This window comes from Candidatus Saccharibacteria bacterium oral taxon 488 (assembly GCA_013099195.1).
Taxonomy (GTDB): Bacteria; Patescibacteriota; Saccharimonadia; order Saccharimonadales; family Saccharimonadaceae; genus Nanosynbacter.
Genome location: CP039999.1, coordinates 173,015 through 634,387, shown reverse-complemented (window position 1 = coordinate 634,387; position 461,373 = coordinate 173,015). Strand labels below are relative to the sequence as shown.

General features: G+C 51.1%; 471 protein-coding genes, 18 tRNA genes and 4 pseudogenes (2 of these 493 only partly in view). 306 read left to right on the top strand and 187 right to left on the bottom strand.

Annotated elements, in window-relative coordinates:
* On the top strand, positions 1 to 2,079 hold the 3' portion of the coding sequence (gene uvrA, locus FBF28_03345; GenBank protein ID QJU08577.1) for an excinuclease ABC subunit UvrA. The gene continues 756 nt to the left of window position 1, outside the view; 2,079 of the gene's 2,835 nt are visible here — the last part of the coding sequence; the start codon falls outside the window, past its left edge; the stop codon is at positions 2,077 to 2,079.
* A 42-nt stretch (positions 2,080 to 2,121) separates the two neighbouring features.
* On the opposite strand, the gene FBF28_03340 is transcribed toward uvrA, so the two are convergent.
* Together FBF28_03340 and FBF28_03335 are read right to left on the bottom strand one after the other, a co-directional pair.
* Positions 2,122 to 2,775 (bottom strand): DedA family protein, encoded by a 654-nt coding sequence (locus tag FBF28_03340; protein QJU08815.1) that lies wholly within the window; start codon positions 2,773 to 2,775, stop codon positions 2,122 to 2,124.
* 44 nt (positions 2,776 to 2,819) lie between these two features.
* Entirely contained in the window at positions 2,820 to 4,583 is a 1,764-nt protein-coding gene (locus FBF28_03335; GenBank protein QJU08576.1) for an ABC transporter ATP-binding protein, read from the bottom strand.
* 208 nt (positions 4,584 to 4,791) lie between these two features.
* Between FBF28_03335 and FBF28_03330 the strand changes: the two genes are divergently transcribed.
* The 4 genes from FBF28_03330 (at position 4,792) to FBF28_03315 (ending at position 7,376) form a co-directional block, all read left to right on the top strand.
* Positions 4,792 to 5,379 carry a peptide deformylase gene (locus FBF28_03330; GenBank protein QJU08575.1) on the top strand — a complete coding sequence of 196 codons (588 nt, stop codon included), beginning with the start codon at positions 4,792 to 4,794 and terminating at the stop codon, positions 5,377 to 5,379.
* 132 nt (positions 5,380 to 5,511) lie between these two features.
* Positions 5,512 to 6,222 (top strand): NUDIX hydrolase, encoded by a 711-nt coding sequence (locus FBF28_03325; protein QJU08574.1) that lies wholly within the window; start codon positions 5,512 to 5,514, stop codon positions 6,220 to 6,222.
* Positions 6,209 to 6,625, top strand: a complete 417-nt coding sequence (locus tag FBF28_03320) for a hypothetical protein (GenBank protein ID QJU08573.1) — start codon at positions 6,209 to 6,211, stop codon at positions 6,623 to 6,625. The genes FBF28_03325 and FBF28_03320 overlap by 14 nt, the downstream gene beginning before the upstream one ends.
* A gap of 94 nt (positions 6,626 to 6,719) precedes the next feature.
* Positions 6,720 to 7,376 (top strand): hypothetical protein, encoded by a 657-nt coding sequence (locus FBF28_03315; protein QJU08572.1) that lies wholly within the window; start codon positions 6,720 to 6,722, stop codon positions 7,374 to 7,376.
* Here FBF28_03315 and FBF28_03310 read toward each other — a convergent pair.
* A complete protein-coding gene (locus FBF28_03310) occupies positions 7,357 to 7,809 on the bottom strand; it encodes a hypothetical protein (protein ID QJU08571.1) in 453 nt (150 codons plus the stop codon). The two genes, FBF28_03315 and FBF28_03310, sit on opposite strands and share 20 nt — an antisense overlap.
* A gap of 80 nt (positions 7,810 to 7,889) precedes the next feature.
* On the opposite strand from FBF28_03310, the gene FBF28_03305 reads away from it, so the two are divergent.
* On the top strand, positions 7,890 to 8,468 hold the full coding sequence (locus FBF28_03305) for a uracil-DNA glycosylase family protein (GenBank protein ID QJU08570.1): 579 nt from the start codon (positions 7,890 to 7,892) through the stop codon (positions 8,466 to 8,468).
* A gap of 42 nt (positions 8,469 to 8,510) precedes the next feature.
* Here the strand turns inward: FBF28_03305 and FBF28_03300 are convergent, their stop codons facing one another.
* Positions 8,511 to 10,475 (bottom strand): 1,4-alpha-glucan-branching enzyme, encoded by a 1,965-nt coding sequence (locus FBF28_03300; protein ID QJU08569.1) that lies wholly within the window; start codon positions 10,473 to 10,475, stop codon positions 8,511 to 8,513.
* A 39-nt stretch (positions 10,476 to 10,514) separates the two neighbouring features.
* Between FBF28_03300 and tgt the strand changes: the two genes are divergently transcribed.
* On the top strand, positions 10,515 to 11,717 hold the full coding sequence (gene tgt / locus FBF28_03295) for a tRNA guanosine(34) transglycosylase Tgt (protein ID QJU08568.1): 1,203 nt from the start codon (positions 10,515 to 10,517) through the stop codon (positions 11,715 to 11,717).
* 10 nt (positions 11,718 to 11,727) lie between these two features.
* On the opposite strand, the gene glmS is transcribed toward tgt, so the two are convergent.
* Complete coding sequence (gene glmS / locus FBF28_03290) at positions 11,728 to 13,554, bottom strand: glutamine--fructose-6-phosphate transaminase (isomerizing) (GenBank protein QJU08567.1); 1,827 nt, start codon at positions 13,552 to 13,554, stop codon at positions 11,728 to 11,730.
* Positions 13,555 to 13,687: 133 nt separating this feature from the next.
* Complete coding sequence (locus FBF28_03285) at positions 13,688 to 14,206, bottom strand: hypothetical protein (protein QJU08566.1); 519 nt, start codon at positions 14,204 to 14,206, stop codon at positions 13,688 to 13,690.
* A gap of 127 nt (positions 14,207 to 14,333) precedes the next feature.
* Here FBF28_03285 and tuf point away from each other — a divergent pair, with 127 nt between their 5' ends.
* The 6 genes from tuf (at position 14,334) to FBF28_03255 (ending at position 19,127) form a co-directional block, all read left to right on the top strand.
* A complete protein-coding gene (gene tuf, locus FBF28_03280; GenBank protein ID QJU08565.1) occupies positions 14,334 to 15,518 on the top strand; it encodes an elongation factor Tu in 1,185 nt (394 codons plus the stop codon).
* 134 nt (positions 15,519 to 15,652) lie between these two features.
* A complete protein-coding gene (locus FBF28_03275) occupies positions 15,653 to 16,579 on the top strand; it encodes an L-lactate dehydrogenase (protein ID QJU08564.1) in 927 nt (308 codons plus the stop codon).
* 42 nt (positions 16,580 to 16,621) lie between these two features.
* The gene (locus FBF28_03270; GenBank protein QJU08563.1) at positions 16,622 to 17,236 is read left to right on the top strand and encodes a hypothetical protein; all 615 of its coding nucleotides are present in this window, start codon (positions 16,622 to 16,624) and stop codon (positions 17,234 to 17,236) included.
* A 118-nt stretch (positions 17,237 to 17,354) separates the two neighbouring features.
* Positions 17,355 to 17,672, top strand: a complete 318-nt coding sequence (gene rpsJ, locus FBF28_03265) for a 30S ribosomal protein S10 (protein QJU08562.1) — start codon at positions 17,355 to 17,357, stop codon at positions 17,670 to 17,672.
* A gap of 112 nt (positions 17,673 to 17,784) precedes the next feature.
* Positions 17,785 to 18,702 carry a hypothetical protein gene (locus FBF28_03260; protein QJU08561.1) on the top strand — a complete coding sequence of 306 codons (918 nt, stop codon included), beginning with the start codon at positions 17,785 to 17,787 and terminating at the stop codon, positions 18,700 to 18,702.
* Positions 18,703 to 18,794: 92 nt separating this feature from the next.
* Positions 18,795 to 19,127 carry a hypothetical protein gene (locus FBF28_03255; protein ID QJU08560.1) on the top strand — a complete coding sequence of 111 codons (333 nt, stop codon included), beginning with the start codon at positions 18,795 to 18,797 and terminating at the stop codon, positions 19,125 to 19,127.
* On the opposite strand, the gene FBF28_03250 is transcribed toward FBF28_03255, so the two are convergent.
* Positions 19,124 to 19,657: an RNA methyltransferase gene (locus FBF28_03250; protein QJU08559.1), complete on the bottom strand. Its 534-nt coding sequence runs from the start codon at positions 19,655 to 19,657 to the stop codon at positions 19,124 to 19,126. The two genes, FBF28_03255 and FBF28_03250, sit on opposite strands and share 4 nt — an antisense overlap.
* A 52-nt stretch (positions 19,658 to 19,709) precedes the next feature.
* Between FBF28_03250 and FBF28_03245 the strand changes: the two genes are divergently transcribed.
* Positions 19,710 to 21,332 (top strand): type II/IV secretion system protein, encoded by a 1,623-nt coding sequence (locus FBF28_03245; GenBank protein ID QJU08558.1) that lies wholly within the window; start codon positions 19,710 to 19,712, stop codon positions 21,330 to 21,332.
* Between the two features lie 74 nt (positions 21,333 to 21,406).
* Here FBF28_03245 and FBF28_03240 read toward each other — a convergent pair whose 3' ends face one another.
* Positions 21,407 to 22,540, bottom strand: a complete 1,134-nt coding sequence (locus FBF28_03240; protein ID QJU08557.1) for an NADP-dependent malic enzyme — start codon at positions 22,538 to 22,540, stop codon at positions 21,407 to 21,409.
* A 176-nt stretch (positions 22,541 to 22,716) separates the two neighbouring features.
* Here FBF28_03240 and FBF28_03235 point away from each other — a divergent pair, with 176 nt between their 5' ends.
* The 3 genes from FBF28_03235 to FBF28_03225 all read left to right on the top strand — a co-directional run bounded on the left by FBF28_03235 (position 22,717) and on the right by FBF28_03225 (position 24,909).
* A complete protein-coding gene (locus FBF28_03235) occupies positions 22,717 to 23,238 on the top strand; it encodes a 50S ribosomal protein L19 (GenBank protein ID QJU08556.1) in 522 nt (173 codons plus the stop codon).
* Between the two features lie 62 nt (positions 23,239 to 23,300).
* Positions 23,301 to 23,798 carry a hypothetical protein gene (locus FBF28_03230; GenBank protein ID QJU08555.1) on the top strand — a complete coding sequence of 166 codons (498 nt, stop codon included), beginning with the start codon at positions 23,301 to 23,303 and terminating at the stop codon, positions 23,796 to 23,798.
* On the top strand, positions 23,782 to 24,909 hold the full coding sequence (locus FBF28_03225; protein ID QJU08554.1) for a ribonuclease HII: 1,128 nt from the start codon (positions 23,782 to 23,784) through the stop codon (positions 24,907 to 24,909). The genes FBF28_03230 and FBF28_03225 overlap by 17 nt, the downstream gene beginning before the upstream one ends.
* Before the next feature lie 23 nt (positions 24,910 to 24,932).
* Here the strand turns inward: FBF28_03225 and FBF28_03220 are convergent, their stop codons facing one another.
* Entirely contained in the window at positions 24,933 to 25,448 is a 516-nt protein-coding gene (locus tag FBF28_03220; GenBank protein QJU08553.1) for a hypothetical protein, read from the bottom strand.
* Between the two features lie 130 nt (positions 25,449 to 25,578).
* Positions 25,579 to 28,095, bottom strand: a complete 2,517-nt coding sequence (locus FBF28_03215) for a M1 family metallopeptidase (protein ID QJU08552.1) — start codon at positions 28,093 to 28,095, stop codon at positions 25,579 to 25,581.
* A gap of 21 nt (positions 28,096 to 28,116) precedes the next feature.
* Here FBF28_03215 and FBF28_03210 point away from each other — a divergent pair, with 21 nt between their 5' ends.
* The 8 genes from FBF28_03210 (at position 28,117) to FBF28_03175 (ending at position 34,573) form a co-directional block, all read left to right on the top strand.
* Positions 28,117 to 28,806 (top strand): HNH endonuclease, encoded by a 690-nt coding sequence (locus FBF28_03210; GenBank protein ID QJU08551.1) that lies wholly within the window; start codon positions 28,117 to 28,119, stop codon positions 28,804 to 28,806.
* A gap of 63 nt (positions 28,807 to 28,869) precedes the next feature.
* A complete protein-coding gene (locus tag FBF28_03205; protein QJU08550.1) occupies positions 28,870 to 29,325 on the top strand; it encodes an RpiB/LacA/LacB family sugar-phosphate isomerase in 456 nt (151 codons plus the stop codon).
* Positions 29,322 to 29,972, top strand: a complete 651-nt coding sequence (locus FBF28_03200) for a hypothetical protein (GenBank protein ID QJU08549.1) — start codon at positions 29,322 to 29,324, stop codon at positions 29,970 to 29,972. The genes FBF28_03205 and FBF28_03200 overlap by 4 nt, the downstream gene beginning before the upstream one ends.
* A gap of 6 nt (positions 29,973 to 29,978) precedes the next feature.
* Positions 29,979 to 30,839 (top strand): transketolase, encoded by an 861-nt coding sequence (locus FBF28_03195; GenBank protein ID QJU08548.1) that lies wholly within the window; start codon positions 29,979 to 29,981, stop codon positions 30,837 to 30,839.
* Positions 30,836 to 31,798, top strand: a complete 963-nt coding sequence (locus FBF28_03190; GenBank protein QJU08547.1) for a transketolase family protein — start codon at positions 30,836 to 30,838, stop codon at positions 31,796 to 31,798. Before FBF28_03195 ends, FBF28_03190 begins: the two co-directional genes overlap by 4 nt.
* Before the next feature lie 260 nt (positions 31,799 to 32,058).
* Positions 32,059 to 32,970, top strand: a complete 912-nt coding sequence (locus tag FBF28_03185; GenBank protein QJU08546.1) for a class II fructose-bisphosphate aldolase — start codon at positions 32,059 to 32,061, stop codon at positions 32,968 to 32,970.
* Positions 32,970 to 33,932 (top strand): sugar kinase, encoded by a 963-nt coding sequence (locus tag FBF28_03180; protein QJU08545.1) that lies wholly within the window; start codon positions 32,970 to 32,972, stop codon positions 33,930 to 33,932. The genes FBF28_03185 and FBF28_03180 overlap by 1 nt, the downstream gene beginning before the upstream one ends.
* Positions 33,932 to 34,573 carry a hypothetical protein gene (locus FBF28_03175; GenBank protein ID QJU08544.1) on the top strand — a complete coding sequence of 214 codons (642 nt, stop codon included), beginning with the start codon at positions 33,932 to 33,934 and terminating at the stop codon, positions 34,571 to 34,573. The genes FBF28_03180 and FBF28_03175 overlap by 1 nt, the downstream gene beginning before the upstream one ends.
* Positions 34,574 to 34,590: 17 nt before the next feature.
* On the opposite strand, the gene FBF28_03170 is transcribed toward FBF28_03175, so the two are convergent.
* Positions 34,591 to 35,277, bottom strand: a complete 687-nt coding sequence (locus FBF28_03170) for a TIGR00730 family Rossman fold protein (protein QJU08543.1) — start codon at positions 35,275 to 35,277, stop codon at positions 34,591 to 34,593.
* 89 nt (positions 35,278 to 35,366) lie between these two features.
* Here FBF28_03170 and uvrB point away from each other — a divergent pair, with 89 nt between their 5' ends.
* From uvrB to FBF28_03115, 11 genes are read left to right on the top strand one after another with little or no spacing between them, the layout of a single operon-like run.
* The gene (uvrB, locus tag FBF28_03165) at positions 35,367 to 37,337 is read left to right on the top strand and encodes an excinuclease ABC subunit UvrB (GenBank protein QJU08542.1); all 1,971 of its coding nucleotides are present in this window, start codon (positions 35,367 to 35,369) and stop codon (positions 37,335 to 37,337) included.
* 31 nt (positions 37,338 to 37,368) lie between these two features.
* Positions 37,369 to 38,214 (top strand): hypothetical protein, encoded by an 846-nt coding sequence (locus FBF28_03160; protein ID QJU08541.1) that lies wholly within the window; start codon positions 37,369 to 37,371, stop codon positions 38,212 to 38,214.
* Positions 38,207 to 40,060: a hypothetical protein gene (locus tag FBF28_03155; GenBank protein QJU08540.1), complete on the top strand. Its 1,854-nt coding sequence runs from the start codon at positions 38,207 to 38,209 to the stop codon at positions 40,058 to 40,060. Before FBF28_03160 ends, FBF28_03155 begins: the two co-directional genes overlap by 8 nt.
* A gap of 32 nt (positions 40,061 to 40,092) precedes the next feature.
* Positions 40,093 to 40,380, top strand: coding sequence for an Asp-tRNA(Asn)/Glu-tRNA(Gln) amidotransferase subunit GatC (gene gatC, locus FBF28_03150; protein QJU08539.1), 288 nt, complete (start codon positions 40,093 to 40,095; stop codon positions 40,378 to 40,380).
* On the top strand, positions 40,380 to 41,750 hold the full coding sequence (gene gatA, locus FBF28_03145; protein QJU08538.1) for an Asp-tRNA(Asn)/Glu-tRNA(Gln) amidotransferase subunit GatA: 1,371 nt from the start codon (positions 40,380 to 40,382) through the stop codon (positions 41,748 to 41,750). Before gatC ends, gatA begins: the two co-directional genes overlap by 1 nt.
* Positions 41,750 to 42,169, top strand: a complete 420-nt coding sequence (locus FBF28_03140; protein QJU08537.1) for a hypothetical protein — start codon at positions 41,750 to 41,752, stop codon at positions 42,167 to 42,169. Before gatA ends, FBF28_03140 begins: the two co-directional genes overlap by 1 nt.
* Complete coding sequence (gene gatB, locus FBF28_03135; protein ID QJU08536.1) at positions 42,166 to 43,671, top strand: Asp-tRNA(Asn)/Glu-tRNA(Gln) amidotransferase subunit GatB; 1,506 nt, start codon at positions 42,166 to 42,168, stop codon at positions 43,669 to 43,671. The genes FBF28_03140 and gatB overlap by 4 nt, the downstream gene beginning before the upstream one ends.
* Positions 43,668 to 44,240: an NUDIX hydrolase gene (locus FBF28_03130; GenBank protein QJU08535.1), complete on the top strand. Its 573-nt coding sequence runs from the start codon at positions 43,668 to 43,670 to the stop codon at positions 44,238 to 44,240. The genes gatB and FBF28_03130 overlap by 4 nt, the downstream gene beginning before the upstream one ends.
* Entirely contained in the window at positions 44,237 to 45,145 is a 909-nt protein-coding gene (locus FBF28_03125) for a UTP--glucose-1-phosphate uridylyltransferase (protein QJU08534.1), read from the top strand. Before FBF28_03130 ends, FBF28_03125 begins: the two co-directional genes overlap by 4 nt.
* A complete protein-coding gene (locus tag FBF28_03120; GenBank protein QJU08533.1) occupies positions 45,135 to 45,476 on the top strand; it encodes a hypothetical protein in 342 nt (113 codons plus the stop codon). Before FBF28_03125 ends, FBF28_03120 begins: the two co-directional genes overlap by 11 nt.
* A gap of 51 nt (positions 45,477 to 45,527) precedes the next feature.
* Positions 45,528 to 49,298: a DNA polymerase III subunit alpha gene (locus FBF28_03115; protein QJU08532.1), complete on the top strand. Its 3,771-nt coding sequence runs from the start codon at positions 45,528 to 45,530 to the stop codon at positions 49,296 to 49,298.
* A gap of 14 nt (positions 49,299 to 49,312) precedes the next feature.
* On the opposite strand, the gene FBF28_03110 is transcribed toward FBF28_03115, so the two are convergent.
* Positions 49,313 to 50,731: a threonine/serine exporter family protein gene (locus FBF28_03110; GenBank protein QJU08531.1), complete on the bottom strand. Its 1,419-nt coding sequence runs from the start codon at positions 50,729 to 50,731 to the stop codon at positions 49,313 to 49,315.
* Positions 50,732 to 50,809: 78 nt separating this feature from the next.
* On the opposite strand from FBF28_03110, the gene FBF28_03105 reads away from it, so the two are divergent.
* The 11 genes from FBF28_03105 (at position 50,810) to FBF28_03055 (ending at position 57,824) form a co-directional block, all read left to right on the top strand.
* On the top strand, positions 50,810 to 51,547 hold the full coding sequence (locus tag FBF28_03105; GenBank protein ID QJU08530.1) for a phosphohydrolase: 738 nt from the start codon (positions 50,810 to 50,812) through the stop codon (positions 51,545 to 51,547).
* 18 nt (positions 51,548 to 51,565) lie between these two features.
* On the top strand, positions 51,566 to 52,369 hold the full coding sequence (locus tag FBF28_03100) for a hypothetical protein (GenBank protein QJU08529.1): 804 nt from the start codon (positions 51,566 to 51,568) through the stop codon (positions 52,367 to 52,369).
* 21 nt (positions 52,370 to 52,390) lie between these two features.
* Complete coding sequence (locus FBF28_03095) at positions 52,391 to 53,974, top strand: excinuclease ABC subunit UvrC (protein QJU08528.1); 1,584 nt, start codon at positions 52,391 to 52,393, stop codon at positions 53,972 to 53,974.
* A 2-nt stretch (positions 53,975 to 53,976) separates the two neighbouring features.
* Entirely contained in the window at positions 53,977 to 54,345 is a 369-nt protein-coding gene (locus FBF28_03090; GenBank protein ID QJU08527.1) for a prepilin-type N-terminal cleavage/methylation domain-containing protein, read from the top strand.
* A gap of 25 nt (positions 54,346 to 54,370) precedes the next feature.
* Positions 54,371 to 54,742 (top strand): phage holin family protein, encoded by a 372-nt coding sequence (locus FBF28_03085; GenBank protein QJU08526.1) that lies wholly within the window; start codon positions 54,371 to 54,373, stop codon positions 54,740 to 54,742.
* A gap of 9 nt (positions 54,743 to 54,751) precedes the next feature.
* Complete coding sequence (gene secG, locus FBF28_03080) at positions 54,752 to 54,988, top strand: preprotein translocase subunit SecG (protein QJU08525.1); 237 nt, start codon at positions 54,752 to 54,754, stop codon at positions 54,986 to 54,988.
* A 9-nt stretch (positions 54,989 to 54,997) separates the two neighbouring features.
* On the top strand, positions 54,998 to 56,791 hold the full coding sequence (locus tag FBF28_03075) for a peptide ABC transporter substrate-binding protein (protein QJU08524.1): 1,794 nt from the start codon (positions 54,998 to 55,000) through the stop codon (positions 56,789 to 56,791).
* 24 nt (positions 56,792 to 56,815) lie between these two features.
* A tRNA-Leu gene (locus tag FBF28_03070) sits at positions 56,816 to 56,903 on the top strand.
* 13 nt (positions 56,904 to 56,916) lie between these two features.
* Positions 56,917 to 56,990 (top strand) — tRNA-Cys (locus FBF28_03065).
* Positions 56,991 to 57,104: 114 nt separating this feature from the next.
* A complete protein-coding gene (locus FBF28_03060) occupies positions 57,105 to 57,479 on the top strand; it encodes a hypothetical protein (protein ID QJU08523.1) in 375 nt (124 codons plus the stop codon).
* 259 nt (positions 57,480 to 57,738) lie between these two features.
* Positions 57,739 to 57,824: transfer RNA gene (locus FBF28_03055), tRNA-Leu, on the top strand.
* Between the two features lie 571 nt (positions 57,825 to 58,395).
* Here FBF28_03055 and FBF28_03050 read toward each other — a convergent pair.
* The 9 genes and pseudogenes from FBF28_03050 to FBF28_03010 all read right to left on the bottom strand — a co-directional run bounded on the left by FBF28_03050 (position 58,396) and on the right by FBF28_03010 (position 64,350).
* Positions 58,396 to 58,548 (bottom strand): annotated as a pseudogene (locus FBF28_03050) (hypothetical protein).
* Positions 58,549 to 58,926: 378 nt separating this feature from the next.
* Positions 58,927 to 59,517, bottom strand: a pseudogene (locus FBF28_03045) (recombinase family protein).
* 326 nt (positions 59,518 to 59,843) lie between these two features.
* On the bottom strand, positions 59,844 to 60,629 hold the full coding sequence (locus FBF28_03040) for a 4Fe-4S cluster-binding domain-containing protein (GenBank protein QJU08522.1): 786 nt from the start codon (positions 60,627 to 60,629) through the stop codon (positions 59,844 to 59,846).
* 1 nt (position 60,630) lies between these two features.
* Positions 60,631 to 61,074 carry a 6-carboxytetrahydropterin synthase gene (locus FBF28_03035; protein QJU08521.1) on the bottom strand — a complete coding sequence of 148 codons (444 nt, stop codon included), beginning with the start codon at positions 61,072 to 61,074 and terminating at the stop codon, positions 60,631 to 60,633.
* Positions 61,075 to 61,077: 3 nt separating this feature from the next.
* A complete protein-coding gene (locus FBF28_03030) occupies positions 61,078 to 61,671 on the bottom strand; it encodes a GTP cyclohydrolase I (protein QJU08520.1) in 594 nt (197 codons plus the stop codon).
* Positions 61,635 to 62,183, bottom strand: a complete 549-nt coding sequence (locus FBF28_03025; protein ID QJU08519.1) for a non-canonical purine NTP pyrophosphatase — start codon at positions 62,181 to 62,183, stop codon at positions 61,635 to 61,637. The genes FBF28_03030 and FBF28_03025 overlap by 37 nt, the downstream gene beginning before the upstream one ends.
* Positions 62,184 to 62,195: 12 nt before the next feature.
* Complete coding sequence (locus tag FBF28_03020) at positions 62,196 to 62,906, bottom strand: hypothetical protein (GenBank protein QJU08518.1); 711 nt, start codon at positions 62,904 to 62,906, stop codon at positions 62,196 to 62,198.
* Positions 62,903 to 63,583, bottom strand: coding sequence for a dTMP kinase (gene tmk / locus FBF28_03015; GenBank protein QJU08517.1), 681 nt, complete (start codon positions 63,581 to 63,583; stop codon positions 62,903 to 62,905). Before tmk (FBF28_03015) ends, FBF28_03020 begins: the two co-directional genes overlap by 4 nt.
* Complete coding sequence (locus tag FBF28_03010) at positions 63,580 to 64,350, bottom strand: hypothetical protein (GenBank protein QJU08516.1); 771 nt, start codon at positions 64,348 to 64,350, stop codon at positions 63,580 to 63,582. Before FBF28_03010 ends, tmk (FBF28_03015) begins: the two co-directional genes overlap by 4 nt.
* Positions 64,351 to 64,424: 74 nt before the next feature.
* Here FBF28_03010 and FBF28_03005 point away from each other — a divergent pair, with 74 nt between their 5' ends.
* On the top strand, positions 64,425 to 64,985 hold the full coding sequence (locus tag FBF28_03005; GenBank protein ID QJU08515.1) for a hypothetical protein: 561 nt from the start codon (positions 64,425 to 64,427) through the stop codon (positions 64,983 to 64,985).
* A 265-nt stretch (positions 64,986 to 65,250) separates the two neighbouring features.
* Here the strand turns inward: FBF28_03005 and FBF28_03000 are convergent, their stop codons facing one another.
* The 3 genes from FBF28_03000 to FBF28_02990 are packed head-to-tail and all read right to left on the bottom strand — an operon-like array spanning position 65,251 to position 66,934.
* Positions 65,251 to 66,000, bottom strand: coding sequence for an ABC transporter permease (locus FBF28_03000; protein QJU08514.1), 750 nt, complete (start codon positions 65,998 to 66,000; stop codon positions 65,251 to 65,253).
* Positions 65,997 to 66,722 carry an ABC transporter ATP-binding protein gene (locus FBF28_02995; protein ID QJU08513.1) on the bottom strand — a complete coding sequence of 242 codons (726 nt, stop codon included), beginning with the start codon at positions 66,720 to 66,722 and terminating at the stop codon, positions 65,997 to 65,999. The genes FBF28_03000 and FBF28_02995 overlap by 4 nt, the downstream gene beginning before the upstream one ends.
* A complete protein-coding gene (locus tag FBF28_02990; GenBank protein ID QJU08512.1) occupies positions 66,719 to 66,934 on the bottom strand; it encodes an AbrB/MazE/SpoVT family DNA-binding domain-containing protein in 216 nt (71 codons plus the stop codon). The genes FBF28_02995 and FBF28_02990 overlap by 4 nt, the downstream gene beginning before the upstream one ends.
* Before the next feature lie 158 nt (positions 66,935 to 67,092).
* Between FBF28_02990 and FBF28_02985 the strand changes: the two genes are divergently transcribed.
* From FBF28_02985 to FBF28_02950, 8 genes are all read left to right on the top strand, one after another.
* Complete coding sequence (locus tag FBF28_02985; GenBank protein QJU08511.1) at positions 67,093 to 67,662, top strand: LemA family protein; 570 nt, start codon at positions 67,093 to 67,095, stop codon at positions 67,660 to 67,662.
* A 71-nt stretch (positions 67,663 to 67,733) separates the two neighbouring features.
* A complete protein-coding gene (locus FBF28_02980) occupies positions 67,734 to 68,609 on the top strand; it encodes a protease (protein QJU08510.1) in 876 nt (291 codons plus the stop codon).
* A 2-nt stretch (positions 68,610 to 68,611) separates the two neighbouring features.
* Positions 68,612 to 69,727 (top strand): hypothetical protein, encoded by a 1,116-nt coding sequence (locus FBF28_02975; protein QJU08509.1) that lies wholly within the window; start codon positions 68,612 to 68,614, stop codon positions 69,725 to 69,727.
* On the top strand, positions 69,708 to 71,741 hold the full coding sequence (ligA, locus tag FBF28_02970; GenBank protein QJU08508.1) for an NAD-dependent DNA ligase LigA: 2,034 nt from the start codon (positions 69,708 to 69,710) through the stop codon (positions 71,739 to 71,741). Before FBF28_02975 ends, ligA begins: the two co-directional genes overlap by 20 nt.
* Positions 71,742 to 72,182: 441 nt before the next feature.
* On the top strand, positions 72,183 to 72,413 hold the full coding sequence (locus tag FBF28_02965) for a DUF1653 domain-containing protein (protein QJU08814.1): 231 nt from the start codon (positions 72,183 to 72,185) through the stop codon (positions 72,411 to 72,413).
* Positions 72,413 to 72,967 carry a non-canonical purine NTP pyrophosphatase gene (locus FBF28_02960; GenBank protein QJU08813.1) on the top strand — a complete coding sequence of 185 codons (555 nt, stop codon included), beginning with the start codon at positions 72,413 to 72,415 and terminating at the stop codon, positions 72,965 to 72,967. The genes FBF28_02965 and FBF28_02960 overlap by 1 nt, the downstream gene beginning before the upstream one ends.
* Positions 72,968 to 72,987: 20 nt before the next feature.
* On the top strand, positions 72,988 to 73,338 hold the full coding sequence (locus tag FBF28_02955; protein QJU08507.1) for a hypothetical protein: 351 nt from the start codon (positions 72,988 to 72,990) through the stop codon (positions 73,336 to 73,338).
* A gap of 44 nt (positions 73,339 to 73,382) precedes the next feature.
* Positions 73,383 to 73,976 carry a hypothetical protein gene (locus tag FBF28_02950; protein QJU08506.1) on the top strand — a complete coding sequence of 198 codons (594 nt, stop codon included), beginning with the start codon at positions 73,383 to 73,385 and terminating at the stop codon, positions 73,974 to 73,976.
* Between the two features lie 12 nt (positions 73,977 to 73,988).
* On the opposite strand, the gene FBF28_02945 is transcribed toward FBF28_02950, so the two are convergent.
* Complete coding sequence (locus tag FBF28_02945) at positions 73,989 to 74,831, bottom strand: phosphate acetyltransferase (protein ID QJU08505.1); 843 nt, start codon at positions 74,829 to 74,831, stop codon at positions 73,989 to 73,991.
* Positions 74,832 to 74,851: 20 nt separating this feature from the next.
* Between FBF28_02945 and FBF28_02940 the strand changes: the two genes are divergently transcribed.
* The 4 genes from FBF28_02940 to FBF28_02925 all read left to right on the top strand — a co-directional run bounded on the left by FBF28_02940 (position 74,852) and on the right by FBF28_02925 (position 80,726).
* Complete coding sequence (locus FBF28_02940) at positions 74,852 to 75,289, top strand: GNAT family N-acetyltransferase (GenBank protein ID QJU08504.1); 438 nt, start codon at positions 74,852 to 74,854, stop codon at positions 75,287 to 75,289.
* 180 nt (positions 75,290 to 75,469) lie between these two features.
* Entirely contained in the window at positions 75,470 to 76,783 is a 1,314-nt protein-coding gene (locus FBF28_02935; protein ID QJU08503.1) for a hypothetical protein, read from the top strand.
* A gap of 30 nt (positions 76,784 to 76,813) precedes the next feature.
* Positions 76,814 to 78,118, top strand: a complete 1,305-nt coding sequence (locus FBF28_02930; GenBank protein ID QJU08502.1) for a hypothetical protein — start codon at positions 76,814 to 76,816, stop codon at positions 78,116 to 78,118.
* Positions 78,119 to 78,131: 13 nt separating this feature from the next.
* Entirely contained in the window at positions 78,132 to 80,726 is a 2,595-nt protein-coding gene (locus tag FBF28_02925) for a leucine--tRNA ligase (GenBank protein ID QJU08501.1), read from the top strand.
* A gap of 14 nt (positions 80,727 to 80,740) precedes the next feature.
* On the opposite strand, the gene FBF28_02920 is transcribed toward FBF28_02925, so the two are convergent.
* Positions 80,741 to 81,205 (bottom strand): hypothetical protein, encoded by a 465-nt coding sequence (locus tag FBF28_02920; GenBank protein ID QJU08500.1) that lies wholly within the window; start codon positions 81,203 to 81,205, stop codon positions 80,741 to 80,743.
* 348 nt (positions 81,206 to 81,553) lie between these two features.
* On the opposite strand from FBF28_02920, the gene nusB reads away from it, so the two are divergent.
* The 21 genes from nusB to FBF28_02815 all read left to right on the top strand — a co-directional run bounded on the left by nusB (position 81,554) and on the right by FBF28_02815 (position 102,293).
* Positions 81,554 to 82,009 (top strand): transcription antitermination factor NusB, encoded by a 456-nt coding sequence (gene nusB, locus FBF28_02915; protein ID QJU08499.1) that lies wholly within the window; start codon positions 81,554 to 81,556, stop codon positions 82,007 to 82,009.
* Positions 81,984 to 82,487, top strand: coding sequence for an NUDIX domain-containing protein (locus tag FBF28_02910; GenBank protein ID QJU08498.1), 504 nt, complete (start codon positions 81,984 to 81,986; stop codon positions 82,485 to 82,487). The genes nusB and FBF28_02910 overlap by 26 nt, the downstream gene beginning before the upstream one ends.
* Positions 82,488 to 83,204, top strand: a complete 717-nt coding sequence (gene rnc / locus FBF28_02905; GenBank protein ID QJU08497.1) for a ribonuclease III — start codon at positions 82,488 to 82,490, stop codon at positions 83,202 to 83,204.
* Between the two features lie 46 nt (positions 83,205 to 83,250).
* Positions 83,251 to 84,675: a pyruvate kinase gene (gene pyk / locus FBF28_02900; GenBank protein ID QJU08496.1), complete on the top strand. Its 1,425-nt coding sequence runs from the start codon at positions 83,251 to 83,253 to the stop codon at positions 84,673 to 84,675.
* A gap of 12 nt (positions 84,676 to 84,687) precedes the next feature.
* A complete protein-coding gene (locus FBF28_02895) occupies positions 84,688 to 85,923 on the top strand; it encodes a phosphoglycerate kinase (protein ID QJU08495.1) in 1,236 nt (411 codons plus the stop codon).
* A 16-nt stretch (positions 85,924 to 85,939) separates the two neighbouring features.
* Complete coding sequence (locus FBF28_02890) at positions 85,940 to 86,704, top strand: triose-phosphate isomerase (GenBank protein ID QJU08494.1); 765 nt, start codon at positions 85,940 to 85,942, stop codon at positions 86,702 to 86,704.
* Positions 86,705 to 86,713: 9 nt separating this feature from the next.
* Complete coding sequence (locus tag FBF28_02885) at positions 86,714 to 88,846, top strand: hypothetical protein (GenBank protein ID QJU08493.1); 2,133 nt, start codon at positions 86,714 to 86,716, stop codon at positions 88,844 to 88,846.
* A 5-nt stretch (positions 88,847 to 88,851) separates the two neighbouring features.
* Complete coding sequence (locus tag FBF28_02880; GenBank protein QJU08812.1) at positions 88,852 to 90,942, top strand: ATP-dependent DNA helicase PcrA; 2,091 nt, start codon at positions 88,852 to 88,854, stop codon at positions 90,940 to 90,942.
* Between the two features lie 42 nt (positions 90,943 to 90,984).
* Positions 90,985 to 92,184, top strand: coding sequence for a DUF348 domain-containing protein (locus FBF28_02875; GenBank protein QJU08492.1), 1,200 nt, complete (start codon positions 90,985 to 90,987; stop codon positions 92,182 to 92,184).
* 54 nt (positions 92,185 to 92,238) lie between these two features.
* Positions 92,239 to 93,300, top strand: coding sequence for a hypothetical protein (locus FBF28_02870; protein ID QJU08491.1), 1,062 nt, complete (start codon positions 92,239 to 92,241; stop codon positions 93,298 to 93,300).
* On the top strand, positions 93,301 to 94,089 hold the full coding sequence (gene rsmA / locus FBF28_02865) for a ribosomal RNA small subunit methyltransferase A (GenBank protein ID QJU08490.1): 789 nt from the start codon (positions 93,301 to 93,303) through the stop codon (positions 94,087 to 94,089).
* On the top strand, positions 94,053 to 94,817 hold the full coding sequence (locus tag FBF28_02860) for a polyphenol oxidase family protein (GenBank protein QJU08489.1): 765 nt from the start codon (positions 94,053 to 94,055) through the stop codon (positions 94,815 to 94,817). Before rsmA ends, FBF28_02860 begins: the two co-directional genes overlap by 37 nt.
* Positions 94,818 to 94,844: 27 nt before the next feature.
* On the top strand, positions 94,845 to 95,573 hold the full coding sequence (locus FBF28_02855) for a methyltransferase domain-containing protein (GenBank protein ID QJU08488.1): 729 nt from the start codon (positions 94,845 to 94,847) through the stop codon (positions 95,571 to 95,573).
* Positions 95,574 to 95,787: 214 nt separating this feature from the next.
* Positions 95,788 to 96,027 (top strand): hypothetical protein, encoded by a 240-nt coding sequence (locus FBF28_02850; protein ID QJU08487.1) that lies wholly within the window; start codon positions 95,788 to 95,790, stop codon positions 96,025 to 96,027.
* Positions 96,028 to 96,123: 96 nt separating this feature from the next.
* Positions 96,124 to 97,635, top strand: coding sequence for a methionine--tRNA ligase (locus FBF28_02845; GenBank protein ID QJU08486.1), 1,512 nt, complete (start codon positions 96,124 to 96,126; stop codon positions 97,633 to 97,635).
* Positions 97,635 to 98,456, top strand: coding sequence for a TatD family deoxyribonuclease (locus tag FBF28_02840; protein QJU08485.1), 822 nt, complete (start codon positions 97,635 to 97,637; stop codon positions 98,454 to 98,456). The genes FBF28_02845 and FBF28_02840 overlap by 1 nt, the downstream gene beginning before the upstream one ends.
* A 13-nt stretch (positions 98,457 to 98,469) precedes the next feature.
* Positions 98,470 to 98,832, top strand: coding sequence for a hypothetical protein (locus FBF28_02835; GenBank protein QJU08484.1), 363 nt, complete (start codon positions 98,470 to 98,472; stop codon positions 98,830 to 98,832).
* Positions 98,833 to 98,845: 13 nt separating this feature from the next.
* Positions 98,846 to 99,349 carry a hypothetical protein gene (locus FBF28_02830; GenBank protein QJU08483.1) on the top strand — a complete coding sequence of 168 codons (504 nt, stop codon included), beginning with the start codon at positions 98,846 to 98,848 and terminating at the stop codon, positions 99,347 to 99,349.
* A 45-nt stretch (positions 99,350 to 99,394) separates the two neighbouring features.
* Complete coding sequence (locus FBF28_02825) at positions 99,395 to 100,537, top strand: cysteine desulfurase (protein ID QJU08811.1); 1,143 nt, start codon at positions 99,395 to 99,397, stop codon at positions 100,535 to 100,537.
* Positions 100,534 to 101,130, top strand: coding sequence for a YdcF family protein (locus tag FBF28_02820; protein ID QJU08482.1), 597 nt, complete (start codon positions 100,534 to 100,536; stop codon positions 101,128 to 101,130). The genes FBF28_02825 and FBF28_02820 overlap by 4 nt, the downstream gene beginning before the upstream one ends.
* The gene (locus FBF28_02815) at positions 101,130 to 102,293 is read left to right on the top strand and encodes a tRNA-specific 2-thiouridylase (protein QJU08810.1); all 1,164 of its coding nucleotides are present in this window, start codon (positions 101,130 to 101,132) and stop codon (positions 102,291 to 102,293) included. Before FBF28_02820 ends, FBF28_02815 begins: the two co-directional genes overlap by 1 nt.
* An 11-nt stretch (positions 102,294 to 102,304) precedes the next feature.
* Here the strand turns inward: FBF28_02815 and FBF28_02810 are convergent, their stop codons facing one another.
* Positions 102,305 to 103,231: a PHP domain-containing protein gene (locus FBF28_02810; GenBank protein QJU08481.1), complete on the bottom strand. Its 927-nt coding sequence runs from the start codon at positions 103,229 to 103,231 to the stop codon at positions 102,305 to 102,307.
* Between the two features lie 147 nt (positions 103,232 to 103,378).
* Positions 103,379 to 104,092 (bottom strand): hypothetical protein, encoded by a 714-nt coding sequence (locus FBF28_02805; GenBank protein QJU08480.1) that lies wholly within the window; start codon positions 104,090 to 104,092, stop codon positions 103,379 to 103,381.
* A 164-nt stretch (positions 104,093 to 104,256) separates the two neighbouring features.
* Here FBF28_02805 and FBF28_02800 point away from each other — a divergent pair, with 164 nt between their 5' ends.
* Entirely contained in the window at positions 104,257 to 104,772 is a 516-nt protein-coding gene (locus FBF28_02800) for an ImmA/IrrE family metallo-endopeptidase (GenBank protein QJU08479.1), read from the top strand.
* 681 nt (positions 104,773 to 105,453) lie between these two features.
* Here FBF28_02800 and FBF28_02795 read toward each other — a convergent pair.
* Together FBF28_02795 and FBF28_02790 are read right to left on the bottom strand one after the other, a co-directional pair.
* The gene (locus FBF28_02795; protein ID QJU08478.1) at positions 105,454 to 106,476 is read right to left on the bottom strand and encodes an IS1595 family transposase; all 1,023 of its coding nucleotides are present in this window, start codon (positions 106,474 to 106,476) and stop codon (positions 105,454 to 105,456) included.
* A gap of 82 nt (positions 106,477 to 106,558) precedes the next feature.
* Positions 106,559 to 106,634 (bottom strand) — tRNA-Asp (locus FBF28_02790).
* Positions 106,635 to 106,879: 245 nt separating this feature from the next.
* On the opposite strand from FBF28_02790, the gene rpsP reads away from it, so the two are divergent.
* The 3 genes from rpsP to FBF28_02775 all read left to right on the top strand — a co-directional run bounded on the left by rpsP (position 106,880) and on the right by FBF28_02775 (position 110,847).
* Positions 106,880 to 107,242 (top strand): 30S ribosomal protein S16, encoded by a 363-nt coding sequence (gene rpsP / locus FBF28_02785; GenBank protein QJU08477.1) that lies wholly within the window; start codon positions 106,880 to 106,882, stop codon positions 107,240 to 107,242.
* A gap of 128 nt (positions 107,243 to 107,370) precedes the next feature.
* Positions 107,371 to 108,900 (top strand): BspA family leucine-rich repeat surface protein, encoded by a 1,530-nt coding sequence (locus FBF28_02780; protein ID QJU08476.1) that lies wholly within the window; start codon positions 107,371 to 107,373, stop codon positions 108,898 to 108,900.
* 42 nt (positions 108,901 to 108,942) lie between these two features.
* Positions 108,943 to 110,847, top strand: a complete 1,905-nt coding sequence (locus FBF28_02775) for an alanine--tRNA ligase (protein ID QJU08475.1) — start codon at positions 108,943 to 108,945, stop codon at positions 110,845 to 110,847.
* Between the two features lie 42 nt (positions 110,848 to 110,889).
* Here FBF28_02775 and FBF28_02770 read toward each other — a convergent pair whose 3' ends face one another.
* Entirely contained in the window at positions 110,890 to 111,732 is an 843-nt protein-coding gene (locus FBF28_02770; protein QJU08474.1) for a hypothetical protein, read from the bottom strand.
* A gap of 78 nt (positions 111,733 to 111,810) precedes the next feature.
* Here FBF28_02770 and FBF28_02765 point away from each other — a divergent pair, with 78 nt between their 5' ends.
* From FBF28_02765 to trmD, 6 genes are all read left to right on the top strand, one after another.
* Positions 111,811 to 113,073, top strand: coding sequence for a hypothetical protein (locus tag FBF28_02765; GenBank protein ID QJU08473.1), 1,263 nt, complete (start codon positions 111,811 to 111,813; stop codon positions 113,071 to 113,073).
* Complete coding sequence (locus FBF28_02760) at positions 113,074 to 114,687, top strand: hypothetical protein (protein QJU08472.1); 1,614 nt, start codon at positions 113,074 to 113,076, stop codon at positions 114,685 to 114,687.
* Positions 114,677 to 115,081, top strand: coding sequence for a Holliday junction resolvase RuvX (ruvX, locus tag FBF28_02755; protein QJU08471.1), 405 nt, complete (start codon positions 114,677 to 114,679; stop codon positions 115,079 to 115,081). The genes FBF28_02760 and ruvX overlap by 11 nt, the downstream gene beginning before the upstream one ends.
* On the top strand, positions 115,078 to 116,166 hold the full coding sequence (gene mltG, locus FBF28_02750; GenBank protein QJU08470.1) for an endolytic transglycosylase MltG: 1,089 nt from the start codon (positions 115,078 to 115,080) through the stop codon (positions 116,164 to 116,166). Before ruvX ends, mltG begins: the two co-directional genes overlap by 4 nt.
* A gap of 61 nt (positions 116,167 to 116,227) precedes the next feature.
* A complete protein-coding gene (locus FBF28_02745; protein ID QJU08469.1) occupies positions 116,228 to 116,620 on the top strand; it encodes a KH domain-containing protein in 393 nt (130 codons plus the stop codon).
* A gap of 136 nt (positions 116,621 to 116,756) precedes the next feature.
* Positions 116,757 to 117,428 (top strand): tRNA (guanosine(37)-N1)-methyltransferase TrmD, encoded by a 672-nt coding sequence (gene trmD, locus FBF28_02740; protein QJU08468.1) that lies wholly within the window; start codon positions 116,757 to 116,759, stop codon positions 117,426 to 117,428.
* On the opposite strand, the gene FBF28_02735 is transcribed toward trmD, so the two are convergent.
* Entirely contained in the window at positions 117,425 to 118,552 is a 1,128-nt protein-coding gene (locus FBF28_02735) for a hypothetical protein (protein ID QJU08467.1), read from the bottom strand. The two genes, trmD and FBF28_02735, sit on opposite strands and share 4 nt — an antisense overlap.
* A 247-nt stretch (positions 118,553 to 118,799) precedes the next feature.
* Between FBF28_02735 and FBF28_02730 the strand changes: the two genes are divergently transcribed.
* The gene (locus FBF28_02730; GenBank protein QJU08466.1) at positions 118,800 to 119,300 is read left to right on the top strand and encodes a hypothetical protein; all 501 of its coding nucleotides are present in this window, start codon (positions 118,800 to 118,802) and stop codon (positions 119,298 to 119,300) included.
* 21 nt (positions 119,301 to 119,321) lie between these two features.
* Here the strand turns inward: FBF28_02730 and FBF28_02725 are convergent.
* Positions 119,322 to 119,396 (bottom strand) — tRNA-Gln (locus tag FBF28_02725).
* 89 nt (positions 119,397 to 119,485) lie between these two features.
* On the opposite strand from FBF28_02725, the gene FBF28_02720 reads away from it, so the two are divergent.
* From FBF28_02720 to FBF28_02710, 3 genes are read left to right on the top strand one after another with little or no spacing between them, the layout of a single operon-like run.
* Complete coding sequence (locus FBF28_02720) at positions 119,486 to 119,977, top strand: phosphatase PAP2 family protein (GenBank protein ID QJU08465.1); 492 nt, start codon at positions 119,486 to 119,488, stop codon at positions 119,975 to 119,977.
* 41 nt (positions 119,978 to 120,018) lie between these two features.
* Positions 120,019 to 120,513 carry a hypothetical protein gene (locus tag FBF28_02715; protein ID QJU08464.1) on the top strand — a complete coding sequence of 165 codons (495 nt, stop codon included), beginning with the start codon at positions 120,019 to 120,021 and terminating at the stop codon, positions 120,511 to 120,513.
* 18 nt (positions 120,514 to 120,531) lie between these two features.
* The gene (locus FBF28_02710; GenBank protein ID QJU08463.1) at positions 120,532 to 121,602 is read left to right on the top strand and encodes a DNA recombination protein RmuC; all 1,071 of its coding nucleotides are present in this window, start codon (positions 120,532 to 120,534) and stop codon (positions 121,600 to 121,602) included.
* A 60-nt stretch (positions 121,603 to 121,662) separates the two neighbouring features.
* Here FBF28_02710 and FBF28_02705 read toward each other — a convergent pair whose 3' ends face one another.
* Positions 121,663 to 122,658 carry a hypothetical protein gene (locus FBF28_02705; GenBank protein ID QJU08462.1) on the bottom strand — a complete coding sequence of 332 codons (996 nt, stop codon included), beginning with the start codon at positions 122,656 to 122,658 and terminating at the stop codon, positions 121,663 to 121,665.
* Positions 122,659 to 122,714: 56 nt separating this feature from the next.
* Here FBF28_02705 and FBF28_02700 point away from each other — a divergent pair, with 56 nt between their 5' ends.
* The 4 genes from FBF28_02700 to FBF28_02685 are packed head-to-tail and all read left to right on the top strand — an operon-like array spanning position 122,715 to position 125,414.
* Positions 122,715 to 122,951 carry a hypothetical protein gene (locus FBF28_02700; protein QJU08461.1) on the top strand — a complete coding sequence of 79 codons (237 nt, stop codon included), beginning with the start codon at positions 122,715 to 122,717 and terminating at the stop codon, positions 122,949 to 122,951.
* A 1-nt stretch (position 122,952) separates the two neighbouring features.
* Positions 122,953 to 123,996, top strand: a complete 1,044-nt coding sequence (gene pheS, locus FBF28_02695; GenBank protein QJU08460.1) for a phenylalanine--tRNA ligase subunit alpha — start codon at positions 122,953 to 122,955, stop codon at positions 123,994 to 123,996.
* 31 nt (positions 123,997 to 124,027) lie between these two features.
* Entirely contained in the window at positions 124,028 to 124,954 is a 927-nt protein-coding gene (locus FBF28_02690; GenBank protein QJU08459.1) for a hypothetical protein, read from the top strand.
* Positions 124,944 to 125,414: a hypothetical protein gene (locus tag FBF28_02685; protein ID QJU08458.1), complete on the top strand. Its 471-nt coding sequence runs from the start codon at positions 124,944 to 124,946 to the stop codon at positions 125,412 to 125,414. The genes FBF28_02690 and FBF28_02685 overlap by 11 nt, the downstream gene beginning before the upstream one ends.
* A 119-nt stretch (positions 125,415 to 125,533) precedes the next feature.
* Here FBF28_02685 and FBF28_02680 read toward each other — a convergent pair whose 3' ends face one another.
* Entirely contained in the window at positions 125,534 to 125,980 is a 447-nt protein-coding gene (locus FBF28_02680; GenBank protein QJU08457.1) for a CYTH domain-containing protein, read from the bottom strand.
* Between the two features lie 889 nt (positions 125,981 to 126,869).
* Positions 126,870 to 127,085 carry a hypothetical protein gene (locus FBF28_02675; GenBank protein ID QJU08456.1) on the bottom strand — a complete coding sequence of 72 codons (216 nt, stop codon included), beginning with the start codon at positions 127,083 to 127,085 and terminating at the stop codon, positions 126,870 to 126,872.
* Between the two features lie 308 nt (positions 127,086 to 127,393).
* Between FBF28_02675 and FBF28_02670 the strand changes: the two genes are divergently transcribed.
* From FBF28_02670 to FBF28_02640, 7 genes are all read left to right on the top strand, one after another.
* Positions 127,394 to 127,849 carry an HIT family protein gene (locus FBF28_02670; GenBank protein QJU08455.1) on the top strand — a complete coding sequence of 152 codons (456 nt, stop codon included), beginning with the start codon at positions 127,394 to 127,396 and terminating at the stop codon, positions 127,847 to 127,849.
* Positions 127,850 to 127,871: 22 nt separating this feature from the next.
* Positions 127,872 to 128,378 carry a DUF2493 domain-containing protein gene (locus FBF28_02665; GenBank protein QJU08454.1) on the top strand — a complete coding sequence of 169 codons (507 nt, stop codon included), beginning with the start codon at positions 127,872 to 127,874 and terminating at the stop codon, positions 128,376 to 128,378.
* An 18-nt stretch (positions 128,379 to 128,396) separates the two neighbouring features.
* On the top strand, positions 128,397 to 130,895 hold the full coding sequence (gene pheT, locus FBF28_02660; GenBank protein QJU08453.1) for a phenylalanine--tRNA ligase subunit beta: 2,499 nt from the start codon (positions 128,397 to 128,399) through the stop codon (positions 130,893 to 130,895).
* On the top strand, positions 130,895 to 132,694 hold the full coding sequence (locus FBF28_02655; protein ID QJU08452.1) for an ABC transporter ATP-binding protein: 1,800 nt from the start codon (positions 130,895 to 130,897) through the stop codon (positions 132,692 to 132,694). Before pheT ends, FBF28_02655 begins: the two co-directional genes overlap by 1 nt.
* A gap of 114 nt (positions 132,695 to 132,808) precedes the next feature.
* The gene (locus FBF28_02650) at positions 132,809 to 133,399 is read left to right on the top strand and encodes a hypothetical protein (protein QJU08809.1); all 591 of its coding nucleotides are present in this window, start codon (positions 132,809 to 132,811) and stop codon (positions 133,397 to 133,399) included.
* Entirely contained in the window at positions 133,392 to 134,324 is a 933-nt protein-coding gene (locus tag FBF28_02645) for a thioredoxin reductase (protein QJU08451.1), read from the top strand. Before FBF28_02650 ends, FBF28_02645 begins: the two co-directional genes overlap by 8 nt.
* A 3-nt stretch (positions 134,325 to 134,327) precedes the next feature.
* The gene (locus tag FBF28_02640; protein ID QJU08450.1) at positions 134,328 to 134,861 is read left to right on the top strand and encodes an inorganic diphosphatase; all 534 of its coding nucleotides are present in this window, start codon (positions 134,328 to 134,330) and stop codon (positions 134,859 to 134,861) included.
* A gap of 333 nt (positions 134,862 to 135,194) precedes the next feature.
* Here the strand turns inward: FBF28_02640 and FBF28_02635 are convergent, their stop codons facing one another.
* A complete protein-coding gene (locus tag FBF28_02635; GenBank protein QJU08449.1) occupies positions 135,195 to 136,718 on the bottom strand; it encodes a bifunctional (p)ppGpp synthetase/guanosine-3',5'-bis(diphosphate) 3'-pyrophosphohydrolase in 1,524 nt (507 codons plus the stop codon).
* Between the two features lie 66 nt (positions 136,719 to 136,784).
* Between FBF28_02635 and gap the strand changes: the two genes are divergently transcribed.
* Complete coding sequence (gene gap / locus FBF28_02630) at positions 136,785 to 137,813, top strand: type I glyceraldehyde-3-phosphate dehydrogenase (protein QJU08448.1); 1,029 nt, start codon at positions 136,785 to 136,787, stop codon at positions 137,811 to 137,813.
* A gap of 75 nt (positions 137,814 to 137,888) precedes the next feature.
* On the opposite strand, the gene FBF28_02625 is transcribed toward gap, so the two are convergent.
* Positions 137,889 to 138,221: a hypothetical protein gene (locus FBF28_02625; GenBank protein QJU08447.1), complete on the bottom strand. Its 333-nt coding sequence runs from the start codon at positions 138,219 to 138,221 to the stop codon at positions 137,889 to 137,891.
* A 371-nt stretch (positions 138,222 to 138,592) separates the two neighbouring features.
* Here FBF28_02625 and nusA point away from each other — a divergent pair, with 371 nt between their 5' ends.
* The 5 genes from nusA to FBF28_02600 are packed head-to-tail and all read left to right on the top strand — an operon-like array spanning position 138,593 to position 145,464.
* A complete protein-coding gene (nusA, locus tag FBF28_02620; GenBank protein QJU08446.1) occupies positions 138,593 to 139,714 on the top strand; it encodes a transcription termination/antitermination protein NusA in 1,122 nt (373 codons plus the stop codon).
* Between the two features lie 40 nt (positions 139,715 to 139,754).
* The gene (locus tag FBF28_02615; protein ID QJU08445.1) at positions 139,755 to 142,223 is read left to right on the top strand and encodes an ATP-dependent Clp protease ATP-binding subunit; all 2,469 of its coding nucleotides are present in this window, start codon (positions 139,755 to 139,757) and stop codon (positions 142,221 to 142,223) included.
* Positions 142,207 to 143,184, top strand: a complete 978-nt coding sequence (locus FBF28_02610) for a hypothetical protein (GenBank protein QJU08444.1) — start codon at positions 142,207 to 142,209, stop codon at positions 143,182 to 143,184. Before FBF28_02615 ends, FBF28_02610 begins: the two co-directional genes overlap by 17 nt.
* Positions 143,184 to 144,533 carry a DNA repair protein RadA gene (radA, locus tag FBF28_02605; protein ID QJU08443.1) on the top strand — a complete coding sequence of 450 codons (1,350 nt, stop codon included), beginning with the start codon at positions 143,184 to 143,186 and terminating at the stop codon, positions 144,531 to 144,533. The genes FBF28_02610 and radA overlap by 1 nt, the downstream gene beginning before the upstream one ends.
* A 25-nt stretch (positions 144,534 to 144,558) precedes the next feature.
* Positions 144,559 to 145,464, top strand: coding sequence for a hypothetical protein (locus tag FBF28_02600; GenBank protein ID QJU08442.1), 906 nt, complete (start codon positions 144,559 to 144,561; stop codon positions 145,462 to 145,464).
* Between the two features lie 76 nt (positions 145,465 to 145,540).
* On the opposite strand, the gene FBF28_02595 is transcribed toward FBF28_02600, so the two are convergent.
* On the bottom strand, positions 145,541 to 148,249 hold the full coding sequence (locus FBF28_02595) for a penicillin-binding protein (GenBank protein ID QJU08441.1): 2,709 nt from the start codon (positions 148,247 to 148,249) through the stop codon (positions 145,541 to 145,543).
* 73 nt (positions 148,250 to 148,322) lie between these two features.
* Here FBF28_02595 and FBF28_02590 point away from each other — a divergent pair, with 73 nt between their 5' ends.
* The 6 genes from FBF28_02590 to FBF28_02565 are packed head-to-tail and all read left to right on the top strand — an operon-like array spanning position 148,323 to position 154,273.
* A complete protein-coding gene (locus FBF28_02590; protein ID QJU08440.1) occupies positions 148,323 to 149,552 on the top strand; it encodes a tyrosine--tRNA ligase in 1,230 nt (409 codons plus the stop codon).
* Positions 149,552 to 150,307, top strand: a complete 756-nt coding sequence (locus FBF28_02585; protein QJU08439.1) for an HAD-IIB family hydrolase — start codon at positions 149,552 to 149,554, stop codon at positions 150,305 to 150,307. The genes FBF28_02590 and FBF28_02585 overlap by 1 nt, the downstream gene beginning before the upstream one ends.
* Entirely contained in the window at positions 150,308 to 152,350 is a 2,043-nt protein-coding gene (gene recG, locus FBF28_02580) for an ATP-dependent DNA helicase RecG (GenBank protein QJU08438.1), read from the top strand.
* Between the two features lie 10 nt (positions 152,351 to 152,360).
* A complete protein-coding gene (locus tag FBF28_02575; protein QJU08437.1) occupies positions 152,361 to 153,179 on the top strand; it encodes a hypothetical protein in 819 nt (272 codons plus the stop codon).
* Entirely contained in the window at positions 153,157 to 153,720 is a 564-nt protein-coding gene (gene rsmD / locus FBF28_02570) for a 16S rRNA (guanine(966)-N(2))-methyltransferase RsmD (GenBank protein QJU08436.1), read from the top strand. Before FBF28_02575 ends, rsmD begins: the two co-directional genes overlap by 23 nt.
* A complete protein-coding gene (locus FBF28_02565; protein ID QJU08435.1) occupies positions 153,713 to 154,273 on the top strand; it encodes a hypothetical protein in 561 nt (186 codons plus the stop codon). The genes rsmD and FBF28_02565 overlap by 8 nt, the downstream gene beginning before the upstream one ends.
* A 181-nt stretch (positions 154,274 to 154,454) precedes the next feature.
* Here the strand turns inward: FBF28_02565 and FBF28_02560 are convergent, their stop codons facing one another.
* A complete protein-coding gene (locus tag FBF28_02560) occupies positions 154,455 to 156,047 on the bottom strand; it encodes an alpha-amylase (GenBank protein ID QJU08434.1) in 1,593 nt (530 codons plus the stop codon).
* Positions 156,048 to 156,143: 96 nt separating this feature from the next.
* On the opposite strand from FBF28_02560, the gene FBF28_02555 reads away from it, so the two are divergent.
* The 3 genes from FBF28_02555 (at position 156,144) to FBF28_02545 (ending at position 157,959) form a co-directional block, all read left to right on the top strand.
* A complete protein-coding gene (locus tag FBF28_02555) occupies positions 156,144 to 156,461 on the top strand; it encodes a TrpR YerC/YecD (protein QJU08433.1) in 318 nt (105 codons plus the stop codon).
* 85 nt (positions 156,462 to 156,546) lie between these two features.
* Positions 156,547 to 157,212, top strand: a complete 666-nt coding sequence (locus FBF28_02550; GenBank protein QJU08432.1) for a hypothetical protein — start codon at positions 156,547 to 156,549, stop codon at positions 157,210 to 157,212.
* A 27-nt stretch (positions 157,213 to 157,239) separates the two neighbouring features.
* Complete coding sequence (locus tag FBF28_02545) at positions 157,240 to 157,959, top strand: hypothetical protein (GenBank protein ID QJU08431.1); 720 nt, start codon at positions 157,240 to 157,242, stop codon at positions 157,957 to 157,959.
* A gap of 43 nt (positions 157,960 to 158,002) precedes the next feature.
* Here the strand turns inward: FBF28_02545 and FBF28_02540 are convergent, their stop codons facing one another.
* From FBF28_02540 to FBF28_02525, 4 genes are all read right to left on the bottom strand, one after another.
* The gene (locus FBF28_02540; GenBank protein ID QJU08430.1) at positions 158,003 to 158,959 is read right to left on the bottom strand and encodes a DUF4238 domain-containing protein; all 957 of its coding nucleotides are present in this window, start codon (positions 158,957 to 158,959) and stop codon (positions 158,003 to 158,005) included.
* Positions 158,960 to 159,059: 100 nt separating this feature from the next.
* A tRNA-Gly gene (locus tag FBF28_02535) sits at positions 159,060 to 159,135 on the bottom strand.
* A 49-nt stretch (positions 159,136 to 159,184) separates the two neighbouring features.
* Positions 159,185 to 159,260 (bottom strand) — tRNA-Phe (locus FBF28_02530).
* 49 nt (positions 159,261 to 159,309) lie between these two features.
* Positions 159,310 to 160,209: a glycosyl hydrolase family protein gene (locus tag FBF28_02525; GenBank protein ID QJU08808.1), complete on the bottom strand. Its 900-nt coding sequence runs from the start codon at positions 160,207 to 160,209 to the stop codon at positions 159,310 to 159,312.
* 389 nt (positions 160,210 to 160,598) lie between these two features.
* Between FBF28_02525 and FBF28_02520 the strand changes: the two genes are divergently transcribed.
* Positions 160,599 to 160,673, top strand: a tRNA-Gly gene (locus FBF28_02520).
* Positions 160,674 to 160,842: 169 nt separating this feature from the next.
* Here FBF28_02520 and FBF28_02515 read toward each other — a convergent pair.
* The 6 genes from FBF28_02515 to FBF28_02490 form a co-directional block, all read right to left on the bottom strand.
* On the bottom strand, positions 160,843 to 161,334 hold the full coding sequence (locus tag FBF28_02515; protein ID QJU08429.1) for a DUF4396 domain-containing protein: 492 nt from the start codon (positions 161,332 to 161,334) through the stop codon (positions 160,843 to 160,845).
* The gene (locus FBF28_02510; GenBank protein ID QJU08428.1) at positions 161,331 to 161,618 is read right to left on the bottom strand and encodes a metal-sensitive transcriptional regulator; all 288 of its coding nucleotides are present in this window, start codon (positions 161,616 to 161,618) and stop codon (positions 161,331 to 161,333) included. Before FBF28_02510 ends, FBF28_02515 begins: the two co-directional genes overlap by 4 nt.
* 285 nt (positions 161,619 to 161,903) lie before the next feature.
* Positions 161,904 to 162,167, bottom strand: coding sequence for a DUF4342 domain-containing protein (locus FBF28_02505; GenBank protein ID QJU08427.1), 264 nt, complete (start codon positions 162,165 to 162,167; stop codon positions 161,904 to 161,906).
* Between the two features lie 226 nt (positions 162,168 to 162,393).
* On the bottom strand, positions 162,394 to 163,239 hold the full coding sequence (locus FBF28_02500; protein ID QJU08426.1) for an alpha/beta hydrolase: 846 nt from the start codon (positions 163,237 to 163,239) through the stop codon (positions 162,394 to 162,396).
* A 24-nt stretch (positions 163,240 to 163,263) separates the two neighbouring features.
* Positions 163,264 to 164,007 (bottom strand): slipin family protein, encoded by a 744-nt coding sequence (locus FBF28_02495; protein QJU08425.1) that lies wholly within the window; start codon positions 164,005 to 164,007, stop codon positions 163,264 to 163,266.
* Positions 164,008 to 164,031: 24 nt separating this feature from the next.
* The gene (locus tag FBF28_02490; GenBank protein QJU08424.1) at positions 164,032 to 165,066 is read right to left on the bottom strand and encodes a D-alanine--D-alanine ligase; all 1,035 of its coding nucleotides are present in this window, start codon (positions 165,064 to 165,066) and stop codon (positions 164,032 to 164,034) included.
* 61 nt (positions 165,067 to 165,127) lie between these two features.
* Between FBF28_02490 and FBF28_02485 the strand changes: the two genes are divergently transcribed.
* Entirely contained in the window at positions 165,128 to 165,970 is an 843-nt protein-coding gene (locus tag FBF28_02485; GenBank protein ID QJU08423.1) for a hypothetical protein, read from the top strand.
* Entirely contained in the window at positions 165,970 to 167,145 is a 1,176-nt protein-coding gene (locus FBF28_02480; protein QJU08422.1) for a replication-associated recombination protein A, read from the top strand. Before FBF28_02485 ends, FBF28_02480 begins: the two co-directional genes overlap by 1 nt.
* Position 167,146: 1 nt before the next feature.
* Here the strand turns inward: FBF28_02480 and treF are convergent, their stop codons facing one another.
* The 6 genes from treF to FBF28_02450 form a co-directional block, all read right to left on the bottom strand.
* Positions 167,147 to 168,745, bottom strand: a complete 1,599-nt coding sequence (gene treF, locus FBF28_02475) for an alpha,alpha-trehalase TreF (protein QJU08421.1) — start codon at positions 168,743 to 168,745, stop codon at positions 167,147 to 167,149.
* A gap of 94 nt (positions 168,746 to 168,839) precedes the next feature.
* Complete coding sequence (gene typA, locus FBF28_02470) at positions 168,840 to 170,663, bottom strand: translational GTPase TypA (protein ID QJU08420.1); 1,824 nt, start codon at positions 170,661 to 170,663, stop codon at positions 168,840 to 168,842.
* Between the two features lie 115 nt (positions 170,664 to 170,778).
* Positions 170,779 to 171,363, bottom strand: a complete 585-nt coding sequence (locus tag FBF28_02465) for an oligoribonuclease (protein ID QJU08419.1) — start codon at positions 171,361 to 171,363, stop codon at positions 170,779 to 170,781.
* Positions 171,364 to 172,212: 849 nt separating this feature from the next.
* Positions 172,213 to 172,749 carry a hypothetical protein gene (locus tag FBF28_02460; protein QJU08418.1) on the bottom strand — a complete coding sequence of 179 codons (537 nt, stop codon included), beginning with the start codon at positions 172,747 to 172,749 and terminating at the stop codon, positions 172,213 to 172,215.
* Positions 172,750 to 172,767: 18 nt separating this feature from the next.
* Positions 172,768 to 172,844: transfer RNA gene (locus FBF28_02455), tRNA-Val, on the bottom strand.
* A gap of 14 nt (positions 172,845 to 172,858) precedes the next feature.
* Positions 172,859 to 172,943 (bottom strand) — tRNA-Leu (locus FBF28_02450).
* A gap of 139 nt (positions 172,944 to 173,082) precedes the next feature.
* Between FBF28_02450 and FBF28_02445 the strand changes: the two genes are divergently transcribed.
* From FBF28_02445 to FBF28_02395, 11 genes are all read left to right on the top strand, one after another.
* Entirely contained in the window at positions 173,083 to 174,687 is a 1,605-nt protein-coding gene (locus FBF28_02445) for an FAD-binding oxidoreductase (protein ID QJU08417.1), read from the top strand.
* A 60-nt stretch (positions 174,688 to 174,747) separates the two neighbouring features.
* Positions 174,748 to 174,834 (top strand) — tRNA-Leu (locus FBF28_02440).
* A gap of 83 nt (positions 174,835 to 174,917) precedes the next feature.
* Entirely contained in the window at positions 174,918 to 175,658 is a 741-nt protein-coding gene (locus FBF28_02435) for a helix-turn-helix transcriptional regulator (protein QJU08416.1), read from the top strand.
* A gap of 67 nt (positions 175,659 to 175,725) precedes the next feature.
* Positions 175,726 to 176,100: a glyoxalase gene (locus tag FBF28_02430; GenBank protein QJU08415.1), complete on the top strand. Its 375-nt coding sequence runs from the start codon at positions 175,726 to 175,728 to the stop codon at positions 176,098 to 176,100.
* A 2-nt stretch (positions 176,101 to 176,102) separates the two neighbouring features.
* The gene (locus FBF28_02425; protein ID QJU08414.1) at positions 176,103 to 176,381 is read left to right on the top strand and encodes a DUF1905 domain-containing protein; all 279 of its coding nucleotides are present in this window, start codon (positions 176,103 to 176,105) and stop codon (positions 176,379 to 176,381) included.
* 83 nt (positions 176,382 to 176,464) lie between these two features.
* Positions 176,465 to 176,992 (top strand): RNA methyltransferase, encoded by a 528-nt coding sequence (locus FBF28_02420; GenBank protein ID QJU08413.1) that lies wholly within the window; start codon positions 176,465 to 176,467, stop codon positions 176,990 to 176,992.
* Positions 176,993 to 177,055: 63 nt separating this feature from the next.
* On the top strand, positions 177,056 to 178,393 hold the full coding sequence (locus FBF28_02415; protein ID QJU08412.1) for a histidine--tRNA ligase: 1,338 nt from the start codon (positions 177,056 to 177,058) through the stop codon (positions 178,391 to 178,393).
* Between the two features lie 26 nt (positions 178,394 to 178,419).
* Positions 178,420 to 179,706 carry a trigger factor gene (gene tig, locus FBF28_02410; GenBank protein ID QJU08411.1) on the top strand — a complete coding sequence of 429 codons (1,287 nt, stop codon included), beginning with the start codon at positions 178,420 to 178,422 and terminating at the stop codon, positions 179,704 to 179,706.
* A gap of 349 nt (positions 179,707 to 180,055) precedes the next feature.
* Positions 180,056 to 181,183, top strand: coding sequence for a hypothetical protein (locus FBF28_02405; GenBank protein QJU08410.1), 1,128 nt, complete (start codon positions 180,056 to 180,058; stop codon positions 181,181 to 181,183).
* Positions 181,184 to 181,234: 51 nt separating this feature from the next.
* On the top strand, positions 181,235 to 181,834 hold the full coding sequence (locus tag FBF28_02400; GenBank protein ID QJU08409.1) for an ATP-dependent Clp protease proteolytic subunit: 600 nt from the start codon (positions 181,235 to 181,237) through the stop codon (positions 181,832 to 181,834).
* Positions 181,835 to 181,961: 127 nt separating this feature from the next.
* The gene (locus FBF28_02395; GenBank protein ID QJU08408.1) at positions 181,962 to 182,900 is read left to right on the top strand and encodes a thymidylate synthase; all 939 of its coding nucleotides are present in this window, start codon (positions 181,962 to 181,964) and stop codon (positions 182,898 to 182,900) included.
* Positions 182,901 to 182,960: 60 nt separating this feature from the next.
* Here FBF28_02395 and FBF28_02390 read toward each other — a convergent pair whose 3' ends face one another.
* Positions 182,961 to 183,458: a dihydrofolate reductase gene (locus FBF28_02390; GenBank protein QJU08407.1), complete on the bottom strand. Its 498-nt coding sequence runs from the start codon at positions 183,456 to 183,458 to the stop codon at positions 182,961 to 182,963.
* Positions 183,459 to 183,571: 113 nt separating this feature from the next.
* Between FBF28_02390 and dcd the strand changes: the two genes are divergently transcribed.
* From dcd to fusA, 10 genes are all read left to right on the top strand, one after another.
* Positions 183,572 to 184,291, top strand: a complete 720-nt coding sequence (gene dcd, locus FBF28_02385) for a dCTP deaminase (GenBank protein ID QJU08406.1) — start codon at positions 183,572 to 183,574, stop codon at positions 184,289 to 184,291.
* Entirely contained in the window at positions 184,288 to 184,935 is a 648-nt protein-coding gene (gene tmk, locus FBF28_02380; protein ID QJU08405.1) for a dTMP kinase, read from the top strand. Before dcd ends, tmk (FBF28_02380) begins: the two co-directional genes overlap by 4 nt.
* 25 nt (positions 184,936 to 184,960) lie before the next feature.
* Positions 184,961 to 185,623: a hypothetical protein gene (locus FBF28_02375; GenBank protein QJU08404.1), complete on the top strand. Its 663-nt coding sequence runs from the start codon at positions 184,961 to 184,963 to the stop codon at positions 185,621 to 185,623.
* 171 nt (positions 185,624 to 185,794) lie between these two features.
* Positions 185,795 to 189,166, top strand: coding sequence for a DNA-directed RNA polymerase subunit beta (locus tag FBF28_02370; protein QJU08403.1), 3,372 nt, complete (start codon positions 185,795 to 185,797; stop codon positions 189,164 to 189,166).
* Position 189,167: 1 nt separating this feature from the next.
* Positions 189,168 to 193,016, top strand: coding sequence for a DNA-directed RNA polymerase subunit beta' (rpoC, locus tag FBF28_02365; GenBank protein QJU08402.1), 3,849 nt, complete (start codon positions 189,168 to 189,170; stop codon positions 193,014 to 193,016).
* Between the two features lie 298 nt (positions 193,017 to 193,314).
* Positions 193,315 to 193,728 (top strand): 30S ribosomal protein S12, encoded by a 414-nt coding sequence (locus tag FBF28_02360; protein ID QJU08401.1) that lies wholly within the window; start codon positions 193,315 to 193,317, stop codon positions 193,726 to 193,728.
* A 2-nt stretch (positions 193,729 to 193,730) separates the two neighbouring features.
* A complete protein-coding gene (gene rpsG / locus FBF28_02355; GenBank protein QJU08400.1) occupies positions 193,731 to 194,210 on the top strand; it encodes a 30S ribosomal protein S7 in 480 nt (159 codons plus the stop codon).
* An 80-nt stretch (positions 194,211 to 194,290) separates the two neighbouring features.
* Entirely contained in the window at positions 194,291 to 194,785 is a 495-nt protein-coding gene (locus FBF28_02350) for a YajQ family cyclic di-GMP-binding protein (GenBank protein ID QJU08399.1), read from the top strand.
* Between the two features lie 53 nt (positions 194,786 to 194,838).
* Complete coding sequence (locus tag FBF28_02345; protein QJU08398.1) at positions 194,839 to 195,750, top strand: hypothetical protein; 912 nt, start codon at positions 194,839 to 194,841, stop codon at positions 195,748 to 195,750.
* A gap of 122 nt (positions 195,751 to 195,872) precedes the next feature.
* Positions 195,873 to 197,960 carry an elongation factor G gene (fusA, locus tag FBF28_02340; protein QJU08397.1) on the top strand — a complete coding sequence of 696 codons (2,088 nt, stop codon included), beginning with the start codon at positions 195,873 to 195,875 and terminating at the stop codon, positions 197,958 to 197,960.
* A gap of 76 nt (positions 197,961 to 198,036) precedes the next feature.
* Here the strand turns inward: fusA and FBF28_02335 are convergent, their stop codons facing one another.
* Positions 198,037 to 198,291, bottom strand: coding sequence for a hypothetical protein (locus FBF28_02335; protein ID QJU08396.1), 255 nt, complete (start codon positions 198,289 to 198,291; stop codon positions 198,037 to 198,039).
* Positions 198,292 to 198,560: 269 nt separating this feature from the next.
* On the opposite strand from FBF28_02335, the gene FBF28_02330 reads away from it, so the two are divergent.
* From FBF28_02330 to rplO, 21 genes are all read left to right on the top strand, one after another.
* The gene (locus FBF28_02330; protein ID QJU08395.1) at positions 198,561 to 199,175 is read left to right on the top strand and encodes a 50S ribosomal protein L3; all 615 of its coding nucleotides are present in this window, start codon (positions 198,561 to 198,563) and stop codon (positions 199,173 to 199,175) included.
* Positions 199,175 to 199,774 (top strand): 50S ribosomal protein L4, encoded by a 600-nt coding sequence (gene rplD / locus FBF28_02325; GenBank protein QJU08394.1) that lies wholly within the window; start codon positions 199,175 to 199,177, stop codon positions 199,772 to 199,774. The genes FBF28_02330 and rplD overlap by 1 nt, the downstream gene beginning before the upstream one ends.
* Position 199,775: 1 nt before the next feature.
* On the top strand, positions 199,776 to 200,096 hold the full coding sequence (locus tag FBF28_02320; GenBank protein QJU08393.1) for a 50S ribosomal protein L23: 321 nt from the start codon (positions 199,776 to 199,778) through the stop codon (positions 200,094 to 200,096).
* The gene (gene rplB / locus FBF28_02315; GenBank protein QJU08392.1) at positions 200,096 to 200,935 is read left to right on the top strand and encodes a 50S ribosomal protein L2; all 840 of its coding nucleotides are present in this window, start codon (positions 200,096 to 200,098) and stop codon (positions 200,933 to 200,935) included. Before FBF28_02320 ends, rplB begins: the two co-directional genes overlap by 1 nt.
* A 6-nt stretch (positions 200,936 to 200,941) precedes the next feature.
* Entirely contained in the window at positions 200,942 to 201,208 is a 267-nt protein-coding gene (gene rpsS / locus FBF28_02310) for a 30S ribosomal protein S19 (protein ID QJU08391.1), read from the top strand.
* Positions 201,209 to 201,210: 2 nt separating this feature from the next.
* Positions 201,211 to 201,675: a 50S ribosomal protein L22 gene (locus FBF28_02305; protein ID QJU08390.1), complete on the top strand. Its 465-nt coding sequence runs from the start codon at positions 201,211 to 201,213 to the stop codon at positions 201,673 to 201,675.
* Entirely contained in the window at positions 201,676 to 202,311 is a 636-nt protein-coding gene (rpsC, locus tag FBF28_02300) for a 30S ribosomal protein S3 (GenBank protein ID QJU08389.1), read from the top strand.
* On the top strand, positions 202,312 to 202,725 hold the full coding sequence (gene rplP / locus FBF28_02295) for a 50S ribosomal protein L16 (protein QJU08388.1): 414 nt from the start codon (positions 202,312 to 202,314) through the stop codon (positions 202,723 to 202,725).
* The gene (gene rpmC, locus FBF28_02290) at positions 202,725 to 202,931 is read left to right on the top strand and encodes a 50S ribosomal protein L29 (protein ID QJU08387.1); all 207 of its coding nucleotides are present in this window, start codon (positions 202,725 to 202,727) and stop codon (positions 202,929 to 202,931) included. The genes rplP and rpmC overlap by 1 nt, the downstream gene beginning before the upstream one ends.
* Complete coding sequence (gene rpsQ / locus FBF28_02285; protein QJU08386.1) at positions 202,931 to 203,242, top strand: 30S ribosomal protein S17; 312 nt, start codon at positions 202,931 to 202,933, stop codon at positions 203,240 to 203,242. Before rpmC ends, rpsQ begins: the two co-directional genes overlap by 1 nt.
* Complete coding sequence (rplN, locus tag FBF28_02280; GenBank protein QJU08385.1) at positions 203,239 to 203,607, top strand: 50S ribosomal protein L14; 369 nt, start codon at positions 203,239 to 203,241, stop codon at positions 203,605 to 203,607. The genes rpsQ and rplN overlap by 4 nt, the downstream gene beginning before the upstream one ends.
* On the top strand, positions 203,607 to 203,927 hold the full coding sequence (gene rplX / locus FBF28_02275; protein ID QJU08384.1) for a 50S ribosomal protein L24: 321 nt from the start codon (positions 203,607 to 203,609) through the stop codon (positions 203,925 to 203,927). The genes rplN and rplX overlap by 1 nt, the downstream gene beginning before the upstream one ends.
* Positions 203,927 to 204,511 carry a 50S ribosomal protein L5 gene (rplE, locus tag FBF28_02270; protein ID QJU08383.1) on the top strand — a complete coding sequence of 195 codons (585 nt, stop codon included), beginning with the start codon at positions 203,927 to 203,929 and terminating at the stop codon, positions 204,509 to 204,511. The genes rplX and rplE overlap by 1 nt, the downstream gene beginning before the upstream one ends.
* Positions 204,511 to 204,780: a 30S ribosomal protein S14 gene (rpsN, locus tag FBF28_02265; protein ID QJU08382.1), complete on the top strand. Its 270-nt coding sequence runs from the start codon at positions 204,511 to 204,513 to the stop codon at positions 204,778 to 204,780. Before rplE ends, rpsN begins: the two co-directional genes overlap by 1 nt.
* A 20-nt stretch (positions 204,781 to 204,800) precedes the next feature.
* Entirely contained in the window at positions 204,801 to 205,202 is a 402-nt protein-coding gene (gene rpsH / locus FBF28_02260; GenBank protein ID QJU08381.1) for a 30S ribosomal protein S8, read from the top strand.
* A gap of 125 nt (positions 205,203 to 205,327) precedes the next feature.
* Positions 205,328 to 205,858, top strand: coding sequence for a hypothetical protein (locus tag FBF28_02255; GenBank protein QJU08380.1), 531 nt, complete (start codon positions 205,328 to 205,330; stop codon positions 205,856 to 205,858).
* A 91-nt stretch (positions 205,859 to 205,949) separates the two neighbouring features.
* Positions 205,950 to 206,483, top strand: coding sequence for a 50S ribosomal protein L6 (locus FBF28_02250; protein ID QJU08807.1), 534 nt, complete (start codon positions 205,950 to 205,952; stop codon positions 206,481 to 206,483).
* A gap of 2 nt (positions 206,484 to 206,485) precedes the next feature.
* Positions 206,486 to 206,836: a 50S ribosomal protein L18 gene (locus FBF28_02245; protein ID QJU08379.1), complete on the top strand. Its 351-nt coding sequence runs from the start codon at positions 206,486 to 206,488 to the stop codon at positions 206,834 to 206,836.
* Position 206,837: 1 nt separating this feature from the next.
* On the top strand, positions 206,838 to 207,056 hold the full coding sequence (locus FBF28_02240; protein ID QJU08378.1) for a hypothetical protein: 219 nt from the start codon (positions 206,838 to 206,840) through the stop codon (positions 207,054 to 207,056).
* A gap of 1 nt (position 207,057) precedes the next feature.
* Positions 207,058 to 207,648 (top strand): 30S ribosomal protein S5, encoded by a 591-nt coding sequence (locus FBF28_02235; GenBank protein QJU08377.1) that lies wholly within the window; start codon positions 207,058 to 207,060, stop codon positions 207,646 to 207,648.
* Entirely contained in the window at positions 207,648 to 208,121 is a 474-nt protein-coding gene (gene rplO, locus FBF28_02230; protein ID QJU08376.1) for a 50S ribosomal protein L15, read from the top strand. Before FBF28_02235 ends, rplO begins: the two co-directional genes overlap by 1 nt.
* Before the next feature lie 70 nt (positions 208,122 to 208,191).
* Here rplO and FBF28_02225 read toward each other — a convergent pair whose 3' ends face one another.
* The gene (locus FBF28_02225) at positions 208,192 to 208,896 is read right to left on the bottom strand and encodes a hypothetical protein (protein QJU08375.1); all 705 of its coding nucleotides are present in this window, start codon (positions 208,894 to 208,896) and stop codon (positions 208,192 to 208,194) included.
* Positions 208,897 to 209,034: 138 nt separating this feature from the next.
* On the opposite strand from FBF28_02225, the gene secY reads away from it, so the two are divergent.
* The 25 genes from secY to rpmG all read left to right on the top strand — a co-directional run bounded on the left by secY (position 209,035) and on the right by rpmG (position 224,278).
* Complete coding sequence (gene secY / locus FBF28_02220) at positions 209,035 to 210,498, top strand: preprotein translocase subunit SecY (GenBank protein QJU08374.1); 1,464 nt, start codon at positions 209,035 to 209,037, stop codon at positions 210,496 to 210,498.
* A gap of 38 nt (positions 210,499 to 210,536) precedes the next feature.
* Entirely contained in the window at positions 210,537 to 210,803 is a 267-nt protein-coding gene (gene infA, locus FBF28_02215) for a translation initiation factor IF-1 (GenBank protein QJU08373.1), read from the top strand.
* Between the two features lie 51 nt (positions 210,804 to 210,854).
* Positions 210,855 to 210,983 carry a 50S ribosomal protein L36 gene (locus FBF28_02210; GenBank protein QJU08372.1) on the top strand — a complete coding sequence of 43 codons (129 nt, stop codon included), beginning with the start codon at positions 210,855 to 210,857 and terminating at the stop codon, positions 210,981 to 210,983.
* A 2-nt stretch (positions 210,984 to 210,985) separates the two neighbouring features.
* The gene (rpsM, locus tag FBF28_02205) at positions 210,986 to 211,372 is read left to right on the top strand and encodes a 30S ribosomal protein S13 (GenBank protein ID QJU08371.1); all 387 of its coding nucleotides are present in this window, start codon (positions 210,986 to 210,988) and stop codon (positions 211,370 to 211,372) included.
* 15 nt (positions 211,373 to 211,387) lie between these two features.
* Entirely contained in the window at positions 211,388 to 211,777 is a 390-nt protein-coding gene (rpsK, locus tag FBF28_02200) for a 30S ribosomal protein S11 (GenBank protein QJU08370.1), read from the top strand.
* 2 nt (positions 211,778 to 211,779) lie between these two features.
* Positions 211,780 to 212,400 carry a 30S ribosomal protein S4 gene (gene rpsD, locus FBF28_02195; protein QJU08369.1) on the top strand — a complete coding sequence of 207 codons (621 nt, stop codon included), beginning with the start codon at positions 211,780 to 211,782 and terminating at the stop codon, positions 212,398 to 212,400.
* A 21-nt stretch (positions 212,401 to 212,421) separates the two neighbouring features.
* On the top strand, positions 212,422 to 213,339 hold the full coding sequence (locus tag FBF28_02190) for a DNA-directed RNA polymerase subunit alpha (GenBank protein QJU08368.1): 918 nt from the start codon (positions 212,422 to 212,424) through the stop codon (positions 213,337 to 213,339).
* Between the two features lie 2 nt (positions 213,340 to 213,341).
* The gene (locus FBF28_02185) at positions 213,342 to 213,731 is read left to right on the top strand and encodes a 50S ribosomal protein L17 (protein ID QJU08367.1); all 390 of its coding nucleotides are present in this window, start codon (positions 213,342 to 213,344) and stop codon (positions 213,729 to 213,731) included.
* A 1-nt stretch (position 213,732) separates the two neighbouring features.
* The gene (rplM, locus tag FBF28_02180) at positions 213,733 to 214,164 is read left to right on the top strand and encodes a 50S ribosomal protein L13 (protein ID QJU08366.1); all 432 of its coding nucleotides are present in this window, start codon (positions 213,733 to 213,735) and stop codon (positions 214,162 to 214,164) included.
* 1 nt (position 214,165) lies between these two features.
* Positions 214,166 to 214,564, top strand: coding sequence for a 30S ribosomal protein S9 (gene rpsI / locus FBF28_02175; GenBank protein ID QJU08365.1), 399 nt, complete (start codon positions 214,166 to 214,168; stop codon positions 214,562 to 214,564).
* Positions 214,565 to 214,639: 75 nt separating this feature from the next.
* Entirely contained in the window at positions 214,640 to 215,494 is an 855-nt protein-coding gene (locus FBF28_02170; GenBank protein ID QJU08364.1) for an alpha/beta hydrolase, read from the top strand.
* A gap of 115 nt (positions 215,495 to 215,609) precedes the next feature.
* Positions 215,610 to 216,266, top strand: coding sequence for a hypothetical protein (locus FBF28_02165; protein QJU08363.1), 657 nt, complete (start codon positions 215,610 to 215,612; stop codon positions 216,264 to 216,266).
* Positions 216,267 to 216,290: 24 nt separating this feature from the next.
* The gene (gene trpS, locus FBF28_02160) at positions 216,291 to 217,352 is read left to right on the top strand and encodes a tryptophan--tRNA ligase (protein ID QJU08362.1); all 1,062 of its coding nucleotides are present in this window, start codon (positions 216,291 to 216,293) and stop codon (positions 217,350 to 217,352) included.
* Positions 217,353 to 217,445: 93 nt separating this feature from the next.
* Entirely contained in the window at positions 217,446 to 218,627 is a 1,182-nt protein-coding gene (locus FBF28_02155) for an RluA family pseudouridine synthase (GenBank protein ID QJU08361.1), read from the top strand.
* Positions 218,620 to 219,450 carry a hypothetical protein gene (locus FBF28_02150; protein ID QJU08360.1) on the top strand — a complete coding sequence of 277 codons (831 nt, stop codon included), beginning with the start codon at positions 218,620 to 218,622 and terminating at the stop codon, positions 219,448 to 219,450. The genes FBF28_02155 and FBF28_02150 overlap by 8 nt, the downstream gene beginning before the upstream one ends.
* Positions 219,451 to 219,453: 3 nt before the next feature.
* The gene (locus FBF28_02145) at positions 219,454 to 220,158 is read left to right on the top strand and encodes a tetratricopeptide repeat protein (protein QJU08359.1); all 705 of its coding nucleotides are present in this window, start codon (positions 219,454 to 219,456) and stop codon (positions 220,156 to 220,158) included.
* 42 nt (positions 220,159 to 220,200) lie between these two features.
* Positions 220,201 to 220,277 (top strand) — tRNA-Thr (locus FBF28_02140).
* Positions 220,278 to 220,340: 63 nt separating this feature from the next.
* A tRNA-Tyr gene (locus FBF28_02135) sits at positions 220,341 to 220,425 on the top strand.
* A 90-nt stretch (positions 220,426 to 220,515) separates the two neighbouring features.
* Entirely contained in the window at positions 220,516 to 220,899 is a 384-nt protein-coding gene (locus tag FBF28_02130; GenBank protein QJU08358.1) for a hypothetical protein, read from the top strand.
* A 51-nt stretch (positions 220,900 to 220,950) separates the two neighbouring features.
* The gene (locus tag FBF28_02125; GenBank protein ID QJU08357.1) at positions 220,951 to 221,250 is read left to right on the top strand and encodes a hypothetical protein; all 300 of its coding nucleotides are present in this window, start codon (positions 220,951 to 220,953) and stop codon (positions 221,248 to 221,250) included.
* A 36-nt stretch (positions 221,251 to 221,286) separates the two neighbouring features.
* Entirely contained in the window at positions 221,287 to 221,871 is a 585-nt protein-coding gene (locus tag FBF28_02120; protein QJU08356.1) for a hypothetical protein, read from the top strand.
* A gap of 85 nt (positions 221,872 to 221,956) precedes the next feature.
* Positions 221,957 to 222,032: transfer RNA gene (locus FBF28_02115), tRNA-Thr, on the top strand.
* 28 nt (positions 222,033 to 222,060) lie between these two features.
* Positions 222,061 to 222,579, top strand: a complete 519-nt coding sequence (locus tag FBF28_02110; GenBank protein QJU08355.1) for an NUDIX domain-containing protein — start codon at positions 222,061 to 222,063, stop codon at positions 222,577 to 222,579.
* A gap of 14 nt (positions 222,580 to 222,593) precedes the next feature.
* Entirely contained in the window at positions 222,594 to 223,958 is a 1,365-nt protein-coding gene (locus tag FBF28_02105; protein QJU08354.1) for a hypothetical protein, read from the top strand.
* A 101-nt stretch (positions 223,959 to 224,059) separates the two neighbouring features.
* Entirely contained in the window at positions 224,060 to 224,278 is a 219-nt protein-coding gene (rpmG, locus tag FBF28_02100) for a 50S ribosomal protein L33 (protein QJU08353.1), read from the top strand.
* Between the two features lie 96 nt (positions 224,279 to 224,374).
* On the opposite strand, the gene FBF28_02095 is transcribed toward rpmG, so the two are convergent.
* The 4 genes from FBF28_02095 to FBF28_02080 form a co-directional block, all read right to left on the bottom strand.
* Positions 224,375 to 226,099: a hypothetical protein gene (locus FBF28_02095; protein QJU08352.1), complete on the bottom strand. Its 1,725-nt coding sequence runs from the start codon at positions 226,097 to 226,099 to the stop codon at positions 224,375 to 224,377.
* Complete coding sequence (locus FBF28_02090) at positions 226,099 to 227,316, bottom strand: alpha-amylase (GenBank protein ID QJU08351.1); 1,218 nt, start codon at positions 227,314 to 227,316, stop codon at positions 226,099 to 226,101. The genes FBF28_02095 and FBF28_02090 overlap by 1 nt, the downstream gene beginning before the upstream one ends.
* Positions 227,307 to 228,518 (bottom strand): glycosyltransferase family 4 protein, encoded by a 1,212-nt coding sequence (locus tag FBF28_02085; protein ID QJU08350.1) that lies wholly within the window; start codon positions 228,516 to 228,518, stop codon positions 227,307 to 227,309. Before FBF28_02085 ends, FBF28_02090 begins: the two co-directional genes overlap by 10 nt.
* Positions 228,519 to 228,681: 163 nt before the next feature.
* A tRNA-Trp gene (locus FBF28_02080) sits at positions 228,682 to 228,756 on the bottom strand.
* A 145-nt stretch (positions 228,757 to 228,901) separates the two neighbouring features.
* Here FBF28_02080 and FBF28_02075 point away from each other — a divergent pair.
* From FBF28_02075 to nusG, 6 genes are all read left to right on the top strand, one after another.
* The gene (locus FBF28_02075) at positions 228,902 to 230,437 is read left to right on the top strand and encodes a DUF11 domain-containing protein (GenBank protein ID QJU08349.1); all 1,536 of its coding nucleotides are present in this window, start codon (positions 228,902 to 228,904) and stop codon (positions 230,435 to 230,437) included.
* Positions 230,438 to 230,533: 96 nt separating this feature from the next.
* Positions 230,534 to 231,127 carry an ATP-binding protein gene (locus FBF28_02070; GenBank protein QJU08348.1) on the top strand — a complete coding sequence of 198 codons (594 nt, stop codon included), beginning with the start codon at positions 230,534 to 230,536 and terminating at the stop codon, positions 231,125 to 231,127.
* Positions 231,128 to 231,136: 9 nt separating this feature from the next.
* Positions 231,137 to 231,835 (top strand): M48 family metallopeptidase, encoded by a 699-nt coding sequence (locus tag FBF28_02065; protein ID QJU08347.1) that lies wholly within the window; start codon positions 231,137 to 231,139, stop codon positions 231,833 to 231,835.
* 21 nt (positions 231,836 to 231,856) lie between these two features.
* Positions 231,857 to 232,987: a hypothetical protein gene (locus FBF28_02060; GenBank protein QJU08346.1), complete on the top strand. Its 1,131-nt coding sequence runs from the start codon at positions 231,857 to 231,859 to the stop codon at positions 232,985 to 232,987.
* 84 nt (positions 232,988 to 233,071) lie between these two features.
* On the top strand, positions 233,072 to 233,458 hold the full coding sequence (secE, locus tag FBF28_02055; protein QJU08345.1) for a preprotein translocase subunit SecE: 387 nt from the start codon (positions 233,072 to 233,074) through the stop codon (positions 233,456 to 233,458).
* Between the two features lie 9 nt (positions 233,459 to 233,467).
* Complete coding sequence (nusG, locus tag FBF28_02050; protein ID QJU08344.1) at positions 233,468 to 234,016, top strand: transcription termination/antitermination protein NusG; 549 nt, start codon at positions 233,468 to 233,470, stop codon at positions 234,014 to 234,016.
* Positions 234,017 to 234,055: 39 nt separating this feature from the next.
* On the opposite strand, the gene FBF28_02045 is transcribed toward nusG, so the two are convergent.
* On the bottom strand, positions 234,056 to 234,625 hold the full coding sequence (locus FBF28_02045) for a hypothetical protein (GenBank protein QJU08343.1): 570 nt from the start codon (positions 234,623 to 234,625) through the stop codon (positions 234,056 to 234,058).
* A gap of 66 nt (positions 234,626 to 234,691) precedes the next feature.
* Here FBF28_02045 and rplK point away from each other — a divergent pair, with 66 nt between their 5' ends.
* Both rplK and FBF28_02035 read left to right on the top strand, forming a co-directional pair.
* Positions 234,692 to 235,117: a 50S ribosomal protein L11 gene (rplK, locus tag FBF28_02040; protein ID QJU08342.1), complete on the top strand. Its 426-nt coding sequence runs from the start codon at positions 234,692 to 234,694 to the stop codon at positions 235,115 to 235,117.
* A gap of 22 nt (positions 235,118 to 235,139) precedes the next feature.
* Positions 235,140 to 235,745: an L-threonylcarbamoyladenylate synthase gene (locus FBF28_02035; protein ID QJU08341.1), complete on the top strand. Its 606-nt coding sequence runs from the start codon at positions 235,140 to 235,142 to the stop codon at positions 235,743 to 235,745.
* A gap of 51 nt (positions 235,746 to 235,796) precedes the next feature.
* On the opposite strand, the gene FBF28_02030 is transcribed toward FBF28_02035, so the two are convergent.
* Entirely contained in the window at positions 235,797 to 237,086 is a 1,290-nt protein-coding gene (locus FBF28_02030; protein QJU08340.1) for a phosphopyruvate hydratase, read from the bottom strand.
* A gap of 149 nt (positions 237,087 to 237,235) precedes the next feature.
* Between FBF28_02030 and FBF28_02025 the strand changes: the two genes are divergently transcribed.
* The 15 genes from FBF28_02025 (at position 237,236) to FBF28_01955 (ending at position 252,899) form a co-directional block, all read left to right on the top strand.
* Positions 237,236 to 238,951, top strand: a complete 1,716-nt coding sequence (locus FBF28_02025) for a hypothetical protein (protein QJU08339.1) — start codon at positions 237,236 to 237,238, stop codon at positions 238,949 to 238,951.
* Between the two features lie 108 nt (positions 238,952 to 239,059).
* Positions 239,060 to 240,079, top strand: a complete 1,020-nt coding sequence (locus tag FBF28_02020) for a 50S ribosomal protein L1 (protein ID QJU08338.1) — start codon at positions 239,060 to 239,062, stop codon at positions 240,077 to 240,079.
* Positions 240,080 to 240,415: 336 nt separating this feature from the next.
* Entirely contained in the window at positions 240,416 to 240,940 is a 525-nt protein-coding gene (locus FBF28_02015; GenBank protein QJU08337.1) for a 50S ribosomal protein L10, read from the top strand.
* Positions 240,941 to 241,094: 154 nt separating this feature from the next.
* Complete coding sequence (locus FBF28_02010; protein QJU08806.1) at positions 241,095 to 241,472, top strand: 50S ribosomal protein L7/L12; 378 nt, start codon at positions 241,095 to 241,097, stop codon at positions 241,470 to 241,472.
* Positions 241,473 to 241,708: 236 nt separating this feature from the next.
* A complete protein-coding gene (locus tag FBF28_02005) occupies positions 241,709 to 242,224 on the top strand; it encodes a hypothetical protein (protein QJU08336.1) in 516 nt (171 codons plus the stop codon).
* Between the two features lie 61 nt (positions 242,225 to 242,285).
* On the top strand, positions 242,286 to 243,158 hold the full coding sequence (locus FBF28_02000) for a DUF2797 domain-containing protein (protein ID QJU08335.1): 873 nt from the start codon (positions 242,286 to 242,288) through the stop codon (positions 243,156 to 243,158).
* Positions 243,159 to 243,250: 92 nt separating this feature from the next.
* Positions 243,251 to 244,783 (top strand): DNA polymerase III subunit gamma/tau, encoded by a 1,533-nt coding sequence (gene dnaX / locus FBF28_01995; protein ID QJU08334.1) that lies wholly within the window; start codon positions 243,251 to 243,253, stop codon positions 244,781 to 244,783.
* A gap of 23 nt (positions 244,784 to 244,806) precedes the next feature.
* A complete protein-coding gene (gene dnaB, locus FBF28_01990; protein ID QJU08805.1) occupies positions 244,807 to 246,138 on the top strand; it encodes a replicative DNA helicase in 1,332 nt (443 codons plus the stop codon).
* A gap of 22 nt (positions 246,139 to 246,160) precedes the next feature.
* Positions 246,161 to 247,621: a glycosyltransferase family 39 protein gene (locus FBF28_01985; GenBank protein QJU08333.1), complete on the top strand. Its 1,461-nt coding sequence runs from the start codon at positions 246,161 to 246,163 to the stop codon at positions 247,619 to 247,621.
* A 40-nt stretch (positions 247,622 to 247,661) separates the two neighbouring features.
* Entirely contained in the window at positions 247,662 to 247,952 is a 291-nt protein-coding gene (locus tag FBF28_01980) for a YbaB/EbfC family nucleoid-associated protein (GenBank protein QJU08332.1), read from the top strand.
* Complete coding sequence (gene recR, locus FBF28_01975) at positions 247,952 to 248,569, top strand: recombination protein RecR (protein ID QJU08331.1); 618 nt, start codon at positions 247,952 to 247,954, stop codon at positions 248,567 to 248,569. The genes FBF28_01980 and recR overlap by 1 nt, the downstream gene beginning before the upstream one ends.
* Before the next feature lie 37 nt (positions 248,570 to 248,606).
* On the top strand, positions 248,607 to 249,488 hold the full coding sequence (locus FBF28_01970; GenBank protein ID QJU08330.1) for an ABC transporter ATP-binding protein: 882 nt from the start codon (positions 248,607 to 248,609) through the stop codon (positions 249,486 to 249,488).
* Positions 249,481 to 251,424, top strand: a complete 1,944-nt coding sequence (locus tag FBF28_01965; protein ID QJU08329.1) for an ABC transporter permease — start codon at positions 249,481 to 249,483, stop codon at positions 251,422 to 251,424. Before FBF28_01970 ends, FBF28_01965 begins: the two co-directional genes overlap by 8 nt.
* A 42-nt stretch (positions 251,425 to 251,466) precedes the next feature.
* Entirely contained in the window at positions 251,467 to 252,453 is a 987-nt protein-coding gene (locus FBF28_01960) for a hypothetical protein (protein ID QJU08328.1), read from the top strand.
* A gap of 62 nt (positions 252,454 to 252,515) precedes the next feature.
* Positions 252,516 to 252,899, top strand: coding sequence for a hypothetical protein (locus FBF28_01955; GenBank protein QJU08327.1), 384 nt, complete (start codon positions 252,516 to 252,518; stop codon positions 252,897 to 252,899).
* 621 nt (positions 252,900 to 253,520) lie between these two features.
* On the opposite strand, the gene FBF28_01950 is transcribed toward FBF28_01955, so the two are convergent.
* Positions 253,521 to 255,950 carry an HAD family hydrolase gene (locus FBF28_01950; protein QJU08326.1) on the bottom strand — a complete coding sequence of 810 codons (2,430 nt, stop codon included), beginning with the start codon at positions 255,948 to 255,950 and terminating at the stop codon, positions 253,521 to 253,523.
* Entirely contained in the window at positions 255,950 to 256,426 is a 477-nt protein-coding gene (locus tag FBF28_01945; protein QJU08325.1) for a hypothetical protein, read from the bottom strand. Before FBF28_01945 ends, FBF28_01950 begins: the two co-directional genes overlap by 1 nt.
* Before the next feature lie 55 nt (positions 256,427 to 256,481).
* Here FBF28_01945 and FBF28_01940 point away from each other — a divergent pair, with 55 nt between their 5' ends.
* From FBF28_01940 to FBF28_01930, 3 genes are all read left to right on the top strand, one after another.
* Entirely contained in the window at positions 256,482 to 259,898 is a 3,417-nt protein-coding gene (locus tag FBF28_01940; protein ID QJU08324.1) for an ATP-dependent helicase, read from the top strand.
* A 1,091-nt stretch (positions 259,899 to 260,989) separates the two neighbouring features.
* On the top strand, positions 260,990 to 261,910 hold the full coding sequence (locus tag FBF28_01935; protein QJU08323.1) for a hypothetical protein: 921 nt from the start codon (positions 260,990 to 260,992) through the stop codon (positions 261,908 to 261,910).
* 2 nt (positions 261,911 to 261,912) lie between these two features.
* Positions 261,913 to 263,004 (top strand): tRNA-dihydrouridine synthase family protein, encoded by a 1,092-nt coding sequence (locus FBF28_01930; protein QJU08322.1) that lies wholly within the window; start codon positions 261,913 to 261,915, stop codon positions 263,002 to 263,004.
* A gap of 75 nt (positions 263,005 to 263,079) precedes the next feature.
* On the opposite strand, the gene atpC is transcribed toward FBF28_01930, so the two are convergent.
* From atpC to FBF28_01880, 10 genes are all read right to left on the bottom strand, one after another.
* The gene (gene atpC, locus FBF28_01925) at positions 263,080 to 263,505 is read right to left on the bottom strand and encodes an ATP synthase F1 subunit epsilon (GenBank protein ID QJU08321.1); all 426 of its coding nucleotides are present in this window, start codon (positions 263,503 to 263,505) and stop codon (positions 263,080 to 263,082) included.
* 4 nt (positions 263,506 to 263,509) lie between these two features.
* The gene (gene atpD / locus FBF28_01920) at positions 263,510 to 264,928 is read right to left on the bottom strand and encodes a F0F1 ATP synthase subunit beta (GenBank protein ID QJU08320.1); all 1,419 of its coding nucleotides are present in this window, start codon (positions 264,926 to 264,928) and stop codon (positions 263,510 to 263,512) included.
* Positions 264,921 to 265,430 (bottom strand): hypothetical protein, encoded by a 510-nt coding sequence (locus FBF28_01915; GenBank protein QJU08319.1) that lies wholly within the window; start codon positions 265,428 to 265,430, stop codon positions 264,921 to 264,923. Before FBF28_01915 ends, atpD begins: the two co-directional genes overlap by 8 nt.
* A complete protein-coding gene (gene atpG, locus FBF28_01910) occupies positions 265,427 to 266,308 on the bottom strand; it encodes an ATP synthase F1 subunit gamma (GenBank protein QJU08318.1) in 882 nt (293 codons plus the stop codon). Before atpG ends, FBF28_01915 begins: the two co-directional genes overlap by 4 nt.
* Before the next feature lie 3 nt (positions 266,309 to 266,311).
* On the bottom strand, positions 266,312 to 267,838 hold the full coding sequence (locus tag FBF28_01905) for a F0F1 ATP synthase subunit alpha (protein ID QJU08317.1): 1,527 nt from the start codon (positions 267,836 to 267,838) through the stop codon (positions 266,312 to 266,314).
* An 8-nt stretch (positions 267,839 to 267,846) separates the two neighbouring features.
* Complete coding sequence (locus FBF28_01900; GenBank protein QJU08316.1) at positions 267,847 to 268,383, bottom strand: F0F1 ATP synthase subunit delta; 537 nt, start codon at positions 268,381 to 268,383, stop codon at positions 267,847 to 267,849.
* A gap of 2 nt (positions 268,384 to 268,385) precedes the next feature.
* Positions 268,386 to 268,934, bottom strand: coding sequence for a F0F1 ATP synthase subunit B (atpF, locus tag FBF28_01895; GenBank protein ID QJU08315.1), 549 nt, complete (start codon positions 268,932 to 268,934; stop codon positions 268,386 to 268,388).
* A 15-nt stretch (positions 268,935 to 268,949) separates the two neighbouring features.
* Positions 268,950 to 269,162, bottom strand: a complete 213-nt coding sequence (locus FBF28_01890; GenBank protein QJU08314.1) for an ATP synthase F0 subunit C — start codon at positions 269,160 to 269,162, stop codon at positions 268,950 to 268,952.
* Positions 269,163 to 269,194: 32 nt separating this feature from the next.
* Positions 269,195 to 269,962 carry a F0F1 ATP synthase subunit A gene (locus tag FBF28_01885; protein ID QJU08804.1) on the bottom strand — a complete coding sequence of 256 codons (768 nt, stop codon included), beginning with the start codon at positions 269,960 to 269,962 and terminating at the stop codon, positions 269,195 to 269,197.
* 62 nt (positions 269,963 to 270,024) lie between these two features.
* A complete protein-coding gene (locus FBF28_01880; GenBank protein ID QJU08313.1) occupies positions 270,025 to 270,297 on the bottom strand; it encodes an AtpZ/AtpI family protein in 273 nt (90 codons plus the stop codon).
* Positions 270,298 to 270,336: 39 nt separating this feature from the next.
* On the opposite strand from FBF28_01880, the gene FBF28_01875 reads away from it, so the two are divergent.
* On the top strand, positions 270,337 to 270,573 hold the full coding sequence (locus FBF28_01875) for a hypothetical protein (GenBank protein QJU08312.1): 237 nt from the start codon (positions 270,337 to 270,339) through the stop codon (positions 270,571 to 270,573).
* 63 nt (positions 270,574 to 270,636) lie between these two features.
* On the top strand, positions 270,637 to 270,924 hold the full coding sequence (locus FBF28_01870; GenBank protein QJU08311.1) for an NrdH-redoxin: 288 nt from the start codon (positions 270,637 to 270,639) through the stop codon (positions 270,922 to 270,924).
* 73 nt (positions 270,925 to 270,997) lie between these two features.
* Here the strand turns inward: FBF28_01870 and FBF28_01865 are convergent, their stop codons facing one another.
* Positions 270,998 to 272,821, bottom strand: a complete 1,824-nt coding sequence (locus tag FBF28_01865; GenBank protein QJU08310.1) for an ABC-F family ATP-binding cassette domain-containing protein — start codon at positions 272,819 to 272,821, stop codon at positions 270,998 to 271,000.
* A gap of 35 nt (positions 272,822 to 272,856) precedes the next feature.
* On the opposite strand from FBF28_01865, the gene FBF28_01860 reads away from it, so the two are divergent.
* The 3 genes from FBF28_01860 to smpB all read left to right on the top strand — a co-directional run bounded on the left by FBF28_01860 (position 272,857) and on the right by smpB (position 274,955).
* Positions 272,857 to 273,429 (top strand): hypothetical protein, encoded by a 573-nt coding sequence (locus FBF28_01860; protein ID QJU08309.1) that lies wholly within the window; start codon positions 272,857 to 272,859, stop codon positions 273,427 to 273,429.
* A gap of 57 nt (positions 273,430 to 273,486) precedes the next feature.
* Positions 273,487 to 274,374, top strand: coding sequence for a hypothetical protein (locus FBF28_01855; GenBank protein ID QJU08308.1), 888 nt, complete (start codon positions 273,487 to 273,489; stop codon positions 274,372 to 274,374).
* A gap of 101 nt (positions 274,375 to 274,475) precedes the next feature.
* Entirely contained in the window at positions 274,476 to 274,955 is a 480-nt protein-coding gene (gene smpB / locus FBF28_01850) for an SsrA-binding protein SmpB (protein QJU08307.1), read from the top strand.
* Here the strand turns inward: smpB and FBF28_01845 are convergent.
* Positions 274,903 to 276,225: a glycosyltransferase family 4 protein gene (locus FBF28_01845; protein ID QJU08306.1), complete on the bottom strand. Its 1,323-nt coding sequence runs from the start codon at positions 276,223 to 276,225 to the stop codon at positions 274,903 to 274,905. The two genes, smpB and FBF28_01845, sit on opposite strands and share 53 nt — an antisense overlap.
* The gene (locus FBF28_01840; GenBank protein ID QJU08305.1) at positions 276,216 to 277,256 is read right to left on the bottom strand and encodes a glycosyltransferase family 4 protein; all 1,041 of its coding nucleotides are present in this window, start codon (positions 277,254 to 277,256) and stop codon (positions 276,216 to 276,218) included. Before FBF28_01840 ends, FBF28_01845 begins: the two co-directional genes overlap by 10 nt.
* Positions 277,257 to 277,298: 42 nt before the next feature.
* Between FBF28_01840 and xth the strand changes: the two genes are divergently transcribed.
* From xth to FBF28_01810, 6 genes are all read left to right on the top strand, one after another.
* Positions 277,299 to 278,099 carry an exodeoxyribonuclease III gene (gene xth, locus FBF28_01835; protein ID QJU08304.1) on the top strand — a complete coding sequence of 267 codons (801 nt, stop codon included), beginning with the start codon at positions 277,299 to 277,301 and terminating at the stop codon, positions 278,097 to 278,099.
* On the top strand, positions 278,096 to 278,980 hold the full coding sequence (locus tag FBF28_01830; protein QJU08303.1) for a D-alanyl-D-alanine carboxypeptidase family protein: 885 nt from the start codon (positions 278,096 to 278,098) through the stop codon (positions 278,978 to 278,980). Before xth ends, FBF28_01830 begins: the two co-directional genes overlap by 4 nt.
* On the top strand, positions 278,981 to 279,799 hold the full coding sequence (locus FBF28_01825) for a D-alanyl-D-alanine carboxypeptidase family protein (GenBank protein QJU08302.1): 819 nt from the start codon (positions 278,981 to 278,983) through the stop codon (positions 279,797 to 279,799). It begins immediately after the preceding gene.
* Between the two features lie 47 nt (positions 279,800 to 279,846).
* Positions 279,847 to 280,581, top strand: a complete 735-nt coding sequence (locus FBF28_01820) for an HAD-IB family hydrolase (protein ID QJU08301.1) — start codon at positions 279,847 to 279,849, stop codon at positions 280,579 to 280,581.
* Positions 280,547 to 281,338 carry a hypothetical protein gene (locus tag FBF28_01815; protein ID QJU08300.1) on the top strand — a complete coding sequence of 264 codons (792 nt, stop codon included), beginning with the start codon at positions 280,547 to 280,549 and terminating at the stop codon, positions 281,336 to 281,338. Before FBF28_01820 ends, FBF28_01815 begins: the two co-directional genes overlap by 35 nt.
* Before the next feature lie 62 nt (positions 281,339 to 281,400).
* Positions 281,401 to 282,060: a hypothetical protein gene (locus FBF28_01810; protein QJU08299.1), complete on the top strand. Its 660-nt coding sequence runs from the start codon at positions 281,401 to 281,403 to the stop codon at positions 282,058 to 282,060.
* Between the two features lie 82 nt (positions 282,061 to 282,142).
* Here the strand turns inward: FBF28_01810 and FBF28_01805 are convergent.
* Positions 282,143 to 282,229, bottom strand: a tRNA-Leu gene (locus FBF28_01805).
* 110 nt (positions 282,230 to 282,339) lie between these two features.
* Here FBF28_01805 and FBF28_01800 point away from each other — a divergent pair.
* Complete coding sequence (locus tag FBF28_01800; protein ID QJU08298.1) at positions 282,340 to 283,776, top strand: sortase; 1,437 nt, start codon at positions 282,340 to 282,342, stop codon at positions 283,774 to 283,776.
* A 25-nt stretch (positions 283,777 to 283,801) separates the two neighbouring features.
* On the opposite strand, the gene FBF28_01795 is transcribed toward FBF28_01800, so the two are convergent.
* Entirely contained in the window at positions 283,802 to 285,289 is a 1,488-nt protein-coding gene (locus FBF28_01795; GenBank protein ID QJU08297.1) for a PEGA domain-containing protein, read from the bottom strand.
* Between the two features lie 88 nt (positions 285,290 to 285,377).
* Here FBF28_01795 and FBF28_01790 point away from each other — a divergent pair, with 88 nt between their 5' ends.
* From FBF28_01790 to FBF28_01765, 6 genes are all read left to right on the top strand, one after another.
* Positions 285,378 to 286,322, top strand: a complete 945-nt coding sequence (locus tag FBF28_01790; GenBank protein QJU08296.1) for a DUF4367 domain-containing protein — start codon at positions 285,378 to 285,380, stop codon at positions 286,320 to 286,322.
* Between the two features lie 66 nt (positions 286,323 to 286,388).
* Positions 286,389 to 287,828 (top strand): glutamate--tRNA ligase, encoded by a 1,440-nt coding sequence (locus FBF28_01785; GenBank protein ID QJU08295.1) that lies wholly within the window; start codon positions 286,389 to 286,391, stop codon positions 287,826 to 287,828.
* Positions 287,829 to 287,912: 84 nt separating this feature from the next.
* Positions 287,913 to 289,052, top strand: a complete 1,140-nt coding sequence (locus FBF28_01780; GenBank protein QJU08294.1) for a DUF3048 domain-containing protein — start codon at positions 287,913 to 287,915, stop codon at positions 289,050 to 289,052.
* A complete protein-coding gene (locus FBF28_01775) occupies positions 289,004 to 290,560 on the top strand; it encodes a HAMP domain-containing histidine kinase (GenBank protein ID QJU08293.1) in 1,557 nt (518 codons plus the stop codon). Before FBF28_01780 ends, FBF28_01775 begins: the two co-directional genes overlap by 49 nt.
* Before the next feature lie 12 nt (positions 290,561 to 290,572).
* Positions 290,573 to 290,947 carry a response regulator gene (locus FBF28_01770; GenBank protein QJU08292.1) on the top strand — a complete coding sequence of 125 codons (375 nt, stop codon included), beginning with the start codon at positions 290,573 to 290,575 and terminating at the stop codon, positions 290,945 to 290,947.
* Between the two features lie 44 nt (positions 290,948 to 290,991).
* Positions 290,992 to 291,066 (top strand) — tRNA-Glu (locus tag FBF28_01765).
* A gap of 1,334 nt (positions 291,067 to 292,400) precedes the next feature.
* Here FBF28_01765 and FBF28_01760 read toward each other — a convergent pair.
* The 3 genes and pseudogenes from FBF28_01760 to FBF28_01750 all read right to left on the bottom strand — a co-directional run bounded on the left by FBF28_01760 (position 292,401) and on the right by FBF28_01750 (position 293,162).
* Positions 292,401 to 292,739, bottom strand: a pseudogene (locus tag FBF28_01760) (recombinase family protein).
* The gene (locus FBF28_01755; GenBank protein ID QJU08291.1) at positions 292,681 to 292,908 is read right to left on the bottom strand and encodes a hypothetical protein; all 228 of its coding nucleotides are present in this window, start codon (positions 292,906 to 292,908) and stop codon (positions 292,681 to 292,683) included. Before FBF28_01755 ends, FBF28_01760 begins: the two are co-directional and overlap by 59 nt.
* A gap of 35 nt (positions 292,909 to 292,943) precedes the next feature.
* Complete coding sequence (locus tag FBF28_01750) at positions 292,944 to 293,162, bottom strand: hypothetical protein (GenBank protein QJU08290.1); 219 nt, start codon at positions 293,160 to 293,162, stop codon at positions 292,944 to 292,946.
* Positions 293,163 to 293,453: 291 nt separating this feature from the next.
* On the opposite strand from FBF28_01750, the gene FBF28_01745 reads away from it, so the two are divergent.
* The 5 genes from FBF28_01745 (at position 293,454) to FBF28_01725 (ending at position 299,191) form a co-directional block, all read left to right on the top strand.
* On the top strand, positions 293,454 to 294,272 hold the full coding sequence (locus FBF28_01745) for a hypothetical protein (GenBank protein ID QJU08289.1): 819 nt from the start codon (positions 293,454 to 293,456) through the stop codon (positions 294,270 to 294,272).
* Positions 294,273 to 294,819: 547 nt separating this feature from the next.
* Positions 294,820 to 295,572: an ABC transporter ATP-binding protein gene (locus tag FBF28_01740; GenBank protein QJU08288.1), complete on the top strand. Its 753-nt coding sequence runs from the start codon at positions 294,820 to 294,822 to the stop codon at positions 295,570 to 295,572.
* On the top strand, positions 295,556 to 297,511 hold the full coding sequence (locus FBF28_01735; GenBank protein QJU08287.1) for an ABC transporter permease: 1,956 nt from the start codon (positions 295,556 to 295,558) through the stop codon (positions 297,509 to 297,511). Before FBF28_01740 ends, FBF28_01735 begins: the two co-directional genes overlap by 17 nt.
* Before the next feature lie 576 nt (positions 297,512 to 298,087).
* Positions 298,088 to 298,618 (top strand): hypothetical protein, encoded by a 531-nt coding sequence (locus FBF28_01730; GenBank protein QJU08286.1) that lies wholly within the window; start codon positions 298,088 to 298,090, stop codon positions 298,616 to 298,618.
* 201 nt (positions 298,619 to 298,819) lie between these two features.
* The gene (locus FBF28_01725; GenBank protein QJU08285.1) at positions 298,820 to 299,191 is read left to right on the top strand and encodes a helix-turn-helix transcriptional regulator; all 372 of its coding nucleotides are present in this window, start codon (positions 298,820 to 298,822) and stop codon (positions 299,189 to 299,191) included.
* Here FBF28_01725 and FBF28_01720 read toward each other — a convergent pair.
* Complete coding sequence (locus FBF28_01720; protein ID QJU08284.1) at positions 299,186 to 299,491, bottom strand: hypothetical protein; 306 nt, start codon at positions 299,489 to 299,491, stop codon at positions 299,186 to 299,188. The genes FBF28_01725 and FBF28_01720 overlap by 6 nt on opposite strands.
* Positions 299,492 to 299,711: 220 nt before the next feature.
* On the opposite strand from FBF28_01720, the gene FBF28_01715 reads away from it, so the two are divergent.
* Genes FBF28_01715 through FBF28_01670 form a run of 10 tightly spaced genes read left to right on the top strand, consistent with a single transcriptional unit; the run spans position 299,712 to position 309,598 of the window.
* Positions 299,712 to 300,056, top strand: a complete 345-nt coding sequence (locus FBF28_01715) for a hypothetical protein (protein QJU08283.1) — start codon at positions 299,712 to 299,714, stop codon at positions 300,054 to 300,056.
* A gap of 7 nt (positions 300,057 to 300,063) precedes the next feature.
* Positions 300,064 to 301,581 carry a hypothetical protein gene (locus FBF28_01710; GenBank protein QJU08282.1) on the top strand — a complete coding sequence of 506 codons (1,518 nt, stop codon included), beginning with the start codon at positions 300,064 to 300,066 and terminating at the stop codon, positions 301,579 to 301,581.
* The gene (locus tag FBF28_01705; GenBank protein ID QJU08281.1) at positions 301,578 to 302,123 is read left to right on the top strand and encodes a hypothetical protein; all 546 of its coding nucleotides are present in this window, start codon (positions 301,578 to 301,580) and stop codon (positions 302,121 to 302,123) included. Before FBF28_01710 ends, FBF28_01705 begins: the two co-directional genes overlap by 4 nt.
* Positions 302,053 to 302,700: a hypothetical protein gene (locus tag FBF28_01700; GenBank protein QJU08280.1), complete on the top strand. Its 648-nt coding sequence runs from the start codon at positions 302,053 to 302,055 to the stop codon at positions 302,698 to 302,700. Before FBF28_01705 ends, FBF28_01700 begins: the two co-directional genes overlap by 71 nt.
* Positions 302,669 to 304,459, top strand: coding sequence for a DUF87 domain-containing protein (locus FBF28_01695; protein ID QJU08279.1), 1,791 nt, complete (start codon positions 302,669 to 302,671; stop codon positions 304,457 to 304,459). Before FBF28_01700 ends, FBF28_01695 begins: the two co-directional genes overlap by 32 nt.
* Complete coding sequence (locus FBF28_01690) at positions 304,456 to 305,070, top strand: CHAP domain-containing protein (protein ID QJU08278.1); 615 nt, start codon at positions 304,456 to 304,458, stop codon at positions 305,068 to 305,070. Before FBF28_01695 ends, FBF28_01690 begins: the two co-directional genes overlap by 4 nt.
* On the top strand, positions 305,019 to 307,625 hold the full coding sequence (locus FBF28_01685; protein ID QJU08277.1) for a hypothetical protein: 2,607 nt from the start codon (positions 305,019 to 305,021) through the stop codon (positions 307,623 to 307,625). The genes FBF28_01690 and FBF28_01685 overlap by 52 nt, the downstream gene beginning before the upstream one ends.
* A 51-nt stretch (positions 307,626 to 307,676) precedes the next feature.
* Positions 307,677 to 308,717 (top strand): hypothetical protein, encoded by a 1,041-nt coding sequence (locus FBF28_01680; GenBank protein QJU08276.1) that lies wholly within the window; start codon positions 307,677 to 307,679, stop codon positions 308,715 to 308,717.
* Positions 308,641 to 309,039: a DUF4325 domain-containing protein gene (locus tag FBF28_01675; protein QJU08275.1), complete on the top strand. Its 399-nt coding sequence runs from the start codon at positions 308,641 to 308,643 to the stop codon at positions 309,037 to 309,039. Before FBF28_01680 ends, FBF28_01675 begins: the two co-directional genes overlap by 77 nt.
* The gene (locus FBF28_01670; protein QJU08274.1) at positions 309,020 to 309,598 is read left to right on the top strand and encodes a hypothetical protein; all 579 of its coding nucleotides are present in this window, start codon (positions 309,020 to 309,022) and stop codon (positions 309,596 to 309,598) included. Before FBF28_01675 ends, FBF28_01670 begins: the two co-directional genes overlap by 20 nt.
* A 16-nt stretch (positions 309,599 to 309,614) precedes the next feature.
* On the opposite strand, the gene FBF28_01665 is transcribed toward FBF28_01670, so the two are convergent.
* Together FBF28_01665 and FBF28_01660 are read right to left on the bottom strand one after the other, a co-directional pair.
* A complete protein-coding gene (locus FBF28_01665; GenBank protein QJU08273.1) occupies positions 309,615 to 309,845 on the bottom strand; it encodes a hypothetical protein in 231 nt (76 codons plus the stop codon).
* A 2-nt stretch (positions 309,846 to 309,847) separates the two neighbouring features.
* Complete coding sequence (locus FBF28_01660) at positions 309,848 to 310,345, bottom strand: hypothetical protein (protein QJU08272.1); 498 nt, start codon at positions 310,343 to 310,345, stop codon at positions 309,848 to 309,850.
* A 300-nt stretch (positions 310,346 to 310,645) separates the two neighbouring features.
* Here FBF28_01660 and FBF28_01655 point away from each other — a divergent pair, with 300 nt between their 5' ends.
* From FBF28_01655 to FBF28_01610, 10 genes are all read left to right on the top strand, one after another.
* Complete coding sequence (locus FBF28_01655) at positions 310,646 to 311,665, top strand: hypothetical protein (protein QJU08271.1); 1,020 nt, start codon at positions 310,646 to 310,648, stop codon at positions 311,663 to 311,665.
* A 170-nt stretch (positions 311,666 to 311,835) separates the two neighbouring features.
* Positions 311,836 to 312,339: a GNAT family N-acetyltransferase gene (locus FBF28_01650; protein QJU08270.1), complete on the top strand. Its 504-nt coding sequence runs from the start codon at positions 311,836 to 311,838 to the stop codon at positions 312,337 to 312,339.
* Between the two features lie 54 nt (positions 312,340 to 312,393).
* Positions 312,394 to 313,116: an ABC transporter ATP-binding protein gene (locus FBF28_01645; GenBank protein ID QJU08269.1), complete on the top strand. Its 723-nt coding sequence runs from the start codon at positions 312,394 to 312,396 to the stop codon at positions 313,114 to 313,116.
* A complete protein-coding gene (locus FBF28_01640; protein ID QJU08268.1) occupies positions 313,113 to 314,372 on the top strand; it encodes an ABC transporter permease in 1,260 nt (419 codons plus the stop codon). Before FBF28_01645 ends, FBF28_01640 begins: the two co-directional genes overlap by 4 nt.
* 57 nt (positions 314,373 to 314,429) lie before the next feature.
* Complete coding sequence (locus FBF28_01635; protein ID QJU08267.1) at positions 314,430 to 316,487, top strand: PAS domain-containing protein; 2,058 nt, start codon at positions 314,430 to 314,432, stop codon at positions 316,485 to 316,487.
* 45 nt (positions 316,488 to 316,532) lie between these two features.
* A complete protein-coding gene (locus tag FBF28_01630; protein ID QJU08266.1) occupies positions 316,533 to 317,951 on the top strand; it encodes a response regulator in 1,419 nt (472 codons plus the stop codon).
* Position 317,952: 1 nt separating this feature from the next.
* Positions 317,953 to 318,672 carry an rRNA pseudouridine synthase gene (locus tag FBF28_01625; protein QJU08265.1) on the top strand — a complete coding sequence of 240 codons (720 nt, stop codon included), beginning with the start codon at positions 317,953 to 317,955 and terminating at the stop codon, positions 318,670 to 318,672.
* A 652-nt stretch (positions 318,673 to 319,324) separates the two neighbouring features.
* Positions 319,325 to 319,771 carry a hypothetical protein gene (locus FBF28_01620; GenBank protein QJU08264.1) on the top strand — a complete coding sequence of 149 codons (447 nt, stop codon included), beginning with the start codon at positions 319,325 to 319,327 and terminating at the stop codon, positions 319,769 to 319,771.
* 57 nt (positions 319,772 to 319,828) lie between these two features.
* Positions 319,829 to 321,256, top strand: coding sequence for a ribosome biogenesis GTPase Der (gene der / locus FBF28_01615; protein ID QJU08263.1), 1,428 nt, complete (start codon positions 319,829 to 319,831; stop codon positions 321,254 to 321,256).
* Positions 321,257 to 321,401: 145 nt separating this feature from the next.
* Complete coding sequence (locus tag FBF28_01610) at positions 321,402 to 321,623, top strand: hypothetical protein (GenBank protein ID QJU08262.1); 222 nt, start codon at positions 321,402 to 321,404, stop codon at positions 321,621 to 321,623.
* A gap of 141 nt (positions 321,624 to 321,764) precedes the next feature.
* On the opposite strand, the gene FBF28_01605 is transcribed toward FBF28_01610, so the two are convergent.
* The gene (locus FBF28_01605; GenBank protein ID QJU08261.1) at positions 321,765 to 322,226 is read right to left on the bottom strand and encodes an NUDIX hydrolase; all 462 of its coding nucleotides are present in this window, start codon (positions 322,224 to 322,226) and stop codon (positions 321,765 to 321,767) included.
* Positions 322,227 to 322,385: 159 nt separating this feature from the next.
* Here FBF28_01605 and FBF28_01600 point away from each other — a divergent pair, with 159 nt between their 5' ends.
* A complete protein-coding gene (locus FBF28_01600; GenBank protein ID QJU08260.1) occupies positions 322,386 to 323,816 on the top strand; it encodes a cysteine--tRNA ligase in 1,431 nt (476 codons plus the stop codon).
* Positions 323,817 to 323,837: 21 nt separating this feature from the next.
* Here FBF28_01600 and FBF28_01595 read toward each other — a convergent pair whose 3' ends face one another.
* The 4 genes from FBF28_01595 to FBF28_01580 form a co-directional block, all read right to left on the bottom strand.
* Complete coding sequence (locus tag FBF28_01595; GenBank protein QJU08259.1) at positions 323,838 to 324,983, bottom strand: AI-2E family transporter; 1,146 nt, start codon at positions 324,981 to 324,983, stop codon at positions 323,838 to 323,840.
* Between the two features lie 2 nt (positions 324,984 to 324,985).
* Positions 324,986 to 326,266 carry an ABC transporter permease gene (locus FBF28_01590; protein QJU08258.1) on the bottom strand — a complete coding sequence of 427 codons (1,281 nt, stop codon included), beginning with the start codon at positions 326,264 to 326,266 and terminating at the stop codon, positions 324,986 to 324,988.
* Positions 326,211 to 326,918 (bottom strand): ATP-binding cassette domain-containing protein, encoded by a 708-nt coding sequence (locus tag FBF28_01585; GenBank protein QJU08803.1) that lies wholly within the window; start codon positions 326,916 to 326,918, stop codon positions 326,211 to 326,213. Before FBF28_01585 ends, FBF28_01590 begins: the two co-directional genes overlap by 56 nt.
* Before the next feature lie 124 nt (positions 326,919 to 327,042).
* A complete protein-coding gene (locus FBF28_01580; protein QJU08257.1) occupies positions 327,043 to 327,360 on the bottom strand; it encodes a hypothetical protein in 318 nt (105 codons plus the stop codon).
* A gap of 94 nt (positions 327,361 to 327,454) precedes the next feature.
* Between FBF28_01580 and FBF28_01575 the strand changes: the two genes are divergently transcribed.
* From FBF28_01575 to FBF28_01540, 8 genes are all read left to right on the top strand, one after another.
* On the top strand, positions 327,455 to 328,129 hold the full coding sequence (locus FBF28_01575) for a response regulator transcription factor (GenBank protein ID QJU08256.1): 675 nt from the start codon (positions 327,455 to 327,457) through the stop codon (positions 328,127 to 328,129).
* Positions 328,126 to 329,085: a HAMP domain-containing histidine kinase gene (locus FBF28_01570; GenBank protein QJU08255.1), complete on the top strand. Its 960-nt coding sequence runs from the start codon at positions 328,126 to 328,128 to the stop codon at positions 329,083 to 329,085. Before FBF28_01575 ends, FBF28_01570 begins: the two co-directional genes overlap by 4 nt.
* A 112-nt stretch (positions 329,086 to 329,197) precedes the next feature.
* On the top strand, positions 329,198 to 329,659 hold the full coding sequence (locus FBF28_01565) for a hypothetical protein (GenBank protein QJU08254.1): 462 nt from the start codon (positions 329,198 to 329,200) through the stop codon (positions 329,657 to 329,659).
* 86 nt (positions 329,660 to 329,745) lie between these two features.
* Positions 329,746 to 330,402 (top strand): response regulator transcription factor, encoded by a 657-nt coding sequence (locus FBF28_01560; GenBank protein QJU08253.1) that lies wholly within the window; start codon positions 329,746 to 329,748, stop codon positions 330,400 to 330,402.
* The gene (locus FBF28_01555) at positions 330,389 to 331,774 is read left to right on the top strand and encodes a HAMP domain-containing histidine kinase (GenBank protein ID QJU08252.1); all 1,386 of its coding nucleotides are present in this window, start codon (positions 330,389 to 330,391) and stop codon (positions 331,772 to 331,774) included. The genes FBF28_01560 and FBF28_01555 overlap by 14 nt, the downstream gene beginning before the upstream one ends.
* Before the next feature lie 9 nt (positions 331,775 to 331,783).
* Positions 331,784 to 332,359 carry a GrpB family protein gene (locus FBF28_01550; GenBank protein QJU08251.1) on the top strand — a complete coding sequence of 192 codons (576 nt, stop codon included), beginning with the start codon at positions 331,784 to 331,786 and terminating at the stop codon, positions 332,357 to 332,359.
* A gap of 109 nt (positions 332,360 to 332,468) precedes the next feature.
* The gene (locus FBF28_01545) at positions 332,469 to 332,810 is read left to right on the top strand and encodes a hypothetical protein (GenBank protein ID QJU08250.1); all 342 of its coding nucleotides are present in this window, start codon (positions 332,469 to 332,471) and stop codon (positions 332,808 to 332,810) included.
* Positions 332,803 to 333,108 (top strand): hypothetical protein, encoded by a 306-nt coding sequence (locus FBF28_01540; GenBank protein ID QJU08249.1) that lies wholly within the window; start codon positions 332,803 to 332,805, stop codon positions 333,106 to 333,108. Before FBF28_01545 ends, FBF28_01540 begins: the two co-directional genes overlap by 8 nt.
* A gap of 31 nt (positions 333,109 to 333,139) precedes the next feature.
* On the opposite strand, the gene FBF28_01535 is transcribed toward FBF28_01540, so the two are convergent.
* The 4 genes from FBF28_01535 to FBF28_01520 form a co-directional block, all read right to left on the bottom strand.
* Positions 333,140 to 333,724, bottom strand: a complete 585-nt coding sequence (locus tag FBF28_01535) for a hypothetical protein (protein ID QJU08248.1) — start codon at positions 333,722 to 333,724, stop codon at positions 333,140 to 333,142.
* A 385-nt stretch (positions 333,725 to 334,109) separates the two neighbouring features.
* Positions 334,110 to 334,403, bottom strand: coding sequence for a hypothetical protein (locus FBF28_01530; protein QJU08247.1), 294 nt, complete (start codon positions 334,401 to 334,403; stop codon positions 334,110 to 334,112).
* A gap of 68 nt (positions 334,404 to 334,471) precedes the next feature.
* Positions 334,472 to 334,741, bottom strand: coding sequence for a hypothetical protein (locus FBF28_01525; protein QJU08246.1), 270 nt, complete (start codon positions 334,739 to 334,741; stop codon positions 334,472 to 334,474).
* A 58-nt stretch (positions 334,742 to 334,799) separates the two neighbouring features.
* Positions 334,800 to 335,021, bottom strand: coding sequence for a hypothetical protein (locus FBF28_01520; protein ID QJU08245.1), 222 nt, complete (start codon positions 335,019 to 335,021; stop codon positions 334,800 to 334,802).
* A 459-nt stretch (positions 335,022 to 335,480) separates the two neighbouring features.
* Between FBF28_01520 and FBF28_01515 the strand changes: the two genes are divergently transcribed.
* The 8 genes from FBF28_01515 to FBF28_01480 all read left to right on the top strand — a co-directional run bounded on the left by FBF28_01515 (position 335,481) and on the right by FBF28_01480 (position 347,359).
* Positions 335,481 to 335,906, top strand: a complete 426-nt coding sequence (locus tag FBF28_01515; GenBank protein QJU08244.1) for a DNA-binding protein — start codon at positions 335,481 to 335,483, stop codon at positions 335,904 to 335,906.
* A gap of 175 nt (positions 335,907 to 336,081) precedes the next feature.
* On the top strand, positions 336,082 to 336,384 hold the full coding sequence (locus FBF28_01510) for a hypothetical protein (GenBank protein QJU08243.1): 303 nt from the start codon (positions 336,082 to 336,084) through the stop codon (positions 336,382 to 336,384).
* An 882-nt stretch (positions 336,385 to 337,266) separates the two neighbouring features.
* Positions 337,267 to 338,649 carry an ABC transporter permease gene (locus FBF28_01505; GenBank protein QJU08242.1) on the top strand — a complete coding sequence of 461 codons (1,383 nt, stop codon included), beginning with the start codon at positions 337,267 to 337,269 and terminating at the stop codon, positions 338,647 to 338,649.
* 6 nt (positions 338,650 to 338,655) lie between these two features.
* Complete coding sequence (locus FBF28_01500) at positions 338,656 to 339,897, top strand: FtsX-like permease family protein (GenBank protein ID QJU08241.1); 1,242 nt, start codon at positions 338,656 to 338,658, stop codon at positions 339,895 to 339,897.
* 7 nt (positions 339,898 to 339,904) lie between these two features.
* Positions 339,905 to 340,534: an ABC transporter ATP-binding protein gene (locus FBF28_01495; GenBank protein ID QJU08240.1), complete on the top strand. Its 630-nt coding sequence runs from the start codon at positions 339,905 to 339,907 to the stop codon at positions 340,532 to 340,534.
* A 262-nt stretch (positions 340,535 to 340,796) separates the two neighbouring features.
* Complete coding sequence (locus FBF28_01490) at positions 340,797 to 343,310, top strand: cation-transporting P-type ATPase (GenBank protein QJU08239.1); 2,514 nt, start codon at positions 340,797 to 340,799, stop codon at positions 343,308 to 343,310.
* A complete protein-coding gene (locus FBF28_01485) occupies positions 343,297 to 343,707 on the top strand; it encodes an NUDIX hydrolase (GenBank protein QJU08238.1) in 411 nt (136 codons plus the stop codon). The genes FBF28_01490 and FBF28_01485 overlap by 14 nt, the downstream gene beginning before the upstream one ends.
* Positions 343,708 to 343,747: 40 nt before the next feature.
* Positions 343,748 to 347,359 carry a hypothetical protein gene (locus FBF28_01480; protein ID QJU08237.1) on the top strand — a complete coding sequence of 1,204 codons (3,612 nt, stop codon included), beginning with the start codon at positions 343,748 to 343,750 and terminating at the stop codon, positions 347,357 to 347,359.
* Positions 347,360 to 347,500: 141 nt separating this feature from the next.
* Here FBF28_01480 and FBF28_01475 read toward each other — a convergent pair.
* A tRNA-Gln gene (locus FBF28_01475) sits at positions 347,501 to 347,575 on the bottom strand.
* Positions 347,576 to 347,654: 79 nt separating this feature from the next.
* Between FBF28_01475 and FBF28_01470 the strand changes: the two genes are divergently transcribed.
* From FBF28_01470 to FBF28_01450, 5 genes are all read left to right on the top strand, one after another.
* Positions 347,655 to 348,128 (top strand): hypothetical protein, encoded by a 474-nt coding sequence (locus FBF28_01470; GenBank protein QJU08236.1) that lies wholly within the window; start codon positions 347,655 to 347,657, stop codon positions 348,126 to 348,128.
* 19 nt (positions 348,129 to 348,147) lie between these two features.
* Positions 348,148 to 349,692 carry a class I SAM-dependent RNA methyltransferase gene (locus FBF28_01465; GenBank protein QJU08235.1) on the top strand — a complete coding sequence of 515 codons (1,545 nt, stop codon included), beginning with the start codon at positions 348,148 to 348,150 and terminating at the stop codon, positions 349,690 to 349,692.
* A gap of 164 nt (positions 349,693 to 349,856) precedes the next feature.
* Positions 349,857 to 350,096 (top strand): hypothetical protein, encoded by a 240-nt coding sequence (locus FBF28_01460; protein QJU08234.1) that lies wholly within the window; start codon positions 349,857 to 349,859, stop codon positions 350,094 to 350,096.
* Between the two features lie 69 nt (positions 350,097 to 350,165).
* Positions 350,166 to 351,077 (top strand): hypothetical protein, encoded by a 912-nt coding sequence (locus FBF28_01455; protein ID QJU08233.1) that lies wholly within the window; start codon positions 350,166 to 350,168, stop codon positions 351,075 to 351,077.
* Between the two features lie 324 nt (positions 351,078 to 351,401).
* Positions 351,402 to 351,584, top strand: coding sequence for a hypothetical protein (locus tag FBF28_01450; protein QJU08232.1), 183 nt, complete (start codon positions 351,402 to 351,404; stop codon positions 351,582 to 351,584).
* A gap of 126 nt (positions 351,585 to 351,710) precedes the next feature.
* Here FBF28_01450 and FBF28_01445 read toward each other — a convergent pair whose 3' ends face one another.
* A complete protein-coding gene (locus FBF28_01445) occupies positions 351,711 to 352,730 on the bottom strand; it encodes a hypothetical protein (protein ID QJU08231.1) in 1,020 nt (339 codons plus the stop codon).
* 23 nt (positions 352,731 to 352,753) lie between these two features.
* Here FBF28_01445 and FBF28_01440 point away from each other — a divergent pair, with 23 nt between their 5' ends.
* Positions 352,754 to 353,359, top strand: a complete 606-nt coding sequence (locus FBF28_01440; protein ID QJU08230.1) for an aminoacyl-tRNA hydrolase — start codon at positions 352,754 to 352,756, stop codon at positions 353,357 to 353,359.
* 107 nt (positions 353,360 to 353,466) lie between these two features.
* Here FBF28_01440 and FBF28_01435 read toward each other — a convergent pair whose 3' ends face one another.
* Positions 353,467 to 354,588 (bottom strand): DUF475 domain-containing protein, encoded by a 1,122-nt coding sequence (locus FBF28_01435; protein QJU08229.1) that lies wholly within the window; start codon positions 354,586 to 354,588, stop codon positions 353,467 to 353,469.
* 49 nt (positions 354,589 to 354,637) lie between these two features.
* Between FBF28_01435 and FBF28_01430 the strand changes: the two genes are divergently transcribed.
* Positions 354,638 to 355,681 carry a permease gene (locus FBF28_01430; GenBank protein QJU08228.1) on the top strand — a complete coding sequence of 348 codons (1,044 nt, stop codon included), beginning with the start codon at positions 354,638 to 354,640 and terminating at the stop codon, positions 355,679 to 355,681.
* On the top strand, positions 355,671 to 356,444 hold the full coding sequence (locus tag FBF28_01425) for a TIGR03943 family protein (protein ID QJU08227.1): 774 nt from the start codon (positions 355,671 to 355,673) through the stop codon (positions 356,442 to 356,444). Before FBF28_01430 ends, FBF28_01425 begins: the two co-directional genes overlap by 11 nt.
* A 51-nt stretch (positions 356,445 to 356,495) precedes the next feature.
* Here the strand turns inward: FBF28_01425 and FBF28_01420 are convergent, their stop codons facing one another.
* A complete protein-coding gene (locus tag FBF28_01420) occupies positions 356,496 to 357,266 on the bottom strand; it encodes a methyltransferase domain-containing protein (protein ID QJU08226.1) in 771 nt (256 codons plus the stop codon).
* Positions 357,267 to 357,333: 67 nt separating this feature from the next.
* On the opposite strand from FBF28_01420, the gene FBF28_01415 reads away from it, so the two are divergent.
* Entirely contained in the window at positions 357,334 to 357,783 is a 450-nt protein-coding gene (locus tag FBF28_01415; protein ID QJU08225.1) for a transcriptional repressor, read from the top strand.
* Between the two features lie 65 nt (positions 357,784 to 357,848).
* On the opposite strand, the gene FBF28_01410 is transcribed toward FBF28_01415, so the two are convergent.
* Positions 357,849 to 358,832 (bottom strand): hypothetical protein, encoded by a 984-nt coding sequence (locus FBF28_01410; protein QJU08224.1) that lies wholly within the window; start codon positions 358,830 to 358,832, stop codon positions 357,849 to 357,851.
* 489 nt (positions 358,833 to 359,321) lie between these two features.
* Between FBF28_01410 and dprA the strand changes: the two genes are divergently transcribed.
* The 7 genes from dprA to FBF28_01375 all read left to right on the top strand — a co-directional run bounded on the left by dprA (position 359,322) and on the right by FBF28_01375 (position 368,992).
* Positions 359,322 to 360,221, top strand: coding sequence for a DNA-protecting protein DprA (dprA, locus tag FBF28_01405; GenBank protein ID QJU08223.1), 900 nt, complete (start codon positions 359,322 to 359,324; stop codon positions 360,219 to 360,221).
* 47 nt (positions 360,222 to 360,268) lie between these two features.
* Positions 360,269 to 360,916: a hypothetical protein gene (locus FBF28_01400; GenBank protein ID QJU08222.1), complete on the top strand. Its 648-nt coding sequence runs from the start codon at positions 360,269 to 360,271 to the stop codon at positions 360,914 to 360,916.
* A 114-nt stretch (positions 360,917 to 361,030) separates the two neighbouring features.
* Positions 361,031 to 361,432, top strand: a complete 402-nt coding sequence (locus tag FBF28_01395) for a hypothetical protein (protein QJU08221.1) — start codon at positions 361,031 to 361,033, stop codon at positions 361,430 to 361,432.
* Positions 361,433 to 361,536: 104 nt separating this feature from the next.
* Complete coding sequence (gene topA, locus FBF28_01390; GenBank protein ID QJU08220.1) at positions 361,537 to 364,050, top strand: type I DNA topoisomerase; 2,514 nt, start codon at positions 361,537 to 361,539, stop codon at positions 364,048 to 364,050.
* Between the two features lie 241 nt (positions 364,051 to 364,291).
* On the top strand, positions 364,292 to 365,347 hold the full coding sequence (locus FBF28_01385; GenBank protein ID QJU08219.1) for a hypothetical protein: 1,056 nt from the start codon (positions 364,292 to 364,294) through the stop codon (positions 365,345 to 365,347).
* Positions 365,348 to 365,386: 39 nt separating this feature from the next.
* Positions 365,387 to 368,062, top strand: a complete 2,676-nt coding sequence (locus FBF28_01380) for a hypothetical protein (GenBank protein QJU08218.1) — start codon at positions 365,387 to 365,389, stop codon at positions 368,060 to 368,062.
* Positions 368,063 to 368,359: 297 nt separating this feature from the next.
* On the top strand, positions 368,360 to 368,992 hold the full coding sequence (locus FBF28_01375) for a DUF308 domain-containing protein (protein ID QJU08217.1): 633 nt from the start codon (positions 368,360 to 368,362) through the stop codon (positions 368,990 to 368,992).
* Positions 368,993 to 369,071: 79 nt separating this feature from the next.
* On the opposite strand, the pseudogene FBF28_01370 reads toward FBF28_01375, so the two are convergent.
* Positions 369,072 to 369,197, bottom strand: a pseudogene (locus FBF28_01370) (excalibur calcium-binding domain-containing protein).
* Positions 369,198 to 369,643: 446 nt separating this feature from the next.
* Here FBF28_01370 and FBF28_01365 point away from each other — a divergent pair.
* Entirely contained in the window at positions 369,644 to 370,045 is a 402-nt protein-coding gene (locus FBF28_01365) for a DUF2726 domain-containing protein (GenBank protein QJU08216.1), read from the top strand.
* A 1,006-nt stretch (positions 370,046 to 371,051) separates the two neighbouring features.
* On the opposite strand, the gene FBF28_01360 is transcribed toward FBF28_01365, so the two are convergent.
* From FBF28_01360 to FBF28_01240, 25 genes are all read right to left on the bottom strand, one after another.
* Complete coding sequence (locus FBF28_01360; GenBank protein ID QJU08215.1) at positions 371,052 to 371,969, bottom strand: hypothetical protein; 918 nt, start codon at positions 371,967 to 371,969, stop codon at positions 371,052 to 371,054.
* On the bottom strand, positions 371,966 to 373,129 hold the full coding sequence (locus FBF28_01355) for a hypothetical protein (protein QJU08214.1): 1,164 nt from the start codon (positions 373,127 to 373,129) through the stop codon (positions 371,966 to 371,968). Before FBF28_01355 ends, FBF28_01360 begins: the two co-directional genes overlap by 4 nt.
* Positions 373,062 to 374,345: an FtsW/RodA/SpoVE family cell cycle protein gene (locus FBF28_01350; protein ID QJU08213.1), complete on the bottom strand. Its 1,284-nt coding sequence runs from the start codon at positions 374,343 to 374,345 to the stop codon at positions 373,062 to 373,064. The genes FBF28_01355 and FBF28_01350 overlap by 68 nt, the downstream gene beginning before the upstream one ends.
* A complete protein-coding gene (gene mraY / locus FBF28_01345; protein QJU08212.1) occupies positions 374,338 to 375,375 on the bottom strand; it encodes a phospho-N-acetylmuramoyl-pentapeptide-transferase in 1,038 nt (345 codons plus the stop codon). The genes FBF28_01350 and mraY overlap by 8 nt, the downstream gene beginning before the upstream one ends.
* A gap of 2 nt (positions 375,376 to 375,377) precedes the next feature.
* A complete protein-coding gene (locus FBF28_01340; protein QJU08211.1) occupies positions 375,378 to 377,126 on the bottom strand; it encodes a penicillin-binding protein 2 in 1,749 nt (582 codons plus the stop codon).
* Between the two features lie 35 nt (positions 377,127 to 377,161).
* Positions 377,162 to 377,512, bottom strand: coding sequence for a hypothetical protein (locus FBF28_01335; protein ID QJU08210.1), 351 nt, complete (start codon positions 377,510 to 377,512; stop codon positions 377,162 to 377,164).
* A gap of 254 nt (positions 377,513 to 377,766) precedes the next feature.
* Positions 377,767 to 378,642 (bottom strand): 16S rRNA (cytosine(1402)-N(4))-methyltransferase RsmH, encoded by an 876-nt coding sequence (gene rsmH, locus FBF28_01330; GenBank protein QJU08802.1) that lies wholly within the window; start codon positions 378,640 to 378,642, stop codon positions 377,767 to 377,769.
* 457 nt (positions 378,643 to 379,099) lie between these two features.
* On the bottom strand, positions 379,100 to 379,507 hold the full coding sequence (locus FBF28_01325; GenBank protein QJU08209.1) for a cell division/cell wall cluster transcriptional repressor MraZ: 408 nt from the start codon (positions 379,505 to 379,507) through the stop codon (positions 379,100 to 379,102).
* A 235-nt stretch (positions 379,508 to 379,742) separates the two neighbouring features.
* Positions 379,743 to 381,002, bottom strand: coding sequence for a glycoside hydrolase family 1 protein (locus FBF28_01320; protein QJU08208.1), 1,260 nt, complete (start codon positions 381,000 to 381,002; stop codon positions 379,743 to 379,745).
* 45 nt (positions 381,003 to 381,047) lie between these two features.
* Positions 381,048 to 382,568, bottom strand: a complete 1,521-nt coding sequence (locus FBF28_01315; GenBank protein QJU08207.1) for an AAA family ATPase — start codon at positions 382,566 to 382,568, stop codon at positions 381,048 to 381,050.
* A gap of 2 nt (positions 382,569 to 382,570) precedes the next feature.
* Positions 382,571 to 383,548 carry a DUF4868 domain-containing protein gene (locus FBF28_01310; protein QJU08206.1) on the bottom strand — a complete coding sequence of 326 codons (978 nt, stop codon included), beginning with the start codon at positions 383,546 to 383,548 and terminating at the stop codon, positions 382,571 to 382,573.
* Between the two features lie 45 nt (positions 383,549 to 383,593).
* Positions 383,594 to 384,013, bottom strand: a complete 420-nt coding sequence (locus FBF28_01305; GenBank protein ID QJU08205.1) for a ribonuclease HI — start codon at positions 384,011 to 384,013, stop codon at positions 383,594 to 383,596.
* A gap of 27 nt (positions 384,014 to 384,040) precedes the next feature.
* The gene (locus FBF28_01300) at positions 384,041 to 385,705 is read right to left on the bottom strand and encodes a hypothetical protein (protein QJU08204.1); all 1,665 of its coding nucleotides are present in this window, start codon (positions 385,703 to 385,705) and stop codon (positions 384,041 to 384,043) included.
* 47 nt (positions 385,706 to 385,752) lie between these two features.
* Complete coding sequence (locus FBF28_01295; protein ID QJU08203.1) at positions 385,753 to 386,913, bottom strand: diaminopimelate decarboxylase; 1,161 nt, start codon at positions 386,911 to 386,913, stop codon at positions 385,753 to 385,755.
* Positions 386,894 to 387,508, bottom strand: coding sequence for a hypothetical protein (locus tag FBF28_01290; GenBank protein ID QJU08202.1), 615 nt, complete (start codon positions 387,506 to 387,508; stop codon positions 386,894 to 386,896). Before FBF28_01290 ends, FBF28_01295 begins: the two co-directional genes overlap by 20 nt.
* Positions 387,505 to 388,575 carry a YvcK family protein gene (locus tag FBF28_01285; protein ID QJU08201.1) on the bottom strand — a complete coding sequence of 357 codons (1,071 nt, stop codon included), beginning with the start codon at positions 388,573 to 388,575 and terminating at the stop codon, positions 387,505 to 387,507. The genes FBF28_01290 and FBF28_01285 overlap by 4 nt, the downstream gene beginning before the upstream one ends.
* Complete coding sequence (locus FBF28_01280) at positions 388,545 to 389,210, bottom strand: SDR family oxidoreductase (GenBank protein ID QJU08200.1); 666 nt, start codon at positions 389,208 to 389,210, stop codon at positions 388,545 to 388,547. Before FBF28_01280 ends, FBF28_01285 begins: the two co-directional genes overlap by 31 nt.
* 76 nt (positions 389,211 to 389,286) lie before the next feature.
* Positions 389,287 to 389,853 (bottom strand): class IV adenylate cyclase, encoded by a 567-nt coding sequence (gene cyaB / locus FBF28_01275; GenBank protein QJU08199.1) that lies wholly within the window; start codon positions 389,851 to 389,853, stop codon positions 389,287 to 389,289.
* An 18-nt stretch (positions 389,854 to 389,871) separates the two neighbouring features.
* Positions 389,872 to 390,264, bottom strand: coding sequence for a type II toxin-antitoxin system death-on-curing family toxin (locus FBF28_01270; GenBank protein ID QJU08198.1), 393 nt, complete (start codon positions 390,262 to 390,264; stop codon positions 389,872 to 389,874).
* Positions 390,261 to 390,488 carry an AbrB/MazE/SpoVT family DNA-binding domain-containing protein gene (locus FBF28_01265; GenBank protein QJU08197.1) on the bottom strand — a complete coding sequence of 76 codons (228 nt, stop codon included), beginning with the start codon at positions 390,486 to 390,488 and terminating at the stop codon, positions 390,261 to 390,263. Before FBF28_01265 ends, FBF28_01270 begins: the two co-directional genes overlap by 4 nt.
* 62 nt (positions 390,489 to 390,550) lie before the next feature.
* Positions 390,551 to 391,036 carry an NUDIX hydrolase gene (locus FBF28_01260; protein ID QJU08196.1) on the bottom strand — a complete coding sequence of 162 codons (486 nt, stop codon included), beginning with the start codon at positions 391,034 to 391,036 and terminating at the stop codon, positions 390,551 to 390,553.
* Positions 391,037 to 391,399: 363 nt separating this feature from the next.
* Complete coding sequence (locus tag FBF28_01255; protein ID QJU08195.1) at positions 391,400 to 391,780, bottom strand: NYN domain-containing protein; 381 nt, start codon at positions 391,778 to 391,780, stop codon at positions 391,400 to 391,402.
* A 164-nt stretch (positions 391,781 to 391,944) separates the two neighbouring features.
* Positions 391,945 to 392,139: an NUDIX domain-containing protein gene (locus tag FBF28_01250; GenBank protein ID QJU08194.1), complete on the bottom strand. Its 195-nt coding sequence runs from the start codon at positions 392,137 to 392,139 to the stop codon at positions 391,945 to 391,947.
* A 39-nt stretch (positions 392,140 to 392,178) separates the two neighbouring features.
* The gene (locus FBF28_01245) at positions 392,179 to 392,796 is read right to left on the bottom strand and encodes a hypothetical protein (protein ID QJU08193.1); all 618 of its coding nucleotides are present in this window, start codon (positions 392,794 to 392,796) and stop codon (positions 392,179 to 392,181) included.
* Between the two features lie 46 nt (positions 392,797 to 392,842).
* Entirely contained in the window at positions 392,843 to 394,498 is a 1,656-nt protein-coding gene (locus FBF28_01240; protein QJU08192.1) for a glycine--tRNA ligase, read from the bottom strand.
* A 54-nt stretch (positions 394,499 to 394,552) separates the two neighbouring features.
* Here FBF28_01240 and FBF28_01235 point away from each other — a divergent pair, with 54 nt between their 5' ends.
* Positions 394,553 to 395,566, top strand: a complete 1,014-nt coding sequence (locus FBF28_01235; protein ID QJU08191.1) for a hypothetical protein — start codon at positions 394,553 to 394,555, stop codon at positions 395,564 to 395,566.
* On the opposite strand, the gene recO is transcribed toward FBF28_01235, so the two are convergent.
* The 8 genes from recO to FBF28_01195 form a co-directional block, all read right to left on the bottom strand.
* Positions 395,544 to 396,221 (bottom strand): DNA repair protein RecO, encoded by a 678-nt coding sequence (gene recO / locus FBF28_01230; GenBank protein QJU08190.1) that lies wholly within the window; start codon positions 396,219 to 396,221, stop codon positions 395,544 to 395,546. The two genes, FBF28_01235 and recO, sit on opposite strands and share 23 nt — an antisense overlap.
* Complete coding sequence (locus tag FBF28_01225; GenBank protein QJU08189.1) at positions 396,218 to 396,586, bottom strand: response regulator; 369 nt, start codon at positions 396,584 to 396,586, stop codon at positions 396,218 to 396,220. Before FBF28_01225 ends, recO begins: the two co-directional genes overlap by 4 nt.
* Positions 396,583 to 397,296, bottom strand: coding sequence for a HAMP domain-containing histidine kinase (locus FBF28_01220; GenBank protein QJU08188.1), 714 nt, complete (start codon positions 397,294 to 397,296; stop codon positions 396,583 to 396,585). Before FBF28_01220 ends, FBF28_01225 begins: the two co-directional genes overlap by 4 nt.
* A gap of 87 nt (positions 397,297 to 397,383) precedes the next feature.
* On the bottom strand, positions 397,384 to 398,052 hold the full coding sequence (locus FBF28_01215; GenBank protein ID QJU08187.1) for a hypothetical protein: 669 nt from the start codon (positions 398,050 to 398,052) through the stop codon (positions 397,384 to 397,386).
* A gap of 15 nt (positions 398,053 to 398,067) precedes the next feature.
* Positions 398,068 to 398,556: a hypothetical protein gene (locus FBF28_01210; protein ID QJU08186.1), complete on the bottom strand. Its 489-nt coding sequence runs from the start codon at positions 398,554 to 398,556 to the stop codon at positions 398,068 to 398,070.
* A gap of 32 nt (positions 398,557 to 398,588) precedes the next feature.
* Positions 398,589 to 398,798 (bottom strand): hypothetical protein, encoded by a 210-nt coding sequence (locus FBF28_01205; GenBank protein QJU08185.1) that lies wholly within the window; start codon positions 398,796 to 398,798, stop codon positions 398,589 to 398,591.
* Positions 398,785 to 399,882: an exodeoxyribonuclease VII large subunit gene (xseA, locus tag FBF28_01200; protein ID QJU08184.1), complete on the bottom strand. Its 1,098-nt coding sequence runs from the start codon at positions 399,880 to 399,882 to the stop codon at positions 398,785 to 398,787. Before xseA ends, FBF28_01205 begins: the two co-directional genes overlap by 14 nt.
* Positions 399,857 to 400,954 (bottom strand): flippase-like domain-containing protein, encoded by a 1,098-nt coding sequence (locus FBF28_01195; protein ID QJU08183.1) that lies wholly within the window; start codon positions 400,952 to 400,954, stop codon positions 399,857 to 399,859. The genes xseA and FBF28_01195 overlap by 26 nt, the downstream gene beginning before the upstream one ends.
* On the opposite strand from FBF28_01195, the gene FBF28_01190 reads away from it, so the two are divergent.
* Positions 400,887 to 402,305 carry a methyltransferase domain-containing protein gene (locus tag FBF28_01190; protein QJU08182.1) on the top strand — a complete coding sequence of 473 codons (1,419 nt, stop codon included), beginning with the start codon at positions 400,887 to 400,889 and terminating at the stop codon, positions 402,303 to 402,305. The genes FBF28_01195 and FBF28_01190 overlap by 68 nt on opposite strands.
* Here the strand turns inward: FBF28_01190 and FBF28_01185 are convergent.
* Positions 402,283 to 402,966, bottom strand: a complete 684-nt coding sequence (locus FBF28_01185; protein QJU08181.1) for a hypothetical protein — start codon at positions 402,964 to 402,966, stop codon at positions 402,283 to 402,285. The genes FBF28_01190 and FBF28_01185 overlap by 23 nt on opposite strands.
* 107 nt (positions 402,967 to 403,073) lie before the next feature.
* Between FBF28_01185 and FBF28_01180 the strand changes: the two genes are divergently transcribed.
* Complete coding sequence (locus tag FBF28_01180) at positions 403,074 to 403,346, top strand: 50S ribosomal protein L27 (protein QJU08180.1); 273 nt, start codon at positions 403,074 to 403,076, stop codon at positions 403,344 to 403,346.
* Positions 403,347 to 403,468: 122 nt separating this feature from the next.
* Here the strand turns inward: FBF28_01180 and FBF28_01175 are convergent, their stop codons facing one another.
* The 5 genes from FBF28_01175 to ftsE all read right to left on the bottom strand — a co-directional run bounded on the left by FBF28_01175 (position 403,469) and on the right by ftsE (position 408,014).
* Positions 403,469 to 403,849 carry a response regulator gene (locus FBF28_01175; GenBank protein QJU08179.1) on the bottom strand — a complete coding sequence of 127 codons (381 nt, stop codon included), beginning with the start codon at positions 403,847 to 403,849 and terminating at the stop codon, positions 403,469 to 403,471.
* A gap of 23 nt (positions 403,850 to 403,872) precedes the next feature.
* Positions 403,873 to 405,051, bottom strand: coding sequence for a S41 family peptidase (locus tag FBF28_01170; GenBank protein ID QJU08178.1), 1,179 nt, complete (start codon positions 405,049 to 405,051; stop codon positions 403,873 to 403,875).
* 59 nt (positions 405,052 to 405,110) lie between these two features.
* A complete protein-coding gene (locus FBF28_01165; protein ID QJU08177.1) occupies positions 405,111 to 406,244 on the bottom strand; it encodes a CHAP domain-containing protein in 1,134 nt (377 codons plus the stop codon).
* Positions 406,245 to 406,326: 82 nt separating this feature from the next.
* Complete coding sequence (locus FBF28_01160) at positions 406,327 to 407,328, bottom strand: FtsX-like permease family protein (GenBank protein QJU08176.1); 1,002 nt, start codon at positions 407,326 to 407,328, stop codon at positions 406,327 to 406,329.
* Entirely contained in the window at positions 407,325 to 408,014 is a 690-nt protein-coding gene (ftsE, locus tag FBF28_01155; GenBank protein QJU08175.1) for a cell division ATP-binding protein FtsE, read from the bottom strand. Before ftsE ends, FBF28_01160 begins: the two co-directional genes overlap by 4 nt.
* Before the next feature lie 62 nt (positions 408,015 to 408,076).
* On the opposite strand from ftsE, the gene FBF28_01150 reads away from it, so the two are divergent.
* Positions 408,077 to 408,907 (top strand): hypothetical protein, encoded by an 831-nt coding sequence (locus FBF28_01150; protein QJU08174.1) that lies wholly within the window; start codon positions 408,077 to 408,079, stop codon positions 408,905 to 408,907.
* On the opposite strand, the gene FBF28_01145 is transcribed toward FBF28_01150, so the two are convergent.
* Both FBF28_01145 and FBF28_01140 read right to left on the bottom strand, forming a co-directional pair.
* Entirely contained in the window at positions 408,883 to 409,962 is a 1,080-nt protein-coding gene (locus FBF28_01145; GenBank protein ID QJU08173.1) for a peptide chain release factor 2, read from the bottom strand. The genes FBF28_01150 and FBF28_01145 overlap by 25 nt on opposite strands.
* 50 nt (positions 409,963 to 410,012) lie before the next feature.
* A complete protein-coding gene (locus FBF28_01140; protein QJU08172.1) occupies positions 410,013 to 410,384 on the bottom strand; it encodes a hypothetical protein in 372 nt (123 codons plus the stop codon).
* A 108-nt stretch (positions 410,385 to 410,492) separates the two neighbouring features.
* Here FBF28_01140 and hpt point away from each other — a divergent pair, with 108 nt between their 5' ends.
* On the top strand, positions 410,493 to 411,041 hold the full coding sequence (gene hpt / locus FBF28_01135; protein ID QJU08171.1) for a hypoxanthine phosphoribosyltransferase: 549 nt from the start codon (positions 410,493 to 410,495) through the stop codon (positions 411,039 to 411,041).
* Here the strand turns inward: hpt and FBF28_01130 are convergent.
* The 19 genes from FBF28_01130 to FBF28_01040 all read right to left on the bottom strand — a co-directional run bounded on the left by FBF28_01130 (position 411,031) and on the right by FBF28_01040 (position 431,667).
* Positions 411,031 to 411,219: a hypothetical protein gene (locus FBF28_01130; GenBank protein QJU08170.1), complete on the bottom strand. Its 189-nt coding sequence runs from the start codon at positions 411,217 to 411,219 to the stop codon at positions 411,031 to 411,033. The two genes, hpt and FBF28_01130, sit on opposite strands and share 11 nt — an antisense overlap.
* Positions 411,220 to 411,372: 153 nt before the next feature.
* Positions 411,373 to 412,776 (bottom strand): UDP-N-acetylmuramoyl-L-alanine--D-glutamate ligase, encoded by a 1,404-nt coding sequence (gene murD / locus FBF28_01125; GenBank protein ID QJU08169.1) that lies wholly within the window; start codon positions 412,774 to 412,776, stop codon positions 411,373 to 411,375.
* A complete protein-coding gene (locus FBF28_01120) occupies positions 412,751 to 413,968 on the bottom strand; it encodes a hypothetical protein (protein QJU08168.1) in 1,218 nt (405 codons plus the stop codon). The genes murD and FBF28_01120 overlap by 26 nt, the downstream gene beginning before the upstream one ends.
* A 24-nt stretch (positions 413,969 to 413,992) precedes the next feature.
* Positions 413,993 to 415,273, bottom strand: coding sequence for an insulinase family protein (locus FBF28_01115; protein ID QJU08167.1), 1,281 nt, complete (start codon positions 415,271 to 415,273; stop codon positions 413,993 to 413,995).
* 33 nt (positions 415,274 to 415,306) lie between these two features.
* The gene (gene secA / locus FBF28_01110; protein QJU08801.1) at positions 415,307 to 417,931 is read right to left on the bottom strand and encodes a preprotein translocase subunit SecA; all 2,625 of its coding nucleotides are present in this window, start codon (positions 417,929 to 417,931) and stop codon (positions 415,307 to 415,309) included.
* 99 nt (positions 417,932 to 418,030) lie between these two features.
* Positions 418,031 to 418,453, bottom strand: coding sequence for a ribosome-associated translation inhibitor RaiA (gene raiA, locus FBF28_01105; GenBank protein ID QJU08166.1), 423 nt, complete (start codon positions 418,451 to 418,453; stop codon positions 418,031 to 418,033).
* Positions 418,428 to 418,670: a hypothetical protein gene (locus tag FBF28_01100; GenBank protein ID QJU08165.1), complete on the bottom strand. Its 243-nt coding sequence runs from the start codon at positions 418,668 to 418,670 to the stop codon at positions 418,428 to 418,430. The genes raiA and FBF28_01100 overlap by 26 nt, the downstream gene beginning before the upstream one ends.
* Positions 418,671 to 418,688: 18 nt before the next feature.
* Positions 418,689 to 419,984 carry a serine--tRNA ligase gene (gene serS, locus FBF28_01095; protein ID QJU08164.1) on the bottom strand — a complete coding sequence of 432 codons (1,296 nt, stop codon included), beginning with the start codon at positions 419,982 to 419,984 and terminating at the stop codon, positions 418,689 to 418,691.
* A 45-nt stretch (positions 419,985 to 420,029) separates the two neighbouring features.
* On the bottom strand, positions 420,030 to 420,464 hold the full coding sequence (locus FBF28_01090) for a hypothetical protein (GenBank protein QJU08163.1): 435 nt from the start codon (positions 420,462 to 420,464) through the stop codon (positions 420,030 to 420,032).
* Between the two features lie 30 nt (positions 420,465 to 420,494).
* Entirely contained in the window at positions 420,495 to 421,883 is a 1,389-nt protein-coding gene (locus tag FBF28_01085) for a hypothetical protein (GenBank protein QJU08162.1), read from the bottom strand.
* A gap of 141 nt (positions 421,884 to 422,024) precedes the next feature.
* Positions 422,025 to 423,383 carry an ABC transporter permease gene (locus tag FBF28_01080; GenBank protein QJU08161.1) on the bottom strand — a complete coding sequence of 453 codons (1,359 nt, stop codon included), beginning with the start codon at positions 423,381 to 423,383 and terminating at the stop codon, positions 422,025 to 422,027.
* Positions 423,380 to 424,225 (bottom strand): ABC transporter ATP-binding protein, encoded by an 846-nt coding sequence (locus tag FBF28_01075; protein QJU08160.1) that lies wholly within the window; start codon positions 424,223 to 424,225, stop codon positions 423,380 to 423,382. The genes FBF28_01080 and FBF28_01075 overlap by 4 nt, the downstream gene beginning before the upstream one ends.
* A 177-nt stretch (positions 424,226 to 424,402) precedes the next feature.
* Positions 424,403 to 425,245 carry an undecaprenyl-diphosphate phosphatase gene (locus FBF28_01070; GenBank protein ID QJU08159.1) on the bottom strand — a complete coding sequence of 281 codons (843 nt, stop codon included), beginning with the start codon at positions 425,243 to 425,245 and terminating at the stop codon, positions 424,403 to 424,405.
* A gap of 68 nt (positions 425,246 to 425,313) precedes the next feature.
* A complete protein-coding gene (locus FBF28_01065; GenBank protein ID QJU08158.1) occupies positions 425,314 to 426,606 on the bottom strand; it encodes a PspC domain-containing protein in 1,293 nt (430 codons plus the stop codon).
* The gene (locus FBF28_01060; protein QJU08157.1) at positions 426,606 to 426,950 is read right to left on the bottom strand and encodes a PadR family transcriptional regulator; all 345 of its coding nucleotides are present in this window, start codon (positions 426,948 to 426,950) and stop codon (positions 426,606 to 426,608) included. The genes FBF28_01065 and FBF28_01060 overlap by 1 nt, the downstream gene beginning before the upstream one ends.
* On the bottom strand, positions 426,940 to 427,638 hold the full coding sequence (locus FBF28_01055) for an ABC transporter ATP-binding protein (GenBank protein QJU08156.1): 699 nt from the start codon (positions 427,636 to 427,638) through the stop codon (positions 426,940 to 426,942). Before FBF28_01055 ends, FBF28_01060 begins: the two co-directional genes overlap by 11 nt.
* A gap of 10 nt (positions 427,639 to 427,648) precedes the next feature.
* Complete coding sequence (locus tag FBF28_01050; protein QJU08155.1) at positions 427,649 to 428,938, bottom strand: ABC transporter permease; 1,290 nt, start codon at positions 428,936 to 428,938, stop codon at positions 427,649 to 427,651.
* 72 nt (positions 428,939 to 429,010) lie between these two features.
* A complete protein-coding gene (locus FBF28_01045) occupies positions 429,011 to 429,925 on the bottom strand; it encodes a DUF21 domain-containing protein (GenBank protein ID QJU08154.1) in 915 nt (304 codons plus the stop codon).
* Positions 429,926 to 429,927: 2 nt separating this feature from the next.
* Positions 429,928 to 431,667 carry a DUF2207 domain-containing protein gene (locus tag FBF28_01040; GenBank protein ID QJU08153.1) on the bottom strand — a complete coding sequence of 580 codons (1,740 nt, stop codon included), beginning with the start codon at positions 431,665 to 431,667 and terminating at the stop codon, positions 429,928 to 429,930.
* Between the two features lie 108 nt (positions 431,668 to 431,775).
* Between FBF28_01040 and FBF28_01035 the strand changes: the two genes are divergently transcribed.
* Positions 431,776 to 432,336, top strand: a complete 561-nt coding sequence (locus tag FBF28_01035) for a hypothetical protein (GenBank protein ID QJU08152.1) — start codon at positions 431,776 to 431,778, stop codon at positions 432,334 to 432,336.
* 25 nt (positions 432,337 to 432,361) lie between these two features.
* On the opposite strand, the gene greA is transcribed toward FBF28_01035, so the two are convergent.
* The 7 genes from greA to FBF28_01000 all read right to left on the bottom strand — a co-directional run bounded on the left by greA (position 432,362) and on the right by FBF28_01000 (position 437,910).
* Positions 432,362 to 432,817 carry a transcription elongation factor GreA gene (gene greA / locus FBF28_01030; GenBank protein QJU08151.1) on the bottom strand — a complete coding sequence of 152 codons (456 nt, stop codon included), beginning with the start codon at positions 432,815 to 432,817 and terminating at the stop codon, positions 432,362 to 432,364.
* 174 nt (positions 432,818 to 432,991) lie between these two features.
* The gene (locus tag FBF28_01025) at positions 432,992 to 434,242 is read right to left on the bottom strand and encodes a prolyl-tRNA synthetase (protein QJU08150.1); all 1,251 of its coding nucleotides are present in this window, start codon (positions 434,240 to 434,242) and stop codon (positions 432,992 to 432,994) included.
* Position 434,243: 1 nt separating this feature from the next.
* Positions 434,244 to 435,080 (bottom strand): CPBP family intramembrane metalloprotease, encoded by an 837-nt coding sequence (locus FBF28_01020; protein QJU08149.1) that lies wholly within the window; start codon positions 435,078 to 435,080, stop codon positions 434,244 to 434,246.
* 2 nt (positions 435,081 to 435,082) lie between these two features.
* On the bottom strand, positions 435,083 to 436,249 hold the full coding sequence (locus FBF28_01015; GenBank protein QJU08148.1) for a PDZ domain-containing protein: 1,167 nt from the start codon (positions 436,247 to 436,249) through the stop codon (positions 435,083 to 435,085).
* A 2-nt stretch (positions 436,250 to 436,251) separates the two neighbouring features.
* Entirely contained in the window at positions 436,252 to 436,947 is a 696-nt protein-coding gene (gene uppS, locus FBF28_01010) for a di-trans,poly-cis-decaprenylcistransferase (protein QJU08147.1), read from the bottom strand.
* Positions 436,940 to 437,356 carry a hypothetical protein gene (locus FBF28_01005; protein ID QJU08146.1) on the bottom strand — a complete coding sequence of 139 codons (417 nt, stop codon included), beginning with the start codon at positions 437,354 to 437,356 and terminating at the stop codon, positions 436,940 to 436,942. The genes uppS and FBF28_01005 overlap by 8 nt, the downstream gene beginning before the upstream one ends.
* Complete coding sequence (locus FBF28_01000; protein QJU08145.1) at positions 437,356 to 437,910, bottom strand: ribosome recycling factor; 555 nt, start codon at positions 437,908 to 437,910, stop codon at positions 437,356 to 437,358. The genes FBF28_01005 and FBF28_01000 overlap by 1 nt, the downstream gene beginning before the upstream one ends.
* 121 nt (positions 437,911 to 438,031) lie before the next feature.
* Here FBF28_01000 and FBF28_00995 point away from each other — a divergent pair, with 121 nt between their 5' ends.
* Positions 438,032 to 438,688 (top strand): hypothetical protein, encoded by a 657-nt coding sequence (locus tag FBF28_00995; GenBank protein ID QJU08144.1) that lies wholly within the window; start codon positions 438,032 to 438,034, stop codon positions 438,686 to 438,688.
* A gap of 14 nt (positions 438,689 to 438,702) precedes the next feature.
* Positions 438,703 to 439,758 (top strand): DNA replication and repair protein RecF, encoded by a 1,056-nt coding sequence (gene recF, locus FBF28_00990; GenBank protein ID QJU08143.1) that lies wholly within the window; start codon positions 438,703 to 438,705, stop codon positions 439,756 to 439,758.
* Positions 439,759 to 439,812: 54 nt separating this feature from the next.
* On the opposite strand, the gene FBF28_00985 is transcribed toward recF, so the two are convergent.
* The 5 genes from FBF28_00985 to FBF28_00965 form a co-directional block, all read right to left on the bottom strand.
* Positions 439,813 to 440,175: a hypothetical protein gene (locus FBF28_00985; protein QJU08142.1), complete on the bottom strand. Its 363-nt coding sequence runs from the start codon at positions 440,173 to 440,175 to the stop codon at positions 439,813 to 439,815.
* Positions 440,176 to 440,259: 84 nt separating this feature from the next.
* A complete protein-coding gene (locus FBF28_00980; GenBank protein QJU08141.1) occupies positions 440,260 to 441,615 on the bottom strand; it encodes a hypothetical protein in 1,356 nt (451 codons plus the stop codon).
* 221 nt (positions 441,616 to 441,836) lie between these two features.
* Positions 441,837 to 442,433, bottom strand: coding sequence for a translation elongation factor Ts (gene tsf, locus FBF28_00975; GenBank protein QJU08140.1), 597 nt, complete (start codon positions 442,431 to 442,433; stop codon positions 441,837 to 441,839).
* Between the two features lies 1 nt (position 442,434).
* Entirely contained in the window at positions 442,435 to 443,163 is a 729-nt protein-coding gene (gene rpsB, locus FBF28_00970; GenBank protein QJU08139.1) for a 30S ribosomal protein S2, read from the bottom strand.
* Between the two features lie 108 nt (positions 443,164 to 443,271).
* Entirely contained in the window at positions 443,272 to 443,988 is a 717-nt protein-coding gene (locus tag FBF28_00965; protein QJU08138.1) for a hypothetical protein, read from the bottom strand.
* Positions 443,989 to 444,192: 204 nt separating this feature from the next.
* On the opposite strand from FBF28_00965, the gene FBF28_00960 reads away from it, so the two are divergent.
* A complete protein-coding gene (locus FBF28_00960; protein QJU08137.1) occupies positions 444,193 to 444,579 on the top strand; it encodes a type B 50S ribosomal protein L31 in 387 nt (128 codons plus the stop codon).
* 84 nt (positions 444,580 to 444,663) lie between these two features.
* On the opposite strand, the gene FBF28_00955 is transcribed toward FBF28_00960, so the two are convergent.
* Positions 444,664 to 445,434 carry a hypothetical protein gene (locus FBF28_00955; protein ID QJU08136.1) on the bottom strand — a complete coding sequence of 257 codons (771 nt, stop codon included), beginning with the start codon at positions 445,432 to 445,434 and terminating at the stop codon, positions 444,664 to 444,666.
* A gap of 156 nt (positions 445,435 to 445,590) precedes the next feature.
* Here FBF28_00955 and FBF28_00950 point away from each other — a divergent pair, with 156 nt between their 5' ends.
* Positions 445,591 to 446,658: a peptide chain release factor 1 gene (locus FBF28_00950; GenBank protein ID QJU08135.1), complete on the top strand. Its 1,068-nt coding sequence runs from the start codon at positions 445,591 to 445,593 to the stop codon at positions 446,656 to 446,658.
* A 21-nt stretch (positions 446,659 to 446,679) separates the two neighbouring features.
* Here FBF28_00950 and FBF28_00945 read toward each other — a convergent pair whose 3' ends face one another.
* The gene (locus FBF28_00945; protein ID QJU08134.1) at positions 446,680 to 447,099 is read right to left on the bottom strand and encodes a hypothetical protein; all 420 of its coding nucleotides are present in this window, start codon (positions 447,097 to 447,099) and stop codon (positions 446,680 to 446,682) included.
* 151 nt (positions 447,100 to 447,250) lie between these two features.
* On the opposite strand from FBF28_00945, the gene prmC reads away from it, so the two are divergent.
* Positions 447,251 to 448,075: a peptide chain release factor N(5)-glutamine methyltransferase gene (prmC, locus tag FBF28_00940; GenBank protein ID QJU08133.1), complete on the top strand. Its 825-nt coding sequence runs from the start codon at positions 447,251 to 447,253 to the stop codon at positions 448,073 to 448,075.
* On the opposite strand, the gene FBF28_00935 is transcribed toward prmC, so the two are convergent.
* The 3 genes from FBF28_00935 to FBF28_00925 are packed head-to-tail and all read right to left on the bottom strand — an operon-like array spanning position 448,049 to position 451,685.
* Positions 448,049 to 449,218 (bottom strand): PDZ domain-containing protein, encoded by a 1,170-nt coding sequence (locus FBF28_00935; GenBank protein QJU08132.1) that lies wholly within the window; start codon positions 449,216 to 449,218, stop codon positions 448,049 to 448,051. The two genes, prmC and FBF28_00935, sit on opposite strands and share 27 nt — an antisense overlap.
* Positions 449,218 to 449,991 (bottom strand): hypothetical protein, encoded by a 774-nt coding sequence (locus tag FBF28_00930; protein QJU08131.1) that lies wholly within the window; start codon positions 449,989 to 449,991, stop codon positions 449,218 to 449,220. The genes FBF28_00935 and FBF28_00930 overlap by 1 nt, the downstream gene beginning before the upstream one ends.
* Positions 449,992 to 450,011: 20 nt before the next feature.
* Entirely contained in the window at positions 450,012 to 451,685 is a 1,674-nt protein-coding gene (locus tag FBF28_00925) for a LytR family transcriptional regulator (protein ID QJU08130.1), read from the bottom strand.
* A 75-nt stretch (positions 451,686 to 451,760) separates the two neighbouring features.
* On the opposite strand from FBF28_00925, the gene lepB reads away from it, so the two are divergent.
* On the top strand, positions 451,761 to 452,366 hold the full coding sequence (gene lepB, locus FBF28_00920; GenBank protein QJU08129.1) for a signal peptidase I: 606 nt from the start codon (positions 451,761 to 451,763) through the stop codon (positions 452,364 to 452,366).
* Positions 452,367 to 452,369: 3 nt separating this feature from the next.
* Here the strand turns inward: lepB and FBF28_00915 are convergent, their stop codons facing one another.
* The 7 genes from FBF28_00915 to FBF28_00885 all read right to left on the bottom strand — a co-directional run.
* The gene (locus FBF28_00915; protein ID QJU08128.1) at positions 452,370 to 453,248 is read right to left on the bottom strand and encodes a ParB/RepB/Spo0J family partition protein; all 879 of its coding nucleotides are present in this window, start codon (positions 453,246 to 453,248) and stop codon (positions 452,370 to 452,372) included.
* Positions 453,245 to 454,009 (bottom strand): ParA family protein, encoded by a 765-nt coding sequence (locus tag FBF28_00910; protein ID QJU08127.1) that lies wholly within the window; start codon positions 454,007 to 454,009, stop codon positions 453,245 to 453,247. The genes FBF28_00915 and FBF28_00910 overlap by 4 nt, the downstream gene beginning before the upstream one ends.
* An 87-nt stretch (positions 454,010 to 454,096) precedes the next feature.
* Positions 454,097 to 454,402: a 50S ribosomal protein L21 gene (rplU, locus tag FBF28_00905; protein QJU08126.1), complete on the bottom strand. Its 306-nt coding sequence runs from the start codon at positions 454,400 to 454,402 to the stop codon at positions 454,097 to 454,099.
* A 59-nt stretch (positions 454,403 to 454,461) separates the two neighbouring features.
* Positions 454,462 to 455,751, bottom strand: coding sequence for a hypothetical protein (locus tag FBF28_00900; protein QJU08125.1), 1,290 nt, complete (start codon positions 455,749 to 455,751; stop codon positions 454,462 to 454,464).
* A 311-nt stretch (positions 455,752 to 456,062) separates the two neighbouring features.
* The gene (locus tag FBF28_00895) at positions 456,063 to 456,887 is read right to left on the bottom strand and encodes a hypothetical protein (protein QJU08124.1); all 825 of its coding nucleotides are present in this window, start codon (positions 456,885 to 456,887) and stop codon (positions 456,063 to 456,065) included.
* Between the two features lie 9 nt (positions 456,888 to 456,896).
* A complete protein-coding gene (locus FBF28_00890; protein QJU08123.1) occupies positions 456,897 to 458,243 on the bottom strand; it encodes a DUF3137 domain-containing protein in 1,347 nt (448 codons plus the stop codon).
* A gap of 117 nt (positions 458,244 to 458,360) precedes the next feature.
* Positions 458,361 to 461,373: the 3' portion of an isoleucine--tRNA ligase gene (locus tag FBF28_00885; GenBank protein QJU08122.1), read on the bottom strand. The gene runs 665 nt beyond the window's last position; 3,013 of the gene's 3,678 nt are visible here — the last part of the coding sequence; the start codon falls outside the window, past its right edge; it ends in the stop codon at positions 458,361 to 458,363.

The window sequence follows — 461,373 nt, the reverse complement described above, 5'->3', positions numbered from 1 at the left end:
TTCTCGCAGCGATATGCCTGTGTTGATCATCCGGATGAGGAGATCCCAGAGCTTGAGCCGCGTCTGTTTAGTTTTAATGCACCGCAAGGGGCCTGTCCGAGTTGTACTGGACTTGGCAGTCGCTTGGAGGTTGATCCTCATTTAGTACTGAACGAGAATCTGACGATTGCCGAGGGGGCAATTCGGCCATACAACCGGATCAATGTCGATAATTTTTACATGCGCAAGATTTCGGCGGTAGCTGAGGCGCATGGTTTCAGTATTCGGACACCGGTCGGGCAGCTATCTGAGGAAGCGCGACACAAGGTACTGTACGGTACGGGTGATCAGAAATATCCGGTGCAGCTTGGCAATGGACGGTATTATGATGCAGTGTATGAGGGAGTAATTCCGAATCTGGAGCGACGTTGGAAAGAAACCGATAGTGAATTTATGCGTAAGGACATCGAGCGGTTTATGCGCCAGCGGGATTGTTATGTTTGCGGCGGCGCGCGGCTGAAGCCGGTTGTCCTAGCAGTAACGGTACAGGGTCTGAATATCATGGATATTTGCGACCTTGGCGTTGATGATGCGTTTGACTTGTTCACTCACAAGTTAACACTAAATGAGCAGCAGGCGATGATCGCCCGGCTTATTTTGAAAGAGATTACAGCACGGCTCGGGTTTATGAGTAATGTCGGGCTGAATTATTTGGAGTTAGGGCGCGCCGCCAATACACTGAGCGGCGGTGAGGCGCAGCGAATTCGGCTGGCAACGCAAATTGGCAGCGGTTTGCAGGGTGTGCTGTATGTGCTGGATGAGCCGTCGATTGGTTTGCACCAGCGTGATAATGACCGGCTAATTGCTACGCTGAAGCGTCTGCGCGATTTAGGTAACACGGTGCTAGTAGTCGAACACGACGAGGATACCATTCGGCAGAGCGACTTTTTGATTGACATGGGGCCGGGTGCTGGTGTTCATGGCGGCACGGTGGTGGCGCTGGGTGCGCCAAATGAGGTGGCTAAATGCACGGATAGTATAACCGGGCAGTATCTGTCGGGTGTAGAAAAAATTGCCGTACCAAAACACCGCCGCCAGGTTGATGCGAGCCGTCAACTAATCGTCCGCGGCGCTCGTGAGAATAATTTGAAACAAATTGATGTGGCATTTCCGTTGGGCCTGATGACAGTGGTGTCGGGTGTCTCAGGCAGCGGTAAGTCGACGCTAGTTAATGATATCGTCGCCAAGGAATTAGCGGCACGGCTCAACCGGGCTAGTGACGTACCTGGCGCACACGATAAAATTGAGGGAATAAAGCAGTTGGATAAAGCTATCGTCATCGATCAGTCACCAATTGGCCGTACGCCACGCTCTAATCCAGCGACCTACACTGGTATTTTTACGCCAATTCGCGAACTGTTTGCCAGTACTCCTGAGGCTAATGTCCGCGGTTATAAAGCTGGTCGGTTCAGTTTTAATGTCAAGGGCGGTCGCTGCGAAAACTGCCAAGGCGACGGTATGATCAAGATTGAAATGCATTTCTTGCCGGATGTCTACGTCCAGTGCGACGAATGCCACGGTAAGCGTTACAATCGTGAGGCGCTGGAAATTAAGTATAAAAATAAGACGATTGCTGATGTACTCGATATGACGGTTGAGCAAGCAGCGGACTTCTTTGATAGCGTGCCTAATATCGCTCGGAAATTACAGACGTTGGTCGAGGTTGGTCTTGGTTATATTAAGCTCGGTCAGCCAGCAACCACCTTTTCGGGTGGCGAGGCGCAGCGTATCAAGCTAGCGACGGAGCTTTCAAAGCGTTCGACGGGCAAGACGATGTACATTCTGGATGAGCCGACAACTGGGCTACATTCTGCCGATGTTAAGCGATTGCTGGGAATTTTGCAGCAGCTGGTTGACGGCGGTAACAGCATGATTATTATTGAGCACAATCTGGATGTGATTAAATCGGCCGACTGGATTATCGATATGGGGCCTGAGGGTGGTCTCGGCGGCGGTACGGTAGTAGCGAGCGGTACGCCAGAAGAAGTCGCCAACGTGCCAGAATCATTTACCGGTAGGTATCTGAAAAGTTTGCTGTAGTTGGACGTATAGCTACTAACGAGCAGGCTTCATCATGAAGGCTTATTGCTTTTTGCGGCGAGTCTTACCGAGTAGGACTGATACTTGTTGGCGCAGCGCCGCGCGAGTATGCTCCTGCTTGAGGGCGTGAATGATCATTGGCAGCACTGACAAGAAGATGATAATTAGTGCAGCGACCTCAATATTAATACCAGCGTCGGTGAGCGCTTTGCCAGCAAAGAATCCGAGGTAGGTGAAAAGTGTGGCCCAAATAACGCCGCCAATGATATTAAAGACGATAAAGGTTCGGTAGTGCATCTTGCTAGCGCCAGCCACGATTGGCGCAAACGTACGCACGATCGGTACAAATCGCGCCAGCACCACGGTAAGTGAGCCATGCTTTTCGTAAAACTTTTCGGCTTGCACGAGATATTTCTTCTTAAAGAAGCGAGAGTTTTTGCGTTCAAATAATTTACGGCCAACTTTATGTCCAAATGCGTAGCCAACGCTATCGCCAAGGATAGCCATGAACGAGAGTAGTAGTGCAAAGAAATGAATATCAATTGGCAGAATATGTTGCTGTACCATATAGCCAGCCGTAAACAGCAGGCTGTCACCCGGGAAAATGAAACCAAAGAGTAGGCCTGATTCGGCAAAGACAACCAGCAAAATCGCGACAACACCAAAATGAACAATAAAATCAATAAACGCGTGCATCATATCATTATGCATTATAGCATACTACCTAGAGACTGTGCTGGTTAGGCGTCAATAAAGCCGCCAGATTGATGCTGCCACAGTTTCGCGTAGTGGCCGCCGTGCTTAAGGAGCTGGTCATGCGAGCCATCCTCGATTATCTTGCCATTATGCATCACGATGATTCGATCAAGCTTTGCAATCGTTGAAAGTCGATGAGCGATGACGATTGAGGTACGGTTTTTCATCAGCGTCTTGAGCGATTTTTGGATCAGAACTTCTGACTCAGAATCAAGCGCCGAGGTCGCCTCGTCGAGGACCAAGATCGGTGCATCTTTCACGATGGCTCGAGCGATAGCGATGCGCTGGCGCTGTCCACCCGACAACTTGACGCCGCGTTCACCGACCAGTGTGTCAAATCCATCCTGCAGCTTGATGATAAAATCATAAGCCCCCGCCTTTTTGGCTGCCTGTTCAATCTCAGCGTCGGTGGCATTAGCCTTGCCGTAGGCAATGTTCTCGCGCACCGAACGGTGAAATAGTAGCGGCTCTTGTGGCACGTAAGCGATCTGCGAACGGAGGCTGGATTGTGTAACCTCGGCAATATCCTGCCCGTCAATCGTGATTGTGCCCGAGTCAATGTCGGCAAATCTCAGCAGTAATTTCGTCAGAGTCGTCTTGCCCGAACCACTAGAACCAACCAGCCCGACTTTTTCGCCTGGTGTAATATGCAGTGAAAAGTTGCGAAATAGCATCGCCCCCTTGCCTTCGTCATGCGTAAAGGTCACGGCATCAAAATCAATGACACCGCGATCAACATGAAGCTTTTTATCACTCTTATCAACAAGTGATGTTGGTGTGTGTAATATCTCAACCATCTCATGGGCGTCGCCGATGATCCGGTTATAATTGCGCATAATGCTATTCATATTCCACAGCTCACGGGTGACGCTGCCAGTATAGGTGATGATTAAGTACACTGCTGCGACCGAAACGATATTATGCTGTGCTGCATAAATAGCGAACACGATGGCACCGATTCGGATGCTGGTGTTTATCGTTGAGTAAACACTGCTGACAGTGAGAAATCCTCGCATAGTGGCTAGGCTAGCCTTGCGCCATGCATGATTCGTTTTATCAAATCGCTGCTGCTCGACTTTTTCAGCGCCAGATGATTTAACGGCAAGCACATTTGACACCATGTCAGCGAGGTTGCCGCTTACTTTGTTGCTGGCCTCCGCCTCACGCCTACTTAATTTGGCCATTGGGCGTGATCCAAAGAAGACGGCTACACCAAAGATGATCGAGACCATGAATAGAAAGAGCGCGTATTGCCAGAGTAACATCGACAGGATAACAATTGATCCGGTGAGTGAGATGACCAGCGGCAGCACTGCCCACACTAGCTCATCCCAAAACCGCTCAACACAGCTACTGAGCTTGCTGTTTTGGCTGACGAGCGAGCCGCCAAATTTGTTGGAGTGGAAAAACATGGTCTCGCCAGATAGCTTAGCGAATACCTTGTTTGCGATGTCGCGCTGCATAATGGTTTCTAGCGTCCACATCAAATATAGTACTATCCGCCACCCAATAATCTCTGACCATAGCTGACTTATGCCATAGAAAATTACCAATGTCCACACAGAGTCAGTCTGCAGCTGAGCATGTTGAATCATATCCAGGAGCTGTGCGATAATCAGTGGCCCGACAATTGTGCCTACTGCTAAGGTTAGTGTCGCTGTGATGAGAGCAAGGTTGCGCCGCCATTTGTATGGACGTGATGCTCGCCATAGTAATTGTAATGTTGTTTTTGCGTGTTGTTGTCGCAAGGTAAAACTCCTATAATTTATATTTTAATACAAAGATAAGTCATCTACAGTCCACTATGGTGTATGGTGGACTTGGGTGACCAAGACTCACGGTAATGATGTATCTCATTGTATAACAGAGGTGTGTCGACTGTCAACTGATGGAAGAACCGTCAATGTTGCGACGGTCTTACCATTTATTACCCAATAAATATGGTATAATAAAGACATGAAACGCGAAATTGTAAATTTTTTTACTGAAGGTGGCCGTAAAATACTAACGCAAGAAGCCGTACCCGTCAAACATGAGGACATAGGGAGCGATCATGTGCAACAGACCATAGACGATATGCTCGAGACGCTGCGTTCACAGGGTCCCGGAGGCGTAGGTATCGCCGCTAATCAAATTGGGAGCGATCTCGCAATCTTTATCATTGATGTGCGGCCGCCTGAGGATGCAAAAGTCGAGCCATTTCGGCTTGTGGCAATTAACCCCAAGATCGTTGAATACAGCGGTGAACCTGTGAAGAGCTTGAATCCAGAGGGCTGCCTGAGCGGAGTGACGGGTGATTCTGAAACGACACCAATGGGTTTTACCACGCGTTACCCTGAGGTTACGTTGCGCTGGACAGATGAGCAGGGCGAGACGCATGAACAGGCCTTTGATAGTATGTATGCTTGGGTTATCCAGCACGAAACAGATCATTTGAACGGTATCTTTTTTACAGACAGAATAAAAAGTGGGCCGCGGACAGAGAAGGCCGCCCTGGCTGAGTTGGCGATCCGCAGAGCGTCAACTAACAGTACTCAGGAATGACGTAGCTATTGAGATTATCTAATCTCTGATTCTATGAGAGGAGCGTGACACGTCTACGCCTCTACACTAGGGAAGTCGACTTCCCTAGTTTTTCTAATCCGATCGCGCTACACTAAAGCCAAAGGAGGCGATATGAGTTTTGAAGCAAAGATCCATGAGGCACAGACGAAAATTTTGCGGGAATTGTTATTTTTGCCAGCGGCCAATTTCGCAACACTACAAAAAGCAAGCGGTCTGGAAAGCGATCATATTAAATTTCACATCAAACGGCTCGTTGAGCTAGGTTATGTGCAGAAAGTCGACGGCGGGTACTGCCTCTCGGTCAAGGGTAAGGAGTACGCGAATAAGCTTGATACTGATGCCGGTGTTATTGAGCGGCAGCCAAAGGTGGCAGTTATGCTCGTTATCGAGCGTGAGCATGCTGGAGAAAAACAGTATTTGTTGCAGCAGCGGCTCAAGCACCCCTACTATGGGTTTTGGGGTGCGCCTACTGGCAAAGTGCGGTGGGCCGAGTCAATCGTCAATGCGGCCTCGCGTGAATTGACGGAGGAGACGGGCTTACGGGGTGAATTTGTTCATCGCGGGGTGTACCATGAATGTGTGCGCCATGCGCAAACAGGTGAAATTATCGAAGATAAGATCTTTCACCTGATGTTTTGCAAGGTATTTTCAGGCAAATTGGCCGTACAGTTTGAGGGCGGCAGAAATGCCTGGCGTACGCTCGACGAGATGCGTGATGAGCCAAAAAAGTACAAGAGTTTTTTGCGAGAAATCACGGCGTGTATCAACGGGTGCGGCGAGTTGACTGAAATAATATATGAATATGGTAATGCGGAGTTCTAAACCACGGGCAGTACGTGCGGTATTGTGCGGGTCTTACAGGCGCGATATTGACGGGTTACAGCGAGCTTACGACGAGCTAGCCGCAACCGGCTGTCAGGTATTGTCACCGCGACGAGTGGACTTTATGGACGGTGAATTTGTTGTTGATGCTGCAGAAGTTGGCCTGTCGCCTCGAGAGATAGAAAACTGGCATTTACGGGCTATTGAGCAGTCTGATTTTATTTTACTGCATGCCCCCAAAGGCTATGTTGGCATAAGTGCTGCGATGGAGATCGGTTATGCTCTCGCATTAAAGAAACCAATCTTTTCACGAACAGCACCGGTTGATATTATGCTGCGTGAACTAGTTTACGTTGTTCCGAGCGTGTATGATGCATTATACATCTTGGGATTTCGGAGCTAATAAATAGATTTACGTCCATAACTTGCATGGGGGTGTATAATAAAGTCTATGAACAAATCAATGACAATAGTAAGGCAGGAAGTCTGCCGACTGCTTGGCGGCGATACGTCAGGCCATAGCGACGAATGTGGCACGGCTAGCAGAGCGATTCGCGAATGAGCATAAAGAAGCGGCTTCAATGGACGAAGTGCTGCTGACGGCATGGCTACACGACGTTGATGATTATAAATTAGTTGGCAAAAAGCAAGCGGATGAACTCAATAATGCCACGTCAATTATGACGAAGGCTGGTGTTGCGGCTGATTTGCAGGATGCGGTGCGTTATAATATTGCTCGGATTGGCTATAGTCGTTATCTACATGGTGTGCGGCCAGAGCGTCTAGCTGGTCAGCTGGTGTCTGACGCTGATATGTGTGATGCGATTGGGGCATGCGGTATCGAGCGGGCACTTATTTATGCGGTGAATCACGGTAGTTGTCGGATATTTGATCCAACTGTTTGGCCTGATGTGAACATTGATGCGCGTCGATATAACGCTAACGGTGGCACGCATGATGGCGATAGCTTCATTAATTATTTCTTTGAGAAGTTGTTGAAGCTAGCAAAGATTATGATGACCGACCCGGGCCGAGACGAAGCATTAATTCGTCAACAAACTATGGTTACCTTTCTTCGTGCCTATTTTCGAGAAAAGAATGTACCGGAGTGGAGCGATTTCCTGGAAGAATATCTTACTTCAATGGATGAGTAGAGGTATATTGCTCTTCCCAGGTCGTTATAGCCTGCCAAATTGTTTCGTTGATTGCACTATACAGCTCAGCTACCATGGCGATATCCGATGAAAACTCACTGTCTACTTGCTCGGCCGATGCTGCGTGTAATTCGTCAGCCAGTTTGTCGAACAGCAGCATACGTTGTTGAGTGTAGGTGACTAGCGGCTTGATATCAAGAGCGATATGCTGCCGTCGTGAACTGTCTGTTTGATAGGAGATCATATCAAGTGTTTCTAGGTAGCGTAGTCCACCGGTAATGGCCGCCTTGCTGAAGCCAGTTTGCTCGTGGAGGCTTGTGTGGCTATGGTGATACGGTGGGGCGATCAGGAGGCAATGGATGATCGTTGCTGAGGCCGGTGGGATGCCGAGCGAGATCAAGGTAGCTATGATATTTTTTGAGTTTATATCCATGTGAACAATATATCACATAATATTGATGAAGGATAGCCTGTAGCATGAACAGTATAGAATGGTTGTGATATACTAACGTAATGACTAGGCCGTTGCTGTATGATGAAATCGATCAAGATAGTATGAATGCTTCGTTTCATGCTCGTGGTTGGCCGCCAGTCTATACCGCTTCGCCCTGCTCACGTATCGTGCTGGTTGGTCAGGCGCCGGGACGAATAGCGCAGGAAACACGCACGCCATGGAATGATGCCAGTGGTCGCACATTGCGTCAGTGGCTGGGGGTTACCGATGAACAATTTTATGATCCTAGTTTGTTTGCTCTAATGCCAATGGATTTTTATTATCCAGGTAAGGCTGCGCATGGTGATTTACCGCCGCGACCGGAATTTGCCAAAAAGTGGCATCCACGGCTGCTAGCACAGATGCCGGATGTGAGGCTGACGATTTTAGTCGGTGCTCATGCTCAGCAATACTATCTCAACAAACAGGCGAAGCGCAACCTGACCGAAACAGTCGCGCATTATATGGAGTATCTGCCTCATTATTTTCCACTTGTCCATCCGTCACCGCTTAACTTCCGCTGGCGGGCGCGCAATCCATGGTTCGAAATGAACGTCATTCCGATTCTGTCTAAGATGGTCAAAGAATTAGCACAGTAGTCAAGATCATGGTAGGGTATTCATACTAACATAGCTTTGCGGTCAATCTTTTTGTAGCACGAGGCCACTTCGTGTCGGTATGTATACACGTATAATATGCTCGTTGCCATGTGGCGTCGTAAAGTAGCGGCCGTTAGGATTAACCCGGCCCTGCCCGCCAAATTGCTTGTCGTCGCTGTCCAAAATTACGCTGTATGACCCAGCCGCTGCTGGTACGCCGTAATCTGTCCACGACTGGCTGGGCGAAAAGTTCATAATAAACAGCAGATCGCCGCGTATGAAACTAACCACATGGTCGTGTTGGCGAACGGTGAGGTAGTGAATGCCCGAGTCGTCAACGGTTTTAATGAGCTTCATCAGGCTCGCGTCAAATTCGCCCAGCCATTGGTATTTGAGAAAACCATTGTCGCGTAAACTCCATTGTCTGCGAGCGTGCTTGAACGACCAATGATTACCCTGGCGCGGAAAGTCGATCCACTCGGGATATCCAAATTCATTGCCCATGAAATTAAGGTAGCCGCCACCATGTAGTCCGGCGGTCAGTAGCCGAATTAGTTTGTGCAGCGCCACGCCGCGCTCTACTGTCAGGTCGGGGTTGGCTTTGTCCATGTGCCAATACATGGCTTTGTCGATCAGTCGAAAAATCAGTGTCTTGTCGCCGACCAAGGCCTGGTCGTGACTCTCGGCGTAGGTGATGACTTTTTCCTCTGGGCGGTGCGAACTCAGCGTATGCACCAGCTCGCCCAAATCCCAATCTTCGTCGCGCTTTTCCTTCAGTGTTTTGATCCAGAGGTCGGGCGCGCCCATTGCCAATCGATAATCAAAGCCTAAACCGCCGTACTCAGCCGGTGCCGCCAAGCCCGGTAGTCCGCTCATTTCCTCAGCAATGGTCGTGGCATCGGGGCGAACAGCGTGAATGACGTCATTTGCCAGTCTGAGATAGACCAGGGTGTCCTTGTCAACGTCATCAGTAAAATAATCGTCATAGCTGGTGAAACTTTTGCCTAGACCGTGGTCGTGATATAGCATGCTGGTCACGCCGTCAAACCGAAAACCGTCAACGTGGTATTCATCCAACCACCAGCGGCAATTGCTGGCCAAAAAGTGCAGTACTTCCGGCTTGCCATAATCAAACAGCCGCGAATCCCACGCTGGATGGTCGTGAGCTTTGAAATATTGCGTCGGGTCACCCGCGAAATTGCCCAGGCCCTCGACTTCATTTTTGGCGGCATGAGCATGAACAATGTCAATGATGACGCGCAGCCCCAGTCCGTGCGCCGCGTCAACTAACCGCTTGAAATCATCCGGTATGCCAAAGCGCGATGACACGGCGAAAAAATTACTAACATGATAGCCAAAACTACCGTAGTACGGGTGTTCGGCGATGGCCATCAATTGGATGGTGTTGTATCCTGCTTGTTTGATGCGTGGCAGGACGCCCGCGGTAAATTCGTTGAAGCTAGCAACCTTTTCCTCCTCGCTGCTCATACCGACATGTGCCTCGTAAATCAGCGGCACGTTTGGCGCAGGCGGAATGTCATGCTGCCACTGATATGGCTCATCAGGCTGCCACACCACGGCTGAAAAATCCACCGAATCATCGTCCTGGACGACATAGGTGGCATATGACGGCAGCCGCCAACCGTCGCCACCTGGCCAATAGGCACGTAGTTTATATTTCTGGCCGTGGTGCAGCGCATCTCTCGGCAAATCAACACTCCATTCGCCATGCGCGCCAGGCTGCAGGGCAAATTCCTCGCGCTCCTGCCAGTCAGAAAACTCGCCCACCAAAACCAGCCGCGTAGCATTTGGCGCCCATTCACGAAATGTCCAGCCTGCCTCTGTTTGGCGCAAACCAAAATGATGAAATCCTAAGGCGAACTCCGCCGGCGATTTGCCACCCAAAACCTTCGTTAGCGTCGACGAAACATAAGTCTCACGATCCTTAATGACGCTCTCATGCGGCGCCAGCCACGGGTCAAGCTCAACCAGCGTTTTCTTGCTCATGCTTCTAGTGTAGCGGAAAAAACTGATATAATCTATCAAATGAAACCGTTTTCTTTTGAAATAACTTCGCGGCTGGATAAGACATTGGCGCGCACCGGTATTATTCACACGCCGCACGGGGATATCACAACACCGGCGTTTATCGTGGTTGGAACTAAGGCTAACGTCAAGGCGATGGTGCCAGAAATGGTGGCGGATGTCGGCGCGCAGGCGGTGCTGGCGAACGCCTATCATCTATATTTGCAGCCGGGTCATGAACTGATTGAAAAGGCTGGCTATTTGGGCAAGTTTATGCACTGGGATGGGCCGACGTTCACTGATAGCGGCGGCTTTCAGGTGCTGAGTCTGGGCTCGGGTTTTAAGAAGGTGCTGGCAATGAGTACGGATGTTGATGAGGAAATTGCCATTGCTAAAAAATCGTCGCGCCACGCTTGGGTGGACGAAAACGGCGTGATGTTCAAGTCGCACCTTGACGGCTCGTACCACAAATTTACACCAGAATTATCTATGCAAATCCAAGCCGGGATCGGTGCGGATATTACTTTCACCTTTGATGAACTGACCTCGCTGATTGATCCGTATGACTATCAAGTGGAAGCTTTGGCGCGGACACACGCTTGGGCGGAGCGGAGTTTGGCGGAAGTTAAGCGTATGCGTGAAGCCCATCCCGACAAACCGTATCAAGCGTTATTTGCCGTGCTGCAGGGTGCGAATTACGAGGATCTGCGTAAGCAAACGGCTGAGTTTCTAGGCGCAATGGATTTTGACGGCTACGGCATCGGCGGCGCACTGGAAAAGGAAACCATGGCGCAGATAATTCAGTGGGTTAATCAAATCTTGCCCGAGAACAAGCCGCGGCATTTACTCGGCATCTCCGAGCCGGATGACATCTTTGCGGCGATTGAGCAGGGAATTGATACCTTTGACTGTGTCAGTCCGACGCGCGTGGCTAGAAACGGTGCGGCCTATACGCCGTGTGGTCGGGTCAATGTTCGCGGCCAGAAATACCGCGAACTGTTTGAACCAATTATGGAAGATTGCGATTGCTATACTTGCCGCCATTACACCGCCGCCTATCTCTGTCATTTACTCCATGCCCGCGAATCTCTGGCTGGCACATTGCTATCAATCCACAACGAGCGATTTATCGTTAAATTGGTTGATGACATCCGCGCCAGCCTGGAGGACGGGACATTTTATGAGTTTCGCGAGGCGTTTTTGGCGACATATTATCGCCGCTAATGCGAGAGAATTATTCGACTGTCACGCTCTTTGCGAGGTTGCGCGGCTGATCGACGTCATGGCCACGCTTGACAGCCACGTGATAGGCTAGGAGTTGCGACACGACATTGAACAGAAGTGGCGTGAGGTGCGATAGCTTCGTTGCGACACGGATCACCGTTTCGCCCGGCACCTTTTTCGTCGTGTCGGTGATGACAATGGCGTGAGCACCGCGAGTATTCATCTCGATCAAGTTGCTCTGGGATTTTTCGTATAACCAATTGTCTTGGATATAGCAGACTTCAAAGAAATGGTCATCAATCAGGGCGATCGGACCGTGTTTCAGCTCACCGGCGGCATACGCTTCGGCATGAATGTAGCTTACCTCTTTGAGCTTTAGTGCACCCTCCATAGCGATCGGATACAGCGTATCGCGGCCGATGTAGAGTGCGTGATTGTAATCAGCATACGCCCGAGCGATGGAAGGTATCTCAGCACCTTGTTTATCGAGGACTTTTTGGATCTCGCTTGGCAGTATCGCTAATTCTTGTACAAATTCATCAATAAATTGTGGGTTGGTGCCCTTGGCATTGGCGAGCATAATACCAAAGATCGTCAGAGCAGCGACTTGTGAGGTAAAGGCCTTGGTGCTGGCGACACTAATCTCGGCGCCAACGTGCAAGTACACGCCGCCATCAACCGCTCGGGCGATTGTACTGCCGACGGCATTGACGACGCCGAGGCATTTAACGCCACGTCGCTTCAATTCATTCAGGCAGGCAAGGGTGTCGGCCGTTTCGCCACTCTGGCTAACAATCATAGCGACCGAGTGTTCAGGTACGTTGAATGCGCGGTAGCGTAGCTCACTGGCGATCTCGACGCTGATAGTCACGTCATCGGTCAGTTGCTCGATAAAGTAGCTGGCTTGCACACCGGCAAAATAGGCAGTGCCGCAGCCGACGATGATGACGTGCTTGACTTGGCGCAGTTCGTCGTTGCTCATATTGAGACCGCCCAGGCGCGCATATTTTTGGTCGGGTAGTACGCGGCCGGCCAGGGTGGACGTGAGACTGGTTGGCTGTTCGTAAATTTCTTTGGCGAGGAAATGGTCAAAGCCCTGCTTCTGAATCGCCTGCATATCCATGTCGAGCATCTCGATCTTGACGTCAAGCTTTTGCGATTCTATTGTCTGTAACTCTAGCCCATTGCGGGTGCAGCGGCCAATTTCACCATCGTGTAGATATACCACTTGATTGGTGTAGCCAACCAGCGCCGAAGCGTCACTGGCGATATATGTTTCGCCATCTCCGACGCCAATGATCAGCGGGCTGCCTTGGCGAGCCACGATAATTTCTTCGGGGTTCGTGGTGTCAAGTACCGCAATGCCATACGCACCAACTACCATCTTCAATGCGCCGGTGACTGCTGTCAGTAAGTCTGGTGAGTCACGCCGCAGATAGTCAATCAGGGCCGCCAGCACCTCGCTATCGGTATCGCTCTTAAACTCGTACTCATGGCCAGAAAGCATCGTTTTAAGGTCTTGGTAGTTCTCAATGATACCGTTATGTACCAGATAAATCTCGCCAACATGGTGTGGGTGAGCATTGCGTTTACTTGGTTCACCATGCGTTGCCCAGCGGGTGTGTCCGATGCCGACCGTATCGCTCGTCTTATGTTGTCCGACGAGCTCTTCCAGCGCTGCCACCTTGCCTTTGGTGCGCAGCAGGGTTGGTGTGGCAGAACCCGACAGGGTAACAATTCCGGCGCTGTCATAGCCGCGGTACTCGAGCCGCTTGAGCTCAGCGACGAGGATATTCTGCGCCTCGCGTTCACCGATATAGCCAACAATTCCACACATAGATTATTTCTCCTTTAGTATTAACTGATACACGCCTCTCAGTATAAGACATCATAGAGAAAATAACCAATAAAAAGTAATAATTACAACAATTTACTACTGTAAGAAAGTGTTGTATATAATACAATAACTACTACCACTCAAAATGAATACAGCACTTAGCAAGTATACTCGTCGCAATGTAGTGTCCACTAGCAGCGATTAACAAGACTGGAACCGGTAATGACAGAAGTGCATGAAAAGGAGCGATACCAAGTTGGTGGCAGCACCCAAGTACGGTGCCAATGAGCGCGAGGTAAACAATAACAAATTTCGTACCACTAACGCTGAGCCTATCGAGGATACGCTTAACGTAGAAAAACGTAACGCCATAGCAGACTGCGATGAGGATAAATAGAAAGAATAACAGGAAAATAGCAGACTGTCCGCTCGTTTTGATGAATAAAGTAGTGAGCTTGATAAGCATCCAAGCCATAGAGAGGGTCATTGTCAGAATAAGAGCAATGCCCAACGAAGGTAGCTTTGGTAAGTTGGTTTGACGGCGACGATCATATTCGGCATTTAACTCCTGACGCTCGTCATACGATAATCGTTTTGGGTATACACCGGCGCGAGCTGCTTCGGGTGTTACTTTCTTAGAAAAGATACTCATGCTCATAGTATAAACCCTATTTACAACAGTTTGCAAACCAGTTATAATCAAGAACATACGCCGTGAGGTCTGTTTAATGGACTGTACCCGCGTGAAAATATAATTAAATAAAGGAGAACTTCTACAAATGGCAGATGCATTTGACCGAAGCAAGCCGCACGTGAACGTCGGTACTATGGGCCACGTTGACCACGGCAAGACGACACTGACCGCCGCAATTACGGCAGTGCTCGCAAAGCGCCTCCCAAGCGCAGTTAACAAACCCATTGCGTACGACCAGATCGATAACGCACCAGAAGAGCGCCAGCGCGGTATTACCATCGCCAGCTCACACCAAGAATACGAGTCACCGAACCGTCATTATGCACACGTTGACATGCCAGGCCACGCTGACTACGTCAAGAACATGATCACTGGTGCTGCCCAGGTTGATGGCGCGATCCTCGTGATTGCGGCAACCGACGGCCCGATGCCACAAACCCGCGAGCACGTGCTGCTGGCGAAGCAGGTTGGCGTGCCAAAGATCGTTGTCTTCCTCAACAAGATGGACATGGCTGACGCAGATATGGTCGAGCTGATTGAGGAAGAGGTTCGTGAACTGCTTGCCAAGAACGGCTTTGACGAGAATGCTCCAATTATCAAGGGTTCGGCTCTTAAGGCATTGGAGGGCGATGAGAAGTACGAAGACGCCATCATGGAGCTGGTTGATGCTATGGATAGCTATATCCCAGAGCCACCACGCGACATGGACAAGCCATTCATTATGCCAATTGAGGACGTCTTCTCGATCAAGGGTCGCGGTACTGTGGCAACTGGTCGTATCGAGCAGGGTGTTGTTAAGCTGAACGACGAGGTTGAAATCGTTGGTATCCGCCCAACTCAGAAATCAGTAGTCACTGGTATTGAGGCGTTTAAGAAGTCTCTGGATCAGGGTCAAGCAGGTGACAATGCCGGCGTTTTGCTACGCGGTATTGAGCGCAGCGATATTGAGCGCGGTCAGGTTTTGGCTAAGCCAGGTACGATTACACCACACACCGAGTTTGAAGCTGAGGTGTACATCCTGAAGAAGGAAGAAGGCGGTCGCCACACTCCATTCTCCAAGGGTTACAAGCCACAGTTCTACTTCCGCACCACTGACGTGACGGGTGAAGTTGAGCTGCCAGCTGACAAAGAAATGGTCATGCCAGGCGACACCGTAACCTTCAAGGTTAAGTTGCTCGCCCCAATCGCTATGGAGCAAGGTTTGAACTTTGCCATCCGCGAAGGTGGCCGTACCGTTGGTGCTGGTGTGGTGACAAAGATTAACAAATAGTCTTTACACTGCAACCCAAAAATCCCCCGGTTTCCGGGGGATTTTTTAATGATATATTACTATGAGTATCTTGACAAAACAACAAGATAGCGTTACAGTAGAGAAGTTATCGCAATAAAAATTAGGAGACAAACATGAATAGACAGAAGTTGGTGATCGTCGGTGCGGGTGGCATGGTCGGTGCGACGGCGGCGTACGCCTGTGCACTGCGGAGTGTAGTTGAGGAAATTGTGTTGATCGACCGCAACCCTGACTTGGCGTGGGGGCAGGCGGCTGATATCAATGACGCAATGGGAATTGATCGGTGTGTTGTGGTGCGGCCAGGCAGTTATGACGATATCAAGACTGATGATATCGTGGTTATCACCGCTGGTGCGCCGCAGCAGCCGGGGCAGACACGATTGGAGTTACTTGGCGTGAACGCTGAGATTATGCGTGGGACTATTAGGAATATTATGAAAAATGGTGCTCATCCATATATCATTGTAGTGTCGAATCCGGTCGATGCATTAACGTATGTGGCGCTGAAGGAATCGGGCTTGCCAAAGGGTCGGGTGTTTGGTACCGGAACGACGCTCGATACGTCGCGGCTTAAGTCGTATATCGCGGATCAGCTAGATGTACATAGTCGAGAGGTTGATGCCTATATTTTAGGGGAGCATGGTGATTCATCATTTGCGACAATTGAATCAGCGCAAGTCGGTGAGGTACCACTTGCTGATTATCCGGGATTTAAGCCAGCGATGGTCGACGGTATTGAGGAGAAAATTCGTCAGCGGGCATACCGGGTGATCGAGACCAAGCGGTCGACGTATTATGCAATTGGTTTCGTTATCTCCAAGATTGTCTCGGCACTACGCTCATCGTCGCGTTCAGTATATCCAGTTTGCTCACTGGTTGAGGGCGAGTATGGACTGCACGATGTAGTGCTTGGCCTACCGTCAACGATTTGTGCAGATGGTGTAAAAATCTTGACAGGGTATCCGCTTAATGAGCGCGAGCAGGCGGCGCTACGTCATTCAGCCGAGGTGGTAACGGAGGCAATTCGTAGTTTAGAGTAATGCTTGACGGAATAAATATTATATGTTACAGTATAGATTACTATGGAAGAGTTGTCGCACAAAAAAGCGCAAAAATTAAGAGTCGAAACACTTGGTGAGTATATCAATCCGCTAGCAGGTGATATTTACGAGACCGCCTTGAATTTGTTTCCGGCTCGGACACTAGAGGAGATGCAAATTGTTATTGATGAGAACAGTGGTGACTTCAGAGGTGGTGAGGGCGAAGCATTGGATGGTGAGAAAATTCCAATGATTGTCATCGGCACGAGGGAGATGCTGTCTAGTCCGAATCTTGTAGCACGGATGTCGTCTCGACTGGGTGTGCCGCGTGAGCGACTTGAGGATGCAGAAATAGGTCGTCAAATCGTCGGGTTGATAGCGTTTTGTCACGAGTTAGGGCACGTAATCCAGCTTGACAAAAAGGTAATGCAGGTTTTTGGTGAGATAGATAATACCATCGTACCTCTACCGGTGGACTATACTAGTGAGCAATACCAAGAATATGTCCGGTCTGACCACGAAGCTAATGCCGATTATATTGCAGCCTGTATTTTGGCGGCGAGCCAGTTAGGTGAAGCTATGGGTTATCGGCCACCGATTGAAGATGTCGCACAGTGGCGCCAGTGGGTGGCAGCAAATCCGGTGGTTCTTGACTAGCCATACTTCAGGTATTGTGATATAATTGCCGGGCAGTATTAATTTACTCCGAGAACTCGGCCGTCCGCGAGGCATGGACGTGAGCAGAGGTTACGGAGTCGCACATAAAGGAGGAGCTATGGCTCAAGACACTGGTATTAAGATTCGTATTCGCCTGAAAGCGTACGACCATAAAGTCATCGACCAGTCAGCAAAACAAATTATCGATACGGCAATTCGCACCGGCGCGAGCGTAGCTGGCCCTGTGCCGCTGCCGACTCGTCGCAGCACCTACACGGTGGTAAAGAGCCCGCACGTCTACAAAATGGGCGGCGAGAGTTACGAGATGCGCACCCATAAGCGCCTTATTGACATTACCAATGCCACACCAAAAACGATTGATAGCCTACAGAATCTGAGCTTACCGGCTGGTGTTGACGCTGAGATTCGGATGTAATTTCCCTAATCGTACAGCAGAATTTACCACGATCCCGCTTGATAAGCATAAGCGGGATTGTTTTTATGTAGAAAACGTAGTACGGTAGGAGTGTACTAAATAAATACCGTCTATGACGGTGGAGGGATGTATGGGAATACTAAAGAAAACAGTAACGGTGCTCGGGCTGTCGGCGACGGTGTTTGGCTTGGTGCTGAGTGGTGCACCGGTTGCGAATGCTATCGAGAATGTCGCTGCTTTCAGTGATGCGATTGGCCTGAATAAGGACGGCTCGTTGTGGCTGTATCAGAATAACGCTATTCCAGGCTGGCCATTTAGCGGCGGTTCAACAAAGATCGGTCAGGGATTTGACGGGTACACAAACATTACATTCGCCGATATGGACGGTGATGGTCGTCCGGATATTGTTGCCTACCCAAAAAATCAAAAGGCTCAAGTGTTCCGCAATAATGGCTCCACGACGACACCATTTGCTGACAAGCCAGTCGCCAGCGATATTGACTATCAGGGTGATGCAGTGTTCGCCAAGCTGCACGGTAAAGACAGCCCGGCTTCACATGTTTATGTTGATAACAACGGTAACTTGATGGCAGGCAAAGTCTATCTACGCTACAAGAAGCTTGAAGGGACGTATGATTTCGTGTCAGATGAAGCCCGTCAAATCGGTCACGGTTGGAATAATGCTCGATCGATCGTTGCTGGTGATTTGAATGGTGATGGTTATGATGATATCGTCGCAGTACGCCAGGACGGTACGATGTGGGCATATCTCAATCGTGGACGCGACAACAAGACGACAATGTTCGAGAGCGGTCGTCAAATCGGTCATGGCTGGAACGGGTTTGATACCATTATGCTCGGTGATATGAATACTGATGGTCTGGCGGATATTGTCGGTCGGACGAAAGACGGACGGTTGCTGCAATATACAAATAGCGGCAATATGAATTGGCCGTTTAGTAGTGGTTCAGCAGAAGTTGGTCACGGTTGGAATGGATTTAAGTCGGTCCATCTGACAAACATGTGGTAATTTATTTCTCATAACCTAAACTTAGGGTAGCCTCGCTTTCATGCGGGGCTGCTTTGCTATGGTGCGCCTGGTATGATATGATAAAAAAGCTTATGGCAAAACAAAAATCGCGAACGTACGCTCGTAATCGCTCGAAGGCAAGTATCATCACCAACCGCAAAGGTCGGGAGCGGCTGTATGAAAATGACAGCATCTTTTTCGTAAAGTTGGTGGTGTGTGTCGTGCTGGCGGCATTGTGGTTGCGACTGAAGCAGCCGATTGAGCTGGGTGTGGTAGCGATCCAGGCGCTGCCGGTTGGACTGATTGTCGGCCTGCTTTTAGTGGTGTCGGTCGAGAAGTATCAATTTAATCGCAAGATTTGGTACGTGACGCTGATTTTAATGGCAATTGTGACATCATTTACGCCCGTAGGGATTATGATCTAGCCCGGGGTTATATTTAGCGAAAAACAGAGGCCGTAGAGTGCGATACCGGCCGCAACTGAGACATTAAATGACTCTTTAGCACCCCGCATGGGGATTTCGACAATGTGATCGCACCGCGCTAGAATGTCCGGCTCAATGCCATAGACCTCCTCGCCGAGGAGTAGGGCAAAGCGGGTTGGTGGCCGGAACGTATTGAGCTCTGTACTCGACGCTGACTGCTCTAGGGCAATCACAGGTAAGCGTTCCCTGCTGGCATTCTCCGCCAACCACTGGTGAATATCAACTACGTAGCTAAAGGGCAGCATTGTTTCTGCGCCTAGCGCAGTCTTGTGAATCTGGGCGGTCAACCTTTCGGTAATGTGCGGCAGCCTTGGATCGATAGACCGGGGATCGGCTAATCGTAAATCGGGGTACGGCGTATAGCCGCTAAAGATAATTTGTCTGACGCCAAAGCCTTCGGCTGTTCTCATAATTGCACCGACATTGTACGTCGAGCGAATATTGTGCATGAGGAGGGTAATTTCTGGCATGATATCATTATAGCACTCGCCCAAGGATAAGCTTTTTGCTATAATAAGGTTGATGGATGAAGATCGAATTCAACAACAACGTCGCGATCAAGATGAAGACGCGACCCGGAAACGAGCGGCGATTTTAGGCCTGCAGTATCTGGATGCTCGCGAGTTTGAGCAGACAATTCCGCTGATTCGTGATATTTTGACGATTGAAGAGATGTATAACGGACACGTTGTGCCGCTGGCGATAAACCCTGACGAGCAGTCATATCGGTTTGGCATTACGTCACAGACACCACAATCATTAGTAGCAACGATGACTAATAACTACCGCGAGCAGGGTATTATTGCTAAGTTCTTTCTAATATCGGCCTCGGGCTTTAGGTCGTTAATGCTGCGATTTGATCCGCCAAAGAAAGTGATTTATGATAATATCGAAATTGCCAAAGAGGGTGATAGTGACACACTCCAGCAGGTCAGCCAGACATTAGCGACCGTCGGCACGAACGACGTGTTTAACTATTTGATCGATCAGGCGGATCGGCTGAATGCGTCGGATATTCATATTGAGAATCAGCGCGATACTATTCGGGTGCGGATGCGCGTTGATGGCGCGCTGCACTCGGTGGCGGAGCTGGGCCGTGATCGTTATCGAGTTATCATGGCAGCGCTGGCTTCGCGAGCAAATATTTCGACGGCGTCCAATGAGCCGCAGTCGGGGCACATGCAGCAAGAAATCCATCGTGACGGTATATCACACCTCCTTAACCTCCGTGTCGAAGCAGTGCCAACCATGTATGGTCAAGACGTAGTGCTGCGCTTATTTAATTTTGACACCTCGATGTTGAACCTAGACTTGCTCAGTATCGGTGCGGCTGAGCGGGCGCAAATTGATGAGATCATTTCCCATCCGCGTGGTCTGGTGCTGTTAGTTGGGCCAACTGGCTCGGGTAAGTCAACGACTTTGTACAGCATTCTCAATGCGCTCAATACGCCGGATCGTAAAGTGATTACACTGGAAGACCCAGTAGAAAATACCATTCCCGGCATTACGCAGATCCCGATTGATACGACGGCTGGCCAGCGGTTTGATGATGGGCTGCGTAGTGTGCTGCGCCTCGACCCGGACGTGGTGATGGTTGGCGAGATCCGTGATCAGGAAACGGCCAAGACAGCAATTCAGGCGTCGATTACCGGGCATCTGGTGCTGTCAAGCTTTCATGCTAACTCGACGTCAGCGGCATTTAGTCGAATTATTGATATGATCGGGCAGAATCCAATTTTTAGTTCAGCGGTGCGCCTATTGATCGCTCAGCGGCTGGTGCGGCGCCTGCATGATGAGAGCAAGGAAGAGTATGAACCAGATGAGGCAACACGCAACTGGGTAAAGGAGGTCTTGCGGGATCTACCGTCACATGTTGATTGTCCTGATCTTGATACGTTCAAGCTGTGGCGACCCGTGGCGACCGACGAGGTGCCGTTTGGCTATAAGGGGCGTATCCCGGTAATGGAGCAATTGGTGGTGACTGAGGAAATTCAGAAGTTTCTACGTGGCGATATTGCTGATGTGCACACCGAGGCGATTGAGGCTACAGCCAAGAAACATGGCATGGTGACGCTGCTGCAGGCGGGCGTGCTAGCGGCTTTGCGCGGCGAGACGACACTTGAGGAAGTTAATCGAGTTATCTAGTGGACATCAAAAAGCCACGCTAAGGCCATCACTCCGACGGTTTCCATTATGATTGTTAGCATATGCGAATAGGGTTATGTGATAACACGAGCGACGGTTGACGGCACTCGCTCATCAAATGGCGAAGGAATGACTTCATCGGCCGTTGGGTTTTCAACTAGTGCCGCCAGTGCTTTGGCTGCTGCGAGTTTGTGCTGGTCGGTGATTTTTTTCACACTATGATCGAGCGCCCCGCGGAAGATGCCTGGGAAGGCCAAGGAATTATTAATTTGGTTTGGAAAATCGCTGCGGCCAGTAGCGATGACTGCTACGCCCGCCTCTCGGGCGACGTCTGGCATGATTTCTGGTACCGGGTTTGCCAGGGCAAAGATGATTGGATCCTCGGCCATTTTCTGCACTAATGCAGGTGTGAGCAGCCCAGCGCGCGACACACCGATGAACACGTCAGCATCGGTGATGGCGTCGTCAATGGAGCCGGATTGTGAAGCGTCGACGTATTCTAACAGTGCAGTTTTTTCCGCATTCAAATCAGTGCGAGACGCACCAACAATGCCGCGGCTATCTACTGCCATGATGTTCCTCGCGCCGTATAAGTGCAATAATTTGATGATGGCTGTACCGGCTGCACCCGCGCCAATGACTACAAATTTACAGTCTGCCAAATTTCGTCTCGTCAATTTCGCGGCATTGATCAGCCCCGCCAATACCACGACTGCGGTACCGTGCTGGTCGTCATGAAACACGGGGATGTCCAGTTCAGCTTTCAGGCGCTCTTCAATCTCAAAACATTTCGGTGCGGCGATGTCTTCTAGGTTAATCGCCCCAAAGCTCGGTGCGATTGCCTTGATCGCAGTAATAATTTCTTCTGGTTGGTGAACGTCCAGTACAACCGGCACAGCGTCGACATTAGCGAAATGCTTGAACAGCAGCGCCTTGCCTTCCATCACCGGCATGGCGGCTTTCGGTCCCAAATCGCCCAAGCCTAAAATCGCTGAGCCGTCAGAAATCACGCCGACTAGATTATTCGTCCAGGTGTACTTTGGTAAATCCGCTGGGTTTTCGGCAATCGCCTGGCTGACCGCACCCACGCCTGGGCTGTAATAGGCGCTTAATTTGTCACGGTCCAGTTTCTCCTGGTCACGCAAACTAGTGGTAATTTTACCCTTATATTTCTTGTGTAATTCAAGTGCTAGTGTATTGTAATCCATGCGGTCAATTATAGCGCAGTTTGGTGAAGTTTTCAGGAGTTGCTATCTTTGGGTAATTGTGCTAGAATTGATAACTAATTGTATCGGTGACATTAAATATCGAGTCTTTCAGTGTGGAGCTATAGGGATACAACTATATGGCCAGCTGTTAAGATCCCGAAACAGAGGAAAACAGTATGAGTTTTGAACTAATCAACAAAGTCAATCAAGCACAGAAAAAGCAAGCAGTTGTTGATGTCCGCAGTGGTGACACCGTGCGTGTGTACCAGAAAATTAAGGAAGGCAACAAAGAGCGTATCCAGATGTTTGAAGGTGTGGTTATTCGCACCGACAACAAACAGTCACACACCTCACGCATCACCGTTCGTAAAATTGCTTCAGGTGTTGGTGTGGAAAAATCATTCTTGCTGCACAGCCCGCTGATCGAGAAAGTGGAAATTGTCCGCCGCGCTAAGGTTCGCCGCAAGTTCCTCAGCTTCTTGCGTAAGCGCTCTGGTAAATCAGCTCGCTTGACTGCCAAAAACTTTGACCGCGTAGCTGTCAACAACGTGCATGACGCCAAGGCTGAAGCAGAAGCTGAACGCTTGAAAGAGGAGGCCGCACAGGCTGCCGCTGCCAAGCAAGCCGAAAAAGACGCTGCTCAGGCAGAACTTGACGCCAAGGCTGCCGAGGTCGCAACTCGCCACAAAGAAGCGTAATTAGTTTTGAGACACATAGGCCGCTCTCTCTGGGGGCGGTTTTCTCATGGTATAATGCCAATATGTCGATCTTTCACTATATCTCTGTGTTTGTTCCGGTGGCTTTGGCGTGTGCAGTGCCATATGTGTTGCGCCGCCATGGCTTCACCGACGAAAAGAAGTATCGCTGGTTGTTATACCTTGCCTGTGTGTTATTCTTCATCTCGTGGTATTTGCCGTCGCCGCTCATTGAGGGGCGAGACACCAGTTTTACGACGCATTTCGTGGGCGGCGGGTTGTTTACGGGACTAGTGTGGGTATATTTGGTGCTGGCGACACGCTGGCGGGCGCACTGGTTGGTGATGGCGTTCTCGGTGTTTGCGTTGGTGTCGGCGCTGGGCTGTATCAATGAACTGGCGGAATTATTTATGGTCAAGGTTGGTTTGGCGCACATCACGTTAGACGATACCAATTGGGATATCTTGGCGAACACATTGGGCACGGCGGCGGTGTGGCTTGGTTGGGTGGTCGTAAGATTAGCGGCAAAAAAGGGCCAGCACGCGCATGATTCTCGGCATTGATGAAGTTGGACGCGGGCCATGGGCGGGGCCGCTGGTGGTCGGTGCGGTGATTTTGGGCGGTGCCGAGATTGAGGGTTTGGATGATAGTAAAAAGTTGACTAAAAAACGCCGCGAGACGCTGGACGAGGTAATTCGTGAGCAGGCGGCTGCCTGGGCGCTAGGCTGGGTGAGTGCCAGTGAATTGGACGATGTTGGCATGAGCCAGGCATTACGGCTGGCGACGCGGCGGGCGGTGAAGCAAATTCAGTCGCAGTGTAAAGCGAATAATGTGGCGTTTGATGAAATTATCATTGACGGGACGGTTAATTTTTTGGCGGATACGGCACTGGAGCGATACGTGACGGTGATGGCCAAGGCCGATGGTTTGATCCCCGGCGTGTCGGCGGCGTCGATTATCGCCAAAGTAGCGCGTGACCAGTTTATGGCTGAGCAAGACGTGGTCTATCCGGGGTACGGCTTTGCGTCAAATGCTGGCTATGGCGTGGCCAAGCACCGCGTGGCGATTGAGCGGCTGGGTGTGACGCCGCTGCATCGGTTGAGCTTTGCGCCGCTACAAAAGTATGTGGGTAGCATGAAGTCACAGAATCTGCACCAGAAAAAGTCAAGTGCTCTACCGAATGAGTCGCCTGTCGGATATCCTCAGAAAATAATTCGGGACCCACGTAAAGTTGCCCAAATTTTTTCCGAGGATATCACTCCAGTCGATTTTGTAGACACCGAAGATGTTATGCAAATCGATGTACCAAATACCGCTCCAGAAACGGAAAAATTAGCAACAACTCGCCAAATTGGGGATAGGGGTGAACAGGCCGCCGCAGATTGGCTGACGACTGATGGTCATGAGATTATTGCCCGCAACTGGCGGACGCGGTACTGTGAAATCGATATTGTTAGCATGAAAGATGATGTGCTGTATTTCACCGAAGTCAAATATCGCAAGAATTCCAGATATGGTGATGGCTTGGCGGCGATTACCAACAAAAAACAGCGACAAATGCGCTTTGCAGCTGAGCTATTTATGATAAAACATCCGCAACACGAGGGGCGTGATATGCGGATGTTAGCTATAGCTGTCGACAGGGATTACAACGCCGAATGCCTAGTGGTGTAGGGTATAAATTTGGCGATGTGTCGTTAGTTAGGGTCTCGGTTGATTACTGCACTTTCGATGGAACAGTCTTCTATGGTGGCTTCAAATATATTGTTGCCGGCTGGCGTGTCGATAACGCGTGTTTTGAAGCCTGTGTCGCCTCGTGAGCAAAGGGCGGTTATCTCAAGAGTATGTGGAAATAGCTCACCCCTTGGCGTAGGATTACTGCTTGGTTCATTTATACCAGTAACTATGACATTGCCGCCGCCGGGGCAACCAACAGTAACTACTCCGAGCCTTGGCTCTCTAGTTATATTATATTCGTAAGTTTCAGCACTCTCAATCTGCGGTACTGCTAACGAATCGTGGCCGCAAGCCACGGAGACAGTCTTGTGTTCGGTGGTTCTCTTCCCTGAGCAGCCTACGACTCCAAATGCGGCTGTGCCAGCCATTAAAGCCCAAGCCACGGCCTTTTGCCCCAGCCTACGCGCGGTGTCAGCTATTTGGTGTAGTGTATCTCTCCGGTCTCCCTGGCTACCAATAGTGTTGTGATTTCCCATAGAATCTCCTTAAATTGAGTTAATTTATTACCTCAAACACGTGCCAACTCCACTCAGTGTGACTAAATGTTTATCCGTGATTATACCACTTGATATTACATAAGTCAATAGTAAAAGCGTATAACTCACATTACTTATTAAGCGCATCAATAACCGCGGCCTGATCCCGCTCAATCAGTGCTACTCTGCCAGCGATTTCGCGGATGCCCAGATCAATGGTGCGGGTCAGGGCTGGTTCGGCGCGCAGCGGCGTGGTAAATTCGGTGAAATCGTTTAACTCATCGCGGGTCAACAGAGCGCTGGCGGCGTAGCGGATAAAAGTATCGTAGCTTTTATCGCCGCCAAAGGTATCTTTCACCCACGACCAATTTTCTTTCAGCCAATTCCAAGCAATTTGCCGGTTTTCCCGCGTACGGATCAGATAAATAAACCAGCGGCTGGCATCTTGTGGACGTATGATAGTAGTATCCTTGATCGCTGTTAAAATTTGCTCGGTAGTTGCTGGATTCTTCGTCGAGGTCAAGCTTAGTGCGATATCAACCTGCAGGTCGGCTGACGGCGTATTCTGATATATCGTAAAAAGCTTGTCAATCATTTCTGGCGTCTCAAACTGTCTGACATTGGCGTTGATGATCAGCGGGCGAATTTCGGCCGGTAAATCATCTGGGTCGGTTTCGTCAAAGCGTCGTTTGGCCTCCGTGAGCGCTACTGAATCCTCACCATATAACATCAAACCCAGCGCTGCCGTGCGCCGCTCGCGATCATCATCAGACTCGCCGCTCCGTTCATCCCAGCCAAGTTCCATGAAGGTATCGTGGGCAAATTCAGCAGAAATCTGCTTGAGCCGAGCACGTCCTGCTTCGTTATCGTCAACAAATTTCCGTAATTCCGCCAGCGCACCGGCCGCCATACTAAAAACCTTCTCATTGGTCTCGTGCTGAAAAACGCATACCAGCGGTAGCAGCGCCGCCGAACTTTCTCGTCCAGCCCGTGTTAGCAGCGTCATGTCTTGCAGTAAGCAAATTTTATCTAATGTCGGTAATTCTGCCGCCTTTTCGATCAATCGGTCTCGCATTACTGAGTCGTAATGCGTTACGAAATGTCCGTTCAGTCCGCAGTTCAGTCGAACGTCGCTATTTATCGTAAATGTTTTCTCGCGCTCGGTCAGAATATCATCAAGCGGCTGATTGGCGAACAGCGGAATCGGCCACAGGACGTCGGACGGCTGATGATCACCGATGAAAAAGCGTTCCTGGCGCAGGGTGGCGGTAGGTTGTCTATCAGAACTATCTTGCTCGACCTGTATAATCGGCAAACCTGGCTGCGAAATCCAAGTGTTCATCAAGTCAACAATCGGCTGTTCGCTGGCGGTTTCTAGCTCCTGCCATAAATCATTACCAACAGTGTTTTGGTAAGCAAATTTTTCAAAATATGACTTCAGCCCTGCACGAAACGCCTCCTCGCCGATCAGCCGCCGTACCATCACCAGTAGACGCCCGCCCTTTGCATAGACAATTGCTGGGTCAAACAACGTGCTGATCTCATCCGGATGATTAACGTCGGCCTGCACTGGCTGTACACCGTCCAGGCTATCGCGCCGCAGTGCCGCGGTGACCTCGCTTGTCGCAAATTCCTCCCACATCCGCCACTCAGGGTGTAGCGCGTCGACCGCCACGTATTCCATCATGTTAGCGAAACTTTCGTTCAGCCACAGGTCATTCCACCACTGCATGGTCACTAAGTTGCCAAACCACTGGTGGCTGAGTTCGTGAGCGATGACGGTGGCGATAAAGCGTTTGGACGATTCCGGCGTTAATTTCGGGTCAGCCAGCAGGCAGCTTTCGCGGTAGGTGATGAGTCCCCAGTTTTCCATGGCGCCCGAAGAGAAATCTGGCAGCGCTACGTGATCGGATTTTGGCAGCGGATATGGCACGCCAAAATATTCATCGTAAAAATCAATTGAGTGAGTGGCGATATCCAGCGCAAAATCTAGGGTCTCCTCGCTCTGAGCTGGTGTGGCCCAGACATTTACCTCGACGCCAGAACTAGTGCGGGCAGTTTTCTTGTGTAGTTCGCCGACAACGAAAGCCAGTAAGTAGCTGCTCATCCGTGGTGTGGTGGCGAAGGTGGTTGTTAGCACGCCGTCGTCTTTAGAAGATTTGGCGACGGGCATGTTGCCTAGGACGGTTAGTTCCGGAGCAGTCACAAGCGTGACGTCATAGGTGGCTTTGGCAGCTGGCTCGTCAACGCACGGGAACACTTCCCGGGCATGGTGTGATTCAAACTGGGTGGCAAGCAGCTGCTTTTTCACGCCGTTGTGGGTAAAGTAGCACGGATACAGCCCGTGCATGGCGTCGGTGATAGTGCCAGAAAACTCAACACGAACGGTGCGCTGGCCGCTGGATAAATCTGGGCGCGATAGGCGCAGCTCATCAAATTCATCATGGGAAAACTCAGCTGGCTGATCGTCAATTAACGCTGAATGAATGGTCAAGTCTTTGGTGTGTAGCGAAATTAATTCATTAGTTGACTCGCCAGAAATGATTACCGTGCCAGAAAACACTTTTTCTTCAGCGTGCGTCAGATCGAGAGTTAATGTGTAATGATGTGGTATAAAGGTGTCGAGTAGGCGTGGAACTGTTTTCATACTTTCATTATAATATAGATTATGGCAACGGGGAAAATAAGGCGTCGGCAAATCATGGTACTGCTTGTCATGGCGGTGGTGGGTGCAGTAGTGTGGGCGGTGCAACTGCAGCAGCCGCGGGTCGCGCCGACTTCGCCGTCTATGCAGCAGCAATTGTTTGGTGATTCAAACGCTCAAGCGGAGTTAGCTAAACTAGAGGTTAAAGGTCGCGCACCTAAAACGGGCTACAGCCGCAAACAATTTAGTGATGGTTGGGGTAAAATGAGTGGCTGCTCGGTGCGTGAAGTAATTTTGGCGCGGGATCTAACGGAAACAAAAATTGACGATAAATGTCGCGTGCTGGCCGGGACACTACGTGACCCGTATACCGGCCGAACGATCAAGTTTCAGCGCGGGCCAGAGACCTCGTCGAAAGTACAAATCGATCACGTGGTGGCGTTGAGTGATGCGTGGCAGAAAGGTGCACAGCAACTACCACGTGAGGAACGAGAAAAATTGGCAAACGATCCGCTGAATTTGTTGGCCGCTGATGGTCCGGCCAACCAAGCCAAAGGCGATGGCGACGCCGCAACCTGGCTGCCTCCTAACAAACCGTTTCGCTGTCAGTACATTGAACGACAGGTAGCGATCAAGCGTAAATATCGTCTGTGGGTAACAAATGCAGAAAAAGAGGCGATGGGCAAGGTGTTGGCCAGCTGCGGCTCGACGTGATGAGTTGAGCTTCCGAGGACTTGATTGGTTGCAAATATTGCCCAAACCGCTTATACTAAACCCATGAAGATTTATCTTGGTTCAGATCATCGCGGCTTTGCATTGAAAGAAAAAGTATTTGCGTATTTGGCAAAGAATGGTTACGTGGTCGAAGATGTCGGTGGTCGTGAGCTCAATCCTGATGATGATTTTCCGCAGTTTGCAGCGGCAGCGGCGCTGCGGGTGATTGGTGATGATAGTGACGGTAACCCACGGGCGATTTTAATTTGCGGCGGGGGTCAAGGTATGTGCATGGCAGCGAACCGTTTCAAGGGGATCCGCGCCAGTGTTATCTGGGACGCACATGAGGCGAGGATGACCCGGCGTGATAATAATTCGAATGTACTGTGTCTACCAGCCAGGGTTCTCGAGGATAACGAAGTTGCCTGGAAGGGCATTGTTGAAACGTGGCTCAATACTGCATACGCGGATGCCCCGCGGTATAATCGGCGCAATGCGCAACTGGATGAAATCGTATGAGTAGTGTTATCGCCCCGGCAATTTTGGCAGAAAATGCCCAGCAATACAAAGAGCAGGTTGATAGAATCACTGGCTTTGCCGAGCGGGTACATATTGATTTGACTGATGGTGAATTTGCGCCAACCGTTACGATTGGTATTCCAGAGTTATGGGCGCCAGAAGGTTGGACGATTGATATTCATGCCATGGTAAACAAGCTGGATGAGTATGTGCCGAAGTTGATCACGCTGAGGCCGCACTTGATTATCATTCATGCTGAGGCCAAAGGCGACGTGCTGGGGGCACTCAAGGAAATTAAGCGTTCAGGTATCATGGCTGGATTGGCACTATTGAGACCAACGGTGCCGCAAACTGTTGAAGAACTTATTAAGGAAGCAGAGCATGTCTTGATTTTTAGCGGTGAGCTAGGCAAATTTGGCGGAACAGCCAGCCTGATGCAGCTGGAAAAAATTCGGCTCGTCAAGATGATTAATCCGAACGTTGAAATTGGCTGGGATGGTGGTGTGATGGTCGACAATGCTTATAGCCTTGTTCAGGGCGGTGTGAACATACTGAATGTTGGCGGGACAATTCAAAAAGCGACTGATCCGCCGGCAATGTTCGCTAAACTCCAGCAGGAAATTAGCAAGACGGGTGTGCTCGGGTAGTTTGCTATGAGCGAACTCACGATTGGCCGGCTAGAAGAGAGGGCGCGAGAACTACGACAGCTGGTTATTCGTCAAGTAGCAGCCGCCGGCAGCGGTCATGTGGCGGGACCGCTGGGGTTTGCTGATGTGATGGCGGTGTTGTATTTTCAGATGCTTAGATTGCGGCCAGAAGAGCCGGATTGGTCTGATCGCGATCTGTTCGTCATGAGTAACGGCCATTATGCGCCACTGCTATACGCAGCGATGGCGATGCGCGGATTTTTATCGGAATCAGAGTTAATGAGTTTGCGGCAGTTGGGCTCGCGGCTACAAGGGCATCCGGAGCGAGTGAAATTACCAGGGCTAGAGACGACCAGTGGGCCGTTAGGCTGCGGTCTCAGCCAGGCTGCTGGCATGGCGTACTATCTGCAGCACTTACAGAGCTCAGATCGCCTTGTATATTGTAGTTTAGGTGACGGTGAACTTAATGAAGGCAATATTTGGGAGGCAGCGATGTTTGCAGCTAAGTATAAATTAGGTCGCCTAATCGCCATCATTGACCGTAATACTATTCAAATTGGCGGCAGTACTGAGCAGGTCATGCCGCTGGATGATTTGGGCGAGAAATGGCGCAGTTTCGGCTGGCAGGTGCAGGAAATTGACGGGCATGACATGGCGCGAATTATCGCGGCAATTGAAGCAGCACAGGCAGTGCGCGAGCAGCCGAGCATGATCATCGCGCATACGATACCCGGGCGCGGCGTTGATTTTATGGAGGGTGATTATCGGTGGCACGGCAAGGCGCCGAATGCTGAGCAGGCCGCCGCAGCGCTGGCGCAATTAGATCTATCAGCCAAGAAACGGCCAGAAGAGGGGATGGGCGTATGAGCGTATTGCGGGACGATTGGCGCACGGGAAATACCGCGTCGATGCGGCTTGGTTTTGGTCGTGGGTTAGTTCACGCGGCATTGAACAATTCCCAAATTGTGGCCTTAAGCGCTGACCTGGCAGATAGCGTCGGCTTTGGCGAATTTGCCGAGCAAATCGGTGCACCGCGGTTTATCGAGGTTGGTGTGGCAGAGCAAAATTTGGTAACAGTAGCGTCAGGGTTAGCAGCGATGGGTAATATCCCGTTTGCGGCCAGTTATGCGGCGTTCAGCCCGGGGCGGAATTGGGAGCAAATTCGGACGACGATTTGCCTGAATGATCAGCCGGTCAAGCTGGTCGGTTCACATGCCGGGCTGAATGTTGGTGCGGATGGTGCGACGCACCAGATGTTAGAGGACATCGCGCTGATGCGGAGTTTACCAAACATGGTAGTCTTGGCACCGGGCGATGCCTACGAGGCCGAAATGATGGCAGCAGTGATGGCAGCTGATCCGCGGCCAAATTACGTGCGGTTGCCGCGAGCTGATATGCCGCTGTTTTTGGATGGCGAAGCGCTGATTGGCCAGGCGTCTGTACTGCGGCAGGGTACCGATGTGGCGTTACTCGGTACTGGCACGATGACGTATCAGCTGCTCATGGCGGCAGAACAATTGGCGTACGCCGGCGTTCAGGCAGAAGTCGTGCATTTTAACACTATCAAGCCGCTGGACGAAGCAGCGGTCATTGCTGCCGCCCAAAAGTGCGGCCGTGTGGTGACAGCAGAAGAAGGGCAAATCGCCGGCGGATTTGGCAGTGCGGTGGCGGAAGTACTCAGTGAAAAATTACCGGTGAAAATAAAGCGCATCGGCGTCCGCGACCAGTTCGGCGAAAGCGGCTCGGTAGCTGAATTATGGCAAAAGCATGGACTAGATGTCGAAGCAGTTGTCCGGCACGTAAAAGATGACCTGTCATTTATTTAGGCTTGCGCAGACGCCAGGGAATTTCTCGAGCGTCCACAGCTATACAGGAAATTGTCACAAGTGTCGCGATCTCCCATGCTGCTGCATAAGTGAAAATACCGAGTTCCCTCATGAGGATTGACCCCATGATGAGCCAAAAGATAAGGCCAGCATTTTGACGAAAGCCGTACAAAAATAAATTGTAAAACCCCTTCGCCTCTTTTCATTTTCCGTCACCACTGCTATAATAACCATAAGTAGCATAAGGGATAAAAGGGTATATGGGACTGACAATTTCTGACATTCGGCGCAATACCACGCATGCGCGCCATTTGATGCAGCGGACACGGGCGCAGCACTTTGCGGTCGGGGCGTTTAATATTGATAATCAAGAAACGCTGATCGCGGTGGCGCGAGCGGCGCAGAAGCTCCAATCGCCGGTGCTGGTGGAAGTATCGGATGCTGAAGTTAAAGCCATGGGGCTGGAGAACGTACGCGATTTGGTGGATAATTATAAGGCTGAATACGGCATTGAGATGTATTTGAACTTGGATCACGGTCCGACGGTGGAGGGCTGCAAGCGGGCGATTGACGCGGGTTATGAGTTTGTGCATATTGATATTTCCCAGGCAAATCATGATGCCTCGGATGAGGAAATCATTGCCAAAACTCGCGAAGTTGTCGAGTACGCCAAGTTCACTGGCGCGTTGGTGGAAGCCGAGCCGCATTATTTTTGGGGTTCGTCAAACGTCCATACCGAGGCGATTGACTATGAAGAAATTAAGAAAACCTTTTCCACGCCAGAGGGCGCGCGTGATTTCGTAGAGGCGACGGGAATTGACACTTTTGCGGCGGCGATTGGTAATTTGCACGGATTGTACCCGGTGCCGAAAGTGCTGGATTTGGAATTATTAGCGCGTATCCGCGAAGCGCTGCACTGCCAGATTTCGCTCCATGGCGGATCAGGCACGCCGCTGCATTATTTTAAGGCTGCGGCGAAAATTGGCGTTTCTAAAATTAACATTAATTCCGACATGCGCTACGCTTTCCGCACGACGCTGGAAAAAACCTTACGTGAAAATCCAAACGAATACGCCATCGTCAAACTAATGCCACCAGTGTACATGGCCGTTCAGGAGGTGGTTGAGACGAAAATTCAGGCCTTCGGTTCAGCCGGAAAGGCGGTGGTGTAATGGCAAGAATTATTACTGTTGGTGCTGGTGTGCAGGATGTTTTTTTAAGCCAGTCAGACGCCTTGGCTCCGGTGTGCGACAGTCCAGAACGTTGTTTTGCTAAGTTAGAACTTGGTGCCAAGGCCGACGTCAACCAGATCCATTTTTCGACAGGTGGGGGTGCGACGAATGCCGCGGTAACCTTTGCCAGGCAGGGCCACGAAGTGATGTTTTTGGGCGTTGTCGGCCGTGATCCGGCTGGCCAAGCAGTGCTGGATGATCTGGACGCCGAGAATGTTGATACGCGATATGTTCGATTTTCCCAAAAATACAATACGGGCTACTCGGTATTGTTATTGGCGCCAAATGGTGAACGGACAATTTTGACGTATCGCGGCGCATCAACGCATTATCACGCGGCTGATTTTACCGTGGCGGATATTGAGGCTGATTGGCTATATGTGTCGACGCTAGCAGGTCAGATGACGGTCTTGGATAAGGTATTTCGTGAGGCACGAGCAGCTGGTATGAAAATTTGTTTTAATCCAGGTAAGCGAGAGCTAGTGCAGCGGGAGAAGTTAATGGGACTATTGGGTGATGTAGAAGTATTGGCATTAAATAAAGAAGAAATGCAGCAGTTGGTACCGGGTGATGATCTGGAACAATTAGTGCGGCGAGCGAAAGAGCTCGTGCCGGTGGTGTTGCTGACAGACGGCGTGAATGGCTCGATGGCGTCTGATGGTGTAACGATTGTCAGAGCAGCGATGTACGAGGATGTGCCAGCAATTGATCGGACTGGCGCAGGTGATGCATTTGCCAGTGGCTTTTTGAGTCAGTGGGCTCATGGCGCCCAGCTGAAGGACGCAGTAGTATTTGCCAGCGCAAATTCAAGCTCGGTCGTCAATCATATTGGTGCTAAAACCGGTATCTTATATCAAGGTGCGCGACTACATGCCATGCCACTAAGCGAAAAGGAGTTTTAATGTCAAGAAACTTAACAAAATTATTGGGTGATTCAGTGCGGACACGGGTTGCTGTGAGCGAGCTCAGACGGATGGCCGGCGATGATAGCGATGTGAGGTTGATTACTGAAATTTTAGCTCGGGCTCATTCAATTATCCGTGCACTTGGGCTTGATCCGGCGGACACGACGGGCAGAGAAGTGTACCAGGCGCTAATGGCTGCTGCGCCGCGAATTGACCAGATAGCCTGGGCGAGAGCTAGCGACTGGGTGATGATGGACTTTGACGGGCAGGTCATCTCGTTTCATCCGGTGGATATCGTCGAAAATTACCATCATCAATTACCATACGGTCAGCATCGTATCGAATCTGGTAAGCGTGGGCTTGGCTATGAAATAACCCGTCGTTTTTCAGCCCATCCGCGCACGCACACGCCGACTGTTGAGCGCGTTGTCTGCGAGGGCGGGATTTGCTATGTTGCCTCGGCCGTCAGTGAGCCAGTCAAGTCCGCGTCGCCGTTCCAGTTACCGGTAGCCAACGCTAAACCAAAACGCCGCAAGTCAGCTGCCGTGCCCGTAAAATCTAAAAAATCTGCTAGCAAAAAACCTCATAAAAAGTCCCAGCAAAACGCAAATACCCTAAAGAAATCCCAAAAAGTCTGAATTGACACGATAGGTGATCAGCAATAGGTCTTATTTGCTTGTACCAGCTCAATGATCTCATCGACGCTGTCGGTGATGGTGTAAATATCCAGGTCTTTCTCGACAATAGCTCCCTCGGCCAGCATATGATTGCGGAAAAAGGCGTCCAAATCGCTCCAAAACGCTGTATCGAACAAGATTACCGGTGCGCGGTTGGCTTTTTCAGTCTGGATCAGAGTCAATATCTCCGCCAGTTCATCCAACGTGCCGAAGCCGCCTGGGAAATAAATATAGGCATTAGCAAACATCGTCATGACGATCTTCCGCGGGGCAAAGTGCTGAAACTCAAACACCTCGGTAGCATACTTATTAACTTCCTGTTCATGCGGCAGGCGAATATTGAATGCGATCGATTCACCGCCAGCAGCTCGCGCTCCCTCTTGGACGGCCTTATTAGCGCCTTCGTTGGCGGCGCCCATGATGCCGTGTCCACCACCAGAAACAATGGCGTAACCGAGCTTGGCTAACTGCTCAGCTGTTTCTTTTGCAGCGTCATAATAAGCACTATTTGGATCAGTACGTGCTGAACCAAAGATAGTTACTGTTTTCTGATATTTCCGAAGAATTTCGTAGCCACTCTGGATTTCATCTTCCATCTTACCGAGGCGGAACATCGCAGCCTGTAGCTGTACATCGCGCGGAATACATGTATTTTGTGGAGTCATTGAAGTGCCCTTTTTGTTTTATCGCTAATAACTGGTTAACTATATCATGAAAAGTTGTTATTTGTCAATAATGCTACAATAGTAATGATATGAGCGCCTTTAATCTCGTCTCCAACTATCAGCCGACCGGTGATCAGCCGACGGCGATTGCTCAGTTGGTGGACGGTTTGGAGCGGGGCGAGCGCGAGCAGACGTTGCTGGGCGTGACCGGTTCGGGTAAAACCTTTACCATGGCAAATATTATTGCCCGAGCCAACGTGCCGACACTGGTGTTGGCACATAATAAGACCTTGGCAGCGCAGCTGTTTTCTGAGTTTAAGGAGTTTTTTCCGGATAATGAGGTGCATTATTTCGTCAGCTATTTTGATTATTATCAGCCGGAGGCCTACATTGCGTCGAGCGATACCTACATTGAGAAGGACTCGAAAATCAATGATGAAATCGATCGACTGCGGCATGCCGCGACGTCGGCACTGTTAACGCGGCGCGATGTGATCATTGTGGCCAGTGTCAGCTGTATTTACGGCATCGGTTCGCCGGAGACGTATGCTGATATGGCCATTCAATTGACGGTCGGTGAGCGGCGGGTGCAGGATAAGTTTATTCGCTTGCTAACTGATATTCAGTATAAGCGTAACGACGTTGATTTTGCGCGCGGGACTTTCAGGGTGCGCGGCGACGTGGTAGATATTTTCCCAGCCGGGCAGGACACGGCGGTGCGAGTGGAATTTTTTGGCGATGAAGTTGAGAGACTCACGCGAATCGATCCGCTGACTGGCGAGATTTTGGATCAACCAGCTAGCCTGACGATTTTCCCGTCCAGTCACTACTCGACGCCGCGTGAACGAATTGAAAAAGCCATCATCGGCATCGAAAAAGAGTTTGACGAGCGACTGAAGTGGTTTGAGTCTCACGACAAATTGTTGGAGGCGCAGCGCCTAGCTCAGCGCACCAAATATGACCTAGAAATGCTCAAGGAAACTGGCTTTGTCAAAGGCATTGAGAATTATTCGCGCTATCTGACCGACCGTGAGCCGGGTGAGCAGCCGGCGACCTTGATTGATTATTTTCCGGACGATTGGCTGCTGCTGGTCGATGAGTCGCATATGACCTTGCCGCAAGTCCGCGGCATGTATAACGGCGACCGGGCGCGCAAGGAAGTGTTGGTGGAGCATGGGTTTCGTTTGCCGAGTGCGCTGGATAACCGCCCGCTGAGGTTTGATGAGTTTGATCAACATATTCACCAGGCGATTTATGTTTCCGCTACGCCGGGCGACTATGAAATTGCTCATTCGCCAAAGCCGGCTGAGCAGTTGATTCGGCCGACGGGGCTGCTTGATCCGCCGATTGAAGTGCGGCCAACTGAGGGGCAGGTCGATGATTTGATGGAGGAGATTCGCCAGACCATCGCTAGCGGTCACCGCGTACTGGTAACCACCTTGACCAAGCGCATGGCCGAGGACTTAAGCGCTTATCTGACGGACAATGGCGTGAAAACGGCGTATCTACACAGTGAAATTGACACGCTGGAGCGCGGCGATATTCTCAAAGATCTGCGGCTGGGGACGTACGATGTCTTGGTTGGTATCAATTTGCTGCGTGAAGGCTTGGATCTGCCGGAAGTAAGTCTGGTAGCGATTATGGATGCTGATAAAGAAGGGTTCCTCCGTAGTGAGCAGGCGCTGATTCAGACGATTGGCCGGGCGGCGCGGCACGTGGATGGGCGGGTGCTGATGTACGGCGACAATGTGACTGACAGTATGCGGCGGGCGATTGATGAGACGAATCGTCGTCGACAAATTCAGCAGCAATATAACGAAGAGCATGGCATCACGCCGCAAACCATCCAGAAGAAGATTGACGATGGCCTGCGCTCCATCATCCCGCAAAAAGAGTCGGACAAAAAGCCAAAGCTAGACTTAAAGAAGATTCCAAAGGACGAATATCCAGCGCTAATCAAGGAGTTGACTGGTCAAATGGAGCTACATAGCGCCAATCTAGAATTTGAAAAAGCCGCTCAGCTGCGTGATTTAATTGCAGAAATTCGCCAGACCATGTAGAATGAGGGTAGCATAAGCGGAGGTAATAATTATGACACAAAAGACAACAGCAGCAACACCAGAGGTGGCGCAGCCGGTGCAGGATGCAGGTGTTCCACCAGTACCACAATATGCTCCACAACCGACAGCGTACTACCCCCAGGCTGCTACCGATCCGGGTCGCGGTAAGGCAAAATGGCTGACATTTGAGTATTTACTAGCAATGGTATCGACGGTCGTATCGGCGGTATTGTTTGCGCAAGTACTGGGGTCGTTGTTTACTGCTTGGGCAAAGGTTAATGGTGCAACGACAACGACGATAACTTCGATTGGCGGTTGGCTGGCCGATATATTATCGATAAACATGGTAACGCCGGGAACGGGTATAGTGATGGCGGGTGTATTGGCAACACTGTTTGCAATCGTTGCGCTCATCACATTTGGTCGCGTCTCACGGGCTATTCCAGATCGTGACAGCTACACCAGTAGTACGGCGTATAAAGTAGTAACATATGGTGCATTTGGTGCTTTGGTAATTCCAGCAATTGTGCTGACGGCAAAGTTAGTAACAGTCCTCATCAGCTCGCTACTATTTGTCGGCGCTGGTGACGCTGGTACAGTGTATGGTGCGCTGTATCTCGGTGAGTTTGTACCATATCTCCTAGGGCTAGGGGTAATCGGTGCGACGCTGTGGATGCTTAAGGGGATTATCTCTGGCCGCAACACATCTAAGACGATGTCTCTGATCCTGTTGGGCGCAACAGGGGTGGTGCTGATTGCTGGAGCTATCACGGTAGCCGTTCAGGTGCACGATACTGGGTCCACATACACTAAAACCAATGTACAGCGCAATGTCCGTTCGACGATGTGCGATAAATACGGAGTCGGATGTGACTAATAAGACATCTGGGTGGGATAAGGACGGTGGGTTTGTGTTGCCGACCGTCCTTGTGGCGAGCATTATGCTGCTGCTGATCTTGCTAGCTGGTCTCCAGCTGGCGTCGGCAGCAGCTAATGCCTTGATGGAGCAGTATTATAATCAGCTGGCGCGTGAAGCGGCTGAGGCCGGCGTGGTGCGGATGAATGAATGTATCAGTCGTGGTCATGACAGCGCCATTGCCTCGGGCGTGCGTCCAGGTACCGATTGCCGCGGCAATGGTACGGCGATTGACGTATTTCGTAATGACAAATTACGTTCGTATTTTATTGGTGAATACACCTCAACAACTAACCCGCGGCGTGCTGATGTCAAGGGTTACCTTGAGTTGATTCGAAAATCTGATGGCCGCCCGTATAAAACCTATATTTACAATTCACGCCAGCAAGCTATCCCGGAAGTTGATTTTAAGGGAACGCGCGCCAGTAAGCGCTGGTGGTGTATCGGCGGGTCAGTCTGTCTCGATTTCGGTGTGGGCGGGTCAAATAAACCGACGCCACACCCTCATCCAACACACTCAAGTGGCCCATCCCATGAGGGTCTAACGACGATTTCCGATCGTAATGGTAATTTGAAATTCTACTCTGACGGACTTCGTATCTGGAACTCGGCACGGAATATTATGCAGGTTGATAGCTCGGCTCCCGATGGCAATCCAACATGTGACGATGGTCAAACAGCATACTATAGTGAATCACCACAGGGATTATGCGGTTCGCGTACTGGTACGCAGGCGGTGGTTGCTTTCCCGATCAATAAGGAAGAGTCTAAATATCTCGTAGTATCAAACTCGGCAAATGGTCGTGAGCGGGCAAAATTCGGCACGCTATACTACCACGTCGTTGATTTTACCAATGATCCACTCGGACGAGTGACGAAAAAGAACATGTCTATTGGCATGGCGGGCAGTTTTTCGCGCAACTATTCTGGCGAGGCGATGAATGCCGTGCCGAATAATGCGGGAAATGGTGCGGTGGTGTATACCTATCGGCCGGGTTCACCGAATCAAGTCTATGCCTTCAATATTTTCTCGACTGACAACGGAGCAACTATTCAGACGCCAAATGCAGCAGTGTATAATGTACCGTCTGGCCCGGCTCAGCCGTGTATCGTGCAACCAAATCCATCAAGCCCTTCACGAACGGGATTCGGCTCGATTAACTTTAACAACGAGGCTACCAAAATGTTAGTGTTTATGGGTGGTAGTGCCTGTCCAAATCGTAATGGTAACGCTGGAGTATTACACGTATTTGATATATCTGGGGCTGATACCAATATGACACCAATAGCTCACTGGTCAGTTGGCGTGCATAACAACAACCCACTTGACAGTAGCTTAGGATATGCTGCTGATTTCTCGCCAAATGGTGACCACGTCTACGTCTCGAAGTTATATATTGGTGAATTATTCCGCTATGATATAACAAGTCGTAATAGTAGCACTATTAAAGCGAGCGAGCGATTCATCGGCTTCACTAGCTGTGAGCATTTTAGGGACTGTGCGGTTGCCGACTCTCTACCAAACTCGTCAGTGCCGAATCAACCTAGCTGGATGGGTCCTGGCTTTGGTGGCGATGGCGGCGGACAAGTTTTACGTGGCCCGGATGGTCGAGTATATGTGGCAGATCGTGGTGCCAACAAGATTAGTTATATTGAACGACCAGACGCACCAAATGCGGCAACCGATGCAGCAACGGCGGCAGCTATCGGCTGGAACCGCGGTGGGTTATCGCTTGGTTCTGGGATCAGTAGGTATGGCCTACCACAGATGGTGACGCTCCATTCGCCGCGGCTGCTGAGTTATTAGGTTTTCCTCGAGACAGTGCTATAATAGACTGCATGACAACTATTTCTACCAGTGACATTCAGCACTTGGCGAGTTTAAGTAGTCTGGCATTAGCCGATGATGAAGTTGATGGACTGCGCCAGGATTTGGAAAACATAATTAGCTACATTGAGCAGCTGAGTAAGCTTGACACAGCTGGCGTAGAGCCGACCTATCAAGTAACGGGGCTAGCGAATGTCTGGCGCGAAGATGAGGTCCAGTCAGGTGTTTCCAGGGAAGCGCTGCTTAACTTGGCACCCGAAAAACAGAATAATCAAGTGAAAGTGCCGCAGGTGCTGTGATGAGCCAGATTAGTGATTTTGCCGGAAAAAGCGCAGTCGAAAATGTCAAGGAAGCTTTGCGGCGGGTGCGCGACATTGAAGATTATCACGCACTGCTCAGTTTGACAGAAGAGCGGGCTTTGGAGCGAGCCGCGAAGGTTGATGGGGGTGAAATTTCTGGCAGGCTGGCTGGTGTGCCATTTGTAGTGAAGGATAATTTCTTGGCCTTTGGCGCACCGACGACTGCTGCCTCAAAAATGCTCGAGAATTTTAACGCGCCGCTGCAGGCGACGGCGGTTGAAAAATTGGAGGCCGAAGGTGCAATTTGCATCGGCAAGGCGAACTTGGACGCCTTTGCTCACGGCGGTTCGACGGAAAATTCAGCCTTTGGTCCGACCAAAAACGCTGCGGATAAAACTCGAGTAGCCGGCGGCTCGTCGGGCGGCTCGGCGGTAGCAACGGCGCTTGACGTGGTGCCGTTTGCGCTGGGAACAGATACTGGCGGTTCAATTCGCCAGCCCGCCAGCTTTAACGGCGTGGTCGGTGTCAAGCCAACCTACGGCGCGGTCAGCCGCTACGGCGTGGTGGCTATGGCCTCGAGCACGGATACCATTGGTTGCTTTGCGACGAACGCTGATGACGCTAATCTGGTGATGGAAATCATGGCGGGTCGTGACGACAAGGATATGACCACGCTGCCTGACTTTTGGCAGAACCAACCAGGCTTTACTAAGAAGAAAATTGGTTTGGTTAAACAATGTATGACTGACGATGTGGACGCGGCAGTTCGCCAGAAAACGCTTGATTATGCTGAAAAACTAAAGCAATTGGGCTATGAAATTGAAGAGGTAAATCTGGACATGATGCAATATTCGCTGGCGATGTACTATATTATTGTGCCGGCAGAGTTGTCGTCAAATCTAGCGCGCTATGATGGCGTGCGCTATGGTCACCGAGCGGCTGAGATAAAAACGCTGGCGGAATTGTACGGCTGCAGCCGTAATGAAGGTTTTATGACGGAGAATAAGCGGCGGATTATGATTGGTAGCTTTGTGTTGTCGAGCGGCTTTTTTGACGCTTATTACATGCAGGCGCAAAAAGCGCGTACGCTACTCATCAACGAGTTTAAGCAGTTGTTTGCCGAGTACGACGCGCTGCTGACGCCAACGGCACCAACGCCGGCATTCAAACTTGGCGAGAACACTAGTGATCCGATCAAAATGTATTTGTCTGATATCATGACCGTGCCGGCCAGTCTGGCTGGACTACCGGCAATTTCCGTACCAGCTGGAAGCAACGATGAAGGATTACCGATCGGCGTGCAGCTAGTTGGTAATTACCGTTCGGACGGAAGCCTGCTGAAACTGGCGGCGGAAGTGGAGGTCATCTGATGGATGGATTGTTGATCGCGCTAGTGGTGGCGGCGCTGGTGATCGGTGGCCTATTGATGCTATTCATTCAGTTGACGTCGAAGCGAACAGAGAAGCTCGACCGGGAACTATACCGAAAAGTCTGGCAGGCGGTGCAGCGTGTGGCCGATACAAATAACCCCGACAGTCTGCAGATGGCGATTATCAAAGCTGACAAGCTGCTCGACCGGGCGATGCGCGAATATGGCGTTAGTGGCACGACGATGGGTGAACGACTCAAGGCGCGGCGTGGTCTGTGGACGAATGAGGACGCGGTCTGGTCGGCACATAAACTACGTAATCAAATTGCCCACGAAAGTCGAGTCACCATCACCACCCAGACATTCAAGCGGGCAATGGCCGCTTTTGAACAAGCACTAAAAGATTTGGGAGCGTTATGATGAGTGTATATGATGAATATGAAATGACCATTGGCATCGAGTGCCATGTCCAGCTGGCGACCAAAACTAAGCTGTTTAGCCCGGCTGATAATGACGCGCGTAATGCTGAGCCGAATAATAAAACGCACGAGATTGACTTTGGTCTGCCAGGAATGCTGCCGGTGCTGAATAAGCACGCTGTCGAACTGGCGGTGCGCGCCGGTAAGGCGTTGAATGCGCCGATTGCTCGCGTTAGCCGGTTTGATCGCAAGCATTATTTTTACCCTGACCTGCCAAAGGGTTATCAGACCTCGCAGATGTATCAGCCGATTATTTTGGCTGGTCATGTCGATGCACCGCTGGATGATGGTTCGCTCAAACGAGTGCGAATTCATCACGCGCACATGGAAGAAGACGCGGGCAAGTTGACGCACCACGATGGCTACTCGTTGGTTGACCTCAACCGCGCTGGCACGCCGCTGATCGAAATTGTTTCTGAGCCAGATATGCATTCTGCCGAGGAGGCCAAAGCGTACGCTTCGGAACTGCACAAATTGATGGTCTACGCTGGCGTGACGCACGGTGATTTGTATCATGGCAACATACGTTTTGATGTCAATATTTCGGTGGCTAAGAAAGGCGCGACCGAACTCGGCAAGCGCGCAGAAGTTAAAAACCTCAACTCATTCCGCAGCGTCGAGCGTGCCGCTGAATACGAGTTCAAGCGCCAAGTTGACCTGCTGGAAAGTGGTGAATCGGTGGTGCAGGAGACCCGCGGCTGGAGTGATGACAGGCAAATTACTACTTCACAGCGTTCGAAAGAAGACGCGCAGGATTATCGCTACATGCCCGATCCGGACATCCCGCCGATTGTTTTGACTGACGAGGAAATCGCCGGCATGCAGGAACATATGCCGCTGATGCCGGGCGAGTGCCGAGAGCGGTGGGCTGATCTGGGGCTGGATCATTCGGTGATTACGACGATCCTCGGCCATCAGCCGCTCGCGATATTGCTTGATGCTATCAAGACGCTGACGGTGCATAATGAGCAAGCTGTTCTCGATGAGTTGGGAGTTGACAAGATAAAATATCAGCGGCTGGTCAAGCGGATCTTTAACTGGTTTGCTTCGACGCCGGAGGGGTTGATTGATATGGATCTCATCGGGGAGGGTTATGTTGGGCCGCGTCGGTTGACAGAGTTGTCACTACTCGTCGAGGATAACGAGGTGAGTTCAACTGGCGGCAAAGAGATTTTCCTTAGTTTGTTTGATCGACAATATCTCAAACAGGGGCCGCGCGAGATTGCCGAGAGTAAGAATTTACTGCAGGTGTCTGACGAGAGGGTCATCACAGTCATCGTTGACGAAGTATTACATGACCCAGCCTCGGCGGCATCCATCGCTGACATTCGCTCGGGCAAAGACAAAGCTATCGGCTACCTCGTTGGTCAAGTCATGAAGCGCTCTAAGGGCCAGGCCAACCCAAGCCTCGCCCAGAAGCTAATCCGAGAGCGACTGCAATGAAAACATTCACGCGTATTCAACCAACCACCACGCAAACAGTCGGCGAGGCGTTCAAGCGCTCGGCCGTCATCAAGCGATATCAAACAGAGGATGGTGAACAGCATGAGTTTACGACCTTCTTTTCTGAGGAGTTAGTGTCAGTATTAGTGGTGGCAGTGACGACGGATAACAAGATCGCTATGACCTATCAGTTTCGCGCTGGCCCGGAAAAATGGCTCTATGATTTCCCCGGTGGCGAAGGCGAGCCGGGCGAGGAGGTAGAGGCAGTCGCGCGGCGTGAATTAATGGAGGAGACGGGCTGCACGCCGGGGCGCTTTGAATATGTTGGTGAATGCTATGAGGGCCCGTACATTAATATCAAGATCGCAGTGTACTTGGCGACTGACTGCGTGTACAATGGGGATGCAATCCATCTTGATGAAGCTGAAAGTAGCCAGGGCGCTGAACTACGGTTTGTTTCAGCGACAGAGTTGTTTGCCATCGCTCGGGCGGGTGATTTATGTGTAACAGGGCCATTCGCGCTTTTGTTTGATTATTTAGATAACCTACGACAGGAGGAACTATCATGAAAAAACCAACCAAGGCTATCATCGCTGCCGCCGGCTTCGGTACGCGGTTCTTGCCGCAAACTAAGGCTATGCCAAAAGAAATGATGCCGCTGATCGACAAGCCGATTATCCAATACGTCGTCGAGGAATTGGTCGAGGCCGGTATCAAAGATATCATTATCATCGGCAGCGCCAACAAACGAGCAATTGAGGATCATTTTGACAGGCCGAACGAGGAACTACTGGTCAATCTGCGGGCGGGCGGCGCCAAGAAACAGCCACTGATTGACATCGTGAATAATTTGTCGGAAATGGCAAACTTTGTTTACATTCGCCAGAAAGGCCCGTACGGCAACGCCACGCCATTGACCTGCGCCGCGCATTTGATCAATGGTGATGAGCCGGTTATTTATACCTTTGCTGATGACTTTATCGCTGCTAGCCCCAGCCGGTTCCGCCAGATGATCACTGCGGCGCAAAAATTAGACGGCGCGGTGCTATCGTGCAAGAAGATTGTTGATGACGCTGAATTTGATCGCTACGGCGTGGTTAACGGTGAGCAGGTTGCTGACGGCGTGATCAAGATGACGAACATCGTTGAAAAGCCAGGTAAGGCTAATGCTCCGTCTGATCTAGCGAGCGTCAGTAGCTATTTGCTGCCGGGCGAGTTCTTTAGCTATCTCGAGAAAGCCAAGCATGCGTTTGATGGTCACGGTGAATTTACGGTGCAGCCGATTATGCAGAGCATGATTGATGATGGCTATAATTTTTATGGCGTAGAAATTACCAATGGTACCTATTATGACACTGGCGATAAACTGGAATATCTCAAGACAGTGATTGATTTTGGCATGCGTGATCCGAAGCTTGGTGCGAGCCTTCGTGAATATTTGGTCAAGCGGCTTGAGGAAAATAGTGCCAGCTAAGTCGCCAAAAGAAAGTAGCCGTAAGGATGCTCGGGCTACCGGATCACGCCCGTCACTGGCCCATCGCGCCATTGATCGTATCAAGCGTGATAATGAAAACGGTGCTCGGCAGGCAATGATCGAAGATCTGTTTTTTGACTTTCATCGATCGCGTCGGCAGGTCTATTGGATGAACTTTTGGCGAGGTTTTTTCTTTGGCATGGGTAGCCTCGTGGGTGTGACGGTGTTGATCATGGTGTCAGCTTGGCTGCTCGGGCGGTTTGCTGATATCTTTCCGGCACTGGCGGATTTTCTCAATCAGCTGATTGATACCATGCAGCGCCGGCGCTAACATGCTATACTTGGTAGAGAAAGAGGAGGTAGCGCCCAGAGGGCGCGGTACATGATGGTGACCAAACATACGACAGCTTCAACTCAAACTGCGGCTACGTTGCAGCCGTCTGATTATGTGCACCTACACAATCACACTCACCACTCGCTCCTTGACGGGCTGACCAAGATTCCTGACATGGTGGCTCGGGTGAAAGAGCTCGGCATGGAGGCTTGTGCCATTACTGACCACGGCACCATGTCGGGCGCAATTGAGTTTTATAAAGCCGCCAAGAATGTTGGTATCAAGCCAATTATCGGCATCGAAACCTACGTAGCAGCCCGCACTCGTCATGACCGCGACCCAGCTAAGGACAAGGCACGCTATCACCTGACGCTACTGGCCATGAATCACAAGGGCTATCAAAATCTGATGCAGCTCAGCACCATCGCCAACCTCGAAGGTGTCTATTACAAGCCGCGCATTGACCACGAATTACTGGAACAATACAACGAAGGCATCATCTGTATGTCTGGCTGTATTGGTGGTGAGTTGGGCGAGAATTTGCGCAATGATGATTATGAAAAGGCCAAGGAAATTGCTGGCTGGTACAAGTCGGTGTTTGGCGATCGGTACTACATGGAGCTGCAAGACCATGGCCACCCGGAGGCGCGCAGTCACTGGCCGGAGCAAAAAAAGGTCAATGATTACATTGAGCGCATCAGCGAGGAACTGGATATTCCGTGTGTGGTGACCAGCGACGGTCATTACCTCAATCACGAAGACCAAGAGGCGCATGAGATTTTGCTATGCGTCGGTACTGGTGCGTATTTGAGTGATGAAAAGCGGATGAGCTTGAAGGATTTTGAGCTGCATTTGACGACGCCAGAAGACATCATTTCGCGGTGGCAAACAACCAATCCTCAGGCAATTGCCAATACCAAAGCCATCGCCGATCGGTGCGACGTAGAAATTAAACTTGGTGATATTCTCATCCCGAAATTCCCAACGCCAAACGGTGAATCGGAAAAAGAATATCTGGATCATCTGGTGTACAGCGGTATGGCAGTACGGTACGCTGGCATGAAGTTGGAGGACGCGAAGAAGCTCCCGAATGATCAGCTGCGAGCCAAGTTATCAGAGGCGCAGCTAGAGCGACTGGACATGGAGTTTGGCGTGCTCGACAACATGGGCTATAACGGCTATTTTTTGATCGTCCAGGATTTTATCAACTGGGGCAAATCTCAGGGGATTATCTTTGGGCCGGGGCGTGGTTCAGCGGCTGGCTCAATCATCGCCTATGCCCTGAACATCACCGACCTTGACCCGCTGCATTACGACCTGCTGTTTGAGCGATTTCTCAACCCCGACCGTATTTCCATGCCCGACATCGATATCGACATTCAAGATACCCGCCGCGGCGAGGTGATCGAATATTGCGCCAAGAAATACGGCTCAGAACGAGTCGCCAACATCTGTACCTTTGGTACCATGGCGGCGCGTGCCTCGGTGCGTGATGTGGCGCGGGTGTTGCAGGTGCCGTACGGCGAATCTGACCGGCTAGCCAAGCTCATTCCACCGCCCGTCCAGGGTCGTCACGTGCCCATCAAAAAATCGCTGGAGGAAGATCCTGACCTCAAGAAAGAATACGAGACCAACCCGACTGCCAAAACAGTTTATGACTTTGCGTCGCAGCTGGAGGGAACCATTCGTTCGCACGGTGTGCATGCCGCCGGCGTGGTGATCGCACCGGATGATTTGGTGAAATACGTGCCGCTCGAGATGGCGCAAAAGGGCGTGGTGGCGACTCAGTATCCGATGGGCCCGGTGGAAGAACTGGGGCTGCTTAAGATGGACTTTTTGGGTCTGTCTAACTTGTCCATCATCAACAATGCGCTGCGTATTATTCGTAAAGTCTACAAAACGGACATTGATTTATCAACGTTGCCGCTGGATGATGCAGCAACCTACAAATTATTCCAGCGCGGTGATACCACCGGCGTGTTCCAGTTGGAGTCGGCTGGCATGAAGCGGTACTTGCGCGAGCTCAAACCGAGTGTCTTTGAAGACATCATCGCCATGGTGGCCCTGTACCGCCCGGGGCCAATGCAGTTTATCGACTCGTTCATCAAGCGTAAACATGGCGAGGAAGAAATTACCTATCTGCACCCCGGCATGGAAAACTCATTGAAAAACACCTATGGCATTTTGGTCTATCAGGAGCAATTTATGCAGATTTCCAAAGAGTGGTGTGGCTTTACTGGCGGTCAAGCCGACACCCTACGTAAAGCAGTGGGTAAAAAGAAAATTGACTTGATGAAAAAGGTCAAGCCAGAGTTTGTCGAAGGCGCGGTCAAGGTTGGTGGCGCGACTAAGGAAATCGCTGAGCAGTTTTGGGATGCATTGGAGGAATTTGCTAACTACTGTTTCAATAAGTCACACGCAGCGTGTTATGGCTTGATCGCCTACTGGACAGCGTACCTGAAGGCGCATTACCCTGACGCGTTCATGGCGGCACTGATGACCAGTGATCAGGACGACACCGAGCGCCTGGCCATCGAGATGACTGAGTGTAAGCACATGGGCATCGAAGTACTCAACCCAGATGTTAATGAGTCATTTGTCGAGTTCGCAGTGGTGCCTGGTGAAAAGAAGATTCGTTTCGGCATGGCGGCGGTCAAGGGCGTCGGTGTCGGCGCGGTGGAAGAAATTATTCGTGCCCGCGAGGCTGATGGCCCGTTCAAGTCGGTCGAAGATTTTGCCAAGCGAGTGTCGACCAGCAAGTTTAACCGCAAGGCCTGGGAGTCGCTGATCAAAACTGGCGCCTTTGACAGCTTTGGCGATCGGTCTGACTTGTTGTTTAATCTTGACACCATTGTCGCCTTTGCTCAAAAGACTCAGAAAGAGGCTGCGTCAGGGCAGACTGACCTGTTTGGTATGCTCGGTGATGAGTCGGCTGATGTTCAGCCAACGATGCAGTTACAGCCAGCGCCGGCCAAACACACCAACAAAGAGCGGCTGATGTGGGAGCGCGAGCTGATGGGGCTATATATTTCGGCGCACCCGCTTGATGCGTATGAAGCATACCTCAGTGAGCAGGCGCAGCCGTTAACGCAGCTGGTGCCAGAATACGACGGCCGCCCGATGATAATTGGTGGTATCATCACGACGGTGCGCACCATCGTGACCAAATCAGGTAGCAAGATGGCGTTCGTCGGGATCGAAGATAAATTTGGCGAGGGCGAGGTTATTGTCTTTCCGAATTTGTATGAGCAAGTCGGTGCCAAACTTGTCCAAGACGCCGTCATTCGGGTGACCGGCAAAAACTCGGCACGTGATCGGGATAGCAATTTGGGCTCAGAGAGTAAGATGATTGCTGATGAAATTGAGATTGTCTCCGACGAAGATATCAAGAGCTATGAATCGACTGGCCGTCAAATGGAGGCTCCAAAAGTCAGCAGCAAATTCAAGCAAGAGCGGCGTGCAGCATTCCGAGCCCAAAAGACCCAGAAGCCAGGTATAGCCCGAGCAGCGACGGCGAACGGAACAAATATGAAATCGACACCGCCTGGCACGACAAACACGCCGTCACGCCCAGTAGCTACGCCCCCCTCGCCCGAGGCAGAAAAGCTATTTCTTCATATCAAAAACCCGAGCGACCACGATAAGCTAGTAGCGCTCAAGTCGCTCTGCTCCGAATATGCTGGCGTAACTGATGTGGTGTTGGTGCTGGGTGAGGCAAATAAGTCTGCCATGCGCATGCCGTTTCGTGTTGAGGCTGGCGACCAGCTCATGAGTCAGCTGCGTCAGACACTGGGCGACGAGTGTGTAGTCTTGAAATAAAATTTGCGCGTACTTTATTGAACTTTTATCTCTCGTCGCCGCAGGAGCTTATTATACCAGCGAATCATACCGCGCCGTACCGGCCGGCCGATCATATTACCAAGCGATGCGCCGATCGCAATGGCCACACCGATCATAATAGCTCGTGCAAGGACAGCTAGTGACAATAAAAATTCAGGGTCGGTCGGCGGATTCTCTATCACCCCCATCAAGCCGTTATAGAGTGACAAGCCCGGCACCAGCGGCACAATGCCGGCAGCGATAATGGCCACTGAAGGAAAGCGCCATAGTCGGGACGCAAGCACCGCCGTCAATCCGACTACTGTCGCTGCGGCGCCACTGGCGATAACGACTCCGAGTGAACCAACCAGGGTGCTTGATACCCACCAGCCCAACACGCCGACGCCGCCAGAAATTAGCATTCCGAACAAACGTGCGTGATTGCCGGCCGCAAAACCTGCAGCAATGATTAGTGCACCTAGATACTGTGCTCGTATATCTACCGCTAGCCCCAGCCGATCCGGTGTCGTTGGAAAACTAATGCCAAATCGCTGAATGATGTATAGCCCGGTCATCACGCCGACAACGATACCCATCGTCGCCATAATCACCCGTAGTAGCCGGGCATTTGCCGTCACATAATACTCATCAATCGCATCCTGAAAAGCACCGACGATCATCAGCCCTGCTACCAGCAACACGATACCGCTGATCACCAGCATTGTCGTATCAACTTGCCAGCCCAGCCAGCCATTTAGCCATTGAGCGGCGCCTGCTGCCAGGGTGATTAGGAGTGCGGTAATGATTTGCAGGTAAAATGTTGCGAGACCCCATTTATCTAGAATTCTCATCGTTGCTGTTGCTGCAAATCCCATCACAAACGCTAGTCCGCTCATCAAGATCGAGCCGTTAAATAAAATCACCACACCCATCGATACACCACCGCCCGCCAAACAGGTGACCCAGCGTGAGTACTCGCGTGGGTTAGCGAGGATTTCTTCGACACGTTGCTCTGCCTCGGCTAATGGCAAATGAGTGTCACGAATTAATAGCGCAAGGTTTTGCAATGCTTGGATCGTTTGGTAATTGACATACTTCAATGTGATCGTCCGCACCAAGGTGAGTGGTTCGCGTTCGGTACCGCGGTCTTGGGACATGGTGATGAGTGTTGAGCTGACATCAATGTGAACTCGTCGCCTGCAGTATGTGCCAGTGATCCCTAGCGCCATATGTACCACGTCCCGAGCAGCCACCCCCATTGCTAATAATTCCTCGGCAATTGCCATCGTCATCCGCAGTGCTCGCATATTTGGCGTTAAGCTCTCGTCGATTTTATCCAATTGCCAAACGGGTGCTGGCACTGGCAGTCGTGGTATGCGTCCTAATGATCGTTTGATAAATTCAGGTACTTTTCTTTTCACAGCTGTTTTCACATCACTACTATAGCGCCTCTTGGGTAAAATGAAAATAGTTTAGTGGGTTGAGGCCTGCATGGGTGATACAATAACCCTATGGACGAACGGCAGATAGCTCAACTTGAGACAATAAAAAATAAAGTGCGTGGTATATTAGGCGGCGACCCATCGGGTCATGCTGATGATCACGTTGAGCGGGTGGCCTTTCTGGCGGAGCGTTTTGCGAGCGAATGTAATGAGCCGGTAGATCTGTACGAAGTGCTGTTGACGGCTTGGTTGCATGACATTGACGATTACAAATTAGTTGGCAAAGCGCAGGCAGAGAAATTGACGAACGCGGTCAATAGTATGGTGGATGCAGGAGTGGATACTGACCTATGTCAGGCAGTATTAGAAAATATTGCGGCGATTGGTTATAGTAAACGGCTGGACGGCCAGCAGCCGCGGCGGCTGGCGGGGCAGCTAGTGTCTGACGCTGACATGTGCGATGCTATTGGCACGGTTGGGATTGAGCGAGGATTGATGTATGCCTGCCATCACGGTGGGCGGATTTTTGACCCCGCGGTTTGGCCAAATGTTGATCTAGCGGCGGAAGAATACGACATTAACGGCAACACGCATGATACCGACGGCTTTATTAATCACTTTTTTGAGAAGTTGCTGAAATTGAAAGGCTTGATGCTGACGGAGCCGGGGCGAATAGAAGCGAGGAAGCGTCAGCACGTTATGGTTGATTTCCTTCATGCCTATTTCCGCGAAAAGAATGTGCCGGAGTGGAGTCAGTTTTTGGAAGGGTATTTACTTGATATAACTAAGACAAATGATTTACAATAGGCGGACAAGGACTATAGTATGAGTGAAGTTTCAGGAAATATGTACTCGCTGCTTGCAGAACGCAGCATTCATGACAGAATGAAAGATCGCGAAGTTCCGTATAATGTTGTCGGCGGGCTGGGTCTACATGCAGTTACCAACGCTGCCAAAATTGATTGGGATAATCGTGTTGTTTGTCTGCCCAATGGTGTGGATTTACCGCGTCTACGTAAAAACGGTACGGTGCGAGACCTTGATACATTAGTGCAAAGCACAGATAAGACTGTTGTGAAGAGTTGTCGGCAGGAAATTACCGATGCTATCGGTGATAAGTTGGTAGTTTCGGCATTTGGACTTAATCCATACGAAAAAAATCGTCGTGGTATATTTGATTTCGTCGGCGATCGTTATGTTGATGATGAAGGTCGTTTATACTGGCGCCTCGGCGGTATTGAGACGGAAATTCCCCCAGCTAGTCTTGATCAGTGGCTTGTGAAGAGAGATGGCGAGACAGTATGCGCTATCCTTAATCCAATTGCTCAATTAGGAGCGTACGGATGTCGTTCAATTACCGGCTGGCGTCCAAAAGACACAGAAAAAGTCGAGGAACTAATAAATGCTATAATGCCAAACCGCAAAATTTCAGATATTCCGCAAGAGTGTCGCGACCAGTATTATACATTTAGAGAACAATCGAGAAAAGTTGCCGAAGCTAGACAAAAGTTAGGCTGGTTTGGGCTAAAGGCTGGATTGTTGTCATTCCTGGAGCATCAAGAGTGGGCGGTACGACTTGCTCAGGGCGAGCTGGATGGTGTGCTCAGTGGTTTTGTCGGCAAGACGTGATCACTTGATATAATGGTAGCTGTGAATCAACGGTTGCAGCAAAAACTCAAGACCCTACCGCGCACTCCTGGCGTCTATTTTCATAAGTCAGCCAGCGGCGAGATTATTTATGTGGGCAAGGCGGCGGTGTTACGTAACCGCGTGCGCCAGTATTTTCAAGATTCGCGCGGGCGGGACAATAAAACCATGGCGTTGGTGGCGGAAATTGCTGATACTGATTGGATTGAGACCGAGAGCGAGGTTGACGCGTTGTTTTTGGAGAGCGAGATGGTCAAACGCTACATGCCGTGCTACAACGTGCTGCTGCGTGATGATAAATCGCAGATGTATGTACGCATCGACATGAAAAGTGAGTGGCCGACCGTCAGTTTTACGCGCAATCCTGCGGATGACGGCGCGGAATATGTTGGCCCGTTTTATAATGGCTTTGCCTTGAAAAAAGCCTTGCGCTATCTGCGGCGAGTGTTTCCGTATTTAACCAGGCAGCGGCGACCAGGGCAGTCGAAATTGGATGAAGATTTGGGTCTCAGCCCGCGACTAAGCGATGGGCCAGCTGCCTACAAAGCTAATCTACACAAACTCATCAGTTACATCAAGGGTAATCGTAAAGCCATCGCCGCCGAGCTGGAGCGCGACATGAAAACGGCAGCTGGGCTGCATGATTTTGAGCGGGCGGCCGACCTTCGCAATAAACTACGCGCCATGCAGGAATTGCAGCGGCGAGTTTGTTTCGGCGACAAAGAGTTTTTGGATATTTCTAAGGACAAGGCATTGGCTGATTTGGCGAAATTATTGGGCCTAAAAGATATCCCAGCACGCATCGAGGGTTATGATATTTCACACATGAGCGGGCAGCAAGTCGTCGCTAGTATGGTGGTATTTACCAATGGCGCGAGCGACCGGGCGGAATACCGCAAGTTTAAAGTTAGTGAGAAAAATGATGATACGGGTAATATGCATGAGACGGTTTTTCGCCGGTTGAGTGAGCGTCATTTAAAAAGCTGGGGTCGTCCTGATCTGCTGCTGATTGATGGCGGTAAGGGTCAGCTAGCGGCAGCCATCAAAGCGCGTGATGAGCGTGGCGTCACCGTGCCAATCATCAGTATCGCCAAGCGCGAGGAAGAGTTGCTGGTACATAAAACTGGTTCGCAAATTGACATAGCGTTCATTGAGCAGGTTCGGTCGCAGCCACGGACGGATATTATGATTCACGAAGACGGTGATGTTTATGTGGTGAATTTACACCCAAGTCAGCGTAACGCCAGTTCACACTCAAAAAACTTACGAGCTAGCATGGAGCAAACTCGCAACGAACGTCCGACGGCGGACGAGAATACCCTTGCGACAACCGACATCGTCAAACTGTTCCAGCGCATCCGCGACGAGTCACATCGCTTTGCCGTGAGCTACCACACGGTGCTAAAGCGTCAGCAGCAAACGAAAAATCAGCTGGAGGAAATTCCTGGCATTGGGCCAAAAACCCGCGCCAAATTATTGAAAAAGTTTGGCAGCATCAGCCGTATACGGAATGCCTCACTCACCGACCTGGAAAAAATCGTGGATAAAGAGCTAGCGAAAAAGATTAAGCTTATGCTATCATCATAAGTATGAGTCGCAAGTATGGATTTACCGTCATAGAAATACTAATTGTCGTTGTGGTTATTGGTATCTTGGCGGGCATCGGTCTCGTCAGTTATAACGGGTGGCGCAAAGAGACGGTGCGTAAAGCTATAACATCGGATCTTCAGAATGCATTATCAGCGGCGGAACAGGAAAAAAACTTCAAAGGGTCATACCCAACGACATTGCCGCAGTCGTTCAAGAGTGGCTCGCCAGATATCGTAATCACTGTACGAACAATCCCGCCGTCTGGTTCGACGCCGGCCGCGATCTGCATTGAGGGGACGAGTAGTCGACAGCAGCTCCAGATGCACATCAAGAGCACTGAGCGCAGGGTAGTCGACGGCGCTTGCTAGCGTTATGATATAATGAAATGTAGTCATGAGACGACAATTTGCAATATTTTTTGTCAGGTGGGTACTTAATTCTGTTGGTATCTGGGTGGCGGTGCGGCTTCTCGGGACGAGTGAGCCAGTGGTTGAGACGACGGCAACGTTTATCCTCGCCGGTTTAATCTTTTCGATCGTCAACTCTATCTTAAAACCGATCGTTGTCATCTTGTCGCTACCGGCGATCTTACTGACGCTCGGCTTATTTACGCTGGTGGTTAATGGCATCATGGTGTATATATCGTTGGCACTGGCGCCGGGATTATCCATGAGTTTTGGCTCGTCAATTCTTGCCGGAATCATACTCAGTCTGGTAAACTATATAGTAAGTAGCGCCTTCGTTATCAAGCCGGCGCCAGAATAAGGAGAAAGCATGTCACTTGATACTATTTTGCCGTATGTCACATTAGGATCAGCCGTTTTGATGATCATTGCCATATTGTTGCAGCAGCGTGGTGCTAGCCTGGGTGCAGGATTTGGCTCGTCGGGCGAACTGTTCACCACGCGGCGAGGTTTTGACAAGAACTTGTTTGATGTGACTATTGTGTTTGCTGTTGTGTTCGTGCTGTCGATCTTGGCGAGTTTGGTGTTGCCGAGTCTGAAGGGCTAGGGGTATATCTTGGACACAAAAAAATCATCTTGGAAAAAATTTCTGCGGCTGGACTTCACAACGAAAGACCTCGATGGACGGGCGCAGAAACTAACCAAGACGACCCTGCGTCACACGCATATGTTTATCTCTTCGCGCCTTGAACATTTGGCTGGAGTTAAGCGGCATGTCCTGGGGTGGATCTTTCTGGTTATTCTATTGATTACCATCAGCATGGTGCAGTGGCTGTCATTTCGTGAATTATATGCTCATAACGCACCAGCCAGGGGCGGGTCGTATTCAGAGGGCGTGCTAGGCCCATTAGAGACACTGAACCCAATCTTTGCTCGTAGTAGTGCCGAAAAATCAGCGGCTCGGCTGATGTTTGCGAGTCTTTATAATTATGATACAACCGGACATATCAAGGGCGACCTCGCTGAGTCGGTCACAGTCAATGAGGCCGAGACTGAGTATACGGTCAAATTGCGCCGTAATCTCAAGTGGTCAGACGGAGCGCCGCTGGATGCTCGCGACGTGGTGTTTACTGTTAATCTACTCAAGGATGCACGGACACAATCGTCAATTACCGGCTGGCAGTCGATCAACGTCAAGCAGGTTGACGAGCGAACGGTGCAATTTATCCTGCCGGCCCCATACGCACCATTCATGCACGCCCTCACCTTTCCGGTTTTGCCTCAGCACAGCCTCAGTGAAGTTAATCCGGCTGAGCTACGCGAGCATGGTTATGGTAAGTCGCCCGTAACCTCTGGGCCGTTTGCTATGCGGATTCTACAGAATGCCAATGCTGATGGGTCGAAAAAAGTGCTTCATCTCGTGGTGAACTCGCAGTATCATCATGGTGCGCCAAAGCTGGATCGCTTTCAGCTGTATGTATATCCGACGCGGGACGAGATAACCAAAGGTCTCAAGACGAGTGAAATTATGGCGACACCGGAGTTGTCATATATGGCTCAGTCAGACCAGATCCGTCACATGTATGCCTCGCGGTCGTACGCTATTAACGATGGCGTTTATGCATTATTTAATACCCAGAGCGAAATGGTGAGTTCGCGCAAAGTTCGACAAGCACTGGTCCAGTCGATTAATACCCAAGCGCTACGCGAGAAGTTTGCTTTCGCCAAGAAGCCACTACACGGCCCAATTTTTGACGACCAAGTAGACGGGCAGCTGGCCGGTCGTTTGCCGTATGACACAGAAGCAGCAAAAAAGTTACTGGATGAAGAAGGATGGAAGGTAGTCGGTAATCAGCGTAAAAAGGGCGAGCAGGTTTTGCAATTGTCGTTCGTGACGCTCAAAGGCTCTGACTTTGAAAATATTGCGCGTGAACTCGTAAAAGTCTGGCAGGAAACGCTGCATATCACTGTTGACCTAAGGGTGGTTGATCCAAATGATGCCTCGCAAAACGTTTTGCAGTCTGTTCTGCGGCCGCGTGGCTTTGATGTACTGTTGTATGAGTTGGTGCTGGGCGGTGACGCTGACGTCTTTGCCTACTGGCATTCGTCACAGGCCAATCAAGGCGGTCTCAATTTTGCTAACTATAACAGCGCGGTGGCCGATGATGCCCTCGCGGCTGGTCGCACCAAACAAAATGCCAAACAACGAGTGAGCAAATACCAAACGTTTACCAAGCATTGGCAGTCCGATGTGCCAGCCCTCGCACTATATCAAGTGCAACTGGATTACATTCACTTGCGTTCCGTGTCGGCGCTTGATAAGTCAATGCGGTTGGTATATCCCACCGATCGGTTCGCCGACGTGATCTACTGGACGGTTCGCCGCGAATCCGTTTACAAAGCACCGTAATCAGGTATAATGGTAAGTGGTCATGCGGGCGTGGCGGAATTGGTAGACGCGCTAGCTTGAGGGGCTAGTGAGCATTATGCTCGTGGAAGTTCAAGTCTTCTCGCTCGCACCAAATGTAACAGAGCGGCGCGTTGGCGGAGCGGTTACGCAGAGGTCTGCAAAACCTTTTAGACGAGTTCGACTCTCGTACGTGCCTCCAGGATTGTCGATAAAAGCTCTCTTGGAGAGCTATAGTATAAGTAAAAATATTGAGTGAAATAAAGTTGAATTTGCAACTGAATTTTTGTATTTTGCGAAGGGAGAATATTGATTTATGCTTTCAATATTAGGTGCCGTATTATTTGGAATTATAGCAATTATGACAGTTCTTGTTGCTTGTGGTCTGCCTTTGGGTGAATTTACCATGGGTGGACAACATAAAATCTTACCTAAGAAATTGAGAGTTATGGCAGTCATTTCGGTGGCTATCCAAATTTTTGCAATGATAATTATTTTGCAGGCTGGAGGCTTTATTCCTTTGTGGTTGTCTTTTGGGGTTACTAAATATATTTGTTTCTTCTTTGCCGCTTACCTATCTTTGAATACTATTATGAACATCATTTCAAAAAGTAAGAAAGAAAAATATGTTATGACTCCGCTTTCGCTTATATCCACGATATGTTTTTGGATAACGGCATTTCAGATGTAGTATGTAAAATGAGGATAATCTACAGACAGTTTGTCTAATTGAATAGAATAATTTTTGAAACAGTAAATCGAGTTTGGCATGTCGGTCAACAAGACCAGCATCATTTTTATGTTTAGGTCAACCATTTACGCCATTTCGGTGTGTAGAGTCGTGACAGTATCATTTTAAAGCGTCTTAAGATAATCGTGTACGATTATTAAATGTATTGCCATTGTGGATGTGTACAATTTATCGCATAAATATAGTATACTACGGATAGGCGCGAGTGGCGGAATTGGTAGACGCGAGGGACTTAAAATCCCTTGACCAAAAGTCGTGCGGGTTCGATTCCCGCCTCGCGCACCATTTCAGAGTAAAAATCCAAATCCTCGCCTTCTTGGGCGATTTTTTGGTTCACATTTTTTAATTCCTGCCACAGACAAAAACCACTTTCCGCCCCCTTTCGGAAAGTGGTTTTTGAGCTTACGCCCGTAAGGGTTTGGGTGATGGTTTTGTTATGTAAAAATAGGTTCGAGCCAAAGATTTCTAAAAGCACGGCTTTTTGTCCGTCAAAATCATCAGACTCTAACAAATAACAGATAGATTTTGCAGTTTCTAGCCACTTTGTCATCGGTTCTATCCAAGCATTTTGGTTGACTTGTAAATTAACCAAACTTTCTTCTAGTCTTTTCTTTTGGCTTAAAATCTTGCTCTTTTTAGTCAGAAAAGTTTGGCGATCAATGTCCTGATCTAAATAACTATCCAGTAAAATCTGTTTCTTATTGGTTAGTTTTGCGATTTGCGTTCGCAAATCGTCCAGTAAAGAAACATTGCCAGCGATTTCGGCTTGTTCGTCTTGCTCAATTCGTTCATTCATAAAAGCAAACATTTTTTCGCTCATTGCATACTTGCCAAGTAATGCCGAAAGCTGGGGCAACAAATCCTTTTCTCTAATTGGTGGGTTAGTGCATTTAATAGCTCGCTTCTTACGAGAACAGCGGTAATAAGTCCAGCGGTGAAAATTGCCGTTTTTCTGAGTTCTAGTTTTAGTTTCGCTAGTAATACTCATGCCACAATTAGCACACTTCATCAGCCCCAAAAACGGCACAGCCTCCTTTTTGGCTCGTTTCTTGTGTCCACGCTCAGCAATCACTAGCTGGACCTTATCAAAAAGAGCTTTGGAAAAAATTGGCTGGTGGCGACCTTCGTAAAGTTCGCCTTTATAGAGAAAATGCCCATAGTAAAAGGGGTTTTGCAAAATAGACTTCACTTTATCGTCTTTGAAGACTTTGCCGGTTCGAGTAATTACTCCGTTACCTTGCAAGAAATCTGCCAACTGACTCATAGTTTGGTCGCCACGAGCATATTTTTCAAAAATCTCTTTTACAAGTGGTGCATAGCGTTTATCTAAAATAATAGTTTTAGTGCGACTGTCATTCAAATAACCGAAAGGAGCCTGACTGGGAAAATTGCCGTTTCTCACTTTGGCACGCAAACCTCGCTTGGTGTTCTCGGACAGATTATCTACATAATATTTAGACTGACCAAACATAATTGACAGCATAAATTTGCCTTGCGAGGTATTTTCAAATTGGAAAATTGGAAATCGTAAAAAGTTAAGCGATGTTTGGTCCAGTAAATAGATAATTTGCCCACCATCTATAGAATTGCGAGCCAAGCGATCTGGATGCCACGCCAAAATGCCGTTGGCTTCGCCATTTTCAATGCGTTTAATCATGGAATTAAAGACTGGACGACCAGGCATTTTGGCAGTGCGTTTTTCTATCAGTTCGTCAATCACCACCAAGTCGTTATCTTTGGCAAATTTTCTCAGTTCTACCAACTGAGCTTCAATGCTCAAAACTTGCTTGTCTTCCATATCGGTTGACTTGCGAGCATACAAAATGTATTTTTCCATTTTTCCACCTCTTAACTTAAAAAGCCGACTTGGTGCAACACAATCTAGATAAACTAAACTGTTCCAAGTCGGCCATTTAAGCCAAAAATAAAGTTTACCCGTAGATTGTGTTGCTCTTTTATTATACCATAACAAAACCATCACCCAAACCCTTACGGGCGTAAGCTCAAAAACCACTTTCCGAAAGGGGGCGGAAAGTGGTTTTTGTCTGTGGCAGGAATTAAAAAATGTGAACCAAAAAATCGCCCAAGAAGGCGAGGATTTGGATTTTTACTCTGAAATGGTGCGATTTTACGCCCACGCTCGAACCTATTTTAGCACAAAGTAGCTGCGCTGAAAAAGATCAGGGCAAAGCCCTGTTCGGCGGGTCGCCCGCGCCCCGACCCGCCGAAATTCTTTAAGTGGGGACTAATTGGATATTGTATATTGTATATATTGCGTATGGCTACAGAGTCGTGTTAATAATTTCAAGTTCTGCGTCTGTCCCCAAACCAAAATATTTGATTGCGCCTTATAGCAACCGCGCCAATACGAGACGCTATTAATTCAATAAGGCTATCTCTTGTCTCCAGCGTGTCACGACTAACGCCCTCACTCATCAGTAGTATTTTCTCTGGCAATATACTACATTCTCTTACTATTGTCTGTATTTCGCCTTCATCTTCAGGACTAGAGATGACAAACTTAAACCATGAATTGCTAAGATTGGATATAGCATGAAGTACTTCTGGTCTATATCTTGAACGGACTGAATTTCCGCTACTTGAAAGCTTTGGCGAGCAGTTAATCTGACAATTCTGCAATTCTACCCGTGGCACAATTGTACCATTGGTCTCAATTTCAAATTGCCATCCGTTCAGTAGTTTCAATAACTCTACAATTCTGTCTTGCTGCAGTAGGGGTTCTCCGCCAGTAATGACAAGCCTGGGTTCCGCTTCTGTACTGCCAAACGCCTCAAGCCACGCAGAGGAAATTTCTTCTGCAACCTCATGAGGTGGATTATTTTGGCGCTCTTTCCAAAATTCAGGTGTCGACCTGTCCCATGTATACCATGCATCACAGCGCCAGCCAATACCATCCTTACCGCAATGTAGGTTACAGTCTTGCAATCTCAAAAACACAGCTGGATGCCCAGCTGTAACTCCTTCACCTTGTAAAGTTGCAAAAATACCATCGCCACTTATACTCAAAAAATCGCGACGCGCTCTATACGTATCTTTTTCCTCGACAGTAGGAATATATTTTTCTGTCATTTTAATCTCGAGACCATTTCGCACTACAATTTGGTGTTTCAAAAAGCGTAGCAGACTCCAAGGCAATGCCGGGTAGCTTGTTTTCAAATAGCTTCTGTAGGGTTATGGCGATATATTCAACAATACATTCAGCAGTAGGCACAAATGATGTCTCGATAAACTTAAGCTCTTTGTTATTCTTAGCAAAGTCTGACATAACATCGTCCTTATCCCAGTACATAAATGAATGATCTAGCTTGTCAACTATTTCTTCATTGATTAGCCTTTTGAGGTCTCCAAAGTCTAAAACCATGCCCTGGTCGGGTTTATCGTTTTTATTCTTTATATCGCCCGATATCTCGATAAGCAATCTATACCTGTGTCCATGTGGATTTTTACATAAGGACATATGATTAGTAACTCTGTGTCCCATATCCCATTCGAATTGTCTCGTAATACTTATCATTTATTACCTTTCTATCATACGCTGAAAGTGGCTGATGTAATGTTTATATTTTTCAACATCCCCGCGAATTACAACCGTTTCGGTCGTGCTACCAGGTTTGCACACCCCGCGGGTGCTCATACAAGTATGTTGCGCTACCATTCTAACTATTAGCAACTTGGGCTTCAATGTATCCTCGAGAAGGTCAGCAACCTGTTTTGTAAGTCTTTCTTGAACCTGTAGTCGTTTTCCGTAGGCATCTACTATACGCGCAAACTTTGATAGTCCTAAAATCTTACCGTCTGGCAAATAGGCTACGTCAACCTTGCCCATGAACGGCACCATATGGTGCTCACATTGGCTACTAAAATCTATATCCCTTATGTATATAAGATCTGTATACCCATCGCTGTCAAAAACTTTTGCGAAATCATTAGGGTCTAGGCTATAACCACGAAGATTTTCATTTAATTGTTTAACAAACCTCTCTGGCGTGTCAATTAAGCCATCTCTGTTAATGTCTTCACCCTTCTCTGATAAATAATCTTTTATGGCGTCGATCAGTTTCGCCTCTGCTGAACTTATTTTTGCTGCAACCACTGTGCTAACTCCTTCCATACTGCAGCTATCATGTCGGTCTTTTCATCGTCACTCATCTCAGCTATCGTCTTGTTTGCGCCATCAACTTTGAAATATTTATCGTAGTCACGACCATTCTCGCCGCGTGGTTCGCTGAGTAATTCACCATGCACTTTGTACGTAAACGTCTTGATTTCTAGTCCATCTAGATACGTAACCGTACGCCGAGTGTATGCCCCTCTGTCATCTTTAAGCAATTTTACTATGTTTTCTATGCCGATAGTATCAAGTGCGTACTTCGTATAAACCCCTGGAAAACCTTTGAGGCTTTTGATGAACAGTCCAGAATCCATAACAACCAGTGGGCTCTTTAGTAGTTCGTAGTATTTTTGAGCTTTATCAATGGATACTTCTTCTTGGCTATCTGATTGAATTTCCGGTACATCAGGTAGCTCCCTGTCGGGAGCTGTGAGTGTTAGACCCGCCCCCAATAATGCCTGGCTTGCTCCAGCTAATTTATATTTGTTGGTTGTGGCGTAGGTTATATTCATAAAGCCCCTCCTTTATTGAATTATTCTTTTCTTTGCCATGCAGCTCTTGCATAAAAAACATTCTTCATTACCACTAGTACAGGAGTAAGTATCGTCTAGGGGAAAATTATTGGACTGAGCCCATAATACTAAATCGTTTTTTGTCACGTAGTCTTTGTGTGGAAATAGCCCAGATATCATCAATGGTGACATTACCTGCCAATCCCAATCATTAGTATTGGAACAGACCATGATCGTATCAGCAACGAGGGACAATAGGCTCATATCTGGATATTCCGACCCCTCAGGAAGCACCTTTTCTGCGCCTATTATCACCGTTCGTATAGTCTCCTTGAGTGAGGTGGCATATTGGACGGCGAGAGAGATTAGCATTATATTTCGCAAAGGCAGCCCCTTTATTTGCACTTCTTCAGAACCCCAAGAATCGTATAGTTCTTTAGGTACAACCTCACAAGAAACTGTTTTGAGATCTTTAATATTTTCAGGATATAAGTTTCGTAAATAATTTATAATTTTTTGAGTTGCCTCTAATTCTCTTAATTCTGCTTTGGCACCTCTCTTTATATAGAGTGGATAAAGTATATTACCTAAATTTTTTATACAGAGCTCTGCTAAAACTGATGAGTCTATCCCGCCAGACATTAAGATAACGACAGGCTCGTTAACAGGCTGGCGAACAGACCAACCTCGCTTTGTGACCAGCATCTCATCGGCAGCGTTCACGGTAAATCCCTCCTGTTAATAAACCAATTGATATGATGAGAGATTTCCTCTGATACTTCGTCTATAGATTTATCGTTTACGTCAATAGGGTAAATTCTGTCGGGGCTTCTTTCTATGAGCCTACTATATCCCTGCTGAACAGATTGCATGAAAACGAGGTCTTGATCATTGAATATTATGCGCTCATTCGGGATGTCATCGTTAAGAGCTCTGCTTAGCGCTCTTTCTGGTGCAATATCAAGATAGATGGTCAAATCAGGCATGGCATGCCGAACACTGTAAACTCCCAACATCCAAGTTACATGCAAATCAATATCTACCTCAGGATAGGATTTCTGCAGATCTGGTAATGAGTATGCTATTGCAGTGTCAATATCTCTGTCAGCTACGACCACCCCGCCTTTTTCAAGGTGAGGGTTTATGGTCTTTTCGTCAACATATAGTGTTCGTGCGGCACTTGCCAGTGCGTCGGTTATTGGGTACCTCCGCATCTCCTCATCTCGCTTAATAATTGACAGAAGTCGACCATCCAGCTCATCGCTATTTGTATTGTTTCTGCACGGCTTGATCATGGGGTTGAACCCTGAGTCTTGCAGATGGCTAACTACATGTCTAAGTTGCGTTGTTTTCCCAGCTCCATCTATTCCCTCAAGCGAGATCTTGAATCCTCGCCTCATTTTGCCGCCTCCTCCAAGGTCTTCATGTTATGCAACATAATTTTGTAAATACGCTTATCAAAATTTGCTGAAAAATCCACCTTAATCCTATCTTTTTTGTAGCCGTCTGACGTTATTCTAGTGCCAGCACGAGCATTAACATACGCTGCGCTTGAATCACAAGATCTTATGAAATCATATTTAGATAGTCGGATAAGTTCTATATTGCCACTATCACCCAGTCCAAGTAAGTGATGTGCTTTATCTGCCACCAAATTTCTATTTATTAACTCACGGACTATCTTTTCTCTTCCGAGAATTCCGTCTTCTGCAAACTTGTCATTATATATAGTACCGATACCAATAGTTGATACATAGTCAAGAGATGACATTATTCTGTACGACTCGATATACTCGTCTATGCTTTTCCCATGAGGAACGGCCATTAGTGACATATTAGACAGGTAATCTCTGTGCCTTGCAATAAAATCTTGCATAAGTTTCATAGTAGAGTTGTGATTGTATAGTGAGTCTGGCAGAACTATTTCATCTGGACTAACTTTAGCAATGGCCAACATTAAATCATTACTGTCGATAGATTCGCCGAGTTCAAAGGCCGAGTTATCAAGTATTAAAAAGCTACTTCTGATAGGTTTTGAGAATAGTTCTCGGTAGCTGACATCTTCTAGTACGAGGTGAGCTAAACTCATTTGAATATCAAAGCACACACCATCGGCAACTAAATTTTCTTGATATTCAGTTGGCATTATATGAGCTACCCGTATCATAGTTATGATTATAACATACACATGTTGTGTGTAAATACTTATACTTTACACAGATGATATGATACTATGCTACCATGATAGTTCATCTAACAACCTCAACCGTATCCCTACGCAAGAATAGCAGACGTCTAAACCTAATTACTGAATCAATATCTAAAGCGGGACACAATATAGCCCAGGATTGGATAAGCGCAGCAAGACACAGGCTGAAGAATAATCTCAAGAAAAAACCAGCTTCTATAGCGAGCGAAAACCTGGAACTTGTATCTAAGGCTGATGTTATCATAGCCGAGGTGACATACGACAGCTTTGGTATTGGTTATCAAGTAGCAATGGCTATCCATCTAAATAAGCCTGTTTTGCTTTTGACCAAGAATAGTAAAGTAGATAAAATGTTGCAGGGGCTTGCAGATAATAATATGGTCATTCTTAAGAATTATTCTGAGAAGACACTCAATGCTATAATCGAAGATTTTTTAAAGCTAAATGATATTTCATCCCAAGATTTAAGGTTCAACTTTTTTATCGACCGCGAAATCTATAACTATTTGCGCTGGGCGGCGTACAAAACAAATAAAAGTAAGTCAAAAATCTTAAGGGATATGATAAAAAAAGAGATTAACAGGTCGCGATGATACTGTAAATACATATGGATATTTGTAGGTATTCATAAGACCTATACAATATCCAATTAGTCCCCACTTAAAGAATTTCGGCGGGTCGGGGCGCGGGCGACCCGCCGAACAGGGCTTTGCCCTGATCTTTTTCAGCGCAGCTACTTTGTGCTAAAATAGGTTCGAGCGTGGGCGTAAAATCGCACCACAATTGTTACAAAAGCCGCCGATAAAAGGCGGCTTTCGTTATGGATAGTTGAATTCTAGGGTGCCAGATCCAGATAAATTAGGTGTTTCGTCCGGTCATCTTTCGCCGAAAGATATAGATAGCGAGTGTAAAGATAACGGTGGTATAACACAAAACAATCAGTAGATGTGGTGTGATGACTTGCCAATTCCCCTCAATGCTGCCTTTAATGGCGGCAACACTGTGATAAAATGGCAGTGCTTCTGCAACCATTTTAAAGCCACCGCCGATGAGATCGACCGGGACAAATACGCCCGACAGCCAGCCAGCGACATTGGTGAGCAGGGCGCCGCATATGCCGCCAACTGCTCGTTCGTTAATGAGACTGCCGAAGAATAACCCACATCCAACAAACAGAAGCGACGTTACCGTTGTAATAACGATTGCCCCAAGAATGTGTACTGAAAAGTCGAGCCCGATAAAGCAGGCGATAACGAGGGTAATCACTGCCTGCATGGTAGCAATGATAATCATCGGAATTGTGTATCCAATGATAAAATCTCGGGCTGTCATAGGCGAGGTAAACAGACGCATCAGGAATGATGAAGTTCGGTCTTTTGCTAGGAGCATACCTGAGAATAGTGCTAGGAATGCCGTACCGAACATTGCGATACCTGGTGCCAAATTTCTGATGGCAAACATAGTGTTATTGGCTTCGGCGGGAATGCTGGCATTTATAATAGAGAGTAGTCCAAGCAAAACGAGTGGAAAGACTAATCCAAAGAATAGATTGATCGGATCGCGTACAACTTCTTTTGTACAGCGTTTAGCAAATAGTAAAGCTCTCATCGAATATCTCCTACAAGTGCGACAAACGCATCCTCAAGGGTGCGTGTATTAGTTTGTTTTTGTAGTTCTGCCACTGTACCGATTGCCACGAGCTTGCCGCGCGCCATAACGCCGACACGATCAGACAATGCTTCAATTTCCTCGAGATAGTGGGTTGTCAACAGCGTCGTCACTGTACCTTTGAGCAACTGGATCGCCTCCCATAACTCACGGCGCGAAAAAATATCAAGACCTAGCGTTGGTTCGTCAATGAATAATATTTTTGGATTTGAGATGAGTGCCATGGCGATCGACAGGCGTCGCTGCATGCCGCCAGACAAATGCTTAGCTTTTTTATGTTCGACAGTTTCGAGTTTGAATTGGCTTGCCATACGCGAGGCGCTCTCACTGGCGTTATGAGCAGATTGTCCGTAGAGTCCAGCGATCAGTTCGAGATTCTCGCGGACTGATAAATTACCAGCTACAGCAGTTTCTTGCGGTGAAACGTTGATCATCTGTTTGACTGCCTGAGGTTTTTCGGTAATACTATTGCCGAGTAAAATAGCATCACCTTGTGTTGGTTGGCTTAAGCAAGATAACATTTTAATCAATGTCGTCTTACCTGCACCATTGACACCAAGTAGTGAAAATAACTCACCCTTTTCAATTGATAGATTAAGGCTGTCGACTGCGACAAAGTCACCGTAGCGTTTTGTTAAGTTGGTCGCAGTGATTGCATTCATGATTTCATCTCCGTATCATTGAGTACGGCGGTGATTGTATCAATGACTTTATTCTTAGTCGGAATAGCAATTCCTTGCTGCTTGTCGCCGAGCATGATAAGTGTATCGCCAGGCTTGATATTAAAAATATCTCGTGCCTCTTTGGGTATCACAATTTGCCCGCGTTCGCCAACCTTGACTGTCCAAGCATGTCTACTCTTTGGTTTTGTCATATAATTCCTTTCTTTCATATAAATATGATTTATATGAATAAGTATACGACTATGATGAGCTGCGTGTCAACAATGAGTTGGCATGATTTTGCCACTATACGACTCGTGTGTATGGTATAATTATGTGTATAAGGTACTAACCATAAGGAGAATAGAACATGGATGCAGTAATAATAACCTTAATTATCGTTGGTGTCGTTATCGTTCTGATCGTGGCGTTTTTGATCGGTACGTACAACGGACTGGTGACGCTGCGTAACCGCGTCGAGGAAGCATGGAGTGATATCACTGTCCAGCTCAAACGCCGGACTGACTTGATCCCGAACCTGGTTAACTCAGTTAAGGGTTACGCGACACACGAAAAAGAAGTATTTGAAAAGGTTACTGAGGCTCGTTCAGCCATTATGGAAGCTAAAGGTGTGAAGGATACTGCCGAAGCAGAGAACATGCTCGAAGGTGCGTTGAAGAGCCTGTTCGCGGTAGCCGAGGCTTATCCAGACTTGAAGGCTAACCAAAACTTCATGCAACTGCAGCAGGAACTGGTTGACACTGAGGATAAAATTCAAGCATCACGCCGGTTTTATAATGGCGGCGTTCGCGATCTGAACACAAGGATTCAAAGGTTCCCGGCTAACATAGTTGCTGGCATGTTCGGCTTCCAGGCAAAAGAATTCTTTGAGGTTGCTGATCGAGCAAGCATTGAAAATCCGGTCGAGGTGAAATTCTAAGGCAGGATAATCTTTGCCTGAACTAAGCCGCTCGCCTATTTTCGGCGGGCGGTTTTTGGTATAATAACTACATGTATAGTGCAATCTCTCATAATAAGCGAAACACCGTGCTGATCATGGCAGTGTTTGTAGCGATTATCGGCGTAATCGGTGTGCTGGTCGGTATGTATCTACGGAATTATTCATTATCGGTGATCATTGTCGGTTGTGCGCTGCTTTATGCGTGGTTACAATATTATATTGCTGGTAAATTGGCCATGGCGATGAGCGGTGCGCAGCAGATTGAAAAGAAGGATGCGCCGGAGCTGTGGCGAGTAGTAGAAAACCTGGCGATTACCTCCGGTATGCCGATGCCAAAAGTCTATATCATTGATGACCCAGCGCCAAACGCGTTTGCGACGGGCCGCGATCCAAAGCACGCTATCGTCGGTGCGACTACTGGGCTGCTAGAAATTATGGACAAGCGCGAACTCGAGGCGGTGATGGCGCACGAGATGAGCCATGTGCGTAATTACGATATTCGCGTTAGTATGATTGCCTTTGGGTTGGTGAGTGCCATTGGGTTGCTTGCTGATATCGCACTCCGGATGATGATATATGGCGATGATGATGACGGGGATACCAGCCCGATTGTCTACGTCGTGGGTATTATAGTAGTAATCTTGGCACCGATTTTAGCAACGATTACGCAACTGGCAGTCAGCCGCCAGCGCGAGTATCTTGCGGACGCTTCGGGTGCATTATTGACTCGCGACTCGGAGGGGCTGGCGATGGCACTGGAGAAGTTACAAAGTTATGGTCGGCCAATGCGCAAGCAGAGCACCTCAACAGCGAACTTGTTTATGAATAATCCGCTGCGTCCTGGCTTTTTCTCAAAGTTATTTAGCACCCATCCGCCACTAGAAGATCGAATCGCACGCCTGCGAAGTAATGCAACGAAGATGTAATCATGACGAAGTCAACCAAAAAACAACACACCACGCGGCGTAAACGAGCAACTTCAAAAGCAGATAGTCGCGCCGCGACAAAGAAAACAGTATCGTTAAAAGAGAGGCTTAATAAGGCTTGGCAGCGACTAACGCAGCGCCGCCAAGCCTTTCTCCGCCGTCGGCCGCACCGTAGTTTTCGAGTGACCAAGCGACGTGACTATCGTCGTTCGCTCAAGTTGCCAGGCTACTTTGCGCTGACCAAACAAGCATGGCAACTGATGCGAAAGCACTGGCGGATATTCGTTGGGTTGACGGCGATATACGCGGTGCTGGGTGTGTTGCTGTCGGGGTTGATTTCACAAGACACATATCAGCAGCTAAAGGATACGATCAATGGAACGAATCAGGGGGGCGCCCTGGGCACTATTGTGCCGACGTTGATGCTATTTACTGGCGTGGTTACCAATCAGCTCGGTGGTTCGACGGGTGGCGTAGCATCGTCGCAGCAGGTTATTGGCGCGCTGATCGGGCTGTATATATGGCTGACGACGATTTGGCTGGTTCGCGGTGTGACTGCTGGTAGGCGCCCAAAGATTCGTGATGGGCTGTATAATGCGGGCGCGCCAGTCATCGCTCTGTCGATCCTAGTGTTTATCGCGCTTATTCAATTATTACCAGCAGCGATAGCGGTCATTATTTATGGAGCAGCCGACACGTCAGGCATGTTGCAGCAGACGGTGGTGTTGATGTTGGCGGCCGGCGCCACCATATTAATCGTCACCTTGTCGATATACTGGCTGACAAGTACGCTGTTTGCTATGGTAATTATCACTCTACCGGGGATGTATCCACTAGAAGCGGCGCGACTGGCCTCGGATGTTGTCTTGGGGCGGCGGATGCGAATTTTGCTGCGATTAATGTGGCTGCTGCTGGTGCTTGCCGTGGTTTGGGCGGCGGTGCTTATTCCGGTCATTACGATTGATGGTGCACTCAAAACGGTGATACCGGCGTTGAACTGGCTGCCGCTGGTGCCGCTCGTGGCGTTGATGTTAGTGGCGTTCTCGATTGTTGCCTCGGCGTGCTACATCTATCTATTCTACCGAAAGGTCGTCGCTGATGACAGTGCGCCAGCTTGACCGGCAGGCGGCCGAGCAACGAATTGTCAAACTGCGAGATCTGATCAATGATTATCGCTATCATTATCATGTGCTCGACGAATCGATCATGAGTGAGGCGGCAGCTGATAGCCTGAAGCATGAACTGTCGCAGCTGGAAGAGCAATTTCCGGACCTCATCACACCAGACAGCCCAACCCAGCGGGTGGCGGGAAAAGCGCTCAGTAAATTCGCCAAGGTCCAGCATCAAACACGAATGATTTCGCTCCAAGACGTGTTTGACCGAGAAGAGGTTGCGGCGTGGATACAGCGCATGAAAAAAGTGCAGCAGGATATTACCGAAGAATTTTTGTGTGATATCAAGATGGATGGCCTGGCCTGTGCGCTAATTTATGAGGACGGTGTGCTGACGCGGGCCGTGACGCGCGGCGACGGATTAGTTGGTGAAGATGTGACCATGAATGTGCGGACGATTCAGAATGTGCCGCTGACCCTGCGTGCCAATCAGCGATTTGCTCATTTTTTGCGCGGCCGAACGGAAATTCGTGGTGAAATTGTGATGCACAAGGCTGACTTTGCAGCATTAAACCAGCGTCGGCGAGCGGCCGGTCAGCCAGAATTTGCCAATCCTCGTAATCTAGCAGCGGGGACGATTCGTCAGCTTGACCCAAAATTGGTGGCTGAGCGTCCGCTACATTTCGTTGGCTATGACATTATTCGTGAAAACCTCGAGGACACGCCGACGATTGCCTTTGGCTATCAGATGATGAACGAGCTGGGTATCACCACGAGTCGGCAGACGCAAATTGTCTATGGCTTGGATGAGGTGATGAGCTATGTTAATCATCTTGATGAGCTGCGTCAGTCGCTTCAGTTTAATACCGACGGAGCAGTCATCAAGCTCAACGACCGGCGACAGTTTGCCGAGCTGGGCATCGTTGGCAAGACACCGCGAGCCGCAGTGGCCTATAAATTTGCCGCCGAAGAAGCCACAACCATCGTCCGCGATATGGTTATTTCCATCGGTCGAACCGGTGCAGCTACGCCAGTAGCGGTGTTCGACCCGGTGGTGGTGGCTGGTACGACGGTGCAGCATGCTAGTCTGCATAATGCCGACGAAATTGCTCGGCTGGATGTGCGCTGCGGCGATACGGTGGTGATTTTCAAGGCGGGAGATATCATCCCGCAGGTACAAACCGTACTGAAAGAATTGCGGCCGGCAGATTCTAAGCCAATTGATTATTCGGCAGAACTGTCGCGCCAATATCCGGAGCTAGAGTTTGTGCGGCCAGAGGGTGAGGCAGTCTACCGCGTTAAAGGTTTGAGCGGTCCACTGATTTTGAAGCGATCGCTGGCACACTTTGCATCCAAAGGTGCCCTAGACATCGACACATTGGGCGAGAAAAATGTCGAGGCGCTGGTTGAGGCTGGGCTGGTCAATGATCTGGCGGATATTTACCGGTTGACGAAAGATGATTTGCTGCAGTTGGAGCGCTTTGCTGATATTTCCGCGCAAAAGCTCATCGATGCCATTGCCGCTAAAAAGCAGCCAGCGTTGGAGCGATTTTTGTTTGGTCTCGGCGTTCGTCATGTTGGCATGCAGACAGCGATTGACCTCGCAAACCACTTTGAGAGTCTTGAGGCTATGTCTCGCGCGACCATTGATAAGCTGCGCGAAGTGGATGGTGTGGGTGAAATTGTTGCCGAGTCAATCGTGGCATGGTTTGCTGATGAAGATAATGTGACGCTGCTCGAAAAATTTGCTGACTTGGGTGTGGCGCTGCAGTTTAGTCGAAAATCTGATCGCCTGGCTGGCCAAAGTTTTGTCATCACCGGCACTCTGCAGTCGATGGGGCGCGACGCTGCTGCTGAAAGAATCCGCAATCTCGGCGGCACCTTCCAAGCCGCTGTTGCAAAAGATACAACATATCTAGTAGCCGGTGGTAAAGTCGGCGCCAGTAAGCTGAAAAAAGCCGAACAATACGGCACGAAAATTATTGATGAACAGGAACTGACGCGTATGCTACAAGAATAAAGGGGAATATATATGATCCGATTTTACTTACAAAAATTAGTGCGTGACAAAGTGGTAAAAAAGTGCCTGGATGATCCAGAATTTTTACATACGGAGTACCGGACATTAGACAAACAAGCGTTTCGTCGTGAGCTGATTCGTAAGGTTCACGAGGAGGCGGACGAAATTCCACTGGATGATAATCAGCGCGATGAATCGCTCAAAGAGCTGGCTGATTTGCAAGAAGTCGTTGATGCGCTGCGCCAGGCCTTTGGCTTTTCTATAGAGCAAGTTCAAGAAGAAATGGCGCGCAAAAAGCAGGATAATGGTGGCTTTGATAATCGGCACTATATTGAATACAATGATTTTACGGATGACAGTAGATGGGTGGAAGTACTGCGTGCTCAGCCAGGGAAGTATCATGAAGAAACAGTGAGCGAAGAGCAGAGCCATCGTACGAGGATTAGCAAGGGTGTATACCGGCACAGCAAATCAGGCAAGCTGTACGAGGTGATCGGCCTCGCATTGGAAACTGAGACGGAAGATCTTTTGGTGATCTATCGACCTCTCTATGAAAATGAATATGAACTATTCGCCCGCCCCGTCAGTATGTTTACGGAAACAGTAGTGCTGGACGGACAATCGGTGCCGCGATTTGAGAACGTAAACTCTGAAACTCGAGAGCAAGTGTGATGAAGGCGGTTACGTTTATCACCGGCAATCAACACAAAGCAGATGCTCTAGCGCGCGTGCTGGGCTTGCCGCTAGCGCACCGGGCAGTTGATTTAATGGAGATTCAATCAACGAGCTTGGAAGAGATTGTTGAGCATAAGGTTCGCCAGGCGTATATGGTCGCCAAATGTCCGGTTTTGGTTGAGGATGTGGCGCTTGAATTTATGGCGCTCGGTGGACTGCCGGGTCCGTTCATCAAGTTTTTTGTCGAGGCGCCGAACGGTTTAGAGAATCTTTGCCGGATGCTTGATGGCTTTGGCGATCGATCGGCAGTGGCGGCATGTGTATTTGGCTACTACGACGGCCAGCGGATCAAGTTATTTCGCGCTGAACTTCATGGCGCCATCTCTGAGCATCCCATAGGCGATGGCGGCTTTGGCTGGGATAAAATATTTTGCCCGGATGGCTACGAGGGTAAAACTCGTGCCGAATTAACGCCAGATGAGGACGCTGAGACGTACCGCTTATTCAAGCCAATCGATGCCGTCCGTCAATTTCTCACCACACTTGAATAAACATATGCTATTATTTATATATGAAAGTGATCTACCTAGCTGGCAAAAATCTCGACAGGGCGAATCGCGTGGCAAAAATCCTAGAGGATTCCGGCTATAGTATTCCGTGTAATTGGTACTATAATTACAAAGACGACGAGACAAATTTCAGTCCAGAAGATGAAGTTCAGGCTGTCCGTTCTGCCGATGTTTTGGTATATCTATGGGAATCCGACCAGGAGAGTGCGCGCTACGAAGTTGGCATGGCGATAGCGCTTGGTAAACCAGTGGTCGTTGTTCATGATACCCCAAAATGGTTTCTACAACTGTCAAATATTCATGCGGTCTCACGGGATGAGGATATTATAAAGGCGCTGAGTGAGGTTGGTTGACGAAGGATCCCCTATGGTAAAACCAGTGCTACAGCCACACTAAAATGAGAGGTGCTATAATCGGCCCCATGACAAAACACATCAATCTCGTCACTGGTAATCCGCGTAAAATTGAGGAGGCAACGGCTACGCTGAGCCAATACGACATAGCGGTGGAGATTATTAATCTCGATATTGATGAGATCCAGCACCGTGATCCATTGAAAATTACCGAGGCTAAGGTTCGGACAGCGTACGAGAAGGTTGGCAAGCCGGTTGTTGTTAATGATAGTAATTGGGAAGTGCCCGCGCTCGGCGGCTTTCCCGGTGGTTACATGAAGGATGTTGCGCACTGGTTGGCGCCCGAGGATTTTTTGGCTTTGCTACGCGACAAAGATGATTGGCAGATTATTCTCCATGACATTGTCGCCTATTACGACGGGCATAATCTACAGACGTTTATCTTTGATCAGCCGGGGAAGTTTGTGGCTCCGCCACGTGGCAAGAGTGGCGCATCGGTCAACAAGATTATTACGATGGATGGTAGTAACGGCCTGACGATATCCGAGGTGTTTGATCGGCGCGATCAAGGCTTGGCGGTTGAGACTGATACGCTGCAGCAATGGCATCAATTTGCGCAGTGGTATATCATGCAGTAGTGTCGCTCGTTGCTATGAGTGCGCTTGCGCCATACTAGCAGTAACGAGTGTGGCGCCGATCACATCATCAACGCTAGAGCCGCGCGATAGGTCGCTGATTGGCCGAGCAAAACCCTGCAAGATCGGCCCGTACGCATGACCGCCAGCCAGATGTTCGGCTAACTTATACGCGATATTACCAGAACCAAGATCAGGAAACACAAGGATATTAGCCATGCCGGCAACCGGACTGTCCGGTGACTTTTTCTGGCCGATAGCGGGGACGATTGCCGCGTCTAATTGTAGTTCACCGTCAATGAGTATATCGGGTCGCCCTGTCTTGACGAGTTGCAACGCCTGGGTGACGAGCTCGACACTATCACCGCCAGCGCTGCCTTTCGTTGAATATGACAGCATAGCCACGCGTGGCTCCCAGCCAAGCGACGCCGCACTATTCGCTGAGGACATGGCAATCGCCGCCAGCTGCTCGGCGTTTGGCTGAATATTCATACCGCAGTCGGCAAAGAGCAATAAACCTTGTTCGCCGCCCTGAAACTGTGGGACGTCTATCACGAAAAAGCTGGATGCATATCGAACATCGGGCGCCAGTCCAACAATTTTCAGCCCAGCCCGCAGCACGTCTTTCGTTGGGTGATCAATCCCAGCCACCATAACGTCAGCCTCGCCGCTCGTTAGCATCGTTGCACCGCGACTGATGGCGTTCTCTTCCCCATCAAGCAACACTGGCTGCGCTGCGCCGCTTTCTTCTAGTACGCGTGCTGCCTGCTGGATGATGTGATTATCGCCCTCAGGAAATACCACGCGTGGCGGATTTGAAGCTAAAATTTTTGCTAGGTCTCGTATGTGCTGATTCATGGGTATAGTATAATGGAAGCATGGACGAATTGACAATTGAACGAGCATCCCACATCACTGAATCTGATGTGGCAGACATTACCAACCTTATCGCGGCGCTTACCAGCAAGCCGCATCCAGCTGACACCAAGCTGTTGCAGCAGATTATCGACTCGCCGAGTCATGTGTTGCTGTTGGCACGGTTATCAGGCAAAGTCGTTGGCATGGCAACGGTGGCGTTATTACTGGGGCCAGCTGCTGGGCGTAAGATCTACCTCGACGATTTCGTTGCTGATCCGACTATCCAGGGCAGGGGCGTCGGCTCTCAACTCTGGGACGCTATCATCGACTGGGGTCGCGAGCAGGGCGCTTTGAAATTAGAATTCACGTCACGCCCAGAACGTGAAGCGGCGCAGCAATTCTACTTGAAAAAGGGCGCAGTCGTACGTAGCACTAACGCTTTTGCTAAGGAATTGTAGATAAATATCAGGTAAACCCCTTGTGCTTTTTAATAAAAAAGCGCATAATATCATTAGAGCTGGTACGCATAGGGGCGTTTCCTATGCTGCCATCCAAAACAAACACATGAAATTGCCCCGGGTGGGCGCGTAACAGCTCTTTTTTGTTCGTCAAGTGGCGCGTTTGACGGCGCTTATGGTATGATAAAGGGGATGTTCAAGAAGTCGTTTGAGAAAAAAATGATACGCTATGTCCGGCAATTTTTTGCCGACCATGCTGACGTCAAGTTGATCGCAGTGACCGGGAGCGCCGGTAAAACGAGTGCCAAAACGGCGATCGCCACTGTGCTATCGCAGCAATTTGCTGTCGCCATGCACGCTGCTGAGCCAATGTCGCACTTGCAAACCCTTCTACAGATTATGGGTGTGCGCTATCCTGAGAATCGTCCGGAGGAGAAGTGGGGATTTTGGCACCGCCGCAAGATGATGCGAGCTGTCAAAAAGCGTGCTCGCGCTGAGCATCCTGAAGCTCATGTCATCGTCCAAGAATTCAGCCCGATGCAGCCTGGTTTTAACGCGTGGTTTCAGCAGGTTATTTTGCCGGACATGGCCGTTGTGACGTCGGTAACCTCTGGCCGCATGCGGGTTGAACATACCGTCGAAGAGGTGGCTGGCGAGATGCTAACATTGGCGAATAATGCTCGCTTTGCGGCCATTAACCGCGATGATATTGACGGTCGATTTGCCGCGTTTTTGACAAATCCCCAGATGACGACATATGGCACTAGCGAGGTCGCTGAGTATTATTTTGAGCAGCATGATTTCTCGCTGGAGCACGGTTATGTCGGCAAGATTATCGGCCCGGAATACCCTGATGGCATCGCGGTGACGCTGCCGCTGCTTGGTGAACATAATCTGCGGCCAGCCGTCGTGGCGATGCTCGCTGGGGTGCGGATGGGTATGACGAAAGAATTGATTGAAAAGGGCTTGAGCCAGTTAGGCCCGCTGCCGGGTCGGATGCAAGTGCTTCGCGGTGCGGATCAGACGATTTTGATTGACGATAGCTATAGCTCATCACCACTGACGGCATTGTCAGCACTACAAACGCTGTACAGTCTTGAGGTGCCGCAGCGTATCGTGGTGTTTGGTAACATGAATGGGCTACGCAAGGATACACAGGCCGGTCATGCGAAGCTCGGCGCTCAGTGTTCACCAGACGAGCTGGATTGGGTAGTGACCGTCGGTGAGATGGCTAATCAATACCTAGCGCCAGTAGCACGTCGTCGCGGCTGTCAGGTCAAGGAGTGTCGTGATGCGCTGATGGCCGGCGGATTTGTGCGCGAAAAACTTCATGCGGGCGGCGTGGCTCTCTTCAAAGGTTCAAGTGGCGGTGTTTGGCTCGAGGAAGCGCTTAAAATTAACCTACACAGCACTGAGGATGAGAAAAAATTGGTGCGCCAGTCACCTGATTGGATTAAGCGAAAAAATGAATTTTTCTCGCGCTTTCGCGGATAGTGATACAATGAAAGTATAACGAGGAGGAATATGGACGACAAGGGTACGAATAGCAAGAAAACACCAGCGGATAAAGCCGCTGCGTCAACACCGCCGGCAGCGTCGCAGTCGACGGTCACATCAAGCTCATCACAGTCGACAACGACTCCGCCTACACAGGCTGATCAGCCGGCATCGTCGTCCTTGCGCCCGCCGATCATGAATTCGGTTATGCCGCCAAAAAAGAAAACTGGCCTCATCATCGGTATTATTACCGGCTCGGTTGTATTGCTGCTAGCTATCGCTGCGGTACTGTTGTACTTTTTCTGGTGGCAAGATCCGCAGAGGATGGTAACTGATGCAGTGGTTAATTCATTCCAGACCAAAAGGGTGGTTTCCTCGGGCAAACTCGTCATGAATCTCGGCAATGGTAATCGTATTGACGTCAAGCTCAAAGCCGCTACCGTCCCGCCAAAATCAAAAACCGAGGCTACCATTACATTAGCGATCAACGGCATGGAGATCCAGCAAGACGTCATCCTCACAATGGTGGCTGATGGCAAAGGTACGATTTATATCAAGAGCGAACATCTAAAAGATATCGTGCGCCAGATGGTAGAGACGATTATCAAGGCTCGAAGTCGGGGGATGCTACCAGATACGCGGTCGACGATGATACGCGACCAGATCCTCAAACAGCTTGATGAAAAACTTAACAAAATTGAAGGCAAGTGGCTTAAGGTATCATTTGATGAGCTTGGAGCATCACGTACAAATAAAGACACGTGCTCTCAAGAAATCTTTGATTTGATCAATACTGACCAGCAGGTGCGTAGCGAACTGATCAACGCGTATCGCAAAAACAGCTTTGTGACGGTCAAAAAGGACGCTAAGATCGAGCCGCGTGACGGTGCGCCTGGCTTTGAAATTGATTTAGCTTCGGACGGTAAAATGTCAGACAAACTACGCGCATTTGTCGACTCCCTAGGGGATACAAAACTTGGCAAGAAAATCAAGGAATGCTATGGTGACAAAGTATTCAATACAGCAAATAAAACTACGTCGTCAAAGAGATTGCCCACTATACGCATCTGGGTCGATCCGTGGTCGCACCAGCTTAAAGCGATCGAAATCAAGGCGCACGGCTCAGATGGCGACAAGGATCGGAATCTCACTATAGACATGACGTTCGACTACAGTAAGTCAGAGCAAATTGATATACCGTCAGACGCCGATAATCTTAAATCAGTACTTCAGGATTTTGCCGGCTCATCACCAATACCGCCGCCGTTTGCTAGGGGTGGTGCCTCCACGGATGAGAACGATGAAGACACCGACACTAGCGTCGAGAGATGATATACTAAGGAATATGAGACGCTACAATCCGACGGAAATTGAGAAAAAATGGCAAGATAAATGGGAGGCTGACGGTACCTATGTCACTGACCTTAGTGATACAATGCGCCCAAAGTACTATAGTCTCAGCATGCTTCCTGGCATCACTGGCGCGGGTATTCACATCGGTCACGGTCGGACGTTTCAATTTGCTGATATTAAAGCGCGCCTTAAGCGCCAACAGGGCTATAATACTTATCATCCAATTGGCTGGGATAGCTTTGGTCTGCCAGTGGAAAACTATGCCATCAAGGTTGGTAAAACGCCGCGGGTAGCACATGACGAAGCTAAGGCTCATTTCATTGCTCAGTTGAAGCGCCTCGGCTTTAGTTATGATTGGTCAAAGGAGATTTCTACTGCCGACCCTGAGTATTACAAGTGGACTCAGTGGATTTTTACGCAGCTATACAAGCACAATTTGGCGTACCAGAAGGAGCAGCTACAATGGTGGTGCGATACCGACAATACGGTGCTAGCTAACGAGCAGGTTGAGGGCGGCAAATGTTGGCGCTGCGGCAATCCTGTCACCAAGCGCAACCTCAAGCAGTGGTTTTTCCGTATTACGGCCTATGCCGATGAGATTTTGGAGGCGACTGACGACTTGGATTGGACGGAAATGGTCAAAACTATGCAGAAAAATTGGATCGGTCGGTCGGTCGGTGCGGAGGTTGAGTTTGCGGTTGAAGGCTGCGACGATGTCATCACTGTTTTCACTACGCGCCCTGACACGCTGTTTGGTGCGACGTATGTGGCACTGGCACCAGAGCATCCGCTAGTGTCTCAGCTGGTTAATGCCGACACGCGTGCTAAAGTCGAATCGTACGTTCAAGCGGCGCAGAAAAAATCCGACGTCGAACGCCAAGAAAATAAAGATAAAACAGGCGTCTTTACTGGCAGCTATGCCATCAATCCAGTCAACGGCCAGAAATTACCAATTTGGGTGGCGGATTACATTCTCGGTGGCTATGGCACTGGCGCAATTATGGCGGTGCCGGCGCATGATGAACGTGACTTGGAATTTGCCGAAAAATTTAATTTGCCAGTAGTGCAGGTGATTGACAAGCCAGAGAATTCGGCGGATGCAGGCTGTTACACGGGCGAAGGCGAGTTGATTAACTCGGGCGATTTTGATGGCCTGCGCAGCGAAGAGGCTCGCGAACAGGTGGTAGCCTGGCTGGAGCAACAGGGCTTGGGCCGGAGTAAGACTACCTATAAAATGCGCGATTGGCTGATTTCTCGCCAGCGGTACTGGGGTGCGCCAATTCCAATGGTGCATGTTGATGGTTTCGGGCCAATTGCTGTGGCTGATGAATGCTTGCCAGTGATTTTGCCAGAGGTCGAGAATTTCAAGCCAACGGGCGGCAACACCTCGGTCCTAGCGCAAGTTGATGATTGGGTGCGCGTGTGGGTTGACGTCGAGACGGGTAAAACCGCGCCGATTACTGAGCCAAAGCCGGCGGGCGACAATTGGCATGAAGGCCGACGCGAAACTGATACGCTGGACGGCTATGCTTGTTCCAGCTGGTACTTCCTGCGCTATCTCGATCCGCACAATGACGCCGAAGCGTGGAATCCAGCGCGCATTAGTCACTGGATGCCGGTCGATTATTACAACGGTGCCGACCACGCGGTAGCGCACCTGCTGTACAGCCGTTTTTGGATGCGATTTTTCTATAAGCTTGGCTTGGTGCCGACGCCAGAACCATTCAAGCGGATGATGTACAATGCCTACATCATGGCGCCGGACGGTCAAAAGATGAGTAAGTCCAAGGGCAATGTCATCGATCCAATGGAGATTATGGACAGTGGTTACGGTGCCGATGCGCTGCGTGTTTACGAGATGTTCATCGCGCCGTACGATATGGATGCACCGTGGGATCCGCGTGGCGTGCCGGGGACGTATCGGTTCTTAAACCGAGTGTGGAATGTGGTACAGGAGTTTGTTGAGGCGGCTACATTACCTCCTCTGACAGAGGCTGTGAAGTGTTCGCGAATAGCGGACACTTCAGCCGAACGCTCGCGAGAAATCTCCAGTGGAGATTTGAGCGAAGAGTGTACTCTGGAAGAGGATGGTGGTGTAGTCGCGGAACTACTTCGCCTCACTCATCTCACTATCAAAAAAGTCACTCGTGACATCGAGGATGAGAAGTTCAATACAGCAGTGGCGGCGATGATGGAAATGGTCAATGGCCTATACAAGCTCAAGGAGTCGCACGGTATTCAAGCATCGGAAACATGGCGGTTTGCCCTAGAAAGCTTGCTGCAAATCTTGGCGCCATTCGCACCGCACATTACTGAAGAGTTATGGCAGGAACTCGGTCATGCTGACACCATTCACGTCAATCACTGGCCAAAGTGGGATGAGAAATATCTGGTGAGTGATACGATGACGATCATCGTTCAGGTCAATGGCAAGCTTCGATCACGACTGGAGCTGCCGGTTGATGCCGATAAAGAGGCGATTGAGCAGCGGGCGCTGGATGATGAAAAAGTTCGTGCCTATCTCAATGCCCGGGCACCGAAGAAGGTGATTTATGTGCCGGGTAAGTTGGTGAATATTGTTGTCTAGATGTATTAATACTGCTAAGTACTAAGTAGGGAAGCTTCTTGGCTGTTAATACATACGAGGTTGTCTTTGTTGTTGGGATCTAGTCCTATTCCGGGCATGGCTTGGCCAGCAGTGCTTTCGGTTATGCAAATCCACGGTCCACTATTCGGGTTGTCATTACGCCAGGCACCATCGGTCACAGCGACCGCTAGTTTCCCTGTTGACTCAAAAGTTGCTAAAAGGTTATCATCGGTGACTCCGCCGGTATCGCGTATTTGGGCGCCGCCTTCCACGATAAGGGTTGCGGTATCGGCAACATGATCCATTGATTCCTTCTCGGCACTACCTAAGTGCTGGGCGGTAAGGTTACACCCAAATGTAACCATTGCCACGCCTACGGCCGCAGCGCCCACTTTAGCTAATGTGCCGCGCCGCCTCGCTGCCTGCTCTGGTGTTTTTGGAGTTGTCTCAGCGATCCAGTTGTGTAATAAATTGCTCATCGTAAAATATCCTTGCTTAGTGGTTGGGTATGATGTCTTTAATAATATCATAAACACTTAATAAAGTCAATAACTCACTGCCACCACCTTGTATCCCCTTGAGAAATCTATCAAAAACCGGTATAATGAAGCCCAAGTGTTACGATAAACTGAAATAAAGGAGATTTTTCTATGGCACAACCAAAAAAGCAGAGCAGTCCGCGCAAGACCGGTCTGCGTCGCAGCCACTTGGTATTGAAATTAGCACGCCGCGTCAACGGGACGTCACCAGTGAAAGTCAAGACGACCAAACGCGAGACTGGTAAGAAGAGCACAAAATAAACTAACACGAACAGGAACGTTTTTGTCATGGCTTCAAACCGTCACTTGGGACGAATCGTCGCATTGCAGACGTTATACGAGATTGAGTTTCGCCAGGAGGTTGGCGACAGCGAGGTTGACGTCACTGATATATTGACGCGCAATCTCGAGAAATACAAATCGTCAGTTGATGATGTTGAGTTTGTGCGGGGTTTGATCGATGGCGTTACCGCGCACAAGACAGAACTTGACGATAAGCTTCGTCCGCTGGCGCCAGAATGGCCGATTGAGCAGATATCGCGAATTGATCGGACGGTGTTGCGGCTCGGGCTGTATGAATTATTGTTTTCTCGGGCAGTGGTGCCGCCAAAGGTGGCCATCAACGAAGCAGTGGAACTGGCAAAAACGTTTGGTTCGGATAACTCAGGGAAATTTGTGAACGGTGTGCTCGGCACAGCGTATCGCTCCCTTCAAGAGGATGCCGATGAAGACAAGCAGCTTTGATCATATCAAGAAATATTTTGGCGGTCGCAAAAAACCGTCGATCCAGGAAATAGTTCGCGAGCCAACCGCCGGCGGCGTGGTGTTTCGACGTAATAAAAAGGGTGATGTTGAGTTTCTACTTTATCAAGACGCGCGGGATCGCTGGACCATTCCCAAGGGCCATGTTGAGCCGGGCGAGACAGCACAGGCCGCCGCCAAGCGTGAGGTTGGCGAGGAGGCTGGCCTCAAGAATATCGAGGTATGCGGCTGGCTGGGCAAAATTAATTTTCGCTACCGCCGGCTTGATAAATTAGTACTGATTTCGCAGCAAGTATACCTGATGAAGGCGCTTGATCCGGACGAAAAACTACAAAAAGAAGACTGGATGAATGGCCTCAAGTGGTTTACCTTTCATGAGGCGCTGGATGAGATTGAGTATGAGGATATTGGCAAGTTAATTCTGCTCGCTATGAAACGAATCAGGCAGGAGAATCTATAGATGAGCGGGATGAATACGGCGCCGTATCAGGAGTTTGCGCGTGAGAAGTTGGGGTTTGAGTTTAATAATTTGGATCTGTTGATTACGGCTTTGACGCATCGTAGCTACGTTAATGAACACAGAAAATCAGTCCACGAGCATAACGAGCGGTTGGAATTCCTCGGTGATGCGGTATTGGAGCTCGCGGTAACGGAATATTTGTTTACGCACTTTTCTGAGCCGGAAGGAGTTTTGACGGCGTGGCGGGCGGCGTTGGTGCGCACGGAAAGTATCGGCGATGCAGGCGATACCTTGGGTTACGGGCCGCTGATTCGCATGTCAAAGGGTGAGAAAAATGGCTCGGATCGGGCGCACTTGCAGATTTTAGCCAATGCCTTTGAGGCGGTGATAGGTGCGATTTATTTGGAGCGTGGCTTTGACGATGCGCGCGATTTTATTCATAAACATATCATCGTTAAGTTGGACGGAATTTTGGAATCAGGTAGCTGGCGTGATCCGAAGTCGTATTTGCAGGAAATTTCTCAACGCGTCGATGGCCAGACGCCAGTATATAAAGTTTTGGGCGAGGAAGGTCCAGATCATGATAAGGTATTTACGCTTGGGGTGTTCGTCGGTGAAACGATGATGGGGCGCGGCGTGGGTCCGTCCAAGCAGGTGGCTCAACAGCAAGCCGCCCGCCAAGCAATCGCTCGATATCGGGCAGCTAATTCTGAATAGTGATTATATCTTTTCTCAGCGCCTAACCGGTGTTATAATTAAAAGGATGAGTAACACAATTTTTAAACGTACCAAGATCCTAGCGACTGTCGGTCCGGCAACGATGAGTCAGGATAAAATTAGTCAACTTATGCAGGCCGGTGTCAACGGCTTTCGTCTGAACTTTAGCCACGGTAGTTATGATGAGCGGCGTGAGCAAATCGACTGGATTCGCACAGCCAGTCATGAGCAGGGTAAACCAGTTGCCATTCTCCAAGACCTTCAAGGTCCAAAAATCCGCCTCGGCGTTCTCAAAGACAACATGCTGACGGTGCGGGCTGGTGATGTGCTGACGCTTGATTCGTCGATTACAGAACACGATGGAAGTTTCAATCTGCCTGTCCAATATAACCTCGCCGAGAAAATGAAAGTTGGCGAGCCGCTATATATGTTTGATGGCAAGATCAAGTCGATCGTTCGTGAAATCGCTGGTCCAACGGCCATCACGGTGGAGGTGCAGAATGACGGATTTTTGATGAGCCGTAAAGGGTTGAATCTGCCAGATACCGATTTTGGTGGTGACATCTTAACGCCAAAAGATATCGCCGATATTGAGTGGGCGGCTGGTCAAGATTTTGATTATGTGGCGCTCAGTTTTGTGCAGACAGAGGACGACATTATTGATTTACGCTCGCGGCTGACAGCGCTGGGATCGGATGCGTATATCATTGCTAAGATCGAAACGAAATCAGCAATTGCCGATGAGCATCTGGAGGAGATTGTCAAGGCAAGTGACGGTATCATGGTGGCGCGCGGCGACCTAGCGGTTGAGGCCGGGGCAGAGATCGTGCCAGTTATTCAGCGGCGTATTATCGCTCTTTGTCGTAAATATTCTAAGCTCAGCATCGTCGCCACGCAGATGATGGGCAGCATGGTTGACAATCCTGAGCCATCTCGCGCTGAAGTGAGCGACGTTGCCAATGCGGTCATCCAGGGTGCCGACACGGTGATGTTGTCGGATGAAACGGCCAACGGTAAATATCCGATCGAGACAGTGCAGGCAATGCGCCGGACGATTATGTACACTCAGGAGCACAGTGATGTCATGGCGGTTGAGTCGAGTGAGAAGCGCCGCAAGCATGACGCGCTGCTCAGTTACACGGCGGCGCGGTTGGCTACTGAACTTAAGGCGGGAGCAATCATTGCTGAGACTAGCACCGGTGTAACCGCGGTGAATGTCGGTGCCTTTCGACCGAATATGCCGATTATTAGCGTTACTGATAGCCAAAAAACGGCCCAGAAATTAGCGTTAAGTTACGCCACGCGCTCGTACGTTCGCCCAAGTGGTCTCGGTTCGGCGAATAAGTTAGCGGAGGAATTAAAGGCCGAAGGTTACTTTGGCGAGGATCCAGTGACGTTGGTATTGGTCAGCGGCCATCAACCAGGCCGGCCGGGCAAGACTGACAATATCCAGATCCGGACAATGGAGTAGGACGAGAAAAGGGTGGGCAGATTTTTCAAGCAAACAATTCATGACGTTAATCTCCGCGGGCTGACCGTCCTGGTGCGGGTTGATTATAATGTGCCCTTGACTGCGACTGGTGGGATTGCCAGCGACTTACGAATTCGCGCTAGTTTGCCGACTCTGCGCTATCTATTAGAGCAACGCTGCAAGATTGTTTTGATGAGTCACCTCGGGCGGCCAAAGGGGGCCGACCCGGCATACAGCCTGCGTCCAGTGGCACGTCGACTGGCTGAGCTGCTCGGGCGGCCGGTGCAGTTTGTTGATAGCTGCGTCGGTGATCAGCTACGCCAAGCAGTGCGGCATATGGCGGCCGGCGACGTGCTGATGCTAGAAAACCTGCGGTTTTATGATGAGGAGTCGCGTGATGATATGGTGTTTGCTAGGGCCATTGCTCGGGCAGTGCGGCCGGATTATTTTGTGCAGGATGGTTTTGCGGTGGTACATCGAGCTCACGCCAGTACCCATGCGATTACGCTATACGTGCCGGGGCTGGCCGGTGATCTACTGGTGCACGAATATACCGCGCTAACCGCAGCGATGTCGCGTCCGGCGCGGCCACTGGTGGCAATTATCGGTGGCGTGAAGATTGCTGATAAGATTGCGCTGATCGAGCGGCTGATTGATAAAGCCGACACGATCCTTATCGGCGGGGCGATGGCCAACACCTTCCTCGCCTATCGCGGCCATAGGATGGGTCACAGTACAGTTGAGCCGGATCAAGAGCAAGTGCTGGCGGCCATCTACCGCCGTGCTGCCAAGAAGGTCGGTGATGAGCAGGTCGATCAGTTCTTGCGGCTGCCCAGTGATGTGGCGGTGGCGTTGTCGCCAGAAACGGTAGGCGATCGTCGTGAGGTGTCAATTGATGAGATTGGCGAGCATGAGATGGCGCTAGATATTGGTGCGGAGACGACGGCGCAGTTTGCTTCAGTGATTGCCTCGGCAAAAACAGTCATTTGGAACGGGCCGCTGGGGTATTCGACTAACTCGTTGTTTGCTCGGGGGTCGGCCCGGATCGCCGAAGCCATCGTACAAAATCACGGCGTTACCTCAATCATTGGCGGCGGCGATACGGCGGAGTTTATCCTTGGGTGGGACGGACATGACGGCAAGCAATTTTCGCATATTTCTACCGGTGGCGGAGCCAGCCTTGAGCTAATGAGCGGCAAAAAATTACCAGGTGTGGAAAGTTTACTAGACGCACACGGACTAAAATGATACACTAAACATAAGCATTATGACGCGAAAAACACTCATTATCGGCAACTGGAAGATGAACCTCACCATGCATGAGGCCAGTTTGTATTTACATAAGCTGATGGAGCAGCTGCCGGTACGCCGCGACGTCGAGGTGGTGGTGGCGCCAACGATGCTGACACTGCAAAGTTTGAGCTTGCAAATCAAGCGTCGGATCGTCAAGCTCGCTGCCCAGAATTGCTACTGGCGCGATCATGGTCCGTACACCGGCGAGGTGCCAGCGGCACATCTACATGGTATGGTCGATTATGTCATGATTGGTCACTCCGAGCGGCGACATATATTTATGGAGAGCGACAAGGATATTCGTTTCAAGGTGCAGGCGGCACTGCGCAATCGGCTTCAGCCGATTCTCTGCATTGGTGAAACGGCACACGAGCGGACGCTAGGCGAAACGCGCGAGGTGCTCCAGGATCAGATTGTAAATGGCCTGGCAAATATCACAGCCGAGGAGATAGACCATGTGGTGATCGCCTACGAGCCAGTATGGGCAATCGGTAGCGGCGAGTATGCGCAGCCGAGTGACCTTGCCAAGGTGCTCAAGGTGATTCGCCAGCAAATCACGCATTTATTTGGCAAGGAAGCAGCCGAGGCGGTACGCGTGGTGTATGGCGGCAGTGTCTCGGTTGATAATGCTAGTGATTATCTCGCAGTGGCGGGACTTGATGGACTGCTGATCGGTGGAGCGAGTCTGGACGCATATCAATTTACGGAGATAGTAAAGAAGGCGCATAAAGAATAGGGGGGGCTTATGTCAGACATTGATTTTGACGAACTTGATCGGGCGGTGACGTCACTGATGCAGAAACGGGCAGAGAAAGAAGCGGCTCAGCAGGCGGCCGGTGTTGATACGGACGTGGCGACGTCGACGGCACCCGCGGCTAGTACTGCTGAAAATACGGTGAAGGCGTCGTCGCCTGAATCTGTTCAATCTAGCACCCCCGCTTCTCAGCCTGAACCAGCGACACCTCCGGTCGCGCCGCTAAGCCCTCAACCCAAGCCAGTTGCGCCGCAACCTGCGGTGTCATTATCAACGCCACCGAGCGCGCCAGTGGCTACCGCACCGCAGCCGATTGAGAAGTCTGAACCAACATCAACGCCGCCGTCGCCACTTACGTCACCGTCTTCGTCGGTAGCACCAGCAGCCCCTGCTCCGTCAGCCCCACCATCGCCTGCCACCACGCCATCAACGCCGATTCCGCCATTGACCATCAAGCCGCTAACGCCTCCGTTGCCGACCACTGCACCGACAGCGACGCCAGCACCGCTGTCGACGCTCGTGTCTGCGCCTGCATCTCCAACTTCAGCCATGGCAACCGTACCCGCATCCGAGTCAACAAGTACCGATACGAGCAAGCCACCAGCCCCGGCCAAGACAACACAATCATCAGCCTCATCGGACACTCCAAGTGCGCCGCCAGCGGCTGCAGCAACACCGGCGCCGACTGCTGTCCCGATTTCTGTTACAAAGCCAGAGCCAAAGCCTGTCTCGAAGCTGACGCTCGAGCCGATACCGTCGTTCAAGACAACCTCGTCGCCTGTCTCGCCGTCGCCTACCTCGACACCAGAACCACCGACTCAGCCAACAACCTCGGAGGCTAATAATGACCAGCCGCAAGATGAGCCACAGAGTGAATTATCAGCCTCGCCACAGAAGCCATCTGCCGAGGTAACTTCACCGTCGACGGAAGCCAATGGATTTCCGCACGCCGCCTCGGAGACTAAACCAGCCGTGGTATTTCCAGATATCAAAACACCAGCTAAAAAGGCGGATGACCAGGCTGCCTCAGACGCACCGCAGGATAAAGTGACCGATACGTCAGCAGCAAAACCAACTGATGATTCTTCAGATACAAAACATGATGACGAGCCGGCCGTTGCTCCACCACCAGCTATTTCGCGTCGACCGTCTGGTCGCTTTATGGACGTTGTGCATCCGTCGTCTGTCATGCGTGGACACGGTATTCATCAGCCGCGCACCGGCGTGACGCTGCAGCCGACTGGCTCGTATCTCTCCGGTCGGACTGGTAATGACGGCCAGCGGGGCGTTAACATGACTGAACATGCTGAGGACGCGTCAAGTGACATGATGGCGGATGATAACACTGCTCGCTCATCGGCAGCTGATCGCGAGATTAAGCGCCGACCACCACGCCTCGTTCTGCAGCCCGATCCATCGCACGTAGCTGAAGGTCTGACGTCAGACAATGTGTCGCTCAATACCAAAGATGTACCCGACTATGAATCGATGGCCAGTGAGGCTGAGGCCAGTACCGACAGTGCCTTTATCGAGGAAGGTTTACTGGCGGAGGACGCTCCGGCTAAGGCAGCTGATAGTGAAGGGCTAACCATGGATGAGCTGATGGCTGATGATGATCATCTGGTGACGGATGCGGAAGCCGGAGACGAAGTAGCAGAACACTATGATGAGGCGGCTGATACTAACATCACCGCTGACCGTACGAGCCTCGAAGCGACCATTGATGAAATTGAGGCCAGCGAGGTCGGGGAGCAGCTCGACGCAAATGCTTCCTCGGTAGATGTTTCGTCCAAGCAGTCCGTCGCTGATACATCGGAGCTAGACAGCGAGCTGATGGCGATCGAGTCGATGGATGAGAGTGGCGCTGAGATAGCTGGTGATGAGACGCCACGCCGACCGCACACTCCGGGCGATATTCCTCAGCAGTACACCGCCGGTGATGAGATCGCACCAGATCCAGAGCCAATGTTTGATGCGGCAGCCAGCCAGCCAGCCAGCGGGGAAGCACTTCAGCCTGATAAGAAAAAATCCGGCATCGGGACGATTCTATTGATCATTCTTTTTGCCCTTATCGGCGTTGGCGGCGGTGCGGCAGTGTACTTTTTCCTGCTATACTATAAGTAATGGACATCCTATCTGAGCTCAATCCTGAACAGCGGCGAGCCGTCCAGCATGATGGCGGGCCGCTGCTTATTTTGGCGGGAGCGGGGAGCGGTAAGACAAAAACCTTAACACATCGCATCGCCTATCTGATCAGCCAGCAAGGGATTTTTCCCAGCCGCATCTTGGCGGTGACCTTCACCAACAAAGCTGCTCGAGAGATGCGCCAGCGCTTGGCTGATATGCTGGGTGAAGACGCCTCGGATCGACGGTTTATGCCATGGATGGGGACATTTCATAGTATTTGCGTGCGGCTGCTGCGGATGGATGGGGTGTCAATTGGCCTTAACCGTAATTTTATTATTTATGATGAAGATGATCGGCTGGGCCTGATCAAGCAGTTGATGAAATCGCGCGGGCTGACGGATCGCGACCTCAAGCCGCGCCGTATCGCCGCGGCTATTTCTGCGGCAAAAAATGACATGCTTTTACCCGATGAGTATATGATACAGGCGGTCGGCCCCGTCAAACAGCAAATAGCCGAATTATTTGCCGCCTACGAGGCCGCTATGCATCGGGCTGGGGCGCTCGATTTTGATGATTTACTGCTCAGGGCGGTGGAGCTACTGCGCTCCTCGCCTGACATTCGCCACAAATGGCAGCAGCAATTTCGCCATATTCTCATTGATGAGTATCAAGATACCAACGCGGTGCAGTATGCGCTGATCAAGCTGCTGGTCGGCCCAGAGCGTAACCTCTGTGTGGTTGGCGATGATGCCCAGTCGATTTATAGTTTTCGCGGCGCGGATTATACCAATATTCTTCATTTTGAGCGTGACTTTCCGGGCGCAGCGGTGATTAAACTAGAGCAAAATTACCGTTCAACGGGCGCGATTTTAACGGTGGCAAATAACTTAATCCAACATAACACCCAGCGCACCGACAAGAGCCTGTGGACAGAAGCAGTTGGCGGGATGACACCGCAATTATGGCGACTGTACAGCGAGGCCGAGGAGGCACAGGCAGTGGCTGACGAAATTCATCGCCAGGCTAGGATGGGTCGAGCCTATAGCGACATAGCAGTACTGTATCGCACCAATGCCCAGAGCTACGCCATAGAGCGCGCACTGCGTCAACGGCACATCCCCTACAAAATTGTGGGCGGTCTGCGGTTTCTGGATCGAGCAGTCGTCAAGGATGTGCTGGCTTATCTCAGGTTGTTGTATCAACCTAGCGACCGCGTTAGCTTCGCGCGGATTGTCAATCTGCCAAAGCGCGGTATCGGCGCAGTGAGCGTGGCGAAATTTCTCGACTGGACCGATCAGTCGGGTCGGAATATTATTGAAGGGCTAGTGGTGGTTGATGAGGCCGAAAGTTTGACTGCTCGCGCCAAGCAGTCACTGCGGGCATTCGGTCAATTGCTGCAAAAATTACAACAATTACTGAATGACGCACCGGCCGAGGTTATCGAACAAATTATTGAGCAGACTGGCTACGGCGAGGCAGTGAATGACGGCAGTGTGCAGGCCGAAGAGCGGCTGGAGAACCTCGGTGTTTTGGTAGCTGAGGCGCGCGCCTATGCTGACGTGTCGACATTCCTCGAGGATATGGCATTGATGTCATCAAGCGATGGCCAAGCGGATCAGCAGGTCACCTTGATGACGCTACACGCTGCGAAGGGTCTGGAGTTTCCGGTGGTGTTTATGACTGGCTTGGAGGAAGGAATCTTGCCGCACGCACGGGTATTTGACAGTGGCAAAGCGGACGACATTGAGGAAGAGCGCCGCCTCTGTTACGTAGGGATAACGCGGGCCCGAGAGGTGCTGTTTGTGACCTGTGCTAGTTCACGGACGCAGTTCGGTCAGATCGGCTATAATCTGCCGTCGCGATTTCTTGATGAGATGGGGCTGATGAGCGGTGGCCTGGATGCGCCTGCCGCGCCGCCAGCTGATGACGTGTTTTATGATGACATAGGTCTCGAGGTTGGTGATCGGGTGCGAAGCCCACAATTTGGTGCGGGTGAAGTGGTGGACGTTGATGGGATGGCGGTGACGGTGCAATTTGCTGATGGTAATACGAAAAAGCTTAATGTAGAATTCGCCAGATTAGAGAAAATTTGATATAATACATAGCAGTTTGTGGCGCTGCCCACGAGCGAGATTATGGAAAAGAGTTTATCTATTCGCTACCATTCAAAGAAGATTTTTCTATTGATCGGTTTGCTCGTACTTGGAGTGACATTGATCCAGCTAGCGGATGCTGCACTGGCGCAGGGTACCGAGCGTCCATCACGGAGCGACGGCCAGCGTCTGATGAGCGTCTATGATAAGGGAGTCGAGAAAACAATTATCACTCGGGCAAAAACGGTGCGCGAGGCACTGAAGGCGGCGCGGATTGAGGTTGACGAGCGGCGAGATGTAGTGGAGCCAGCACTTAACGAGCAGTTGGTCGCTAGCTCGTATAATGTTAATATCTTTCGGGCTCGACCGGTAACGGTAGTCGATGGTAGGGCGCGTATTCGGCTAACCACGGCGGAGCAAACCCCGGCGGCGATCGCCAAAGCGGCGGGGATTAAACTCTATAGCGAGGATCTTGTCGATATTCATGCCGCCGAAAACGTGGTTGCCAGCGGCACGAATGCGGTCTTGACCATCAAGCGGGCCACGCCACTACAGCTCAATCTCTACGGGTCTGTGGCTGAAGTGCGCACCCACGCGAAAACCGTTGGCGCACTGCTCAAGGAAAAGCATGTCCAGCTGGCCAGTAACGATACCGTATCAATGCCGCTCGAGGCGCCGATTACTAGTGGGATGCGGCTGGATGTTTGGCGCAACGGTAAGCAGACGATCACAACTGATGAAGATGTCGCTTTTCCGGTCGAGACAGTGCGGGATGCCAATCGCGAGACGGGTCACAAGGAGGTGAAAGAGGCGGGCGAAAAGGGCCGGCGAACCGTGACCTATGAGATTGAGGTGCAAAATGGTAAGGAGGTGAGCCGTCGGGAGATTGCTAGCCAAGTAATAAAACAGCCTAAAAAACAAGTTGAAATTATCGGTACGAAGAATGCGGCTATGCCATATACTGGTGGCGGCAATAAAGATCAGTGGCTATCTGCGTCAAATATCCCGCGTGACCAATGGGGTTATGCCGAGTGGCTGGTGCAGAAAGAAAGTGGCTGGAATCCAAATGCTCGCAACCAGAGCGGTGCCTGCGGTCTCGCACAAGCGTTGCCATGTAGTAAAGTACCAGGAAATCCGCTCAACCCAGTCGATTCACTAAATTGGATGCATGGTTACGTGATGGGGCGATATGGTTCATGGGAAAAAGCGGTGGCGCACAGCAAGGCCAGAGGGTGGTACTAGTAATTATTAGATAAATATGGTATAATACGTCCGTTAATTAGGTACTAGAGCAGAATGATGAAATGGTGGAAATGGCACATAGAGAAAGGCTGGCGGCCGGTTGTTCTGCTGGGCTGCTTCATGGCTTTCGTGGCTGGTACGGTTGGCTTACTGCTATCTCAGCCTGTCCAAGCACAAGATAATCACGCCCAATCGTCAGCGGAGCGGCTGGTGACGATTCGCGACCGCGGCCGCGAGCAGACGATCATGACCCGAGCACGCACCGTACGCCAGGCGTTACAGCTGGCGCGGGTGACGGTTGATGAGCGGCGTGACGTTGTTAAGCCAGACATTGATATGGAGCTGACAGGAACAACATTTACGGTGATAATTTTTCGAGCTCGGCCGGTAACGGTCATTGATGGTTCGCGGCGCTCACATATTACCACAGCGGAGCAGACGCCGCAGCGAATCGCCAAAGCGGCGGGGATCACGCTATATGTCGAGGATAGGGTTGAATTTATGACGAGCGATAATATGCTGCTGGATGGGACAAACGTGCTGATGAACATTACCCGTGCGCCGCTGCGAACCGTGACCGAGGAGGTTGACGTTGACTTCCCAGTGGAGCAGATCAAGGATGCGAATCAGCCGATTGGTTTCAAGGAAATTAAGCAGCTGGGCGAAAAGGGTATTCGTACCGTGACCTACCAGGCCCAGGCCGAGCGCGGTGTTGAGATCAGCCGTAAGGAAATAAGTAGCAGTATCAGTAAACAGCCTAAAAAGCAAATCGAAGTGATCGGCACCAAGCCGAAAAATCCATTAACGAAGTCAAAGGGTGCGCATATCTTTACTGATTCACGCGGCGTGGCGCACCGCGAAACTTACTATGACCTGCCAATGAATGTCGTGATCAATGCCTGCGGCGGCGGTGGCTACACGGTGCGGGCGGATGGTGCCAAGGTGGATAAGGACGGTTATATTTTAGTAGCGGCAAATTACGGTAATTATCCGCGCTGCTCAGTGGTAGAAACCAGCATGGGGCCTGGTAAAGTGTACGATACTGGCGGGTTTGCGACGCGGCATCCGCATGGATTTGATCTGGCGACTGACTGGACGAACGGAGACGGACGTTAGATGGCATCAGCTCGTGGGCCGAAAAAAGAGTTAGGCCAGCATTGGCTGCGCAACCCAGAGATTTTGGCGGAAATTGCCGAGGCGGCGGAGCTGAGTAAGGATGATGTGGTCTTGGAAATTGGGCCGGGACTTGGTACCTTGACCAGCCGATTATTAGCGCGAGCCGGACGGGTGGTAGCAGTAGAATTTGACAGGGATTTGGCGCGTAAGTTGCCGGGGCAATTTCCTGGCAAAAACTTGGAAGTTATCAACGAAGACATCTTGCAATTTGATTTGAACCAGTTGCCGGCTGGTTATAAAGTAGTTGCCAACGTGCCGTACTATATCACGAGCAAAATTGTTGAGAAACTGATGACGGCGGAAAATAAACCACATGTAGTGGTGCTACTGGTACAAAAAGAAGTCGCCCAGCGCATCGCGGCGGAGCCTGGTGAAATGAGTATTTTAGCGGTTAGTGCGCAGCTATTTGCCGAGGCAGAACTCGATATTGAAGTGCCGCGGCAATTCTTCACGCCGCCACCAAAAGTTGATTCGCAGGTGGTGGTATTGAGAACTCGCACCGAGCCGCTGGTCAATCCTAACGACCAAAAAGATTTTTTCCGTGTCGTCAAAGCCGGTTTTTCGGCTAAGCGTAAAAAACTGCGCTCCAGCTTGAGTGGCGGGCTAGCTATTAGTAAAGATGCTGTCGAACAGTTGCTAAAAAAGGCTGACATTTCACCCGATGCTCGTGCTGAAGATCTGGCGATTGAGGATTGGCAGCGACTGGCGCGAGAATGGCGGGCGCGATGATTGCGGCAGATCAGCCCACCTGCTTTCTGTCTGACTTGTTGGTTGCGGTTTCGTCGAAAGACGACGGTACCATGCTTGATCGTGGTCGTCACGGAGCTGATATACTGGAGAATCGGCGGCGGTTTTGTGACCAACTTGGTGTTACCTATGACGATGTTGTCTATCAAGTGATTTCATATGACCAATCACAAACCTTTGATAGTATCGCCGAAGTTGCTGAAACCGACACGACACGATATAACAGCGAAGGTATTTTTGCTGACGCGCTCTATACCGAAGCGGCTGGCGTCGGTTTGTTGTTGCCAGTGGCGGACTGTATTGCTACAGTTATTTATGATCCAAAGCGTCGGGCGCTAATGCTGGCGCATTTAGGTCGGCATTCGACGGTCGCGCAGCTTATGACTCGGGCAGTTAAATATTTTGTCGAGCGTAGTAGCCAGGCGAACGATTTACAGATTTGGATGTCGCCGAGCGTCAAACAGGATAATTATCGTATGGATTATTTTCATCATACAAGCGATGTAAAATGGCACAATTTCTGCCGCCAAACAGCTGACGGAATTTATCTGGATATGCAAGGGTTTAATCGTTCGCTAGCCGTCCAGTCGGGCGTTCCTAGTGATAATATTTTCATTTCACCAATTGACACAGCAGACGATCGGCATTACTTTTCACACTCATCGGGCGATACGGCGGGACGAATTGCGGTGGTGGCAGTGATGGTATAGAATTAAGTGAGAGAACGGAGGACATTTATGGTAGTCAATCTAGAGAGCTACAGAGATATGCTCAAGCAACCGTGGGGTAAGATTCAGTATGAAATAACGTTTGCACAGTTGAAGCACCTGAAAGATTTAAAAATTTTGGATTTTGGTTCGGGCTTTGGGCTGGTTAGTAAGTTCTTGTCGACAAATAATGAGGTTGTTGCCGTTGAGCCCAACAGAGATATGCTCTATGCTGATAAGAAGGTTGCTTATGAGAGATTATTGGGTAGCATTGAGCGGTTGGTAGAATTACAAGAGAAGTCATTTGATGTTATTGTCTGTCATAATGTTTTAGAATATATTCCACCAGCCGATAGGGCAGCCTACCTTGATCAGTTTAAGCGCCTCCTTAAGGATAATGGGCGCATCTCAATTATAAAGCATAATCAAGCAGGTAAGGTTATGCAAAGTGTTGTCTTTTCGAATGATGTAGAGACGGCCCTCGGCTTATTAAGCGGAAAAAGTTTTCATGCTACTTCATTCACACAGGGTAGTACTTACACGATAGATGAGCTTTTAGCTATATCTGGATTACGGTTAGAAAAGTATATGGCAATCAGAACATTCTATGGTCTGCAGCCGAATGAATTTAAGTCAAGTGATGAATGGCTGGAAGAATTAACAAAGGTTGAACTGGCCGTGTGTGATTTGAAGCCATATAAAGATATTAGTTTTCTACAGCACGTGTGGCTCACGCGCCCCTCGGCTAACCTGCAATAAAGCGTTGAATGGTAATATTTGACAGGTTGCGCTGGATTATATTACGACGAAATGAAGAATAATGGAGCATTTGGGGGTAGATATGACAACGCAAGCAGAGGGCGGTACGAAGAAATCATTATTTAATAGTGTAGTCAGTGTTTTTGAGGTGAGTGATATCAAGGCTGCGATAGCTTGGTATGCGAAATAGCTCGGTCAACCTGATACTATACCAATGGAGAACACGGTCGAATATAAACTCACTGATGCTGCTTGGCTGCAGCTGACCGTTGAAGATGGTCCTGAGCCAAGCAAGGGATCACTAATACTTGGTATTGAGGATGCCCAGGCATATCGGTCTGAATTAATTGCATGTGGTATTGAAGTGGGTGAGGTAATCGACTGGGGAGTTGTTTTGGTCTTTGATATTCATGATCCGGATGGTAATCGAATCTCCTTTGCGCAAGAGCAATAAGATCTCAGTTACAGAGTAATTTTGTAGATAAGAAATCGACGAATTGCCACTGATCAATGGTGGCAATTACCCTTAAAAACTGCTATAATTCCCCTCATGACTAAACAACACGCCTACATCACTACTGCTATTCCTTATGTCAACGGTTTGCCGCACATTGGGCACGCCATGGACTACATGCTAGCGGATGTGTGGACGCGGTATCAGCGGCAAAACGGCCGCGAGGTGCGTTTCCAGACGGGCGTGGATGAACACGGCAATAAAATTGCTGCCAAGGCTGCCAGCCAAAATCAGACATCGCAAGCCTACGTCGATCAAATGCATGGCAATTTCCAGAACATGATTGCCGAGTTGAATATTTCAGCGACGGATTTTATCCGCACAACTGATCCGCATCACGTTAGCGCGGTGCAGTATATTTGGCAGAAGCTTGCTGCGGCTGGCTATATCTATAAAGGCACTTATGAGGGCTGGTATTGCCAAGGTTGCGAGGCGTTCGTCACTGACAAAGAAGCGGCTGAAAATAATGGCATTTGTCCTGATCATCAAGCGTCGTACCAGCGGCTGAGCGAAGAAAATTATTATTTTAAGACCAGTGCTTTTTCGGACAAAATTCGCCAGGCAATTGAATCAAACAAGATGAAAATTGTGCCTGAATTTCGTAAAAAAGAGTTTTTGGAATTGATGAAGGACGGACTGAAAGACGTGTCGGTTTCGCGTCCGCGCAAGAACCTTAGCTGGGGTGTGCCAGTGCCAGGCGATGACACGCAGGTGATGTATGTCTGGTTGGATGCGCTGAGTAATTACATCACTGTCATTGGCTATCCTGACCGAGCTGATGAATGGCAGGCGTTTTGGCCGGCAGATGTGCAGGTGATCGGCAAGGATATCCTTCGTTTTCACGCCGGGATTTGGCCAGCGATGTTGATGGCACTGGATTTGCCGCTGCCGAAAGTATTATTGGTCCATGGCTTTATCAACGTTGGCGGTGCCAAAATGAGTAAGAGTCTCGGTAATGGCGTTGGTCCGGTTGATATCATCCCGCACTATGGTGTTGAGGCTTTCCGCTATTATTTTCTGCGCCACGTGCCAACTCAGGATGACGGTGACTTTACTTGGGAGAAGTTTGAAGCGGCTTATAACGGCGAGCTAGGTAATGACCTGGGTAATTTGGTGCAGCGAGTGGCCAAGATGGTGCAGTCGTACCAAGCCGGCGTTATTGGCGATGCACCGCAGTCTGAACACGATATGGGGCCGTACCGTGCTGATATGGAGTCTTTAAATTTTAACCTAGCGATTGATGAAATTTGGCAGATTATCCGTTCATTGAATCAATATATTGAGCGCGTGCAACCATGGCAAGTTGCTAAAAAACGTGATAAAGACCCAGAGGCGGAAGCGCATTTGGGCGAGATTTTGGCGCATTCCTGCGGCACATTGCTTCAAGTCTCTGATATGCTTCGTCCATTTATGCCGCAAACTGCCGAGAAAATTCACGAGATGTTCGCCAGCGGTGTCGTGCCATCACAGCTGACGCCATTGTTCCCGCGCCTCCATCTCCATACAGCCGACCCACGTGTGCCAAAAGCAGAAACTCAAGGTAAATAATGGCAAGCCCGGTAGCGGAGAATAATACAGCGACAAATTTGCGTTTGATTGATTCGCATTGTCATTTGCACGACACTGAGTTTTTTGCGGACAATCGAGAAGAATTGTACCAGCAGTCAATTGCAGCGGGTATCGGTATGATTTGTGTTGGTACTGACCAGCGCAGCAGCCAGCAAGCAGTGGAGTTTGCCGCGAATCGCGACTACACTTGGGCGGCAGTTGGCGTTCATCCGCATGACAGCAAAGATGGCTGGAATGAGGTGGAGCAACTGCTTAAAAGCAGAGAGGATAATTCACCAATTGTGGCGATTGGTGAGATTGGGCTTGATTATTATTACAATCACAGCCCGCGCGAGGTGCAAATTCAGGCGCTGGAGGCGCAACTGCAGTTGGCAGTGGATTATAACCTGCCGGTTAGTTTTCATGTGCGTGATGGTGCACCTGATCAGCCGTCGGTGTGGGATGATTTTTGGCCGATTTTTGACAATTTTCATGGCCTGCGCGGTGTGCTGCATAGTTTTACTGATACGCGCCTCAATTTAGACAAGGGATTTGCTCGCGGGTTGTATGTTGGCTTGAATGGCATTAGCACGTTCACCAAAGACCAAGCGCAGCAGGAATTATTCGCCTCCATTCCGTTGGAACGATTATTGCTAGAAACCGACGCGCCGTTCTTGACACCGAAGCCATTTCGTGGTAAGCTGAATAAGCCAGAATATGTGGAGTTGGTGGCACGGTATTGGGCAGCGGAGCGCAAGCTAGTGCTTCGTGACCTCGAAAAGGTAGCGACCGATAACACGGTAAAACTTTTTGGCTTGTAAAAGTGGAGAGATAATGAATCAGCAGCCAAGACCAATCGCAGAAATGATGTCGATTCAAAAGGCGCGGGCCGAAGCGCTGGATTTGGCGACGCAAGCACACCCAGAGCGATCACAGCGAGTGGCGCCGCGTCTATCCGAAGCGGCGGTGCGCGGTAGTGCCGAGGTGGTGGCTGATACGGCCGAGCCGGCAAAGATATCGCTAGAGGAGCGACGAAGACTGGAGAGCTGGGTTGAGGAATGTTTGCAAACTGTTACAGCAATTGGTGAGCGCATTGGGGAGTATCGAATGAAGCATAATGCGATCGCGGCACAAGCTTTCGACGCGTCTGACGCCATGCCAAAGGATCATAGAAATAATTATAGACGAGCAGCCTGAAAGGAGGTGATTTATGCCAACGATTCTCAAAAAAGCCCTTGGTCTCGTCTTGGCGGATAACACGCGTCTTTCACGCTCATCTCAATCGGCAAAGCCGGCTCACGCCGCCTCGGCGCCAAAAGTCCCGAAATCGACGCGCTCACTACTGCGACTCACTCGTAAAGATCGGCCGCTGAAAAAATTGACTGAGCGCGAACTGATTCAACTGGAGAGTGAAATTGGTGCAACGATTTTTGGTGAAAAGCCGGCTCACGTCGTCCGACGGACGTTCTTTAACCTCGATAAAACGACGTGGATTTGGCACGAAGAAGTGATGAGCAAGGACGGCAAGCGTCATGAGCTGACGACGCGCTACGAGGTGCAGTCGAAGGGTATCTTGAAAATCCAGCCTAACTATCAGTATAACTATCTCGAAGGCCAGGAGCTACAAAACTTTGTGCTGGCGGTTAATGAATATCATGAACGGGTGGCACGCCAGCTATATAATCGCGATCCGAAAACTGGACAGTTGGTGTAGTCGCCGTCTGGGCTGCTTGGTATAATAGTATGTGTGGAATCCTCTATGATATATCTTGATCACGCTGCTGCTACGCCGATGGATCCGTTGGTGGTTGAGGCAATGCAGCCGTATTTTTCCGAGAAGTTCTTTAACCCGTCCAGTCCATATGCACCGGCGGTCACCGTCAAGCGTGACTACCGCGAGGCCAAGTCGCGTATCGCGCGGGTGCTGGGCGTGGGTGCGGATGAGTTAGTGATGACAGCTGGCGCCACGGAGTCTATCAATCTGGCGTTTACCGCAGCGTCTGGCGTGAGTTTAGTCTCGGCGATTGAACATAGTTCGGTTATCAATTCTGCGAAAGCGCGCTCGGACGTTCGGCTCATCCTACCGATGAAAAATGGACGCATCAATCCGCAGGCTGTTGAAAAACTACTGACGCCAGACGTTAGTTTTATGAGTATCGCGCTGGCGAATCATGAACTCGGATATATTCAGCCCATTGAAGAAATTGCCGAAGTTGTTAGGGCCGAGCGACTCAGACGCCAAGAAAATGGCGAATCTACGCCGCTTATATTTCATACTGACGCCTCGCAGACCGCAGCGCTGATGGATGTGAAAATTAAGCGGCTGGGGGTTGATTTGTTGACGCTATCGGCGGCAAAAGTTTACGGACCAAAGCAGGTTAGTTTGCTATGGCTGCGGCCGGGCGTCAAGCTACAGCCAAATATCGTTGGCGGCGGGCAGGAGGCGGGTCTGCGTAGCGGCACGGAAAATGTGGCTGGTGTGGTCGGCTTTGCGACGGCGCTGGAGTTAGCTACCGAGCGTCGCAGCGGTGAAGCAAAACGGCTGCGAGGACTGCGTGATACGTTAGTAAAAAAGCTATTAGCGGCTTTCCCCGACATGATTATTTCCTCTGATCAGAAAAAATCGCTGGTTAATTTCCTCAATATTTCGTTTCCTGGTATTGACGCTGAGCGATTGGTGTTTTTACTAGAAGCGCACGGCGTGCTGGTGGCGACGGGTAGTGCCTGCGCGGCTAATTCGGGGACGCGCTCACACGTTTTGGCGGCGATTGGGCTGAGTGATGCGGCAATTGATGGTAGTTTGCGGCTGACGTTGGGACGGCTGAACGATGAGACTAATGTGTGTCAGGCGACTAAGCTAATTATTGAGGCGGTGCGGCGCGAGAAGGCGAGGACGCAGTGATTCATCGGTTAATTGGCTTGGTGTTAATTGCGGTCGCAGTCGTTGTCGGCCTGAGTTATTACTTATCGCCGGATGACTTGAAAGATTGTCCGCGCCCGGGTTCGGGGCAGTGCCAAAAAGCGGGCGCCATCATTGTTATCAGCGGCGGCGATACCGAAGCGCGCACGGCTGAGGCAGTCAAATTATATCAAGCTGGCTGGGCGCCGACTATTATCTTGTCTGGTGCTGCAGCTGATAAATCCGGTCCGTCTAACGCCGCCGCTATGAGAAAACAAGCCGAAGCGGCGGGTGTGCCAGCTGCGGCCTTGGTGATGGATGAACGTTCAGAGACCACCAAACAAAACGCCCAGGAAGTGGCGAGTATTATAGCGCAGCGTGGTATCAAGCGTGTCATCCTAGTGACCAGCGGCTATCACATGCGGCGGGCGCTGGCTGAGTTTTCAGCGCAACTGCCGAATGTTGAGCTGCGGGCACGCCCGACGACGCACGACAGGCATTGGAGTGCATGGTGGTGGCTGACGCCGTGGGGCTGGTGGCTGGCGGTCGGCGAATTGCTGCGGATCGGTTTGTTTGCACTGGGAGTGTCGCGCTGATGGCTCGGGTGTTCGTCGGTATGTCGGGCGGTGTTGATTCGTCGGTAGCGGCTGCGCTGTTGGTTGAGCAGGGCCACGAGGTGACCGGCGTCTATATGAAAAATTGGTCGGAAGATTTGCCGGGTATGCACTGTCCGTGGGCCGAGGATGTGGCTGACGCCAAACGCGTGGCGGTGGGACTGGGAATTGATTTTCAGGTGTTTGATTTTCAGAAAGAGTATAAGCAAACTGTTGTTGACTATATGATCCGCGAATACCAGGCGGGTCGGACGCCAAATCCTGATGTGATGTGTAATCAAGAGGTGAAGTTTAAGTTGTTTTTGGACGCAGCGTTGGCAGCGGGTGCGGAGTATATTGCGACGGGGCATTATGCGCGTACTTTTCTTCCCGCGGGTCCTGTCGCTCGGTCCGCCCCTGAAAATTTTTCAGGTAAGCTGAAAACATTTTCGGGCGCTACCCCGCCTCGCGCCACCCGCAGAGCAGATTCTTGTTTGAGCGAGGGTCGACTATTCCGGGCTCACGATGACAATAAAGACCAAACCTATTTCCTCTACCGCGTGACGTCCGAGGCGCTAGCAAAAACCATGTTTCCGCTGGGTGATTTTACCAAGGCTGAGGTGCGCCAGATGGCCAAAGAGCGGGGCTTGTGGACGGCCAGCAAAAAGGAGTCGATGGGGATTTGCTTTGTTGGGCAAGTGGGAATTCGTGAGTTTTTGTCAGAATATGTCGAGACGAGCCCTGGCGATATCATCGACCAGCCAACGGGCGCGGTTGTCGGCCGGCATGATGGCGCAATTTTCTATACCCTGGGGCAGCGGCATGGCCTGAATGTTGGTGGCGGCTTGCCGTACTATGTCGTCGGCAAAGATATGGCCAAGAATGAAGTTTACGTGTCCCGCTCAATTGATGATGGTAACTTGTGGCGGAAAGAATTGACCCTGACTGACGTTCACTGGATCAATCAGCCGCTAAAAGACGGCACCTATCAGGTTCGGGTGCGACACCGAGCGTCGTTGATCAAGGCAGAGGTCACATGCATCAATAACGATGCTAGTGAGAAGGTGACAGTCAAGCTGGCTGAGCCGCAGCGCGCCGTCACCCCGGGTCAGTCGGCCGTAATATATGACGGCGAGGAATGCTTGGGTGGCGGGATTATCCGCTAAGTTAGCTGCTACTAAGAAGTATATTTGAGAGCTATCTCTTCCAAAGCTTTAAGGTATTTCAATCCCGGTTTTCTTGGCATTCCCTTGAACCCTACATCGGTCTGACGACCATGAGCTGGATTTGGTCCATGGTAATCAGAGCCAGCGCTCACAGCAAGTCCAAACTCTTGAGCAAGTTCTGTCATTTGATCAATTGCCGTCACCATCGCTCCGCCTCTGGACTGGTCATGGTAGTAATAAAACGCTTCGAGTGCGTCGAAGTTAGTATTGCTAATCACGTCGCGGAGGGCTGTCATATCCATATCTTCGTATAAACTGGCAATAGGATGGGCGAAGATTGCAACACCGTGCGCGTCGTGAATTGCTTGGATAGCTTCTTCTGGTGATAATGTTTCACGTTCTACGAAGTACTTACAGCCTTCATTCATCATTGCTTCGATAAATCTTCCGCGACTGGGAATTTCACCGAACACTTCTTTTAGACGACTAGCGTTCTCCTCGTGCTCAACGATACTTTGGGAAATGTGAGCTTTAGTGATTGACCCTAGTGAGAGTAAGCTTTCTTTTGGTGCAATCGCCCAGCCGTCTTTTTCAAACATATCAACAGCACGGTTCATATAATCAATCCTAAAATCATGCTGCCTCTCTAAGAGGTTATTGAGAGTATCATTCTCATAGTCAATAAAAAGTCCCAAAACATGAATACCGACAGAACGATACTTGGCTGAAATTTCAACTCCGGGGATGAGGTGAATGTCACGTTTCTTAGCCTGTTCAAATGTTGATTCGTCCTTATATGCACCTAACGTATCGTGGTCGGCGATCGACAGTACGGATACACCATTATCATATGCTCGATCAATTAGTTCAATTGGCGTTAACACTCCGTCAGAGTGGATAGTATGGGTATGTAGGTCAATGATGTGTTGTCGTTTCATTTCCAAGAATTAATCCTTTCCTTTAGGCATCGCGCAACACCGGGCGCTTCAAGTTGGCGTTTGTCTTTCTCGGCTCTGTCGGCTACGGCTTCTATTAGGTTATCTACAATTAAATTATACACTTCGCGTCGAGCAACACTAAAAAGTTTAATTAGCGATTGCTTGAAGTTTCTGTGATAGGTCCATGCGCTCACGAAAATCGTAGCCCTGTTCTTCAAAACGCATCAACTGCTGGTAGTCGAATATGTTGTCTAACATATAAACGACTAGTTTTGAATAATCCTCTCTAAGCTCATCTTTATTAACCGAATCATCATTAATTGTCATACCCTGTAAATCGTAGAAGAATAAGCGCATCGATCCGTCCGGTAGGGCGGCAAACGATATACTGTCTCGCGACAGGACGATTCCCGATTGTGTGAGCGTGGCGATATCGGCGCCAAAACCAGTGATATAGGAAGAAATATCTGAAAAATGTTCAATATGAGAAAGTGGACCGTGTGTATATGTCTGTGTTCCATCCTTGCCGTCAAAGACCTTAAAAGGAAGGTCAGAAAATGGCGTCATGCTTAGTACTGGTAATTCCCGACCGTTTATAGTAGTAACCATTATTTCGTATTCTGGAATGGTGAGAAGTCCTAATTCAGACAGTAGTTTCGCGTTTTCGGGTTCTTGTAATACACTGTTCCATTTCTCTGCCTGTGTATCGGGATCGTCAATACTATTCGGTATCGCCAGCGCCCTTCTTTTTCCATTAATGATTGCGTCAAATACTGTTTTTGAGCCGCCTTCACCAAGCAGACCCGAAATAATAAAATCTGTATCATCGATTTCTCTTGGTTGGATATGTTCATGTGGCATATTTGGATATTACAACAGATAGACATAAAAAGTCAATAGCAGACTCAGGCAATTATCCCATTGAGACAAGCTCCTTATATGTTAGCAGCAATGAAGGTGTTACAATGTAAATATAATGATTATGCTTGTGTATAAATATAATAGCTATACAATAGGAGGAAATCATGAATCAAACTGAAGTTGAAAAAATCATCGACAGAAGTTCAGACGGAAATGGGTTTCCTGTACAGCTGATGCGCATTGCATCGGAGCTCGGTATTAGCGTAAAAATGACCGAGGAGTGGGACGACAGACAGTCTGGCTCTTTGGCTCATATTGATGGAAAATTTATTATATTTTTAAACTCAAAACATTCTCAACTACGCAACCGATTCACATTAGCTCACGAAATTGGTCATTATGTAAAGCATCGAAATCAAATTACTGTTGGACAAGAAGTTGTCAGCACATATCTTAAGCCAGCTACAGGTGTTTTAAATCGAATTAAAGACACAAATAGCTACAATCAGACCGAAAGAGAGGCTGATGAATTTGCAGCAGATCTTTTAATGCCTGAGAATGAATTTCGTAAAAAATGGAGACAAGCCGAAACGATTGAGGAGATTGCAGATTACTTCCTAGTGTCCGTATCTGCTGCAACGGTACGCGGCTTGAAGCTAGATCTTGGGTATTTCGCTTAAAAAATTGACAACGATCGACTTAATAATGCGAAGTCGGCATCTTTTGATGAGATCGATAAAGTTCTTGAAGTAAACGAAAAAATACGTACCGAAGAGCAACGCGAAGCCGAGCATGGGAATAGAATAATGCTATTTAAGGTTTTACCTGTTGTTCTAATTATTGCTATTATTGTGTACAGTGTCCTTGAAATTTTGTATGGAGATAAATCACGGTTGGTTAATGCGGTTTATATATTCATTGGTTATATTGGTGGGTTATTTACTAATAAGATCTCAAAACCAAAAGATCGGTAGCACAACGCTTTTGAAAATGATATAATAACCTCGTCTAGACTCACAGCGAGGCTCATTTTTTATCCCGAAAATGGGCAGCCATTTGCTAAAAGCAATAGGGATAAACCCTTGTTGTGGGTCTAGACAGCCAGCGATGGCTGTCCTTTTTAATAGAAAGAATGGAGGCTCTTATGGACAATCAAAAGCAAAATAACGACAACCTACGGGGCAAAGATAAGGCACTTTATACTCGACAACAAAAAGGTCACAGTATAATCAAACATGTTTTGCTTTGTTTTATCGGCGTAGGTTTGTTTACTATTCCGTATTACTCACTTAGCCCAAATCACTATTGGCATGCGTAGGGTATAATAAAGATAATGGCTAACGTAAAGAAAAAAGAACCAACTAAGAAACAGTTTTTCGATATCCTGAAGCAGGTAGCGCGTAAGAAGCAACCTGCTGCTGCCGCGAAAAAGCGCAAGACCGCGGATAAATAATATCCGCCAGCAAATACCAAAACAACACTTTGTGTTGGCGGTGATTATATCGCCATGCGTATTCGTTTGCGTATAATTGAACATACCTAGTCCCGACATGTCGATATACGCCCTTGATACCGCGCTTAATATGTGACCATACGTTTTCAATGTTTTGTGTATATGAATATTCAGTATAATATTCACCGATTCCATGATTAGTAGTACGATGATCATATCCGTATTTAGGTAGTGACGTATATGATTTGTGACCATCGCTATGTACTGTAGCTCCGTCTTTAACGTTTGTAAGTATCAAAGGTTGTAATACACGAACACCAGATGATTTAACGTGCCATATCTTCACCTCGCCGTTACGTTCAACAGCACCGAATAGAATTTCTCCCGTGCGCCGCGCATCACGACCATACCGCTTTTGAGCAGACGAACGCTTGAATACATTAGGGTGTATATATGTTTCATCTACTTCTACATCGTTGGCTAGTTCAGTATCTTTATTGCCCATCATTGAACGAATTTGATGCATCATCCGCCATGCTGTTTTATAGGTGACACCAATCTCACGCTCAATTTGTCTTGCACTCGTACCAGCCTTATTTGTACTCATTATGTAAATAGCGTGAAACCAGTCTGTAAGGGGTGTGCGTGACCTATGAAATATAGTATTAGCAAGCGGATACAGATGATTGCCGCATTTCGAGCAACAATATGAACGCCTACCAGATACTCGGTAGTGTTTGGTAATTGTATCGCATTTAGGGCAGGTTATCCCGTTTGGATATAAGTACGCAACTAGCCATTCAAGGCACGCGTCATCATCAGGAAAATCCGCCTGTAATTGTTTTACAGTATATTTCATAAGTCTAGACAGCTTATCGAACTGTATTATATAATTAAACATTATATTTTGCAAGTGATTTATGGACACCACAAACAATCTGACGTATAATGAGAGATACGACAGAAGCGTAAGACCCCTACCCAAGGGGTCTTTACCTTTATGGGAATATTATTGGTACCCGGGGTGGGATTCGAACCCACGTTATCGCCTTCGACAGAAGCGTACTCTATCCACTGAGTTACCCGAGCTTATTTATATAAAAAACGCGGCGATGTTAATGGACTTATCCATTTCGCCGCGCCGTACGCGTAAGTTTACCGGATTTCGAAATTGGTTATTAATACTAGTATAGCATAAGTTATTTATTGATCACTTGCTTCAATGGGATAATTGCCCAGACTCAAGACAGAATTGACGTACATAGCGAAATAGTGTACACTCTCTAGGAGTAATACATTAATCAAAGAGTTGTAAGAAAAGGAAGAAATCACACATGCTAGCAATTCGTTTGCAACGGTTGGGTCGCAAGGGTTATCCGGTGTACCGCCTGGCAGTACAAGAGGCGCAGCGCCATCCATCAAGCGGTCGCGTGGTCGCGTATGTCGGCAGCTACAATCCACACACTAAAGCAGCAAATATTCAGGCTGAATTAGCACAGAAATATTTGGACAATGGTGCCCAGCCAACACCGCGTGTTGTTAAGTTATTGAAAGAAGCTGGCGTCACCTTGCCAAAGTGGGTTAAAGAGCCAGCTGCTGATAAGCACAAAGCTATCCGCAATCCAGAGAAGCTTCGTAAAAACCAGCCAAAAGAAGAGCCGGCTCAGCCAGATGCTGGCGAGCCAAGTGCCGAATAATACGACGTGATAAACTGAGACATTTCCCGCCTGCGATGAGGGCGGGATTTTCTTGACAATGGAGGGCTTAGTCGCGTATTATTTGAGGTAATAGTACAACGAAGTAACATGAACATAATAGGGGGTTTATGAAATATTTACAACGACGCAGGCGCTTGCTGCCGACGCTAACAGCAGGGGTTATGATGCTTGGTGTTGGTGGCCTGACGCTACTTGTGATGACGCAGCCAGCGAAAGCTGATCCAATTAACAATACTGATTTTGTCATGACGATTGACACCACGAAACCGGGCGTATCAAACACCGATCAATTTACTATACCGGTGACAGGCGGGGGATATAATTATACGGTCGACTGTAACAATGACGGTATTCCTGACGCTGTGGGCGTGACGGGTAGCCACACCTGCACATACAGCGATGAGGGTCGTCACACAATTCGTATCGGCGGTACATTCCCGCAGATTTATGTGAATAATGCCGGTGATCGTTTGAAAATCATGTCAGTTGACCAGTGGGGAACGGGCGTGTGGCGCAGCATGGACTCGGCGTTTCGGGGCGCTGAGAATATGGACGTCAAGGCGACTGACGTGCCAAATCTCACGAACGTAACGAGTCTGCAAGGTATGTTCGACACGGCTCGCTCACTCAAGGGTGAGGGTGCCAATTGGCGATGGAATACATCAAATGTGACGACAACTGCTAATATGTTCCATGGCGCCGGACAGTTTAACCAAAACATCGGTTCGTGGAACATGGGAAATGTGACGAGCGCTGGCCATATGTTTGCGTATGCAGGGGCGTTCAATAACGGCGGTAGTTCGTCAATTGCCAGCTGGAATACTGCAAAACTTGAATACGCTGATAGCATGTTCGAGTGGGCAAATTCGTTCAATCAACCGATCGGGCTGTGGAATATGACGAAAGCACATGCTATGGTGCGGATGTTGGACAATGCGCGGGCATTCAACCAGTCGCTGGCTGGCTGGCAACTGACCTCGCTGCAGGACGTTACGGGTGATCCGTATGCTGGTGGGGCGAATATGCTTGATAATACGGCGCTATCGGTGCAAAATTACGACGCAACACTGACTGCCTGGAATAATGCAGTACTCAAGTCACCAGTGACGCTGGGTGCGGCTGGCCTGAAATATTGTACGGCGGAGGCGGCGCATGCAGCGCTGCAAAAGACAGTGGCCGACGGTGGTCACGGCTGGACAATCAATGGCGATGCCAAGCAGTGCCCGACCTACACGCTGACGTTTAATACCGGCTCAGGCTCACCGGTACCATCTCAAACGGTCGCCTACACTGCCAAGGCGGTGCGGCCGGCTGATCCGACGCGGGCTGGCTATACCTTTTCCGGGTGGTATGCTGATCCAACTTATCTGATGCAGTGGGACTTTAACATCCATACAATGCCAAATTCTAACTTCACGCTATACGCTAAGTGGAACGCTGTGCCAACAGCGCCGGGTAATCCAGGTGCTCCTAACCAGCCGGGTCAGCCGAGTCAACCAGGGCAGCCGGGCGCTTCGCAAGGCCGAGCGGGCAGTCAACTAGCTGATACCGGTACGAGTTTGCCGGTAGCCATCGGGGCTGGTGTTACTGCCATTATCAGCGGTGCAGTGCTGCTGATGCGGAAAAAATGCTCATAAAGATTCAGAGTGTCTGAGGCGATTTGTGCTATAATTGCTCCTATGAACGCTCAAGAAATTCGCCTCAAATATCTCGACTTTTACAGCAAACAGGCTCACGCAGTCATCAAGCGCGCGCCGCTGATTCTAACTGACGATCCAACAACGCTATTTACCGGTGCGGGCATGCAGCCGATGATCCCATACCTGCTGGGTGAACCGCATCCCGAAGGCAAGCGGATCGCTGATTCGCAGACGTGCTTGAGGGCACAAGATATTGATGATATCGGTGATAACCGCCACACCACGTTTTTTGAAATGCTCGGCAACTGGAGCTTGGGTGATTATTTCAAACAAGAGCAGATCAATTGGATGTGGACGTTCTTGACCGAAGAAATTGGGCTTGACCCGCAGCGGCTATACGTGACATGTTTCATTGGTGCGCCGGAATATAATATCGCCAGGGATACTGAAGCGGCCGAGTTATGGCAGCAGAAGTTTGTCGAAAAAGGCATCGAGGCTGGACTAGCCGATATTGGTAGCGAGGAGCAGGGCGCAGCGCGCGGTATTCATCCGGGTGAGCGGATTTTCTTTTATGATAGCAGCAAGAACTGGTGGAGTCGTAATGGTGGGCCGGAAACTACGCCGATTGGTGATCCGTGTGGGCCGGATAGCGAGATGTTTTATGAGTTTGACTTTATCGAGCATGATCCGAAGTTTGGCGAGTATTGTCATCCGAACTGCGATTGTGGTCGTTTTATGGAGATTGGCAACAATGTCTTTATGGCTTACAAAAAGGTGGCGGACGGTGTGTTTGAGCCACTAGAAAAGCCAAACATTGATCATGGCTCAGGCCTGGAGCGAATTGCGGCAGCGGCTAATAACGACCCGGACGTTTTCAAGATTAGCTTGCTATGGCCAATCATCGAGAAATTGCAGGATTTGAGCGGCAAACAGTACGCTTCACATACCGAAAGTATGCGGGTGATCGCTGATCATCTGAGGGCTGCTACCTTTATGGCGGTCGATGGCTGCGTGCCGAGCAATAAGGAGCAGGGTTATGTGATGCGCCGCTTACTGCGCCGGGCGATTCGCTATAGTTTCGATCTGGGAATTGAGCAGAATTTCCTCGAGGAAATCGTGCCGGTGATTGCTGATTTGTATGAAGCAGATTTCCCAGAGGTTAAGGAAAACCGCGAGAGTATCATCGCTGTGCTGGTCAAGGAAGAAAAAGCCTTCCGCCAAACGCTGCGCAAAGGCTTAAAGCAGATGCAGCATTATATCGACGATGGCTTAACTGGCGAAGAGCTATTTACGCTATATGATACGTTTGGCTTTCCGGTGGAGCTGAGTACCGAGGAGGCCTATAAACAAGGCATCAAGCTTTCTGATAATTGGCGCGCTGAATTTGATGCGCGAATGGCTGAGCAGCGCCAACGCTCCAAGACAGCACGCAAGGGGCAATTTAGCGGCGGCCTGGAGGGTCACGATCCGATTCATTTGAAATATCATACGGCGACGCACTTGTTGGGAGCAGCGCTACGCAAAGTCCTCGATGCACCGGATTTGCAACAGCACGGCAGCAATATCACTGCTGAGCGCCTACGCTTTGATTTCAATCACGATAAATTGACGCCAGAGGAAAAACAGGCAGTAGAAGATCAAGTCAATGCTTGGATCGACGCTGATTTACCAGTCAGCTTTGCCGTCTATCCGACTGACGAGGCGCTGAATATGGGCGCAATCGGCGCCTTTGGCGAGCGCTACGGTGATGAAGTGAAAGTTTATTCTATCGGCGAGGGCGATAATGTCGTTAGTTTCGAAGTTTGCGGCGGCCCACACGTCGAACACACTGGCGTCTTGGCTGAGGGCGGTAAGCGCTTCACCATCACTAAAGAAGAGGCGAGTGCTGCTGGGATTCGGCGGATTAAGGCTGTTCTTAGTGAGGGCGCTGCAGACGCTTCTTGATTGTAGTTTTGTATAGAGGTAGGATATCGTGGGCTAAAGGCGTTATCTATCAAGCTGCTCCAATATAGCAAACGGGTCGTTCTCTGTACGAATTGTCTCGCTGAGCCGTTTGCAGGCTTGAACTGCGCGATCAGTTATTGTGTCTGGATTAGTCTGGAGAAGGTGTCCGTGCGTCGTTGATGGACTAATTATTGTCTGGGCATCAACTACACCGGTATACGGGTTTACGACAACGGTGAGGGTATCTTTGATTGCTTGCTGTCCGACTTCCCGTAGAATTTTACTATTGCGCAGTACATATCGCTCTTTGGTGCGTGGTTTTGAGGTGGATTTTGACCGCGTCTTTTTATATATAGCATCAATCGCGACCACATCGGTCATTCCAAGCCCAACAGCTGGTTCAAAAAATTCACTACAAAAACGAGTAAGACGATCTTTCTCTATCATGGGGATTTCATCAAGCAACTGCCACATGGTGTTGTCACTAACCTTACGTGTGGGGTTTGTATAGTATTCGCTTGTGCGGATGGAGTCGACTCCGCCAAGGGCGGCCACGATATCTTCATTACTAAGGAGGCCTGTCCAGGTTGGTGTATGCTTTGGCCGAACGAGCCGTCTTCCGAATTGACCTTCCCGTAGCTCAAGGTCAGCGGCAAAGGCTAGGCCGCTGGCGATAAGTTCTCTCAGAGCAGCTAGGTGCAGTATCGTATCCTTTTCGCGATATGTGCCTGTGATGTGTACAGCACTGGGTGTACAGGTATTGTTAACAGTATCAGCATGTAATCCGATAATTTCACGTTTTAAGGTATCACGCTGCTCGGCGGACAGTTTGCGTGACGCAGTGTATGATAAAGTGTCACCATCATGACGGAATGCAGAATACATAATATGTATTATACAACTAAATAATATTTTGTCAAAACTAGCCAATCCACACCCAAATGGTATATAATCATAAAGACTATGGTGTTAGATAGGCTTTTCAAGAAGACAGACAAAGATGAACACCAGTACCTGGTCGGTCTCGACATCGGTACGGAGTATATTAAGGCGCTGATCGCCGAGATCAAGGATGATGATATCGAGATCATCGGAGTTGGTCGGGCGCAGCAGAATCTGGGCGACATGCACCAAGGCGCGATCGCTGATATCGCTGGTGTGGTGACCAATTGCGAGGCGGCACTGACCGAGGCTGAGGATAAGGCCGGTGTTCAGGCCAAGCGGGTGATCATCGGTATTGCCGGTGAGCTGGTCAAGGGCGTGACCAACACCATTCGCTATCGCCGGCCGCAGCCCGATAAACCACTGGATGTTGCCGAGATGGAATTCATCATTGAGAAGGTACAGGAACGAGCACAGGGCAAGGCGCAGGCGCAGATTGCACTGGAAACTGGCAACGAGGACGTCGAGGTAAAGCTGGTTAATTCAGCACTGGTCAGCATTCATATTGATGGCTACAAGGTGTCAAACCCGATCGGTTTTCAGGGGCGGGACGTCGCGGTACAGATTTATACGGCATTTGCACCAATGGTGCATATCGGAGCGCTGGAAAAGGTGGCCGACGAGTTAGCGCTGGAGCTAATCGCCGTGGCGGCCGAACCGTTTGCAGTCAGCCGAAGTGTGCTCGGTACAGATGCGAATTCTAATTTTACGGCGATCTTGATCGACTGCGGTGGTGGCACGACTGACATTGCGGTCGTCAATGACGGCGGCGTTGAGGGCACCAAGATGTTCGGCATCGGTGGGCGGAGCTTTACGCGGATGATTGCGACGGACCTTGATCTGGGTTATAAAGAGGCGGAAAAGTTGAAGGTAAATACTGATAATGGTTACATCAAACCAACCCTCAAGCGCAAACTTGACGAGGCAATTGATAAAACACTTGAGGTATGGCTGTCGGGTGTTGAGCTGGCACTCGGTGATTTTGACAGCGTTGATCATTTGCCGAACCGAATTTTGCTGTGTGGCGGTGGCGCGAGCTTGCAGCAGCTGGTTGATGCACTCGCCAATCAGCCATGGTACAAGGAGCTGCCGTTTACGAAAAAGCCAACCATTCAGCATATCAAGCCCTCTGATGTCATCGGTATCACTGATACGACTGGTGATATCACGGATCACACATTTATCACGGTGATGGGCCTGCTGCGGGTTGGATATGATACAATGGTAAGTAATCAAGACGCTCATGGCTTGATGGATAAAGTTAACCGATTACTTAAAATATAGATGAATAAAGATGTTATTTACATTGACGTCGAAGATGATATCACCGCCATTGTTGGTAAGATAAAGGCGTCGAAAGAACGGATTATCGCACTGGTGCCGCCAAAGCGAGTTGGTGTGTTGCGTAGTGCGGTTAATATGCGGCTGATCGCTCGGACGGCCGCGTCGGTTGATAAGCGAGTCGTGCTGATTACCGGTGATACGATTCTGTCTGGCTTAGCGGCGGCGGCCAAAATTCCAGTGGCCAAGACGCTCCAGAGCAAGCCAGAAATGGCCGAGGTGCCGGTACTGAAGGTGGACGACGAAAATGACGTCATCGATGGGCGCGAGCTGCCAGTCGGCGAGCTAGAAAAGAGCGCGCAACCTGTTGATGAAACGGATAAAGCGATTGATTCGGCCATCGCTGATTCATCCAAAAAACAAGACGACGAGACCTCAAAACCGGCGGATAACGCCAACAAGAGCAAGACAGCGCCAAAAGTCCCGAACTTTAATCTATTTCGTAAAAAGTTTCTGCTGATTGGCGGCGGTGCGCTGCTACTTATTGGATTTTTGGTATGGGCGATTTGGTTTGCGCCGCATGCGCGAGTAATTATCACGGCCAAGACAACAACCGTGACGGTAAATAAGAAAGTAACGCTCAAGACTGATGGGGTGACTGACCCGACCGCTGACGTGATTAAAGCGCGCCAGCAGGAGCAAAAAGTAGAACTATCCGTTGAGTTTTCGGCGACCGGCAAGAAGAAAGTCGGTGAGCGGGCTAAGGGTAAGTTGCGTATCGCGACCGACTCGATCAGCCTGCTCGATAAGACTGTTCCGGCCGGCACTTCGATTCGTACAAGCGGCGGGATGACCTTTACGACCGATAGTGCAGTGACATTTAGCCGTTCTAATGCTTCGGGCTCAACCGTCATGGTGACAGCCGCGAATATCGGAGCGGAATATAACGGTGAGAGTGGCTCGGTATCGGGGATGCCATCAGGGGTCAGCGCTGCCCTTGTCGGTGAAACCTCGGGCGGTACCAGCCGCGAAGTGACAGTGGTCAGTAGCGACGATATCAAGCGTGCTGGCGACCTATTGAACGAGAAAAAAGCCGATTCTCTCCGTGCTAAGGTTGAACAATCATTCGGCGGGTCGACTGTCATTATCAAAGAAAGCTACCAAGAGCAGCGTAGCACACCAGCTCCAAGCGTCGCTGTTGACAGTGAGGCAGCCAGTGCAGTGACGCTTAAAACAGTGGTGACCGCCTCGATGGTTGGTATCGAAAAGGCCGAGCTAAGTACGTATTTGAAGGCAATCGCTAACAAGGAGCTAGAGGGCAAGCAGTCGCAAAAAATCTATAAAGATGGTGTCGATAGCGCAAAGTTCGCACAGTTTAGCGGTCAAGGCGGTAACTTCATTACTCACATCACCGCCAATGCCGTCGTCGGTCCGACCATTGATGAAGAAAAGGTTAAGGAGCAGTCACGCGGTAAAAGTTATGGCGACATCCAGTCGGCGCTCGAAGCCATCAAAGGTATCGAGAATGTTGATGTGAAATTCTCTCCGTTCTGGGTACGCACCGTACCAAATGATACCAAACGAATAAACATCGAATTCAAGCTCAATGAAAGCTAAAAACTTCCTAGCGCTAGATGTGGGCGAGAAACGGATCGGTTTAGCTATGGCCGATTCACAGGTGCGGATCGCGGTGCCGTTTGGTTGGGTGGCTAATGACGAGCGGGTCATGGAGGAGCTGGCAGAGATTATGCTGCGGCACGATATCTCGCTGGTGGTAGTTGGCTATCCGCGTAATCAGTCCGGTGAGCCAACGCAGCAAACAGAGTTCGTGGTCGATTTTGTCAGACGCCTGGGTCAGCTGGACATTGATGCCGAGATTGCTTATCAGGATGAATCACTAACTAGTGTTCAAGCCGAACAGCGCCTAGCTGGCAAGATCAAAGATAAAGGCGATATCGATGCCGAGGCGGCGAGTATCATACTACAAGATTATTTGGAGGTGCATGGATGAAGAAAATGAAGATCAAAAAACGGCGGTTATGGCTCATTATCGTATCAGCAATTGTTGCGGTAGCGGGCGTGGTGCTGCTTGGCAGTGTCATTTGGTACAAGCAAATGCTTCGTCCGGTCGATGCAGCAGCGCGGCAAAAAATTAGTGTCGAGATTGCTAGCGGTGACACAGCACAGGTCATCGCCAAGAAACTTGAAGATAAAAAAATCATTCGCAGTGCCTTTGCGATGACGATTTACCTCAAGTTAAATAATGTCACCGGTACGTTCAATAAAGGCGTGTATAGCTTTACACAAGATCAGGATGTAGCATCAGTGCTTGATCATCTACTCAGCGGTAAGCCCGATCGGCGTTCGGTGCTGTTTTATCCGGGGGCAACATTGCGTGATAAAACTTCAACACCCGCCGCTCAAAAAACTGACGTCGCTAGTGCTCTCAAGCGCGCTGGCTACAGTGATGAGCAGATTACAGACGCCCTTGCTGCTACTTATACCGGTGCGGTGCTAAAAAGTAAGCCAGCGACCGCCGATCTCGAGGGTTATATCTATGGAGATACGTACTTCTTGCCATCAGACGCCACCGCCCAGCAAGCTTTGCAGCGGGCCATCAGTGAGCTAGATCGGGTGGTAACCGAGAATAATCTCGAAAAGAAATTTGCAGCTCGAGGGCTGTCGCTGTATCAAGGGTTGACGCTGGCTTCGATTGTTCAGCGCGAGTCAATTGGCTGCCCGGGTAAAGCGACCTGCGAGGACATGCGGCGGATCGCTAGCGTATTTTATAATCGCCTGAAAAAGGATATACCGCTCGGGTCAGATGTGACGTACCATTATGCCGCCGACAAGGCTGGCGTCGCTCGCTCGCACACGCTTAATTCACCGTACAATACGCGTATTCATAAGGGGCTGCCACCTGGGCCAATTGCCGCTCCTGGTCTCGCGGCACTGAATGCTGTGGCCGATCCAGCCCAGGAGGATTACCTTTATTTCTTGAGCGGCGACGATAACGTAACTTATTTCGCCAAGACTGAGGCTGAGCACAAAGCGAACATTACCGCCCACTGCGCCAAAAAGTGCCAATTGCCATAGTTGCCCTCGGCAAATCGCCTATGCTATACTAGGAGTACAGTTAATTCCAAGGAGGGGCAGTATGTCAACGATAGATCAGCAATTTGTAGAATACGTAGTAAAGGCGCTGGTTGGGCATCCAGAGGATGTCGTCGTCGAGCGTTTGATTGACGAAAAGGGAGTATTGCTCACGCTGACGGTTAACCCCGAGGATCTCGGTCGGGTCATTGGCAAGCGTGGCGGTACAGCGCAAAGTCTGCGGACGCTGCTCAGGGCATTGGGGACAAAAAACGATGCGCGCTACAACCTAAAGATTGTCAACAATGACGGCTTTACAGGTGCTAAGCAAGCTGCGACTACCGCTTCAGATAGTGACTCTGTGGACAACTCAACAGATGAAACTGTGGAAAATGGCTCTTCTTATGCAGAAAATGCTCGAAAAGAGCTTGCAGAACTAGACGACCTTGATATATAATCATAACTAGTTCAAGCACAGACAATATGCGAGAACAGCTCTATGCGAGCAATGGGTAACCATTGAGAGCCTTATTTGTGCTAAAAAACCGCCTAGCTAAAGGGCGGTTTTTTGGTGGTTTTTATGTGGGCGCGGTATAATGAGGGATATGCGAAAATTTCAAGTCATTACCCTGTTCCCCGAAATGTTCTCTGGGGTGTTTGAAAATTCAATGATGTGGAAGGCGCAAAAAGACGGTATCGTTTCGCTTGAGACGGTGAATCTGCGTGAATTTGGTCTAGGGCCACGTCGGCAAGTCGATGATACGCCATATGGCGGCGGCGATGGGATGCTACTAATGATCGAGCCACTGTGGCGGGCGGTGGAATTTGCGAGGTCGCGTGACGAGAGCGCAAAGGTTGTCCTAATGAGCCCGCGTGGTCGGCGCTGGCGGCAGGCGATGGCGCGCACGGCGGCGGATGATGGCCGGGGGCTCATTATCATCTGCGGGCGATATGAGGGCGTTGACGAGCGCATTATGAAATTGGTTGATGAGCAGTGGAGTATCGGTGATTTTGTGCTGACTGGTGGCGAGCTGCCGGCGATGACCATTATTGATTCAATCGTACGGCTGCTGCCAGGTGTACTGGGCGGTGAAACGTCAGCGGAGATCGAGAGCTTCTCGGACGGCGAGACGCTCGAGTATCCGCAGTACACTCGGCCAGAGATATTTAATGGCCTACGAGTACCGGAAGTACTACTGAGCGGGCACCACGGCAAGATCGCCGAGTGGCGCGAACAGCAGTCACAAAAGGCGGCTGTTGATTAGGCAGATAGTAGTAGCGACTCCTGTTGACAGGCGCTAGCTATAGGGGTAGCCAATGCCTCAGCTTTTGCGACGAGTTCCTTGAGTTCAGCTAGCTGTTCGGGTGGCATATTCCCTGGGTTGCCTCCATAAGCGTGGTGCAGGGCTGATATGGCAGCACCACCGAGACGGGTATTTGAAACATGTCGCTGTTCTCCTGAACTAGTAGGTGCTATGAGATCAAAGCAAGGCTGAGCATTGATAATTTGTAGTTCTATATCACTAATTTGTTGTTGAATGAAGTGAATGCGTTTCTCGGCGCCGAGGCGTAATTTAACAATCTTGTTTGCCGCAATATGCAGGTGATTCTCGACATAGGTCTTACGATCTTCTCCGTCCATGGTTTGCCCGAGCGAGAGTAGCTTATCATACAGCTCGCCTCGTTTGCGCATTAGTGGCTCGAGCCTTACAAGGGTTGAGTAGGGGAGGATATCGCCATGAGTGGTGGCAAGTAGTCGGATGCTTTCCGGTAGGCGCTGAAATCGTAGCGCAGTACTAATAATGCCTTCACTAATCCCGGTCATCATAGACAGTCGCCTGTAGGTCGGCTGTGCCCCTTCTTTGTCTCGGAGGTAGATATATAGTTGCTCAATATATTTGGCGGTTTCAATGGGTGACACTTTCTCGTGCGTATTCTCGCGCACTTGAGCAACGAGCGCTTCCTCAAAGGTAATGCCACGGCGAAGATTGACATTTACTAGGGTGCACTCCGGCGCAATATCATGTTGGCTCAGTAACTGCTCGATAGCGCGTTTACGACGATGCCCAGAGATTAGGATGATGTAGTTACCGTCATGGTCCGGCGTGAGACTATCAATTGATTGAGATCCTTCATGAAATGCAGCGTGTTCCTTGAGGTATTGCTCCGCCTCTTCTGGCGTGAGGCAGGCGGCTAGGAGAGGATTGTACATATCGAACCAAGTATTACCATCTTCCTCGTGAACGATTGAAGTCGCGAGTTCAGTGATTGCCCCTGGATCATAGGTTTTACGAATCTGCTCAATTTCGTTAATGGCAGATAATGGTACGGGTGCGGTATTTTTTGGACCAAACTCAACAAACCCTCTCGACTCACGATATTCTTTCATATTGTTACTATAGCACGTATACGCTATATATAGCGTTGTGATTTATCCAACAACGGAAAATACCGCTACATCTCCGTAACGGTATTTTGTTGTGGTGGATGTCGTAGAGCGAAAGAAACGTCAGTAGTGTTTGTTTTTGTATCGTTCGCTTGTTGCTACTGTACGTGTTTTTTATCAAAAAAGCAAGCGCTTTGGTAAATAATACAACAAGCTTGAGCTTTTTGGGGTAGGGCGGTATACTGTACCTATGAAGAAGACATCGACCAAACGACCAATGTCAGTTGTGCAAATTATACGGTTAATCGTTGCCGGATACATTCTCGTTATCGTCTTGAGCCAGCTATTTTCGTTTGACAAGTTCCCAGCAATGCTAGCTGGAATGCCGGGCGTGATGGCGGTCGTGTGCGCCATTATTCTCGTTGTTACAGAGGTTGGGGCGCTGCCGTTCTTACTTGCCATGGATATATCAGCTAGATTGAGAAAGGTCAGTGCCGTGATGGGCGTCGTGGCGCTACTGCTATTGACATTGCTGGAGGGTATGGCATTTTATCACGGAGTATCAATGATATTTGGGGCGACATTTGATCTACCGGGTGGCAGCTGGTCGCTCCTGCTCCTGGCTGGCGTGTGGATTTTGGCGATATGGGCAAGTGGTTTTGGTCAGGGTGCGACAACCACGGTAAAATCTCGAGAGAGGTCGACTGCCCGCAAAGATCATGTCAAACCAAAGCGCAAGAAAAAAGATTGACGAAGTGTCAATCCTTTTTCTTGGCTGGGGATGAGGGATTCGAACCCCCGAATGCCGGGACCAGAACCCGGTGCCTTACCACTTGGCGAATCCCCAATGCGTATTTAATTATACTACGGATGATGAAGTGGTGCAAGCGAGCAAGCTGATTTCCAGGGTTTGACGCCGACGCCCAGCAGGGTATAATGGGGCTTATGGATATCTCATGGATGGTGAAAATTATTGCCGACGGGCTGGTGATCCCGGTGGTGTTGATCGGGATGTATACGCTCATCCGACACGTACCGCGAGATCGGCGCCATCAAGTGTATACACGAGTGTTAATGGCGGGGCTGACGGCGTTCGTCGCAGCAAAAATTATCGGGTTGCTATATCAGCCATCAGGTCTCCGTCCGTTTGAACTAGCGGGTGTGAGCGCCGGCGCCTCGTTTTTGGATAATCCGGGCTTCCCGTCCGATCACGCCCTGTTCACTATGGCCATCACGTTGGCGGTGTGGTTCGGCGCGAAGTGTCGAGGGGGGGCCGTGGCCTGTTTGGTAATGACTTTATTGGTTGGCATAGGTCGTGTGGTGGCATTAGTGCATACGCCGCTTGATGTGGCCGGTGGGCTCATTATTGCCTGGGTGGGCATATTCTGGTACATGCCATTACGGCAGGCGTCGCGCACTGCAAAATAGGGTTGCGGTTTTATCAAATTACTGCTATAGTTGTACCTATTGTGAAGTGGTTTGAGAAAGTTTTTCACGAGGAAGAATCAGACTATATGTTTCCTGTGACGCCAGCGGTATTCTGGCGAGTTGTCATTAGTGGTATGGTTGGCGGTGTCGTGACGTGGCTAATTGCTTTGGCGCTTGACCGCTTTATTATAAAGCAGATTATTTGTGGGCCAGCGGCTGATCCATCAATGTGTGCGAGTAGTGGGCAGATTGGCGCCTACATCGCACTGGTATTAGTGAGCATTATCATTGTGCCGATTATCGCGCTCAATCGAGTCCGGCGACCGCTGCTCGTAGTGCTCGCTGCGGTTGGCGCATTGTGGGGCGTTGGCGTCTCGGCTACCGATGCATGGTGGTTGTCGCTAATAGTGACGACCATAGCATTTGGCTTCGTATACGCAACCGCGATGTGGCTGAACCGGATCCGTGGCAACGTGGCGGCGATTATCTTTTTGGCTATATTCGTCCTGCTGGCACGAGTTGTCTTGTCTCTGTAATCCCTGTACACTAAGAGTATGGAAATTATTATCATTATTCTCTTGGTTATTATTGTTATGGGCTTGGGTCTGACGTTATTTATGCTGCAGTCGAAACTAAGCGAGCTAAAACAGCAGCCATCGGTCGAGCTCATCAAAACTGACGTGGTGGAGCTGGGGCGAACTATCGCCAAGCTCAATGAATCAGTCAGCGATAAATTAGAGCGCAGCAACACTCAGGTACAAACCTCGGTCCAGAAGCAGCTGTCGGAAAGTGCCAAATTGGTGGCCGACGTGACGCAGCGGCTGGCCAAGCTAGACGAAACGAACAAACGGGTGGTCGACGTGGCGACTGACCTAAAAACTCTGCAGAACGTCTTGCAAAACCCGAAGCAGCGCGGCGTATTCGGCGAGTTTTACCTGGAAAGCGTACTAGATAACGTGCTGCCAGCCAAGCAGTTCCAGATGCAATACCGTTTCAAGGATGGCGAGATTGTTGATGCGGTGATTTTTCTGGACAAGGGGCAGATTTTGCCGGTGGACAGTAAATTTAGCCTGGAAAATTATAACCGGATGATCAACGCCGAGACTAAAGCTGAGCGCGAGCTGTGGCTGAATAAGGTGAAGGCTGACCTGAAGGGGCGCATTGATGAAACCAGCAAGTACATTCGGCCGCGTGAGAACACCATGGACTTTGCCTTTATGTTTATCCCCAGTGAGTCGCTGTATTATGACCTGCTCATCAATAATGTTGGTGCGGGCGGTTCGAGCCGCGATTTGATCGAATATGCCTTTCGTGACAAGCGGGTGATCATCGTCAGTCCGACTAGCTTTTTGGCGTATTTACAGACGGTGCTGCAGGGGCTGCGGAGCCTACAGATTGAAGAGCAGGCCAAGGATATTCAGGTGCGTGTCGGTCAGCTGGGCGTGCATATCAAAAAGTTTGATGAGCTGATGACCAAGATGGGCAAGAGTCTCAGTACTACAGTTGGGCACTATAATAATTCGTACAAAGAGCTGGGTAAGATTGATAAAGACGTGGTGCGAATCGCTGGTGGTGATCATCAAACGCAGCCAGAATTAATTGATCGGCCAACGCAGGAAGACTAAGTCCCGTCTAATATAAAAATCCTCCGCTTAAAACGGAGGATTTATTAGTATAGAAGCGTCTTATTCTTCGTCTTTATTGCGATAATTTACTAGTAAGAATAAGTTACCGCCGAGTGCTGCGCCAACGAGAGTCGCGGCAATAACCTCGAGGCTGAAGCGGGTATACATTTTCTCTGTTTTTTGTGCTGGTGCTGAGGCATTTTGTAGCTGCGAGTTAGTCTTTTCAGTTACTGCCAGGGCAACTGCCGGGTTCAGGGTTGCACCGCTGATATATACCTCACGCGGGTAAGTACGCTGATCCTTTAGCTGCTGAGTTTGCCGAGTCGCATTTGCTTGCTCTTCTTGGTACTTTTGGACAGCAGCATTTTGGGCGAGTGGTAGCAATGCACCGCTAACGACGAGGCCAAGCGTCAATGACATACCGATGACTACGGCCCTGCTGGTATTCTTGAGATCAGTGCGTGACAGAGCAGCGCTTACGCCAAACATAAAGATGGCCATACCGACGAGCTCAACGGCAAAGATCGCCCACGAGAAAGTGGTGAATTGGTCAAAGTTAATGACGAAGCTACCTGATGAAATTGCTCCCATCAAGACAACAGCGGCCATTGCGCCGAGGAATTGTGCTGCCCAGTAGAATGGTACGAGCACGGTCTTTAGCTTGCGCATTGTCCAGAGACCGAACGTGACAGCTGGGTTAATGTGTGCACCAGATATTGCACCGATACCGAGAACCAGCACGACAAGTGCGAGGCCAACGTAAAACGGCGTCATCATGTATGCCGAGAACAAGGCGACTAGTGTCAAGATGAACGTGCCAGCAACTTCGGCTAGTACAATGTTGACGAGATTGCGCGGTAGCTTGGCTTCTATTTTTTTACGTGGTGAGCTAGTCTTGACGGGTTTAACAGCAGTCGATTTGACCTCTGGTTTTTTCGTCTCGGCCTTGCTGGTGACGCGCGTTACGGTTGTTTTCGATGTAGCAGCTGCAGCAGTCGTTTTCTTTGAACTGGATTTTGCAGTCGCGGCCTTTTTAGTAGTCTTCTTCGTGGCCATAGTCCCTCCTTACTGTACTATTACTATCATTATAACATATCTGGTATAATCGACATATGGGATTATTTGTAAATCAACAAGATCGGCGCAGTGAACTACAAGAACGCATTGCGGCGGAGCTGCGCGAGAAGGCCAAGGCGTCGGGCCTTCAGGAAAAAGCCAGTCTAGACGGCGTAGAGGATGTAAAATATTTGGAAGATACGAAGCAGACGACGACGTTGGCGTGGGCGTGGGTTTTGATTGTTATCATGGCGGCAGTGGTTGTCGGTATGTTTTTAATGCAGGGGCGATGATATGGAAAGGTTGGATGAAGTTCGATCAATATTATTATCACGCGTAGCCGAGGCGGCTGAACCGCGCAGTGTGTTGCGGAGCGCAGAGCTGCGGGAACTATATGGCATTATTGCGACGTTACCAGCCGAGGAGCGCGGGGCGTTTGGTAAGAAAGTTAATGAACTGAAGCAGGAGTTGGAGCGGGCGATTACGGCTCGTGAAGATGAACTATCAAAAGTTGATTTGCCGCCAATTGACGTCACGGCGCCGATGGACATCAATGCTCCCCGGCCTGAATTACTGCCGAGTGAGCGTGGCACGATTCATCCATTGATGCGCGAGATCGATCGCATTTCTGACATTTTCAATCGCATGGGCTTTGTGACGGAAGAGTCGCGTGAAATTGATGATCAATTTCATATGTTTGAGAGCCTGAACTTCCCGAAGGGTCACCCAGCGCGTGATGATTATGACACGTTCATGACCGAAGAGACTGACGCCAATGGCGACCGCTTGATTGCCCCAGCGCACACCTCGACCATGCAAAACCGTGTGTTGAAAAAATATCATGGCAATTTGGCAAACGGCGAGGCGATCGCCGCCATCGTGCCCGACCGGGTGTTTCGCAACGAAGATTTGGACGCGCGGCACGAGCACACGTTCTACCAAGTCGAAGGCGTGTATGTCGCCAAGGGAGTCAATGTCGGCAACCTCATCGCCACCTTGCAGGAGTTTTTGCAGGAATATTATGGCAAGAAGTTGGATGTGCGCGTCAACCCGTTTTATTTCCCATTCACCGAACCGAGCTTTGAATTTGCGCTAAGCTGTCCGTTCTGTGAAGGCAAAAAGCCGGATTGCAAAGTTTGCTCGGGCGAAGGCTGGATCGAACTCTTGGGCTGCGGCATGATTCACCCGAATGTGCTGAAAGCTGCTAACATCGATCCGAATGAATACACCGGCTTTGCCTTTGGCTGCGGCATCGACCGCTTGGTGATGATGAAATACGGCATCGAGGACGTGCGGCATTTTGAGAGCGGTAAGTTGGACTTTTTGGAGCAGTTTTAATTCAGTCAATTAGTCCATTTGGAGATATGTGATGATTAAGCGCAACGTCTTTCTCTACAACATCACCAATCGCGACGATGAGGGGTACGGCAGCTATCCGTTTGAGGATGTTCTTCGTGATCTGATGAACCTCGAAGAAGACGATAGGAATTGGCAGTACAATCCGAATGATGATGAGTCTTTCATGCGGCTTTTGCAGTTTGATAAGCTACATAAAACCAGCGAACTATCCAAATGCTATGCTGGCATCATCGCCGTGTACGGATCGAACGTGATTACCATAGGCAGGGACGATGACGATCTTGTCAAACGTTATCCGCTTCCTGATGGGCAGCTGCCGGTGCAGGTGGTGCATTTCCTGTACTATGCAGACAAAGGAATTATGGCGTTAGAATATAACCGAAACGTCGCCACAAACGTAAAGATTTTAGCATATATTAATAATCAAGTAGTAAAACTTTCGCTCTCTGAAAAGGCAGCATTTATCGGGACGGTGATTTGTCATCCAGACGCCATCGAGTTAATCAGGCAGGCTTATCGTATAAAATCCGCGAAAATATTTGTTCCTCGTGAAGCCATAGAGCACAATAATAAAATTAGCCAACTAGCGAAAAGTTTATTCTCCGCACCTTCGATCAATAATCGTACTGATACACTTGGTACTATCGTCATTGATATCCGGCCGAGTCGAGGCAAGTTTCTGTCTCCTGGCGCGTACATTGATCACTATGTGAAGGAGTTTCCGGGTGTCGAAAAACAGGTCTACGACATTGAAATTGAGGAGGGTATGGAAGTGACGTCGGTTAATATCATGCAGCCGCAGTTCAAGAATACTATTGAATTGCCAGACAGCAGCATTGAAGATCGAGAAGAATATGACAACCGGGTTTTTGGCAAAATCCACGAGGTATACAAAGCGGCCGCCAATGTCATAACGGGAGTGAACAATGCAGACTAGACGATGGAGCTCGATTGGGCTGGTGCTGATCATCCTGCTGCTATTCTTTGGGGTATCCTTGGGCATGCAAGAGATCGTGAAGGCAGTGAAGCCTGATATCATGAAAGTGAACCCGTGGGATGTGTTCGAGGGTATAATAACCATCCCATCATATATCGTTATAGTGTTACTAGTGTTGTTACCATCAGGGGCTCGATATAATCTGAGGCTATCACTATTTCAGCGCTCCAGCTACGTGCGTGAAATTGTCATCTCCGGACTCTTGATCATTCTCGTGATGGCTGTAGTGGGGTTTGTGGCGTACGATCCGACAGACAGCCCGGCTCGCAATCCTTGGAATGATTTTAATTGGGGTAATTATCTGAGTGTTATTTTTTGGGGAATTATCATGTTTTTGTATAATGTACTGCTGCGGTTGGGCGGTGGGGCGAGGCGTGGATTTGATAAAAACGTAGCTTGATTATCCCATACAAATGTCTCGATAAGGCCGCGTCACAATTTCTGCCGAGTTAAGGTCGAGCTTGGTCCTCAATGTCATTAATCATCGCCAGGGCGCCAGTTTCATCGTCTGACAAAACCTCAACTTCCACAAACGTTCCGGCGTTTTTTAATTTCATCAATAGCAATCGTTACTTTTGGAAGGTTTGGTGATTGGAACGATCGCCGGTATTTGTTGACCTCGACCAGTTTTACCATGCCAAGGTTGGCAAACAGTTGTTTGGCAGCCGTTGCGCTCTCGGGCTGAATTGGTAGATTTATTTCGGGTTTAATAATCACGTCATTTGCTGTATGTGTGGCAGCGGTCGTCGCCAGCTTGTATGTCACCTCAGCAAAACCATCGCGCTGGCGAATTCGCAGACATTCAACCGTCTGCATAAAGTCGACATCAGGACGAGAATAATACGTATCAATTTCGTGGAGATTGCTCTGTAGTTCAAAACCAAGGTCTTGCAATCGCTTGAGTAATTCGTTTGCGTCACCAGTTAATTGACGTTTGCGTTCGATTTCTAATAGTTTTTTAGTCATTTTGTGGCCTTTCTGGCGTTTATTTAGTATTGTATTTAGCCTATGTAATTATATTATATAGTTACCTATCTATAGTCTCTACATCTTGCCGCATCAAAAAATGCTTGCGCTTCATCGTCAACCTGGCGATTCACAAAGTGTGATCGTGCTGCCAACTTGCCGCTACCATAAATAAATTGTGTTTCCTCGTCGTATTTCATACCGCGAAAGGCACAGCCCCCTGCCTCAATAATAGCTTTGACGCCGCGAAAATCTACGCTCTGAACTGATGAATTCTTAAAACAGACTGGTTGCCCGTAAATATGCTTTGCGTAATCCAGGTTGCAATTCTCAAACACGAAAAATCCCATGACAAACTGGCCAAAATCAACGAATGAGCAAGTATTTGAAGACTATCATTCTGAAATCATGAGTAGCTGGGCGACAGCTTCCGCTGATGAAGATGGTTTGGTCTATGTTCCTGAAAAATAAAAAAGCATTAAGCTTACGGTGTTAGCTTATATAAGCAATAGTTGAAGTCTCCGTCGAAGAATATAAAATTATCTGGTTGACTATACAACGAGAAGCAAGAGTCTACAATTTTACCAGATCCATCTTCTACGCCAACTATCGGAGAAGCTTCACTTGAGCGGCTCATTGGGTCGTACAATACAGACCGCGTCTTAAAAAGACATACTTCACCAGCAAAGCATCTATCTTCAGTCACGATGTAAAAGAAATCATATGACCCCATAGGCAGATTAGTAAATTCAAAATGACCACGTGAGGCGCACTCATGAAGCTTGCCGGTAAATTTCTCAATAATAGTATGATGATTATCCATAATCAATGACATATTATAAAGGAAAAGTGGCTTTTTGTACGGAAGCCACAAACCGCTTAGTAGGAATCAGCCGTGGTAGTCGCGGTAGTCGTTGATGACCTCGCCGTCGACGCGCATATACTCGACACCACCGTCCTCATTCACGACGATGTGGTCGTGCGGCCGTGCGCCGGGCATGCCACCGGGGAAGATGTTGGTAGTACCGTCATCGTTCTTGTCCCAGTACATGACCTCTCCACCGATGCGGCCCATACCACCCTCGTACTGGCTGTTAGTTCCCATAATAGCTCCTCTTGGAGTCGGGCGAGATAATTATCTCGCGAAGTGGAGCGTCTCAAGCCCAATGGCTTTGGGCGAAACGCCGACCCTTGCGGATGCAAAGGCTGATATATATATATCAAATAATAGAACAAAACGTCAATGGATTTTGTCAAAATTATGGTATAAAACAATAAATTACCTCTGCAGCAATAGTTTAACCATAGGACTAAACCTAGTGGAAAGTTGTGAGTATAACACGGGATGTAGCCTTACGTTGTATTTTGCTTTAGCTTAAAATTATTTGCTATAATTATTTGAAAGGAGTAACTATGAACCATACAATTTTCGACGACATTGTATCAGGCACCGTAAAATCATGGAAGGTTTGGGAGGACGAGCAGTTCCTGGCGTTTCTCACGCCGTTTCCAAATACCCCGGGGGTGACAGTGGTCATTCCAAAGCATAATCCGGGTGATTATATTTTTGCGATTGACGAGACGCTATATCTCGAGTTTATGCGAGCAGTGCGTCAAGTGGCGCGGCTACTAGAACGAGCGTTTAATACGCCGCGGGTAGCGCTGGTGTTCGAGGGAACGGGCGTAGCGCATGTGCACGCCAAACTGTATCCGCTACATGGTGATTTGGCGGGGCGGACTGACGTCTGGGCGGAGAATGCAGAGTTCCATGAGAGCTATCGCGGCTGGCTGACGACGACCGAGGGGCCAAAGATGGATGAGGCGGAGCTTGACCGGATTCAGGCGCAGATCATTGCCGCTCAAGGGTGATATCTAGTCAACGGGGCAAACTATGAAGTGGCTCGGAGTTGTCGGTACGCGCGAAGTAAATGACACGATTCGCCGTGACATTGAGCAGTGTGTTGGACAAAAGATTACTGAAGGCGGCGGGATTGTGACGGGCGGCGCTACTGGTGTTGATCACGAAGCGGCTCGGCTGGCGTATGAGCATGGTTTGGAGGTGGCACGGTTTCGGATATTTTTGCCAGTGGAGCTGGAACTATATTGCCAAGCGTTATATGACCGAGCAGCTGTCGGTAAATGTCGCCAGGATGATGCGATTGCGACGGTCGCTCTTTTGCGAAACATCGCCAAACATCGACCTGGAGTGCTGAGCGATACCACCGAATTTACCGAAGTCAACGCCGAGTCGTTTCATGCGCGTAATTGCCAGATTGTTGCTCTGGCAGATGAATTAGTGGCATTTCGGGTCAACGATAGCCCTGGCACGACGTTTACAATTGATCAAGCCAGGGAAAAAGGTATTCCCATCAAGGTGTTTGACTACACTGTTGATTAGAATGGTATACTGATATATATGAAAGTCAGCCTAAATCTTATCAAACAATTGATTAATTTTGAATTGCCTCCCGTAGATGAATTAGTGGCGCGGGTCAATCAGCAGCTTGGTGGCGTTGAGGAAGTGATTGACCTTAACGCTAAATATGGTGGCGCGCGAATTGTCCGGGTGGTTGAATGTGTTAAACACCCGGATGCTGATCGGCTGAGCGTGACCAAGATTGATGATGGTGGTGCGGTGGCGGATGTGCCGCGCGATGAGGGCGGTCTGGTACAAGTGGTCTGCGGTGCACCGAATGTGCATGCGGACACGTGGGCGATTTGGCTGCCGCCGAAAAGCACGGTGCCAGCGAGTTTTGATGACGACGAGCCGTTTGTGCTGGACGCGCGGCCGCTGCGTGGCGTGCTCAGTCAGGGCATGTTGGCGGCGGCTGACGAGCTGGCAATTGGTACGGATCACGAGGGAATAATCGAAATCACTGAGCGCGACGTACCGGCAGGGGTTGAGCTAACGGTGGGCGCTGGTTTCGCGGAAACGTTTGGTTTGGACGACTACGTGCTGGACATTGAAAATAAGATGTTTACGCACCGGCCAGATTGTTTCGGACAACTCGGCGTGGCGCGTGAGATTGCCGGGATTTTTCATCAGCAATTTACCAGTCCCGAGTGGTACAATGTGATTCAAGAATTTGCTGGTGGCGACGGTCTCGAGTTCGAGATATTCAATGAGGTGACTGAAGTAGTGCCGGTGTTTTCAGCGGTAGCTATCAAAAATATCGAGGTGCGTCCGAGTCCGCTATGGCTGCAGTGTCAACTGGTGGCGATGGGCGGTAAGCCGATTAATAACATTGTTGACGCAACAAATTACATGATGTTCATGACAGCGCAGCCGACGCATGCGTATGATTATGACAAATTGCGCGGGTCTACAATCGGGGCGCGGCTGGCTCGTGATGGTGAGAAAGTTAGCTTGCTGAATGGCAAGGAGTATGAGCTGACAGCGGATGACATTGTCATCGCTGATGGCGAGGGCGTGATTGGCCTGGCGGGAATTATGGGTGGTGCTGAGACTGAGGTTTCAAGTGACACTAAAAATATCGTCCTCGAATGTGCTAATTTTGACATGTATGCGCTGCGCCGCACGGCCATGCGCCACGGTATTTTTACCGATGCGTTGACACGGTTTAATAAGGGTCAGTCACCGGCACAAACCGACCCCGTCCTCAAACAATTGATGAGTATGGTGGGCGGTGTGCAAGCAAGCAAAGTGTTTGATACCAGCTCATACGATAAATGTATTATGCCAGATGGTGTACACTGCGTTGATTCGCAAGGTGTTTCGAATGAGTTTATTAACGAACGACTGGGCACTAACTTTTCTAACGATGAAATTGCTGATATCTTGCGCTGTACTGAGTTTATGGTTGAAGTTGATGAGAGTGGCTGCGAGATTTACAGCCCGTTTTGGCGCACCGATATTGAGCTGCCTGAGGACATCGTCGAGGAGGTTGGGCGGCTGTATGGTTTCGATAAACTGCCGCGTCAATTGCCGCGTCGTAGTATTAAACCCGCGCCAAAAAATGTGCGCCGCGAATTGAAAAACGCCGTTCGCCGTAGTCTATCGCGTGCTGGTGCCAATGAAGTCTTGACCTACAGCTTCGTTCATGAACGCATCCTGAAAAACGCCGAGCAGGACGTCACTCAGGCATATAAATTATCAAACGCCCTCAGTCCTGATTTGCAGTACTACCGCTTGACGGTGCTGCCGAGTTTGCTCGACAAGGTTCACGCCAACATCAAGGCCGGGCATGATGAGTTCGCTCTGTTTGAAATGGGTAAGGGTCACGGCAAAATGCATGGCCTAGGCGAAGATGGTTTGCCAGAAGCCAGTCAGTTCACCGACATCGTCTACGCCGCCAAAAAGCCGGCAGCAGGCGCGCCATTTTACAAAATTCGTCGCTTGGTTGAACAGCTAGTGCATGATCTTGGCACCAAGTTGGTATTCAAGCCAATTGAAGAGGAGCTCACTTTCCCAGTCGCGGCACCGTTTGACCAATCACGCAGTGCACTGGTCGAGACAACCGATGGAATGTTCATTGGCATAGTCGGCGAATTGAAGCAGTCAGTCATCAAGAGCTTCAAATTACCAACGTACGTGGCGGCAGCGAGCTTGGACATGGCCGGCCTGGAGACCGTTTACGCCAAGCGTGACAGTCATTATCAGCCGCTCAGCCGCTATCCATCAACCAGCCGCGACATTTCGCTCAAACTACCGACCACCATCAGATATCAGCAACTGTTGCAGACACTGGATGAGGCCGTGCGGGACGTTGGTATGGAGGTGCGAATTGAGCCACTCACCATTTATCAATCTGAGCATGAAGCGGCGCAGAAAACGATGACGTGGCGGCTGACGTTTACTTCACTTGCACGGACATTGGTGGATAATGATATCACGCCGGTGATGCAGCGGATTGAACAGACAACTAAAGACAGATGGGGCGCTGAAACAGTCTGATGAAGCCGCTAATCCACATGCTCCGGTATGCGCGCGGTATGGGCAGATACTACGTCGGGGTTAGTATCAGCTCGGTTGTCGTGGCACTGACCGGCATCGCGGTGCCGTTCGTGATTTCGCGGGCGACCAACTTGATGGTTGAAGTGGTTGAGGGCGGCGCGGTAGGAATTGAGCAGGCGATTTTTTTGGCGCTGGTGCTGCTGGCGCTTGACGTGACGAATACGATGGTGCGAAACCTTGGTGGTTACTGGGGTGATGTGATGGCCACGCGGCTCAAGCAGCAGCTGTCGACGCGGTACTATCATCACTTGCTTAGCTTGCCGCAAAGTTATTTTGATGGCGAGCTGACTGGGACGATTATCAATCGCCTCAACCGCGCGATTACCGAAACGACGAATTTCCTGAACATGTTTGCCAATAACTTTTTCCAGATGCTGCTCACGACAGGTATCACCATCGGCATCGTTCTGGTATACAGCCTGGAGTTGGCGGTAATGGTGGTCATTATGTATCCGCTATTTATGTGGCTGACGGCGCTGACGAGTAAGAAATGGCAGGCCTTTCAGAACCGTAAAAATCACGAGACAGATATGGCCAGCGGCCGGTTCGCCGAGGTCATTGCTCAGATTAAAGTCGTCAAAAGCTATGTTCGTGAGTCGTTCGAATATCGTCATTTTGCCAAGCGTTACCGCAAAACAATTGCCATTACGCGCAAGCAGTCTCGCTACTGGCACAGCATGGACATCGTGCGCGGCGTGGTGTTATCGGTCATTTTCTTCATGATTTTTGCCTACATTTTTGTGCAGACGACCGAGCGGCGCTTTTCGATCGGCGATATGGTGCTATTGATCACGCTGATTAATAATTTGCGGATGCCGCTATTTAATATGAGTTTCATCGTTGATAATTTCCAGAAAGCTCTGGCCGGGAGTCGGGATTTCGTTGGTGTGATGACACTGCGCCCGGCGATTGAAGATGCTCATCACGCGCCGGAATTAGTCGTGAGCCGCGGAGCGGTCGAGTTTCGCAAGGTCTCGTTTCGCTACGCCTCTGCCATGCAAAAACCAGTGTTGACCGACATCTCGTTTACGCTTCGTCCCGGTGAGCATGTCGCTCTCGTCAGCGAGTCAGGCGGCGGCAAGACCACTTTAACGAACTTGCTGATGCGCCTGTATCAGCCAGACAGTGGTGAGATTATGATTGATGATGTGGCAATTGATGTGGTGCAGCAAAAGAGCTTGCGTCGCCACATTGCCACGGTGTTTCAGGAGCCAGCGCTCTTTTCCGGCACAATTCGTGAAAATATCGCCTATGGCGCCGACGAGCCGACGGATGAGCAAGTGATTGCCGCCGCCAAGGCCGCCAACGCGCACGACTTCATCAGTGAGCTTGACAAAGGGTACGACACGCAAATTGGCGAGCGTGGCCTCAAGCTGTCCGGCGGTCAAAAGCAGCGCATTGCCATCGCGCGGGCGGTACTCAAGGATGCGCCAATTCTCATTCTCGACGAGGCAACAAGCAATCTCGACAGCAAGAGCGAGCATCTAGTGCAGCAGGCGCTGGAGCGGCTGATGAAGGGGCGAACGACGCTGATTATCGCTCACCGGCTGAGTACCATCGCTACGGTGGATCGGATCGTGACGCTAAAACATGGCCGGGTCGACGAGATTGGTACGCCGAAACAGTTGGCAAAATCGGGCGGTATTTATGCTAATTTGCTCAAGCTACAGCGGACAGCTGGCGTGGGGATTGATGATGAGCTGGCACGTTATGACATTGCGGCCGAGAGGAAACATTGATATAATTTCAAGGTAAGATAAAGGAGGATTATGGCAACGAGGGGACAGCGACTCGGTATATGGATCATCACGGGGACATTAGCGGTTGGGACAATTGGCGGGTTCATCGCCATGATGGTGCAGCCAGGCAATGACGCCAAAGACCAGGCCGAACTGAAGCAGGCGCAAGAAGATTATAAAAAAGCAACCACGGAGTGGCAAAAGAAAGTTGACGCTCAGACGGCGGAATTGAACAGTAAATATCACGGCAAGTTTTTGGGATTTAGTACGCGAGTCGGTGCCTTTGAGGCTACTGGTGTGAAGGAGCTCGGCAAAGAAGATTTGGTCGTGGGTGACGGCGCGGAGATCAAGGATGATACCAAATTTGCGGTTTACTACATCGGTTGGAATGCTAAGGGTGAGATTTTTGATCAGTCAATCAACAGCGGTAAATTGAAAGCGCCGTTTGCGGTAAACGGCCCAGCACATACGTCGGTGATTCAGGGCTGGAAAGAGGGGCTGATTGGTATGAAGGTTGGCGGTGTGCGCGAACTGACGATTCCAGCTGACAAAGCTTATGGCGATAAAGGCCAGGGCGATAAAATTCCTGCCAATGCGCCACTTAAATTTGTGGTAATGGCTATCGAGAAACCGGCGGAGATTCCACGGCCGGAGATGCCAGAAGTTATCAAGCGATATTATAGATCAAGGGGGTTGAATGTCTAAGGAGGTTATCATTGTCGGCGCTGGCCCAAGTGCGCTGACGGCCGCAATTTACCTATCGCGCGAAGACGTGCCGACAACACTATACGAACGCGGCGTGGTTGGCGGTATGGCGGCCATCACTGATCAAATCGATAATTATCCAGGGTTTGCCGAGGGTGTGACCGGTATGAAATTGGCGTCCGAGCTGCAGCAGCAGGCTGAGCGATTCGGTGCGGAGATCGAGTACGGCGACGTGACGGCCCTGAAGCAAGTTGACGGCGAATTGGAATTGACGGTCGATAGTCAGCCGGTGCGCGCCAAAGCGGTGCTGCTGGCGACCGGCTCAAATCACCGCAAGCTGGGCGTGCCGGGTGAAGATGAATTGTACGGCCGCGGCGTACACTACTGTGCGACGTGCGACGGTGCATTTTACCGCGACAAGTGCTTGATCGTCGTTGGCGGCGGCAACTCGGCGGTGCAGGAAGCGATATTTTTGACTCGTTACGCCAGCCACGTTGACCTATTGGTGCGCAGTAAATTACGCGCCAGCGATGTCTTGCAGAGGGAGCTGCAAAAATATGTTGATGCAGGCAAAATAACCGTCCACCTTGGCGCGACAACCGATGAAATTATTGTGAAGGACGACAAATTCTACGGCGTCACATCAACCCAAGACGGCGAGCAAAAAGAATTTACTGCAGATGGATTGTTCGTCTTTATCGGCCTCATTCCGAACACGCAGTTCTTGAAGGAGTCAGATGTTGAGCTGGACCTCGGAGGACACATCATCACCGACGAACATTTGCATACCAACATTCCTGGCGTCTTTGCTTCGGGTGACGTGCGTTCGGGTGCAACTATGCAAATTGCTTCAGCGGTCGGCGAGGGTGCGGTTGCAGCCCTGCAAATTCGTGAATATTTACAAGAAAAAGCCAGAGAGGAGTAGTATATGGCAGACTTTAACCAAGTATTAACCCCGGGAAACTATCAGGACGGCGAAGTTACCGTTGTCGTGGAGATTCCGGCTGGGTCAAATCATAAAATTGAATGGGATCGGAACGTCGGTGTTATGCGGCTGGACCGGGTTGATCCAGCGATTTTTGCCAAGCCAACTAATTATGGTTTCATCCCGCAGACATTGGATGAAGACGGCGATGAGCTGGATGTACTGTTGGTGACTGACACGCCGCTGACGACTGGGTTGGTGGTCGAGGCGCGAATCCTTGGCGTGATGAAGTTTGTCGATGACGATGAGGTCGATGATAAAATTATCGCGGTGCCGAGCGACGATCGCCACAATGGTAACGCCATTCAGTCGCTGGAGGATCTGCCGGCGCAGCTGATTAAGCAAATTGAATTCCATTTTAATCACTACAAGGATCTGAAAAAGCCAGGCTCGACCATTGTCAAAGAATTTGCCGGCGTTGATACTGCCAAGCAGGTTGTGGCGGCGGCGATTGAGCGCTGGAACGAGCAGGCGTAATACAAACTAACTTGTAAAGCAAAGCGATATCGCGTCTTACCGAGAATCGGGTATGCGTGTTTGTTGCAGTGTGACCGTCAGTCTCTCCGACAAGTCGATAGTTCTGCGGACGGCGTTGCCGGATGTACTCGACTTGGAGGAGACGGCTGGAAAACGAACCGCAGCAGCCACTCCACCGTCCTCCGCCAGAGCACACTCTTCGCTCAAATCTCCACTGGAGATTTCTCGCGAGCGTTCGGCTGAAACGTCCGTTACTCACGAACGCTTCACAGTCTCTGGCGAAGGAGGTGTCGTGTCTGCTGCAGCTTCTGGGATGAGGCGTGAGTGTTTTGCTTACCGTCGAAACAGCGACGAAACGCCGTCAGTTAAGCCGGTTAGATGTGCTAGCACGCCGCCGCTTTTTGACAGCTGCATGCGCAACTTAGTTTTGGCATGCGGCGTGATGACCATGTCACGCCAGGCTGGTTTGGGTTTGGCGGATTTGCTGGTTAAGACTTCGACGACGTCGCCGTGTTGTAATTCATAAGTGAACGGCTTCATAACGCCATTGACCTTAAAACCGCTGGCGTGCGCTGCGATGTCGGAGTGAATGCGGTAGGCATAATCCAGCGGGAAGGCGCCGCGGGGCAGATCATAAATATCACCTTTGGGCGAATAGACGAAGATTCGATCCTCAAACAGCTTCATGCGGAATTTTTCTGAATTAAAGGCCTTGCCCTCGCGGGCCCGGGCCGCCGTTTCCTGCAGGTCACGAATCCATGCCAAATCCGTCGGCAGCGCGGCGATTCGCCCCTGGCGGTAGGCATCGGACATCTTTTGTTCGTTATAATGAAAGCTGGCTGCCAAACCACGCTCGGCGTATTCATGCATGTCTTGGGTACGAATTTGGAATTCGACAATTTGTCCGGTCGGCGTTTGCACTGTTGTGTGCAGACTTTGGTAGCCGTTTGGCTTAGGGTTGGCAACGTAATCTTTGATGCGCTCGTAAAATGGCTGGTACATTTCGTGCAGCACGCCCAGCACCAGGTAGCCGGTCGCTAAATCATCAACGATGATCCGCAGGGCGATCAGGTCGTAAATCTTATCAATATCACCAACGCGGTCGAGCTTCTTGAACAGGCTATATACGCTTTTCACCCGGCCGTCCATCTCAAATTGCAGACTCTCATTCTGGAGGCGCGCCGTAACGTCGCGGCGGACTTTGGCGAGTTTGCGCTGGCTTTTCTTTAGGCGGCTATCCATCAGGCTCTTAGTGCGCTGAAAATCCTTGGGCATCAAGAATCGGAAACTAAGCTCTTCTAATTGTACGCGGACGCGCCCCATATTCAGTCGATCCGCCAGGGGCGCAAACACCTCGATCGTTTCGCGGGCGATTTTCTTCTGCTTGTCGCGCGGCATATGCTGGAGCGTGCGCATATTATGTAGTCGATCCGCCAGCTTGATAATAATCACTCGGATGTCCTCGCCGACCGCGATCATCAGTTTGGCGAGGTTGTCCTTGGTGTGCGGCAAATAGCTATCAAGGCTGCGCATACCAGCGCGTGCCTGCGAAACTTTGGTCACGCCATCAACCAGAAAGGCAATGTCGCGGCCAAACAAACTTTCCAGCTCATCCAACGTCGCATCGGTATCCTCGACTGTGTCATGCAGCACGCCAGCGATCACCGTGTCGATATCCATGCCCCATTCCACTAAAATCCCAGCCACTGCCAGCGGGTGCGTGATGTACGGTTCGCCGCTTTTGCGTTTTTGCCCAGCGTGTTTTTTGGTAGCGTAGTCAATGGCGCTATCTAACACCAGTACCGGCACTTCATCGTACTGCGGCGTTGCTAGGTGTAGTAGTTCCTCGCACGTCATAGTTTCATTATACAACTTTGTAGTATAATTAGTAAAAAGCTAATGCTACTCGGGAGGGATACTTGTATGGCGATAACGAAAATAGCGATTAATGGTTTCGGGCGGATCGGGCGCAGTGCCTTTAAGATTGCTCGGGAGCGCAGCGATTTGGAAATTGTGGCGATTAATGATTTGACGGATACTAAGACGCTAGCGTACCTACTCAAGCATGACAGTAATTATGGTGAGTACGGTCGGCAGGTTGATGTTACAGAGGATGAACTCATCGTCGACGGAAAACCTGTCAAAGTGCTGGCGGAAAAAGATCCAACGAACTTGCCATGGGGCGAGATGAATGTTGACGTGGTGATCGAATCGACCGGATTGTTTACTGATAAAGATGGCGCGAGCAAACACTTGACTGCCGGCGCTAAACGTGTGGTCATCAGCGGGCCGACCAAATCCGACGGCGTTGATACCATTGTGCTCGGCACGAATGACAGCAAGATCAAGGGCGCGACGCCGATCATCTCTAATGCCAGCTGTACGACTAATAGCTTGGGTGCGGTGATGGCTGTCCTAGACGCAGAATTTGGCGTGGAAAAGTCAATGCTGACGACGGTGCATAGCTACACCGCCAGCCAGCGCCTGCAGGACGCGCCTGCCAAGGACCTTCGCGAGGGTCGCAACGCGGCCGAGAACATCGTGCCGACAACGACCGGCGCGGCCATCGCCGTGACGAAAACCCTGCCGCAGCTAACTGGCAAGTTCGACGGCCTCAGTGTGCGCGTGCCGACACCGGTGGTGTCGCTCAGTGACGTGACGGCCTTGCTGCGGCGCGACGTGACGGTCGAGCAGGTAAATGAGGTGTTCAAGAAAGCTGCCGCTGATAGTTTCTATCAAGGGATCTTGGGTGTCAGTGAAGAGCCGCTGGTCAGCCGCGACTTTATCGGTAATTCACATTCTGGCATCGTTGACCTGCCGCTGACCAAGGTCGTTGGTGGCAATATGGTGAAAATCATGGTCTGGTACGATAATGAGTGGGGGTACTCCAACCGCCTGGTCGAGCTGGTGGCGGACGTTGGTCACTACCTTCAGCAGCCAGCGATGTCATAAGTTCTATAACATAAGTTCAGTGATGTGAGTGGGGCGGGAGATACGAAAAATCGTATCAATCCCGCCCCGCACCTCTCAGTAATTACCTCCTTTCCGTCGTCGGGGAAGGTGGACGAAATCGTCCACCAAGAAAACGACACTCAGAATCAGAAGGCCCGCGGTGACCGCGAGCCCGACGTACCCCACCCATTCGGGCAAGGTAGAGATGGGCTTGTACAGCCACAGAAGGCCCGCGTCTTTGCGGAGGTATGGGGTCGTTACTCTGGCGATCCAGAATAGTGCAGTCGCCCCGAAGGTGGCGAACATCATGCCGTTGGTCAGAGGCAGACTTTCTCCCTCTGAGGTCACGATCATCACGACGCCCAGAACGATCACTATGGCGATGATAATAGTCAGTCCTGTCAACATAGAGACATCCTTTCCACTTGTTGAGGTGCGGCCGTTCCGCGCCTCAAGCCACCGTAGGTATCCGACCCAGGGCAGCGAAGCGCAGTTGACAAAACTTACGGTAAGTTGTCAAAAGGCTGATATATGTATATCACTATTAGTAGAAAATGTCAATGCTTTTTGTCAAGATTGTGAATGGCTATGAGTCACTACCTCCGTTAGACACGCATACCCATTCGCAGACTGACATGGGTAAATGAGATGACTAAACTTGACGTCGCCCGGCTGGATATGCTACACTACTGACATATCCGGCCAACAGGTCGGAGTTTTTCGTCTCTTGGGCGTTTGCAATGAAACGTAGTATAATAATATAGCGTAAAGGAGCTAATATGGAAGATTTGAATATCAAGCAATTGACGTTGGCTGTGCGGACGATTGCCGAGGAAAAGAACCTGCCAGAGGAAACCGTTCTAGAGGTAATCGAGCAGGCCATCGCGGCAGCGTGGCGTCGTGATAACGGTACGCGCGAGCAGTTGGTGCGTGCTAGCCTAAACATCAATAGCGGCACGGCTGTGGTGTCAGTCGTTAAAACGGTGGTTGAAGAAGTTGAAAATGACGTCAATCAAATGAGCCTGGACGAAGCCAAGGCGGTTGACCCGGCAGCTGAGCTGGGTAGTGAAGTGACGGTCGAGACCCACAACGTGACGACGTTTGGCCGCGTGGCAGCCCAAACCGCCAAGCAGGTGATTTTGCAGCGGCTGCGCGAGGCGGAGCGCGAGGTAGTGCTGGCAGAATTTGAGGATAAAATCGGCACGGTGGTGACCGGTACGATTCAGCGGGTTGAGCCGCGCGTGGTGCGAATTGAGTTGGGCAAGGCCGTCGGCATCATGCCGCAGTCTGAGCAAATCCCTGGCGAATACTACGGTGTTGGCCGCCGCGTCAAAGTGTACATCAAGGACATCGAGCGCGAAGGTCGCGGTCCGCAGTTGATCTTGAGCCGCGGCAATGAAGAATTTGTGCGGTTCTTGTTCAGCCAGGAAGTACCAGAGATGGAAACGGGCGCCGTGGAGATCAAAGCGATTGCCCGCGAGGCTGGTCGCCGCACCAAATTGGCGGTGGCATCAGCACTGCCGGGTGTTGACCCAGTCGGTACGTTTGTCGGTGGTCACGGTACACGTGTTCAGGCGGTGATGAACGAAATTGGCGAGCAGGAAAAAATTGACATCATTCCGTTCGAGGAGGATACAGCTGGTTTTATCGCGAATGCCATGAGCCCAGCAGAAGTACTGAGCGTGACGGTTAATGAAGATGAAAAGCGAGCAACCGTCTATGTCAGCGAGGATCAGCAATCAGTGGCTATCGGCCGGGCTGGGCAGAATGTTCGCTTGGCAAGTCGGCTGACTGGCTATGAACTAGACATCGAGGCAAAGGCGACTGCTAAGCCTGAAACAAAACCTCGTAAGAACATTGAGGATAGTTTGATGAGCGTAGTTGAGGAGGTGGCGGAATAGGCTGCTTCCTGATAATCGCCGAAAACGAAAGGAGGGCGATATGCCGGAAGATTTTTCCGAGTTGGAATCTCGGCTGACTGATACCGCTAGGGCCAGTTTAGAGCGCGCCGGGCTGCTGGCGCATAATAGCGGCAGTCCGTATGTCGGCACTGAGCATGTGCTACTCGGCGTACTGGCGCAAAACTCATCGCTGGGCGCAAAGATTTTGGCGGAGAATGGCGTAACCTTGGATCGGGCGGAGCTAGCGCTGGGCTTAACGGCGCAGTCGTTCGTGGTGGTGGTTGTTCACAAAGGGATGAACGCCGAGGTGCTGGAGACGATACGGACGGCTTGGCAGCTAGCGACGGAGTTTGGACAGGAGCGCATCGGTACTGAGCACATCGTCTATAGCATGCTGCTGCAGCACAAGGCTCGGGCGACGAAGTTGCTCAGCGATATGAATGTAGATCTGGAGGAGCTGCGCGGTACATTGGAGGACGTATTTGATCGGCAGCAGCTGGAGGCGATGCAGGATGAGTCGAAGGAAGGTACGGCGCCGCATACTCGTCGGTCGGCCGATCTCAAGCTGCTTGACCAGTACGGAGTTGACATGACCGAGCGCGCGCGGAGCGGACTGCTCGATCCGGTGGTTGGTCGGGAAGCCGAGACGGAGCGGCTGATCACGGTGCTCGGGCGGCGCGGTAAAAACAATCCAGCGCTGATCGGCGAGCCGGGTGTCGGTAAAACTGCAGTGGTCGAGGGCCTGGCGCAGCGCATTGCGGCGGGGACGGTGCCAGAGTTTTTAGTCGGCAAGCGGCTGATTCAGCTCGATCTGACGGCCATGGTCGCCGGTACAAAGTTTCGTGGTCAGTTTGAGGAGCGCTTACAAAAAGTTGTGGCCGCAGCGCGTAATCATCAGGAGATCATGTTGTTCATTGATGAGCTGCATCTACTGGTCGGCGCTGGCTCGGCCGAGGGGTCGATGGATGCGGCGAACGTCCTAAAGCCAGCGTTGGCGCGCGGCGAAGTGCGAGTGATCGGCGCGACGACGTTTGACGAGTACCGCAAGCACATCGAAAAAGATGCGGCCCTCAGTCGGCGGTTTCAGGCGGTGACGGTGGCGGAGCCGGATGAGCAGGCGGCAGTAGCCATGGTGCGGGCGCTAGCGGGCCGGTTGGCGACGCATCATCGACTGCAGATTTCTGATGAGATGATTGAGCTGAGTGTGGCCCTCAGCCAGCGCTACGTGACGGAGCGTCATTTGCCGGACAAGGCGATTGACGTACTTGATGAGGCGGCGGCACTGGTTAGTACGCGGCGGCCAGCCAAGCCAACCAAACAGCAACAGCTGGCGCGGCGGATCAAACAACTAGTGGGCAAGCTCGATGCGGCGGTCGAAGCTGAGCAATATCAGCGTGCAGCTGAACTAAAGGTTCGCATCAAACAACTGGAGCAGCAGGCCGAGCAGCTGCCGGCTGACAATCCAGCATTACCGGGACTGACCGAGGATGACGTGCGGCGAGCGGTGGCGGCGATGGCTGGCGTGCCAGCGGAAAAAGTGACGGTGAATGAGCGTAAAGATCTGGTGGCGCTGGAGCAGCGGCTGGGCCGGTCGGTGCTTGGTCAAGAGAAGGCCGTGGCGACCTTGGCGCGAACCATTCGCCGGGCGCGAGCTGGGCTGAGTCGGCGGTCGGGGCCACTTGGGTCGTTCATTTTCCTCGGGCCGACTGGTGTGGGCAAGACGGAGCTGGCTCGCGTACTGGCACGGGAAGTGTTTGGCGGCGACAATAGTTTGATCAAGATCGACATGAGTGAGTTTTCGGAGCGGCATACGGCCAGTCAGCTGATTGGCGCGCCGGCTGGTTATGTCGGCTATGATGATGGCGGCAAGTTGACCGACAAGGTTCGCCGGCAGCCGTACAGCGTGGTGTTGTTTGACGAGATCGAAAAGGCGCATCCGGATGTACTGAACTTGCTACTGCAAATTTTAGAAGACGGCAAGCTCAGCGATTCGCGCGGTCGGTCGGTGAGTTTTCAACAGACCATCGTGATCTTGACCAGCAATGTTGGCGCCGAGGCGATGGTGCGCGACGGTGAGCTGGGCTTTGGCTCGCATGGAGGCGATACTTCACGGGCGGACGATGTGAATGAGCGCAATGCTCGGGCGGCGCGTCGTGAGCTGGAAGAGCTACTGCGGCCGGAGCTCATTGGGCGGTTTGATGCGGTGGTACATTTCAAGAGTTTGACTCGGCCGGTGGTGGGTAAGATTTTTGATAATCTCGTGAGTGAGCTTAAAGAAGCAGTGCAGGCGCAGCAGATGACGCTGGTGATTACGCCAAGCGCTAAACGTTGTATCATAGACAACGGTTTCGATGAGCAGCGTGGTGCGCGGGTGCTCAGGCAGACGATTCAGACAATGTTGGCTGATCCGCTCAGTGACGTTTTGTTGTCTGATCAAGCGCGTCCTGGTGTGGTCTTGGTAGCGACTACAAAAAATCGTGAGGTAGTGATCAATGTTACGGCTGCGTAATCTCCTCGGTGTCGTGGTGTTTCTGGGGCTGGTCGCCGGCGGTAGCTGGCTGGTGCTCAATCGCCAGCTGGTGCTGGATCATGTCCGGGTCTGGCAATATCAGCCGAGCCAGGACATAGCGACGCTGGCACAGCGGGCAACGATGACTGATAAGGCTAAATTTAGCTTTTATCTCGCCCAGCCGCGACTAGAAAACGCTACGCAGTTTAATCAAGATTGCCGTCGTGTCGAACAGGCCAGCCCGATCGTTGGCTGTTACGCCCACGCCAAAGAGACCATTCACATTTATAACGTGCGGAACGCGGAGCTAGACGGTATCAAAGAAGTGACGGCGGCTCACGAAATGCTGCACGTGGCGTGGTCGCGCTATTCGGCGGAGCAGCACCGACGGCTGGGCGAGCTGCTAGAGGCGGCTTATACCAAGGTCAAGACTAAAAAGCTGGAGGAGCGGATGGCGTACTATGAGCGTGCTCAGCCGGGTACGCGCGCCAATGAGCTGCATTCGATTTTGGGTACAGAGTTTGCTGATCTCGGGTCGGAGCTGGAGGCGCATTATGCCGAGTATTTTAGTAATCGAGCGGCGCTACTAAAATTGCATGCTCAGTATAATCAAAAGTTCACCAGTGCCGAGGCCGAGGCCGACGCGCTGGCGGCCAGTCTCGCCAAACGAAAGCGCGAAATTGAGCAGCTGACGACGTCGTACAGTGCACGCGTTAGTGCCTATAATCAAGACGTAGCAGCATTTAACCAGCAGGCGACGACGGGTGGTTTTCAGACGCAAGCCGAGTTTCAGGCTGAGCGAACCCGGCTGAGCCAGCGCGGCCTGGCGCTTCGTCGTGAGCGGCAGACTATCGAGGGTAAGGTCGATGCCTATAACACTGATGTTGAAAAATTAAACGCATTGGGGCGCAAGATTGATCAGCTCAATCAAAGCCTCGATAGCCAAAAGGCGGTTAAATAATGGCACGAGCAAAATCACAATTCATTTGCCAGCAGTGCGGCGCCAGCTATCCAAAGTGGGTCGGCAAGTGTGACAATTGTGGCGAGTGGAATTCGTTGGTTGAACAACTACCAGTTGATACTGGCGCCTCGGCAGTGGCACGCAGTAGCGGCAGAGGTAAAGCGCTGACTACGCTCAAGCTCAGCGAAGCGGCTGCCGAGGCAAAACAGGCGCGGCTGGCAACCGGCATCGCCGATCTTGATGTGGTACTCGGCGGCGGCTTTCTGCCGGGCGGCGTGGTGCTGGTGGCAGGGCAGCCGGGGATTGGTAAAAGTACCCTGCTAGCACAAGTCGCGGCGTTTATCGCTCAGCAGAAACAAGTGCTGTATGTCAGCGGTGAGGAATCGGTATCACAGGTCAAGCTGCGGGCTGAGCGGTTGGGCGCGGTTGATTCAGAGAGCCTGCAGCTGGCGTCTAGTAACAGCGCCGAGGACATCGCCGCCTCCATTCAGACTGGCCAGTACAATCTGGTGATCGTCGATTCCATACAAACATTGTCGCTCGCAGAAATTGCCTCAGCGCCAGGTTCAGTTAGTCAAATCACTAACTCATCCAACGTCATCATTCGCGCCGCCAAAGCCTCGAATACCGCAGTGATTTTGGTCGGCCACGTCACCAAAGAAGGTTCAATTGCTGGGCCGAAAGTCCTGGAACATTTGGTCGATGTGGTGCTGAATTTTGAGGGCGATCGCTATGGTGGTTTTCGCGTGATGCGGGCGCAGAAAAATCGCTATGGCTCGACCAATGAGGCGGCAATTTTTGAGATGCATGAGGATGGCTTACGGATTGTGGCTAATCCATCGGCTAGTTTGTTGGCGGAGCGGCAGAATCTCGACGGCTCAATCGTCCTGGCCACTATGGAGGGGGCGCGGCCGCTGCTGGTGGAAATTCAGGCGCTGGTCAACCCAACGAATTTCGGTTATCCTAAGCGCGCAGCCAGCGGTTTTGATCTCAACCGCTTGAATCTATTGGTGGCGGTGCTGGAAAAACGCACCAAGCTCAACCTCTCCGACAAAGATATTTACATCAACGTGGTTGGCGGCTTGAAACTGAGTGACCCAGCGGCGGACTTAGCAGTCGCTATGGCCATCGCCTCAGCGTCAGCTGGTCGCAAGCTCAGTGATGAAGCGGTGGTGTTTGGCGAAGTAGGCTTAGGCGGCGAAGTGCGCTCGGCTCAAGGCTGGCACGCCCGCCTCAAAGAGGCCAAGAAACTTGGCTTTACCTACGCCATCGCACCAAAAACCCACAAGGACGCATTTGTGTGCGGTGTCGGCGATTTACGCCAGGCACTGATCGACTATTTACAATAACATTATTAGATAAAAGGAAATTAGTATGGAAAAAACAATTGAACTTATCATCATTATCATGCTGCTGGCCATCATGGCAGAGATATATCTATTGGTCAAGCCGCGGCGGCACGCAGGCAGTAGTACCCAAATGCCGATTTTGGTTGACACGTCGGTACTGATGGACGGCCGGGTGGTTGATCTAGCAAAGACCGGTTTCTTGTTGGGGCAGATTATTGTGCCGCGGAGTGTGCTGATAGAACTGCAACTGCTAGCGGACGGTGCTGATCACGCCAAGCGTGAGCGTGCCCGTTTCGGCATGGATGCTATGAAGGAGTTAAAAGATGTGTTGGGCAGCTCGTTTACGCTACTTGATGACGCAACGCACATTCCTGAGGGCGTTGATAACCGCTTGCTGCAACTCGCCAAGGAAATGAATGCTGCCATTCTGACGCTGGATTACAACCTGAACAAGGTGGCGCAAGTTGAAGGCATTCAGATCCTCAACATCAATGAACTGGCCAAGAGTTTGCGCATGAGCTATCTGCCTGGTGACGAGCTGGTGCTGGAATTGACGCAAAAAGGTCAAGATTCTCATCAGGCTGTCGGCTACTTGCATGATGGCACTATGGTGGTGGTCGAGCAGGCCAAAAAGTTCCTGGGCCAGAAAAAGCGCATTGAAATCATCCGCAGTCTACAAACCGATGCTGGCAAGATGATGTTTGCGAAAGTTTGTGCCGAGCCAAAAGAAGCGAAAGAAGCGGTGCAGCATTCACCAGTCCAAGCCACTCCCAAACAATCCAAGCAGCGCTCCACCGGTCGTCGGTCGCAAACCAGCAAAGCAACGAAGCCTGATGCCCCACGCGCCGCAGCTCAAAGTCACCGTTCGACTCGCTCCAAGACTCAGTCGCAGCGCGAGGCTGACTTGATCCGGATGGTTAATGAGCAATAATCGCTAAGGTTAAGAAAGAGTAAAACCAGACTAAAGCGGTCTGGTTTTTATGTGTCACGGGGGAAAGAGGGGCGGATTAGTCGGAGCTTGAGCTGCTACCTACCGAGAAGCTACCGCTATCTGATGCAGTATAGTAGCCTTCGTCGCGGGCGACTGCTTGGATAATGTGCCGACCTGGTTTATCAACTTGGACACCGACCGAAACACTACCGCCACTACCGGAGATTGACTCGCTTTTGACACTGCGACCATCAACGAGGATGTCAATTGAAGTGAGCGGAAATGTGCCGTTGGTGGCGCGGGCGGTGATGGTGCGGTTGGAGCCAGAGCCAGAAAGCGATAGGCTGACACTTGGCTTGGCATCGTCACATTTGTGCTTATCGTCATCAGCGTTGGCGTCGTAACCTTCAGGCGCTGAGTATGATGGTTTCTTAGTGAGCGGGTCAATGGTCTTGGTGACCTCAATTTCCTCGATGGCGTCAGCTGGTGTACAATTTGTCGCCTTTTTCTTGGAGACACGGTCAAACTTAATCTTTTCAGTAGTCTCGCCCTGTTTTTTATTCCACCACGATGGATAGAGCTCTTTGCCTTGCTGTTGGATACCATTTGGTCGCTTGAACCAATCATTTGGCTTCCATTTGCCCTGTTTGGCATAGACTTCGTTGTGAGCAAATGACATGACGTTACGCACCACCGGCATACCAAAGGCCGAGTTCGGGGTGTTGATGGTGCTGGTGTCGGAATTACCGAGCCACATACCCATGGCTAGCGCCGGACTATAGTTAACGATCCAGACATCCTTGGCGTGGCCGTTTTTGTCGGTGGTACCAGTCTTGGCAGCGGTTCTAACGCCAGGCACATTCATCGCGCCGTAACCGTGCAAGTCACGCGCCGCGTCCGCGTCACCCAAGATATCATTGATGATGTAGGCGACTTGCGGGTCGGTTGCCTGTTTGCTCTCATCTTTCCATTTCTTTAATGTATCGCCCTGGCTGTTGGTTACCTCGAGGACGTTGGTGCTTGGCTTGGCGACACCCATGCGGGCAAAGGTGCCGTAAGCATTCACCAGTTCGGTCTGCTTCGTACCGCAGGCGCCAATGGCTGCTGACAGTCCGTAGCCGCCGGCCGCTTCTTCTTGCTGGCAATAATTGGTATTACCCATGTTGTGAATATAGTCAACAGTTGGTTTTGGCGAGCCGTTGCCTGCGATATACATTGCCTTGACCGCTGGGATATTACGGGAAAGCGCTAGCGAGCGGCGAATAGAAATACTTCCCATAAATCGTCGATCCCAGTTGTTCAGCTTGGCGCCATAAATCTTGTCAATGTTCTCGTCGCTGAGGATTGAGCCCGAACCATAATTTTGCTGATTACTGCCGCGATTCTCAAACAGTTTGGCATAGTCGAAAGCCTTGATGGTTGAGCCCGGCTGGATAAAGGCGGTGGCGGCATTATCCTGCCCAAAGCCAGCATAATTGAAATCACGACTACCAACGAGGGCGACAATCTGTCCAGTCTGTACATCTTCAACGGTTGCTGCGCCGTTACTGATGCTCACGCGGCCCGGGCGACCTGAGTCGAAGAAAGCTTTCATCTCTGTCTCGAGTTTTTCTTGGATCTTCCAGTCCAGTGTCGTCTTGACGGTTAGTCCACCGCGGCCAACGACCGCCTTGCCAAGTTCACGCTCCAGTTGATTGCGCACCATGAGCACGAAATGCGGTGCCTTGAGGCCGGCTAGCTGTTCGGTTTCGGGCTTGATCTTGTCAAGAATTGGATACTGCTTGGCCTCTTTGGCCTGCGCTTCGGTGATATAGCCTTGTTCCAGCATGTAGTCTAGTGTTGTATGCTGGCGTGACAGGAGCATCTTGCGCCCAGTGATGTTGTACGGATTAAATGTACTCGGGTTTTGCGGAATTGAAGCCAGCAGGGCTGCTTCAGCCAAGGTGAGATCCTTGGCGGATTTACCAAAGTACGTCTGAGCGGCCGACTCTGCGCCGTTACGCCGACCGCCATATGGCGCTTGGTTGAGGTAGAGCGCGAGAATCTGATCCTTGTTGTACATGCGTTCAACTTCAATTGCCAGGATAATTTCCTTGATTTTGCGTGGAATACCGCTGAGGCCGCGTTTGTCGGCATCCTCGGCAAAGAAAACTTGCTTGACGAGCTGTTGTGTCAATGTCGAGCCACCCTGAACTTGTCGACCTGATGCTGTACTAAACATAGCGCGGGTCAGGCCACTAATACTGATACCGTGATGCTTATAGAAATCACGATCCTCAATGGCAATGGTCGCTTTCTTGAGGTAATCACTAATCTTGTCGGCCTCGACCACCAGCTTATAATTATCGGTACCCTTATCTTCCCACAGGAGCTCGCCATTGCGGTCATAATACTTGGTGACCGTTGTCTGGACACGCTTGGCGAGTTCGCCCGGGCGGATCTTGTCGAGATCTTTGCGGAAGTAAGCGAACAGGCCGCCGATCAGAATAATCATCACAACGATGGCGACACCGAGAATTTTTAGCGCCATCAGGCCGCCGCGCTTGGAGAACCAATAGCGAAAGACGCGCTTGGGGTGGAGGCGGTAAAAGAACCGCTTGACGGGGTGCTTTGGCAAACTCGCCAGATACTCTGCTTTTTCGCGGGAGCGCTTATCCTTCTTGAGCCGACGCTTGTTCGCCAAGTTTGCGTAGACACTCAGCCGTTTTGCCGGCTTTGGATGCGGACGTGACGGCGCTGGTTTGGCGCTGGCGTCCGACTGCTTATCTGAGGGTTTCTTGTTCACACTATCATTATATCACGCCTATGTTTCGCTTCAATCATAAAATTGCTATACTAATAACCAGAAAAGGAGGAATATGCAATTATCAGAGGAGCTAAAGTGGCGCGGGTTTTGGAATCAAGCGACATTCACCGATAATGAGCGTATTGATTCGGGAAATTTTACGCTCTACTTAGGCACAGATCCGTCGGCGGACAGTTTGCATGTCGGGCATCTCGCGGTCTACATGATGGTGCGGCATTTTTTGGAGCGCGGCCACAAGGTGTTCTTGCTGGTTGGTGGCGGCACGGGCATGATTGGCGATATGCGCGATACTGAGGAGCGGAACTTGCTTTCTTATGCAGAAATTGAGCACAATAAACGAGCCTTGAAAGCGCAAGTGTCGCAAATTTTTGCGGGCCGCGATTTTACCTTGGTGGACAATGCGGACTGGCTGGGCAACCTGGAACTGATTCCATTCCTCCGTGATATTGGCAAGAATTTTAATATGGCAGAGTTAACGACGCGGGAATTTTTTAAGGCACGTATCGCTAACGGCAAGGGGCTGAGTTTTGCTGAATTTACCTACACGTTGCTGCAGGGCTATGATTTTTGGCATCTGTTCAAGCATCACGGTGTCAATTTGCAAATCGGCGGCTCCGACCAATGGGGTAATTTGCTCTCAGGCGTGGAATTGATCCGCAAAAAAGAAAACGCCGAAGTTTACGCTATGACTGCACCACTGCTCATCAACAAATCAACTGGGCGCAAATTTGGCAAATCCGAAGGCGGCGCCGTGTGGCTGGACGAAACCAAAACCAGCGTGTACAAGTTCTATCAATTTTGGCTGAACGTTGATGACGAAAGCGCCATCGAGTACATGAAGATTTTCACCATGCTTGATCGTGATACCATTGAGGCCATCGCTGAAAACCACGCGGTCAATCCGGGTGCACGCTCAGCCCAGAAAGTCTTGGCGCGCGAAGTCACCGACATCGTCCACGGCGTCAATCGGCGCGAATCAGTGGAGCGGGTGACTGAAGTGTTGTTTGGCGGCGGCGATTTTCGGCAACTGTCGGACGATGATTTGGACACCCTGGCCAAAGAAATTCCACGTGTTGATGTCGGTGTCGGCGTCATTGAAGCGTTGGTGGTCTCTGGCGCAGTCAGCTCCAACGGCGAGGCCAGGCGCCTCCTCAAATCTGGTGCCATCAGCCTCAACGGCGAAAGACTGGCTAATGACCAAGCCATCAACAGTCAATCTTTGTTGAAAAAAGGTAAAAATACGTTTATTCTAGTTGCAGAAAATATGGAAGGAGAGGAATAATGAAAAAAATTATCGGGTTTGATCTGGATGATACACTAGCCATTACCAAGTCACCAATTAGCGATCGTATGGCGGATATCCTTGGTCGGTTGCTTGAAAACTATGAGATGTGTGTCATCACGGGCGGCACATTCCACCAGATTAAAAAGCAAGTGATTGATCGACTTGATGTTCGGCCTGAGCTACTCCAAAAATTCCATGCAATGCCGACATGCGGTACGAGGTATTATCGATTTGACGCTGCTGATGGTGAGTGGAAGGTTCAGTACGCGAACGATCTGTCTGATGAGCAAAAAACTCAGATAACTGCGGTACTGGAGGAGGTTGCCAGGGAGATGGGTATTTGGTGTGATAATCCTGCGGGTGAGATTATCGAGGATCGCCACAGCCAGATTACCATGTCGGCGCTGGGACAACAGGCAACTCCAGAGGATAAATATGCCTGGGCAGAAAAGTATAAAGATGTCCGTCCGGTATATCGTGACAAGGTGGCGGCGAAACTGCCAAATCTCGAAGTTAGGATTGGTGGTACGACCAGTACTGACATTACGCTGCCAGGAATTGATAAAGCCTATGGCATTGGTAAGCTGCTCGAGCTGAACGGCTGGTCAAAGGAAGAGGCACTATTCTTTGGTGACAAGCTACAGGAAGGCGGTAATGATTTTCCAGTTAAGCAAATGGGTGTTGACTCGATTGAGGTGAAGGGCTGGGAAGACACCGCCTACGCGCTGGAAGGTATCAACGCCGTTTCCTAGATGAAACTAACCACCCCCCTCGCACACATCAAAGGCGTCGGTCCCAAAACCGCCCAGGCGCTGGCGGCGGCGGGTCTAGAGACGGTGGCGGACGCCTTGGATTTTTTGCCGAGGGCGTATGATGATTATTCGGCGGCGGTCAGCATCGCCGATCTCCAGCCGGGCAAAGTGACGGTGCGGGCGCGCTGCGAGTCGATTTCGACGCGGATTGTTCGCCGAGGCCTGAGGATTACCACGGCGGTGCTGGCTGATGATTCTGGCAAGGTCAAGGCCGTCTGGTTCAATCAACCATACCGCGAATCCCAGCTAAAGTTGGATGCCGAGTTTATGTTCTCCGGCCAGTTCGGCATGCAATATAACAGCTATCAGATCAGCAATCCATCCGTCGAACTCGCCAAACAAACCGATACATTCGACGCCCAGCACGCGTCGGGCATTCATCCGGTCTATAAATCCATCAAAAACCTTCGCCCCAAAACCGTGCAGGATGTGCTGAAAAACCTCCGCCCCATCATGGAATTTTTGCCCGAGACGCTGCCGGAGTACATCGTCCGGCGGCAAAAATTAGTCAGCCGTGCGGAAGCTGTTAAGTTCCTCCATGCGCCAAACAATCATCAGGAGATTACCCGCGGTCGTGAGCGGCTGGCGTTTGAAGAGTTGTTTGAAATGATTTTGGCAGCGCAATTTAACAAGCAAGAGCAAACCAAGTTGACCGGCTGGCGCATCCCGTTCAATCAGCCGGTTGTTAAGCAATTTGTTGAGCAATTGCCGTTTCTGTTGACCAACGCGCAGCGCCGCGCCGCCTGGCAGATCTTGCAAGATTTGGAGTCGGAACATCCGATGAACCGCTTGTTGCAGGGCGATGTCGGCTCGGGTAAAACCGTGGTCGCTGGGCTGGTGGCGGCAGAGGTGGCGCAGGCTGGTTTTCAGACGGCCATCATGGCGCCGACAGAGATTTTGGCGACTCAGCACGCCAAGACGCTGGATGAACTATTGTCGCCATTTGGCGTGTCGGTGGCGCTGCTGACAGGGCATGTCAAGGGCGCGGCGCGTCGGCAACTGCTGGATAATTTAGCAAATGGCAACATCAATGTGGTGGTTGGTACCCACGCGCTGATTCAGGAAAAAGTGACGTACCATAAACTGGGGTTTGTGGTGATTGACGAGCAGCATCGATTCGGCGTCAAGCAGCGGCAAGCCTTGCTGCAAAAGGCAGATTACATGCCACATCTACTCAGTATGACTGCTACGCCGATCCCGCGGAGCTTGGCGTTGACCTTGTACAGTGAACTGGACATCTCGATTTTGGACGAGCTGCCAGCTGGGCGCCAGCCGATTGAAACGAAAATTTGGTCGCCAGCCTCGGCGCCAAAACTCTACGAAACTATCGATGCAGAAATTGCCAAAGGCCGCCAAGCCTACGTCATTTGCCCATTAATTGACGACAATCCTGACAATGACAAAAAGTCGGTCGAGGCGGAATATCACAAATTAGCAAAAACGATGTTTCGTCATCGCCGCGTCGGATTGCTGCACGGTAAACTGCCGCCGGAGGAAAAAGCGGCGGTCATGCAGCAGTTTGCCGACGGCGAGCTGGACATGCTGGTGAGCACCACGGTGGTGGAAGTCGGTGTTGATGTACCGAACGCCACGGTCATGCTCATCGAAAATGCTGATCATTTTGGCCTCAGCCAGCTTCATCAGCTGCGCGGGCGGGTTGGGCGCGGCCAGCACCAGAGTTTTTGTCATTTGATGCTGTCAGGTCACGACAAGCCAAGCCGGCGCCTCAGGGAAATTGAGAAGTCTCAAGACGGCTTTTACTTGGCGGAAGTTGACCTGAAACTGCGCGGCCCCGGCGAGATTTACGGCCGAGCGCAGCATGGCGCATTAAACCTAAAAATTGCCTCACTGAGCGACACGCCGCTGATTGCCCGTGCGCAAACGGAGGCCGAGCGCTTTGTCAAAGAGGGGCGGGATTTGTTACAATATAACCATCTGGCGCGTGCCGTCAGTCGCTATCAGCGATTAACCACGCTAAATTAGTGAGATAAGTATGTATTCAGGAACCACATTTCACACCAAGTCAGGCAATCTGATGGGTGTTCATCAAAAAATTGATCGGGTCGCGCGGCGACACATCGTGCAGCTGTTGCCGTCGTGGTGCAACTTTCCGTCGAGCAGGCAGATTTTGCATTTCGAGGGTAATAATGGCCCCGATGGTATCAAGCGGAAAAGTCCGGCCGTTGATGAGCCGTGGCACTTCATTGACCCGCATGATCCGAATGATGTGGCGCTCCTCGAGATGATTGATCAACACATTACTAATCTGGCAGCGGCACTCAGTGCTGATAACTGTGAGCGAGCAGCATTTGAGGCAGCATGGATGGCGCATGCGATCACTGATGGCTTGACGCCGCCACACCATTTTCCGCTGGAGGAGAAATTGGCTCAGCTGCGCGGTGAGGGTATGGAGACCCGTAATTCGCTGATCAAAAAGAGTCTCATGCCGGGCGAAACGGTGCTAAAAGCCCTGCGCAATAACTGGGAATTTTGGGGTGCAAAGGGCGTAATGACTATGCATCTGGCATTCGAGGCGGGTGTCGCTAGCGTAGTGGCCTACCAACGATTTGCCGCTGGCCTGCCGCAGCAGCACGACATTGAGGACGTGCGCCGAGCGGGCTTTCGGGCGTTTTATCTCGGCTGCGTTCGTGAGGTGGCGGATATGGCTATGTATGAAAAGTTCGCCAAGACTGGCTGGACAACGGAGCTTGCGCGACAGACCAATCGTCAACTAATGCCGCTGATCATTCGTGCGGTGGTGTTGGGTTGGCTGAGCGCAGTGTGGCTGGCTGAGGAACAGCGTGCGCGTTAAGCTCATCGCTGGTAAATTTGGCGGGCGATTCATCCAGGCGCCGCCAGGCTCGACGACGCATCCCATGGGCGAGCGAGTGCGCTCAGCCATGTTTAATTCATTGGGCGAAATGGTTCGCGGCGCGCGGGTACTGGATGCTTTTGCGGGCTCTGGCGCGATTGGCTTGGAGGCGCTCAGTCGCGGTGCTGAGTCGGTGGTTTTCGTGGAGCGAGACCGCGTCGCCCAGCGTGTGATTGCTGAAAATATTAGCACCGTGGGCGCCAGTGAAAACTCTATTGTAATAAAAACAACGGTAGCAAATTGGCTAGAAAGCATGAGCGTAACAGAGGAGTTTGATATTATTTTTGTCGATCCACCATACCACAACCCGCAGTTTTCCACAGTTTCACGACTGATGGGACTTCTCAAACCGGGTGGACATATGGTATTATCACACTCAGGAATAGGTGAGGTGCCAATTCAGAACGGAATTGTTGTGGTGGACAATCGTAGTTATGGGGGTGCGCACCTCACTTACTTCCGTAAGGAGATAAGTGACTAACACCAGTGAGGTGATGATGGAGAAGCAGCGAGACAACCACAATCACTCAGCTCTTCGCCCCGAGCCTCTACCTATGTGGACGAAAATAGCGGACGTAGCGATGCGGCCGCTGATGTTTATGTTGGGCGGTTTTCGCCGAGACAGTATGCAGGAGACACATCCGTGGCACTGCCGGCGTGATATTGATCCGTCGCTGATAGATCCAGCGCTGACGGTGACGACGAATGGCGAGACAGACGAACTACTACCGGGCCGCTTTTCATTTCTGTTTCATGCGCCAGGGCTCGTTGGCTGGCGGCATTATTCCGTGTTGCGGGCTGAGCCGCCATTCCATATTGGCTGGGTAGTGCGTGAACGCGAGAGTGGTCAGGTAAAGCAATCAATAGTCCATCGTCTGCCAATCGATGATCAATACGTGCGAATGTTGAGTGGTCCAGCGCACCTAGAGACAGAGTTTTTTGCGGTACATCCTGACGGAACGCAGATCGGACTGGAGATTATGGACACCGGTATGCTCGGTGATAATAACTATCCAAAGGTGCGCTTATTATAAGAAGGAGATAAGTGAATATGGGGTACTGCAGCCTTAGTTTGAGGGTAGTGGCGATGAGCTTGATAAGTTGCTATTCTATATCGGCTGGGTGCCAGTCGCCGGTAAGGCTGAGTTAAATGGGTGCAGGCCGGCTCGGTCCGAATGGACTCAATAGGTATGTTGCGTCGTGGGCGCCGCTGTATTAGTGTAGTGCTGGCTTCATGAGCAGTCCGCCGTAGCGCGCGATGACGATGGTTTGGCTGTCAGTGTTGTGTGCGACAGGTTGACTTGACGTAGCGGCTTGTATTGTCACTGGCTCGAGTGGGTGAATCGTTTGGTCTTGGTCAGCGAAATTAATATAAATACAAGCCCGCTCGCTGCCTAGCTCTCGTTTGATACCGAGGACAAATCCATTACCGGTGTTAATCACTTCGAGCGTGCCGCGCTGCAACACTGGCATACTCCGCCGCAGGTGAAGCAGTCGTCGGTGTAGATGCAGAAGTGAGTCAGGGTGCATGGCCTGCGTTAGGACATTGGTTTTGGTGGCGTTGGCGTGAACGGGCAGCCACGGTTGTACGCTTGAGAATCCAGCGAACTGCGTATCGTCCCATTGCATCGGCGTGCGCTCCAGGTCGCGGCTGTCGATGGCGGAATTGGCGGGACTGAAATTATCCTGAATGTCATCAGCGGTCAGCTCGCCATTGGTCATGCCAATCTCATCACCATAGTACATTACGCTAATACCCGGTGTGAGCAGATTGAGAAAGTGCAAAGCCCGCGCTCGTTCCGCCCCGAGCCGCGAGGCAATGCGCGGCTGATCGTGATTGCCAACGCAGAAAAACGGTTTGGCCGAACCTGCCGCTCGCAGATAATTCTCAATCTTCTGCCCGGTATGCTCCGCATGCCACTCGTCCTGGCGATACTCCATGAAAAATGCCGACGCCTTTGGATGGGCGGTCAGCACTTGGCGGTACTGCTGGTAAATATCGCCCAACTTCTCGTCCGGATAAAATTCAAACACCATCTGCTTATCGTCATATTCATCACAAACCGCCGCCAGCTCACGCAGGTATTCTTGAAAATGCGGCCCCATTTTACAGTGGTCGTGGATGAACGCACCGTAAGCTTTTGGGTCGCCAGAAAAATCAGGATTTGGCGAATCATTGCCAAATTCCGGATCTTTAGAAATGCCCCAAATCGCGTCAACTCGCATGCCGTCCACGCCCATATCAAACCAAAATCGCACCACGTTTTTTATCTCGTTCCGAACCGCAGGATTATCCCAATTCAAATCCGGCTGTGTCTTCAGGAATGAATGGAGATAAAATTGACCGGTTTGCTCATCAAACTCCCATGAACTGCCGCCAGATAAACTTCGCCAATTATTTGGCTCATTGCCGTCCCGCCCGTCACGCCAGACATAATAATCACGCTTGGGATTGTCGCGCGATGACCGCGCTTCCTGAAACCACGAATGTTGATCAGACGTGTGGCAGGGAACGAGATCGATCATGACTTTGATATCGAGGATATGAGCTTTTTCTAATAGCGCCCGAAAATCATCCAGCCCGCCAAATGTCGGATCAATCGCTCGGTAGTCAGCGATATCATAGCCAAAATCAGTCAGCGGCGAGGTAAAAAACGGTGAAATCCAAATCCCGTCAACGCCCAGCCACGCCAAATAATCCAGCTTCTCGGTAATGCCATTCAAATCGCCAATCCCATCGCCATTGGTATCCCGAAAACTACGCGGATAAATCTGATACAAAGAAGCAACATCTTGCCAAGTTTTCATGATTTAAGTATAAGCGAGATGAGAGCAAAATGCCAGTTTTTAGTCGATGACACGAAGGCTATTGATATTTTTACTTTACTTTGGTAAACTAAAAATATGAATGGTAAGAACGATATTTGGAAAGATGAACAGTCGCGTCAGCTGGCGGATGTTCTTGCTAGTATAAGTGACCCTAATGAAATGCGGGCGTTTCTTCGCGATGTCATGACTCAGAAGGAGATTATTGAAGTTGGCGCGCGCCTACAAGCTGCCAAAATGTTATCAAAAGGCGAAAAATACGCTGACGTCATTGCAGCGACGAAGCTCAGTAGCCGTACGGTTGCTCGGATTAGCGACTGGATGCAAAACGGTACTGGCGGCTATAAAAACGTCTTTAAGCATCATTCGCACGTTTGGCCAGCTCGCGCTGAGTAGTTTGCGAATAAATCCAAATAAATGCCGGCGCGACGCTGGCGTTTTGATTTTTTGACAGTTAATTTAGTTAATTTTGGAGATATTTATGAGTGAAATAAGAACAGCGAGGTTCGCTGCGCCAGATGAGGCGAGGGAGAAGTATGACGCGATTATTCCCGCGTATCAAGCGGCGTTCGCGGCAGAACCTTGGTATGAAGTAAGTAAATGCGGCGGCTGCTCGTCGGGTTATTCTCGTCAAAATCCTGGTGATATATGTCAAGCTTGCGGCAGCGCGACTGGCGACGAAGCCTATACAGAACAGGAATTGACCGAGAAATTTGATGCTATCGGCGAGACGCGCCCAACATGTTGGTATATCGAGGAGACGCCAGCGGGACTGGTATTGGCGGCGGTCGCTTGGACGGCTAATCCAGCGCAGATTGCGGCGGAAAAATACCCTGGGTCGCTGGAAATGGCAGCGTGGCTTAAGCGGAAGTACGCGCCAACCGCTGCCCCTAACCCAGAGATATTATGGCTGGATGAAGTTTTCGCCGACCGCCAAGTCTCGAGACGTAATAATCTAGTGAATTTCCGCCCAATGGTATGCGGGTTTTCCGATCGCCTAGATCAGACGAATGTGGCTTATCGGACTATTGCGCCGGCAATGACGCGCGCAGCTATGAGAGACTTTGGCGATGATGCGACCATTGATAAATCCAAATCTGATGTTCCTGATTGGCGGAATTTTGTATCAATTGATTTATCTCGGTAAAAAATAATATATAAGGAGGATAAGAATATGAAAATATTAGTAATCGGCGGCATGCACGGGAATGAAATGCTGGGCATTGATTTGGTCAAGAGTTTACAGGAAAATCCGCTGGAAAATATTGACAGCGTACTGGCGAATGAGGAGGCAATAAAAAGAAATAAGCGGTTCGTCGAACAAGACTTGAACCGGTCATTTCCTGGCGTGAAATCAAGCGGCATATACGAGCAATGGCGTCCGATTGAGCTATTGGAAATGTGCAAGGAGTATGATATTGCGCTTGACTTTCACAATACGTTTTGTCCGGATAATGATTGTACGTTTGTCGGGGAGGGTGCAAATGAGGAGCTGCTGGCCGCGTCGTGGCTGCTAGGTTTGCCTCGGGTGATTGTGGCAGATTATGATTGCATAAATAAGTATGCGCTTAATTGCGTATCGATAGAAATTAGTGTTCAGAGCAGGCTGAACGATGTGAAAGTCTGGCGCCAGAAGCTGCAAATGCTTGCTGAAAAGGAAATTGCTGATTACCGGGCAGTCTCAGGGGTGGAGAAGTTTCGCTTTGTATATCGGATAACCCTGGAGGATAAAACAAGGTTAAACCTTGATCAGGCAAACCTAAGAGCATTCCAGCCGATTGATCAGAATTTGGCAGGAAAGATGGGAGTAAAAACTCCGGCCTATCCTATTTTTATCAATGACAAATTCACGCCGTATAATTATGGAGGGCTATTGAACAGGATTGATAGCTAGACTATTTTTGTGATTGCTACGACGGATTGATTGTAAGCTTAAATTATTTGTTCTGTTCTTGTTTATTTTGCTTTTTAATAATCTTGTCAATTTGACCGTCCGGCAGTTTCAGAAAATTAAGCAGTAAGCTCTGCGGTGCACGCTCGACTATGGCCTTTTCTTCGTATTCTGGGATTGGACTTGCAGAGATAATTATCTTATCTGCTCGCCGTAGTGTACGGTTGTTTATTTCACGAACAAAGTTATAATCTATTTCTTTGTATCCAGTGATGCCGCACCTATTACCGAACAGTGCTATTTTTGGAGTGAGTGGAACTATACATTCGGCTGTTTTATGCCAATGATTAAGTCCGAACGGAGAGTTGTCTTTAGTAAAATCAGTAACTGTTACGGGGTGATCTGATGTTATAAATTCAATGTCAACAGTATCTGATGGTCTTAGAAAACAAAAATCCAATGGTCCCCATTTATTTACGTCTAAAGATACGAGTATTGATTCGAGAAAAAATATTTCCTCCATCATTTCTATCTTTTTACTCCACCTATCAGCTGCATCTGGTGCGTTATGTCCTAATGATATTGCACGACCCATTTCATTGAGTTGATTCAGGAAATTATTTAGATGGTTCTGCTGTTTAATTGTGCGGCTTTCTAGTGTGCTTATATATAAAGCTACTTTTTCATGATCTTCTCTGCTAAGTCGCTTACTCTTTTTGATTTTATTATCTAGTATCTTTCCATAGTCTCCTTCTATTTGAGCTAAAACATTCTCAACGGCATTGGTCGGCAGAAGTGGCGTTTCATATAGATTATTTTTTACAGCAACATTGATAGGTGCTATGTCTTTTTGTTCAGCAGTTTGTATAAACTTAGCACGGCCATTATTTCCAAGCCAATAAGTCTTGACCTTGCCGTCAACGGTGAAGTTTTGCAAATAAGAACTACGAGGTAGCCAATGCTGTCGTTTTGTTGGTTGCTTTTTTATCTGTTGGTTGCTCATATACTATTACGGCTAATCGCATACTATAATTAATTAAGAACAAATAAGGGTTATATCCAGGAAAATCAAAAAGACCCTCCAGGCGCTGAAAAGTCTTATATGGTGCGGGTAAGGAGACTCTAACTCCTGGCCTCTTCCATGGCAAGGAAGCGCTCTAACAACTGAGCTATACCCGCATGCAGTTCACGATTTATTGTAACAAAGCCGCGAATAAAATGCAATGTTTGGTGGCTCCTCCCAGACTCGAACTGGGGACACAAGGCTCTTCAGGCCTCTGCTCTACCAACTGAGCTAAAGAGCCACAAACTTGCTATTTCATTGTACTAAAGTTACCGTTATCTGGCAAGTCGCTATTTCCGCACATAGTGTGCTACATAATCAACTTCGATATCAGCTACTGCTGGCGTGAGTGGATTAGGCACGCTACCATCAACGGTTTCGGTATGTTTATTAATGCCGTTTGGATCCATTGCTCCAGCCTGCACACCGAGGAACATCTGTTTGTCGGTCACATCTGGGTGATTAATGCGGCCCCATTCTTTGCCATCCAAGGTGAAAATCATATAATCTTTCTCAACGATAACACCGTAGGTGTGCCAGCCATGCATGTCGTGATTATCAAGGAATGCTTGCTTTTGCTTGTTATCCGGATCCCAGTGGTACGTTGCCTCAATGCGAGGACCATTGACGCGTCCTTCGGCAAAGTCAACTTCTGGTGGCCAGCCCTCGTCCTTTGGCCAGAGAAGGAATGCATAACCAACACCTTTGGCTTTCGGGAATTTGGCGCGAATTTCCCAGCGACCACGCGAAGCGGTAAATACATCGCCCGAGCCGGCGCCGCCAGTGCTCCACTGGCCGTTCTCGTACTGAGTACGAATGACCAATTTACCGTCTTGAGTAAACGAATTACGCTGCGACATCACGCCCATGCAGCCGTGGCCAACCGCCGGATCACCCCAGCCGTACTGTACCCACTTAGTTTGCTTGATCGACGAATCAAAGCCTTCAAAGTAATCAATCTGCCAGCCGTCAATTGCTGCCTGATTCTGGTCGTGGTTTGCATGGTTTGCTGAGTCATCAGACTTGACCGGTTGTGGTTGGCTCGGAGAGCCAGAATTTTTATTGCCTGAGTTATTGTTTGATGAGTTGTTGCGTGGTGACTGATTGGCTCGCTGAGTCGAGCCCTGAGAGCCACGCTGGCGTTCAGGTTGCTGTTTTGCTGCTTGGGCTTGGTCGTGATTGTGACGCATGGTCTGCGTCACCCAATTGTGTCCGGCTGGTGTCGGTTTGTTGTCGGTATTTTGGTTAGATTTGCTTGGTTGCTGATTATCGCTTGTAGAATTGGTGTCGGCGAGGGAGTGATTGTCAGTACTTGGTGAGTCGGCTGGCGATGTAGTTCGATCAGCATATTTTGTTGCTTGGGGCGGGGAATTATTCACCTGCGACAAGAAGTGCAGTGCGCCAAGCGACAATCCGCCGATGACGATAAGGGTTGCTATGCTAGTTGTAACCAGTTTTCGCTTCGTCATGTATCTATTATAGCGCACTAAAATTATATGTCAAACTTTTAGCGTAAGCGTCAAGAAAATGCTGCAATACTCTAGTAGTTTGGCGGAGAATCAGGTATAATATTCTCGTCGCGGGTGTCGTATAACGGCTATTATGTGACCTTCCCAAGGTTGAGACGGGAGTTCGACTCTCCCCATCCGCACCATACCATAGATTTTCGTCATGAATTTTAGTAATTGAAGTAAGCAGTACAGGTAGCAATCAGCTGGCGAGCGGCTGATATTTTTATTTAACTAGTCGACGCCTGGACAGTGAGTATGCGAATAGCCGGTGGTGGCTGAGAATGATCGTGGAGGGCGGACCCTGCACGACGACTACGAGGAATGATTCTTGTGATGATACTGATGAGTCAGTGCGTGGCCTTTCCCGTGCCGTAGCAGATAGCGATTGACCGGAAAAGCCACGATGAAGGCGGCACTAAAGCAGGCGATCCGGCTGAGCCAATAAATCGGGTGGGTAAGGTCTTTGTTCATCGCGCCGGGGATTATTAGCATAATGAGGTTGTCGGTAATTGTCATGGTCAGGATTGATAATGTGTCGGCTGCAAAGACGAGCTTGAGCGCGCGCCGAAATGATAATCGCGCTCGCAGTAGAGGTATAGTGGACACACTGTAGCCTGACACAAACGACAAAATGCTTGCTAATAGGACAGTAGTGTGGGCTGTCAACCCAGCGTGTGTGCCGATTGTCACACCGATCAGCTCGCCAATGGCGCAGCCAAACAGGCAATGTAGGGTCGCGCTGACTGCCATACGGCGAGAGGAATTATGATGATGTGAGGGGTGTTGAGTGGATTGGTGGGTCATGATTTACTCCGTATATTATGTAGTTCGTAGAGGTGGAGGAGTTCGTTTAGCACGCGTGCTTGGCTGGTCTGATCCCCTGAGCTGAGTCGGTCGACGACATGTGTACGTAGGTGGTTCTCGAGGATCAGCTTATTGAGTGAGGCGAGCGATCGCTGTAGCGCTAAGCTCTGGGTGAGGATGTCCATACAGTAGACATCTTCGGCAATTTGTTGCTCGAGTGCTTTCATTTGCCCTTGGATAATTTTGCTGCGGTGCAGGGCTCGCCGCTTGATTGTCGCTATCATATATATGAGTATAATACCCCTAGGGGGTATTATCAAGAGGCAGGTAAGCAAAATCAAATATATTGTCACATATGTCGTGCCGTATATGATTTCTCATATTTAGAATAGTTTGGCTTAGCTCATCTTTTCTATTTTCGATTTTATTCTTATATTTATTTATAGGGTTAAGATGTTCCAACATATTGGATGCTTCATAAAGACATGAGCAACAATACCTTGTTTCGCCAGTCTCTTCTAGGCTACGATAGGCTGATTTATATCTGTTATTTATGAATCAGCCATGTTCTAATTCCGTCGCTCTACCGCGATCGTGCACTGCGCCATCAATGCCACTGCTGCGCCGAGTGCTGCGAGCGTCGGTAGCAGTAAGACACCGACCACTCCCGCAGTGACCGGGAATTCCATGATACTTTCGCCCTTTTCGTTTTTGATGATGACGCGGCGGACGTTACCTTCTTTGATGAGTTGTTTGACCTTCTTGACAACTTGATCGCTGTTGACACTAAATTCTTCGGTATAGTTTTGTAATATATGACACTGCCAAGCCATTATTTTCAAGTAGCGATAGCCACTTTGAATACATAGTCTGCTGATCGTGTATATCTATCGTACCACCTCACCACCTCTGCAACATCTCAACAGGTGTCCGCAGCTGTATGCCTAGTGTATCCTTTCGTTGCTCGACCAGCCCCCGAAATGTCGCGACCGCCTCGTGCAACGAAGAAGCCAGGCAATCACTGAACTTGGCAGAATAATGATTTAAGCGGCGCCCTTATCACTTTGAAGCGAGAAACTCATCGAGCGTATTTTCGACTTCCATCCACCTAGGACTCAGCCACATCACGTGCGATTCGGTATTATTGATGGAAAGCACGGCGTGCTTGATCTGCTTCGCGGTGTGAAGCGGATGGTCGAGCGGAACCGAACCATCATACTTACTATGCAGTATAAGCGTCGGTTGTGTGATAGTTTCGGGATTACCCTTCATTAAACGCCGACTAATGTCATTCATGAACCCACTGCCAGAGCGAAATTGCATAAACATCGATGCGATTGCATCGATAGACGACGGCGGGTAGCTAGCAAGCACGTCACGCGCGTCCAATGTCGTGAGTTGTTGAAACAAATAACTGACTATTTTTCGTCGCGACCATCTGCGGAGCAGCCAGCGCATCACTGCCCACGTTACATGTTCGAGCACAGGATTAAACGCGATACGGGCTGCCATACGAGTACTTTGACTAGGCCATTTCTTGAAACTCACCGCGCTCATCAGGACGAGTTTATCAACGCTGTCGGGGTGAAGCTCGGCGAACCGCATCGCCGCTCTGCCGCCAGCCGATATGCCGACCAGGATGACACGCTCAATCTCGAGCTGCTCTAGCAACTCGTTTGTCGCCTGTTCGAACTCGCCATAGGTTTCGCTAAGCGCCGTATCTGTCCCACCATAGCCGGGTCGGCTGACGCTGAGGATTGAATAGCCGCGACTAACGAAGTAATCCTCACCCGTACGCATGGCGGCAGTCGTGTGACCGCCGTTCAAAATGAGAACCGTTAACGAGCCGTGCATGTCATGTCGATATTCGATCGTACCGCGGGATGTTTGAAGCAGCTCCATCATGTGCAATCAACCGTGCGAGGCGTGCTATTTCTTACCGCCGCGGATCGCGTCAATCAGTTCAATTGGGAAGAGCATCATCGTCTTTTGTGACGGTTCGGTGGAGATACGCTCCAGTGTATTTAGCGTACGCAGGTTAATCGCACCTTGGGTTTTTGCCAAGATCTCGGCGGCTTGCGCCAGCGTTTCAGCGGCAGCTTTTTCGCCGTCGGCGTTGATGATGTTGGCGCGGCGCTCGCGCTCGGCTTCGGCTTGCTTGGCCATGGCCCGCTTCATATCACCCGGGAGTTCGATATTCTGAATCTTGACATTCTCAACGTCGATACCCCATTTGTCGGTCTCGGCATCAACAATTTCCTTGATCTGCTGCGAAATCTCCTCGCGCTTGGCGAGCAGGTCGTCCATATCGACATTACCGGTGACGTCGCGCAGGGCAGCTTGGGCAAATTGGCTGGTGGCATAAATATAATTGGTCGTCTCCAGCACCGCCTTTGGCGCGTTAATCACTCGGAAATAGACCACCGCGTCAACGCCGACAGTGACGTTGTCTTTGGTGATGACTTCTTGTTTCGGCACATCAATTGGCGTGGAACGCACATCGACCATCATCATCGTCTGAAAAATCGGCACTACCACCCTTAAACCCGGTTCGCGTACGCCAGTAAATTTACCGAGCGTCAGCACTACGCCGCGCTGGTATTGATTGACCACTTTTATGCCGCTCAGCACAAACATCAGTACGATGACTAAAATTACTGCTACTATTTCCATATGGACCTCCTGTTTATAAGGAGATTATACGCCACATATAGAATGGCTGGCAAGCGCCTCCTTGATCAGCTCATCAACCAGCGCCTGTGGGCTGAGGCCCGAAGCTTCCCAGAGCTTCGGATACATACTGATGTTGGTGAAGCCGGGGATGCTGTTAATTTCGTTGAGAAAAATCTGGCCCGTTGGGTCAAGGAAAAAGTCAACTCGCGCCATGCCGTGTCCACCAGTCGCGCGGTAGGCGGCCAGTGCAAGGCGCTGTAGTTCTGTCGCCACCGACTCGTCAACCTCCGCGGGGATAACGACGCGCGAAGTGCTGGAGGCGCTGTACTTATCGTCGTAGCTATAAAATTCTTCGCCAGGAAGGATCTCGCCGGGAATGCTGACGCGGGCGGACGTACCGCGGCCGAGGACGGCCAGCTCGATCTCGCGGGCGGTGATCGCTTGTTCTATCAATACGGTGTCGTCGTGGCGAAAGGCTTCATCAAGCGCGGCGGTAAATGCTTCGGCCGAGTGGACTTTGTTGACACCGACGGACGAGCCAGCGCGGGATGGCTTGATGAAAACAGGCGTACCGAGCTCATCGGCTATCTCGGCGAAGGTCGGTCGCGGCGCATCATTCGCTAGCGTTCGCCACGGTACAACCGGAACGTGAGCGCCGAGCGCCAGCCGCTTGGTCATGTCTTTGTCCATGGTGACGGCCGCCGAAAGGAGACTCGGGCCGACATAGGGAATATGAAGTAGCTGCGCCAGGCCCTGTACGCTACCGTCCTCACCATTTTTGCCGTGAAGCACCGGAATTATCAGGTCAATCGGCAGCGGGTCAACGCCGTCGATGAGCAGCGACCGCTGGCCGAGTTGTGGTGTTAAGTGTGGGCTTGGTTGGTTGCGTGCCTCGATCGTCTCGACGAGCCGCCACTGACCAGCACGCTCGATGTAGCATAGGTTTATGTCGTAGCGTGCTGCGTCCAGTGCCGCCAGCACATTAGTAGCGGAATTGATCGAGACCTCGTGCTCGGATGACTCGCCGCCAAATATGAGGAGAACGCGTAATCTATCCATTATCCTAGTATAGCGCATCGCGCCTTGGCGGGGCGAATTTATGGCGTGATATAATAAAGCGATGATGGCGGACAACAGGAATAAGAGGCTTAATAGATCGCTGACACCTGAGGTCATTGGCGGTAGCGACCCGGTAGCTGAGTATGATAAGCGTGAGGCCGGCGGTACTATTGGTGTGGTTGCTGGTATGCTGATAGCTCTGCCGAGCGAGGCGTGGCATAATATTTTGCCAGAAGTTGGCCAGCAGGCGATAATTTTTGGTGGCACGGCGGTGGCGATAGGGGGGTTGTGGCAGATATCTCAGGCTGTCCGATTGCGCGAATATAGTGAGCGTAAGTCTGAGCTGCTTAGGGAAGCGGTCGATAATCTGCCGCCACCGGTTGGTAGTATCAAAGATAGCAGCAGGTGGTTAGACGAGCTGTTCGGGGAGCTCGACCAAAAGCGATTGGCATATGAGATGGCGGTTAAAACTGGTCGTACATCGGCCATACCGCTCACTACTGATGAGGCGGAACGTCACGCGGCACTTGTGCGACTGACTAGTCACTGCTCTGGCGGCTCTGGTCTCGTCAATAGAGCAGCGGCGCAGGTTCTACACTGGGCTGGCTGCGCGTTGCCGCCGGAAATGACGGCGGCCGGGCGGCGCCGGTCTCGTCGCGAGGCTGGTCACGCGGGAGCAGACAGCATGCATCAAACGACGCTGGATATGCTGGAGCAGTATGTGCCGCTGGATGGGATGACATGGCGAGAGTACGTGGCGTCACCGGAGTTTGCGGCAGTCTGCGGGAGCGCTCAGCAGATTGATCGAGGGTTGCGTCTGCAGACAAAACCGCTCGGGCGGCGACCAGCTGATTGTTTCTCACACTTTTCACAGTATCGTCCGCGAGAGGATAATTGGTGGTAATGGACACGCGACAACCCCTGGCCGAACAGATGCGGCCGCAAACGCTGGATGAGGTGATCGGACAGAGTCATTTGCTGGGTGAGGGCGAGTTGCTTCACCAGATTGTTAAGCGCGGCGAGCCGGTCAGCTTGATTTTGTGGGGGCCGCCGGGCACGGGCAAAACGACGCTGGCGCGAATTATCGCCTGCGAAGTTAATGCTGAATTTGTCGAGTTGTCGGCGGTGACTAGTGGCAAAAAAGACGTCGAAAAGGTGATCGAACACGCCAGGCAGAATTGGAATTTGGGACTGAGGACAATTTTGTTTGTCGATGAAATCCATCGCTTCAACAAGGCGCAGCAAGATGCCTTTTTGCCGCATGTCGAGAGCGGGCTGATTACTTTGATTGGGGCAACCACTGAGAATCCGAGCTTTGAGGTGATCACGCCGCTACTCAGCCGGACGCGAGTGCTGGTGCTCCGTCAACTGACCAAAGATGAAATTATATTGGTATTGAAACGAGCGCTCAAGGTTTTGAAACAAACCAAGCGGGTATCGCCCAAAGCCCTGGACTATCTGGCGGAATTGGCGGATGGCGATGCGCGGGTGGCCTTGGGTAATTTGGAATTGGCGCTGAGTTTTGGCGGGAAGGTCACGCCGGAGGTCGTCAAGGCGGCGGCTCAGCGACGTTTGCCTGGATATGACAAAAAGGGCGATGCGCATTATGACGTCATCTCGGCGTTCATCAAGTCACTGCGCGGTAGTGATGCGGTGGCTGCGGCATATTATTTGGCGCGTATGATTGATGCTGGCGAAGACCCGAAGTTTATCGCGCGGCGGATGGTTATCTTTGCGTCAGAAGACATTGGGCTGGTGGGTAACGGCGCGCTAAGTCTGGCAGTCGCCACCTTTGAAGCGGTGGAGCGCGTTGGCTTGCCTGAGGCCAAATATAATTTATTCCACTGCGCTATCGCCCTGGCGTGCAGTCAAAAGTCGCGTGAGACCACTGATTTGATGAATGACGCCTTTTCTCTGGCGCAAAAATACCCAAACTCGCCAGTGCCGCTACACCTTCGCAATGCCGCCACTAAGTTGATGAAAGATTTGGGCTACGGTAAAGATTACAAATGGCAAGCTGGTTTCCAGCACGAAAAGGGATTTCTACCAGAAGATATTCCACGTCCGCCGAAACGTTAGATTATCTCGGGCAGCGCTCGTCAAACCGATCATACAGCGCCGCATACACGCCGTTAGTCCAGCCAAAGCCGTCTTGCAACGGATACTCACCGCCACCGCCGATGCGTGATTCACTATCGACATCATATTTTTCGATCATCTTGCCCTGATCGGCAAAGACGCGCTCGGTCGAAGCCAGCCAGCGCTTTCTAATTTCTTCCGCTAGCTCATCCAGCCCATACCGCTTCAAACCGCAAACCGCCACCCACTGCAGCGGCGCCCAGCCATTCGGCGCGTCCCACTGCTGGCCGTTATCAACCAGCGTCATCCGCAGTCCACCATCACGCAAAAACTCGCGCTCTAATTTCTCGGCCACGCGTTTGGCTTGTTTCTTGGTGACGATACCGCTGTAGAGCGGGAAGACGCCGGCCAGCGTGGCGTGGCTCGTCTGATGACCGGTGCGGAAATTATAATCATAGAAAAAGCCGTCGGTTTCATTCCAACAGTGCTGGCGGATGCTCTCGGCGCGGCGCTCGGCCAGACGGATGAAGCGTTTCTTGAGCGGCGCCTGGCGCAGTACACCGTAACAATGGGCGATCGTCATCTCTAGTTCGTACAATAAACAATTCAGGTCAATCGGCACGAGGTCGGTCGTTTGAATCGTTTCAATGTCGTGCGGATCACTAAACCAGCGCGAGCTGAAATCCCAACCACTCTCAGCCCCGGCCCGCAGGTCGAGATAGACCTTAGTCTTGTTGGCGGAGCGACTGTTCCGAGCAGTTTCGATATCTTCGCGGCGACTTTCTGGACGCGGCGTGGCCTTGTCGTCGTAGTAGCGATTGAGCACCTGGTCATCAGGCATGGCTACCACGCGGTTGGTAGCCATAAAGTCGATGCTCGAAAGCTTGCGCTGGCCTTTCATCCAGAACTTGTATTCGGCCAGTAGTGAGGGAAAGTACTCGAGATAAGTCAAGCTTGGGGCACGCCGGCCGGGTTTGCTGGCGAGGAGCTTGACCATCGCTGCAAAAAACGGCGGCTGGCTGCGACTGAGAAAGTACGTCCGATTAGCAGTCGGAATGAAACCAAAACGCTGAATCATGTACACATAATTTTTCATCATGCCGTCGATTAGCTTCCACTTGCCGTCCACCGCCAGACCCAGCATGATAAAATACGTATCCCAGTAAAATTGCTCAGCAAATCGACCGCCCGGCACCACGTAGTCATGCGGCAGGGCGATCAGCGAACCCTTCGACTTGTGGGCGCGGCGGATGAGCAGCGGCCAGAGATTGGTGACGTGCTGTCTGGCAGAGTCCGCCTGGACAAAGCTCACCTTTTTGACCGGCGATTCAAATTCATAAAAATGTAGCTTCACAAATTCATCCAGCCGAAAGTTGGGATCACGTCGGGCCAGGCGATACTCCTGGAGGATGCGGGTGGCGCGCTTTCGCGGCACGAGATCGACGAAAGTTTTACCATCAGCAAACACGCGGTGTGACTGCACCTCATGAAACAACTGCCCGAGCTTTTCGTCGGGATCTTTGCGGTCGATTGGTGTGATGCGCTGGGCGGTGCGTGCTAACGTGCGCTTGATAATTGTTGTGGTTTTTTTGGGAAGCATATGGTTAAGTATAGCGTGTTACCGTGGGATAATCTATAGTAGCGTTAAGTTTCTTGTGTATTTTGCCAATCGGGAGTTTGTCGGGGTAGGTGATCTACCGCTTGGCGGCGCGTTTTCGCTCATTAGCGTCGAGGAAGCGTTTGCGCAGGCGCAGGGATTTTGGCGTCACCTCCAGCAGCTCGTCGTCCTCGATAAAGTCGATGCATTGCTCCAGGCTGAACTGTGTAAATGGCGTCAGTTGCACTGTGCCATCGGACGATTTGGAGCGCATGTTGGTCAGGTGCTTAGCCTTGCAGACATTAATTTCGATGTCTTCTTGGCGGTTATAAATACCGACGATCATCCCGGCGTAGACTTCCGTGCCTGGCCCGACCAAGAGCTCGCCGCGCGCTTCGGCCGCCTGCAGTGCATACGGCGTGGTGGTGCCAGCTTCAAAGGCGATGAGCACGCCGCCGCGGGTCTTTGGTAATTTACCGCCCAGCGGTTGATAGCCATGTGGCAGGGAATTCATGATCACGGTGCCTTTGGTAGCGGTCAACAGCACGTTGCGCAGGCCAATCAACGCCCTGGTCGGCAGTACATAGGTCATACGGGTAGCGCCACTAGCGGTGGTTTCTTGCGATTTCATCTCAGCATGGCGCGCACCCAACTCCTGGCTGATCGCGCCGATAAATTCGCTGCTAATTTCGATTTGTAATTCTTCAATCGGCTCTTTTTCGACGCCGTCCTCGGTGATGGTGACCACTTGCGGCCGGCCAACTTCAAACTCAAAGCCTTCGCGCCGCATGGTCTCGATCAAGACGCTGAGGTGTAGTTCGCCGCGGCCAGACACCGTAAAGCCGATGCCGTTTTCTTCGACGCGTAGCGCTACGTTGGTTTCCAGTTCCCGTCGCAATCGGTCGCCAATTTGCCGCGAGGTGGTAAATTCGCCCTCGCGCCCTTTCATTGGGCTGGTGTTCGGACCCAGGTACATGCTCAGCGTCGGCGCTTCAATGGCAATCGCCGGCAAGGCTTCCGGCTGTTCTTTGTCGGCAATGGTATCGCCAATGTGCGCTTCAGCTACGCCAACCAACGCCACGATGTCGCCAGCAAACGCCTCGTCAAGCTCTTCGCGGTTCAGCCCGCGGTAGCCAAAAACTTTCTCGATTCGTGCTGAGCCTGACATCTCGCCGTGCTTCAGCAAACTGACTGCTAGGCCGCGCTTGACCGACCCGCGAGCGATCCGCCCGATGGCATATTTACCTTGGAAGGTATCGTACTGCAAACTGGTCACCAGCATCTGAAACCCGCCGTCAGTTGTGACGCTCGGCGCCGGGATATCATTGATAATCGCTTCAAAAATTGGCGTGAGATCAGCGTTTTCGCTCGGGTCAGCAGGAATCTCCCGCCACGCTTTGCCATCGCGCCCGATAGCGTAATAAATCGGATAATGCAGTTGACTATCATCGGTCGCTAGCTCCAAAAACAGATCGCTCAGCTCGTCTTCAACTTCAGCAATCCGCCTGGCTGGCTTGTCAATTTTATTAATCACCACCACTGGCTTCAAGCCCAGTTCTAGCGCCTTGCTCAGCACAAACTTCGTCTGCGGCATTGGTCCTTCCTGCGCATCAACGATCAGTAAGACGCCGTCCGCCATCTGCAAAGTCCGCTCGACTTCGCCTGAAAAGTCAGCGTGTCCCGGCGTGTCGATGATGTTAATTTTATAATCACCGTAAAAAATCGAGGTTTGTTTGGCGGTGATGGTGATACCGCGTTCGTGTTCCTGATCGCCCGAATCCATGATCAATTCTTGGCTCATCTCAGCCTGATTGTCGCGGAATGTGCGCGACTGTTTGAGCAGCCCATCAACCATGGTCGTCTTGCCGTGATCGACGTGGGCAATAATGGCAATATTTCGAATCTTGCTAGCGTCCTTCATAAAAATATGGTCTGATGTTAACGCAGACCTTCCTTTGGTGATTAATTGTAGCACAGATGGGCGGAGATGAGAAGGTTGGTTGGCTGAATTATCAGTGGTTGTACCTATCTTTTATCTAAGTATCGTGTAACATTTCTTGCGGCACAAACCGCTCTTTATACTTCCCAGCTAATAAAATCGCTTCCCTCACATCGCCGAGCGCACGGTGGTTGTGGCTGTTAGTTCGTCGATATCGCCCCTGGCTCGTCCAAGCATCGGCTATTTCCTCGAGGCAACGCACGTCAAGTTGCCGGAATCCCAAACGCTCGTATAGTGCGGGCATGCGCTTTGCGAGGATCTCGCGATCACATTGCAGATAATAGCCGCAGTGAATCAAAACAGCATCATCTGCGGTTTGCTGTAGCCAATTGAGCGCTTGCTTTTCGAGTGCGGCCTCGTTATATGTTGACGCGGAGACATCGTTCAGTAGACCATTTTGTGTGTGCATATCGACAACTGATTCAGACATAGAATGCCCAGAGAAGTCATCGGGCTTGCAGGTCAAAGAAAACGGCTCGCCAATTTGCTCCAACTGGCGGTTGGTGATAATCGCCGCGACTTCAAGTACCCGCGCCGTATCAACATCGGTCGTCGTATATTCCAAATCCATCCAGACAAAGAGGCCGGGTGGAGGCGGGTCGTATTCGGTGTTGGTGTTCATGGTAATAGTATAACACTGGATTACGTTTGTGGTGGAGGTGGAGGAGTCTCTAGGGCTGTTGCTATGTGACAGACAGGTATACTCAAGTGGCAGTAACCTCTTAAGCAGCCTCTATTAACCACCATGATGGTCTATTTAATCATTCGGTTTCTGATAGGATAGCATTGACAGTCTCAAAAAACCTTCGACTCACATCGTGTCGATCTACCTCGGGTTCATGTCGAATAACGCGAATCATGTCTGCGCCAAGCTCTGGACCAAACCGAGCTAGCAGAGCACCCTCTGGGTCTGATCGTTGAAGTCTGATGTTTCTGGCTACTCCTCTGCAGGAAATTCTCATGTAGACGTCATGGTCTGGTGTCGCGTCAAAGACCGTTACTTCCATGTCACCCTTTGAATATGCTGCCTTAACAGGGAGCTTTCGACCAGGTGAGCCATGCTTTGCCGTTTCTAAATCCTGCACTACCACTTCACGCCACTCCTTTTGAGCCCCATCTGCACCCGCCTCGCCCTTCGGCTGCTGATCTTCCAGTCATTCTTGCTCTAGTGGTCGGGGTGATGAACGCCATTGTTCCTTCATACTGCTTTTTAATATAGCACAGGCGTTCGAAAATTAGTAGGATGGATCGGATTTGACCCGCCCCACATATATGGTATCATATGACTATGTGGGGGATGCTCTCTGGGAGTATGTAATTTCGAATACCTTGATTGATAAGACGGTTATATTGTAGCACTAGGCCGATCACGAGTATAGTTATCCTCTTAAATATAAAATTTACCATGAGTGAGAGAAAATAAAAAGAGTAGGGGGATTGTATTTAATAGCTAGTTTTGACCATAGGACCTTTAATAGATGGTCACAGACTGTTCATTAAGCTGATCTTCGGAAAAATGCATTAATCTGGTCTTGTCGTCGGTCCTATGTAAAATATCTGGATTTTCCATCACTATACCTAGGGCTTGAATTGCCATCTTAATGTGTATCGGGTCTATGCTCAGTCTTTGATGAGCTAATTCTGGTACTCTTTTGTTTCTTGTTTCAGCTATTAGCAGGGTGGGGCAATCAGGTATATTGTCGGATGGGGGTATACATATTCCATAGGCGGGCTCTACTCGTGTAAAATAATTTGGAACTACGCCGCTTTGGCTGGAGCTTTGATTAAAACTTATCCCCCAACTCTTACGCTCTAATGGTAGCGGCTTGTTTTCCTCAAGATACTTACAGTATATATCCGTGTGATGGTTTTCAGGAGACACTATTATGTGTCCTATTGGCTCTCCGTCGGGGGATAATTTTCGTGAAAATATAACCAGACCAGACGGATGAGGTTCGGTTTCCATTTCTATGTCAAGACGGGTCGATGTAACGTAAAAAGATTCCATATTCATATCAATATTAAATGGTGGGAAATACAGGGCTCGAACCTGTGACCTCACGAATGTGAATCGTGCGCTCTAGCCAACTGAGCTAATCTCCCATAAAATAAAACCTTGGTGCGGATGAAAGGACTTGAACCTTCACGCCGTGAGGCACATGCTCCTAAGGCATGCGTGTCTACCAATTCCACCACATCCGCATAGCTAACTGTCAAAGACGCGCACGGTACTTTCAGGCGCATCCACCCCTCAATTATACACAACCCGTCGCCCTCGAGCAATACACTTTACGCCCCACTTCGACCGTGCTATCATGAAACTAACAGAAAAAGGGGGACTATGAATAAGGTTGCGACGTATTTGAATGAACATCTGACGGGTGAAGTGGTGATGCATGACGGTGCTTTGGCGGATGCGCAGCGGGACGGGAGCGTGCTGGCGCGGCAGCCGGAGTTGATCGCACGAGTGGCGGACACGAGTGATGTGCGCAAGGTTTTGCGGTTTTGTTCGCAGCTGGCGGAGAAGGGTCACGTCCTGCCGGTGTATGCGCGCGGACATGGCACGGATAGTACGGGCGCGGCGATCGGGCGCGGTATCGCCATCGACATGGCGGCACACATGCATAATGTCGTCGGAATTGATGCTAAGCAGCAGCTAATTCACCTCCAGTCGGGTATTTCTCATAGAGCAGCGCAAGCGGTGCTGTCAACGCATAAGGGTTTGGGTCTGCCGGAAATTTCATTGACGGGTGAGGACGGCACGATTGGCGGTGCGATTAGTACTGAGGCGACCGGCATGCTGTCCTCGGCGTACGGTCTATTGAGTCAGTCAATTCACCAGATGGAAGTTGTCTTATCAAGTGGCGATATCGTGCAGACTGGCCGGCTGTCAAAGCGCGAGCTGAGCAAGAAAAAGGGCCTGGCAACATTTGAGGGCGAATTGTACCGGCAGCTGGATAATTTGATAACGGATAATGAAGCGCTGATTGCTCGGATTGATGCTAGCGCGCCAGAGATGGCCGGCTTTTCGAGTATCGCCCAGGTGCGGCAGCGCGATGGTTCGTTTGACCTCACGCCGCTGTTTGTCGGCGCTCAAGGCAGCCTCGGTATTATCGGCGAGCTAATTATGAAGGCTGACTTCATCCATCCAGAACTGACCGTAGTGAGCGCCGCGTATAGTTCAATGAATGCAGCGCAGGCGGCGGTTGACACGGCGCTGCAAGCGGGCGCCTCGACGGTCGAGCTGATCGACGGGCGACTCTTTTCGCGGGCAGCGGCGCAGGGTAAAAAACTAGCATGGGCGCCAAAAGAATGCTATCGCGGTGGCGTGGTGGTGGCGCTCTTTCACGCGTTTTCGGACCGGGCGCGCAACAAGGCCACCAAAAAGCTACTGCGCGCGCTTCGCGGTGGTACAGCCGTGCAGGTTGAGCTACGCGATATGGAAATGAAAGAGGCATTTACGCTGCATTCAGTGCTGACTCTGGCGGAGCATCCCGCCGATGAGCACGGTGTCGTGCCGCAGGTATTCTCGGGGATGTGGCTGCCGGGCGTGCAGCTGGACGGCTTTATCAAGTCGATGCGCGCACTCGAGAAAGAGTATGGCGTGGCCATGCCGCTGTTTATTGACGCGACGACTGGTATGATCAATAGCTATCCGGTATTCTCGAGCAAAAAGGTCAGTGACCGCCAACGTATCCTCAAACTCTGCTCGGATATGGCGCGGATCGTGACTAGCCATGAAGGGTCGTTTGCGGGATTTGGCGGCGAGGGTCGGCTCAAGGCGGCATTTGTTCAGCCAACGCTCACACCCGAGGAGCGTGATCTGTATGCAAAAATCAAGCATATCTTTGATCCAAAAGGCATCCTCGCGCCAGGCATCAAGACTGCCGTGCCGATGAAGCAGCTGGCAGAAGAGTTAAATGCTTGGTGCCGGCTGGCGGGCTGAAACGGCTAGGCAAACTCCTTGCGGAGGAGCGGCCGGTCGTGTATAATACTCGGTAGTCACGCGGATGTGGCGGAATTGGTAGACGCGCTAGCTTCAGGTGCTAGTGTACGCAAGTACGTGAAGGTTCAAGTCCTTTCATCCGCACCAAGGTGGCAGAGTTACGAAAATTACCGCTCATTTGGGCGGTTTTTTGCCTAGAGCTTATGGTTTATTTTGGGTATAATACGATTATGTATATACCCACTCAGAATGGGATAGAAAAAGTGGTGCATTCGGTACGATATACCGAGGCAGCACCGCCAGACACGTTAGCGGAATTAGTGCATTGTTTTTGGTGGCTACAGACTGATATGTTGCTACCGAGCGATTTTCATTACCATGTGCTGCCCGATGCTTGTGTGGATATCGTGTTTGACTTATCATCTCGTCGGATAGCGACGATTATGACACCATATACCACATCTACTACGTTAAATCTCGGTAAATCATTCCGTTATGTCGGCATACGGCTGTTGCCGGGTGTGTGGCGGGACGATATAGCAAATGTCGTGGGCGGCCACGTTGATGTGTCACAGATAGGAACTCAGCAGATAGCTGAAGTTTATGACCGTCTATGTGGGCGGTCATCTTTCGCCCAACAAAAGGTGCTGGTGCAATTTACTAAGAATCTAACTGCTGAAAATGTGATAGCACCAAACAAATATATTACGATGATTCTTGATCAGTTAGATACTATACATACCGTAGCGGATATGGCGCATGTAGTAAATCTATCGCCTCGGCAGCTTCAGCGTATTTTTAAGCAAATGATAGGTTTTTCTCCGCACGATTTTCTTAAAGTTGTTCGATTACAACAATCATTCAACCAGCATTATCTCACAATATATACCGACCAATCGCACTTTATCCGCTCGTTTCGGAGAATTACTGGCTATACACCGAAAAGCTACGCAGGAACATTTGATGTCTGATTTTTACAATACATTAAACTTTCACCAGGGTATAATTTAAGTGGTAAATCTATAATAAGGAGATAACATGAAAGCAATGTATCCAATTACCATCACGGCCAAATTGAATGAATGTAAGGAATTCTATGTAGGCATATTTGGCTTTAGCGTGGTGTTTGAGGCAGACTGGTATATACAGCTTTTGCACCAACCGAGCGGTGTAGAATTAGCTTTTATGAAGCCAGGACTCGACAATCAGCCTGCTCAACTACATGCTGAGTTTGACGGTAAGGGTATTATTTATAGCTTTGAAGTCGATGATGCAGAGAGTGAATACGAGCGTGTGCAAAAAACCTCGGCTGAGATATACCATCCGCTGACCACCGAAGAATGGGGACAGACTCATTTTATGGTGACTGACCCTGCTGGTGTGACAGTTGACATAGTGGAGCAGGCAAAATAGCAATGGCAAAACCATATGTATTTACAGCCGAAGTGTGCTTGTTTCCACAAGCTGGTGGCTGGCATTATGTTGCTGTGCCTCAAGAATTCACTGACGAACTCAAGCCACTCGCAGTGAGGGGTTTAGTGGCGGTGAAGGCGACGGTTGGCAGCTCATCATGGCATACCTCGCTACTGCCAATGGGTGACGGCTCGCAGTTTCTGGCGCTACCCGCGAAAGTCCGCCAGAAAGAGCAGATCACCATCGGCGATGTGATCGAGGTGTCGTTTGTTGTGAGATAATGTGGAAGCTTGAGTGTGAACCGCATTCCTCATGATGATAAGATTTTTGTCTCTTTTGCCTGGCGTTTGCTACAATAACAGAGATGCAAGATACGCGAAATGTGATTGACAAATTCAAAGGTCAGAGCGAGGCGGAGATTATAAAAGAGCTGGACGCCAAGGATCATGGCTTGGTGATTGCTCTGGAGAACACCGAGCGGGATTTTAATATGGGGACGATCGTCAGGAGTGCCAATGCGTTTGGCGTGCGGCAGATTTATGTCATCGGGCGGCGGCAGTGGAACAAGCGCGGCGCCATGATGACGGATAAATATTTGCACGTGCATTATGTTGGTTCGACAGCGGAGTTTGTTGAGTTAATGCGGTCTGAAGGCAGGATAATCATCGCGATTGATAATATCCCGGGCAGTATCAATATGTCGGAGACGACCTTGCCGAAGCGCGTGGTGCTGGTGTTTGGCCAGGAAGGGCCGGGCATTTCCGAGGAGATGGCGCAGGCGGCGGACAAGATGGTTGCCATTGAGCAATTTGGCTCAACCCGCTCCATCAACGTCGGCGCGGCAGCGACTGTGGCGATGTATTGCTGGTTGCAGCAGCATGTGCTCGGTTGATATCCGACGCTGCCCCGGGTGTTATTGAAAAATTCGCCCCACTATGCCACAATAAAAGCAACCATGAGCAATTTATCGACCCAGAGTTATAAGGGCGCGCGCGATTATTTCCCGGAGGACAAGCGCCTGCAGAATTATATTTTCAAGGTGTGGCACGCCACGGCGCAGAGTTTTGGGTATGAGGAGTACGGTGCACCCTTGCTCGAGCCGCTGGATATTTACACCGCCAAGTCGGGGCAGGAATTAGCGGGCGAGCAGACGTATCTATTTACCGATCGTGGTGGTCGTCAGGTGGCAATTCGCCCAGAGATGACGCCGTCGATTTCCCGCATAGTGGCCGGTCGGCGCCAGGAACTGGCCATGCCGGCCCGGCTCTATTCTATCGCTAATTTCATGCGCTACGAACGGCCGCAGCGCGGACGGGAGCGCGAGTTTTGGCAGCTGAACGCCGACCTGTTTGGTGCGGAAGGGCCGTGGGCGGACGCGGAGATCATCGAGTTTGGCTACCGCAGCATCATGAACTTTGGTGCGCGCGAAGACATGTTTACGGTGCGGGTGAATAATCGCCAGCTGATCAATCAGTTGATGAGCGGGTTTCTCGGTCTCGATGTGATCGGCGCCCAGATGATGACGCGGCTACTTGATCGAAAGAATAAGATTTCGCCGGAAGCTTTCCGCGAGCAAGCCATCGAGATTTTTGGCTCAGAAGAGGCCAAGGCGGGCCTGCCAAAGTTGGCGCAGCTAATTAGTATGCGCAGCGTCGACGATCTGCCGGAGGAGCTAGCCGATAGTCCGAGTGTCCAGCAGCTTCGCCAGGTGATGACCTTGCTGTGTCAGAAGGGCATCGGCAATGCGATGTTCGACGTGACGCTGATGCGCGGGCTGGATTATTATACTGGCACGGTGTTTGAGTTTTTCGACAATTCGCCGGAAAATAATCGAGCGCTGTTTGGCGGCGGGCGTTATGATGGGCTGGTTGGGCTGTTCGGTGTCGAGCCGGTCGCCACGGTCGGCGTGGGGCTCGGTGCGACGACCATGCAGCAGTTTCTCGAGGTGCACGAGTTGCTGCCAAAATTAACGACGCACACTGATGTGTATATCATCGCGGTGGATCCGGCGCTACTGGAGGGGGCTGATGCGTTGGCGCGATCACTGCGCAGTGAGGGAGTGCGGGCCGAGTTAGATTTCAGCGGGCGTAAGCTAGACAGGCAGCTGAAAACCGCACTGAAAAAGAATATTCCATTCGTAGCGTTTATTGGTGAGGAAGAAGTCGCTTCGGGCGTTTATACGATCAAGAATCTCATCGAGTCAACCGAGCAAAAAGTCAGCCTCGAGCGCATGATCAGTGTAGTTAAGGATCGGCGCTACGACGGTGATGACGACGCGGCGTTTGAGATTTAGCGTTACCCCTGTTATAATAGGTAGTCATGAAGACGACTGTAAAGAAACTATCAGATACCAAGGTTTGTTTGACGATTACGCTGGGAGCGGACGAGCTGAATGCGGCTGAACAGGTGGCGCTGACCAAGATGGCGCGCGACCTCAAGGTGCCGGGATTTCGTAAGGGTAAAGTACCGGTCAGCGTGGCTGCTAAGCACGTCAATCCAATGGTGCTCCAGGAGCAGGTGCTAGACAACGCGCTGTCCAAGGCGGTCGCCGAGGCCTTTATGAACGAGAAGCTGCAGGCGCTAGAGCGGCCGAGCGTTGAGGTCAAGAAATTTGTCCCCAATCAAGAAGTCGAGTTCACCGCCGAGGCGACCGTTGTGCCGCCGGTCAAATTAGGTGATTACAAAAAGCTCAAGGCTAAGCCTCAGGCCGTCAAGGTTGATGCCAAGGACGTCGACGAAATCATCGAGCGAATGCAGCAGAATTTTGTCGATAAAGCCGAGGTCAAGCGTGCGGCTCAAGAAGGTGATGAGGCGATCATCGACTTTGTCGGCAAGAAAGACGGCGTGGCGTTTGACGGCGGTTCGGCCAAGGACTTTGCCCTGAAGCTGGGCGGTGGTCAGTTTATCCCCGGTTTTGAAGAGGGCGTGGTTGGTCACAAGGCCGGCGAGACATTTGAGCTTGATCTCGAATTTCCGAAGGATTACCATGCTGAAAATCTGGCCGGTGCCAAGGTAGTGTTTAGTGTGACGCTGCACAAAGTAAATGAGCTGAAGTTACCGGAACTTAATGATGAATTTGCCGCCAAATGCGGCCCGTTCACCGACATCAAAGAGCTCAAGGCGGACATCAAGCGCGAGATTACTGCGCAAAAAGAGCGCGAGGCCAAGGAGAAGCTCAAGGATGAGCTGGTGGCGGAATTGGCGGATAGCTCCAAGGTGGCGCTGCCAGAGCTATTGATCGACGATCAGATGCGGTCAATTGAACAAGATCTGATGCAGAATTTGTCATATCGCGGCCTGACAATGGACTCGTATCTAAAGACGCAAGGCTTCAAGGATAAAGCCGACTGGCAGAAAAAAGAGGCTCGCCCGGCGGCCGAAAAACGGGTCAAGGCTGGCCTGGTCTTGGCTGAGCTATCGAAGGAGCTGGGCGTAGAGGTTAGCCGCGAGGAGCTCGATGCGCAAATTTCCACCTTCAAGCAGCAATACGGTAAGGACGCCAAGCTGGCCGCGCGGTTCGATGATCCAAACGTCCACCGTGACATCGCCAATCGGATGATCACCGACAAGACGATCGACAAGCTGGTTGAGCTGAATAGTAAATAGCGACGACATAGCAATAAAATAATCTGAAGCAGGGGATGGCAAAAGGGCCGCCCCTGTTTTATTGACAAACCTACAATTAGCTGGTATAATGGCAAAATATGTGTGAATCCTCAAAGTCTGAGCGTCCAGAGTTGGAGTCTGGGCATTTCCAAGAGACAGACGGGAGCGGCAAGAAGGTTAGCCGTCGCAGTTTTTGGGAGGTATGGCACTTGGTGCTGGATGCTTGGGCGCTGGAACTCTTATCGGTGAGGCTATAAAAAATCTAGGATCAGAACAAAGTCAAAATATACCGATACAGCGCAATAACGAGCGAAAAGCTCCGCCGCTGGGCTCGCTAAGTGTTGTCGTTGTGCAATTATTGCCAGAAAACGCCGAGCCGCATCAAGGCATTGAAAAAATTAGTTCTGGGGTACGAGATGCTCTTGGGCGTATCGCGCTAACGACTAGCCATCTATACCTTAATGTGCGGTTCACCCGGGATGGTCACTCGCCTGATACAACACGAATAACTGAGGATGGTAAACAACCTGCCTATAGTCAGCGTCTGCTTCAACTGATTGGCCAGGCTCATGCTCGTGAAGAAAGTGATATGGCACTGGTTATCGTCGATTCTGCTGATACAGAAAAGGACTACTACGCTGGTCTAACCGTGTACGACGATAAATATCCTCCAGTTGCATTTGTGCGCGACGTGGGTGGCGTGTCCATTGGTACGATTGCACACGAATTAGGACATATGCTTGCTCCAGAGGGTGTCAAGCGCGGTCTTGGTCATGCCTGGGCCCTGCAGTCGTGGGTAAGGCAAGATGGTGATAAGGAGGTAAAAGATTGGCGCCATAGTCCCCATGTTGCTCCTATTCAGGACATTATCGCCGCGGGGTATGGTCTGGAGAAGGATGACAGTGGAAAACCAAATCCCTATGCTTCACGATATAGCGTCATGGGAAATAGTGCATTATTTGATTCCATGGTAGATCCAACGATACCAATGTTCTCTTCCCCTGAGCTTGCCTTTCTCGATCCAACGCTGTCAATTCGCCATATCACAATGCCGTCGATGGGCACAGGCCAGATACCCATTAGCTACGGCGGGCCTGACCGAGCCGGTATTACTATAGACATCCCAGAGGATCATATACTACGCCAAATAGCTCCGAATGCAGATACACTTTTCATTGGCCCAATAGTCCGCTCAAAGCAGTGGAGTAACCCTATTGACCGGATGGGTGTCTTTGCGACATGGTCAGGAGGGCGTGATAGCGCCATATTAAATCCAAGTATATGGGATGAGAGTATTAAATATGGCGAGAATAGCTTTGAACACGTTGCGTATATTGATGAACAGCTCGGTATATTGGTCGCCGCTGGACAGCAATCGGGCCAGGTCTACGTCCGCTTAGTGCCGCTCCATACAGAGGAGGCTCAGGAGCTAATACGTGCGGGGCAAGAGCGGTTGATAAAAAGTCTCAATGTATAGAGTAGCGGGCGATCCTTTACAGTAGCAAGCTAGGCTTATATAATATTGTGTATGCAGAAAACAACATCGTATCTCATCCCCACCGTTATCGAAAAGTCAGCCGACGGCGAGCGGGCGTTTGATATTTATTCGCGGTTGCTCAATGAGCGGATTATTTTCCTCGGCGAGGAGGTTAACGAGCATACTGCCAACAGCGTGGTGGCGCAGCTACTGTACCTGGCGTACGTTGATCCAGAGGCGGACATCTCGCTCTATATCAATAGCCCGGGTGGCAGCGTGTATGATGGCATGGCGATTTACGACACCATGAATTTTATCAAGCCGGACGTGGCGACGTATGGTATTGGCCTGCAGGCCAGTATGGGTGCATTTTTGCTTAGTTCTGGCGCCAAAGGCAAGCGGTTTTGCCTGCCGCACGCCAAGGTGATGATTCACCAGCCGTCTTCTGGCACGCGCGGCAAGGTAACCGACATGGAAATTGACCTGAAGGAAACGCTGGAAGTGAAGGAGATGCTGGCGAAAATCATGGCCAAAAACACCGGCCAGAAGCTCTCCAAAGTCAAGGCTGACATGGAGCGCGACTACTGGATGAGCCCAGACGAGGCCGTGCAGTACGGGCTGGTGGATAAGGTATTGAGCAAGTTATCGTAGGCTCCAAGAAGCCCTCCGCGATTCATAAATGTATTCAATATGGCGTGACGTTGTGAAAACTACCGCTGGTTTTGCTTGTGGTTACGGTGGAATCTTGCCATAATTAAGGAAAGGCGAGGAGGGAAGTATGAGACAATATTTAGACGCTCTGCGGCAGGTTCGTGACAATGGCGTGAGAAAAGGCGACCGCACCGGTACTGGCACCACGGAAGTGTTCGGCGTGCAGACGCGGTATGATCTAACGGATGGCTTTCCGGCCATGACTACCAAGAAATTGTATTTCAACAGTGTGGCGCATGAGCTGCTGTGGTTTCTCAAAGGCACTGGCAACATTGAATATCTAGCGCAAAACGGCGTGCACATCTGGGACGAGTGGCCATACAAGAATTACTTGGAAAAAACCGGTCAGCACATCCCTGAGATCAATGGCGAGGAGTGGCGTGCTGGCATGAAGCAATTCATTGGGCGGATTGCGACTGACCACGCGTTTGCCGAGGAGTGGGGTAATTTGGGCCCAGTCTACGGCGTGCAGTGGCGCAAATGGCCCGATGGCAAGGGCGGGACGATTGACCAAGTCCACAACGCCATCGACATGATACAGAACAATCCGACGTCGCGGCGCAACATCGTCAGCGCCTGGAACGTGGCGGAAATTGACGACATTGTGCAATCTGGTGGTCTGCCGCCATGTCATACCATGTTCCAGTTTAATGTGCGGCCAGATGAAAATGGCGAGAAAGATAAACTGGATCTGGCGCTGACCCAGCGTTCGGCGGACATGTTCCTCGGCGTACCGTTTAATATCGCCAGCTACTCCCTGCTGCTGTCGATGATCGCCCAGGTGACTGATAAACAGCCCGGCGAATTCATCCACACGCTGAATAGCGCGCATATTTATAATAATCACCGCGCGCAGGTTGACGAGCAACTGTCGCGCCAGTCGCTGCCGCTACCGAAACTGTGGCTGAATCCTGACATTAAGAACATTGACAATTTCACCATTGATGATATTCGTCTAGAGGATTACGAACATCATCCACCGATCAAGGCGCCGATTGCGGTGTAGTGTGTTCGGACAATTTGTTGGCGCACTAAATTATCCAAAGGTGTTCGGAGTTGATCCCAGCTAAATTATTCTACGATACGTCACAAAATCAAAGTCGTACTTGTTCTCGGTGTCTGCGGGATGATGGACGCGGCTCACTTCCTGCCAGATGGCCATGTCAATTTCTGGGAAAAAGGTGTCGACATCCGGGAATGCGGCGTCAACCTCGGTGGCATAAATAGTGTCAATTTTGGGCATCTTCAGCGCCTCGCCATACACCCGCGCCCCGCCGATGATGAAGGTTTTGTAACGAGCTAGCGCTAGGGCGCTTTCTAGGTTCACTGCGGTGAGGACGCCCTTGACGCCTGTCGGCCGCGAAGAAATAACAATATTTTCACGTTCTGGCAGCGGGCGACAGCCGATCGACTCAAAGGTTTTTCGGCCCATGATGACGTCGCCGCCTTTGGTCAGCCGCTTGAAATTCGCCAAATCTGCTGGCAAGCTGCGACCCCACGGCAAATCGCCGCCCTGGCCGATAGCGCGGTTGGTATCATAGGCAACGATGATGGCTTTCTCCATACCCCCAGTCTAGCATGATGTAAAATTTACGAAAAGCTTGCCCGAGCGGGTAAATGTTGTCATAATAGAATCACTCGGGGGAGTGAGGTAAGATAAACAAGAGGAGGCGCGGCATGAGCGTGTATTCAAACCGGGAAATTTTGGCAGCGATCGAGGAGGGAACGATCGTCTGTACGCCATTTGATCCGGACAATGTGTCAGAGGCTAGCTTGGATTTTACGCTGGGACATTATTTTTATAAACAGGAATTTGACGATCAGTCAAGCGTCTATAATCCATTTGACGAAGCGGAGGTAGCGCGGTATTTCAAGGGGCCGCTGATGGCGATGCCGCATGCCGAGTGGTGCGAGCATAACGGCTTTACGCGGTTTCGTAATATTCCGGATGAGCATCCGATCATTGTACTGCGTCCTGGCGAGCGGATCTTGGCGCACACCCACGAGTTCGTGGGCATTCGGGCGCATGGCGGCGCAGCTGAGGTGAAAAGCCGCAGCTCGTGGGGCCGTAATGGTGTGGCGGTGTGTTTTGATGCCGGCTGGATCGACCCGGGCTATATCAATCGGATTACGCTCGAGATTTACAATTTGAACAAGCACGAAAGCGTGGTCTTGCCAGTTGGCGAGCGCATCGGGCAATTAATTTTTCACCAGACCGGGCCGGTGGACGGCGGTTACGCCGGCGGGCGTGGCGGCATGAGCGGCAAGTATCAGCACACCGACGATCTCGCCGAGCTTATCCATAGCTGGCGTCCAGAAACGATGCTGCCGCGGGCATTCAAGGATCGGCGTCATGCTCCGGCGATTATTAATGGCCTAGGCAAGGGTATCAAATGAGCCGTCCCGGTCGATACATCGTCATCGAAGGCAACGACGGCACCGGCAAGTCAACGCAAGTAGCCATGCTGGCGGATTATTTCCGGGAGCGCGGCCGTGTCGTGTGTGTGGTCGAAGAGCCAGGCAGTGACGATCCAGAAAAGTCGACGCCGGTAGCCAATGAACTGAGGCGCATTGTCAAAAATGGCAATCTAGTGCGCTCTAGCGAAATTAACCTAGCGTTATTTTCGGCGGCGCGGCGCGAGTTGTGGCGCGAAAAGATCCAGCCAGCCCTACAGCGCGGCGAGATCGTCCTCAGCGCGCGTAATTACATCTCGACACTGGCTTATCAGGGCTATGGCGACGGGCTGGATGCGGAGGAGATTATGCGGATGACGAAGCTATTTACCGACGAGCGATACCTGCAGCCGGACGCGATGGTGGTCTTGACACTCAGCGACGCCCAGCGCCAGCAGCGCATCGCGGAGCGCGGGCGCATCGCTCATCCTGATACATTTGAGTCGCGTGAGCAGTCGTTTCAGGACAGGGTTAACCACGCCTATGAGGCCATCGCCGCCGAGCGAAATATCCCGCTATTGTCAGCCACCGGCACGCCGAAGGAAGTGCACGCGCGGATTCTTGACAGCATTACTCGATACTTGTAGTATATTTTCATAAACAGGAGAGGACATGATCGAGACAGTTCGATTAAGTGGTGGTGATATTACCGATTCATTGTGTGATGAGCTACGCCACTTGTGGGTTGAGTCTCTCGTACATGTGAAGCCAGATATCAGCGCTTGCGAGACAAGGCGATTGTATCAATCTGAACAGTTTACGCCCGAAGTACTTCGGAGGCAAGCCGATCTTGCCGAGGGTGGTATCTATGTTGCGCTCGCAGATGCGTCAATCAAGGCGGCAGCAAGTGTAGGTCGAACCGACGCCTTAGGCTTGGCCTCAGATATTCCGGATGTACAGGATAATAATCTGATATATCTCGAGCGGTATGGGGCTAGAAATATGAAACGCTGGGATCTGTTTCGGGGACTGGTAAATGCGGTACTTAATCATGAGACTGGGCCAAATAGTCGGCCAACATATCTTGGTATGTATATTGACGAGCGGGCTCTACTACTACCGGGTCACGTCAAAGATATTAATCCGCAAAATCACCAAGTTAGCCGTATTGTCAAACGTGACTCGGTTGGCGGTGTCGCTGGTAATTATCGACTACATACGGCGCAACTTCAAACCGATGGAAGCTGGGAATGGTTAGCGACGATCACTGACGGTGAGCGTGCAGCTAGATTACTGGGTGAAGTGTGCCTTCGTTTAGAACTAGCCGCTGCTTAACAATAGTCAATTTTTCATTATTTTTCTCTTGCAATTCATCGTTCTATGCGTCATAATGTGTCACAGTGAAGTAGTGTAGTTTTAGCGAGGGGCGAGCTTGATGGGCGGGCAAACCTCGGGCTCGTGCTGAGACTAAGAGATCTTCCGGCCGTGATCACCAATTATTAATCAATGCGAGGAGTAACGCCTGTGGCTCAACAGACCACTCGTGGCGCGCGCGTCTTTTTCACTGGAACAGACAGTGCGATCGCCATGCCAAATCTCATCGCTCACCAAGAGGACTCGTGGCGCTGGTTCGTCGAGGATGGTTTGAGCGAAATCTTTTCAGAAATTAACCCAATTGACGACTACACTGGTCAGAAGTTGGCACTGCGGTTCGGCAGTTATCATTTTGACGAGCCAAAGACCACTGATCAGTTCGCCAAGGAAAACAATTTGACGTTTGAAGCGCCACTGCACGCAACCGTTGAGTTGACCAACAAAGTCACGGGCGAAGTCAAGGAACAAGAAATTTACCTCGGTGATTATCCATGGATGACCGAGCGCGGTACGTTTATCATCAACGGTACGGAGCGCGTGGTGGTTAGCCAGTTAATCCGCTCGGCCGGTGTGTTCTTTACCGCCGATACGGTGGCTGGTCGTAATTATTACGGTGCCAAGATGATCCCAGGCCGTGGTGCATGGCTGGAGTTTGAAACGGCAACCAATGGCACGATTTATGTCAAGATTGACCGCCGCCGCAAGCTACCGGTGACGACGTTACTACGGGCTTTGGGCCATCCAAAAACCTCAGAAATTCGCGAACTGTTTGCCGACATCGACACGGGCGAGACTAGTTACATTCAGGAAACGCTCGAGAAAGACACTGCGCGTGGCGCTAATGAGGCGCTGATCGAGGTCTATCGTCGCTTGCGGCCGGGCGACTTGGCGACGGTTGATAACGCACGCCAGATGATCGAGCGAATGTTCTTTGATTTCAAGCGCTTTGATTATAGTCGGGTTGGCCGGTACAAGATGAACCAGCGCCTGGGTCTGGACGTTGCTAATACCGCTGAAAACCGTATCTTCCAGATGAGCGACCTGGTGGCCATCATCCGCGAGATTATTCACCTCAACAATACCCAGGAGCCAGCTGATGACATTGATGCGCTGAGCAATCGCCGTGTCAAGCTGGTCGGCGAGCTGATTGCCCGTCAGTTCCGCGTCGGTATGCTGAGGATGCAACGTAATGCCATGGACCGGATGAGTGTGGCTGATATGGAGAACGTCACGCCAAGCCAATTGATCAATGCGCGGCCGGTGGTGGCAGCAGTGCGTGAATTCTTTACTAGCTCACAGCTCAGTCAGCTCCTCGATGAGGTTAATCCACTGTCTGAGCTTAGTCATAAGCGCCGATTGAGCTCGATGGGCCCCGGCGGTTTGAGCCGCGAACGGGCTGGTTTTGACGTGCGCGACGCTCACCCAACGCACTACGGTCGTATCTGTTCGGTGGAGACACCAGAGGGTGCCAACGTTGGCCTGGTGCTGAACCTCGCTACTTACGCACGGGTCAATGAATATGGCTTTATCGAGACGCCGTACCTGCGTGTCAAAGATGGCCGAGTGACGGACGAAGTGGTTTATCTGGACGCTGCTCAGGAAGCCAGCGAAGTTATCGCCGATGCTGGGGCGCGCTTGAATGATGACAAGTCATTCACCGACAGCCGTGTCAGTGCCCGTAAATTCCTCCAGCCAGGTCAGGTCGACGTCGAAGAAGTTACCTTTATGGATGCTGCTCACAAGCAGATTCTCGGCTCGACGGCGGCGCTGGTACCGTTTATCGAGAAAACCCGTGTTGACCGCGCCTTGACTGGCTCGAACATGCAGCGCCAAGCAGTGCCGCTACTCACGCCAGAGCCGGCGGTTGTCGGTACCGGTATCGAGCAGGCGGTAGCCGAGAATAGCGGCCACCTGATCCAGGCCGAGGCCGACGGTGAAGTGGTGCGGGCTGACGCTGATGAAATTCATGTCAAGTATGCTGATGGCGTCAAGGTCTACGCACTGCGACACTTCGTCAAGAACAATGACGATCGCTGCTACAACCAGAAAGTTCGGGTAGCCCGTGGCGATAGGGTTAAGCAGGGCGACATCCTCATCGAGGGCGCGTCGATTGCCGAGGGCGAGATTGCGCTGGGGCGAAACCTGACGGTGGCCTTTATGCCGTGGGGCGGTTACAACATGGAGGACGCGATTATCCTCAGCCGCCGCTTGGTGGAGGACGATCGCTTGACCAGTATTAACATCAAGGATTACAACGTGGAGGTTCGCGAGACCAAGCTCGGCCCAGAGATCGTCACCCGCGACATTCCGAATGTGTCAGAAGACAGTCTGCGTCACTTAGACGAAAACGGTATCGTGCAAATTGGTTCTGAGGTCAAGGCTGGCGACGTGCTGGTTGGTAAGATTACGCCGAAAGGTGAGCAGGAACTGAGTTCTGAGGAGCGTCTGCTGCGCGCCATCTTTGGTGAAAAGGCCAAGGACGTGCGCGACACCTCACAGCGGATGAACAATGCTGGCGGCGGCAAAGTCGTCGGTGTCAAGATCTTTAGCCGCGAGAATGGCCACGAGCTCAAGGCTGGCGTGCTGATGCAAATCCAAATTTTCGTGGCGCAGATGCGCAAGATCGGTGTTGGTGACAAGATGGCCGGCCGCTTCGGCAACAAGGGTGTGGTTGCGCGGGTACTGCCAGTCGAGGATATGCCATTCATGGAGGATGGTACGCCAGTTGACGTGATCTTGAACCCACTGGGTGTGCCAAGCCGCATGAACCTCGGTCAGCTGTTTGAAACACACCTGGGTATGGCGGCACGAGCACTAGGCTACCGCGTGGCAACGCCGTCGTTTGATGGTGTGCCATCAGCAACAATTTCTGATGAACTAGAAAAGGCTGGTTTGGCACGTGACGGCAAGAGTCAATTGTTCGATGGCCGCACTGGTGAAGCGTTTGAAGAGCGCACCACAGTCGGTGTGATGCACATGATCAAATTACACCACATGGTTTCTGACAAGATCCACGCCCGCTCAACTGGCCCGTACACCATGGTCACCCAGCAGCCGCTCGGCGGTAAGGCGCAGAACGGTGGTCAGCGCTTCGGCGAGATGGAGGTATGGGCGCTGGAGGCTTACGGTGCTGCGGCGACCCTACAGGAAATGCTAACCATCAAGTCTGACGACGTGTATGGCCGTGCCAAGGCCTACGAGTCTATCATCAAGGACGAGCCAATCATCGGGCCGAAACTGCCAGAATCCTTCAACGTGCTCGTCAAGGAGCTCCAGGGATTGGGCCTTCGGGTTGACCTGCTTGATGAGGGCGGCGTGGTTGACGCTGAGCATGTTATTGCTTCGAGCGGCCCAGCCGACAAGACCGTGCCACAAACCACCAGCGACGATGATGATGACGATGACCAAGTTTACTTAGACGAATCAGACGACATCGGCGACATCGAGGCCGGCATGAGCGTACAAGATATTGACGAAGTAGAAGAGATAAAGGAGGAGGCGTAAGATGGCGCAATATTCATTTAACGCGACCGGAATTAGCGATTTTGATGCGGTGCGCCTAGCGGTGGCCAGCGCCGAGGACATCCTAAAGTGGAGTCACGGCGAGGTTCTCAAGCCAGAGACGATCAATTATCGCACCCAAAAGCCAGAGCGCGACGGCTTGTTCTGCGAGCGGATTTTCGGTCCGGTCAAGGACATCAATCCGCATGATTCCAAGCTCAAAGGTGTTCGTTCACGCGAGGCCGCAGTTGATAAAAACGGCGAACTCGTCACCAAATCAATCGTTCGCCGTGAGCGCATGGGTCACATCCAGTTGGCAGCGCCAGTGGCGCACATCTGGTTTATGCGCGGCACGCCGAGTGCCATGAGCTTGCTACTAGGCATGACGGTGCGTAATATTGAGCGGATCGCCTACTTTGCGACCTATGTCATTCTCAAGGTTGATGAAGTCACCCGCGACCAATACCTGGCGGATTTGGAGGCTGAGACTGAGGCGGGTCGGATGGCGATCAAGATGCGCTACGAGCAGCTTGCAGAAGCTGACAATGCCGACATCAAGCAGCTGGCGAAGGAACAAAGCCGCGAGGTTGACGAGCTTAATGACAAGTACACCACGAAGAAATCACAGCTCGAGGGCCTCATCAAGGGCGCGCTGATCTCGGAGACGGATTATCGCAACTTGCCAGAAGAGTACGACGAGCTGATCGAGGTCGGCATGGGTGCCAGCGCGCTCAAGGCCTTGCTGGACGAGATCAATCTGTCAGAACTGATCGCCCAGCTGAGCGAGGAAGCCGAACATGCCAAGGGTCAGCGCGAGAAGAAACTGCTCAAGCGCCTGAAGATGCTCGAGAGCATGCAGGCTGCTGGCATCAAGCCATCCAGCCTCTGCCTGACAGTACTGCCAGTCATCCCACCAGACTTACGTCCAATGGTCGCCCTCAGTGGTGGTCGGTTTGCAACGTCTGACCTGAACGATCTATATCGCCGCATCATCAACCGTAACAATCGCCTGAAGAAACTGGTCGAGCTCAATGCACCAGAAGTAATTCAGCGCAATGAACGACGCATGCTGCAAGAGGCCGTCGATGCCTTGATCGACAACGCAGCGGCGCGCGGTGGTCGGGCAGTCAGCTCGACTGGCAGCCGTCGTCGCCTCAAGTCAATCAGCGATATGCTCAAAGGCAAGCAAGGCCGCTTCCGCCAGAACCTGCTCGGTAAGCGTGTCGATTACTCTGGCCGCTCGGTCATTGTCGTCGGCCCGAAGCTAAAGATCAATCAGTGCGGTCTGCCAAAGCAAATGGCGCTCGAACTATTCAAGCCGTTCGTCATCAGCTGGCTGATCAAGGGTGAATTTGCCCACAACATTCGCTCGGCGACTCGTTTGATCGAGTCGGGTGAAGCGGTTGTATGGGATGCGCTTGACGAGGCGATCAAGGGCAAGTACGTGCTGCTCAACCGCGCACCGAGCTTGCACCGCCTGTCAATTCAATCCTTCCAGCCAGTCCTGGTCGAGGGCAAGGCGATTCAGCTCCATCCACTAGTCTGTGCCGGCTTTAACGCTGACTTTGACGGTGACCAGATGGCTGTCCACCTACCGCTTTCCAAGGAAGCGCAGGCCGAGGCACGCGAGCTGATGAGCGCCACCAACAACCTATTGAAGCCTGCCGACGGTGCGCCAGTGCTGCATATCTCGCAGGACATCGTGCTTGGTAACTACTACCTGACGTATGACAAGCCGCAGGCCCAGACTGACCACATCAAGGCATTTAGTTCAGTTTATGAAGCAGAGTTGGCATACGACCAGGGCGATATTCAATTGCAAACCCCAATTCGCATCTATGCTAAGGGCAAGCTGCGCCAGACGACCTTGGGCCGCGTCTTCTTTAACGAGATTTTGCCAGAGGACTTCCCGTACGACAACAATGTTCAGACCAAGAAGCAGCTGAAGAAGGTATTGGCGCAAATCTTCAACAAGTACGGTGCCGAGGAAACTGCCAAGATCGCCGACCGCATGAAGGGCCAGGCCTTCCGCTTCGCGACAACTGCGGCCGTGTCAACCGGTATGACCGACTATGTGCACTTTGATGAGATCGCTGAGTTCGTGGCTGAGGGCGACGCCAAGGCGGCCTTGATTTCTGAGCAATTCGACCAAGGTTTGATCACTGAGGATGAGCGCTACAACTTGACGGTCAATGCCTGGCGGAATGTGGACAATAAGATTACGACCTTCCTCCAGGATCAATTGGCGCACATGGACACCAGTATTTCCATGATGGTTAACTCTGGTGCTCGTGGTGATATTTCCAACGTGAAGCTGGCGAGCGCCATGATCGGTATCCAGGTCGACGCCGCTAACCGCGAGATTGAGCTGCCAATCCGTAGTTCGTACACTGGCGGTCTATCCAGCCTTGAGGCCTTCGTGGCGACCCGTGGTGCGCGTAAGGGTCTGATCGACACCGCGCTGAAGACCGCTGACTCAGGCTACCTGACCCGCCGTTTGGTTGATGTGGCACAGGACGTCTTCACGGTTGAGGACGCTGAAGGTGACGACGAGGGCTATGCAATCTACCGCTCAGAAACTGAGGAAACGATGATCGACTTCTCGAACCGCTTGGCTGGCCGTTATGCCGCTGAGACGATTCCGGGTCACGTCAACAAGGACGAATTGATCACTCGGGAAATTGCTGACTCAATTGATGACGATGAAAGCGTCCAGAGCGTCAAGATTCAATCAGTCTTGTCGACCAACAACCTCAACGGCATCCCGCAGCGCAGCTACGGTGTTGATATGTCAACTGGTAAATTGGTTGGTAATCATCAGCCAGTCGGTGTCATCGCTGCTCAGTCAGTCGGTGAGCCAGGTACTCAGCTGACTTTGCGTACCTTCCACAACTCTGGCGTTGCTGGTGGTGACATTACCCAGGGTCTGCCGCGTGTCGAAGAATTGTTTGAGGCGCGCACACCAAAGGGCCAGGCGTTTGTTGCGGAAATTGCCGGGTTAGTTGACGTTTGGGAAGATGGCAAAAAGTACATCGTCCAAGTCACTCCAGAATCTGGTAACGTTGAGCGCTTGCCGCTGGACGGCCGAACCATCATGGTCAAGGCTGGCTCAAGCGTCAAGGCTGGCGACGTGCTGGCAACTGGCGAGGAAGACACTCGCCCGCTGGTCGCACCGTTTGATGGTGTGGTTGAAGCGGCAGAAGACACGCTAGTGATCGCTGCTGAAGCTGGCGCACCGGCTCGCTACGAGATTCCTGGCAACATGCAATTGGTCGTCAAGGCTAACGACGTTGTCGAGGCTGGTGATCGCTTGACGGCTGGTTCATTGAACCTACACGACTTGATGCGCCTGAAGGGCGTCGAGGCGACTCAGCGCTACATCATCAACGAAGTGCTGCGTATTTACGCCGCTCAGGGTCAAGACGTGGCCGACAAGCACCTGGAGATCATCGTTCGCCAGATGTTTAGTCGCGTCCAGATCGAAGACGCGGGCGACAGTGACTTTGTGACGGGCGACATCGTTTCTAAGGCTGCGGTGGTGAACACCAACAAGCAGCTGGCCGCTGAAGGCAAAAACCTCATCAGCTACACCCAGTTGCTACTTGGTATCACCAAGGTGTCCATCTGGAGCGACTCATGGCTATCTGCTGCGTCCTTCCAGGACACCACTCGCGTGCTGATCAACGCTGCCGTATCTGGCCGCGCTGACCACTTGCATGGTCTCAAGGAGAACGTCATCATCGGCCGCAAGATCCCAGTGGGAACGGGCGCTGTCGAAGAGATGGAAACCGACGAGCCAAGCGAGGATGAGTTCGCTGACAACCAGGAAGAGGAATTAGCTGTAGCCGTATAAGCCAACCAGCTTTCTTTCTCAGAAACCGCTCCGATGGGTACGGGGCGGTTTTTCTATAGCAATTGCACGCAGTCTATGCTATAATATCCCCAGAGTTTCCTCTTTTCGGAGTGCGCGGTGGTTTGAATGTGTACAGACTGCATGCTCGGCAGAAAAGGTATAGACACGGGGCGGAGTTGCTGAATCCAAGCCGTAGGCGCTAAGAGAAGCTGGTTTTTGCGTGTCAATGCCGCGCCAGCTTACTATAGAGCCACCAGGCGAATCGCCATCATTAGTAAATCAACCAAGGAGAAATTGGATGCCAACTATCAACCAATTGGTGCGTAAACCGCGTCAAACGGCTAAGAAAAAGTCCAAGTCGCCAGCACTGGGTCGCATTCACAACGCCCTGAAAACGCGTTACTACGACCAAAATGCACCGCTCAAGCGTGGTGTTTGTGTGCGTGTGACGACCAAGACGCCAAAGAAACCAAACTCAGCTTTGCGTAAAGTTGCCCGCGTGAAACTAAACAACGGCTACGAAGTCTGGGCCTACATCGGTGGTGAAGGTCACAACTTGCAGGAGCACGCTGTGGTCTTGATCCGCGGTGGTCGTGTGCCTGACCTTCCAGGTGTGCGTTATCACATCGTCCGTGGCGCGTTGGACCTCCAGGGTGTCAACAACCGCAAGCGGGGCCGTTCAAAGTACGGTACTAAGAAAGGGGATAAGTAATCATGCCTCGTAAAGTTACCAAGAAACTACAACGCCAATTACAACCTGACCGCCGCTACCAAAGTGTGTTGGTGCAGCGCTTGATCAATAAATCAATGCTGGACGGCAAGAAGTTGGCGGCTGAACGTGCTGTCTACACCGCGCTGGAAACTGCTGCTAAGAAATTGGATTCAGAAGATCCACTGGCAGTGTTTGAGAAGGCCTTGAAAAACGTCAGTCCAAACTTTGAAGTGAAGAGCCGCCGTGTCGGTGGTGCCAACTACCAGATTCCGTTCCCAGTTCAAGGACACCGTCAGTTGCACTATGCGTTTAGCTGGCTGGTGCAATCAGCTCGCGCTCGCAGCGGCATGCCATATTCACAGCGTTTGGCACTGGAAATCGTCGACGCCTACAACGAAGCTGGTGCTGCCTTCAAGAAGAAGGAAGACACCCACAAGATGGCCGAGGCCAACCGCGCCTTTGCGCACTTTGCTCGTGGCTAATTGCCAAGGAAATGCGAACTCAGAAATCGCTCTGAAAAACGGGCGATTTTTGTTATAATGGAGAAAACGAGGAGGGGTAAATGGCAAGTTTTTCATTTGATATTGTGTCAGAAATTGACAAAGCCGAGCTGAATAATGTTTTCATGCAGGCGGAAAAAGAAATCCAAGGGCGGTACGATTTTAAGGGAACGAATGCTGGGATTGACTGGCTGGATGATAAAAAAGGATTCAAGCTCACCGGTGATAACGACTGGCAGGTTGATGCGGTGCTGGATATCGTGCGCAAGAAACTGGCGGCTCGGGGTCAGTCGAGCAAAGTCCTCGATCTCACCAAAGAAAAGGTTACCTCAAATCTCAAAACCACGTGGGAAATTCCCTTCAAACAGGGTCTCGACCAGCCGACCGCCAAGCGCATCGCTGCCGATATTCGTACTAACGTACCCAAAGCCAAACCACAAATCCAAGGCGACCTCGTCCGTGTCACCTCCGCCTCGAAAGATGAGTTACAGAAAGTCGTTGGCTTGGTGCGTGAAAATGATTATGACACGCCGCTGCAGTGCGTGAATTATCGCTAAGAGCTTTATGGTTATGGTTGCGTCAGTCGGCTTTTACGCCGTATGATTAAGAGATGACGACTGAGTCTACCCCATCTGCCACCCCGCTGCCCGAGAACCTTGCGTTACTTGATAAGGCTGTTTTCAATCAGCAAGTCGCCACTGTCCTCCGCCTGGCTCGAGAACGAATGGCCGACGTTCGAAAGCTCAATCCTCATCAGTATCTAGAAGCCACTGTGCGGATTAACCAAGAACTATTTGCCGGGCTTATCGGTCAGCTGATGGCGGTAAGCGGATGGGTGCAACAACATACCAAAAACGGAGAAGAATACGTATATATTGAAGATCATAAACTCCAGTGCGCCGGTTGCCTGATTGTCGCGAACAAGTCTGATCCAGAAATCGCACTTGGTGGTCTTGGCGTAACACCAGAGGGCACCACGGCCCAGTATGTCGTTCCGCTGGATGTCCTTATCCAGTTTCCGCAGCTGATGGATATTGAACAGGCCAAGGCTATTTTACAGCTGTACACGCCTGAGGTCCTTGATTATTTGAATAATATACGACCAGTTGATCCAAACAATAATTGTATCGACTCAGCTCGAATGATCAAGGAGCTGGTAGATATTCCGATTAATGAAATTCCTTTTAGGCGATTGTCGAATAGAGACCTTAATCGAGTCATTAAGGCGATAAACATTCACTGCAAGGTACTGGCTTCACTTGATCCGTATATGCCATACGATATTATGTATAAGGGCCTCGCGCTTCATAATAGGGAATGGGTTGAATTGAATACGGCGGGTGCGATGTATGTGCAATCTGTCTCCGTGGAAACCCTCGCCACCACGAGAGTCTGTGACTCTCTAGTGATGATGGTGCGTGCAACGCTCCTTGGTCGGTCTGATGCTCAAAACAAAGATTATTTACTCATGGCCAAGGGTATACAACAAATCCAATCAGGTCGTAGCCAAATTCCGCGCTAAGACAGGGCTCATTCACAAAACGCCAATCGTCTGCTATAATACAGCTCAAGCGTAGTTTTTTGGTGCGTCAAAATAGCTCCGGAGAATCTCGAACAATAACTATTTTTAACAAAGGAAAGACAATGGCAGCAAACGTTCCATTACAAAACTTTAGAAACATTGGTATCATTGCCCATATTGACGCCGGTAAAACGACGACCACTGAGGGTATCTTGTACCGCACTGGCTTGACACATAAAATTGGTGTAGTTAAGGGTGACGGCGACGGTGCGACCACCGACTGGATGGCGCAGGAAAAGGAGCGGGGCATTACCATTACCTCGGCGGCGGTGACCTGCTTCTGGAAAGACCATAAGATTAACATTATCGACACGCCAGGGCACATCGACTTTACTGCTGAGGTGGAGCGTTCGCTACGCGTGCTCGACGGCGCAGTGACCGTGTTTGACGGCAAGATGGGTGTTGAGGCGCAGTCTGAGACCGTCTGGCGCCAGGCTAACAAATACGGCGTGCCGCGCATTTGCTTCGTTAACAAGATCAACCAGACCGGTGGCGACTTCTGGAAATCTTTGGAATCAATTCACAATCGCTTGAGCAAACAAGCCTTTCCAATTCACATCCCAATTGGTTTTGAAAAGACGATTAACGGCGTGGTCGACCTCGTCGACATGAAAGCCTACACCTACGATGATTACACCGACCACGAGTTGAAAGTTGGCGAAATCCCGGCTGATATGCTGGAGAAGGCGAAGAATGCTCGCGCCCTGCTGGTGGAAAATGCCGTTGAGGCTGATGATGAATTGATGATGAAGTTCCTCGACCAGGGTGAGGAAGCGATTACTATCGACGAACTGAAAATGGCGCTGCGTAAGCGAGTGCTGGCTGGTGACTTCTTCTTAGTCACTGGTGGTGACGGCCGTGGTGTCATCGTGGAGAAGCTGCTTGACCTGATGGTTGACTACTTGCCAAGCCCGCTGGATGTTGACGAAATTTGGGGTAAAAATCCAAAGACCGGCGACGAAGTGAGCCGCAAACCAGACGAAAAAGAGCCGATGAGCGCTCTCGCGTTCAAGATCGCTACTGACCCATTTGTTGGTAAGTTAATCTTTATCCGCGTCTATTCTGGCGTGCTGAATTCGGGCAGCTACGTCTTGAACACCACCACTGGCGATAAGGAGCGTATCGGCCGTATCGTGCGTATGCATGCTGACAAACGCGAGGATATCGACAAGATTGCTGCTGGCGATATCGCTGCGGTGGTTGGTTTGAAGAACACCGGTACCGGTAATACCTTGACCGACCCAGCGCATCCGATCGCTCTGGAGTCAATTGAATTCCCAGAGCCACCAGTGTCCATCGCCGTTGAACCAAAGTCAAAGGCCGACCAGGAAAAGATGGCACTCGCCTTGCAGCGCTTGGCTGAGGAAGATCCAACCTTCCGCATTCACACTGATGAAGAAACTGGTCAGACGATTATGTCCGGCATGGGTGAGTTGCACCTGGATATCTTGATCGACCGTATGAAGCGCGAGTTCAAGGTTGAAGCGAATATCGGTGAACCGCAAGTGGCCTTCCGCGAGTCAATCAAGGGCCGCGCCGAAGTCCAGGGTAAGCACGCCAAGCAGTCTGGTGGTCGCGGTCAATATGGTGACGTTTGGGTACGCTTTGAGCCGAATGAGGCCGGCAAGGGCTTTGAATTCATCGACGAGATTAAGGGTGGCGTGGTTCCTCAGGAATATCGCCCGGCTGTCATGAAAGGTATTAAGGAGACTTTGGAAGGCGGTGTTATCGCTGGCTATCCAGTGGTTGATGTCAAGGCGACGCTGTATGATGGTTCGTACCACGATGTCGACTCCTCAGAACTAGCTTTCTCTCTAGCAGGTTCGTTGGCAGCTCGCGAAGGTATCAAGCAAGCCACACCAATCCTGCTTGAACCAGTCATGAAAGTTGAAGTGACCACCCCAGAAGAGTTCATGGGTGACATCATCGGTGACCTCAACTCACGCCGCGGTCGCATCGACGCCATGGAGGATTTGATGGGCGGCGCTAAATTGGTCAAGGCTTTTGTGCCACTGGCAAATATGTTTGGCTATACCTCAGACATCCGCTCGATGTCTCAGGGTCGCGCAGCCAGCACCATGGAGCTAGCGCAGTACGAGGAAGTACCACCAAACGTAGCGCAGGAGATTATCGAAAAGCGCAACGCCTAGCGTGTAGCGATAAACCGATACTAAAATACCGCTCCTTATCGGGGCGGTATTACTGTTAGTTAGCTGAGACCAAAGGCTATTGTGTCTCGGCAGCTTCTCGTGCTGCCTCCTGCTGCGATTCCATGTACAAATTAAGGGCAATCTCTACAGCTTGTTGTATAGTTGGGTGTAGTCTCTCTAGATCCTCATATGATAGTTCACCATCTTCAACTTTTCTATATGTTAGTTGCCCGAACCACTCAAAGAACTTTCTCCTGTCTTCATCGGTTTCTGGATTTCTTGTGACCTTGTCATAATCTGGCCAAGCTTTAGCTTCTGATATCGTAGCCATGCTTTGCTCCTTTCGCTACTTTATTCAAACTGCCAAATTATAGCAGGTAATCAACGTCGTGTCAATAGCCTAGACCCACATCCTACTACTGTTGACGCCACAGGCCAATGTGTGTTACAATCACGAAGTAATTTCTATTACGCGTAATATCAACTGTTCTCCTTGATGAATGAGCAGGTCTGGCTATAGTAGGGTGCTTGTCACAAACGCCTCACTCAGAACCCAGAAACCGCACGTCATCAGGAGTATTTAAGTGGGAGTGAGGAAAAGTGAAAACACTTCTCGGTACCAAACTTGGTATGACCCAGCTCTTGGCTGAAGACGGCAAAGCCATTCCGGTGACGCTGATCCAAGCCGGCCCTGTCACCGTGACTCAGGTGAAGACTGTCGAGACCGACGGTTACAATGCGGTACAGGTCGCTTATGGAGAGGGTAAGAACCTGAGCAAGGCCGTGGCTGGACACGTGAAGCCAGCCCAAGTGACCCCGAAGCACATTCGGGAATTCCGCGTCGACGAGATCCCTGAGGGACTCAAAGTTGGCGATGAAATCAACGTTTCCGCGTTCGAAGTCGGCGATTCTGTCGATGCGACCGGAACCAGCAAAGGTAAAGGTTTCGCTGGAACCATTAAACGCCACAACTTTAAGCGTCACCGCAAGACGCACGGTGGTAAAGGTAATACTCGTAAGCCAGGTTCAATTGGCTCGATGTATCCACAAAAAGTGTTCAAGGGTAAGACGATGGCTGGCCACATGGGTCACGAGCGTGTTACGGTCAAGAACCTGGAAGTGGCATATGTTGATCCAGAGACCAATCTGATCGGGGTGAAGGGCGCTGTGCCTGGGCCACGAAAAGGGCTGATCATTTTAGGAGGTAACAAGTAATGGCTGAATCAACCAAACTTCCTAAAGACATTTTTGCTGTTGAAGTGCCAAATCACGAACTGTTGAAATTGGCATATGACAGCTACCTAGCCAACGCTCGTTTGGCAAGTGCCACAACCAAGCAGCGTGGTGAAGTTTCCGGTGGTGGTAAAAAGCCATGGAAGCAAAAGGGAACTGGTCGAGCACGTTTCGGCTCAACCCGTAACCCAATCTGGCGCGGTGGTGGTGTGGTCTTTGGCCCACGCGGCAACGAAAACTACGCCAAAAAATTGTCCAAAACCGCCAAGAAAGTGGCAATTCGCCAAGCCTTGACGGTAGCCAATGAAGCAAAGAAGATCGTCGTCAAAGACATCAAGACGACTGGCAAGACCAAAGAGGTCGCAACCTTCTTGGCTGACAACAAGTTTGAGCGCCGCGTCCTGATCGTCGTCGACGAAAAGACGCCAGAATTGATGCGTGCCACAAACAACATTCAGAACGTATTGGTGATTCGTGCGAGCTACCTCAGCGTCTACCACATTCTGAATGCGGATACTATTGTCATGACCCCGAAAGCTCTGCCAGTAATCACTGAGTGGCTGAGTAAGGAGGAAGCGTAATATGAAACAGATGACAATTATCCCACGCATTAGCGAGAAAGCATACGCACAGAGCGCCAACGGCGTGTACGTGTTCCGCGTTCCGCTCAACCTGAATAAAAACGAGATCAAAGCAGCAGTTGAAGCGCAATTTGACGTCACCGTTCTGAAGGTGAAAACCTTGGTGCAAGACGGCAAAGCTGTGCGTTTCTCACGTGGCAAGAACCGCTATCCTGGCACGACTACGCGCAAGGATTGGAAGAAAGCTTACGTGACGCTGAAAGATGGCGATAAGCTCGATGTGTTTGACGCAGTAGAGCAGCAGATGGAGGAGACCAAGTAATGCCAGTGAAAGCTTACAATCCAACCACTCCTGCTCGTCGCGGCATGACGAGCCAGGACTTGTCGGACATCACGACGAAAAAACCGCTCAAAAGTCTGATCAAAGCCAAAAAGCAAAATGCCGGCCGCAACAACCAAGGCCGCATCACCGTGCGTCATCGCGGCGGTGGCGTTCGTCGTCACTACCGTTTGGTGAACCACAATTTGCCGGCTGGTCTGACGCTGACGGTTGAAGAAATTGAGTACGATCCAAACCGCTCAGCGCGCATCGCTCGGGTGAAAGATCAGTACAATTTGTACCACTACGTATTGGCCGACACCTCGATGGTCAAGGGCAAGACGATTCAGACTGGCGAGGAAGCGCCAATTGAGGCATCAAACCGCCTGCCGCTGTCTGCTATCCCTGTTGGTACGATGATTTATGCTATTGAACTGACTGCCGGCAAAGGTGCGCAAATGGTTCGCGCCGCTGGTGCCAAAGCTCAGTTGATGGCCAAAGAAGGCAATTACGCAACTATCAAATTGCCATCTGGCGAGGTTCGCAAAGTTCGCTTGGAAGCAACCGCTGCCATCGGTACAGTCGGTAACATCCAGCACCAGAACGTAAAGATCGGTTCAGCTGGTCGCCGCCGCCGCAAGGGTATTCGCCCAACCGTGCGCGGTGTCGTCATGAACGCCGCCGATCACCCACATGGTGGTGGTGACGGTGGTCGCCACGGTACTGGTAAGGCACCACGTACGCCATGGGGCCAATTGACGCTGGGTTATCGAACTCGCCGCCGCAAAGGCTCAAATAAATTAATCGTACGCACGCGTCACGACGCGAAGAGGAAGAGGTAAATCACGATGAGTCGTTCATTAAAGAAAGGTCCATTCGTCGATGTGAAGCTTGCGAAAAAAGTCGCTGCTCTCAGCCTTGACGATCGAACCGTTATCAAAACGTGGGCGCGCGCTTCGACCATCACTCCAGAAATGGTCGGTCGAACGATTGCTGTCTACAACGGTAAGATGCACGTGCCTGTGCTGATTACTGAAAACATGGTTGGCCACAAACTCGGTGAGTTTAGCCCAACTCGTAAGTTCCGTAAGCACGGCGGAAAGGATAAGAAGTAATCATGGCTGATACTACGTATACTGTTCGCGCTTACGCCAAAGGTGTTGACCAAACACCACGCAAGGTTAGCCTGGTGGCTGCACTAGTACGCGGCCGCACCGTCGCTGATGCATTGGTTATCTTGGAGCACGTGCCAAAACGCGCTGCTTTGCCAGTCAAGAAGGCGATCGACAGTGCCAAGGCAAACGCCATCAACAACCACGGTTTAGACGCCAAAAGCTTGGTGATTACCACGTTAAGCGTTACCACTGGTACGCGCCTGCGTCGCTTTAAGCCAGCGTCAAAGGGTCGTGCGTTGCCATTCCAGAAAAAGACTTCAAACATTTTGGTTGAAGTAACCGGTACCGAGAAGCCAAAGAAAGCGCCTGCGAAAAAACCAGAGACCAAGGCCAAAGCAGAGACCAAACCTGCCAAACCTGCAACGAAAAAAGCCGCCGAAACCACGGCAAAAAAGGAGGAGAAGTAAATGGGTCAAAAAGTGAATCCAATCAACTTCCGCCTACAAGTTCACAAGAACTGGAGCTCTCGTTGGTTTACGGCCAATAAGAAAGAGTTTGCGGAGGCAATTCGCCAGGATCACGAAATCCGCGAATTGATTGAGAAGAAATTTGCCTCACGCCCAACCATCAATCGCATTGAGATTGAGCGGAGTGCCAACTTGATCACGGTAACTATTCACACGGCGAAAGCTGGTGTAGTGATTGGCCGTGGTGGTGCTGGCGTGAATGAATTGAAAAAGCAAGTTGAGAAGATTGTCGGGTCACCTGTTCGCATCAACATCGAAGAAGTGCGCCGACCAGAACTAGCAGCTAAATTGGTAGCAGAAAACATTGCTCGCCAGTTGGAGCGCCGCATCAACTTCCGCCGCGCCACCAAAATGACCGCACAAAACACCATGAGTGCCGGTGCCAAAGGTATCCGCATCGAGGTGGCTGGTCGTTTGAACGGTGCGGAAATGGCACGCCGCGAAAAGGTGATCGAGGGCTCAGTGCCGCTTCACACCCTTCGCGCTGATATTGACTTCCACTGTGCTCGCGCCCAGACACCAGCTGGTATCATCGGCGTGAAAGTGTGGATTTATAAGGGAGAAAGGAGTCGCTAAATGCTGTTACCAAAGAAAACCAAGCACCGCAAAGTGCGCATCGGTAAAAACCGTGGTCAAGCAACCCGTGGTAATTACATCGCGTTCGGCGACTTTGCACTGCAATCACAATCAAACGAGCGCATCAACTCCCGCCAAATCGAGTCTGCTCGTCAGGCAATGACCCGCTACATCAAGCGTGGTGGTAAGATTTGGATCCGGATTTTCCCGCACACCCCAGTTACCCGCAAGCCACTTGGTTTGAAGATGGGTGGTGGTAAAGGCAATCCAGAGTTCTTTGTTGCTAAAGTAAAGGCCGGCACGGTGATGTTTGAAATGCAGGGCGTTTCCGAGGAAGTAGCCCGCGAAGCAATGCGCCTGGCGAGCCACAAACTACCAGTCAAATGTAAGTTCATCAAGCGGGAGGACGCATAATGGCTGAAGCAAAGAAAACCGCAAAAGCAGCAGTTGTAAAGACGGTTGATGATTTGAAGAAGGAACTCGCCGAAAAGCGACATGACCTGCTTCAAGCAAAACGTTCTCACGCTGCTGGCGAATTAGTTAATCCAAAAGCGTTGCGTTCACTCCGCAAGGACATCGCACGCCTGCTGACACAAATTAATGAAAAGGAGAGCAAGTAATGGCCCGACGAACACTGATTGGCGTCGTAACGAGTGCTAAGCGCGACAAGACCATCACTGTGACGGTCACCAGCCGCGAAACGCATCCGCTCTACGGCAAACAGTACACCGTGACTCGCAAGTACACTGCTCATGATGAGACCAATCAAGCAGGCGAAGGCGACAAGGTGCAAATCGAAGAGACCCGCCCAATTTCCAAGACCAAGAGCTTTACGCTGGTCAAGGTGATTGAAAAGTCTCGCGGTTCTATCAAACTAAAGGCTGAAGTTTCTGGCGAAACTGAGGAAGAGACCAAGGAGGATGACAAATGATCCAACAAGAATCTCGCCTCAAGGTAGCTGACAACTCGGGTGCCAAAGAAGTATTGTGCATCCGCGTCCTCGGCGGTACCCGCCGCCGCTACGCTCGCGTTGGCGACGTGATCGTCTGTTCAGTCAAGGACGCCAGTCCAACTGGCAACGTCAAAAAGAAGTCTGTCGTTAAAGCTGTGGTGGTTCGTACCCGCGACCAAATCCACCGCAAAGACGGTTCAACCATCTGCTTTGATGACAACGCCGTGGTGATTATCAACGATGACAAGCAGCCAAAGGCTACCCGTGTCTTCGGCCCAGTACCTAGGGAACTACGCGACATGGGCTACATGAAGATCGTAAGCCTAGCTCCGGAGGTACTCTAATGGCTCGTATTCACAAAGATGACACCGTAAAAATCATTGCTGGTAAGAACAAGGGCACGACTGGTAAAGTTCTGAAAGTTAACACCAAAGATCAGACTGTTTTGGTCGAAGGTGTTGGCGTCGGGCACCGCCACGTCAAGCCAAGCCAGTACAATCCAAAAGGCGGCAAGAAAGATATCCACGTACCGATGGACATCAGCAAAGTCGCCCTGGTTGTCGACGAAAAGTCAGGCAAAACCAGCCGGGTTGGTTTAGTAAAGAACGCTGACGGCGGCAAAACTCGCGTCGCTCGCCAAGCAAAAAATAAGGAGATTAAATAATGGCAGAGAAGAAAACCGTCGTGCCAGCTCCTCGCTTGAAAGCCTTGTACCAGGAGAAATACCTGAAGGAACTGCAAGCCGAACTAGATCTAAAGAACGTGCACCAAGTGCCAGCTTTGGAAAAGATCATCGTGAGCGTTGGCACCGGCAAAAAGAAAGATGACAAGCGTCACTTTGAAATTGTCAAAAACACCGTTGAGAAAATCACCGGTCAGGCACCAGTTGCCCGCCAGGCAAAGAAGTCAATCGCTGGCTTTAGCATCCGTAAAGGTATGGGTGCGCCAATCGGTGTGAGCGTTACGCTACGTGGTGCTCGGATGTACGAGTTCATGGATCGCTTGATCAATGTAGCCCTACCTCGCGTACGCGACTTCCACGGTGTTGGCCTGAAATTTGACAAAGGTGGTAACTACAACCTGGGCATCATCGAGCAATCGATTTTCCCAGAACTGACGTTTGAGGAGACACAGATTTTGCATGGGCTGCAGGTAACATTTGTCATCAAGAATGGCAGTAAGGAAGCATCAAAAGCCTTGCTGGAGAAGTTCGGCATGCCGTTCGAGAAGAAAGGAGGCGTCAGGTAATGGCTAAGAAATCAATGATCGCTCGCGATAAAAAGCGCCTGAAGATGATCGCAAAATACGCTGCGAAGCGCGCTGAGCTCAAAGAACTTGGCGACCTCGACGGTTTGCAGAAATTGCCTCGCAACTCAAGCCCAACTCGGCACAAGAACCGCGACAGCATTTCCGGCCGTCCACGTGGCTACATGCGCCAGTTCGGCCTGAGCCGCATCAATTTCCGCGAAAAAGCAGCCAAGGGTGAAATCCCAGGCATAACAAAGAGTAGTTGGTAAGAAGGAAAGGAGATTCGACAATGTCTATGCAAACTACAGACCCAATCGCCGACCTTCTGACGCGCATTCGCAATGCGAAACTGGTTGGCAAGACGGAAGTTCGCGTTCCGTCCAGCAAGATGAAAAAAGTCATCGCTGAACAATTAGTCAAAAACGGCTACCTTGCAGATGTTAAACTAGAGGATGCCAAGCCTCGTGGCGTGCTGGTCGTGACCATCAACGAAGAAGGCACTAACAGCACCATCAACGAGATCACCCGCGTCTCAAAGCCAGGCCGTCGTGTCTACGTCGGCGCTAGCGAAATTCCAAAGGTGAAAAGCGGCCGCGGTTTGGTACTCATCTCAACCTCAAAAGGTGTCATGACTGGCGCTGAAGCAGCTAAGGCGAAGCTTGGCGGTGAGTTGTTGTTGAAGGTGTACTAGAACATCACAATAAACAAAATAAACGTCCTCGTCATGCAGGGCGTTTATTTTTATATGTTTAAAGATCAGTCAGCCCTCGCCTAATATGACTTTTAGTATAACGTATCCTGCTATACTGTAAACATATGCGTAGCTTCCTCCATATGACAAAAACATCAGACCAAGCAGAAATAACCGTCAAAGATGTCTTCGCCGTTGATTTTTTGCCTTTCTTGTTATCTATCGTCGTTATGGTGCCGCTACTGTACGGAATAGGCTGGCTTATCGGCAGTGCTGACCCCAGGCAGGGAGTTCCTGGTTATTATATTCAAGTACTATTCATGGAAAATCCTCTCGTTGAGCTAATTATGGTCGCCGCCGCTTGCTTTATCGCTGTCGGGAGAGAACCCCAGATACGCTTTTGGTCGACGCTAGGAGTAGCTATACTCATTGCTCTGGTTGATGCATCAAACTTTCTTTGGCATATCGATGTCAGCGGCTATTTAAGTATCTTCGCTGGTATTCTGTTAATGATCTCTGGTTGGCGGCTATGGGATTATTACGAAGTGCGTAAAATCTACACCATGACAGAACCATATTTAACCAAGGCTGCGCTAGCAACATATATTACTCTTGGCATTTTGGCGATTGCCCTACTCATTCCATATGGTAACTAAGCAGAACGATCAAAAAACCTTGCATTTTACCCCTAATCCATGCTAAAATACCAGGGTTAATATTAAATCACACGAAAGGTGAGTAATGAGTCTGAGTCGAATCGGAAAACTGCCGGTGGTTATTCCGGCCGGTGTGACAATCACGGTTGACTCTGGTGACGTGGTCGTAAAGGGCCCGAAAGGTGAATTGACACAATTCATCACGCCAGCGGTTGAGGTGAAAGTCGAAGACGGACACGTCACGGTTCATCCGAAGGATGAGTCCAAAACTGCTCGCGCCCAGCACGGTCTGATGCGCGCGCTGATCAACAACATGGTAATCGGCGTCACCAAGGGCTACGAGAAGCGTCTCGAGGTCAATGGTGTCGGTTTCCGCGTGAGCTCCAGCAATAATGAGCTGGAAATGGCGCTCGGGTTTTCACACCCAGTCAAGTACAAAGCCCCAGAGGGCATCACCGTTACCAATGAAAAGATGACCATCATCGTCAGCGGTATCAATAAACAGCAAGTCGGCCAAGTCGCTGCGGAAATCCGTGCGCTAAAGAAGCCTGAACCATACAAGGGCAAGGGTATCAAGTACGCTGACGAGCAAATTTTGCGCAAAGCAGGAAAGACAGGTAAGTAATCATGGCTGAAAACAAGAAATTACTCAACCACGCTCTTCGCAAAAACCGCGTTCGCGCGAAAGTTTCAGGCACTGCAGAGCGCCCACGCCTGACGGTCACCATCAGCAACATGCACGTCAGTGCTCAGCTGATCGACGACGTCGCAGGCAAGACATTGGCTGCCGCAACCACCGTTGGCACCAAAGCAAAAGGTACGATGAGCGAAAAATGTGCTGCCATCGGTACGGAAATTGCCAAGAAAGCAAAGAAAAGTAACATTAGCGCAGTGGTCTTTGACCGCAACGGCCGCCAGTACGCTGGTCGCTTGAAAGCATTGGCTGATGCTGCGCGCCAAGAAGGATTGGAGTTCTAGTATGGCAGAGGATGTATCAAAAGAAACTGAGCGTCGTTATTATACTGGCCCGCGCGAGTGGGGCCCAGAGAACTTTGCAGGTCTCTGCATATCTCCAAGTGAGGTCGTCGAACGTGAGATTGATGGTCTCTTGCGCACCATGGCTGCAGCGGCGATTGATCCTAGAAGGGCTTTGCATGAGTTGACAGTTAAAATTGAAGAAGGAGAGAAAGAGGATTAGTATGGCAGAGCAAGCTGCAAATACTACCCCACGCGCAGAAGGCCGTCGGCCTCGCAGTCCGCGTGGTGGTCGCCGCGATGACCGGCGAAATGTGCGTGATGACGCACCAAAAGAGTTTGAAGAATTGGTTATCAACATTGACCGCGTGTCTCGCGTGGTGAAGGGCGGCCGCCGTTTCCGCTTTAAGGCGTTGGTAGTTGTCGGTAACCGCAAGGACAAAGTCGGTGTTGGTGTGGCTAAAGGTGCCGACGTGCAAGCTGCTGTTGCCAAGGCAACCTCAGTCGCCAAGAAGCACTTGATCACTTTGCCACTCAACGGCGAGACCATTCCACACGACAGCGAAGTTAAGTTCTCAGGCGCCCGCGTGCTGATCAAGCCAGCCGCTCCTGGTACTGGTATCATCGCTGGTGGTGTTGTTCGACAAATCATCGGTGTGACCGGTGTTCGCAACCTATTGACCAAGTCACTTGGTTCAACCAACAAGGTGAACATCGCTTACGCAACTATTGAAGCATTGAAATCACTCGTTCCACGCGAACAGTGGCTCAACGCTCAGCCAGTCAAAAAAGCTGCTAAAAAGGAGGCTAAGTAATGAAATACAACGATCTCCAAGTTTCAGCAAACAAGGATAAAAAGCGTGTTGGTCGCGGTATCGCTGCTGGCCAAGGTAAAACCGCTGGTCGTGGTACCAAGGGCCAAAACGCCCGCACTGGTAAGAAGCTTCGCGCTATGTTCCAGGGTGGTCAGCGTCCATTGGCTCAGGCTGTGCCAAAAGCTCGCGGTTTCAAGAGCTTGCGTACACCAGCTCAGGTAGTCTACCTCGACCACCTGAACGCCTTTGACGGAAAAACCGTCGACAACGCATTGCTGTTTACCGAAGGCTACATCGCCACGCCGTTCCACACGGTCAAGGTGATCGCCCGCGGTGAGCTGAAAGCCAAGGTTGACTTGAAAGTTCAGGCTGCTTCCGCTTCAGTCGTCACAGCGATTGAAAAAGCTGGCGGCTCATTTGAGAAAGTCGCAACACCACTGCGTAAAAGCATGAAAGAAGCCGAAGAAAAATAATCTTCCTTTAGTAACTAGAAAATCCCCTTCGTAAGAGAAGGGGATTTTCTTTTATCTTTGGTGAGTCGGATTATTTTTCGCTACATTTCTGCGGTGCAACGAAATAAATCGTTACACGCCTGTTGGCCGTATCATCGCTAGTATCATGGGTGGCGACCATCGGCTCAGAAACAGTAATCTTACGCTCTGGAATTCCATTAGATACCAAATCGTGCTTAATCTTATCGGCACGCTCCAAAGCCAGCTTTGAGCCCTCACCCGTCTCATTAGGAACCAGTTCAATCGAAAATTGCTTGTCAGTATTAAATTTGTAAAGCATTCCTAGCTTAGCCATTTCAACATTGTAAGTTCCACGTTGGTATTGCGTTGAATCTGGCTTGAAGAGAATGCTACGAAAGTTAAACTTGCCATTCTCTAACACAAAATAGCCATCCTTTACGTGTGTATAACCAGATCTCCGAAAATCTGCAGACGTTAGGCATTTTGTGGCCTTCGTAGCTGAGCCTTGCTGATTGTCTTTATCCTCCTCATTGTCATTATTCTTATCAGGCTTGGTCGCTCGCTGACGTGAAGTTGTTGTATCAGCTGAAGAAGTGGAGTTATTCGACACAATAATAATTGTTATGATAATCCCGACTATCGCCAACACGCCGACAATCGCCAGCGTAATCCACAGCCATAGCTTACTTTTCTTTGGCGGATAATGTGGCGGTAATTCTGGGCTTAGCTGCGGCATTGGCGATGGAGTTACTGGAGTTTCGGGCTGCTGTTGCATACGACACCTCAATCTTGCGTTATGTTATTATTTCAATTATAGCGCATGTGCTTTTATGTTTTTAGTATGGAAATATTAGTCGCGGTCATGTATAATTAACAGAGTTAAGAATTGTTAGTGACTATGAGGGGCTAAAACATGAATTGGAGAATAATTTTCCGGTCGCTGAAAAATAAAGATATGCAGAAACGCCTGGCCATTGTGGTGGGGATTATCGTGGTGTATCGAATGCTGGCGCATATTCCGGTGCCGTTGGCTAATCCGACACAGATGAAGACGGCACTGGCAGCAGCGCTGGGACAGACTGACCTCGGCGGGTTCTTGAACTTGCTTTCGGGTGGCGCGCTGGCGAGCTTTTCACTCGTGCTGGTTGGACTCAGCCCATTCATTACCGCTAGTATCATCACTCAGCTACTCACCAAGGCCATCCCGAAGCTCGAGGAGCTACACAAGGACGGCGAATCAGGCAGGCGCAAGATTCAGCAGTGGACGCGGCGGCTGACCATCCCACTGGCTATCGTCCAGTCAATCGCCTTTATCTTCCTCTTGCGCCAGACGGTGCTGGCCGGCGGTACGACGACGCTGAGCGACCCGACGATGCTCGAGTGGACAGTTGGTGTGACAGCGATGACGGCCGGTTCGGTGCTACTCATGTGGCTGGGTGAATTGATCACCGAGCAGGGTATCGGTAATGGTATCTCCATCTTAATTTTCGCTGGTATCATCAGCCAGATCCCGCAGATGCTGGGCTCACTCATCTCGTCGCTCGGCAACACCTCGGCTGGCGGACTGAACGTCTTTAACTGGTTTACCCTGCCGGTGAATCCAACCGTCTTTTGGCTGGTGGTGATCATGGCTATCGCCTCGCTCATCGTTCTTTACTTCCTGGTGAAAATTAACGAGGCTCAGCGCGTCATCACTATCAATTACGCCAAGCGTGTCCATGGCAATTCCAGCTACGGCGGTATCAAGAGCATCCTGCCGGTCAAGCTAATCGCTGCCGGCGTCATCCCGGTCATCTTTGCCGTCGCCTTCCTCAGCTTGCCGCAATTCATCGGCCAAGTCATGAAGGCTTCGGGCAATCCAAACCTGCAAAACACTGCCAACACCCTGATCACGTGGTTTCAGGCGCCGAACCCGGGCTCTTTTACCGGCAGCACCTGGGAGGCATTCATTTACCCGACGCTGTATTTCCTCCTAGTTATTGCCTTTACCTATTTCTACACCGGGATCGTCTTTAACGCCAACGAAATCGCTGAGAATCTGCAAAAGCAGGGCGGCTTTATCGAGGGCGTCAGGCCCGGTGAGCAAACCGAGAAATATCTGATGCGCACCGTCAATCGTTTAATTTTGTTTGGCTCAATCGTCCTCGGCATCATCGCCATCTTGCCGTTTGTCGCTGAATACTTGATGTATCACCTGGCGGCGATCAGCGGCTCACGCCTGTCGATCGGCGGTACCGGGCTGCTCATCGTAGTCTCGGTCGGCCTCGAGTCACTACGCCAGCTCAACTCGCGCGCTCTGATGGTTACCTATGACGACTTTGACCCAGACGAACTGACCAAGAAAAAGTCGAAAAAACGGCGCTCATCGCTCTTGTAATCGCCGGGGCAATACGGTATAATTGACAACTGTAACTTATGGCGAGTCAAAAGGAAGTCATCAAGATGATTGGTAAGGTGGTGGAAGCACTGCCTAATACCCAATTTCGGGTGGAACTGGAGAATGGCCATAGTATCATCGCGCACATTTCGGGACGGATGCGCAAGAATTATATCCGCCTGGTGCCTGGTGATAGGGTGGAAGTCGAGATGACTCCTTACGATCTCACAAAGGGTCGCATCGTCTTTCGCCTCAAGGAGGAGCGACCAGCGCACGTGGCTCGAAACACGCGGCGCTCGTCATAATACTAACGATAATCTCGGGTTTACTCGGGAAGGGAGATTTCAGAGCACTTTATGAAAGTTCGTGCAAGTGTCAAGAAGATCGACAAAGATCCCAAGAAAGGTGACAAGCTAGTCCGCCGCAAAGGGCGACTGTATGTCATCAACAAACGAAAACCTAAGAACAAGCAAAGGCAGGGTTAAGCATGGCTCGAATTGCTGGGGTAGTTATCCCAACAGAGAAGCAAGTGCAAGTTGCGCTCACCTATATTTATGGGATTGGGCCAAAGTACGCTTCGAGCATCCTTGCGGCGGCTAAGATTGAGCCGACCACTCGGGTGAAAGATCTCACCGAGGCTGAAGAAAACAAGATTCGCGAAATTATCGACAGCGAATACACCGTCGAAGGTGATCTCCAGCGCTTGGTAACTAACAACATTAAGCGCTTGAAGGATATCAACGCCTATCGCGGTCTTCGCCACAAAGCAGGACTGCCGACACGCGGACAGCGGACTCGTACGAATGCACGAACTCGCAAGGGTCGCGCCATCGCCGTGGGCGGTACACAACCAAAAGCAGCAAGTAAGACCTAAAGAAAGGACTAAGAAATGGCAGACGCAAAATCTACCAAGAAGAAGCAGCGCCGATCAGTCCCAGCTGGTCAGCTGCATATTCAAGCAACATTTAACAACACCATCGTTACTTTTTCCGACAAGAAAGGTAACGTGTTGACCGCTTCATCAGCTGGTGCATGTGGTTTCCGTGGTAGCAAAAAAGGCACCGCCTATGCTTCACAGGTTGCTGCTGAGAAAGCTGCTGAAGCTGCGAAAACTCAGTATGGTTTGAAATCAGTTGACGTTTTCGTCAAAGGTGTCGGTTTGGGCCGTGACGCCGCTATTCGTGCGATTGGCGCCTTCGACATCTCAGTAGAAAGTATTAAGGACGTAACTGGCGTGCCTCACGGCGGTGTCCGTCCACGAAAGGCACGGAGGGCATAATTATGGCACGAGATAATTCACCGATTGTCAAGCAAAGCCGCCGCGAAGGTTATGCGCTTCATCCAAAAGCACATAAAGTTTTGGCACGAAAATCTGGCATTCCAGGTCAGCACGCACACAGCCGACATAGCAAGCCAAGCTTGTACGCCACGCAGCTGCGCGAAAAGCAAAAAGTTCGCCGCCTGTATGGTTTAGTGGAAAAGCAATTTGCTCGGCTGATGAACGAAGCAACTCGCGCCCAAGAAGGTTTGGCAGGCGAAAATCTGCTCAAGTTGCTGGAGCGCCGCTTGGATAATGTCGTTTATCGTTCTGGATTCGCTGTTAGCCGCCGCGCTGCTCGCCAACTAGTCAGCCACGGCCACTTTGAGCTAAACGGCCGCCGCGTCGATATTCCATCGATTCGCGTTAAAGCTGGCGACGTCATCACCGTTCGCCCAAAAAGCACCAAATCTGAATACTTCACGCGGATTGATGATGTGATCAATAATTCAATCCAAGGCCCGCTGAGCTGGCTAAAGAGTGATAGCAAGAAGCTGAAGATTGAAGTGACTGGTTTGCCAAAGCGCGAGGAAGCAGAAGCTGACATCAACGAGCAATTAATTGTTGAGTATTACTCACGATAAAAGAAGGGTTAGGGAAGAATTATGGCAAAAGCAATTTACAATCCAGCACTCGCGAGCGTTGATGATATTTCCGCGACCAGTGCAACCTTTCTGATCGAGCCGATGCACGCCGGCTATGGCAATACGCTGGGTAACTCAATGCGCCGTGTCTTGCTATCAAGCATCCGTGGTGGCGCGATCGTCGCTTTCCGCATCGAGGGTGCGACACACGAGTTCACCACCGTCGAGGGCGTCAAAGAAGATGTCGTTGACATCATGCTGAACCTAAAGGGTGTGCGACTCCGCGTTCACACTGACGAGCCAGTTGAGCTGCGTCTGGAAAAAACTGGTGGTGTTATCACCGCTGGCGACATCCAGGCAAACAGCGAAGTAGAAGTTGTTAACCCAGACCACATCATCGCTACCATCGATGATCCGAATAAGACCGTCATCATGGACTTGGTGGCAGAAGCTGGCCGTGGTTACCAGACGATTGAAGAGTCGAGTACTAATCGGTTGCATTCCGACATGATTGCGCTCGATGCTATCTTCACGCCAGTACTGCGCGTTCGCTATAAGGTTGACTCGACACGCGTTGGCGACGAGACCAACCTCGAAAAGCTGGCGCTGACGGTGGAGACCGACGGCACGATGACACCGCGCGAAGCCTTTGAGGAAGCAGCGGCTATCCTCGTCAGTCAATATAGCGCGCTGGCAGGTTCGACTGTGGTGGCTGGTGCACCAGCGCTGGGTAACGACGAGGCAGATGATTCTGAACTTGACATGTCAATCGAAGAATTAAACCTAAGCGCCCGCACCACGAATGCGCTGATTAACAATGAAATCCGCACCATTCGCGACCTGGTGACTTTGACCGAGCAAGATTTGCGAGAATTGAAAGGCTTTGGTTCAAAGGCGCTGGATGAAGTACGCGACAAGATGGCGGAGTTGGAGTTTTAACTATGCATAGACACGGATATCAAGGGCGCAAGTTCGGCCGTGAGCGTGATCAACGGCGAGCCTTGCTGAGAGGCCTGGCAACCAGCCTGGTTGAGCACGGCAAAATCGAGACCACCTTGCCGAAAGCCAAAGAGCTGAAGCGCCACATTGAAAAAATCATCACCAAGGCGAAGAAGGGCGATCTAGCCAGCCGCCGCCAGGTGATCGCAGCACTCAGCACCCGCGCTGCTGCTTACAAACTGGTTGATGAAATTGCCCCGCAACTCGGCGGCCGCACCAGCGGACACGTTCGCGTTGAGCGCACCCGCCTACGTGTTGGCGACGGCGCACAAATGGCAATCATCGAGTTTGTCGACGACATCAAACCAAGGCAGCAGAAGGAGGAGAAATAAGATGAAGACTTATTCACAAAAACCATCTGAAGTTTCTCGCCGCTGGGTATTGTTTGACGCGAGCGAATTGCCACTCGGTCGTTTGGCAACTGAAATCGCCAAGCACTTGACTGGCAAATACAAGCCAACCTACACACCGCACGTTGATGGTGGTGACTACGTCGTGGTTATCAACGCTGCAAACACCATCGTTACGGGCTACAAGGAAACCGACAAGCATTACTACCGTCACAGTGGTTTCCCGGGCGGCATCAAAGAAACGCAGTTCAAAGAAATGCGTGAACGCCACCCAGAACGAATTATTGAAGCAGCTGTCAAGGGCATGTTGCCAAAGAACAAATTGCAAGCAGAACGCCTCAAGCGTCTGCGTGTATTTGCCGGCAGCGAACATGCTCACACAGCACAAACCCCAGAGAAAGTTGAGGTAAAGTAATATGGCTACTGATACCTATTTCTACGGCTTGGGACGACGCAAAAGCGCTTCAGCAAGTGTTCGCTTGCTTCCTGGCAAGGGTACCATCACCATCAACGGCAAAGCAGCCGCTGAGTACTTGGATGGCAATAAAACCTTGCTCGCAGAAGTAACCGACCCACTAGCTATCGTCAGCAAGCAAAAGGAATACGACGTTACCATCTTGGTTAAAGGTGGCGGTCTCGCTGGTCAAGTTGACGCCATCAAGCTTGGCATCGCTAAAGCATTGACGGCTGCTCACGCTGATCTGCGCCCAGTCTTGAAGAAGGCTGAGCTGCTCAAGCGCGACCCACGCGAGAAAGAGCGCAAGAAATACGGTCTGCGTTCCGCCCGCAAGCGCGAACAATTCTCCAAGCGTTAAAACAGAGGAGAAAATGATTCTCGAAAATACTCCGTCTCATGTGCAGGCGGAGTGTTTTCATAGTATACTAAGACTATGTTCGACCGACTCATCCACCGCTGGCTGCGCGTCCCGTACACCCTGAATGTGCATTATTTTTGTCGCCCAGATAACCCAAAATCTACTATTCTACTTATCCATGGGCTGGGCACCTCTTGGCGCACCTGGAAGCCACTGGAGCAATATCTGCCTAAAGATACGCAAGTTATCGCCATCGACATGCTAGGATTTGGCAATTCACCAAAACCCGACTGGAAATCATACAACGCCCACGACCAGGCCACCAGCATCGCCGCTACGCTACGTCACGAATCAATCACTCATCTTGACATCGTCATTGGCCACTCTATGGGTTCGTTGGCAGCTGTAGAACTCGCTAAAAAATATCCAAAATTAGCTCAGTCGCTAATCCTATGCAGCCCACCAATATATCACCCTAAGATTGATGAGAAAATCCATCATCCAGAAAAAATATTACGGGCCCTATATAGCCTTATCAACAAGCATCCGAGGAGCTCAAAGCGCCTGTTGCAGTTCGCTGACCGACATAATATATGGCCCGACGCGGGATTTAAGGCTGATAAAATTACTGCTAAATCCTTCCTGACCGCTCTAAATACTGCAATAATCAATCAAACCACGATGACTGATATATCACAATTGAAACTGCCAATCACTATTCTGTCGGGCAAACTCGACCCACTGATCGTCGAACGGAATTTGAAGAAACTAGCCAAAGAGCATAAGAATATCGCCCATCGCTCGATGACCATGCAAGGGCACGAAATAACGGATACATACGCTGAGCGCTTGTCCGGACTAATCAGGCAGCACTTTGCGGGCGAGTATCCGTCAAAATCTACAAGTCGCACAAAAAGATTAAGAAAATGATCTATAATTGAGATCGGGTCCAAGCCCAGACTATCGTATCAATGAATCTGTATAGCGACGCCAAATAGCGTATACTTAACAATATAATCATCCCCGTAAAATCAAAGGAGGCCGTATGACAGCAGCAAAACAAACTATAGGCGTTATCGGTTCGCTAGGCGATTTGGGTTCGCAATTGGTACAGCGCGCTAAGAAGTACGGCTTTCTAGTTCGCGAATTTGACATAGCCGACCGCCACACCAACACAGAAGAATTATCTGATTGCGAAATTATCCACGTGTGCGCGCCCCTGGAAAATTTTACCGTACCGCCCGTGAGGGGGCTGATAATTTTACACGATAGCGTTATGGACACCAGCCGCCGATTTAACGATCAGCTTGGCCAGAAAGCTGCCGTCGTCCATTTGCTAATGAATAGCGCCCAGCGCGCGGTTGTCGCCAGCGATCAGCCAAACGCCGAGGCGGCAGCCAGCCATTTGCAGCAATTAGGATTTAACCCAATTTCTGTGCCAGTCGATGAGCACGACCGAATCATTGCCCGGTCGCAAGCCCCATTGGCACTGCTTTGCGACGCGCTGCTGCCTGAATTGTTTCAATTGGATAAAGAAGGCTTGCTGACGCCGTCGGGCGAAACGCTGGCAGAAACCTTACGTTCCCGCACGCTCATTTGGACGCCAGCCACCCGCCGGGCAATATTGCGCAATCCTCAACTGCGTGAACTTATTAGCGAACTGTCGAACATCCTAGACCGGGCACAGTCAGCAGATAAATAATTTCAAAACCAAAGGAGTGTTATAATGAATACAATGAAACCATCCAAACCCGTCATCCTCACTGGCGTACGCGCCAACAACGATATTCACATTGGCAATTATTTTGGCGCTATCTTGCCGATTGTTGATATGGCGAAGCGCCGCTCGGCCGATTATGATATCAATCTGTTCATCCCGGATCTGCACAGCTTCACCACGCCGATTGACCACAGCAAGTTGTACGACAGCATCCTCAGCAACGCCCGGATTTACACGGCCGCAGGGTTGCCGCTAGATAACGAGGCGATTCATTTGTACCGCCAAAGCCGCGTCTCAGCCCACAGCGAGCTGGCGTGGATTTTGGACTGCTTCACCGGGTTTGGCGAAATGAGCCGAATGACGCAGTTTAAGGATAAGTCTGACAAGCTTCACGGCGACCAGATTTCCGTCGGCCTCTTCAACTACCCAGTCCTGATGGCCGCCGACATCTTGCTCTACGGCGCCACTTACGTGCCAGTCGGCGACGACCAGACGCAGCACCTGGAATTCACCCGCGACATCGCCGAGCGCATGAACCGCAAATTTGGCGATCTGTTTGTCGTGCCCAAACCAGTCGCCGAGCAGCACCAATTCTTCGGCAACGACCAAGGTCTGAGGATTAAAGATCTGATGAACCCGACCAAAAAAATGAGCAAATCCGACGACAGCGGCAAGGGTGTCATCTTCCTCGGCGACGAGCCAGAGGCAGCGCACAAAAAAATCATGAGCGCCACCACCGACTCACGGGGCACAGTGCAGTACGACCGCGACAACCAACCGGGAATTTCCAATCTGCTGGAGATTTTGACGCTGGTGCGCCAGGACGCTGGACGAGACGTCAGCTTGGAACAGACCATTAGCGAATACGCGGGCATGGAACGCTACGGCGATTTCAAGCGAATCGTGGCTGATGAAGTCGCGGAATTCTTGGCGAATTTCCAGGCGCGTCTGGCGGCAGTTGACGAGCGGGCAATTGAGGACAAACTAGAGTCCAGCGAGCGCGACATGAACATCGTCGCTAATGCAACCCTGCACCGCGTCCAAACGGCTGTGGGGCTACGGAGATAGCGTAATGAAGGCAATTTTTTTCGCCGAGCTAGAAACGCCGCCAAATCAAGCGTCGCACATTCCTGACTGTTCAAATACCCGAGGACACGCCGCGTGAAAATTTCGCCGCGCACCGTCCTCAAGATCGCCAGATTATACCAACTGGCGGACGACAGCACGCCCGTCAAAGCCTTGCGCCATCTGAAGGTCCAGACAGATGAATCGCACATCGTGGCGGAATTTATCCTGAACAAGCAGCACTTCGCCGTGCTCTACGGCTCGATCGTCGATGAAGAATCAATTGACGAATTGTGGCCTGACAAGCCAGCTAACGCTGAGATTTTGCCAAACCCGCTTGACCCAAGCTGCATCGAAACGCCATTTCAAGGCAAGTTCGTCATCATGCTCCACATCATGCCGACCAAGCAGCGCCTGGACATCCACTTGTCCACGGCATTTGACCCGTCAATTTCGCGCAGTCTCTGGCAAAAATACATCAAAGCCGGGCATGTTTCGGTCAATCAGCGAGTGGTGACGGCGCCGAAGTTTGAGGTTGACGAGACTGATGAAATTGCCGTCAAGCTGCCAGAGCAGGAGCAGACCAGTGCAGAGCTGCCAGTGTTGTACGAAGATGATGACGTGATGGTGGTGAACAAACCCAGTGGTCTCCTGACACACGCCAAAGGTGGACTGTCGACCGAGCCGACGGTAGCGGAGATTATTCGTCCTAAAACCTCATTCGCCTCGGACACCGACCGGCCGGGCATCGTCCATCGGCTCGACCGCGACACTTCGGGCGTACTGATCATCGCTAAAACCGATGACGCCGCGACCCACTTACAACGGCAATTTGCCCAGCGTACCGCCAAAAAAACCTACCTAGCAGTGACCGACGGCGTGCCGAAACTAGCCGCCGCGAAGATTGACCTGCCGATTGGCCGCAACCCGTCCGCGCCCAGCACCTTCCGCATCGACCCGAACGGCAAGCCCGCCCAAACGACCTACCGCGTACTGATGGCGACTGACAACCAGGCGCTAATTGAACTTAAGCCCACCACCGGCCGCACCCACCAGCTGCGCGTTCATATGGCGCACCTAGCCACACCAATTCTCGGCGACCGTGTCTACGGCAAGCCAAACGCCAGACGTCTGATGCTTCACGCCCACAAATTAGAAATCACGTTGCCATCGGGCGAACGAAAAACCTTTGAGGCGGCCGTTCCGGAGGAGTTTCAACAATTATTCCCGAGAGTTGCCGCAACCCCGAACGAGCCCGGCGAGGCCACTCATGACTAACACCCGCCCGCCGCGCACACCAGTGGTGGCGCATCGCGACCACGCTCCACTGCGCCAACTCGCCGAGCGGCTACCACAGGCGGTGATCATCACCGCCGAGCGTGGACTGGACGGCATAGGCGCCGCCGAATATCTGGCGGGCCTCACGCCATCAGAGATGATTCGGCTGCAGCCGCTGGAGGCAAAAACCACGATTACGACTGAGCAAGTCCGCACCATGATCGCTATGCTGCGCACGCACGCCACCACCCGCCGCGTCATCATTATCAATCCAGCCGACCACATGAGCGAGGCGGCCCAGAATGCGCTTCTCAAATCCCTAGAGGAGCCGAACGCCAACACGCATTTTTTGCTGGTGACCGAGAACGAACAGCAGCTCCTGGCCACCATTCATTCGCGCTGTCAGGTACTGACCCTGCACCGTACCTCGTCAGCACAGGACGAGACGCTGCTTGATGCTACCTCTCTCACTGCCAGCGAGCGGCGCCAAATCCTGTTCCTGGCCGCCGGCCGGCCACTCCTCATCCGCCAACTAGCACGCACACCGAAACTACTGTCAGAATATCAAGCTATCGCCACTGACGCCAAATGCATCCTCTCTACACCGGGCTCATACGAAGCACTACGCACGCTGCCATCCTATTTCACCGACCGCACCAAAGCCCTCCAGCTGATCGACATCCTCCTCACCATGGTGGCGTTTCAGATGAAGACTCAGCCGAGTCCCACACACCAGTCCCTCCTTGATCGGATCATCACCGCCGAAACCCGGCTAAGGCACAATGGCAACGTACGGCTGGCGCTGATCAATATTGTGGTATAATAGATGCATATGTCTGGATTATTAGTTATCCTGCTGGTTATGGTGTGGGCAGTTTGGTATCAGCCGTCAGTCGGCGAAGCACAAAACTTACCAGTTAAATTGTCAGAGAAACTTGACAAGCTCTGGGCTATCGCTCAAGAGTCGCTGCGTGAAAACAAATATCTGCGTGCCGAGAAAGCACTCCTAACCATCCTGCGCGTCGATGAAAAGAACGCCACGGCCTACAATCGCCTGGGGATTTTGTATGCCAAGCAGCGTGCCTACAAGGACGCCATCGAGTGCTTTGAAATCGCCCAGAGCCTCGAGCCGAGCGCCTCGAGCCTGCACAATGTCGGCCTCATTTACTACGAGACTCAAGATTATGTCAAGGCGGCGCTGGCGTTTGAGCAGGCGCTTGATATGGAGGCCAGTCATGCCGCCCGGCACATCGCTTACGCCAAGGTCCAGGAGAAATTAGGTAATACGAAGAAGATGCTGGCGGCGCTAGAAAAGGCCGCCGAGCTTGAACCGACGCCGCACACATTGAATACGCTTGCCCAAGCCTACGACAGCGCCAAGCAGCCCGAACTGGCCGCCAAGCTTCGCGAGCGCGCCACGGCCATGCTCACGCCCGACAAGTCAGCCGCCGTCCCGCGCCGTTCGCCACACCCAGCTCATCCTCAGCAGGCACGCCAGCCGCGGCAACAATCACGAAAAGTGATCATGTAGACCTTGTCTTGGGTGACAAAACTTGCTACAATCATTCAAGATGCCGATTTAGCTCAGCTGGTTAGAGCAGCTGTTTTGTAAACAGCAGGTCCTGGGTTCGAATCCCTGAATCGGCTCCATTTGCATCGCCCTCGCACCAAGCGTGTAAGAACATGCGGGCGCCGCGATGCAGCAAGCTTCATGCCGGAATCGTGTAGTGGCAATCACAGGAGACTGTAAATCTCCCGCCGTAAGGCTTCGTAGGTTCGAGTCCTACTTCCGGCACCATATTAGTTATGTCACAGAGAGCGTTAGCCGACGCTCTTTTTAAATTGAATTGTACCTGAGCAACATGGGTATTTTGTTATAATAAAAACTATGGAGAAGGGAAGAACAATACCCGAGAAGAAAACAGCACCCATTGGTGCGCTTGGATACGTTATTATAAATGCAACAGATAGTGAAAAATCGGCAAAGTTCTGGAGCGCCGTAACCGGCAGAGAGCTGGGTGATGTCTCACCGCCATACATTGATCTACCATCGACTAATAATGAGGATGGGGTAACAATTAGTATCCAACAGGTTCCCAATCAAGAATCTCTCGGGATGCATATCGATATTGTTGTCGATGATATTGACGAGGCTATTCAACAAATAATCGACCTTGGTGGAAAGCTCGTAGAAGAAAAGTCAGAAGGCAACTGGCGCTGGGTAGTTATGCAAGACCCCGATGGAAATAGGTTTTGCCTAGTGACTAACTAGCGACTATAGGTAACGTTGACTTTACTCATAAACAATGCTATAATTTCGAGCATGTTAGAGCTTATCAAGCGAGGGCTGATCACCTGGAACGAGCAGAAAAATCAGCGCCTCAAGTTACAGCAGGCCTACGTTGCCCTAGCCATCATCAGCTTAACGGTCGGCGGCGGGCTAATCCTGATCAGTAATTCAGCCGCACATCTGGCCGCCTCAATCGCCGGTATCGTCGGCGTGGTCTTCTTGGTCAATAGCGTCGCCTGGACGGTGTTGGACGCCATCATTGCGCCGCGCCTGCCACGGCCAGCCAAACCAACCCAAGCGCGCACCACAAAATCCACCCGCGCCTCGCACTGAGTTGCTCACAGCCGCCCGACATGCTATTATCAAATCATGAAACGATTTCCATTTGCTAAAACACTCAAAGCACTCTATAAACCATTACCGCGCATGCCCAAGCAGTCACGCCAAGCGGTCGCCGATAACCTTTGGATTGTCGCCGCACTGCTGGCAGTGGTGGCTGCCTTGTCGCTAAGTTCAGCCCTGTCATTACTATCACAAGCTGATCACATCTCGTTCTTTGGCGTTTCTATTTTTGTACCAAATATCGCCATCATCCGCTTGCAACAGATCATCACGCTGATCTTTGCCATCACCGAAATTGTCCTCTTTGGACTGGCCGTCTCACCGCTACGACGCAAGCAAACCCGAGGCTGGCTCTTTACTACCGCTGGCATTGTTGTTACGTTCCTTGCCACCGTTGTCACCTTTATTCTCAGCTTCTTCACTCATTACTACGATGTTGCGAGCGGAGTTGTTGCCATCGCTCTGGTCGTTGCTATGGGCTATGTGCTGAGTGAAATTGAATCCGAATTTGACTCAGACAAGGGCACCAGCGTAGCAGCCCATAAAGAACATACCAAAACAGCCGCACCAAAAGCCGCTGACACACCAGAGCAGACCAAGTCAGAGAAATAATCTCAACTCATCACCACCTTTGCATGGGCACACCGAGTATGCTACAATACGAATGTTGCTGCGCCGCTTTTGGGCGTAGCGATGTGCCGCGATAGCTCAGTTGGTAGAGCGCATCCATGGTAAGGATGAGGTCTCGGGTTCAAGCCCCGATCGTGGCTCCATTTTGATTTTAGATTATTTATACTAAACATGGATAAGCAATCGTCCGCCGCCTACATGCAACACGTTCGCGACCTTACGGCTAATTATCCACGCTTCGAAGATGGACGAGTTAACTATACTGATGAACGTGTGTGTTTTGTGTTAAACTGTGTTGTTGTCTCAGACGATCAAATCTTACTGACCAAACGTAGCAGTGAAGTTATCGCCTATCCGGGGCTGGTTAATGGCATATCCGGTTTTATCGACAATCCCGACCTCAGTATCGAAGACATCGCGTATGGTGAACTAGCCGAAGAGATCGGCATTTCAAAGCAACATATTATCCATATGAAGCTCAGCCGGCCATTTGTACAGATTGACCAGCAACTAGATCGTAAGTGGCATGTTGTTGCCGTCCTCGTTGAACTAGTAAGTACCGTTATGCCGCGACTTAATTGGGAAAATAAATCTGCCGCCTGGTTTAATCTCAAAGAAATTCCCAAGATGAAGCTAATGCCAGGTTTCGCCGAAACAGTGGAAGCAGCGTTAGCAATGCGCTACTTATAGGTTATAATAAACATATGCTTCACAACCTCACGCGCCAACTCGAAATGCTCGCCCAGGGCAACGAGGCGTACGCTGAGTTTAATCGGCGCATCGTCAATACCGAGATGCCAGTTATCGGCGTGCGCGTACCGGATTTGCGGCGGCTGGCGCGGAAGTTAGCACCTGATATGAGTGCAGCAGACATTAGCAAATTACTCACGGCCAAGAACGAATCATTTGAGTATGTACTGCTGTGCGGACTGCTGATCACGCACGCTCGACTTGATGATCAGACGGCGATTGAACTGACTCGAAACTATTTGCCGCGCGTTGATTCGTGGGCGCATATTGATGTATTTGTCGAGAAAAAGCGGCGCTTTGCTGGTGAAATGTGGTGGGATTTTGCGCTGGAGTGCCTACAGAGCGAAGCCGAGTTCACGGTGCGCTACGGCGTGATTTCTTTGATGACTAATTTCCTGGACGAAGCACACACCGATCAAGTTTTCGCGGCGCTGCGAGGAGTCAAACACGACGGCTATTACGTCAAAATGGCGCTAGCCTGGCTGTACGCGACGGCAGCGGTGCACTTCTTTGAGCTGACATTGGCGGAATTAGAAAGCGAACATATCGACACCTGGACGCGCAACAAAGCCTACCAAAAAATGCGCGAATCACGACGCTTCACGCCCGAGCAGCAACTAATAATATACTACCAAAAGGAGCAGTCAATGACCAGTAAACCAACCATTTCGATAGCAGAAATTACCAAGGCGCTGGACTTTCGCCACGCCTGCAAGAAATTTGACGCCGATAAAAAGATCACCGATGCGGACATGACGCTGATCCTTGAGGCAATTCGCCTGGCGCCAACTTCGTACGGTTTTGAGCAGTTCGACGTCATCGTCGCCCAAGATCAGCAGCTGCGTCAGGATCTGAAAAAATGCGCACCGATTAACAAGCCGCGCTTTGATGCCAGCCATTTCCTGATTTTTACCGCCAAGACGGCCGACGCGCTTAGCGACCACATCGATCACATACTCCGTGATGTGAAAAAAATGAATCTGGTCGAGCGCACCGCCTATAAAACATTCTGGAAGCAGTGGGCCAAGAAAGATTTCAAGCTGATGGACGCGCCTGACGGGCTGCACCAGTGGTCGGCGCACCAGGCGTACATCGCCCTCGGCTTTGCCATGCTGGTGGCAGCGGAGCGGGGGATTGACTCGTGTCCGATTGAGGGATTTTCGATTAATCAAGCGACAGAGGTACTGACAACTCACCAGCTCATCGACCCAGCCAAAGATCTGCCGGTTCTCATGCTCGCGCTCGGGTACGCCAGTCGTAGCGACCAGCCGCACCTGCGCAGCCGCCGGCCACTTGATGAGATGGTGCGCTGGTATTAGCCCGGGGGCAAGAGCAATTTTCCTTGTCAGCGCCCCTAGCGTTTTCTAATTATCTGTGCTATAATCGGTCAAGATTGTAAATAAACGTAACGAGTAAAGAGATGGCAAAGAAGAATACGAAGCGAAAGTTGATTGGTTTGGTCAGTAATTTGAGCGGTCACCGCACGTACTACACCACGGTCAATACCCAAAACCGTACCACTAAAGGGCAGGGCAAGTTGACGCTCCGAAAATACGACCCAGTGGCCCGCCAGCACGCAACCTACACTGAGACCAAGAAAAACCTTGGTCGCAACGAGGTCAAGCCGCGTAAAGGCTAATGACATCAGATCAAAACCGCTCCTCAGACAGGGGCGGTTTTTGGTTGTAGGCAAACGACCAAATCAGTAGGCCGGTTTAATTCTCATGCGCCGACCTCAGCGCTGGGCCACGATCATATCAAGCAGCGTATTGACATATTCAGCCGAAGCTACCACCGACGACGCGCTGTGCTCATTCACCACGCCAGTTTTCATAATGCGCCGCTCACGGATCAAGTCAACGATTCGCTCTGCTCGCGCCAGCTCTCCCGTCTCGATATAATATTGCGCCAGCCACAAACTAGCGACCACGCTACTATCTGGATCATCCGCCCGTCGCTTGAACAGACCGTCAACCACCGCTAATGTTTGTGTCGCCTCATTGACCAGTTGCCCCGTCCGCTCAGCCTCACCCTCAACGCCAAACATATAGGCAGCGTATACCGCATCCATCGTCATCTCGTCAGCATCATGCCCCGCCAGCTGCGTGTTAATATCATCAGCGCAGGTTCGCCACTGCACCGCATTGGCCGGGTCGTCATGTTGCTGCGCGAGTTCACTCGCCTGTTCCAGCGCCGCGCGTGATAACCGCCAAACGAACGCCGCGTCGTCGTCTGCCGCTGGATTATCCCAATTATCCGTCAAGAATGTCGCTACCTTGGCGGCCACCGACTGATATAGCTGCCGCGAGCGCTCCGCGCCAACTCGCGACGTGGCAAATTGACAGAAGATAAATAGTACCGCCGCCGCGTCCCTCAAGCGCATTGGCGGCCGGTCTTGACGCCACGCAGTATCAGTCGCCACCGGCTCACCATCCGTATAATACGCCGGTGCAAAGTAACCATCGGTCTCAAATATCCGCTGACAAGCTTCGAAAAACATCGCTGCCTCATTGCCATACCCCAGCCGGATTAATGGCCACAGCGCGAACGCTGCGTCGTGCAGACGACAATTGCCGGCTGAACCATCAGTCAGTATCAGCCCGTGCTCATCCACGTGGGCTCGCAGTGTCAACAGGGAATTAATAAAGGCCTTACGGTGTGGTAGCGGTAATTTCTGGGCCGCGCGAAAACCGGGACTCAGCCACTTGTGCCAAAAATCCGTTGTTCGTGCCAAGCCCCGCACCAGGCCGACACTACGCGTCTTTTCGTGCAGCCCCAGCGCTTCCTTGATCGACGTCCCGGCCGCGAGCCAGTAAGTGCAGCGATCCGACGCTAGCGCCGCCAGCCGCAGCGAGCAGCCCAGCACCGAGTCAGTCATGCCATATTCATGCGGACAGCCCGCCAGTTCGCCATCCTCCGCATCACGCCACGCTCCATCCAGCCCATCACCAAATCGCCCGACCGTCCACCGATCAAAATCACGCCCATCAAACGTCCGTAGGCCAGCGGCAAACACCCGCCGCCCACGATAATGTAGTAGTGCCCGTGAGGCCTCGACATACTGCGCACTGTCAATCGCTTGACCATCATCGTGCAGCCGGAACGCCTGATGCAAAAACAACCGCACCTGGCGCGTCTCAGTTCGCAGATTGACCACGTGAATATTGCGGCCGAACACATTGACCTTGCTATCAACAAAATCATCGCACTCCAGCACCAACCCCAGCCGCTCATGCTTGAGCACCGTGTGCGCCACCAGCGCTCCCTGCGGCAGCCGCATCGTCAGCCGCCACGCACCATCATCAATCCACGAAAACTCGCCGTCCACCCACACGCCGATCCGATGCGCGGCGTGACGATTCTGAACTTCGCGGCCAACGTGCGGGAACGACAGCGAACTCACTCGGCCAAACTGATCGAGCCTAATCGCCAACGTGCCATTTGCTAGTAGCACCGCCATCAAAACCTCTCGTACCGATGCGCGCTCAGCCGCCAGCGCACATCGCGAATTGCGTTAACATAATAGAGGAAGGCCTCGTACGGCGAATCATACGGACTGAAATAGGCGTGGACGTCGCCGTCAGTAAACCACTTGGTACACATATAGTAGAAATGATCAGACGACTGCAGTCGCCGCCAGTCAGCGATCAGCTGCTCGTCACCACTCCTCAGTACATCAGCCTCCAGCTCGTACAGATACCGCAGCGCCTCTTTCTGTAAATCGTTGCCGTTCCACGCCGTTAAATCGCGCTCACTATCCGCCCAGGTCACCGTCTCTGGCATACTAATCTCGCCAACCGGCTGATGCGCCGCCAACGCTTCTGACACCGTATAGAACGTATTACCACTAGCCTCGAGCCACGAGCTAACAAACTGATCAAAAAAGCTAAAAATACCGCTATCCGACCACTGATGCTCGCCAAAGGTTTCATAATCCATGAACAAATTAACCAGCGGTGCCTCGGCCGTCGCCTCCATCAGCCACGTCCGATATTTTTCCGCTGTCAGTGGCCAGCCCGCCCACGACCGATTGCTAAACCGAAAGGCAATATCGTCGCTCAGGCGATAATTCTTGAGCAGCAGCCCAATCTTGTCCGTGCCAACCGGCCGATACACATAATTCGGACTGCGCCAATCCAGCACCTCGTCCCAACCTTCGGCCAACACACCGCTAAAGCCAGCCACCTCCGCCCACTTAGCAAGGTCGTTGTTATACGCCAGCTCAGTATTCGCGAGCACCCTAGTCTCGACGCCAAACAGCTGACGTAGCTTCTGCTGATGGCGACGAATTTGTTCCTCAAACTCTGGCCGCGAATAAAAGAACGCCAGGCTGTGGTAATACGGGCTTGATACCAATTCAACCTTGCCGGTGGCGACCAGCCGCTTAAAGCTCTCAATCACCACTGGATTAAAGCGCTCCGCTTGCTCGAGGAACACACCGCTGATGCTTAGCGACAACTTGAAATCATGATGCCGCCTGAGTAGTTCCTCCAACAGGGCATTCATCCGTAGATACGACTTCTCGGCGACTTTGTAAAAAATCAGCTCGTTGTTTTGGGCTGGATCATTCGTCTCGAAATAATCATGCCGCGCCGCCACGTCAAAAATACTGTATCGTCGCACCCGCCATGGCTGATGTACGTGGAGATAGAGGGTGATGCCTCGACTCATGCCCACCTCCTTTCGGCCGACGCTTGATATAGCGCGACGCACCGCTCCGCAGCATCCCGCCACGACAGCCGAGCGTATTCATCCTTGACATTACGCTTTAACGCCGATTGCAAGCCTGGCGAGCGCGCAATATTGACGATCTCATCTGCCAGCTTATCAACATCCCAATAGTCAAACCGCATGATGTTATGGAGCACCTCGCCAACACCCGATTGCTTACTGATGAGTAGCGCCGTATCGTGATGCGCTGCCTCTAGCGCCGTCAGCCCAAACGGTTCTGACACCGAACTCATGATAAATATATCGATCAGGTAATAGGCATCGCGCCACTGCTTGCCACGAACAAAGCCGGTAAAAATTACTCGGTCGCTCACACCCAGCCGCGCGGCTAAGGCCACCAATTCATCCCGCTGCTCGCCATCGCCCGATAGCAAAAATGCGATCTTGTCGTAGCGCTCTAGCGCTCTGGCTACCGCCCGCACAAAGTAGGTCAGCCCTTTCTGTACCGTCAGCCGCGTCAACGCACCAACGATGGTATAGCCATCAGTCTTGAGATCCTCGAGGTATTTATATGTCGCTACGTCGTACTCATGTGGCGGTAGATCAGCCAGGTCAATCGCATTATATACTACCTCAATTTTATCCGGTGGAATGTGATAATTCTTGACAATCATATCCTTGGTAATACGGCTAACCGCGATAATTCGATCAGCCATCATCAGCCCCTGCTGCTCAATCTCATGCACCAAGGGATTACCCGAATGTTCGCCCGAACGATCAAACTCAGTGGCGTGCACATGAACGATCAGTGGCGCGCCCGACACCTCCTTGGCGATCACGCCAGCCTCCATCGTCAGCCAGTCGTGAGCATGAATGGCATCTGGTGGACGTGACTGAGCGAGCCGCCTGACGAACTTACCATAGCGACGCTGCAGCCGACGCATCGGTTCAAGCCCGTGCTCATCGCTATCCTCAGTATCTGGCGTGACACCATGATCGTACGCCCCAAGATCATGATAGCCCGGCGGCAGCGGCGAGGCCGCATGAATGTTCATATGGGTAATATTCGGATGCTCGGCCGTGTAGGGCACAACAAAATCAATAGCAATACCATGCGCTGCCAGCGCCTTTGACATCTGGTAACACGCCACACCGAGGCCGCCACAATTGTGCGGAGGAAGCTCCCACCCTAGCATCAAAATTCTCATCTTATTTACAGTATAGACCGCCGCTTATGCTTTTTCAAGCACATCTGGCAATTTTTCACGAGATCAAGGTATTATTTTCACAAGAGACGAATTGATATGCGCCGTCAATTCTACAGCAAGCCATTAAAAAACGACTTTCATCAAGTCGTCACGCCATAAATTGTGGCAGGGGCAGTAGGAGTCGAACCTACCTCTGCGGTTTTGGAGACCGCCATTCTAGCCGATGAACTATGCCCCTATCGTCCCGCTAACGGGTTAGCGTATCTATTATAACAGAAAAAAATATTCTGCAAACTAACCATTTTGAAAAAATATGATATAAGTTATTGACAAAATAATGCTTGTGTGATAATATTGGAGAAACAACCAGTGAGGAGGATGTTATGAAATTAAGTACAAAGCTTAAGATCGTGGCGCTGTCGCTGGTCGCTGCTTTCGGAGCAGGACTGGTCTACTACGCCAACGCAGAAACAATTGACAATACCCGCGACTGTGACAAGTACGCCGTGGTGTATTGTGGTACCATGTCGGTACAAGAGATGCGCGAACGATATTTCAACAAAGGCGTATCAACAATTTATGGCGCGTTCGGTATTTCCTACGAGATGCTGAGCGGCAACTACGCTAATGGCGCAGTCTACCGTAACGGCGAGGTTCGCCTCGACAACGGCACCGTTGTCGCCACCAACGCTCGGACAGCCATCCGCAACATCAGCGGCGGCACACCGATCTCAGGCACCAACGCCAAGGTCGTCCCAGCCAGCCGCATGGGTAGCGCACAGCAGGCATTTATCCGACTTGATGAGCAGGGCCGCTTTAAGTTCGCCATCATGACACCGTGCGGTAACCCGGTTGTCGCCACCAACGTTGTTGTGCCACCAAAACCGAAACCACAGCCAGTGGCTACTTGTAAAGCACTTGACCAGCCAGTCATTAATCGTCAGACTAACACGGTCGCCCTGAAGGCTCACGCAACAGTCGAGAATGGCGCAACTGTCAAGTCATACACCTTTAGCATCACCGATGCTTCAGGCAAGGAAGTCTTCTCACGCAGCAACACTACTTCAGCGCTGACCAGCGAGACCAGCGCTACCATCAAGGAAGCGGGCACTTACACCGCTCGCGTCACAGTTACAACCAGCCTTGGTGATCGCACCAGCAACGACTGTGTCAAGCAGTTCACCATCCAGCCAGAAACGCCAAAGGCTAACCCTGGCATCAAAATCGAGAAAAAGGTTGATGGCCTCAAGCACAAGACCGTCCAAGTCGGCAACGAATTCCCATACCAGGTAACCGTCACTAACACCGGTAACGTTGACCTAAAGAACGCTGTTGTCACCGACAATGCGCCACAAGGTGTTACCTTCCTGAAAGCATCTGAGGGCACCATCCAGAACAATACCTGGAAAGCAACAATTGCTGAACTCAAGCAGGGTGCATCAAAGACCTTTACTATCACGGCAACCATCAAAGAACAAGTTACTGGCAAGGTCGTCAACACCGCCTGCGTTGATACCCCAGAGATTCCTGGCGACAAAGACGGCTGTGACAATGCCACGGTTGATGTACCAGAAAAAGTCGAGGCCTGCAACGTTCAAACTGGCGTCATCGAGAAAGTCGAGAAGGGCAAAGAGAACACACCACCATACACCACTGATCTGAGCAAGTGTGAAAAGATCAAGGTCTGTGACGTCACTACCAAGACCATCCGCGAAGTTACCAAGAAAGAAGCTGAAGACACTAAGCGGTTCGTCGGTATCGACAGCGAAGAGTGTAGTCCAAAGCCAACCACCCCAACCCCACCAACACCAACCGCACTACCACGAACTGGTATGACTGACATGGTACTCGGCGGCCTGGGTCTCGGTGCACTGGTTACCTCAGCCCTAGCATACGTCGCCAGCCGACGCCAACTGTAAGAGACTGACCGCTCCGAGAATCTATATTCTGAAGCGCGAGGTTTCAGGCGAGAATCCCCCTTGGATAAGGGGGATTTTTTGTGTATACTAACATATATGAAACCTTTGCAACTTTCTTCTCCTCACATCATTGCCATGGTGGGCGTGCCGGGGGCGGGCAAGTCGCAATTTGCGGCTGAGTTTTCTGAGATGTTTCATGCGCCGCATTTGGACTCTGGTATCTTAGCGGCATTATCCGATGATGAGGCGGCTGTTAATTATGCGAGCGGCACCCTGCTCAAAGAATTGATGAAGACCCATCAAACCATCGTGTTTGAAGGGGCAACGGAGAAGCGAGCCTGGCGGGTTGAGCTCGCCAAGACAGCCCGTGCTGCTGGTTATAAGATTCTCTTTGTCTGGGTACAAACCGACCTCGCTACCGCCAAAATGCGCTGGCTCAAGGCCAACGATAACGACGAGGCGGCATTTGATACTAAGATCAAACAATTCTCATCGCCGCACCCCAGCGAGCCATGCGTCGTCATCAGTGGTCGTCACACCTATAACACCCAAGCGCGCACCTTGCTCAAGCGCCTGGCTGACGTGCGCCCGAATACTACAGCCGCTCCAACCCAACCACAGGCCGCCCAGGCTGATACCTCCAAGCGCCGTCCGCAACGTCCAGTGTTCAGTCGTATTCGCGTTAGCTAGGAGTTATACATGCCAACCATTACTGATGCTGAGTTTGGCGAAATCACGGTGAGGCGCTCGCACTTGGCGCGTCAGGCGTCACTGAAAGTCGCGCCAAACGGGCAGCTGCGGATCAGCTTGCCGACGTATGCACCGCTGCTCGCCGCAAAAATGCTCATCAAATCATCCCGGCCGCGTATTCGCGAGCTCCTGAGCGAGCATCAACAAGGTCACTACTACATGCACGACCAATCAATTGGTAAAAGCCACCACCTGATTATCGAGACCCAGCCTGCGCTCACCGAACTCATTATCAAGCGCTCCGGCACCCGCATCCTCGTCAAGCTACCGCCCAGCACCGACATCGCTACTCCAGCCATCCAGCAGCGCATTCGCGAAGTCGTCATCACAGCGCTACGCAAGGAAGCCAAAAGTTACCTGCCACGGCGGCTGAAGTTCCTGGCCGAGGAACACGGCTTTTCCTATCAAACCGTCAAGCTGACGCACGCCTCCAGCCGTTGGGGCAGCTGCTCGTCGCGCGGCACGATTAGCCTGAACATCGCACTGATGAACCTGCCGTTTGAGCTGCTTGATTATGTGCTGATACATGAGCTAGCTCACACCCGCCAAATGAATCACTCCGACGCCTTTTGGCGAGAGGTTGCGGCCATCGACCCAGCCTACAAAACACACCGAGCGGCACTGAAAAACCATACACCGCACGTGTAGCGTGTGCTATACTAAAATCATATGAAACAAGGGATGGGCACGTGGCGCATGGGGCGCAGTCAGCAATGCGGACGCGATGAGACGAAAGCCGCGCCAGAGCATAGCCAGATGATGACATTGGTAAACAGCTTGACTGATGCGGTGCTAAGCACTGATGCTCACGGCGTGATCACGATTTATAATGCGGCGATGATCGGCCTACTGGACACCAACGCCACACTCCATGGCCACCACATTAACGAGATATTTCAATTACAGACGCTCGGTAGAACGCCAATCAATGTATTTGAAGAACTGAGCAAATCGCCGTCAATCCGTACTCGTGACGATCTGATCATGCCGCTCAGTGATGGCGATCATTTGCGACTGGAGGCAACCTTTGCGCCGATTTTGGGCGGCAGCTCGAGTACTGACGGTTATGTGCTGATTCTGCGTGACGTCACCAAGATAAAAAGTCTCGAAGAGGAGCGTGATGAGTTTATCAGTGTCGTTAGCCACGAACTGCGCACACCGGTAGCCATTGCCGAGGGAGCGCTTGATAACGCTCGACTGCTCGCCGAGAAAGGCTACACCCAAAAGGTACACGAAGCACTGGTGGCGGCGCACGATCAAGTGATGTTCCTCGCTAAAATGATCAATGACCTTGGCACCCTATCGCGCGCTGAACGTGGGGCGGCGGACGAGACGGAGACGATTAATCTGATGGAGCTGGCTAGCACGTTACACAGTGAGTTTGCGCCGCGAGCGGCTGAGAAGGGGTTGCGGTTTGACCTCGATGTGAGTGCGCAGATTGGTGTAATCAAGGTTTCGCGGCTGTACTTGACCGAGCTATTACAAAACTTCATCATAAACGCCATTAAATACACGCCTCGTGGCGGGGTGACGCTGCGGATGCACCGGCGTAACGGTGCCGTACAATTTGCGGTAATCGATACCGGGATAGGCATCGGCAAGACTGACCAAAAAAAGATTTTCCAGCGATTTTACCGGGCCGAGGATTATCGCACCCGCGAGACCAGCGGCACCGGACTGGGACTGTACGTTGCGAGCAAATTGGCGCACAAACTCGGCTGCACCATCTCTGTCAAAAGCCGACTCAATCATGGCTCAACATTTAGCTTTGAGCTGGCTGATCCGCCCACGTCCGCGTGAGACCGCCCTTGCAATCACGGCCCGGACACGCTACAATAGACTTGACAGTCTGCTAAGAAGCAGACTTTTAAATTGGGAGAAACTATGGCACAAAAAAACGCAGCAGAATCAAAGACGAGAGTTCGCCGCATCACCGCGAAAGATGACGAGACGAAGCAGCCGTCACCACATAAATCAAAAGCAACTACAACCACCAAAAAAACCACCAGTAAGACCGCCAAAAAAACGGTGACAGCGACCAGCACCTCACCAAAACAACCAAAAACCACGGCCAAAAAATCCGCCAAAAAATCAGGCGACGTTGGCTATTTCAAGGGCGCGTGGCAGGAGCTCAAGCTGGTACGCTGGCCGACTCGCTCAGCAACCTGGAGCATGACGGCAGCAGTGCTGGTGTTTACGTTGATCTTCGTGGTGCTGATCTTGCTGCTTGACGCCGGCTTTAACTGGGGCTTTAATCAAATTTTGAAATAGGAAAGGGAAATTATGTCATCAAATCGCTACGATTCAACTCGCTCGTGGTACGCCATTCACACCTACTCGGGCTACGAGGAAAAGGTTGCTGAATCCATCCGCCAGCGCATCAACGGCGTCGACATGGCCGACAAAATCTTCGACGTCATGGTGCCGAAAGAAAAGCAAATTCAGATCAAAAACGGCAAGCGCAAGGTTGTCGATGCCAAGATCTTTCAGGGCTATGTGTTGGTCGAGATGAAGCTGACCGACGAGACCTGGTACATTGTCCGCAACACGCCGGGTGTGACTGGCTTCGTTGGTGCTGACACCACGCCAACACCGGTGTCGGACAAAGAAATTGCCAAAATCAAAAAGCGCATGGGTGTCGAAGAACCAAAGCATCAGATCGATTTCTCAGTCGGTGAAGTGGTCTCCATCATTGACGGGCCGTTCAAAGGCTTTGATGGGTCAATCGCAGAAATTGATGCCATCAAGGGCAAAATTAAAGTTATGGTCAGCATGTTTGGCCGCGATACACCGGTCGAGCTGGACGCGCTGCAGGTCAAGAAAGTCTAGCCACCTGATCATCTGGCTGCGCGGTGATACACCACCAAGCTACCAGACATCTTTGGCTTCAACTACCTCGCTACTTTTGGCGAGGTAGTGTTGTGTGGCAAAGAGGACTAGCGCCACCGTAATCATCCCCAGCAGCACCGCCGCGATCGGCCACTGCCTAGCATCATACATCGCCATGATCAGCACTGGCACCGTCCCGATGCCACACGCCAATATCTTGCCGAACAACAGGGTCGCCAGCGTCACTTGGCTGTGACATAATCGAATGCTGCGCTTCAATAGATACGAGCCGCAGCGCCCCAGCCAATACGGCAGCATCACCACCACACCCAAAACCGCCACCGTCATTACCGACATCAGTACCAGCTGCACCACCTGAAGGAGAAACGGTACCGCACGAGGCGTCGTATCGCTCGGCGTGGTCGGCGGGGTGGGTGCCGGCTGGACTGTCTCTGGCGATACACCGAGCTGCATGAGTAGGCCACTACGCGCCAGCCACAACAACCCAGCACCGACGATAACCGCATAAGTGAAGATTAACAGGCTGTAGGCGAGCGCCCCAAACATGTTGATCAGGCGACGAACCGGCTTGATGCTGCGAGCGTTCATGCTTGTATTCTAGCACAATTTTCGTTATAATACAGTGGTTACGCACGGAAAAAATAAGAGGAAACTATGGCAAAGAAAGTTATCGGTAATCTAAAATTACGCATCCCTGCCGGACGAGCAACCGCCGGGCCACCAGTCGGCTCAACCCTCGGTCAGTGGGGGCTGAACATGATGGATTTCATCAATCCATTCAATGACGCCACCAAAGATATGATGGGCAAGGACGTTATCGTCCATATTCAGGTGTTCGAAGACCGCACCTTTACGTGGAAATCGCTTGGTCAGCCAGTCGATGACATGATCCGCGAAAAAGCCGGCATTCAAAAGGGTTCAGGCAAGCCGCACGCCGAGAAAGTTGGCACAATCACTCGCGCTCAGCTTCAGGAAATTGCTGAAGCAAAAATGGATCAGCTAAACGCCATCGACATCGAAGGCGCGATGAAAGTCGTTGCTGGTTCCGCTCGCTCAATGGGCGTAGAAGTCGCCGACTAATTTACGTCTTGTTCATCCAAAATTGCTCCCTGCCGTGGGGGCAATTTTATTGTGGTATAATCATTTGGTGATCACCAAAAACTTACTTGATACTGCCGTTATCGAGGCGCTACGAGCCGACAAACTCGTCGTGGCGCCAACTGACACTATTTATGGTCTGCTCGCTCGAGCTGATAGCCCGAGGGCAGTTGATGAGCTGTACCGCGTACGCCAGCGTGACCGCACCAAATCCTGCATCATCCTGCTTAGTAGCGCCGACAACATTCCCGAACTCACCACCAAGCAGCGGCATATCTATGACCAGCTGTACTGCGAACGGCCGACCACTATTGCTGCCAGGGTCAGCCCCGACTTTATGCCGCACCTAGTACGTACTGACGCGACCTTGGCATTTCGTGCCGTACCACCAGACACAGCATTGTCTGAGCTGATTCAGCTGGTCGGTCCACTGCTCGCACCAAGCGCTAACCCCGGCGAGCAACTACCGGCCACCACAGTCAATGAGGCAACCGCGTATTTTGGCGATGAGGTGGCTGTCTACGTTGACGGCGGGGAAATTAAGGGGGTAATGCCTTCACGGATCATCAAATTTACTGATGAGGGGCAGCTGGTTGCCTTGCGGCAATAATTTCCACTACAGCCAACCAGGCGCCCGACGTCTTGTCTCGTAGCCTATGAACTACGACTGCTTGAACGGCCGCACCAGCTCTAGCTCTGGTCGCATCTCGGCGATACGCATCAGCTCGTTGTACTTGGCGATACGCTCTGAGCGCGACATCGAGCCGGTCTTGATCTGGCCCGTACCGAGTCCGACCGCCAGATGAGCAATGGTCACATCCTCAGTCTCGCCCGAGCGGTGGCTCATCACCGTATTCCAGCCGGCCTTTTTCGCCATCATCACCGCCTGAATCGTCTCGCTCAACGTACCGATTTGATTTGGCTTGATTAAAATCGCGTTACCAGCCTTTTCAGCGATCGCCCGGTCCAGCCGCATCACATTCGTCACCAACAAATCATCACCGACCAGCTGCGTCGTCGAGCCAAGCTCCGTCGTCAGCGTCTGCCAGTCGTGCCAGGCTTCCTCATCCAGCCCATCCTCGATCGACACCACCGGATACTCAGCCCGCAGCTGTTTGTACATCTTGATCATGCCAGTCACATCCAGCGTGCGATGCTCCGTCTCCAGCCGATACTGGCCATTGCCCTCGTGAAACTCACTTGAAGCCACGTCAAGAGCAAAGGCAAAGTCCTGCTCCAACTTGTAGCCAGCCTGCTGAATCGCCCGTGCCAGCAGCTTGACCGGCTCCATATTGCCGCCGCGCACATGCGGCGCGTAGCCACCTTCATCACCAACGGTCGTCGGGTAGCCCTCAGCCTTGAGCACCTTCGCCAGCGCGTGAAACACCTCGGCACTCATCCGCATCGCATCCTCAAACGTCGACGCGCCGACCGGGATAATCATATATTCCTGAATATCAGTAGCACCCAGCGCATGCTGCCCACCGTTCATCACATTAATCATCGGCATCGGCAGGCTCATCGTGCCGGCATTCGCCAGCTGATTGACATAGACGAAAAGCTCAATACCCTTAGACTCAGCCGCCGCCTTGGCAACTGCTAGGCTGACCGCTAGGATCGCATTCGCTCCAAGCCGCCCCTTGTTCAGTGTACCGTCCAGCTGTCGCATCCGCTCGTCAACCCGATGTTGCGCAAATGGATCCATGCCGCGCAGCGCCCGCGCAATCTCAACATTGACATGCTCAACTGCCTTGAGCACACCCTTGCCACCATACGCCAAGTCGCCGTCACGCAGCTCGACCGCCTCGTGCGAACCAGTGCTGGCGCCCGACGGCACCGCCGCCCGCCCGAACGAGCCATCGCTCAGCCGAACATCGGCCTCCACCGTCGGATTGCCCCGAGAATCTAAAATTTGTCGTGCGTGAATGTCTGTGATTGTGATATTGTTCATACTCGCTATTGTAGCAGAGACGAAAGAGCAGGGGCAAGCGGATTATAGACTATAGATGCACCGCCTCATTGCCGCAGATCAGCACCATATTACCATGCTTAAATAACTCATGCTTGCCCTAACAACAGTGGTAGTATATAACTAATCCCATGGAACATGACCGATTAAAAGCAACCCGGATAGATTTACTCTCGGAGCTATACGATCCATCGTTTTGGGACAATATCAAAAGCATCAACCGAGACCTCGCCGCATACAGTAGTGAAAAACCAGAGGACATACCACCAAAATATCACCCCGGCCAGCTAACGCTAGATTTCTCGACATGTTATTTCGACCCGCAGTACCTCGGTGAAGCGGCCACTGTCACAATTGCTCACGAATTACCAGACGGGGGGCTTGGTGTTGAACAGACGAATGGCGAGCTAGGACCGTTTACTTATACAACCGTTTCGACTGAAGAGTGCGTTGCTGGAGTTAATGTCACCACCGAACAACGCGTCGTCGCACTAGCAATTGGCGAGAAAGCTATCCCGCTGTCACCAGAAACATTATTACAATTTGATGTCGACAAATTCATATCAAATGAGAAACCCAGAGATACGTTCTCGTATATTTTGAGCCAAGTCCGTGAAATTGACGTCCTACTGGCGAAACGACGCTATCAGATCGCTTCACCCGAAGAGCAGGCCATGCTCATCCAAAATACGCTCGACAATATCAACAACTATCTCGACGCCATCGCCAACGATAATACTGTATCAATCGTAACGCTACACCCCAACCTAAGATATGATAATGACACTATTAGCGCTCAATATATTTCCGTAGCGATGGAGGACAATTATCCATATTTTGAAATAATCGACCTTAATGGTGTAGCTCACGCTATCTCGCGTAAGAATATCATTGACATTGAAATAACCGACGAACCAGTTGACGCCAACGAAAGCATCAACGTTATTGATTTCTTAAATGACGAGGTAACGCGAAATATAATACATAAAATTGAAGACACGACAGCTTATTCTGATGAAGATGATTTTGACAAACTAATGAACGACTTAGAGACTGTCGTTGGTAGCGATTTTTGTGAAAACGGCGTATTTTCCGGACAGGGCATTGTCTACCGACAGACGCCCTCAGGTGATATTCGCGGTGAGATCACCTCGTTCACCCAACTGCGATCTGATGGATTTGATATGTTTGAGGTAAATGGCAAGGAGCGACTGGTTATCGTCCTAGAAAATATTGACGACAAATCACCCGACGATTTACTCTTTATCATTCCCGATAACATATACCTCAATAAATGTATTCGTCAGGATGATCCGGATATCATACCGTCTAAACCCGACCGAGACTTGATTGATAATTTGCATAACACCGCAGCCCTTGCGACCGAACTCATTACGAGCAAGGGGTTTACAAACGCCCGCCCTGGGCAGCAGCAAAAAATGCTTGAGGACGTTATCGACGAGGCGCGATCAGAGCTAAATCATATTTTTGATACGTTATACCGAGGAAATCTGGTGTCCTGTATGGCGAAGAAGTATTGGGCAATCGACATCAATATCTACCAGTCAGGCTCATACTCACCAGAGGAAATCGCCGAGCTACCGGCCGCGATATCTGAACCCGACGAAGAGCCATTTGAGATTTGCGGCGACACCATCAACCTCGTCATACCAGAGATGGCCGAGCGCGAAGAAAAGATAATGTCAATAGCAGATTTCCCACTCAGCCAGGGGCAGCCAATGCTACAAATCAAAGACGTGAGCGGTAGGGGACTTGTGTACCTTGTGCCAATCGAGAGTGTATCTGGTATCATGCCTTCCACCTGGAGTGACGAGACAAAAGACTAGCTGTAAACACCTCATCATGTTATAATTAACCCATCATCAAATCAATGCTGGGAGGCAAATTCGCTCGAGAAGTCGCGAGTCGCCGTTTGTACCACAGAAAGGATTAGTATGGCCAAGAAAGCCGAGCTGTTAGAAAAAGCAGCAGAACTAAAATTAGCAGTCAGCGACAAGAATACTATCGCTGAGACTGAAGCGGCAATTGCCGAAGCCGAATCAGGCGCGCCTGAAAATAGCAAGCCGCACGATACCAAAGATAAAGACGTTATCACCGAGCGCGAGGCCGTCGTCGCCAAGGCTGGCAAGCGCAGCCAAAAAGCCCTTGACGAGGCTGCCGAGAAAGCCGAAAAAGAAGCTCGCAAAGAAGCAGGCGACACCACGCCGCAATCCGACGACGCTGAAGCGCATGTTAAGAAAGGCCCGAAGCCGATCACGCGTCCGCTCCTAGAGCGCCGCGGCAAAAAGTATCAGGAAGCTGCCAAGAAGATTGAGAAAAATAAATTGTACAGCCTTGATGAAGCACTGAAACTGGCGACTGAGACCAGCCCGGTCAAATTCGACGCCAGCGTTGAAATTCACGTTCGCCTGGGCGTTGATCCGCGCCAAGCCGATCAGAACGTCCGCTCGACCGTAGCGCTGCCGCACGGCACCGGCAAGGACGTCCGCGTAGCAGTGTTCGCACCAGAGTCAGAGCATGCTGCCGCTAAGAAAGCCGGCGCTGACATCATCGGTGACGAGGAGTTCCTGAAGCAGCTGGACAAGGAAGAATTGAACTTTGATATCTTAGTCGCCACGCCGCAATATATGCCGAAGCTTGGCAAGTACGCCCGGCTGCTCGGTCCGCGCGGCTTGATGCCAAATCCCAAGTCCGGCACCGTCGCTACCGACGTCGCTAAAGCGGTGTCCGAAGCCAAGGCCGGCAAGGTCGAGTACCGCGTCGACAAGCAAGCCATCGTCCACCTGTCAATTGGCAAGGTTTCGTTTGGCGCCGACAAACTGGCAGAAAACACTCGCGCTTTCCTCGCCAGTCTGAACGCCCAAAAGCCATCCAGCCTCAAGGGCATTTACGTCAAATCTATCGCTATCGTCACTACCATGGGACCTAGCGTCAAGGTTGAAACTTCACTGTAAGGTCGGCTTGTTGGCATAAACGCGCTCCGCATTAAGCAGGGCGCGTTTTCATATTCCTGAAAATTAAAGCCAACATTGTCTTGCATCCCGTTGTCATTTCTGCTACAATTCTAAGGAACATTACCAAAGACAGCGTGCGACCGAAGGGAACTGAGGTATAAAAATGCCGCCGAGGGATGAAACGAACAGTTTTATTTGACGTCTTTGGTAGTGCGAGAATCAAAGACGTTTTTGTTTGCTCGGCTAATGCCCAGAAAAACGAGAACCAGGTTCTCCATTACCGCACGTTAACAAATCGGTCGAATCATACAAGAACCAATCAAAGAAAGGATTTTTATGGCAATTTCACGCGATAAAAAACAAACTTTGGTTGCTGAACTAACCGAGCTGCTGAAAGACGCCAAAGGTACGGCATTTGCGCGGTACCAGGGGCTGAGCGTGGCTGAATTGCAAGAGCTGCGCAAGGCTGCCCGCGAGGCAAATGTGGTCATCAAGGTGGTTAAAAACCGCTTGGTGCGCGTAGCATTGCAGGGCGTCGACACCTACAAAGAAACTGACACCGACCTCCTAGTTGGCCAGTTGGTCTACGCCATCAGTGCCGACGACGAAGTTATGCCAGCCAAAGTTCTGGACACGTTTGCAAAGACACATCCAGCACTGCAGTTGGCCGGTGGCTTCTCAGGAGAAGGCCTCAGCATCAACGAAGCTGACATCAAAGCGCTGGCTGGCTTGCCAAGCAAGGATCAGCTCATCGCCGAAGTGGTGGCACAGCTGCTCTCACCAGTCCACGACACTGTGGGCGCACTTGGCGGCAATTTGCACGGCTTACTGGACGGCATCGAAGCCAAAGCTGCGGCTTAAGTTTAGCAATCAATCATCTACCTGAGTTCATAAAATCTTCAACGCCTCCTCTTTTCGCGCCGGGCGCTAGCGCGCTCGGGCTGCAATCGCTGCACGGAGACTTATGAAGATTTTACAAACTCAGAAATTAATCAATAATCTAAGGAGACATATCATGGCTGATATTAAAAAATTGGCTGAAGAACTGACCAAGTTGACAGTTCTAGAAGTTAACGAATTGAAAAATCACTTGAAAGACGAATACGGCATTGAGCCAGCTGCTGCTGCAGTGGCTGTTGCTGGTCCAGCTGCTGGTGGCGAGGCTGCCGCAGAAGACGAGAAAACTGAGTTCACCGTCACTCTGAAAGACGCAGGTGCTCAAAAAGTTGCTGTCATCAAGGCAGTCAAGGAAATCACCGGCTTAGGACTCGGTGAGTCAAAGGCCATCGTCGACGGCGCACCAGCACCAGTCAAGGAAAAGGTGTCGAAGGACGAAGCTGAAGCTGCCAAGAAGACGCTCGAGGACGCCGGCGCTAGCGTTGAGTTAAGCTAATTTTTGCGTGAAACGACCGATTGTTTTCGTAGAGAAATGCCGCCCGGAGCTTATACCACGGGCGGTGTTTTATTGGCAAGGGTAAAAATTACCACATTTTTACCTGACTATCTGTTGTCCTTGTGGAAAGACAAGCCGTTAGCCGATGCGAATCGACTGGCGGGACTTGCACACTCACATAATTAGTGCTATATTACTCTCACGTACTATCAAAATAGACAAGGAATGCGAGCCATATGTCTGATTTACCGGAAAAGCAAGTGAAGCGCCTCAGGACGCTCATCCAAGAAGCAGAAACCAACTTAGCGGCAGCCAAGGAGCTGCTGATTAGCATCGTTGGTGACGATGGGCAAGTCGTTACGCCAAAAACCTCGTCGGACGATGTCGCTGGCAAGGTGATCGAGGGTGTGTTTGACGGCCAGATGATGATGGGGCCTGATGGCAAGAATTATCCAATCCCGGCGAACTACGCCTCGAAGTCCAAGCTCGTCGAGGGCGACATCTTGAAATTAACCATCGCCGAGGACGGCAGTTTTATCTACAAGCAAATCGGCCCGGTCTCGCGCAAACAAGTCATCGGTACCCTCGTCCAACACGACGGCGTCTACTACGTCGAAGCCAACGGCCGCGAATACCGCATCCTGCTCGCCAGCGTCACCTTCTTCCGCATCGAAGTCGGCGACCAAGTTACCATCATCATCCCTGATGACAATCCGGACGCCACCTGGGCAGCTGTCGAAGCGCCGCTATAAAACATTTCGATATTTGAAACCGCCCACGCAGTTGCCGGGTGGTTTTTGATATAATTGTGCTATGCCTGAGGAGTTTTTGCTAAGCTACGCCAGCTTTGATACCGAAAACCGGCCATTTCTGGAGTGGCAGATTGACGGCGAGACTGAGCGTGGTGATGTTTTGGAGCAGGAGTTGTCACTGGTGTTTGATTTTTCGGCCAAATATTGTACGGGCTGGGTGGATTTTGAGAATCATTGCGGCCAAGCGTGCCCAGAGCAGGCAATAGCGGAGACAAAATATGAGAACTGCATCAAATGCCGTGACCGAAGAGGGTTTAATCCAGCATTTTATCATGCTAACTCGCTGTCAGCCCGGCAGGAAAAGATTAATCAAAACCCGCACTTCGTCTATCTGGCATATTTTGCGCCGGGAGTTATTAAAGTCGGTATCTCGCAGGAAGAGCGCGGCATTCGGCGGCTGCTGGAGCAGGGAGCGCGCCTGGCGTTGAAACTGGAGACATTTTCTTCGGCGCTGATTGCCCGGCAATATGAGGCGAAAATTGCCAGGCTGGACGGCGTCGTTGAGACCATGCCGATTCATAAGAAACTCGAGCTTATAAAACAGCCTTTCAATCGCGCGGACGGCGAGGAAAAGTTGCGGCAAAAACTGCTTGAAATCGAGCAAAAGATTGGCGTATCATTTCCGAGGTCTGAGCTAATTCTTTGCGAAGATTATTTTCATACCGCTGGCGTTGATTTAACAAGAGTAGTACTGATGAAAGATCAGAACCAATTGGCTGGGCGCGTCCGCAGTATCATCGGTCCGATCCTCATCGCCGATTATGACGGGCAGCTACTGGCGTATAACGTGAAAAAGTTCATCGGCTACCAGGCGCAAACAATTGACGGCGTCATCAGCATCGAAATACCCAGCACGCAGTTGGCGCTGTTTTGATACATGCCACCGGACAGGATTATTCTTAAAAGCAAGCCTGAACCGCCAAACAGCTTACTAATCCCGCACTTTGCGCTATAATACGTATAGTAATGAGTCAGGCACTGTACCGCAAATATCGCAGTCGCAGCTTGGACGAGGTGTTGGGGCAAGATCACGTAACCAACATTTTGCGCCGAGCCTTGGAGCAGGGGAAAATCGCCCATGCGTATTTGCTGACGGGTCCGCGCGGCGTAGGAAAAACATCGGTGGCGCGCATTTTAGCGCATGAAATCAATCAGTTGCCGTACGACGAGGAAGCCTCACATCTGGATATCATCGAAATTGATGCCGCCAGCAACAACGGTGTTGACGATATCCGCGCCCTGCGCGAGAAAGCCCAAGTTGCGCCCGTTTCCGCACCGAAAAAGATTTACATCATCGACGAAGTCCACATGCTGTCTAAACCTGCGTTCAACGCTCTGTTAAAGACGCTGGAGGAGCCGCCAGCGCACGTAGTATTTATCTTGGCGACCACCGACGCCGACAAGCTGCCCGCCACCATCCTCAGCCGCGTCCAGCAATTTTTCTTCCGTCCCATCCCAGTGGACATCATGGCGCGCCAGCTGATGACTATTGCCGAGAAAGAGGGCTTTAGTATCGAGGAAGACGCCGCTCGTCTGATCGCTGAACGCTCGCGCGGCGGGTTTCGCGACGGCATCAGTATGCTGGATCAATTGTCGGCATTGGCGGACACTGGCAAGCCGCTGAGTGCGTCGGACGTTGCTCAGTACCTGGGACTGAGCGCTGCCGAGACACTGGAGAACCTGCTGGCATTGTATCAGCAGCGCGACGCTTCTGGGGCGCTGAGCTTGCTGGGTGAGCTGGAGAGGGCTGGCACCGATCCAATCGTCCTATCCCGTCAATTATTGTCGCTGCTACGAACACGATTACATCAGCGACCGGAGTTAATTCAGCTCATCAAGCAATTGATCGAAGTTGACCGCCATCCGCATCCGGATTTGAAATTATTGACGATATTTATGGACAACAGGGAACAGGCGACCGACACATCGCCCGAGCGAATATCGCCGTCGATCACCAGTCCCAAAACTACAGCTAAACCGCCGGTCACCATTTCCAGACCGCCAGTAGAGGCGCCAGAGTCACCGGCAGCTACTTCAGAAGCACCAGCCGCTCAGCCAGCAGAAAATTCGCCAAAAACTGCCCCAAAGAAGCAGCAAACTAATATCTCTAAGGGTAAGGAAACCGCAGACACCGCCACCCCGGCAAACAATCAACCAACGTCGAACAATCCGCCAACCTCCGCCACAGACATCGACTGGGACAAAATCATCGCCCTAGCCAAAGAGCAGTCGTTTGCTATTGCGACATTGTTGCAACAGTGCAGCTGGCAGCGAAATGGCAACACCTTAACCCTGTACGCCGGCAATGCCTTTACCAAAAAGAAGTTGGATAATGCGAAGAATAGCCCGCTTATTGCGACAATTGTGCAACAAGTTGCCGGCACCGAACTGGATATTGCGACAATCGGACAAAAAGCCCCGCCCAAAGACGCCGAGCTTGCGAAGATTGCCGAGCTGATGGGCGGCGGCGAAGAAGTTAACCTGGAGGAATTATCATGAGCGAAAAAACCCAAACTGAGACTATGGCGGGCAAATTGCCGCCCCAAAACCTAGACGCCGAAAAAAGCCTGCTCGGCGCAATTCTCATCGACGAGGAAGTCCTAGCCGACGCCTCAGAAATCGTCAAGCCGAACGACTTTTACGATAAAAACCACGGGCTAATTTTCGCTGGTATGATGCGGCTGTTTGAAAAGCACAAGCCGGTTGACCTCCTGACCTTGACTGATGAACTGAAGCGCAAGGACGAGCTGGAGCTCATCGGCGGCTCGGCGTATTTGACGGAACTCACCAACTACGTGCCGACGGCAGCGCACGCGGCGGCGTACGCCGAAATGGTGGCACAAACGGCGGTGCGGCGGCGCTTGATCAAGGCCAGCAGCGGCATCACCGAACTCGGCTACGATGAATCGACGACGACTCAGGAATTGCTAGAAAAAGCCGAGGCCGAATTATTCAGCGTCTCTGACCAGTCATTGAAACAGGATTTGGTCAGCCTGGAAAGTATCTTGACCGATAGTTTTGACCGTATCGAGGAGCTTCACCGCAACAAGGGCAGCCTGCGCGGCATGCGGACTGGTTACCGCGATCTGGATACCATGACGGCGGGGCTGCAGAAGTCCGATTTGATCATCCTGGCAGCGCGTCCAGCCATGGGTAAGACGACGTTGGTGACTAACCTAGCGTACAACGTGGCGACGATCGAGAAAAAGCCGGTGCTGTTTTTCAGCCTGGAGATGAGCAAGGAGCAGCTGACCGATCGTATGTTGGCAGATGCGGCCGGCGTTGATAGCTGGAATATTCGTACCGGTAATCTGAGCGGCGATGATTTTGAGAAGCTGTCCGAGGCCATGGGCGAGATGGCCGAAGCGCCGATTTACATCGATGACACGCCGGGCCTCAGCATTCTGGAGATGCGCACCAAGGCTCGCCGGCTGGCACACGAAGGCGAAATTGGCCTGATCATCGTCGACTACCTGCAGCTGATGCAGGCCACCAACAATCACAACGGCAACCGCGTCCAGGAAGTGTCGGAAATTTCCCGCGGCCTGAAGTTGATCGCTCGTGAACTCAACGTGCCGCTGATTGCCCTCAGTCAGCTGAGCCGTTCGGTCGAGTCGCGCACGCCGCCAATCCCGCAGCTGGCTGACCTGCGCGAGTCCGGCTCCATCGAGCAGGACGCCGACATCGTCAGCTTTATTTACCGCCCCGGCTACTACGAACCGGATAACCCAGAGGTACAAAATATCACCGACCTGATAATCGCCAAGCACCGTAACGGTCCGGTCGGCAAGATTCAACTCTACTTCCATCCGGAGCGCCTGCGTTTTATGAGCCTCGATCGCAAGCATGACTAGAATTGTGCTATAATCAATACCAATGAAAAAGCGGAAACTCGCCGACTCGGCTGTCTATCGCTGGCGCTATTGGCTGGGCTACCTGGCGCTGATTGTGCTATTTTGCGCGGCCATCACCGCCGCTAGTTTGTATGCCCCAGGCGGCGTGAGCGAGGCGGAAATTGAAGCGCTTAGCACCACCAATGCCATCTCGCCAACTAATCTCGGCTCGTTCGCCCAAACCAACCTACCATTCCACCTCTTGCAGCGCGGATTATTCAGCGTATTTGGCGTCACCGTCTATACCATCAAGTTGCCGTCGCTCATCCTGTCCTTCATCGCCGCCGTCGCCGTATTTTTCCTATTGCGGCGCTGGTTCAAGCCCAATGTCACCATCCTGTCGCTCGTCATCATGACCGTCACTGGCCAGCTGATCTTCTTTGCTCAAAGCTTCACGCCGCACATCCTCTACATCACCTATGCCGCGCTCATTCTCCTCTTTGCCAGCCTGATCGTCCAGCGTGCTAAGGGCTCAGCCTTGTGGCGGCTACTGCTGGCGACGACGGTCGGCCTGAGCCTGTTTACGCCGTATTTTTGGTATATTCACCTGACGCTGCTGTTGGTAGCGCTGATCCACCCGCATACCCGCTACGCGCTACTCGCCAAACGCAATCGCTTCAAATGGCTACCAGCGATCGTCGTTCTCGCGCTCACGAGCGCGCCGGCAATTTTCCTCGCCGCGACACATCACGATCTACTCAAATCACTGGTCGGTATTCACAGCCTCAGCTGGGCGCTGGTCGATAATTTGCGGTTGCTACTGTATCATTATCTCTGGGTCAAGCCAACCGTTGTCGGCGGTCAGATCGCACCGGTGCTCGACTTTTCGGCGCTATTTTTGATCATGCTTGGCATTTTCAAAACCATCCAGCACCACCACACCGCGCGTTCGTACATGATCGGCGTCTGGCTGCTACTAAGTTTACCGCTGCTGGTGCTGCAGCCATCAATGACCAGCATTATTATCTTGCCGCTATTTATTCTGCTGGCCGTTGGCGTCGAGGCACTGCTCAATCAATGGTATTCGCTGTTCCCGCGTAATCCTTACGCCCGCATCACTGGCTTATTGATGCTGATGGCGCTCATCGGCGTGATGGTCCTCTCGGGTCTCGACCGCTTTACCAATGGGTATCGCCATTTCTCGGGCGCCGTGCATGAATTTAGCACCGACTTGCCACTGCTACAAAAAGCCATCGCCGGCCGGCAAAACGTCGTTCTCGTCGCCAACCCACACGAGGCGCCGCTCTACGAAACCGTCGCCCGCTATAGCAAGCACAAACTCGCCGTCAATCAACCAACCACGGAGAGCGCTACACTCGTCATCACCCGCGCTGAACAAATGGCTCACCCCAACACTGACGGCTGGACACTCGAGCGCATCGTCACCAATAGCCACGCCGAGCGGGCTGACCGCTTTTACCTCTACAAATTGGCGAAAAAATAGCGTATAATGAAAAAGTAAATTCAAGGAGGAATTAATAATTATGGCGTTTGACCAAGTCAAGATGTTGCAGCAACTGCGCAAGGCCCAGAAACAGCTCGGCAAAGAAATCATTGAAGTAGAGGCCGGCGACGGTGCAGTGATCGTCCAGATCACCGGCGAGCTGAAAATTAAGTCGATCAAGATTAATCCAAAAATGGTTGACCTCGACAATATCGAGCAGCTGGAGCACTGGATCCAAATCGCAATTCGCGACGGTCTAGCCAAAGCGCAGGAAGTTGCTGCCGAGACGATGAAACCGCTGATGGGCGGGCTAGGCAACTTGCCGTTCTGATGAAACCGACGATTTTGCCGGCGGCGCTGACGACGCTGATTGATGAGTTTGGCGGGCTGCCTGGGGTTGGGCCGCGGACTGCTGAGCGCTATGCCTATGCCGTGCTCCGACGTGACGCCAGACGGGCTGAGCAGCTAGCGCGGGCGCTAGATCGGCTGCACACATGCGTCAAAACCTGTCCGGTCACGTTCGCGCTGATTGATCATGATCAAGAGGTGTCGCCGCTATATCAAGACGAGTCGCGCAATCGACGCTTGATCTGCGTGGTCGAGGAGCCACTGGATATCGTGGCGCTGGAGCGGACGGGGCAGTATAGCGGCACCTATCACGTGCTGGGCGGTGCGATTTCACCAATTGATGGCATCGGCCCGGAGCAGCTACACATCCCTGAGCTCATCAAGCGCATCAAGCATGATAACGCCGAGGAATTAATCATCGCCACCAACGCGTCGGTCGAGGGCGAATCAACCGCGCTCTTTTTGCAGCGCTACCTCCAGGAGGCCGGTCTCACCATCACTATCTCGCGCCTGGCCCGCGGCATCCCCGTCGGTGTCGACCTCGAATACGCCGACCAAATCACGCTGACGCATGCGCTGGAAGGACGACGAACATTGTAGCTTGCTAAGGCCATCCTGCTTTTGCTACAATACAACCATGAAACCAGAGGTGGGGAAGGTGCGCGCTGAGGATATCGCGGCATTTTTAGCGAAATTTGACGACGTCGAGGAAGCAATCGACGCAATCCGCGGCTTTGCTCAGCCGGCTGTTTCGGCCGGCTTAGTTGACTTACCTCCAACCGCCAAATCCGATCCAGCCGCCAAGGTTATGACACCGCCCGCTGCCGCACCAGAACGTTCCGGCCGCTGCCACATCACTGTGACCGACCTCGCTAAATCTTACCGCGTCAGCCGCCAGACCATTCCAGCGCTCGACGGCGTTAGCCTTGATATTTTCGCTGGCGAATTCGTAGCCATCACTGGCGCTAGCGGCTCGGGCAAAAGTACTTTGCTGCAGCTCATCGGCGGGCTCGACAAGCCGTCCACCGGTCAAATCCTCATTAACGACCAGCCGCTCAGCCGCCTGTCCGACCGGCAACTGTCGCGGTTCCGATCGCGCGAAATCGGCTTTGTTTTTCAATCATTTTATCTGCAGCCATTCCTAACCCTGTCCGCCAATCTGGAAATTCCCGCCATGTTTGCCCGCGTCAAGCCCAAGCAGCGCCGCGCCCGCGCCCAGGAACTCGCCGAATTGGTCGGACTGGCAGACCGAATGCACCATTTGCCGCGCGAACTTTCCGGCGGTCAAATTCAGCGCGCTGCCATCGCTCGCGCCTTATTCAATCGCCCGAATACTTTACTCGCCGACGAACCGACAGGCAATCTGGACAGCGCCAATTCCGACCGCATCATTGATCTATTTCACCAAATCCGCCGCGAACTCGGCACCACAGTCGTTATCGTTACACATAATCCAGACATCGCCTCAGCAGCCGATCGTGAAATCCGCCTGAAGGACGGGAGGATAGCCGATGCTTAGAATCACCGATTCGCTGCGGCTAGCTGGCACCAAACTCCGGGTGCGGCGTATTCGCTTGTCCATCACCGTGGTCGTGTCCGGGCTGCTTTTCGCGGCGTTGCTGGCGGGGCTGACTATGCTAATGGGCGCTCAGCGGAGCGTCGAGGAATTCGATCGAGGCAGCCTGAATAGCCGCTATTTGGTGGCGCAAACTGCCATTCGGCCAAATAATATTGAATTTACCTCAAATCTAACTGCTCGCGCCGAAGCCGAACGTACGCAAATGATCAAGGACAAGCAGGCGCTGGCCGCCCGCCTCGGCCTGCCATACGACCCCAAATCCGAACCGCCAATCATGCAGTCGTTTCCTGATAGCCAGCCGTACCCGAACGACCAGAGCGTCATCGTCCAGCGGCTTATTCGCCAGGAGACCGCCAAATTACCGCGCCTCACAGCAGCCGCGCAGTGGCAATTTGCCCGCACCCACGGTGCCGTGCAGCAGTTTAGTATTCAATCAATCGCCGCCAATGGCATGCTGAATTATATGGAGCGGGGAATTGAGTCGTTTGACGACAAGCGCCAGCAAAACAACCAGCCGACACCACTGGAAGAATTTAAGCAGCAATTCGGCAGTATAACCACCATCGACCAATCATTGCTGGGCGGCTATCTGCTGGCTGACGCCAGCGCCAAACCCAGCGAGATCCCGCTGATTATCCGCTACCAGGACGCCGAAGTGCTGCTTGGCCTCAAGCCGCTGGATAAAAATGCCAGCAATGACACGCAACTAGCACGACTCAAAGAATTGCGCCAAAAAGCCGGGCAGCTGACATTCAGCGCCTGTTATCGCAACCCGACTTCGCGAGCGTTACTGCAAACCGCCAAACAGCAAATCCAAGCTGCCGCCAATCAGGCCAAGAAACCATCCGCCGATTATGTTAAGCCAGACCGCGAATACGCCATGCCGTCCGCTGATTCCTGCGCTGCGCCAACCGTCATTAAAGATAATCGTTCAGCCGAAGCCAAGCGCACCGAAGCTAACCAACGCCAATTTGATCAGACTTTTGGCTCAGCCCAGCCCGAACCCGCCCAGGCTAAATTTACTTTCCGCGTCGTCGGCCTGATGCCAGACGGCATTAAGGCTACCCAAAGCGATATTGGCAGCTTCTTACAGCAATTTTTAAGCACCCGCCTGGCGTACGCCTGGATCATGCCGCGCGGCCCGATGACCACCGCGGCGCAAACAGCACTTGAATCGACTATTCAAACCGCCAACAATGATCAAGGCGGCGCCAATAGAGACGAAACGCTAGCTATCTATGAATTCAGCGACCCCAATAAAGCTCGCAGCTACCTGGCAGCTGCCTCTTGCGGCGAAGGAGCCGCGCAACCCGAACCCACTGAAGCCTCCAAAACCCAAAAATCTAACAAGTCAATCTGCCTGCCGCACTACGTAGTATTCGCGTCGCCCACCGGCAGCAACTCGCTCGTCAATTACGACGCCATGGAACGCCTCAAGCCAATCATCATGTGGACGTTCATCGGCGTGACGATCATCGCCGCCTTTATCTTGCTGATTATCATTTCCCGCACCATCGCCGACAGCCGCAAAGAATCCGCAGTTTTTCGAGCGCTCGGAGCAACGCGGCTTGATATTAGCCAAATTTATTTCGTTTACACCATGATCGTGGCGCTGCTTACCGCGCTGTTCAGTATCGCCGCCGGGCTAATCGTCGTATATATTGCCGACAATTTGCTGGCTAGTCAAATCACCGCGACGCTGCGCATCGCCATGACGCCGAAAGATTTGGCGACAACCTTCCATTTTTGGACGATTGACTGGACGATCATCGGCGCGGTCGCCCTCAGTATCATCGCTGCTGCCGTGCTAGCGTGCCTGATACCGCTCATCCGCAACACCCGACGCAACCCGATTAAAGACATGCGCGACGAATAGCCCCGCCACACCACCGAAACTCCCATCTGCTATAATAAGACTATGTTTGATACCGCCGAGCAACTCATCCAATCCGCCAATAACATCGTCATCATCCAAGCCGAAAACCCTGACGGCGACAGTCTGGGCTCTAGCTTGGCGCTAGAGGAAGTACTGAGCGATTTGGGCAAGGCCGTGGCGCTGTATTGCCCGGTCGATATCCCCAAATATCTGCGGTATATTCGCGGCTGGGACCGGGTGGTTAGCGATTTTCCAGCCCGTGCCGACCTGGCTATCATCGTTGATACCAGCGCTGATATTTTGCTTAGCAAAGTCTTAGAAACACCCGGCGCGCGGCATTTTTTGGAAACGCATCCGGTACTAGTTATCGACCATCACACCGCCGAGTCGACGCTGAGTTTTGAGCATACCATGCTCTCTGACACGGTGGTGGCTACCGGGGAATTACTATACCAATTGTTCACGCACGCCGGCTGGACTATCAACCAGCAGGCGGCTGAAGATTTGCTGATTGCCATCATGTCCGACAGCCTGGGCCTGACCACGCCAAATACCACTGCATCAACATTCCGCACGGCTGGCGAATTGACCGAGCTGGGCGCCTCCAATGCTGAAATTGAAGAACGGCGGCGCGAATTTATGAAGAAATCACCGGAGATCTTGGCGTACAAGGGCAAATTGATTGAGCGAATTGAATACTTGCTGGACGGGCAATTGGCGCTGGTACACGTGCCATTTGAGGAAATTCAAGCCTACAGCGACGCCTACAACCCCGGCGCGCTGATCGGCGACGAGCTGCGGTTGGTCGAGGGCGTGGCGCTCAGCTGCGTTATCAAAACTTATCCCGACGGCAAACTAACCGCCCGCCTACGCGGTAACTTACCGATCGCCGACACCGTGGCTGGCTACTTCGGCGGCGGCGGTCATCCGTACGCGGCCGGCTTCCGCGTGTACGAGAATTATGACGAGGCCGTGCGGGAATTGGTGACGGCGACGGATAAGGCTTTACGAGAAGCGGGGCAAGAGTAGGCGTTCCATTATGGATACGTCGTAAAACTATTCACTTTTCTTGATATAATCAAAGTTACCACATGAACAACTGCTGCAATATCCTATTCCCAGAAATAATCAACAAAGCGTTCCCGATCCTCGACGGCGCATCATACATTCGCCAGCTGGCGTCGCTTGTGCCACTCTGTCCCGACACGGCGTTTCATTTGTTTGACGATAAAAATGGAGGCTTTTTCGCGCTGGTAATGACGGATTATCCCGACCCGCTTTATCAGAGCGAGGAATTGAAGCAAATTTCTGGCGAATATAAGTTTGAGTTTACTTACCTCATCAAGCCATACGCCAACGATCAGCATATTGAAATTCGTCCGAACGACGATATCGATAACAGCTTTTTCGTGCCAGACCCAAAGAGTTATTATCGGTATTATCTGGCGGCGACCAAGCAAAAGCTGGATCGGTGATTTTCGTGTACATAGCGCGGAAAGCAGCCACCGACAGAGGATGCGAGCCATCATTGCTACCCAAAATTTATTTACAATCACAACAGGGGTAAGAAAAAATATTACACCACATTATTGACAAAATCCATTGACATTTTATTCTATTAGTGATATATATATCAGCTTTCAGCTCAGAGTTATTGTCTAGGGCGGAAGTCGCCCTTTAGCTTTGAGCTTTCTTACTGAAAGGATGGAAGGTATGTCCAAGAGCGCCCTCATCGTGTTTGCGATCATCTCCGTTATTGGTGTTGCGGGGGGCAGTTGGATGCTCAGCGATGGTGCATGTTCTGGCCTCGATGAGTGCACCGGAATCCGAAATTGCGCTAAGAGCGAAAGCTGCTCGACCGCATTCTTCTCGGTGTTGCTCGGTATGGGCGGGATAGGTGTCACAGTGTATGAGATAAAAAGGTGAGGACGAGGGCTAAAAGCCCACCGAAAAGAAAATAGCTCGCCGTATGCGCTCAATCTGATTGAGGTAGGATTTCTATCTCTCGGGTTGAATACTCGCATGCAGCTTGAGCTCATTCGGTGGGCTATTTTCATTGGAGATAGTTGTTACTAATTAGAGACCTATTCGCCCGCTCATTCTGGGCGGTTCGTCTTCATCCGCTCGTCAGCCACCTCTACCATATCAGCAAACTTCCGGCCAGCGCGGCGGGCCAGCCACCACTGGGCCAGGGCGACGGGAACGACCACAGCGATGCCCGGCCAGAGCAGGGTGATATTTGGCATAGTAAAGTCAAAGAACTGCCTGAGTGGCTCAATGCCAAAGCTCACCAAGGTAACAAACAGCACGCCCGCCATATACAGCGTCCGCGCTAAGTGCGCCCGCTTGTCAAGGACTACACCGAGCATCGGCCCGACCAAAAACACCAGGTAAATCCCAAAGAATGTCGCTGTCAGAACCGTCATCGTTGCCGCCTCGGCCGCCTGATTTGGATGCAGCGTCACGCCCGACCAGTAGGTAAACGCCACCGTCAGACCCGTCAGTAGCGCGATCGGCGCCACTGCCTGCAGGGTGTCGCGCCAGAAATGCGCTGGATTAACCCGGTGGCACGGCCGCGGCGGAAACAGCGTCCACATAATCGTCGGCATGGTCACCAGGAAAATATTGAGGAAGGTGATATGCCGCGGCGCGTATGGATAATTTAGCCCAACCAGCATGGTACTTAGTAGCAACACCACGCCGTAAATAATCTTATGAAAGAACAGGGTGGCAATCACTTCGATCGCTTGCATGATCCGATTACCCAGCTTCATGCCAATCGGCAGAGAGGTGAATGAATTATTGAGTAAAATTATATCCGCCACTCGCCGCGACGCCGGAGCACCGGCGTACATCGCCACGCCGAGGTCAGATTTTTTCAGCGCCAGCGCGTCGTTGACGCCGTCGCCGACCATGCCGGTGAACTTGCCGGACTGCTTGAAATGGGCGATCAGCCGCTCCTTTTGCTCTGGCAGTACACGGGCAAAAATTGTGTGTTCATCAGCGGCCTTGTCGAAGGCTTTGTCACTGAGACCCGCCAGCGCCGAGCCGAGGATGGCCTTGTCTGGATTATCGATGCCCGCCTGGCGCGCGATGTGCTGAACGGTGCGCGGATTATCGCCGGAAATCACGCGAATGACCACGCCTTGCTCCTGGAGGAACTTGACCGTATCAATCACGCCGTCGCGCAGGGAATTACGTAAAATCACCGCGCCAATCGCCCGCCCAGAGCCGTCCGGCAGATCCTTGAGTTTCGTTGTTTCATCATCAAATTCAGCCAGCATCAACACCCTGAGGCCGCTATCCGCCCACTCATCCAGCTGGCGCTGGAGCATGGTGTCAACCGGCGCTAGCTTAGCCACAAACTCCGGCGCTCCCATCATCAATGTCCGCACCGCACTGTCAACCTTCGCCCGGACACCCGCCATCTTGCGCGCCGAGGAAAAAGCCATCACCTCGATGATATCTGCGTGCTTGGGCGGCGTGATTTCCGCTAGGATCGCCTGCCCGGTAATATTGCCGCCGCTGGTTTCATGGGCAATGAGGGCTGCCAGTCCGGCAATAGCTGACTCAGAAAAATCCGAAACCCGAGCGACCACCGGGCGCGCGGCGTGTAGCTTTTCTGAGGTAGCTGTTGCCGGACTTGTTGACACACCCATCTCATCAAACGCCACCACCCGCTCCAGCGTCACTTCGTCGCTGGTCAGCGTGCCAGTCTTGTCCACTGCCAATAAATTAAGCAGTGCCATCGCCTCGATCGCCGCCAATTTCTGCGGCAACACCTTGGCCTGCGCCAGCCGCAGCGAGCCGAACGCCAGCAGCAGGGAACTAGCCAGCAGTAATCCCTCCGGCACCACTGTCACTGCTGACGAGGTGATCGTCTTGAGGATGATTACCATATTATCGCCCGACAAATAATACACAATAAAAATCAGCGCTGCCAACACGATCGCGCCGTATGTCAAGAAGGTAATCGCTCTCCAAATTGCCACCTGCAATGGAGTCAACTCCGGTTTGTAGCGCTTGAGGACTTGGCTGATGGCGCCGGCTTTTGTCTGGTCGCCGACCGCCGTGACCCGCGCCGTACCTTCGCCCGCCAGCACCGTGGTTGCCGCCAGCACCGTGTCACCAGCCGCTTTCTCGACCGCCGCTGACTCGCCAGTCAGCATGCTTTCATTGAGCTCCAAGCCCTTCGACACCGTTACTTCTGCGTCCGCCGGCAGCTCATCACCAGCCTGTAGGATAATCTCATCACCCACCACCAGCGAATCGTACGGCACTTCCACCGCCTGGCTGTCGCGCAGCACCCGCGCCCTGGGCGCACTCATCAGCTCCAGCCGGTGCAGCACCCGTTTGGCACGAATTTCCTGCACGATGCCGATCAGCGAGTTGACCACGATCACCACCGAGATAAACCAAGCGTCCCGGTACTCCCGCACATAAATCAGCACCCCCGCCAACAGGAAAATCGCTAGCACAATCGGCGATAGTAAATTTCTCTTGATAATATCCAGATAATCTCGCATTATATTGCCTCGCTCCTTTTGTAATGTAATCGCGCCCCGACACGATAGCCGCCGCGGGCGTCCGGGTCAAATTGGTATATCTCACTGCGCCTGACCTCTGATATGACGACCAGGGCTGGATTATACGGCACCAGCGTCCGATAATATATCAAGTCATCCGGCGAAGTCACATTCATCCCCGGAAAAACCGCCTGAAACTTCTCAGTCGCCACGTCGTCAAAGTAATTCGGCTGGTGTTTTGGCGGTACGAATCGCTCCGGCCGCAAGCCCATTCGCCGCACCAACCGCTTGACATCGCCCAGCGTCATGATGGCCCGCGCTGTGATGTAAGCCAACAATTCGCCCGTCCTATCAAGCACCACCGTCGCCTGTGCCGTGCGGCTGACATCGCTCATCGGCAACACAACCGACTGGATCTCGACCGTCAGTCCAAACTGATCATCAATCAGCGCCGCGAGCGCCCGTTCATCATGCATACCTTCTATTTTACCATTGTTACCGGTGCTTGTGCCAGCGTGCTACAATTGACTCATGGACTTTGACACGCGCTACGCCAAACTGAACGCCAATCAGCGCCAGGCGGTCGATTACATTCACGGCTCGCTCCTGGTGATCGCCGGACCGGGCACAGGCAAGACCGAACTGCTGAGCATGCGCACCGCCCAGATTTTGCGCCAGACCGACACGCTGCCGGATAGTATTTTGTGCCTGACGTTTACCGAGAGCGGCGCCGCCAACATGCGCCAGCGCCTGCGCCAGATCATCGGCGAGGATGCGTATAAAATCGCCATTCACACCTTTCACAGCTTCGGCACGGAGATTATCAATCAGCACCGCCAATACTTTTTCCGCGGCGCTGATGCCCAGCCGGCAGATGAGCTGACGCAGCACCAAATTGTGACGGGGATCCTCGAGGGGCTTGACTGGCGTAATCCGCTAAGCGCTAAAAACAACGGTGAGTTCGTCTACACCAGTGAGTTAATCCGAGTTATTTCCGAGTTCAAACAGAGCGGCCTCACGCCGGCGGAGCTGCGGCTAGTGATGGCGGATAACCAGCGCATTATCGCCGACATTGCCCCTGATATCCAGCAGGTATTTGCCAGTAAAATTTCTAAAAAAACCATTGAATTATTTGCGCCATTAGCAGAGAAGATTATCGAGAGAATCGGCGAGGGAAATTCTGTTACAATCACCAATCTACCGTCCTCCATCACCCCGTACGCCCACGTTCTGGCACTCAGCATCGCTCACGCGGCCCAAGAGGCCATCGACGCTAGCTCCGCCAAACCGCTGACCACCTGGAAAAACAAGTGGTGTGAAAAGAACGCCAGCGGCGAATTCGTCCTCAAAGACGCCACTGCCAGCGAGAAACTATCCGCCGCCATTGACGTCTACGAAGCATACGGCAACGCCCTAGCCGAGCGCTCGCTGTTTGACTACGACGACATGATTTTGTCCGTCATTCAAGCCTGCGAGACTCACCCGGAACTACGCGCCAACCTCCAGGAACAATTCCAGTTCATCATGGTCGACGAATTTCAGGACACCAACCTGGCGCAGCTGCGGCTACTATTTGACCTGACCGGCAATGAGGACAATCCCAACATCATGGCGGTCGGCGACGACGATCAGGCGATTTTTAGTTTTCAGGGCGCGGATGTTGGCAATATCCAGCGCTTCCGCCAGCGCTATCACGACCCGAAAATCATCGTGCTGACGGACAATTACCGCTCGGCAGCTGACATCCTGACGGCGGCGCGCGGGGTGATCACCCAAGGGACGGATCGCCTGGAGAACACCATTGACGGCTTGTCAAAGCAATTGACCGCGCATGCGTCTGGTAGCGGCGCCCAGGTTCAGGTGCAGGAATTTACCTCGGCGAGCGAGGAGCGGGCAGGGGTAGCACAGCAAATTGCCGAGCTGATCAAACGCGGCGAAAACCCAGCGCACATCACCGTCATCGCCCGCCATCACAAGGAGCTGATCGAGCTGCTGCCGCACCTGTATCGCCAGAATCTGACGGTCAATTACGAGCGGCACGATGATATTTTAGAGCAGGATATTATTCAAGCGCTGGACAAGCTGGCGCGGGTGGTCATGGCGATTCATCAGAATAATCTCGACGCCGCCAACAGTCTGCTGCCAGAGGTCATCGCCCATCCGGCGTTTGGCTTTTCGGCGCTGGATATCTGGCGGCTCAGCCTCCATGCCTATAACCATCGGCAGCTATGGCTGGAGAGTATGCTGTCAAGCAGCACTTTTCAGCCGTTTGGCGAGTGGCTGCTGGAGCGAGCCAGGGACGTACCAAATTTGCCGCTGGAGGAGCAGTTGGATAAGTTACTAGGGCTAGAGATGAGTGCTGGAATTACTCCAATCGACTCCGTACAGCGATTGCAACCAACCGGCGAGGAGCTTTCCTTAAAGCTCCGTACAGCGATTGCAGCCCGAGCGTCCTCAGACGCCCGGCGCGAAAAGAGGAGTCCCAGTAAAGGCTCTTCGCTTAATTCTCTCGCTGCCCACTACTTTTCGCCTGAAGCCCTTGCCAAACACCCCGACGCCTACCTAGCCACGCTCGAGAGCCTGCGCACGCTGCGCCAAAAATTACGCGACCGCGCTACCGACGAAATCCCGACGCTGGCGGACTTCCTGGAATTCATCGACCTGCACCGCTCGACCAAAACCCGCCTGACGCACATCCGCCCCCAGGCCAGCGCCCTCGGCGGCGCCATCAACCTGATGACCGCCCATAAATCCAAAGGTCTGGAATTCCCGCATGTCTTCGTCATCGGGGCAATCGACAGTGCCTGGGGCGAGAAAGTCCGCTCGCGCTCGCGGCTGATTCGCTATCCCGCCAACCTCCAGCTCCAGCCCGCTGGCGCCAGCTACGACGAGCGGCTACGGCTATTCTTCGTGGCGATGACCCGCGCCAAAACCACCTTGACCATGACGTACTCCCAGACCAACGACGCCGGCAGCGACACCATGATCGCCAGTTTTCTGACCGACCACACGCCGACGATTATCCCCGCTGCCGATACGCCCGCAGCGCAAATCACCGTGGCGCAAACCGACTGGAGCACGCGGCTGAGCGCGCCGATTACCGCGGAGCTCCAGGATGTACTGGCGCCGACCTTAGAGACCTACAAACTTTCCGTTACTCATCTCAATAGTTTCCTCGACGTCTCGCGCGGCGGTCCGCAGAACTTTTTGTTGAATAATCTGCTACGCTTTCCGTCCGCCAAAAGTCCCGCCGCCAGCTACGGCACCGCCATTCACGCCAGTCTCCAGCAGCTGCACAACCTACTGCGCGCTGACCATCATCTGCCACCTACCGAACGCATTCTCCACTATTTTCGCACATCGCTCGAGGCTCAGCACCTGCCGCCGGACGATTTCAAGCTATATCTAGACAAGGGCACGGCGGCGCTGACGGTGTTTCTGGACGCCAAATCGTCCGATTTTCATGACACGGAGCTCGCGGAACTTGATTTCGCTCATCAAGGCGTCGTCGTTAGCAGCGCGCGCCTGACCGGCAAGCTGGACGTCGCCGACATTGATAAGAATAATAAAACCATATTCGTGACCGATTACAAGACCGGCAAGCCGTCACACTCCTGGAAGGGCACATCTGATTATGAAAAAATCAAGCTCCACAAATACCGCCAGCAGCTGATGTTTTATCAACTCCTGGTCACGTCATCACGTGATTATGGCAATTTCAGCTTCACCGGCGCCCGCCTACAATTCGTCGAGCCAGATACGAAAACCGGCGACATCCTCAGCTTGGAAGACACGTTCTCTGAGGAAGAACTAGCTGAATTCGCCCGGCTGATCAGCGTCGTCTGGCAGAAAATCACCACCCTGGAACTACCGGATATTTCTGGGTATTCAGCGGATTATAAGGGGATGGTGCAGTTTGAGCAGGATTTATTGACAGAGGAGTGGTAATCCCTCCGCGGGGCATAGCGAGAATAAGGACACGACTCTCTGCCCAGATTCACTCCCGCTAGAACCTTATGCTGTATTGAAATAGATCACTGGGGGTTGTTGACTTTTTGAGTTATGTATGATATAAACGTACTTGACTCTTCGTCGAAGAGTTGTTGGGTGAGTGCGCTCAGACGCCTATCACTCTGCATCCGCAGAGTAGTGTCTGGTGGAAAGCGCTTCACTCACTGCAACCCGCCAAGTCCCGTGAGAGGAGGTGAAACTCATGGGACTATTCGGTTATGACTATGTCCGAACAAGTAAGGAGTCTCGTGGTAACGACACCACGAGATCAACCTGCTCGTGTTGCCATCAGACCATCTGGTATGATGGCAACGCCCTGCAAAAGCAGCACGGGTATCGGTGCTGCCACTGTGGTAGCACCGTCCTGAAATAGCCTGGCCGTTTGCAGGCGGGACACGAAAAGTCCCGGGGGTGATCCCCCGCCGAGATCCGTTAAGTCTCGGAAAAACAGATCATAGGGTGTGCTAGGTCAGGAGGCGAGGTCTTAAAAAACCGCCGAGCCTCGCGGGTTCGACTCCCGCCACATCCGCTGGGGTGCGTGCTATAGCTCAGCGTTGAGCTGCAAACAGTACGCATGATAGGCCAATAACCTCCACTCTGGTCTATCACGAAAACAGCATTGTTTTCGCCCATCTAGCAACCGCTACAAGCGGTTCGTTACTGTCATCATCAAGCAGTAACTTGAGCCAGCGGTATGGATAGGCTAAAGGGACCTTCGCCTTTCAAGGTCTCGCCTGTTCATCGGAACGGAATCTGCGTGCTTGTGACGCTACCGTTCTTAAATCCTCAGGACTCGCGAGTTCACTCGTAGCAGTTTTTCTCAGCGATGAGATCAACTCCGAGCAGAACCGCTTGAGTCCACCACCCCGCGTCATCATTGACGCGGGGATTTCACCTTTTTTGGGGGGATGATTGTCGGGCAGGGGTAGCCACTTGTACATCCAAAAACCCTCGCTACCATACCATCAGACTCCTAGCAAACATCGTGCTATTTGACAAACATCATGATGTTTTGGTAATATCACGACATGAATGCTGCGCAATTACTCCAAGAAATTCTGATGCGGACAGGCCTCACCCAAGAACAACTAGCGCGTCGCTTAGATGTGCCGGTGCGTACACTCAACGCCTGGGTACACCAACACATGTCGCCGCGTGCCAAAAACCTGGCGAATATTCGGCTATTACATCAAGAGATGATCGGGCAGGACACCATCGACGAGGCGAAGCGCCTCGCTACTGAACGTGCCGCCCAGGCCAGCCGCATGACGATCCGGACACTCCTGGCGAATCAAGAACTACTTGACATCCTGACGCTCCACTTGACCTACCACACGAACACGATCGAGGGTAGCACAATGACCCTAGCAGACGTCGCAGAGGTGCTGAACGATGATAATCGCGTCCTCGCCAACAAGACAGCGCGCGAACAGATAGAGGCCCGTAACCACCGCACTGCGCTCTACTTTCTACTGGATACCTTACACAAAGAAGGGGCACATTTTACGTGGAGCGAAGAGCTGATCTTGCAAACGCACGTCCGACTAATGAATACGCTGGTGTCTGACGCCGGACTCTACCGCCGGCACGGTGTGCGCATCATGGGTAGCCGCGTCACAACAGTAAACCATCTGCGCATCACTGAAGCGATGTCGGAATGTATTGACGAAATGAACAGATTGCCCAAAACAGAGCCAATTGAATGGCTCGCCCGTACTCATGCAACATTTGAAAAAATCCATCCATTTAGCGATGGCAACGGTCGCACCGGGCGACTCTTGCTCTTCGTTCAGGCCCTGCAATTGGGACTGGTGCCGCCCCTCGTCACCAAAGAGCGCAAGCGAGCGTACTATACCTATCTGGAGCGAGCGCAGGTTTGCGGCGAGCTAGAGGCGCTGCGTCTATTTATCGCGGAAAGTATATTGTTTAGCAAAGGACTGGTGACGTGAACATGACCTTTTGGGACAATCTACCGCAGCCATTTTTCATCTTGGCGCCGATGGAAGCCATCACCGACGTGGTGTTTCGTCATGTCGTGAAGCAGGCGGGCGCGCCCGACGTGTTTTTCACCGAGTTCGCCAATGCCACCGGCTGGGTACACGCTGGCGACAAGGCCATCGCTGGGCGGCTGGTCAAAACCGACGATGAGCATCCATTGGTCGCCCAGATATGGGGCGGTGAGCCGGGCGACATGGAGCAATTTGCTGGCTATTGTGCCAGGCTTGGCTTCGACGGTATCGACATCAACATGGGCTGCCCCGCCAAATCCGCCATCAAATCTGGTGGCGCAGCGCTCATCCGCCGACCCGACGTAGCAGTTGCTGCCATCGCCGCTGCTAAAACTGCTGGATTACCAGTCAGCGTCAAAACACGCCTGGGCTATACGCATGTTGACGAATGGCGCGAATGGCTTACGACATTACTTGAGCAAAATATTGTCAACCTAACCGTCCACCTGCGCACCAAGAAAGAAATGAGCAAAGTCCCGGCGCACTACGAACTCATCGACGACATCATCAAACTACGTGACGAAATCGCCCCACAAACGTTACTGACTATCAACGGTGACATTCGCGACCGCGCTCATGGCGAAGAATTAGTTAGAGCCCACCCAGGCCTCAACGGCATCATGATCGGGCGGGGGATTTTTAGCGATCCGTTTTGTTTTCGGAAAGGCGGAGTGTCTTCGGAGATCGAGGATAAGCGGGTGATAGTCGGCGGGGCAGCACCCACTTCTGAACAAATCTCTGATTTTTCAGAAGAAGGGGCGGACCGACTAGCAGGACCCGCGTTTAGTGACCTACGTGCCGTCGCAGACGGCGACGACGGGAGCGACAATACTAAATCAGAGCTTATATATCTACTACATTACCACCTCGACCTCTTCGACCACCATCAATCAACCCTCGGCCGCCCCTTTGAAACCCTCAAACGCTTCTTCAAAATCTACATCCGCGACTTCGACGGCGCCAAGGAACTGCGCGAGCAATTGATGCACACCACCAGCACCGACGAAGTCCGCCAATTACTGGATGATCAATAAAACTGAGCGCCCATAACCGACCGCAAGACACATCGTAATCAAACGTGCGCCTAAAATGACACTGTAAACAATCTACTACCGTCGTCGCTTGCGCCGATGCAAGTCCGCTACCTTCAGCCGCACCATATGCCGGTCAATGAGCTGTTTGGCTTTCTCGCGTTCGACTTGGTCGCCGGCTTCGTCGCGGGCTTTGATAGCGCGCTCCAGGGCCGCCTGAGTCTCCGCCTCGATGATGTCGTCGCCATGATCCGCCTCGTCCACCAGGATCTGCACCGATGAATAATCAATTTTCACCACGCCGCCGGAGATTGCGAAATACTCCAACTGATTGTCGGGGTCTTCTTGACGCCAGCGCACGGTGATCACGCCGTCCTTAGCCACCGTCACCAGCGGTTCGTGACTCGGCAGTACCGAAATTTCGCCGTCAATCGTCGGAATAGTTACCGAGTAGACCGCCTCATCCAGCTTGACACCACCGAGTGTTACCAGCTTCAAATTCATCAGGCTAGTCCTTCTTTACCTCTGGTTGCTTGGCGTTTTCAGCGTCGCGGGCTACTTGGTCGGCCAATGTGCCTTGCACCATGTAGAACCAGCTTTCTGGCTTGTCGTCGTATTTACCAGCCAAAATGTCGGCAGCGTCGCGAATGGTGTCTTCCAGCTTGACGTACACGCCAGGGTTGCCGGTAAATTTCTCGGCCACATGGAATGGCTGCGCCAAGAAGCGCTGGATGCGGCGCGCCCGAGCGACGATTTGCTTCTGGTCATCCGATAATTCCTCCATACCGAGGATGGCGATGATGTCCTGCAATTCTTTGTACTGCTGCAGCACTCGCTGCACTTCGCGTGCCACCCGGTAATGTTCCTCGCCAACGATTTCTGGGTCGAGCGAGTTAGAGCTGGAGTCCAACACGTCAACGGCAGGGTAAATACCAATTTCCGTCAAAGCACGGTTCATCACGATGGTCGCATCCAGGTGAGCGAAGGTCGTCGCCGGCGCTGGGTCAGTCAAGTCGTCAGCTGGCACGTAGACAGCCTGAACAGAGGTGATCGAGCCCTTTTTCGTTGATGTGATGCGCTCCTGGAGAGCACCCATTTCTTGCTGCAAGTTCGGCTGATAACCCACAGCGCTTGGCAAACGACCCAGCAGTGCCGACACCTCAGCACCAGCCTGAGTGTAGCGGTAAATATTGTCGATAAACAGCAGCACGTCTTTGCCTTCATCACGGAAAGCTTCGGCCATCGCCAGACCCGAGAGCGCCACGCGCAGACGTGCTCCAGGTGGCTCGTTCATCTGACCAAACACCAGCGAAGTCTTGTCCAGCACGCCGGCTTCTTCCATTTCGTAGTACAAGTCATTTCCTTCGCGAGTACGCTCACCAACACCAGTAAACACCGAGTTACCAGAATGGAACTTGGCAATGTTGTTGATTAGCTCGGTGATCAAGACGGTTTTACCGACACCAGCACCGGCGAACAGACCGGCTTTACCACCTTTGGCCAGCGGCGCGATAAGGTCAACAACCTTGATACCAGTTTCCAAAATCTCCGTTTTGTTCGACTGCTCGCTCAGATCCGGAGCAGGGCGGTGAATTGGCGCGGTTTTGCCCTTTGGTTGGGGTTTCTCGTCAATCGCTTCACCAACCACGTTGAACATGCGCCCCTGAGTCTCAGCACCCACTGGCACAGAAATCGGTGCACCAGTCGCCACCACTTCCGCACCGCGAGCCAAGCCGTCGGTCGACGACAGGGCAATCGTCCGCACCGTGTGCTCGTCGAGGTGCTGCGCTACTTCCAGCACCAGCGTCTCTTTGCCGTTCTTGACATGCAACGCGTCATAAATCGCCGGCAGCTTAACATCGCGCGGAAATTCCACATCGACCACCACACCAACGATTTGAATAATTTTTCCTAGTGTTTTACTCATCAATTCCTCCTTTTACTATCTCGATTATCTCGCCATTCTTAATACCTTTTAGCGATGCCACTTCATCAATAGATAATCTCTGTATATGTGCTTGCAAAAATTTATACACCTCACTATTGCTAATGATGAGAGTAACTCCAGGCAAACGAACTGCGTCCTCATAAGCAGATGCGATAGTTGTTAATATCTTATCTAGCGGCCTGAGCTCACGCTCTGGTCTCGGAGATTTACCGTGCCACCCATTTCTCAACCAGTACATTAGTGCGTCGATATCAAAATCCAGCCATCGCTCATCAAAACTAATTTGTACATCATCGGATCCAGCCGTTTGAGCTATTTCCTTAGCGGCAGCCCTTGCAACAAGAAGCGGTGAAGTAATGATTCTATCAATTGTTAAATTTTTATCCAAAATACCCCGTTTAGTTCGCTGGATAGCTTCAGTGCGCAAGGATACTTTTCCTGAGAGCTGATCTTCATCGTAGCAAGCAAAATACACGCTCATTGTTCCATCGCCTCCACGCCGCCGGAAATTTCCGCCAGCTCCTGGGTAATTGCACCTTGGCGGGCTTTGTTCATCGCTAGCGTCAAGTCATCCACCAGATCAGACGCATTATCCGTCGCATTCTTCATAGCCATCATCCGCATAGAATGTTCTGAGGCGCGAGCGTCCAGCAACGCCTGCAGCAATCGCGCGCCCGTCAAACGATTCGCTACGGCGTCCAGCACTTCCGGAATGCTCGGCTCGTACTTGGCATCAGAAACCGTATTCGAGACCTCGCTTGGATCGATCAATGCTTTAGTACCTGCCGGCAGCAAGCGCGACAGCTCCGCCGTCTGCACCATGCTATTGACAAACTGCGTATACACCAGCGTCACCGCGTCAACATCGCCATTCTCAAACATGCTAATGGCGGTATTCAAAATCGTGTGAAAGGTGAGTCCAGACGGCTGATCTGGCAAATCCTCGTACGTACCGATAATCTTCGTATCCTTCAGGCGCGAGGCAAATTGCGAAGCTCGGCGGCCAATCGTCAAGGTTAAGTTTTCAATGCCACGCTCATCATCACGCTTCAGCAGCTCCAGATATTTCTTCAGGACATTGGTGTTATACGCACCAGCCAGACCTTTGTCGCTAGCGATGACGATGATCAAGCGCTTGGTAATTTTGCGGCGCTTAAACAGCGGGTGATTGTCAGTCGCACCTTGGCTGGCTAGGTAGCTCAGCAGCTCCTCGGCTGCCATAGTGTAGGGGGCCGAGGCCTTGTCCGCCTCTTGGGCGCGGCGCATCTTGCTGGCGGCCACCAATTGCATCGCCTTGGTGATCTGCTTGGTCGAATCCACCGAGCGAATGCGATTTTTCAGCGCACGAGTACTCGGCATGGACTACTCCTCAAAGCCTTTCGCTGCCACTTGGGTTGCCTCGTCAATGACCCGGAGTTGCTCGTCAGTTGGTTTGGCGCCCTTGTTGAGTTCGCGCATGGCGTCCTTGGCATTGTTCCAGAGATACGTCAACAGACCAGCCTGTGCTTCCTTGATCTTGGCAACTGGCACATTATCAAACGCACCGCTGGTCACCGCGTGGATGCTGACAAATTGCTCCCAGACGCTCATCGGCTGGTATTGTGGCTGCTTGAGTAGTTCAGTCAGACGTTGACCACGGTCAATTTGCGCCTTGGTCGCATCATCCAGGTCTGAACCAAACTGCGCAAATGACGCCAATTCGCGGAACTGTGAAAGACCGAGCTTCAAGTTACCACCGACCGACTTAACTGCCTTGGTCTGAGCAGCACCACCAACGCGGCTCACCGACAGACCAGCAGAAATCGCTGGGCGAATACCTTGGTAGAACAAGTCGGTTTCCAGGAAAATCTGACCGTCGGTGATGGAGATCACGTTGGTCGGAATGTAGGCCGAGATGTCGCCAGCCTGCGTCTCGATGATCGGCAGGGCAGTCAGTGAACCAGCACCCAATTCGTCCGACAACTTGGCTGAGCGCTCCAGCAGGCGAGAGTGCAGGTAGAACACATCACCAGGATACGCCTCGCGTCCCGGTGGACGACGGAGCAAGAGCGACATCTGACGGTAGGCCACTGCGTGCTTGGTCAAATCGTCATAAATCATCAGCGCGTGACCACCGTTGTCGCGGAAATATTCACCCATGGCCGTACCAGCATATGGTGCCAAGTACAGCAGGGAAGCCGCGTCCGACGGACTGGTCGCCACCACGATGGTTTGTTCCATCACGCCTTCTTCTTTTAGGCGGTCAACCAACCGGGCAATCTTTGATAATTTCTGTCCAATCGCCACGTAGACGTTGACCACGCCAGTCTTTTGCCGCGCCTGGTTGATCATGGTGTCGATGGCAATGGCCGTCTTTCCCGTCTGGCGGTCACCGATAATCAGCTCGCGCTGCCCGCGGCCGATCGGGAACATGGCGTCAATTGACATGATACCGGTCATCAGCGGCTCATGCACCGACTTACGGCCCATCACGCCGATGGCTGGGCGCTCAATCAGCCCGCGTTGCTTCGTCTTGATAGCTGGTCCGCCATCGAGCGGCCGGCCTAACGGGTCAACCACCCGGCCAAGCAGCTCCTCGCCAACTGGTACATCCAGCACCGCACCCTTGCGGCGGACACTGGCGCCAGCCTTGACTTTTTCTTCACCGCCGAGGATCACCGCACCGATTTCATCTTCCATCAAGTTCAGGGCAAACGCTTCTACTGTGCCGCCGTCAGTTTCAATTTCTAGCACTTCGCTGTAGCCAGCTTTACTGAGGCCGTGTACCCACGCCACGCCGTCACCGACGCGGATGACGACACCAGCGTCCTCTAGTCCTTCCGTCGCCTCCAGCTGCGCGATTTTTTCCCGCAGGCTTTTGGCTAGCTCTGTCACATCAATCTTGCTCATTTTTCCTCCTAGATTTTCTTCGCCCGCAAATCGTTTAATTTCTTGGCAATTGTCGCGTCCATCACTTGAGTTGGCGTGGTAATTTTCACCCCGCCGATCAACTCGGAACGGATGATTTCGCGCAGGCGCACCTGAGCGATGCGGTCGCTCGGGGCTTCCGTATCAGGAAGTTCGACATGCTGAGCGGCGCGGTCGCTGGCATCTGCTTCGGGTACGCGGGCTTCGCTCCGGGCGTCCTTTCTGGACGCTCGGGCTGCAGAGCGACCCTCCACAGATGCCAGCGACTCCATACCCGAACTAGATGATAGTAGCCTCTTAATTGCATCCTTTGTCGCTACGTCCAGCGGTGTCGCGCTCTCCACCGTCGCCACAACCGTCCCACGCTCGGCCAATTCCGCCTCGATATCCTGCACCAACAGATCAATCTCTCGCTCGCGCCGCTCATGCACGATCAGCGCCGCTAATTCATCAATCACTGCTGCGTCACCCGCCAGCAGCCGCTCGGCCGCATGCTGCGCCAACTTTCGCCGAAGCGTCCGCGCCATGACTAGGCAACCTCCTTGACCGCAGTCGCGATCAGCTTGGCGTCTGTCTTAGTATCAACTTTCTCGTGCAAAACCTTGCCAGTCGCCTCGGCCACCAATTCCAGCGTTTCATTGTGCAATGCTTTCTTGGCCTGCTCAACTTCCTTAGCAATTTCCGCCTGTGCCGCACTGACGATGGTCTCGGACTTGGCAGTCGCCTTGGCCGCGGCTTGCTCGACGACCGAGGCCGCCTCCTCGCGCGCTGCCGCCACGATATCACTGGCCTCCGCCCGAGCTTTTCGCATCAACTCGTTGGTCATTTTTTCGGCTTTATCGGCGTTGTCGCGCGCCGACTGCGCCGCCTTTTCGGCTGTGCGCATGTCTTTTTCGCGCTTGTCGAGCATCGCTGCCAGTGGCGGATACACCCACTTGCGCAGAATCACCAGCAAGATCAAGAACGCCACCGTTTGTAACATCAGCAGCTTCCAGTCAATACCCAGCGAACTGAATAAGTCAGCCTTTTCGGCCGCGTGCGCTTCGGCACTCGCAAATTGTGTCAAAATTCTCTCCACAATTTACCCCTCAAATTACATAACTTTGCCGACGATAGCCGCCACGAAACCGATAATCGCCAGGGCGTCGATGAACGAAATACCGAGGATCATCATGGTGCGTAGATCGTTAATTTTCTCTGGATTGCGGCCAGCCGCGTTCATCGCTGCCGCGCCGACGATACCAGCGCCGATTGCTGCCAGCGCAGCCGGAATGGCGTAGGTGAGTGCAAATGCTAATTCTTTCATATAATTTCTCCTTTATTTAATACTTTACTTTTCTAATCATTCGCCGCCGCGAGTTTCGTCGTATCAGCAGGTGAATGAGCATGATCAGTCGGCTCGTGCGTGTCGTGGTGAGCCAGCCCCAGTGAAATAAATACTGTTGACAGCATAAAGAAAATGTACGCCTGAATACCACCGATGAACAGCTCAAACAGATAAAATGGCTGGAGCGCCGCCGGGGAAATAAACTGCGTCAAAAAGGCGATCATAATCAGCAGCACCTCGCCCGCCAGCACATTACCAAACAGACGGAAGCTCAGACCAAGCAGGCGCGAGAACTCCGCCACCAGCTCCAAAATGCCGACAAACGCCATGATCGGATCGCGCAGCGGATTAACAAAGTAGCGGCCCATATTACCCCTAAAGCCAAGGTATTTGAAGGCGTACACCTGCGCTGCAACAATCGTCACGATAGCCAGCCCAAACGTCATATTCAGGTCGGCCACGCCGCCACGAAACAGCGGCGTACCATGGCTCCCCACGGTGATCGGCCCGACAATCGGTAGCAGTCCCAGCCAATACTGCGCCACCACGAAAAAGAATATAGTGATACACAGCGGCGCCACTCGACGCGCCCATGTCTGGTCCGGGATGACTTGACGAACCGTATTGTACAGCCCATCAAATGTCCAGTGAACCAACTTCGTTGCGAAAGTATGCTTTTTCTTGCCCAGCACCGCCGCCCGCGTCCGAAACATCAGCCACACCAAAACGATCAGCCCCAGCGCGCCAAGCATGTGCGAATTGGTGATCGACACACCCATAACATTCGCTACCTCATCAGCCTTGACTGAAATGTGCGGACCGGCACTGGCAAATCGTTGCATCATATGTTTTTACGCTCCTTTTTTCGTTTCACGCGCCCCAGCTGCTTATTCACCAGTAGATACGCGCCCACAAAGCCAAGCACCACACCAGCAAACATCAGCCACGGCTTCAAACCAAACACGCTATCCAGCCACACACCCAGCAGCGTACAGCCGATGCTCGGCACAAACATTCGCCACGTTGTGTCGCCGATCGTCCCGAGAATAACCCGAGCCGCCGCCACTTCCGTCGCTGTCGTCACGCCATTCTCAACATCTGGTCTCTCAGCCATTACTCTGTCACTATAGCAACATGCTATACTCTTGACAAGATGCCACGGCGAAATTACCCGAAAAACCAACCAAAATCGGCCCGAACGTTCGTCAAGCCGACGCTAACAGCTACCGATCACGACGCCTGCCGGCGCAAGCGTCGCTTTGCCACCGAGCAGATCGCCAGGCGAGCGGCTGATACGCAGGAACTCGTATCGCCAGAGCTGGAGTTAGCCGTGTATTATTGCCGAGGATGCGATGGCTGGCACTTAACGAGTCGGGCGTCCCGAGACTAGGGTAGCATTGCCGAGGTGCCGATGCTTATGCTATAATAGAGAAAAGCCATAAGGAGGGAAGTTATGAGCGAAGATAACACGGCCAATCACCAAGACGCTAAAGTCACCGTCTATAGCACCAGCTGGTGCGCATTCTGCCACACCGAGATGGAGTGGTTGAAAAAACTCGGCATTGATTTTGTCGCTAAGGACATCGAGGCTGATCCAAGCGCCAAGGAAGAATTGCTCAGCAAGAATGGCGGCAATTTCCAGGGCGTACCGGTAACCGATATCTGCGGTGAGGTCATCCTTGGCTTCGATCGGCCGAAACTACAGGATGCGCTGAAGAAGAATGGTTTGATGAGCGAGTAGATATCGCTAATTTGCGTATCAATGCCTGCTGCTTGGAACCTTACTGGCAGCAGGTTTTTCATTAGCGCACTCCTTATGCTGCGCCGATTTGTACGACCTCGCCGCCAATTGCTTGACGGAAATAATTGTCGTGGCTGACGTAGAGGATGGCACCAGAATATTTCGCCAGTGCCGTTTCTAATTCCTCGATGCTCGGCAAATCAAGGTGGTTGGTTGGCTCATCCAAAATCAGCAGCTGCGGGTCATTCGCCAGCATAGCAATGATCTGAAAGCGAGCTTTCTGGCCGCCCGACAGGCGCTCAAGCGGTGTCATCCGATCCGCTTCGGTGAACAGATAATCAGCTAGCAATTGGCGAATTTTCGTATCAGAAATCGGCAGGTCGCGGCTAAGGTACAATTTCTCAATCGCCGCCTCCAAAGGATCTACCAAATACCGCTCATCAATCTCTTGCTCATCATACACACCCACCCGTACCTGCGGATCGAGGAAGAGGTTGCCGGAGTAGAGGACAGGGGCAGCAGGCGCAACACCTCCTCCGCCAGAGACTGTGAAACGTTCGCGAGTAGCGGACGTTTCAGCCGAACGCTCGCAAAGAATCTCCAGTGGAGATTTGAGCGAAGAGTGTGCTCTGGCGGAGGACGGTGGAGCGGCTGCCGCCCTACTATTTAACAACATCCGAATCAGCGTCGTCTTGCCGGCGCCATTACGGCCGCGCAGCTCTACCGCCTCGCCCTCGCGCAGATCAATATTCACGCCCTCAAACAATATCCTTTCGCCAACGCCAACCGCCGCATCCTCAACCCGCACTAGCACGTGCTGGCTGCGGCTGGCCGCATCCTTCATTGATAGCCGAATATTGCGCGCCTTGAACTTGCCGTAGCGCTCAGCCGATTTATAATCAAGCTGCCCAGCCGACTCCTTGTCGATCCAAAAGGTCGGCTTATCCATCTCTGATAATTCCGCCAGCTCGGCCCGCGCTTCATTTTCCAGCCGCTTGAACTTTTGGATGGTGCCGGGGTTTCGCGACTTTTCCTTCAGCCGCTGATAGTCCAGCACCTTTTGCCGAAGGTTAGTCATCCGCTTCTCAACCTGCTCAAAATTATTCATACCCGCCGCCGTCGCCTGAGCGTTCTGTTTGAGGTAAGCGTCATAATTACCGCGGTAACTGACCGCTTGGCCGTCTTTAAGTTCGACAATTCGATCTACCCGACCCAGCACATCGCGGTCGTGGGTGATGATCAGCATGGCCTGGCGCGGCTGCGAGCTCATCCAGTCGATAAACTGCTGCTTGGCCACATAATCCATGTGATTGGTCGGCTCGTCAATCAGCGCCAAATGCGCCCCCGAGTGCATAATCTTCACAATCTCCACCAGCCGCTTCTGACCGCCCGACAGGGAACCAAGCGGCCGCTCGCCGCACCCATTCAGCTGGAAATTATCGAGCTCCCTCTCAATCTTCTCCTCAATCTGGTAAAACCCTTTCTGGTCAAATCGCTCCAGCGCCTGCGTATACTCCTCAATCTTACGCATATTATCGCCCATGGTCTCGGGATACTCATCGATAATTTTCTTTAATTTAGAATATTCTGGCAGCCCCGCCAGAATGTAGGCAAGCACCGTCTGATCGCCCAAGCCGTGATGTTCCTGCGCGGTATTGGCCACGGTGATGCCGCGCCGAAAAATCACCTCACCAGTGTAATCAGCGTCCGTACCAGCCAAGATACCAAACAACGTCGACTTGCCAACACCATTACGACCGACCACACCGACCTTTTCGCCATCATCCACGCTGAACTTGACGTCGCGCATCAACGTCTTGTCGCCAAAACTCTTCTCGGTGATGTGAATGTCGGCTATCATGCTTGGGATATTGTAGCATATTATGATGCTAATCATTGACTTTTACGTAATTACATCGTATTATTTAACGCATGCCAGGAACTGAATCGGGCCGCAACAAGGCCGAAATTATACCATTCAAGACCATTGCTGGAGATCGCGCTATACCGCCACTATCAGACGAGGTGCCACCACACCACGATGAAGCCAGCGCAGCTACTACTGAAGGCGTAATCATACCACTAATAGAAGCCCACATCCAACGATCAGAAGGTAATAATCTCCCTAGTTACCAGCGCCTCAATGAAAAATTCCGCGCCGCCATTGCCCGGCTCGAAAACCCCGATGAGACTGTCGATATTTGTGATATTCTTGAGAATATCGCGAACGTAGCACACTTGCTCGAGAAGCACCCAGAGTTTAAGCCAGACCTTTCTGCGTGGCGACTCGTTGATACAATCGAGAAGTCTGCCAACCAATCGATTATCATGAATCATATCAACAATTACCCCGCACTGGTACGGCTACTCGGCTGGGCTATCAGAGGCGAATGTCACCATCCAGCAGTCGGAGAGCTCGGCCATAATGTCCTGGCTCTCGTATGTCAGTGTCAGCATAATGCCAAATGGGACTTCACAACCGGTGAAGTGCACGGGCTTGAATAGGACAAAATAGTAGCTAGGTATTGCATTTATACTTAAACAATGTTATAGTATAAATCTATGAGTACAGAGACGACACCACAAGCACCACGAGAAGAGCGAACAGATAAAAAATACTACACAGCCAGTGGCGAGGACATTACCCATATCGCTGCACCGGCTGAAAAGTTTGTTAAAAAGTTTTGTCCAGCCGAATCGGAGGCTAACAATAATGAGTCGCCCCTTTCGCCGCGCACCCAAGCAGCCATACTATACACAATCAGAACAGCACTGTATGACAATAACATGCGTGGGTATAATTTCCCGTGGAATACTTCAGATGACGATGTTCACGACGATCACAATACAGCTGAGAAGATGGTAAATGAGCGCAAAAACTACCAAGAGGCCACCAAAGATATACCAGAAGAAGAACTACAAGCGATTAAAGAGCTTCAGGAGATGCTTGGTACAATTCTCAGTGATGGACTCGCGCCAAACGCAGCGAAATACCATGTCTTAGCCAGACTAGAAGACAAAGTGAAGACAATGGATATATTGGATGCATCAGATAAGCTCAATTGGATTAGCCAGAAAATTTTAGCCTCCGAAAAGGAAATTCCACGTCCTGTTGACGCAGAGACTGTCATTGAAATTACCCAAAAAATCCTCAACAGCAAGCTAGCTGAGCTGCGGGGTGATACAAAAGAGAGGCGTCGTTTAGAGGAAGAAGCGTCAGTAGACATGGCAGGGATTCAAACTCTCTTTAACTTAGACAAGTCAGAGTTGCTTGATCAACTATACAAAGAAATCCTGACCCGTATTGATACCATATATAGCGATGATGAATTAGCGATGTCACAAAAGCAAGTAGCCCTAGAGGAGTTCGCAGCCGTCATAGACGAAATGCGAGTGGATATGATGATTGCGGATGAAGAAGCAATTACTGCACTAGCGAGGCTTGATTAGGCAGATATCCTGCTTCAGTACGATCCAGATGAACGGGGCGCGACCCAGACAGACCAATCATCTTCTAGCTAAGGCTCCAGCCTACATGCTACAATAATCACGTGACCAAGCCCGCCAAGACCAAAAAACCATCCACTCACACCGTCGTAAATCGCCGAGCGCGATTTGACTATGAGTTGGGCGAGGAGATCGTGGCTGGGCTGGTGCTGACAGGCATGGAAGTACGCGCCGCCAGGGAAGGGCACGTGCAGCTGAAGGGGGCGTTCGTCAGTCTGCGAAATGGTGAATTATGGCTGAATAATGCTAGTTTTTCGCTGCGACTCAATGTTCGCGGCCAGGCCAACGCCCGCAGTATTGATACTTCAGTGCGGAAATTATTAGTCAGCAAACGCCAGTTAACGCGCTTTTCTGAGGCCAAACAGCAAGGCATGACCATCGTGCCGACCAAATTACTAACCAGCGGCAAATTCATTAAGGTCGTCATCGCTCTGGCCAAAGGTAAAAAAACCTACGACAAACGCGAAACCATCAAGCGGCGCGATCAAGATCGCGAGACGCGGCGGCAGCTTTCTGGGCGATAACCCGGCGATATAATTTCTCTAATTTGCGGACTTGGCGGCGCTCGGTGAACGTGGCCGCTAATTTTTTGCTCTCAGCGCCAAACCTCGCTCGGCGAGCCGGCGAACGGAGCAATGTGATGATAGCATCCGCCATACTCTTGGGCCGATTTTTCACGAATATACCATTTACGCCGTCACGCACTACCTCGGATACCTGCGTATCAATGATGATAATTGGTTTGCGAGCATGCGCCGCTTCGTGTAGTACCCAGCCTTGCGTATCCTTGAGCGACGGGAAGCAAAACACATCCAGCACCTGATACGCTACGCCTAATTCCTCGCGCGGCAAGGCACCAGTAAAGATGATCCGATCAGCGTACTTACTCTCGGCCGCCATCTCCTCGAGCTTTTTGCGGTACTCGAAATCGCCGACGAACAGCAATTTGGATTTGGGGCGAGCCTTGGCGACGTACTTGTCAAAGGCCTGGATCAGAATCGGTAAGTTTTTCTCTTCGCCCAGCCGCCCGATGAAGCCAAATACTTCATCAGATGCCCGTAGGCTCCACTGCGCCCGAAAGGCCTTGAGCTGAGCCGCCGACGGCCGCGGCAGAGCATTAACACCATTTGGCAGTAGTGTCAAATCGTACAGATGATCATCGTCCTGCCAGCCGCTGAGCTGAGCCACGCTTTTACGACTGAGGGCGATGACGGCGTCGGCTTTGCTGTAGAGAATAGTGATGACGCACTCAATGATGGCCCGGTTCCATTTGGTGATACCGCGCGGCCGATATAGCTTGACCAGTTCAAATAAATCACGGCCCCTCAGCTTAATCGACAGTGGTAGCACCACGCCAGCCAGCGTCAAAATTCCCGGCAGCACCGCCGGATAATGCTCGGCAAATTCGTACATGTCGGTGCAGTGCTGGATGACCAAAGGGATCTGCTGCTTGTGCGCTGCGCTGACGCCAACCAGCCCGATTTGCGACGGCGTAAAGATGTGCACGATGTCCAGCTCTAGCTCTTTGATGCGGCGCTGCACCGCCGGCGGGAAGAACACCGACGTATCGTAATCATCAAAAAACGCACCCTTGATCGACGGAAAGCGGACGATGTGCGAATCCGGATCTTCGTTGAGCAGCTCAGCCTGCTTGGCCGGATTTATCGACTTGGCGGGGCAGAATACGTAGACTTCGTGGCCCAGCGCCTCGAGCTCGCGCTTGAGCGATTCGACCACAAAAACGATGCCGTTAATCGACGGCCGATAGGTATCGGTGAATAAACCTACGCGCATTCCTCATCTTCTTTTAGCAACTCTTGATACATCGCGACTAAGCGCTTGGCGCCAGCACCGCTATCAAATCGTTCAGCAATTTTTTTAGCACCATGAATTGCTGACTGGCGAAAAGACGCATCTATTCTGAGACGGGTTACTAATTGAATAAACTGCTCATCAGTATCCGCCATAACTGCCGAACCACGAAATGTATCGTCATACTGCGGAATATCACGCAATACTATCGGCAATCCAGCACCAGCTGCCTCCAGTACACACACAGGATGATTTTCCTGAGTAGCCGGCAATACAAACACATCAGCCGCCATATAATACTGACGCACATCTTCGAGCGGTATAACACCGGTTACCGTAAGGTTAGGAGGAACTGAATTAATAAGTTTTTGCATTGACTCGTATTTAGCCCCAAGATGTTTAAATGGAATACCACCAATCCAATAAAACGTAACATCCGGCATTGCACGAGCGATTGATATAAAGGTGTCAAGTCGTTTGCGAGGCTGCACTTGGCCATTACCGATGACGACAAAATCACGTCCTGTCAGATGTAACGCTTGACGTGCAACACGGCGATCATCAGCAGTAACCCGATATCGCGCCATGTCAACTGTATTGTATAACACCTTGACGTTAGACAATTTCATGTCATGAACCAGCTCATCATGTACCATCTTGGAACAGGCCAACACAAGGTCGGCCCGGCTGTAGAAGAACTTTAGCCACAATTTACCAACTGGCTTCCAGTATTTGGCCGCCCTCAATGATCCAATGAAACTATCTGGTACCAAGTGTGCTGAAACAATTTTTTTACCGTTTTTGCGCAGTAACCGTCCCAATGCATACATACCCACTGTCTGGACATGAACTATATCTGCCGATCGATTAGTGTTAATGGCAATATCAATAGCAGGCTGTTTTTCCAAGGCACCAGTAATCTCCTTATAAGCTGTATGTACACCATGTCCTTGGACCGTAAACTCACTTTCCGAAATCATATTGACCACGATTCGGGATGTCTTTTTAGTCATATTTAGCAATTATACCATGATAATTCGTTGTATAATACAAGAATGCGATTATTTTCCTGGAACGTCAATGGTATCCGCGCTGTCATCAACAAGGGCGAGTTTGCCCGCTTCCTGCAAACCTATGATCCGGATATTGTATGCCTCCAAGAGACCAAGGCCGCCCGCGACCAGGTAGAAATTAATCTGCCAGAGTATCACGAACATTTCTATTCAGCCGCCAAAAAAGGTTATTCCGGCACGGCGATTTTGTCGAAAATCCGGCCGCTGCACTGGCGCGATGGGTTGCCGCCGGCTATCATCGAGCGGTTTAATTTGACCGGCGATCAATACGGCAATCCGGCAGACGAGGGGCGCATCATCACTGCCGAGTTCGACGATTTCTGGGTGGTGACGTGTTATACGCCAAATTCAAAGGGGGATTTAAGTCGGTTGAATTTACGCCATGAGCAATGGGATCCGGCAGTGCTGGCCTATCTGGAAGAACTAGAGCTAGTCAAACCGGTACTATACTGCGGCGATATGAACGTGGCGCATCAAGAAATTGACCTGGCAAATCCAAAGCCTAATGTCGGCAAGCACGGTTTCACTGACGAGGAGCGCGAGGGCTTCCAGAATTATCTGGACGCTGGATTTATCGACATCTTCCGGGCGGCGTTTCCCGAAAAAACTGACGCCTACACCTGGTGGACGCACTGGGCCAACGCCCGGGCGCGCAACGTCGGCTGGCGGATCGACTATTGGTTGGCATCGCGCGAAATCGCTAAGCGTGTCAAAAATCCGCAAATCCACCCCGAACAAATGGGCAGCGATCACTGCCCGGTAAGCATCGAGGTTGAGGTATGAAAATTACCAAACGCTTGAGGGAACGTAAGCTGCTCCTTGGCCTGGGTGCCGTGCTGATCATCGCCAGTAGTGCTGTAGCGACTTATTTCACCCTCCGTCATTTCAACCCGCCGCGTACCACTGCCCAGCAGCCTATCAGCCAAGAGCAGCCCGCGCCGACACCCAAAGAAAAAGATCCCGACAGCCCGAAAACTCCAGCGCCAGCTGCACTAATTACCATCGCTCTGCCAAACGCTACACCGATCCCTGCGCGCATCGTTAATGATGCAGATGATGCTGACATCTGGAAAATTGTCAACAAATCCCGAGCCTTTGCCAATCCTCGTTACCAACCCAGCGACCTCCGCCTCGTCAGCGTGCCGACACTACCCGGCCGCAGCCAGGATGAGCGCTCGCTCCGCGCCGTGCTCATGCCTGATCTCGAGAAATTAGTCGCCGCTGCTGGTAGTGCCGGTGTCACCATCTACGTCGGATCAGGCTACCGCAGCTATGCTACTCAGGCTTCACTTTTTGCTAGCAACGTTCGTCAGCACGGCGAAGCTAAGGCCAACCGGTTTAGCTCACGCCCCGGTCATAGCGAACACCAATCAGGCTTGGCCGTTGACTTTGGTGGCATCGATCGAGCTTGTTGGGTGGAGGATTGTTTCGAACGAACCGCCGCCGGTAAATGGCTCGCCGCACACGCCCACGAATACGGTTTTATTCTGCGCTATCCGAAGGGTAAGGAAAAAATCACCGGCTATCAGTACGAGCCATGGCATTTTCGCTACGTTGGGCGGGAACTAGCGGGCGCTCTACATCAATCGGGCTTGACGATGGAGGAGGCCTGGTCGTATATTGAAGAGGCAATGACCAAACTCAAACAGCGAGGGACACAATAAATGAAGCACGGGGTGGGGCGCGCAGTCGTGGCCATGGTTTTGGCAGCCTGGACGACACTGACACTACTGATGATCAATGGCGGCACGCAGCTCGTCAATCGAACCTCAGAGTCGGTCGCTCATTCGCCGCTGTATAATTTCCAGCCGATCACCATCCGTCTCGACCGGACCAATCGCGACTTGACCTTTCCGTCGTGGAAATATTTACAAACTGGGAAAATCTGGTCGTACGTTTCGGGCAAGCAGGGCATCGACCCAGCCTTTGAGCCGCCGCTGACTGATATTGCTGATGGTACGCCGAGCTGGATAGAGGATAAGCACGTGCAGCCGATGGTCAAAGAGCCACTCGAGCAACTGCGCCAAGCCGCGGCTGAGGCCAAGCTACCGGTCCTCGTCTCTAGCGCCTACCGCTCCGGCACCGCCCAAGCCAAAGTCCGCACTGAAACCACCGCCAAAAACGGCGCCGCCCACACCGATGAATACGTCGCCAAACCCGGCCACAGCGAACACCAGCTCGGCCTAGCGGTTGACTTGACCAGCTTTTCTGAGAAATGCAAGGCCCGCTTTAGCGACTGCGCGCTTGATCCAAAAACCGCCAGCTGGCTGGCCGCTCATGCCCACGAATACGGCTTTATTCTGCGCTATCCAAAAGGAAAAGAAAAGATCACCGGTATCGCGAGCGAAGCTTGGCACTTCCGCTACGTCGGAAAAGACCTAGCCAGCCTCATCCACGAATCGGGGCTGACCTTTGACGAAGTGTACCAAAACATGGTCAAATTACGCGATGAATTATCAATTGCTAAGTCGTCTACCTCATGATGCAGTAAGCTATTGCGAGAAAACTAAAAATACGAGATAATCAAGCGATGAAGCAGCAGAAATTCGCGGTTTTTGACATCGACGGCACGCTCATTCGCGGCGGGCTGTACCGGCAATTGGTGCTTGGGCTGATTGATGCTGGCGCCATCCCCGAAGTCCACGCCTCGATCATTCAGCAAAAATTACTCAGCTGGAAACGGCGAGAGTCAAAAGACGCCTACGACGAGTACGAACTGAGTTTGGTCAATGCTATCTCTCGTTCGCTGGCTGACATCCCGACCGCGGTGTTCGACGAGGTGGCAAGCAGTATCGCCGAGAGGGAGCTCGACCACGTCTACACCTACACACGGCATCGCCTGCGCGAGCTAAAGCAAGCGGGCTACTTCCTAATCGCTATCTCTGGCTCGCAGCAGGAGCTGGTCGAGCCATTTGCTAAAAAATACGGCTTTGATGCCTGGGCGGCCCAGGTGTATGAACGGCAGGGCGATACCTTTACCGGTACAATTACCACCAAGACGTATACCAATAAAGACAAGATCCTCCAGGGAATCATTGATAAGCACGGGCTAACGCTTGCTGGCAGTTATGCGTTTGGCGACAGCGAGGGCGACCGGCACCTCCTGGCGATGGTTGAACACCCCGTTGTCTTTAATCCCACGGAAAAGCTGCTCGAAATTGCCAAAACCAACAGCTGGCCAATTGTCCTGGAGCGTAAAAGCGTGGTGTTTGAACTCGAGAAAGGCGAACGTGGATACCTTTTGGCGCAAGCAGGAAAAATCTAAGCCGCTGTTTCCCGACATTGAATGGAATCGGCCAGAGCGCCGCGACCAGGCCGGGCGGCTAGGGATCATTGGTGGCAACAAACTCGGCTTTGCGGCGGTGGCGACCAGCTACCAGGCAGCACGTGACGCCGGGGCAGGCGAAGTACGAGTCTTGCTACCCGACACACTGCGCCGCACCGTGCCAGTAGCGATGACCGACGTTCTATTTGCGCCGACCAATCCGTCCGGCAGCCTCAGTGGCGCGGCAGCAGGCGAATTAGCCGCCCTCGGCAAGTGGGCTAACGTCATACTGCTGATCGGCGACGCCGGCAAAAATAGCGAAACGGCCGCGCTGTACGAGCAATTTGTGCGCCAGTACCACCGGCCGGTCGTGCTGAGCCGCGACGCCATCGACCTGGTGCAAAACAGCTTTCCCGCCATCCTTGACAATCCCCACGTCGTCTTTGTCGCCTCGTTCGCCCAAGTACAGAAACTGTTTCGCAGCGTCTACTATCCAAAAATCCTGACATTCAGCATGCAGCTGGCGCAGTTCGTCGAGGCGCTGCATAAATTCACCATCACCTATCCGGTCACATTAGTAGTTTTTCATGCCGATCAACTCGTCATCGCACGGGGCGGAGAAGTCGTCACCCAAGCCTGGACCGAGCCGATGCAGCTGTGGCGCGGACAAACCGCTGCGCGCGCCGCCAGCTACCTCTTGTGGTCACCCGAAGCACCGTTAGCCGCCATCAGCACCAGCATTGCCGCTAGCGTATAAACCGGGGCAGTTCCCATCAGCTCTTGACGATTTATAGACTACGCGGTATAACAAGGATAGCTATGTCACGAAAATGCCTGATTTACCATCCTGTGGCTGAATTTCCTCTGTCAGATCCAGATTTTGCTCAAGAGATACAGGAACGATTTAGTATACTGAATGACAACCCCATAAAACCAACGCAATCCGAGGAGCGTCATCTTACTATCCTAGGTGCACGAGAATACCCAAAGATTCTACATCCGTCTAGACTGCAGGTCCGCCTACCGGAACAATCACAAAAGAGCCTTGAGCTCAATGTAGTTGGCGCTCGTATATTAGGAGAGTGTGCACTCACTCTGGTATTCAATGACCTCAGCCAAACTTTACCGCGGGAAGAAAGACGACGTATCAAGCAAGCATTTATAGAAGCAGGGGCTACCACTCCTCACCATAAAAAATTCAAGCCACACGTCACCATTGCCAAGATTCCCAGGGGAATTAGTAGACGGCATGTGATTCGCTGGACAGAAAATATGCTACCGACAGACCCAACCGTCATCGTTGGCGGTATCACGCAGAACAATCTCTCGGGGAGAGAATTTAATGAACAGTCCCTCATCGAGTTTGACTTTAGTAATGAGGGTCATTCTCTCGATCTACAGGTTGCTGACTGTATGCTTCTGCCGCCACTAAAACAAAAGCCAGAGAAGAAAGGGTGCGGACATCATTCTCATTCTTAACATTAGCTTCTCATAAGGTATTGCCACCAATAAAACTCCCGCTACAAAACGGGAATAAAATTAAACAAACTGAGGCGACCTCTGGTACCGCGGGCCGGACTTGAACCGGCACGAGCTAATGCTCACCAGATTTTGAGTCTAGCGCGTCTACCAATTCCGCCACCGCGGCACGAGAGAACGCCCCAAGTCATCCGAGGGTAATTATACCACGGCCGCTACCACATCAGCAAGAGCCCGAATACTTTATCTTTCCGGCGTTTTCCCGTATAATAAGAGGTGATGAATCCACATGACGATCAGTTTGGCAGGCGAGTGGGAGCGCCAATCTCGAGTCAACCTCGTCCACTGACGCCGCCGCCACGTGATTATTCCGGCTCGCAAGCTGCTGCCGCCAATGTTATTCGTGATCAAATCAATGCTATTTACGGCGGTCGCGGCACCGAATCAACGCCACACACCACACCGGTGGTTCAACCGCACCCTATAGAGCAGCCACATCCAGAACCGACCGAGCGCACCACTGTCACGCCGCCACCGCGCACGCCAAGCCCGCACGCCCTGAACACCGCGCCACCGGCAGCTCAACCGACCCAGCCGACCACAGCACCATCTCCTGCTCAGCTCGCTCAAGCCACCAAGTCACCTCAGCCCCAGTCAGCGAACAAGTCAACGGATAAGCCCACCGCCGCGCCACCAACCACACAGCCGCAGCCGGCCGCCCCGGCAAAAACTCCCACTCATCAGCCGCAAATCACCGCCGATCAGTGGAAGCAGTACCACACTTCATGGCAAAAATACTACCAGATGTACTACGAGCGCTATTATGCCTCACACCTTGACCAAAAGCAGCAGGAGTTTAACCGGCTGGTCCAGTCTGCTCGCGACGCTAACACCGCCGCCACACCGGCCATGACCGATATGTTGTCCGCCCAAAGCCCCATCAAGCGCCTTCGTGCTCAGATCCAACAGACCGTCCGCGACAAGGCCAAAAAAGTCACCAAATCACGCCATTTCATCCCGGCACTGGCGGGTGTATTGGTACTGCTAGCGTTCGTCTTTTTGCAGTACAACCGCGTTCTGTTTGGCATCGCCGCCGCCTACACCACCCCAGGTAATGTTGATCCACAAAACATCATCGTCAATCCAGCAAGTAGCACCACTGTCGGCCCCGACCCACGGCTGATCATCCCTAAACTCAACGTTGATGTGCCGGTCATTTATGGCGTCAATGCGGCCGACCATAACGCTCAAATGAAAGCAATGGAGAAAGGCGCTGCTCACTTCGCGATCGCTGGCGCTAACGCTGTACCCGGCCAAGTCGGCAATGCTGTATTCTCGGCACACTCTTCTAACGATGCCTTTGCGCCCGGTGACCACAAGTTTGTCTTTGCTCAAAACGAAAAGCTGGTCAAAGACGACATCATCTACATGCACTACCAGGGCAAGCGCTACACCTACGCCGTCACCAAGAAAGAAGTCGTTATGCCAAACGAGGTCAGCCGTGTCCAAATTCAAACCGATAAGCCGATGCTCACTTTGATCAGCTGTGTACCGCTTGGCACCGCCGAAAAACGCTTGCTGGTCTTTGCCGAGCAAATCAGCCCCGACCCATCTGGCGCCACCAAATCAACCGAGCCAGTCACTACCCGGTCCGCCGCTATCCCGGGTAAGCCATCACCAACACTGCTCGAGCGATTATTTGGCGCCAAGGAATAAAGCACAATAAGATTCAAATTAGCACTTAGCGCTTGATCGTCATCCGTAGCCGCGACATCGTCACCGTGCCGTTATCGGCTCGGCGGAACGCATACAGCCAGTCACCATCGTGCGACAGTGACGCGTCAAACCCTTCGCTGGCCTCCAGCATTGTCGACTGATTAGCACCGTCGAACTCGCGCATCACCAGCTTGCCGCCCTCGACGCTCCACACGTGATAATCATCCAGCCAATCAAGCGTCGTTCCCGTCGGCAGTGCCGTATCATGCGACACCGATTGCCGCTCAATATCATAACTCATAAAGCCAGCCGTCGTTCGCATCAAGACGAACCGCCCGGTACCGCTCAGATCCAGCTCGGTCAGTGGTTTACCGGCAGCGATCGACTTGACGCGGCTCAGTAGCTTTGACGCCGACGAACTCGACCCGTCCAGCGCCGCGCCCATGTGCAGCGTCACTGCCGAGCCAAGGCCGACCACCAGCACGTCCTTGTTATCATAGCGCGAAAACTTAATCATCAACGGCGTCGAGGCCTCCGCCTCAGTCTGTCGCCGCACGACCACTGGCTCAGTCCAGTCCTTGCGCCAAATGCCCGCCAGCTGCAGCTTGCTCGTGCCATTCGTCCCGACGTAGGTGATATAATCCGTGCCATACACCGAGAATGACTGTACATGACTGATCAGCGGCGCAGAAATCGTCGCGGCATTGAGGTCCGCTCGCCGCAGTTCGCCGCTCGACTGTAGTATGTATAGTTCGTTGCCGCTCTCACCGAGGAAGCGCACATCTTTTAGTTCCAGCCCGATCACTTTCGCGATGTCAACCACTGTCTTATTCTCGCGGTCGACTTTCAGCCACTGGACTTTTTCGCCTTGGCCTTCGACCGCGTAGGTGTGTTTGAGAATGGCGTAGCGATTACCCGAATCCCACTCAACAATCTTAAACGTGTGCGCCGTCGCCTGGCCGCCGTAACCCGCCACCACCGACGTATCCAATGTCACCTCATTAAACTTTGGCTTATCCGAATCGCGCAAATCGCCCCAGACGATCTTCGGCGCATCGGTCGCTTGCATCACGCCCAACATGAACCGCCAATTTGGCGAAAATCGCACCGAGGCCAGCGACGAAAATTCCTTGACCGAACTCACCACCCGCTCACTCGGCACCAGCCGCGCATATGATAGCCAGGTCAGTGTCCCGGCCTTAACCTCGACGACCTTGCGCCACTCGTCATAGCCATCCAGGCGCATGGAAAATTGATGCTGCCCCTCAGGAAGCATGCCCTTGATATGCGTCTTGCCAAGCTCCATGCCATCGACAAACACCCGTGCGCCTTGCGGCCGCGAATCATACTGCACCAGCGCCCGCTGCTCAACCGTCTGCGTCTTAAGATTCAGCTGATAGCCAAGCGTATGAAAAATCAAAATGAACGCCAATATACACACCGTCAGCACCATAATGGTATAAATCAGTGTCCTCCGAGCAAGTTCTAGACCACGCTTTTGTTTTCGATACATAATGAGAGATTATACCACATTTCGCCCCTTGCAAAAAGCATGTCCTCTTTGTACAATAAAATATAAGCATTAGGAATACGAGGGGTTCATGAACAAACAAATCATCCATAAAACCGTCCACAAAACTGCCGGCCAAAAATCAACGACACTCAGTCGCCGCCATGTCGCCGCGCCGTCACATGCCAAGCGTCGCCTGGCCAGTCGCCTCGACATCACGCGCAACACCTCCGTCCCGATGAGTGTTCATGTCAATAAATTTGCGCCGAGCATGCCGAGTGTCCAGCCGCAGCCAACCAGGCGTGACCGTCCTGCCGAACCGCACCCGACCATGGTGCGCGCTCAAGCTCGTGCTACCCAACAGCCTCATCAGACCACCCGAACTGCAACTCGCCGCAGTCCAGCCACATCACACCATCACTCGACTCGTATCGTTAAACCAAATCAAACTCCAGCCAAACAGCATCCGGCGACCCTCGCGCCCAAGCCAGCCGCCGTTCTCAAGCATGAAGCCATCACCGAAGCCCTGCAGCGTGCAACCACCCCGCCAAAAGCGCCGCGCCGCGCCAAAAAACCAAAGAGTCGCATCGGTCGCTGGCTGCAAGTCGCCTCCGTCGGCCTGGCCATCATGCTGATCGGTGGCTATTTCACCTACCTCGGTATGCCCAACATCTCCACCCGCATCGCCGCCATCCAATCTGGTGTCAACGCCAAATATCCAGGTTACCGCCCAAGTGGCTATGCACTGAGTGGCCCAATTACCTTTAAGAGCGGGGAAGTCCGCATGAAATTTGCCTACGCTGACGGCGGCCAATCCTACACCATCACCCAGCAAAAAAGTTCGCTCAATTCCGCCGCCCTCAAAGAAACTCTGACAGCTGACGGCGGCGAAGTCCAAACTACCACCGCCGGCGGTCTGACTATTTACAACACCGACCGGACGGCCAGCTGGATCAATGGCGGCGTCCTCTACCAAATCACCCTCGGCGGGGCATTGTCAAGCGAGCAAGTCACCAAAATCGCCACTAGTTTATAATCAGCCCCGTAAGCACGCACACCCCTCACGTTTACCAGCGCCGCGCCCGCGTGCTATAATCACCCCATGACTACACGCACTCGTTTCGCACCCTCGCCAACAGGGTTTTTGCACGTTGGCGGCATTCGCACGGCACTATTTGCTTTTCTCGTCGCCCGGCAGGCCGGTGGGCAATTTATCCTGCGCCTCGAGGACACTGACAAGGTCCGCGAGGTTGCCGGCAGCCGCGAACACCTCATCGCCAGTCTCAAGGCACTGCACCTCGACTACGACGAAGGCCCGGACATTGGCGGGCCACACGGGCCGTACGTCCAAAGCCAGCGGCTCGAGCATTACCGCCAGTGGGCGCAGAAACTAATCGACGCTGGACACGCCTACGCTGATCCCTACACACCCGAGCAAATCCAAGCATTTCGTGACACCGCCCAGGCCGAGAAGCGCGCCTTCCGCTACCGCGACCATCGCCCTGACAATCCGCCGGAGTGGGACGGCACCATGCCGCTGCGCTTCAAGGCTGAGCCCAAAAGCTACACCTACCACGACGAGGTCATGGGTGACGTCACCACCAGCCCCGAGGTCGTTGACGACTTCATCCTCATCAAGTCTGATGGCTACCCGACCTACAATTTTGCCCATATCATCGACGACGCCGAGATGAATATCACCCACGTCATTCGCGGCCAAGAGTTTATCTCGAGCATGCCAAATTATCTGGCACTCTACGAAGCGCTCGGTCTGCCGCGGCCGGTTTTTGCACACCTGCCACACATCATGAACGAGCAGGGCAACAAGAAATTAGGCAAACGCGACGGCGCCAAAGACGTGCTGGATTATATCCGTGACGGCTATCTACCAGAGGCGCTGGATAGCTTTATCGCCACCATGGGCTGGAACGACGGCACCGAGCAAGAGACCTTCACCATGGATGAGTTGATCGCTAAGTTCAGCCTCGACCGCGTGCAGCGCTCGGGCGCTCGCTTTGACGAAAAGCGACTGCTGTGGACGAATGGGCAGTTTATCCGGTCACTGACGCTGGATGACTTAGCTGGGCGAGTCAATGATTTTTGGCCGGACAGTGCCGCCGGAGCGGACGAGGAATATCGCCGACGCGTCCTAGCTCTGGCTCAAGACCGATTAAAAACCCTGCGTGATCTTGGCGGATTTGGCTACTTTTTCGCGGAGCCTGAGATTAACATGGAGCTCATCGACAGCAACAAACAGCTTAAGAAATTGTCTGAGCATGAGCGGCGCGAATTACTAGAAACTGCTCAGCGCGAGCTCGCCACGCTCAGCAAGTGGACACCAGACGCAATTCAAGTCCGGCTGAACGAACTGCTAGAAATCACCGGCCAAAAGCCCGGCATTCTCTTTAGCCTCATCCGCATCGCCATCACCTGGGCGCCGTTCAGCCCGCAGCTCAACGATACGCTGGCACTGATCGGCCGCGAGCGCACGTTGGCGCGACTTGAGCGGGGAATTGCTGCGTTCTCGGCGGGCGTAATCTAGCCATCACATACTATACCGAAATACTTCGATCAGCGAGCGCATCGCTCCGTTTACCGAACACGCCGCTTATGCTATACTAAACCCATGCACATCAAGAATCCTCGCCCAGCCACCGCGGCCCAAAAACCGACGGTAAAATCAGCTAAACTTGAGCCGGCATCACCAAACGCCCCGGCTAAAAAACGCTCGTTTGGGCAGTGGTGCAAGAAGCACTTGTGGGCGATTGTCCTCATCACCGCCTCGCTGGTTATCGCTGGTATTTTCATCGTCGCTATCAATTCTGTCCAGCACGACGGCGGTCTACCGTTTTTCGCCGCCAAGAAAAAGCCAACTAAATTCTACTCACCACTCACCGGCCTCGAGGCTGCTGATGAAGCAGCCACCAAGCAACCCGTCACCGCCGTCATGATCGAGAACAGCCCCGACGCTCGCCCACAGTCCGGCCTATCGAGAGCTGGCATCGTCTACGAGGCCGTCGCCGAGGGTGGCATTACGCGCTTCCTCGCCGTTTATCAGGGCGCCAAGCCCAGCCTCATCGGCCCAGTTCGTAGCCTCCGCCTCTATTACCTCAGCTGGGGCGCACAGTATCAAGCCTCCATCGCCCACGTCGGCGGCAGCCCGAACGCTCTCGATACCGTTCGCAGCGGCAGCTACCGCGACATCGACCAATTCTTTAACGGCGGCAGTTATTGGCGAGTTAGCGACCGCCGCGCCCCACACAATGTCTACACATCCGGTGAGAAACTTGACGCCCTGAATGCTAGTAAAGGTTTCAAAGAATCATCATTTACCGGTTTCAAGCGTGGTGATGGCAAGCCGGTCGAGACACCAAATGCCACCACTATCCAGCTCAATTTTAGCAGCGGCATGTACAACACCGCTTACGCCTATGACAAAGCGACCAACACCTACAAACGCTCGCTAGCTGGCGCACCGCACGCCGACCGGGAAGGTGGCCAGATCGCCCCACGCGTGGTCATCGCTCTCGAAGCACCGCTCGAGCGACGCGTCGGGCCAGATGGCTACGAGGACACCGTCACCATTGGCTCGGGCAAGGCGACCGTCTTCCAAAACGGCACCGCTACGGCTGTCACCTGGAAGAAAGACAGCCTCACCGCACCGCTCAAACTGCTTGACGAAAATGGCAAAGATTTTACCCTGGGTCGCGGCCAAACATGGATCGGCGTGTTTACGCCCGGGCGGGGATCCGTCACGTGGCGATGACAGCTGGCGGCACGTCAATTTGCAGCTTTCGACGATACCACCGGCGCATGTTGTTCGCTTGTGCGCTCACCGGGCAGGCAGCCATGGCGCTCGTTAGCGGTGTCGTCCTCAATATCACTGGTCTTACCTCGTGGAATCACCCAGCATTCTGGTTAATTACTGGTGCGATTTTCATCGTCGGCAGTCTTTTTTCGACCATGTTGACCATCATTGCCGGTCGGCCGCTTGATAATATCTTGACTGCGCTGATCCATAAACGCGGTGAGCGCACCACCAGGCCACTACCAAATCCGAACGCCGAGCAATACGCTAAAACCGGCTTCAAGACCGTTCTTGAACTTATCTATGACGAACCAACCCAGCCCGCACCGCCGCCAAGTCCCGACGCGCTGCTAACCCAGGCGCTTAACCACACCAGCTGCGGCATCGTTGTCCTCGACCCCGCCAAGCGTATCATCTCCGCCAACAAGGCTGCACCAATTGCCACTGACGCCGACGGCCAGCCGTATCTGGCGCTGGATTTTCTCAACGAGCAGTCGCTCACAGCCTGGCTCAGCGACGCCGACGCCCGCCAAGTCTCCGCCGAGCGTACCTGGCGCCGCGTCGCCACCACCAACGGTGCCTTCAAAAAAACTCGCTTCTTTGACATCATTGCCTCCTACCAAAAAGACGCACCCGGCGAGACCGTCATCGTCCTCATCGACCGCTCAGCCCAATACCTACCCGAGGAAGAAGACCTCAATTTCATCTCCTTCGCCGCCCACGAACTCCGCGGCCCGATCACCATCATCCGCGGCTATCTCGACGTCCTCGCCGAGGAGCTAGCCGGCCGCCTGAAAGGTGACGAGCCGCAGCTACTAGCACGGCTGACGGTCTCCGCCAACCGCCTGTCTGGCTATATCAACAATATCCTCAACGTCGCTAAGTTCGACCGCCACCACCTCAGCATCCACCTCGCTGAGGACTCGCTGTCTGACATCTATGGCTCGATCGCCGACGACATGCAGCTGCGCGCGTCGACGCAGCACCGCTTGCTCAATATCAGCATCCCAAGCGACCTGCCGACTGTCGCTGCCGACCGCTCCAGTATTAGCGAGGTCATTTCCAACCTCATCGACAACGCCATCAAATACAGTTTCGAGGGCGGCACTGTCTCGGTCAGTGCCGAACAAAAGGGCGATGTTATCGAAGTCTCCGTCGCCGATAACGGCGTCGGCATGCCACCGAGCGTCGTCAAAAATCTATTTCACAAATTCTACCGCTCGCACCGCAGCCGCGAGACCGTTTCTGGCACCGGCATCGGCCTCTACATCTGCAAGGCCTTTATTGAGAGTCACGGCGGCCACATCACCGCGCGCTCCAAAGAGAACGAAGGCTCGGTCTTTTCGTTTACCGTGCCGGTGTACGCCGCCGTCAAGGACAAGCTGCTCGAGGACGGACAGCTCAATCGCAATCTGATTCGCCAGGGCGGTGGCTGGATAAAAAATCACGCTATGTATCGAGGATAAGAGGAGGGAAGTATGGCGATCAAAACAATCTTGTGCGTTGAGGACGACCGCTTTATCGGCGAGATGTATGTGCGCAGCCTGCAAAAAGCTGGCTATGACGTGACCTGGGTGGTTGATGGTAATGATGGGCTGGTTATGGCCCGGAGTCAGCCGTTTGACTTGATCATCCTTGATTTAATGCTGCCCGAACAGCGCGGCGACCAAATTTTGGACGCTCTGCGCTCTGATGATACTGACTTGATTCCAGAGAGCAAAATCCTCATTATGACGAACTTTGAGCAGGACGATGCCACCAAATCCGCCATCATGAACCGCGTCGACGGCTACCTCATCAAGGCCGACATCACACCCCGCAAGCTGATCGACGTCGTCAACAAGATGGGCTAGACGCCCCCAGCTAACCATGCTATAATGACCCGGTAGCTTAACACGGCCCTATCGTCTAGCGGTTAGGACACTGGGTTCTCATCCCAGCAACCCGGGTTCGATTCCCGGTAGGGTCACCATACAGGGATGTATATTCCGTTCGGATTTGAAACAGCTCGTTTACCTCTGGTGGCGAGCTGTTTTTGTGGGTTCCAAAGTTTATTTGTTCGTAGGTTGGAGGTTTGTTGAATATAGCACCGAAAAAGGCGGCTTTTCGCAGTGGATTACAGAGGTCAAGCAGCAGTTCTGAAAGGTGTTCCAAAATATATTTAGCGTATTGCAAAACTTGGTCAAATTCAGCTTGTAAATTCGGCTGCCTGGCAATTTCTTCATCCAGCTCTGCTAATTCTTTTTCGACGCTAACGATATCCTCTTCAAGGTATTTTAAGGCGGTCTCGCTTGTGACAATACGCATCCGATCAACGGTTGCCTTGATTTGGCTTTGCAGGCTCTCGCGGTGCTCTAAGCGCTGCCTATTAGCGTCAGTCTGCTTGATCTGACGTTCGCGCCATAATTCAGCGATGGCGGCGATAACATCGTCGATGTATTCTGGCTTGATAGTAATAGCCCTTACAAAGTCTTCTATTGTCTTATCAAATTCAGGCTTCGACACGCGGAAGTAATGGCCATCGCGACTGCAGTGATAGGCTGGATAGTGTTTACCTAGTTTGCCACGAGTAGCACTACCAGATAGTGTCTTACCGCATTTAGGACAGGCGACTACCTGCTTATATGGATAATCTGGGTTATAAACTTGTTTATTTTTCAAATGATCCGGGACTGCTTTACGTTTAATAATGATATTATCGCGGCTATCAATCTCCACGAAGACCCGGCCGCGATTAGCTTCATTGAATAAATCCACGCTAACGAGCCCATCAAACTGCGCTTTAACTGGCTTATCATACGTCCATTTTTCTTTAATAATACCGCAATATACCAATTTGCTGGTGTATTGATCAATCATTTTGGCGGTCATTTTTCGGCCGCCAATCTGTCGTTTAATTTTCGTTCGGTCGTATTTGTCACGTACAATCGTCACGCGAGAACGAAAGCCCATAGAATTAAGCTCATCGGCAATTTGCTGGTTTGTATAAACATGCGCAGCACGCATCTCAAACAGTCTGATAATAAACTTTGCCTCATTCTTATCAGGTTTAAGAATAGTCCTCTTGCCGTTTTTAGTATCAATCTTAACGCTGCGAAACCCATAGTGTGGCCGTCTCATCCAATAGCCAAGCTGCGTGTAGCGAATCTCCGCGCCAATCATACGACTCATGATGTCGCGCATCTCGTCTTTGGCGCGCTCAGCCTCCAGATACTCAGATTTTTGTGTTGGATTAAACTCACTCCAGTAATATTTGAACCCGGTATGCTCAAGAGTATTAATTTGCTGCTTACCGATAACACCATACATATCTTCAAGGGCAATGCCTAGCCGAGTCAGTTGTCGCTTCAACGGCGAATAATAATCGCCACCACCGCGCGTGAAACGGTCGATTGATTTAATCAGCACGACCTGAAATCCTTTGCTCTTATCCTTGCAGACATCAATGACCTTTTGCATTGGTTGTACTTCATGCGAAGCAGACTCAAGCAAAATAATCGTCTCTGTAATGACAATGTTATGCGCCTTGGCGTAAGCTTCGCCTTGCTCACGCTGTGCCTCCGGAGAATCTCCGTCAAGACCTTGCTTATCTGATGATACGCGTATCGCTAGCAGTCCGATTCGCGGTTGGTTTGTTGGCGACATTTTCCTTATCCTCCAAAATAGTGATTAGTTTTTGAGCAAAAGCCCCATCTTCCAAAATCTTCTCAACGACAAGATTGGCAACTAGTTTGATCCGTTGCTCAATCGTAAATGAAAATTGCTCCGCTAGCGGCGCTTTTGATTTATTCTTGCTACCTTTTGGTCGTGCCATACACCCTCCATGTCACGACTTGCTAATAACGCTAGTTAGTCATTCTTGGTTGTACGCTGCTGTGGTCGTCCGCGCCCACCACGCTTTTCCAAATCTTTTTCTATCAACACCCTCAGCTCCTTGTCGCCAACGTCCGCCAGAGCTTTTAGTACAAGCTCTGTCAGGCTGATACCCTGGCCGTAAGCTACCGCTTTGGCGCGATTTCGTACGGCCTTTGAGGTGTCTATTTGTAGCTGAATTCGTCCTTGATTCATGTAACATTATTATACTACAAAATTACCAATGCTTCAAAAAAATGATACCGGTTCATGACTACCTATTTAGTTATTAACGAGCCGGCTTCTATTAATAAAACCTACTTTAATTGTACTACTTGTAGTACAAATTATCAACAGTTTTTGCTAATTTCTTTTATAAAAATATGCCGAATATCGATATACAGTATAATTTATCTATTTTTATCTGTTATAATTTGTATTTTTTCTTCCTTTTTTATATAAATATAATAGAAATTATGTGAATGAGGCAAAGAGGGCAGTGGTTACATGAAAGTAGATAATAGATTGATGTTACGTCAAGGACAGATTGAGATACTAGGGCTGTTATATAAATATCGATTTGGCAGTCGTCAGCTCATAGCAGAAAGCTTAAAGGTAAAAGCTGGGTCAAATATTTATGAGAAGCTCAACGTCCTAATAAAGCATGGTTTTGTAGCAAAGAGGTATGACAAAAGTCTGAGGCTCCAAGGCTTGCCGGCCGCGTACTATCTAACACCAAAAGGTCTCAAGACACTCCAGTCGCTTGATGCCTGGAACTACATTACAGAAGCAACCATACGATCAAGCTATCGTGACAAGAATATTAGTCAATCGTTTATTAACCACACGCTGGATGTGTATAGCTATACGAACATGCTAGCGAAAACACACCCGACATTAAAGGTATTTACGCGTCGAGATATGTCTCGCTATAGTTATTTTCCAAACAATCCACCAGATGCTTTTTTGTCATTAAAAACAGGTGAGGAAACGACTCCGAAGCGATTTTTCTTTGATTTTATATCAGACGATACGCCGCGCAGCGTTATCGCAAAGCGCATTGCTCAATACATGCAATTTTTCAGCGATGGTGAATGGGACGCGACAAACAGTCAGATTCCAATTCTGCTATTTCTGACATTCAAACCAGCTATTAAAAAGTACCTGATGCGCTCCGCTCGTGCAGTTCGCGGCACCTTTGACATGGAGGATGAGGTAGCTATTTATGCAGCAACTATAGACCAACTCCTAAGTGCGGAGTCTAGTAGAATATGGGAAGATATTGATAGCGCAGACAGCCTTTTCCCATTAGATGAGTTGCACTGACTTTACGGTTAATAGATACTTCGGCCGCACGACGATTGCAAGCAAGCCGTGCGCGCCTTGTAATGGTCGTGCGAAAGCCGTCACGTAGCCTTCATGACTAAGCCTTATTTTGTCAAAAGTGCAGAAGATGGCGCGTTCTGTTTGTTTCAAACAGTGCGCGACATATGATGCGATTTTGCAAAATAATATACAAGTAATCAACTAAACAGATAGTCATCTCAAAAAGATGGCGTTCATTCTTGCATCCGATCATCTTGGCTGCACTCCTTGGAGTGCATGTTAAGTGAGCGGGGTAAGTATGAACGCTCTATCAGTTTCACCAATGACCAAGGGAGCATCCCAACCCCCTTAAGACAGCGCCACCTTGAAACGCATACTAGGGCGTATGCCCGGCGTATATTTTAATATTTTACCTGCATATGAACCAATAATTATAACTTGAGGATTTTTACTATTGATGAGACGCGCGATACAACACCAGCTATCAATGTTTTATTGACCAAGGGGACAGTTCTTAGCTATAATAACGTTAACGATAAGCTTTATTATGGAAGATAATAATATAAATACTATGATTACACGGCATGGCGGGGGGAGCACGGATCCAGATAGCGATAAATCAATTATCATTAGAACTACGGATATGGTCAAAGAATACAAAATTGGTAAACAAAAAATCAGGGCCGTTGATAGTGTTTCTCTGGAGGTTAGTAAAGGCGAATTCATTGCTCTTGTTGGCGTGAGTGGCAGTGGTAAGAGTACCCTACTGCATTTACTGGGCGGATTAGACAAAGCTACCTCTGGCGAGGTTGTCGTCAATGGTCAAGAAATTCGTAAGATGAGTGACCGTCGATTGTCACAATTTCGTAACCAAACCATTGGATTTGTTTTTCAGTCATTTTATTTACAACCGTTTTTGACATTGCGTCGTAATATTGAAGTCGCCTCAATGCCACAGCGCATGAAACGCGCGGAGCGTAAACAGCGCATTGAAGAATTAGCACGGCAAGTTGGCTTATATGATCGACTAAATCATCGTCCACGTGAACTTTCGGGTGGGCAGATTCAGCGTGCCGCCATTGCTCGAGCGCTGCTCAATAGACCTGCTATCATCTTGGCTGATGAGCCGACTGGCAATCTCGACTCTGCAAATAGTCATGATATAATCCAACTATTTCAGCAGATTCGAGAACAATATGGTACGACGGTAATTATCGCTACACATGATACTGAAGTCGCAGCTCAGGCTGACCGTGTCATTACACTAAAGGACGGGAGGCTTTATGATCAAGCTAACTGACGTTGGAGTATTGGCTTTCACGAAGCTCCGTGCTCGTAAATTACGGACGTTCCTTACTGTCTTATTGGCAAGTATGTTGTTTGGTGTTTTAATTGCTGCTTCGCTCGTTACTCATGGGTTATTTCAGAGCATTGACTCGTTTCGCAAAGAGGGGCTAACGAGTCGTTACATTGTTAGCGTGCTAAATACCCCTCCCAGCGCAGACGAATTCTATAAAACTATTCGTGATCCCGGATTGGTTGCTAAAGCAAAAAAACGGTATGAATCATTGGTCACACAAAAAACTACTGAAGCAAAACGTCTGGGTTTAGAGTATTCTCATGTCAACGATCGGCCGCCATATACGCAAACATCTGATGGTTCTACACAACTATCTATTAATGATCCAAATGGTATCACGCTTCAGCTATTAAAAGAAAAATATAGCAGTACGCCAGCTTTTGACGAGGCAAAATTGTCACAACTCGCCAAGCAGTACGGCGCAATTAAAACTTTTACCGAAGAATCGTATGCTATCAAAAAGAGATCGTCATTGTCCCCTCTCATTGATGGCAAGGAGGTGTTTCACGACTCTTCAAACGAAGCAGAAGTGAATACTCATTATGATGTAAAACCCCCGATTAACACTTCAGGCATAACTCTGGCACCCCCTGAAACGACAAAAGGGATCGTACTACCTGATAATGCAGGTTGGAGACCTGATGGATCAAGCTTACCAGTTATTCTGCCACAAAATGTTATTGAGCAGCTATTAAAATTAGAGAAATTACCAGCAAGTGCTAGTGCCGCTGAAAAATTTGAACGTCTCAAAATTATCCGCGACAACATTGCCAAATTAAGTTTCAAAATGTGCTATCGAAACAGTGTTTCACAGTCATTGATACAAAAAACATTACAACAAAAGAAAGAAATTGCCGCCAACCAAAACAACAAAAATTATCAAAAACCAAGCTTGTTGTACAACCTACCCGATCCTACGAAATGTGAAAATGCTGCTATCACCCATGACACGCGTACAGTTGAAGAGAAAAAACGGGAAGTAAATCAAAGACTTTTTGACGCAAAATTTGGCAAAGAAACGGTGGCCATTAGCAAATTTATCACTTTCAAGGTGGTTGGAATGTCACCTAGTAGTGAGGTGCTCAATCCAGAACAAGAACAACAACGTGAAAAGTCCCGCACTACCAACGACATACTTGCTGAGATGCTACGTACAGAGGGAATTGGACAAGCCATACCGCGTACACTATACAACCAGCTGCCCGACAAAACTGACTATGCTGACTTATTAACCTACGAGCCCCTCTATCTAATGGGTAATGAGGATAATAAGCGTCGTTTTGTCGAATTTGCTAGCGCCAGTGACGCACAGAAGTTCATCGACGAACAGGGTTGTACAGTTCAATACGATAACTCGTGTAAGCCAATTGGCCGGCCGTACCAAGCTAGCCTAGCATTTAGTAATAGCGCCGCACTAGACGATATGCAAAATATGTTTAAGAAGTGGTCGGTCTACGTTATGATAGGTGTCGTAACGCTGGCGGCACTCATTATGTGGATTACGATCGGCCGTACAATTGTTGATGGCAGACATGAAACAGCAGTATTCCGAGCTATTGGTTTTAAGAGAATTGATATTGTACTCGTATATATGCTTTACGCGATAATTTTATCCACTTTAGTAGCTGTATTTGCTGGTATCATCGGCTTCACGGGTGCATATATACTGGATAATCAATTCGCACCACAACTTACAGCGCAGGCCCAATATGGATTTGGTGCAATTAGCTCAAATAATAGTATACGTCTCGTCGGTATAGATCTACAACAAATACTCTTCATCTTACTAGCGTGTATTCTCACTGGTCTACTTAGCGTTGTGCCGCCGCTCGTACGTAATATACGTCGCAGCCCAATTAGCGACATGCGAGAGTCTTAGGCAAGATCGCGACTCTCAGTGAACTTTATTCTCAAAAAGAGCTAAAGGCTATTGCAAAAATATTTCCAATGAGAGTATAATCATAAACGCAATCATTCCCTACTCACGAGAAAGGAAGAGTAATGAGGAATAAGATGGTTGCGCTTCTCGCAGCGCTGCTCCTGGCGATCGGAGTTTCGGTCGCGGGGCCGCAGCAGGCCCACGCTACGACGAGACGTTACGGTACCGTGTATTGCTCGGGTGGTTCCGTTGTTTGGAACGATTCTGCAGTGGTCGGTATCTGGATCGACCAACCGGGAGGTCGCTCTGGGTGGGCATCGTTCTGGAGGACCAGTCGGTGGTCTTCTGGATGGAGCTACGACTTCGTCAATGATGCCCCCTACCAGATTCGAGTTGGCTGCGGAAACACTCCGCAAGCCTGGCAGAGCACGAACCTGGGCAGGTATGTGACCCCGTCTTGGGCAAGCAATGACTACGTCTGTGACGTAGGCAGAAGGCTTTGCGCTTTGGCGTAGAGAAGAGACCTGAGCATGTCGGTAAACTGCTCACTTAAACTATCGGCGTTACTATTATTTTATGCGTAGCTTCCTGCACCTGACAAAAACATCAAAACACACGAAAATAACTATCAGGGACGTTTTTGTTGCTGATTTCTTACGTCTGATACTGTCGTTGGCCGTTATGATGGTACTGGTGTACGGGATTGGTTGGCTAATTGGTAGTGCTGATCCTAAACACGGGCATCTCAGCTATTATGTACAAGTCTTTTTTACAGGAAATCCTCTTGTCGAGTCTGTTATGGTCGCCGCAGCATGCGCTATTGCTGTCGGTCTTAAGCCTTCAGTACGATTCTGGTCGACCACTGGTGTTGCCATCTTCATCTCGCTACTTGATACACCAAACTTTCTTTGGCACCTTGATGTCAGTGGCTATCTAAGTATATTCGCCGGTATTGGTCTAATGGTTTGCGGATGGCGACTTTGGGATTACTACGATGTAACTCAAGTTAATCGTTTAACCGAACCGTATCTGACGAGACCAGCATTGATAGCATATATACTAGTTGGCGTATTGTCATTAATTCTACTAATACCTTACGGCAACTAACTCTATTACCCTCGGACAGAAGGTGGTGCGTTCGTTATATTTGCAGTATACTCACTATAATTCTATAATTATAGTGGTGATTACCTTATTTTATCTCAGAGGAGCGATCGCAAAAGATTTAATCTAATAAAAATCATTTCTGACAATAGATAATTCAGCCAACCCGCATTGTCAGAGTATCAACTATTGAAAGGGTCATCTATGGCAAAGTGTACGAGAAAAATATCATCCGATATAATATCAAACATCCTGTTTCGTAAATGGACACTTTCGATCGTCCAAACACTTGGAGGTGACACAAGGCGATACTCAGAGTTACACCGCTCTCTTCCGGATGTTACTCAAAAAGTTTTAACTGAGCATTTAAGAGCCCTTGAGCGCGCCGGCATCGTCCGGCGCTTTTTCTATCCAACCATTCCGCCACGAGTTGAGTATCAATTAACAGACATGGGCCTTGATCTATTGGAACTCACGAAGCATATTTCGGTATGGTGTGATTCTCACTATAGCGAGGTGCGTAAACATCAAAAGGAATATGACAGAAAAGATCGTCACGTAGAGTTTAGCTCATAGGTTACGATTTTTTGCAATCGTATCAAGAATTTCACGATGTCGTAGTTTTTCTTGTTTCTGTTTGCGGCCGCTACGGCGTAGTAGTCTATACGGGATAAATAGAACGCCAAAAATAATATAAATAATGACATACCAAATAGAAACAATCACCCAAGTAAATACGATAAGGATGATTGCCATGGGAATTGCTACAATCTTTAGTGCGCCACTAGTTTCAGTTATGTGCCAAATACGCTTCGCTGAACCAATAAAAGAAAGTGGCGAAGCTAGTATAATCTTCTCAGACTGCAACTTGTTCATAATTTTAGTATAATAAGACAACGTATCTGTGTAAAGCGACCTCTCCTCAATAGGACACTAACTGACATTTTCCTCAGTTAGACACTTACTTACCTAAAAGAAACTAACAGACTGAAGCCGCACTAAAGCACTTAGAAGTGTCGTCTTGTCAACTGCCACCCTAGCTGCTAACGTAAAAATAACAGAGACAAACAATGGGTTTAATCTCTGAAGAAGGGAGTTGGGGGTGCCAGGGAAAATCTATTATATAGCAGCAGCAATTGTCATAGTTGGCCTACCGTTTGTAGTTGCAGACATAGCGTCAGCCGCTCCGGCTGGGGTAGGTAATGTAGAAAACTTTATCAGAAGTATCATACAGGTGATTGCGGGGCTTGCTGGCCTAGTCGCGACCGGATTCTTCGTTGCCGGTGGATTTACCTATATCACCAGTTCTGGCAATCCCGAACAGCTTGATAGAGCCAAGCGAACAATTACCTGGTCGGCAATCGGCTTGGCGATCGTCATAGCCGCATTTGTTTTAGCGAATATCGTGACGACGCTAGCGCGACAATCCTTCGGAGGATAACCCGCCGATGTTAGAGTTTGGCGACGCTCTAATGAATAGCCTGATGCTGTTTGCGGATACGACTGGCGCGATAAAAACTGTACGTGACTACGTTCTGCCAACAGTGAAGATCTTATCCGGTATTGCATCATTAGTCTGTGCTTTCTTTTTGGCACACGCCGGATATATTTATATGACCAGCAATGGCAAACCAGACCGCATGGAATACGCCAAAGATATTGCTAAAAAAGCTGTGATAGGGCTAGTTATCGTGCTCGCCGCTGTCACGATTGTCTCAATTCTGACTGGATCGTATAAAGCCCCCCAAGATCCAGGTAGCGCAACCCTACCAAATCTACAAGCCGTCACACCAAAGTCTGAAAATAATGGGCTCATCGAGATGATAGTCAAAGCCATAACAGGGCTATTGGCAATGATTATCAACGCTATCGCTTCACCGTTTCTCAACGCACTTGAGTTCTTCACTAAATCAACACCACTCATGACAGGGAATAAGACTGTTTTTAATCTATGGCTAGCTATGGTCGGAATTGCTGATGTATTACTGATCCTAACCATAGCATTAATCGGTTTTCATATAATGAGCGCTTCGGGTCTTGGTCTTGACGAGGTTGACGTCAAACATCTGTTACCGCGAGTGGCGGTAATATTTTTACTGATGAACACCTCAATATTCTTAATTGATAGCATCATTAGTTTATCAAATATCCTCATATCGGCGGTAAATCAAATTTCCGGTGCCTCAACCGTATGGAGTACTCTTATTAAAGTCGTTGAGAAAACATCGGGCCAGGGCGTTGCCGCCTTGCTCATTATGGTGGCATTTTTAATCTGTTCAGTTATATTGCTGGTGTATTATGTCATGCGCTTAATTACTTTATTTATAGGCACAGTATTATCACCACTTGTTAGTATGTTGTGGCTTATCCCCGGCTTTCGTGATTTTGTCGAGACATCAATGAAAACATTTTTATCGACCATTTTTGTTTTGTTTGTGCATGTAGTTGTTCTACAGCTCGCAGCCTCGCTCTTCTCCGGTATGGCGACTGTCTCTGGAAATAATGCGCTACCCGACACGCTAATGGCTATGATAGCAGGCATCGCAACGATCTTAACTCTATTAAAAGTTCAAGGCGTTATGATGCAGTTTAGTTTTGTCAGCATGGGTGCCCGCAATATGAAAAAATTGGGCGGCCAATTTATGAACGGCATTAGCCATATGACAGGTGCCGGCTCAAGGGTCGTAAATAAGACGACTCAGCGCGTCAAGAACACTACCTATACTGCCAAGAAGGCGCGTATACATTCCACTGTAGAAACGGTTGCTCGTCAAACAAAATCGCCCATAAAGGTGAATTACCTGAATAAAAGAGGTGATGCTGAAATAACATACGCCGTAAATCCACGTAGCAAAAATAGCACGACCGTGGTTACTACGCCTGAGACAAAACCACTAAAAACTGGTGCGACTTATCGGGCTAGATCAAGCAAAACTATAGCAAAATCTCGAGGTAAAAAATCATGAAGACAACTGTCGTGCCCGCACAAGTTACTACAGTTGAAGATCGCATCATTGGTCGTCTGGGGTTTTCGCAGATACTACTTTTGATTATTCCTGTATTTTTTAGTGCCGGCACTTTTACTTTGTTACCACCAATATTAGAAAGCGCACTGTACAAATATATTTTAATAGCCATCCTGCTATTGATATGCATCGTTCTATCTATAAGGATTCAAGGAAGAATTGTAGCCTTGTGGTTAATAATGATCTTGCGCTACAATACTCGTTCAAAATATTATGTGTGCGATAAAAATACAACTACCCTAAGAGAACGATATTCGGATATTAATCAGACAGAAAATACCGTGGCTCCAGTCTCAGAAGTGAAACATCACACATCTGAGTTGGCGATTGCAGACTCAATAAAAGTTCGTAGGGTCATTGATAATCCAGCTGTAAAGATGCGTTTTGAAACCGATAAGAAAGGAGGCTTTCATGTTCGGCTTACGGAAGTCGACCACCAAATCAAGTGCGCGCCAGCAAATCGCAATCAAAGGGGTGCGTGATGGTATTTTGTCGCTACCTGATAACAATTACCGATCAATCCTGTCTGTTTCAGCACTAAACTTTGAGCTAAAAAGTGACGAGGAGCAAGATGCGATTATTGATACTTATGAAAGTTTCCTTAATTCTATTGGCTGTCCGATCCAGATTTTAGTACGTACTCGCGAGATAGACATGGATGACTATCTAGAAAACTTAAATAATCGACTGAGCGGTGAAACGACACAAATTTACCGTGATCAGTTAAAACATTATGGCGAGTTTCTTCACTCGCTTATTACAAATAATAAAATTTTAACACGGCATTTTTACATAATTGTGCCGTATCACCCGAATGGAAACACTGATTTTGAGCTAATACAAGAACAGCTGAAGTTAAGGACGGACATCGTCTCTAAGGGTATAGCGCGACTTGGTATGCGAACTGAGATGCTCAATAGTTTAGAAGTCCTGGACCTGTTTTACAGCTTTTATAGTCAAGATCAATCAAAAATACAGCCACTTACTGAGCATATACTACAGGCCATTCACTCGGAATTAGTAAGACATGGAGCAAAATACGATGATCAAGAACGGTAAGCTCTCAATAAATCCTAAGCAACTCGCGAGTTCGCTATATGCGCCTATCTTACGTCGTAAGCAGCAAAGAGCCGCTCGAAAAAAGGAGCTAGATATTATGTTCGGCGAGCAGGACATGCTTGATACGCTATCGTATGCTGGGCTAGAGGAGAATGTTGACCACCTTTGCATTGATGGCACATACATCCGTACATTGTATATTTCAGGCTATCCATTTGTGGCCAGTTCCGACTGGATGGATAGCCTGATTAACTTTAATCACAACATTGACATCAGCTACCACCTGCACGAGGTTAATGCGCATTTGGCGCTGCCAAAACTAAACCGTAAAATTACAGAGCTAGAGTCGACACGCCGTGCCATAATGCGTGAAGGACGAATTATTGGCTCGGAAATAATAGACCCCCTTGAGTCGGCGATTGATCTTCGTGATAAGATTCAGCGTGGCCAGGAAAAGTTATTCCAGATGGCAATTTATGTAGCAATTCGTGCTGAGAACAAAGAAGAATTAGACAAAACAACAAAGCTCCTAGAGGCAAATTTATCAACTCGCTTATTTTATTCCAAAGTTGCACGCTACCAGCAGCTTGAAGCACTGCAGTCGATTCTACCACGTGCAGAAGACCAACTGGCTCAAAAACGTAATCTTGACAGTTCAAGTGCGGCTTTAGCTTTTCCGTTTATGTCTTCAGAGTTAGTGCAGGAATCTGGTATCCTTTACGGGATTAATAAGTCAAACAACTCACTCGTCATTCTAGACCGGTTTAGCCTACATAATGCAAATTCAATCACCTTTGCTCAGTCCGGTGCCGGCAAGAGCTACGCTACCAAAGTCGAGATTTTACGACAACTCATGCAGGGGACTCGTGTTATCGTAATCGATCCGGAGCGTGAATACAGGCGACTAACCGACTCTGTAGACGGTACGTATATCAAGCTATCGGCCAAAAGCAAGCAAAAAATCAATCCTTTTGACTTGGCCACGACATGTCATGAAATAGAAGATTTATCTGAGCACACACAAGATCTTATGGATGTCATTAGCCTCATGGCCGAAGGTTTAACGGCACGCGAAAAGGCAGCTACCGATAAAGCAATCATTAAGGTATATCGACAGACTAAAAAGCAGCAGCCATTACTTGAGGATTTATATGCCGAGCTACGAAAACTGGGACAGCTAAAGTTATGTGAGAAATTAGAAAAATACATCTCTGGATCATTGGCGGATGTATTCAATGCGCAAACCAATGTTAAACTTGATAACCGCCTCGTTATCTTTGATATAAAAGATCTTCCAGAAAATTTACGTCAGATTATGATGCTAATCATATCTAACTTTGTAAAGAATCAGGTTATGGCAAAACCTGAAAAGCGCCTGCTGGTTATTGATGAGGGCTGGATTTTACTGCAGCACGAGGAGTCTGCGCGATTTGTGGCAGGATTGGTGCGTCGAGCACGTAAATATTACTTGGGAGTTTCGATTATCTCTCAGCAAGCAAACGATTTCCTAAAAAATGAATATGGCAGGGCGATTGCCTCACAAAGTGCCTTACGCATCTTAATGAGACAAGATACAACTACTATCAAAGGCGTTGTTAACGAGTTTAATCTCAGTGAGTACGAGCAAAGCTTTTTACTAACATGTGAGCGTGGCGATGCGCTGCTCATTGCTGACCAGAATCATGTTGCTGTTAAAATTGTCGCAGCGGACAAAGAGCACCCGCTTATCACGACCGATCCACGGGAGCTGTATTCATGATAAATAGCCCCGTTTCAATATTTGGAGTTGATAGTAGTTTTCGACCCAAGAGAATTCTCACGCTCATCATAGCGATTATTGGTTTTATCCTGCTAATGCCAATGGTTGCTATCTTTTCTCTTGGCCTTCCGGTACTGAGTTTCCTAGCGAATGCACCGAGTGCAAAGGCGGCTGAAGAGCGCGGATTTTATAATGGTGGGGCAATGCCTGACAATATCTACGCCTGGGGCAATTGTACCTGGTGGTCGTACGCCATGCGTAAATGGGCCGGTAGTCCAATTCCAAACAACTGGGGTAATGCAAATACATGGGACGACTATGCACGACGTGATGGTTATATAGTTAACCATACACCGGCGGCTGGTGCAATATTCCAAACTGATGCTGGTGGTTATGGCTACGGACACGTAGCCTATGTTATAGCGGTTAATCAAATCAGTGGCGAATGGAAAATTTCTGAGATGAATGCTAAAGGACTTAATGTTGTCTCTCAGCGCACTTTCACAAAAGAAGCTGCCAGCTCGTATAATTTTATACATAACAAACCAGGAGTACAGCAGTGGAATCCACAGCCGATTACGTTGCCACCACCTTACGGGTTGGGTCGATAGTATTAGTCGTGCTCAGCGCTATCGTTGTTGTAGTGCCGCTGTTTTTGCTGATCCGAATCGCAGTTAACCGTCGCTATCTACGAACACGCAGCACAGTGTGGCTCGAAATTGTACCCCCAGCTAGCGTTTTCAGAACTCCTGAGGCTACCGAGCAATTATTCTCGGTAGTTCACGGTACTAAATCTACTCGAAGCCTCAAGGATCGTTGGCTTGATCGTAAACCGGTGATGAGCTTTGAAATTACTTCAACGCGCCATGGTGGCATACGCTACTTTATACAAGCCGAGCAAAAACATATTGATATGCTACAAAAATCCATAGTTGCGTATCTTCCAGATGTAAAGGTTAGACAGGTGAAACGAACTATTAGTGAACCAGATCTAGTACTTGAATATAAGCAAACCAGCCATTATGTATTGCCACTAACCTTAATGTCAAAGCCCGAGCGGTATGATCCTCTTAGTTACGTAACAAGCGCTATGTCTAGTCTACAAAATAATGAAGAGGTAACTTTGCAATTGGTTGCGATACCAGTTCATTTACGCGAAGCGGAGATACTGTCTCATAAAATTTTGGGCAACGAAAATATATTGCAGCAAGTTAATAATAAAAACTCTTCTATTGCTGGTAAAGTAGCTCAGGTTATTGGTCGAGTGTCGTCCGAAGTGACGGGTACGGCTAGTGAAGTATATGCTGGCATTACGACAAATCACCGTGCAGCATATAATATGCAGCGTCAGAACTATTATCAAATCCCACAGAAGATTATCCGAGAAGATCGTCCAACGCGAGTATTGAGCGCGTTTGAACTGGAATTGATGGAGACAATGCATCAAAAAGTTACTAAACCACTATTTCAGGTTTCGCTGCGTATTTTGATCAAAAGCCCTCAGGCAAAACATTATGCCAGAGCAATTAAGTCCGCTATTGCCGGCTATAGCGTACCGCCATATCAAGCGCTTAAGCCTAAACTGCCTCTACCGATCCTATCAACAGTTCGTTGCCACGCTGCCATAGCGCGACTGCCTTCACTATTTCGTAAATCAAGTATCATCTTAGCCTCAACCGAGCTCGCCAGCTTATATCATTTCCCCTTAAGCTACGCCAATAAGACCGACAATCTCGTTACATCACTCAGCCGAACACTGCCGGCACCAATTTCTTTGAAAAATAATCAAGATTTTTCAGTTATCATTGGCGTAAATTATCATCACGGAATTACTACCTCAATAGGCCTAACCAGTGCAGAGCGTGAACGACACCAGTATATAGTCGGTGGTACCGGAAGCGGTAAAACGACAATGTTACAGTATCAGATTGTGCATGACATGAAAAATGGAAGGGGTCTAGCGGTTATTGATCCTCATGGAGACATGGCCGAAACGATATTACGACACGTGCCGCGAGAGCGCATTAAAGATGTAATATACTTCAATCCTGATGACTTAGAATATCCAATCGGCTTGAATTTATTGGAATTATCTCCTGGTTTAACTGGTACTGAGTTGATGCGCGAGAAGGATTTGATAACTGAGTCTGTTGTTTCAGTCTTTCGTAAAATTTTTAGCGATGAGGATTCGGGCGGACATCGGATTGAATATATACTAAGGAATGCCATACAAACAGCACTCACTCAGGACAATGCTACACTGTTTACGGTCTTTGACTTGCTTAACGATCCAAAATATCGCCGTAGGGTCATCAAGACAATTGAAGACTCTAACTTGCTTAATTTTTGGAAAAATGAATTTGGCAAAGCTGGCGATATGCAGAAAGTAAAAATGGCAGCAGGGATTACGGCGAAAATTGGACGTTTTCTATTCTCGGCATCGGCACGACAGGTTCTTGAACAACCAAAATCAACGATTAATTTTGACGAGATCATTAACTCGGAGAAGATACTTATCTGTAATGTGTCGAAAGGCTTACTCGGTGAGGATACGTCTGAGTTATTTGGTATTACCATACTTGCGAAGCTTCAGCTCGCAAGTCTGCGGCGCGCCCGATTGCGACAATCGGAGCGTCGCGCGTTCTATATTTACGTCGATGAGTTTCAAAATTTCGCCACAACCTCATTTGTGCAAATGCTATCTGAAAGTCGTAAATATAAAGTTTTCATGATCATGGCAGAGCAGTCTACTTCACAGCAAAGCGACCAGCAGACGGTCAATATAATTCTAGCTAATGTCGGCACGATTGTTTGCTTCCGAACTGGAAACCCGCAAGATGAGCAGCGCTTGCTGTCGATGTTTAGCCCGTACATTGAACCGGGCGAAATCGGCAACCTGCCTGCATATAATTATTACGCTAGGCTGGCGGCGGTGCACGCGCAAGAGCCGCTATCTGGGCAGACTTTACTACTGGAAAATGAGGACGATGAGTCGGTGCGAGATGAAATTGTTAAACACTCACGAAAGGAATTTGCCAGGAAGCGAGAAGAGATTTCTGGGCGAAAAAGTTCTAGCGGGGATGTGCCAAGAAAAGGTACCAAAACCAACAAACAGGCAAAGAAAAAATCGCAGGTCATGACGGAGCCGATGATAGATGAGATGTAATTGAACACAATAATCTAAGCGTACGCGCTATACGCTATAATAAGTACATCTATGAGAAAAATTAAAGACAGAGAAAAGCTGCAAAGAATAGCTCGCAAGAGGCATCGCCGAGAGTTAAGGGCTAGATACTCTCATGACAATAGGCTCTTGAAATATCATCGGTTACGTGAAAAAGGCACAAAGAATATATCCTACACGTCAATGGATGCTCCGACCGATTTCTCTATATTAGACAACAGAGACAGTGTAATTAAATACTTCAATACTGTAAAATGCATGTTGGATCAAGAAGAATATACACAGATAAATCTACGTAAGATAACCTCGATCGACCTTCCTACATTGTGCTTGTTGGGTGCGTTTATGCTGGATAGAAATACAAAATCAAAATACCTAAAAGTAACGAGCCCCCTTTCAAATTCCGCAGCATACAGGTTTTTCGAGGAGGCACAGTTTGAAAATATGATTATTAAGGAGAGAATACCAGATTTTAACAGTGGAGCATTCTTATCTCGAAGTGAAGATGAAGTCAACGAAGAGGCAATTAGTGATATATTAACGAAAACTGTCGATTATTTTGGAGAAAACAGTAAACAAAGACTGCGAGACCTTCCTCCAATAATTATTGAGATCGTAACAAATACCGCGGATCACGCCAATCCAGATAGCAGCTACACCCTCCCTTGGATCGTTAACACGTATGAAACCAAGAATAACAACGGAGACAAGGTTAAACAATACTGCATAATAGATATGGGCGTTGGTATTTACGAAACTCTAATTGATAAGGCTAATAGCCAGCAGCAAGGAAGATCGCCATGGTGGCATACGATAATCAAGCGAGAAAGCTCTCAAGGCGAGTTCTTTAGACAAGCTATACCAAAAGGCCTACAAAGTCGCACGGCTTTACGACAGAGAGGTAAAGGTATAAAATATATATACGATACAGTAAGCGGTGACGATATGTATAAAAGATTTGAGATAATTACAAACAAAACTAAGGTTAACCTAGTTAATATTGGTAGTATTGAGAAGGATTCATCTGAAAGCCTGTCAGCTACAATATACTACTGGGAGGTTTGTGTTGAGTAATAGAATAAAAATAAGCGTTAGCGACTTCACAACCCTACCGGGCGCCAGATATAAAAGCGACGGTGACGGTTCTGCTGAGGAGTTTTTTGATAGTTATATTAAACAATACCTCAATGATAAAGAACTTATACTTATTGATTTCGACAATACTTGGGGGTACGCATCTTCATTTCTATCAGAGCTTGCATTAGAGATATCACAACAGTGCAAACAGGACGGTCTAGATGTACGAGAAAAGATAGAAATCAAAAGCGATGACGAGCCTGGATTAACAGAGAGGTTCTGGGGCTATATTGATGAGAGTGCCGATATCAACAGTTAAGAGCTTCTCTTTGGTTGCCGTATGGATTCTCATAGGAATTCTAATTGGAGCTGTAGGGTATCACTTTTTGTTTAATTATAAACTCATGTATATCGATACAAAAGTAGACCTAGGATCTGTTATTGCTCTATTGGCATTGGCAATATCAGTCTCTGTAACACCTTTTATTATAGATAGAAAGTTAAATAATCAACGAAGTTATGAGGCAATGGTTTGTGGAGAAATTGAAGAAATCATTAGATTATTAGAAGCTGTCGATAGCCTCTACCTTGAAACATACGCCAAAGAGAGCATAAGTGAAGAGAATGTGAAGCAACTACGTAGATTAATACGTAAAATACAAAATAGGATGGACACTATATTAGGAGAGTCAAGCCCTCTGTTGACCGATTTTAAGGAGAAGATAGGGTCCCCGTTTGATAGAAGTGCATATCCAGCCCTAACCGATAAGTTTCAGAAAGGAGCACAATTGTCTGAAAGCGATTATCTAAACGCTCTCAACCAGATAGAATCCACGATTAGCGCCTTGAAGACAAAACGCTATAGAATATACCGCTAATCAAATCAAAGGTGTATTATTGATTGCTCCTGCTCTTTGTTTTATATTCCTTCAGGAATTTCTCAAAATCAAACCCCTCACTCCTACTAGCAACATGTGCAAATCGCTGCATGAATTTCAGAAATCCGACTGCGTATTCGCGATTGGCGTTTTCTGGGTCGTGAAGCTCCAGGTAGTAGATCGTTTTCTGGATCGTTTCTTCGTCTTCGTACAAATGAAGATTCTTGATCGTCTCCTCGTCGTTCATAATTATTTCACCTCCATAAATTTATTTAAGCCGATAAAATCTATCAACATTTCCGCCTCAAGTACAGATGTTGTCCTTCTCATTATCTCACAACTGTCGCGATATGAGAGAATATTTAGGCTGCCTTCGTAAATAACTTCTCTATCAATGATGGCTAATTTGCGGTGATGTTTGACTGTAAAAAGCACTTCGACGCCTACTGATTGTAGTAAACTCAGAGACTTTTGGGCTTGTAGTCTGTATATTTCGTCGTGTTCTTCAAGTGGTTTGGTGTTAAGTAATATTGTCACGCCGCGCTTTTTGAGTCGGTGAAATATTGGAATAAATTTTTCGACTCGGACAGTTCTGAGAAACGGACTTTCGATGATAATGCTTTTTCGGGCTTTTCGTAAATCGCGCATAAGTTGGTTATCGAAAGTGTTTTGGTCGTAGAGTTTTGAGTTTGATTTCCGTAAATTAAACATCACGCTCCTCCAAATCAGGCAAATACACATCGCCATTTTTAATGGCCATACCCAGCTCCTTGAAGCGATCTCGCAGCGCAAACATATCGCGAAAAAGGAGTTCCATATTTATATTTGTAGGCTCACCAATATGGAATCAAGCGGCTCTTTGGAATCTTTTTTGTTTGTTTTTCAACTTGCAAACGTCTGTCCTGAATTTGCAGCTTTAAAAATCAAGAATACCTAGCGCTTAAAGGTAAATAGTAAACGAGCTAACGAAATCTACCACACCTCATTCGAGAGGCTTAATGCTGTTGCGAGTTGATAGTATATTATTAATGGTATAATTTTATTATAATGACTAATTACGATGAAGAGAACAGTGTAGATACTACTCCTGTTGGCACTGTGTATGTTACGGGTAGTTCAGTAGATAAGGGGCAGGTTGACTTAGAAAAAACAGTTCAATACCTTAAAGGTCTTGAGAAGGCATTAAAATTCTTTATTGCAAAAACTAGCCCTGAAATTGCGCAAAGTAGCTATTCTATTGAGGTTCGCATTCGTTCGGGGTCTCTTGTTACAGACATTATCACAATTGGGTGCTGGGCGGCGGGTACTGGTGTAGTTACCGTCGGTCTTGGGGCTTATGTAAAAACAGCGGCAGAGCAAATGGCAAAAAACGATGTGGGAGAAAAAACAACTAAGGATATAGCCAAAAACGCTCTGCGAGCGATGAAGACTGTTGTCAGGCTGGCAAAACATAGAGGGTCTATGATGACTGGGCACATTTTTAAGCCTAGTGAGACTAAAGTTATAGATGCCGATAATATTATTATCATAAATGGACGTGGTGACAAGCTTACTGTGACGAAATCTGAACTGGAATTATACAGGGATACACCAAAAAATAAGTTCAAAGATATGATGTCGCTTGTGGATGAAGAAACTCAGATTTATATAGATGATAAGCCAATTGATAGAGATAGCATACCCGATGACGCAGTTACGATTAACTTTATGGAAAGGAGTATATTTGATGATAAAGACGAAGCTGTTGACGATAACATAATATTTCCTGAACTCATACAAGATTCTGTTGTTACCCTTGAAGGAGAATTGACGAGAGGGAATGGCATAACAAACACCCTGGGATTTTCTTACTGTGGTCGAATTCTCAAATGTATTCCATATGGTGGTGACAGCGTAAAGAGCTATAGAGATATGCTTTTTGGCTATGTAAACATTACGGCTGTTGTAGATAGAAGGTCTACGACAAAGGGGTCAGTAGCTATTCTCAAAAAGCCCGTACTGCGCATTATGAAAATTGAGAAAATCGAAGAGAACGATAACGATTTCGAGCAAATTAGTCTTATATAGTTTACTCAAGTTCTAGTGTTATGACACGTGTATTATCATCAAGGTCGTAGGTCGTTTTGAGAGTCTTATCTATGTAATTTATTTCATATAACTTATACTAACACTTGGACTATTAATTATAGTAATCGCCTCAATACAATTTACCGTATTTGATACTAGGAGAAATAATCATGACAATCCGCCCCTTCCATCCCAAAGACCGCGCTGCAGTCGATCAGTTGGCGATCAAACTGCACGCGCATTTCGCGCAGGTTGATAACACGGCGGAGTCGCTGCCGTTCGCTAGCCCGCGAGACGCGCACGGCTACATGCAGCGGATGATTGACGATAGCGAGAATATGAACGGCGCGATGTATGTTGCCGAGGAGAATGGCCAGGTGATCGGCTTTGTTCAAGGCGTGATTATCGATCATCAACCTGGTCGGGACGCCGTTTTCGATGCGGTGCATACGCCGCGAAAAGACGGCTGGATCGGACTGCTCTATGTCGAGCCAGAACAGCGCGGCAGTGGTATCGGGCGAGCCTTGATGGATGAAATGAAGCGTTATTTCCAGAGTAAAAATTGCGATACCTTGCGGCTAAAAGTACTGAGCGGCAACCAGCGCGCCATAGTGTTCTATGAAAAATATGGTCTTACGGCCCGCGAAGTGGAAATGGTAACAAAACTACGGTAGGTTTTTCGGGATCTCGGCTTGAAGCGGCGCCCCACCGCGCGCTATACTGATACTATGGCCCGCGAAATTCTTACCATTGAGCATCTCAGCAAGACGTACGGCTCGGGTGATAGCGCCACGCATGCGCTCAAGGACGTCAGTTTTTCGATTCGTCACGGCGATTTTCTGATGATCACAGGGCGCAACGGTTCGGGCAAATCGACCTTTATGCATCAGGTGGCGATGTTGGATCGCCCCGATAGCGGCACAATCTGGTTTGATGGTAGGGGTGACGAGACACCAGCGATAGAGATCACTCAGCTGCCAGAAAAACAGCAAATTGAACTGCGCCTGCGCCAAGTTGGCTATATTTTTCAAGAGTACGCCCTGATTCGTGAGCTCACCGCCCTAGAAAACGTCATGTTACCGCGGCTGATGTGGTGCTCGGCGAAGATTGCTAAGCAAAAAGCCCTGCAAGAACTAGATCGTGTTGGTCTAAAGGACAGAGCGCGCCACCTACCATCGCAATTATCTGGCGGCGAACAGCAGCGCGTGGCGATTGCCCGGGCGCTGGTCAATGAGCCGCACATTATCTTTGCCGACGAGCCGACGGCTAACCTAGATACGGTTGCCTCAAAGAATGTTATGGAAACGTTGAAAGAAATTAACGCCAGCGGCATAACCTTGGTGATGATCTCGCATGAAGCTGATGAGCTAGCCTACGCCAAGCGGCAAATCGTGTTTGAAAACGGCAAACTAAAAGGCGAGCGTCGGCCTGCAGCCGGGAGGCTACTATGAGCCAGTCTCACAAAACGCAGGAAGCGCAAACGCCGCGCCAGCCCAAGAACAACCTGTGGCGCGAGTTCTTGCTGGGTTGGCGATTGATGCGGCAGTACATCGTGCGCGGCCGTAAGTGGACACTGGGCCTGACGACGCTGCTGGTGGCGGTGGCATTCATCAATCTAGCCTTTATATCGTCGCTGCTAGCTGGCGTCACCTCGGCGATTGAATCGCAGATCAAGAATCTGATGGTCGGCGAAGCCTATATCGATGTCAAAAAGCCCGGCGAGTACATCACCAACGTTGATGATAAGCTGGCCGAGATCAAACGCATTGACGGCGTGACGGCGGCCGACAAAATCCTGGCTGTGCCGGCAGTATTAGGATATAACGATGACAAGCAAGTACAGGCTCGGATCAATGTCGTTAATCCGCGAGACTTTCGCCAAACCCTGGAGGTCGCTAACCGCGTGTCGGACGGAACGTTTTTGACGGGCGACGACGAGATCGTGCTGGGCAGCCGGTTGCTCGAGAGAGGTTCGCTTGAGGGGGTTAAAGTTGGCGATCGGGTAACGATAAATGTTAACGGTAAAAAGGTCGACGTTAAGGTCGGCGGTATTACCTCGACGAAGTTCTATAATGCAGATATTCAAGCGTACATCTCGCGCGGTTTATGGCGCAAGCTCACCAGCGGCATGCCGAGCCGTTTGGCAGCTGGCGAGAACGATGCCAGTATGATCGTCGTGCGCACCAGCCGCGGCAAGGAGGCGTCGGTGCAACGAGCACTTACTGACCTGAACTATCCGGGCCTGCGCGTTCACGATTGGCGCGACGGAGCGACGGTTATGGATACGATTACCGGTAGTTTTCAGTCGCTCAACGCCATTATGCTGATAGTCGGCATTATCATTGCGGCGGTGACGATCTTCATCGTGATTTATGTTGACATCATCAACAAGCGGCGGCAAATCGGCATTCAGCGGGCAATTGGCGTCAAGCCGCGAGTGATCGTCTTTAGCTACGTTCTACTAGCGCTATTTTATGCGGTGTGCGGTATAGCGGTCGGCTTGGTAATTTTCCTCGGTGGACTAGTGCCATATGTAGTGGCGCATCCGTTCAGTCTGCCAATTGCTGACGTGACACTCAACATATCGTGGTGGGAATTGCTATTCCGTGCCGAGGTTGTGCTAGTAGTCGCCATTATCAGCGGTGCCATCCCCGCCATCATGGCCTCGCGAATGAAGATGCTCGAGGCGATTTTAGGGAAGGGCTGAGCGGCCCCTCAGGGCAGCCAAATGCGTACCATGCTTGACTTGCCATGACGTGGCTCAATGTGGGTATCATTTTTGCTCGTCTCGGTCTATAATACAAGCATGAAGTGGGCGGGGGATGTTTCGCAGGTCGGTGAATTGTCGCGATTTTGGCTGCGGCGACTATGCGAGGCGGCCTTGTTCGTCGGGCTGGTCATCGTCCTCCTCTACGCTTGGGCGCGCTTTATCCCGACCGGCTACCGGCTACCCATCGGCGAAGCCATCACTGACCTCGCCGCCGCCATCGGCGCTCTCGTCAGCCTCACCGCCCTCATCCTCTGTCTGTGGCTACCGCGACGAGCCATCACCGCCGTATCCATCGCTGTCTATGGCTTGATTATCCTTGCCGTCGGCTCACTGGTTGCCACCAGCGGCTTTCTGGCCTCGCCATTCGCCGCCGCCTGGCTCAGCGCTGCGGTATTCGCCGGCTTCTTTGGCTGGCCCGTCGTCCTCGGCATCAGTCTCCTCGTCGTCACCGCCATCACCACCGCCGCCATCACCCAGCACGCCAGCCTCATCGCCACGATTGGCGCCCTATTTTTTGGCCTGGCGCCACTAGCTCTTGGCTTTATCATCTGGCGCCATCAGCCGCGCGTCAGCAAGCTCGGCGACATTTCTGAACTCCGCACCAAGCTATCCACCGCCGAAGGCACCTCTGACATCGTCATTAACGCCATTGATGACGGCGTGCTGGCTATCTCGCGCGAGGGCAATATCGAACTCATTAACCCCTCAGCCCAGCGGATCATCGGCTGGAACCAAGGCGACGCCCTTGGCCTCAAATGGCAAAGCGTCATCCAACTCGTCACCGCCGACGGCAAAGACGTCACCGTCACTGAAAACCCGGTCATGCAATCACTGATCAATAATCGGCCAGCACACTCCGACAAATTGCTCCTCCGCACCGCCTCTGACAAGCAAATCCTCGTCTCCATCGTCGCCTCACCAGTTGGCAAAGATAGCGAAGGCATCATCGTCGTCTTTCGCGACATCACCAAGGAAAAAGCCGAGGAGCGCCAGCAAGCTGAATTCATCTCTACCGCCAGCCACGAAATGCGCACCCCCGTTGCCTCCATCGAGGGTTATCTCGGCCTGGCCCTCAACCCAGCCACCGCCCACATCGATGACAAGGCACGCGACTTCATCACCAAGGCCCACGCCTCAGCCCAGCACCTCGGTCGGTTATTCCAAGACCTGCTTGATATCAGCCGCGCCGAAGACGGCCGCCTCAAGAACGAACCGCAGATTATCAATATCACCACCTTTGTCGGCGAGATTTTTGAGGGCTTGGCGCCACGCGCCGCCGAAAAAGGCCTCGTCTGCACCTTCCGTCCGGACGCCGCCGCCACTGTCCAGCCAGCATACTACGCCAACGTCGATGCCGATCACCTCCGCGAAGTTGTTTCTAACTTGATCGAAAACGCCATCAAATACACGCCCGACGGGGAAGTGGTTGTAGATATCACTGGTGATGATAAAACGATCACCATCAGCGTCCAAGACAGCGGTATCGGCATCCCCGCCGAAGATGTGCCACACCTCTTTCAAAAGTTCTACCGCGTCGATAATTCCGACACCCGCGAGATCGGCGGCACCGGCCTCGGTCTGTATCTCAGTCGCCGCCTCGCTGAGGCGATGTCTGGCCGCCTATTCGTCATCAGTGAATACCGCAAGGGCAGCACTTTCTTTCTCGAGATTCCTCGCACCCGAACCGACGAGGCCATGCGCCAATTACCAACCACTCCCGCGCCTGCCGCCCTACCACTGACCACCGAACCGCCAACCGCTGTCGCCGTCCAGCCGACCGTCCCGATCAACGCCACCCAACCGGACGCCGCCGGTACCGTCCTGACTAAGCCGGCCACACCGCCGGTGCCACCGCCCAACTTTAGCCCGCTGCCGCTGATGTTCACGCCACCACCTGAACCAACCACTCCCGCGCCCGCTATGCCATCCACACCGCCCGACCCAGCCCCCGAGCCTCTTGCCACACCCACACCCCCTGAACCAACCGCTACGCCCACGCTATCAACACCACTCGCCGCCCCAGAACCAGACGCTGCCCAACAAAAACCATAACCACTATAGTATTTTGGCGCAAACTTCGGTATAGTAGGGGTAGTTATGACAAAGATTTTACTAGTAGAAGACGACAAAAGCCTGCGCGAGATTTACGGCGTCAGGTTACTAGCTGAAGGCTACGACATCGTTTCAGCGGGCGACGGTGAAGAGGCCTTGGCTATGGCTATCAAAGAACGCCCGGCCTTGATCGTCAGTGACGTGATGATGCCCAAGATTTCTGGCTTTGACATGCTGGATATCTTGCGCTCGACCACCGAGACACGCGACGTCAAAGTCATCATGATGACCGCGCTGTCATCCGAAGACCAGCGGCAACGTGGTGAAGCCCTCGGCGCTGATCGCTACCTCGTCAAGTCACAAGTCGGCATCGAAGACGTGGTGCGCACGGTCCACGAAGTGCTCGGCGACGCGCCAGTCGCACCAGCTCCGGCCGCAGAGCCCGTAGCAGCTGGCGCGCCAACCACCCAGCAAGACGCCTCGGCAGTTATTTTGCCATCACCGGCAGAGATAGCAGCTGCCGACGCGCAGGCTCGACAGTTCTTAGATGAAATTTCTGCCGTCCCCGTCGAGCAGCGCACAGTCCTCGAAAGCGATAAATTCGCTGGACCAATCGCCACACAAGTTGTCACCCCGGCACCGACCGCACCGATAACTCCAACGGCCCACGATGGTTCAGCCATCACACCCGCTCAAGCTAATCCAGACAATTCGACCCCTCCAGCAACTGACCCGGCGCCGTTCGTCTTGCCGAGCGCCGCGCTGGCACCGGCAGCCCCATCCGCATCGACTGAGCAAACCGCCGAGCCGGCCACCACAGAACCAGTGATGCCAGCCGACCCAGCACCAACTCCAGCACCCGAGGTAGAGCAACCTCCGGTCTCTGACCCAGCGCCGACCCCATCCCCTGAGGCGGCACCGACCACCCCGGCCGACGCCCTGCCAGAGCCAACAGCGCCAGTCTCATCACCATCGCCACAGCCGACCAGCCATGGTGGTGAGCGGGTGATCCAGCCACTGAGCCAAGAGCCACAGCCAGACATGTCCAAGATGATGGAGCAGGAGCTCAGCGATCAGCTCGAGTCTATGCAGGCCTCGCCGCAGCCAACGCCAGATTCAGGCGACTTCACGCTGCCGACGTCTGATGCTATGGCGGGGCCGCACGGCGACCTGACGCTTGATGCACTCGAGCCGCTGCCGACGCCAGCCGATAACCAGCCACTTGATACCGGTACCGCGATCAATGCCGAGCTCGCCAACACGGCATCATCACAACCACAAGATGACGATACACCATTCGTCCTGCCCACCCCGGCACCGATGCCAACTGATCCAACCTCGACCCCAACGCCTGAGCCAGAGCAGACCTCAACCCCTGAAGGAGAGCCATCGCCCGCGGCACAGCCAACGACACCCCAGCCACCGACCAACGCCTTTCCGCCGCAGCCACCGGTAGCCTCCTAGTATGACGACACCAACGCAAGCATCCGATTCTACCGATTCATCTGCCCAGCGCCTCAACAAATTCGTGGCGCTGGCACTCGGTGTGTCGCGCCGCCAGGCTGACGAGCTGATAGAGCAGGGCAATGTTACGGTGAACGACCAGCCCGCCAAGCTGGGTCAACGCATTACCGCAACCGACATTATTCGCCACGACAACAAACGACTCACCGCCCAAACCCACCAGCTCATCCTCCTCCATAAACCCATCGGCTACCTCTGTTCGCGAGCCTCTCAAGGTGGTGTACCGACCATTTATGAATTATTACCGGTCAGCCTCCACCACCTGAAACCCGTCGGTCGCCTGGACAAAGACAGCTCCGGACTAATTCTCCTCACTAACGACGGCGACTTCGCCCATCAAATGACACACCCGTCGTTTTATAAAATGAAGCGCTACCTGGTGACGCTCGACCAACCGCTCCAGCCGCTCCACCGGCAAATGATCAATGACTTTGGCGTACAGCTACCTGACGGACCCAGCCGCTTGACGCTGGAACGCCAGCACGAGGGTGACGACCACCGCTGGATCGTCCAGATGAGCGAAGGTCGCAACCGCCAAATCCGCCGTACCTTCGCTGCCCTCGGCTACACCGTCACCAAACTCCACCGCACAGACTTTGGCAATTACACTCTCGGTGACATCAAACGCGGGGAATTTACCGAAGGGCCACTGACTAACTAGGCCTCCTCAGGCGCCAAAAACGCATATTATACCACATTTTTGACAAAATCCATTGACATTTTGTTCTATTAGTGATATATATATCAGCTTTTGCTCAAAGTTTAGTCTAAGGGCGAAAGTCGCCCTTTAGCTTTGAGCTTTTCGTTAAAAGAGAGGTGCGAAGTGATTGTTATTTGTCTTGCGGTGTTTGTGTTCAATGTTTCCGTTGCGATCTACACCTTGACAGTGGGAATCCTGATCAGTACGGCCGGGGGGTCGTGGAGTTCCATCGCTATCCTCGTAGGGGGAGCAATGATAAACCTCATCAGCGCCACACACATGATCAGAGTTACTGAGGAGGTGATCAAGAAGAAAAAGGAGAAGCAGGGCTAACAGCCCACCGAAAATAGCTCGCCGTATGCGCTCAATCTGATTGAGACAATATGATGTTGTCTCTCGGGTTGAAAACTCGCATGCAGCTTGAGCTCGTTCGGTGGGCTATTTTCATTGCTTCCCGCCAAAAACCCCACGCCTCTATCACATATGTTTACACATTGCCCACGGCCACCAGTAAGCATAGGGAATTCCAACGGATTAGTTTGTCATAGCCCTACACAAATTGTATAATCTATATCATAAATACAGAGCATACAAAGGAGTAATCGTGAAGAATATGTCAGAACTTCCAAATGGTGGTAGCGAATCATTATGGCGAAAAGCAGGAGCAGTACTTGGTGTTGTGGCCACTACCGCACTATTTATATCAGGCTGCAGCGCACCGAAAGAAAAGACGGAAGTAACCAGTACAGCACAAGAGCAGGAAAGCCCTACGGCTGACACAAAGACAGATTCAAGAGGCAACCCCGATCTTGACTGGAAGGTTGTTGATAAAGGCTGTGCTGGTGGCGACGACTGCGAGGAAGGGGAATTGAGTGCTTACTCACATATAGCAAAAGCCTGCAATGGACCTACGCTGTTGTATCGATATTACAACGCTAATTCAAGAACAGGCAGCATCACCGCCATCCCTAACAGCCCTGAATGCGGTTACACTCCGCCAACACCAACTAGTCCTGTACCAAGCATTGAAGCGACAACCACTCCAACAAATAGTAATTAAGCCTTATAACGCTCATCCTCGCCAAATCCTCACACCTCTGGTATAATAGGCGTAATTATGTCTCATAAATTACCTACCGTCGCCATCATCGGCCAAGCTAACGTTGGCAAAAGTTCACTGTTCAATCGCTTGACGCGCGCCCGCACCGCCATCGTTGCCCGCGAAGCCGGCACCACCCGCGACAACGTCGTTGGCAAAGTTTCGTATAAGCGCCGCGCTTCATCTCCTGACGAGGCAAGCCAGGCTGAGTTCTGGCTCATCGACACCGCCGGCCTCAAGCCCGCCGAAGACGAATTCGAAGCCACCATCCAAGACCAAATCGCCGACGCCTCCGCCGCTGCCGACGTCATCCTCGTCATGGTCGATTCCACCGTCTACCCATCAGACGCCGACCGTCAACTGGCCAAAAAAGCCCTCAAAAGCAGCAAGCCCGTCCTCCTCATCGCCAATAAAGCTGACCTCAAAGGCTCGCTCCACACCGACGAATTCAAACGTCTCGGTATCAAAACCATCATCAAAACCTCTGCCGAGCACAACATTGGCATCTCCGAGCTACTCGACAACATTGCCGATCTCATTCCGCCAGCCACTGCCGCCGAAGCTGACGACATCATTCGCGTCGCCTTGATTGGCCGGCCAAATGTCGGTAAAAGTAACTTGTTTAACACCTTGGCGGGCAAGCAGCAAGCCATCGTCGCCAATGTCGCCGGCACCACCCGCGACGTCAACCGTGTCCAAGTCCGCTACCATGGCCAGACCATCGAGCTACTCGACACCGCCGGCATTCGCCGCCAAGGCAAGCAAGAGACCGGCATCGAAAAGTTCTCAGTCCTACGCACCATGCAGGCTATCAACGAAGCCGACGTCTGCTTCCTGCTGATGGACGTCAATGAATTAAACGTTGGGTTGGATCAGCGCTTGGCTGGCATCATCGACGAAGCAGGCAAGGGGCTCGTGCTGGTGGTCAGCAAATGGGACTCCGTCGAAGGTAAAGACGCCTACACCCGCGACGAATTAGCGCCGCAAATCAGCTATCATTTCAAATTCACGCCCTACGCACCGCTGATTTTCACTTCATCAGTCACCGGCCAAAACGTCGCCAAATTGTTCGACCTAGCCCTCGATATTTATAAGCGCCGCCGCCAAGAATGCAAAACCCGGATCCTCAACGACATCTTGCAAAAAGCCGTCGCCGCTCATCCGCCAGCTGGCCTAAAGAACTCGCATCCAAAGCTCCGCTACATCGTCCAGACCGACACAGCACCGCCATGGTTCGTCATCTACGGCAGCAACCTGAAATTCGTCCACTGGAGCTACAAACGCTACCTGGAGCGGACTTTACGCGAAGCTTTCAACTTCGCCGGCACACCCATCAAATTATCTTTCCGCGACGAAAAACAGCTCAAAGCCAACCGCGAACGCATCGCCCGCGGCCTGGCACCGGTCACCAAAGCCTACAAGCAAGCCAAAAACGCCGAAAAATAGACACTACTATCTCATTAACAAAATACTTTGACATTTTATTCTATTAGTGGTATGTTATACGTAAGCTTCTAGCTCAAGGTTATCATCTTAGGGCGGAAGTCGCCCTTTAGCTTTGAGCTTTTTCTTCTCGAGAAAGGATAAAGGTATGTCCAAGCGTGAATTCGTCGTGTGGGAAATTGTCTTCATTCTCATCCTCGTGTTCGGGGTCTGGCTGATTAGCAATAATGTATGCCTCAGCCCTGACGGATGTCTAAGGGGTTGCAAGCAGGGTGACGACCACCTCGCTGCATGGGTGTACGTTGTTACGGGGGTCATCGGGATCGCCGCCACGGCTTGGGGGGCCGTGGTGGAACATAGAGAGAAGTAACAGGGGGCCGCCCACCGAAAATAGCTCACCGAACTGGGCTCAAACTGGTTGAGATGCATCACTTGCATTTCCTGGGTTGAGACATATCCAGTTCTGGTTTGAGCTCGTTCGGTGGGCTATTTTCATTGGAGTGGGAATGATTTAACTATATCTCTCGATAATCCGCCTCGGTAGCGACTCGCATAATTTTTGGACAGCCTCAACCATAGGGGTGACTGTCTCAATCTTTGGTTCAAACTGATCTAACTCACGTAGGTTCACCCACCGATATTCAGAATACTCATCATTGAGCATAATTTCACCGCCAATAAACCGGGCATAATAGTGCGGCAGTACCATGGCCTGTCCATTAGTTTTGACAAAATATTCATTAACGCTGATGTTCGTCACCACCGCAATTTTAGCAGCCGAGCCAATTTCCTCATTTTTCTCCCGCCGAAGACCATTCACTAGGCCGCCATCCGTCGACTCCAACTTGCCGCCAATAAACGAGAACACGCCATCATAATCAGCCTCCCCGCGGCGCCTAGCGAGCAGCACAGCAGAGCCGTCTTGATTGAATAGCACTATTTTTTGACAGTACTGAAACAATGTTGTATCCATATATCACCTTTCTCGCCTTACACTTCCTAGGATCATCATACCATAGGCACGGGTAGATCTTACAGCCACCCAGATAACGACTGAGATACGGGGTAACATCCAGTTGCAGCGGAGCGAGGTCGCTCGCCAATCTCTGCTTTTTCCTGTAAAATAAGAGTAATGAAGCTCCACAACACCCTCACTCGCCATAAAGACAAACTCCAGCCGCTCGACGGACGGACGGTTCGCATGTATACCTGCGGGCTGACGGTGTATTCGCAGCCGCACATTGGCAATTGGGTTGGCTATATTTATTGGGATGTATTGGTACGGTTGCTGCGCTGGCAGGATATCTCAGTTATTCGGACGCAGAATATCACCGACGTTGGGCATTTGACCAGCGATGATGATAATGGTGAGGATAAGATGGAGAAGGGTGCGCGCCGCGAGGGCAAAACTGCCTGGGATATCGCCGAGCAGTACATCGCCATCGCCGACCACGAAGCCTACGAGGTGCTGAAACTGGTGCGGCCCGACCACTTAGTCCGGGCAACGGACTATATCCAGCAGCAAATTAACTTTGCCAAGGGGCTAGACGAGAAGGGATTTTTGTACAAGATTGACGGCGACGGTATGTATTTTGATACGTCGCGGCTGCCGGATTATGGCAAACTCGCGCGGCTGGACATAGCCGGACTAGAAGCCGGCGCGCGAGTCAGCGTCGAGGGCAAGCGCAACATCACCGACTTCGCTGTCTGGAAATTTTCACCGACAGACGCCAAGCGCGACATGGAGTGGAACAGTCCATGGGGCGTCGGTTTTCCGGGCTGGCATTTAGAGTGTTCGACGATCGCTCGGGAGACGCTAGGTGATACAATCGATATTCACACCGGCGGCATTGACCACATTCCGGTACATCACACCAACGAGATTGCTCAGAGCGAGAGTCTGACTGGGCAGCAATTTGCTCAACTTTGGCTGCACAATAACCACATCAAAGTTGATGGTCGCAAGATGAGTAAGTCGCTCGGCAATATCATCACTCTCAGTGACATCACGGCACGCGGCTTTAGCCCGATGGCGTTTAAGCTAGCAATTCTCAGCAAGCATTACCAAACCGAAGGTAATTTCACCTGGGAGATTTTGGAAGCAGCCCAGGCGCGGCTGGATCATTGGCGCAGCTATGCGGCGCTGCGGCATCAGACGCACGACACGCTGGATGACGACGATGAGAAGGATGAGCAGGAAGGTACGGTGTCGCTATTAGCAGCGCGGCAGGCGCTCGTTGAAAAGCTGAATGATGATTTGGATACGCCAGGGGTCTTGGCGCTGATCGACGAGGCATTTTCACGGCTGGATCACGCGCCACTGGAGAAAATTCACCGCGGCGGTTTATTGCAGCTACTCGAGGCGGTCGACGAGGTTTTGGGCCTAGGACTGATGGACGGTACGCCAGACATTGATGATGAGGCCAAGCGACTCATCCTCGAGCGTCAGCAGGCTCGCCGCGCCAAAAACTGGCAGGCCGCCGACGACATTCGCGCTCAACTCGACGAAAAGGGCATCGCCCTACGCGACACCCCATCTGGTCAAGTTTGGTCGTACCGATAATCCCGATAATCTCTCGGCCGCTTACTCAGCTGGCTTCGTCTCAGCAGCTTTTTTGAGCGCCTTTTTTAGCGGCGAGCGGCGAGGCGGCGCCTGCGGCTCGCGATTATGCGCCAGATAATCATCCATCAGCACCTTGAGCGACCCAGCGATCGGGATAGCCACCACACCACCAACTAGGCCGCCAACATACAGCCCCACCGTCACCGCCACCAAGATCGCCAGCGCCGACAGCTCGACTTTCTTGCCCTGAATGACTGGCGCGATAAAATTATTCTCAATCTGCTGGTAGATCACGAAATAGATGAGATAGATGACGCCCGCCGACACACTATTGAGCATCAGCATCAGTCCCACCACCACACCGGCGATCGTTGCCCCAAACATCGGGATCAGGCTGAGTAGGAACACCAGCAGAATCGTCGGCATCGCCAAGTTGGCCGCGATCTCAGGAATAAACCAGCTCATACCAAACACAAACGCCCCGGCGCACAACGAACCAATCCCCGACACCGTCAGCTGCCCGACGATGTAGCCAGTCACCACGTTATAAATCTTGCCAACCAGCATCTTGTGGTGGTCGCGCCGCTGCTCATCCCGATACAGCCGCCACAGCCGCTCCATCCATTCCTGACCCTCCAGTAGCATCAAGAACGTCAGCACCAGCACCAGAAAGGCCGATGCCAAAAATGATGCCAGCGAGCCAATACTACCGAGGATATTCGCGCCGAAACTCGCCGCCCAACTGGATGCCTGGCCGCGGATATTATTCATCAGCGAATCAATCTGCGGCTGTAAGCCATTCTGCTCGACAAAGCTCTTCAGCCCGTGCCACTGCTCGTTAACACCATTGACCAACCCCGGCAGCGTCTCGGCAAACTTGGCCGATTGCTGCACCAATGGCGGCACCACGAACCAAATCACACTAGTCAAGATGATGATCAGCAGCATAAACGCCAACGCCGTCCCGCCCAGCCGACTCTTGCCGGGTAGCCACGATGCCAACTTACGCACCGGCGCGTTCAGTGCCAGTGCCAGAAACAACGCCGTCCCGAGCACCATCAGCGCATCCCGCGCCGAATAAATCATCAGCCCCGCCAGCCCAAATCCGATAACCACCAGCCAAAACCGCACGAATGTTTTAGTGTCTATTTCAATGCGTACTTTCATGCTTAAACTTTATCAGCTTTTCGCTTCATCCGCAACGCTGACAGAGATAACTTGCTATCATATGACATCGCGCCGTAGCGGAAAACCCGCACCGCCAGCATCATGATCAGTACCGCAGACACCACCAAGACCGCTACGCCGATCAGGGCCTCAATGAGCGACAAATTGCCGACCGTATTCCTAATCATCAACGGAATTGGTGCCGTAAGCGGGAAGTACGACATAACCATTGAGAAGGTTGACTCTGGGTATGAAACGAATACTGACGCGGCGTACAGCGGCCCAAACAGCAGTATCATCACCAGGCCAACCCACGAACCCGCCTCCTTGGCAGTCGGCATCATTGCCCCCATAGCTACCAACAGACCAGTCAGCATGGTAAAGCTCGCACCGAACAGTGCAACAGCAACAGCGATTCTCGTCGGATCAAACACAATTTGCGATAGATCAAAGTTAGACAAATGCAGCTGCGAACCAAATCCAAAATAGCCAATCAACACCGGCACAACGATAACCATCCCCTGAATCAGCGATAGAGCGATCAACGCCCAAATCTTGCCGATAATCAACGTCCTGGCCTGCACCGTTGTCAGCAACATCTCCACAGTGCGATTTTCTTTCTCCTCGACAGTACTCGTCAGCATCTGATTACTAAAGAAGGCAACGAGCATATAAAACAGCACCAGGAAGAACCCTGGCACGATCATCTCGTTCACACCGCCGCTTTCTTTACCGTCTTTATAGGTCTTGAGTGACGAATTAATTTTCTGCTTGATCACTGCCGCTTCCGATCCGGTGACCCTACTATCAACCGACTGATTCAGTAGTGTGCGGACAACCGCCTCGTACTTATTGTTCTCAAAAACCCCCGTATCTTGGCCGTATATCCTGATCGTGTCCTTCTCAAGATTCTTCGGTATATAGAAATAAGCATCCGTCTGACGGCGTTTGACTTTTTCGATACCTTCAGCTTCGGAGTCAACTGATTGGACTTTCATCACCGCCGCGACTTCCGGCTTGATTAGCTTTGAATGATCTGTCATAGTAATGCTAAATTTTTGTTCTTGAAGCTTATCGGCCGCCTCTTTGGTCGCCTGATTTGACCAAAGAACAATACCGAAAATCAATCCGATCATAACCGGAAAACCCAGCGCTATCAGCCAGAAGGTCGGTTTTTTCAGAGTGCGCAGCACTTCAAATTTGAACACCATTCCCAAATTATGCATCTTACTCATGACGTACCTCCTGCTTCTCGCCGCCATAAACCTTGACGAAAATATCATCCATTGACGCACCGCCGAACTGCTTTTTCACTTCTGCTAGCGTACCGTACGCCGCCGCTCGACCGTCTTTTAATAGAATCAGCCGGTCGCATAATCGTTCGACCTCTTCCATCTGGTGGGTCACAAATATTACCGTTGCGCCGGCCTTGCGCCGCTCCTCAATGATGTTCATTAGTAGGCGGCGGTTGACTGGGTCAAAGCCCTTGGTCGGCTCGTCTAAAATGAGCAGCTCTGGGTCGCCCATGATGGTCACACCCAGCTGAATTTTTTGCTGCTGACCACCTGACAATTTGTCCAGCCGAGTCTTTGCCTTATCGCTCAAACCAACTCGCTCCAGATAATTCATGGAGAAATTACGAGCTTCTTCTTTGCTGAGACCTTTCAGCCGGCCAAAATAAATCATAGTGTCGATGACTTTTTCTTTTTTGTACAAGCCGCGCTCCTCTGGGAGATAGCCTAATTTCACGCTGTCTTCGACCGTGTACGGCTTGCCGTCAACCAGTAGTTCGCCGGCCGTCGGCTCGTATAGCCCCAATAGTGCTCTGAGCGTCGTCGTCTTTCCCGAGCCGTTGCTGCCTAAGAATCCAAACACCTCACCGCGCCGCACCTCAAAACCGAGGTCTTGAATGACCACCTTGTCGCCAAACGCCATCTGAAAATGACGAATCTCGACAATCGGTCGCTGCTGTTTTGCTGTGTCTCGTCCCATATATCTCCCTTTCTTTCTGCTTATTATACACTATGTGGGTGGAGCAGGGGGCGTAAGGTACTATATCTTATTTTCGCTCTACTCCCTCGGCGCTCCGAGCTATCGCTGCTACAACTTTACGCTCTACTCCGTAATGTACAGCTATACCAACCGCGCAGCGCATGACGTCTTGAATCTCTTTGATGAGATTATCATACTGCGACTGGCCGTGCTTGCGGCGCTTGACGCCCATACCTTCAAGGTGGTTAACGGCGCTAGCGAGCTCGCCACTCTCCTCGCACAACCGCGATACGCGCTGGAATATGTCAGCACCATGAGGGAACTTCGCATCAAGAGCCTGACAAATGATTAGTAGATTGGTAAATGTTTTATCGTCCAGATGCATTGATTATAATTATAAGCCTATATACTGTGTTGAGCAACTCCAGGTATGAGATGCTCACTATACACACTAGCAAAATATTTTATATAATATACTCATGCGCCTCCTCATCATCGAAGACGAACCCAAAATTGCCCGGATTATCGCCGAGGCCTTGCGGCGTGAGCATCATGCCGTGGACGTGACGCATGACGGGGATGAGGGGTTGAATATGGCGATGAGCGAGCCGTACGATCTATTGGTCGTTGATCGGATGTTACCGGGACAGAGCGGCACGGACATCGTGCAGGATTTACGCGGGCAGGGCAAGGATATGCCGATTCTGCTGCTGACAGCACTGGGGACGACCGAGGACAAGACGTTCGGCCTGGACAGCGGTGCTGATGATTATCTCGTCAAGCCCTTCGCCATCGCCGAACTCACCGCCCGCGTGCGAGCGCTCCTTCGCCGTCCGCCAATTCAGCAACCGGACACGCTCCAGATCGCTGATCTCGTGATCGACCAGACAACGCAATCCGTCACTCGTGCTGGCACCGCGATCGACCTGACCAGCAAGGAGTACGCACTCCTCGAATACCTGGCGCGCCACCCCGGCCAGACGCTTAGCAAAGACACATTGATCGCCCATGTGTGGGATTTTGATGCTGACATTTTGCCCAACAACGTTGAGGCCTACATCAAGCAGCTGCGCAAAAAAATCGACAAGCCATTTCGATGCCCACTGATTCACACCGTGCGCGGCTTTGGGTATAAATTGGAGGCTGGCGAGTGAAATTATTTTTCTCGGCAACGCTCAAGCTCGCCGGCTGGTACTTGCTCATTCTGATGACCGTCAGCTTGCTATTTAGCGGCATCATCTTTCAAGTCGCTAGCTCCGAACTCGACGTCCAGCTGAATAACTGGAGTAAGCATCACAAAACCGACGGCAACACCGAAACGACCATCATCCGCGACCATCCGTCAATCTCGACCACCAACCTGCTGATCAGCCTCGGCTATCTCAACCTCATCGTACTGCTCGGCGGCGGTGTGTGTGCCTATATATTGGCCCGGCGGACGCTTGAGCCGATTGAGGCAGCACATGACGCCCAGTCGCGCTTTACCGCCAACGCCAGTCATCAGCTGCGCACGCCACTGGCCGTCATCAAAGCTGAGGCCGAGCTGGCATTGTCCGACCAGCACGCCAGCAAAGCATCGCTTCGCCAGACGCTCCAGAGCACACTCGAAGAGACCGACCGCCTGACGCAGCTGACTGAGACGCTGCTCAAATTATCATCTGCCAATCGACAATTAGAAACCACGACTGAGACATTCGACATCACCGACCTCACCAAAAAGCTGATCACTGAACGCAAGGCCGATGCACGCACCGTACTGATCACCGACGAGGCCATCACCCTGACCAGCCATCGCCTCATCGTCCGCGAACTGATCGCCATCATCCTCGACAACGCCCTGCGCCACAGCCCGCGTAAGTCCCGTGTCCAGGTTGATATCAAGGCTGCCCATCATCGCATCACCATCTGTCTGACGAACGATGGCCAAATCGCGGCGCGCGACTTGCCGCATATTTTTGAGCGATTTTTTTCTGGCGATCAGCGAACCGGCGGCTACGGCCTCGGCCTCAGTCTCGCCAAGCAACTAGCCGGCGCCCTCGGCGGCCAACTCACCGCCGCCAGCCGCAAAGGCACGACAACGTTCACCATTTCGCTGCCAAAAACCCTGTAATTTACCTCTGGTGGCGTGACTTTTTTGACATTTTTACAATTTTTCAGCTAATTTTCAGAATGCCATGGTGTAATAAGTTACGGTGAGGTGAGCCTCACCAGAAAGGGTAAGGATGAATACGACAACATATCTCAGTAAAAAAGGCTTCAAAGAATTACACAAGCAAATCAACGAACTCGAAATCCGCGAAAAAGCACTCTCAGCTGAACTACGCGACATCGGCCGCGCTAAGTCTCGCGACGACAAACTCCGCCGCAGTGAGATTATCATGAATCTCGAAAACGTCCATGGCAAGCTCGCCGAGAAACGCACTGCGCTCAAGACCGCCAAGCCGCTGCCGCGTAAGCGCGATCGGCTACGCATCGCCATTGGCTCGGTGGTTGATCTCATTGATCAGCAGGGTCAACTCTTTCGCTACACCCTCGTTGACAGCCTCGAGGCTGATCCGTCTGACGGCCGCATCTCGGTCGATAGCCCCCTCGGACAAAGCCTCCTCAACCGCCACGCCACCGAAACCATCTCTCTCGGTCTCGGTCGCACCACCCGGCGCCTGCAAGTGGTCGGCGTCCACTAACGCGCCCCAAGCGTCCCAATTTGACGCTGACCACGCGCCCCATGCCGCTCGTTTACCACGGGCGGCATTTTCGGTATACTACTTATATGACATCAACGGTTCTTATTGTTGAAGACGAGCCCACCTTACGCACTGGCACTGAGCAATTCCTCCGCCAGCAGGGTTTTATGGTGCTGACAGCAACCAGCGGCGAAGAGGCTCTGGAGAAGTATACCAAAGCAGATGTCATCATCCTCGATATCATGCTACCAAAGATGAGTGGTATTGAAGTGCTGCGGCGTATTCGCCAGACTAGCGACGTACCGGTGCTAATGCTGACGGCGCTACATGATGAGCCGACGCAAGTTGCGAGTTTTGACGAGCTGGCGGATGATTATATGAGTAAGCCGTTTTCGCTGGTGCTGTTGGAAAAGCGCATCAGGGCGCTATTTCGCCGCCAGCAGCAACCCACCAAAACCTTATGGCGCCGCGGCCTGGCCTCAGTGGATTTCGCGGCTTATCAGGGGTTTTATAATGATACTGACGCGCACCTCAAGCCCAAGGAGGTGCAGCTGCTCAAACTGCTCGTCGATAATCCAAACATGGTCTGGAGCCGGCAGGCTATCATTGACAAGTTGTGGCGTGATGACGAGGTGCCGTTTGACCGGGTGATTGACGTCTACATTAAAAATCTGCGCAAGAAATTGCACCTGGACTGCATCATCACGGTGAAGGGAGTGGGCTATCGCTATGAAGCGGCTTAAGTTATTTCCCAAAACATTTTTAGTGTCAATCGGCCTGTTTGCAGCGTTGATCATCCTGGCGCACGCGCTAGTCTACACCTTGATGCCACAATTTTATCTGCAGCAAAAAGAGCGCCAGGCAGCAAATAACCTGGCAATGCTGACCACCGAGCTGCGCGGTAAATCGGCCGAGGAAATGCGCCGTCTCAGCCAGGAATTTGCGAGTATGAAAAACGTCAACATTACGCTAACGATTGACGGACGCGATCAGTATTTTCAAGGCTTTCAATCCGTCAATATCGTGACAGACAGCGGTAAACCAGTCGATACCAGCGTGGTGAAAATCGCTGACGGACAAACGATCGATCCGCGCTCGGTGATTTTGCAGCAGGGTAGTGTGGCGGATAATCGCGGACAAACGGCCAGAATCAAGCTACTGGCCGATGTGGCGCCTGTCACTCAGGCCAAGCTCGCCACGCTGCACGTATTGCCGTATACCATGCTTGGTTCGCTGTTGGTGGCGCTGATATTTTCTTACATCTACAGTCGTTTTGTGACGCGGCCGATTCGTCAGATGGCAGCAGTGACGACGACCATGCAGCGACTGGAAAAGGACGTGCACTACCCGGTGAACAGCCATGACGAGATCGGCGTGCTAGGGCGAAACATTAACGAGTTATACCAAAATCTGTGGCAAACGATTCGCTCACTGGAGCATGAGAATAAGCGGATCACACAGCTGGAGAAAGAAAAAATCGCATTCCTCCGCGCGGCCTCGCATGAGCTAAAAACACCGCTGGCGGCCCTCAGGATTATGCTCGAAAATATGCAGCTAAACATCGGTGAGTATAAAAATCGCGACCAGTACCTGGCGGAATCGGTGGCGCAGGTTGACCGCTTGGCGGCGATGGTGAATGATGTGTTGCGCTCTGGAAACGTGGCCGAGCAAGCCGTACGCCAAGAAAAGCGACTGAGGGTTGACCAGCTGATAGCTGAGGTGGTCGACGATTACCGCCTGCTAGCAAAAGCGCGCGGCATGACCTTCAAGCTTGACACCCAGCCGACAACCATTCGCGCTAATCCTGATATGATGCGTCACGTCATCTCGAATCTAGTGTCAAACGCGGTGCGCCACGGCGATGCGGGGAGTGTGATAAAACTTACTTGCAACCAGCGTGAACTAGCCATCGAAAACACCTGCAAACCACTCACCAAGCAGCAACTCCAGCACGTCTTCGATCCGTTTTATCGTAGTTCTGACGGCGCGAAACAACATACCGACAGCAGTGGTATCGGCCTCTATACCGTGAAAATGCTGCTCGACGCTAAGGGTCTGGATTATGAGTTTGCACCGCACGGGCGGGGTATGCGGTTTGTGGTAAGGTTTGAGTAGGAGGATGTAATGGACAGAGAGCTAGAGAAAATGAGTTTGGAAGAATTGTGGCAATTATTCCCCATATTTCTTGTAGAACACAATAGAGAATGGGCACGCTGGTATGATGAGGAAGTAAAATCCATCTCTTCATTGGTGCCAGAAAAATACATAACACAAATATCTCACATTGGTAGCACGGCCATCCCAAATATACAGGCAAAGAATATAGTAGATATATTGCTTGAAGTCCCGTCGGAAAAAGAATTAGAGCCTGTAAAAAATATTCTTGTTGAAAATAATTGGCTGTGCATGAGCCAGAAAGCAAAACGAATCTCATTGAATAAGGGATATACCAAACAGGGCTTCGCGGATAAGGTATTTCATCTCCACATTAGGGTTGTGGGGGATAATGATGAGATCTACTTTAGGGATTATCTACGCGAGAATGGCGATATTGCTAAACAGTACGAAAAATTGAAACTACAACTTTGGAAGGAATTTGAGTATGACAGAGATGGATATACTGATGCAAAAAGCGATTTTATCAGAAAGTATACTAAAATAGCTAGAGAAAAATACGGGTCCAAGAATAGGTCTTCCTAAATTGTGCATATTAAAGTCGTCAAACAGACTCGCAACTCCTGCTTTACATAAAGATTCCGCCGTCAGCCTATCATGCTGAAGCGCTGGCCGTCTGTGCTACAATTAAATCATGAAGATTATTGATACGATAACCCTCACTGAGCTTCGCCTGATGGCCGAGAGAATGTACGGGACGATGGTCAAAGCAGATGTCGATGTTGCTAAGAAAATTGTGGTGATCGACATGGATATGCATGCTGATGGCGAAGCGTATTTGCTAGAACGCGGATCGCAGCAAGCCGATCTATGGGGGATCAACCTACATCCGGATAAGTTTGGTACCGATGAATTTATCGAGTTTGACAGCATGATAAACATCCGACCGCGGCAAAACAATCCGTCGCGCGATGTGCTAGACCCAGCGGTGCGGCAGCAAATTAGCGATATCATTGCTGGAGTTGTCCGTGAGTGAATATGTCTTTGACCGAGAGAAGTGGCAGAACTTGACGATTTTCGAACAAATGGGCAACATCGGCTCAGAGGTCGGGCGAGCGTTTGCCGCCCGGCGCCGCGGCGACACGGCTGCGATGACTGCTGCCTGGCAGCGCGGCTTGGACTTATTGGACGCCACCGCCGAACAGCTTGCCCGCCAAAAATCGCCAAAACTCCGCGAAGTCCTGCGCGCCCGCGAACTATTCGCCGGCATGGAGGACGAATCGCTGGAGGATTACTTTATGTGGTTCGCGATGGCGGCGCGGAGAGGGAAATAGGCATAGGGAAGCTTCGGGTCATTTCACCAATTCAGCCAAGCTTCTTACTTGGCTTAATCGTCTCATCCAGCTTGCCAGATATTTCTATCTCGGCCAAACTCATCGCTTCTACCTCTGTTGCTAAGTCCCATATCTCATACAGCGGGCGGTCGTCTTCGGTAATATCATAATGCACCATTAGGTTAACAATTTTATACGCTATATCATGAGCTGGCCACATCTTCATGCAATCGTCCGACAAAAGCACTTTAATATATTTAATAACATTTGACCTAGACGTTAGATTTATGTCTATTTTGTTAATTTCTTTGTCATACCCAACCGTTTTCGCCAGCCGCCGCCAAAGTTTTAGGCGCGCATTCGTATTACCCTCGTTATAAATTAACTTTGCCAGAGCGGCTATTTCAGTAACCAATGGCTGCGTTTCCGCAACATTTATACGCTGAAGTTGTAAGACGGCCTTAGCAATTGACGTATCATAATCAATGCCAAGTAACGGCAGATACTCGCACACAAACAACCGCACATCGGCCACACTACGAACCAAACCTAACCTATTTGACCAGAACATGTCGATGTCGTTGCGGATGAGATTATTGAGCGGTGGCGTATTCATATAGATATGATAGAATATTTCGAATAAGATGAGTAGGTCTATAACATATATAAACCAGGGCTCATCATTGTTTATAGGGCAATTATTTCTCTGCTTCACCGTCGCCAAATAATACCGATAATAACTTTTCGGATCTGGCACGAAAAAGCCGTCATCCATGTTGTCGTTTGGACGAACTTCAATATGCTGGTCGTTAATATATGGCTTGATGAGGTGCGCAAATTCAAATTCACACTTAGCGAAAATATGCTTTAATTCTTTACTCTGGTTAAGCGAGTCAAGATAATCTGGATGTATGAATAGCTATTCATACAATAAACCTAAATTAATCATATCAAGAAAAGCGGACAGTTCTATGACTTGTCCAGGTTACATAGACCGAAATTTAGTCAGCAAGGGAACGATACTCAGTATCATCAAACAAACTCTCAGCGCCTGCTGCTTGATACAAAGCATCTACTGCTAGAAGTGCATCATGCTGAAGTGTCGGCTTGCCGCTAATAGTCTCATCATAAAAATCTTGCAATGACTCTGGATAACTCTCGTCTGGCGCGTCATATAAAAATATGTCCTGTAGCAGCTTTTTCTGTTCAGGCGGAATATCATCAAAAAACTCTGGATGAAAATCATAAAACCATTCTAGGCGAGTCTGCAATTCTAGATATCCATCGTAGTTCATAACTTGTAGCACACTTATATACTAACTCTTATTATAAGGTCATTATTATATATACAGGAAATATAAAGTTAGCGTATTTGGTTGATAATCTTGTGGTATAAGTCATCAATTATCTGACGATTTGGGCGCTCTAGTTTCTTTTCAATTGCCGTATAATCTTGATCAAAATAATCAAACATATCATCCCAAATAATCCTTTTGTCACCTTGTTCGAAAATTCGCGCCAACGAGAAACAGATACAGCTGAGAGACTCTATAATATCGGCAGAATCAGGTGTATCGTAATATAAATCAATGATTTCTCGTGCTGCAGTGTATTCGTCTCGTTGTTTATACATAGGATTTTTTATCAAGAATAAGTGGACAGTTTATAGACATGTCCAGGTCGTTCACCACCTACAGGTGGCGCTTCGGGTCGTGCTTACCGAGGTTCTGGTCGGTAGAGTGCATCGTACCCGGCTCGACACCGTCGATAGAACCGTTGGTGTTCCACGAAACACGGGTATTGGTCTCACGATCGTACTGAGAGATGTGCATCGAGGACCCGTCGAGCGGGATCTCGATCTTCTTCACCTCGCCGTCGCCATTTCCGATGTTCCGGTCCCAGAGAAGTCCCATGTCGGACCTTTCTGTAGTAGGTCGGCTGAAAGCCGGGTCTATCTGAATTGATAGTCCAAGATTAAGTATATATATATATCAATATTTGTCAATACTTTCTGGAGATAATTATGTAAAATCTAGTTTATGGTATACATAATTGATGTTACATCATCGCCTTTCCGCCCCGTCCATGCTATACTAAAACCATAATCAGCATCGCGGCTTGCGGCGGCTGTAATCCGAAAGGAGGTGGGGTGGTGATGTAACTCGCGGAAAGACAATTCGTTAAGCGGTGTTTTGATAGCCTCCAGATTCCAATTTACCTACCGGTACGCATGCTTTTTAAGAGGTAACGCCCGCTCGGCGAAAACCAACGTGGTACTTTTCGAAAAGTACCGTGGTAGTTTAGAAAAAGTACCGTGGTAGTCTCAAAGTTCTACTACAATGTGTTGATTAATCAACGGAAAGGATAGCCAAATGACATTGAAATATAAAGCCGTTAAGATGAAAAATCCAGCCAAACCAGCTGATCCGCCAAAGTATTATGCCCGCGAATCGGAAGCTGGCCGCATCGACTTGCCCGAACTCTCCGATAATATTGCTCGCCATTCTACCACTGTTAGTAAGACGGATATTCAGGCGGTTTTGACGATTTTGGGCGAGGAATTGGCATCACTGCTTGCCAAAGGTCACAGCGTGCACCTGGGCGAGCTTGGTTATTTCCACGTTACGCTCAAATCCAAAGGCGTCGCCGAAGAAAAAGACGTCAATCCTAGTATTATTGAAGAGGCCAAAGTCCGCTTTATCGCAGGCAGCGTCCTCAAAAAAGAACTGAAAAACACCAAATTCGAAAAGGACGCCGAACCAAAGAAAGACACCCCGACATCAAAACCAGGAGCATAGGGTATCCTAGGATAATGGGTAGTTAGGGCGCAGGGTAGTGAATACTTCGCCCCCCCTTATGTGCTCTATGGTGATAGAATAGATAATCAACAGAATGCCCTTGGAACTAAGGGGTAGAGAAATAAGCCAACGAAACGACAATAGTTAGGCGCTCTTACTGTGTTAAAATGGACATATGAAAATTGACGACAAATATGTTCATCAAGCGATCATTGCTCGCGAAATCATTGATCTCTACCGAGATTCGCAAGACAAACGCGAGACAGCCGAGTCTCTTGATGTATTGTGCTTTGCAATGGCGCGGTTGACTGACTGCGATAAAGTTGACTACCCAACAATTGACTGGGATGATTTGGCGAGCAACTTTGATGGCATAGCAACATCTCAAGCCAGTGATATGTTAGCAATACAAAAAATAGAAAATGATATAGAGTCTATATATAAAAGATCTTCAAGGATTATAGAGAAGAATAACTAGGTTGAATGGGAGGTGCGCAAACAGAAATTGAATGCGCACCTCCCTGACGACTACCGAGCGTCACTGGGAGGACGGTGTCGACGCGAAGAAGACTTGTTCTTCACTCTCTGATCAGTCCAATGGACTTTGTGATCACCGCCAGGACCAGTATCCCTAGAGAGACGGTAACCATCCTCGTAGTACTGGGTGTTGTGTTCTCGGCCACCATCTCGGCGTGCAAACACGCCGCTAGCGCCAATGGGCTCAGACCCAGTTCGCGCCCCACGATCGTAGAGCGTAGAAAGGGAAGAGGCGGTACATCTGATAGTTCCATCAGACTGTACGACGAATTCCTTACCACAGTTCGTCCTGACGACCTGCCCAGGGTAGAACTCGAGGTTGGAGAATGGCCCGAAGACATCTCCGACCTGAGCGTCGCTGATCTCTCTCATGTTCGACAACACACTCCTTCAGATGGTGTCGATGCTAGCTTTTAAGCTGCACGCTACCGGATCTCGGTAGTCTATTCTGTATTCTACAACCTATCTTCTATACTGTCAATACTTCTTATCTCGTTAAACAAGGTCACGTCTAAGACACATATTTGTTATAGTCGCACCCTATAGGCGCGACTATTTATGGCTGAAATCAAAGAGTTACTAGTATTACTGACATTCTTGAGGCAAACTAGAATACAAAAAGACAAGAAATAGCGTTCGGTCGAAATCTTAGGCTTATCTGACCATAGCGATGCTTGTAATTATAGCAAAATGCATGCACTATGTAAACACAGTGCCATGCATTATATATTGGTTTTGTACTCGAACTCACTATAAACCTCTCCATTTCACATTCCCTTCACACACTCTTGCTACACTGACATAGAAACAAGAAAGGAGATCTATGTCATTCATGCAACGTGCCTGGTTATATATCACCAGGAAAAAACTCAAAACGCTGATTTTGCTGGCGATTTTGCTGTGTATGTCGACGATTATGCTGAGTGGATTTGCCATCAAGCATTCGACCGACGCGGCGGCGCAGTCGCTGGATAAAACGCTCAAGGCCGGCTTCACGCTGGGCAATAATCCGCGCACCAATCCGGGAACGGCCCGCGGTTCGGGAACGGTGTCGAATAAAGACATCGACGCGGTGAAAAATCTGGAGGGCGTGACGGACTATGTCAAGCGCCAGAACGCCACGGTCGATTTTATCAACACCAAACTGGTGCCACTACCGAGCGGTGGCAGCGGCTATGATGCCGAGAAAGATAAGCAGTTTGGCAACGCTGCGACTATCATCGGTGTCAATAAATCTGAGTCCGAGAAGAAGTTCCGCGCTGAGTCGCTCAAGCTCATCGCTGGCCGGCACATCACCGAAAACGATTCGCACAAGATTTTGGTGCACGAAGATTTTGCCAAGGCTAACAACCTGAAGCTTGGCAGTAAAATTAAACTGAAGGCTAACCAATACGACACCGACAACGAGCATCCATCCAAGGACGAGGTGGAAGTGGAAATCGTCGGTATATTTAACGGCAAGAACCCAAAGCAGGCGACCTATCAGGTGGAGCTGTTCGAGAATTTGTTCTTGACTGACCTCACGACAACTCGCCAGTTGAATGCCTATACAGCGCAAAATGAGATTTACCAGGACGCCACGTTCTTCACCAAAGGCACTAAGCAGCTGGATGAGGTGATGGCGCGGGCGAATAAACTGTCGGTTAATTGGCAAAAGTATCAATTGAATAAGAATAGTCAGGAACTGGCTGGCGTGACTGGTGCGGTGAATGGCGTGTACGGCTTGATCGACGGTATGTTGTGGGTAACGGCGCTGGTTAGCGTGGCGGTGATCGGCATGGTGCTGTACTTGTGGATGAACGAGCGTAAGCGCGAAGCGGGCGTGCTCTTGGCGACGGGCGTGCCGCAGTCAAAGATTGTGTTGCAATATATCGCTGAGCTGGTGATGATCGCGATGTTGAGTTTCGGTGCGTCGTACTTTACCGCAGGGCTGATCGCACAACAACTGGGCGATCATGTTGTGTCGCAGGCGGCACAGAATGCCACGCGCCAAGCTGGCAGTTCGCTGAACGGCGCGTCGCTCGGTGCTGACGCTGACTCGGTGACGTCATCGCGGACGCTGGACAAGGTAACGGTTGGCGTGCAGCCGGCGGATCTGCTAGCAGTGTGGGGCGCTGGACTGGCGGTGATTATCATTGCGGTACTGCTGGCTTCGCGGCCGATTACCCAGTCAACGCCGAAAGAATTACTAACCGAAGTGGACTAGGGGCGAATGATGACGATTATCAAACGAGCCTGGACGGCTGTGGCGCGCAAACGGCGTCGCAGCCTGACTATCGCCCTGATCATGACGCTGATTTTCATGCTGCTCATCGGCACGCTGACGGTGCAACAAACGATGGCGCAGCTGAAGCAATCGGTCGAGCGGAACATTCGTGCCGGTTTTAGCATCGCCAGCAAGCAGCCATCGGGCGAAGTGCCGATGGAGATGGCACGACAGGTGCAACGCCTGGACAAGGTCAAAGCACATAATTTCCAATCAGAAACTACCGCGGGACTGCCAAGCAAACAATTGATCGACGTGGCAGGCAGTGGCGTGCAGCTGGACACTGGGATCGCTGGCGAAGCGAAGGTGACGGGTGCGACAGAGAGCAATCTGCTCGGCGAGTTCACTGGTAAATTTTACCAACTGGAGCAGGGCAAGCACTTGACCGAGCGCGATCAAAACGCGGCCCTGATTCACAAAACGTTTGCCGAGAAAAATAATATCAAGCCAGGCGACAAGCTGGACATCACCAAAGACGGCCGGCGCGTGACGGTGACTGTCATGGGTATCTTCAGCGGCAAAGGTGAAAAGCCAGCGGTCTTGCAATCCGACATGGCGGAGAATCATGTCATAACCAACTTAGCTGCGGCGCAGCAGCTGACAGGTAGCCAGCAGTTGACGCGAGCGACATATTTCGCCGAAAATCCGCATCAGCTGAAGTCGCTAACAGACCATGTCAAAAGCTTACCAAACGTTGATTGGCAAAAATTTAGCCTAACTGACAACGGGGCCGTGTTCGCTGGAGTTCTCCAAAACATCGCTGGCATCCAAAACATCTTGACGATTGCCACCATCGGTGCGGCCGGGGCAGGGCTGGCAGTTTTGTCGCTGGTGTTGGTGTTCTGGGTGCGCGGCCGCTTGCATGAAATTGGTATCTTGCTGTCCATCGGCACGTCGAAGCGGCAGATTATCGGGCAGTTCTTGGCGGAGCTGGCGATCATCGCTCTAGTGAGCTCGGTGTTCGCGCTCGCCATCGGCTCGGTCGCCTCATCACAGATTTCTACTGCCCTGACAGCGCAAACTGACCAAAGCCAGCACATAGAAAAGACTGCGGTACACGCCGCGCCAGTAGCGACCTACCTAGAGGCTTTCGCCTTCGGCTACATGGTCGTTCTGCTATCAGCCATCGCTGCCACCGCGCCAATCATGCGCCAATCACCAAAGCAAATTTTAGCAAAATTAAGTTAGGAGTACTATGTCAATACTTACTTTACGCGATATCATTTACTCATACGCTGACGGCACTAGCAATGTGCTGAATGGGATCAATTATCAATTTGAAAAAGGCAAATTCTACGCCATCGTCGGTAGTTCTGGCGCCGGCAAGTCGACACTGCTGGGACTGCTAGCGGGGCTCGACACACCGACTGGCGGGCAGATTTTGTTCGATGATCAAGACATCGCCGAGCAGGGTTATTCGCATCATCGCAAGCACAATATCTCGCTGGTGTTTCAGAATTATAACCTGATCGATTATCTGACGCCGCTGGAAAACTTGAAATTAGTTAATCCTAAAGCCACCAACGAAACGTTGCACGCCATGGGCCTGGACGACGATCACATTCACCGCAACGTCATGAAGCTTTCCGGCGGTCAGCAACAACGCGTAGCGATCGGTCGAGCCCTCGTCTCACATGCACCGATTATCTTGGCGGACGAGCCGACCGGCAACCTGGACGAAACCACCGCCGCCGACATCATCGACATCCTGCGCCGAGCCGCCCACGAAAATGACAAATGCGTCATCGTCGTCACTCACAGCAAGCAGCTGGCTAAGCAGGCGGACGTGGTGTTGAAGCTGAAAGATAAGAAGCTACGAGCATAGCGTCAGGCCTGGTGCGGCCCACGTCACTTACGGTACGTGAAGCGACCGGGTCGACCGACGATGATCAACTCATACAACCCCCATCTCGAGCAAGAGGTGCGCGAGGCAGAAGCCGGAGGCGCACCTTTTTGCCTGTAATTAACTGTTGCAGAATAGTGACCTCAGCTATAACTAGGTACAATGACTACCCACTATTTCAAGCTATACCCCAAGCCGCTTGCTATCATTTCCCCCAAACCACACTTCACGCTATAATAACCGTATGCATTTTTATCAATCATCAAGCGACGAGGTACTGCGGCGACTGGGTTCCTCGGATAGCGGCCTGAGCGCGGCCGAAGTTCAGCGCCGCCAAAAACGTTACGGCCTCAACGTCATCAAAGTCCAATCTGAACCGCTCTGGCGCATCATCCTCGAGCCATTCCTCGACATTTTTATGCTCGTCCTGCTCATCGCCGCCATCATCAGCCTCTGGCACGGCGAGGCCATTGACGCCATCATCATCTTTGTCATCGCCGCCATCTCGGCCGTTATTTTCTACATTCAGCGATTCTCGACCGACCGCGTGCTACGCAGCCTGTCGCGCCACGATGCCCAAAAAGTTGATGTCCACCACCGTGTCAATCGCACCACGCACGTCGACGCCAGCCAGCTGGTTCCGGGCGACGTCGTTTCACTAGCCGAGGGCGAGAAAGTCCCCGCCGACATCCGCCTCATTCGTAGCGCCAACTTGCGGGTGGACGAGGCGCAGCTGACCGGCGAATCACTGCCGATCTCCAAACAAACCGACGCCCTCACCGGCACCAAAGAAATGTACGAGCAAACCAACATGCTGTTTCAGGGCTCATTCGTCGTCAGCGGCACCGGCACCGGCGTGGTCGTCGCCACCGGCAATCAGACCGAGTTTGGTAATCTCGCCATGCTCTCGAGGCGCGAATCAACCCAAAGCCCAGTCCAGCGAAAAATCGACACCCTGATCACCAGAGTCATCGCCGCTGTCTCGGCTATCGCCCTCGTCGCCTTTGGGCTGAGCTTGCTGCGCGGCATGGATGTACTCGAGAGTCTGCGCTTCGTCATGGCCCTCGCGGTGAGCGCCGTGCCGGAGAGTTTGCCGATTGCGATTTCCGTGGTGCTAGTCTTGGGGATGCGGCGGATGGCCACCAAAAAGGCACTGGTGCATCAGATGCGCGCCATCGAGACCATCGGTGTCATCACCACCATCGCTACTGACAAGACAGGCACGCTAACCAAGAACAAGCTGACCGTACAGCAAACCTGGACGCCGGACGAGGCGACAGAGAATATCGACCGCATCATCGGGCTGGCGGTCAACCGCGCTCACGCCAAGAGCCACGATCCGCTGGACATCGCCCTCAATGAGTACGCCCGCAGGCAGAGCGCCAGCCCGCGCCACGCACCAGTTCGCGACGTACCATTTAGTCAAGCCCACGCCATGTCCGCCACCGTCTGGCATCACGGCCGGCAGTTTCGCTTGTACGTCAAGGGTGCGCCCGAAGCCATTCTGGCAGCGTGCCGCGTGTCGGCCCGCACCAAAAAGCACGCCCAGCAAATGCTTGACGAGATGACCGCCCGCGGCTACCGAGTGATTGGACTGGCGACGGGCGAGCTAGATGAGGCAATTGATGGCTTTGATCAACTGGGCAAGCAGCGCCTGACACTTGCTGGCTTCGTGGCCGTGGCTGACGTACTGCGACCAGAGGCGCCGCGGGCCATCCGGGCGGCCCTGAAAGCGGGCGTGTCGGTGCGGATGATCACCGGTGATCATTTCGAGACGGCCTATCAGATTGGGCGAGAACTTGGCATGGTTGAAAATCGTGACGAAGTGTTTGACTGCCGTAACATGGCCAAGCTGTCCGATGATCAGCTGGACGCCATCGTCACCAAAACCAAAGTCTTCTCCCGCGTCATCCCCGAGCAAAAATACCGCCTGCTGACCATTCTCAAAAAACACCACATCACCGCCATGACTGGCGACGGCGTCAACGACGTGCCGGCGCTGACTAACGCTCATGTCGGCGTGGCTATGGGTTCGGGCTCACACATCGCCAAAGACGCTGGCGATATCATTCTGCTCAACGATAATTTCAAGACCATCATCGACGCCATGCGCGAGGGGCGCACCATCATCGCCAACATCCGCCGGATGCTGTTTTATCTACTGTCGACTAATACTGGCGAGCTGATCACCATGCTCGGCGCGCTGCTCATCGGCATCAAGACGCCGCTGGAGCCGGTGCAAATCCTCTGGGTTAATCTAGTGACCGACACCTCGATGGTCATTCCGCTTGGCCTGGAACCGGGTGAAAAGCAAGCCATGAATCGCCCACCGGAACACCCCGACGCACCGATTCTCAGCCGTCAAATGATCTGGCGGATGGTCATCGTCGCCGCTACCATGTCGGTCATGGCGCTGGCCGTCTATATCTTTTTCGAGAAGCATTACGGCCACGACTACGCGCAGACGCTGGCCTTTATCTCGCTAGTGGTCAGCCAGTGGGCCAATGCCTTCAACGCCCGCTCCGACAGTGAATCGATCTTCACCCGCCTCAAGGTTATGAACGCCAGTTTTTACGCTGGCATCGGCCTGTCGGTACTGTTACAGCTACTCGTCTTCTTTGGCCCGCTTGGCACAATCCTCCACATCACGCCGATCAACTTCTGGCACGGCGCACTCATCGGCCTGGCCTCATTCATCATCCCGATCACCACCTGCGAGATACACAAGTGGCGGGGCAGGAGGAATGATCATGCCTGAGCTCAAACATATCCGAGCCAGCTATCGCGTGTCGGTCAAGGGACTGATCTATGAGGACGGAAAGTTACTATTCGTCCGCGAGAGAAGCGATACATGGGATTTACCCGGCGGCGGGCTGGAGCACGGCGAGGGCATAGCCGAGGCCTTGCGGCGTGAGTGCCGAGAAGAGCTGGGCGCCGAGATAGAAATTGCAAGCGCAGCGCCGATCATCATCCCAACATGGAGCAAAAAGTTCGACACCCCAGTGCTCATTATCGCCTACCAAGTTCGCCTCGTGTCGCCACCCACAACCACGACAGATGTCAGCGAGCTGCGGTATATTGGGGTCGATGAGCTAGGGCAGGTTGAACTTGACTCAACACTGTCGGCCATGATGGATCAGTTCTACTCGCAATAGCGGGGTGTAGATATTAGTATAAATGCTATAATTTTATATCATGAGCAGCGGCAGTCCAATAATAAACAAAAAATACACAAACCCCATATCCGCAGCTGGCGATGGGTATGTTTTTGAGCACTCCGTACAGGCGTTTTTTGTTATTCAAATGATAACAGGAGGCCTAGTGCCGAGAATGGACAACTGCGAAGTAACGAGGATAATACTCCAGGCAGAGCGATATGGAAAGAAGACTGATGATTGCGAAGTAACCCTTAAAGACCTGAACAACCCGAGAAGAGAAAAGACGCTACTGGTTCAGGTAAAGCGAAAAGTTCGTCTTTCAAACGGTGAATTTACAAAAACCATAAAAGATGCTTGGAACGATTTTAACAGCCAGAGCTTTAATAGGAACTCTGATAGAATAATGCTCGTCACTGGCGGTCTTGATAGTAATGGAATTGGGCTAAAGAATATACTGACTCATATTCAAAGCTCTTATCAGTCGGCTGATCAGTTTTGGGAAAACTACGATAATAAGACTTTGGGTAGAGGCAAACCGGAGCGCGAGGGTCTTAAACGTCTGCGTGAACAACTAATACTAGCCAATAATGGTGTCACTTTAGACAGAGAAGTGGAATTTGAGTTCTTGAAATCTTTCTTCATAATAAAATCTGACATGCATGAGAATCTGTTTGAAGACGGTGATATTAATGTCGCCCTGATTCATAGCATCTTGGCACAGAAAAAATGGAAAGATAACGTAAGCCCTAAAGTTGTATGGGAACGGCTCTGTCATTATGTAGCTACTCGTAATAAAGACCAGATAGAGCTATTAAAAGATGATCTGCCTAAAAAACTACTGGAGATATTCGAAGAAGAGAAAGTAATCCGACAAAATGATGTAGTGGGCTTACCGGGTGAAAATCAATTAGTCAAAAAAACAGAACCGTCAAAAAACAAGATCACAATTAAAACAGCACACAAAAAAGAGTTAGCATTACTATGTTTAATTGGTGAATTTGACTCTGCAAATTCAAATGATAAAAAAATAGTGTCTGAATTGCTAAGATGTGATGAAGACTCCTTGTTAGACGTAGTCCAAGAAATAAATTCTACCGATGAGCAAGTGCTAGAACTAAGAGATACCACGTGGAAGGTTCTTGATATTAAATCTACGATTGAGCAGCTAAGTAAATATATTTATGACAACCACATTGATGATTTTGCGGATATTTACTTAAGGATCCTGAGTGAAATTAATCCAGCGCTAGATTTGCCAATAGACGAAAGATATATGGCTAATATTTACAAAAAGAGCCGAGCATATTCAGCGGTAATTAGGACTGGTGTAGCAAATGGTATGGCTATGCTTGCAAATAACCAGGACATACTTAGTAAGTGTTCTGCCAGCAAAATAACCAACACAGCAAATAATACAGTATTCAGATTGCTTTCTGATAATGAAAATCCCAAACTATGGATGAGCATCACGGACAACACCTCTTTAATCGCCCAGGCGTCTCCAGTTCAGTTCTTGTCAAAGCTAGAAAACACCCTTGAAATGAAAAATAACAATCCAATTGCGATAGTCATAAAGGAGAGTTCGGGCGATTCATTCTTTCAGTCGGATTACATGACTGGTTTGCGCTGGGCGCTGGCTGATTTATCTTGGGATAAAAAATATTTTTCACGAGCTAGTTTAGCATTAGCCAAGATTGCAACCCTCGAAATTTATCAGACAGAGAATAAAAAACGCTCCCTAGATACCATCCTGCATACGATCCTGCCGTGGCAGCCGAAAACGCTCGCCTCCTTAGATGTTCGGCACAGCGTGGTCGAAAAAATAGTCGATGAGCATAGGGCTGTCGGACGAGAGCTGCTCAAGAGCCTGTTACCGAATATGACTCTAACAACCATGGAGAGAGAGCTCCCGGAGTGGCTAGATATTACCAATACCCTTCAGCCTGTTACGCAACAAGAACTGTGGAAGGAGAGTTCATACTATTCAAATCTCTACATAGATACAGCCGAGTCTCTTCAAGAAATTGTTGATGTAATCAATAACGTTGACCATCTTACAGACGATACTTTGCCGAGTTTTACCAGCCAACTAAATAAGTACCTACTAAACATGGCTGATAAAGATAGGCAAGTAGTATGGGAGGTATTACTTAAAAAAATAAATAATCTAGATCGGCGTAGTAAAGATGAAGGCAAAAGAGCAGAGATACTTAAAAAAATTGCCGATGATATAGAGCCTGAGGATGATCTATATAAGTCTATATATCTATTTAGTAATTACGACCATGACTTAATAGGCTATAACGACTGGGAAAAAGGCAAGAAAGAACTGGAAGAGAAACAGCGAGAATCACTTCTCAAGATTTTAAACTCAGATAATGCCATTCGCCAGCTGGATAAGCTTATTAACCGAGCCAAGATTCCGTACACCATAGGATCTAGCCTGGGCTCTATAGATTATCCATCCATCGAAAATATGTTATTGCCTAAATTCCTCAACGAGAATAAAGCTGAAAAAGAATTTATTAGTAACTTCATTTATACGAGATATTTCTATTATAAAGGTGACATCAACTGGGTCAATAAGTTAGATTTTGCCAGCTGGAATAACGAACAAAAGATTCTACTTCTTCTAGCTTTGCCATTCGGTCAAAGCGCTTGGGACCTATTGGCCGCACAACAAGATAAAGACCTTACTAAAAGATACTGGGATAGGGTCGATAATTTTCGACGTACGGATGACAAATATTCCGAAGCTGCAGTTAAGAGCCTCTTGAAGGCAAAGCGCCCTCTGGCCGCAATTGAATATATTGCCTTGATAATTCATGGGACTGTGGACTCTATCAAAGAGCAAATTGATCCAGAATTATGTCTACAAGCACTAATGACATCATTAAATACCACCGAGAATATTTCAAGCACAAATAACTTACAATACGAAATAGGTCGAGTATTCAAGTATTTATACGACAATATTGACTATACGAAAACGAACTTATGGGGGGCAGAATGGGCCCACCTTAAACTATTCGGAAAACACGGCATAGGACAACCGCGAGCATTAATATATCGAATTGCAAATGATGCAGATTTTTTCTGCGACTTAATTAAGATTTACAAATCAGACCCTCACGGCACTAAGCACCAAGAGCTTGACGAGGCTATTCGATACAGACTATTTAAAGTATTATCATTATTGTTTAATGACTTTACGATCATGCCGGGCATAGACCAATATGGCACATTTCGAGAAGATAACTTTACTGCCTGGATACACAAGGTTGAAGAGAGGTGTAAGGCGAGTGGACACTTAGACGTTGCCCAATCTGTTATAGGTAGATACCTAATAAACTCCCCTGAAGACAAAAGCGGCTTATGGATCAACAAAACGGTAGCAAAAACTTTAGACCGAAATGATTCAGTATCTATGAGATCTGGGTACAACATGGGTATTCGTAATGCACGTGGTATGCACGCAGTAGACGAAACGGGCGAGGCTGAGGCATTCTTGAGAGATAAATGGCAAAATCGCGCAGATGAGATTGAGTCTTTAGGTTTTATAAATCTTGCAGCATCACTGCGTGAGCTTGCAGAGACTTATGAGAGAGAAAGAAGCCGCATAATTAAGCAAGAGCGGTTTAGAGATTAACATCTTCCTCATACTCAACACATATGGCGCTGAGTCTAAGCAAGATATGGACACAAAGATGAGGGATATCTACACAATAGGCCAAATCATACAAATAAACCGCCCAGCCACTCCGGACTAGACGGTCGATGTGTAATTCTATGGCTGGGCCGGAGGGATTCGAACCCCCGAATGCCAGGACCAAAACCTGGTGCCTTACCACTTGGCGACGGCCCAATACCAAGGATTAGTGTAGCATAATAATCACCTAATTACCAGCCTTGCGATCGGGCCCAAAACGCGCTACAATCGTCATATGCATAAGCAGTATGGCTTTACTATCGTCGAAATTATCATTATCATCGTGGTCATCGCGATCCTCGCTACCTTGGGCGGCCTCGTCTGGCGCAATGCCTACAACACCGCTCGCGACAACGAAACCAAGTCAAATATTTCAATGCTCAAGGAGGCGATCGAGAAATATCGTTCGGACAACGGCGAATATCCATGGCCGACGAGTGCCTGCACCATTTATAACACCGCTAATATGAAAATTTGTAATGGCGGCGAGCTCGGCGCACTCCTCATTCCACGCTACATCAAGCAGCTGCCAAAAGACCACGAAGGCCGTGATTATTGGTATCTCGCAGCCACTGACACGACCCACGCTTCCAGCGTCGTGCCGACCCGCTACGCCATAAAGGTGCCGCTCTCGGATGGCACCACCTGCCGCACTGGCCGCAATATGCAGAACGGCTGGTTTGGCGGTGTGCCAGAGTGCAACTTCTAATCTGTTATAATAACTCTTGATGAAGCGACAGAGTTTTGAGACGCTGACACTAGAGAAAATCGTTGGCGGCGGGCAAGCACTAGGGACGCTGGCCGATGGCCGCAAGTGTTTTGTATGGGGCGGACTGCCTGGCGAGACCGTCACTGTTCGCATTACCAAAAAGAAATCGCACCTTGTCGAAGCAGTTGTCGAGGAAGTAATCTCGCCAAGCCCCGACCGCATTCAGCCGCGCGACCCGGATAGTTATCTATCGACCAGCCCGTGGCAGATTATGCCGCTCGAAGTTGAGCAGACGTATAAGGCACAGTTGATTAATGATGCGTTTACACTGCATAATGTCACACTACCAGCGGCGATTGATATTTATTGCGACAATGTCGCATATGGTTATCGCAACAAAGTTGAATTTAGTTGGTATAGTGAATCGGTAGTATCCCGAGCGGTGTCCCAGAAAGAACCTGGGGCTATCTCAGGTCCCGGATTATTTTATGATGATACCCGAGGGATAGACGCGGATAGCGACCGTGAAGAATCATCTGGTGATACGCTTGACTTGGCATTTTTCCGTCGCGGCAGCAAGGGTAAGATTGTCGTCGAGGGCACAAGTTTGGCACACCCAGAAATCAACCATTTGGCGCGTGCGATCCGCGATTTACTGCGCCATAAACGCGTCGTGGCTCGCCAGCTCAAGACCCTACTCATCCGCTGCGATCAGTCGGGGAGTTGCGTGTGGCAGCTATATATCAAGGATCGCTTGTCCGAAATTATCACCGCTACTGAAGCCGCCACGCTACCAGCTCAGGGCGGGGAAGTCATCTATTCTGACCCGCGCTCCCCAGCCAGCCGCATCACCGAGCGCCTGGCACATTTCGGCGATACCAATCTGACGGACACCATTCTTGGCGTGCCATTTCGCTACGCCTGCGAAGGCTTTTTCCAGGTTAACATTCCAGTTTACGAGCAGGCGCTGCGCGATATGCGGGAATGGGTACCGTACAATAAGGCGCGCCAAGAGCGCCAGTTGGATCAGTTGGCGGCACATGACAACACCGATAGTCAACAGCGAGCAATATCTCAGAAAAAATCTGGGCAACTTTACGTGGGTCCCGGATTATTTTATGATGATATTCGAGCTGTCAAATTATCAACCCTCGACCTCTACGCTGGCGTCGGCACCATCGGCCTAACCATTGGCAGCGACAACACCACGCTGGTGGAAATCAACGAACACGCCGTCACCGAAATGCAGCGTAACATCACCGAACTTGGCCGCACCAACGCCCGCGCCATTCTCGCTCCCAGCGAACAAGCCCTCGACCACATTACAGACAAGGAAATCGTCATCGTTGACCCGCCGCGCGCCGGCCTCCATCCCGACGTTATTGCGACATTGTTGCAACAACTGCCACCGCGCATCCTCTATCTCAGCTGCAATCCCGTCACCCAAGCCCGCGACGTCGCTTTACTCCAACAGCACTACCGCATCGCTTGGCACCGTGGCTACAACTTTTTCCCGCGCACACCGCATAGTGAACACTTAGTTGTTCTTGACAAAATTTCATAATATTATTGCATTATTGACAAAAACCCTTGACGTTTTGTTCTCGTATTGATATATATCAGCCTTTCGTGCAGTTTCGCACTGGGTTCGCATTTGACTCATGCCATGTGTCAAATGTGCCGTTTGCGAGAAGGTCCATTCTCGCCCGACTCCAAAAGGAGTTTACTATGGCAACTGGACGTCCCCAAAAGGGATTGAACAGCAACAAGAACCATCACGACAGCCTGAGCCAGAGCGGCAGCCAGCGGTTCGGCTTCGGTGGTTCTCCCAGCACGTTGCCGAAGACCACTATCAGCAGCGTGCTCACCCCCAAGTCGTCGACCCCGAAGGCCGACGCTCCTAGGTCGCTGACCAACCGTAGCGACTCAGGAACCTCGAACAACAAGGCTCCGTTCAAGAGCTTCTGAGTTCGAGAAGACTCCACCCTGGCAGTACAATCTGTTGGGGCGGGGTACTCACCCTGTTACAATAAACCTATGATTCACAAGCTATATTCTGCCTACGACCTACCAGCCGACCATGACGTCTGTCATTTGTTTGAGCACTTGGTTATTCGGCGGTTCTTACGGATGGTAGAAAAGTCCGGCGGCGAACGCGCCTTTATTGGCGAATTATACGGCACGACATCCGAATCAAGCGTCTTTTTTGACGTCGCGTTCTTTACTCACGAATCAATTACGCTATTTGAAAAAGTCATCGCCGATGTAAAGCCGTTTGACTTATCCATGATTAACGAATCCGTCGCCCACATTGAAGCGGAAATGAGATCAAACGTTGTCATTTGGGATGAAAAAGAATTACGCAAACAACTGGCGCGCTGTCAAAAAGCTTTCACTAGACCCAGCTCCGCCAGACCTGACAAAGTTACCAAATCAGCCATAGACCCACCGCTGGAAATTGACTATCAGCCGGAGGATTTTATAGATATTACACTGACGATTGAAGTTTCTGATGCCAGCACTCAGGCGACTGCCGCCTTTTTCTGCATGTATCCGATACTGCTCGACCTGGTGCGCAGCGCGTGCTTTGACAGAGCGCCAGTCTATCCGTCCAGCCATAGCGAATTCACCGCCTACCATGACGGCAATTCGGTCAGCCAAACCTACACCGTTAAAAAATCTTTCGATTGGCAAAATGCAGGCAAAGCAGCGCAGAATTATTTACGAGCGTTTGACCCCACCCCGCATGCCGACCACCTAAACAACCTCGCCAAAGCCTTCAAAACTGACCCGCTCTACAACCCCGCGCCAATTTATTTTTACCAGAAAACCGCCGCGCCGCTGACAAAGCATGCGCTAGCGAAGGCCATCACCGCTGCAAATTTGCGGACGATTTTGAGAGCGGCAACGGTGACCATCTCCGCTGCGAAAGATCTAGGCGAGTCATAATTAGCGACCCGGCATAGCGCGGGGAGAGCAGAACAGCCACTCACAGAAAACACCGGCTACTATTTTCTATAAAAAGTTGTCCATGATCATACCAGGAGTGAGAAAAAATATTACACCACATTTTTGACAAAATCCATTGACATTTTGTTCTATTAGTGATATATATATCAGCTTCTAGCTCAAAGTTTTCGATAAGGGGCAGAAGTCGCCCTTTAGCTTTGAGCTTTTTATTGGAAGGAAAGCGTCATGTTTACTATCGAGATCGCATCGCCCGAAATCGGTAACATCAGGTTCGCCCTCCCTACGAACATCGGGACCGAGATAATGCTGCGTCTTTCAAAGGAGGAGCAGCAAATCATCCGAGAGAAAATTGCACAGCAACTTCAGCTACTCTGCGCTACCCAGTGCGGAGCTCTCAGCGCAGGAGCGCTGGGTATCTTCATCCTCGAGGGCATTGATGCTGCGTTGGAAGAGCAAGCAAAACTAGCGGCATCGCTACTGGGCTAGCGCCCACCGAAAATAGCTCGCCGACTGAACTCAAACTGGTTGAGATGCATCACTTGCATCTCCTGGGTTGAGATATATCCAGTTCCGGCTTGAGCTCGTTCGGTGGGCTATTTTCATTGGAATAATTTATTCAAACATCATCAGCTGCATCTGCAGCACGTCGCGCGTAATCTCATCCGCTCGCTCGCCGATGAGTACGATCTTCGCCGCTTCCTCGGGCCTGGCACTAGTTAACTGAATCTGCTGCTCGGTTGCCTCCACATGCTGGCGCGCGCCGTTGTCGTTGATGAAGCAGCCCTTCATTCGCCGCAGGCCATACGCCCTGAACAATTCCGGCCACATGTTTTCTAGTGCCGACGCCGCGATATTCATACCCGACACATCCAGCACCGCGTACGTCGGATTATCCGGCACCGCCAGTTCGCCGTCATACGTATCAAAAAACGCCAACAGCCCCGACGGCGTGATTAATTTACTGAGGTCAAACCGACCGTGCGGCGCGCTGAACACCTTGGCGTAGGGCAGAGTGTGCAATTTTTCCTCGTACTCGGCGCGCTCATTTTCACTTAGCAAATCTTCCTTGGTCACTAAAATCACGTCTGCTGCCTGCAGTTCAACCTCGTGCGCCGGCTCGACACCGTTAAGAATCTCGTGCGCCGGCTCGACACCGTTAAGAATCTCGTGCGCATCGATCACGTAAAAACTCTGCATCAGCTCATACTTATTGAAGATTTGTGCATTAATCAATTTCTCGACCAAGTTCATCGTTCGCGCCACGCCCGTCGCCTCGATAAACACTGGCGCCGGAGAATTACGACAAAAGTCCAGCAGCATCCGTGTCAGCGCATGCTTCGACGAGCAGCAGACGCAGTCGCCAGCCAACGTCGTCACCATCTCCGCCAGCCCTTCCAATCTGTAGCCGTCGACATTTTCATTGGCGTATTCATTTTCAATCACTCGCGCGCTCTTATAGTCACTTTGTTGCAATAAGAATTCCAGCACGCTGGTCTTGCCAGCGCCCAGCGAGCCGTTCACCAAATACAGCGGCACCTTGTCAACAACCGCCCGCGCTTCGTCAAACGCCGCATTAACACTAAATTCCAAATCATCATCGCGTTTCGCCATACCTCTATTATACGTCATCACAGCCAAGGTGATATACTAAGGCTATGAAAGTCATTCTGGCCCTCGGCAATCCTGGCGACAAGTACGCTTACACGCGGCATAACGCTGGCTTTTTAGTAATTGACCGGTTGGCAGCAGGGCAGAGCGCACAATTTAGCAATAAGCCCAAATTCTTTGCGGATATTGCTAAGCTAAATAATGTCAAGCTAGCCTCAACCGCTAACGCAAAGTCGCGCACCGCTAGTCCGCAGGAAAAAGTTCTCTTGGTCAAACCAACGACGTACTACAACGAAGTCGGCGTTGCCGCGCGGGCACTCATGGATTTTTATAAATTGACGCTGGATGATTTACTGGTTATTCATGACGACACTGACCTTGATTTTGGTAAAATCCGTATCCGTAAAGGCGGCCGCGACGCTGGCAGCAACGGCTTAAAATCGCTTCATGCTCACATTGGTTCTGACTTTTGGCATATTCGTATCGGTACAGACAATCTACTGCGGCGGCAAGTCTCAACCGACCGTTTTGTTATGATGAATTTTAATAGCGATGAATTAACTATTTTGAAAAATTGGGCCATCCCAACGGTGCAAACAATGATTCATGACTTTTTATCCGATCAAATTTCAGCCATAAGCGTCAAATTATAACCCCCGACATATCACTACATCATTACGCCTGCGAAATTAAAAGTGCTTATTGCAACAATGTCGCAATAGCAAACGCTCCCGTCCGAAAATAAAAATCCAAATACCAATTACCGTCGCTTCCGCGGCACAATCTTCGCCGCGCCGTGTTTCAACCGCCGCTCAGCGCTATGCAATTTCGCCGCGGCTGCTTCCTGTAAATTAATCGCTCGCGCCTCCAGCATACTGCTGCCAACCGCCAAGCTCACAAACAGCAGCCCCAAGCCGCCCGTCGCCCATTCCGGCAGCTCCAGATGAAACAACTTGGCGATCATCATCATACCCAGCGCCATGATCGCCCAGTGCGCGCCATTTTCCAGATATTTATACTTACCGAGCACGCCCGTCCGCAGCAAATACACCGTCAGTGACCGCACCCAAATCGCTCCAGCACCCAGACCCGCCACGATCAGCAGCACACTGCTGGTGATAGCAAAGGCGCCGATGACACCGTCGAAGCTAAAACTAGCGTCCAACACTTCCAGATAGAGCAGGCTAGCGAACGCCGCCCAGCCGGTCTTGACCTTGACTGATTTAACATCATCCTCGTGAAAGAATGAGCCAAATAGTTCCAGCCCGATGTGCAGTATAATCCCCAACACCGACGAGATCAGCACCAGCACCCGGTGCGGCGGCTCAACCGTGAAATACAGCACCGCCGCCACACTAAGCATCAGACACACCTTGAAATTCTCAAACCGCCCAGCCTTAGCCAGCCATGGCTCGACATGCCGCATCCAGTGCACGCGCTTGTTATAATCGATAAAATAACTGAGGCCAATCATAATCAGAAACGCGCCGCCAAAAGCATCAATCATCGGCGAGGCCTCGTGCAAAATATGGCCGTATTCCGCCGGCTTATTCAGCGCCAGATCAACCACTTCCATAAAGCCATGGCCGCTCGCCACCATAACGATGATAATCGGCAGCACGAACCGCACCACGAACACCGCCACGAAAATCCCAACTGTCAAGAAAACTTTCTGCCAGACCTGGCTCATGCCGGCCAGCACCTTGCTGTTGATCACCGCATTATCAAAACTAAACGTCACTTCCAATACCACCAAAATTGCAAACAACCACAAGCCGCTCGCGCCCAAATGTCCGAAAATCAGCCCGCCTAGCGCCAGCGTCAACAGCGCCGAAAACCAAAAAATCCGAAATGGGTGATGTGAGTGGAGCCAATGTTTCATACTGAGTTTTAGTATAGCATGCTAGGCGGGGAGTAGTATAATAGAAACTATGCCGTCACTACAGACAATATATCAGCGCGCTGGCGCCTGGTTCAAAAACCACAGCGATGCAATCCGATGGACGATCGTCGGCTTGTTTGGGATCGTTGTGATGCAGTACGGCTTACAAATTGATCTCTGGCTGATCGCGCATCCGCCGCAGACGTGGGCCGGGACACTGGCGCCGCTGGCACAAGATTTTCTGACGCTAACCTGCAGCGTCATTGTTGAGGCCACGCCATTTCTCATTATCGGTATCATCGTTTCTGCTCTCATTCGCCGCTTCCTACCGCCAGACCGATTGCTGAAAATCCTGCCCAAGCACACGCTCATTCGCCGTATTCTCCTCTCGTTCGTCGGTATCGCGCTGCCAGTCTGCGAGTGCGGCAATGTGCCAGTCGCCCGCAGCCTCCTGGCGCACGGCCTCAAGCCCGCCGACGTCATCAGCTTTCTCTTAGCCGCGCCGATCCTCAATCCGATCACCATCATCGCCACCATGACCGCCTTTAGCTTTGAGCCACGCATGGTGTGGTGGCGCATCGGCTTTGGCTTTCTGATCGTCCAGCTGACCGCTCTGATCGTCAGCTTTATTCACCCCAAACACGTCCTCCAGCCGTCATTTGCTGCCTCTTGCACCGACCGTCATCCAACAACTTTTCGCCACATTCTCGCTGATTCTCGCAACGAATTTTGGCAGCTCACCACCATGCTGGTCCTTGGCGCCATGATCGCTGCCGCCACCCAAGTCTTCGTTCCGCGCTCCATCATCAACGCCGTCGGCGGCGACATCATCCTGTCGGTCATCGCCATGATCGGCCTCGGCTTTGTCGTCTCTATCTGCTCTAGCGTCGATGCGTTTTTTGCGCTGGCTTATGCCCGTATCTTCACCAACGGCTCCGTCCTCGCCTTTCTGCTGACTGGCCCGATGATCGACATCAAGCTCATCCTCCTCATGCGAAGCACCTTCCGTCCGCGTTTTATCCTGCTGGTCATGCTCATTATTTTCAGTCTGTCGCTCGCGGCAGGGATCGGAGTCAATCTCTATGCGCGCTAAGTTCGGCCCACTGTTACGCGCTAGCGGCGGGCTACTCGCCTGTAGCTACATCATCCTCATCGCTGTTCGCGGCCAGCTCGGCTTTTACATTCATCCGCGCTACCATCTGCTCGCTGTTGTGGCGACCATGGCTGGCAGTATGTTACTAATCCTCGATATCGTTCTAGAGCTGCGCCATAACCTAGCAGGGAAGCAGCGAGCCTCCGCTGGCGTAACGACCACGGAGCGTCCAGAAAAGCCGCGGCGTAAAATCTCTCTACTTTCAATCATCACCGCCGGCATCCTCGCTCTGGCCATTGTCCTGCCACCGCGCCCGTTGTCCTCGTCCAGCGCTGCCAATCGCGCCACGTCCGGACCGACCAGCACGACCGGCCGTTGTGAAAAACCAGAGCCGCTTGATGGCAAGCCCGTTTCCATGAACCGCTGGCGTAACGCGTTTGATGACTGTCCAAACGATAGCTTTTTTGACGGTGTAACCATTGACGTCACCGGCTTTGTGGCACGCGACCCGAGTGGCTTTTACGACAACCGCTATTTTGAACTCTCACGCTTTGTTATCAGCTGCTGCGCTGTCGACAGCACCCCGATCAGCATCCTTGTCAAGACCCCAGACGCCGAGCGCTACCGCGATAATCAATGGCTACAAGTGCGCGGTCAGATCAAACGTGAACTATCCGGCAGCAAAGCCGTCTACGTCCTCACTAACCCCACCATCACCCCAACCACCGAACCAGCCAACCCATACGAATTCCTCGGCGTCTAGGTAATTTGTGATTATTGCGACAATACTCAATGGCTTCCAACACTCTCACGCCTATGCAGCCTGCTTGTACACAAAGACTGAATTAATAATGTCATCGGTCGGATGATATTCCTCCATCAGCTGCACACTCTCGAGAGCATCAGCGTCAAACCCTGGGTAGAGCAGGGTACGCACCCCATACGCCCCGCGTGCGAGTAGTCGCCCGTCTGGTTTAAGCGCTGGTCGTACATGATCAACAATTGCTTGCTTTTCCGCCAGCGTCTCGCCAGCCAGCCCCGCCACATATATCGCATCATATCGCCCCTCATCCAGCGCCACCGACTGACCAGGCCCGGTCACAAATTCACCCGGCCAATCAAGCGCCGCCGCAAGGCCGCGTGATAACTCAATCGCCTCGTCCGACGCGTCAACATGCGTAATTCGCGCCCCCGCTAGCTGATGTAGCCACCATCCCGTCAGTGGCAACGGCCCGCTACCGATCATCGCTACCTCTGAGGAGCTACATAGCTGCAGCCCAGCTCGCCCCAGCAGTTCAATCTCACGCCGCGTCAACTCTTTATAATTCTCATGATACGGAAACGCTTCTTCTAACTCTGCCCACGGATTATCCGCCCCCGCGATACGCCCCGACCAGTGTCGTTCTAGCTCTCCTTCGGCTACCGCACAGCGCCGCTGCACCTGATGGCACATATCCTCGTCACATAGCAGTGGCTCTTCACCGTGCGCCACCACCGTCTCAACTAATTCAGTAAATGCCGCATTCACTTCCTCAGAAGGTGTGAGCTGCGGCAAGCTCAGCACTCGTTCAATACATTCGTTCATAGCTCATCAGTATGGCGTATTGCATAGCTTATTGCAAATTTGTCGCAATAAGTGCTACAATTGCGACATGGATACCTTACGCGACATCTTTCGCCAAGCCGACCTTCGCCTGACCAAATCACGCTGCGAAGTCTTTACAGCACTCGAATCTATCGACGTACCACTGACCATCGCTGAAATCGCCAAGCGCTGCCCGAACACTAACCGCACCAGCATCTATCGCATCCTCGAAACCTTTCACGAGCTCCACGTCATTAACACCATCCACATCGGTTGGAAAGTCCGTTATGAGCTCGCCGAGCCATTTATCACGCATCACCACCACCTCTACTGCACCCGCTGTCATAACGCCGAACCACTGGAGACACCAGAGCTAGAGCGACTCATTGCCTTGATCGGCCGGCGCCATCACTTCCGTGTCGAGCGCCACCACTTTGAACTTGAAGGAGTGTGCCAGACCTGCATGGCAGCTGGTGATACGCAGCCTGGCTCAACCGAAACGACGAGCCAAGCCTAATCAGCCGCGGCAGCAGCTATCTCAATTCCAACGAACCACACGGTGCCCGATATCTCTCCTACAAACTATACCTCGAGCTTTGCCCGTAGCATATCCCGCTCGCGCGTCAGCATCCGGTAGCGCTTAAACGCGCTCATCAGTTCGTTGCGTGCTGTCGCGTCTAGGTCAAAAATCGCCAGCAGCACCGAATCAATTTCCTTGACCGCCCGCTGCGCCTCTGATAAATTCGCCACACCCGGCACCGTGTCGAGGTACTCCTCGCGAATCGCTTCGGTCTTTTTCTCATATAGCGCCAGCCGCTTCGCCGGGCTCTCGGCCGCTTTTTTACTCAGCCGACCCAGCGCCTTTTCGTACTCCTGCCGCGCTGCTAGCACCGTCACATAATCAATATTCAGCCCGAACAGCCGGGCCGCCAAGCCGCCGCGCTCCTGCTCAATCGCCACCATTTCTCGCTCAATTGCCGCTAAGCGCCTGGTTACCTCGCGCCGCAGTTTCTTAACCTGACGACCAGCCCGCAGCCGCTGCCAGCATCGCACCAGCCCCCGGGCCTGCTTATCCACCACAGTCACACCAACCTCACCGAGCACCGCCCGGTACAGTTCATACCTCATAAAATCTTCAACCTGCTGCCGACAGACATCAATTGGCTGCTGGGCAAACGCCAGCGTTCGTCGATACGGCTTTTTTTCTCGCCTTGACGTAAGCTGCGACCCCGCAAAGGCCAGTCGCTCCTCCTCGAGCCGCACCGGTATCATCATGGCAATCAGCTGTTGCTGCGACGACGTCTCGGCCAGCAAATCCTCCTGTAACGCTTGTTGCAACATTGTCGCATTATGCGCCGAGGTGATCGTCTCTAACCTCGGCAAACATTCGTCCCGCCACGCCGTCAACATGTCGTGCATTGTGCGCTTGCTACGATTCAGCACCCGCGCGTCTCGTCGAAATCGCCGCGGCACACGCGCCAAGACGGTGGCCGCTTGGGCTCGGAACACCAACGGGCGCTCTTGGCTTAACTTGACTAACGTATCGTGCTCAATTATCTGCGTCATATGTATTCACTATACTATTTTAGAGACAAAAAGTCAATATTATGCTCACGCATATCCACCTAACGCTTCGCTTTCCGGCAGGTCACCTCGTGCTAATTCACGCTCAATTCTCTCACATAATGCAAGATTACACCAAAAAACCCAACTAAAAAAGCGCCAGGTAAGGGTGGGCATCACCTGGCGCTTTGTTACCCTTCAACCCACCCGAGCTCCCGTCTCAGTGAAGCGTCGTGACTAAAACTCCAAAAGTCCGCGCCTGATTATAATATCAACACCATCCAGTGCTCACCTTGACAGAGGTCGCCTTCAAAAAAGGGCAGTTAAAGGGGTTAGTATGCGCGTAACGTTGAATCGCAAAAAGTGGAGGGTAAGAATACTTAATGCCATTGCGCGCAACCTAACATATTAGTTAGAATAGGGGGTATAAGGTGCTTTTGATTAGCACTTCGGCTAACCAATCGCTCCTGATTATAGCAAGCATTTGACAACATGTCAATACTTTTTATCACAAAAGTCATGGAAATCAATAGAATCCGCCCAGATGAGCATAATTTTACCCAGAGATTGGCAAGTATTGCCAATCCACCGAAAAGCTTGTGTTTCATGGGAGCATTGCCGACGAGCAGCGCGCCAGTCGTGGCAATCGTCGGTTCGCGCAAACCCTCGGCGTACGGCCGGGAGGTGACCGAGCAGCTGGCGGGCGACCTAGCAAAAGCCGGCTGCATCATCGTCAGCGGCTTGGCGCTCGGCATCGATGGTATTGCTCAAAAAGCTGCCCTCGAGGCCGGCGGCACAGTCATCGGCGTCATTCCCAATGAACTACCTGACATCTCGCCGCAAACCAATTACAAACTAGCCATGAACATCATAAAAAACGGCGGCGCTATTCTGTCCGAATGGAAAAAAGGCGACGGTAAAGTCGTCAATCGCTGGAGCTTTTTAGAGCGCAACCGCTTGGTCTCTGGTCTGGCTGACGCTGTCATCATCACCGAGGCCGCCGAGCGCAGCGGCACGCTAAACACCGCCGCTCACGCCTTATCCCAAGGCCGCGACGTCTTTGCCGTGCCGGGTAACATCACCAGTCCGCTGTCTGCCGGCTGCAACGCGCTGCTCAAACAAGGCGCCCTCGTCGCTACCATCGCCACAGACATCCTCAACGTCATCGCCCCGTCAACCACGCAATCCGCCACTGACCAAGCCGTCATCCCCCTCGGTGAAACCCCAGCCGAAAACACTATCATCGACTTACTCCGAACCGGCCTCAGAGACGGTGACCAGCTACAGCAACAATCCGGCCTCAACCCAGCCGACTTCGCCACGGCGCTAACCATGCTAGAGATCAACGGCGTGGTCAAGCCGCTCGGGGCGAATAATTGGGCACTACGATAATTGCGATAACATTGCCAATTTGACAAATTGATGATAGGCTACATCTTATGAAGGTAGGTCGGGAACTGGTGTCCAGCAGCGAGGCGGTCAATGACAGTGACATCACCACCTTGATTAGGGACGCCTTGACCATCCCTAACGCGATGAGTCTAGCGGGTGGAAAGTTGACATGGGACGGTGCGGAAAACCTTGAGGAGGTTTCTGGCTTGGCACAGGTAATCATCGGACGATCAATCGATGTGGCTGACGGGGCGGTCGCCCGCGCAACAGGACAGACGAGTAATGTCGGCGCGGCCGTTGACGCGATCACCGATAAAGTGGTCACGCTCAAACTGCTCTATGAAATGCTGAAAAAAGGCGCAGCACCAAAGTCGGTTATCGGCACCATCGCCGTGTTAAACACGATAAACGCCGCCGCAACAGGCATCGCCAATTATCGTAGTAAACACAAAGGTGAAACGCGCCCAACCACATCTGGCAAACTAGGCATGGCTGGTGAGATGCTGGCGTTGTCTGCCTACGCGGGTGCCCACACCGCCGAACAGAACGGTAAACCAAGGCTGGCCAAAATCCTCCGCAAGATTGGCCGCGCTGCATTTATTGGCTCGTTGCCGCTTGCTGCTCATGCCTCATGGACCTATATCAAACGAGCTATTTTTGGTAGTGATGGCGATGAGGATACACCAGAGGCTTGACTTTTTATCCAATAATTGATATATATATATCAGATTTTCGTTCAGAGAACGAAGATTCGTCCGCCCAGAAAGTCTGGGTGTTGACAATTTGGACAGAGAGAAAGAAGGTCTGACATGGCGGGCTACGATGATTTCTTCGTCATCAACGTTACGGGCGGTGATATCACTGTTCGTACCAGTAAAAAAATCCGTAATGAGCACCTGTGGCAAATAATCCAAAACGGCGGAGTAGAAGCCGCATGGGCCATCGATGAGTCTACTTTTGGCTTGAGAGCCAGCTATAGCGAACCCTTGATTGTGGCCAAGGTTCTGCTCGACTGTTTCGGCACTGGCACCTGGCGAATCACTGGTGATCTCGCCGATGACGTCAGGAAGTGGTGCTATACTATGCGCAAAGCACAGTACGAGAAGCATTTCCACGAGGCCGTTATTACAGGGGATGGAGATCAGATTCTGAAATACTATGATCTCCTCGAGGAGTTGCTCGAGGAAGAGAGTATTGTTAGACTTGTCTAGCGCCCCTCAGAGGACAGACCCATCTCTCTGTCCTCGCAACCAGAGCCACCGAGAAACACCCTCGGCGGTTGTGGTTGCGAGGTGATTTGATATAATATAGAGTTATGAAAAATCTCGTCATCGTCGAGTCGCCAGCCAAAGCTAAGACTATTGAGAAATACTTGGGCAAGGATTTTCACGTTTTGTCAAGCGTGGGACACATCCGCTCAATCGTCAAAAAAACCAAGGACGGTACGCCGCCAATTGATGTGGCAAATGATTTTTTTGCCGTCTACGAAGTCGATCCCGAAAAAAAGAAAGTCATCACCGAGCTAAAGAAGAACGTCAAGGCTGTCGGCAAAGATAACGTCTGGCTGGCCACCGATGAAGACCGCGAAGGGGAGGCTATCGCTTGGCACCTCTGTAAAGTGTTGGATTTGCCGATCGAGACGACCAAGCGCATCGTCTTTCATGAAATCACCAAGGATGCCATCACCAATGCCATCCAGAACCCGCGCACCGTCGACATGAACCTGGTGCAGGCGCAGCAAGCCCGGCAGATCCTCGACCGATTGGTTGGTTTTGAACTCAGCCCGGTAGTCTGGCAAAAAGTGCCAGGCGGTAAGTCAGCTGGCCGCGTCCAGAGCCCAGCGGTGCGGCTGCTGGTCGAGCGCGAACGAGAAATCATGAAATTTGAGGGCAGCTCACAATTCAAGGTGACCGCCATATTCATCCACGACAATCAAGAACTCAAGGCCGAGCTCAACCAAAAATTTGATTCCGAAGCAGCCGCTTACGAATTCTTGAACAGTCTCAAGCCAGCCACATTCACCGTCAGCGATATCTCGAAAACGCCTGGCACCCGCAACCCAGCCGCGCCGTTTACAACCTCAACGCTGCAGCAGGAAGCCAACGCCAAGCTTGGCTTCAGCTCCAAGGCCACCATGGCCTCAGCGCAGCGGCTCTACCAAGACGGTAAAATCACCTACATGCGTACCGACTCAGTCAATTTGAGCGGGCAGGCTATCGCCAGTGCGACTGATTTTATCAAGCGTCTGTACGGCCCGGATTATTCCACCGTGCGCAAATTCAAAACCAAATCCGCCTCAGCCCAAGAAGCCCACGAAGCCATCCGCCCGACCGACATCACCCGCGAAACCGTCACCTCAGATGAACGCGACCAAAAACTCTACGACCTCATCCGCCGCCGCACCCTAGCGTCACAAATGTCGGCAGCGAAATTGGAGAAGACGACGGTAACGATTAACATTAAGGGCAGAGAATTATCTGCTCACGACAAAACATCTGCACAAACCCGAGAATTGAACGACGATGAGGCGCGGCGCGGCGAGGACTGTCTGAGCGAAGCGAGTTCCGCAGCTGCCCGAGACGAATCGGAGAGAGAATCTCGGCGTGCGGAAGCCGTTTTGAAGGGAGTAGGTAATTCTTTCAGTCATTTATACTTTGAAGCCAAAGGTGAAGTCATCACCTTTGACGGATTCCTACGCGTCTACGGCGGCGGCAAAGACGAGATCTTGCCAAAGCTCCACACCGGCGACACACTTGAAACCCACGACATCACTGCCCGCCAAACCTTCGCCCGACCACCAGCTCGCTACACCGAAGGCTCACTGGTCAAGAAGCTTGAAGACCTCGGCATTGGCCGACCAAGCACCTATGCCACCATCATCGACACCGTGCAAACCCGCGGCTACGTTGAAAAAGGCGACAGCGAAGGCCAACCGCGCGACGTCATCGTCCTCAGTTACAACGGCGAAGAAGTCAGCCGCGACATCGTCCAGGAAAAAACCGGTTCCACCCGCGGCAAGCTCATCCCAACACCAAGCGGGGAACTAATCGCCGACTTTTTGACCGACCATTTTACGCAAATCGTTGACTATGATTTTACCGCCAATGTCGAAACTGAATTTGATAAAATCGCCGCCGCTAACCTGGCTAAAAGCGCCATGCTCCACGGATTTTACACGCCATTTCACAAACTAATCGAACAGTCAGGCGGCATCGACCGCAGCAAAGTCGGCGCCAATCGCGAAGTCGGCATCGATCCAAAGTCCGGCAAACCAATCCTAGCGCGCTTCGGCCGCTTTGGCCCAATGTTGCAACTGGGCGCCACTGATGACGAGGATAAACCACGCTTTGCGCCGCTACCGAAGGGGACGAAAATTGAAACCGTCACTCTGGAGCAGGCACTAGAAATGTTTAAATTGCCGCGCGTCGTCGGTCAAACCGAAGACGGGCAAGACATCAAGGCCAACATCGGCCGCTTTGGCCCATACATCCAAGTTGGCAAGCTCTTCGTCTCCATCAAGCCTGAAGATCCGCACACCATCACCCTAGAAAAGGCCCGCGAACTCTACGCCGCCAAGCTCCAGGCCGAAGCCGAGAAGCACATCGCCGAATTCCCAGACGGCGTCAAGGTCCTCAACGGCCGCTTTGGCCCGTACATCACCGATGGCATTAAAAACGCCAAAATCCCCAAAGACACTGACCCAAAAACCATCACTCACGAACAGGCTCTGGAGCTCCTGAAGGCCGCACCCACGAAACCCGCTCGCCGCGGCCGCGCATCAACCAAACCATCCAAATCCCCGAGAAAAAGCAGCCGCTCAAAGAAGTGATTGACTCATAAAATATCCCAATTTAAGCCACATTTCATTAGTGCTGTACAGACCACATTCCCATAATTCACAAAATTAGAAACTATCACACCATTTCATTGCAAAAATTGTTAAATACATGCTATAATTACGGCGTACTACACGACTTGCTTGACACGAAAATATTTTATTGTATAATAGCAATATCGTCATATATCAACATAACTTCTGAGGTGAGGCAGAGAGGATTTAACATAAAGCCATGAGCGACACACAAGAACAGAGCGCACCAGACAAGCAGCTTCGGCAAGCGGCCGAGGATGTCTTGGCGCAGATTCCGCAGGAGCGCGAGAAAGAGATTATTAGCCGTCGCTTTGGCCTATACGGCAATAAAGAGACGCTGGAACAGATCGGCGACATGCTGGGGATCACTCGTGAGCGTGTCCGCCAGCTAGAGAAGGCCATCCTCGTTCGCCTGCGCCTGTTGGTGGCTGACGGCGGTATACCAAGTGCCTCGGCGGCTGAAAAGATGGTCACCTCACACCTGTCGGAAATGGGCCGAGCCGCACCGCTACATAATCTCGCCAAGCACGTCCTCGGCCGAGATGTCACTGATAGCGAACGATCACACGTCGCCTTTATCGCCGAACTCAATCCATCGATCAACATCATCACCGAGAACGACGACTATTACCACTCAGCCATCATCGGCACACCAAACGACGAGAAGAATATCAAGAAGCAAGTCGAAGAAATCGTCAAAGCCATCAAACAGCACGGCCAGCCAGTCACCGCTGAGGAACTACACAAAACGCTCAATTACGAGCACCCATCCAACATCGCCGCGCTCGCCTCAATCAGCAAGAAACTAGCCCATCTCCGAGGGCTGTGGGGCCTGATCAAGTGGCCGCTCGTCAACCCAAAGACCATCCGCGACAAGATTTTCGTCATTCTCGACAGCAACGGCCAGCCAATGCACTTCTCGGACATCGCTAAGGCTATCAAGGACAGCGATTTCAAACGCAAAGATGTCACCATCCAAGCCATTCACAACGAACTCATCAAAGACAAACGCTTCGTCCTGATCGGCCGCGGCATCTACGCCCTCGAATCGTGGGGTTACGCTCGCGGCACCGTCGCTGACATCATCGCCAGTGTCCTCCGCGAGGCCGGCGAGCCGCTGCACCGCGATGAAATCGTGAAGCGCGTCCTCGACAAGCGTCAAGTCAAAGAAACCACTATTCTGCTCAACTTGCAAGCCAAGCCGCAATTCCAACGCTCCGCCAAGGCCACCTACATTCTGGTCAGCGAAGCCTAGGTTTGCATTTATCTATAAGGGGTGAGATAATGAAATAGCATGGAAATTATCTCTTCGATGATTAGCTTTTTGACACAATGGTACGTCTGGATACCTGTCACAGCCGTGCTGTCGTTTTTGACGTGGCGCAATTATCAGCGAGCTGACGAGTTTGAGCCAACCGAGAGCGTGTTGTTAGTACTGGAAATCCCCAAAGCCAACGACAAGAAAGAACTAGCCGCCGAGCAATTATTCGCCAGCCTGCACGGCATCTTGCGCGACAAACGCGAACTCAAATTATCGGGCGGCCGGCAGGAGCATATCAGCTTTGAGATCGCCTCGGTCAACGGTCAAATTCGTTTTTATGTCTGGGTGCCCCGAACGCTGCAAAGTTTCGTCGAGGGACAAATTTACGCCCAATACCCAACCGTTCAAATCCACGTCGCCAGCGAAGATTACACCGAGCACGAGCGTGAGCATTCTACCGTGTACACCACCGAGCTAACCTTGACGGCGCCAGAATTCTTGCCAATTCGCACCTTTCAGACCTTTGAAGTCGATCCACTGGCGGGGATTACCGGTACGCTAGCCAAGCTAGAATTGACCGGCGAGGAACTCTGGGTGCAGGTGCTCATCAGGCCGATCGCCGACAGCTGGCAACAGTCCGCTGATCGCTGGATCGCCAGCGTCAAGAGTGGGCATAAACTCATTCCCGGACTCGGTGGCGGTGGCTTGCAGTGGGTCGGTACACTACTAGAGGCCCTTTGGAGACCACCGGGCCAGGGAAGCGATGGCAAAAAAGTGCCCGAGCTATCTGAGCGTGACAAGACGCGCGTCTCTGAGGCAGAGAAGAAGGCTACTAAATTAGGCTACGACGTCAAGATCCGCCTGGCGTACCTTGGCGAAGATCAAACCAGCGCCAAGCTACATATGCAGGCGCTGGTCGGTGCTTTCAAGCAATTCAACTCAACCAACCTCAACGGCTTTCGCGCTGTCAAGGGTGCGTTCGGCAAGGAGTTTCTCGACAAGTACCGCAAGCGCGCGTTTTACGGCGATGGCTACATCCTGAGTATCGAAGAGCTGGCCTCTGTCTTTCACTTGCCGCACACCAATGTCGAGACGCCAAACATCGTCTGGGCCAGCGCCAAAACCGCCGAACCGCCATCCAAGCTGCCTGTCCTGACCGGCAGCGACGCCAATGACGACCAAATTTCCGCTTTTGGCGTCACTAATTTCCGCGGTATCAACCACCAGTTCGGCATGCTGCGCTACGACCGCTCGCGCCACGTCTACATCATCGGCCAGACGGGGGCAGGCAAGTCGGGATTGCTCGAATTATTCGCGCTCAGCGACATCTTTCATAGTCAAGGCTACGCCATCATCGACCCGCACGGTGATTTTGCCATCAACAATATGAAATTCATCCCCGGCTCACGGCTAAACGACGTCGTCTATTTCAACCCAGCCGACACTGCCTATCCGCTCGGTTTCAACCCGCTGGAAGTCACCAACCCGAACCAAAAAACCAACATTTCATCAGAGGTCATTGGCGTCTTGAAGCGTATGTTTGGCGATTCATGGGGGCCGCGGCTGGAATACATCTTGCGCTACACCATCTTGGCACTGCTCGACCGGCCAGAGACAACCATGCTGGACATCACTCGCATGCTGACTGATAAAAATTTCCGCAAAGAGACGCTGGGCTATTGCCGTGACACCGTGGTCTTGCAGTTCTGGAATGTTGAATTCGCCAGCTGGAACGACAAATTCGTCGCCGAGGCCGTCGCACCAGTCCTCAACAAGGTCGGCGCCTTTACCGCCAACCCAATCATCCGCAACATCATCGGCCAGCCCAAATCCACCTTCAACATCCGCCAAATCATGGACGAGGGCAGAATTCTCATCGTTAATCTATCCAAGGGTCTCATCGGCGAAGACAATGCTGCCATCCTCGGCTCGTTCTTAGTCACCAAGATTCAGCTGGCTGCCATGAGTCGCTCCGACATCCCAGACATCCGCGACCGCCGCCCATTCTATCTCTACGTCGACGAATTCCAGAACTTCGCCACCGATTCATTTGCCACCATCCTGTCCGAAGCCCGCAAGTACGGCCTCAATCTGACCGTCGCCAACCAGTACATCTCGCAGATGAACGACACGGTCCGCGATGCGGTCTTCGGCAACGTCGGCACCATGATCTCGTTCCGCGTGTCTGCCGACGACGCACCGATTCTAGCCAAGCAATTTGAACCAAACTTTGAAGCCGTCGACCTATTGCAGATGCACAATCGCAACTTCGTCATCAACATGGTCATCGGGGGAGAGAAGACCCCGGCCTTTTCCGCACGCACCCTCGAGCTCCCGCCGAGCCAAGCCGACAACACACCACACATCATCGAACATTCGCGGCGTATGTACTCACGGAGTAGGGAAGACGTCGAGCGAGAAATTGCTGCCGTCATCATGCCGCCGCGCCCGCAGAAGCAACCCAGCCAGCCGCGCCCGCAAGCCGTCGCCGCAGCTGCACTAGCCCAGCCCGTTCAGGCGGCCACTAGCCAACCAGCACAAGGAACCACGGCCACCAACACCCAACACCCGGCACCACAACCCAAACCCGTCACAGACAGCGGCGAAGTCATCTTGCAAATCCGCGGCAACAGCGCATTTGAATCAGCAGCTACCGACACCGCCACACCAAAGAAACGCCGACGACGACGGAAGAAGAGTGCTGCATGATATACAATAATTAAGCCCCTCGACAAAAATAGAAAACTTCTACACGGTAAAACAGCCCCCAAAGACAGTATAAAAACTGTAACTATTCAAATTTTTATCCTTTATTGATATACTGAATTCGTCTAGATCTGACTGGGTACCGCATGGTCTAGTTCACTTTGCAAATGGGCAACCATTGTGCGATAAAGTGGACGCATGCGTTCCCTTGTCAGATCTAGACAGTCAGCAAATGGCTGTCCTTTTTTATGACAGCTCGGCAGGCAATCTATATTATTAATAAAATCCTGAGGGGGGATTATGGGCAAAAACGAACAAAAGAAATCTGGGCTAGTCACAACAGGATTAGTTATAGGTATTATCGGGCTGGTGCTATCGGCAATCCCGATTATTAACAACTTCGCCGCAATACTTGGCGTGCTCGCTATATTTTTTGGCATAGTTGGCATTGTTGGCGCTAAGAAGCACGACGGAGCGGGCCGCGGAATGTCAATTGCCGTTTTAATCATAGGTTTAGTCTGCGTTGGCATCGTACTAGCCAGTCAAGCGATGTACGGCAAAGCAATAAACGATGCTGGTAAAGCCATCCAGGATTCAGTGGATACATCGAGCGGCAAAAAGACTGATGAGCTGCTCAAAAACGATGTTAGTGTTGAGGTTGGCCAATTTTCAGCAACTACTGATGCATATGGTATCAATAAAACCCTGTTAAGCGTTAAGGTTACAAATAAGAATGCCGAGACAAAATCATATACTGTTAAAATAGAGGCTGTAGATGCTAGCGGCACACGACTTGCAGAAGATACGATTTACGCTAACGACCTCAAAAGCAATGGGTCTGGATCATACGAAGCATTTAAATATGTAGAGGCTGGTAAAGTAGATAGTCTAAAAACCGCAACATTCAAGGTTTATTCTGTTGGTCAAAGTTAAAGTTAAAATATGAAAACTATACAAATAACTAAGCCAGCTTTTAATCTGGCTTAGTTATTTATTTTTGGTACTAAATGCGTTATTTATGCTTATCGCAAGCTATGCCGTCGCCGTCTCTATCAAGGTGCGGTGCGTACCCTGGTTGACCACGATGCATATGGCTATAACCAGCAGTGCGTGCCTCTTTACAGTTACGAAAGTGTAGCTTTCCGCCCGACGATGAAACTTAATAGTTTTATTACCGCGGCGTCTACCGTCAATAACAGAAATGATAACCTCACTGTCGCCATATTTGATATTTTTGATCTTACATTTAACATTACCAGTCGAGTCTTTACGCTCGCATATACTAGCTCTATCATCAGCCACTTTCACTTCAGCGAGCAGGTTTTGAACCATTGGTAATCCCCAAAATACCACCATTTACTTACATTGGCAGAATAACCTCCATGTAACCCCCATAACCATACCACAAAGCAATACAGCACGACAATCCTAAAAAACCCATTTACTTAACCCGTCATAACATATTATAATTTCCCTTATGGAAATAAGTATAATAATTCTTATCATCATTGTCGTCTTTGGAATAATTGGGGCAAAAACAAACAGATGAACCACTTTTTCTAAGCCAAAAACAGGGGAGTATGCATACACCAAAAAGGAGCGCATCATAACACACAGTACGAACTGGCCTTCTATCAAACCCTACACGAAGTAGTCAGCGGCTGTATCATTATTCCTCAAGCCCATCTGAGCATATTCTTGAATCATAAGGTGCGCGGACAAAACTGGAGCAGGGCATTCTCAAGAATCAATGGTAAATCAGTAGACTTCCTCATCTGCACCAATGACATACGACCACTTCTCGCCATAGAGCTTGATGATATCACTCACAATCGCCCTGACCGTCAACAGCGAGACGCTTTTGTCAATACAGTTATCACTAGTGCACACATACCCCTGCTACGATTCACCGCCAGCGGCTGGAATACCGACACCATCAAGCAGCAAGTTGCCCAGGCCCTGCACGCATCAGTATTCGAAAAATAATAGAACAAAAAGAGAACTTATCACATTAGCGGTTCAAGCGACTTTAGGCTGCCAAGATTACGCACATACAGGCTGTATCGTTGTATCGCAGTCCATATATAGCAGGCCTGGGTGAATACGGCAACGGGTACGATACCGACCAGAAGCGCTCAATCACCATAAAACATAAAACGCCGAGGTAATAAAACAAATCTAAGTTTTCAATAAATTCCGCAAAACCGCATTTGGTAGATTTATCCGTCAGTCACGATATGGGGGCGTCCAGTAAAGGGCAGTCAAAGCTAAGCTAACATTACATACAAAACAAAAAAATATTATCGCGAAGAGACGATAGAGCATGCGTCTTTTCGTAGATAATTTAATGTCGCACAAGGTAGCTTTTACGTATTATAGTTATTTTGATACGCTGAACTTCGGTATGCATACACTTAATATACCATTTATAACTTTTTCGCCTAGCATCTCTTACGAGCGGGGGATCTCCTCCCGGACTTTCACCATACTACGGTGAGTGCTAATACGGGATACGTTCAAGCTACCATAAACAAAACAGACCCCCATACTAATCACTTTCGACTTTCAATCGGGGGAGTTTGGGATACCTCCGGCGCCAGCGTCGTCTCCGCCTCTCAAATAAATATCGAGCTAGGCCTTACCAAACTTGAACGTCGTTACGGTCTAAAAAGCAACTCGTAGACTTTTCCACATCATAAGGCACCGCCTAGCATGGGCATATGCGCTTGTGTACGAGGCCGCGCACGACAAACACAGCATCCCACGCTGGTTTAAACCTACAAACATTTGACTTTTTCCTATTTTATTCCCCTGCTCTATTTTTCCACAAGCACCCTATTTGATTTTTTGCTATTTTGATATTATAACTATGTTTTTCTTAATCCTCTGATAAACGAACAAAAAGCGAACTTATATAATCAGGGGCGACGTCTCTACCCTATTGGTGGCTCGACCTGCAACCCGCGCGGACGAGCAATCCACCCCCTGCCCGCTACTTATAAAACACTCGCTGATTGACGCGCACATCAATATACGTAGGCGTCGCGCCACTACCCTGGAAGAATGTCATGGCCTTGACCGCTTGCGCTACCTGCGCTGCTGCCTCCCTGTCGGTGGTCATTTTAATACTGTATGGACGGCCCTTGATTGACAGAAGCGCCTGGCGAACGGTGTTTTGCGGCAGGATAATTTCCGTAACTTCTAACCGGTGCTCGCGAAAGCCGGCGACAGCTTGACCGAGAAAGCTGAGAAAGTGGCGATTGATAACCTCCTGGCCGGCGGCGGTCGGCACACCGCTCTGGTCTTTGACGATAACTGACGGCGAGCCCATGTAGGTGATCGAGAACGTCACGCCTGCGTCGTCAACAAAATAGCTCTTATCGCCAGAGGTCCACTGGACAACAGGCTGGCGAAAGGTAAGCTTAAGGTGCGGCCGAGTAAGCTGGTCGGCCTCGAGGCGAACCGTCTTGACCTCCGGGGCTTTCTCGAGGAAAAAACTAGCTAGCGACTGGTGATTCAGTACAAACAAGAATCGCTCGACCGGACGTGCACTGAGATATTCATCGACGAGGTTACGGTAGCGATCGGCCTCTTTGGCACTCGCTGCGTCTGGCGTTTGCACCGAGACCGTGACGGTACATTGCCATGCGAGTAGACCAATGACAATAAGCACCAGCGCACTGCTGAGGAGGATAATCCACCGCGTCCGGCGACGCCGAGATTTCGCATGCTGAACCGTGCGCTCCGAGGTCTCGACCGGCGAGGCAGTGTGGCGGGTGTTGAGGTTACGATTGCGGCGATAGGCTGTCTCGAATGAACTATCCTCGTTAATTAGCGCCGCTTGACGACGAGCTGCAATTTCGCGGCGTGTGGTCGGCGTAGATTTTGCCCGAGAAAAGGGTAATTTCACCGACGTCTCCCCTGCCGACGAATGACAGTGAGAAGCATCGCTGCCATGTCCTTGGCGGCGTTGGGCTTGGCAAATGTACCGATGTTTCGCCCGAGGCCGGCCAAGATCCGCGGCGACTTAACAAGACCAATGACCTTCTTGCTCAACACCTCTGGCGTCTGTTTCAGCGTCGACTCCTCAACGATCACTGCCGCCAGCGCATCCTGATACACCTTGGCATTCTTGAGCTGATGACCAGCTGTCAACATACCGTTCGGCACGATGACTGCTGGCTTATGTAATGCCGCCAGTTCCAGCAGCGTCGTCGCACCGGCCCGCGCCACCACCACATCCGCTGCCGCCAATACTTCGGCCATGCCGTGGTTAACAAACGCTTCCAATCGCCAGCCCGCCCGACTATCAACGCGCTCTTTCAGCTCGTCAAACTGATGCTTACCAGAGATCAAGAACACCGACGCCTCGGCTAGCAGCTGCTCGCGCGTGGCTACCACCGCTTCGTTGAGGCGCGCTGCCCCCAGCCCACCGCCAGTCACCACCACCAGTGGCCGCGCCGGGTCGAAGCCAAGCTTTGTCTTTAGTTGCCGCCGCTCGGCTGCGCTGTATGGTCGGAACTCCTCAGCCACCGGGATGCCGACATACTCCGCCTTGACATCAGGATAATTATAATGCTCCAGCGGCGCCCCGGTGCCGATCTTGGCAGCAAATGGCGCCAGTAGTCGATTGGTCAGTCCCGGATGCGCATCCGAATCATGCAGCACCAGCGGAATCTTCAGCAGCCGCGCTGCATAGCCAACCGGCAGGCACACGTAGCCGCCCTTGATAAAAATCACATCCGGCCGCCATCTGAGCAACTTACAAAAGCTCTGAATAAACCCAATACCAACCAAAAAGATATCGCGCAGATTCGGTAGCAAAATTGATGGACGAAGATGAAACGTCATATTTTTACCGTGGTAGCGACGGATCTTGCCAGCGATAATCAACTCAACCGGGATCGTCTCATCAAACTTACCAAAAATACCGCGAGCGCTAGCACCAAACTTCCGATCACACCAAAACCGCAATTCGTGATCACCCGATGATCGCAACTCCTTACACACTGCCACGACTGGCGTAACGTGTCCGCCCGAGCCGCCGCCGACTGCCAAGATCTTTGCCACTTCCCTCTCCTTCCGTTAATGGTTTGTGCGCCGTATAGGCTGACAGTTGAAATGCCAGACCCAGCGCCGCTGCGATAAATAACATGCTGGTGCCGCCATAACTGAGCAGCGGCAGCGAGATACCAGTCATCGGAATAATCCCCGTCATTGAGCCAATATTCATCAGCACATGCGACGCCACCCAGCCAAACACACCCGCCACTACGAGCCTTAGGTGCATATCAGCCAGCCGCGACGTCACCTTGAGCAGGCTCAGCAGCAGCGCCGAAAACAGCGCCAAAATAACCAACAGGCCAACAAATCCAAACGTTTCGCCCATCACCGCAAAAATCGAGTCGTTAATCGCCTCTGGCAGGTAACCTGTCGCCTGCACACTTTTACCGATGCCGAGGCCCAATAGGCCGCCCGAGCCGATGGCGATGCGCGCTTGTTGGATGTGATAATTATTTTCATCCCGACTGGCTGATTGATGCGTATCACCCTGAATAAAGGTCATCACCCGCTCGATGCGATGCGGTGATGAGAACGTCAGCACTAACGCCGCAGCCGCGATAATGAACACGATGCGTCGCAGTAGCCGAGCGTCCATCCCCGACACCGCTAACACCGACAGCGCCAGCGCTACGAGCGACACACCCGTCCCCAAATCTTTCTGCAGCACCACCACCACAAATATCGACACCGCCATAACAATACCCAGCGGGATCAGCGTCTCGTTGATATCGTTGAGTTTGCCTTGGCGCACCCGTTTGGCCAAAAACCCAGCCACAAACAGTAGCAAGCCAAATTTCAATAACTCCGCCGGCTGAAAGCTACCCAGTCCACCCAGATAAAACCAGCGGTACGCGCCGTTGGTGTCCGATGCAAATGGCAGATGCAGCAGCGCCCCGCAAACCACCAACAAGAAACACGCCGCCAAGCCCGCGATGAATAGTCGCTTGGCCCACGCCTCGGTCAACCACCGATATGGCAATATCGCCGCCACCCCAAATGCCACCACAGCGGTGATGACGCTGGCCAGCTGCTTATTAAAAAAGAAGGTGTCGCTATAATTCGCGCCGTGCGTATGATTTAATACATTCGCCCGCTGCGGTCCCAGCGCATACATCACCACCAACCCGAGCATCAATAACAACCCCATATACAGCACGATCTGATACATCGGCCGGTGGCGACGCACCGCCTTGGCGGTTGAGGTGGCAGTGCGGTTACGCAATATGACCCCCCGCCAGAGCCAGCATCACGCCGATAAACGCCATCACGCAGCCAATCACCCAAAACCGCATCGTCACTTTAGTTTCCGGCCAGCCGCTGGCTTCTAGGTGATGATGAATCGGCGCCGATAAGAAAATCTTGCGCTTAAAGAGTTTCTTGCTCACAATCTGGATCAAGCTCGAACCCGCCTCGATCACAAACAACAACCCAATCACCGGCAGCAGCAGCAATGAGTTAGTCAGCATCGCCACCACTCCCAAACTCACCCCATAGGCAAAACTACCAACATCGCCCATGAAAAACCTTGCTGGATAGATGTTAAACCAGAGATAACTCAGTAGCACACCAACTACCGTGAAGCAAAATCCCGCCAGCAACACTTGTTGCTGCAGCAAGGCAATCACTCCGAACGCCCCAAAGCTAATCCCCAACAGCCCGCCGGCCAGCCCGTCCATGCCATCAGAAATATTAACCGCATTACCAGTCGCTACCACTGCAAAGGCAAACAGCGGGATGATCAGCCAGCCGATCGCTACGTCACCCATGAACGGCACATGGAAGCTGGCCACGCCCAGCTTGACATAGAAAAACCAGCCAAGGACGATGCCGATAAGCATAATCAGCGCAAATTTCACCGGACTACGTAAGCCGGCTGCACCACCGCCCAGCCCGCGTAGATTAATAACATCATCAACTAACCCAACTGCGGCACCCCCGACTAGCGCCGCTAGCGGCAGCCATGTCTGCGCTCGATCTAAATTACAGAGGAATGTTACAACAAAAATCGAAATAACACCGATAACTCCGGCCATTGTTGGAATATTTCGCCGCAATTTTGCCGCTTGGAATTTAGCAAAAACCTTCAACTCTTTGCCGTCGGTACTCTCCGAGCGCTGCCGCTTCCAAAACCGATACCGATAGGCAAAAAACGTATAAATCGGCGTCAGAAACATCGCCAATAAGAACGCCCCGACACTGAGCAAAAATACGTGTGTCAATTCGTTGGTCATTGTTTGTAAAGCAGTTGCCATGGCTATCCCTTCGGTGCTAATTTCATATAATCAATCATCCAGTTGGAGATATCAGTAAAAATTGGTGCAGCGTGAATGTTACCCTGTAAGTTCTTGCGCTTGCCAGGCGCCGCGACACGTACCATTATGACATACTCGGGGCGATTTGCGCCACCATAGCCGATATACGTCGCTACTGTTTCGTCCATGGTATAGCTACCATTGATCAGCGTCTCTGAGGTACCAGTCTTGCCGCCGACATCATAGCCCGGCCTGTCTTTATCGGGCATACGCTGATTGAGAACCGCCCGCGCTGTTGACAGCATGCCGCGCATGGTGGCTGATGACTGCTCAGAAATAGTCCTGCGCAGCGGTGAAGCAGCCGAAGGCCTCAAACCGCCATTCGCATCCACCGTTCCAGCTACCACCGTCGGTCGAAAATACTGCCCGCCATTCACCACCGAACAAAACGCGCTGGCCGCCTGTACCATCGTCGCATTCATACCCTGCCCGAACGTAATATTCGCGTAATTCACCTCTGCTCCCGGCCGATTTGGCACGTAAAGTAGCCCCGGCGCCTCCGCTAGCTCAATCCCCGTCGCCTCACCAAACCCAAATTTGTCGTGATAATACTCATACAGCGTCTGCCGCGCACTCGGGGTGATCGTCGATCCATCGCCCAGCCGCCGCGCAATCGTGATCATGCCGACATTGAGCGAATTATTAAACGCACTCTGCATGCTCGTCGTGCCGCCAAGCCCCCTTAGAGCATTACACATTTTCCGATCCCCCACCTCAGTACAATCAGTGTTCGAGTACGTTGACTGCGGCGTCACCACACCCTTATCAATCCCCGTCGCCATGCTGAACGTCTTGACAATGGACCCCGGCTCAAACGGCAGCATCGTCGTCGCATTGCTAAACACCGCTGCGTCTTTTTGCTTGGTGTACTCGGCTGGATTATACGTTGGATAATTAGCCATCGCCAGCACCTGACCATTATTCGGATTCATCACCATCACGCTACCTTCGGTCGCGCCGGCCTTGTCGATCCCTCGTTTGAGCGCTTCTTCGGCGTAACTCTGCACATTTCGATCAATCGACAACGCCACATTCTCGCCCGACTTCGCCTCGACGCGCACGTTATCTTTACTCAGCGTCAGCGGCACATTACGCACGTCCGCCACTGTTTTGAGTAGGCCATCACGACCCTTCAGCCTATCGTTTAGCGCCCCTTCAGCCCCGTACTGCCCCTTGCCCTCGGCATTAACGAAGCCCAGCACCTGCGCTGCCAGCTGCCCCTCCGGATAGTTGCGAATCGACCCCTTTTGATACAAGATACCGACAAAATCCTTAGCCTTTAGCTTCTCGGCCTGGGTGCGCGTGATGTTGCGCGCCAGCACTTCGTAGCGAGAGGCGGTACGCTCCAGCCGCTTGGCCGCGTCACTCACTACCTCGCCACCGGCAATTTCCTGTAGCGCCGCGATAATCTGCTGGCGCTGCTCCTGCTTGACCGTCTGCGGATCGGCGATCACCGTATAGACCGTTTGGTTAAGCACCACGGGGACGGCCGTACCGCCATCCATCATATATAGCTTGCCCCGCTCGGCCGGAATGACAAAATGACGCTGCTGGCTAGCCTGAGCCAGCGACACGTATTCGCTGTGTTTAATGATCTGTAGATAAAACAGCCGCATCACAAAAATCGCCATCATCCCCAACAGAATGATAGCGAGTACGCCGGTTCGAGATTGCGTTAAGTGACGTTTCATACCGCTTGTCCTATTGTACCACTTTTACCCCCAGGCTAGCGAGCGTAGTTCGTCTGCGTCGGTGTTTTCATCGCCGATGCAACATTGCTGTGCTTGACCTTTTCGAGCGCCGTCAGCCGCGCATTCTGCACCTCTAACTCTGACTTTTTCGTCGCCAGCTCATTCAACTGCGAATCCAGCCCCTCCGCCTCGTAACCATAGGCCGTCGTCTTGGTCGCCTGTGTCAAGTACACCAGCCCCAGCACCATAATCATCAGCGCCACCAGCACCGTATGCGCCACCGGCCCGAGCTTGGTCTGTGATCGAAAACGGGTGGCGTTCTGGTTACGGCGAAGCTGCGGCCCAGGACGACGCGGCGTAAATGTGGTGGATGAGCGTGTGTGCATAAATAATTTCTGTGTGTATTTAAATGTGTTAAGTTTGGTACTTTCGGTGGCGCGTCGTAACGACACGGGAAATACAGCCGGTCGGCCCGCCCTCATCTTAGGAGAACGAGCCGCCGAGCTTGCATACTTTTTCCGGGAAAACTATCAAGCGAGCTTACTTAGCCGCGGCGTACTGCAACGGTCTCAGCTGCTTCTGCGTCCTGGAATTGTACTTTGATGTGGATTGGCATGGTGTCGCCCTCCTTCTTTTTGTTTTATGTTTTCACGGCGTAGCGAAACTGAGCGCTTCGACTGCGCGGATTGTGAACATCTTCTGTTCCAGACACCGGTTTTTTCTCTGGGATGATCAGCTCGGCCTCGTAGCCGGCAGCTACTTGCTCCCAGAAATATCGCTTGACCAATCGATCCTCCAAACTATGAAAACTAATTATTCCAACTCGCCCGCCCCTAGTAAGGAGACGTGGCAGCAGCGGCAATAATTCTTCAACCAGCCGAAGTTCGTGATTGACTTCAATGCGCAGTGCCTGAAAGGTGCGAGTCGCCGGATGATGTTTCATCCCGCCGCGACCGACAGTGTGCTTGATCAGATCAGCCAGCTCAGTCGTTCCCCGAATCGGCCTAGCATTGACAATTGCCTGCGCAATCCGCCTGGCCCGTCCGGGACTTTCCTCGCCGTAACGAGTCATCAGCCGCGTCAGCTCATCAACCGAATACGAATTGACGATATCCGCTGCTGTCGTTTCCGTCCGATTATCCATCCGCATATCCAGCGGCCCGTCAAACCGAAACGAAAAACCTCTCTCTGCTCTGTCAAGCTGCGGTGACGACACCCCCAAATCAGCCAAAATCACGTCAAATGTACGTCCCTGCTTGACCAAATCCTGCGCTGCACTCACAAAATCCTTGTGAATCAGCGTCGCGCCTTTTTCGGCCAAATCGCCCAGCGTGCTAATCGCTTTATCATCGCGGTCAACCAGCACTGCGCCCAAGTAATTATCCGTCCTCCGTAAGAATTCCCTGGCGTGGCCGCCGTAACCAGCCGTTAGGTCGAGATACCTCTCGCCTCTGGCCGGCCGCAACCTATCCAAGGTCACCTCCAGGAGCACGGGAACATGAATCGGTTCGCTCATCTGAAGCACCTCCGACTGTGGTGGATGTTCTTTAATACTCATCATTGCTTTATTATTGTATCATCGGTCGCGGCGATTCTTCGAGATTTACTCCTCTTTACGCGCCAGGCGACATTCGTCGCTTGGGCTGCAATCGCTGTACGGAGATAAATCTCGAAAATCTTGCGACCAGATACAATAGCAACGCTCGAGATCACCTAACTGGATATTTAATTCTGGCTGTTTTGTATTTGTGTTTTGTTTGTTTTTTGTCTTAAGAGTGGAAAATGGATGATTGTCAGTGACAACCATAGTTTCCAAAAGAGACTTATGTGTGAGGTGGAGTTTTTTGGGAGGTGTTTTGAGGAAAGAACGTTGCCGTTTTTATCGTGGAGCAAAGTGCCACCTGCCATCTTCAAATACCCAGATAGTTGATCTCGAGAGGTTTTCAAATTGTTAAAGTACTGACCCCAGCTAATCAATCTGCATTTTCAGCCGCCATCAGCCGAAAATACGCGCCCGCCCGCACCGCCACGACTTCCCGGTCAATATCGGCATAGTCGAGTAGATGCTGCTCAATCGTCACCCGCCCCTGTTTCTGGTCAAGCGCCGAGGCGGTTTTACCGCGGCGAAACTTGACGTTCAGGTCGGCCACCCGCTCATCCAGAATACTTCCGGTCAGCGCACCCTCCACTTCCCGATCCCAGACTTGCTGCGGATACAGGTGGAGATATTTGCCAAACCCGCGGGTCAACACGACGCCGGACGCAAACTCTGCCCTGAGCTCGGCTGGGATCGTCAAGCGCCGCTTGTCGTCCAACTTTCGCTCAAAGTAATCTGTCTGCACGTCGTCCTTCCTCCGTGGTAGATTAGTTGGTTTTTTCACAGTGGATGTTTGTTTTGGTTGGTGTTACCGCCAACATTCGTTCCACTGATTCCACTATACTACCCACAACTACCCACATGCAAGCCTTTTTACCCACTTTCTACCCATTTCCCTACTAAACAAAAACTTTTCCACGATTTTGTGGAAAAGTCTAGTGGTGTGGTATACTGGCGGAGCGCTACTCTCTCTAGTATGTCGCTTTACATTCGAATCTAGGGTTATGCGAAGCTGGTCACTATTTCCGCAGCTTCTTGATCACCGCCGCGAACCAGCGTGCGCTTGGCCGTACCGTCCGGGTCATGGTCTGCCGATCAACTGCTACCAGACCAAACTTTGGCCAATAACCCTTGTCCCATTCAAAATTATCGAGCAGGCTCCAGTGCAAATAACCGATTAGATTGACATCATGCTTCAGCGCCTCATGCATCGCCTTGATCGTCTCGGTCAGCCACCACTGCCGCTGACTATCAGTGCCATCCGCCAGCCCATTCTCGGTAATCATAATCGGCAACCGATAGCGCTCGGCCACGTCCTCCAGTAGATACTGCAATTTATCCGGCTGCATATCCCAGCCGAGATCGCTGACCTTCAGATACGGGTCATGCACCCGATAGCCATAAATCCGCCGGGCAAAGTAATAATTGATCGCCAAGTAGTCACTGTGCCGCCGCACTCGACGCAGCACCCACGTGTTCAAGAAATAATGTACCACCCGCGCACTAGCCCGGCTGAGAATCGCATCATCGCCCGGATAGCAATAGATCAGATGATGCGCCATCGACACTTTCCACTTTTTGCGAGCACGCGTCAATTTATACACTTTTTTATGCGCCGTAACGAGGTTACAGAGCACGCGCAGCATATCACGCTTGCGAGTTTTATTCGGCGGCCAATGCCCCTCGAGGTAACTCTCGCCGGCATAGACAGTCGGCTCGTTAATCGTCACGATCCACTCGATGTCGCGCCCCAACTCGCTCAAAACTTTCTCAACATAATACACAAAATATTTGATATTGCGCCGCTTTTCAAAGCCGCCCTTAGCTGCAAACCACTCTGGTAGTGTAAAATGAAACAGCGTCACCACCGGTGTAATACCCATCTTTTTCAGCGTCCGTAGATACGTCCGATAGTGGGCAATCGCCGCCGCATCCCACGCACCTTCCTGCGGCTCAATTCGCGCCCATTCAATACAGAACCGAAAGGCATTCATGTTGAGGCTCTTGAGAATCGCGAAATCTTCCTCATAGCGATGGTAATGATCGACACCCCGCCCCGATACGTAGTTGTCAGGCCTGGTCGCCTCTTTTTTAATACGCGGCCAGCTGTCAATATCACCAAATTGATGCGGCGCCTGCACGGACAGCCGCTTGGCATGCTCAAGCTCCCACGTCGTCCACTGATTCACCAGTCCGCCCTCGACCTGATGCGCCGACGTCGCTGCACCCCATAAAAACTTCTTTGGAAACACGATGCGTTCAGATTGCTTCGTTGTCATCAAAGTATATTATACCAAGTTATTGGCCAAACTGCCAGCCAAGCGTCACTGCACCACATCCTCCCCAAAATGTTTCTGCAGCCGCATCTTAATCGAGCCTTCGTGACGACCAAGCTTTTGACTAAGCTGCTGGATGGTCGCGCCTTGTAAAAATTCCTGTTTGAGGATGTCGTCGTCAGCTTTTTCCCACGGCATATAGGCCTTCGGGTACGTCTCACGCATTTTGGCAATTTTTTGCTGCCAGCTAGCGGACTGAGGCTTTTTGCCAGATTTTTTCGGCACTGACTGCTTTTGCTTCATTTCCTTCAGTATCGGACGATAGTGCTCGGCCGCTTCATTACTTGCCCGCTGCAATACCTCATCAATTGCCAGCGCATCCGGTGAAATTTCCAGCGCCTTGCGGTTAATTCCATATAGATACAAGTTATCCAAATCTCGCACCCGACTCAAAGCCACATAACCCATGCCCTCAACAAACGCTTTTCTCAGGTCAATCTTAGCTGCGTCAAGCGTCATGCCCTGGCTTTTATGCACGGTGATAGCCCACGCCAGGCGCAGTGGCACCTGCGAGATACTCGCCCGCTTACGCTCACCGTCACGCAGCTCCCACACATCCGGCACCATGGTCACCTGCTGACCACTGCGAAACTCCACGATCGGATAATCGGTCAAGGGCTCAAAATCCACCACCGTACCGATGCTACCGTTAGCGTACAATTTCTGCGGCGAATTCTTCACGGCCATGACCAACGCACCCGGTTTCAACACGAGTTCACTCGGCGCCAGCACCGACCGCTGTAAGCTCTCGACGTATACTTTCGAGCCAGTCGTCGTCTGCTGATACCTTCGCTCCTCGCCCACCAGCTCTGCCAGCTTCTGGCTGTTGATAGCGTCAACATCAACATTGACGGTATGTAGCTCGGTGATGTCACCATCAGGCAGCTCAACCTCCGTCCGTGCCAGCAACATCTCAGCGTGATGTCGCCTGATATCGTCATGTCTCAGTGCTGTCAAAATCTCGAGGAGCTGCTCATCATTTTGCCGATATTGCCGCTCCAGATACAGCACCGCCGGCTGCAGCTCCTGCCACGCTTCCGAATACACCACAAAGCCGCCGCCCTGCTCGCCCGGACGATTGATCGGCGGTAATTGGAAAAAATCACCACTCATCACCAGCTGCACACCGCCAAACGGCTGGTCGTTTTCCCGGACACCACGCAGCACCTGATCGACCATGTCTAGCCGAAAATCATGCAGCATGGAAATCTCATCAATTACCAACACATCAGTCTTGGTAATCACCTCACGCCGCGTTTTTGACAGCCGATCAAAAAAGTTGTTCGCCAAGTGATCACTGACACCAATGCCGCTCCAACTGTGAATGGTATTGCCACCCAAATGCGTCGCCGCCAAGCCCGTCGTCGCTGTTACCGACACCTTTTTACCCTGGTCACGCGCCTGTGCAATAAACGTGTTCAGCAGGTGTGTTTTGCCGGTACCCGCCGCGCCCGTCAGCAGCGCCGACCGACCGCTCATCAAAATCGCCAGCGCCAATTCTTGGTCCATACTTAACCTCGCGGTGGTTCGCCCTCTGGCTCGCCCAGCAGTTTTTTCGATTTAATTTCGTATCGCTTGCCGGTAATTTTACTCTCGATATAATCCTCGTTGATCAAGTTCACAAACATATCCAGATCATTACCATCCATAATGATAATCGCGCCGTTATCATCACTCATCAGCTCCAGCTGCATCTCATCAGCATAGTCCAGCACCTGCTCTTGTTTAACTTCGCCAATCTCTAATTTCTGTAGTTTATTGATGGTCTTTTTGCGCTCCTTGACCAGCGCATTTAGATCCAAGCCCTCTGGAAAACTCAATTTGTATTCCTTTTCAATTTCCGCCACTTTCTTATCAGCAATCACCTGCTTCTTGTATTCATAGCCAAACATCCGCTCAAACTTGCCTGGATTAAAGGCGAACATATCCTGACCGATGATCAGCACCTGGTTATCGTCTGGCACCTTAAACCCGACTTCCGCCTTAAACGCACCAAACTTGCCGTCAGAAAACTCCCACGCCAGCGCGCTTTTGAGTGTCTGTCCCTGCTGAATTAACTTAGCCGTGTAAAAGATTTTTTCTGGATGATTTGGATCAGTAAACCGCGCTATCACGCCCTTCATCCGTTTGAACTCATGCTCAGTTTCCGAAAATTCCACGATGTCGCCGCGCTCATGCTCAATCAAATGAAGCAAGGTTTCCGCCCGGCCGACCTTGGCGAGGTCCGTCCGCAGCAGCACGTTTTCTTCCGCTTCGCTCAGCTCATAATCGCGCACACTGAGGCCGGTGCCCGCCCCCAAATTAACTTGATTGATATAATCAAACAAAAATAGCGGCCGCAGCTGCTGCTCAACATCACCTTTCAAAGGCATAACATACGGCGTATAATTTTTATTAAATAAGAACAGCTCTATCTGTAAATCGTTCTTCTTCGCATCAGTTTGATTGGCCCACAAAAAAATATCAGTCGTTTCCCTCACTTCTTCCATGAGGGTAATTATAGCAATTTTTGTACTGAACCGCCAGACGGCTGATTATAGCCGCTCACCCAGCCGCGCCCGATTCGCCCACTCATCTGCCAGCTCATTGCCCTCGTCACCCTCATGACCGCGCACCCAGCGGAGTTCCGCCTGCGACTGCACATATAACTCGTATAATTCCTGTACGATATCCAAGTTCTTAATCTCGCCACCCTTCTTTGTCCAGCCGCGCTGCTGCCAGCCTGGCGCCCACTTGGTCACCACATTGATCCAAAATTCGCTATCAGTATAAATCACACATGGCGCGCCGTCAGCGTCCTGAAGTGCCGCAATCAGCGCCTTGCCTTCCATGCGGATGTTAGTCGTCTCGCCGTCCTCGGAGCCCAAGATCCACGGCTGAAGATCCTTAATCACCGCGAAGCCACCCGGGCCGGGATTGGGGCTAGTCGAACCGTCAGTGTAGTAAATTGTCATATTCTGATTATACATAGTTTGCCGAGACTAGGCGAGCTCATGACACAAGAAATGATATAAATCCTCCAGCAACGCATCACGCGCCGGAGTTGAACGCTCATTTACTTCCAGATCATGGCTGGCATAGTCGCGCCGCTGGTGGATCTGCTTGAGCAGCTGAGACATCGTTTGAGCAATGGCATGTTTATCTTCATCAGAGACTGGGCGCTGCCGCTCCAGCTGACGAATATATTTATAAATAATGTGCGCCACCTCTCCCGTCCGCGATCGCCGACGCTCATCCTCGGTGACAAATTGCACTTCGACCGGCACGCCCTTGTCTAGCCCTGGATAATCCATCAGGAAAGTCGTCTTGGAAACCTGATATTTCTGACCGCGCTGCTGCACACTTTCAGCATCCTGGACCACAAACTCGCAGCGCTCTGTATCAAACCCGCGTTGCTCCATCTCCCGGCGAACGGTAGTAACATAATCCACCGTACCATGGACACAAATGGCACTGGATTTACTGGCGGCCTTTTTCAGCTGAAACGCTGGGTTCATATCAATTCGCCGCTGCAAAAACTCCACGAAATCATGTGCCTGAGCTTTCACATTCTTTGATATAACGGTCAAACCGAGCACATCCATCGGCGTATACTCCGGTTTGCCATTCTGACGAGCTTCATGCACCTTGGCCGCCCACGACCCCACAGTTTTCAGGCGATATTTTCCCTCTACTTCCTTACCATTTTGTGCCACAAAATCCCCAATATGAATCGGCCGATTATGACACGATGCTTCGCTGCGCAAACCGACCACTGCTTCGGTCTCAACTTGCTCAGTACCAAAAATTGTATTAACTAAATTGCGGACACCAACCTGGCGAATTGTCTCATACTGCTCGCGGATCTCCTTGACGAGATCATGCTCGCCCTGCCCCTTCAGCCGGATGATATGTGCCTGTGAACGCAAACTTGCCGCCAGCCCATCAAATCCCATCACTTCACACAGCGGTGCATAGAACGACTCCGCCTCCAAGACATCCTGCAGTTTGGCAGATTCACGCGACGATGACGGATGGCGCATATTGTCGAGTAGCTCACAGGCCTTGATAATCACCGCCTCAATATTGGTCTTATCCAAAAACTCAGCCATCTGCTCCACATCAACAAATGGCTCGATCTGCCGCCACGCTTCAGCCGGTACCGAACCTTCGTAACGATCCGTGATAATCTCTCTGATATTTTCAGGAATAGTATTAGCCACCTGTAGTCGGTGTCGGCCAGAAACCTCTTCTACTAGAATAAAGTCCGCTAGGAGCGACGCTACATATGAACCCTGCTCGTGCGTCATCCCAGTTCCAGGATTCGTAAATACATCGGCCAGAGCCAAGCCAGCAGCCTGTCGACGCTCCGGTGTACACTTCTGGCTATCTCTGTTATGAAAGCGGTCGACCACATCATGCAGCAGCACGGCATGAATCGCCTCGGGCGGTAGTTTCAAACCGGCAAACTCCTCCACCAGTTTCATCGTTCGCTCAGCATGCGCCATCAGATCCTTTCGCTCATTCACACCTTCACCTTGAAAATACTCCTTGAGTGTCAACTGAAAAGGAGACTCAAGAGATGGACGTTCAAGATTGATCTCAAATTTCTTTTGTAGCGTGCCCAGCTCTAGCTGCTCACTGCACGAAGAACATAATTCACTCATAATTCAGTTTGTTATCAAACTGGGCTATTATAACAGATGATGTATATTTAGTCAATAAAATAGGTGCCGGCGTCAGGATACGCATTGTACTGTTTCAGTGACATACTCTGGCAATACGCCCCCGCATCAAAGATCACTAGCTTATCGCCAGTCTCTGCCCGGGCCAGCTGCCGCGATGCGAGATTTTCTGGGTTGCTGGGCGCTGGTGTCAAGATATCGCCCGTCTCGCAGCAGTGCCCCACCACGATGTACTCTCGCTGCTCCTCGCGACCCGCGAGTACCATCATCTCGTGCTGTGCGCCATACATCCCTGGCCGCGTAATATCGTTCATACCAGTATTAAGGCGCAAAAATGTGTGACCATCTGCACCAGTATCAACGATATCCACCACTTCTGCCATCAACACACCAGCACGCGCTACCAGCCAGGTTCCCGGTTCAATCTCTAGATGTAGTCGCCGCCCGGTTTCCTCGGCAAAACGAGCCAATTTCTGAGAAAACACCTCACAAATTGCCGCCAGATCCGCCTCTTGTTCATCGCCAAACCGATGCACCTTAAAGCCACCGCCAATGTCTAAACTGGTCACCTCCGGCAGTCGCCCAACCAGCGCCAATGCCGCATCCATCGCCTCGCCCCACAACCGCGGATCAGCACCCGAGCCAATGTGAATATGCAGCCGATCAATCGTTATGTTGTGACGCCTCGCCAGCTCCAGCGCCTGCTCAGTATACGCATGCCACAGCCCAAAGCTGGAATTAACCCCGCCGGTCATCGTCCGATTATTATGCCCCGAACCCATACCAGGATTGAGCCGCAGGCCGACCGTACGTGGACGATATGGGCTCGCCGCAACCAGCTCCAATTGATGAAGTGACGTCGCCACGTAGCGCACGCCAGCCCGGAGCAGTTCATCGAGGTTGTGCGCCGGCTGCTGGCTAGAGAGGCTGATCGTTGGGCCGCTCACTCCCTGCTTGAGTAATAGCGCCGCCTCGTAGCTTGAGCTGGCATCAAATTGCAACCCCAATTCGTCGAACAGCCGTATAATCTCAGGATGTGAATTTGCCTTGGCCGCGTAACGCACCGTCAAGCCAAACGGCACTCGGCACGCCAGCGCCTGCTGGGCCCGCTCCATTAGCATCCGCCGCGAGTACACAAAACTCGGCGTATCAAGCACTTCGGGCAGTCGATCAATTGGAAAGTTCATCATTACCAATTATACCAGGAATCTGGCTCAATGCTGTCGCTACTGGCCACGCTGGATGTTCTGGCGCCACAATGCCGTTATATTCTGCCGTTTGAATAAAACACACAGTATCAGGCAGCTCACTGCCGATTGGCTTGTCATCAACCATCCACACCTCGCCAGTCGGACACTGCTTGCGGAAATACTCACCTTTCGACTGTAGTGTGGTAATAATCTCTGCCTCCTTAAGCGACGGACATAGCGCCGCCTTGAACCGCTGGTAATTCGCTGGCCCATAGGTCAAGACATGCACGGTTCCGCGGTGCTTGGCCCACGTCACCAACTCAGCCACTCCGTCGTACTCCATTCGCCCATCAGCCAACGTCGACTGAAGCAGGAACGAGAACGCCTCCTTTTCATCCAGTCCCGCCGCCCGCACATGCGCCGCAAAATCATAATAATAGGCTTTCCCGTCACGCACATAAAAGTCCGTCCGTCGCGCCAGCTCTGCCTCGCTATCAATGCCAAACTGCCGCCCAAGCAGCCCCCACTCTGCCTCGTCCAGCTCACTTGTCCGAAACAAGGTGCGATCAAGATCAAGAAACACCCGCAGGCTCATGAAAAGTAAATCCTCATTAGTTCTCGCGCGATTTTATCGCTGTCGTGACGGATCAAACTACGCAGCGCCGCCAGCGGATCGGCCTTTTTATTATGCTGGCGAATGCCATGAGCGATCAGGTGTTTGCCCGAGGCATAGTAATGCTTTTTCTTGAGCTCTTCCTCATCCCATTCCACCAAATACTCACCATTGTGCGCGTACTTATCAAGCAGCTCCTGTGGTGGACGATAATTGTTATACAGCACATAATCCATGCTCACCCCAGCAAACCGCTCAATTTCATCGACAAAGTCTGCCACCGTAAAGCCGTCGGTCTGCGTCGGCTTGGTCACGAGATTACAGACATACACTTTCTTAGCCTTGGTCTCAGCCAAAGCCCGCGTCACACCGCGCACCAGTAGCGCTGGCGCCAGACTACCGTACAACAACCCCGGCGCTACCACCACGAGATCAGCATCCAGAATCGCTTGCCGAGCATGCGGATTAATCGTTGCCGGTGGACTAAGTTCCAGCCACGGCCGCTCATCACCCGGAATATTCGTCACCTCGATGGCATGTTCACCCGCAACGACTGTACCGTCACGCAGCTTTAACGATAGCTTGGTATCGTCCAGTGTGATCGGAAATACCCGCCCATTGACGCCGAGCACCTCGCTGGCCGTCTCGACCGCCTGCGAAAAACTCCCCGTCATCTTTTCCAGCGCTGCCATGAATAAATTACCAAATGCATGCCCCTTCATGCTACCCTCGTCAAACCGGTAATTGAACAGATCGCGCACCTTTGGCGAACTGCTCAGCGCCACTAGACATTGCCGCACATCACCCGCCGGCAATACACCCAGCTCATCGCGCAGCATGCCTGTCGAGCCACCGTCATCAACCATATTGACCAGCGCCGTGATGCTGTGGGTATATTTTTTCAAACCCGACAGCAGCGTGAAACTACCAGTTCCGCCGCCAATTACTACAATTTTTACTCCAAAATATTCTCTACTCAATTCGTATGTCATGCCCGCATTATAGCACTTCAGCGAGGCTAGACCAACGTACCCTTTGGTAGTGGCCATTCGAGGAATGTCTGGTACTGCGTGTTAACGGCGGTCAATATATGCTCAGCCACCTTGGCTGGGTCGTTGAAGAAAGTATAATCGTCCGGCTGATGCCCCCGCCAAAACGGTGTTTTCATCGCTCCGGGCAAGAATAGCGCCACGCGAATCGGTAAATGCTGCTCGTCTGCCTGCAACGCCAAGCTGCGCGCCAGGCCCGCCTGAGCGTGCTTGGTCGCCACATATACCGCTTCGTCCCCGCGAGCTTTGATGCTGCTGGTTGAGCCAATCACCGTCAGCGTAGATCGTATCCGCTGCTGCGCCATCCTATGCCAGGCCCACTGTACCAACGGCAACGGACCAGCGAAATTAACCTCCGCCATCGAGCGCACATCAGGCTGATCTTCGAAATTACCGCGCCAGCCGTAGCCCGCCGCCCACACAAATTGTTCAATATCGTCATCACCCGACATCTGCTCGATCCGCGCCGGCGCTGCCTCTACCTGCTCGGGATAATATACGTCTAGCGAAAATCCTTCACCGTGTTCCTGAGCGTTATGCGTCTTTCCCAGCACCAACACGCGTTTGCCGCTTTCCCTGAGCTGTCTGGCCATTTCCAGGCCAAGCCCGCTCGTCCCACCAAGAATAATATGCATGTGGTTATTATAGCAGGAGAAATGATGGGCTGTAAAATGCCAAGCGAGGCACCTCAATTAAGATAATTGAGCGTCTTTACTGTTCCCTCAACTTCTTCATCAGGATATCATAGCCATCCGTCACCTCATCGTGCCGGCTACCAATCCCCAACTCAGCCATCTCGCGCCACAAACCATTGACTATAGCGACAGGATCAGCATCCTCATCGGCTAATTGCTCTAACTCTATAAAGTCACCTAAGCCCTCCACCGAATCGACACATACTTCTATACCATTTAACGTGCCAGTCTGGCGAATCTTTGACACATCCGAAAACGCTACAAAGCCCAGCTCCTTAACGATAGCGATCACAGCATCTGGATCGCGAACTTCTGTTTCATGCTCAATACTATCCAGCTGCCCGGTCACTGATCGTTTGAAAGTGAATAACGCCCGCTTTGTTGCATCTTCACCTTGTCCACGCGTCTCGGTACGCACTCGCAACCAAGGCGCTGTATTGCCGTCACCACCAGCTTCTCCCGACAAACCAAACACCTGATCACGCTGATGCACTGGCTCGCTGAGAACAACACCCTTAGCCGCCAGCGCAGCCAGCAACCCTTCTTTATCTCGCAATCTAACTTTTATCTCAATTTCTCTCATATATGAATGATACCATGTTTAGGATACGCGCATCTGCGAGTGGCGCTTCAGCCAATCAGCAATCGCATCAATATCGAGATGATCGGTCGCGACGCGGACGGCGAAATTTTCTAGTTCAGCAGCCGCCGCAGTCATTCTCCAGCCATTTCTCGCCAAAAAGATGCCAGTAATCGTCACCGCTGTGCGCTTATTGCCATCGGTAAAGACATGGTCTGCTATACAATTACGCAAATAGACCGCCGCCTTTTCGTGAACTGACACATATTGCTCCTCGCCAAAAACAATTGTTTGCGGCGCGGCCACTAGCGACTTTAGCCCCAGTTCATCGCGTACGCCATGCGAGCCGCCAAAATCCTCAATTATCCAAAAGTGCAGCTTTAGAATTTCGTCAATCTCCAGATAGCGAATCATCGGTCTGCCAAATTTTTCAGCGTTTCGCCGTATTGTTTTTTAAAATCATCGTATTCCTGGCGAAGCAACGGCTTATTTGCCTGTTTAATTGGCCTTATCTGCTCAACCGTTAATCGCACCTCGTCGCCATCGCGAATCCCCAGCGCCCGCAAATCCCGCGCTGGCAGCGTCACGCCGCGGCTGGAACCAATCTTGATAACTTTTTGAATCGTAGTGATTACCATGCAAACATTATAACAAAATTATAATTTTATTGCAATGTTAGCGAAACCAAATCAATATTTACCTACCGCACGATTTCGCTATGCAGCTCCTGCCATTTCTCATGCACTCTATATGCCCGTTCTGGTGCGTCAACCTCGCTCTTCTGAAGCAGTAATTCCTCCGGGTCAATAAACACCACCTCATCGCCCTCTTCACCTACTGCAAAATTAAAGTTATCTGGCCAGACGCGGCAATAAAAACAGATTTGATTTACATCAAGCCGCTCGATATACATCTGTTCTGATGCGTCAAACAGCTGATAGCGCAAATCACCTTTATAGCCAACTTCTTCGTACAACTCGCGTTTCAGCGATGATTCAAAATCTTCATCATAATCCATACCTCCGCCCGGTAAATCCCAGTACGTCCGATTAATTTCCTTAACGACCAATATTTGCCCAGCATCGTTATAAATTAGCGCTTTGAGCGAGATGCGGTAAAGGTAGTCGTGGCGAGTCACTCCAACTGAATCTCGCGCAACGAGATGTCCGTTTGCAAGTTTTGTCATAGGGATAATTATAACACTTTTAGTCTAAACCCAGCGTAAGTACCGTCTTGCTTATACGCTTCCTCACCAAGGAACGCCGGAATAGCCCGCAGCTCCTCGTTATAAACAAAATTTCAAGACCAGTTACGCTCTTTTCTTCCTCGGACAAGATCTTCCCCGTCATCTTATAAAAAGTTCGCTTCTGTCCATATTTTCCAACAGTTTAGACCGTTTAGCGAGCATATACGCCAGTTTAGGCCTAATAACAATCTGCCAACGATATACGAGCTATTTATTGCATATTATTATATACATCAAACGCATCAATAATTTCTTGGTTGCGAATTACTTCGCTAGTATCAGCTCTTGCTATAATAGCTCTTGTCATCTTATCACTAAAGCCATTACCAGTATAACCTCATCAACCCGTCCGCTTAATGAATCAACAACAATATCCACCGCAATACCAACATCAACACCCTTTTCTTGCATACGCAGATCTCTGTGCTGACAGTTATGACACACATCACTGTCGCGCACTTTTAATTTACCGACTTCATTAAAGGTAATTTCTTGATTTTTCAAGGTGTTTCTTAATCGTCGCGCCACATCCGAAAAACGCGTTGTTTTCTCTAGAATTGAATCATCAAGATCCCTACGAACTTGCACTCTGGCACCATAAAACACAATTTCCACACCGACGCCAACGATATTTTCGACAAGCGACCTAATATCTATCTTCGTTAGTTCGTCCTTTGAGGATATTTGCCATGCTCAATCAAAACCTCGGCAGCCTTATACAAAAAATTTTGGCCATCAACATATACCCTCTTCATACATCTTATTATACCAAAAACCTCGACGGGGACGAACCCAAGTCGAGGTGCTGTATGTATTATATTAGCAGAGATATGCGTATAAATCAATATTTACGACGCGTCAAACAGTTGATGGCGCAAATCGCCCTTGTAGCCGACTTCTTCAAGCAGCTCGCGCTTCAAAGACGACTCAATCGTCTCTCCAAAATCCATGCCACCGCCCGCCAAATCCCAGTTTGGGAAGGTTTCGCCTGTTCCTTGTTTGAAATGTAGATTTACAGTATATTTTGTCTTTCCAATATCCATTATTAACTGCCCATTGGGTGTTAACAAGTTGGAAATTACCTACTCGTGATACTCTTTTATTCTGTGTTCATGTTCAGTCAAAAGATTCTTTGAATAGATTTTTTCCTTTTTTGAATTTCTAACTTCTTTCCAGAGAATAGCAGCTACTTTTAATTTGTTCGAATAGTTGCGACTATTTTCGTCTGCACAGAAATCCTTTAAAAATTGATTCCATTGACAGACCGAATTATCATACTTGGCATAATCTGATTCTCCATAATAAACTTCTAACATATCTTGAATTGTAAAACTCAAATCATTTTCTCTCTTCACTTTTCTCCAAGCAGTAGCCATATCAGCAGTAAATTTAAAAGGTGTAATACCTGTTACGGCGGAGAAATATTCTCTAAATTTTGCATTAAAAGAAAAACCACATTCAAGTAATGGCACATCTAAAGTAATAGTTTCAACTTGCTTCTTTTCATTTTTTATTGATGACTTTTTAATCAAATTACCCTTAAAGTATTGCTCAATAATGTGATTGAGTTCTTGTTTTGTACCTCTATATTCTAATCCTAATGACTTACATATCTGTGAAATTTCTTCACGATACCAATAGTATTTATTAAACTCATCAAACGATGTGATTTTATTAAACTCAGGTCTACTTTTTGTCAATATTTTATCTCCTCTCGAAACCAATTTGCTTTTTCATGTCTAGTATCTATAGCTCCTCAACATTCACCCGCCGCTGCTCCGTCGTATCCCGCTCACGCACGGTGACGTTGCCGTCCTCCAGCGTCTGGAAGTCGATGACCACGCAGTACGGCGTACCGATTTCGTCTTGGCGGCGGTAGCGTTTGCCGATGTTGCCGTTGTCATCCCACATCACCCGGCCGGGGTTGGCTTTGGCAAGTGCGGCGTAGACGTCGCGGGCTTTTTCCACCAATTCTGGCTTGTTTTTCAGCAGCGGCGAAACGGCAAATTTGACTGGTGCTAAGTGCTCTGGCAGCGCCAAATACACCCGCTTTTCACCATTTTGCTCATCCTCGCGGTACGCACCCGACAATACCGCCATCAGCGCTCGCTCCACACCAAACGACGGCTCAATGACGTGCGGAACAAATTTTGTGTTCGTTCCCTTGACGGTGTATTCCATGCTCTTGCCGCTGGCGCGCTGGATGTTCATCAGGTCAAAATCAGTCCGATACGCGATGCCCATCAGCTCCTCGCGGCCGATTGGATAATCGTACTCAATGTCGATCGTCTTTTCGCTGTAGTGCGCCCGATCCTCCGCCGGCACGTCCAGCTCGTGAATGTGCTCTGGTTTCAGACCCAGTTCTGCCAAAAACGCATGCGTGCTAGCCAGCAATTCATCAAACGCCTCTTGCCAGTGCTCAGGATCAACGAAATATTCAATCTCCATCTGCTCAAATTCCCGAGAACGGAAAATGAAATCGCGCGGCGCAATTTCATTACGAAACGCCTTACCCTGCTGAGCAATGCCAAACGGCAAATTGGGGTAAAAACTATCGACGACGTTTTTGAAATTAGTGAAGATGCCCTGGGCTGTTTCGGGGCGGAGATAGGAAATCGACTGTGGATCGTAGGTAATCGCTTTCATACCATTGAGGCTACGCTTACCATCGACGCCCCCCGTCAACTCATCAATCGCCAGCTCATTTTGCCCGCTAGCACCGACAAATGTCTTGAACATCATGTTAAACTGCCGTGGTTCGCTGAAATCACCTCGCGTACCACAGTTAGGACATTTAATCACTCTTAGCACATGTGACCATTCTTTCAGCCCAAAATCACTGGCCTCCTCGAGGTCAATCTCACTCAGGCCAAGTTCCATGTCCAGTATTTTTTTGAACAACTCGGGCTCTTTTTCCTTGATCTCGTCATAAAAATTCGGTGCCGTGGCATGCTCACGATACCATTGGATCTTCTCGGTGAGGGCCTCGTACTCGTCCAGTTTTTCCTTCTGATCTTTGAGCAAGTGATCCTCACGAAAACGCGCCTTGCAGTGGTTACACTCCACCAATGGGTCAGAGAACGTATCGACATGCCCGCTCGCCTGCCAGACTTTTTGATTCATCAAAATTGCCGCATCCACACCGTACATGTCGTCACGCTCGTCAACAAACCTGCGCCACCACAAATTCATGATATTACGCTTCAGCTGCACACCCAGCGGACCGTAATCCCACGTACCGCTCAGGCCACCATAAACATCCGACCCCTGATAAATAAAGCCGCGGCGCTTACACAGGCTGATAATATCTTCCATTCTTGTAGTACTCACAGTCTTCCCTTTCTCCGCGTTGGCAACGCGACGATTGTCATCATTATTGCTCCAGTATAGCACATTTGACATATCTTTAATTATCGTGGTACGCTCAAGAAATAAGAGCCGAGGGAAGCACGTGATATGGGTGAAAAATACGCACAACGACATAATATTACTGGTGATATTCTAGCCGATAGTCCTGACTTAACCCCTCCCCAAGCATCTATAGGTAATCTGGTCCGACGACTGGAGACGATTGTCGGTAACCCAGAACTCACCCCCGAACAAAAGCTGACTGAGTTTTGGCAGAATTTCAATACTCTCACTGACTACCCACCGGATCTAGATAATCGTATTTACTGGCTAATGGACATCCAAAAGCTACTAATTGGCGCTAGTTTTCTTGAAAAACTCCCTGAGACTAGTGCCGATAAGAGTATCATTGGAGACGCCACGCCAGAAACACTACGAGAGCGCGCTGCTGTCGCTTTCGAGCAGTATTGCACATCCTTTGATAGCATCGCTCCCAGCAATACTCCTAGTTTGCCTTCCTCCCGGTTATTTGAGAGCGTGTGGCGTGCAACAAAGAGCCAGCAGCCCAGCCCTACCGCACCTGAAATATGTATTGCACCAGCATTACGAGAGATAGTTAATGAAAAGGAAGCCAGCTCCTTGGCCAGACTATGGCTCCAAAAATCATCACACCTTTCAGATGTTCAGGCGGTTTTCGATTATGCCCATCAACAAATCGACAAAGAACAAAAAGTGGCGCTGCTGTCAGTCGTCGGCGAGCGTGTTGCCAAGATGTTAGTTGACGCTAAAACAACCCTTTTCACCGGCTTTCTCAGATTGCGAGCCGCCCAGATTGCGCACGACCTAGCCGAGCTTGGTCATTATAGCGAGGAGGAAAGCATCAACCGGCGAGCGGACGCCATCATAAAGCTATCAGAACTTGCTACTAGTCTCGAAAACAACACGCAGTATAGCGTCATGGAACCCGGTGTAGCGAAAAACCTGTACGAAAAAGCGGAGTATTTTTATTCACTGTACAGTAATGAACAAGAAGAGCTAACCAGCGGCGCACCGCCTACCAGACTAGCAGACCGCCTAGGTACGGTTGCCGTCGAACACACTACACCGCCGCATGCTGCCTAGTCACCAGCCAACAACTAGCGATGACCGGGCCGAGGCCGCCGATGTGGGTGAGATTTTCTAGCGGCTTGGCTTGGATGAGGCGCAGCAGCTTGATATGATCGGCCATTAGGTCGCCCTGCTCGCTTGGCCTTAGGGCTTTTTCGCTTGGATCGTACATGTATGATTTATCGCTCGTCAGCATCCGCCCGGCCACGTCAGTGCGTAGATTCAGCTCATCGCCCAGCAGCCCGGCGTACTGCATATAAAACCACGTCTCGATCAGCAGCCGATCAACCGCCGGCCGATCAAGCCACGCCAGCACCTGACTGAGCACCGCGAACCACTCCGGCCCATCAACGGTCTCGGTCGCCTGCGCCACCAGCTTGAGCGCTTGGTAAGCGAACTGCATCCGCTCATAATCCTCGAGGATGTGCCGATAAAACGCGCTGAGCCTGGCACTGGTCAGCAGCCCCAGCTCACCACGGCCCGAACGAATCACCACGTCACACAGCGCCAGGAGCTCAATGCCGCCAGCCAGCTTGCTCCGCTCGCGGCGCACCCCCTTGGCAATCACCGCCCGCCGCCCCTGAGGCGTTAGCAGCTGCAGTACTCGATCAGCCTCCGCGTAATCCGTCCGCCGTAGCACAATCGCCTTGAGTCGCTCACCGTCTTTCATGCAGCCTCCTCGCCTAGCACGCTGAGGGCGGCCCGTACATCATCGGGCGTCATTCGCGCCTTATCGAGTACCGCCCGCACGCCAAATGGCCGCAGCTGATCCAGATCAAGCGTCACATTACTACACACCACCACCGGCAGCTGCGCCAGATCCTCATGACTTTGCAGCTCATTCAGTAGCGCCATCCCCGTCTCACCCGCCAGCAACATATCAAGCACCAAACCATCCGGCCGCCACTCATCAATCATCGCTATCGCCTGTCCAGCCGCCACCACTGTCCGGGCCGTATACCCCACCTCCAGCGCATACCGCTCCAGCACTGCCGCCCACTGCGGATCATCATCGATGATCAGAAGTTTTTTCATAATAAGCTCATCTGCTCGCTGAGCGGCACATCAACATAAAACGTCAGTCCGTCCCGGTGGCGTATCAGCCCGATCTGCCCACCCATCGCCCGCGCGAACGTCGCAGCGATATATACTCCGAGGCCGCTACTATCCGGCCGAGTTCTGACTGATTTACGCGTAGTCATCTCATCCACCAGCCGCCGATACTCAGCCAGGCTCATCATCGGCCCAAAATCCCGCACACCCAGCCGCACCATCGTCCCTGCCTGGCGAACAGTCACGTGAATTGCTGCCCCAGCCTCGCTGTAGCGCATCGCATTATCGAGAAAATTCATCATAATCCGCCCGAGCAGCAATGGATTGGCCACCACCAGCCGCTTCTTGCCCGCCCGCGGCCACGTCACCCGCCGGTCATACAGCCGCAGCATGTCGCGCGACTGATGTGCCAATTGGGTCAGTAGTGCCAGCGGATTAACCGGCTCCAGCGGAAATAGCGTTGGCTGCACATTCACGGTACGCGCCAAATCCTGCACTAAGGCCAGCGAGCGCTCCGCCGTCAGCGTCACTCGCCGCTGCATCAGTTGCGCCTCGGCTGGACTGAGCCCACCGTCCTCGATCAATAAACTCATCTGCCGAATCAACGCCAGCGGCGCCTTCAGCTCATGCGCTGCCACCGCTATGCTCGGCATTGCAGCAAACTCCTTATCACTCCACTGTGGCTGCGCCATACACCTCTAGTATAGCAAACCGAGGCGCCAAAAAGAACCGCTCCTGCTTGGCATTATTTCACGGATACTGGCCGCAGCCGAGAGAGATTACTGGACAAATTTCACTGTCTTGAGAATAGCCTCAAAATCTGGCTTGAACGTATCAGCATCGGTCGAAAAACGCAGCGTCTTGTCACGCACCTTCATCAGCACCACCGAGCCGCGCAGATCCTTACTAAATGCACCGTCAATGCGCGTGGCGGTGTTACCGTTGTATTCGACGCTACTCGAGGTCAAATCGCCTTTTTTCAGCAAGCTGGCGTACTGATCTAGTGTCTTATTAAAGTCACTGTTAAGGATCTCGAGGCGCAGCGCAAACTTGTTTTGGTTGCTACTATGCGTATTTGTCGGTGGCACGATAGCCGGGTGGAGATACGCTTTATAATCACCGCGATCGCTGCCGTCAGCCGCTACGTAAACACTCCAGGTCTTTGGGTACATAAACGACACGCGGCCGTACTGCTCGGGACCGACGAATTCAATGCGTGGGTTTTTGGCTTCTTCATTAAATTTCTCGCGGTCAGCCTTTGATTGCTCTTCGCGCGCCTTGGCCGAAGCTACCGCCATCCGACTCTCGACCGCAGTCTTTTCCTGTGAATATGCCAGGTACGCCCAAATCGCCGCACTACCAGCCGCCACGAACAGCACAATCGCACTAATCGCCACAATCATCCAGCTATTAACATATCCCTGTTCCATCTCTGTTTTTCTACTCATATACATCAGTATAGCTTATGCTTCGGGCGATGTAAAGCCTCCCGGCAGCCGATAGAGAAAATAGCCGTGGTATTCTTTTGTCGGCTGCGTACCGGGGACAGAAAATCCGTAGCTCACGAAAGTCAACGGCTCGGTCTGGGCGGCAGTTTGGCGCCTGGCCAGCTGAAACATTTTTGCAATATCGCGACTATCGCCAAAGGCATACATCACTGTCACCTTGTCGAGCACCGGCTGCCGCCAGATGTTCGCCCAGTGCACTCGGGCGCTCGGTAGTTTGCGCAGCCGCCAGCGCGATATTAGCACCAGGAACGGATTAATCTCATAGCCAATCGCCCGCGCGCCCTGCCGGGCTGCTGCCATCAGCACCACACCGTCGCCCGACCCGATATCAAGCACCACGTCGCCTTTACCGAGCGGCAGCGCCTCAGCAAACAGCCGCTGCACTTCGCGCGACCGTGACGGCACATACGGCGCACCGATCAGTGCTGGCAGTGCAAAGATCATCAGAATCGCTCCGCCAAGCCACACGAGCCATATCACGCGCTAAAATCCTCGCTGAGCACTGTAATTTCGTGCTGCATGCCGTCCAGCGCCGCCGTAATGTCTTTCGCCAGCTGCCGCGCCTCAATAAACCGCTGCTTGGCCTCGTCTAGATTAAAATCATCGCTCTGAAACCACGCGATGCGCTCGTTCAGCTCCGCCATCATCTGCTCAATCGTTTTTTCGTTTGTTTTATCGCTGCTCACTACTCTCAATCCTCGCTTTCATGATCTTATCTTTTGTTGTAATCTTCACAATACTACCAATTTGACGATCGCCGCTGATCATCGCGTAACCGCGCCGCAGCGCCATCTCTGGGTCGTACTCAGCAATCATTCGTTGTTGCGACAATACCATATTTTTAGCAATGTCAACGCGGTGCGACCACTGTTCGAGCGCTGCTTGTTGCAACATTGTTACGTGAAGGCGTTGCTCCGTAATCTGCCGCTGAATTACCTCCGCCACGCTGCCCAGCCGCAACGCTAACTGCCGCCTCACCTCGTATTTATCCGGAAATAGCAGCTGCGCGGCATTACTCGGCGTGGCCGCCCGTCGATCAGCCGCCAGATCGCACAAACTTTCGTCAACCTCGTGCCCGATACCAGTCAGCACTGGCACGCGGCTGCCAGCCACCGCTCGCACCAAGTGTTCGTCATTAAAGCTCGCGAGGTCCTCCGCGCTACCGCCGCCGCGAATCAGCACAATCACCTCCGGCGGCTCCGCCAGCTGATTACAATGGGCAATCGCCCGCACCGCCTGATCGGCCGCGCCGTCGCCCTGAACCTTAACATGAGCGACGATAAACTGCACCCCGCCCCAGCGCTCACCGGCAATTTTCATAAAATCCGCGTAGCCCGCCGCCTGGGTACTAGAAATGACCGCCACGCGAACAGGATATGGCGGCAAGGGACGCTTCCGTTCCGTATCAAACAGCCCTTCGCCCGCCAGTTTCGCCTTGAGCAACTCGGCGCTGCGCTTGAGGTGACCCGCACCCAGCGGCTTGACCTCCTGTACCGTTAGGCTAAACTTACCCTTGGCGGTTAGCTTGGCTGAGGCCTGCACCATCACGCGCATCCCTTCCTCGATCGGCGTCCTGAGTTGCCAGGACATCATGAAACAATTGACCGCGCTCTCATTGTCCTTGAGGGTAAAAAAGACAAACTTTTGCTGACGCACCGCGAACTCAGCAACCTCGCCTTCAACCTCGACGACCGGGACAGCCGTCTCCAGCACTTGATTGACAACCGCTACAAAGCCGCTGACACTAAACCGCGGCGCTATCGTCGTCATCTGGCTGCCCGTACTTGATCAACGCGTGCTGATAAAATATATACCCAAAGATAATCGTCCCTGCAAGCAAGATCACACGCGTCAGCACAATTCCAGCGATCGCCACGTCCGGCGCTACACCGGTCATGCTGAGAAAAACGATCATAATCGCTTCGTACACACCCGCACCACCCGGCGTAAAGGCCACCAGGCTCGCCAGTCCCGCCACGCCGTAGCCGATGATCAGCACCGCTGGATTAACCGATACGCCTAGCGCCCAAAAGGCTACGATGAACATCAGCACATCGAAAATGGCATAAATCGCACCCCAGACCAGCGGCTTGATGAGTAGGCCTCGATGCTCCGACAGTTCCACGAAATCATCATGCATCTCGGCAAAAAACGCCTCAATTTTCGTCGAAACCAGCAGCCGCTTGATCTTGCCCAGTGTCGCCCAGCGCACTACCGCGTTGATTAGCCGCGACACCCGCACCGCCGTGTTGTGCATCCGCTTTCGCGACGAGAACATAAAAATCAGCCCAAATGTTAGCGCCAGCACCACTAGCACGAGGAAGAAACTTGACGTTACGATGTAGCGATTGACCTGCCCGTCAATTGACAAGATTAATACCGCTAGGATCAGCAGCACCATCAGCGACAAAAAGCCCGTCACGTAACGTATCACCTGAGCAAACGTCGAGCGCGCTGAGCTGACACCGAGCTTGTGCATTCGCCACGTCGTGTAGGAAATACCGCTGACGCCGCCTGACGGGAAAATGTGATTAACCAGATTCAGTTCCAGCGCAATTCGCGTCTGCTCAAACCGCGAGATATGCCCGATCAGTTTTTTGTCGCGAAGATAGGCAAAAATCATCTCGCCGCCCGCGAAATAGACGATAATTTGAAACGGTAGCAGCAACATCAATAGCCAGATATTCGCCCGGCCGAGCAGCTCCCACGCTCGTACCAATTCCGCCCGCGACAGAAAAATAATCAGCACCAGCACTGCCAACGTCACGAGGCTCATGATCGTCCGTGGTGACTTACATGCTTCCAAAAGTTGCCGTATCCCTTTCGACACCATATCGCCCATTATATCACGCAGTTTTTGCTATAATCAAACCATGTACATCACCCTGCTTGGCCGCCAGCCAGAGATCTCGCTCGCCGAACTTGCGGCGGTGTTTGGCGCAGACTGTGTCAATCGCATCAGCCAGCAGTTTGCCGAAGTTCAAACATCTCAATTTGATATTACCACCTTGGGCGGCACCATTAAATACGCCGAAGTGATCACCGAGCTACCAGCCAGCCGCACCGATAAAACCTCGCTCCTCGCCGCTTCGCGCTTCATCACCCAGCATTATCAAGCCAAGTGGGCGCACTCGCCGCATAAAATCACCCTCGGTCTCAGCGCTTATAACCTAGCCGTTGCCGCCCGTGATATCCAAAAAACCGGCCTCATCCTCAAATCATCCCTCAAAAAATCTGGCACCAGCCTCCGCCTCATCCCCAACGATCAGCCCGCCCTCTCCACTGCCACCGCACACAATAATAAGCTCGGTGGTTCGCCGTATAAAGTCGAGCTACTTCTCGTCAAAACGACCGGCGGCCGCCTGATCATTGCCGAGAGCCGCGGCGTCCAAAACATCACCGCCTACACCCGCCGCGACCGCCATCGCCCTAGGCGCGACGCCTTCGTTGGCATGCTGCCGCCCAAACTGGCGCAGATTATGCTAAATTTGGCGCTGGGTGCTGGATCGCTGACCCGTCAAAGACCACACGACAATTCTGTGACAAGCTCGGATTCCAGCCTCTCCGATAAGTCGATGGTTCTGCGGACGGCGTTGCCGGATGCATTCGACTTGGAGGAGACGGCTGGAAGCCAAGCTGCCGTGACAATCCTCGACCCCTTCTGCGGCACTGGCACCGTCCTGCAAGAAGCCCTGCTTGCTGGCTACGACGTCGTCGGCACCGACCTCAGCCAAAAAATGGTTGATTACACCACTGAGAACCTGTCGTGGCTACAATCAACGTTCACCGCACCCGGCAACGTCATTGACATTCATCAAGCCGACGCCACCACGCACCACTGGCCAAACAGCACGCACCTCACTGCCGTTGTCTGCGAAACTTACCTCGGACAGCCCTTTTCCGCACCGCCCGCGCCTCAAAAACTAGCAGAAGTTGCCGGCAACTGTAATCACATTATCACCGGCTTCCTCACTAATATCCGTCCGCAGCTAGCTCCAAACACGCCGCTATGCATCGCCGTGCCAGCGTGGTACGACGCATCCGGCCGGGCCACTCATCTGCCGCTAATAAAAAACCTCCAAAAACTTGGCTATCACCAACTCAACCACATCCCGCTCATCTATCGCCGCCCCGACCAGGTCGTCGCCCGCGAGCTACTGATCCTGCGGACTAGCCGAGCACCGGACGGTTAAGCCGTAACGCCGGATCATAGTCTGCGAGCTGTCCCAAACGACCCACCAATTTCTTTTCCAAAAGATCAAGCTGTGCTTGACGCGCCTCTGCTGCTTGCTCGGCCGCAGAAGGAGTGATCGCCTCCTGATGATACTGCTGACACATCGCCAGTAGATCCCTAGCACCCAGACCGATCCGCCGTTGATTCAACGCCACAAGCAAAAATGCCAATGTCGGCCGCGCCTGGTTCGCCATTTCCGTCGTCATCTGTTGATCTTTACTGGCAAACATCTCTCGCCCAATCTGGCTCAATAGTCCATCCACCATATTCGCTCCAGCTGACGCATGCGACCCCTCACCCGTAGCATAGTGCGCCAGCGGCTCGGAAAGCGCCACCTCAATCTTTACCATTGCACCACTCTCACGCTGCATCATCGCTGCGATCGTCTCTTCTGAGGTTGTCTGGCCATTGACGCCGCGCTCAGCAACCTCTGCCGCCGCCGTCTGTACCGCGTGCAATGCTTGGAGTGCCTCTCCGTCACGAGGCTTCTCTTGAGATTCGTACGCAGCACCACCGAATACCACTGCGCCAACAGTACCCAAGACACCCAGTAGTAGCGTTCTTCTATTTACCAACTCGCCCAACCCAGGTTTTCTTTCCGTCATATTCTGCTCGTTCATAGCCCCTAGTTATATAACACCCGCCTAATCAAGTAAAGCCCCTTGACTTTTTATCAGCCGTCACTTATACTGGTACGGATTAGGTTTAGAAAATTTAAGGAGTTTCAATGTCAAAAGTCAAAGCTGGTGGCTCAAGTAAAAACATCCACAACAACCCTGGCCAACGCCTCGGCGTCAAGCGTTTCGGCGGCCAAAAAGTCAACGCCGGTGAGGTACTCGTCCGCCAAACGGGCGCCACGAAAGTCGCTGGTGCAGGTGCATACATGAGCCGCAACTACACCATCCACGCTGCTAAGTCCGGTGTCGTCACCTTTAAGCGAGTCAAGAAAACCAGGTTCACTGGCAAAACCGAGCGACGAACCCAGGTTTGCGTCGGCTAGTCAGCACTATTCTATGACCTGCTATCCCGGCGTCCAGATTGCACCCATTTGATTACACCCGTTCATTTAGCTGCCTATCCCGCTACGCTAGTAGTATTTGAGCGGCTAATTTCTCCAAGCAACTACGACACACCCAAATGATGCTTTACTCGCGCTACCACGTCGCCGATCACCACCTGTGACTTGACGAGATATTCATCTACGCCCAGCGCCTCCGCCCGCTCTCGATCTTTTTGCTGGCTCAGCGCCGTCAGCATGATCACCCGCACGTTGGTCGTTTCTGGCGTATTGCGCAGGATATCGAGCACGTCAAAGCCGCTAATTTTCGGCATCATAGCATCCAGTACGATCAGATCCGGCCGAAACGCCACCGTTGCCGACAGCGCGTCCTCACCATTATGCACCTCACGAATCTCAAAGCCCTCCAGCTCCAGCCGCGACCGATAGACTGCCGCCAGTGCTGTATCGTCTTCAACCAATAGTATTTTTTTCCTGTGTTGCATATCGTTACCCTCCCTTTTTGAGCCTATACACTCTTTGCTTTTTCCAATTGTGGATCGCGTCCATTATCTGCCGCCCCAGCCGTCATCTCGACCTTAATATCTGGCTCGATACCCGACTTGTCAATATTCTTGCCATGCGGCGTATACCAGCGCGCCTCGGTCACTTTTAGAACCGAGCCATCCGCGAGATCAATCGGCCGCTGCACACTGCCCTTGCCATAAGTTTTTTCGCCAACCAGCGTCGCCTTGCCGTGATCCTTGAGCGCCCCCGCCACGATCTCGCTGGCGCTGGCACTACCACCGTTAATCAACACAACCGTCTTGATATCACCGAGAAGCGGCTGGCCGGTCGATTTCTCCGTCGAGATAACCTGCTCACCGCGCCGTTGGGTCATTACCACCTCATGATTGAGCCACAACCCCGCTAACGCCTGTGCGGCCGCCACCGTACCGCCAGGATTTCCTCGAAGGTCGAGGATGACTTTCCTAACACCTGCCGAGCGAAACTCCTCGGCGGCTTGGCGCGCTTGCTTGCCGGTGTCATCATTAAAGCGACTGACCGTCAAAATACCAATCTCACCATCAACCTTCCACTCGGCAGCCGGCGCGACGACCTCCTCGCGTGTCACCGTTATATCTTTACGCTCGCCGCCACGCGACAGCACCAACTTGACCGTCGTGCCAACGTCGCCACGAATACGCTGCACCACTTGATCAACCGGCATATTAGTCACCACCGTGTCATTGACCTTGACGATGGCATCACCAGCTTTGACGCCCGCCTTTTCGGCTGGGCTATTCTTTAGCGGCCGGATGATCGTCGGCACGTTATGCCGCTTGGCAATTTCCGCCCCGATACCGCCACCAATATTGCCCGACAAGCTCTTCTCAAACTCCTTGGCTTCATCCGGATCCATGTACGCCGTGTGCGGATCGCCCGTCGCCGCCACCATACCGCGCGCCGCCCCACGCGTAAGTGCTTGCTCATCCAAATTACCGTCATAATGAGCCTTTAGCTCACGGTACACGCGCTGCACCGCTGATAAATCCAGCGACCCCGTTGCTGTTCTGAGACCAAACAGCGACCCGACCTGCGCCACGATCAGATCCGACCGCGTCCCGGCCGCAAAACTCACAATCGCGATCAGCAGCCCGCCCAAAAACAAGCGAGCCCGCGTTCCTACCCTCCGTTGCTCTGTCATATATCTATTGTACACAAAAACCCCCGCTGATGCGAGGGCTTTATTGACTCATCGTGCTATTAAAAATACACGTAGGTTAGGCCCGAAGCTGAACGCGTATACCTCCGATACAGACCGTCCCACGCTAAGTTATAGTCACTGACCGTAATCGTGCCGTCACCATTAACCGACTCGACGTACATCACGTGTCCATAATAGCCAACATTCATAACCGCTGCTGCGCCAGCCTTTGGTGTCGAACCGCTCTGGATACCATATCGCGCCGCTGTTGATGGCCATTGGTTAGCGTTACCCGCACCACCAAAGTTTGGCACAAACCGACCAGTGCTATGGATCTTCCAGGCCACATAGCTCACGCATTCACGCGTATATAGACCCCATGGATCGACGTAGGCATCTAATGGTGCATTTGCCCAGGCACCTGGATAGCCGCCACCGCCCGGGATACCACCCGGAATTGATACCCCGCCAAGCGCTCGCCGGTTAGCCGCCGCCTGCTCTTCGCGTAGTTTCGCCGCTTGATTATTCCGCTGCGTCGCCAGGGCCGCGTAGGCATTTTGGTCGTTCTTGGTGTCATTAACCAGCTTGGCTTGCTCTGCTTGCTTGGACGCTAGTTGCGTCTGCTGAGCTTTCTGGTCTTTGAGCACATTCTCGACTGACTTTTTATTCTCTTCTAATTTAGCCTGCAGCGCCTTGATCTCCTTGATCTTGTCGTTCAGTGATGATCGCAAGCTACTACGTTGCTCCTGCTTATCAACATAATCACCAATCGACTTGGAGCTCGCCAGCATCTCAAGCGGCGAAATCTGATCATCAAGGTAAATATCTGACAAGATTTTGCCCATGACCTTACGGCTTTTCTCAATTGCCAACTTATTCTTGGTAATCTCCGCGACCAGTGCATTATGCTTTTGCTGACTCTTGGCAATTTCTGTTCGGATCGAATCAATCTGGGCGTTAATGCGCCCCAGCTCTTCCTCCAGCGTCGCTGCCATCGTCCCGAGACGATTAGCCTCGTTTTGCGCCTGCTGTGCCTGTCGGTTGAGGGCATCAATTTCTGCATCATAGTCACGTGCAAATACGTGTGGGCTGAGCTGGAATACGCCAGCGCCCAAAACAACAGCACTAACCGCCACGAGAGCTGCCCGTGTGGCCCGTGATGTTGAAACTGGTGTGGTGGACCTTATCTTCATTACCTTTTATTTTAGCACAAGCGACATATAGACGTCAAGCGTCTTGGTTCATTACATATTCAGAGGTCAGCGACAAAATAACTTATAATTTTAAGTATTTACGCGTCGCGACCAATGATGAGACGATACCGATCACCGCACCAATCATAATCATCGCCAGCACTACCAGCCCGGCATACGTCGTGCCAATATTCATCAAATTATCCATCGGCAGCCGCACCGCCAGCTTGTCATGCGCCGAGAACAACAACAGATACCCGACTCCTGAGGCCACCAGTGCCGCGATAAATCCATACATAACTGCCTCGACGATAAACGGCCCGCGAATAAATCCACGATCAGCGCCGATCAGCTTCATCATCTGGATCTCGTCTTTACGGTTAAAAATTGCCATCCTGATGGTGTTAAACACCACCAGTGACGAAATCACCACGAACACCACCGTAGCGATCGAGCCGGCGATACTGGCAAACCGCACCCAATCACCGATGGCGTTGATCGCCTCACGTCGATCGCCGATGAACGACGGCTCTTTGGTCGGGTCTTTGTGCTTCTTATACAGCTCGTCGTTTTTCGTAAACTCAACCAGTGCCCGCTGATCGTTTAAATCCTTGAGCGAAGCCCGAAGCGATGCTGGCATTTCGTTACTTGATTCCTTGATCGCCTCGAGAGTTGCTGGATCATTCTTATACTTCTCGATTTGCTCCTGACGCGCCTGCTCTGCCGAGATATACGTCACCTTTTCGACATTCTGGAGCTTGCTCAGGCGCGATGTCAGCTCGTCGATCACCTTTTGCTCGGTTGAACCTTTGAGGAAAATCGACATATCGGACTTGCGCGAAATTGTATCGACCGAGTCAACCAGCACCTGGCGAGCAGCCATAGTAACGGCAATAATGAGCAGCGTCACCGCCATCACCGCAGTCGCCGCAATCGTCAGCCAGGTGTTACGGCTAAAATTATTGATGCCATACCGGCACATTCGCCAGAACGTCAGCACCCGACGGCGACGCTGCCGCGTGCGCTTGAGGACTTTGGGATCGACGCGCGCCTTGGCGGCGGCTTTACGTGAGATATCGGTCATTGTTTGTAACTCCCCTTGGCTTGATCAGAGGTGATTTTACCATGATCAATGGTGATCACCCGGCGTTTGAGCTTATTCACAATATCGACATTATGCGTGGTCAGCAGCACCGTGGTGCCGTATTTGTTAATTTTTTCCAGCAAGCGCACAATATCCCAGCTGTGCTTGGGGTCGAGGTTACCAGTCGGCTCGTCCGCGATCAAAATCTTTGGCTGGCGCACCACCGCCCTGGCAATTGCCACCCGCTGGCGCTCACCGCCGGACAGCTGATGCGGGAAATTCTTTTCCTTGCCCTTCAGTCCCACCAGCTCGATCACCTTTGGCACTGTCGATTTGATCTCGCGGTTGGTCATACCGGCAATCTCCAGCGCAAAAGCCACATTCTCAAACACCGTCCGATTCGGTAGCAGCTTGAAATCCTGAAACACCACGCCAATCTTGCGCCGTAGCAGCGGAATATGCTTGTCCTTGAGCGTATCATAATCAATCCCGCCGACGACAATCTTGCCACCAGTCGGCTTTTCCTCGCGGGTCAGCAGCTTGAGTAGCGTCGATTTCCCCGCACCGGACGTCCCAACCAAAATCACAAACTCGCCAGGCTTGACGTGAACACTCACCCGGTTCAAGGCCGGCTTGTTGTCCTTGCCATATGTTTTGGTAACCCTATCTAACAAAATCATTGACATTAGTATAGCAGATTTTTTACGATGGCGCGAATTAGCGCGACGAACCATGCTACACTAGACATATGAAAACTTCAGCTACATTACTCAATCGTCTCAGTATCATGTTTATCGCCCTCAGTATCATCGGAGTCGGATTAATAATTATCAGTAATATCAGCGCGCCATTCCTGCCAGATACATTTGATGCGGCGCGACCGCAAGACACCTGGTCATGCTGCGAGGCTCCTGGACAAACTGCCAATGCTTTACGCTGGCCACTCTTCCTGGTCGGCGGCTTACTCCTGTTTGTTAGCATCGTCTGGGGTATATATTACCTCGGACGTGGGCTACGACAGCTCGTGGGGCAATCACCTGATGAGTCAGCGCAACCTGTACGGTGCACCTATAGGATACTGGAGATTGGTTTGCGACTATTGGCGCTACTTATGGTCATATCGCTTGGCGCCACGCTTATATGCCTATTCCTCACACCCCACGTCACGCTACTACAAGACATAGCACAACACAGCGGTATTTTCGTATATATCATGTACACTGCGACTGGACTGCTCCTCGCTATCGGCTGTCTCACCTTGCCGCTTTATACGCTTATCAATACCAATCGCTGGCAAGCCAAGGCGATTACCGATAAAAGTCGATGGCTCGCACGCCACACGTCAGCATTGGTATGGTACAGCCTCGCCATGGTGTGCTTTCTGGTAGGTACATGCGCGTGGCTCTATTACATCATCGGCGATGACACCAATCGAAAATATCCGATCGACGTTCTCGTCAGGCAAACCACTTGGCCGTTTGGTGTACATTTCTTATCCGTCATGGTCATCAGCCTCATCGCCTTTGCCGTGATGATCACCATTGCTGTCTTTCGTCAGCCGCGCGACTCGCGTAAATAAGCCGCCATAAACTCATCAATATCCCCATCCAGCACCCCTTGGGCGTTACGGTTCTCGTGCTTGGTGCGCGTATCCTTGACCAGTGTGTACGGATGCAATACATAGTTTCTGATCTGGCTGCCCCAGTTGGCCGACTCGCCGGCTCTGAGATCAGACAGGGTTTCGGCGTGCTGCTCCAGCTTCATTGCCAGCAACTTGGATCGCAAAATCTTCAGCGCCGTTTCTTTATTTTGGATCTGCGAGCGCTCATTCTGGATCGCCACGGTAATGCCCGTCGGCACGTGCGTCACCCGCACCGCCGAGTCAGTGGTATTCACGCCCTGGCCGCCCTTACCGCCCGAGCGATACACATCAATCCTCAGATCACTCGGGTCAATCGCAATTTCATCCGGTGTATCAATTTTTGGCAGCACCTCCACCAGTGCAAAGCTAGTCTGGCGCAAATTGTCAGCATTAAACGGACTGAGGCGCACCAGCCGATGCACGCCATTTTCTGAGCGCAATTTTCCATAGGCAAACGGCCCAGAAATCTCCAGCACCGTCGTCTTTATCCCGGCATCATCATTGGTCGAGCGCTCCAATGTGTCAGCCTTCATCCCTGACTTCTCCGCCCAGCGCAGATACATCCGCTCCAGCATGGCCGCGAAATCCTGAGCATCCAGCCCGCCTACGCCAGCCGAAATCCGCACCACTGCCTCGCGGTTATCATATGGGCCGCTGAATAATAAATCAGTCTTGCGCTGGGTAAATTCTTGCTCTAATGCCGCTATCTGCGCCTCAAACTCCGGCAGCAAATCATCATCGCCGAGCTCCATCAACTCAGCGATATCTGCTAACTGCACCCCGAGCGTCTGCCACGGCTCAACTGTCTGGCGCAAGCTGGCTGCCTTTTTCGCCAAGGCCTGCGCCTCGTCCGGATTATGCCAAATCTCCGGCTGATTAAGCCGCTCGTCCAGCGCCGCCATCTCCTGCTCCAACGCCGCAAAATCCAGCGCCGCCTTGGCCTGTTCTACTTCCGATCGCAGGGTTTGAATGCGTTTTTTGAGTGGCTGCATGGATATATTTTAGCAGATATTAACATACATTTTTTCAGCTAAACATAAGACTACTTCTCAATAGTCTGCGCATTACGAAGATCGGACAAATATTTGCCTATTATTTTATTGGTCTTTAAGAATGCCCTGCGTTCTTTGACCATTTCATTAATCTTATCCTCTGCATAGATTACCCACGATAAATAGGGTATTATTTTCTCCTGTGTCTCTGTTATAAATTCCTTGCACTCTTCAATACGCTTTCGTCTTCCTTCCAAGCAGTCTTTAACTGCTGCAATAACTATCCCAAGTTGACTAGGGCTATCAATACGCCGTATACTATCTAGTAATTCTTGATCTACACCATCTAATACATCTACCAGATGGCTCTTTAGGTCCTGAATATCACTAAACCTCCACCCGTCAGCATCTATTTTCTCCACAACAAACTCCATCTTATCTTTTCCGCCAGTATATCCTTAGCTCCAGCCTTTCGCAAGCATATCCATAATCACCCCCTCTATCAACACAAAACATGTTATACTACCCCTATGAATCAAGATATCGCTACCATCCTCGTAACTACTGAACAAATTAATGACGCGGTGGCGCGGCTGGGCCAGGAGCTAACCAGTGAATACCGCGACAAGAATCCGCTGGTCATCGGCGTACTGCGCGGTGCGGCGCCGTTCATGATCGATCTGATACGCGCCATGGATTGCTATCTGGAAATCGATTTCATTGACGTCTCTAGCTACGGCGACGCGACTGAATCATCCGGCGCGGTCACCGTCCTCAAGGACATCGACAGCGACGTTACTGGGCGGCATGTTTTGTTGGTCGAGGACATCGTCGATACCGGCCGAACGCTAGAAAAATTGCTAGAATTATTCGCCGGTCGCGGCGCGGCCTCGGTCAAAGTCTGCTCACTACTCGACAAACCCGAACGGCGTATCGCCAACGTCACCGCCGATTACGTCGGCCTGTCCGTCCCTAACGAATTCGTCGTCGGCTACGGCTTGGATTTCCGCCAACAATACCGAAACCTACCGTATATCGGAGTGTTGAAGCCTGAGGTATATCAAGACACTATAGCGTGATCCATACCCGTATTTTCAGTACCACCTGCAGCATAACTGCCAAAATAATAATGAGTACCGGCAACCCGTAGCGCATAAATACTCTCATCTTCTCTCGACATCGTGAGGACATTGTTACCCCTAATTTCGCCAACCACCACTCATAAAATCGCTGCTCTTTGTCTCCGGAAAATTGCATGTGCGACAGTGGACACCCCTGTAAAATTTCAAGTATTATGAAATGTAGCACCGCCAAAACTATGACTATTCTATAATCAAGCCACGACCAGGCAGTGTATGCCGCCAGTGTGAGAATCGCATGTAGTGTAATGATAAAATACTGTCGAAGCACCTACAACTTCTCCACCGCCGCCACAAATTGCTCGCCACGGTCGACGTAATTCTTGAACATGCCAAAGCTAGCAGCCGCAGGGCTGAGGATGACAACATCGCCCGGGCGAGATAATTGACCGGCTTGGGCAACAGCGTCCACCATCGTTGTCTGGCCGAGCACTACTATCGTTGCCGCGACCGATGCTTGGCGCAGCGACTGTTCAATCTTCGCCGCATTTGCCCCGATAATGATCACCGCTCGCACCGTTTGTTTGGCAATCTCCGTGGCCATTTCATCATAATCCGCCCCCTTGTCGTACCCGCCGACGATCAGCACTTTCGGCGCTTCAAACGCCCGCAGCGCCGCGATAGCACTGCCCGGCGTAGTAGCGATACTGTCATCGTAATACTTCACGCCGTTTTTCTCAGCAACGAATTTTAATCGATGTGGCAATCCCGTAAAACTCTCTAGTCCAGCCGCGTACTGCTCGTCGGTCACTGTGATCGGCAGTTCTGTCACCGCGCTCATCGCCGCACAGGCGTTCTCGAGGTTGTGCGCGCCCGGCAGCCGTAAATGATCAGTGCGACAAATCCGCCGATCTTGCACACAAAAGTAGCCATCCCGAACATACACCTGATCCTCATCGGGGATAGCATAGCGGTGCGCGAAATTTAACTCATCATCTCCGCAGTATTCGCTACATGTCTCACAGTCACACCCATACAATGGCCTATCAAGCGGCGCGGTGGCTACCTCCCGTGAGTATTTATTCGTTGGGTGATATAAACATATACTATCCTGTTGGTGACGATGAATATTTTTTTTGGCGTCGAGGTACTCAGCAAAATCCGTATGTACCTCCAAATGATCCGGCTCAATCATCAATACCACGGCAATGGTCGGCGATTTTTCGAGATCCCACAGCTGAAAACTTGATAGTTCGTACACAATGAAGTCATCCTTTGTGATGCTTGGCAGCGCGTCCAGTGCCGGCACACCGATGTTCCCAACCAGATGCACCGTCTGACCGGCCGCCCGCAAGATCGCCGCGATTAGACTGCAGGTCGTACCCTTGCCTTTCGTCCCCGTCACGCCAATAATCGGCGCTGGACATTTGTCAAAAAACTCATTGGTCGCCGACCATATTCTGCCCGACGTTTTGAGCAGCCGCGGTGGCACACCCGGTGCTCGCACCACCATATCGGCGTCCTGCAGCTGCTCGGCGAACACCGACTCACCAGTCCGCACTGCCACGCCATCCGGCGCATCTTCAACCACCTTCTGGTCAGCAATGACAAACTCAGCATCAGGAAAAACCCGCTGAAAATATCTCAAACTTGATATACCCTCAAGGCCATAGCCAGCGATAACGATCTTCATAGTTTCTATTATACCATCAAGAACTTCGAGATATTGGAACATCTAGCGCTGAATTGGCTACATCTCTCTCCTGCAGCTTCTTGCCCCACTCTTTACTAAGAGCATCAAAACTAACTCGGGCAACCACATACGATTCCGCTTTATGCCGACATAGCTCCACGTTAACAGCAACTGGAGGGATTAATCCGGAATCTATATGGGGTTGAAGGCGATGCAAAAGATCGTCTCGGATAAAGTCGACGATATAGTCACCAGTAACCTGCGGCACAAAATCATAGCGTAGCAAAGGCCTGCGCGGGAACCGGGATGGAACTGTTGGGTTTTTGTCATCGCTGTTTTGATTAATAAATATAGCCCGTTCTTGGCTGGCAACACTAGGGTATATTCCATCCCCTTTCTGCCGATCCTCCAGGGCGCGCTGGCGTACAACTCGTGCAAACTCAGCAATTTTGGAGCACCAATGCAATATAGCGAGGTCATCTGGCTGTAAAATAACCTCATCGTTCTCTGGAGTTAACTTTTCAGAACCAGCGGTACTATGCTGCGGAGCATCACTCCGAATCGCGTGTTCGCCTATCCCTCGCAACACTGCATCACTATCACTAACGGCCTCCTCCTCAACTCCTTCATCAATTTGTCGTGGATATACGTTAGCCCTAAAAATTACCGAGCCATATGGAAGCACCGGAAGCCGATCGTCATAGGACGGTTTAACTGTATGCGCTTCAATGATAATACTCTCGGGAATAAGCCCAGAGTCGATATACGGCTGAAGCCGCTTTTTCATATGGATTTCGATAAGTTCCTCCTCATCCTTTGGACGCAACGAATTCCTATTAGTCTCAGTTGCCTTGCATACTTCATATAAACAAATCGCATCATCCCTATGCCTATTGTTGAGATTGTCGGTATAATCAAGGGGCATACTCGCCACAAGATGAACAGCGGAAGGATCGATAGGCCGCGAGCCATTTATAATACTCCTGCGCAGATCACGCACTTCACGATAGATCGTACTGACGAGTGCCAACACATTTCGACCCTCTAGTATGCGGCCCTTATCAATATCCCGCTCTAGTGTTTCAGCAGCCGCATCACTACGCTCCTGATCAGCAATCATCCGCCCGAGCAGCTCCGCCCGCTCCCGCTCCGACATTACTGGATCAATATCAGTCCTTTCCCCCTGAGTCGATATGATATGTCCACATGTCTCGCTCGTATTACCCTTACCCATGTCTTGCCTCCTCTCCTATGCTTCCTACCCAAACAACCCCTCAAGCTTCTCCTGCAGTCGCCCGAGCAGTTCTTTATCGCCGCCACTCACGCCAGCAAGCACCCAGGTATTTGCTGCAAAAAACTCTCGTGCCACCCGAACGATCTGATCAGCGGTCACCGCCAAAATTGCTGTCGGTACGCCCTCGTAATCCTTGACGAAATCATCAGCAAAATAACGCCCGGTATAAAAATTGCTGACCTGTGCCACCGTTTGTGCCCCCATCTGATAGCGGCCCAGCGCATACGACTTGGCATTCTCGATGTCCTCCGAGGTGATCGTCCCGTTCAGCACCCGACGCAGTTCGCGCACAATGATATCGAACAGCGCCTCTGCCGTCTCGAGGTTGACCTGGCCGCCAAAGTCCCAGGCCGAATCATAAAACCCGACCGAGGTGTCGCTGAACACGCCGTAAGCCAGCCCCTTCTTGCGCGCCGCCCCGAAAATCCGCGAGCTCATCGTCCCGGTCAAGATATGATTCAAGCAGCCCATAGCGTCAGAATCCTCATCGCTCAGCTCGCGCGGCAGATTCATCGACCAGCCAAATGTCAGATTCGAGGCCTCCTTGCGGCGGATAAAAATCGGTGCGGCACTCGACAGGTTATCGTGCGGGATAGCAAACCGCTCGCCCGGCTCTAGCTGCCACTGCTCCAGCGATTCACGAATCGTCGCCATCCGCCCGGTCAACTTGCCCGCCACCACAAACCGCATATTGTTGAGGGTATGTGTCCGCCAATGATGCTCCTTGATATCCTTTAGCGTGATCGCGTCAATCGTTTTCAGCCGCTGATTATATGTCAAAATATCCTCGCCCAGCGCTTGCTGCACCCGCGGCCACATCACGCGGTTGTGGTTATTGAGATAGCCGGTCAGCTCGCTCCGAACATTACCCTTCTCAGCTTCTAATTCCTCGGCGTTAAAGCGCGGTGTAGTGATCGCCAGCCGCTGTAAATCCAAAATCCGATCCCATTCAAAATCCGCGCAGGCGGCCTCATACACCATTGAATAATCAGAGGTGAACGCATTATGATAGGCGCCATTCTTGGTAAACTCCTGCTCATACGCGTGCTCCGAACGAAACTTCTCATTCGCCCCAAACGCCATGTGCTCCATGATGTGCGCCGTCTCGTAGATGTCCTTGTCGCGGACATAGCGATTGCCCGCCCGAAACTGCACCTGAAAGCTCATCACCGTCGCGTCCGGCACGTCAATGAACAGGCCTTTCGCACCATTTTTCAATTTTATTTCTTTGACCGTATGTTTCATCTGTCTGTCGCTCTCTGCCCACCGGTTTTAGATTTATTTGCGGTTCTTTTTGCGGTTTTGGCGCTGCGCTTTTTTCTTCTTGCGTGCTTGGTTCTTGGCGCGGTTCGACTCGGCGTTTGATTTACCCTTTTTCACCGAAAAGTCACCGTCACGATTTTCCTCGCCCGTACCAACTTCATTAACGCCACGCTCAACTGCGCTTTCGGCTAGGCGCGTTAGCTCGGTGTCATACTCATCATCCTGTGACTGGCGAATTACCGCGTCGGATTTATGAATATGAAAAATTGTGTTCAGAACTTCGTTACGCAGATTTTCCTGAAGGCTGGTGAACAATTTTTGTGACTCCGCCCGGTATTCTACCAATGGATCGCGCTGCCCAACGCTGCGCCAGTGAATCCCTTCGCGTAGATGCTGCATGTTCTCCAGGTGCTGCATCCACAGGGTGTCGAGCACCGCCATATACACCTCGCGCTCCACACCGCGCAACTCTTCAGTACCGATTTCTTCATCTTTTTCCCGGTAGGCCTGGTGTGCTAGTTTCAGGGCTTTTTGGAGGCGTGGACGGTCTTTTTTCTCGCGGCCAACCTTGCGCACGGCCGCCTCATCGACCGGAAAGGCCGACGTAAATTCCTCGATAAACTTCGGGTTGTTTTTTGTCGGTAGCGTCACTAATTCTTTGACTCTGTCTCGCAACAGTCGCTCAATTTCCGGCTGGATATTGTCGCCTTCAAGGATTTTTCGCCGCATCGTGTAGACCACACGGCGGTGACGATTAATCACGTTGTCGTACTGAACAACATTTTTGCGCGTATCGAAATTGTAGCCCTCGACGCGCTTCTGGGCTGCTTCCAAAGTTTTCGATACGGCGCGGTTTTGAATCGGCGTATCTTCATCCACACCCAGCCGGTCCATCAGCGCCGCGATGCGCTCACCCTGGAAAATTCGCATCAAATCATCTTCGGTCGACACGTAGAACTGCGTCTCGCCTGGATCACCCTGACGACCGCCACGACCGCGCAGCTGATTGTCAATGCGGCGCGACTCGTGCCGCTCCGAGCCGATCACTACCAGGCCGCCCAATTCCTTGACGCCCCTGCCCAATTTAATGTCGGTACCGCGTCCGGCAATGTTTGTCGCTAGTGTAATCGCACCCTTTTCACCAGCCTTCTCAATGATAGCCGCCTCACGCTCATTATTCTTGGCGTTTAGAATCTCAAACTTGATGCCTTCTTTTTCCAGATATTTGGCGATCTGCTCGTTCTTGGCAATCGAGCCAGAGCCAACCAACACCGGCCGGCCTTGCTTATGATAATCTTTGATAGCTTCAGCCACCGCCTTCAGCTTGCCCTTTTCGGTCTTGAAAATCAGGTCTTCTTTGTCGTCGCGAATCACTGGCTTGTTCGGCGGAATTTGGATGACGTCCAGTGAATAAATTTGTTGAAACTCTTCCGCCTCGGTGAATGCCGTACCGGTCATGCCGCTCAGTTTATTGTACAAACGGAAATAATTCTGGAACGACACGGTGGCCAGCGTCATGCTTTCTTCTAGCACCGGCACATTCTCTTTGGCCTCAATGGCCTGGTGCAGACCTTCGTTGTAGCGGCGTCCTTGCATCAAACGACCGGTGTGCTCATCGACGATGATCACCTCGCCGTCATTGGTTACCACGTAATCTTTATCTCGCTTGAACAATGTTTGTGCTCGCAGCGCCTGATCCATGTGATAAACGCTGCGCACATGGTCTGGCGTGTACAAATTTTTTATTCCCAGCAGTTTTTGGACTTTCTCCACACCCTCGTCGGTCAAGGCCACGCTGCGGCGCTTTTCGTCCAAAACATAGTCATCTGGCACTAATTTGCTGGCAACTTTGGCGAATGTGTAATAATTATCTGGGTTCTCTGCTGCTGGCGCTGAGATGATCAGCGGCGTCCGCGCTTCGTCGATCAGGATTGAGTCCACCTCGTCAACGATAGCAAAGTTCAGCTCGCGCTGCCTGAGCAAATCCATGTCGTTAACCATGTTGTCACGCAGATAGTCAAAGCCAAATTCGTTGTTGGTACCGTAGGTGATATCGGCAGTGTAGGCTTCTTTACGGGTGACCGGACGGAGCTTACGCATACGCGGATCGTCGTGATGCTCATTGTCGTAATCTTTATCATAAACAAATGACGCCTCGTTGATAATCACGCCAGTTGTCAAGCCTAAAAAGTCATACACCTGACCCATCCAGCCAGCGTCGCGCTGCGCCAGATAGTCGTTGACAGTCACCACGTGGACGCCCTTTTCCTCTAGCGCATTGAGGTACGTCGGCAGTGTCGCCACCAAGGTCTTACCTTCACCAGTCTTCATTTCGGCGACATTTCCTTCATGTAGCACCATACCACCGATCAGCTGGACATCGTACGGACGCTCACCGATGACACGCTTGGCGGCTTCGCGCACCACCGCAAAGGCATCCGGCAAAATCGTATCCAGTGTTACATTCTTTTTCGTCAGACGCTTTTTCAGCGCCTCTGTCTGCGCCTGCAGCTCTTTGTCCGACATTTTTTCATACTTTTCAGACAGACCGTTAATTACGTCAACTTGCTTCTGCAGCCGCTTCAAAATCTTCTTCTGCGGATCGCCAAAAATCTTACTCAGCGCCTTTTGTTGTGTCATTGCCATAAACTCAAAACTCCCTCACTTTCAGGCATTTTCAAAAACTGTATACAATTATACCGTGCAGGGCTGGAAAATTAAAGGGGTTAATTAAATCCCCTACTGCTCGCGCTGGAAACCGCGCTTGAACCGTGCCAGCACGCCGCGGCTGCTGCCAACGTGTGTCAGCACATCATCCTTATATTTACGCAGCTGCCCGTTCAGCTTTGCTTCAACGATATCGACGGCCGCCAGCACGTTCATCGTCGAATCTTTAGCGGTGATTTTCTTGTCTGGTACATTGATAATTACTTCAACCTCGTACTTGTTGCCACCAGGATTATCGATCTGCTTGATCTTTACATCAGCAGTCGCGCTCTTGCGGGCATGCCGCGGCAAGTACTTACCCAGTGCACCGATTTTGCGCTCAACGTATTTCTTTGTGGTGTCCGTCAATTCGTATTTGACGCCAGTAATGGTAATATCTTTGATCATAGTTCCTCCTTTTATGTATACGTTAGCGCGGCAAGACAACACCCGCATCCTTCGCCATTTTTAGTAATTCTTCGTTAATCACGAGCAGCTTTTCTTTCGATGACATTTTGGCAAAGCTGGCGCTCATAAACGATTTGTTCGGCTTGCCGTAAATAACATCATATATCTCTTTAATGTCGTTTGTCAGTGCCTGTAGTCTGCTTTCGACCACGCCATCAGCGATCGCGCCCTTGATCCATTGCTTGTCATCGTTCGTCAGTGCCACATACCCTCCTAGACTCCATTATATCATCTCGCGGCCATTCATATACGGGCGAAGTGCTTCTGGCACCATGACATCACCCTCTGCGGTCTGATAATTCTCAATAATCGCCACCATGCAGCGCCCCAGCGCAAAGGCCGTCGCATCATTCGTGTGGATCAATTCAACTCCGTTGTCCGTGCGCACCCGCGTCATCAAACGACGCGCCTGATAGTCAGTCATATAGTCAGCAGTATGCGTCTCGCGGTACTTGCCCTGACCCGGTAACCATACTTCCATATCAACACCGCGCGCATTTGGTTTACCAATATCAGCGGTGCATTTCATCAGGACATGGTACGGTAGCTTGAGCTGAGCCAAAAGCCACTCTTGAATCGCGATAAATAGCAGGTGCTCGTTATAACTATCCTTCGCCTCGGTGAAGCTCTCCATCTCGAGCTTATCAAACTGGTGCATCCGGATCAGCCCCTCCATATCCTTGCCGTACGTCCCTGCTTCTTTGCGGAAGCTGGTTGCAAAGCCCAGGTATCGAAGTGGTAACTGTTTCGCATCAAAAATCTCACCCGCATGCATACTACCGAGCACATGCTCAGCGCTCCCCTGTAGCCACAGTTCCTCGCCTTCAATTTTGTATCGATCATCACTCGGCTGGAGACGATCCATCTGATCATAGGGCTCGGTACGGATCATCAATGGCGGCAGCACTGGGATGAATGGTTTTGTATTGACACCAAGGCCAGCCTTTTCGGCGATCTCCTTGATCACCGCTGGGTTAGTGAGAGATGTGATCACAAACTGGATAATCGCCTGTTGCAACAACACCAAATCACCCATGATATAGGCAAAGCGAGCGCCAGCAACCTTGGCAGCACGCTCTTTGTCAAGCCAGCCCTTCGCCTCGGCAATTTCGTAGTGATTTTTCGGCATAAAATCAAAGGCTGGAATATCACCGACGACCTTTACTTCAACGTTTTCATCCTCACTCAGACCAACTGGCACGTCGGCGTGCGGCATATTAGGGACTTGCTTGAGTAGTGTCATGTAGCACTCTTCGACCTCGCTCAGCCGAGTCTCGAGCCCGCTCAGCTTGGCCTTAATGGCCTTGCCCTGCTCAATCAGACCCGGCTCGGGCTTGCCGCCCTTCATTTTAGCAGCAATCTCATTACGCTGCTGGCGCAACTCATCAACCTGCCGCTGCGCCTCTCGACGCTCGTCATCTAATTGCAACAATGTCGCAATAGACACGTCGCACCCCTTGTGTTTCGCCGCAGCCTGCACTGCTTCGGCGTTATCTCGAATAAAGCGAATATCTAACATGGTTTCATTGTAGCAGATATACGATAATTTATCTCGCTAACTTGATTAGTTTGAAAGCTTGGTAATTGTCAGGCTTGCGTCGCTGAGTTGCACACTCTGGAGGTCTGATACGACGATCAACTTTAGCTTGGTACCAGCTGTGGCTCGCATCATCCGTGAATACGGCAGTGTCGAACGACGAACACCGGCTTGGTTAGATGACCATGCGCCCTCTGGACGATCACCGTTCACATCATTAACAATTTGGTAAATATTACGCACTGGCGAGTTGTCAACGGTACGAATACTGGAACGAATGAAGTACACACCATCACTTGGAATAGTATACGTGTGATTCACCGGATCCCAGGTACCACCGCCGGTATTCGTGGTGATCGTTGTCATCGGAATAGCTGTATAAGTGTCAGCGTTAACATTTACCGCCACGATATTACCATTACCGACACCGATCGAGCCGGCAAACATCGTTTCTTGCGGCAAGCTCCTCCACGCAACATCACAATCTGCCGCCTACTTTTTCATCAGTACCTGACCAATTGACCCACCGGCCGGAATATTTGATCCGGTAAATGTCAGTCCAATATTCGGCGTACCACTGCCCGTGACAGTAAGGCCGGTCGAACATGGCTGAGTACTATTCGTCACATTAACTGTTGCATTTGCACCAGCTTCGCCCTTTTCACCTTTATCACCTTTTTGTCCTTGAGGACCAGCGTCGCCCTTCGGGCCTTTAGCTCCAGGTGCACCGGCATCTCCCTTAGCTCCTTGCGGGCCGGCAGGGCCAGTGTCGCCCTTGGCTCCTGGCTCGCCTTTCTCACCCTTAGCGCCCTGTGGACCCGCTGGGCCAGTCTCACCTTTAGCGCCCTGTGGACCGATAGGACCTTTATCCCCCTTGACACCTGGTATACCCTGGGGGCCGGGCAGGCCCTGAGGACCTACTGGGCCAGTATCACCTTTGTCGCCTTTTTGGCCTTGAGCACCTGTCGCTCCGGTATCACCTTTAGCGCCTTTGAGTCCTTGCGGGCCAGCGGGACCGACTGGACCTACCGGACCGGTATCACCTTTGGCTCCCTGAGGACCTGCAGGACCTTGTGGACCATCATTACCTTTTTCACCCTTCTCACCTTTTTGGCCTTGAGGACCAGCTGGGCCCTGTGGGCCGGCAGGGCCAGTGTCGCCCTTCGGGCCTTGTGGACCAGCAGGCCCCTGAGAACCTTGTGCACCGGTTGCACCTTGAGACCCTGCTGCACCTTGCGGGCCAGCGGGACCTTGTGGACCGGTATCACCCTTATCGCCCTTCGGACCCTTCAAATCAGATAATGCAATGAGGTTGTTCCACGTAGCATCACCCCTGTAGCGCCACTGGATATACAACGCGGTTTTCTGTAACTCAATCTCTCGCCCATCGTTACCAGCATCACCCTTTTGGCCTTGTTGGCCGGCATCGCCCTTCTCGCCCTTGTCGCCTTTTTGGCCCCGTGGACCAGCTGGACCCTGAGCACCGGTATCGCCCTTTGGCCCGGTCGCACCGTTTTTACCATTCGCTCCATCCCGACCGTTAGCTCCACGCTGTCCTGTACTTACGCCGTTTTTACCGTCTTTACCAGCAGCTCCGGCCTCACCAGTGTCACCTTTGTCACCCTTGTCGCCTTTCTCACCCTTATCACCTCGCAACTCAGAAAGAGAGACAATATCCTGCCAGTCGCCATCCATAAACTGCCACTGTACCTTGCCATTGCTTTGGCGTAGGCTAATCTGATCTGGACGAACCCCCTTGTAAAAGCGATTACCGCCGCCCCACGGCCACCACCACAGCAGTAGAATAATCAGTATCGTGACGATAAATAAACATATTACCAGTTTACGACTCGCATATGTTTTATCTGAGCGCTCGTTCATATTGTATTATATCCCCTATTTGATCTTGCTATACGCCTATTTAGCACGATTATAGCATGAGCACATTCTAAAAGCCATAATTTTTATCAAAAATCGCGGGTAATTACGACAGGTCAGCTATAATTAAGTAGTATGAGCCAGTCATTCCGTACGCAGCGCCTCAATTGGGTCAAGCTTCGCCGCTTTGCGGCTCGGCAAGAATCCCGCAATAATTGCTACCAGCATCAGCCCGACAACAATGACGAGACCGCTAATTGGTATAAATATCAAGAGCGAATGTTCCCCCAAATTAAGCACCCCGGAGATCATTGGGTTACACAGCTCACCAATTCCCCACGCGCCAAGCACCCCAAGTGCACCGCCCAAAAAGCCGACCCACGCCGCCTCATAGCGAAACAGCCTAGCAACATCACGCCGACTAGCACCAAGTGCCTTCATCAGCCCAATTTGTTGCGTCCGCTCCAGCACCGAAATGTACTGTGTATTGACAATACCAAAGATGCTCACCACCAACGCTAATACACCAAATCCAAACACAATCCACTGCAGCAAGTTTACAAACGTAAAGAGCAGCTCCTGGATATCTTTTGAAGTTACCGCTGATAGGTTCAACTCATCTTTAAGAGCTTTCTTGACGTCTTCGGGCTTTTTACCGTCAGCCACCGTTGCTGAAGCAGTAATGTACTTTTGGTACTGCGGCGTACCGAGCGTCGCAAATTCAGTCAGCTCCTTGGCAGTCTCTGGGCTGACATAGGTATTTGGTGTATTCGTCGCTTGCTCCGGCGATTTCTTTGATACCGCCACAATGGTCAGCTCTTTGTGCTTCAACTTACTACTTGTTAGTTCACGCACGCCAGCCTCGCCGCGCTGCCGATACGCCTTGGCAATATCCTCTTCACTGACTTTCTGCGGTATTTGCTCGACAGTAAGCGTCAGCTTACTACCAATAATCTTATCGGCAGAGATTCCCAGTTCCTCAAGGTAGGACTCTGGTATTATCACTTCATTATCCCCCAACTGAGTACCCTTAGACATCGCCTTGCCCGCTACTGTCTCAACGCGAATACCGTTATCGCGCATCGCTACCTCGCCCGTGTACTTTTTATCAGACTTGGCACTAAACGTCAGATATTTTGGGTTCAATTGATATAGCGGCGTCACATCTTTCAAGTCACTGCGCGCCTTCAGTTTCGCCATATCGTCAAGAGTTAATAGCTCGACTTCCCCGCCACGACGCGCGCCAGTATTCGGCTTATATTCTTTAAGTGACTTACTGCTGCGACCAGTGAATGTCTCGCCGGCCTTACCAATCATCAATCTTTGAGGATTAAAATTGCTACTAATAATCCGATCAACATACTGCCTGGCCCCTTCGCCCGCCATCAAACTGGCGGTAATCGCAAAGCCACCCACTGCGATGGCAACGCTAGTGAGCAAGGTGCGTATTTTCGCTCGCCGCAGATTTCGCCCAGCACGGCGTACGATATCTAGCGTTTTCATTTTTTCGCCTCCTTTTTGATAGGTTTCGTGGCTCTTGACTGTTTCGCCTGACGACGAGGCTTCTTTGGCTCAGGCAGAGGGGCTGCGGCGGCAATTGTCACCGTAGCGGCATGACGATGAGCCCCCGAGGCCACCGTTTTACCTTGAGCGATCCGAATCGCGTCTTCAATCGCCGAATCAGATTCAATTCGACCATCTTTGATGCGAATAATCCGCTCACATCGTTTCGCTAAATCTTCATCATGCGTCACGATAATCAAGGTTGCGCCGTGCTGTTTTTGATACTCAAATAACAGATCTTCAATCATCGCCGATGTTGCCGAGTCAAGATTGCCAGTTGGCTCATCAGCGAACAAAATCGCTGGTTCACCGGCAATAGCCCGGGCGATCGCCAGGCGCTGCTTTTGCCCACCAGAGAGATGTTTAGCACGCACCTTGGTCTTATCAGTCAAATCAACCGCTTTTAATGCCGACTCGATGCGCCGCTTGCGCTGAGCACGAGGGACGCCAGCAGTCTCCAGCGACAAACTGACATTGTCATAACACGTTTCACCACCCTCGACGAAAAAACTCTGAAAAATAAAGCCTATCTTCTCAGCGCGGAACCTATCCGTTGCCCGCGTCTTGAGGCGCAAAATATCCTCGCCATCAACCAACACTTCGCCCTGCTCAGGCTTATCCAACCCCGAAATTGCGTGCATCAGCGTCGATTTCCCCGAACCAGATTTGCCTAAAATTGCCACACTCGCCCCATCCGCGATCTCGATATTAACATCATCTAGCGCCACGAAAGCATTTTTCTTGCCACCGTACGTCTTGGTAATATGTTTGATTTCTATCATTCTCCCTCCTAACTTCTGCAGTTTCTCGTCGTAACAAGGACAAGATGTCATAACCAAGCCTGACCTCTATATTACAATCGTATCATAGAATGAAGAATGTGATCAAAACTTATGATTACCCTGGTCGCGCCCGTAGTCGCCCAATCCAAAAAGTAACTATACACTTTTAACGACAAGCTAGACCGCGCTGATCGCACCGCTCATCAGTAAAACAATGATTAGGCCACCTAGCCCGACTCGATACCAAATAAATAGTGAGAAGTCATTCCGCGCCACAAACTTGAGTAGCCACGATATCGCGAGGTAGCCGACCACAAACGACACGATGGTCGCAAGTATCGTTGCCGTCCAGCCAACGCCGCCCGCGATGTGCTTTGAGGCGGTCAGCATCTCCAGTAGCCCCGCCGCCATCAAGGCCGGAATACCGAGGAAAAAACTGAGCTTTGTCACCGCCACTCGGTCAAATCCCCGCAGCAGGCCCACCGAGATCGTTGCCCCCGACCGGCTAATACCCGGTATCAGTGCCAGACATTGCCCCACACCAATCGCCAGCGTATCTCGCCACGTCGTTTGCTGTTCACTGCGGTGACTGGTTTTTTCTGAACGCTTATCAGCCCACCACATCACCAAACTCCAGCCGATCAACGCTACCGCCACAAACCACAGGCTACGCAGCACTGTCTCGACTTGATCCTTAAATAGTAGTCCAATCACTGCGATCGGCACCGAACCGATGATAATCGCCCAGCCATACGCATAATCAAACTGTCGCCGCGCCCGCTTCCACCACAGCCCGCGCCACCACGCGCTCAGCACCCGCCAGATATCGCTCCAGAAATAGATGATCGCTGCCAAGATTGCGCCAATCTGAATCACTGCCGTGAACGCTGTCAGACTTGGATCATCAATTCTCATCCCCATTAATTTCTCGACGATCGTCAAGTGCCCCGTCGAAGAAACTGGCAAAAACTCCGTCACGCCTTCAATGATGCCGAGGATGATCGCTTGCCACCACGCCACTGCTTAATAGCTCCTTCTCATCCCTTCAGTGTAGCAGCTCGGTAAGCATTCGCCAACCTCCGCACTCACTATGCGTCACTTGATTGTGGTGCGGGCGATGGCGACAGCGGCCCAGACACATGCAGCCGCACAAACCCGAAGCAGTCGACGTCAAGCTCTGGCGAGAGGCCAAACCACGTTGTACGACAGCGACTACGCTGATTTTCAACTCTGAGTACAAGCTTATCACCGTCACGTACCGCCGACACCTTTGGCTGCTGGCGCTTGCCCTTGAGGTCTATATAACGCAGTTCAACCTTGATATCACCTCGAGTCGTATCCCCAAAATGTAACGGGATATTCCCACCCTCGACGTGGACATACTTCACGCCCTTCATATCACTTGGCAGTTCAACCGGCACGATTTTTGTCAAACGCTCCTCGTCACGTGCTAGCTCATTCGCCATACCGACGCCAAACAGCGTCATTCCCGAAACCGATAGTGCTCCCACAACTAGCGCCACCACCGTCATAACCACCGATAGCCGCTTTAATGTCCACGTAAAGGCACTGTGGCTCAATATCGCGCCCAGCCATACCGCCGCCACGCCACCAACGAGTAAGGATGCCCACAGACCCCACGCCCACGGCTGTGCATAGAATCCATCAAGCAAACCAATCACCGCGATGCCACTGACCGCCCCCACGATCAGTGCCACCAACAGCCCCAGCGTTACCATGAGAATACCAACACCAAGAATAAATCGAAATACTTTTGCTGCCGTATGACCCGTGTTACTATTCCGCCCTACGGATGGCTCATTCCGACTGGCCTGACGCTTCAGCGAATCAAACGTTACTGCCTTGCCGCGCATTTGGAGCTTATCAGAGGCAGTCCGCGCCTCTGGAACTGACAGCCACATCACGATATAAATCAATACCGCCGCACCAAAGGTAATAAATGGCGAAAAAATGAACAATAATCGTACCCACAAAGGATTGGTTCCCCAATAGGCAGCAATGCCTGCACACACGCCACCAATCAGCGCATGTTCCGTATCACGCATCAGCCGTCGCTCTGAACGCTCTGAACGCTCGGGCTCGTCATCGATCTCCACCGACTCGGCATCATCCGAAAAATCGCGCGGCTCGCCCATCTGTTCCTGAATTGCCAGAACATCATCGTTGCCAATCACGCCGTCCTTTGCCACGCCGCGCTCCGCCAAAAGCTCCACCATTCGCGCTTCAATTTCTTGCATGGCTTCCGGCTCGGCATGCATGTTTTTCTGAATTAAATTAAGATATTTCTCCAACGATTTTTTGGCATCAATCTCCGCGCTAAACGGCGTTTTCGCCAAATGGATTCTGGTTATTTCTTTCATCACTTTGCTCCTTTCTCGAGATTTTTCAGCGAATTATTTAACAGTTTTATCCGATCTTTCAATTCATCCACCAATTGCTTGCCATTGTCAGTCAGCGAATAATATTTGCGCGGCGGACCTTGCTCGCTTTCCTGCCATTCGTGCTGCAAATAGCCGTATTTTTGCAAGCGGCTGAGCAGCGGATAAATCGTTCCTTCCACTACCATCAGCTCCGACTCGCTCAATTGCTTCACAATGTCGCCGGTATATTGCGGTTGCTTGGCACAAACCAGCAGCACACAGTAGACCAAAAAACCTTTGCGCAGCTGAATCGCCAGACTCTCAGCATAAGCACTAACGTCCATGCCTTATCCCTCCTGGCACGGTTGATTTTTCAATCCGACCGTCTTTGATGATGATTTGATGATCGCATTTTTTCGCCAAATCAGCGTCGTGTGTCACCACGATCAAGGTTACGCCCTTTTGCTTATTATAATCAAACAACAATTCTTCCACTCTCGCGCCTGTTTCACTATCCAAGTTACCCGTCGGTTCGTCGGCAAAGATAATTTGCGGATCACCGACGATCGCCCGAGCAATCGCCAAACGCTGCTTCTGACCACCCGACAGGTCTTTGGCGCGGTTTTTTCGCTTATCATGCAAATCTACCGCCTTAAGCGCCGCGTTGATTTTATGCGCCCGTTTTTTCCGCGGCAGCCGCGCAATTTCCAGTGGCAAACTGACATTGTCAATCACACTCTCATTGCCCTGGACGAAGAAACTTTGGAAAATAAAGCCAATTTTTTTAGCACGGAATTCATCGACATGCTTTGACTTCAGCTGCAAAATATCTTGTCCATCAATAATCACTTGACCTTTCTGCGGCTTATCCAAGCCTGAAATAGCATGCATTAGCGTCGATTTACCCGAACCAGATTTTCCGAGTATCGCCACGCTGGCTCCTGTCGGAATGGTCAAGCTGATATTTTTCAGCGCCGTAAATTGGTTTTTCTTTTTGCCATAAACTTTTGTCACATTTTTCAGTTCAATCATGATATTTCTCCTATTCCGTCCTTAATGCCTCAATTGGGTCCAATTTTGTTGCTTTGCGGCTTGGCAGCCAGCCGGAAATAACCGCCATCACCACCAGACCAACCACCAGCAAACCAATGTGTAGCGGATTAATCACCAGCAAATTCGTGCCCGCGCCCAACTTCAGCGCACTAGTAATCACTGGATTCAGCAACGTCACCAAACTTGCCAAGCCAACGCCAATCAGTCCGCCCAGCAAACCAACCCACGCTGCTTCATAGCGGAATAATTTACCAATATCGCGGCCGCGCATCCCGAGCGCCTTCATTAGACCAATTTGACTGGTACGCTCCAACACCGAAATATACATAGTGTTAATAATCCCGAATACACTGGCCAGCAATGCTAATCCACCAAATGACGCCAGTGCCGCTTGAGCCACATTGACCATTGTCAGCAACGTTTTTCGAATATCCTGAATCGAATACGCACTGTAATCTTTATTGATTTCGTCTTTGGCAACATCAACATTCTTCTCGTCATCCACCAAAGCAATCGCCGTTGAATACTGATGTGGCTGGCTCTTATTATGGCTGAATTCGTAAATAGCTTTAGCATCAGCCGTCGAAATTCTCAGCATTGGTTCATAAAACAAAATGGTGTCTGATTTTTTGTCCACCGCCGCGATCTTGAATGATACCTCTTTAGCAACATTACCACCCCGCGCTGCGCTACGCACACCCAAGGTTATTGTCTGTCCAATCGCCGACTGCGCATCCTTAAAGCCTAACTGCTTCACATAATCATCCGGGATGATAATCTCGCCCGGTTTTGGCATAAAATCCTCCAGGATTCCTGCTGCCAATTCCGCCCGAGTCCTATCCATTTTAACACCCACCGTCAGTGCAAATTTTTTATCACTTGCTGAACTCTTAGCATACGCCACGCCATCAGTCGAATACGCCGGCGTTACCGTTTTTACATGCGGTGTTCGTCGGATCTTTTCCAAATCCTTGTCGTTAAGCAAATATTTGCTGCGCGCCGCCGATACTTTATTTTTGTCAGCTTCTTCTGCCGAATTGCCGTATTCTGGTAATTTATCTTTCTTATCTGCTTCAATCTTTTTATTGACCATAATTACTTTTTTATCGCCAGCTGCGTCAACGATACTATTGGTGTACAGTCGACCACCCTCACCAGCCATCAGTGCCAAGCCAATCGTAAACGCCCCAACAGAAATCGCCAATGACGTCAAAATCGTCCGGCCTTTTGACTGGCGAAGATTCCGCCCCGCCCGCTTAATGATGTCGATTCTCCTCATACTATGCTCCTTGCATTTTCATTATACATAGTACTATGTTATACAAGGTACTATAAAAAGTCAAGCTATTTACTATTTCTCGTCATATTCGTCCTCAATTTCCTGGTCCAAAATCTCTTCAATCACATCCTCTAGCGTGATGATACCCAGCTCATTCTCGTCATCCATCACCACGAACAAATGACTGCGCGTTTGGATAAATCGACTGAGCACCGTGTCCAGCCGCGACCGCGCGTCGATGTCATGGATCTTATCACGGTACAGTTGACTAATCGGTAGCGGTAGCTCGCGCCCCACCACATCTTTGACATATAAAATCCCCGCCAGCCGCCCATCAGCCCGCACTGGGATCCGCGAATGTCCAGCGTGTTTGATCTGGGCCAGCAGCGTTGCGTCCAGCTCATCACCCAAATCCACGGTAAATACCTCATCCATCGGCGTCACCAAATCGCCAGCTGTCTTTTTACTAAATTGTAGCGCACCCGCCGCGATCCGGCTTTCATCGTAATCGACTGGGCTATCCGACCGCGCGGCATGCTCATGAATAATCTGTTCCAACTCCTGATGTGAATACAGCTGCGGCGTTTCCTTGCCTAGCCAGCGGTTCAGTAGCTTCGACATCGGCCGAGCCAGCGGCCAAAATAGCACATAAATCACATCCAGTAGCCAAAAGAAATGCCGTACAAAACGATAGCCGCGCTGAGTAAAAATCGCCTGCGGTAAAATCTCACCAAACATCGTGATCAATAATGTGGCAATCAACCCGCCGATCACGCCGTTTGTCATATTACCCAGCAAAATACAAAAGATCAGATAATAGCCATCCTTGCGGTAGCGGTATACCCGGGCAGCGATCACATCACCCTGCCTGGCCTTGCGTCGCAAATCATCGGGCCGCGCCATCATCAGCCCAATATTCAAGCCCGAAAACGACCCCGACAGCACCAACAACACTGCCGCCATCATTAATAATAAAGCATCAGACACGATTACCAGCCGCCGCCTCCGCCGCCACCACCGCCGCCGCCAGCAAAGCCGCCGCCAGTTGAGCCGCCAGAGGTCGACGAATAATCACTGGCGCTACTAGCTACACTTGACAGACCGTTCATCCCAGTCGCAAACGCCGCCGCATTAAACGCACCCTGGCCGCTGTACCAATCCGGCTGCTCGCCAACCTGCTCATAGTACTTACCCAGCTGTGCACTCCACTCTTTTTCCTGCCCAAACAACACCGCATACGGCAGTACCCGCTCGTACAACTTCACCAACTGTTTCTCATCAGCCGCATCAATCTTCACTTTTTCCGCACCCTCAGGACTCTGAAGCATCTGCAAACGCTCGACCTCAGCCACGCCAATGTACCTCTTCAGGCCCGCCAGATGCCGCCTGAGCGCCAGGCCCTTGTCGGTCAGTACCTTACCAAACGACAGGCAAAACACCATCCCCGCCAGCACCAAGAGCACCGGCGACAGCAATAGCACCGTAAAAATACTGATAATTATCGCATACCGTCGAAATCGTTGGGTGTGTTGCGGCTCGCGCGCTTGCAAACCATAGTCGTTAGTAAGCCGCCCCTTCATTTGCTTTGCGCTGTAGCGTACTCGCGCCGCATATGGCGCATTGTTACGCAGTGTTTTTAGATTTAACCGCTTACCAACTTTCGGCGAGGAGCCAAATATATTCCTCAGCATTTCTTGCTCCTCGGCCAGGAGTTTACCCGGAGCTTGTATCACTTTCACTTCGTACTCAGCTGTTCGCCATGTCGTACGCGGCTTCACCTCGATAACCTGAATATAATGCCGCACCGCCAGATCTATCATTTGTGCCGCCATCACCGACCCCTTGACCATATGAAACGGCTGCACCAGCTTGGCCGATGTCGTCACACTCGTACCTCGCGGTGGCAAATACTCCGGCGGAATTGGCTCCAGTTCTTTACGGCGACCAATCGACCGATAATAAGCCACGATGATCACCCCCGCCAATATCAGCGCCACCGCCAGCAACACCAATTGCAATTTCGCCCACCAATCAATCAGCTGTTCCATGAATGACATCTGGTACGCGGCAAACGTCCCCGGCGCAAATCCGACCGCGACCGTCACGCCAGCCATCTTTGGCAGTGCGCGGGCCGTCGCCGTCAACGTATCGCCCTGTTCACGTACCTCGCAGCGCTGATTACTACCAAACCGACCCTGATAACACTGGAGGTTCGTTCGTTTAGCAGCCACCAGCTCGGGACTTAGCTTGAGCGTCACCGATGCTGACTGAATTGGCACCTGCCAAGCAGTGCCAATCGCATCCCAATAAAACTCCTGTTTACCCGTATCGTGATATAATTTCGTCACGTCCCGCTGCGTATAGGTAATGACGTAGATCTTTTTACCCTTAACATAGGTGTCTTTATTGCCAATTCTCAGCTCATCATTATGCCACTTATGCTCTAGCGGCGTACCTCGCTCATCCGTTACTGACTCCAGCGTAAAGTGAGTCGGATGTCCATTATACTTCTTGACAAACACTGGCGCGATGCCATGGTTCTGCCGCGGCGGAAAATCTGCAGTAATGGTCAGTTTGGTGCGCAGTGTCGAACGCTGTTCACTATCGCGCCCCAGCTCCATATCGACACTATAATTACTAATCGTAAAATTATTTGTCGCCTGTGCCGTTGACCCAAATCCAACCAACAGCGCCATCACCGCAACTATCCCAAAGAAAAACCGCTTCATATGTTAATTATATCACTTATTACCAATGCGCTTTTAATAAACATTATCCAATGGTATTGCAAAGATGAAGCGTTTATTGGATAATGGGTAACGATGTTCAAAAATGGTATGGATACGCTACTGACAAGAGATAAAACCCCGACGCCGGCCTCATGGGAAGTGGACTTGCCCGATAGCTGTGACAATTCAGATCAAGCAAAAGAGCTCTACCATGACGCTCGTTTATGGGTGGCAGAACTAAGGGGCAGAACAGAGCCCCCAGCCTATCCACTCCGTACGCTGATGAATGTGGTCAATGTGGCTGATTTAATCCGTGATAAACACCCATGGCGTGCTCGCAGACTTGAGAATAGACTCAAAAGACTGGCGCGTCACCCCGACAGACTTTCTAGAGATGTGCCAAGAAGTCTCGGTCGAGTCATCTTGGCAATCAATAGGTTTTATCATCCAAAAACCGACGCCGCACCGGCAAAAACGATCATAGAGCAGTTCAATCAGCAAAACTTGCCGATACGAGATGACATCATACTTCAACGGTTATCTGGAAGTGGGTCTCAGCAACTGACACTGGAAGAAGTACGACAGCAGGCGCGTCAAGCCGTGGAAACCAAGCTAGACCCCAAGACAATTCAAACCATCTACCACCAACCAACAGACATTGACGAGTAGTAAGCCCTTCGGTTGTTCCGCCCAGCTACCGCAGCGCCACCACCGCATACGCCAACTCGCCTTTTGGCGTGCTGATCGTTACTGTATCACCAACCGCCTTACCCATCAACGCCTGGCCGATCGGCGACTCATTCGAGACCTTCCCTTCTAGCGGGTCCGCCTCGACCGGCCCAACGACGGTATAAACCACTGTCTTGCCATTGGCCTCCAGTTCCACTGTACTACCTAGCACCACCGTTGAACTATTGCCAGCCTGAATGATACTCGCATTCTGCAAAATTGTTTCGATCTCGGTAATGCGCGTTTCTAACAACCCTTGGGCCTCACGCGCCGCATCGTACTCTGCATTCTCACTCAAATCGCCAAAATCCCGTGCCGCCGCGATTTTATCAGCGATCTCGCCGCGCCGACTCTTCAGCTCATCCAGCTCTCGTTCTAGCTCACGCTGGCCACTCTCGGTAATCTGATATACCTTATTCATGTTACTCTCCTCACTCCATATATAGCGTCTACAAAAACAAAAAGTGCTATATATAGCGCTTATTTATATGGTTATTTAAGTCTCTACGAGTATAGCAATCACCCCAAACCATGTCAATACATGACGGAGCCCCTGATGCAATCTGGCCTCCGTCGCACATATCAGACAATGTGATCACCCGCGCTCCAAACAAAACCTAAGCAGCTGCTGATAATCCAGCTTCTTTGTCTCGCCAGTCGCCCGTTCAGTTAACTCGAACAATCCATCGCTATCAATCGCTCGCTCGCCAATCGTAATCCGCCACGGCAACCCCATCAACTCTGCATCAGCAAACTTGACGCCCGGTCGCTCAGCCCGATCGTCCAGTAGCACCTCCATGCCCTTTTCCGCCAGCTCGGTATATAATGTACTCGCTAGCTCCTGACCCTTATCACCAATCGCCACCACATGAACCTTGAACGGTGCGATATTCTCCGGCCAGACCAACCCCTTATCATCCGACATTTTTTCGGCAATCACACCCATCACCCGCGTGATACCAATGCCGTAGCTTGCAAGGTAAATCGGATGCTGCTTGCCATCTTCACCGGTGTACATGATACCCATCTGCTCAGCTTTTTCGGTACCAAATTTAAAGATATTGCCCACCTCCGCACTGACAACTGGCAGCAGATCATCTCTACTGATACCCAATTCCTTGGTAGCATCATCCAACACCTCTTCGTTGACAGCCACCGTCTGGTCAGCATTGACGTACAGTGTATCCTCACCCGCTTCACATATCGTCTGAAACTCGTGACTAAACTTAGTAAACGCCCCACCGCCAGCAAATGTCACAAATGTACTATCACCAATGCCAAACCGCGCATAGCAGCGCTTATACGCCTCGATAACCCGCTCATAATACTGATCCATGTCCTGCTGTGTGGCGTGCAGGCTGTACATATCCTTCATGACAAATTCACGGCCACGCATAATACCGCTCTTTGATCGGAGTTCATTGCGCAACTTGGTCTGAAACTGATACACGCTGACCGGTAGGTCCTTATAGCTTTTGACATATTGCTGCATCATTTCCATAATCGCTTCTTCGTGACTCCATGCCAACCCCAGCTCAGTATCGTCTTGCAAGCGAGTTTTGAACCACACATCGACCACCTCATCACTCCAGCGACCAGTTGCCTCCCAGGTCTCGCGGCGCTGCAAATTCGTCATGATCAACTCTTGGCCACCAATCGCATTCATCTCCTCACGGACAATTTGTTTGATGTTTTCCAGCACACGCAGCCCTAGTGGCGTGTACGCATACACGCCCGCCATCACCTTATACACGAATCCCGCCCGAATGAGAAGCTGGGCATTTTTCGACACTTCGTCCGCCGGTGCGGTCTTGGCTGTCTTGGTAAATAGTTGACTCATTCGCATCTTATATTCCTCCAATGAGTGGCAGCAGCGCTGACTTTAGTTGCTCTAAAAGATTTGGATTAACATACAGCGCATAAAAGGCAATGCTGTTTTTCGCAATATGCATCAAAACTGGCACCCAGATTGCGCCGGTATACTCCCGCGCCAGGCTCATCACGATGCTCAGCACAAAGGTGTCTGCCGCGACCGCCCACTGTAGTGACCCGCTACCCCCCCACAAATGCGCTGCCCCAAACGTCAGGCTAGTAATCAAAACTGCCATCCAAACTGGCGCCGTCCGCCGTAATTTACCGTACAAATAGCCGCGGAATAATAGCTCCTCCGCCACTGGCGCCAATACTGCTATCGTCATAAATGCCGCGATGTACTGCCACTGGGTACCGAGCATTGACTGCGAGAATGGCAGTGCTTGTGGTTGGTGAATATCAATTGCCACCAGTTTAGTCACCACTGTTAAAAACACCATTGAGCAAATTGTGTATACAATAAAGGCTGCCGGTGTAATCACCACGTCCCACCACGACGGCCAATCAGTCACCCCCATTTCTTTCAGCGTCGTCCGGCGGCGACGGACATAAAACGGCAGACTCACCACCAAGATCACCGCTAGTACGTACACAACGACCGATCCCGTCGCGTTCAGCAGCACCTCATTCACCGAACCAAGCGACACACCAACACGGCTAAGCACCCACACCAGACCAAGCACAATTAACTGCGCCATCCAAAACGCCGCATACGTCCACACCGGCAGCACGATGAGTAGCCACCAATTATCTTTATTCAGCCGCCCCTTTGTCGTCGACTGACTATTTTCCTTTTTGGCCCACTTCCTCACATTCACCCCCTTAATACTTTCGCAATATCACTCCATGTCACTAAAACCGTCAGTGCCATTAGCACCAGAAAGCCGATGCCCTGAATCGTTTCCTCGCGCTCTTTGGTCAATTTTTTCTTGAATAATTTAAAGCCTGCCATCGTAAACCACCGCCCGCCGTCCAGTGCCGGAATTGGCAGTACGTTCATCACCGCCAGCGTCAGCGAAATGATTGCCGCCAGTAGTAAAATTTGCGTCAAGCCAGAACTCAGCACTGACGGAAACAGCACGCCCAAGATGCCGACCGGCCCGGCCACGCTTTCGCCAACTGCCGCCAGATCAGCCTTGGCCGCCTGGCGAGATTCTGGCGAGCCAAATAATTGCCCGATCGTCCCGTTAATCGTTTTCGCGAGAATTGAGCCAACGCCCGCCACTGTCTCATACGTCAATTGCCCCGTGGTCACCACTGCTGCGATTGGTGCCGACCAGGTACTATGAATCGTTTCTGTCTGTTGCGGGCCGACACCGAGATAGCCGCCATTTTTTGCTTGGTCGGCAGTTTGTAGCCGGACTTGCTTGGTGAGCGTCTGACCGCCGCGCACCAGCTCAATCGTCACCTCACGACCGGCCTGCGCTTTCGTGGTCGCCGACAGCTCCGCCGGCGTTGTCACGCTGCGATCGCCAATCTTTCGCACCTCATCGCCACGCTGAAGGCCGACCTTTTCTGCCGGCGAGCCTGGTGTCACTCGCGCCACCGTCAGTGCTGAACGCTCCACCCGCGAATCAAACGGCAGCACCGCTTGCTGTGGTAAGATTTTTGGCATCCCCACCAGCGCCAATATCATAAACAGCAGGACAGCCGTCAGCCAATTCATCATCACGCCAGCTAATAAAATCTTGGTCTTTACCCAAAAGGTAGCACTGCCATACGTCCCCGCGCCTTCGGCCGAATCGTATTCACCCTTCAGCTTGACGAACCCACCGAGCGGCAGCCAGTTTAGACTAAACACCACATTCTTGCCGAGAAAGCTCTTTTTGGATCGCCATTTTTTTGCGGCCGGCGGAAAGCCGATACCAAATTCCTCAACCACCACACCATTGCGCCGCGCCACAATTGCGTGACCCAATTCGTGCACTACCACCAACAAAACCAGTATGATCAGCCCAACCAAAATTCCAATGAACACCATTATTACCCTCCAAAGCGCCGATTACGTTTTTTGTACTCCTCCAGAATGAACTCCACATCTTTTATCGTCATGTCTGGCCAGTTTTTCTCGATGAACATTAGCTCACTGTACGCCGCCCGCCACAGCATGAAATTACTCAATCGCTGTTCGCCGCTTGTTCGCACGATGAGGTCACATGGCGGTACTTCCGGTGCATACAAGTTCTGAGCGATCAGTTCTGGCGTCACGGCTTCGGCCGCCACGCCCGACTGAACAATTTTTTTAACCGCGTCGGCAATTTCCAAATGTCCGCCATAATTGAGACACAAAAGCAGCTCGCCGCCCGTCAAATTCCGCGTTCGTTCCTCGGCTCGCTCAATCGCTTTTCGTAAGGTTTCTGATAACCCCTCACGTGAGCCAATCACCCGCATCCGTACATTATGTTCCAGAAATATCGGCACGTCCGACTCCAGCACCTTGAGTAGCAGGCCCATCAAATGCCCGACCTCCTCCTCGGAGCGCTTCCAGTTTTCTGTACTGAACACATACGCGCTGGCATACTTGACGCCACGGCGCAACGTCTCTAGTAGCACATCCTTCAGGCTGTTGTATCCCGCCAAGTGCCCCTCATAAGCCGGCAGCCCGTGCTGCTTCGCCCAGCGACGATTACCGTCAACGATAAAACCAACGTGCCTCGGCAATTCTGTTTTTTCACTCATGTTTCGCCCTCCACTCATCAATCAACCTCACATCCTGGATATCTTTTTCGCGCCCGCGCCAGTTTTTCCAGCGCCGCAGAAAATCTAGATTAACAAACTTCACACCGTCATATTCCACCGCGTAGTCCAGTAGCTCGTCATACTCAACAATTCGCCCGTCAATCTCCCAGCCGTCCCAGATCTCGACCGATCCATCATACTTCACCAAATACCGGCGTTGGTTTGTATCAAGCTTTTCGGCCCAGTCGCTATCACCAGCAATCTTTTCTAATGTCGCCCGGTCAACCGCCACGTCAATATCAGTGGACTGACGAATTCCTAATTGATCCAAAATACCACTGCCGATGATGATAATCTGATCCAGCGGCAGCCCTAACTCTTTCACGCGCTCGGCAAACGTCTGATTCATCAAACCGTCAACACATCCTTTTCTTTTGCCTTAAACGCTTCGTCAATTTGTGCCTGCACCTTACTCATCAGCGCATCAATTTCCTTCTCGACTCGCTTATAATCATCCTCACCGAGATCCTTGGCGTCTTTCATACGCTTGGCCTCCTTCAGGGCGTCCTGACGAATTGTCCGCATAGCGATCCGCGCCTCTTCGACTTTTTCGCTCACTTGCTTGACTAATTGCTTGCGGCGTTCCTCAGTCAATGCCGGCACTGGCACCCGCACCACCCGACCGTCATCGGACGGATTAAAGCCCAAGCTCTGATTATCGCGAATCGCTGCCGAAATTGCCGTAATATTACTCGGATCAAACGGCGTCACCAGCAGCATCTGCGCCTCCGGCGCCGTCACATTTGCCACCTGGTTCAGCAGCATCCGCGTCCCGTACGTCTCTACCATCACGCCGTCCAGCATTCCGGCATGCGCCCGACCTGTCCGCACCTTTTTCAGCTCGTCCTGAAAATGGCTAAAGGCCTGCGCCATTTTATCCTCATATGGTTGTGTGTCAAACATATTTCCTCCCGTTATCTATCATCCATTATAGCAGACTAGTGGCAAGGTTGTCCGCTTGACTTATCCAAATATTCATGCTAAAATTAAAACGTTAACGTATACCTGAACAGAAACTTAGAAAATGGCCTACGATATCGAGCGACTAAAGCAAACTGGTGAGACGAAAGAGCCGCTGCTTAATCCTAAGCAAATTGCAGCACGCAATAACGGCTATGATACAGACCTTTACGGTAATCTCCCGGATGGTATTAATGAACCTACTGGCGACGTGAAAACACCAGGCGACCAAGACGAGAGTAATCAATTCTTTGATGAGGCTACCGCAATCGCCGCTGAAAACAACGACACTCTTGATGCCGACAAAGAACGCTCCGACGGCTTCAAGACCGTAAAAGTTAGATACGAGGGACAGGAATTCACCATCCGCCGTGCAGAAGCCTGGTATATAGAGGAGCACCCCGAGACGCCACGAGCCACCATTGAATTTCCGCCAATGCCTATTGATTACTTGGGCGTCACCGGCACTCACCATGTCAAGCTCATCGAGAGCGCGCCCGACACATGGGAATGTGTCATCAAAAACGATATTACTAGTGGCAGCGAGCAAGACCTACCGCCCGAATATAGAGACATGCAACGTCCCCTTTCGCTGCGTGAAACCCACATCAAACATAGCATTCTCTCTCATCCAGAGCTCATTGATCCAGAGGATCAAAAAAATCTCCGACGGGTAGCCGATCCCTATGCGGAACTAACCCCGCCAGAAGAAGCCGCGTGATATAATTATCATCAGTGATAACACACATTAAACTATATCATTTTCGCTCCTACGGCCTTTATGAGACGACACTGGCGCCAGGCGGCACCGTCATCGTTGGACCAAACGGTACGGGCAAGACAAACTTGCTCGAAGCGATATACGTAGCCCTCCGCGGCAGCAGCTTTCGCGGCAGCCTCGCCGACTGTATGCAGCACGACCAAACGCAAACCATCATCCACCTCGAAACCAACAACACCTCTCGACGCCTCCAGCTGCTCCGCACAGCCGACGGCACGATAAGCAAAGAATTTACGATTAGCGATAGCCACAGCAAACTCCTTCCCCGTAAACATCGCCTGCCAGTCGTTCTGTTTGAGCCAAGCGAGCTACGACTCATCTCTTCCTCACCATCGCGGCGACGGGATTTTCTGGACGGTATATTGTCTCGACTGGATGCTCAATACGAAGCCACACTCCGCGCCTTTCATCGAACCTTGCTCCAGCGCAATGAACTGCTCAAACACCCCCACGAGACGACCCAAAACTGGCGCGATCATCTCTTTGCCTGGGATATTAAGTTCGTCCAGTTAGCGACCCACATTGCCCAAGCCCGTGCCACATTCCTAGCTAAACACGAGGCGGCGCTGAGTAGTTTATATGCAGCGCTGGCGGGACACGAAACAGCTTTTGCAGCCACCTATCAAGCCAGTACATCGCTTGATCGATACGAACAAGCACTTCTCGACCGCCTACAGCGTGCTCGCGACTATGAGATCGCTACAGGCCATACTTCGGCCGGCCCACACCGCGAGGATTTTACGATTTTCCTCCACAGCCAGCCGGCCATCAAAGTCGCCTCGCGCGGCGAAATGCGCACCATTATGCTGGCTTTCAAGCTGCTCGAGCTGGAACTGCAAACGAAAATCAGTCAATCACGGCCGCTCATCCTCCTGGATGATGTGTTTTCTGAACTAGATGCCACTCGCGAAAAGCTCCTCCAAGAGACCATCCAACATCATCAATTCATCGTCACCACCACTGACGCCCGCCACCAGAGAGATGATTGTTTGATAGTCTCAACGCGCTAAAATCCCGCCATTTTGGCGGGATGTATTATGCTAAGCTAAGCGTGACGATATTATTCACTCTCGCTCGGCTTCAGGTTTTGGTTGTTGAATTGCATCAATGTCATCGGCGACTTCGCCAAGTACAATCATAGTATTATCTTCAACTATTTGCTCGTAATCCGGTACTCGTGTACGCAACCACTCACTAATCTGATCGCCCGGTGCACCATTATCCTGCATTGTGATTAATTCTTCCAGCTGTTCACCTGTTAGAGACTCTACAGCCTCCTCGCCAATCCGCTCATTAATCGTATCTTGCACGTGAACAGCCAACTCTTGCAATTGCTGTTCTGGCAGATTAATACCCATCTCTCGTAGCCGACCGACCGTAATCAACGCTTCATCAAGATTAACCTGTGGTGTATTGTCGTTATTCATAAACTATCCTTTTTTATTTTATTAGTTATCTCAACCGTCGTATCAATTTCCTCAACAAGTTGCCTACTATTTATCTCGTTAGGATTAGACTCTATCACCTACATTAGAATTCGGGTTTTGCATCTCCTGTGTGAACGCTATATGACCTGCAACCGCTGCCCTGCCGAACCGTCGGGTGAAGTCACCTGTTGCCGTGAGCGTTTCTTTTGTCTTACGCCCCATGAAAGCAACCGGACGTGATAGGTAGCTACCGATATCCCGCAGTCGCTGCGCTACGGTAGTGCGCATCTCACCGATTCGCTCGGCTGCACGGCCAGCTGCCTTGCCTAACCGATCGGCAGTGGCGCTGACCCGCTCGCTAGCGGACTGAAAACCATCACCGATCGCCTCCTTTACACCCGCCAGCTTTTCCTGGCGCGCCTCGCGGCGTGCTTCCCGCCTTGCTTTGGCAGCCGTTATACGCTCACCTCGCCGCTCATTTATCTCACGAATCTTATCGAGAGCCTTTTGGTGCTGAGTCTCAAGACCTTGCCGTTCCGCCTCAAGTCCTTGCAAATCGAGCTTACGCATATTGACTCGACCAACTGCGGCTTGCCATGCACCTTCCGCTATACTCACTGCTAACGCCAGTCGTTGGCCTTCAGTAGAATCAGCCGGGTGTTCGCTATCCCTATATGCTTCACGCGCCGTTGTCAGTTGCTCAAACGCAGCCGCCAGTTCGCCATTCGACATTGCCTCAATCTCTGCCTCTGTTCCAGCAATTTCTGTATTAATACCACTTTGCTCACCTTCTACAGTCGCGATCTCTTTCCTGAGTCCAGCCCTTTTTCGCAAATCCTCAACTTCAGCATTTCTGTCATTCCTGGCTGCCTTGCGGCGTTCGCCTACTGCATCCTTGCGCTTCTGGGCCCTCTCCTGACGCTCCTGCCTTTTTGCAGCTAACTTACTTTCACGGTTCTCGCGAGCCTCCTCGCGTTGCTGGCGGCGCTCAGCACGACGCTCCTTAGCACTCTGAGCAGCCTGACCGATAGTCTCTTTTAGACTCTTCCCGGTCTCAGCTGCCTTATTGAATACTTCACCAATCTTTCTCTTTGCCGCTCCGCCATGACTTGATAGTTTTTCTCCTAAGCCTTTCAGGCCACCAACAATTCGTTTTGCCAAAGACTCTCGACCACCTGGTGTTTGCTCAAACGGATCAACCCATCCTTGAGTCTCGTTCTCTGGTGACACAGCAGCGCTCCAGCCGTCCATTTCCCCTGAATGAGATACATTACTATCAATAATCTGTCGGCGGATCTCTTCATACCCAGGAATTTCTGCAAACTTTCGATTATTTTTATCGGTGGTTGTCTCAATAGCCAGCACCCCATTATGGCCATCCTGTTCAGGAGTAGTAGAGTCTGCCCCTTTTTCAGAGAGGCTCCCCCACCCATCAATCATGTGGCCAGTGTAGGATGTTCTTACGCTTGATTCGGGGCTCATTTTATGCATACAGACCTCATATTCTTCATATGTTTTAATATCACTGTAGTTAATCTTATGCTCTATACTATCACAGATTTAATATATTGTCAACACATAAAATCTTAACACCCTTACGGATCAATATGCTAGCACCGGGGGTCTAGCTAGATATGAACGACACCCGAATAAGCTCAGAGCTACTCGCTCACGCCCAGCTCGATTCGCCTAAACTGGCGGACCACGATGTTCTCGCCGAGTTTAGCGATCGCTTCCTTGACGTGCTGCTCAACTGTCTTAGAATCGTCCAAAATGTATGCCTGGCTCATCAACACCTGCTCAACAAAATGCTTTTTCAATTGACCTTCAACAATTTTTTCGCGCATCTCTTCGGGTTTGCTTGCAAGTGCTTCACTAGCCATCAATTCAGTCTTCACCCGCTCCATTTCCTCAGCCGGAATGTCCGTCTCAGAAACATACTTCGGACTCATCGCTGCAATCTGCATAGCGATTTCGTGCGCCAACGTCTTGAAATCATCCAAGCGTGCCACAAAATCAGTCTCGCAGTTCACCTCAACCACCACGCCAATTCGGCCAGAGTGCACATAGCTCTCGATCAAACCCTCGCGCGCCTCGCGGTCGCCCTTTTTTTCTGCCTTGGTCAAGCCTTTTTTACGCATCGCCTCCAGCGCCTTGTCAAAATCGCCATCAGTTTCGACCAATGCCTTCTTTGCATCAGTCAAGCCCACGCCAGTCAATTCGCGCAGTTTTTTAATGTCGTCAACTGAAACTCCCATCCTATTTCTCCTCTTTTTTCACTGGTTTTTCTTCAGCCTTCACGCTACCCGCGCCCTCGGCTACCGCTGCCGTGAAGTAGTCAAGCAGCTGCTGGATGCTCTTGATCGCATCATCATTGCCCGGGATGACATAGTCGATGCCCGTTGGATTGACATTGGTATCAACCACGGCAAATACTGGGATGCCCAGGGCTTCCGCCTCGCGCACTGCGTTTGCATCGGTCAGTGCGTCAACCACGACCACTGCGCCCGGCTTGCCCATCAAGTTCTTAATACCGCCGTACTTGAAATTCAGGTTGTCAATTTCCTCCTGGAAACGCTGCACCTCTAGCTTGTTGTAGCGCTTCTCCAGATCGCCCGACGCCATCCGCTTCTCGAGGTTCTTCAGTTTCTTGATCTGCTGAGCGATTGTTACGCCGTTGGTCAGCATACCGCCGATCCAGCGCTCAACCACGTACGGCTGATTGATGCTCTCGGCCGCCTGGCGCACCACGTCCTTAGCTTGCTTTTTCGTACCGACGAACAGTACCTTCTTACCGCTAGCGGCGATTTTTGTCAGCTCCGGCAGCGCCTTCTCTAGCGCCTCAGCTGTCTTTGCCAAATCAATGATATGGCTATCCTGGCGTTTTGAATGGATGTATGGCGCCATCTTTGGGTGCCAGCGGCTGGTTTTGTGTCCGAAATGAACACCAGCTTCAAACAAAGCTTTCATGTCTACTGTTACAGACATTAGATTACTCCTTTTTCCTCGCCCGCCACTTTTGGAGCTGCGACGGGCTGTGTCGTTATATTTAGTTACCTCGTCATTTTAACACGAGTCGACACCAAAAGCAATCCGTTACTGAGCAGAGCGAGACACTATGAACTTATCTAACTCTTGCTCGAGTTCAAGTGCCTCATTACTTGAAGAGGAAAGCTCGTTAACAATAAGTCTATCCTGCCCCGGCGTCACGACTTGCGCCTCGACAGATTGACCATTCTCCTCTGTTGGATCCTTACGGCGCAGCTCTGACTGAACGACATCGCCACTCGTTTGAACAATCTCAAAATAGTCAATTGCGCTATCGCCCACAAGAACACCATACGTACAATTATCACCCCACGCTAAGTCCTTTGCCGTCATATCCGGCACCGGCTCATCAATAAGGCGAGCCGACAGCTTAAATAATAAAATCGAACCAACCTTTGCCCCGTCTCGTCCAACAGAGCCAGGCCCATAAGCATCAAGTGCTACAACTGAAGTATTTACTTCCATTGGCACGACAAGAGAGTTGTCGACGACACGTTCGTGGGGATTAAACAGCTTTACCTTCACAGTATCGCAAGAACCAGAAGCGAAGTTCACTTCAAAAACCTTGCTAAGTGCCCAGCCAAGGCGCGACAATGTGTTCTCAGATAGAAAACCTATAGTATTTGCCTCATTACGGTCGGGGTAATTTAGTATTTCACCAACAGCCTGCGCCTTCTCTTTTTCCTCATTGCGCCGAAACGCTTCCTCTGCCAACCGGTTGAGATTATGCCCACCCCAAATATTTGGCTGCCTTTCCTTATCCATGTCGTGTAACTCCTTGGTTTTTAGCTATCGGAGTCAACTATACTCTCTCTCTTGATTTGTCAAGTACATAACAATATTTTTTAATAATTTAACAAGCATAATTGTTGAACGGCCCTTACCAAACAGCGGGGGCAGCTCCATCATGCGACTACGCTGACGGCGGTATTTGCAATACCTATACTTTTTTGCTAAAATACCAAGGTTATGAAAAGCAGTATTCACCCACAGAACTATCGCCCGGTCGTATTTAGCGACGATCAAGCGGGCTTCGCGTTCTTGACACAGTCAACAGCGCAAACCACGGACACCATCGTCTGGGAAGATGGCAAAACTTATCCGCTCGTCAAAGTACATATCTCCAGCGCCTCACACCCATTCTTCACCGGCGAAGAAAAGATCATCGATACCGAGGGTCGCGTTGACCGGTTCAAGGCACGCCAAGCAGCCGCCCAGGCTCGCAAGGCAGCCCTAGCCAACAAAGCCAAGAAAGCTGCCGCCAAAAAAGCCACCAAGGCAACAGACGATGACGCAGACGACACAAAGAAGAAAGCGGCTACACCTAAGGCAAAAACTAAGAAGGTTAAGAAATAGCCCCAACTTATCAATATTTTTGACATTAACGTAATAGCTCCGTCGAGGCGGAGCTATTACGATGAGACTACATTGAATTTTACACTAACCCTTACTAGGTGCTTCGGGTTTGGTATCAAAATGCTCCATCATGCACTCGAGTCTCCGTAGATACGCCAGCTCTCCCACATCCCTCCGATACAACGTACCTGGTTGCCGCACGCCATTTTCATCAGTATCAACACATTCGACGGTACCATCGGGCAAAATCCATCGTATCTTACCGTCAGTTTTTATCACCTCATAATCACCGGTATACCTGCGACCATTCTTTTCCCTTTTTAGGTGATTTGTGAGTTCAACTTCCTTTATCAAGCCCGTCGTAGGATCATAAGCGGTTGAGGTGCGAACGCGCCGAGCATCATGATCCGTACCCCCAACGCTACGCTCCTCAACCATACCGATAATCGGTCCACCGTTGGGTCCCCTAGCAATAAAATCACCGTAACACGAAACCTGATTCACTGTCATCTCTTCAGCTAGAGACGGAAGGTCGTACATCATTGGTAGCCACTTCTCTGTCGAGGTACCACCCTCCTTGTCTGACATGTACTCACCGGCCTTTTCAAACATCTTAGCAATGAACTCAGGAGACCCCACCTTTGTCTCCGGGAGACCTGAGCCATTTTTTAGTTCTGCTATGCGCGGCTCGTCAAGGGCTAAACTCGCTAACTTCCTTTCTGTCTGCCGGCGTGCATGTTCAGCATTTTCTTCTTGTGCCATCTCCCAGGCCTTCTCGACATTACGAACCCGCCCAAAGTTTGTCCCGAAAGCTTCGTTGACCATACGTCGTGTTGCTTGTAATAATTTGCCCATACTTTTTATTTTCCTTCTCTTTGCTACTGCAATATGTAATGTCTTTAATAGTCTACACTTTACTTTATTTTTCTTTATTTGTCAAGTATCCCTACGCCATTATCAGTATTTTACTAGTAGGCCCGCCACCCCCACCAATATGCTATAATAATCCATATGACAAAAATCTCTCTCGACCTCGAGGCGTTGAAGGCGGAGCGGGCGGCGCTGGGTGATTTTTTGGCGCATCCCGACGCGTATGGCTCGCCGGATTTCACAAGTAAAAATAAGCGGTTCTCAGAACTGGAGACGCTTATTATCAAGGGCGACGAGCGAGTGGCATTAGAGCAAAATCTGCGTGACGCCAAAGAATTAGCGAATGACGGCGGCGAACTGGCAGAATTAGCAAAAGCCGAAATCACTGAAACTGAAGCGCGTCTGGCAGAGCTGGAGGAAGAATTATTTATCCTCCTCACACCCAAAGACCCAAACGACGAGAAAAACATCATCATAGAAATCCGCGCTGGCGCTGGCGGCGACGAAGCCTCGCTGTTTGCAGCGGAACTGTACCGCATGTATTTACGTTGGTGTGAAGCAAATGGCTACAAAACTGAGCTCATCAGCGAATCCGCCAACGATTCTGGCGGTTACAAAGAAGTTATTTTCATGGTCAAGGGCGACGCACCATACGCCAAATTGAAATTTGAAGGCGGCGTCCACCGCGTTCAACGCGTGCCAGTCACCGAAAGCCAAGGCCGCGTCCACACCTCCACCGTCACCGTGGCGGTACTGCCAGAGGCCGAGGAAGCCGACGTTGAAATTAATCCAAGCGACCTACGCGTTGACATCTACCGCTCCAGCGGTAATGGCGGTCAAAGCGTCAACACCACCGACTCGGCGGTGCGCATCACTCACCTACCAACTGGTATCGTCGTCACTAACCAAGACGAGAAATCACAGATTAAGAACCGCGAAAAAGCCATGAGCGTGCTGCGCTCGCGGCTGCTGCAAATGAAAATTGACGAAGAAAACGCCAAATTAAGCGCTGAACGGCGTTCGCTAGTCGGCACTGGCGACCGCTCCGAAAAAATCCGCACCTACAACTTCCCACAAGATCGCATCACCGATCATCGCATTCACTACAGCCGCAGCAATATCCCCGCGGCAATGAACGGGGATATTGACGATTTGATTGAACAATTACAGCGGTATGAGCGGGAGTTGAAGGCGAAGAACACTACCTAGCATGACCCGCCTACCCGTTAATTATTGATTGTCATCTGCACGGCGTAATAGGGCAATTCTTGCGAGTATCTGCCGTTCCCGCTCAGGGTACATTATTCCCTCGGCATCTTCTCTCTCATGGATCTCTTTCAATTGCGCAATAATCTCTTCCCGTACCTGCTGAGAAGCGTGGTAAAGTGGTTCAGGCAGACCAGCAGCAGCATGATCCTTGCTGTCTGATTCTTTCACTAGGCGGGCCCTACGCCTCGCGTCCAACTCGGGACCATCAAACCCAGGAGGGGCTGAGATGGGGAGCTTAGTAAAGCCTGTATCCACTCCTTCAAGGTACTTCTCTCCCTCTTCAAGAAAAAGATCCTGTTGAAGTTCAAAATCATTTGGGTCGTCAGTAAGATAGAGACTGCTGTCATAGCCATTATAGTAGTCAGGATTATAATGTGCCACGTGTTCACATCCTTTCATTTAAAAATATAATTTGTTGCACGAATCATATATTACTCTCTCTCTTAATTTGTCAATACTTTTTACAACTTTCTAGCTATTTTGCAACCGCAACCACTTTACTCATTCCTAGCTATGTAGTATAATTAACAACATGAATATAGCAACCTGGCTAAAGAACGCCGCTAAACAGTTAAAAGCTATCGGTATCACATCGGCGCGGTTGGACGCCGAGCTGATACTGGCTAACACCCTGCGGAAGAACCGGACGTACCTTCACGCACACCTGGATGAGGAGATTGACCCGCGGCGGGTTGATATCGCTGACGCCAGGCTGAGCCTGCGCCTCGACCGAGTGCCGCTGGCGTATATTTTGGGCTGTAAGGAATTTTACGGACGGAAATTTATTGTTTCGCCAGCTGTCCTGGTGCCGCGGCCGGAGTCGGAGGAGATGATTATTCTGTTCTTGGCGCTGACAGCCGGTGAAATCGCGCCAAAGACGCTGATTGATGTTGGTACTGGTTCGGGCTGCCTCGGTATTACAGCGGCGCTAGAGCGACCGTCCCTGCGGGTTATTCTATCTGACATTAGTCCGCGAGCCTTAAAAGTTGCCGAGAAAAACGCGGGCAATTTACAGGCTCGGGTGACGCTGCAGCAACAATCGCTCCTTTCCGGGCAGATTGAGCCGGTGGATTATATCTTTGCTAATCTGCCGTATGTTGATCGGGACTGGGATGTTTCACCAGAACTGCGCCACGAACCCGCCGAGGCGTTATTCGCAGCGGATAATGGGCTGAGGTTGATCGAGACACTGATTGAGCAAGCGCCGCGCCACATAACAGCGGGCGGTCTGCTCTTTCTAGAGGCCGACCCGCGACAGCACCAGGCAATTCTCCATCAAGCAAGGCACCACGGCTTTCACGAGGTAGAGACGCGCGGCTTTATCATCGTCCTACACCTTGTAGGCGCCAAGCGTTAGCTTGACCTTCTGTTCCTTGCCGTCGCGCAGGATAGTCAGTTCTACTGTCTCGCCCGGCAAGAACTCAGAAATAAGACTGCCGAGGCCACCCTGCTCGCCGATTAGCTTGTCATTCACCTTGGTAATGACGTCGCCGTCCTTGATGCCTGCTTTATCTGCCGGCCCGCCAGCGACGACCGCCGATTTGTCGCGTGAACCACCGACATAGGCGCCGCTTTTGGCGGATAGTTTATACTCGGCACGCACCTCAGGCGTGATAGCGATATACCGCACGCCGATATACGATTTCTGAATTTTTCCAGATGCCAACACGCTGCGGACTAGCCCCTTGGCAGCACCGATCGGAATCGCAAAACCTACGCTTTGTGCATCTGAAACGATCGCTGTGTTGATGCCGATAACCTGGCCCGACATATTGAGGAGTGGCCCACCAGAATTTCCCGGATTGATCGCGGCATCGGTCTGGAGCAAATCAGTCAAGCTCTCGGCTTCGCCGCTCCGCTCGCTAGTGGACGCCTGAACCGGCCGACCCTTGCCCGAGATAATACCCATCGTCACGGTATTTTGGTAACGACCCAATGAATTGCCGATTGCAATCACTTTCTGACCGACACGAACGGTACCTGAGTCACCCAGGGTGGCCGCTGGCAGATCATTAACGCCGTTAATCTTGAGAAATGCCACGTCGTTGAGTGGGTCGGCTCCAACAAACTTGACATCAGTATATTGTGTGCCGTCACTGCTCACAATTTCAACACGATCAGCGTCCTTGACAACATGTTTATTCGTCAAAATGTAACCGTCTTTACTGATGATAATCCCCGTACCAGCACCTTGCTGCACTGTCGCACGCGACAATGTCCGGCCATTCTTAGTGGTTACGATCGAAACCACACTTTTAGATACACGCTGCACAACCTCGCTGATATCTGCTTCGTCGCGCGACATGACGAGGTTGCCGTCAGGAGTAGACTGGATGGACTGTTTATTAAACTGCGTCATTAGCCACGAACCCAGTACCGCCGCCCCAACCATCAGCCACACAACCGTGATAACACAGGCGCTGATTAATGCCAGTTTCCTACGACGCGGCACGCCCGGTCGAGATTGGGTCTGCTGAACTGAACGAGGTTCTTGCTCCATTATAGTGTCACCGAGTTAAAAAATAGCAAAATGGTCAGGATAAGCGCCGACGACAAGATAGCCGGTCCGGCAACTTCAGCAATAACAATCGTCTTATGCTTATGCCAAGAGGTATAAACACGCTCAGCTACGAATGACAGCAACATAAAGATAATCGTCGCCTGCGGTAGTTGCAGCGCATTTACCCCAAGCAGCGCATAGCCAAACGTCCAGTAATGCGCCAGCCAGCCAATCTCCGCAAACACCAGCCCCCAGGCTAGACTGAGTACAGTAATCTGCTCCTCACGAAACGTCGATAGGAAATGCCGAGCCGTGCCATACCCAATGACTAGCGCACACAGCACAACCACCGCAGCTGACCATTCGTGTGACACTGCAAACAGTGCTGCTGTGCCGATAAATACCGCGAGACCCGCCTGCAATGTCATCTGCCAGCGCTTTGATAGCGGCTTAATAGCGACAAGCCATATCGCATAAAATACCGCTAGCGCAATTCGTAGCACCAGCGTCGCCTGCGGCGCATACATCAGCGCCACCACACCGAGACCAACCACCACGTCAACCAGGCTTCCTTGAATATTCGTTAGCCAAAACTTAGGGCGCACCGACAATGTCCGCCACTTACTCAAGAGTACCAGCACAATCGCCGCCAACGGATAATGAATCTCCTGCGACATCCAGAACAAGACTGCCACCATCCCTAAATTGAGCGCGTAATAAGCGATATTACTGAGAAGCGACCGTCGCCTGGCTGTTTTTTTCAGAAACTCCATTGCCACCCTATTATACCAAATTATGGCCCGATTATCACCACGAAGTCAGCTTCGGCTGGCAGGTTAAATGGCGGTTTGCCTTCGGTTAATGTTACACCATACAGCTCTTTAATCTTGTTGGCAGAAGCCTGCTTGGACTTGCCTGACTCCAGCTGATAAACCTTATACTTTTCGGTAATTTTCTGTGGTGAATTGCCGACGCTCACCACGTTGAGCGATGCCGCCTTTAGGCGATCAGCTTCGGATTTGGCGGCTCCGACCACGCCACTGCCATTGAGCACCAGGACGCGCGCCTTTTCTTTAGCGAGTGCATCACCGTATATTTCCACCTTGATGAATGATCGGATTTGCGAGTAGTCGAACTGGCCAGCCGTTGGCACGACGACACTGGAAGTGCCGACCCTGCTCGTCCCAAGTAAGACATTATCCTTCTCAACAAAGCTCAAGCGGTGGATGTCTGTATCCTTGATCTTGGAAGTAACATCCATCACCGTACGGACTTCCTTGGCATCAACGTTAGTGCGCAGATTCTTACCCATGGCGTCCATCAGCGCCGTCACCTTGCCAAGATCAGTCAGCGTGCCCGTCGAGGCCGCCTTATTCTTGAGCGCCATCAGCACCAACTGTTGGTTTTTCTCGCGGTCAAAGTTCGACTTATCCAGCCCATACGAACCGCCCAGTGCACCACGCGCTCGCGAGAAATACAGCGCCTTGTCACCGTCCATCTCATTTGGCCCATTCTTGAAATGAATGTAATGCCCCGTCGGACAGCGTCGTTTCCGCTGCTCTGCTGACAGACCCTTCTCCCGACACATCCAGTCAACACTTGGGTCAAACACACCGCGCGGATCATCACTCTGTACGTTTACCGTCACGCCGCCAACTGCGTTAACAGCGTCCTTGATCACTTGAGCATTCACATGCGCCACATACTGGAGGTCCATACCAAAGATCTTGCCAACAAACTCGCGACTGGCCTCCATCCGCTTCTTTTCAGCCTGCTCGTCATTACCCTTGGCAACACAGTCAAAATATTCGTTAATCTTGCCTGCGCTACCAGAATTACAAACCCGCCCAAACTGCACGTATAGGTCGCGCGGAATGCTGAACATATAGGCGTCGTGTTTCTTCTGATCAATACTGAGCACCATCATCGAGTCAGTCAATGTCGCGCCCGGGTGCTCCGGGTCGTCATCCGTCGTACCGAGAATCAGCATGTTACTTCGCCCGTGTGCATCCATTTTCAGCGGTTGATTCTGAAACAAGTCAATCAGATTACCGCTACCAAACACTCGCCCCGCATTGACCCACGCCTTGTACAGCAAAAATCCACCCACCAGAATTATCAGCGCCACGATCACCAGGATAATAATCTTTAGCTTGCGACGTTTTTTATGCGATTTCTTGCGCTTTCCGCGAGGTGTTTCGGGCTTTTGAAGCTCGAGATCTTTGAGCGAATTGCTGATATCTTCGTCAATATCAGCAGTTGACGAAGTCGCGAGGCGCACCCGATCAGCTTGTGACAGTGACTGGCGCGGTAATTGGACCGGCTGCTGCCCAAGTGTCTGCGGGGTAGACTGCTCCGCCCGACGAGGATGAGCGGCTACCTGCTCTGGCGATACACCACCCAAACGAGACCGCTGAACCCTTCGCGGTACAAATCCATCGACCGAATTCCTATTTGAAATTTTCACTGCTCCTTATTATAGCACACTTCTCTATCGATCAAGCTTTTGGTTTTCGCCGCCAAACCATGTATAATAAGGCGGATGGATGCTCACTTTCTCGATCGACACCCGCGCCTGAGGGACAGTCTGGGGCTGATTATTTTTGTGGTCGGAGTGATCATCGGGACAATCTTGATCAATACCTTTGTCTTTCGTAGTTTTGGCGTGCAAGGCCCAAGCATGGAAAACACCATGCACACCAATGACCGCCTGATCGTCGACCGACTATCAGTCACGATCAAACAGTTGCAAAATAAACAGTACATCCCCCAGCGCGGCCAAATTATTGTCTTTAAGAATCCTAATTACAATCCGACCCTAGGTCACGATGAATATATCGTCAAACGGGTAATTGCTTTCGCGGGTGAGCGCGTCACCGTCAAAAACGGCGTTGTCACCGTTTATAACACCGAACATCCGAACGGCTTTAACCCCGATACAACCGTCAACAAAAACGAACCAAAGTCACCCACCTCCGGTGATGTCGACACCAAGGTGTCCGAGGGGACGGTTTTCGTGATGGGCGATAATCGCGAGGGTAATTTTTCGTGTGACTCGCGTAACTGCATGGGTAATATTCCGCTGTACGACATCGTCGGGCCGGTCATCGCCCGTATTTTCCCCTTCACACAGATCAGAGGATTTTAGTAATCAGCCAATCAAGTCGCGGATCCGCTCAAAATCAGCTTGGTCTTTGAACGGAATGATAATCTGACCGGCACCGCGCTTACTGGTGCGAACCGTGATGTCAGCACGGAGTTTTTTCGACAGGCGCGCTACCGACGAGGCGTGCGGCGAGCGGGCTGGCTTTGGAGTTGACGCGGGGCCCGACGGCTGCTGCGACCGCTTCCAGGCGGCGATCATCTGCTCGAGCTTGCGCACGCTCCAGCCCTGATGAATCGTTTGCTGCAATAAATCTTCCGCCACGTCATCTGGCAGCCCTACTAACGTTCGCGCCTGCCCTTCAGAAATCTTATTTTCAAACAGCGCCGTCCGCACCACGCTCGGTAATTTCAAGAGGCGCAGCGTATTACTAATGGCACTGACCGATTTACCGCCGACGTGCTGGCCGATTTGTTCCAGCGTCATATTGAACTGGTCGCGCAGCTTCATGTAGGCCGTCGCCGTCTCCAGTGGGTTGAGGTCACGTCGCTGCAAGTTCTCGATCAGCGACACCTCTAATCGATGCTGATCGCTTAAACTGCGAATGATGCTCGGCATCTCGACTAATCCAGCCAGCTGCGCCGCTCGCCAGCGCCGCTCGCCAGCCACGATCATGAATTGTGCCCCACGTGGCGTCACGACGATCGGCTGCACCACGCCGTGACGACGGATCGAATCGGCCAGTTCACGCAGCGCTTCCTCATCAAAGAACCGCCGCGGCTGGTCTGGATCTGGGATAATGTCTGCGGTAGGCAGCTGGCGTAATTGCGACATTGTCGCATCTTGACCAGCCGTCGGGTCAAAGGCCTCGTCAAACAAATTTGTCGGTATTAGCGAATCAAATCCCCGCCCAAGTCCTTTTTTCATCCTTCAATCCTCTCGATAATTTCTTTGGTCAGCGCGTGGTAAGCCCGTGAACCCTTCGAGAAACGATCGTACACGCCAACTGGCACGCCGTGACTTGGCGCCTCGGCAAGGCGAATGTTACGCGGAATCGTCGTCTTGAAAAGCGTATCAGCAAAATGCTTTTTGATCTCATCATACACCTGACTCGACAGAGTCGTTCGCGAATCAACCATGGTGGTCACCACGCCGAGCAAGCGCAGATGCGGATTGAGCCCCTTGCGAACCAACTTCATCGTCTCCATCAACTGCCCCAGCCCCTCGAGTGCATAAAACTCTGCCTGTACTGGCAATAGGACGTACTGCGCTGCGATCAGCCCATTCACGGTCAGCAGACTCAGACTCGGCGGACTATCAATGATCACATAATCATACCCAGCGAGGCTCGCCAGCGCCTGGCGCAGCCGCACAAACCGCCCCTCGGCTTGGGCCAGTTCAACCTCGGTATTCGCTAGGTGCGGCGTGGCCGGTGCGATCGATAGATTCTTGATGTCAGTTTGAATAATTATATTATTCAAGGCCGTCTGGCCAGTCACCACCTCGGTCATCGTTGCGCCCAATTCTTGCTTATCAATGCCAAGGCCGCTAGTGGCATTTCCTTGCGGATCAAAGTCAACGATCAGCGTCCGCTTACCGGCTTTTGCCAAAAAATATGCCACATTAATTGAAGTCGTCGTCTTGCCAACACCACCCTTTTGATTTGTCACCGCAATAATCTTTGTCATTGATACCCCTTCTGCTTACCCCATTGTATCATAATTTTAGCCATAAAAATACCGCCCCTATCGCAGGGCGGTATAATGATTTGCTGGTTACTTAATCGAGGTTATCTCAATCTTGGTATATTTCTGGCGATGACCAGTTTCTTTGTGAACGCGTTTTTTACTCTTGTAGCGGATAACGCGGATCTTGTCGCCCTTGACTTCTGCTTCAGCAACCTTTGCCTTCACTACCACACCTTTGACGGTTGGCGTGCCAACTTTTGTTTTATCACCATCAATCACTAAAAGTGCGTCGAGAGTGAGTTCTTTTGTGCCTTCAGGGAGGAGATCCACCAAGAGGGACTCTTTTTCGCTGACAATGTATTGTTTGCCAGAGATTTTTACGACTGCTTTCATTTCGTTCCTTAAAAATTAGTTTTCAATCTGTTTCATTGTACCAGAGACACTGCGATAAATCAAACCCGCCAGATCACCGGGCTGAACCAATTCTCTCCAGGAAACACCGTTCGATCACAGCAAACCATTTGTCGTTTGTACACATCCTCGCCCGCTATAGCCTGCGTCACCACGACCGTTCTGTCATCCCCCTTGCGAGCGATGTCCATAAGCCCCTGCGCCACCCCGCTAACCGTTTGCGGAGAAAACCTAGATTCCGGTATGCGCTTTTCCAGTTCAAAGCGCGTCACCCGGTCAGTCCCAAAATCACCGGTAATTCCGTCTGTACAGCAAACTATCATGTCTCCCCGCCCAACCTCAACGGAGCCATACTGATGCTTTCTATCAATCAGATCATAACCGAGAGCCTTATCCAAAACGTTACCCTCACCATCATCTCTCGTTAGCTGATACCACTTTCCACCACGTCGCAGATAGATACGGGAATCACCGATATTGGCCCATACAGCAAACGTTTTTCCATCGTGCTTCACCATTTGTGCGACGCTTGCAGTGGTTTCGCCTAAAGATGGATCTTTCCGTATGATATCAGAAATTATATTCAAACTGGCAGTAAGCTCTATACTCGCATACTCAGGAGCTTGGCTACGAATTTCCTGAGGATTGAACTTACGATACATCTCCTCTAGTAGTTTGGCTGCCTTACGGGCTGCCGCTCCGCCGCCCCTTATACTACCAATACCATCAAATACCGCCGTTATTCCATATTCAGGTAACACCAAATGTGCGTCCTCACCATGGACAGCCCGCTCCAACACATCACTTTCAAAACCGCCAACTGACCGTAACCGCCCATTTGTTAATGGAATGTTCCGTATTTCCTCTGGGTGAGGAAGCTCCTGTATGGTGCCATTACGAGAGCCGGCATCTTTCACATGGATGACATTACCTTTTTTACAAAGCACCACATGACCATCTTTACATAATCGCGAGACTGTATTTAGAGGGTAGCCGTCCGCCTCTTCGGGCATTCCTAAGTCCTCCCTTCCGATCCTGACCGTCTGGCTTGGCGGTAACGGGATAGAATCTAACCGATAAGGGGACACCAGACTGATAGCAGAATGAGGGTTATTTCCTTTCTGTACAACTCCAACAGCGACCTCTCCGAGATATAAACGAGCAATTAATTGACCATCGATAGTTTTTTCACCCATACGCTTATCCAGATTACTAACACTGCCTAGATACCCGGCATTCAAACCTGTCGGTATCTCACTACCATGGCCGTCACGAGGCACTATTCCTCTTACGGTATCAGTCTTGATAGAAAAACCATACAACTCACGCATGGATGATATAATACTACTAAATTACTTCCTTGTCAATATCTTCATCCAGACCCTCTGCGCTGGTATTGGATGACAGGATTGTAATGCACCCAGTCCAGCCTAAACCCCTATCTATCGGCAATATTAACAACGTCAGCACGATCCCACTATGGTCGCCGCATACGCCGTACAACCCTTGCCAGTATCAACAATTGTCCACGAGAATATGCACGAAAAGGCATCACTAATACGAATCTGATATTCACCAGCTGCTACATATGAACATTACCACACTGCCCGTCTGGCTAGTCGGCGTTATGCTCAATCAGACCTCAACACGAACACGACCCCGACCAACCGCACACGACATTGTTCGCGTGCAACCAGCCCTCGACGTTACCGCCATCCAAGTGCATACCTACCGCTGGTACAACCTTGACGACACCGTCGGCCCGAGCATAATTACTGACTGCATCAGTTAACTCATACTCACCACGCGGCGATATTTCAACATCAGCACAAGACTGAATAACTTTCTTGGTGAGGACGTATTTACCGATGTTGGCAAAGTGACTCGGCGCCTCTTCTGGCTTTGGCTTTTCCACGATCTCTACAAAATTACCAGCCTCGTCTATCACAATCGCCCCGTACCGACTAATGTCATCGCCCGGCACTTCCTGAGCCAGTAGGCTACATTGACCGTCTGGCGTCGCTGCCAATAGCCGCGCCACTTCGCTTGAGCCATCGGCATTATACATAAAGTCATCACCCATCAGCACCACTGCCGACTCACCATCCTCGAGATAATCAGCGGCGAGAGCGACCGGCACTGCTGAGCCATACTTACCGTAGCTCGGCTGCGTCACGAAATGGAGCTTGGCATCAATTGGCGCCACTAGAGCCAGCTTGTCATCCTTGCCCTTGCTCCGCAAATAATCATTGAGCAGGATATTACTCCGATAATAGCTCTCCAGCTGCGAACTCTGCTCGCCAACCACAAAAATCAGCTCACGCACGCCAGCCGCCAAACAATCCTGCACCACATAATCAATCAGCGGTCGATTGCCGATCGGCAACATACATTTTTCAATTGATTTGGTAATTGGCAACATCCGCGTACCCCAACCAGCGACCGGAATAATAGCTTTGGTAATCATATCTCCTCCTTACATCTTGAGTTCTTTATGTGATTTCTGCAAAATATCCATCATCTCCGCGTAGCGCATCTCGCCGGTGGAGATTTTGGCATAGAGATAAACAATATTATCTACCACCTCAATATTAACCTTAATGTCCTGATCGTACAACCAGGCCATGAAGCTTGGGTTGAGCAGCTCAAAGCTCGTCACCTGATTTTCATCGGTGGCGTATACTTGGTAGCGCTTGTTAAAGTCACCCCACTCCAGTTCTACCTTTTTATAGCCTGACGGCGCCCTAAACCGTTTCAGGAAACGTGAATCCCGACGCTCCACTAAAATCCCACCATACGACTTTGGTAAATTAACCTGCCCGATAATGTACGTAGCCGCCGAATCACCACTTGAAGTATCGGCCACATAGGTGTATAGCTGCACCAATAAATTACCCGTCCAAAACCCAATGATATGGTTGTTGATGTCAGTGCCCTTAAAGCCGCCCTTAAATAATTCACCGCGGGTCGGCAGCAGCAGTCGCCCCCAGTCCGGACTGAAGTACATGTCGTATTGTGCCGCAAACTGCCGCATAGAGGCGACAAGCTGGGCAGAATCTTCTGTTGCCTGATCAATACTATCCAGTAACCAGCCATTACCCGAGCGCACAAAGTTCCACTGCTCACCAAACTCGCCCGTATCACGATGTAGCACCGCATCACTCGCCACGTCAATCAGCTCATCATTTGCCGAGGCAACAAAACTCACACTTACTCGGTCATTCTGATCATTCACATCGTCATACGCCCGTGTGATAATCGCTTCACTGACCGCCACATTCTTCATGCGATTGACTCGCCCCATCTGTTGTAAAGCGTACAACATTAGTCCGATGTGCCGCGCATAATTCGGCGTGACGTATTGCTGAATTGACGGCAAATCCATCCGCTCCCAATCATATTGAAACCGATTAAACACCGTTGTTGCATAATTGACAATACCCTGTTCGTTCCAGGCGCTGTCCTGGGTAGCTGCTTGCTGAACGGCCTGTTTTGCAGCCTCGCTGCCTTTGCGAAAACGGCTGATCTTATCCGTAAATGCCCCGATAATCGCACCGACCAATGCCGAGATGGCCACCAGGATAAAAATAACAACACCGCCGAGTAGGTAGAACAAGCTGGCGAGTAGGCCGGCCAAAAACCCGACCGCTATGGCGGCCATCTTTGACTGAGTGGTTTTTTTCACAAAACCACTTACCGAAATCGCAACTACCATCGGTATCCCGAAAAGGGCAACGCCACCACCACCGCCGCCAGAACTTGACCCGCCGCCACCGGCTCGCGCGAAAAAGAGTAACTGACTGAGCACTGCTAAACCATACATAGACCCATTGTACCGCGTTGCATGGCGATCGCCAAGGTCATGAGTGCCCGATCAGCGCGAGACCGAGCAAACGCTTGCCACGCATTAGTTTTGAGGTAGTAACTTTTATCCTGATGACTATTTTACAACAGCAAGAGCAATCTCGAGCCCAGCCCCTTCAACCGTCACTGTCGACTGATTGTCATGTACCTTGCCAAACACCGCCAGCGTCTCAGTAGCAATCGCCTCAGCATGCTCATCAATCGCTTGGCGGAGCTGCTCGTCATTCGTTGTCAGCTGCAGCATAATCCGATCGTCCACTTGCAATCCCGCCTTCTTGCGCGCGCTTTGGACATGGCGAATGACTTCACGCATCAAGCCCTCGCGTTTGAGCTCGGGCGTCAATTGCTTACTAATTTCGATCCAACTCTCTGGCTTGATCGCGCCCTCGGTCACATCATAGTCCGCCAAGTGCTCGTCTAAATTCTCAATCCAGCGAATTTCCTTAACATTTAGCTCCTCGGCCATAATCTGCTCGTAATACTCAGCCAGCTTCACGCCCGCATATGCCGCAAACTGCAGCGGTTGGCGAACCTTAATTGATGCTTGATGCTCATCTTGCTTCATACGCAAACTAAGACCATTGTTGATCAATTCACGCGTCCGAGCCATATCGGCTAGAACCTGCTCATCCACCGCACCAGCTGGCAGCCAATCCTTCAAATGAATCGATTCATCATCACCCGTCAAATTGCGATACAACTCCTCAGCCAAAAACGGCGTAAATGGCGCCAAGATGTAGCTCAGACGCACCAGCACGTAATGTAGCGTGCGGTAAGCATCATTTTTATCACCATCATCCTCAGCGCCCGCGGCCCCTTTCGACGATCTCCAGAAGCGGCGGCGACTGCGGCGAACATACCAGTTGGAGGCGTCGTCGAGGAACGGCAAAATCGGACTAAGCGCATCAGGAATGTTGTAGGCACCCATATTCTTTTCAACTTCTGCGACCAGCTGATGCAAGCGGCTGACAATCCAGATGTCAAGTGGATTCGTGACTACGTTAACTACGGTCGCGATATCCGTTGCCTCAGGCCGCTCGGCCGCCAATTGATCCAGTTGGCGCTCTTGGCCTCGCTTTGCCGGAAAGGCAAAGCCTTCGTCACCAGATATCGCTTGACCGCTCAGCGGATCAACCAACTCGCCGTCAAACTCCCAACCATCAACCTCAGCATACATCGTAAAGAAGTCGTACATATTCCAAATCATGGCAAGTTTGCGCGCCACGTCGCCGACATCTTTATCATGTAAGGCAAAATCCTCGCCATTGAGCAGCGGACTGGATAGCAGCAAAAAGCGCAAAGAATCGGCACTAAACTTATCCATCAGCTCGTTCGGGTCGGTAAAGTTACCAAGCGACTTACTCATCTTACGGCCGTCATTGCCCGCCACCACACCGGTGGTGATGACGTTGCTGTAGGCGTTTTTATGCTGCTCACCAGCCTCGCCAAAGGCACCAATCTCCGCCAAAGCAGTGTTGACGGCATGCACATAGTAGAACCACGCTCGCACCTGACCGATGTACTCAACGATGAAATCCGCCGGGTAATTCTGTTCAAACTTGGCCTGGTTTTCAAACGGATAATGCAGCTGCGCAAACGGCATCGAACCTGACTCGAACCAGCAGTCCAGTACCTTGTCAATGCGAGTAAATTTCTCGCCGTCAATTTCAAAGGTGATGTCATCAACCCACGGGCGGTGGTAATCATCCAACTCCGCGCCGCTCAGTTCCTTCAGCTCCGCGTACGAGCCAACCACCTTGACGGTACCGCGGTCACCCTTCCACACCGGCATAGCCGTCGCCCAAAAGCGGTCACGACTGAGGTTCCAGTCAGGGGCTTGCTCAATGTTCTTGGCAAAGCGGCCGTGCTTGAGGTGGGCCGGGAACCAATTGATATACTCGTTCTGCTCCAGCATCAGCGGCTTTTGCCCCTGGATGTCGAAGAACCAGCTTGGGATGGCCCGGTACATGATGCGCTGTTTGCTTCTAGGATTGAACGGGTATTCGTGGCGAATGTACTCAATTTTCCACACCGCACCCTTTTCCTTCAGGTCTTTGGCGATGAATTTGTTATTGTCCCACACCTCTAGGCCCTTGTAATTGCCATCGGTGTAGTAGCCATTGTCATCGATGACATGGAAGGCGCTAATACCATAACTTTTGGCTAACTCAAAGTCGTCCTCACCGTAAGCCGGCGCGATATGCACAATGCCCGTACCCGACTCGTGCGAGACGAAATCCGCCGCGTAAATGGTGTGAATCTTGTCATTTTCTGGCCAGGTGGAGCCGGTATCAAGCGGTTGGTATTTTTTACCCACTAATTCACTGCCTGGGAAAGTACGCAGCACGTCGTAATCAAGCGGCTGGTGCTTTTCATCCTGCAGAGTGCGCTCCAAAGCTTCCTCAGCGATGATTAGCTTCTCACCCCCCACCATCACTTCGCAATACGTCATCTCTGGATTGACGGCCAACATCAGGTTAGCTGGCAACGTCCACGGCGTGGTCGTCCAAGCCAAAACAGCAACGTCTTCATCATCCAGCTTAAACTTTACATATACACTCGGGTCGGTCACTGTCTGGTAGGCGTCGTTATCCATGGTCACTTCGGCCTTGCTCACCGGAGTGGCGAACTTGGTGTCGTACATCAGCACCTTTTCGCCTTCGTAGATCTTGCCGGCTTCGTACAGCTGCTTAAACGCCCACCACACACTCTCCATAAAGTCCTTGTCCATGGTGCGATAGGCACCCGTAAAGTCCACCCAGCGGCCGATGCGGTCGATCACCCCCTGCCACGTCTCGCTATTCGCCACCATACTTTCGCGCGCCTTGGTGATGTATTTTTCCAGGCTGATGGCCGGCAGCGGATTACCGTCTTTATCAAGTGGTGCTGGTTGATTATATACCATATCCGGATAACTACTCACTTCGAGACTATATAGCAACCAGTTGGCCCCTGTTTCGGTAGACATATGCTCACCAACTCTTTGAAATCCATTGCGCTCATACAAATTCACCAATTTAGGTTGATGCTCGCCAACCTCTATGCGAATCTCTTTGACCCCTTCCTGCTTACTTAAGCGAAAAGCCTCT

Coding starts and splice junctions, on each gene's coding strand:
- FBF28_03340 (QJU08815.1), bottom strand. CDS start 2,775: ATGCACGCGTTTATTGATTTTATTGTTCATTTTGGTGTTGTCGCGATT.
- FBF28_03330 (QJU08575.1), top strand. CDS start 4,792: ATGAAACGCGAAATTGTAAATTTTTTTACTGAAGGTGGCCGTAAAATA.
- FBF28_03325 (QJU08574.1), top strand. CDS start 5,512: ATGAGTTTTGAAGCAAAGATCCATGAGGCACAGACGAAAATTTTGCGG.
- FBF28_03320 (QJU08573.1), top strand. CDS start 6,209: ATGCGGAGTTCTAAACCACGGGCAGTACGTGCGGTATTGTGCGGGTCT.
- FBF28_03310 (QJU08571.1), bottom strand. CDS start 7,809: ATGGATATAAACTCAAAAAATATCATAGCTACCTTGATCTCGCTCGGC.
- FBF28_03305 (QJU08570.1), top strand. CDS start 7,890: ATGACTAGGCCGTTGCTGTATGATGAAATCGATCAAGATAGTATGAAT.
- FBF28_03300 (QJU08569.1), bottom strand. CDS start 10,475: ATGAGCAAGAAAACGCTGGTTGAGCTTGACCCGTGGCTGGCGCCGCAT.
- tgt (QJU08568.1), top strand. CDS start 10,515: ATGAAACCGTTTTCTTTTGAAATAACTTCGCGGCTGGATAAGACATTG.
- glmS (QJU08567.1), bottom strand. CDS start 13,554: ATGTGTGGAATTGTTGGCTATATCGGTGAACGCGAGGCGCAGAATATC.
- FBF28_03285 (QJU08566.1), bottom strand. CDS start 14,206: ATGAGTATCTTTTCTAAGAAAGTAACACCCGAAGCAGCTCGCGCCGGT.
- tuf (QJU08565.1), top strand. CDS start 14,334: ATGGCAGATGCATTTGACCGAAGCAAGCCGCACGTGAACGTCGGTACT.
- FBF28_03275 (QJU08564.1), top strand. CDS start 15,653: ATGAATAGACAGAAGTTGGTGATCGTCGGTGCGGGTGGCATGGTCGGT.
- FBF28_03270 (QJU08563.1), top strand. CDS start 16,622: ATGGAAGAGTTGTCGCACAAAAAAGCGCAAAAATTAAGAGTCGAAACA.
- rpsJ (QJU08562.1), top strand. CDS start 17,355: ATGGCTCAAGACACTGGTATTAAGATTCGTATTCGCCTGAAAGCGTAC.
- FBF28_03260 (QJU08561.1), top strand. CDS start 17,785: ATGACGGTGGAGGGATGTATGGGAATACTAAAGAAAACAGTAACGGTG.
- FBF28_03255 (QJU08560.1), top strand. CDS start 18,795: ATGGCAAAACAAAAATCGCGAACGTACGCTCGTAATCGCTCGAAGGCA.
- FBF28_03250 (QJU08559.1), bottom strand. CDS start 19,657: ATGCCAGAAATTACCCTCCTCATGCACAATATTCGCTCGACGTACAAT.
- FBF28_03245 (QJU08558.1), top strand. CDS start 19,710: ATGGATGAAGATCGAATTCAACAACAACGTCGCGATCAAGATGAAGAC.
- FBF28_03240 (QJU08557.1), bottom strand. CDS start 22,540: ATGGATTACAATACACTAGCACTTGAATTACACAAGAAATATAAGGGT.
- FBF28_03235 (QJU08556.1), top strand. CDS start 22,717: ATGAGTTTTGAACTAATCAACAAAGTCAATCAAGCACAGAAAAAGCAA.
- FBF28_03230 (QJU08555.1), top strand. CDS start 23,301: ATGTCGATCTTTCACTATATCTCTGTGTTTGTTCCGGTGGCTTTGGCG.
- FBF28_03225 (QJU08554.1), top strand. CDS start 23,782: ATGATTCTCGGCATTGATGAAGTTGGACGCGGGCCATGGGCGGGGCCG.
- FBF28_03220 (QJU08553.1), bottom strand. CDS start 25,448: ATGGGAAATCACAACACTATTGGTAGCCAGGGAGACCGGAGAGATACA.
- FBF28_03215 (QJU08552.1), bottom strand. CDS start 28,095: ATGAAAACAGTTCCACGCCTACTCGACACCTTTATACCACATCATTAC.
- FBF28_03210 (QJU08551.1), top strand. CDS start 28,117: ATGGCAACGGGGAAAATAAGGCGTCGGCAAATCATGGTACTGCTTGTC.
- FBF28_03205 (QJU08550.1), top strand. CDS start 28,870: ATGAAGATTTATCTTGGTTCAGATCATCGCGGCTTTGCATTGAAAGAA.
- FBF28_03200 (QJU08549.1), top strand. CDS start 29,322: ATGAGTAGTGTTATCGCCCCGGCAATTTTGGCAGAAAATGCCCAGCAA.
- FBF28_03195 (QJU08548.1), top strand. CDS start 29,979: ATGAGCGAACTCACGATTGGCCGGCTAGAAGAGAGGGCGCGAGAACTA.
- FBF28_03190 (QJU08547.1), top strand. CDS start 30,836: ATGAGCGTATTGCGGGACGATTGGCGCACGGGAAATACCGCGTCGATG.
- FBF28_03185 (QJU08546.1), top strand. CDS start 32,059: ATGGGACTGACAATTTCTGACATTCGGCGCAATACCACGCATGCGCGC.
- FBF28_03180 (QJU08545.1), top strand. CDS start 32,970: ATGGCAAGAATTATTACTGTTGGTGCTGGTGTGCAGGATGTTTTTTTA.
- FBF28_03175 (QJU08544.1), top strand. CDS start 33,932: ATGTCAAGAAACTTAACAAAATTATTGGGTGATTCAGTGCGGACACGG.
- FBF28_03170 (QJU08543.1), bottom strand. CDS start 35,277: ATGACTCCACAAAATACATGTATTCCGCGCGATGTACAGCTACAGGCT.
- uvrB (QJU08542.1), top strand. CDS start 35,367: ATGAGCGCCTTTAATCTCGTCTCCAACTATCAGCCGACCGGTGATCAG.
- FBF28_03160 (QJU08541.1), top strand. CDS start 37,369: ATGACACAAAAGACAACAGCAGCAACACCAGAGGTGGCGCAGCCGGTG.
- gatC (QJU08539.1), top strand. CDS start 40,093: ATGACAACTATTTCTACCAGTGACATTCAGCACTTGGCGAGTTTAAGT.
- gatA (QJU08538.1), top strand. CDS start 40,380: ATGAGCCAGATTAGTGATTTTGCCGGAAAAAGCGCAGTCGAAAATGTC.
- FBF28_03140 (QJU08537.1), top strand. CDS start 41,750: ATGGATGGATTGTTGATCGCGCTAGTGGTGGCGGCGCTGGTGATCGGT.
- gatB (QJU08536.1), top strand. CDS start 42,166: ATGATGAGTGTATATGATGAATATGAAATGACCATTGGCATCGAGTGC.
- FBF28_03130 (QJU08535.1), top strand. CDS start 43,668: ATGAAAACATTCACGCGTATTCAACCAACCACCACGCAAACAGTCGGC.
- FBF28_03125 (QJU08534.1), top strand. CDS start 44,237: ATGAAAAAACCAACCAAGGCTATCATCGCTGCCGCCGGCTTCGGTACG.
- FBF28_03115 (QJU08532.1), top strand. CDS start 45,528: ATGATGGTGACCAAACATACGACAGCTTCAACTCAAACTGCGGCTACG.
- FBF28_03105 (QJU08530.1), top strand. CDS start 50,810: ATGGACGAACGGCAGATAGCTCAACTTGAGACAATAAAAAATAAAGTG.
- FBF28_03100 (QJU08529.1), top strand. CDS start 51,566: ATGAGTGAAGTTTCAGGAAATATGTACTCGCTGCTTGCAGAACGCAGC.
- FBF28_03090 (QJU08527.1), top strand. CDS start 53,977: ATGAGTCGCAAGTATGGATTTACCGTCATAGAAATACTAATTGTCGTT.
- FBF28_03085 (QJU08526.1), top strand. CDS start 54,371: ATGAGACGACAATTTGCAATATTTTTTGTCAGGTGGGTACTTAATTCT.
- secG (QJU08525.1), top strand. CDS start 54,752: ATGTCACTTGATACTATTTTGCCGTATGTCACATTAGGATCAGCCGTT.
- FBF28_03060 (QJU08523.1), top strand. CDS start 57,105: ATGCTTTCAATATTAGGTGCCGTATTATTTGGAATTATAGCAATTATG.
- FBF28_03040 (QJU08522.1), bottom strand. CDS start 60,629: ATGACAGAAAAATATATTCCTACTGTCGAGGAAAAAGATACGTATAGA.
- FBF28_03035 (QJU08521.1), bottom strand. CDS start 61,074: ATGATAAGTATTACGAGACAATTCGAATGGGATATGGGACACAGAGTT.
- FBF28_03030 (QJU08520.1), bottom strand. CDS start 61,671: ATGGAAGGAGTTAGCACAGTGGTTGCAGCAAAAATAAGTTCAGCAGAG.
- FBF28_03025 (QJU08519.1), bottom strand. CDS start 62,183: ATGAATATAACCTACGCCACAACCAACAAATATAAATTAGCTGGAGCA.
- tmk (QJU08517.1), bottom strand. CDS start 63,583: ATGAGGCGAGGATTCAAGATCTCGCTTGAGGGAATAGATGGAGCTGGG.
- FBF28_03010 (QJU08516.1), bottom strand. CDS start 64,350: ATGATACGGGTAGCTCATATAATGCCAACTGAATATCAAGAAAATTTA.
- FBF28_03005 (QJU08515.1), top strand. CDS start 64,425: ATGATAGTTCATCTAACAACCTCAACCGTATCCCTACGCAAGAATAGC.
- FBF28_03000 (QJU08514.1), bottom strand. CDS start 66,000: ATGAGAGCTTTACTATTTGCTAAACGCTGTACAAAAGAAGTTGTACGC.
- FBF28_02995 (QJU08513.1), bottom strand. CDS start 66,722: ATGAATGCAATCACTGCGACCAACTTAACAAAACGCTACGGTGACTTT.
- FBF28_02990 (QJU08512.1), bottom strand. CDS start 66,934: ATGACAAAACCAAAGAGTAGACATGCTTGGACAGTCAAGGTTGGCGAA.
- FBF28_02985 (QJU08511.1), top strand. CDS start 67,093: ATGGATGCAGTAATAATAACCTTAATTATCGTTGGTGTCGTTATCGTT.
- FBF28_02980 (QJU08510.1), top strand. CDS start 67,734: ATGTATAGTGCAATCTCTCATAATAAGCGAAACACCGTGCTGATCATG.
- FBF28_02975 (QJU08509.1), top strand. CDS start 68,612: ATGACGAAGTCAACCAAAAAACAACACACCACGCGGCGTAAACGAGCA.
- ligA (QJU08508.1), top strand. CDS start 69,708: ATGACAGTGCGCCAGCTTGACCGGCAGGCGGCCGAGCAACGAATTGTC.
- FBF28_02960 (QJU08813.1), top strand. CDS start 72,413: ATGAAGGCGGTTACGTTTATCACCGGCAATCAACACAAAGCAGATGCT.
- FBF28_02955 (QJU08507.1), top strand. CDS start 72,988: ATGAAAGTGATCTACCTAGCTGGCAAAAATCTCGACAGGGCGAATCGC.
- FBF28_02950 (QJU08506.1), top strand. CDS start 73,383: ATGAGAGGTGCTATAATCGGCCCCATGACAAAACACATCAATCTCGTC.
- FBF28_02945 (QJU08505.1), bottom strand. CDS start 74,831: ATGAATCAGCACATACGAGACCTAGCAAAAATTTTAGCTTCAAATCCG.
- FBF28_02940 (QJU08504.1), top strand. CDS start 74,852: ATGGACGAATTGACAATTGAACGAGCATCCCACATCACTGAATCTGAT.
- FBF28_02935 (QJU08503.1), top strand. CDS start 75,470: ATGATAAAGGGGATGTTCAAGAAGTCGTTTGAGAAAAAAATGATACGC.
- FBF28_02930 (QJU08502.1), top strand. CDS start 76,814: ATGGACGACAAGGGTACGAATAGCAAGAAAACACCAGCGGATAAAGCC.
- FBF28_02925 (QJU08501.1), top strand. CDS start 78,132: ATGAGACGCTACAATCCGACGGAAATTGAGAAAAAATGGCAAGATAAA.
- FBF28_02920 (QJU08500.1), bottom strand. CDS start 81,205: ATGAGCAATTTATTACACAACTGGATCGCTGAGACAACTCCAAAAACA.
- nusB (QJU08499.1), top strand. CDS start 81,554: ATGGCTTCAAACCGTCACTTGGGACGAATCGTCGCATTGCAGACGTTA.
- FBF28_02910 (QJU08498.1), top strand. CDS start 81,984: ATGCCGATGAAGACAAGCAGCTTTGATCATATCAAGAAATATTTTGGC.
- rnc (QJU08497.1), top strand. CDS start 82,488: ATGAGCGGGATGAATACGGCGCCGTATCAGGAGTTTGCGCGTGAGAAG.
- pyk (QJU08496.1), top strand. CDS start 83,251: ATGAGTAACACAATTTTTAAACGTACCAAGATCCTAGCGACTGTCGGT.
- FBF28_02885 (QJU08493.1), top strand. CDS start 86,714: ATGTCAGACATTGATTTTGACGAACTTGATCGGGCGGTGACGTCACTG.
- FBF28_02875 (QJU08492.1), top strand. CDS start 90,985: ATGGAAAAGAGTTTATCTATTCGCTACCATTCAAAGAAGATTTTTCTA.
- FBF28_02870 (QJU08491.1), top strand. CDS start 92,239: ATGATGAAATGGTGGAAATGGCACATAGAGAAAGGCTGGCGGCCGGTT.
- rsmA (QJU08490.1), top strand. CDS start 93,301: ATGGCATCAGCTCGTGGGCCGAAAAAAGAGTTAGGCCAGCATTGGCTG.
- FBF28_02855 (QJU08488.1), top strand. CDS start 94,845: ATGGTAGTCAATCTAGAGAGCTACAGAGATATGCTCAAGCAACCGTGG.
- FBF28_02850 (QJU08487.1), top strand. CDS start 95,788: ATGGAGAACACGGTCGAATATAAACTCACTGATGCTGCTTGGCTGCAG.
- FBF28_02845 (QJU08486.1), top strand. CDS start 96,124: ATGACTAAACAACACGCCTACATCACTACTGCTATTCCTTATGTCAAC.
- FBF28_02840 (QJU08485.1), top strand. CDS start 97,635: ATGGCAAGCCCGGTAGCGGAGAATAATACAGCGACAAATTTGCGTTTG.
- FBF28_02835 (QJU08484.1), top strand. CDS start 98,470: ATGAATCAGCAGCCAAGACCAATCGCAGAAATGATGTCGATTCAAAAG.
- FBF28_02830 (QJU08483.1), top strand. CDS start 98,846: ATGCCAACGATTCTCAAAAAAGCCCTTGGTCTCGTCTTGGCGGATAAC.
- FBF28_02825 (QJU08811.1), top strand. CDS start 99,395: ATGATATATCTTGATCACGCTGCTGCTACGCCGATGGATCCGTTGGTG.
- FBF28_02815 (QJU08810.1), top strand. CDS start 101,130: ATGGCTCGGGTGTTCGTCGGTATGTCGGGCGGTGTTGATTCGTCGGTA.
- FBF28_02810 (QJU08481.1), bottom strand. CDS start 103,231: ATGAAACGACAACACATCATTGACCTACATACCCATACTATCCACTCT.
- FBF28_02805 (QJU08480.1), bottom strand. CDS start 104,092: ATGCCACATGAACATATCCAACCAAGAGAAATCGATGATACAGATTTT.
- FBF28_02800 (QJU08479.1), top strand. CDS start 104,257: ATGAATCAAACTGAAGTTGAAAAAATCATCGACAGAAGTTCAGACGGA.
- rpsP (QJU08477.1), top strand. CDS start 106,880: ATGCTAGCAATTCGTTTGCAACGGTTGGGTCGCAAGGGTTATCCGGTG.
- FBF28_02780 (QJU08476.1), top strand. CDS start 107,371: ATGAAATATTTACAACGACGCAGGCGCTTGCTGCCGACGCTAACAGCA.
- FBF28_02775 (QJU08475.1), top strand. CDS start 108,943: ATGAACGCTCAAGAAATTCGCCTCAAATATCTCGACTTTTACAGCAAA.
- FBF28_02770 (QJU08474.1), bottom strand. CDS start 111,732: ATGTATTCTGCATTCCGTCATGATGGTGACACTTTATCATACACTGCG.
- FBF28_02765 (QJU08473.1), top strand. CDS start 111,811: ATGGTGTTAGATAGGCTTTTCAAGAAGACAGACAAAGATGAACACCAG.
- FBF28_02760 (QJU08472.1), top strand. CDS start 113,074: ATGAATAAAGATGTTATTTACATTGACGTCGAAGATGATATCACCGCC.
- ruvX (QJU08471.1), top strand. CDS start 114,677: ATGAAAGCTAAAAACTTCCTAGCGCTAGATGTGGGCGAGAAACGGATC.
- mltG (QJU08470.1), top strand. CDS start 115,078: ATGAAGAAAATGAAGATCAAAAAACGGCGGTTATGGCTCATTATCGTA.
- FBF28_02745 (QJU08469.1), top strand. CDS start 116,228: ATGTCAACGATAGATCAGCAATTTGTAGAATACGTAGTAAAGGCGCTG.
- FBF28_02735 (QJU08467.1), bottom strand. CDS start 118,552: ATGAAAGAATATCGTGAGTCGAGAGGGTTTGTTGAGTTTGGTCCAAAA.
- FBF28_02730 (QJU08466.1), top strand. CDS start 118,800: ATGAAGAAGACATCGACCAAACGACCAATGTCAGTTGTGCAAATTATA.
- FBF28_02720 (QJU08465.1), top strand. CDS start 119,486: ATGGGGCTTATGGATATCTCATGGATGGTGAAAATTATTGCCGACGGG.
- FBF28_02710 (QJU08463.1), top strand. CDS start 120,532: ATGGAAATTATTATCATTATTCTCTTGGTTATTATTGTTATGGGCTTG.
- FBF28_02705 (QJU08462.1), bottom strand. CDS start 122,658: ATGGCCACGAAGAAGACTACTAAAAAGGCCGCGACTGCAAAATCCAGT.
- FBF28_02700 (QJU08461.1), top strand. CDS start 122,715: ATGGGATTATTTGTAAATCAACAAGATCGGCGCAGTGAACTACAAGAA.
- pheS (QJU08460.1), top strand. CDS start 122,953: ATGGAAAGGTTGGATGAAGTTCGATCAATATTATTATCACGCGTAGCC.
- FBF28_02690 (QJU08459.1), top strand. CDS start 124,028: ATGATTAAGCGCAACGTCTTTCTCTACAACATCACCAATCGCGACGAT.
- FBF28_02685 (QJU08458.1), top strand. CDS start 124,944: ATGCAGACTAGACGATGGAGCTCGATTGGGCTGGTGCTGATCATCCTG.
- FBF28_02680 (QJU08457.1), bottom strand. CDS start 125,980: ATGACTAAAAAACTATTAGAAATCGAACGCAAACGTCAATTAACTGGT.
- FBF28_02675 (QJU08456.1), bottom strand. CDS start 127,085: ATGGGAACTAACAGCCAGTACGAGGGTGGTATGGGCCGCATCGGTGGA.
- FBF28_02670 (QJU08455.1), top strand. CDS start 127,394: ATGAACCATACAATTTTCGACGACATTGTATCAGGCACCGTAAAATCA.
- FBF28_02665 (QJU08454.1), top strand. CDS start 127,872: ATGAAGTGGCTCGGAGTTGTCGGTACGCGCGAAGTAAATGACACGATT.
- pheT (QJU08453.1), top strand. CDS start 128,397: ATGAAAGTCAGCCTAAATCTTATCAAACAATTGATTAATTTTGAATTG.
- FBF28_02655 (QJU08452.1), top strand. CDS start 130,895: ATGAAGCCGCTAATCCACATGCTCCGGTATGCGCGCGGTATGGGCAGA.
- FBF28_02650 (QJU08809.1), top strand. CDS start 132,809: ATGGTGCAGCCAGGCAATGACGCCAAAGACCAGGCCGAACTGAAGCAG.
- FBF28_02645 (QJU08451.1), top strand. CDS start 133,392: ATGTCTAAGGAGGTTATCATTGTCGGCGCTGGCCCAAGTGCGCTGACG.
- FBF28_02640 (QJU08450.1), top strand. CDS start 134,328: ATGGCAGACTTTAACCAAGTATTAACCCCGGGAAACTATCAGGACGGC.
- FBF28_02635 (QJU08449.1), bottom strand. CDS start 136,718: ATGACGTGCGAGGAACTACTACACCTAGCAACGCCGCAGTACGATGAA.
- gap (QJU08448.1), top strand. CDS start 136,785: ATGGCGATAACGAAAATAGCGATTAATGGTTTCGGGCGGATCGGGCGC.
- FBF28_02625 (QJU08447.1), bottom strand. CDS start 138,221: ATGTTGACAGGACTGACTATTATCATCGCCATAGTGATCGTTCTGGGC.
- nusA (QJU08446.1), top strand. CDS start 138,593: ATGGAAGATTTGAATATCAAGCAATTGACGTTGGCTGTGCGGACGATT.
- FBF28_02615 (QJU08445.1), top strand. CDS start 139,755: ATGCCGGAAGATTTTTCCGAGTTGGAATCTCGGCTGACTGATACCGCT.
- FBF28_02610 (QJU08444.1), top strand. CDS start 142,207: ATGTTACGGCTGCGTAATCTCCTCGGTGTCGTGGTGTTTCTGGGGCTG.
- radA (QJU08443.1), top strand. CDS start 143,184: ATGGCACGAGCAAAATCACAATTCATTTGCCAGCAGTGCGGCGCCAGC.
- FBF28_02600 (QJU08442.1), top strand. CDS start 144,559: ATGGAAAAAACAATTGAACTTATCATCATTATCATGCTGCTGGCCATC.
- FBF28_02590 (QJU08440.1), top strand. CDS start 148,323: ATGCAATTATCAGAGGAGCTAAAGTGGCGCGGGTTTTGGAATCAAGCG.
- FBF28_02585 (QJU08439.1), top strand. CDS start 149,552: ATGAAAAAAATTATCGGGTTTGATCTGGATGATACACTAGCCATTACC.
- recG (QJU08438.1), top strand. CDS start 150,308: ATGAAACTAACCACCCCCCTCGCACACATCAAAGGCGTCGGTCCCAAA.
- FBF28_02575 (QJU08437.1), top strand. CDS start 152,361: ATGTATTCAGGAACCACATTTCACACCAAGTCAGGCAATCTGATGGGT.
- FBF28_02560 (QJU08434.1), bottom strand. CDS start 156,047: ATGAAAACTTGGCAAGATGTTGCTTCTTTGTATCAGATTTATCCGCGT.
- FBF28_02555 (QJU08433.1), top strand. CDS start 156,144: ATGAATGGTAAGAACGATATTTGGAAAGATGAACAGTCGCGTCAGCTG.
- FBF28_02550 (QJU08432.1), top strand. CDS start 156,547: ATGAGTGAAATAAGAACAGCGAGGTTCGCTGCGCCAGATGAGGCGAGG.
- FBF28_02545 (QJU08431.1), top strand. CDS start 157,240: ATGAAAATATTAGTAATCGGCGGCATGCACGGGAATGAAATGCTGGGC.
- FBF28_02540 (QJU08430.1), bottom strand. CDS start 158,959: ATGAGCAACCAACAGATAAAAAAGCAACCAACAAAACGACAGCATTGG.
- FBF28_02525 (QJU08808.1), bottom strand. CDS start 160,209: ATGCGTCACAATCACGACCAAGCCCAAGCAGCAAAACAGCAACCTGAA.
- FBF28_02515 (QJU08429.1), bottom strand. CDS start 161,334: ATGACCCACCAATCCACTCAACACCCCTCACATCATCATAATTCCTCT.
- FBF28_02510 (QJU08428.1), bottom strand. CDS start 161,618: ATGATAGCGACAATCAAGCGGCGAGCCCTGCACCGCAGCAAAATTATC.
- FBF28_02505 (QJU08427.1), bottom strand. CDS start 162,167: ATGGCTTGGCAGTGTCATATATTACAAAACTATACCGAAGAATTTAGT.
- FBF28_02500 (QJU08426.1), bottom strand. CDS start 163,239: ATGATGGAGCTGCTTCAAACATCCCGCGGTACGATCGAATATCGACAT.
- FBF28_02495 (QJU08425.1), bottom strand. CDS start 164,007: ATGGAAATAGTAGCAGTAATTTTAGTCATCGTACTGATGTTTGTGCTG.
- FBF28_02490 (QJU08424.1), bottom strand. CDS start 165,066: ATGGATAGATTACGCGTTCTCCTCATATTTGGCGGCGAGTCATCCGAG.
- FBF28_02485 (QJU08423.1), top strand. CDS start 165,128: ATGATGGCGGACAACAGGAATAAGAGGCTTAATAGATCGCTGACACCT.
- FBF28_02480 (QJU08422.1), top strand. CDS start 165,970: ATGGACACGCGACAACCCCTGGCCGAACAGATGCGGCCGCAAACGCTG.
- treF (QJU08421.1), bottom strand. CDS start 168,745: ATGCTTCCCAAAAAAACCACAACAATTATCAAGCGCACGTTAGCACGC.
- typA (QJU08420.1), bottom strand. CDS start 170,663: ATGAAGGACGCTAGCAAGATTCGAAATATTGCCATTATTGCCCACGTC.
- FBF28_02465 (QJU08419.1), bottom strand. CDS start 171,363: ATGAACACCAACACCGAATACGACCCGCCTCCACCCGGCCTCTTTGTC.
- FBF28_02460 (QJU08418.1), bottom strand. CDS start 172,749: ATGGAATCTTTTTACGTTACATCGACCCGTCTTGACATAGAAATGGAA.
- FBF28_02445 (QJU08417.1), top strand. CDS start 173,083: ATGAATAAGGTTGCGACGTATTTGAATGAACATCTGACGGGTGAAGTG.
- FBF28_02435 (QJU08416.1), top strand. CDS start 174,918: ATGTATATACCCACTCAGAATGGGATAGAAAAAGTGGTGCATTCGGTA.
- FBF28_02430 (QJU08415.1), top strand. CDS start 175,726: ATGAAAGCAATGTATCCAATTACCATCACGGCCAAATTGAATGAATGT.
- FBF28_02425 (QJU08414.1), top strand. CDS start 176,103: ATGGCAAAACCATATGTATTTACAGCCGAAGTGTGCTTGTTTCCACAA.
- FBF28_02420 (QJU08413.1), top strand. CDS start 176,465: ATGCAAGATACGCGAAATGTGATTGACAAATTCAAAGGTCAGAGCGAG.
- FBF28_02415 (QJU08412.1), top strand. CDS start 177,056: ATGAGCAATTTATCGACCCAGAGTTATAAGGGCGCGCGCGATTATTTC.
- tig (QJU08411.1), top strand. CDS start 178,420: ATGAAGACGACTGTAAAGAAACTATCAGATACCAAGGTTTGTTTGACG.
- FBF28_02400 (QJU08409.1), top strand. CDS start 181,235: ATGCAGAAAACAACATCGTATCTCATCCCCACCGTTATCGAAAAGTCA.
- FBF28_02395 (QJU08408.1), top strand. CDS start 181,962: ATGAGACAATATTTAGACGCTCTGCGGCAGGTTCGTGACAATGGCGTG.
- FBF28_02390 (QJU08407.1), bottom strand. CDS start 183,458: ATGGAGAAAGCCATCATCGTTGCCTATGATACCAACCGCGCTATCGGC.
- dcd (QJU08406.1), top strand. CDS start 183,572: ATGAGCGTGTATTCAAACCGGGAAATTTTGGCAGCGATCGAGGAGGGA.
- tmk (QJU08405.1), top strand. CDS start 184,288: ATGAGCCGTCCCGGTCGATACATCGTCATCGAAGGCAACGACGGCACC.
- FBF28_02375 (QJU08404.1), top strand. CDS start 184,961: ATGATCGAGACAGTTCGATTAAGTGGTGGTGATATTACCGATTCATTG.
- FBF28_02370 (QJU08403.1), top strand. CDS start 185,795: ATGCGAGGAGTAACGCCTGTGGCTCAACAGACCACTCGTGGCGCGCGC.
- rpoC (QJU08402.1), top strand. CDS start 189,168: ATGGCGCAATATTCATTTAACGCGACCGGAATTAGCGATTTTGATGCG.
- FBF28_02360 (QJU08401.1), top strand. CDS start 193,315: ATGCCAACTATCAACCAATTGGTGCGTAAACCGCGTCAAACGGCTAAG.
- rpsG (QJU08400.1), top strand. CDS start 193,731: ATGCCTCGTAAAGTTACCAAGAAACTACAACGCCAATTACAACCTGAC.
- FBF28_02350 (QJU08399.1), top strand. CDS start 194,291: ATGGCAAGTTTTTCATTTGATATTGTGTCAGAAATTGACAAAGCCGAG.
- FBF28_02345 (QJU08398.1), top strand. CDS start 194,839: ATGACGACTGAGTCTACCCCATCTGCCACCCCGCTGCCCGAGAACCTT.
- fusA (QJU08397.1), top strand. CDS start 195,873: ATGGCAGCAAACGTTCCATTACAAAACTTTAGAAACATTGGTATCATT.
- FBF28_02335 (QJU08396.1), bottom strand. CDS start 198,291: ATGGCTACGATATCAGAAGCTAAAGCTTGGCCAGATTATGACAAGGTC.
- rplD (QJU08394.1), top strand. CDS start 199,175: ATGGCTGAATCAACCAAACTTCCTAAAGACATTTTTGCTGTTGAAGTG.
- FBF28_02320 (QJU08393.1), top strand. CDS start 199,776: ATGAAACAGATGACAATTATCCCACGCATTAGCGAGAAAGCATACGCA.
- rplB (QJU08392.1), top strand. CDS start 200,096: ATGCCAGTGAAAGCTTACAATCCAACCACTCCTGCTCGTCGCGGCATG.
- rpsS (QJU08391.1), top strand. CDS start 200,942: ATGAGTCGTTCATTAAAGAAAGGTCCATTCGTCGATGTGAAGCTTGCG.
- FBF28_02305 (QJU08390.1), top strand. CDS start 201,211: ATGGCTGATACTACGTATACTGTTCGCGCTTACGCCAAAGGTGTTGAC.
- rpsC (QJU08389.1), top strand. CDS start 201,676: ATGGGTCAAAAAGTGAATCCAATCAACTTCCGCCTACAAGTTCACAAG.
- rplP (QJU08388.1), top strand. CDS start 202,312: ATGCTGTTACCAAAGAAAACCAAGCACCGCAAAGTGCGCATCGGTAAA.
- rpmC (QJU08387.1), top strand. CDS start 202,725: ATGGCTGAAGCAAAGAAAACCGCAAAAGCAGCAGTTGTAAAGACGGTT.
- rpsQ (QJU08386.1), top strand. CDS start 202,931: ATGGCCCGACGAACACTGATTGGCGTCGTAACGAGTGCTAAGCGCGAC.
- rplN (QJU08385.1), top strand. CDS start 203,239: ATGATCCAACAAGAATCTCGCCTCAAGGTAGCTGACAACTCGGGTGCC.
- rplX (QJU08384.1), top strand. CDS start 203,607: ATGGCTCGTATTCACAAAGATGACACCGTAAAAATCATTGCTGGTAAG.
- rplE (QJU08383.1), top strand. CDS start 203,927: ATGGCAGAGAAGAAAACCGTCGTGCCAGCTCCTCGCTTGAAAGCCTTG.
- rpsN (QJU08382.1), top strand. CDS start 204,511: ATGGCTAAGAAATCAATGATCGCTCGCGATAAAAAGCGCCTGAAGATG.
- rpsH (QJU08381.1), top strand. CDS start 204,801: ATGTCTATGCAAACTACAGACCCAATCGCCGACCTTCTGACGCGCATT.
- FBF28_02255 (QJU08380.1), top strand. CDS start 205,328: ATGCGTAGCTTCCTCCATATGACAAAAACATCAGACCAAGCAGAAATA.
- FBF28_02245 (QJU08379.1), top strand. CDS start 206,486: ATGGCTGAAAACAAGAAATTACTCAACCACGCTCTTCGCAAAAACCGC.
- FBF28_02240 (QJU08378.1), top strand. CDS start 206,838: ATGGCAGAGGATGTATCAAAAGAAACTGAGCGTCGTTATTATACTGGC.
- FBF28_02235 (QJU08377.1), top strand. CDS start 207,058: ATGGCAGAGCAAGCTGCAAATACTACCCCACGCGCAGAAGGCCGTCGG.
- rplO (QJU08376.1), top strand. CDS start 207,648: ATGAAATACAACGATCTCCAAGTTTCAGCAAACAAGGATAAAAAGCGT.
- FBF28_02225 (QJU08375.1), bottom strand. CDS start 208,896: ATGCAACAGCAGCCCGAAACTCCAGTAACTCCATCGCCAATGCCGCAG.
- secY (QJU08374.1), top strand. CDS start 209,035: ATGAATTGGAGAATAATTTTCCGGTCGCTGAAAAATAAAGATATGCAG.
- infA (QJU08373.1), top strand. CDS start 210,537: ATGGCGAGTCAAAAGGAAGTCATCAAGATGATTGGTAAGGTGGTGGAA.
- FBF28_02210 (QJU08372.1), top strand. CDS start 210,855: ATGAAAGTTCGTGCAAGTGTCAAGAAGATCGACAAAGATCCCAAGAAA.
- rpsM (QJU08371.1), top strand. CDS start 210,986: ATGGCTCGAATTGCTGGGGTAGTTATCCCAACAGAGAAGCAAGTGCAA.
- rpsK (QJU08370.1), top strand. CDS start 211,388: ATGGCAGACGCAAAATCTACCAAGAAGAAGCAGCGCCGATCAGTCCCA.
- rpsD (QJU08369.1), top strand. CDS start 211,780: ATGGCACGAGATAATTCACCGATTGTCAAGCAAAGCCGCCGCGAAGGT.
- FBF28_02190 (QJU08368.1), top strand. CDS start 212,422: ATGGCAAAAGCAATTTACAATCCAGCACTCGCGAGCGTTGATGATATT.
- FBF28_02185 (QJU08367.1), top strand. CDS start 213,342: ATGCATAGACACGGATATCAAGGGCGCAAGTTCGGCCGTGAGCGTGAT.
- rplM (QJU08366.1), top strand. CDS start 213,733: ATGAAGACTTATTCACAAAAACCATCTGAAGTTTCTCGCCGCTGGGTA.
- rpsI (QJU08365.1), top strand. CDS start 214,166: ATGGCTACTGATACCTATTTCTACGGCTTGGGACGACGCAAAAGCGCT.
- FBF28_02170 (QJU08364.1), top strand. CDS start 214,640: ATGTTCGACCGACTCATCCACCGCTGGCTGCGCGTCCCGTACACCCTG.
- FBF28_02165 (QJU08363.1), top strand. CDS start 215,610: ATGACAGCAGCAAAACAAACTATAGGCGTTATCGGTTCGCTAGGCGAT.
- trpS (QJU08362.1), top strand. CDS start 216,291: ATGAATACAATGAAACCATCCAAACCCGTCATCCTCACTGGCGTACGC.
- FBF28_02150 (QJU08360.1), top strand. CDS start 218,620: ATGACTAACACCCGCCCGCCGCGCACACCAGTGGTGGCGCATCGCGAC.
- FBF28_02145 (QJU08359.1), top strand. CDS start 219,454: ATGCATATGTCTGGATTATTAGTTATCCTGCTGGTTATGGTGTGGGCA.
- FBF28_02130 (QJU08358.1), top strand. CDS start 220,516: ATGGAGAAGGGAAGAACAATACCCGAGAAGAAAACAGCACCCATTGGT.
- FBF28_02125 (QJU08357.1), top strand. CDS start 220,951: ATGTTAGAGCTTATCAAGCGAGGGCTGATCACCTGGAACGAGCAGAAA.
- FBF28_02120 (QJU08356.1), top strand. CDS start 221,287: ATGAAACGATTTCCATTTGCTAAAACACTCAAAGCACTCTATAAACCA.
- FBF28_02110 (QJU08355.1), top strand. CDS start 222,061: ATGGATAAGCAATCGTCCGCCGCCTACATGCAACACGTTCGCGACCTT.
- FBF28_02105 (QJU08354.1), top strand. CDS start 222,594: ATGCTTCACAACCTCACGCGCCAACTCGAAATGCTCGCCCAGGGCAAC.
- rpmG (QJU08353.1), top strand. CDS start 224,060: ATGGCAAAGAAGAATACGAAGCGAAAGTTGATTGGTTTGGTCAGTAAT.
- FBF28_02095 (QJU08352.1), bottom strand. CDS start 226,099: ATGGCGGTGCTACTAGCAAATGGCACGTTGGCGATTAGGCTCGATCAG.
- FBF28_02085 (QJU08350.1), bottom strand. CDS start 228,518: ATGAGAATTTTGATGCTAGGGTGGGAGCTTCCTCCGCACAATTGTGGC.
- FBF28_02075 (QJU08349.1), top strand. CDS start 228,902: ATGAAATTAAGTACAAAGCTTAAGATCGTGGCGCTGTCGCTGGTCGCT.
- FBF28_02070 (QJU08348.1), top strand. CDS start 230,534: ATGAAACCTTTGCAACTTTCTTCTCCTCACATCATTGCCATGGTGGGC.
- FBF28_02065 (QJU08347.1), top strand. CDS start 231,137: ATGCCAACCATTACTGATGCTGAGTTTGGCGAAATCACGGTGAGGCGC.
- FBF28_02060 (QJU08346.1), top strand. CDS start 231,857: ATGAAACAAGGGATGGGCACGTGGCGCATGGGGCGCAGTCAGCAATGC.
- secE (QJU08345.1), top strand. CDS start 233,072: ATGGCACAAAAAAACGCAGCAGAATCAAAGACGAGAGTTCGCCGCATC.
- FBF28_02045 (QJU08343.1), bottom strand. CDS start 234,625: ATGAACGCTCGCAGCATCAAGCCGGTTCGTCGCCTGATCAACATGTTT.
- rplK (QJU08342.1), top strand. CDS start 234,692: ATGGCAAAGAAAGTTATCGGTAATCTAAAATTACGCATCCCTGCCGGA.
- FBF28_02030 (QJU08340.1), bottom strand. CDS start 237,086: ATGAACAATATCACAATCACAGACATTCACGCACGACAAATTTTAGAT.
- FBF28_02025 (QJU08339.1), top strand. CDS start 237,236: ATGGAACATGACCGATTAAAAGCAACCCGGATAGATTTACTCTCGGAG.
- FBF28_02020 (QJU08338.1), top strand. CDS start 239,060: ATGGCCAAGAAAGCCGAGCTGTTAGAAAAAGCAGCAGAACTAAAATTA.
- FBF28_02015 (QJU08337.1), top strand. CDS start 240,416: ATGGCAATTTCACGCGATAAAAAACAAACTTTGGTTGCTGAACTAACC.
- FBF28_02010 (QJU08806.1), top strand. CDS start 241,095: ATGGCTGATATTAAAAAATTGGCTGAAGAACTGACCAAGTTGACAGTT.
- FBF28_02005 (QJU08336.1), top strand. CDS start 241,709: ATGTCTGATTTACCGGAAAAGCAAGTGAAGCGCCTCAGGACGCTCATC.
- FBF28_02000 (QJU08335.1), top strand. CDS start 242,286: ATGCCTGAGGAGTTTTTGCTAAGCTACGCCAGCTTTGATACCGAAAAC.
- dnaX (QJU08334.1), top strand. CDS start 243,251: ATGAGTCAGGCACTGTACCGCAAATATCGCAGTCGCAGCTTGGACGAG.
- dnaB (QJU08805.1), top strand. CDS start 244,807: ATGGCGGGCAAATTGCCGCCCCAAAACCTAGACGCCGAAAAAAGCCTG.
- FBF28_01985 (QJU08333.1), top strand. CDS start 246,161: ATGAAAAAGCGGAAACTCGCCGACTCGGCTGTCTATCGCTGGCGCTAT.
- FBF28_01980 (QJU08332.1), top strand. CDS start 247,662: ATGGCGTTTGACCAAGTCAAGATGTTGCAGCAACTGCGCAAGGCCCAG.
- recR (QJU08331.1), top strand. CDS start 247,952: ATGAAACCGACGATTTTGCCGGCGGCGCTGACGACGCTGATTGATGAG.
- FBF28_01970 (QJU08330.1), top strand. CDS start 248,607: ATGAAACCAGAGGTGGGGAAGGTGCGCGCTGAGGATATCGCGGCATTT.
- FBF28_01965 (QJU08329.1), top strand. CDS start 249,481: ATGCTTAGAATCACCGATTCGCTGCGGCTAGCTGGCACCAAACTCCGG.
- FBF28_01960 (QJU08328.1), top strand. CDS start 251,467: ATGTTTGATACCGCCGAGCAACTCATCCAATCCGCCAATAACATCGTC.
- FBF28_01955 (QJU08327.1), top strand. CDS start 252,516: ATGAACAACTGCTGCAATATCCTATTCCCAGAAATAATCAACAAAGCG.
- FBF28_01950 (QJU08326.1), bottom strand. CDS start 255,950: ATGCGAGATTATCTGGATATTATCAAGAGAAATTTACTATCGCCGATT.
- FBF28_01945 (QJU08325.1), bottom strand. CDS start 256,426: ATGCATGATGAACGGGCGCTCGCGGCGCTGATTGATGATCAGTTTGGA.
- FBF28_01940 (QJU08324.1), top strand. CDS start 256,482: ATGGACTTTGACACGCGCTACGCCAAACTGAACGCCAATCAGCGCCAG.
- FBF28_01935 (QJU08323.1), top strand. CDS start 260,990: ATGAATGCTGCGCAATTACTCCAAGAAATTCTGATGCGGACAGGCCTC.
- FBF28_01930 (QJU08322.1), top strand. CDS start 261,913: ATGACCTTTTGGGACAATCTACCGCAGCCATTTTTCATCTTGGCGCCG.
- atpC (QJU08321.1), bottom strand. CDS start 263,505: ATGAATTTGAAGCTGGTAACACTCGGTGGTGTCAAGCTGGATGAGGCG.
- atpD (QJU08320.1), bottom strand. CDS start 264,928: ATGAGTAAAACACTAGGAAAAATTATTCAAATCGTTGGTGTGGTGGTC.
- FBF28_01915 (QJU08319.1), bottom strand. CDS start 265,430: ATGAGCGTGTATTTTGCTTGCTACGATGAAGATCAGCTCTCAGGAAAA.
- atpG (QJU08318.1), bottom strand. CDS start 266,308: ATGCCGAGTACTCGTGCGCTGAAAAATCGCATTCGCTCGGTGGATTCG.
- FBF28_01905 (QJU08317.1), bottom strand. CDS start 267,838: ATGAGCAAGATTGATGTGACAGAGCTAGCCAAAAGCCTGCGGGAAAAA.
- FBF28_01900 (QJU08316.1), bottom strand. CDS start 268,383: ATGGCGCGGACGCTTCGGCGAAAGTTGGCGCAGCATGCGGCCGAGCGG.
- FBF28_01890 (QJU08314.1), bottom strand. CDS start 269,162: ATGAAAGAATTAGCATTTGCACTCACCTACGCCATTCCGGCTGCGCTG.
- FBF28_01885 (QJU08804.1), bottom strand. CDS start 269,962: ATGGGTGTGTCGATCACCAATTCGCACATGCTTGGCGCGCTGGGGCTG.
- FBF28_01880 (QJU08313.1), bottom strand. CDS start 270,297: ATGGCTGAGAGACCAGATGTTGAGAATGGCGTGACGACAGCGACGGAA.
- FBF28_01875 (QJU08312.1), top strand. CDS start 270,337: ATGCCACGGCGAAATTACCCGAAAAACCAACCAAAATCGGCCCGAACG.
- FBF28_01870 (QJU08311.1), top strand. CDS start 270,637: ATGAGCGAAGATAACACGGCCAATCACCAAGACGCTAAAGTCACCGTC.
- FBF28_01865 (QJU08310.1), bottom strand. CDS start 272,821: ATGATTAGCATCATAATATGCTACAATATCCCAAGCATGATAGCCGAC.
- FBF28_01860 (QJU08309.1), top strand. CDS start 272,857: ATGCCAGGAACTGAATCGGGCCGCAACAAGGCCGAAATTATACCATTC.
- FBF28_01855 (QJU08308.1), top strand. CDS start 273,487: ATGAGTACAGAGACGACACCACAAGCACCACGAGAAGAGCGAACAGAT.
- FBF28_01845 (QJU08306.1), bottom strand. CDS start 276,225: ATGCGCGTAGGTTTATTCACCGATACCTATCGGCCGTCGATTAACGGC.
- FBF28_01840 (QJU08305.1), bottom strand. CDS start 277,256: ATGACTAAAAAGACATCCCGAATCGTGGTCAATATGATTTCGGAAAGT.
- xth (QJU08304.1), top strand. CDS start 277,299: ATGCGATTATTTTCCTGGAACGTCAATGGTATCCGCGCTGTCATCAAC.
- FBF28_01830 (QJU08303.1), top strand. CDS start 278,096: ATGAAAATTACCAAACGCTTGAGGGAACGTAAGCTGCTCCTTGGCCTG.
- FBF28_01825 (QJU08302.1), top strand. CDS start 278,981: ATGAAGCACGGGGTGGGGCGCGCAGTCGTGGCCATGGTTTTGGCAGCC.
- FBF28_01820 (QJU08301.1), top strand. CDS start 279,847: ATGAAGCAGCAGAAATTCGCGGTTTTTGACATCGACGGCACGCTCATT.
- FBF28_01810 (QJU08299.1), top strand. CDS start 281,401: ATGTCACGAAAATGCCTGATTTACCATCCTGTGGCTGAATTTCCTCTG.
- FBF28_01800 (QJU08298.1), top strand. CDS start 282,340: ATGAATCCACATGACGATCAGTTTGGCAGGCGAGTGGGAGCGCCAATC.
- FBF28_01795 (QJU08297.1), bottom strand. CDS start 285,289: ATGTATCGAAAACAAAAGCGTGGTCTAGAACTTGCTCGGAGGACACTG.
- FBF28_01790 (QJU08296.1), top strand. CDS start 285,378: ATGAACAAACAAATCATCCATAAAACCGTCCACAAAACTGCCGGCCAA.
- FBF28_01785 (QJU08295.1), top strand. CDS start 286,389: ATGACTACACGCACTCGTTTCGCACCCTCGCCAACAGGGTTTTTGCAC.
- FBF28_01780 (QJU08294.1), top strand. CDS start 287,913: ATGCACATCAAGAATCCTCGCCCAGCCACCGCGGCCCAAAAACCGACG.
- FBF28_01775 (QJU08293.1), top strand. CDS start 289,004: ATGGATCGGCGTGTTTACGCCCGGGCGGGGATCCGTCACGTGGCGATG.
- FBF28_01770 (QJU08292.1), top strand. CDS start 290,573: ATGGCGATCAAAACAATCTTGTGCGTTGAGGACGACCGCTTTATCGGC.
- FBF28_01755 (QJU08291.1), bottom strand. CDS start 292,908: ATGGCACGACCAAAAGGTAGCAAGAATAAATCAAAAGCGCCGCTAGCG.
- FBF28_01750 (QJU08290.1), bottom strand. CDS start 293,162: ATGAATCAAGGACGAATTCAGCTACAAATAGACACCTCAAAGGCCGTA.
- FBF28_01745 (QJU08289.1), top strand. CDS start 293,454: ATGAAAGTAGATAATAGATTGATGTTACGTCAAGGACAGATTGAGATA.
- FBF28_01740 (QJU08288.1), top strand. CDS start 294,820: ATGGAAGATAATAATATAAATACTATGATTACACGGCATGGCGGGGGG.
- FBF28_01735 (QJU08287.1), top strand. CDS start 295,556: ATGATCAAGCTAACTGACGTTGGAGTATTGGCTTTCACGAAGCTCCGT.
- FBF28_01730 (QJU08286.1), top strand. CDS start 298,088: ATGCGTAGCTTCCTGCACCTGACAAAAACATCAAAACACACGAAAATA.
- FBF28_01725 (QJU08285.1), top strand. CDS start 298,820: ATGGCAAAGTGTACGAGAAAAATATCATCCGATATAATATCAAACATC.
- FBF28_01720 (QJU08284.1), bottom strand. CDS start 299,491: ATGAACAAGTTGCAGTCTGAGAAGATTATACTAGCTTCGCCACTTTCT.
- FBF28_01710 (QJU08282.1), top strand. CDS start 300,064: ATGTTAGAGTTTGGCGACGCTCTAATGAATAGCCTGATGCTGTTTGCG.
- FBF28_01705 (QJU08281.1), top strand. CDS start 301,578: ATGAAGACAACTGTCGTGCCCGCACAAGTTACTACAGTTGAAGATCGC.
- FBF28_01700 (QJU08280.1), top strand. CDS start 302,053: ATGTTCGGCTTACGGAAGTCGACCACCAAATCAAGTGCGCGCCAGCAA.
- FBF28_01695 (QJU08279.1), top strand. CDS start 302,669: ATGGAGCAAAATACGATGATCAAGAACGGTAAGCTCTCAATAAATCCT.
- FBF28_01690 (QJU08278.1), top strand. CDS start 304,456: ATGATAAATAGCCCCGTTTCAATATTTGGAGTTGATAGTAGTTTTCGA.
- FBF28_01680 (QJU08276.1), top strand. CDS start 307,677: ATGAGAAAAATTAAAGACAGAGAAAAGCTGCAAAGAATAGCTCGCAAG.
- FBF28_01665 (QJU08273.1), bottom strand. CDS start 309,845: ATGAACGACGAGGAGACGATCAAGAATCTTCATTTGTACGAAGACGAA.
- FBF28_01660 (QJU08272.1), bottom strand. CDS start 310,345: ATGGCGATGTGTATTTGCCTGATTTGGAGGAGCGTGATGTTTAATTTA.
- FBF28_01655 (QJU08271.1), top strand. CDS start 310,646: ATGACTAATTACGATGAAGAGAACAGTGTAGATACTACTCCTGTTGGC.
- FBF28_01650 (QJU08270.1), top strand. CDS start 311,836: ATGACAATCCGCCCCTTCCATCCCAAAGACCGCGCTGCAGTCGATCAG.
- FBF28_01645 (QJU08269.1), top strand. CDS start 312,394: ATGGCCCGCGAAATTCTTACCATTGAGCATCTCAGCAAGACGTACGGC.
- FBF28_01640 (QJU08268.1), top strand. CDS start 313,113: ATGAGCCAGTCTCACAAAACGCAGGAAGCGCAAACGCCGCGCCAGCCC.
- FBF28_01635 (QJU08267.1), top strand. CDS start 314,430: ATGTGGGTATCATTTTTGCTCGTCTCGGTCTATAATACAAGCATGAAG.
- FBF28_01630 (QJU08266.1), top strand. CDS start 316,533: ATGACAAAGATTTTACTAGTAGAAGACGACAAAAGCCTGCGCGAGATT.
- FBF28_01625 (QJU08265.1), top strand. CDS start 317,953: ATGACGACACCAACGCAAGCATCCGATTCTACCGATTCATCTGCCCAG.
- FBF28_01620 (QJU08264.1), top strand. CDS start 319,325: ATGTCAGAACTTCCAAATGGTGGTAGCGAATCATTATGGCGAAAAGCA.
- der (QJU08263.1), top strand. CDS start 319,829: ATGTCTCATAAATTACCTACCGTCGCCATCATCGGCCAAGCTAACGTT.
- FBF28_01610 (QJU08262.1), top strand. CDS start 321,402: ATGTCCAAGCGTGAATTCGTCGTGTGGGAAATTGTCTTCATTCTCATC.
- FBF28_01605 (QJU08261.1), bottom strand. CDS start 322,226: ATGGATACAACATTGTTTCAGTACTGTCAAAAAATAGTGCTATTCAAT.
- FBF28_01600 (QJU08260.1), top strand. CDS start 322,386: ATGAAGCTCCACAACACCCTCACTCGCCATAAAGACAAACTCCAGCCG.
- FBF28_01595 (QJU08259.1), bottom strand. CDS start 324,983: ATGAAAGTACGCATTGAAATAGACACTAAAACATTCGTGCGGTTTTGG.
- FBF28_01590 (QJU08258.1), bottom strand. CDS start 326,266: ATGATATTTTCGTCAAGGTTTATGGCGGCGAGAAGCAGGAGGTACGTC.
- FBF28_01585 (QJU08803.1), bottom strand. CDS start 326,918: ATGGCGTTTGGCGACAAGGTGGTCATTCAAGACCTCGGTTTTGAGGTG.
- FBF28_01580 (QJU08257.1), bottom strand. CDS start 327,360: ATGCATCTGGACGATAAAACATTTACCAATCTACTAATCATTTGTCAG.
- FBF28_01575 (QJU08256.1), top strand. CDS start 327,455: ATGCGCCTCCTCATCATCGAAGACGAACCCAAAATTGCCCGGATTATC.
- FBF28_01565 (QJU08254.1), top strand. CDS start 329,198: ATGAATACGACAACATATCTCAGTAAAAAAGGCTTCAAAGAATTACAC.
- FBF28_01560 (QJU08253.1), top strand. CDS start 329,746: ATGACATCAACGGTTCTTATTGTTGAAGACGAGCCCACCTTACGCACT.
- FBF28_01555 (QJU08252.1), top strand. CDS start 330,389: ATGAAGCGGCTTAAGTTATTTCCCAAAACATTTTTAGTGTCAATCGGC.
- FBF28_01550 (QJU08251.1), top strand. CDS start 331,784: ATGGACAGAGAGCTAGAGAAAATGAGTTTGGAAGAATTGTGGCAATTA.
- FBF28_01545 (QJU08250.1), top strand. CDS start 332,469: ATGAAGATTATTGATACGATAACCCTCACTGAGCTTCGCCTGATGGCC.
- FBF28_01535 (QJU08248.1), bottom strand. CDS start 333,724: ATGAATACGCCACCGCTCAATAATCTCATCCGCAACGACATCGACATG.
- FBF28_01530 (QJU08247.1), bottom strand. CDS start 334,403: ATGAACTACGATGGATATCTAGAATTGCAGACTCGCCTAGAATGGTTT.
- FBF28_01525 (QJU08246.1), bottom strand. CDS start 334,741: ATGTATAAACAACGAGACGAATACACTGCAGCACGAGAAATCATTGAT.
- FBF28_01520 (QJU08245.1), bottom strand. CDS start 335,021: ATGGGACTTCTCTGGGACCGGAACATCGGAAATGGCGACGGCGAGGTG.
- FBF28_01515 (QJU08244.1), top strand. CDS start 335,481: ATGACATTGAAATATAAAGCCGTTAAGATGAAAAATCCAGCCAAACCA.
- FBF28_01510 (QJU08243.1), top strand. CDS start 336,082: ATGAAAATTGACGACAAATATGTTCATCAAGCGATCATTGCTCGCGAA.
- FBF28_01505 (QJU08242.1), top strand. CDS start 337,267: ATGTCATTCATGCAACGTGCCTGGTTATATATCACCAGGAAAAAACTC.
- FBF28_01500 (QJU08241.1), top strand. CDS start 338,656: ATGATGACGATTATCAAACGAGCCTGGACGGCTGTGGCGCGCAAACGG.
- FBF28_01495 (QJU08240.1), top strand. CDS start 339,905: ATGTCAATACTTACTTTACGCGATATCATTTACTCATACGCTGACGGC.
- FBF28_01490 (QJU08239.1), top strand. CDS start 340,797: ATGCATTTTTATCAATCATCAAGCGACGAGGTACTGCGGCGACTGGGT.
- FBF28_01485 (QJU08238.1), top strand. CDS start 343,297: ATGATCATGCCTGAGCTCAAACATATCCGAGCCAGCTATCGCGTGTCG.
- FBF28_01480 (QJU08237.1), top strand. CDS start 343,748: ATGAGCAGCGGCAGTCCAATAATAAACAAAAAATACACAAACCCCATA.
- FBF28_01470 (QJU08236.1), top strand. CDS start 347,655: ATGCATAAGCAGTATGGCTTTACTATCGTCGAAATTATCATTATCATC.
- FBF28_01465 (QJU08235.1), top strand. CDS start 348,148: ATGAAGCGACAGAGTTTTGAGACGCTGACACTAGAGAAAATCGTTGGC.
- FBF28_01460 (QJU08234.1), top strand. CDS start 349,857: ATGGCAACTGGACGTCCCCAAAAGGGATTGAACAGCAACAAGAACCAT.
- FBF28_01455 (QJU08233.1), top strand. CDS start 350,166: ATGATTCACAAGCTATATTCTGCCTACGACCTACCAGCCGACCATGAC.
- FBF28_01450 (QJU08232.1), top strand. CDS start 351,402: ATGCTGCGTCTTTCAAAGGAGGAGCAGCAAATCATCCGAGAGAAAATT.
- FBF28_01440 (QJU08230.1), top strand. CDS start 352,754: ATGAAAGTCATTCTGGCCCTCGGCAATCCTGGCGACAAGTACGCTTAC.
- FBF28_01435 (QJU08229.1), bottom strand. CDS start 354,588: ATGAAACATTGGCTCCACTCACATCACCCATTTCGGATTTTTTGGTTT.
- FBF28_01430 (QJU08228.1), top strand. CDS start 354,638: ATGCCGTCACTACAGACAATATATCAGCGCGCTGGCGCCTGGTTCAAA.
- FBF28_01425 (QJU08227.1), top strand. CDS start 355,671: ATGCGCGCTAAGTTCGGCCCACTGTTACGCGCTAGCGGCGGGCTACTC.
- FBF28_01420 (QJU08226.1), bottom strand. CDS start 357,266: ATGAACGAATGTATTGAACGAGTGCTGAGCTTGCCGCAGCTCACACCT.
- FBF28_01415 (QJU08225.1), top strand. CDS start 357,334: ATGGATACCTTACGCGACATCTTTCGCCAAGCCGACCTTCGCCTGACC.
- FBF28_01410 (QJU08224.1), bottom strand. CDS start 358,832: ATGACGCAGATAATTGAGCACGATACGTTAGTCAAGTTAAGCCAAGAG.
- dprA (QJU08223.1), top strand. CDS start 359,322: ATGTCAATACTTTTTATCACAAAAGTCATGGAAATCAATAGAATCCGC.
- FBF28_01400 (QJU08222.1), top strand. CDS start 360,269: ATGAAGGTAGGTCGGGAACTGGTGTCCAGCAGCGAGGCGGTCAATGAC.
- FBF28_01395 (QJU08221.1), top strand. CDS start 361,031: ATGGCGGGCTACGATGATTTCTTCGTCATCAACGTTACGGGCGGTGAT.
- topA (QJU08220.1), top strand. CDS start 361,537: ATGAAAAATCTCGTCATCGTCGAGTCGCCAGCCAAAGCTAAGACTATT.
- FBF28_01385 (QJU08219.1), top strand. CDS start 364,292: ATGAGCGACACACAAGAACAGAGCGCACCAGACAAGCAGCTTCGGCAA.
- FBF28_01380 (QJU08218.1), top strand. CDS start 365,387: ATGGAAATTATCTCTTCGATGATTAGCTTTTTGACACAATGGTACGTC.
- FBF28_01375 (QJU08217.1), top strand. CDS start 368,360: ATGGGCAAAAACGAACAAAAGAAATCTGGGCTAGTCACAACAGGATTA.
- mraY (QJU08212.1), bottom strand. CDS start 375,375: ATGGCAACTGCTTTACAAACAATGACCAACGAATTGACACACGTATTT.
- FBF28_01340 (QJU08211.1), bottom strand. CDS start 377,126: ATGAAACGTCACTTAACGCAATCTCGAACCGGCGTACTCGCTATCATT.
- FBF28_01335 (QJU08210.1), bottom strand. CDS start 377,512: ATGCACACACGCTCATCCACCACATTTACGCCGCGTCGTCCTGGGCCG.
- rsmH (QJU08802.1), bottom strand. CDS start 378,642: ATGAGCGAACCGATTCATGTTCCCGTGCTCCTGGAGGTGACCTTGGAT.
- FBF28_01320 (QJU08208.1), bottom strand. CDS start 381,002: ATGACAACGAAGCAATCTGAACGCATCGTGTTTCCAAAGAAGTTTTTA.
- FBF28_01315 (QJU08207.1), bottom strand. CDS start 382,568: ATGGACCAAGAATTGGCGCTGGCGATTTTGATGAGCGGTCGGTCGGCG.
- FBF28_01310 (QJU08206.1), bottom strand. CDS start 383,548: ATGGAAGAAGTGAGGGAAACGACTGATATTTTTTTGTGGGCCAATCAA.
- FBF28_01305 (QJU08205.1), bottom strand. CDS start 384,013: ATGACAATTTACTACACTGACGGTTCGACTAGCCCCAATCCCGGCCCG.
- FBF28_01300 (QJU08204.1), bottom strand. CDS start 385,705: ATGAGTGAATTATGTTCTTCGTGCAGTGAGCAGCTAGAGCTGGGCACG.
- FBF28_01295 (QJU08203.1), bottom strand. CDS start 386,913: ATGATGAACTTTCCAATTGATCGACTGCCCGAAGTGCTTGATACGCCG.
- FBF28_01290 (QJU08202.1), bottom strand. CDS start 387,508: ATGAGCCTGCGGGTGTTTCTTGATCTTGATCGCACCTTGTTTCGGACA.
- FBF28_01285 (QJU08201.1), bottom strand. CDS start 388,575: ATGGCCACTACCAAAGGGTACGTTGGTCTAGCCTCGCTGAAGTGCTAT.
- FBF28_01280 (QJU08200.1), bottom strand. CDS start 389,210: ATGCATATTATTCTTGGTGGGACGAGCGGGCTTGGCCTGGAAATGGCC.
- cyaB (QJU08199.1), bottom strand. CDS start 389,853: ATGAGAGAAATTGAGATAAAAGTTAGATTGCGAGATAAAGAAGGGTTG.
- FBF28_01270 (QJU08198.1), bottom strand. CDS start 390,264: ATGATTCGCTATCTGGAGATTGACGAAATTCTAAAGCTGCACTTTTGG.
- FBF28_01265 (QJU08197.1), bottom strand. CDS start 390,488: ATGGTAATCACTACGATTCAAAAAGTTATCAAGATTGGTTCCAGCCGC.
- FBF28_01260 (QJU08196.1), bottom strand. CDS start 391,036: ATGACAAAACTTGCAAACGGACATCTCGTTGCGCGAGATTCAGTTGGA.
- FBF28_01250 (QJU08194.1), bottom strand. CDS start 392,139: ATGGATATTGGAAAGACAAAATATACTGTAAATCTACATTTCAAACAA.
- FBF28_01240 (QJU08192.1), bottom strand. CDS start 394,498: ATGTCAAATGTGCTATACTGGAGCAATAATGATGACAATCGTCGCGTT.
- FBF28_01235 (QJU08191.1), top strand. CDS start 394,553: ATGGGTGAAAAATACGCACAACGACATAATATTACTGGTGATATTCTA.
- recO (QJU08190.1), bottom strand. CDS start 396,221: ATGAAAGACGGTGAGCGACTCAAGGCGATTGTGCTACGGCGGACGGAT.
- FBF28_01225 (QJU08189.1), bottom strand. CDS start 396,586: ATGAAAAAACTTCTGATCATCGATGATGATCCGCAGTGGGCGGCAGTG.
- FBF28_01220 (QJU08188.1), bottom strand. CDS start 397,296: ATGGCGCAGCCACAGTGGAGTGATAAGGAGTTTGCTGCAATGCCGAGC.
- FBF28_01215 (QJU08187.1), bottom strand. CDS start 398,052: ATGAGTAGAAAAACAGAGATGGAACAGGGATATGTTAATAGCTGGATG.
- FBF28_01210 (QJU08186.1), bottom strand. CDS start 398,556: ATGATCTTTGCACTGCCAGCACTGATCGGTGCGCCGTATGTGCCGTCA.
- xseA (QJU08184.1), bottom strand. CDS start 399,882: ATGACGACGATAGCGCCGCGGTTTAGTGTCAGCGGCTTTGTAGCGGTT.
- FBF28_01190 (QJU08182.1), top strand. CDS start 400,887: ATGATCGTCCGTGGTGACTTACATGCTTCCAAAAGTTGCCGTATCCCT.
- FBF28_01195 (QJU08183.1), bottom strand. CDS start 400,954: ATGGGCGATATGGTGTCGAAAGGGATACGGCAACTTTTGGAAGCATGT.
- FBF28_01185 (QJU08181.1), bottom strand. CDS start 402,966: ATGAACGAGCAGAATATGACGGAAAGAAAACCTGGGTTGGGCGAGTTG.
- FBF28_01180 (QJU08180.1), top strand. CDS start 403,074: ATGTCAAAAGTCAAAGCTGGTGGCTCAAGTAAAAACATCCACAACAAC.
- FBF28_01175 (QJU08179.1), bottom strand. CDS start 403,849: ATGCAACACAGGAAAAAAATACTATTGGTTGAAGACGATACAGCACTG.
- FBF28_01170 (QJU08178.1), bottom strand. CDS start 405,051: ATGACAGAGCAACGGAGGGTAGGAACGCGGGCTCGCTTGTTTTTGGGC.
- FBF28_01165 (QJU08177.1), bottom strand. CDS start 406,244: ATGAAGATAAGGTCCACCACACCAGTTTCAACATCACGGGCCACACGG.
- FBF28_01160 (QJU08176.1), bottom strand. CDS start 407,328: ATGACCGATATCTCACGTAAAGCCGCCGCCAAGGCGCGCGTCGATCCC.
- ftsE (QJU08175.1), bottom strand. CDS start 408,014: ATGTCAATGATTTTGTTAGATAGGGTTACCAAAACATATGGCAAGGAC.
- FBF28_01150 (QJU08174.1), top strand. CDS start 408,077: ATGAAAACTTCAGCTACATTACTCAATCGTCTCAGTATCATGTTTATC.
- FBF28_01145 (QJU08173.1), bottom strand. CDS start 409,962: ATGCAGCCACTCAAAAAACGCATTCAAACCCTGCGATCGGAAGTAGAA.
- hpt (QJU08171.1), top strand. CDS start 410,493: ATGAATCAAGATATCGCTACCATCCTCGTAACTACTGAACAAATTAAT.
- FBF28_01130 (QJU08170.1), bottom strand. CDS start 411,219: ATGCAATTTTCCGGAGACAAAGAGCAGCGATTTTATGAGTGGTGGTTG.
- murD (QJU08169.1), bottom strand. CDS start 412,776: ATGTTCCAATATCTCGAAGTTCTTGATGGTATAATAGAAACTATGAAG.
- FBF28_01120 (QJU08168.1), bottom strand. CDS start 413,968: ATGGGTAAGGGTAATACGAGCGAGACATGTGGACATATCATATCGACT.
- FBF28_01115 (QJU08167.1), bottom strand. CDS start 415,273: ATGAAACATACGGTCAAAGAAATAAAATTGAAAAATGGTGCGAAAGGC.
- secA (QJU08801.1), bottom strand. CDS start 417,931: ATGACACAACAAAAGGCGCTGAGTAAGATTTTTGGCGATCCGCAGAAG.
- raiA (QJU08166.1), bottom strand. CDS start 418,453: ATGCGGGTGTTGTCTTGCCGCGCTAACGTATACATAAAAGGAGGAACT.
- serS (QJU08164.1), bottom strand. CDS start 419,984: ATGTTAGATATTCGCTTTATTCGAGATAACGCCGAAGCAGTGCAGGCT.
- FBF28_01085 (QJU08162.1), bottom strand. CDS start 421,883: ATGAACGAGCGCTCAGATAAAACATATGCGAGTCGTAAACTGGTAATA.
- FBF28_01080 (QJU08161.1), bottom strand. CDS start 423,383: ATGAAAACGCTAGATATCGTACGCCGTGCTGGGCGAAATCTGCGGCGA.
- FBF28_01075 (QJU08160.1), bottom strand. CDS start 424,225: ATGATAGAAATCAAACATATTACCAAGACGTACGGTGGCAAGAAAAAT.
- FBF28_01065 (QJU08158.1), bottom strand. CDS start 426,606: ATGAAAGAAATAACCAGAATCCATTTGGCGAAAACGCCGTTTAGCGCG.
- FBF28_01060 (QJU08157.1), bottom strand. CDS start 426,950: ATGGACGTTAGTGCTTATGCTGAGAGTCTGGCGATTCAGCTGCGCAAA.
- FBF28_01055 (QJU08156.1), bottom strand. CDS start 427,638: ATGATTGAACTGAAAAATGTGACAAAAGTTTATGGCAAAAAGAAAAAC.
- FBF28_01050 (QJU08155.1), bottom strand. CDS start 428,938: ATGAGGAGAATCGACATCATTAAGCGGGCGGGGCGGAATCTTCGCCAG.
- FBF28_01040 (QJU08153.1), bottom strand. CDS start 431,667: ATGAAGCGGTTTTTCTTTGGGATAGTTGCGGTGATGGCGCTGTTGGTT.
- FBF28_01035 (QJU08152.1), top strand. CDS start 431,776: ATGGATACGCTACTGACAAGAGATAAAACCCCGACGCCGGCCTCATGG.
- greA (QJU08151.1), bottom strand. CDS start 432,817: ATGAATAAGGTATATCAGATTACCGAGAGTGGCCAGCGTGAGCTAGAA.
- FBF28_01025 (QJU08150.1), bottom strand. CDS start 434,242: ATGCGAATGAGTCAACTATTTACCAAGACAGCCAAGACCGCACCGGCG.
- FBF28_01015 (QJU08148.1), bottom strand. CDS start 436,249: ATGGTGTTCATTGGAATTTTGGTTGGGCTGATCATACTGGTTTTGTTG.
- uppS (QJU08147.1), bottom strand. CDS start 436,947: ATGAGTGAAAAAACAGAATTGCCGAGGCACGTTGGTTTTATCGTTGAC.
- FBF28_01005 (QJU08146.1), bottom strand. CDS start 437,356: ATGAATCAGACGTTTGCCGAGCGCGTGAAAGAGTTAGGGCTGCCGCTG.
- FBF28_01000 (QJU08145.1), bottom strand. CDS start 437,910: ATGTTTGACACACAACCATATGAGGATAAAATGGCGCAGGCCTTTAGC.
- FBF28_00995 (QJU08144.1), top strand. CDS start 438,032: ATGGCCTACGATATCGAGCGACTAAAGCAAACTGGTGAGACGAAAGAG.
- FBF28_00985 (QJU08142.1), bottom strand. CDS start 440,175: ATGAATAACGACAATACACCACAGGTTAATCTTGATGAAGCGTTGATT.
- FBF28_00980 (QJU08141.1), bottom strand. CDS start 441,615: ATGATTGATGGGTGGGGGAGCCTCTCTGAAAAAGGGGCAGACTCTACT.
- tsf (QJU08140.1), bottom strand. CDS start 442,433: ATGGGAGTTTCAGTTGACGACATTAAAAAACTGCGCGAATTGACTGGC.
- rpsB (QJU08139.1), bottom strand. CDS start 443,163: ATGTCTGTAACAGTAGACATGAAAGCTTTGTTTGAAGCTGGTGTTCAT.
- FBF28_00965 (QJU08138.1), bottom strand. CDS start 443,988: ATGGATAAGGAAAGGCAGCCAAATATTTGGGGTGGGCATAATCTCAAC.
- FBF28_00960 (QJU08137.1), top strand. CDS start 444,193: ATGAAAAGCAGTATTCACCCACAGAACTATCGCCCGGTCGTATTTAGC.
- FBF28_00955 (QJU08136.1), bottom strand. CDS start 445,434: ATGGGCAAATTATTACAAGCAACACGACGTATGGTCAACGAAGCTTTC.
- FBF28_00950 (QJU08135.1), top strand. CDS start 445,591: ATGACAAAAATCTCTCTCGACCTCGAGGCGTTGAAGGCGGAGCGGGCG.
- prmC (QJU08133.1), top strand. CDS start 447,251: ATGAATATAGCAACCTGGCTAAAGAACGCCGCTAAACAGTTAAAAGCT.
- FBF28_00935 (QJU08132.1), bottom strand. CDS start 449,218: ATGGAGCAAGAACCTCGTTCAGTTCAGCAGACCCAATCTCGACCGGGC.
- FBF28_00930 (QJU08131.1), bottom strand. CDS start 449,991: ATGGAGTTTCTGAAAAAAACAGCCAGGCGACGGTCGCTTCTCAGTAAT.
- lepB (QJU08129.1), top strand. CDS start 451,761: ATGGATGCTCACTTTCTCGATCGACACCCGCGCCTGAGGGACAGTCTG.
- FBF28_00915 (QJU08128.1), bottom strand. CDS start 453,248: ATGAAAAAAGGACTTGGGCGGGGATTTGATTCGCTAATACCGACAAAT.
- FBF28_00910 (QJU08127.1), bottom strand. CDS start 454,009: ATGACAAAGATTATTGCGGTGACAAATCAAAAGGGTGGTGTTGGCAAG.
- rplU (QJU08126.1), bottom strand. CDS start 454,402: ATGAAAGCAGTCGTAAAAATCTCTGGCAAACAATACATTGTCAGCGAA.
- FBF28_00900 (QJU08125.1), bottom strand. CDS start 455,751: ATGCGTGAGTTGTATGGTTTTTCTATCAAGACTGATACCGTAAGAGGA.
- FBF28_00895 (QJU08124.1), bottom strand. CDS start 456,887: ATGATTACCAAAGCTATTATTCCGGTCGCTGGTTGGGGTACGCGGATG.
- FBF28_00890 (QJU08123.1), bottom strand. CDS start 458,243: ATGTATGGTTTAGCAGTGCTCAGTCAGTTACTCTTTTTCGCGCGAGCC.